Annotated in this window: 401 protein-coding genes, 3 tRNA genes, 13 pseudogenes and 1 other annotated feature (2 of these 418 running past the window's edge); of the genes and pseudogenes, 198 read left to right on the top strand and 219 right to left on the bottom strand. The window is 67.3% G+C overall.

Annotated elements, in window-relative coordinates; all coding sequences use genetic code 11:
- The 5 genes in view from AC3B5T_RS08160 to glf are tightly spaced (each overlapping or abutting the next) and all read right to left on the bottom strand, a layout consistent with a single transcriptional unit that may run on beyond the window.
- Positions 1-524, bottom strand: the start of a protein-coding gene (locus AC3B5T_RS08160) for an arabinofuranosyltransferase AftB family protein (protein WP_055476489.1). 1,606 nt of this gene lie to the left of the window's left edge; only the first 524 of its 2,130 coding nucleotides appear in the window; it begins with the start codon at positions 522-524; its stop codon lies beyond the left edge, outside the window.
- Positions 511-1,431 (bottom strand): decaprenyl-phosphate phosphoribosyltransferase, encoded by a 921-nt coding sequence (locus AC3B5T_RS08155; RefSeq protein WP_014924962.1) that lies wholly within the window; start codon positions 1,429-1,431, stop codon positions 511-513. The genes AC3B5T_RS08160 and AC3B5T_RS08155 overlap by 14 nt, the downstream gene beginning before the upstream one ends.
- Positions 1,428-2,186 (bottom strand): phosphatase PAP2 family protein, encoded by a 759-nt coding sequence (locus AC3B5T_RS08150; protein WP_055476496.1) that lies wholly within the window; start codon positions 2,184-2,186, stop codon positions 1,428-1,430. Before AC3B5T_RS08150 ends, AC3B5T_RS08155 begins: the two co-directional genes overlap by 4 nt.
- Complete coding sequence (locus AC3B5T_RS08145; RefSeq protein WP_055476488.1) at positions 2,167-4,110, bottom strand: glycosyltransferase; 1,944 nt, start codon at positions 4,108-4,110, stop codon at positions 2,167-2,169. The genes AC3B5T_RS08150 and AC3B5T_RS08145 overlap by 20 nt, the downstream gene beginning before the upstream one ends.
- Positions 4,111-5,319 (bottom strand): UDP-galactopyranose mutase, encoded by a 1,209-nt coding sequence (glf, locus tag AC3B5T_RS08140; protein ID WP_010844445.1) that lies wholly within the window; start codon positions 5,317-5,319, stop codon positions 4,111-4,113.
- 134 nt (positions 5,320-5,453) lie between these two features.
- On the opposite strand from glf, the gene AC3B5T_RS08135 reads away from it, so the two are divergent.
- From AC3B5T_RS08135 to AC3B5T_RS08115, 5 genes are all read left to right on the top strand, one after another.
- Positions 5,454-6,236, top strand: coding sequence for a glycosyltransferase family 2 protein (locus AC3B5T_RS08135; protein ID WP_055476487.1), 783 nt, complete (start codon positions 5,454-5,456; stop codon positions 6,234-6,236).
- The gene (locus AC3B5T_RS08130) at positions 6,233-7,183 is read left to right on the top strand and encodes an acyl-CoA dehydrogenase family protein (RefSeq protein ID WP_055476486.1); all 951 of its coding nucleotides are present in this window, start codon (positions 6,233-6,235) and stop codon (positions 7,181-7,183) included. Before AC3B5T_RS08135 ends, AC3B5T_RS08130 begins: the two co-directional genes overlap by 4 nt.
- Positions 7,180-7,962 carry a PIG-L deacetylase family protein gene (locus AC3B5T_RS08125; protein ID WP_055476485.1) on the top strand — a complete coding sequence of 261 codons (783 nt, stop codon included), beginning with the start codon at positions 7,180-7,182 and terminating at the stop codon, positions 7,960-7,962. The genes AC3B5T_RS08130 and AC3B5T_RS08125 overlap by 4 nt, the downstream gene beginning before the upstream one ends.
- Positions 7,963-8,043: 81 nt before the next feature.
- Complete coding sequence (locus AC3B5T_RS08120; protein ID WP_055476484.1) at positions 8,044-8,679, top strand: class I SAM-dependent DNA methyltransferase; 636 nt, start codon at positions 8,044-8,046, stop codon at positions 8,677-8,679.
- Between the two features lie 109 nt (positions 8,680-8,788).
- The gene (locus AC3B5T_RS08115; RefSeq protein ID WP_055476483.1) at positions 8,789-9,472 is read left to right on the top strand and encodes a GAF and ANTAR domain-containing protein; all 684 of its coding nucleotides are present in this window, start codon (positions 8,789-8,791) and stop codon (positions 9,470-9,472) included.
- A gap of 30 nt (positions 9,473-9,502) precedes the next feature.
- On the opposite strand, the gene AC3B5T_RS08110 is transcribed toward AC3B5T_RS08115, so the two are convergent.
- A complete protein-coding gene (locus AC3B5T_RS08110) occupies positions 9,503-11,086 on the bottom strand; it encodes a SpoIID/LytB domain-containing protein (protein WP_231632766.1) in 1,584 nt (527 codons plus the stop codon).
- 497 nt (positions 11,087-11,583) lie between these two features.
- Between AC3B5T_RS08110 and AC3B5T_RS08105 the strand changes: the two genes are divergently transcribed.
- The gene (locus AC3B5T_RS08105) at positions 11,584-13,311 is read left to right on the top strand and encodes a peptidoglycan recognition protein family protein (protein WP_055476481.1); all 1,728 of its coding nucleotides are present in this window, start codon (positions 11,584-11,586) and stop codon (positions 13,309-13,311) included.
- Positions 13,312-13,318: 7 nt separating this feature from the next.
- Here the strand turns inward: AC3B5T_RS08105 and AC3B5T_RS08100 are convergent, their stop codons facing one another.
- From AC3B5T_RS08100 to AC3B5T_RS08080, 5 genes are all read right to left on the bottom strand, one after another.
- Positions 13,319-14,158, bottom strand: coding sequence for a Cof-type HAD-IIB family hydrolase (locus AC3B5T_RS08100; protein ID WP_055476480.1), 840 nt, complete (start codon positions 14,156-14,158; stop codon positions 13,319-13,321).
- Positions 14,158-14,970: a lysophospholipid acyltransferase family protein gene (locus tag AC3B5T_RS08095; RefSeq protein ID WP_055476479.1), complete on the bottom strand. Its 813-nt coding sequence runs from the start codon at positions 14,968-14,970 to the stop codon at positions 14,158-14,160. Before AC3B5T_RS08095 ends, AC3B5T_RS08100 begins: the two co-directional genes overlap by 1 nt.
- Before the next feature lie 90 nt (positions 14,971-15,060).
- Positions 15,061-15,831 carry a lysophospholipid acyltransferase family protein gene (locus AC3B5T_RS08090; protein WP_055476478.1) on the bottom strand — a complete coding sequence of 257 codons (771 nt, stop codon included), beginning with the start codon at positions 15,829-15,831 and terminating at the stop codon, positions 15,061-15,063.
- Between the two features lie 10 nt (positions 15,832-15,841).
- Entirely contained in the window at positions 15,842-16,870 is a 1,029-nt protein-coding gene (locus AC3B5T_RS08085; protein WP_231632765.1) for a helix-turn-helix domain-containing protein, read from the bottom strand.
- A 64-nt stretch (positions 16,871-16,934) separates the two neighbouring features.
- Complete coding sequence (locus tag AC3B5T_RS08080) at positions 16,935-17,906, bottom strand: alpha/beta hydrolase (RefSeq protein WP_055476476.1); 972 nt, start codon at positions 17,904-17,906, stop codon at positions 16,935-16,937.
- A 254-nt stretch (positions 17,907-18,160) separates the two neighbouring features.
- Here AC3B5T_RS08080 and AC3B5T_RS08075 point away from each other — a divergent pair, with 254 nt between their 5' ends.
- The 4 genes and pseudogenes from AC3B5T_RS08075 (at position 18,161) to AC3B5T_RS08060 (ending at position 22,378) form a co-directional block, all read left to right on the top strand.
- Entirely contained in the window at positions 18,161-19,765 is a 1,605-nt protein-coding gene (locus AC3B5T_RS08075; protein ID WP_055476495.1) for a Rieske 2Fe-2S domain-containing protein, read from the top strand.
- A 23-nt stretch (positions 19,766-19,788) separates the two neighbouring features.
- Positions 19,789-20,403 carry a TetR/AcrR family transcriptional regulator gene (locus AC3B5T_RS08070; RefSeq protein ID WP_010844433.1) on the top strand — a complete coding sequence of 205 codons (615 nt, stop codon included), beginning with the start codon at positions 19,789-19,791 and terminating at the stop codon, positions 20,401-20,403.
- A gap of 92 nt (positions 20,404-20,495) precedes the next feature.
- A pseudogene (locus AC3B5T_RS08065) lies at positions 20,496-21,922 on the top strand (lipase family protein).
- Between the two features lie 243 nt (positions 21,923-22,165).
- On the top strand, positions 22,166-22,378 hold the full coding sequence (locus tag AC3B5T_RS08060; protein ID WP_014924945.1) for a hypothetical protein: 213 nt from the start codon (positions 22,166-22,168) through the stop codon (positions 22,376-22,378).
- 77 nt (positions 22,379-22,455) lie between these two features.
- Here the strand turns inward: AC3B5T_RS08060 and AC3B5T_RS08055 are convergent, their stop codons facing one another.
- The 4 genes from AC3B5T_RS08055 to AC3B5T_RS08040 form a co-directional block, all read right to left on the bottom strand.
- Positions 22,456-22,962 (bottom strand): GNAT family N-acetyltransferase, encoded by a 507-nt coding sequence (locus AC3B5T_RS08055; protein WP_055476475.1) that lies wholly within the window; start codon positions 22,960-22,962, stop codon positions 22,456-22,458.
- Between the two features lie 40 nt (positions 22,963-23,002).
- Positions 23,003-24,256, bottom strand: coding sequence for a lipase family protein (locus tag AC3B5T_RS08050; RefSeq protein WP_055476474.1), 1,254 nt, complete (start codon positions 24,254-24,256; stop codon positions 23,003-23,005).
- A gap of 76 nt (positions 24,257-24,332) precedes the next feature.
- Positions 24,333-25,220, bottom strand: a complete 888-nt coding sequence (locus AC3B5T_RS08045; RefSeq protein ID WP_010844424.1) for a hypothetical protein — start codon at positions 25,218-25,220, stop codon at positions 24,333-24,335.
- A 97-nt stretch (positions 25,221-25,317) separates the two neighbouring features.
- On the bottom strand, positions 25,318-25,734 hold the full coding sequence (locus AC3B5T_RS08040) for a VOC family protein (protein ID WP_055476473.1): 417 nt from the start codon (positions 25,732-25,734) through the stop codon (positions 25,318-25,320).
- Between the two features lie 73 nt (positions 25,735-25,807).
- Between AC3B5T_RS08040 and AC3B5T_RS08035 the strand changes: the two genes are divergently transcribed.
- Complete coding sequence (locus AC3B5T_RS08035; RefSeq protein ID WP_055476472.1) at positions 25,808-26,383, top strand: TetR/AcrR family transcriptional regulator; 576 nt, start codon at positions 25,808-25,810, stop codon at positions 26,381-26,383.
- A gap of 82 nt (positions 26,384-26,465) precedes the next feature.
- Here AC3B5T_RS08035 and AC3B5T_RS08030 read toward each other — a convergent pair whose 3' ends face one another.
- The 3 genes from AC3B5T_RS08030 to AC3B5T_RS08020 form a co-directional block, all read right to left on the bottom strand.
- Positions 26,466-27,401, bottom strand: a complete 936-nt coding sequence (locus AC3B5T_RS08030) for a hypothetical protein (protein ID WP_010844421.1) — start codon at positions 27,399-27,401, stop codon at positions 26,466-26,468.
- A 14-nt stretch (positions 27,402-27,415) separates the two neighbouring features.
- A complete protein-coding gene (gene serS, locus AC3B5T_RS08025; protein ID WP_010844420.1) occupies positions 27,416-28,675 on the bottom strand; it encodes a serine--tRNA ligase in 1,260 nt (419 codons plus the stop codon).
- 66 nt (positions 28,676-28,741) lie between these two features.
- Positions 28,742-29,155 (bottom strand): ankyrin repeat domain-containing protein, encoded by a 414-nt coding sequence (locus tag AC3B5T_RS08020; RefSeq protein ID WP_055476471.1) that lies wholly within the window; start codon positions 29,153-29,155, stop codon positions 28,742-28,744.
- 81 nt (positions 29,156-29,236) lie between these two features.
- On the opposite strand from AC3B5T_RS08020, the gene AC3B5T_RS08015 reads away from it, so the two are divergent.
- Positions 29,237-30,208 (top strand): cation diffusion facilitator family transporter, encoded by a 972-nt coding sequence (locus AC3B5T_RS08015; protein WP_055476470.1) that lies wholly within the window; start codon positions 29,237-29,239, stop codon positions 30,206-30,208.
- Positions 30,209-30,363: 155 nt separating this feature from the next.
- Here the strand turns inward: AC3B5T_RS08015 and AC3B5T_RS08010 are convergent, their stop codons facing one another.
- Entirely contained in the window at positions 30,364-31,383 is a 1,020-nt protein-coding gene (locus tag AC3B5T_RS08010) for a crotonase/enoyl-CoA hydratase family protein (protein ID WP_010844417.1), read from the bottom strand.
- Positions 31,376-33,025, bottom strand: coding sequence for an acyl-CoA dehydrogenase family protein (locus AC3B5T_RS08005; protein ID WP_055476494.1), 1,650 nt, complete (start codon positions 33,023-33,025; stop codon positions 31,376-31,378). The genes AC3B5T_RS08010 and AC3B5T_RS08005 overlap by 8 nt, the downstream gene beginning before the upstream one ends.
- A 122-nt stretch (positions 33,026-33,147) precedes the next feature.
- On the opposite strand from AC3B5T_RS08005, the gene AC3B5T_RS08000 reads away from it, so the two are divergent.
- The 4 genes from AC3B5T_RS08000 to AC3B5T_RS07985 all read left to right on the top strand — a co-directional run bounded on the left by AC3B5T_RS08000 (position 33,148) and on the right by AC3B5T_RS07985 (position 36,130).
- Complete coding sequence (locus AC3B5T_RS08000; RefSeq protein WP_083888923.1) at positions 33,148-33,894, top strand: PaaX family transcriptional regulator C-terminal domain-containing protein; 747 nt, start codon at positions 33,148-33,150, stop codon at positions 33,892-33,894.
- Positions 33,895-34,003: 109 nt separating this feature from the next.
- Positions 34,004-35,161, top strand: coding sequence for a septum formation family protein (locus tag AC3B5T_RS07995; protein ID WP_010844414.1), 1,158 nt, complete (start codon positions 34,004-34,006; stop codon positions 35,159-35,161).
- A 4-nt stretch (positions 35,162-35,165) separates the two neighbouring features.
- Positions 35,166-35,516, top strand: coding sequence for a metallopeptidase family protein (locus tag AC3B5T_RS07990; protein WP_010844413.1), 351 nt, complete (start codon positions 35,166-35,168; stop codon positions 35,514-35,516).
- A 113-nt stretch (positions 35,517-35,629) separates the two neighbouring features.
- Positions 35,630-36,130: a hemerythrin domain-containing protein gene (locus AC3B5T_RS07985; protein ID WP_010844412.1), complete on the top strand. Its 501-nt coding sequence runs from the start codon at positions 35,630-35,632 to the stop codon at positions 36,128-36,130.
- A gap of 34 nt (positions 36,131-36,164) precedes the next feature.
- On the opposite strand, the gene AC3B5T_RS07980 is transcribed toward AC3B5T_RS07985, so the two are convergent.
- The 3 genes from AC3B5T_RS07980 to AC3B5T_RS07970 form a co-directional block, all read right to left on the bottom strand.
- The gene (locus AC3B5T_RS07980; RefSeq protein WP_055476469.1) at positions 36,165-36,635 is read right to left on the bottom strand and encodes a hypothetical protein; all 471 of its coding nucleotides are present in this window, start codon (positions 36,633-36,635) and stop codon (positions 36,165-36,167) included.
- Positions 36,636-36,840: 205 nt separating this feature from the next.
- Entirely contained in the window at positions 36,841-37,185 is a 345-nt protein-coding gene (locus tag AC3B5T_RS07975; RefSeq protein ID WP_055476468.1) for a hypothetical protein, read from the bottom strand.
- 547 nt (positions 37,186-37,732) lie between these two features.
- A complete protein-coding gene (locus tag AC3B5T_RS07970) occupies positions 37,733-38,200 on the bottom strand; it encodes a hypothetical protein (protein ID WP_231632764.1) in 468 nt (155 codons plus the stop codon).
- Between the two features lie 202 nt (positions 38,201-38,402).
- Between AC3B5T_RS07970 and AC3B5T_RS07965 the strand changes: the two genes are divergently transcribed.
- The 4 genes from AC3B5T_RS07965 (at position 38,403) to AC3B5T_RS07950 (ending at position 41,352) form a co-directional block, all read left to right on the top strand.
- A complete protein-coding gene (locus AC3B5T_RS07965; RefSeq protein WP_156354312.1) occupies positions 38,403-38,747 on the top strand; it encodes a hypothetical protein in 345 nt (114 codons plus the stop codon).
- A gap of 276 nt (positions 38,748-39,023) precedes the next feature.
- Positions 39,024-39,680: an MspA family porin gene (locus AC3B5T_RS07960; protein ID WP_055476466.1), complete on the top strand. Its 657-nt coding sequence runs from the start codon at positions 39,024-39,026 to the stop codon at positions 39,678-39,680.
- Positions 39,680-40,810 (top strand): hypothetical protein, encoded by a 1,131-nt coding sequence (locus AC3B5T_RS07955; RefSeq protein ID WP_231632763.1) that lies wholly within the window; start codon positions 39,680-39,682, stop codon positions 40,808-40,810. The genes AC3B5T_RS07960 and AC3B5T_RS07955 overlap by 1 nt, the downstream gene beginning before the upstream one ends.
- 26 nt (positions 40,811-40,836) lie before the next feature.
- Positions 40,837-41,352 (top strand): hypothetical protein, encoded by a 516-nt coding sequence (locus tag AC3B5T_RS07950; RefSeq protein ID WP_231632762.1) that lies wholly within the window; start codon positions 40,837-40,839, stop codon positions 41,350-41,352.
- Positions 41,353-41,587: 235 nt separating this feature from the next.
- On the opposite strand, the gene AC3B5T_RS07945 is transcribed toward AC3B5T_RS07950, so the two are convergent.
- Positions 41,588-41,773: a hypothetical protein gene (locus AC3B5T_RS07945; RefSeq protein ID WP_231632761.1), complete on the bottom strand. Its 186-nt coding sequence runs from the start codon at positions 41,771-41,773 to the stop codon at positions 41,588-41,590.
- Positions 41,774-42,104: 331 nt separating this feature from the next.
- Positions 42,105-42,571, bottom strand: a pseudogene (locus AC3B5T_RS07940) (DUF5956 family protein).
- Positions 42,572-42,985: 414 nt separating this feature from the next.
- Here AC3B5T_RS07940 and AC3B5T_RS07935 point away from each other — a divergent pair.
- Together AC3B5T_RS07935 and AC3B5T_RS07930 are read left to right on the top strand one after the other, a co-directional pair.
- Positions 42,986-43,597, top strand: coding sequence for a hypothetical protein (locus AC3B5T_RS07935; RefSeq protein ID WP_156354310.1), 612 nt, complete (start codon positions 42,986-42,988; stop codon positions 43,595-43,597).
- Between the two features lie 230 nt (positions 43,598-43,827).
- A complete protein-coding gene (locus AC3B5T_RS07930; protein WP_055476465.1) occupies positions 43,828-44,418 on the top strand; it encodes a hypothetical protein in 591 nt (196 codons plus the stop codon).
- Positions 44,419-44,680: 262 nt separating this feature from the next.
- On the opposite strand, the gene AC3B5T_RS07925 is transcribed toward AC3B5T_RS07930, so the two are convergent.
- The 6 genes from AC3B5T_RS07925 to pheA form a co-directional block, all read right to left on the bottom strand.
- Entirely contained in the window at positions 44,681-45,934 is a 1,254-nt protein-coding gene (locus AC3B5T_RS07925) for an IS256 family transposase (protein ID WP_488357822.1), read from the bottom strand.
- Positions 45,935-46,080: 146 nt separating this feature from the next.
- Complete coding sequence (locus AC3B5T_RS07920; RefSeq protein ID WP_010843961.1) at positions 46,081-47,106, bottom strand: methionine synthase; 1,026 nt, start codon at positions 47,104-47,106, stop codon at positions 46,081-46,083.
- Between the two features lie 25 nt (positions 47,107-47,131).
- The gene (locus AC3B5T_RS07915) at positions 47,132-48,103 is read right to left on the bottom strand and encodes a putative oxygenase MesX (RefSeq protein ID WP_488358501.1); all 972 of its coding nucleotides are present in this window, start codon (positions 48,101-48,103) and stop codon (positions 47,132-47,134) included.
- 224 nt (positions 48,104-48,327) lie between these two features.
- Positions 48,328-49,281: a LysR family transcriptional regulator gene (locus AC3B5T_RS07910; RefSeq protein WP_488358500.1), complete on the bottom strand. Its 954-nt coding sequence runs from the start codon at positions 49,279-49,281 to the stop codon at positions 48,328-48,330.
- Positions 49,282-49,517: 236 nt separating this feature from the next.
- A complete protein-coding gene (locus AC3B5T_RS07905; protein WP_488358499.1) occupies positions 49,518-50,177 on the bottom strand; it encodes a histidine phosphatase family protein in 660 nt (219 codons plus the stop codon).
- Entirely contained in the window at positions 50,177-51,145 is a 969-nt protein-coding gene (gene pheA, locus AC3B5T_RS07900; RefSeq protein ID WP_014924924.1) for a prephenate dehydratase, read from the bottom strand. Before pheA ends, AC3B5T_RS07905 begins: the two co-directional genes overlap by 1 nt.
- 154 nt (positions 51,146-51,299) lie before the next feature.
- Here pheA and AC3B5T_RS07895 point away from each other — a divergent pair, with 154 nt between their 5' ends.
- The 4 genes from AC3B5T_RS07895 (at position 51,300) to AC3B5T_RS07880 (ending at position 55,110) form a co-directional block, all read left to right on the top strand.
- Complete coding sequence (locus AC3B5T_RS07895) at positions 51,300-52,052, top strand: DUF2470 domain-containing protein (RefSeq protein ID WP_488358498.1); 753 nt, start codon at positions 51,300-51,302, stop codon at positions 52,050-52,052.
- A gap of 73 nt (positions 52,053-52,125) precedes the next feature.
- A complete protein-coding gene (locus tag AC3B5T_RS07890) occupies positions 52,126-52,923 on the top strand; it encodes a CPBP family intramembrane glutamic endopeptidase (protein WP_488358497.1) in 798 nt (265 codons plus the stop codon).
- 120 nt (positions 52,924-53,043) lie between these two features.
- Positions 53,044-54,291: an oxygenase MpaB family protein gene (locus AC3B5T_RS07885; protein ID WP_488358496.1), complete on the top strand. Its 1,248-nt coding sequence runs from the start codon at positions 53,044-53,046 to the stop codon at positions 54,289-54,291.
- A gap of 210 nt (positions 54,292-54,501) precedes the next feature.
- Positions 54,502-55,110 carry a cold-shock protein gene (locus AC3B5T_RS07880; RefSeq protein ID WP_488358495.1) on the top strand — a complete coding sequence of 203 codons (609 nt, stop codon included), beginning with the start codon at positions 54,502-54,504 and terminating at the stop codon, positions 55,108-55,110.
- Here the strand turns inward: AC3B5T_RS07880 and AC3B5T_RS07875 are convergent.
- Complete coding sequence (locus AC3B5T_RS07875) at positions 55,103-56,521, bottom strand: APC family permease (RefSeq protein ID WP_488358494.1); 1,419 nt, start codon at positions 56,519-56,521, stop codon at positions 55,103-55,105. The genes AC3B5T_RS07880 and AC3B5T_RS07875 overlap by 8 nt on opposite strands.
- 288 nt (positions 56,522-56,809) lie before the next feature.
- On the opposite strand from AC3B5T_RS07875, the gene AC3B5T_RS07870 reads away from it, so the two are divergent.
- Positions 56,810-58,033, top strand: a complete 1,224-nt coding sequence (locus AC3B5T_RS07870) for an LCP family protein (RefSeq protein ID WP_231632827.1) — start codon at positions 56,810-56,812, stop codon at positions 58,031-58,033.
- 95 nt (positions 58,034-58,128) lie between these two features.
- Positions 58,129-58,665 carry a ferritin gene (locus AC3B5T_RS07865; RefSeq protein WP_010843972.1) on the top strand — a complete coding sequence of 179 codons (537 nt, stop codon included), beginning with the start codon at positions 58,129-58,131 and terminating at the stop codon, positions 58,663-58,665.
- Between the two features lie 271 nt (positions 58,666-58,936).
- Here AC3B5T_RS07865 and AC3B5T_RS07860 read toward each other — a convergent pair whose 3' ends face one another.
- The 5 genes from AC3B5T_RS07860 to AC3B5T_RS07840 form a co-directional block, all read right to left on the bottom strand.
- A complete protein-coding gene (locus AC3B5T_RS07860) occupies positions 58,937-59,860 on the bottom strand; it encodes a DUF5926 family protein (protein WP_010843973.1) in 924 nt (307 codons plus the stop codon).
- A 55-nt stretch (positions 59,861-59,915) separates the two neighbouring features.
- The gene (locus AC3B5T_RS07855; protein WP_014924915.1) at positions 59,916-60,725 is read right to left on the bottom strand and encodes a glycerophosphodiester phosphodiesterase family protein; all 810 of its coding nucleotides are present in this window, start codon (positions 60,723-60,725) and stop codon (positions 59,916-59,918) included.
- Complete coding sequence (locus tag AC3B5T_RS07850; protein ID WP_010843975.1) at positions 60,722-61,684, bottom strand: DUF4328 domain-containing protein; 963 nt, start codon at positions 61,682-61,684, stop codon at positions 60,722-60,724. The genes AC3B5T_RS07855 and AC3B5T_RS07850 overlap by 4 nt, the downstream gene beginning before the upstream one ends.
- A gap of 77 nt (positions 61,685-61,761) precedes the next feature.
- Positions 61,762-62,112: a rhodanese-like domain-containing protein gene (locus AC3B5T_RS07845; protein ID WP_010843976.1), complete on the bottom strand. Its 351-nt coding sequence runs from the start codon at positions 62,110-62,112 to the stop codon at positions 61,762-61,764.
- A 394-nt stretch (positions 62,113-62,506) separates the two neighbouring features.
- The gene (locus AC3B5T_RS07840) at positions 62,507-63,370 is read right to left on the bottom strand and encodes a S49 family peptidase (RefSeq protein WP_010843977.1); all 864 of its coding nucleotides are present in this window, start codon (positions 63,368-63,370) and stop codon (positions 62,507-62,509) included.
- 96 nt (positions 63,371-63,466) lie between these two features.
- Here AC3B5T_RS07840 and AC3B5T_RS07835 point away from each other — a divergent pair, with 96 nt between their 5' ends.
- On the top strand, positions 63,467-64,216 hold the full coding sequence (locus AC3B5T_RS07835) for a VOC family protein (RefSeq protein ID WP_010843978.1): 750 nt from the start codon (positions 63,467-63,469) through the stop codon (positions 64,214-64,216).
- Positions 64,217-64,271: 55 nt separating this feature from the next.
- On the opposite strand, the gene AC3B5T_RS07830 is transcribed toward AC3B5T_RS07835, so the two are convergent.
- Both AC3B5T_RS07830 and msrA read right to left on the bottom strand, forming a co-directional pair.
- A complete protein-coding gene (locus AC3B5T_RS07830) occupies positions 64,272-65,348 on the bottom strand; it encodes a winged helix DNA-binding domain-containing protein (protein ID WP_010843979.1) in 1,077 nt (358 codons plus the stop codon).
- A gap of 51 nt (positions 65,349-65,399) precedes the next feature.
- Positions 65,400-66,110: a peptide-methionine (S)-S-oxide reductase MsrA gene (gene msrA / locus AC3B5T_RS07825; RefSeq protein WP_010843980.1), complete on the bottom strand. Its 711-nt coding sequence runs from the start codon at positions 66,108-66,110 to the stop codon at positions 65,400-65,402.
- A 174-nt stretch (positions 66,111-66,284) separates the two neighbouring features.
- On the opposite strand from msrA, the gene AC3B5T_RS07820 reads away from it, so the two are divergent.
- From AC3B5T_RS07820 to AC3B5T_RS07810, 3 genes are all read left to right on the top strand, one after another.
- Positions 66,285-66,437, top strand: a complete 153-nt coding sequence (locus AC3B5T_RS07820) for a hypothetical protein (RefSeq protein WP_197282835.1) — start codon at positions 66,285-66,287, stop codon at positions 66,435-66,437.
- Between the two features lie 217 nt (positions 66,438-66,654).
- Entirely contained in the window at positions 66,655-67,284 is a 630-nt protein-coding gene (locus AC3B5T_RS07815; protein WP_010843982.1) for a superoxide dismutase, read from the top strand.
- Between the two features lie 436 nt (positions 67,285-67,720).
- Positions 67,721-68,938: an IS110 family RNA-guided transposase gene (locus tag AC3B5T_RS07810; RefSeq protein ID WP_035718379.1), complete on the top strand. Its 1,218-nt coding sequence runs from the start codon at positions 67,721-67,723 to the stop codon at positions 68,936-68,938.
- Between the two features lie 111 nt (positions 68,939-69,049).
- On the opposite strand, the gene AC3B5T_RS07805 is transcribed toward AC3B5T_RS07810, so the two are convergent.
- Positions 69,050-69,802, bottom strand: coding sequence for an energy-coupling factor transporter transmembrane component T family protein (locus AC3B5T_RS07805; RefSeq protein WP_010843983.1), 753 nt, complete (start codon positions 69,800-69,802; stop codon positions 69,050-69,052).
- On the bottom strand, positions 69,799-71,946 hold the full coding sequence (locus tag AC3B5T_RS07800; protein WP_010843984.1) for an ABC transporter ATP-binding protein: 2,148 nt from the start codon (positions 71,944-71,946) through the stop codon (positions 69,799-69,801). Before AC3B5T_RS07800 ends, AC3B5T_RS07805 begins: the two co-directional genes overlap by 4 nt.
- A 215-nt stretch (positions 71,947-72,161) precedes the next feature.
- On the opposite strand from AC3B5T_RS07800, the gene AC3B5T_RS07795 reads away from it, so the two are divergent.
- The 3 genes from AC3B5T_RS07795 (at position 72,162) to AC3B5T_RS07785 (ending at position 74,427) form a co-directional block, all read left to right on the top strand.
- Positions 72,162-72,683 (top strand): hypothetical protein, encoded by a 522-nt coding sequence (locus AC3B5T_RS07795; RefSeq protein WP_014924907.1) that lies wholly within the window; start codon positions 72,162-72,164, stop codon positions 72,681-72,683.
- A 149-nt stretch (positions 72,684-72,832) separates the two neighbouring features.
- Positions 72,833-73,588, top strand: coding sequence for a TMEM165/GDT1 family protein (locus AC3B5T_RS07790; RefSeq protein ID WP_156354348.1), 756 nt, complete (start codon positions 72,833-72,835; stop codon positions 73,586-73,588).
- Positions 73,589-73,665: 77 nt separating this feature from the next.
- Positions 73,666-74,427 carry an SDR family NAD(P)-dependent oxidoreductase gene (locus tag AC3B5T_RS07785; RefSeq protein ID WP_010843987.1) on the top strand — a complete coding sequence of 254 codons (762 nt, stop codon included), beginning with the start codon at positions 73,666-73,668 and terminating at the stop codon, positions 74,425-74,427.
- A 36-nt stretch (positions 74,428-74,463) separates the two neighbouring features.
- On the opposite strand, the gene AC3B5T_RS07780 is transcribed toward AC3B5T_RS07785, so the two are convergent.
- From AC3B5T_RS07780 to AC3B5T_RS07770, 3 genes are all read right to left on the bottom strand, one after another.
- A complete protein-coding gene (locus AC3B5T_RS07780; RefSeq protein WP_035717976.1) occupies positions 74,464-75,642 on the bottom strand; it encodes an MAB_1171c family putative transporter in 1,179 nt (392 codons plus the stop codon).
- Positions 75,643-75,729: 87 nt separating this feature from the next.
- Entirely contained in the window at positions 75,730-76,242 is a 513-nt protein-coding gene (locus AC3B5T_RS07775) for a hypothetical protein (RefSeq protein WP_035717958.1), read from the bottom strand.
- 125 nt (positions 76,243-76,367) lie between these two features.
- On the bottom strand, positions 76,368-76,943 hold the full coding sequence (locus AC3B5T_RS07770) for a helix-turn-helix transcriptional regulator (RefSeq protein WP_014924902.1): 576 nt from the start codon (positions 76,941-76,943) through the stop codon (positions 76,368-76,370).
- Positions 76,944-77,234: 291 nt separating this feature from the next.
- Between AC3B5T_RS07770 and AC3B5T_RS07765 the strand changes: the two genes are divergently transcribed.
- Entirely contained in the window at positions 77,235-78,212 is a 978-nt protein-coding gene (locus AC3B5T_RS07765) for a hypothetical protein (protein ID WP_010843991.1), read from the top strand.
- Positions 78,213-78,269: 57 nt separating this feature from the next.
- On the opposite strand, the gene AC3B5T_RS07760 is transcribed toward AC3B5T_RS07765, so the two are convergent.
- Entirely contained in the window at positions 78,270-79,970 is a 1,701-nt protein-coding gene (locus AC3B5T_RS07760; protein ID WP_035717964.1) for a TM0106 family RecB-like putative nuclease, read from the bottom strand.
- 227 nt (positions 79,971-80,197) lie between these two features.
- Here AC3B5T_RS07760 and AC3B5T_RS07755 point away from each other — a divergent pair, with 227 nt between their 5' ends.
- A complete protein-coding gene (locus tag AC3B5T_RS07755; RefSeq protein ID WP_010843993.1) occupies positions 80,198-80,890 on the top strand; it encodes a DUF6474 family protein in 693 nt (230 codons plus the stop codon).
- A 147-nt stretch (positions 80,891-81,037) separates the two neighbouring features.
- Positions 81,038-81,730, top strand: coding sequence for a hypothetical protein (locus AC3B5T_RS07750; protein WP_010843994.1), 693 nt, complete (start codon positions 81,038-81,040; stop codon positions 81,728-81,730).
- Here AC3B5T_RS07750 and AC3B5T_RS07745 read toward each other — a convergent pair.
- The 8 genes from AC3B5T_RS07745 to lysX all read right to left on the bottom strand — a co-directional run bounded on the left by AC3B5T_RS07745 (position 81,710) and on the right by lysX (position 92,229).
- Positions 81,710-82,645 carry an alpha/beta fold hydrolase gene (locus AC3B5T_RS07745; protein ID WP_010843995.1) on the bottom strand — a complete coding sequence of 312 codons (936 nt, stop codon included), beginning with the start codon at positions 82,643-82,645 and terminating at the stop codon, positions 81,710-81,712. The genes AC3B5T_RS07750 and AC3B5T_RS07745 overlap by 21 nt on opposite strands.
- A gap of 35 nt (positions 82,646-82,680) precedes the next feature.
- The gene (locus AC3B5T_RS07740; protein ID WP_010843996.1) at positions 82,681-83,496 is read right to left on the bottom strand and encodes a cyclase family protein; all 816 of its coding nucleotides are present in this window, start codon (positions 83,494-83,496) and stop codon (positions 82,681-82,683) included.
- A 3-nt stretch (positions 83,497-83,499) separates the two neighbouring features.
- The gene (locus AC3B5T_RS07735; RefSeq protein ID WP_051129838.1) at positions 83,500-84,708 is read right to left on the bottom strand and encodes a PQQ-dependent sugar dehydrogenase; all 1,209 of its coding nucleotides are present in this window, start codon (positions 84,706-84,708) and stop codon (positions 83,500-83,502) included.
- 95 nt (positions 84,709-84,803) lie between these two features.
- Complete coding sequence (locus AC3B5T_RS07730) at positions 84,804-86,357, bottom strand: succinic semialdehyde dehydrogenase (RefSeq protein ID WP_010843998.1); 1,554 nt, start codon at positions 86,355-86,357, stop codon at positions 84,804-84,806.
- An 89-nt stretch (positions 86,358-86,446) separates the two neighbouring features.
- Positions 86,447-86,938 carry a ribonuclease E activity regulator RraA gene (rraA, locus tag AC3B5T_RS07725; protein WP_010843999.1) on the bottom strand — a complete coding sequence of 164 codons (492 nt, stop codon included), beginning with the start codon at positions 86,936-86,938 and terminating at the stop codon, positions 86,447-86,449.
- 34 nt (positions 86,939-86,972) lie between these two features.
- Entirely contained in the window at positions 86,973-87,869 is an 897-nt protein-coding gene (locus AC3B5T_RS07720; protein ID WP_010844000.1) for an alpha/beta fold hydrolase, read from the bottom strand.
- Positions 87,870-87,952: 83 nt separating this feature from the next.
- On the bottom strand, positions 87,953-88,501 hold the full coding sequence (gene sigK, locus AC3B5T_RS07715; RefSeq protein ID WP_010844001.1) for an ECF RNA polymerase sigma factor SigK: 549 nt from the start codon (positions 88,499-88,501) through the stop codon (positions 87,953-87,955).
- Between the two features lie 314 nt (positions 88,502-88,815).
- A complete protein-coding gene (lysX, locus tag AC3B5T_RS07710; RefSeq protein WP_488358493.1) occupies positions 88,816-92,229 on the bottom strand; it encodes a bifunctional lysylphosphatidylglycerol synthetase/lysine--tRNA ligase LysX in 3,414 nt (1,137 codons plus the stop codon).
- Between the two features lie 134 nt (positions 92,230-92,363).
- On the opposite strand from lysX, the gene AC3B5T_RS07705 reads away from it, so the two are divergent.
- Positions 92,364-92,609 carry an RNA-binding S4 domain-containing protein gene (locus AC3B5T_RS07705; protein WP_010844003.1) on the top strand — a complete coding sequence of 82 codons (246 nt, stop codon included), beginning with the start codon at positions 92,364-92,366 and terminating at the stop codon, positions 92,607-92,609.
- Between the two features lie 349 nt (positions 92,610-92,958).
- Here AC3B5T_RS07705 and AC3B5T_RS07700 read toward each other — a convergent pair whose 3' ends face one another.
- Entirely contained in the window at positions 92,959-93,123 is a 165-nt protein-coding gene (locus AC3B5T_RS07700) for a hypothetical protein (protein WP_488358492.1), read from the bottom strand.
- 360 nt (positions 93,124-93,483) lie between these two features.
- Between AC3B5T_RS07700 and AC3B5T_RS07695 the strand changes: the two genes are divergently transcribed.
- Positions 93,484-93,918, top strand: a complete 435-nt coding sequence (locus tag AC3B5T_RS07695; protein ID WP_010844004.1) for an SRPBCC family protein — start codon at positions 93,484-93,486, stop codon at positions 93,916-93,918.
- 20 nt (positions 93,919-93,938) lie between these two features.
- Here the strand turns inward: AC3B5T_RS07695 and AC3B5T_RS07690 are convergent, their stop codons facing one another.
- From AC3B5T_RS07690 to gltB, 4 genes are all read right to left on the bottom strand, one after another.
- Positions 93,939-94,610, bottom strand: a complete 672-nt coding sequence (locus AC3B5T_RS07690) for a DedA family protein (protein ID WP_010844005.1) — start codon at positions 94,608-94,610, stop codon at positions 93,939-93,941.
- Between the two features lie 125 nt (positions 94,611-94,735).
- Positions 94,736-95,623: a cutinase family protein gene (locus AC3B5T_RS07685; protein ID WP_014924888.1), complete on the bottom strand. Its 888-nt coding sequence runs from the start codon at positions 95,621-95,623 to the stop codon at positions 94,736-94,738.
- A gap of 162 nt (positions 95,624-95,785) precedes the next feature.
- Positions 95,786-97,240 (bottom strand): glutamate synthase subunit beta, encoded by a 1,455-nt coding sequence (locus AC3B5T_RS07680; protein WP_010844007.1) that lies wholly within the window; start codon positions 97,238-97,240, stop codon positions 95,786-95,788.
- Complete coding sequence (gltB, locus tag AC3B5T_RS07675) at positions 97,233-101,816, bottom strand: glutamate synthase large subunit (protein WP_488358491.1); 4,584 nt, start codon at positions 101,814-101,816, stop codon at positions 97,233-97,235. The genes AC3B5T_RS07680 and gltB overlap by 8 nt, the downstream gene beginning before the upstream one ends.
- Positions 101,817-102,331: 515 nt before the next feature.
- Here gltB and AC3B5T_RS07670 point away from each other — a divergent pair.
- Positions 102,332-103,441, top strand: coding sequence for an alpha/beta hydrolase (locus tag AC3B5T_RS07670; RefSeq protein ID WP_488358490.1), 1,110 nt, complete (start codon positions 102,332-102,334; stop codon positions 103,439-103,441).
- Between the two features lie 13 nt (positions 103,442-103,454).
- Here AC3B5T_RS07670 and AC3B5T_RS07665 read toward each other — a convergent pair whose 3' ends face one another.
- From AC3B5T_RS07665 to AC3B5T_RS07655, 3 genes are all read right to left on the bottom strand, one after another.
- On the bottom strand, positions 103,455-104,864 hold the full coding sequence (locus AC3B5T_RS07665; RefSeq protein ID WP_488358489.1) for a carotenoid oxygenase family protein: 1,410 nt from the start codon (positions 104,862-104,864) through the stop codon (positions 103,455-103,457).
- Positions 104,865-105,060: 196 nt separating this feature from the next.
- Positions 105,061-107,244, bottom strand: coding sequence for a DUF2254 family protein (locus tag AC3B5T_RS07660; RefSeq protein ID WP_488358488.1), 2,184 nt, complete (start codon positions 107,242-107,244; stop codon positions 105,061-105,063).
- Positions 107,245-107,340: 96 nt separating this feature from the next.
- Positions 107,341-108,333 carry a GGDEF domain-containing protein gene (locus AC3B5T_RS07655; protein ID WP_010844012.1) on the bottom strand — a complete coding sequence of 331 codons (993 nt, stop codon included), beginning with the start codon at positions 108,331-108,333 and terminating at the stop codon, positions 107,341-107,343.
- 159 nt (positions 108,334-108,492) lie between these two features.
- Here AC3B5T_RS07655 and AC3B5T_RS07650 point away from each other — a divergent pair, with 159 nt between their 5' ends.
- The 4 genes from AC3B5T_RS07650 (at position 108,493) to arr (ending at position 111,634) form a co-directional block, all read left to right on the top strand.
- Positions 108,493-109,131: a response regulator gene (locus tag AC3B5T_RS07650; protein WP_010844013.1), complete on the top strand. Its 639-nt coding sequence runs from the start codon at positions 108,493-108,495 to the stop codon at positions 109,129-109,131.
- Entirely contained in the window at positions 109,115-110,446 is a 1,332-nt protein-coding gene (locus AC3B5T_RS07645) for a sensor histidine kinase (protein WP_051129839.1), read from the top strand. The genes AC3B5T_RS07650 and AC3B5T_RS07645 overlap by 17 nt, the downstream gene beginning before the upstream one ends.
- A 134-nt stretch (positions 110,447-110,580) precedes the next feature.
- Positions 110,581-111,045, top strand: a complete 465-nt coding sequence (locus tag AC3B5T_RS07640; RefSeq protein ID WP_488358487.1) for a hypothetical protein — start codon at positions 110,581-110,583, stop codon at positions 111,043-111,045.
- A 151-nt stretch (positions 111,046-111,196) separates the two neighbouring features.
- Complete coding sequence (arr, locus tag AC3B5T_RS07635) at positions 111,197-111,634, top strand: NAD(+)--rifampin ADP-ribosyltransferase (RefSeq protein WP_081637256.1); 438 nt, start codon at positions 111,197-111,199, stop codon at positions 111,632-111,634.
- Positions 111,635-111,746: 112 nt separating this feature from the next.
- On the opposite strand, the gene AC3B5T_RS07630 is transcribed toward arr, so the two are convergent.
- Positions 111,747-114,257, bottom strand: coding sequence for a LuxR C-terminal-related transcriptional regulator (locus AC3B5T_RS07630; protein WP_010844912.1), 2,511 nt, complete (start codon positions 114,255-114,257; stop codon positions 111,747-111,749).
- A gap of 60 nt (positions 114,258-114,317) precedes the next feature.
- Complete coding sequence (locus tag AC3B5T_RS07625; RefSeq protein WP_488358486.1) at positions 114,318-116,048, bottom strand: Hsp70 family protein; 1,731 nt, start codon at positions 116,046-116,048, stop codon at positions 114,318-114,320.
- 348 nt (positions 116,049-116,396) lie between these two features.
- Between AC3B5T_RS07625 and AC3B5T_RS07620 the strand changes: the two genes are divergently transcribed.
- The 3 genes from AC3B5T_RS07620 to AC3B5T_RS07610 all read left to right on the top strand — a co-directional run bounded on the left by AC3B5T_RS07620 (position 116,397) and on the right by AC3B5T_RS07610 (position 123,445).
- Positions 116,397-119,741 (top strand): IniB N-terminal domain-containing protein, encoded by a 3,345-nt coding sequence (locus tag AC3B5T_RS07620; RefSeq protein ID WP_488358485.1) that lies wholly within the window; start codon positions 116,397-116,399, stop codon positions 119,739-119,741.
- 189 nt (positions 119,742-119,930) lie between these two features.
- Positions 119,931-121,940: a dynamin family protein gene (locus AC3B5T_RS07615; protein ID WP_488358484.1), complete on the top strand. Its 2,010-nt coding sequence runs from the start codon at positions 119,931-119,933 to the stop codon at positions 121,938-121,940.
- Positions 121,937-123,445: a dynamin family protein gene (locus AC3B5T_RS07610; protein ID WP_010844916.1), complete on the top strand. Its 1,509-nt coding sequence runs from the start codon at positions 121,937-121,939 to the stop codon at positions 123,443-123,445. The genes AC3B5T_RS07615 and AC3B5T_RS07610 overlap by 4 nt, the downstream gene beginning before the upstream one ends.
- On the opposite strand, the gene AC3B5T_RS07605 is transcribed toward AC3B5T_RS07610, so the two are convergent.
- On the bottom strand, positions 123,426-123,968 hold the full coding sequence (locus AC3B5T_RS07605; protein WP_010844917.1) for a hypothetical protein: 543 nt from the start codon (positions 123,966-123,968) through the stop codon (positions 123,426-123,428). The genes AC3B5T_RS07610 and AC3B5T_RS07605 overlap by 20 nt on opposite strands.
- Before the next feature lie 220 nt (positions 123,969-124,188).
- On the opposite strand from AC3B5T_RS07605, the gene AC3B5T_RS07600 reads away from it, so the two are divergent.
- Positions 124,189-124,653 carry a hypothetical protein gene (locus AC3B5T_RS07600; RefSeq protein WP_488358483.1) on the top strand — a complete coding sequence of 155 codons (465 nt, stop codon included), beginning with the start codon at positions 124,189-124,191 and terminating at the stop codon, positions 124,651-124,653.
- Positions 124,654-124,724: 71 nt separating this feature from the next.
- Here the strand turns inward: AC3B5T_RS07600 and AC3B5T_RS07595 are convergent, their stop codons facing one another.
- From AC3B5T_RS07595 to AC3B5T_RS07580, 4 genes are all read right to left on the bottom strand, one after another.
- Positions 124,725-125,150, bottom strand: a complete 426-nt coding sequence (locus AC3B5T_RS07595) for a DUF779 domain-containing protein (RefSeq protein ID WP_010844677.1) — start codon at positions 125,148-125,150, stop codon at positions 124,725-124,727.
- A gap of 217 nt (positions 125,151-125,367) precedes the next feature.
- Entirely contained in the window at positions 125,368-126,891 is a 1,524-nt protein-coding gene (exaC, locus tag AC3B5T_RS07590) for an acetaldehyde dehydrogenase ExaC (RefSeq protein ID WP_010844678.1), read from the bottom strand.
- A gap of 212 nt (positions 126,892-127,103) precedes the next feature.
- Positions 127,104-128,396 carry a GAF domain-containing protein gene (locus AC3B5T_RS07585; protein WP_488358482.1) on the bottom strand — a complete coding sequence of 431 codons (1,293 nt, stop codon included), beginning with the start codon at positions 128,394-128,396 and terminating at the stop codon, positions 127,104-127,106.
- A 106-nt stretch (positions 128,397-128,502) separates the two neighbouring features.
- Positions 128,503-129,354, bottom strand: a complete 852-nt coding sequence (locus AC3B5T_RS07580; protein WP_055477189.1) for a helix-turn-helix domain-containing protein — start codon at positions 129,352-129,354, stop codon at positions 128,503-128,505.
- A gap of 37 nt (positions 129,355-129,391) precedes the next feature.
- Between AC3B5T_RS07580 and AC3B5T_RS07575 the strand changes: the two genes are divergently transcribed.
- Positions 129,392-129,955, top strand: coding sequence for a maleylpyruvate isomerase family mycothiol-dependent enzyme (locus AC3B5T_RS07575; protein ID WP_488358481.1), 564 nt, complete (start codon positions 129,392-129,394; stop codon positions 129,953-129,955).
- Between the two features lie 322 nt (positions 129,956-130,277).
- Here AC3B5T_RS07575 and AC3B5T_RS07570 read toward each other — a convergent pair whose 3' ends face one another.
- Together AC3B5T_RS07570 and AC3B5T_RS07565 are read right to left on the bottom strand one after the other, a co-directional pair.
- Positions 130,278-131,672: an IS1380 family transposase gene (locus AC3B5T_RS07570; protein WP_488358480.1), complete on the bottom strand. Its 1,395-nt coding sequence runs from the start codon at positions 131,670-131,672 to the stop codon at positions 130,278-130,280.
- 251 nt (positions 131,673-131,923) lie between these two features.
- Positions 131,924-132,178, bottom strand: coding sequence for a hypothetical protein (locus AC3B5T_RS07565; protein WP_488358479.1), 255 nt, complete (start codon positions 132,176-132,178; stop codon positions 131,924-131,926).
- Positions 132,179-132,269: 91 nt separating this feature from the next.
- On the opposite strand from AC3B5T_RS07565, the gene AC3B5T_RS07560 reads away from it, so the two are divergent.
- From AC3B5T_RS07560 to AC3B5T_RS07535, 6 genes are all read left to right on the top strand, one after another.
- Positions 132,270-132,677, top strand: coding sequence for a YccF domain-containing protein (locus AC3B5T_RS07560; RefSeq protein ID WP_014924866.1), 408 nt, complete (start codon positions 132,270-132,272; stop codon positions 132,675-132,677).
- Between the two features lie 65 nt (positions 132,678-132,742).
- Positions 132,743-134,062, top strand: a complete 1,320-nt coding sequence (locus AC3B5T_RS07555) for an NAD(P)/FAD-dependent oxidoreductase (RefSeq protein WP_488358478.1) — start codon at positions 132,743-132,745, stop codon at positions 134,060-134,062.
- Positions 134,059-134,865, top strand: a complete 807-nt coding sequence (locus AC3B5T_RS07550) for a DUF1365 domain-containing protein (RefSeq protein WP_488358477.1) — start codon at positions 134,059-134,061, stop codon at positions 134,863-134,865. The genes AC3B5T_RS07555 and AC3B5T_RS07550 overlap by 4 nt, the downstream gene beginning before the upstream one ends.
- On the top strand, positions 134,862-136,193 hold the full coding sequence (locus AC3B5T_RS07545) for a class I SAM-dependent methyltransferase (RefSeq protein ID WP_488358476.1): 1,332 nt from the start codon (positions 134,862-134,864) through the stop codon (positions 136,191-136,193). Before AC3B5T_RS07550 ends, AC3B5T_RS07545 begins: the two co-directional genes overlap by 4 nt.
- A complete protein-coding gene (locus tag AC3B5T_RS07540) occupies positions 136,190-136,996 on the top strand; it encodes a DUF1295 domain-containing protein (RefSeq protein ID WP_488358475.1) in 807 nt (268 codons plus the stop codon). Before AC3B5T_RS07545 ends, AC3B5T_RS07540 begins: the two co-directional genes overlap by 4 nt.
- 70 nt (positions 136,997-137,066) lie before the next feature.
- Positions 137,067-137,951 (top strand): anti-sigma factor, encoded by an 885-nt coding sequence (locus AC3B5T_RS07535; protein WP_488358474.1) that lies wholly within the window; start codon positions 137,067-137,069, stop codon positions 137,949-137,951.
- A 97-nt stretch (positions 137,952-138,048) separates the two neighbouring features.
- Here the strand turns inward: AC3B5T_RS07535 and AC3B5T_RS07530 are convergent, their stop codons facing one another.
- The 7 genes from AC3B5T_RS07530 to AC3B5T_RS07500 all read right to left on the bottom strand — a co-directional run bounded on the left by AC3B5T_RS07530 (position 138,049) and on the right by AC3B5T_RS07500 (position 146,977).
- On the bottom strand, positions 138,049-139,566 hold the full coding sequence (locus AC3B5T_RS07530) for an ATP-dependent DNA ligase (RefSeq protein ID WP_488358473.1): 1,518 nt from the start codon (positions 139,564-139,566) through the stop codon (positions 138,049-138,051).
- A 663-nt stretch (positions 139,567-140,229) separates the two neighbouring features.
- Positions 140,230-141,957 (bottom strand): SulP family inorganic anion transporter, encoded by a 1,728-nt coding sequence (locus AC3B5T_RS07525; protein ID WP_488358472.1) that lies wholly within the window; start codon positions 141,955-141,957, stop codon positions 140,230-140,232.
- 184 nt (positions 141,958-142,141) lie between these two features.
- Positions 142,142-143,509, bottom strand: a complete 1,368-nt coding sequence (locus AC3B5T_RS07520; RefSeq protein WP_010844692.1) for an MFS transporter — start codon at positions 143,507-143,509, stop codon at positions 142,142-142,144.
- Positions 143,510-143,676: 167 nt separating this feature from the next.
- Positions 143,677-144,570: an SGNH/GDSL hydrolase family protein gene (locus AC3B5T_RS07515; RefSeq protein ID WP_010844693.1), complete on the bottom strand. Its 894-nt coding sequence runs from the start codon at positions 144,568-144,570 to the stop codon at positions 143,677-143,679.
- Between the two features lie 164 nt (positions 144,571-144,734).
- Entirely contained in the window at positions 144,735-145,196 is a 462-nt protein-coding gene (locus AC3B5T_RS07510) for a hypothetical protein (protein ID WP_010844694.1), read from the bottom strand.
- Positions 145,197-145,259: 63 nt separating this feature from the next.
- Complete coding sequence (locus AC3B5T_RS07505; RefSeq protein WP_010844695.1) at positions 145,260-145,889, bottom strand: MBL fold metallo-hydrolase; 630 nt, start codon at positions 145,887-145,889, stop codon at positions 145,260-145,262.
- Entirely contained in the window at positions 145,889-146,977 is a 1,089-nt protein-coding gene (locus tag AC3B5T_RS07500) for an S-(hydroxymethyl)mycothiol dehydrogenase (protein ID WP_010844696.1), read from the bottom strand. Before AC3B5T_RS07500 ends, AC3B5T_RS07505 begins: the two co-directional genes overlap by 1 nt.
- A gap of 256 nt (positions 146,978-147,233) precedes the next feature.
- Here AC3B5T_RS07500 and AC3B5T_RS07495 point away from each other — a divergent pair, with 256 nt between their 5' ends.
- Positions 147,234-147,509 (top strand): DUF7218 family protein, encoded by a 276-nt coding sequence (locus AC3B5T_RS07495; RefSeq protein WP_010844697.1) that lies wholly within the window; start codon positions 147,234-147,236, stop codon positions 147,507-147,509.
- A gap of 243 nt (positions 147,510-147,752) precedes the next feature.
- Here AC3B5T_RS07495 and AC3B5T_RS07490 read toward each other — a convergent pair whose 3' ends face one another.
- Complete coding sequence (locus AC3B5T_RS07490; protein WP_010844698.1) at positions 147,753-148,640, bottom strand: DUF5995 family protein; 888 nt, start codon at positions 148,638-148,640, stop codon at positions 147,753-147,755.
- 100 nt (positions 148,641-148,740) lie between these two features.
- Positions 148,741-149,544: a helix-turn-helix transcriptional regulator gene (locus tag AC3B5T_RS07485; protein WP_055477176.1), complete on the bottom strand. Its 804-nt coding sequence runs from the start codon at positions 149,542-149,544 to the stop codon at positions 148,741-148,743.
- Positions 149,545-149,639: 95 nt separating this feature from the next.
- Between AC3B5T_RS07485 and AC3B5T_RS07480 the strand changes: the two genes are divergently transcribed.
- Positions 149,640-151,217 (top strand): AMP-binding protein, encoded by a 1,578-nt coding sequence (locus tag AC3B5T_RS07480; protein ID WP_055477175.1) that lies wholly within the window; start codon positions 149,640-149,642, stop codon positions 151,215-151,217.
- Between the two features lie 198 nt (positions 151,218-151,415).
- Here the strand turns inward: AC3B5T_RS07480 and AC3B5T_RS07475 are convergent, their stop codons facing one another.
- Entirely contained in the window at positions 151,416-152,069 is a 654-nt protein-coding gene (locus AC3B5T_RS07475) for a pyridoxamine 5'-phosphate oxidase family protein (RefSeq protein WP_055477174.1), read from the bottom strand.
- Between the two features lie 171 nt (positions 152,070-152,240).
- On the opposite strand from AC3B5T_RS07475, the gene AC3B5T_RS07470 reads away from it, so the two are divergent.
- The 3 genes from AC3B5T_RS07470 (at position 152,241) to AC3B5T_RS07460 (ending at position 155,489) form a co-directional block, all read left to right on the top strand.
- On the top strand, positions 152,241-153,932 hold the full coding sequence (locus AC3B5T_RS07470; RefSeq protein WP_488358755.1) for a transposase: 1,692 nt from the start codon (positions 152,241-152,243) through the stop codon (positions 153,930-153,932).
- Between the two features lie 181 nt (positions 153,933-154,113).
- Entirely contained in the window at positions 154,114-154,683 is a 570-nt protein-coding gene (locus tag AC3B5T_RS07465; protein WP_055476692.1) for a DinB family protein, read from the top strand.
- Between the two features lie 140 nt (positions 154,684-154,823).
- Positions 154,824-155,489 (top strand): fasciclin domain-containing protein, encoded by a 666-nt coding sequence (locus AC3B5T_RS07460; RefSeq protein WP_193748649.1) that lies wholly within the window; start codon positions 154,824-154,826, stop codon positions 155,487-155,489.
- Positions 155,490-155,588: 99 nt separating this feature from the next.
- On the opposite strand, the gene AC3B5T_RS07455 is transcribed toward AC3B5T_RS07460, so the two are convergent.
- Positions 155,589-157,829: a molybdopterin-containing oxidoreductase family protein gene (locus AC3B5T_RS07455; protein WP_488358471.1), complete on the bottom strand. Its 2,241-nt coding sequence runs from the start codon at positions 157,827-157,829 to the stop codon at positions 155,589-155,591.
- A gap of 135 nt (positions 157,830-157,964) precedes the next feature.
- On the opposite strand from AC3B5T_RS07455, the gene AC3B5T_RS07450 reads away from it, so the two are divergent.
- The 3 genes from AC3B5T_RS07450 (at position 157,965) to AC3B5T_RS07440 (ending at position 162,119) form a co-directional block, all read left to right on the top strand.
- Entirely contained in the window at positions 157,965-159,443 is a 1,479-nt protein-coding gene (locus AC3B5T_RS07450) for a flavin-containing monooxygenase (RefSeq protein ID WP_055476690.1), read from the top strand.
- Positions 159,444-159,687: 244 nt separating this feature from the next.
- The gene (locus AC3B5T_RS07445) at positions 159,688-161,424 is read left to right on the top strand and encodes a DUF6777 domain-containing protein (protein WP_055476689.1); all 1,737 of its coding nucleotides are present in this window, start codon (positions 159,688-159,690) and stop codon (positions 161,422-161,424) included.
- 62 nt (positions 161,425-161,486) lie between these two features.
- Positions 161,487-162,119, top strand: coding sequence for an LGFP repeat-containing protein (locus tag AC3B5T_RS07440; RefSeq protein WP_231632786.1), 633 nt, complete (start codon positions 161,487-161,489; stop codon positions 162,117-162,119).
- A 59-nt stretch (positions 162,120-162,178) separates the two neighbouring features.
- Here AC3B5T_RS07440 and AC3B5T_RS07435 read toward each other — a convergent pair whose 3' ends face one another.
- Positions 162,179-162,847 (bottom strand): hypothetical protein, encoded by a 669-nt coding sequence (locus AC3B5T_RS07435; protein ID WP_055476688.1) that lies wholly within the window; start codon positions 162,845-162,847, stop codon positions 162,179-162,181.
- 170 nt (positions 162,848-163,017) lie between these two features.
- Here AC3B5T_RS07435 and AC3B5T_RS07430 point away from each other — a divergent pair, with 170 nt between their 5' ends.
- The 6 genes from AC3B5T_RS07430 (at position 163,018) to AC3B5T_RS07405 (ending at position 169,087) form a co-directional block, all read left to right on the top strand.
- Complete coding sequence (locus AC3B5T_RS07430) at positions 163,018-164,208, top strand: prolyl oligopeptidase family serine peptidase (protein WP_442902725.1); 1,191 nt, start codon at positions 163,018-163,020, stop codon at positions 164,206-164,208.
- Between the two features lie 164 nt (positions 164,209-164,372).
- Positions 164,373-164,804: an STAS domain-containing protein gene (locus AC3B5T_RS07425; RefSeq protein ID WP_044505591.1), complete on the top strand. Its 432-nt coding sequence runs from the start codon at positions 164,373-164,375 to the stop codon at positions 164,802-164,804.
- A gap of 6 nt (positions 164,805-164,810) precedes the next feature.
- Positions 164,811-165,278: an ATP-binding protein gene (locus AC3B5T_RS07420; protein ID WP_010844879.1), complete on the top strand. Its 468-nt coding sequence runs from the start codon at positions 164,811-164,813 to the stop codon at positions 165,276-165,278.
- Between the two features lie 284 nt (positions 165,279-165,562).
- Entirely contained in the window at positions 165,563-166,732 is a 1,170-nt protein-coding gene (locus AC3B5T_RS07415; protein ID WP_010844878.1) for a TY-Chap domain-containing protein, read from the top strand.
- A 142-nt stretch (positions 166,733-166,874) separates the two neighbouring features.
- The gene (locus AC3B5T_RS07410) at positions 166,875-167,687 is read left to right on the top strand and encodes a hypothetical protein (protein ID WP_055476686.1); all 813 of its coding nucleotides are present in this window, start codon (positions 166,875-166,877) and stop codon (positions 167,685-167,687) included.
- Positions 167,688-167,773: 86 nt separating this feature from the next.
- On the top strand, positions 167,774-169,087 hold the full coding sequence (locus AC3B5T_RS07405; RefSeq protein WP_055476685.1) for a TY-Chap domain-containing protein: 1,314 nt from the start codon (positions 167,774-167,776) through the stop codon (positions 169,085-169,087).
- A gap of 311 nt (positions 169,088-169,398) precedes the next feature.
- On the opposite strand, the gene AC3B5T_RS07400 is transcribed toward AC3B5T_RS07405, so the two are convergent.
- Positions 169,399-169,941, bottom strand: a complete 543-nt coding sequence (locus AC3B5T_RS07400; protein WP_055476684.1) for a dihydrofolate reductase family protein — start codon at positions 169,939-169,941, stop codon at positions 169,399-169,401.
- Positions 169,942-170,332: 391 nt separating this feature from the next.
- Between AC3B5T_RS07400 and AC3B5T_RS07395 the strand changes: the two genes are divergently transcribed.
- Positions 170,333-171,130 (top strand): SDR family oxidoreductase, encoded by a 798-nt coding sequence (locus AC3B5T_RS07395; RefSeq protein WP_055476683.1) that lies wholly within the window; start codon positions 170,333-170,335, stop codon positions 171,128-171,130.
- Positions 171,131-171,154: 24 nt separating this feature from the next.
- Here the strand turns inward: AC3B5T_RS07395 and AC3B5T_RS07390 are convergent, their stop codons facing one another.
- The 7 genes and pseudogenes from AC3B5T_RS07390 to AC3B5T_RS07360 all read right to left on the bottom strand — a co-directional run bounded on the left by AC3B5T_RS07390 (position 171,155) and on the right by AC3B5T_RS07360 (position 178,354).
- Entirely contained in the window at positions 171,155-172,114 is a 960-nt protein-coding gene (locus AC3B5T_RS07390) for a phosphotriesterase family protein (protein WP_014924836.1), read from the bottom strand.
- A 127-nt stretch (positions 172,115-172,241) separates the two neighbouring features.
- Positions 172,242-173,681 (bottom strand): cytosine permease, encoded by a 1,440-nt coding sequence (locus tag AC3B5T_RS07385; protein ID WP_055476682.1) that lies wholly within the window; start codon positions 173,679-173,681, stop codon positions 172,242-172,244.
- 245 nt (positions 173,682-173,926) lie between these two features.
- Positions 173,927-174,826, bottom strand: coding sequence for an alpha/beta hydrolase family protein (locus tag AC3B5T_RS07380; RefSeq protein ID WP_055476695.1), 900 nt, complete (start codon positions 174,824-174,826; stop codon positions 173,927-173,929).
- Between the two features lie 47 nt (positions 174,827-174,873).
- Positions 174,874-176,445, bottom strand: a complete 1,572-nt coding sequence (locus AC3B5T_RS07375) for a hypothetical protein (protein ID WP_055476681.1) — start codon at positions 176,443-176,445, stop codon at positions 174,874-174,876.
- Positions 176,446-176,824: 379 nt separating this feature from the next.
- Positions 176,825-177,088, bottom strand: a pseudogene (locus tag AC3B5T_RS07370) (hypothetical protein); the annotation flags it as partial.
- Positions 177,089-177,270: 182 nt separating this feature from the next.
- Positions 177,271-177,504: a DUF2510 domain-containing protein gene (locus AC3B5T_RS07365; RefSeq protein ID WP_055476680.1), complete on the bottom strand. Its 234-nt coding sequence runs from the start codon at positions 177,502-177,504 to the stop codon at positions 177,271-177,273.
- 97 nt (positions 177,505-177,601) lie between these two features.
- Positions 177,602-178,354: a DUF72 domain-containing protein gene (locus AC3B5T_RS07360; protein WP_055476679.1), complete on the bottom strand. Its 753-nt coding sequence runs from the start codon at positions 178,352-178,354 to the stop codon at positions 177,602-177,604.
- Between the two features lie 134 nt (positions 178,355-178,488).
- On the opposite strand from AC3B5T_RS07360, the gene AC3B5T_RS07355 reads away from it, so the two are divergent.
- The 3 genes from AC3B5T_RS07355 (at position 178,489) to AC3B5T_RS07345 (ending at position 180,649) form a co-directional block, all read left to right on the top strand.
- Positions 178,489-179,088, top strand: coding sequence for an NAD(P)H-dependent oxidoreductase (locus AC3B5T_RS07355; protein ID WP_055476678.1), 600 nt, complete (start codon positions 178,489-178,491; stop codon positions 179,086-179,088).
- Positions 179,089-179,377: 289 nt separating this feature from the next.
- Positions 179,378-179,884, top strand: a complete 507-nt coding sequence (locus AC3B5T_RS07350; protein WP_055476694.1) for an FBP domain-containing protein — start codon at positions 179,378-179,380, stop codon at positions 179,882-179,884.
- Positions 179,885-180,220: 336 nt separating this feature from the next.
- Entirely contained in the window at positions 180,221-180,649 is a 429-nt protein-coding gene (locus AC3B5T_RS07345; protein ID WP_055476677.1) for a nitroreductase family deazaflavin-dependent oxidoreductase, read from the top strand.
- A gap of 52 nt (positions 180,650-180,701) precedes the next feature.
- Here the strand turns inward: AC3B5T_RS07345 and AC3B5T_RS07340 are convergent, their stop codons facing one another.
- Positions 180,702-181,391: a lysophospholipid acyltransferase family protein gene (locus AC3B5T_RS07340; protein ID WP_055476676.1), complete on the bottom strand. Its 690-nt coding sequence runs from the start codon at positions 181,389-181,391 to the stop codon at positions 180,702-180,704.
- Positions 181,392-181,428: 37 nt separating this feature from the next.
- Between AC3B5T_RS07340 and AC3B5T_RS07335 the strand changes: the two genes are divergently transcribed.
- Both AC3B5T_RS07335 and AC3B5T_RS07330 read left to right on the top strand, forming a co-directional pair.
- Entirely contained in the window at positions 181,429-181,986 is a 558-nt protein-coding gene (locus AC3B5T_RS07335) for a TetR/AcrR family transcriptional regulator (RefSeq protein WP_331456855.1), read from the top strand.
- Between the two features lie 72 nt (positions 181,987-182,058).
- Entirely contained in the window at positions 182,059-182,607 is a 549-nt protein-coding gene (locus AC3B5T_RS07330; RefSeq protein WP_055476674.1) for a dihydrofolate reductase family protein, read from the top strand.
- Between the two features lie 7 nt (positions 182,608-182,614).
- Here the strand turns inward: AC3B5T_RS07330 and AC3B5T_RS07325 are convergent, their stop codons facing one another.
- Positions 182,615-183,049 carry a DUF309 domain-containing protein gene (locus AC3B5T_RS07325; RefSeq protein ID WP_055476673.1) on the bottom strand — a complete coding sequence of 145 codons (435 nt, stop codon included), beginning with the start codon at positions 183,047-183,049 and terminating at the stop codon, positions 182,615-182,617.
- A gap of 966 nt (positions 183,050-184,015) precedes the next feature.
- Between AC3B5T_RS07325 and AC3B5T_RS07320 the strand changes: the two genes are divergently transcribed.
- Positions 184,016-184,372 carry a hypothetical protein gene (locus AC3B5T_RS07320; protein WP_010843010.1) on the top strand — a complete coding sequence of 119 codons (357 nt, stop codon included), beginning with the start codon at positions 184,016-184,018 and terminating at the stop codon, positions 184,370-184,372.
- Between the two features lie 472 nt (positions 184,373-184,844).
- Here the strand turns inward: AC3B5T_RS07320 and AC3B5T_RS07315 are convergent, their stop codons facing one another.
- The 5 genes from AC3B5T_RS07315 to AC3B5T_RS07295 all read right to left on the bottom strand — a co-directional run bounded on the left by AC3B5T_RS07315 (position 184,845) and on the right by AC3B5T_RS07295 (position 192,832).
- Positions 184,845-188,165 (bottom strand): type I restriction endonuclease subunit R, encoded by a 3,321-nt coding sequence (locus AC3B5T_RS07315; protein ID WP_055476672.1) that lies wholly within the window; start codon positions 188,163-188,165, stop codon positions 184,845-184,847.
- Between the two features lie 2 nt (positions 188,166-188,167).
- Positions 188,168-189,469 (bottom strand): restriction endonuclease subunit S, encoded by a 1,302-nt coding sequence (locus AC3B5T_RS07310; RefSeq protein WP_081637216.1) that lies wholly within the window; start codon positions 189,467-189,469, stop codon positions 188,168-188,170.
- A gap of 123 nt (positions 189,470-189,592) precedes the next feature.
- Positions 189,593-190,831 carry an ISL3 family transposase gene (locus AC3B5T_RS07305; protein WP_488357563.1) on the bottom strand — a complete coding sequence of 413 codons (1,239 nt, stop codon included), beginning with the start codon at positions 190,829-190,831 and terminating at the stop codon, positions 189,593-189,595.
- A gap of 96 nt (positions 190,832-190,927) precedes the next feature.
- On the bottom strand, positions 190,928-192,403 hold the full coding sequence (locus tag AC3B5T_RS07300; RefSeq protein ID WP_488358470.1) for a type I restriction-modification system subunit M: 1,476 nt from the start codon (positions 192,401-192,403) through the stop codon (positions 190,928-190,930).
- Positions 192,404-192,746: 343 nt separating this feature from the next.
- Positions 192,747-192,832, bottom strand: a tRNA-Leu gene (locus tag AC3B5T_RS07295).
- A gap of 277 nt (positions 192,833-193,109) precedes the next feature.
- On the opposite strand from AC3B5T_RS07295, the gene AC3B5T_RS07290 reads away from it, so the two are divergent.
- From AC3B5T_RS07290 to pknB, 7 genes are all read left to right on the top strand, one after another.
- The gene (locus AC3B5T_RS07290) at positions 193,110-194,450 is read left to right on the top strand and encodes an FHA domain-containing protein (protein WP_010843014.1); all 1,341 of its coding nucleotides are present in this window, start codon (positions 193,110-193,112) and stop codon (positions 194,448-194,450) included.
- Between the two features lie 227 nt (positions 194,451-194,677).
- Positions 194,678-195,142: an FHA domain-containing protein FhaB/FipA gene (locus tag AC3B5T_RS07285; protein WP_010843015.1), complete on the top strand. Its 465-nt coding sequence runs from the start codon at positions 194,678-194,680 to the stop codon at positions 195,140-195,142.
- Entirely contained in the window at positions 195,139-196,656 is a 1,518-nt protein-coding gene (locus AC3B5T_RS07280) for a PP2C family protein-serine/threonine phosphatase (protein ID WP_055476669.1), read from the top strand. The genes AC3B5T_RS07285 and AC3B5T_RS07280 overlap by 4 nt, the downstream gene beginning before the upstream one ends.
- A complete protein-coding gene (locus tag AC3B5T_RS07275) occupies positions 196,653-198,089 on the top strand; it encodes an FtsW/RodA/SpoVE family cell cycle protein (RefSeq protein ID WP_010843017.1) in 1,437 nt (478 codons plus the stop codon). The genes AC3B5T_RS07280 and AC3B5T_RS07275 overlap by 4 nt, the downstream gene beginning before the upstream one ends.
- Entirely contained in the window at positions 198,086-199,585 is a 1,500-nt protein-coding gene (locus AC3B5T_RS07270) for a peptidoglycan D,D-transpeptidase FtsI family protein (protein WP_010843018.1), read from the top strand. The genes AC3B5T_RS07275 and AC3B5T_RS07270 overlap by 4 nt, the downstream gene beginning before the upstream one ends.
- Positions 199,582-200,958, top strand: a complete 1,377-nt coding sequence (locus AC3B5T_RS07265; RefSeq protein WP_055476668.1) for a protein kinase domain-containing protein — start codon at positions 199,582-199,584, stop codon at positions 200,956-200,958. The genes AC3B5T_RS07270 and AC3B5T_RS07265 overlap by 4 nt, the downstream gene beginning before the upstream one ends.
- 82 nt (positions 200,959-201,040) lie before the next feature.
- The gene (gene pknB / locus AC3B5T_RS07260) at positions 201,041-202,987 is read left to right on the top strand and encodes a Stk1 family PASTA domain-containing Ser/Thr kinase (RefSeq protein WP_014924815.1); all 1,947 of its coding nucleotides are present in this window, start codon (positions 201,041-201,043) and stop codon (positions 202,985-202,987) included.
- A gap of 47 nt (positions 202,988-203,034) precedes the next feature.
- On the opposite strand, the gene AC3B5T_RS07255 is transcribed toward pknB, so the two are convergent.
- Positions 203,035-203,694, bottom strand: coding sequence for an aminodeoxychorismate/anthranilate synthase component II (locus tag AC3B5T_RS07255; RefSeq protein ID WP_055476667.1), 660 nt, complete (start codon positions 203,692-203,694; stop codon positions 203,035-203,037).
- 149 nt (positions 203,695-203,843) lie between these two features.
- Here AC3B5T_RS07255 and crgA point away from each other — a divergent pair, with 149 nt between their 5' ends.
- The gene (gene crgA / locus AC3B5T_RS07250) at positions 203,844-204,134 is read left to right on the top strand and encodes a cell division protein CrgA (protein WP_010843022.1); all 291 of its coding nucleotides are present in this window, start codon (positions 203,844-203,846) and stop codon (positions 204,132-204,134) included.
- Positions 204,135-204,249: 115 nt separating this feature from the next.
- On the top strand, positions 204,250-204,750 hold the full coding sequence (locus AC3B5T_RS07245) for a PH domain-containing protein (protein ID WP_055476666.1): 501 nt from the start codon (positions 204,250-204,252) through the stop codon (positions 204,748-204,750).
- Between the two features lie 79 nt (positions 204,751-204,829).
- Here AC3B5T_RS07245 and AC3B5T_RS07240 read toward each other — a convergent pair whose 3' ends face one another.
- Positions 204,830-205,543: a rhomboid family intramembrane serine protease gene (locus AC3B5T_RS07240; RefSeq protein WP_055476693.1), complete on the bottom strand. Its 714-nt coding sequence runs from the start codon at positions 205,541-205,543 to the stop codon at positions 204,830-204,832.
- Positions 205,544-205,752: 209 nt separating this feature from the next.
- Positions 205,753-206,274 (bottom strand): peptidylprolyl isomerase, encoded by a 522-nt coding sequence (locus AC3B5T_RS07235; protein ID WP_014924811.1) that lies wholly within the window; start codon positions 206,272-206,274, stop codon positions 205,753-205,755.
- 111 nt (positions 206,275-206,385) lie between these two features.
- On the opposite strand from AC3B5T_RS07235, the gene AC3B5T_RS07230 reads away from it, so the two are divergent.
- Together AC3B5T_RS07230 and AC3B5T_RS07225 are read left to right on the top strand one after the other, a co-directional pair.
- A complete protein-coding gene (locus tag AC3B5T_RS07230; RefSeq protein ID WP_035717507.1) occupies positions 206,386-206,565 on the top strand; it encodes a hypothetical protein in 180 nt (59 codons plus the stop codon).
- A gap of 747 nt (positions 206,566-207,312) precedes the next feature.
- Positions 207,313-207,732 (top strand): DUF4190 domain-containing protein, encoded by a 420-nt coding sequence (locus AC3B5T_RS07225; RefSeq protein ID WP_231632787.1) that lies wholly within the window; start codon positions 207,313-207,315, stop codon positions 207,730-207,732.
- Between the two features lie 455 nt (positions 207,733-208,187).
- Here AC3B5T_RS07225 and AC3B5T_RS07220 read toward each other — a convergent pair whose 3' ends face one another.
- Complete coding sequence (locus tag AC3B5T_RS07220) at positions 208,188-209,390, bottom strand: acyl-CoA dehydrogenase family protein (protein WP_488358469.1); 1,203 nt, start codon at positions 209,388-209,390, stop codon at positions 208,188-208,190.
- Positions 209,387-210,757, bottom strand: coding sequence for an LLM class flavin-dependent oxidoreductase (locus AC3B5T_RS07215; RefSeq protein ID WP_010843030.1), 1,371 nt, complete (start codon positions 210,755-210,757; stop codon positions 209,387-209,389). The genes AC3B5T_RS07220 and AC3B5T_RS07215 overlap by 4 nt, the downstream gene beginning before the upstream one ends.
- A gap of 215 nt (positions 210,758-210,972) precedes the next feature.
- On the opposite strand from AC3B5T_RS07215, the gene AC3B5T_RS07210 reads away from it, so the two are divergent.
- The 4 genes from AC3B5T_RS07210 to AC3B5T_RS07195 are packed head-to-tail and all read left to right on the top strand — an operon-like array spanning position 210,973 to position 216,234.
- Positions 210,973-212,655: an ABC transporter substrate-binding protein gene (locus tag AC3B5T_RS07210; protein WP_231632753.1), complete on the top strand. Its 1,683-nt coding sequence runs from the start codon at positions 210,973-210,975 to the stop codon at positions 212,653-212,655.
- Positions 212,652-213,647 carry an ABC transporter permease gene (locus tag AC3B5T_RS07205; RefSeq protein WP_055476346.1) on the top strand — a complete coding sequence of 332 codons (996 nt, stop codon included), beginning with the start codon at positions 212,652-212,654 and terminating at the stop codon, positions 213,645-213,647. The genes AC3B5T_RS07210 and AC3B5T_RS07205 overlap by 4 nt, the downstream gene beginning before the upstream one ends.
- Positions 213,644-214,555, top strand: coding sequence for an ABC transporter permease (locus AC3B5T_RS07200; protein WP_055476347.1), 912 nt, complete (start codon positions 213,644-213,646; stop codon positions 214,553-214,555). The genes AC3B5T_RS07205 and AC3B5T_RS07200 overlap by 4 nt, the downstream gene beginning before the upstream one ends.
- Positions 214,552-216,234 (top strand): dipeptide ABC transporter ATP-binding protein, encoded by a 1,683-nt coding sequence (locus AC3B5T_RS07195; protein WP_055476348.1) that lies wholly within the window; start codon positions 214,552-214,554, stop codon positions 216,232-216,234. The genes AC3B5T_RS07200 and AC3B5T_RS07195 overlap by 4 nt, the downstream gene beginning before the upstream one ends.
- On the opposite strand, the gene AC3B5T_RS07190 is transcribed toward AC3B5T_RS07195, so the two are convergent.
- Positions 216,186-217,673 carry an MDR family MFS transporter gene (locus AC3B5T_RS07190; RefSeq protein WP_084817299.1) on the bottom strand — a complete coding sequence of 496 codons (1,488 nt, stop codon included), beginning with the start codon at positions 217,671-217,673 and terminating at the stop codon, positions 216,186-216,188. The two genes, AC3B5T_RS07195 and AC3B5T_RS07190, sit on opposite strands and share 49 nt — an antisense overlap.
- Before the next feature lie 78 nt (positions 217,674-217,751).
- Here AC3B5T_RS07190 and AC3B5T_RS07185 point away from each other — a divergent pair, with 78 nt between their 5' ends.
- The 3 genes from AC3B5T_RS07185 (at position 217,752) to AC3B5T_RS07175 (ending at position 219,648) form a co-directional block, all read left to right on the top strand.
- A complete protein-coding gene (locus tag AC3B5T_RS07185) occupies positions 217,752-218,003 on the top strand; it encodes a hypothetical protein (RefSeq protein WP_055476349.1) in 252 nt (83 codons plus the stop codon).
- Complete coding sequence (locus AC3B5T_RS07180) at positions 217,993-218,841, top strand: SDR family NAD(P)-dependent oxidoreductase (RefSeq protein ID WP_014924807.1); 849 nt, start codon at positions 217,993-217,995, stop codon at positions 218,839-218,841. Before AC3B5T_RS07185 ends, AC3B5T_RS07180 begins: the two co-directional genes overlap by 11 nt.
- 87 nt (positions 218,842-218,928) lie before the next feature.
- Entirely contained in the window at positions 218,929-219,648 is a 720-nt protein-coding gene (locus AC3B5T_RS07175; RefSeq protein WP_055476350.1) for a type 1 glutamine amidotransferase domain-containing protein, read from the top strand.
- A 299-nt stretch (positions 219,649-219,947) separates the two neighbouring features.
- Here the strand turns inward: AC3B5T_RS07175 and rpsR (AC3B5T_RS07170) are convergent, their stop codons facing one another.
- From rpsR (AC3B5T_RS07170) to rpmB, 4 genes are read right to left on the bottom strand one after another with little or no spacing between them, the layout of a single operon-like run.
- Positions 219,948-220,211 (bottom strand): 30S ribosomal protein S18, encoded by a 264-nt coding sequence (gene rpsR / locus AC3B5T_RS07170; protein WP_083889011.1) that lies wholly within the window; start codon positions 220,209-220,211, stop codon positions 219,948-219,950.
- A gap of 28 nt (positions 220,212-220,239) precedes the next feature.
- The gene (gene rpsN / locus AC3B5T_RS07165) at positions 220,240-220,545 is read right to left on the bottom strand and encodes a 30S ribosomal protein S14 (RefSeq protein ID WP_055476351.1); all 306 of its coding nucleotides are present in this window, start codon (positions 220,543-220,545) and stop codon (positions 220,240-220,242) included.
- Complete coding sequence (rpmG, locus tag AC3B5T_RS07160; protein ID WP_004020951.1) at positions 220,545-220,709, bottom strand: 50S ribosomal protein L33; 165 nt, start codon at positions 220,707-220,709, stop codon at positions 220,545-220,547. Before rpmG ends, rpsN begins: the two co-directional genes overlap by 1 nt.
- Entirely contained in the window at positions 220,709-220,945 is a 237-nt protein-coding gene (rpmB, locus tag AC3B5T_RS07155; protein ID WP_055476352.1) for a 50S ribosomal protein L28, read from the bottom strand. Before rpmB ends, rpmG begins: the two co-directional genes overlap by 1 nt.
- Positions 220,946-221,047: 102 nt before the next feature.
- Here rpmB and mrf point away from each other — a divergent pair, with 102 nt between their 5' ends.
- Together mrf and AC3B5T_RS07145 are read left to right on the top strand one after the other, a co-directional pair.
- Entirely contained in the window at positions 221,048-222,403 is a 1,356-nt protein-coding gene (mrf, locus tag AC3B5T_RS07150; RefSeq protein WP_055476353.1) for a ribosome hibernation factor-recruiting GTPase MRF, read from the top strand.
- Positions 222,404-222,441: 38 nt separating this feature from the next.
- Positions 222,442-222,693, top strand: a complete 252-nt coding sequence (locus AC3B5T_RS07145) for a type B 50S ribosomal protein L31 (protein ID WP_055476354.1) — start codon at positions 222,442-222,444, stop codon at positions 222,691-222,693.
- A gap of 44 nt (positions 222,694-222,737) precedes the next feature.
- Here AC3B5T_RS07145 and AC3B5T_RS07140 read toward each other — a convergent pair whose 3' ends face one another.
- Both AC3B5T_RS07140 and AC3B5T_RS07135 read right to left on the bottom strand, forming a co-directional pair.
- The gene (locus tag AC3B5T_RS07140; RefSeq protein WP_055476355.1) at positions 222,738-224,024 is read right to left on the bottom strand and encodes a serine/threonine-protein kinase; all 1,287 of its coding nucleotides are present in this window, start codon (positions 224,022-224,024) and stop codon (positions 222,738-222,740) included.
- A 66-nt stretch (positions 224,025-224,090) separates the two neighbouring features.
- Entirely contained in the window at positions 224,091-224,660 is a 570-nt protein-coding gene (locus tag AC3B5T_RS07135) for a TetR/AcrR family transcriptional regulator (RefSeq protein ID WP_055476356.1), read from the bottom strand.
- A 73-nt stretch (positions 224,661-224,733) separates the two neighbouring features.
- Here AC3B5T_RS07135 and AC3B5T_RS07130 point away from each other — a divergent pair, with 73 nt between their 5' ends.
- Positions 224,734-225,300 carry a dihydrofolate reductase family protein gene (locus tag AC3B5T_RS07130; RefSeq protein ID WP_010843047.1) on the top strand — a complete coding sequence of 189 codons (567 nt, stop codon included), beginning with the start codon at positions 224,734-224,736 and terminating at the stop codon, positions 225,298-225,300.
- Positions 225,301-225,308: 8 nt separating this feature from the next.
- Here AC3B5T_RS07130 and AC3B5T_RS07125 read toward each other — a convergent pair whose 3' ends face one another.
- Entirely contained in the window at positions 225,309-226,241 is a 933-nt protein-coding gene (locus AC3B5T_RS07125; protein WP_010843048.1) for a saccharopine dehydrogenase family protein, read from the bottom strand.
- Between the two features lie 100 nt (positions 226,242-226,341).
- Here AC3B5T_RS07125 and AC3B5T_RS07120 point away from each other — a divergent pair, with 100 nt between their 5' ends.
- Positions 226,342-226,920, top strand: coding sequence for a helix-turn-helix domain-containing protein (locus AC3B5T_RS07120; protein WP_055476357.1), 579 nt, complete (start codon positions 226,342-226,344; stop codon positions 226,918-226,920).
- A gap of 103 nt (positions 226,921-227,023) precedes the next feature.
- Here the strand turns inward: AC3B5T_RS07120 and AC3B5T_RS07115 are convergent.
- From AC3B5T_RS07115 to dnaA, 9 genes are all read right to left on the bottom strand, one after another.
- Positions 227,024-227,099 (bottom strand) — tRNA-Ala (locus AC3B5T_RS07115).
- 61 nt (positions 227,100-227,160) lie between these two features.
- Positions 227,161-227,234, bottom strand: a tRNA-Ile gene (locus AC3B5T_RS07110).
- A gap of 66 nt (positions 227,235-227,300) precedes the next feature.
- The gene (locus AC3B5T_RS07105) at positions 227,301-228,236 is read right to left on the bottom strand and encodes a DUF3566 domain-containing protein (protein ID WP_055476358.1); all 936 of its coding nucleotides are present in this window, start codon (positions 228,234-228,236) and stop codon (positions 227,301-227,303) included.
- 118 nt (positions 228,237-228,354) lie between these two features.
- Entirely contained in the window at positions 228,355-230,844 is a 2,490-nt protein-coding gene (gyrA, locus tag AC3B5T_RS07100) for a DNA gyrase subunit A (protein WP_010843052.1), read from the bottom strand.
- A 44-nt stretch (positions 230,845-230,888) separates the two neighbouring features.
- Positions 230,889-232,955 (bottom strand): DNA topoisomerase (ATP-hydrolyzing) subunit B, encoded by a 2,067-nt coding sequence (gene gyrB / locus AC3B5T_RS07095; protein WP_055476359.1) that lies wholly within the window; start codon positions 232,953-232,955, stop codon positions 230,889-230,891.
- A gap of 342 nt (positions 232,956-233,297) precedes the next feature.
- The gene (locus AC3B5T_RS07090; RefSeq protein WP_010843054.1) at positions 233,298-233,882 is read right to left on the bottom strand and encodes a DUF721 family protein; all 585 of its coding nucleotides are present in this window, start codon (positions 233,880-233,882) and stop codon (positions 233,298-233,300) included.
- Positions 233,875-235,098 (bottom strand): DNA replication/repair protein RecF, encoded by a 1,224-nt coding sequence (gene recF, locus AC3B5T_RS07085; RefSeq protein ID WP_055476360.1) that lies wholly within the window; start codon positions 235,096-235,098, stop codon positions 233,875-233,877. Before recF ends, AC3B5T_RS07090 begins: the two co-directional genes overlap by 8 nt.
- Positions 235,099-235,141: 43 nt before the next feature.
- A complete protein-coding gene (dnaN, locus tag AC3B5T_RS07080; protein WP_010843056.1) occupies positions 235,142-236,311 on the bottom strand; it encodes a DNA polymerase III subunit beta in 1,170 nt (389 codons plus the stop codon).
- A 732-nt stretch (positions 236,312-237,043) separates the two neighbouring features.
- A complete protein-coding gene (gene dnaA, locus AC3B5T_RS07075; RefSeq protein ID WP_055476361.1) occupies positions 237,044-238,549 on the bottom strand; it encodes a chromosomal replication initiator protein DnaA in 1,506 nt (501 codons plus the stop codon).
- Positions 238,550-239,053: 504 nt separating this feature from the next.
- Between dnaA and rpmH the strand changes: the two genes are divergently transcribed.
- From rpmH to AC3B5T_RS07050, 5 genes are read left to right on the top strand one after another with little or no spacing between them, the layout of a single operon-like run.
- On the top strand, positions 239,054-239,197 hold the full coding sequence (gene rpmH, locus AC3B5T_RS07070) for a 50S ribosomal protein L34 (RefSeq protein WP_004020968.1): 144 nt from the start codon (positions 239,054-239,056) through the stop codon (positions 239,195-239,197).
- 47 nt (positions 239,198-239,244) lie between these two features.
- On the top strand, positions 239,245-239,676 hold the full coding sequence (rnpA, locus tag AC3B5T_RS07065; protein ID WP_010843058.1) for a ribonuclease P protein component: 432 nt from the start codon (positions 239,245-239,247) through the stop codon (positions 239,674-239,676).
- Positions 239,673-240,101, top strand: coding sequence for a membrane protein insertion efficiency factor YidD (gene yidD / locus AC3B5T_RS07060; protein ID WP_055476362.1), 429 nt, complete (start codon positions 239,673-239,675; stop codon positions 240,099-240,101). The genes rnpA and yidD overlap by 4 nt, the downstream gene beginning before the upstream one ends.
- Before the next feature lie 27 nt (positions 240,102-240,128).
- The gene (yidC, locus tag AC3B5T_RS07055; protein WP_055476363.1) at positions 240,129-241,337 is read left to right on the top strand and encodes a membrane protein insertase YidC; all 1,209 of its coding nucleotides are present in this window, start codon (positions 240,129-240,131) and stop codon (positions 241,335-241,337) included.
- A 45-nt stretch (positions 241,338-241,382) separates the two neighbouring features.
- Positions 241,383-242,102, top strand: a complete 720-nt coding sequence (locus AC3B5T_RS07050; RefSeq protein WP_055476364.1) for a Jag family protein — start codon at positions 241,383-241,385, stop codon at positions 242,100-242,102.
- A gap of 617 nt (positions 242,103-242,719) precedes the next feature.
- Here AC3B5T_RS07050 and AC3B5T_RS07045 read toward each other — a convergent pair.
- Positions 242,720-242,835, bottom strand: a pseudogene (locus tag AC3B5T_RS07045) (carbon-nitrogen hydrolase family protein); the annotation flags it as partial.
- A gap of 368 nt (positions 242,836-243,203) precedes the next feature.
- Between AC3B5T_RS07045 and rsmG the strand changes: the two are divergent.
- The 4 genes from rsmG (at position 243,204) to AC3B5T_RS07025 (ending at position 247,163) form a co-directional block, all read left to right on the top strand.
- Positions 243,204-243,911, top strand: a complete 708-nt coding sequence (gene rsmG, locus AC3B5T_RS07040) for a 16S rRNA (guanine(527)-N(7))-methyltransferase RsmG (protein WP_055476365.1) — start codon at positions 243,204-243,206, stop codon at positions 243,909-243,911.
- 169 nt (positions 243,912-244,080) lie between these two features.
- Positions 244,081-245,034 (top strand): ParA family protein, encoded by a 954-nt coding sequence (locus AC3B5T_RS07035; protein WP_035717512.1) that lies wholly within the window; start codon positions 244,081-244,083, stop codon positions 245,032-245,034.
- Between the two features lie 64 nt (positions 245,035-245,098).
- Entirely contained in the window at positions 245,099-246,151 is a 1,053-nt protein-coding gene (locus AC3B5T_RS07030) for a ParB/RepB/Spo0J family partition protein (RefSeq protein ID WP_010843064.1), read from the top strand.
- Positions 246,152-246,299: 148 nt separating this feature from the next.
- On the top strand, positions 246,300-247,163 hold the full coding sequence (locus AC3B5T_RS07025; protein ID WP_010843065.1) for a hypothetical protein: 864 nt from the start codon (positions 246,300-246,302) through the stop codon (positions 247,161-247,163).
- On the opposite strand, the gene AC3B5T_RS07020 is transcribed toward AC3B5T_RS07025, so the two are convergent.
- From AC3B5T_RS07020 to AC3B5T_RS06980, 9 genes are all read right to left on the bottom strand, one after another.
- Positions 247,108-248,286, bottom strand: a complete 1,179-nt coding sequence (locus tag AC3B5T_RS07020; RefSeq protein ID WP_055476366.1) for an N-acetylmuramoyl-L-alanine amidase — start codon at positions 248,284-248,286, stop codon at positions 247,108-247,110. The two genes, AC3B5T_RS07025 and AC3B5T_RS07020, sit on opposite strands and share 56 nt — an antisense overlap.
- A 270-nt stretch (positions 248,287-248,556) precedes the next feature.
- A complete protein-coding gene (gene trxA, locus AC3B5T_RS07015; protein ID WP_010843067.1) occupies positions 248,557-248,895 on the bottom strand; it encodes a thioredoxin in 339 nt (112 codons plus the stop codon).
- Positions 248,896-248,954: 59 nt separating this feature from the next.
- Complete coding sequence (gene trxB, locus AC3B5T_RS07010; RefSeq protein ID WP_055476367.1) at positions 248,955-249,971, bottom strand: thioredoxin-disulfide reductase; 1,017 nt, start codon at positions 249,969-249,971, stop codon at positions 248,955-248,957.
- A gap of 141 nt (positions 249,972-250,112) precedes the next feature.
- Positions 250,113-250,886 (bottom strand): hypothetical protein, encoded by a 774-nt coding sequence (locus AC3B5T_RS07005; RefSeq protein WP_010843069.1) that lies wholly within the window; start codon positions 250,884-250,886, stop codon positions 250,113-250,115.
- Between the two features lie 146 nt (positions 250,887-251,032).
- On the bottom strand, positions 251,033-251,599 hold the full coding sequence (gene sigM / locus AC3B5T_RS07000; protein ID WP_010843070.1) for an RNA polymerase sigma factor SigM: 567 nt from the start codon (positions 251,597-251,599) through the stop codon (positions 251,033-251,035).
- A 96-nt stretch (positions 251,600-251,695) separates the two neighbouring features.
- On the bottom strand, positions 251,696-252,064 hold the full coding sequence (locus AC3B5T_RS06995; protein ID WP_010843071.1) for a hypothetical protein: 369 nt from the start codon (positions 252,062-252,064) through the stop codon (positions 251,696-251,698).
- 4 nt (positions 252,065-252,068) lie between these two features.
- Complete coding sequence (scnC, locus tag AC3B5T_RS06990; RefSeq protein WP_010843072.1) at positions 252,069-252,791, bottom strand: thiocyanate hydrolase subunit gamma; 723 nt, start codon at positions 252,789-252,791, stop codon at positions 252,069-252,071.
- A complete protein-coding gene (locus AC3B5T_RS06985; RefSeq protein ID WP_488358468.1) occupies positions 252,788-253,645 on the bottom strand; it encodes an SH3-like domain-containing protein in 858 nt (285 codons plus the stop codon). Before AC3B5T_RS06985 ends, scnC begins: the two co-directional genes overlap by 4 nt.
- 266 nt (positions 253,646-253,911) lie before the next feature.
- Positions 253,912-254,652: a TetR/AcrR family transcriptional regulator gene (locus AC3B5T_RS06980; RefSeq protein WP_488358467.1), complete on the bottom strand. Its 741-nt coding sequence runs from the start codon at positions 254,650-254,652 to the stop codon at positions 253,912-253,914.
- A 101-nt stretch (positions 254,653-254,753) separates the two neighbouring features.
- On the opposite strand from AC3B5T_RS06980, the gene AC3B5T_RS06975 reads away from it, so the two are divergent.
- Positions 254,754-255,746 carry a sterol desaturase family protein gene (locus AC3B5T_RS06975; RefSeq protein WP_488358466.1) on the top strand — a complete coding sequence of 331 codons (993 nt, stop codon included), beginning with the start codon at positions 254,754-254,756 and terminating at the stop codon, positions 255,744-255,746.
- Between the two features lie 30 nt (positions 255,747-255,776).
- Here the strand turns inward: AC3B5T_RS06975 and murJ are convergent, their stop codons facing one another.
- From murJ to AC3B5T_RS06960, 3 genes are all read right to left on the bottom strand, one after another.
- Positions 255,777-259,451 (bottom strand): murein biosynthesis integral membrane protein MurJ, encoded by a 3,675-nt coding sequence (murJ, locus tag AC3B5T_RS06970; protein ID WP_488358465.1) that lies wholly within the window; start codon positions 259,449-259,451, stop codon positions 255,777-255,779.
- A 410-nt stretch (positions 259,452-259,861) separates the two neighbouring features.
- A complete protein-coding gene (locus tag AC3B5T_RS06965) occupies positions 259,862-262,684 on the bottom strand; it encodes a hypothetical protein (RefSeq protein ID WP_488358464.1) in 2,823 nt (940 codons plus the stop codon).
- Positions 262,575-263,822, bottom strand: coding sequence for an NUDIX hydrolase (locus AC3B5T_RS06960; RefSeq protein ID WP_010843078.1), 1,248 nt, complete (start codon positions 263,820-263,822; stop codon positions 262,575-262,577). Before AC3B5T_RS06960 ends, AC3B5T_RS06965 begins: the two co-directional genes overlap by 110 nt.
- A gap of 284 nt (positions 263,823-264,106) precedes the next feature.
- Here AC3B5T_RS06960 and AC3B5T_RS06955 point away from each other — a divergent pair, with 284 nt between their 5' ends.
- The gene (locus tag AC3B5T_RS06955) at positions 264,107-265,522 is read left to right on the top strand and encodes a CCA tRNA nucleotidyltransferase (RefSeq protein WP_035717538.1); all 1,416 of its coding nucleotides are present in this window, start codon (positions 264,107-264,109) and stop codon (positions 265,520-265,522) included.
- Positions 265,523-265,553: 31 nt separating this feature from the next.
- Here the strand turns inward: AC3B5T_RS06955 and AC3B5T_RS06950 are convergent, their stop codons facing one another.
- On the bottom strand, positions 265,554-266,462 hold the full coding sequence (locus AC3B5T_RS06950; protein WP_035717519.1) for a diacylglycerol/lipid kinase family protein: 909 nt from the start codon (positions 266,460-266,462) through the stop codon (positions 265,554-265,556).
- Between the two features lie 50 nt (positions 266,463-266,512).
- Between AC3B5T_RS06950 and AC3B5T_RS06945 the strand changes: the two genes are divergently transcribed.
- Positions 266,513-267,109 carry a TetR/AcrR family transcriptional regulator gene (locus AC3B5T_RS06945; protein WP_014928711.1) on the top strand — a complete coding sequence of 199 codons (597 nt, stop codon included), beginning with the start codon at positions 266,513-266,515 and terminating at the stop codon, positions 267,107-267,109.
- Between the two features lie 36 nt (positions 267,110-267,145).
- Positions 267,146-268,666: a glycerol-3-phosphate dehydrogenase/oxidase gene (locus tag AC3B5T_RS06940; protein WP_055476376.1), complete on the top strand. Its 1,521-nt coding sequence runs from the start codon at positions 267,146-267,148 to the stop codon at positions 268,664-268,666.
- Positions 268,667-268,697: 31 nt separating this feature from the next.
- Here the strand turns inward: AC3B5T_RS06940 and AC3B5T_RS06935 are convergent, their stop codons facing one another.
- Entirely contained in the window at positions 268,698-269,789 is a 1,092-nt protein-coding gene (locus tag AC3B5T_RS06935; protein WP_055476377.1) for an aminotransferase class V-fold PLP-dependent enzyme, read from the bottom strand.
- A gap of 122 nt (positions 269,790-269,911) precedes the next feature.
- Between AC3B5T_RS06935 and AC3B5T_RS06930 the strand changes: the two genes are divergently transcribed.
- Positions 269,912-270,469, top strand: coding sequence for a hypothetical protein (locus tag AC3B5T_RS06930; protein ID WP_055476378.1), 558 nt, complete (start codon positions 269,912-269,914; stop codon positions 270,467-270,469).
- On the opposite strand, the gene AC3B5T_RS06925 is transcribed toward AC3B5T_RS06930, so the two are convergent.
- Entirely contained in the window at positions 270,450-271,784 is a 1,335-nt protein-coding gene (locus tag AC3B5T_RS06925; RefSeq protein ID WP_055476379.1) for an MFS transporter, read from the bottom strand. The two genes, AC3B5T_RS06930 and AC3B5T_RS06925, sit on opposite strands and share 20 nt — an antisense overlap.
- Before the next feature lie 145 nt (positions 271,785-271,929).
- Between AC3B5T_RS06925 and AC3B5T_RS06920 the strand changes: the two genes are divergently transcribed.
- From AC3B5T_RS06920 to AC3B5T_RS06910, 3 genes are all read left to right on the top strand, one after another.
- Positions 271,930-272,523, top strand: coding sequence for a YqgE/AlgH family protein (locus AC3B5T_RS06920; RefSeq protein WP_010843086.1), 594 nt, complete (start codon positions 271,930-271,932; stop codon positions 272,521-272,523).
- Positions 272,524-272,673: 150 nt separating this feature from the next.
- A complete protein-coding gene (locus AC3B5T_RS06915; protein WP_055476380.1) occupies positions 272,674-274,734 on the top strand; it encodes a CocE/NonD family hydrolase in 2,061 nt (686 codons plus the stop codon).
- Between the two features lie 357 nt (positions 274,735-275,091).
- Positions 275,092-276,177 carry an IS110 family RNA-guided transposase gene (locus tag AC3B5T_RS06910; protein WP_014924910.1) on the top strand — a complete coding sequence of 362 codons (1,086 nt, stop codon included), beginning with the start codon at positions 275,092-275,094 and terminating at the stop codon, positions 276,175-276,177.
- Between the two features lie 786 nt (positions 276,178-276,963).
- Here AC3B5T_RS06910 and AC3B5T_RS06905 read toward each other — a convergent pair.
- Positions 276,964-277,575 carry an LppU/SCO3897 family protein gene (locus AC3B5T_RS06905; RefSeq protein WP_156354408.1) on the bottom strand — a complete coding sequence of 204 codons (612 nt, stop codon included), beginning with the start codon at positions 277,573-277,575 and terminating at the stop codon, positions 276,964-276,966.
- A 1,670-nt stretch (positions 277,576-279,245) separates the two neighbouring features.
- Here AC3B5T_RS06905 and AC3B5T_RS06900 point away from each other — a divergent pair.
- From AC3B5T_RS06900 to AC3B5T_RS06890, 3 genes are all read left to right on the top strand, one after another.
- On the top strand, positions 279,246-280,211 hold the full coding sequence (locus AC3B5T_RS06900) for an SMODS domain-containing nucleotidyltransferase (RefSeq protein ID WP_055477328.1): 966 nt from the start codon (positions 279,246-279,248) through the stop codon (positions 280,209-280,211).
- A gap of 597 nt (positions 280,212-280,808) precedes the next feature.
- The gene (locus tag AC3B5T_RS06895) at positions 280,809-282,107 is read left to right on the top strand and encodes a HesA/MoeB/ThiF family protein (protein WP_055477326.1); all 1,299 of its coding nucleotides are present in this window, start codon (positions 280,809-280,811) and stop codon (positions 282,105-282,107) included.
- Between the two features lie 23 nt (positions 282,108-282,130).
- Complete coding sequence (locus AC3B5T_RS06890; RefSeq protein ID WP_488358463.1) at positions 282,131-282,571, top strand: Mov34/MPN/PAD-1 family protein; 441 nt, start codon at positions 282,131-282,133, stop codon at positions 282,569-282,571.
- Positions 282,572-282,596: 25 nt separating this feature from the next.
- Here the strand turns inward: AC3B5T_RS06890 and istB are convergent, their stop codons facing one another.
- Both istB and istA read right to left on the bottom strand, forming a co-directional pair.
- Positions 282,597-283,385, bottom strand: a complete 789-nt coding sequence (istB, locus tag AC3B5T_RS06885) for an IS21-like element helper ATPase IstB (protein ID WP_457138401.1) — start codon at positions 283,383-283,385, stop codon at positions 282,597-282,599.
- Positions 283,382-284,893: an IS21 family transposase gene (gene istA, locus AC3B5T_RS06880; protein WP_488358462.1), complete on the bottom strand. Its 1,512-nt coding sequence runs from the start codon at positions 284,891-284,893 to the stop codon at positions 283,382-283,384. Before istA ends, istB begins: the two co-directional genes overlap by 4 nt.
- Positions 284,894-285,192: 299 nt before the next feature.
- Here istA and AC3B5T_RS06875 point away from each other — a divergent pair, with 299 nt between their 5' ends.
- Complete coding sequence (locus AC3B5T_RS06875; protein WP_055477363.1) at positions 285,193-286,500, top strand: SAVED domain-containing protein; 1,308 nt, start codon at positions 285,193-285,195, stop codon at positions 286,498-286,500.
- A 145-nt stretch (positions 286,501-286,645) separates the two neighbouring features.
- Here the strand turns inward: AC3B5T_RS06875 and AC3B5T_RS06870 are convergent.
- From AC3B5T_RS06870 to AC3B5T_RS06840, 7 genes and pseudogenes are all read right to left on the bottom strand, one after another.
- Positions 286,646-287,928: pseudogene (locus AC3B5T_RS06870) on the bottom strand (IS3 family transposase).
- Positions 287,522-287,650, bottom strand: a sequence feature (AL1L pseudoknot). (Overlaps the previous pseudogene by 129 nt.)
- A complete protein-coding gene (locus AC3B5T_RS06865; protein ID WP_488358461.1) occupies positions 287,895-288,485 on the bottom strand; it encodes a hypothetical protein in 591 nt (196 codons plus the stop codon). Before AC3B5T_RS06865 ends, AC3B5T_RS06870 begins: the two are co-directional and overlap by 34 nt.
- A gap of 309 nt (positions 288,486-288,794) precedes the next feature.
- Complete coding sequence (benC, locus tag AC3B5T_RS06860; protein WP_055477319.1) at positions 288,795-291,524, bottom strand: benzoate 1,2-dioxygenase electron transfer component BenC; 2,730 nt, start codon at positions 291,522-291,524, stop codon at positions 288,795-288,797.
- Between the two features lie 11 nt (positions 291,525-291,535).
- Positions 291,536-292,051 carry a benzoate 1,2-dioxygenase small subunit gene (benB, locus tag AC3B5T_RS06855; RefSeq protein ID WP_055477320.1) on the bottom strand — a complete coding sequence of 172 codons (516 nt, stop codon included), beginning with the start codon at positions 292,049-292,051 and terminating at the stop codon, positions 291,536-291,538.
- Between the two features lie 2 nt (positions 292,052-292,053).
- On the bottom strand, positions 292,054-293,469 hold the full coding sequence (benA, locus tag AC3B5T_RS06850) for a benzoate 1,2-dioxygenase large subunit (protein WP_055477321.1): 1,416 nt from the start codon (positions 293,467-293,469) through the stop codon (positions 292,054-292,056).
- Positions 293,470-293,777: 308 nt separating this feature from the next.
- Positions 293,778-295,229: an aldehyde dehydrogenase gene (locus tag AC3B5T_RS06845; protein WP_488358460.1), complete on the bottom strand. Its 1,452-nt coding sequence runs from the start codon at positions 295,227-295,229 to the stop codon at positions 293,778-293,780.
- Positions 295,230-295,253: 24 nt separating this feature from the next.
- Complete coding sequence (locus AC3B5T_RS06840; protein WP_488358459.1) at positions 295,254-296,141, bottom strand: oxygenase MpaB family protein; 888 nt, start codon at positions 296,139-296,141, stop codon at positions 295,254-295,256.
- 531 nt (positions 296,142-296,672) lie between these two features.
- On the opposite strand from AC3B5T_RS06840, the gene AC3B5T_RS06835 reads away from it, so the two are divergent.
- Entirely contained in the window at positions 296,673-297,593 is a 921-nt protein-coding gene (locus AC3B5T_RS06835) for a MarR family winged helix-turn-helix transcriptional regulator (protein ID WP_084817375.1), read from the top strand.
- Positions 297,594-297,664: 71 nt separating this feature from the next.
- On the opposite strand, the gene AC3B5T_RS06830 is transcribed toward AC3B5T_RS06835, so the two are convergent.
- The 4 genes from AC3B5T_RS06830 to AC3B5T_RS06815 all read right to left on the bottom strand — a co-directional run bounded on the left by AC3B5T_RS06830 (position 297,665) and on the right by AC3B5T_RS06815 (position 301,811).
- Positions 297,665-298,504: a fumarylacetoacetate hydrolase family protein gene (locus AC3B5T_RS06830; RefSeq protein WP_084817374.1), complete on the bottom strand. Its 840-nt coding sequence runs from the start codon at positions 298,502-298,504 to the stop codon at positions 297,665-297,667.
- 48 nt (positions 298,505-298,552) lie between these two features.
- Entirely contained in the window at positions 298,553-299,773 is a 1,221-nt protein-coding gene (gene fdhA / locus AC3B5T_RS06825) for a formaldehyde dehydrogenase, glutathione-independent (RefSeq protein ID WP_055477341.1), read from the bottom strand.
- 78 nt (positions 299,774-299,851) lie between these two features.
- The gene (locus AC3B5T_RS06820; protein ID WP_488358458.1) at positions 299,852-300,898 is read right to left on the bottom strand and encodes an oxygenase MpaB family protein; all 1,047 of its coding nucleotides are present in this window, start codon (positions 300,896-300,898) and stop codon (positions 299,852-299,854) included.
- 46 nt (positions 300,899-300,944) lie between these two features.
- Positions 300,945-301,811 (bottom strand): fumarylacetoacetate hydrolase family protein, encoded by an 867-nt coding sequence (locus tag AC3B5T_RS06815; protein WP_488358457.1) that lies wholly within the window; start codon positions 301,809-301,811, stop codon positions 300,945-300,947.
- 65 nt (positions 301,812-301,876) lie between these two features.
- On the opposite strand from AC3B5T_RS06815, the gene AC3B5T_RS06810 reads away from it, so the two are divergent.
- A protein-coding gene (locus tag AC3B5T_RS06810; RefSeq protein WP_156354424.1) for an IS3 family transposase occupies positions 301,877-303,150 on the top strand; the annotation gives its coding sequence in 2 pieces (ribosomal slippage) (positions 301,877-302,156 and positions 302,156-303,150; 1,275 coding nt in all).
- Positions 303,151-303,275: 125 nt separating this feature from the next.
- Here the strand turns inward: AC3B5T_RS06810 and AC3B5T_RS06805 are convergent.
- Positions 303,276-304,472, bottom strand: coding sequence for an FAD-dependent monooxygenase (locus AC3B5T_RS06805; protein ID WP_055477291.1), 1,197 nt, complete (start codon positions 304,470-304,472; stop codon positions 303,276-303,278).
- Positions 304,472-305,527, bottom strand: a complete 1,056-nt coding sequence (locus AC3B5T_RS06800) for a cupin domain-containing protein (RefSeq protein ID WP_488358456.1) — start codon at positions 305,525-305,527, stop codon at positions 304,472-304,474. Before AC3B5T_RS06800 ends, AC3B5T_RS06805 begins: the two co-directional genes overlap by 1 nt.
- Positions 305,528-305,832: 305 nt before the next feature.
- On the opposite strand from AC3B5T_RS06800, the pseudogene AC3B5T_RS06795 reads away from it, so the two are divergent.
- A pseudogene (locus tag AC3B5T_RS06795) lies at positions 305,833-306,051 on the top strand (transposase); the annotation flags it as partial.
- Positions 306,052-306,214: 163 nt separating this feature from the next.
- Here the strand turns inward: AC3B5T_RS06795 and AC3B5T_RS06790 are convergent.
- From AC3B5T_RS06790 to AC3B5T_RS06770, 5 genes are all read right to left on the bottom strand, one after another.
- Positions 306,215-307,168: an adenylate/guanylate cyclase domain-containing protein gene (locus AC3B5T_RS06790; RefSeq protein ID WP_010843091.1), complete on the bottom strand. Its 954-nt coding sequence runs from the start codon at positions 307,166-307,168 to the stop codon at positions 306,215-306,217.
- A gap of 347 nt (positions 307,169-307,515) precedes the next feature.
- Positions 307,516-308,373, bottom strand: coding sequence for a cytochrome c oxidase assembly protein (locus tag AC3B5T_RS06785; protein WP_231632833.1), 858 nt, complete (start codon positions 308,371-308,373; stop codon positions 307,516-307,518).
- A gap of 53 nt (positions 308,374-308,426) precedes the next feature.
- A complete protein-coding gene (locus AC3B5T_RS06780) occupies positions 308,427-308,987 on the bottom strand; it encodes a DUF2243 domain-containing protein (protein ID WP_488358455.1) in 561 nt (186 codons plus the stop codon).
- Positions 308,988-309,415: 428 nt separating this feature from the next.
- Entirely contained in the window at positions 309,416-310,423 is a 1,008-nt protein-coding gene (locus AC3B5T_RS06775) for a bile acid:sodium symporter family protein (protein WP_488358454.1), read from the bottom strand.
- Between the two features lie 43 nt (positions 310,424-310,466).
- Positions 310,467-310,976: an SdpI family protein gene (locus AC3B5T_RS06770; protein ID WP_065630867.1), complete on the bottom strand. Its 510-nt coding sequence runs from the start codon at positions 310,974-310,976 to the stop codon at positions 310,467-310,469.
- Positions 310,977-311,083: 107 nt separating this feature from the next.
- On the opposite strand from AC3B5T_RS06770, the gene leuS reads away from it, so the two are divergent.
- Positions 311,084-313,966: a leucine--tRNA ligase gene (gene leuS, locus AC3B5T_RS06765; RefSeq protein WP_078113892.1), complete on the top strand. Its 2,883-nt coding sequence runs from the start codon at positions 311,084-311,086 to the stop codon at positions 313,964-313,966.
- Between the two features lie 177 nt (positions 313,967-314,143).
- Here leuS and AC3B5T_RS06760 read toward each other — a convergent pair whose 3' ends face one another.
- Positions 314,144-314,476: a TfoX/Sxy family protein gene (locus AC3B5T_RS06760; RefSeq protein WP_065630869.1), complete on the bottom strand. Its 333-nt coding sequence runs from the start codon at positions 314,474-314,476 to the stop codon at positions 314,144-314,146.
- Positions 314,477-314,548: 72 nt separating this feature from the next.
- Between AC3B5T_RS06760 and AC3B5T_RS06755 the strand changes: the two genes are divergently transcribed.
- Positions 314,549-315,742 carry an acyl-CoA dehydrogenase family protein gene (locus AC3B5T_RS06755; RefSeq protein ID WP_205333770.1) on the top strand — a complete coding sequence of 398 codons (1,194 nt, stop codon included), beginning with the start codon at positions 314,549-314,551 and terminating at the stop codon, positions 315,740-315,742.
- Between the two features lie 130 nt (positions 315,743-315,872).
- On the opposite strand, the gene AC3B5T_RS06750 is transcribed toward AC3B5T_RS06755, so the two are convergent.
- Together AC3B5T_RS06750 and AC3B5T_RS06745 are read right to left on the bottom strand one after the other, a co-directional pair.
- Positions 315,873-317,120, bottom strand: a complete 1,248-nt coding sequence (locus tag AC3B5T_RS06750) for a lipase family protein (protein ID WP_205333771.1) — start codon at positions 317,118-317,120, stop codon at positions 315,873-315,875.
- A gap of 60 nt (positions 317,121-317,180) precedes the next feature.
- Entirely contained in the window at positions 317,181-318,065 is an 885-nt protein-coding gene (locus AC3B5T_RS06745; protein ID WP_488358453.1) for an RDD family protein, read from the bottom strand.
- A gap of 111 nt (positions 318,066-318,176) precedes the next feature.
- On the opposite strand from AC3B5T_RS06745, the gene AC3B5T_RS06740 reads away from it, so the two are divergent.
- Positions 318,177-319,172, top strand: coding sequence for a stage II sporulation protein M (locus AC3B5T_RS06740; protein WP_205333773.1), 996 nt, complete (start codon positions 318,177-318,179; stop codon positions 319,170-319,172).
- Positions 319,173-319,253: 81 nt separating this feature from the next.
- The gene (locus AC3B5T_RS06735; protein ID WP_065630873.1) at positions 319,254-319,529 is read left to right on the top strand and encodes a hypothetical protein; all 276 of its coding nucleotides are present in this window, start codon (positions 319,254-319,256) and stop codon (positions 319,527-319,529) included.
- A gap of 406 nt (positions 319,530-319,935) precedes the next feature.
- Here AC3B5T_RS06735 and AC3B5T_RS06730 read toward each other — a convergent pair whose 3' ends face one another.
- From AC3B5T_RS06730 to AC3B5T_RS06705, 6 genes are all read right to left on the bottom strand, one after another.
- On the bottom strand, positions 319,936-320,670 hold the full coding sequence (locus tag AC3B5T_RS06730; protein ID WP_488358452.1) for an RraA family protein: 735 nt from the start codon (positions 320,668-320,670) through the stop codon (positions 319,936-319,938).
- Entirely contained in the window at positions 320,670-322,175 is a 1,506-nt protein-coding gene (locus AC3B5T_RS06725) for a tripartite tricarboxylate transporter permease (protein WP_205333774.1), read from the bottom strand. Before AC3B5T_RS06725 ends, AC3B5T_RS06730 begins: the two co-directional genes overlap by 1 nt.
- A complete protein-coding gene (locus AC3B5T_RS06720) occupies positions 322,175-322,744 on the bottom strand; it encodes a tripartite tricarboxylate transporter TctB family protein (RefSeq protein WP_277244590.1) in 570 nt (189 codons plus the stop codon). Before AC3B5T_RS06720 ends, AC3B5T_RS06725 begins: the two co-directional genes overlap by 1 nt.
- A complete protein-coding gene (locus tag AC3B5T_RS06715) occupies positions 322,734-323,132 on the bottom strand; it encodes a universal stress protein (protein WP_277244589.1) in 399 nt (132 codons plus the stop codon). Before AC3B5T_RS06715 ends, AC3B5T_RS06720 begins: the two co-directional genes overlap by 11 nt.
- Positions 323,133-323,196: 64 nt before the next feature.
- Positions 323,197-324,243: a Bug family tripartite tricarboxylate transporter substrate binding protein gene (locus tag AC3B5T_RS06710; protein WP_277244587.1), complete on the bottom strand. Its 1,047-nt coding sequence runs from the start codon at positions 324,241-324,243 to the stop codon at positions 323,197-323,199.
- A gap of 258 nt (positions 324,244-324,501) precedes the next feature.
- Positions 324,502-325,182 carry a GntR family transcriptional regulator gene (locus tag AC3B5T_RS06705; RefSeq protein WP_159371742.1) on the bottom strand — a complete coding sequence of 227 codons (681 nt, stop codon included), beginning with the start codon at positions 325,180-325,182 and terminating at the stop codon, positions 324,502-324,504.
- A gap of 107 nt (positions 325,183-325,289) precedes the next feature.
- Here AC3B5T_RS06705 and acnA point away from each other — a divergent pair, with 107 nt between their 5' ends.
- The 4 genes from acnA (at position 325,290) to AC3B5T_RS06685 (ending at position 330,082) form a co-directional block, all read left to right on the top strand.
- On the top strand, positions 325,290-327,887 hold the full coding sequence (gene acnA, locus AC3B5T_RS06700) for an aconitate hydratase AcnA (RefSeq protein WP_277244586.1): 2,598 nt from the start codon (positions 325,290-325,292) through the stop codon (positions 327,885-327,887).
- Between the two features lie 92 nt (positions 327,888-327,979).
- The gene (locus AC3B5T_RS06695; RefSeq protein WP_277244585.1) at positions 327,980-328,270 is read left to right on the top strand and encodes a hypothetical protein; all 291 of its coding nucleotides are present in this window, start codon (positions 327,980-327,982) and stop codon (positions 328,268-328,270) included.
- Between the two features lie 1,013 nt (positions 328,271-329,283).
- Entirely contained in the window at positions 329,284-329,712 is a 429-nt protein-coding gene (locus AC3B5T_RS06690) for a hypothetical protein (RefSeq protein WP_277244583.1), read from the top strand.
- Between the two features lie 43 nt (positions 329,713-329,755).
- On the top strand, positions 329,756-330,082 hold the full coding sequence (locus AC3B5T_RS06685) for a hypothetical protein (protein ID WP_277244582.1): 327 nt from the start codon (positions 329,756-329,758) through the stop codon (positions 330,080-330,082).
- Positions 330,083-330,122: 40 nt separating this feature from the next.
- On the opposite strand, the gene AC3B5T_RS06680 is transcribed toward AC3B5T_RS06685, so the two are convergent.
- Positions 330,123-330,503 carry a BlaI/MecI/CopY family transcriptional regulator gene (locus AC3B5T_RS06680; protein WP_277244605.1) on the bottom strand — a complete coding sequence of 127 codons (381 nt, stop codon included), beginning with the start codon at positions 330,501-330,503 and terminating at the stop codon, positions 330,123-330,125.
- A 209-nt stretch (positions 330,504-330,712) separates the two neighbouring features.
- On the opposite strand from AC3B5T_RS06680, the pseudogene AC3B5T_RS06675 reads away from it, so the two are divergent.
- From AC3B5T_RS06675 to AC3B5T_RS06665, 3 genes and pseudogenes are all read left to right on the top strand, one after another.
- A pseudogene (locus AC3B5T_RS06675) lies at positions 330,713-331,161 on the top strand (cation transporter); the annotation flags it as partial.
- 100 nt (positions 331,162-331,261) lie between these two features.
- The gene (locus AC3B5T_RS06670) at positions 331,262-333,424 is read left to right on the top strand and encodes a copper-translocating P-type ATPase (protein WP_488358451.1); all 2,163 of its coding nucleotides are present in this window, start codon (positions 331,262-331,264) and stop codon (positions 333,422-333,424) included.
- Positions 333,421-333,770 (top strand): annotated as a pseudogene (locus AC3B5T_RS06665) (metal-sensitive transcriptional regulator). Before AC3B5T_RS06670 ends, AC3B5T_RS06665 begins: the two are co-directional and overlap by 4 nt.
- A gap of 22 nt (positions 333,771-333,792) precedes the next feature.
- Here AC3B5T_RS06665 and AC3B5T_RS06660 read toward each other — a convergent pair.
- Entirely contained in the window at positions 333,793-334,728 is a 936-nt protein-coding gene (locus AC3B5T_RS06660) for a M23 family metallopeptidase (RefSeq protein WP_005179985.1), read from the bottom strand.
- 269 nt (positions 334,729-334,997) lie between these two features.
- On the opposite strand from AC3B5T_RS06660, the gene AC3B5T_RS06655 reads away from it, so the two are divergent.
- Complete coding sequence (locus tag AC3B5T_RS06655) at positions 334,998-335,648, top strand: DUF305 domain-containing protein (RefSeq protein WP_277244964.1); 651 nt, start codon at positions 334,998-335,000, stop codon at positions 335,646-335,648.
- Positions 335,649-335,676: 28 nt separating this feature from the next.
- On the opposite strand, the gene AC3B5T_RS06650 is transcribed toward AC3B5T_RS06655, so the two are convergent.
- Positions 335,677-336,627, bottom strand: a complete 951-nt coding sequence (locus tag AC3B5T_RS06650; RefSeq protein WP_006357618.1) for a M56 family metallopeptidase — start codon at positions 336,625-336,627, stop codon at positions 335,677-335,679.
- Between the two features lie 235 nt (positions 336,628-336,862).
- Between AC3B5T_RS06650 and AC3B5T_RS06645 the strand changes: the two genes are divergently transcribed.
- Positions 336,863-337,180, top strand: a complete 318-nt coding sequence (locus AC3B5T_RS06645) for a hypothetical protein (protein WP_465546903.1) — start codon at positions 336,863-336,865, stop codon at positions 337,178-337,180.
- Positions 337,181-337,314: 134 nt separating this feature from the next.
- Positions 337,315-338,655: an IS256 family transposase gene (locus AC3B5T_RS06640; protein WP_420871728.1), complete on the top strand. Its 1,341-nt coding sequence runs from the start codon at positions 337,315-337,317 to the stop codon at positions 338,653-338,655.
- 475 nt (positions 338,656-339,130) lie between these two features.
- Here AC3B5T_RS06640 and AC3B5T_RS06635 read toward each other — a convergent pair whose 3' ends face one another.
- A complete protein-coding gene (locus AC3B5T_RS06635; RefSeq protein ID WP_269434039.1) occupies positions 339,131-339,256 on the bottom strand; it encodes a hypothetical protein in 126 nt (41 codons plus the stop codon).
- 695 nt (positions 339,257-339,951) lie between these two features.
- On the opposite strand from AC3B5T_RS06635, the gene AC3B5T_RS06630 reads away from it, so the two are divergent.
- Positions 339,952-340,410, top strand: coding sequence for an Hsp20/alpha crystallin family protein (locus AC3B5T_RS06630; RefSeq protein WP_277242627.1), 459 nt, complete (start codon positions 339,952-339,954; stop codon positions 340,408-340,410).
- Between the two features lie 1,063 nt (positions 340,411-341,473).
- Here AC3B5T_RS06630 and AC3B5T_RS06625 read toward each other — a convergent pair.
- The 5 genes from AC3B5T_RS06625 to AC3B5T_RS06605 are packed head-to-tail and all read right to left on the bottom strand — an operon-like array spanning position 341,474 to position 346,800.
- On the bottom strand, positions 341,474-342,766 hold the full coding sequence (locus AC3B5T_RS06625) for a DUF58 domain-containing protein (RefSeq protein ID WP_277242362.1): 1,293 nt from the start codon (positions 342,764-342,766) through the stop codon (positions 341,474-341,476).
- Complete coding sequence (locus AC3B5T_RS06620) at positions 342,766-343,848, bottom strand: AAA family ATPase (protein ID WP_058252954.1); 1,083 nt, start codon at positions 343,846-343,848, stop codon at positions 342,766-342,768. The genes AC3B5T_RS06625 and AC3B5T_RS06620 overlap by 1 nt, the downstream gene beginning before the upstream one ends.
- Positions 343,845-345,137 carry a DUF4350 domain-containing protein gene (locus tag AC3B5T_RS06615; protein WP_254859614.1) on the bottom strand — a complete coding sequence of 431 codons (1,293 nt, stop codon included), beginning with the start codon at positions 345,135-345,137 and terminating at the stop codon, positions 343,845-343,847. The genes AC3B5T_RS06620 and AC3B5T_RS06615 overlap by 4 nt, the downstream gene beginning before the upstream one ends.
- Positions 345,134-345,814, bottom strand: a complete 681-nt coding sequence (locus AC3B5T_RS06610; RefSeq protein ID WP_488358450.1) for a DUF4129 domain-containing protein — start codon at positions 345,812-345,814, stop codon at positions 345,134-345,136. The genes AC3B5T_RS06615 and AC3B5T_RS06610 overlap by 4 nt, the downstream gene beginning before the upstream one ends.
- On the bottom strand, positions 345,811-346,800 hold the full coding sequence (locus AC3B5T_RS06605; RefSeq protein WP_488358449.1) for a DUF7847 domain-containing protein: 990 nt from the start codon (positions 346,798-346,800) through the stop codon (positions 345,811-345,813). The genes AC3B5T_RS06610 and AC3B5T_RS06605 overlap by 4 nt, the downstream gene beginning before the upstream one ends.
- A 283-nt stretch (positions 346,801-347,083) precedes the next feature.
- Between AC3B5T_RS06605 and AC3B5T_RS06600 the strand changes: the two genes are divergently transcribed.
- Positions 347,084-347,473 carry a nuclear transport factor 2 family protein gene (locus tag AC3B5T_RS06600; protein ID WP_065631129.1) on the top strand — a complete coding sequence of 130 codons (390 nt, stop codon included), beginning with the start codon at positions 347,084-347,086 and terminating at the stop codon, positions 347,471-347,473.
- A gap of 202 nt (positions 347,474-347,675) precedes the next feature.
- Here AC3B5T_RS06600 and AC3B5T_RS06595 read toward each other — a convergent pair whose 3' ends face one another.
- Positions 347,676-348,356, bottom strand: coding sequence for an SDR family oxidoreductase (locus tag AC3B5T_RS06595; protein WP_058252950.1), 681 nt, complete (start codon positions 348,354-348,356; stop codon positions 347,676-347,678).
- An 85-nt stretch (positions 348,357-348,441) separates the two neighbouring features.
- Between AC3B5T_RS06595 and ggh the strand changes: the two genes are divergently transcribed.
- Positions 348,442-349,782 (top strand): glucosylglycerate hydrolase, encoded by a 1,341-nt coding sequence (ggh, locus tag AC3B5T_RS06590; protein WP_078112612.1) that lies wholly within the window; start codon positions 348,442-348,444, stop codon positions 349,780-349,782.
- On the opposite strand, the gene AC3B5T_RS06585 is transcribed toward ggh, so the two are convergent.
- Positions 349,779-350,402 carry a TetR family transcriptional regulator gene (locus tag AC3B5T_RS06585; RefSeq protein ID WP_488358448.1) on the bottom strand — a complete coding sequence of 208 codons (624 nt, stop codon included), beginning with the start codon at positions 350,400-350,402 and terminating at the stop codon, positions 349,779-349,781. The genes ggh and AC3B5T_RS06585 overlap by 4 nt on opposite strands.
- A 122-nt stretch (positions 350,403-350,524) precedes the next feature.
- Here AC3B5T_RS06585 and AC3B5T_RS06580 point away from each other — a divergent pair, with 122 nt between their 5' ends.
- Entirely contained in the window at positions 350,525-352,000 is a 1,476-nt protein-coding gene (locus tag AC3B5T_RS06580) for an MDR family MFS transporter (protein ID WP_058252948.1), read from the top strand.
- A gap of 25 nt (positions 352,001-352,025) precedes the next feature.
- Here the strand turns inward: AC3B5T_RS06580 and AC3B5T_RS06575 are convergent, their stop codons facing one another.
- Entirely contained in the window at positions 352,026-352,355 is a 330-nt protein-coding gene (locus AC3B5T_RS06575) for a hypothetical protein (RefSeq protein ID WP_058252947.1), read from the bottom strand.
- Between the two features lie 125 nt (positions 352,356-352,480).
- Positions 352,481-352,771 carry a WhiB family transcriptional regulator gene (locus AC3B5T_RS06570; protein WP_058252946.1) on the bottom strand — a complete coding sequence of 97 codons (291 nt, stop codon included), beginning with the start codon at positions 352,769-352,771 and terminating at the stop codon, positions 352,481-352,483.
- 553 nt (positions 352,772-353,324) lie between these two features.
- On the opposite strand from AC3B5T_RS06570, the gene AC3B5T_RS06565 reads away from it, so the two are divergent.
- The 13 genes from AC3B5T_RS06565 (at position 353,325) to AC3B5T_RS06505 (ending at position 366,987) form a co-directional block, all read left to right on the top strand.
- Positions 353,325-353,708 (top strand): cupin domain-containing protein, encoded by a 384-nt coding sequence (locus AC3B5T_RS06565; protein ID WP_058252945.1) that lies wholly within the window; start codon positions 353,325-353,327, stop codon positions 353,706-353,708.
- 9 nt (positions 353,709-353,717) lie between these two features.
- Positions 353,718-354,302, top strand: coding sequence for a dimethylamine monooxygenase subunit DmmA family protein (locus AC3B5T_RS06560; protein ID WP_488358447.1), 585 nt, complete (start codon positions 353,718-353,720; stop codon positions 354,300-354,302).
- Complete coding sequence (locus AC3B5T_RS06555; protein ID WP_488358446.1) at positions 354,299-355,300, top strand: PDR/VanB family oxidoreductase; 1,002 nt, start codon at positions 354,299-354,301, stop codon at positions 355,298-355,300. Before AC3B5T_RS06560 ends, AC3B5T_RS06555 begins: the two co-directional genes overlap by 4 nt.
- Positions 355,297-356,829, top strand: a complete 1,533-nt coding sequence (locus tag AC3B5T_RS06550) for a heme-dependent oxidative N-demethylase subunit alpha family protein (protein WP_488358445.1) — start codon at positions 355,297-355,299, stop codon at positions 356,827-356,829. Before AC3B5T_RS06555 ends, AC3B5T_RS06550 begins: the two co-directional genes overlap by 4 nt.
- Positions 356,826-357,824, top strand: a complete 999-nt coding sequence (locus AC3B5T_RS06545; RefSeq protein WP_165629344.1) for a PDR/VanB family oxidoreductase — start codon at positions 356,826-356,828, stop codon at positions 357,822-357,824. The genes AC3B5T_RS06550 and AC3B5T_RS06545 overlap by 4 nt, the downstream gene beginning before the upstream one ends.
- Entirely contained in the window at positions 357,821-358,831 is a 1,011-nt protein-coding gene (locus tag AC3B5T_RS06540) for a heme-dependent oxidative N-demethylase family protein (RefSeq protein ID WP_165629345.1), read from the top strand. The genes AC3B5T_RS06545 and AC3B5T_RS06540 overlap by 4 nt, the downstream gene beginning before the upstream one ends.
- Positions 358,832-358,887: 56 nt before the next feature.
- Positions 358,888-360,258 carry an ammonium transporter gene (locus tag AC3B5T_RS06535; protein WP_165629346.1) on the top strand — a complete coding sequence of 457 codons (1,371 nt, stop codon included), beginning with the start codon at positions 358,888-358,890 and terminating at the stop codon, positions 360,256-360,258.
- 227 nt (positions 360,259-360,485) lie between these two features.
- On the top strand, positions 360,486-361,844 hold the full coding sequence (gene glnT, locus AC3B5T_RS06530; RefSeq protein ID WP_374193966.1) for a type III glutamate--ammonia ligase: 1,359 nt from the start codon (positions 360,486-360,488) through the stop codon (positions 361,842-361,844).
- 64 nt (positions 361,845-361,908) lie between these two features.
- On the top strand, positions 361,909-362,805 hold the full coding sequence (locus AC3B5T_RS06525; RefSeq protein WP_159371723.1) for a class II glutamine amidotransferase domain-containing protein: 897 nt from the start codon (positions 361,909-361,911) through the stop codon (positions 362,803-362,805).
- Positions 362,793-363,551: a GltB/FmdC/FwdC-like GXGXG domain-containing protein gene (locus AC3B5T_RS06520; RefSeq protein WP_159371722.1), complete on the top strand. Its 759-nt coding sequence runs from the start codon at positions 362,793-362,795 to the stop codon at positions 363,549-363,551. The genes AC3B5T_RS06525 and AC3B5T_RS06520 overlap by 13 nt, the downstream gene beginning before the upstream one ends.
- 175 nt (positions 363,552-363,726) lie before the next feature.
- Positions 363,727-365,058: an FMN-binding glutamate synthase family protein gene (locus AC3B5T_RS06515; protein ID WP_159371721.1), complete on the top strand. Its 1,332-nt coding sequence runs from the start codon at positions 363,727-363,729 to the stop codon at positions 365,056-365,058.
- A complete protein-coding gene (locus AC3B5T_RS06510; protein ID WP_159371720.1) occupies positions 365,055-366,245 on the top strand; it encodes an NAD(P)/FAD-dependent oxidoreductase in 1,191 nt (396 codons plus the stop codon). Before AC3B5T_RS06515 ends, AC3B5T_RS06510 begins: the two co-directional genes overlap by 4 nt.
- A gap of 94 nt (positions 366,246-366,339) precedes the next feature.
- Positions 366,340-366,987 carry a helix-turn-helix domain-containing protein gene (locus AC3B5T_RS06505; RefSeq protein ID WP_374193967.1) on the top strand — a complete coding sequence of 216 codons (648 nt, stop codon included), beginning with the start codon at positions 366,340-366,342 and terminating at the stop codon, positions 366,985-366,987.
- 9 nt (positions 366,988-366,996) lie between these two features.
- Here the strand turns inward: AC3B5T_RS06505 and AC3B5T_RS06500 are convergent, their stop codons facing one another.
- The 11 genes from AC3B5T_RS06500 to AC3B5T_RS06450 all read right to left on the bottom strand — a co-directional run bounded on the left by AC3B5T_RS06500 (position 366,997) and on the right by AC3B5T_RS06450 (position 381,380).
- A complete protein-coding gene (locus AC3B5T_RS06500; RefSeq protein ID WP_488358444.1) occupies positions 366,997-367,581 on the bottom strand; it encodes a hypothetical protein in 585 nt (194 codons plus the stop codon).
- Between the two features lie 351 nt (positions 367,582-367,932).
- Entirely contained in the window at positions 367,933-369,171 is a 1,239-nt protein-coding gene (locus tag AC3B5T_RS06495; RefSeq protein ID WP_159371717.1) for an IS110 family RNA-guided transposase, read from the bottom strand.
- 514 nt (positions 369,172-369,685) lie between these two features.
- On the bottom strand, positions 369,686-370,972 hold the full coding sequence (locus AC3B5T_RS06490; RefSeq protein WP_277242373.1) for an MFS transporter: 1,287 nt from the start codon (positions 370,970-370,972) through the stop codon (positions 369,686-369,688).
- Positions 370,973-371,029: 57 nt separating this feature from the next.
- On the bottom strand, positions 371,030-371,503 hold the full coding sequence (locus tag AC3B5T_RS06485) for a MarR family winged helix-turn-helix transcriptional regulator (protein ID WP_277242374.1): 474 nt from the start codon (positions 371,501-371,503) through the stop codon (positions 371,030-371,032).
- A 91-nt stretch (positions 371,504-371,594) separates the two neighbouring features.
- Positions 371,595-372,224, bottom strand: coding sequence for a TetR/AcrR family transcriptional regulator (locus AC3B5T_RS06480; RefSeq protein WP_277242375.1), 630 nt, complete (start codon positions 372,222-372,224; stop codon positions 371,595-371,597).
- A gap of 130 nt (positions 372,225-372,354) precedes the next feature.
- On the bottom strand, positions 372,355-373,884 hold the full coding sequence (locus AC3B5T_RS06475) for an acyl-CoA synthetase (RefSeq protein ID WP_277242376.1): 1,530 nt from the start codon (positions 373,882-373,884) through the stop codon (positions 372,355-372,357).
- A 7-nt stretch (positions 373,885-373,891) separates the two neighbouring features.
- The gene (locus tag AC3B5T_RS06470; protein ID WP_065631111.1) at positions 373,892-375,019 is read right to left on the bottom strand and encodes a DUF5938 domain-containing protein; all 1,128 of its coding nucleotides are present in this window, start codon (positions 375,017-375,019) and stop codon (positions 373,892-373,894) included.
- Positions 375,020-375,097: 78 nt separating this feature from the next.
- Positions 375,098-375,901: an SDR family NAD(P)-dependent oxidoreductase gene (locus AC3B5T_RS06465; protein WP_277242377.1), complete on the bottom strand. Its 804-nt coding sequence runs from the start codon at positions 375,899-375,901 to the stop codon at positions 375,098-375,100.
- 261 nt (positions 375,902-376,162) lie between these two features.
- Complete coding sequence (locus AC3B5T_RS06460) at positions 376,163-378,256, bottom strand: PhoX family protein (RefSeq protein WP_277242378.1); 2,094 nt, start codon at positions 378,254-378,256, stop codon at positions 376,163-376,165.
- A 211-nt stretch (positions 378,257-378,467) separates the two neighbouring features.
- A complete protein-coding gene (locus tag AC3B5T_RS06455) occupies positions 378,468-380,495 on the bottom strand; it encodes a TPM domain-containing protein (RefSeq protein WP_277242379.1) in 2,028 nt (675 codons plus the stop codon).
- 93 nt (positions 380,496-380,588) lie between these two features.
- Complete coding sequence (locus AC3B5T_RS06450) at positions 380,589-381,380, bottom strand: LLM class F420-dependent oxidoreductase (RefSeq protein WP_068972109.1); 792 nt, start codon at positions 381,378-381,380, stop codon at positions 380,589-380,591.
- Between the two features lie 94 nt (positions 381,381-381,474).
- On the opposite strand from AC3B5T_RS06450, the gene AC3B5T_RS06445 reads away from it, so the two are divergent.
- The 3 genes from AC3B5T_RS06445 (at position 381,475) to AC3B5T_RS06435 (ending at position 384,772) form a co-directional block, all read left to right on the top strand.
- Complete coding sequence (locus AC3B5T_RS06445) at positions 381,475-382,638, top strand: MalY/PatB family protein (RefSeq protein WP_488358443.1); 1,164 nt, start codon at positions 381,475-381,477, stop codon at positions 382,636-382,638.
- An 84-nt stretch (positions 382,639-382,722) separates the two neighbouring features.
- A complete protein-coding gene (locus tag AC3B5T_RS06440) occupies positions 382,723-383,370 on the top strand; it encodes a class I SAM-dependent methyltransferase (protein ID WP_226511951.1) in 648 nt (215 codons plus the stop codon).
- Positions 383,371-383,482: 112 nt separating this feature from the next.
- Entirely contained in the window at positions 383,483-384,772 is a 1,290-nt protein-coding gene (locus AC3B5T_RS06435) for an esterase/lipase family protein (RefSeq protein ID WP_480033910.1), read from the top strand.
- Between the two features lie 37 nt (positions 384,773-384,809).
- On the opposite strand, the gene AC3B5T_RS06430 is transcribed toward AC3B5T_RS06435, so the two are convergent.
- Positions 384,810-385,076, bottom strand: coding sequence for a lipopolysaccharide assembly protein LapA domain-containing protein (locus AC3B5T_RS06430; RefSeq protein ID WP_065631106.1), 267 nt, complete (start codon positions 385,074-385,076; stop codon positions 384,810-384,812).
- A 130-nt stretch (positions 385,077-385,206) separates the two neighbouring features.
- A complete protein-coding gene (gene ilvD / locus AC3B5T_RS06425; protein ID WP_065631105.1) occupies positions 385,207-386,922 on the bottom strand; it encodes a dihydroxy-acid dehydratase in 1,716 nt (571 codons plus the stop codon).
- A gap of 56 nt (positions 386,923-386,978) precedes the next feature.
- Here ilvD and AC3B5T_RS06420 point away from each other — a divergent pair.
- The 10 genes and pseudogenes from AC3B5T_RS06420 to AC3B5T_RS06375 form a co-directional block, all read left to right on the top strand.
- Positions 386,979-387,430 (top strand): annotated as a pseudogene (locus AC3B5T_RS06420) (alpha/beta fold hydrolase); the annotation flags it as partial.
- A gap of 245 nt (positions 387,431-387,675) precedes the next feature.
- Positions 387,676-388,368 carry a GntR family transcriptional regulator gene (locus tag AC3B5T_RS06415; protein WP_137810947.1) on the top strand — a complete coding sequence of 231 codons (693 nt, stop codon included), beginning with the start codon at positions 387,676-387,678 and terminating at the stop codon, positions 388,366-388,368.
- Positions 388,365-388,592: a 4Fe-4S dicluster domain-containing protein gene (locus AC3B5T_RS06410; protein WP_010843879.1), complete on the top strand. Its 228-nt coding sequence runs from the start codon at positions 388,365-388,367 to the stop codon at positions 388,590-388,592. The genes AC3B5T_RS06415 and AC3B5T_RS06410 overlap by 4 nt, the downstream gene beginning before the upstream one ends.
- A gap of 83 nt (positions 388,593-388,675) precedes the next feature.
- Positions 388,676-390,115 carry an ABC transporter substrate-binding protein gene (locus tag AC3B5T_RS06405; protein WP_137810944.1) on the top strand — a complete coding sequence of 480 codons (1,440 nt, stop codon included), beginning with the start codon at positions 388,676-388,678 and terminating at the stop codon, positions 390,113-390,115.
- The gene (locus AC3B5T_RS06400) at positions 390,112-390,969 is read left to right on the top strand and encodes an ABC transporter permease (RefSeq protein ID WP_065631102.1); all 858 of its coding nucleotides are present in this window, start codon (positions 390,112-390,114) and stop codon (positions 390,967-390,969) included. Before AC3B5T_RS06405 ends, AC3B5T_RS06400 begins: the two co-directional genes overlap by 4 nt.
- Before the next feature lie 68 nt (positions 390,970-391,037).
- Positions 391,038-391,769 (top strand): ABC transporter ATP-binding protein, encoded by a 732-nt coding sequence (locus tag AC3B5T_RS06395; RefSeq protein WP_171011705.1) that lies wholly within the window; start codon positions 391,038-391,040, stop codon positions 391,767-391,769.
- Between the two features lie 7 nt (positions 391,770-391,776).
- On the top strand, positions 391,777-394,494 hold the full coding sequence (locus tag AC3B5T_RS06390) for a fumarate reductase/succinate dehydrogenase flavoprotein subunit (protein WP_137811245.1): 2,718 nt from the start codon (positions 391,777-391,779) through the stop codon (positions 394,492-394,494).
- A 405-nt stretch (positions 394,495-394,899) separates the two neighbouring features.
- Complete coding sequence (locus tag AC3B5T_RS06385) at positions 394,900-395,187, top strand: DUF1490 family protein (RefSeq protein WP_058252919.1); 288 nt, start codon at positions 394,900-394,902, stop codon at positions 395,185-395,187.
- Positions 395,188-397,416 carry a heavy metal translocating P-type ATPase gene (locus tag AC3B5T_RS06380; protein ID WP_068972119.1) on the top strand — a complete coding sequence of 743 codons (2,229 nt, stop codon included), beginning with the start codon at positions 395,188-395,190 and terminating at the stop codon, positions 397,414-397,416.
- Positions 397,413-398,753: a carboxylesterase family protein gene (locus tag AC3B5T_RS06375; RefSeq protein WP_068972120.1), complete on the top strand. Its 1,341-nt coding sequence runs from the start codon at positions 397,413-397,415 to the stop codon at positions 398,751-398,753. Before AC3B5T_RS06380 ends, AC3B5T_RS06375 begins: the two co-directional genes overlap by 4 nt.
- Before the next feature lie 142 nt (positions 398,754-398,895).
- Here AC3B5T_RS06375 and AC3B5T_RS06370 read toward each other — a convergent pair whose 3' ends face one another.
- Both AC3B5T_RS06370 and AC3B5T_RS06365 read right to left on the bottom strand, forming a co-directional pair.
- A complete protein-coding gene (locus AC3B5T_RS06370) occupies positions 398,896-399,207 on the bottom strand; it encodes a hypothetical protein (protein WP_223259022.1) in 312 nt (103 codons plus the stop codon).
- Positions 399,208-399,261: 54 nt separating this feature from the next.
- Positions 399,262-399,705: a class I SAM-dependent methyltransferase gene (locus tag AC3B5T_RS06365; protein WP_223259023.1), complete on the bottom strand. Its 444-nt coding sequence runs from the start codon at positions 399,703-399,705 to the stop codon at positions 399,262-399,264.
- Positions 399,706-399,763: 58 nt separating this feature from the next.
- Here AC3B5T_RS06365 and AC3B5T_RS06360 point away from each other — a divergent pair.
- The 8 genes and pseudogenes from AC3B5T_RS06360 to AC3B5T_RS06325 all read left to right on the top strand — a co-directional run.
- Positions 399,764-400,036, top strand: a pseudogene (locus AC3B5T_RS06360) (YkvA family protein); the annotation flags it as partial.
- A gap of 164 nt (positions 400,037-400,200) precedes the next feature.
- Entirely contained in the window at positions 400,201-401,439 is a 1,239-nt protein-coding gene (locus AC3B5T_RS06355) for an ISL3 family transposase (RefSeq protein ID WP_165629364.1), read from the top strand.
- Between the two features lie 44 nt (positions 401,440-401,483).
- Positions 401,484-402,731, top strand: a complete 1,248-nt coding sequence (gene dinB, locus AC3B5T_RS06350; RefSeq protein ID WP_488358754.1) for a DNA polymerase IV — start codon at positions 401,484-401,486, stop codon at positions 402,729-402,731.
- Positions 402,732-402,854: 123 nt separating this feature from the next.
- The gene (locus AC3B5T_RS06345) at positions 402,855-404,327 is read left to right on the top strand and encodes a CitMHS family transporter (protein WP_058252914.1); all 1,473 of its coding nucleotides are present in this window, start codon (positions 402,855-402,857) and stop codon (positions 404,325-404,327) included.
- Positions 404,328-404,515: 188 nt separating this feature from the next.
- A complete protein-coding gene (locus tag AC3B5T_RS06340) occupies positions 404,516-406,210 on the top strand; it encodes a sensor histidine kinase (RefSeq protein ID WP_488358442.1) in 1,695 nt (564 codons plus the stop codon).
- Entirely contained in the window at positions 406,207-406,872 is a 666-nt protein-coding gene (locus tag AC3B5T_RS06335; RefSeq protein ID WP_159371702.1) for a response regulator, read from the top strand. Before AC3B5T_RS06340 ends, AC3B5T_RS06335 begins: the two co-directional genes overlap by 4 nt.
- Positions 406,873-406,930: 58 nt before the next feature.
- Positions 406,931-408,231, top strand: a pseudogene (locus tag AC3B5T_RS06330) (TrpB-like pyridoxal phosphate-dependent enzyme).
- A 26-nt stretch (positions 408,232-408,257) separates the two neighbouring features.
- Complete coding sequence (locus AC3B5T_RS06325) at positions 408,258-408,986, top strand: DUF429 domain-containing protein (protein ID WP_058252967.1); 729 nt, start codon at positions 408,258-408,260, stop codon at positions 408,984-408,986.
- Positions 408,987-408,999: 13 nt separating this feature from the next.
- Here AC3B5T_RS06325 and AC3B5T_RS06320 read toward each other — a convergent pair whose 3' ends face one another.
- A complete protein-coding gene (locus AC3B5T_RS06320; protein WP_472892097.1) occupies positions 409,000-409,575 on the bottom strand; it encodes a GNAT family N-acetyltransferase in 576 nt (191 codons plus the stop codon).
- Positions 409,576-409,725: 150 nt separating this feature from the next.
- The gene (locus AC3B5T_RS06315) at positions 409,726-410,343 is read right to left on the bottom strand and encodes a TetR/AcrR family transcriptional regulator (RefSeq protein WP_068972321.1); all 618 of its coding nucleotides are present in this window, start codon (positions 410,341-410,343) and stop codon (positions 409,726-409,728) included.
- Between the two features lie 141 nt (positions 410,344-410,484).
- Between AC3B5T_RS06315 and AC3B5T_RS06310 the strand changes: the two genes are divergently transcribed.
- Both AC3B5T_RS06310 and AC3B5T_RS06305 read left to right on the top strand, forming a co-directional pair.
- The gene (locus tag AC3B5T_RS06310; RefSeq protein WP_488358441.1) at positions 410,485-411,603 is read left to right on the top strand and encodes a homogentisate 1,2-dioxygenase; all 1,119 of its coding nucleotides are present in this window, start codon (positions 410,485-410,487) and stop codon (positions 411,601-411,603) included.
- The gene (locus AC3B5T_RS06305) at positions 411,600-412,787 is read left to right on the top strand and encodes an alpha/beta fold hydrolase (RefSeq protein ID WP_488358439.1); all 1,188 of its coding nucleotides are present in this window, start codon (positions 411,600-411,602) and stop codon (positions 412,785-412,787) included. The genes AC3B5T_RS06310 and AC3B5T_RS06305 overlap by 4 nt, the downstream gene beginning before the upstream one ends.
- A 77-nt stretch (positions 412,788-412,864) precedes the next feature.
- On the opposite strand, the gene AC3B5T_RS06300 is transcribed toward AC3B5T_RS06305, so the two are convergent.
- Both AC3B5T_RS06300 and AC3B5T_RS06295 read right to left on the bottom strand, forming a co-directional pair.
- Positions 412,865-413,722 (bottom strand): hypothetical protein, encoded by an 858-nt coding sequence (locus tag AC3B5T_RS06300; protein ID WP_488358438.1) that lies wholly within the window; start codon positions 413,720-413,722, stop codon positions 412,865-412,867.
- A gap of 151 nt (positions 413,723-413,873) precedes the next feature.
- Positions 413,874-415,265: an acyl-CoA synthetase gene (locus tag AC3B5T_RS06295; protein ID WP_488358437.1), complete on the bottom strand. Its 1,392-nt coding sequence runs from the start codon at positions 415,263-415,265 to the stop codon at positions 413,874-413,876.
- Between the two features lie 185 nt (positions 415,266-415,450).
- Here AC3B5T_RS06295 and AC3B5T_RS06290 point away from each other — a divergent pair, with 185 nt between their 5' ends.
- On the top strand, positions 415,451-416,620 hold the full coding sequence (locus AC3B5T_RS06290; RefSeq protein WP_488358436.1) for a low temperature requirement protein A: 1,170 nt from the start codon (positions 415,451-415,453) through the stop codon (positions 416,618-416,620).
- Here the strand turns inward: AC3B5T_RS06290 and AC3B5T_RS06285 are convergent, their stop codons facing one another.
- A complete protein-coding gene (locus tag AC3B5T_RS06285; protein ID WP_159371699.1) occupies positions 416,621-417,244 on the bottom strand; it encodes a TetR/AcrR family transcriptional regulator in 624 nt (207 codons plus the stop codon). It abuts the gene before it with no gap.
- Between the two features lie 187 nt (positions 417,245-417,431).
- Here AC3B5T_RS06285 and AC3B5T_RS06280 point away from each other — a divergent pair, with 187 nt between their 5' ends.
- The 4 genes from AC3B5T_RS06280 (at position 417,432) to AC3B5T_RS06265 (ending at position 420,494) form a co-directional block, all read left to right on the top strand.
- Positions 417,432-418,724: a glycosyltransferase gene (locus tag AC3B5T_RS06280; RefSeq protein WP_488358435.1), complete on the top strand. Its 1,293-nt coding sequence runs from the start codon at positions 417,432-417,434 to the stop codon at positions 418,722-418,724.
- Between the two features lie 78 nt (positions 418,725-418,802).
- Positions 418,803-419,213, top strand: a complete 411-nt coding sequence (locus tag AC3B5T_RS06275; protein WP_488358433.1) for an ester cyclase — start codon at positions 418,803-418,805, stop codon at positions 419,211-419,213.
- Complete coding sequence (locus AC3B5T_RS06270) at positions 419,210-420,199, top strand: alpha/beta hydrolase (RefSeq protein WP_240198999.1); 990 nt, start codon at positions 419,210-419,212, stop codon at positions 420,197-420,199. The genes AC3B5T_RS06275 and AC3B5T_RS06270 overlap by 4 nt, the downstream gene beginning before the upstream one ends.
- Positions 420,200-420,242: 43 nt before the next feature.
- Complete coding sequence (locus AC3B5T_RS06265) at positions 420,243-420,494, top strand: DUF6480 family protein (protein WP_078112504.1); 252 nt, start codon at positions 420,243-420,245, stop codon at positions 420,492-420,494.
- Here the strand turns inward: AC3B5T_RS06265 and AC3B5T_RS06260 are convergent.
- Both AC3B5T_RS06260 and AC3B5T_RS06255 read right to left on the bottom strand, forming a co-directional pair.
- Complete coding sequence (locus AC3B5T_RS06260) at positions 420,491-420,958, bottom strand: hypothetical protein (RefSeq protein ID WP_058252900.1); 468 nt, start codon at positions 420,956-420,958, stop codon at positions 420,491-420,493. The genes AC3B5T_RS06265 and AC3B5T_RS06260 overlap by 4 nt on opposite strands.
- Before the next feature lie 83 nt (positions 420,959-421,041).
- The gene (locus AC3B5T_RS06255; protein ID WP_231742531.1) at positions 421,042-421,674 is read right to left on the bottom strand and encodes a helix-turn-helix transcriptional regulator; all 633 of its coding nucleotides are present in this window, start codon (positions 421,672-421,674) and stop codon (positions 421,042-421,044) included.
- A 260-nt stretch (positions 421,675-421,934) separates the two neighbouring features.
- Here AC3B5T_RS06255 and AC3B5T_RS06250 point away from each other — a divergent pair, with 260 nt between their 5' ends.
- Entirely contained in the window at positions 421,935-422,675 is a 741-nt protein-coding gene (locus tag AC3B5T_RS06250; RefSeq protein ID WP_078112619.1) for an MSMEG_1198 family transcriptional regulator, read from the top strand.
- A 13-nt stretch (positions 422,676-422,688) separates the two neighbouring features.
- Here AC3B5T_RS06250 and AC3B5T_RS06245 read toward each other — a convergent pair whose 3' ends face one another.
- Genes AC3B5T_RS06245 through AC3B5T_RS06225 form a run of 5 tightly spaced genes read right to left on the bottom strand, consistent with a single transcriptional unit; the run spans position 422,689 to position 428,309 of the window.
- Positions 422,689-423,570 (bottom strand): HAD family hydrolase, encoded by an 882-nt coding sequence (locus tag AC3B5T_RS06245; RefSeq protein WP_078112505.1) that lies wholly within the window; start codon positions 423,568-423,570, stop codon positions 422,689-422,691.
- Complete coding sequence (locus AC3B5T_RS06240; protein WP_165629368.1) at positions 423,567-424,691, bottom strand: cysteine protease StiP family protein; 1,125 nt, start codon at positions 424,689-424,691, stop codon at positions 423,567-423,569. The genes AC3B5T_RS06245 and AC3B5T_RS06240 overlap by 4 nt, the downstream gene beginning before the upstream one ends.
- On the bottom strand, positions 424,691-425,986 hold the full coding sequence (locus AC3B5T_RS06235; RefSeq protein WP_165629369.1) for a phosphoribosyltransferase family protein: 1,296 nt from the start codon (positions 425,984-425,986) through the stop codon (positions 424,691-424,693). The genes AC3B5T_RS06240 and AC3B5T_RS06235 overlap by 1 nt, the downstream gene beginning before the upstream one ends.
- Complete coding sequence (locus AC3B5T_RS06230; RefSeq protein WP_165629370.1) at positions 425,983-427,200, bottom strand: HpcH/HpaI aldolase/citrate lyase family protein; 1,218 nt, start codon at positions 427,198-427,200, stop codon at positions 425,983-425,985. Before AC3B5T_RS06230 ends, AC3B5T_RS06235 begins: the two co-directional genes overlap by 4 nt.
- On the bottom strand, positions 427,197-428,309 hold the full coding sequence (locus AC3B5T_RS06225) for a hypothetical protein (protein ID WP_165629371.1): 1,113 nt from the start codon (positions 428,307-428,309) through the stop codon (positions 427,197-427,199). Before AC3B5T_RS06225 ends, AC3B5T_RS06230 begins: the two co-directional genes overlap by 4 nt.
- Before the next feature lie 248 nt (positions 428,310-428,557).
- Here AC3B5T_RS06225 and AC3B5T_RS06220 point away from each other — a divergent pair, with 248 nt between their 5' ends.
- The 3 genes from AC3B5T_RS06220 to AC3B5T_RS06210 are packed head-to-tail and all read left to right on the top strand — an operon-like array spanning position 428,558 to position 430,672.
- On the top strand, positions 428,558-429,178 hold the full coding sequence (locus tag AC3B5T_RS06220; RefSeq protein ID WP_033204169.1) for an AIM24 family protein: 621 nt from the start codon (positions 428,558-428,560) through the stop codon (positions 429,176-429,178).
- A 16-nt stretch (positions 429,179-429,194) separates the two neighbouring features.
- Positions 429,195-429,911, top strand: a complete 717-nt coding sequence (locus AC3B5T_RS06215) for an AIM24 family protein (RefSeq protein ID WP_065629494.1) — start codon at positions 429,195-429,197, stop codon at positions 429,909-429,911.
- Positions 429,908-430,672 (top strand): AIM24 family protein, encoded by a 765-nt coding sequence (locus AC3B5T_RS06210; protein WP_058252893.1) that lies wholly within the window; start codon positions 429,908-429,910, stop codon positions 430,670-430,672. Before AC3B5T_RS06215 ends, AC3B5T_RS06210 begins: the two co-directional genes overlap by 4 nt.
- Positions 430,673-430,999: 327 nt before the next feature.
- Here AC3B5T_RS06210 and AC3B5T_RS06205 read toward each other — a convergent pair whose 3' ends face one another.
- The 4 genes from AC3B5T_RS06205 to AC3B5T_RS06190 form a co-directional block, all read right to left on the bottom strand.
- A complete protein-coding gene (locus AC3B5T_RS06205; protein WP_058252892.1) occupies positions 431,000-432,154 on the bottom strand; it encodes a DUF475 domain-containing protein in 1,155 nt (384 codons plus the stop codon).
- A gap of 145 nt (positions 432,155-432,299) precedes the next feature.
- Positions 432,300-432,875 carry a TerD family protein gene (locus tag AC3B5T_RS06200; protein ID WP_058252891.1) on the bottom strand — a complete coding sequence of 192 codons (576 nt, stop codon included), beginning with the start codon at positions 432,873-432,875 and terminating at the stop codon, positions 432,300-432,302.
- A 293-nt stretch (positions 432,876-433,168) separates the two neighbouring features.
- The gene (locus tag AC3B5T_RS06195) at positions 433,169-434,260 is read right to left on the bottom strand and encodes an inositol-3-phosphate synthase (RefSeq protein WP_488358432.1); all 1,092 of its coding nucleotides are present in this window, start codon (positions 434,258-434,260) and stop codon (positions 433,169-433,171) included.
- Complete coding sequence (locus AC3B5T_RS06190) at positions 434,253-435,002, bottom strand: PadR family transcriptional regulator (RefSeq protein WP_014928598.1); 750 nt, start codon at positions 435,000-435,002, stop codon at positions 434,253-434,255. The genes AC3B5T_RS06195 and AC3B5T_RS06190 overlap by 8 nt, the downstream gene beginning before the upstream one ends.
- 287 nt (positions 435,003-435,289) lie before the next feature.
- Here AC3B5T_RS06190 and AC3B5T_RS06185 point away from each other — a divergent pair, with 287 nt between their 5' ends.
- The 4 genes from AC3B5T_RS06185 (at position 435,290) to AC3B5T_RS06170 (ending at position 440,232) form a co-directional block, all read left to right on the top strand.
- Entirely contained in the window at positions 435,290-435,682 is a 393-nt protein-coding gene (locus AC3B5T_RS06185; RefSeq protein WP_010844588.1) for a DUF5318 family protein, read from the top strand.
- A 126-nt stretch (positions 435,683-435,808) separates the two neighbouring features.
- Complete coding sequence (locus AC3B5T_RS06180; RefSeq protein WP_010844589.1) at positions 435,809-438,157, top strand: transglycosylase domain-containing protein; 2,349 nt, start codon at positions 435,809-435,811, stop codon at positions 438,155-438,157.
- On the top strand, positions 438,117-439,760 hold the full coding sequence (locus AC3B5T_RS06175; RefSeq protein ID WP_055476947.1) for a glycosyltransferase family 87 protein: 1,644 nt from the start codon (positions 438,117-438,119) through the stop codon (positions 439,758-439,760). Before AC3B5T_RS06180 ends, AC3B5T_RS06175 begins: the two co-directional genes overlap by 41 nt.
- A 64-nt stretch (positions 439,761-439,824) precedes the next feature.
- Complete coding sequence (locus AC3B5T_RS06170; RefSeq protein WP_010844591.1) at positions 439,825-440,232, top strand: hypothetical protein; 408 nt, start codon at positions 439,825-439,827, stop codon at positions 440,230-440,232.
- An 8-nt stretch (positions 440,233-440,240) separates the two neighbouring features.
- Here the strand turns inward: AC3B5T_RS06170 and AC3B5T_RS06165 are convergent, their stop codons facing one another.
- The gene (locus AC3B5T_RS06165; protein WP_055476936.1) at positions 440,241-440,813 is read right to left on the bottom strand and encodes a GNAT family N-acetyltransferase; all 573 of its coding nucleotides are present in this window, start codon (positions 440,811-440,813) and stop codon (positions 440,241-440,243) included.
- On the bottom strand, positions 440,810-442,294 hold the full coding sequence (locus AC3B5T_RS06160) for a hypothetical protein (RefSeq protein WP_055476937.1): 1,485 nt from the start codon (positions 442,292-442,294) through the stop codon (positions 440,810-440,812). Before AC3B5T_RS06160 ends, AC3B5T_RS06165 begins: the two co-directional genes overlap by 4 nt.
- A 167-nt stretch (positions 442,295-442,461) precedes the next feature.
- On the opposite strand from AC3B5T_RS06160, the gene rpsF reads away from it, so the two are divergent.
- The 4 genes from rpsF (at position 442,462) to rplI (ending at position 444,202) form a co-directional block, all read left to right on the top strand.
- Complete coding sequence (gene rpsF, locus AC3B5T_RS06155; protein WP_004020660.1) at positions 442,462-442,743, top strand: 30S ribosomal protein S6; 282 nt, start codon at positions 442,462-442,464, stop codon at positions 442,741-442,743.
- Positions 442,744-442,858: 115 nt separating this feature from the next.
- Positions 442,859-443,383: a single-stranded DNA-binding protein gene (locus tag AC3B5T_RS06150; protein ID WP_004020661.1), complete on the top strand. Its 525-nt coding sequence runs from the start codon at positions 442,859-442,861 to the stop codon at positions 443,381-443,383.
- An 86-nt stretch (positions 443,384-443,469) separates the two neighbouring features.
- On the top strand, positions 443,470-443,727 hold the full coding sequence (gene rpsR / locus AC3B5T_RS06145; RefSeq protein WP_004020662.1) for a 30S ribosomal protein S18: 258 nt from the start codon (positions 443,470-443,472) through the stop codon (positions 443,725-443,727).
- 19 nt (positions 443,728-443,746) lie between these two features.
- Positions 443,747-444,202 carry a 50S ribosomal protein L9 gene (gene rplI / locus AC3B5T_RS06140; protein ID WP_010844594.1) on the top strand — a complete coding sequence of 152 codons (456 nt, stop codon included), beginning with the start codon at positions 443,747-443,749 and terminating at the stop codon, positions 444,200-444,202.
- Between the two features lie 80 nt (positions 444,203-444,282).
- On the opposite strand, the gene AC3B5T_RS06135 is transcribed toward rplI, so the two are convergent.
- Positions 444,283-444,945, bottom strand: coding sequence for a hypothetical protein (locus AC3B5T_RS06135; RefSeq protein WP_035718221.1), 663 nt, complete (start codon positions 444,943-444,945; stop codon positions 444,283-444,285).
- Between the two features lie 572 nt (positions 444,946-445,517).
- Between AC3B5T_RS06135 and dnaB the strand changes: the two genes are divergently transcribed.
- Positions 445,518-447,749, top strand: a complete 2,232-nt coding sequence (dnaB, locus tag AC3B5T_RS06130) for a replicative DNA helicase (protein WP_014928591.1) — start codon at positions 445,518-445,520, stop codon at positions 447,747-447,749.
- A 166-nt stretch (positions 447,750-447,915) separates the two neighbouring features.
- Positions 447,916-448,935 (top strand): hypothetical protein, encoded by a 1,020-nt coding sequence (locus AC3B5T_RS06125; protein WP_488358431.1) that lies wholly within the window; start codon positions 447,916-447,918, stop codon positions 448,933-448,935.
- 78 nt (positions 448,936-449,013) lie between these two features.
- On the opposite strand, the gene AC3B5T_RS06120 is transcribed toward AC3B5T_RS06125, so the two are convergent.
- Positions 449,014-449,217: a hypothetical protein gene (locus AC3B5T_RS06120; RefSeq protein WP_488358430.1), complete on the bottom strand. Its 204-nt coding sequence runs from the start codon at positions 449,215-449,217 to the stop codon at positions 449,014-449,016.
- 7 nt (positions 449,218-449,224) lie between these two features.
- Positions 449,225-450,328, bottom strand: a pseudogene (locus AC3B5T_RS06115) (zinc-binding dehydrogenase).
- A 334-nt stretch (positions 450,329-450,662) separates the two neighbouring features.
- Between AC3B5T_RS06115 and AC3B5T_RS06110 the strand changes: the two are divergent.
- The gene (locus tag AC3B5T_RS06110; protein WP_010844600.1) at positions 450,663-451,412 is read left to right on the top strand and encodes a FadR/GntR family transcriptional regulator; all 750 of its coding nucleotides are present in this window, start codon (positions 450,663-450,665) and stop codon (positions 451,410-451,412) included.
- Between the two features lie 7 nt (positions 451,413-451,419).
- Here the strand turns inward: AC3B5T_RS06110 and AC3B5T_RS06105 are convergent, their stop codons facing one another.
- The 5 genes and pseudogenes from AC3B5T_RS06105 to AC3B5T_RS06085 form a co-directional block, all read right to left on the bottom strand.
- Positions 451,420-452,874 carry a wax ester/triacylglycerol synthase domain-containing protein gene (locus AC3B5T_RS06105; RefSeq protein WP_055475951.1) on the bottom strand — a complete coding sequence of 485 codons (1,455 nt, stop codon included), beginning with the start codon at positions 452,872-452,874 and terminating at the stop codon, positions 451,420-451,422.
- Positions 452,871-454,362: pseudogene (locus AC3B5T_RS06100) on the bottom strand (HAD-IB family hydrolase). The gene AC3B5T_RS06105 and the pseudogene AC3B5T_RS06100 overlap by 4 nt, the downstream one beginning before the upstream one ends.
- Positions 454,359-456,677: a glycerol-3-phosphate 1-O-acyltransferase gene (locus AC3B5T_RS06095; protein ID WP_055475952.1), complete on the bottom strand. Its 2,319-nt coding sequence runs from the start codon at positions 456,675-456,677 to the stop codon at positions 454,359-454,361. Before AC3B5T_RS06095 ends, AC3B5T_RS06100 begins: the two are co-directional and overlap by 4 nt.
- Before the next feature lie 72 nt (positions 456,678-456,749).
- Positions 456,750-457,517, bottom strand: a complete 768-nt coding sequence (locus tag AC3B5T_RS06090; protein WP_055475953.1) for an oxygenase MpaB family protein — start codon at positions 457,515-457,517, stop codon at positions 456,750-456,752.
- 131 nt (positions 457,518-457,648) lie between these two features.
- The gene (locus AC3B5T_RS06085) at positions 457,649-457,852 is read right to left on the bottom strand and encodes a cold-shock protein (RefSeq protein ID WP_004020476.1); all 204 of its coding nucleotides are present in this window, start codon (positions 457,850-457,852) and stop codon (positions 457,649-457,651) included.
- 214 nt (positions 457,853-458,066) lie between these two features.
- Here AC3B5T_RS06085 and AC3B5T_RS06080 point away from each other — a divergent pair, with 214 nt between their 5' ends.
- Positions 458,067-461,373, top strand: partial view of a serine/threonine-protein kinase gene (locus tag AC3B5T_RS06080; RefSeq protein WP_055475954.1) — the 5' portion only. It continues 125 nt past the right edge of the window; 3,307 of the gene's 3,432 nt are visible here — the first part of the coding sequence; the start codon lies at positions 458,067-458,069; its stop codon lies off the right edge, out of view.

Genomic DNA, 461,373 nt, shown 5'->3' with positions numbered 1-461,373 from the left:
CACAGCAGCGCCGCCCAGAAGATGCAGAGGCCGTTCTCCAGTCCGCTGGTCGCGAAGTCGCGGGCGGGCGGGATGGTGATGTAGATGACCGCTCCGAACGGCAGCAGCAGGGTCCAGCCGTCGCCGGTGAGCCCGCCGACGCGAGTCCCGAATAGACGCGCGCTGCCGTACATCGCGATCGGGATCGCGGCGACCGAACACACCAGCGCCACCCACAGCGCCACATACTCGAGCTGACCGTCGGTGATCCACGCCCAGAACCACAGCAGATAGGTCCAGGCGGTCGAGGTGTTCGCCTCGACACGCTCCCCGGCGTTGAACACCGGGCCGTTGCCGGCGAAGAGGTTGCGCAGCGTGCGCAGGACGATGAGCCCGTCGTCGGCGATCCATCGGCGCTGCCACGCGCCGATCGCGAAGAAGGTGGTGACGACAACTGCCCCCACGGCGAAACTGACGGCCGCAACCTTGTTGCGGCCGGTGCTCAGCGCCCGGAAACCGGTTGGCGATCCATCAATTGACTGCATAGACCGCGACACCCACACACACCAGCCACGCCAGGGCGAGCAGCTGCAGGACACGATCGCCCAGTGCGATCTCCTCGGGCTCACCCGCGGCGCCGCCGTCGACATCGACGGCGTAGCGCAGGATCGCCACTGTGAACGGCACCATCGAGATGGCGTACGCGACGTTGGTGTCGTGGTCGGAACCCTTGTCGAAAGCCCAGAGGCCGTAGAAGATCACGACCGCGGTCGCCGACAGCGTCCAGACGAACCGCAGGTAGGTGGTCGTGTAGTACTCGAGCGCCTTGCGGATCTTGGCGCCGGTGCGTTCGGCGAGCTGTAGTTCGGCGTAGCGCTTGCCCGCCGCCATGAACAGCGAACCGAAGGCCATGACGAGCAGGAACCACTGCGACAGCACGATCTCGGCCGCGACGCCGCCGGCGATCGCGCGCAGCAGGAAGCCCGACGACACGATGCAGATGTCGATGACGGCCTGGTTCTTCAGGCCGAAGCAGTAGCCGAGCTGGATGACCAGGTAGATCGCGATGACCACGGCCGTCTGCCAGTTCGCCAGGAAGGCGATGCCGATCGAGCCGGCGAGCAGGACGACGGCCAGGACGTAGGCGAGCCGCACCGGGACGACGCCGGCGGCGATCGGCCGGAACCGCTTGGTCGGGTGGTTACGGTCGGACTCGACGTCCATCGCGTCGTTGACCAGGTAGATGCTCGACGCCGCGAGGCAGAACGCGACGAAGGCGATACCGGCGGAGGCCAGCACCGAGGCGTCGGTGATGTTGCCCGCGGCGAGCGGAGCGGCGAGCACCAGGACGTTCTTGACCCACTGCCGCGGCCGGACGGCCTTGATCAGCCCGGACGTCAGGTTCTTCGGCGGTCCGAGAACCTTCCCGTGCTCGATCGGCTCCTCGCTCATGCACTCTCCCTGTGTCGTGTCACCCGCGCGATGACGGGGGACGCGGCAAGACGCAGCGGCCCGCCGGGTACCGCGGCCGTGAGGCCGAGGCGGGCCAGAAGGCGCGCCGCGCGGCGGGCACGCCCGTGGTCCGGGTCGTTCCGGGTGGGTTCGAGCAGCACCTTATCGCCCGCGATGACCGCCGCTGCGCTCGCGGCACCGATCGCGGCACCCGCGGTCACATCACTCGGGTAGTGGACACCCAGCACCAGTCGGGACACGAGCATCGGCGGCACCAGGACGGCGGGCAGCACCTTCGGGTCCCAGCCGGCGGCACGGCCGATGAGGATCGCCGCCGCGGTCGTCGAGGTGGCGTGCGAGGACGGGAAACTCAGCTTGCTCGGCGTCGACACCCCGATCGCGATGGCCGGATGGGCGGGCCGCGGACGCCGCACGATCCGCTTGATGATCACCGACGCGGCGTGCGCGCCGAAGGCACCCACCCCCGCCTCGAGCCAGAGCTGTTGCGCACGGACGTCACCGCGTCGGCGGGCCAGCGCCCAGCCGGTACCCGAGATCGCGAGCCAGCCCAGCGCGTGCTCGCCGACGTGCGACAGGCCGCGCGCCGCCGGACGGACGCCGGGGCGGGCGCCGATCCCGGCCTGGATGGCGACGAGTGCCTTTTCCTCCCCGCTCAGGGGACGCGGGATGTCGTCGGCCGGGACCCGGCCCGTCTCCGCGACATCGTCCAACGGATCACTCAATTCCGAAGACACCCGCCCAGCTCTCCTTCGATGTCAGATCGCGGTGCGCAGACCTGTACTGCTGCTTCATCTCCGGGAACTTCTCTTGCAGTTCCTTCACGAGGGCGAAGTGTTCGCGCGCGAGCTCGATCATCTTGTCGCGATCGCGCTGCCGATAGACGACGCCGCGGCCGTCGGCGGTCGTGACGGTGACGCCGTCGACACGCCCGAGCGAGAACCACCGCGCCTCGATCGGCGGGAAGTTGGCCTGCGGCACCTCGTGATGCCGGGGGTCGGCCGGACGAACGTTGTTGACCACGGCGCCGGCCAGCGCCTTGATCTTGCTGATGGGGTTCAGCGGGATCGAAGTGCCCAGATGTGTTGCCTCGCCCGAGGTCCGGGGCAACTCGGTCGCCGACGGCAGGACCACCGCATCCGGATACTGCTTGCGCATCTGCGCGACCTTCGGCAGCGCGGTCGGCAGCAGGCTGCGGATGTGATCCGGCCCGGCCAAAAAGTCCCGGATCGCCTCGTTCTGGATCGCGACGGTCGAGTACTCCAGGCACAGAAGATGTTTGGCGGTCGCCTTGGTCATCGACCGGACGATGCCCTTGATCGGGCCGTCATGGTGGATCGACGCGACGACGAGCCGGTTGCGCAGGTGGAAGTACGCCTGCCAGTCGATGGCGTCGTCCTTGTCGCTCCAGGCCATGTGCCAGATGGCGATTCCCGGCACGGTGGCGGTGGGGTAACCGGCCTTGGCCGCGCGCAGCGCGTACTCCCAGTCGTCCCACTTGATGAACAGCGGCATCGGCAGACCGATCTGCTCCGCACACTCGCGCGGGATCATGCACATCCACCAGCCGTTGCCCTCGACGTCGATGCGCCGGTGCAGGTTCTTCGAGTTCTCACGGTCACGCAGCGGGTACTTGGAGAAGTTGTGGTCGTATTCGACGAAGGGCGCCGCGGTCCACATGAAGGTGTCGCGACGGATCACCTCACCCATGCAGTGCAGGTGACTGCGGTCCTGCAGGTTGAGCATCTGGCCGCCGACGAGCATGGGCGCCTTGGCGAATCGCGACATGGCCAGCGCGCGCAGGATCGAGTCGGGCTCGATCGCGATGTCGTCGTCCATGTAGAGCACGTAGGGCGAGTCGGTGAGCCGCAGCGCCTCGTACATGATGCGCGCGTACCCGCCCGAACCGCCGAGGTTGCCCTGGTCGAAGATGTGCAGGCGGTCGCCGAGAGCCGCGGCGGCCTCGGTGTAACCGGGTTCGTCGACCACCTTCTTCGTGCCCTGGTCGGGCATCATCACCGCGTCGATCACCTCGTCGACCATCGGGTCGGAAGTCAACGCGGCCAACGCGTTCACCGCGTCGGTGGGGCGATTGAACGTCGGGATCCCGACCGTGACGCGCTTGGTCTCCGCGTCCGGGGTCGGCGCCTCGACGGACGCATACCAACCGGCGGAGACGATCTCGGTCTCGGTGTCGGTGGTGACGTCGAACCAGATCCAGCCGCCGTCCTCGAAGGGACCGAGATCGAGCTCGAATTCGACCACGCCGCGGCCGGTTTCGTCGGTGTCGACGAGGTCACCGCCGATCCCGATCCGCGACCCGTCGATCTTCGACCGGTACAGGTCGACACGGCAGGTGCCGATCACCTCGACCCGCAACACCACCGAGTCGAGGATGCTCCAGCGACGCCAGTAGGCCGCGGCGAACGCGTTGAAGTAGGTTTCGAAGCTCACCTCGGACTCGGCGCCGAGGAGCACCGAGGTCCGGCTCGGCGCGTGCGCCCGGCGGTTGTTGCTGTCGGACTCGACGACATAGAGCGAACGGACGTCGAGCGGCTCCCCGGCACGCGGGAAGATCACCCGCTGCAGAAGGGATTTCGCTTTCGACGGTCCGACGCCCGCGTCGGGGATGTCGGACTGGTTCACGGGAGTCACCGTCATCTATTCGGCTCCTGCGGGATCGGCCACCAGCGGCGCACCATCACGCAGATGCGGTGCCAGGGTGTTGTCGAACATGGTGAGCGCGCTCGCGATCGCCATGTGCATGTCGAGGTACTGATAGGTTCCGAGGCGGCCGCCGAACAGCACGCCGGCGCTGGCGGTCTCGGTGCGCGCAAGTTCCCGGTAGGCGGTCAGCATCGCCCGGTCCTCCGGGGTGTTGATCGGGTAGTACGGCTCGTCGTCGTTCTCGGCGAATCTACTGAATTCCCGCATGATGACCGTCTTGTCATCGGGGTAGGAATCCCGTTCGGGGTGGAAATGCCGGAACTCGTGGATACGGGTGAACGGGACATCGGCGTCGTTGTAGTTCATCACCGGGGTGCCCTGGAAGTCGCCGGTGTCGAGCACCTCGGTCTCGAAATCGAGTGTGCGCCAGCCGAGTCGGCCCGCCGAGTACTCGAAGTAGCGGTCCACGGGGCCGGTGTAGACGATCGGGGCGTCGGGACTGTCGGCGCGCAACTGATCACGCACATCGAACCAATCGGTGGACAGGCGCACCTCGATGCGGTCGTCGGACGCCATGTTCTCGAGCCATGCGGTGTAACCGTCGACCGGGAGACCTTCGTACGTGTCGTTGAAGTACCGGTTGTCGAAGGTGTAGCGGACCGGCAGTCGAGTGATGTTGCCCGCGGGCAACTCCTTGGGATCGGTCTGCCACTGCTTGGCGGTGTAGTGCTTGATGAAGGCCTCGTACAGCGGACGGCCGATCAGGCTGATCGCCTTCTCCTCGAGGTTGCGCGCCTCAGCGGTGTCGATCTCGCTGGCCTGCTCGGCGATCAGCTTCCGCGCCTCGTCGGGGCTGAAGTACCGGCCGAAGAACTGGCTGACCAGTCCCAGACCCATCGGGAACTGATAGGCCTGTCCGTTGTGCAGTGCGAACACGCGGTGCTGGTAGTTCGTGAAGTCGGTGAACTGGTTGACGTACTCCCACACGCGCTCGTTGGACGTGTGGAACAGGTGCGCCCCGTACTTGTGGATCTCGATGCCGGTCGTCGGTTCGGGTTCGGAGTACGCGTTGCCGCCGAGATGCTCGCGTCGGTCCAGCACGAGGACCCGTTTGCCCAGCTGCGTCGCGGCCCGTTCGGCGACGGTGAGGCCGAAGAATCCGGAGCCGACGACGATCAGGTCATAAGTGCTACTGGTTGCCACGGGTCCTCAGGGTAACGGACCCTTCCTGAGGAATCTCCGAGCCACGTGGCCTGGCACGGAAGCCGGGTAATGTTTCGATCATCGGCCTGTAGCCCCCGGGCCGTACCTTCTCCTGTGAGTAGTTCGGGGTTTGAGTGACGCCGCTGTTCGTTCGACCGCCCGACGACGGGGCGCCCGCCGCCCTCTCGCGGCCCCCCGGGGAACAGACCGACGCCCCTCCGCACGCGGTCGAGCGCATCGTCGTCGTGGTGCCCGTCCACAACGAGGCCGAACGTCTTCCCGCGTGCCTCGACGCTCTCGAGGCCGCGGCGACGGCGGTGGAGATCCCGGTGGAGGTGGTCGTGGTGCTCGACGCCTGCGACGACGACTCCGCGACGCTGCTCACGGCAGGTGTGTCGATCGTCATCGTCGACGTGCGGAGTGTCGGGGCGGCTCGTCGAGCCGGCTTCGCGGCGGCGGACTCCCCGGCGACCCGGTCGCACACCACCTGGTTCGCCACCACCGATGCCGATTCGACGGTGCCACGTGATTGGCTCGTCGAACACCTCGCCGCCGCGGATGCCGGTGCGGACGCATATGTGGGCACCGTGGTCCCCGACGGTTTCGACGGGTGGCCGGCGGGAACCGGCGCGAGGTACCTGCGGGAGTACGACGCCAATCGCGGACACGGCCACGTCCACGGCGCCAATCTCGGCGTCCGGGCCTCGGTGTACGACGAAGTCGGCGGGTTCTCGGCGCTCGACGCCGACGAGGACGTCGATCTCGTCGACCGGTTGCACGCCGCGGGGGCGGTCATCGAACGGGGTGCTGACGCCCCGGTCCGCACGTCGACGCGGTGCGACGGTCGGGCACGCCACGGATTCGCCGGCTACCTGCGGCACCTCGCCGGGGACCAGGCCGACGAGGTGGCCGGGTGACGCCCGCACGGGCACGGGCACTCCTCGGCGATCCGTCCGTCGCGCTCCCCCGCCCCGGTGAGGGACGCACCCTCGACCGGTTCGCCACCCTGGTCCGTGCCTGCTCCGACGACATCAGCACGGGCCGGCTCCTGGAGGCGCACGCCGACGCCGACGCCATCCTCGCGGAGATCTGCGGCGGTGGAACCGCTCCGGGAGAGTTCTGGGGTGTGTGGGCCGCCGAGCCGCGCGGCACCCGCGTCGACGCCCGGCCCGGCGCACAGGGCTGGGAACTGAGCGGGGTCAAGGAGTGGTGCTCCGGAGCCACCTCGTGCACCCACGCGCTGGTCACCGCACACACCGAGGCCGGCAATCGGCTGTTCGCCGTCGACCTCGGCCGCCCGGGGGTGTCCGCGGACAGCTCGGGGTGGGCCAACACGGGTATGCGCGACACCGACACCGGGACCGTGACCTTCGACGCAGTGCCCGCCGACGCCATCGGCGAACCCGGCGACTATCTCGACCGGCCCGGATTCTGGCACGGCGGGATCGGGGTCGCCGCATGCTGGTTCGGCGGGGCCCGCAAGGTCGCGGCACCGCTCTACCGCGCCGGTTCCCGCACCGACGACCCACTGCTCCGCATGCACGTCGGCGCCGTCGACGCCCTTCTCGCATCCGGGTGGGCGCATCTCCAGACCGCGGCTCGCGAGATCGACGCCGACCCGACCGGGCCGTCGAAGCGACTCGCCTTCGCCGTGCGCTGGTCCGTCGAACAGATCGCGACCGCGGTGATCGACCGGGTGGGTCGCGCGCTGGGCCCCGGCCCGCTCGCCGCCGACCCCGACCACGCGCAGGCGGTCGCCGATCTCGTCGTCTACATCAGGCAGTCCCACGCGGACCGTGACCTCGCGGTACTCGGCGGACTGACCGGGGGACGCATCCCCGGTCCGGGACCGGAGCCGTCGTGACGACCGACGATCCCATGTCGACCCGACGCTTCGGATCCACCCCGACGTCGGCGGACGGCACCCCGGAATCGGAGTGGCAGGAGTGGTTCGCCGCCCGTGGACCGTGGCCCGACTTCGAGCCGGACGTCCGTCGGCTCGTCGTCCTGGCGGCCCACCCCGACGACGAGATCCTCGGCGTCGGCGGCGTGATGGCGTCCGCCCACCGGCGGGGTGTCGAGGTCGTCGCGGTCTGTCTCTCCGACGGCTCTGCGTCGCACCCGGGTTCGCCCACCCTGTCCCCCGCCGAGCTGGCAGTACGTCGTCACGCCGAGGTGGACGCCGCGACCGCGATCCTGGGACTCGGTCCGACGCGATGGTGCGGGCTCGGCGACGGCACCCTCGTGAGTCGTGAGGACGAGATCGAGTCGATCGTCGACGCGACGCTCACGGAGACTCCCGACATCCCGGCAGCACTGCTGTCGGTGTGGGCGCACGACGGTCATCCCGACCACGAGGCCGTCGGGCGATGCGTCCGACGCGTCGGCGCTCGGCTCGGTGTCCCGGTCTGGATGTACCCGATCTGGATGTGGCACTGGGCGAAACCCGACGACCCGGAGATCCCGTGGGAGCAGATGCGGACCCTTGTCCTCGACGACGACGTCGCGGCCGCCAAACGCGCGGCCGTGCAGGCCTTCGAGACCCAGATCCATCCGCTGTCACCGGCGCCCGAGGACGCCGCCGTACTCGGACCGCACATCCTGGACCGGCTGCTCCGCGACCGGGAGTTCGTCTTCGGGTGACCGGGACATCGCCGAACAGGCGCGGGCCCGGCAGCGCGACCGGGCGAAAACAGAACGGGCGAGAAACAGGACGGCGAGGGCATGACCGACGACATCACCGAGGGCGACCGAAACGGATTGCCCGACAGCTATTTCCACGAGATGTATCAGGACAGCGATGATCCGTGGGGCTTCTCGTCGCGGTGGTACGAGCAGCGCAAGTACGCCCTGACCCTCGCGGCGCTGAGTTCCCCCCGATACGGGACGGTGTTCGAGCCCGGTTGTTCGATCGGTGTGCTGAGCGCCGAGTTGGCCAGGCGCGCCGACCGTCTGCTGTGCACCGACGTCAGCCCGCGCGCGGTGGAACTCGCCCGTCGCCGGCTCGACGGTCACGCCTCGGTCGAGGTGCGCGTCGGCGACATCGTCTCCGATTGGCCGCCCGGCCGTTTCGACCTGATCGTCCTCAGCGAAGTCCTCTATTACCTCGACGACACGGACCTCGACGACCTCATCGCACGTCTCCCCGACGCGCTGACACCGACCGGCGAAGTTCTGGCCGTCCATTGGCGGTGGCCGGTCGAGGAATATCCGCGGACCGGGGACGAGGTCCACGACGCGCTGCGGAGGTCGTCGTTGACCACGTCGGCGGAGTACGAGGACGCGGACTTCCGGCTTTGTGTGATGACTCCGTCACCTGGCGCTTCAGTTGCGCAACGAGAAGGGATAGTCGGCGTCTGACCCGCGCGGGGTACGGCATAATGGTTTTTTCGACATCGGGTGTGTTCGAAGCCGCGCTTAGCTGTCGGCCCCAGCTGAGGCGCGCGGATGATGTCTCAGAGGAGGCAGGGTGACTGAGTTGGCGGACTTCGGCGCGCAGATGACGCGCATCGCCGGTGAGATGCGCAAAGAGAGCGACGACACCGAGGCGGCGTTGCGTTCCATGACCAAGTTCGCGGTCGACGCGATCCCCGGAGCAGAGTATGCAACCGTGACCCTGGTCTCCGAGGACAAGGTCGAGACACCGGTCATGGTGGGTGATCTCGGTGGCGAGGCGGACAGGCTGCAGCGTGAGCTCGGCGAAGGACCGTGTCTGCGCGCGGCGGTCGGCGTCCTCACCGTCTGCATCCACGACATGCGCACCGAGCCGAGATGGCCCGCCTTCGCCTCGGCCGCAGCCGAACTCGGTATCCGGTCGATGGCCTGTTTCTATCTGTACATAGACGGTGACAACTCGGGCGCCCTGAACCTGCACAGCACCGTCGCGAACGCGTTCACCATGGAATCGCTGCAGCTGGGTGAGCTGTTCGCGGCCCACGCCGCGACGGCGTTGGGGGCGGTGCAGGAGAAGGAGCAGCTCAGGACAGCCCTGAGCTCACGAGACATCATCGGTCAGGCCAAGGGCATGATCATGGAACGGTACCGGCTCGACGCGAACGAGGCGTTCGCGCTGCTCGCACGGCTCTCCCAGGACACCAACACCAAGCTCGTCGACGTCGCCGTCCAGATCGTGGAGGCCGGACCGGAGAGCTGAGGTGAAGCAGGGCTCCCCGAGGTGCCCCGATCAGCGAAACGCGTCGCGCTTCGGGAAGCCCAGCGCGGGGATGCCACCGCGATCCTGGTAGCGCTCGAGCCCCTTGCCGACGAGTACCCGCGGTCCGGTGGCCGGGGTGAAGAACATCATCCCCTTCTCGAAGAGCTGGGTGACGCCCGCGGCGTCCGGCGTCAGGGTTGGCACGCCCAGCGCCTGACCCAGCGGTCCGGTGATCCCGCCGAGGTCCGCGAAACGTCCGTTCATCGCCGATGTCGCCATGTCGAGGAACTTCGACGAGCCGGGCAGGAACTGCTCGGCGAGCTGATTGAGGCTGCCGAAGTCGATACCACCGCCACCGGGCGACGCCGGACCGGTGGGCGGTTTGACGATCCGGGGCGGTGCGGGCTGACCCTGTACGGCGAACCACGACGACTTCAGCTGCAGCTTGGTACGCGCTTCCTCACCGCTCACCTCGGCGGTTCCGCCGGAACCGACCGCGCGCACCTTGATCGCACGACCGTGCTCGGCGCCCAGACCGTTGGCCTCGATGACCTCGAAGCTCCGCAGGGCACCGACACCGAAGGCCGATCCGATGCTGCCCGCACTGACGGTGGCGGTCCAATTGTGGTTGGGCGACACCGTGTCCCCCTCGTCGACGACCGCCGGGAAACGGCCACCCGCGGTGTATCCGCCGGTCGACGCGGAGAACTCGGTGAAGGCCGGCTGCCCGTTCTGCAACAGGATCTGGCCCGCGGTGGCGTCGGCGGCCGCGTTGGTCCGCCGATCCTCGCCCGCGACGCCGCCGTAGACCTGCGAATTCTGGGTGTCGTCGATCTTCTTGCCGCCCGCGATCGCCGCGAGCGCGTAGGTACGGGCGGCCACGGCTTGCGCCTGCAGCGCCGCCGCGCCACCGGAGTCGCCCCATGCGGGCAGGCTCTCGCGTGGGATGACGCCCTTGACGTAGTCGTCGACGTGGATGCGGTTGACCACGCGCCCACCTTCGAGACCCATGGCCCCGCGATAGGCCTTGTTTGATCCGCAGAACTTGAGGAACTCACCGGCGGGCCGGTTGGGGGCCATGCTGAGAGGTTCGACGAATGTGGCCGGTACCGACCGCACCGGTCCACCGCCGCATCCGCTGAGGATGGTGGCCGTGCCCCCGGACAGGCTGACCGCCTGCCCGGGAGCCACCGTCTGACCACCGACTCGCATGCCGGCGTCCGCGTGCACATTCACCGAGCCCTGACCCGTGAGGGCCACCAGGATCTCGGGCCTGTCCACCTTCCCCGCGGTGGTGCCACCGTAGTAGTGGCGCAGGATCTGCTGTGCGGTCCAGCCCTTACGGGCGTAGCCGTACGCTCCCCATTGCCCCATTCCGCGGCCGTGGCCATGACCGTGCCCGATCAGCGTCACCGTCGACCCGACCGAAAGCTCGACCTGATCGGCCGATTCCGATGAACTCCCGACAGCGAGGCCACCGGCGAGCAGTGCGGGCGCCAGCCCCGCCGCGGCCCAGGTCAACGCTCGGTTACGGGCCCGTCCGGGCCGCGCACCGCTCGCCGTCCATCTCGGCAGAAGCCGTGTAGGTCGGGCTTTGGTCACTGCTGAACACATCCTTCGGTCGCGACGACACCAGCCGCGGGCGCCGCAACGTCGCGACCCCCGTAACGTCTGTGACTGATGTGACGATTGGGACTTAAGTGACCCTAGTGAACGAAGATGCGGATCACCAACCCGAGGGGATCACAACCGGATCACGAGTTGTCCGGTCCGCCGTGACCTCTGGCAGGGACCTCCGGCCGGGACCGGAGAGGCGGCTCGGATTCGTATGTCGTTGTGCTCGGATTCCGGGCTCGATGCCATACGGGTGAACGCGCGTCGACACATTGATCACTTCTGTCACACAGATAACAAGAGCATCACGAGTTACCGGGTCGCGGCGTGTGTCGCCGTCGCGATCGGTGGCCGACAGCGACGATGACCGCCGTACCGAGCACAGTCGATGACGCTTCGGCGACTTCGGCTGCGCTGATGTCGACGGCTGACCGGACCCGACCACACACCCAGACCACGGGCGTGCCGCGGTCCGACCAACCTGCGAGGAGACCTGAGTGCGTTACCCCAGACCGAAACCCTCGATCGCGCTCGCCGCGATCGCCGCCGCGGTCGTCGCGACTCCGTTCGTGGTTATCGCGAGCGAGTCCGAGCCCCGGCTCGTGGACAACAAGCAGACGGTCTCCAACACCGAGATCGAGCAGGTCCCGCTGCGGGAACTGCCTGCCGCCATCGTCGACGTCGCGACATCCGGACTCGCCGCGGCGGGTGTCGAACTGCCGCCGATCGATCCGGACGCGTTCCCGCTGCCGGATCTGACCGTCCCGTTGCCGAAGGGGCTCGTCCCGGGCGCAGGAGGGGCGTCGACGAGTGCCGATCCGTCCGCGTCGCCGGAGTCGTCGACGCCGGAATCATCAACGTCGGAATCGTCGGTGCCGGAGACATCCTCGTCGGAGACGCCCGAATCCTCGGCAACCCCCACCACCGATGCGCCCACCGGCGAGCGTCGGGCACCGTCGACGACGCGGGAGGCCCCCGACGACCCGACGGCCCCGGTTCCGCGCGGTGAGCGGACGCCCGGCAACCGACCCGGTTCGCCCTCGGCGAGTACGACGCCGGCGACACCCACGATGGCCGACGGGCGCGAGGTCGGGGCGGCGGTGACGCACATCGTGCGCGACTCGCCGATCAAGATGGTGGCTTTCACCTGGGACCGCCCGGTCGACGTCGATCTGAAACTGCGAGCCAAGAACCCCGACGGCAAGTGGGGACCGTGGACCGTCCTGGAACAGATCTCGCGCGGACAGGCGCCCAGCGCGAAGAATCCGGTCGGTACCGAGCCGGTCTGGGTCGGCGACGCGCGTGAGGTCCAGGTGGCCGCGAGCAAAGACGGACTCGCGATCCCGGCCGCCGAGACCCAGGGCGGCGATCTCGCCCAGCTGGCCGTCGGCACCGCGAGCACGGTGGTGACGAAGCTGGCCACGACCGCCCTGAACACGCTGAAGGCGACGCTCATCAGCCCGGAGAGCCTGCTGGGCCTGGGCTCGTCGCTGCTGACACCACTGACCGGCGGACCGCAGGTCGTGGCCCGCCAGGCCTGGGGCGCCGACGAGTCCATCCGCTGTTCACAGCCGGTGTACTCGCCGCAGATGCGCGGCGCGATCGTGCACCACACGGCCGGCAGCAATGACTACACCCCGCAACAGTCCGCCGAGATCGTTCGGGGCATCTACGCCTACCACGCACGCAGCCTGAACTGGTGCGACATCGGCTACAACGTGCTCATCGACAAGTACGGCCAGATCTTCGAGGGCGCGTTCGGCGGGCTCGACCGCAACGTCGAGGGCACCCACACCGGCGGATTCAACAAGGAGACCGTCGGGGTGTCGATGATCGGCAACCTCGAAGAGGTGCCGCCGACCGCGGCGATGGTGTCGGCGACCGGCAAGTTCCTGCGCTGGCGCCTCGGCAAGGCCAGCCTCAATCCCGCCGGTACGGCGACCTTGACCTCAGAAGGCTTCTCCGGCACCAAGTTCGCGGCGGGGACGCAGTCGAACCTGCCCGTGATCTCCGGGCACCGGGACTACAACAGCACAAGCTGCCCGGGCGTGCACGGCTACGCCGCACTGACCGCGATCCGGGCGCTCGCCGGGGGTGCCGCACCGGCACCGGAACCGGCGCCGCCCGCGGATCCCGCCGCCCCTGCGCCCCCGCCCGGCGAACCCGGTGCGCCCGCGCCGCCGGCTGATCCGGGTGCGCCCGCGCCGGTACCGCCGGCGGCCTGAGCCGGGTTCAGCGCTCGGCGAACCAGCGCTCGAGCACCTTGGCGACGCCGTCGTCGTTGTTGCCGACGGTGACCTCGTCGGCGGCATCGAGCGCTGCCGGGTGGCCGTGGCCCATCGCGACGCCGTGCCCTGCCCAGGTGAGCATCTCGGCGTCGTTGGGCATGTCGCCGAACGCGATCACGGCGTCGACCGGCAGTCCGGTGAGGTCGGCGAGGCGCGCGAGCCCCGATGCCTTGTGGGTTCCCGGCACCGACAGTTCGATGAGTCCGTTGTCGGTGGAGAACGTGACCTGGGCGAGGTCGCCGACCACGGGCCGCAGACGACGGGCCATCTCATCAGAGGCCATATCCGGTTTGCGGACAAGGAGTTTCACCGCCGGATCACCGAACACCTCGTCGTCACCGACCTCGACGTGGTCGGGGTTGAGCCAGGCGTGTTCGTAACCCGAACTGGCCACGAACGGCGCGGTCGCCGCGTCGTGCGCGGACCGGCCCGCCCGCTCTGCCGCGATCCCGCATCCCGGGATCTGTTGGTAGGCAATCTCTCCGAGCTTGACGAGCGCGTCGGGTTCGAGGTTGGCCGACCACAGCACACGGTCGTTCTCGGCGTCGTAGATGATGGCGCCGTTGGCGCACACCGCGTACCGGACGAATGCCTCGGTGCCGGCGAACTGATCGGTGATCTCGGCGATCCACCGCGGGGGCCGTCCGGTGGCCAGCACGAACTCCACTCCGGCGGCGCGGGCGGCCGCCAGCACGGACACCGTGCGCGGGGAGACCCGGTTCTCGTCGTCGATGAGGGTTCCGTCCACGTCGCTGGCGATGAGTGTGGGTGGACCGAATGTCATCAGCGTCTGCTTCCTCTCGACCGAGCTCTCTCGGCGGCTCGTTTCGCCCGCGCCTCGGCTTTGCGCAGCGCCTCGTCGGCTTCGATCACGGCGGCCTCCTGGGGTGTCGGTGCCGAACCGCCCAGTCGCGACGGGACCCAGAACTCACCCCGTGGATGCGGTCCGTAGGAGTCCTGGACCTCGTGGAGCATCGAGATCATGGTTTCGCGGAGCCTCAGCGTCTCACGCTCCGGTGTCTCGTCGAGTCGTGGGGTGAACGGCAGGCCGTACCGAACGTGTACCGGGAGACGGCTGCGCCCGATGTTCCGCACTCCCCCCTTGGTCCACTGGCGATGGGCGCCCCACACGATCGCCGGGATGATCGGGACGCCGGCCTCGGTGGCCATCCGGACGGCCCCGCTCTTGAACTCCTTGAGCTCGAAGCTGCGGCTGATCGTCGCTTCCGGGTAGACGGCGACGATGTAGCCGTCCCGCAGGCGACCGAGCGCGGCGCGATAGGCCTCGGCGCCGCGCGACCTGTCGACGGGGACGGTCCTGGTGTGGTTGACCAGGAACCGCATGATCCCGATGTCCATCACCTCGGACTTGATCATGAAGCGGGTGCGGCGGCCGGCGCGCTGGACGCCGAGCGCGAGCGGGAGGAAGTCGACGTAACCGGTGTGGTTGACACACAGGACGGCGCCGCCCGAGTCAGGGATGTTCTCGATGCCGGCGAAGTGCAGGTCGAGGTCCTGCGCCCGGACGAGTCCGTTGGCGATGAGTTCCAGGGTGCGATACACCGGCTCGCGGTGTCCGTGCGTCCCTGCGCTCATGCGTCCAGGTTAACGGGGCGCCGCGACACCCCCGGCGACGACGGACACCGGCACCCCCGCCGGTCGACGGCCAGACGGCCAGACGGCCGGTCAGACCACTCCGGGATCGTCTTTTCGCGGCTCGCGCTTGGCGGCGCGTTCGGCCTGCTCCTGGGCATCCATGCGGTTGGCTTCCTCGAGCGTCGGCGCGGAACCGCCGAGCCGGGCGGGAACCCAGAACTCGCCCTTCGGGTGCTCGCCGTAGGCGTCCTGGAGTTCCAGGAGTTTTGCGCTCATCACCTTGTGTAGCTCGGCGGTGAGGGCGTCGGCGCTGCCCGTGGCCTCGAGGGGCTCGCAAACACCAATCGCGATCTTGTACCCGGTTCGACCCAGTTGCTTGGGATGGCCCTTGGTCCAGACGCGCTGGGCACCCCAGATGACGGTGGGGACGATCGGCGCGCCGGATTCGAGGGCCATCCGAGCGGCGCCCGACTTGAAGGCCTTCAGCTCGAAGCTCCGACTGATCGTCGCCTCGGGGTAGACCCCGACGAGTTCGCCGCGCCTGAGGTAGTCCACCGCATTGCGATAGCTGTCCGCCCCCTGGGCGCGATCGACGGGAATGTGCTTGAGCGAACGCATGATCGGACCGGAGATCTTGTTGTCGAAGACCTCCTTCTTCGCCATGAAGCGGACCTTGCGGCGCCCCTGCAGGAAGGCCGGGATACCGGCATAGGTGAAGTCGAGGTAGCCGGTGTGATTGATGGCGACGACGCCGGGGCCCTCGGCCGGCACGTGCTCGACACCCGACACCGTGAACTTCAGACCCTCGGCCAGCCACAGCAGCCGGGCGGCGGTGATCACGGAGTCGTAGACGGGTTCCATGCGAGAGAGCTTAGCCACTCGCCCCGGAACCCTCGCCGACGTCGCCGCCGGCGATCATCACCATCGCGGTCGCACGTGCTCTGTTCTCGAGCGCGTCCACGGTGAAACCCACGTGATCCGACAACTTGGCCAGCCGGTAGGCGACCGTGCTGTGGTGCAGGTGCATCTGCTGCGCTGCCGCTCGCAGAGTCGATGCGCGGAGATAGAGCCGCAGAGTCGAGAGCAACTCCACCCCCTGTGGTGAGTCGCGGAGCTCATTCGCACGCACTATGTCGGGAATGAGCCTGTGCGGCAGGTGGTTCTCCGGTGCCAACAGGTTGAGCGCACCGAGGTCGTCCGCGCTGCCCAGCGGCTGGGGTCCGTAAGCGTGACCGCGGGCAAACCGCGCTGTGCCGACGACCAGGTGAGCATCCGCGGCCTCGGCTGCCAGTGAGATACCCACCTTCACCGATCGGGAAAGTACCGTGTCGACGAATTCGGCCGGGGGTACGAAGGACGCCGGAACGAGCCTGAGGCGATCACCGTCCGCCTCGACCTCCGTCGAGCGACCGGGCGACAGGTCACCGGACACCGGCAGACGCGCGCCGCCGCCTCCTGTGTAGGCGACCACCCGCACCGGAGTCGACGGCGCGACTTTCAGAGCAGCGCATGCGGTCAGCACGGCCAACTCGTCTGACGGGAACAGGAGATCGAGGGTGTGCTCCTCATCGGTGAGCACGCGGCGATGCTGAAGGATGACCGCGGCCGTGAGAGCCATCCGGTCCACGAGCATGTCGTCGAGCGGCAGCGCCGGCCCTGGCCGCTCAATCCAGACGGAGCCGACCGTCACGTCGTCGATCACGACTTCTTTCGACGAACTGGGCACACTCTCGCTCGGCGGAGACCACCGCCCCTGAGGATCGCATCGACGCGCATCGAAACTGTTCGGCCCGCTGGAGATCTCGATGCCGACAATGCAGTTGGCCAGCGCAGCGCTCGCCTGCAACATCGACGTCGTATCCGCACCGTGTCTGACGAGCGCGTCGAAGTAGTCGATCACCCGTACCAGACCCGCCGAATCCGCATCGAGTTCGGCGGTACATCAGTCCCTGCATCCGACAACGCTAGGAGGCAGGTGACGGCGCGCGCAAGCCCCTACGCAGGGCGCCGAACGCCTCCGCTGTCGCCCGCTTACTGACCTCGGCGGCCGCCACCAGACCGGAACCGTGGAAGGTGCCGGGGAACGAGTGCAGTTCCACGCTGACACCTGCGCGAAGCAGGTTCAGGGCATACTCGATTCCCTCGTCGCGCAGGGGATCCAATTCCATCGTGCAGAGATAGGTGGGCGGAAGGCCGGAGAGGTCTGTTGCGCGAGCCGGCGCGGCGTAGATCGACACATCCGGATCCTCCGGTCCGGTGTAGGACTCGCCGAGGTAGAACTTCCACGACAGAATCGCATTCGGCCGATGCCACAGCGGGGTGTCCACGAAGTCGGTCATCGACACGCTGGTCAGCCGATCGTCCAACTCAGGGATCTCGAGAAGCTGGAACGCGACAGGTATCACGCCCTCGTCTCGGGCGCGTAGAACGGTTCCGGCGGCAAGTCCACCGCCTGCGCTCTGTCCACCGACCGCGATGCGGGAGGTGTCGACACCCAGATCCGTCGCGTGGGCGTGGACGTAGGTCAGGGCCGAATAGCAGTCGTTCAACGGGCCTGGGAACGGCGTCTCCGGAGCCAGCCGGTACTCGACACTGGCGACGGCGAATCCGAGTTCGCGCACGACCTGTACGCAGAAGGGGTCAGTGCTCGCCGCCGTTCCGATGGCGAAGCCACCGCCGTGGATCCACAGCAGAACCGGAAGTGGACCCCTGGGACTCTCCGGGGTGAAGAACCGGATACCGACGTCGGGATCCCCTCCGAGACCGGGCGCGGACAACTCGCGCACACGGACTCCGTCCAAGGACAAGTCCGCCAGTTGAGACTCGATGAGGGTGTCGAATGTCCGGCGAGCGGACTCCACGTCGGCGAAGTCGATGTTCGGAAGCACGGTGAGTGCGGGGGCAAGTTCGGGGTCGAGCTGAGGGAACGTCGTCATTCACTCAGCATGCTTCGTGGTGTGTACTGCGTCACCAGCCACCCGTAGGGAGTTGCAGAACACGATTCCGACGCCCGTCGGACGGGATGCGACGTCACACCCTGCAGAGGACGGCGGCCTGCCGCCGCCGCACGCGTTCCCTCCCTGCCACCGTGAGGACTCATGGCCCACGCACCCGCCCGGCACGGCTCGATATCCTGGACGTTTGTAGTGCCCTGCCGCGCAGCCCCGCGCACACCATGAAAGGCCCCTTCGTGCAGATCACCAGCATCGGTCATGCCGGTTTCCACATCCAGACCACCGCCGGATCGATCCTCTGCGACCCCTGGGTCAACCCGACGTACTTCGCCTCCTGGGTGCCCTTCCCGGACAACTCCGAACTCGACTGGAAGACCCTCGGCGACTGCGACTACCTGTACGTCTCGCATCTGCACCGGGATCACTTCGACGAGCGCAACCTGCGGGAGAACGTCAACAAGGACGCCACGGTTCTGCTGCCCGACTACCCGGTGCCGGATCTGCGCCGCGAACTGGAGAAGCTCGGGTTCACCAAGTTCGTCGAGACCACCGACTCGGTCAAGACCACGGTCACGAACGACAAGGGTTCGCTCGACGTCATGATCATCGCGCTGCGCGCGCCCGCCGACGGCCCGATCGGCGACAGCGGGCTCATCGTCTCCGACGGTGAGACGGTGTGCTTCAACATGAACGACGCACGACCGATCGACCTCGACGTCGTCGGCGAGGCGTTCGGGCCCGTCGACGTCCATCTGCTGCAGTACTCGGGCGCGATCTGGTACCCGATGGTCTACGACATCCCGCGGAAGTCCAAGGCCAACTTCGCCTCACAGAAACGCCAGCGCGGAATGGACCGCGCGCGTTCGTACATCGAACAGGTCGGGGCGACCTGGGTGGTCCCGTCGGCCGGACCGCCCATGTTCCTCGACGAGGACCTCTTCTACCTCAACGACTTCGGGTCGGGTGAGACCGCGGACGTCACCTCGATCTTCCCCGACCAGGAGACGTTCCTGGAGCAGATGCGCATCCACGGAACCGACGACGGCGAGAAGCACCGCGGCCTGATGATGGTGTCCGGTTCGGTCGCCGAGTTCTCGGGTCCGGTGCTGAACGAGGTCACGCATCCATACGCTCCCGCCGACGTCTTCGGCGTGAACAAGCGCGCCTACCTCGAGCGGATGAAGGAGAAGTTCGCTCCGGTCATCGCCGCGGACAAGGCCACGTGGGCGCCGGCCGACGGCGAGCCGCTGATCGGCGCGCTCCGCGAATTGTTCGAGCCGATCATGGCGCAGTCTGATCTGATCTGCGACGGCATCGGATACCCGGTCGGACTGGTGATGACGCCGGGCGGTGGCGCGGCCAACGAGGCCACCGAGACCGTCGTCCTCGACTTCCCCAACCGCATCGTGCGCGAGCCCAAAGAGGGAGAGGGCAAGTACCGCTACGGATTCCGGATCGCCACCGAGCTCGTGCGGACCGTCCTGCGCGACAACGAACCCGACTGGGTCAACACCATCTTCCTGTCGACCCGGTTCACCACCTGGCGGATCGGTGGCTACAACGAGTTCCTCTACACGTTCTTCAAATGCCTGACCGATGAGCGGATCGCCTATGCCGACGGCTGGTTCGCCGAGGCTCACGACGACTCGGCGTCGATCACCAAGGACGGCTGGGAGATCCAGCGGCGGTGCCCGCACCTCAAGGCCGACCTCGGCAAGTTCGGGGTCATCGAAGGCGAGAAGCTGACCTGCAATCTGCACGGATGGCAGTGGGATCTGCCCACGGGACGCTGCCTGACGTCGAAGGGCCACGACCTCCGCGCCTCCAGGCTCGACTCCTAGTCGCGGGCGGATCACGACCAGAGATGACATCCGAGCGCACGTACGGCGGCCGCGCGGTGAGCGACCGCGCCGCCGAACGCCGGCAGCGCTTCCTCGATGCCGCGCTGGTCGAATTCACCGACACCGGTTATGCGAAATCGTCGGTCACATCGATCTGCCGGGTGGCGGGACTGTCCCGCCGGCAGTTCTATGCGGAATTCACCGACCGCGAGGAACTGCTGGTCGCCCTGTACGACACCGTTCAGGGCGCCGCGCGCGTCGCAGTGGCAGAAGCACTGGCCGCGTGCGCTTCTCGCGACCTCCGAGACCTGAGCACCGCGGCGATGCGCGCCTACATGGAATCGGTGGGCACCGATCCCCGGCGCGCGGCGGTCTCGTTTGTGCAGATCGTCGGGGTGAGCTCACGCGTCGAGCAGCACCGCCTCGACGGCCGCGAGGAGTGGGCGGACTTCTTCGTCGCCGCCATGGCCGATTTCGCCGGCCGTCCGGCAACCGAGAGACAGCGCCATCTGGCCATCGCCTTCGTCGGCGCACTGACCGGACTCGTCCACCGGTGGAGCGAGACCGCAGATCCCGCCGCCCTCGATGACATCGTCACCGTGCTGGCCGACATCCTGCTCGCCTTCGCGCGTCTCTGACACCCGGGTCGTCCATTGTGTTCTGCGACACATCGGGTGTATGTTCTGCCGCAGTGTGAGACACGGTCGTCTCACTTATTGAGGAGGAATCCATGCGGGGATGGTTACAGCGCGGGCTCGCGCGACTGCTGATCGCGATGATGACGGTCGCGATCACGGCCGTCGCGGTGGTGGGGGGCACGATCAGCGCCGGCGCCGCGAGTGCCGTACCGGTCGCCCCGCCGCTGCCGTTCCCGGTTCCGCCCGCGATTCCGGAGTTCGACAAGGCCTTCTACCTACCCGACCGGTCGGTGGTCGCGGCCAAGAAGCCCGGTGAGCTCATCGCGGCGCGTCGAGTGCATGTGGCGGCCCTGTCGGTGATCCCGGTCAACGTCGACGCCTGGCAGATCTCGTACCGTTCGACGAACACGCGAGGTGAGCCGATTCCGGCCGTGGCAACGCTGCTCAAACCCAAGGGACCGGCCAAACCCGGACCATCGAAACTCGTGTCCTGGCAGTCCGCGGAGGACTCCACCGCGATGTACTGCGCGCCTTCCTACGCACTCCAGCAGGGGTCGATCCCGGGCCAGCTCACCGGGTCGGTGGACTCGAGCTACGAGGTCCTGCAGATCACCTCGCTGGTCGGTGCCGGCTGGTCGGTCGTCATCCCCGATCACCAGGGTCCCGAATCCGCTTTCGCGGCAGGGCCTCTCGCGGGTCGCATCACCCTCGACGGCATCCGGGGCGCGCGGGACTTCGCCCCGCTGGGACTCAAGAACGACCTGCGTGTGGGTCTGATGGGTTACTCGGGCGGGGCGATCGCCACGGGCTGGGCGGCCGAGCTGCATGAGGCATACGCCCCAGAGCTGCCGATCGTGGGAGCCGCCGAAGGCGGTGTGCCCGCGGACATCCGCGCGCTGGTCGACCTCGCCGACAGAAACGCGGCGTCCGGGCTGATCATGGCCGGGATCATCGGGGTCAGCCGTGAGTATCCGGAGCTGGAACGCTTTCTCCGACGCCACATGAACCCGCTGGGCACAGCGTTGCTGGCGAGCAAGAACCCGCTGTGCCTCACCTACCAGGCGGCGCTTGCACCCTTCGTGAACATCAAGGGCCTGGTGAACCTGCCCGGCGATCCACTCGATCATCCGGTTCCGCGAAAGGTGCTGGGAAAGCTCAGAATGGGAGAAACGACGCCCGACTTCCCGATGTTCATCTATCAGTCGAACCCCGATTGGATCGCCCCCGTGGGGCCGGTCAACGAGCTGGTCCGCACCTACTGTGGCGATGGCGCGAGTGTGCGGTATGTGCGCGACCATTTCAGCGAGCACATCACGCTCGCCGTCGAGGGTTTCGCCCCCGCCATCGTCTGGCTACGGGACCGTCTCGACGGCAAGCCGGCGCAGAGCGGCTGCACCACAAGCGTCAGGGATCGATGGCTCTCGACCCGGCCACCTGGCGCGCGTTCGTCAACCTCGTGGGCAACAGCCTCGCCCTGGCGATCAACCAGCAGTTGGGCAATCCGCCGCGGGTGCCGTGACCCTCCCCCGGCCGGACACAGAGTGGGCGGCGTGTTTGCCGACCACGGATGTGGGTAGACCTCCAGCACGGCAGAGAGCCGCCGAGTCGATCGTTACCGACCCGTTGCATGCAGACACGATCCGACGTCGACGAACGCGCATCGAGACGACGGAGGCAAGTCGATTCATACGATGGCGTCAGGGCTTTCGGCCCGCGAGGACGTTAGGTCCGGACGTCGAACTTCGACCGTGAGGAGAACATCATGGCCCAATACCGCGTAGTGGACGCCAGCGAGAACGTCGTCGAGGAGAAAGAGTTCGACGACGCCACCAGCGCCTACGACTGGTTCAAGACCGTCGCCGCCCCGGACGACAGCCTGGGCACCGTCATGCAGGTACACGATGCCGGTGAGTGGAAGAACTTCGAGGTGTCCGACGGCGGCACCAACGCCAGTCCGTCGGCCGACGCGGACTGAACCGCCCCTTCGGCGGGGGTTCCGTCGACATCGGTTTCGCGCCCCAGGGATCGTTCCCTGGGGCGCGCGATGCGTCTTCAGACCCTGAACGCCGCCGGATAGGCGATGGTCCCGCGCGGGACGGGGCCGTCGTCGATCGGCAGTGCCATCATCGCCTCGTCCGGGACGTCGAACGGGGCACGAATCCCGAAGCGCGAGGCGGGAACGAAGCCGAATCGCGGGTAGTACCCGGCATGACCGAGGACCAGGACCAGGTGCTCGCCGAGGTCGCGGGCGGTGGCGAGACCGGCGACGATGGTGGCCGACCCCGCCCCGGTCCGCTGCCGCGACGGCAGGACCGAACACGGTCCGAGCGTGAGTGCGGGCGCGCCGTCGATGTGGCACCTGGAGAACAGTGAATGCCCGACGACGACGTCCACGGCGTCGGTCGCGACGATCGACAGACCCTCGATCCAGGCGTCCGGGTCGGCGCGCAACTCGTCGACGATCCGCGCCTCGTCAGCGGTCGGGAAGGCCGCGATCACCACTTCCCGGATCGCGTCGGCGTCCCCGGCGCGCTCGGCGCGGGTCGTCCACCGGCTCACCGCGTGGCCCGACTCCGGCGCAGGTCCGCGAGAGATGCCGTCACCGGCCGCACCCGCCGGCAGGCTGGCCGGAGAATCGACGGTCGAGGAAACCGAGCGCTTCGGCGCTCCACGGGATGAAGGCGCGGGTGTGATTCGATCCGCGGTACTCGGTGAACGTCGTCGGCACCCCTCGGCTGCAGAACGTGCCGGCGAGCCGGGCGACGTCGGCAGCGATCATCACACCGTCGCCGGTGCCGTCGACATTGCCGACCCCGAGCATCATCGGACTGCGCGGGGTGCCGAGCGTGCCCATCACGTTCTGCGCGACGGCCTGTCGCACACCGGGAACGTCCAGCAGGCCGCCGACCGTCGGTACGAGGAGCTGATGATCGGTCAGACCCGGGTACTTGTCGGCGAATGCCTCGATGCACTCCCCCGCCACCTGTCCGAGTACCCGCTTGCCTTTCGGGGACAGGTAGGGCTGCAGGTCGATGCCGTACGTCTCGCCGTACACCGCCATCAGTGCCGGGATCACCCCGGCCCAGTCCTCGCTGCCGTTGTCATACCCCAGGTTGTTGGCCGGGTTCACCACCACGCCACCCGCCGCGGCGCCGACGATGTTCAGGTCCGGCGCGTACCGCGGAGCCAGCTCCGCGCCGAAGCCGGTGGGGACCGAACCGCCGGAGTAGCCGAACAGTCCGACGGGTGTCCGGGCCCGTGCACGCAGGTGGGCCAGCGCAGTGCGGACGCCATCCAGTGCCGCGTACCCCGACTCACGCGCCATCGTCCAGCGCAGCCCGCGGCCCTCGTAGTCGGGAGCGGCGACGGTGTAACCGGCGGCGAGCAGTCCGGAGATGAGGGTGATGTCGATCGGTGCCTGCTTCGCGTTCCCACCACGCAGCGTGTAGGACGGGTCGCACTGCGAGCCGAGTGCGTCGTAGAACGAGTGGTAGGAGACGACGCGCCGCGGGGTTCCCGCACCGGCGCCCGGGGGCGAGATGACCGTGGTGACCGTCGCCGTCGGTCGGCCGAACTGGCTCGTCGTCCGGTACAGGATCTGGGTCGCCGTGATCGGGACACTGGTTCCGCGCCAACCCAATTCAACCTGACGCGTGCGCAGGGCAGCACCCGGTGAACGCGATTCGTAGCCCTCAGGCGGGTCGTAGAACGGGTCCTGGGACGGCAACTGCGCCGGCGCTCCCACAGGTGCGGGGACGGGCGCGGCCGACACCGTGGGTGCGAGGACGGACAGGGTCGTCGTCAGCCCGAGGATCGCGGTCAGCGCTCCGAGGCTGCGGGAGAGAAGCCGCATGGGTGGTAATCATGCCCGATATGCGCCGTCTACAACGCCTTTCGTTCCGACTCCGCGGCAGGCCGGGCTCGCCGCGTCACCCGGTGGTGGCGTCCGGCACCGGACTCTCTCCGGCTCGCTCGACCGCCTCGACCACCGGCGACATCGCGACCACCACCGCACCGACCACCGCGGCGACGAAGGCGATCACCGCGACGACGCCCCAGCCGGCGCGCGTGGTGTCACCGAGCACCACGATGCCGATGACACCGGGCACGACCGTCTCGCCGACGACCAGGGCGGCCGACGCCGCGCTGACCGCCCCCTTCTGCAGCGCGACGGTGAACATGTAGAAGCCACCCGGTCCACACAGGACGATCGCGTACAGCGCCGGATCGGTGAGCAATTCGCCGAGATCGAAGGGATCGAGGCCGTCGAGGATGCGCACGGCGACGGCGAGGATACCGAACAGCACGCCGCCGGAGAGGCCCGCGAGTACCGCCACACGACGGTGCATCCGCGGCAGGATCGCGGCGCCGAGACCCAGGATCGCCGCTCCCACGACGAGTACCGCCCAGTGCAGCCACCACTCGTGCTCGTGCCCCTCGTCGCCGGCCGAAAAGCCGAGCAGGACCAGCGAGACCACCACGACCGCGATCGCCGTCCAGTCGCGAACCGACAACCGCGCGTTCAGGAACAGGGTGGCGAGCACGACGGTCACCACGAGGTTCGCGCTGACGATCGGTTGCGCCAGGAACAGCGGGATCATGCGGGCGGCGACCATGTTGCCCAGGAATCCGATCCCGTCGAGCGCCATCCCCGCGAGGAACGACACCGTCAGCATCGCGGTGATCGTCGACCGCAGCGACGGCGCCTCGCCCGGCCCGCCGGCGTCCTCGACACTCTGCGCGCCGCGCGCCTGCAACACCGAAGCGGTGCCGTACGCCAGCGCCGCGAACACCGCCGCGAGGATCCCGATCAGCATGGTCGAACAGTAGCCACCACCGGGCGGTCATGCGGGCCGATGCCGATGTCGCCGCGTGCGCGCGTCGGGGCAGCCGGATGCGGCGAGCGGGGTGAGGTCAGTCCGACGCCACGGTGACGTATGCATCGGCTAACTCGCCAACCGCGGGAATCGGCTGGATGCAGTCGAGGAGCACCCCGTCGGGACCTTCGACGATGAAGTGCCGCTGACCGAAGTCCTCGTCGCGCAGATCGAGCACCGGGCGCAACCCGTGTTCGTCCGTCAACCGTCGGTACAGACCGTCGACATCGTCGACCTCGATGTTGACCAGCAGTCCGGCAGCGGGCCGGCGATAGCCGTCGGGGATCGTCGGATGGTTCGCGTCCACGAGCGCCAACTCGAACACGCCGGTGCGCATGCTGACGTACCAGTCGGCCGAGAAAGTGACGTCGAAGCCGAGAACCTGCTGGTAGAAGGCCGACGCCGACCCTACGTCCGCGGACATGAGGACCGGGTACACGCTGGTGACGGTCATGATGGATCCCCTTTACGTACGATGAGTATGTATAGACGACTATACATACGCTACGTACGTAAAGGAATGCTTCGTGCCGAGAGCCTCTGCCGAGGCAGCAGCCGAGACGGCCCGCACCGTCCTCGCCGCCGCCACCGACCAGTTCGCCGAGCGTGGATTCGCCGACGTGTCCCTCGACGACGTCGCCGAGGCCGCGGGCGTCACCCGCGGCGCGGTCTATCACCACTTCCGCAACAAGGCAGCGCTGTTCGCGGCGGTGGCGGCGGCCTGCCACCAACAGGTCGCCGACGCCGTTGTCGCGGCGGCCGAAGCCGCCGGCCCCGACCCGGCTCACCAGCTGAGCGCCGGCTCGCACGCCTTCGTCGATGCCATCACCAGCGGGACCGCCGTGCGAATCCTGCTGATCGACGGCCCGGCCGTCGTCGGTTGGGAGGAGTGGCGCCGACTCGACGAGGCCGGCTCGGCAGCCCATCTACGTGAAGCGCTCGGCGCCATCGGAGTCGACGACGAGTTGATCGACGTCCTCACGATGCTGTTGTCGGGCGCGATGAACGAGGCCGCACTCTGGCTGGCCCGGCACCCCGACGACGACACCGCCCGCGACCGCACGCATCGCGCGTTGGATCGGATTCTCGGCGCCGTCATGTGACGCGCGGGCCGGAGATCACGTTGCGATCTGTCCCGGGATCCGGGACATGACGCAACCGGATCCCGCGGACCCTGTCGGCCCCTCATCGATGATCGAGCTCGCGAGGCGGATGTCCGTATCCGCCGGGCGCATTCGCGGCATCGGCGGTCTCGACCGCGGTGACCGCACCCGACGACGCCAGGACCACCCCGCCGAGAACGGCTGCGACGAATGCCACGATCGCGACCGGACCCCATCCGGCACGGGTGACGTCGCCGAGGAACGCGATGCCCACCGCGCCGGGCAGGACCGTCTGACCGACGACGAGTGCAGCGGCCGCCGCGTTGACCGAACCGGTCTGCAGCGCCACCGTGAACAGGTAGAAGCCGCCGATTCCGCTGAGCAGCAGGGCATACAGCGCGGGATCGGTGAACAGCACCGACAGATCGAGTGGGTCGAGTCCGTCGAGGATGCGCGAAGCGACCGCCATCACGCCGAAGACGGCCCCGGCGATGAGACCGGTCACCGCCGCGATGTGCGTGCGCAGCCGGCGCATCATGATCACGCCCAACGCGATCAGTGCCGGCCCGGCGACGAGCACCGCCCAGTGCATCCACGCGGTGTGCTCCACACCTTCGCGACCCGCCGAGACCGCGAGCAGCACCAGCGACACCACGATCACCGACCCGGAGATCCAATCCCGCAGCGTCAGTCCGACTTTGAGGAACACCATCGCGAGCAGCGCGGTGGCCAGGAGCCTGGCCGAGATGATCGTCTGCGACAGGAACAACGGGATCAGCCGCGCCGAGGCGATCGTCGCGACGAAACCGATGATGTCGAAGACGAATCCGATCAGGAACGGCACCGTGAGCATCGTGGCCGCCGTCGAGCGCAACGACGGATGCGCGGCCGCGGATCGCCGGCGCTCCTCACGGATCGCCGCCCGCTGCGCGACCTGCTCGGCGCCCAGCGCCTGCAGAACGGCTGCGGCGGCGAACGCCAGCGAGCCGATCACCGCGATGACGATGCCGGCGGTCACGACACGAGCTCAGCTCAGCGCGGTGCGAGCACGTCGGTACCGACGAACTTCGCGAGTTCGGCGGGAAGCCGGACCGAACCGTCGGGCTGCTGGTGGTTCTCGAGGATGGCGACCAGCCAGCGGGTCGTCGCCAACGTGCCGTTGAGTGTGGCGGCGGTCTGCGGTTTGCCGTTCTCGTCGCGGTAGCGGATGGAGAGGCGTCGCGCCTGGAACGTCGTGCAGTTCGACGTCGAGGTCAGCTCGCGATAGGTGCCCTGCGTCGGAATCCAGGCCTCGCAGTCGTACTTCCGCGAGGCCGACGAGCCGAGGTCACCGCCGGCGACGTCGATCACCCGATAGGGCACGTCGATGGCGGCGAGCATGTCCTTCTCCCAGCCCAGCAGACGCTGGTGCTCGGCCGCGGCGTCCTCGGGCCGGCAGTAGACGAAGCCCTCGACCTTGTCGAACTGGTGGACCCGGATGATGCCGCGGGTGTCCTTGCCGTAGCTGCCCGCCTCCCGGCGGAAGCAGGTGGACCATCCGGCGTAGCGCTTCGGACCGTCGGACAGGTCGAGGATCTCGTCCATGTGATACCCCGCGAGCGGCACCTCCGACGTACCCACCAGGTAGAGGTCGTCGTCCTTGTCCAGGTGGTAGACCTCGTCGGCGTGAGCGCCGAGGAACCCCGTCCCCTCCATGACCTCCGGCCGGACCAGCACCGGCGGGATCATCAGGGTGAACCCGTTCGCGGTGGCCTTCTGCGCGGCCATGTTCAGCAGCGCGAGCTGCAGGTGCGCCCCCTGGCCGGTGAGGAAGTAGAACCGCGACCCCGACACCTTGGCACCGCGCTCCATGTCGAGGAGTCCGAGCGACTCCCCGATCTCGAGGTGATCCTTCGGGTTCTCGATGTCGCGCGGCTCGCCGACGTGCTCGAGGACCACATAGTCGTCCTCGCCGCCCGCCGGTGCGCCCTCGGCGACGATGTTGGAGATCGCCCGGTGGGCCTTCGTCGCCGCCGCATCGGCCTCGGACTGGCGCGACACCGCCGCTTTGACCTGCTCGGCGAGTTCCTTGCCCTTGGCGAGCAGCGCCTGCTTCTCCTCGCCCTGCGCCTTGCCGACCTGCTTGCCGAGGGATTTCTGTTCGGACCGCAACGCATCCGCTTCGACGATGGCCGCCCGCCGCTCCGCATCGGCGGCGAGCAGCGCGTCCACCAGGCCCGGGTCCTCACCGCGGGAGCGCTGTGAGGTGCGGACGAGGTCGGGGTTGTCGCGAACAGTCTTCAGGTCGATCACGACTTCAAACCCTACTTGAGAGCGCGGTGCGAACCCGATCACGCCGCCTCGGTCCGGCCGGCGGACTCAGGTCCACAGACGGCGCAGATCCTCACGGCCGAACATCGACGCCGCGGTGTCGGCGGTCGGGGTTCCGCCGTGCGGGTCGGCCCCGGCGGCGACGAGGACGCGCACCACGTCGTCGAAACCCTTGAACACCGCGCCGGCGAGCGGCGTCTGACCCTTGTCGTTCGGGAGGTCGGAGTCGGCCCCGCGGTCGAGGAGAGCCGACACCGTCGACGCGTGCCCGTGATAGGCCGCGAGCATGAGCAGCGAGTCACCGGATTGGTTCCGCAGATCCGCCGGGACGCCGGCGTCCAGATAACCGCTCAGCGTCTCGGTGTCCCCGTCGCGGGCCAAGTCGAAGAGCCGCGTTGCGAGCTCCATGACCTCAGGACTCGGGGCGCCGTCGGCGGGTCGATCGTCGGGATGGTCTGCCACCCCACGGAGTGTAGGCCCGCTCCCGCACGCCTCCGCCCGGATGGGACCGCCGGGGACCCCTCGTGTGGGAGACTGGGCGCGGTGTCTCCCCGTCCCGAAACACAGCACGAATCCGCAGGCCCCAGCGAGAGTTTCCTGACGGTCGTCATCGCGTTCGTCTCGAACCTGCTGATCGCCGTTGCCAAGACCGGCGCGGCGATGATCACCGGGTCGGCGTCGCTCGTCGCCGAGGCGGCGCACTCATGGGCCGACACCGGGAACGAGATCCTGCTGCTGATCGCGGAACGTCGCGCCCATCGGCCTCGGGACTCCCGCCATCCGCAGGGATACGGACGCGAGGCCTACATCTGGTCGATGTTCGCCGCGTTCGGACTGTTCGCCGTCGGCGCGGCGGTGTCGGTCCAGCACGGTATCTCCGAACTGCTGTCGCCGGAACCGGCCACGGACTATGGCATCGCCTACGCGGTTCTGGCGATCGCCGCGGTGCTCGAGGGCATCTCCTTCGTCCGGTCCTACCAGCAGGCGAAGCGCGGCGCGGTTAAGCGCCGGATCAGCCTGCTCCGTCAGGTGTTCGCCACATCCGACCCGACCCTGCGCGCCGTCTTCGCCGAGGACGCGGCGGCGCTCATCGGCCTGGCGATCGCCTTCGTCGGCGTGCTCCTGCACCAGGTCACCGGGTCGGCCACGTACGACGCGATCGGGTCCATCCTGGTGGGCCTGCTCCTCGGCGTCGTCGCGATCGTCCTGATCAACCAGAACCGACGGTTCCTGCTCGGGCAGGCGGTCGACGACGCGGTCCAGCAACGGGTTCTCCGGGACCTGCTCGCGCACAGCAACATCGATCGCGTGACCTACCTGCATGTCGAGTACACCGGACCCGTTCAGCTGTTCCTGGTCGCCGCAGTCGATTTCGCGGGCGATGACGTGGAGTCCTCGGTCGCCGTCGCCCTACGGCAACTGGAGAACGAGCTGGAGCGCGACCCGCGGATAGCCGAAGCGGTGCTGACCCTTTCCGCGCCGGGGGATGTCGACCTCGTGCCCGACGCGCCCTGATCTCGCCGGACCCTTCGAGGCTCGTCGCTTGCGCTCCTCGCACCCAGGGAGCAGGGGGTGGCTGCTTCGCTCGCATCTGGAGAGGGAGCAGGGGGGCTTGCGCTCGCATCTGGAGGGAGCAGGGGGTCCGCACCCTCCAAGCTCAGGGCGCGGGATCACTCCGGCGGCGAACGGAACTGGTCCCGCTTCCAGTCGCCGTTGATCTCGTCGCGCTCGCGGACGGCCTCGCGGAAACCGGCGGTCGCGGCGCGCTGCTGGAAGGCGTATCCCTCCCGGGTGTGACGGGAGATCCCGTCGAACACCGTGCTGATCATCCCCGAGTTGGCCACTCCCTGCGCCAGGAGCGCACTGTTGAGTGCGAGTTTGGCCATCACCAGCTGGTTGACCGGCATTCGCGCGATCCGCTCGAGGAGTTCCTCGGTGCGGGCGTCGAGCTCGTCCGCCGGCGGCGCCTCGACGGCCAGCCCCCACTCGTGCGCCTGCCGGCCCGACAGGCAGTCGCCGGTGAACAGCAACCGTTTGGCGCGCTGATCGCCGAGCCGGTGCGCCCACATCCCGGCGGCGGGGATGCCCCACACCCGGGTCGGTGGGTACCCGATCTTCGTGTCGTCGGCGCAGATGATCTGGTCGGCGTAGAGGGCGATGTCCGTGCCGCCCGCGACCGCGAATCCGTGCAGCTTGGCGACCGTCGGCTTGTTCGCGTGCAGCAGGCTGGCGAACCCGCGGTTGAACCTGCTCATCATCGCGTAGTCGATCATGGGATCCCAGGTGCGATTCGGGTCGTGATTGCGCGCCTGCACAACGGGATCGAGGACGGTGCCGGTCCGGGGATCGACAGAGTGCGACGGGTCGCCCCCGTTCTCCGCGAAGATCGACAGGTCGTATCCGCCGCAGAAACCCTTGCCCCGTCCAGACACGACGATCACGTGGACACCCGGGTCGAGATCGGCGCGTTCCACCGCGTGCGACAGTTCGACGGGGGTGTCGATTGTGATCGCGTTGCCCTGATCGGGCCGGTTGAAGGTGATGCGGGCGATCCGGCCGGTGACATCGTAGGTGAGAGTGCGGTATTCGATGTCCGGTCCGCTCGCCGCCCGGCCGGCGAACAACGAATCCTCGCCGTCGCGGAGGCCGTCGCGCCACCCGGCCGGCCGCGACCCGTTCGACTCAGCCATGAGTGTTGCCCTGCACCGTCTTCGGGACCACCCGCTCGATGATCGACGCCGTGTCGACCCCCGACGGCAACGTGCCGAACACGTCGCCCCGGTCGTTGCCGAGTCGGCTCGCGACGAACGCGTCGGCGACCGCCGGGTGCCCGTACCGCACCAGCAAGGACGCCTGCAAGAGCTGGGCCATCCGGCCGACGACCCGGCGAGCCCGGTACTGCATCGCATCGAGGTCACCGAACTCTCGCCGGAGTTCGGCCGCTGCGGCGTCGAGTCTCCGGTCCGCCCCTGTCGCGCAATCGATCTCGTCGAGGAACGCGGTCACCGTGGCCGGTTGCTTGGCCATCGCGCGCAGTACGTCCAGGGCGGCGACGTTGCCCGAGCCCTCCCAGATGGACATGAGGGGCGCCTCCCGATAGAGCCGGGGCATCCGCGACTCCTCCACATACCCGTTGCCGCCGAGGCACTCCAGCGATTCGGCTGCATGGATCGGGGCGCGTTTGCAGACGTAGTACTTGCTGACCGCGAGGGAGATCCGTCGGAGGGCGTCGGCCCGTTCGTCCCCGGCGCCGGCCTTGTCGGTCAGCTCGGCGAGCCAGAGCGCCGTCATCGTCGCGCCCTCCGACTCGACCGCCAGATCGGCGAGAACGTTGCGCATCAACGGCTGATCGACGAGCGCGGCGCCGAATGCCCTGCGATGGGTGGCGTGATGCGCGGCCTGCGCGACGCCGACCCGCATACCGGTCGCCGAGCCGAGAGTGCAGTCCAGGCGGGTCATGTTCACCATCTCGATGATCGTCGCCACCCCGCGGCCCTCCTCGCCGACGAGCCACCCGACCGTGCCGTCGTACTCCACTTCGCTGCTCGCGTTGGAGTGGTTGCCCAGCTTGGCTTTCAACCGCTGGAGCAGAAAGGTGTTGCGCGTCCCGTCGGGAAGGACCCGCGGGACGAAGAAACACGACAACCCGCCCGGCGCTCGGGCGAGCACCAGGAACACGTCGCACATGGGCGCCGAAGTAAACCACTTGTGACCGGTGATGCGGTACGTCCCGTCCGGTTGCGCGACGGCGGTCGTCGTGTTCGCCCGGACATCGGAGCCGCCCTGCTTCTCGGTCATCGACATCCCCGCCGTCAATCCCGCTTTCGACAGCGGGGTGCGCAGCCCCGGGTCGTAGGTCGTGGAGACGAGCAGCGGCTCGTACAGAGCCGCGAGTTCGGGGTTGGCCCGCAATGCCGGGACGACCCCGTAGGTCATCGACATCGGACAACCGTGCCCGGCATCCACCTGCCCCCACACGCTCGACTTCACGGCGCGCTCGAAATGGGCCGTCGGGCTCGGGTCCGACCATGCGGTTCCGCCCAGGCCCAGGCCGATGCCCGTCTGCATGAGGTGGTGGTACGCGGGGTCGTAGACGACCTCGTCCACCCGATTGCCGTACCGGTCATGGGTCCGCAGCTCCGGCGGATGGGATTCGGCGAGATCGCCCCACCCGAGCGCCTCGGCGCCGCCGGCCAGGCGGCCGATCCGGTGCAGTTCCTCGAGCATGTGGTCGGCGCCCGCGCGGTGGACCGCCTCGGAGATGGCCGGATTGTCCGCGGCGTCGAAGTCGACGAGCTCGGGGACCTGATTGGTGACGGCATGGGTGGAGATGGCGGGCCCGCCTTCCTGATCGGAGTCGCGACCCACGCTATTACACTTTTCACACGACCGCCAGAGATCTGTAATATCCCTGCGTGCCGCTGTCCCGGACCTCGCGGACTAGCATCGACGGCGTGCCCGAACGCGTGAACATTCCCAAGCTCACGGCGCGTTCGGTCATCCTCAGCGCCCTTCTCGGCCTCGACTCGCCCGACGCCTCGATCAACGGAATCCTGGCGATGACGACTGATCTCGGGCTCCGCGAATCGACGGTCCGGGTGGCCCTCACACGGCTGGTCGCCGCAGGAGATCTGGAACGCACGAACGGCCGGTGCCGGCTCTCGCCACGACTCGTCGAACGGCAGCGACGACAGGACCGCGCGCTGCATCCGGCGCGCCGCGACTGGGACGGCATGTGGGATCTCGCCGTCGTGACCGTCGGTTCCGAGAGTTCGACCGACCGCGCCCTCCTCCGTGACGCGCTGCAGAAGGCGCGGCTCGGCGAGATCCGGGAGGGAGTCTGGGCGCGTCCCGCCAACCTCGACATCGAGTTCCCGTCATCGGACCTGCGCCGTCGGCTGAACCTCTTCCGAGCCGTTCCCGAAGAGGCATCGGCAGACCTGGCAGCGCGACTGTTCGCGCCGTCGACCTGGGCGGAATCCGCGGTCGACTTGCTCGACGCCCTGGCAACCGCACCCACCGTCGCGGAGCGGTTCGAGGTCGCCGCCGCGTGCGTGCGCCACATCCTGCGCGACCCGCTCCTGCCCGTCGAACTGCTCCCCGAGCCGTGGCCGGGAGACCGTCTCCGCGACGGCTACGAGCGCTTTCGGAACGAGCTCACCGGACTCGCCGCACGGCACCTCACGCCCGACGACGCGTGAACAACCGGCGCCCCACCGACCGTCGACCTCGATCGAGGGGCATCGGCCGGGTCGGGCATCCACGCACGAGGGTGTGCCCGGTCGGGTCCGTTAGGCATGATGGAACCCGATGAACGCGCCCGACCCCGACCGCAGCCGCCCCGCCGACGCCGACGCACCGCACGCGTCGGCATCCGGCCGACCGGCCGGCGGAGCCCGCCGACCAGGCAACATCGCCCGCAATCCGGTCTTCGTGATCCTCGGCGCGATCGTCGTCGGCGCGATCGTGGCGGGCGGGATCGCCTTCACCATGGGCGTCTTCGACGACAGCGGCAGCGTCGGCGGCAGTAACATCGGCGAAGGCGAACGGCTCACCGAGAACGCCTTCACGAAGTCGGTCGCGGGCGACTGCCTCGACTGGCCGGCCGGAAACCCGGGGCAGCCGGTCGACGTGCCGTGCGAGCAGAAGCACCGCTTCGAGGTCGCGGGCGCCATCGACACCGCACTGATCCCGGGTGCCGAGTTCGGCGAGGACGCACTCTGGCCGGGCGCCGAGCGCTTCGCCACGATCCGCGACGAACAGTGTCCGGTGATGGTGGACCAGTATCTCGACGGACGTCTCGACCCGCAGGGCCGCTTCGCGGTGGGCATGATGTACCCCTCGCAGGCGCAGTGGGACAAGGGCGCGCGTCAGCTGCGCTGCGGGGTCCAGGAGAACGGCGCCGACGGTGCGCCGGTCCAGTTCTCCGGTCGGGTCGCCGACCAGAACCAGTCGTACGTCTGGCCCGAGGGAACCTGCGTCGGGATCAACACCGAAACCCGTGCCCCGACCGGGTTCGCGGTGAGCTGCGCTGAGCCGCATGCCTTCCAGACCACCGGGATCGTCGATCTGTCGGTCCGCTTCGGTGACCGGATGTCGAACAAGCCGTGGCCGCCGACGGGTGCGCAGAACAGCTACCTCGGTTCGATCTGCCCGGTCCAGGCCGAGCGGTTCGTGGGCGGGCGAAAGCCGCTCGACGCGACCACGCTCAACGTCCAGTGGTCGGTGCTCAGCGAGCCGAGCTGGCTCGCCGGGAGCCGCAAAGTCGTCTGCTACCTGGGCCTCCCGGACAAGCGCGGCGGGTTCGCGACGCTGGTGGGCGACGCCAAGGGCGGGGCCTTGCTGATCAACGGCCGCGCGCCGGTCGCGCCGCCCGAAGCACCCCCGGGACGTGCCCTGCCGACACCGGTACCGCTGCCTCCGGGGATCGCGCCCAACCCCGACGAAGCACCGGCCCCGGCGGGCTGACGCGATGTCCGTCATGATGTCCGACGACGAGTTCGACGGACTGGTCTCCGACGCGCTGGACACCATCCCGACCGATCTGACCGACGCGATGAACAACGTGGTCATCCTCGTCGAGCCGTTCAATCCCGAGGAGCCGGGCATCCTCGGGCTCTACCACGGTGTCGCGCTCACGATGCGGACCAGCGACTACGGCGGCTTCCTGCCGGACACGATCACCATCTACCGCGACCCCATCCTCGCGATGTGCCACTCGCGGGAGGAGGTCGTCCACGAGGTCGCGGTCACCGTCGTCCACGAGATCGCCCACCACTTCGGCATCGACGACGAGTGGCTGCACGCCAACGGCTGGGGATAGAGGTAAGCGGACCCGGCCGGGTCCGCCCCGGATCGTTCTCGATGTTTGACCTGCGGCGGAACGCGGTACGAGGGGTAGCAGATCGAGCAGCCCTCTATCGCAGGAGTCAGCCCATGTCCTCAGACGCCATCGTCATCCTCCGGGACGACCACAAAGAGATCCGCAAACTGTTCCGCGACTTCAAGTCGCAGGGCGACAACGCCGTCAAGACCAAGGGCAAGATCGTCGACAAGATCATCGAGGCCCTCACCGTGCACACCTACATCGAGAACGAGGTGATGTACCCGGAGATCCGCAAGCGGGTCCCCGATCTGGAGGACGACATCCTGGAATCGTACGAGGAGCACCATGTCGCGGACGTCCTCGTCGTCGAACTCGCGGCACTCTCGCCGGACGCCGAGCGATTCGACGCCAAGACCACCGTCCTCATCGAGAACGTCGAGCACCACATCGAAGAGGAAGAGGACGAGTGGTTCCCGAAGGTCCGAGAAGCCCTGAGCCGCAAGGAGCTCCGGGAGATCGGTGAGGAGATGATGCGTCGCCGGGAGAAGGCCCCCCGCCGGCCGTCGCAACCCTCCGCCCTGAAGAAGACGGTCGACGCCATCATCAAATAGCCCCTGCCCCCTGAGGTGCGAGCCTGGCTCTGGCCTATGGGATTTGAACGTAGTAGGACACGCCCTTGTTGAGGTTCGGGTGGGTGGTGAAGGACATGAGGTTGATGCCTTGTCCGACTCCGCGGAGCTTCACGCGGACCGGCGCCTCTGGTCGTGGTCCGAGGTCCATCGGCACCACTCGTTCGCGGTACTGGATGCCGGACCAGTAGCCGATCGCGACGTTGACCTTGCAGGAGGGGTTGCGGCCCCAGGCGGGTTGGGTGCCGGTGAATCCGCGTGAGGTCAGGTGGATGGTGGCCTGGCCCCGCTTGGCGGGGTTGGTGTCGATTCCGACGTGGATGGCTCCCTGGCAGAAGGCGTTGTTGCCCATGACCCAGATGTCGTCTCCGAGGATGCCGAGTCGTGGTGCTGGCGCTGCTGATGCTGTCGCTGGGACTGCGAGTAGCAGCGCCGACAGTGCGGCGACGGTGACCAGAGCCCGAGTGGTGATCGTCTTCATTGTCATGTGTCGCAACGCTACTGTAGGTGTCGCTGGCGCCTCGGACATCGGCGTCACGGCCCGGTTGGGCTCCCGCATCGGGCATCAATCGCACTGCTACGTGCAGCTTTTGCCCACGTCACCGAGCGGAGGCTGTGTCCATGCGTTTGAGCGATACCCAAGCGGTCGAGGGCCGGGCGTCCCGAACGTGGGTGCCCGGCCCTCTCGGGGGTTATCCGTAGATCACCTCGCCGTAGATGCCGGCTTGGGCGATGACGTCGGCGGTGATGGCGTCGACGTCGCCGGCGTCGTTGCTGCGGCTGGCCGCTCGGATGAGGTTCCGCAGGTAGTCGGAGTCGGAGACCGCTACCGAGCCGTCGGCGACGGCGTTGATCCCGCGGGCGATCGTGTCGAGGGTGATCTCGTGTACTACGTCTTCGAGGTCTTCGATGACGGCGCGCTGGGTGGTGCTCCACCGGTATTCGATGCACCTCGACCAGTAGCCGATGCCACCTTCGAGGGCGCAGACGTAGATGTCGGTGAGGAACTGGGTGCGGGCGTTGGTGCGAGTGGTCATGGTGACTCCTTCCGATTGCGTGACCCGGTGTCGCGTCCACCCTTGGGGACACGGTGAGGGTGGGCGGTCAACCCCGTAGAGCGCAGCGTGGGTTGAGGGGTCGGGCCCCCGGCGTGTCACGCTGAAAAGACTTGTGACAGAACTATTGTCAATGCATCGTGGTCAGAGAGGTTGTTCTGTGCGGCGTCAGCCGCTCCGAGGTCTGCATCGAGCTGGTCGGCGAGCGCGGCCAGGGCTCTTAACGGCCGTGTCTCGCGGGGCCACGCTGGATTGAGAAGAGTGGCGACGGCACGCGATGCTTAGCGATTCGTAATAGTGCGCGTGCCAGATGCGATATGGGTGGGTGAGGATGGCGCCCGACCGCCGGGGAGGACGACTCGGGCGCCATCCTCGTCCGCGGTCCGGCGGGCGGATGTTCCGGTGCGCGCGGCGCGCCTACGACAGCCAGCCGAGCGGTACCGGTTACGTCACGTGACGAACAACGATGTCGATTTCTCTCGGAATCGTATCTGCCGCAGTTGTTTTCAGGTGCCGATTACTTATCTGGCTATCGGCCTTCTCCTGCGTCTCGGGTGGCGAGGATGTTGATGAGGGTCAGGATGCTGTGACGGTGATGCTCGGGAAGTCGGTGGATGTCGGCGGCCAGCCGATACAGGTGGGGCCATGCGGCGTTGGCCGCCCGTACTCGCTGCGCCATCGACTGATCGCGATGTTGGTGGTGGAACTCTCGGGTGAAGAACGCGATGTCCACACCGAATCTGTCGGCGATTGCCGCGATGATGGTGAAGCCCGGTTCGGTCGCCCGGCCTGTCCGCAATGAGCTGAGCATCGGTTCTTTCAACCGCCCTGGGCTGGTCTGGTTGGCGCGCCGACACACTTCCCGCCCGGTCGGCCGCACGCCGGGCGCCGGGCCGGGTGCGTGCTCGAACAGCGCGTTGACCAGCTCCACCCACGGCAAGCACTTGCTCATGACCGCGTCGGCGACGGTTGGGTTGCCGTTCGGCGACTCTGTCACCAGCACACCCCCTCTTTCCCCGGATCAGGCGACCCCGGTCGATTCGCAGGCAGCGCCTGAACCCCGACGACCCCGCCTCATCGCTGTGTGTGGCATCCCACACGAAGTTCGCTAGTTGCTGCTAGCGGATCATATGTTAACTTTCGTGCATCGTGTCGTCCGGGAGACTCTGTCCGGCCATCACCTCGGGGAGTGCAGAGACATGGGCGTGAAGCGTCGGTTGGTCACTATCGGTGCCGGTGTGTTGATGACCGCAGCTGCGACTATCGCTGCTGCCCCGATCGCCTCGGCGGTGAGTTACACCCCGGTACCGGGCGGCGGAGTTGTTCATCTAAATCCCGGGGAAGCCCGCACGGTCCACGACGCTCGTGTCGGTGGCGCGGTGGATGCGCTGCTGCCGCAGTACGGACGTAGCCAGAGCGGCCGCACGCTTGGGCAGGGAGTGCAATTCTATTCCGGCGCAGCCGCTTCCCTGAACCGAACCATGCACGTGGACTACCGAAACCTTCCCGGCGGGACACTGATCAGGATCAGCACCCACCGCTGAGCGCAGCAGCACGACCAGCAGCGCCAACCGGAATTGTTCATCCATCGTGGGCCGCGGCGCACGGCCAACTGACGTCGTGCGATCAAGCCTCGCCCTGCGGTGACCGTGGCCTGTCTGCACCCCACTCCCACATCTGAGGAAAAACCTATGAACCTGTGGTTCATCGAGCTACTGGGGACCTGGCTCTGGAATAGCTAGCCCCGTCCTTCACCCACTGTGCAGCCCCCATCGACCGGCAGGAGAGTAGCCATGTTCGGCAGCCCTCGAAGAAACCCGATGCGCCACGCCGTGGTGGTAGCGCTAGCTACCAGCGCCGCGCTGTCAGCTCTCGTATGCGGACCGGGCCCAGCAGCCGCAGCTCCCGCCCCGCTGGCGTCGACCTATGACCGGCTCGTCACCGACGACGGGTGGAAGATCGAGCTGCGCGCCTCGGAGTTGGTGGTCAACCCGATGTCGAACATCGCCAACAGCTTCGCCTCCCGCGAAGGATGGGTCTCCGCGCGCGTCGGAGCGCTGATCACCCCAGCCGCGGGCCGTACCCCCTCACAACCAGTGAGTTCGGGTGTGCTCGAACAATTCCTGGTCATCGGATGCCAGATCGACATCTCCGACGGCGCGACGTTCGGGTTCGGATCATCCTTCGGCCCGAACGCCAACGTCACCATCTCCGGGCAACCAGGCGCGTCGATCGGCGGATCAGCGTCGGTGTCGCCGTCGATCTCCTCCAAGCTCAAACCCGGAACCATCAACGAGATATCGCTCGGTAAGAAGACGTTGCAGACCAATCGGGCCTCGATCCGCGCCAAACGCGTCCACGTCCGCGTGGACGGGTGCGCCGGCCCGGTCACCGTCCGGGTGATCGTACGGCTATCAGTGTCCACACCGACCGCCGATGACACCCTCAACCTCTACTCGGCGCGGATGTGGCTGTAATGCACCCGAACCCGGTGAACCTGGGCGACCAGGCAGACACGCACGTGCCGTCAGCGTGGCGGGGGTGGCTGCCGGTCCTGGCCGTACTGCTGGCAGTCGCTCTGGCCACGATCACGACGCTGGTGTTGATCAGCACCCCGGCCGCGAACGCGGAAACCCCCGCCGAGCGGTGCGCACGCGAGACCGCCGCCTACAACAGCGCCTGGGCCCAAACCTGGGCGGCGTCCAACGGCAAACCCGCCAACCAAGCCCCACCACCACCGGTGCCGTACGTGTGTGTTGATCCCGGCCCGCCGACCTCGTCAACCACCCCACCACCGTCGGTGACCGCACCAACCATCCCGACCGAGACCAACACCCCAGACACCGGCGGACCGAACATCGGCGCTCACGCACCCACCGACATCCCCACCGCCGGCCAAACCCCCATCGTCCCGATCCCGGGCCAACAGCCGCCGCCGGGCACACCGCGGGTCGACCCACCCACCCCCGCGGCCGCTGAACGGCCACAACCACTGCCAGAGATTCCCGGTCGCGTCGAGGTCGATCGAGCTGGTGAACCTGCTGCCCCAACACGCAGCATTGACGGACAGGCGCGCCCCGCCGAGATCCCTGGCGATCAAGCCACCTACGACATCGTGTCGAAATCGCCCACGCTGCAGGCCCAGTGGAAGCAGATCAAAGACGACTGGAGGGTTGAGTACCGCGATGGGGAGGGTTCCTACACCAGTTACCGAGACAGGTTGGTCGTCATCCAGAAAGGCTCGCCGACAGCGGAGGCGCAACTGATTGCGCACGAGTTCGGGCATGCGGTGTACCCGCTCACGATCGACCACTCTTCCACAGAGTCCTGCATCAACTCTCAGCTCGACAACGAGGGTGCGGCGACCTTCAACAACATCAAGATCCAGCGCGAGATCATCGCCAACGGCGGCCCTGACATCGGCATCGCCGGCGGAAACGAAGCCGGATTCAACGCCATCTACGATGAGTACCTTGGCAGCCAACGCAGTGACGCCGAGTATCAGAAGGCCATTCGCAAGATGGGCGCCTTCTACGGCGAAAACCTAAACCCCTCGACCGCACCAGAACTCAACTACCGCCAGTACTACGAGAAGGGCTGCAACTGATGGCACTCACTCGACCACGATCGACGATGATGACCACGGCCGCGGCCACGCTCGCGGCGGCAGTGATGGTGGCGACCAGCGCGTGTGGAGGAGGAGACACAGTGAGCAACGCCAGCACACCCGGCATGCCTGCTGATCCCACGGTGTGGCAGTTCATCGACACCGCCAGCGCCCATATGCCCCTGACCCAGGAATCGACGTCGACACTCCTGGATACCCCGGCCGAGCAGATCCTGCCCCGACGTTGGGAAACCGAGCCGATCACTCTAGGCACACACCTGAAAAACGTTGCCTCGACGATCTTCTACACCGACGACCAGCAGTGGGAACGCACCTACCTGAAGTTCACGCCCGACACGTGCATCACCCTCGACGGACTCAAAGCACAGTACCCCGACATCACCCTCGAACGACTGGCCTCCGGCCACTCGCCAAAGGAAGTCAACGAGTACGGCACGACCCGCGACAACACCCACTTCATCTTCACCATCGAGGCCGGTAGCGGCTGCCTCACTGGCGTTGACCTCTCGCCGAAGCAGTAGCCGAGCCGCGGATCGGCTGTCGCCCGGATATGCCCTCTCCTACAGCACCTCCAGCTCGACTCACTGTCCAGTGGCGCCCCGGTCGTCGGGTCAGGCGAGTCGGGGTGGTCAAAGAGTGAGATCGGTAATCGTCTTGCCGAGCTACGCCTCGACCGGTACCGCTACCGCGACCGCTTGATTCAATGCGGCGTCCTTTCTTCACGGTCCGGAGCGCGTCCGCAGGCTGGGCCGGTCTTTATCCGTAGACGAGGGAGCCGAAGAGTGCTGCTTGAACGATGGCGTCTGTATCTGTCGCGTCGATGGTCTCGGCATCGTGGGTGCGGTCAGCGGCGGCGATCCTACGACGCTGTCCATCCGGGATCATCGCTGCGCCACTGACGATGGAGTTCACGCCCCGGGCGATCGTGTCGAGGGTGATCACATGCGGATTGCCGGAGATTTTCTCGACGGTCGCTCGCGGATCACTGCTCCAGCGATAGTCGGTGCAGGTTGACCAGTAGCCGATGCCGCTTCAAGTGCGCAGGTGTAAACGTCGGCCAAGAACTCGGTGCGCACCGTGGTCCGCGTTGCCATGATCGGCCTCCTCGAACTGCGAGTTTGGGTTGCATGACGTCACTGGTGACGAAATATACAGTAGCGCAATGCGTTTCGCCGATAATCTACCTTATGTCAAGTAGAATCCTGCATATTGGATCCAATGCATCTGATGAGACATCAAAGCAGTGACCACCGGCACCATGCCAGGCCTGGGGTCAGCGATCCGAAAGCAGCTGGCCGTAGACGTCTCTGATAGTGGCCAGCACGTCGGCTGGCCGTAGCTGCATATTCTTGCCTACCAGCGAGCGGTCCAGCGCGCTGCCGTCCTTAATGGAGTCCGGGACCAGGATGTGCCAGAGGAAACCCTGCGGCATTGGTGGCACGCCAGCGTCTCCGATGTAGGCATTGATCGCTGCACAATCGCGTTGGCGTCGTCCTCGCTGAATGGGTCCCAGCGCACGGTCTCTTCGCCCGTCGAACGACCGGTATACACCGTCTTTACTGGCGGGCGTGCATCTACTGGGAACTCGGACCGAAAACATCGCGACGGTCCCGCAGCCCATGCCGTCAATGCCCCGTGGCCGTTCTCGATCGCGATCACGTACTTGCCCGGTTCGATGCCGGCTGGTGGCTCCCCACATCCGGCCGGGACCGTTTGGTACTCGCTCCATGTCTGGCTCATGACCTGGATTTTGCCGTATCTGTCGCGTTCCAACGCGTAGTCGCCGGACGGGTAGGACTTGCAACGACTCACCGGTCGCTGCAACCGTTATATGCAGCGACCAAATATGCAGGGTTACCAGCAACCTTGACATAAGGCGCGGCGCCGCCCCGCTGCTGTCCTTCCCTCGGACCCGAGATCACCGAAATACAAGCTCTACCCCCCGACGGCATAGGCCGCCAGTCGCGGCCTATTGTTGCCCATCAGCTGCGTTAGCAGGGAAACTGTAGCGGTGTCGGGCGGGCACCTCCGCCAGCGGAGCACTCCGTCGGCCTACGACGCTCTCAGCGGAGCCCTGGGTGTGACGCCCGCCGGAACAACCCACCCCAGACGCGCTACGTTCCGTTAGTGAATCAAGACGCAGGTGGATCGTCAGTGCCGACCGCATTGCGGTTCTCGCTTCCGTTCGCAACGCTTGGCTTCGCGCTGGGCGTTCTAGCGGCCGTTGGATGGCGCTACACCGTTCCGCGACTGCTCTTCGATACCGCCCCGCCGCAGCTGCCAGCAGGCAAAACTGGGTACATGCTCGTGGTCAACTCACTGGAGTGGGTGACCGGGCCGACATGGTGGCCGGCTTTCGCCCTCTTACCCGCTATTGGCTTCGCTACCGGACTCATCGTCGGGATTCTGGTCGCGCGTTGTGTACGAGGTCTCAGTGCCCGCCTTCAGGCCGCCGCAGCGGTGCTGGGGTGCGGCGTCGTCGGTGCGCTCACAGGTTTGGCCGGTGCAGTGTTTGCTCATCGGGAGCAGCCCAGGATCGGGTTTATCAACACCGATGGACCGACCTCGATTGACTACAACAACCTCGACGGCCACCCGCTGGTGCACGGCGCGCCGCCACTATGGGATCTCAGTCCGACGTACCTAACGTTTCCCGTGGTCGGCTTCTTAGTCGGGGTTGCAACCGCCACGATCGCCATAGGCACCCGCCGTTTGCGACATCCCTCGTCAAAAGGGTTCCGTACCGACAAGCCGCGGCTGAGGTGATCTGGCCCGAACACGACGCCCAGAACAAACCTCGAATACAGCTGCGCCACAGCGGGTTCAAGGCTTGCCATCAGCGAAGACGTGGGGCTCAGGCTCGATGGCCTGGTGCAGCTACTTCGGTTACAACTCGATAACCTGCGGGTTGGTGTCAATGATGCATCAGATGAGACTCTCTAGGCTCGTCTCACGTCGTCTGTAGCGCGCACCGGCGACCTGGGACACTCGGTCACGTGGACGAGATCAGCGACGTTGGTGAGAAAGCGGCGGTCATCCTTCGAACTGCGGGAGTCGAACTCGCCCCTGGGCTCACCGACGCCGAGTTCGATGCAGTCACAGAGCAGCATGGGTTCAGGTTCAACCCCGACCATCACAGTCTGCTTGCGACCGCTTTGCCCGTCGGAGACCGTTGGCCCGACTGGCGCAATGGCGATGAGACGTATCTGCGTCAGATGCTCGACTGGCCGGCCCGCGGAATGGTCTTCGACGCACTTCGCCAGGACCCGCCATTCTGGGGCGCCTCATGGGGCCACCGGCCGGCAGCAGAAAGTGACGTCGAGGCGGTCACGCGGCGTGAGTTGGCAAAGTGGCCACGGCTCATACCGGTCTTCGGCCATCGCATGACACCTGCAGCTCCCTCACCGTCTGGGTCGCCGGTGTTCTCTGTCTGGCAGACCGACGTCATCTTCTACGGGGCCGATCTCCTCGAGTACCTCGAGAACGAGATGGCCGGGTACGGAATTCGGCACCTCTCCCCTAGAAGAGTCGACGTTCCTTACTGGACCAAGTTTGTCGAGGCAGCTAACAGCGCCGATGTGATCTGATGTCGCCGACGGAAGGACCATCACGCAGGGCGGTGTTCGGCCGCTCAGCGCACCCGATCTTGCCAGTGTCCTCATCGACCTCGATCTCTCGACGACGCTCTGCCTAGGAACACGCAGTGAACGAATATGCGGTGATACCAGCAAGGCACTGATGGTGTCACGCCCGACTCGTTCCTGGGCGGAATGCTCAACGGCCATGGCGTGTGCCGCTGGTCAAGTCCCAAGTAGTGGTGTAACTCGTTTCTGATCCTTCGTCGGGCTTTCAGGCAGGCAGTTCGATCAGCGGGTCGGTAGTGGCCTCCGTTGTTGTGGTGGTGTCGGTGGTCAGGGTCAGTCGGCATCGGTTGAGGACCTCGAGGCCGAGGTATCGGCGGCCTTCGGCCCACTCGTCGGTCTGCTCGGCCAGGACCGCGCCGATGAGTCGGATGATGGCGTCACGGTTGGGGAAGATACCCACAACGTCAGTGCGGCGGCGGATTTCGCGGTTGAGTCGTTCGGTGGGGTTGTTGGACCAGATCTGTCGCCACACGTCATCGGGGAAGCCTGTGAAGGCCAACAGGTCCTCTCGAGCGTCACCGAGATGGTCAGCAACCTTGGGGAGTCTGCCTTCGGTGTATTCCAGGAGTCGGTCGAACTGCTCGTGCACGGCGGTGGCGGTGGGCTGGTCATAAACGCTGTGCAGCATCGCTTTGACCGCCGGCCACATGGACTTGGGGCACACCGCCATGAGGTTGGCCGCGTAGTGGGTACGGCACCGTTGCCACACGGCGCCGGGCAGGTTCGCCGCGATCGCCTCGACCAGTCCGGCGTGGGCATCAGAGGTCACCAGACGCACCCCGCCCAGCCCGCGGGCGACCAGATCGGCGAAGAAGGTGTTCCAGGAGGCTTTGGTTTCGCTGGTCGCTACTTGCATGCCCAACACTTCACGGTGGCCATCGCCGTTGACGCCGGTGGCCAGCAGGACAACGGCTTTGACGACCTGCTTGTTCTCGCGGACTTTGATCGTCAGGGCATCTGCGGTGACGAAGGTGAACGGCCCGACCTCGTCGAGGCGACGATGGCGGAACGCTGTGACCTGCTCGTCGAGGTCGGTGGCCATGCGTGAGACCTGTGACTTCGACAGCGAGTCGATGCCGAGAGTTTTGACCAGCTTGTCCATCCGGCGGGTCGAGACTCCAGCGAGGTAGCAGTCGGCCACGACGGTGATCAGTGCTGACTCGGCCCGCTTGCGGCGTTCGAGGAGCCATTCGGGGAAGTAGCTGCCCGAACGTAGTTTGGGTACCGCGATATCGACGGTCCCGACGCGGGTATCCAGTGGCCGGTGGCGGTAGCCGTTGCGGTGGTTGGTGCGCTCTGGTGTGCGTTGGTTCCATTCGGCTCCGCAGACCGCGTCGGCATCGGCCGACAGCAGCGCGTTGATCATGGTTTGCAGCAGCTCACGCATCAGATCTGGTGATGCCTCGGCCAGGGCTTGGCCAAGAAGGCCTGCAGGGTCGACAATGTGGGGTGCGGTCATCGCGATGACTCCTCGAGGATTCTGTGGAAGGTTGACTCGAAGGATCACGCGGTGGCCGCTCTGCATCCGTTAACGACACGACGTCGATAACGAACTCGGCCACCGAGTTACACCACTCTATGGGGCGCTACCGTGCCGCTTGAAGTTTAGGAGAGCTCTTTGCGAAGCAGGGCAGCGCCCTGGGCGAGCGCGACCATCTTCTGCCGTGCGACGCCACGAGCGAGCGGCGCCATACCGCAGTTCCCGCTCGCGTAAAGCTTGTTCTTGTCGACGAACGGGAGTGCGCTGCGCAACGTCGCTGCGACGTCCTCCGGCGTCTCGATGGCGTCGCTGGCCACGTCAATGGCGCCCAGCATGACCGTCTTTCCGCGAAGCAGTTCGATCACCTCGACAGGAACCCGCGAGTTGTGACTCTCCAGCGACACAATGTCGATCGATGACTGCTGCAACAGCGGGAACGACTCCTCGTATTGGCGCCACTCAGCCCCCAGCGTCGCCTTCCAGTCGGTGTTGGCCTTGATGCCGTAGCCATAACAGACGTGAACGGCGGTCGTGCAGCTCAGCCCTTCGGTCGCACGCTCGAGCGCTGCGACACCCCAGTCCTTCAGTTCGTCGAAGAACACGTTGAACGCGGGCTCGTCGATCTGGATGATGTCGACGCCGGCCGCCTGCAGGTCCTTCGCTTCCTGGTTCAGGATGGTCGCGAACTCCCACGCGAGCTGCTCGCGACTCCGGTAGTGGTCGTCGAAGAGAGTGTCGACCATCGTCATCGGACCGGGCAGAGCCCACTTGATCGGCTGATCGGTCTCGGCGCGAAGCCGCTTCGCGTCACCTGCGAAGACGGACTTCTCGCGAGTTACCGCACCGACAACCGTCGGGACGCTCGCGTCGTAGCGGTCGCGGATGCGCACGGTTTCGCGACGGTCGAAATCGACGCCACTGAGGTGCTCGATGAACGTCGTCACGAAGTGCTGGCGCGTCTGTTCACCATCGCTGATGATGTCGAGCCCGGCGCGACTCTGATCGTGTGCCGCGAGCGTCTGGGCGTCGAGCTTCCCTTGCCGCAGTTCGTCGTCGGCCAACTTCCACGGGGACCAGAGCTTCTCTGGCTCGGAGAGCCACGAGGGCTTGGGCAGGCTGCCGACGATCGTGGCAGGCAGGAGCGTGTTCATCTCGGGTACCTCATTTCTCGCGTGATCAGGCCGATTGCTCTGTCGCCCAGCGCTGTAGGACATCGCCGTACGGTTTCATGAGACTCACCTCGGTGAGCTTTCCCTGGATGGACGCGAGCTGAGTGCGCTCGACACGGTCGTAGGTCACCTGCGGAAGCGAGTAGTTGCTGTAGTCGAGACTCGGCCGGTACACCTCTCCCGCCGCCGCGTTCGCGTTGTAGATCTCCGGACGGTAGATCTTCTGGAACGTCTCCATCGTCGCGACCGTTCCCGCGAGCGCTATGAACGAATAGTCGTTGAGCAGATCGCCGCGGTGGTAGAAGGCGAGCGGGGCAACGGAACCCGGAGGCATGAAGTAGCGGACCGTGAGCCCCATCTTGCCGAAGTACTCATCGGTGAGCGACAGCGCGTCCGCCACATACTCCACCCCGAGAATCGGGTGGTGGTTCGTGAGCCGGGTGTAGGTTCGCGACGTCGAGACGCTGATGCAGATGACCGGCGGCTGGGGGAACCGTTTGCGGTACTCGTCCGATTCGAGGAAACGCTGAAAGACCTGTCCGTGCAGATCGCCGAAGTCGCTGGGAACACCTGTCGTCTGGTGCTCAGGGAGCCTAACGCTGAAATCGTAGTCGCGAATGTAGGAAGAGAGGTTGTTTCCGACGACGCCCTCGGTGCGGGTGCCCGTGGCGGTATCGACGACGTCCACGTCGAGCACCTCGATCACCGGAAACGCGGCGTCGTCCCCGGCCGATGTCAGATGCAGGTCCACCGAGACGATGTCGAGTTCGAGTTCGTAACGGTCGCCGCGCGGATTGTCCCAGTGGAGCAGCTCGTTGACCCGGGTGTTCATCATCGTCACCGCATTGCGCAGGTTCTGCTGACGGTCGTCGCCGCGTGCGAGATTCGCGAAGTTCGTCGTCCCGCGAGAGCGGCTCGACGGGGTGTAATCCTCGTCGAAGCGCGTCGTACCGATGCTGAAGACACATTCGTCCGTCATGTTGATCAGATTCCCCATCCACTTTCGCCGCGCTCGACGACGGGCGCGACCGCACGATTCACTGTCCGAGTTTCGCGGCACTTCGATGTCGGTCCCGACGGCCGAGCGCCAGTCGGCAAGGCCGACAACCAGAGTCGGCGGACCGAAGCGGCGTTGACAGCAGTCTATATAGAGGCGTGCCCATAGCCTAATTAGGCTGTGCGATAGCTGGATATAGGAATCAGCTATGTCAGTAGATCGACTCCGAAGCTCGAGACCACGTCGCGCATCTCCGCCACGAACCGCTCCGCCTGGGCGGTCAATGAGACCGACCCATGCCTGATCCAACCGATCTCGATGCGTTCGTCCACGTCGAGTGGGACAGCGACAATCGACGGATCCAGATCGTCGGAGATGATGCCGGTCGAGATGGTGTAACCGCCGAGACCGATCATCAGGTTGAAGATGGTCGCTCGGTCGCTCACGCGGATGTCTTGCTTCGATGAACGCGTGGAGAGGATCTCTTCGGCGAGATAGAACGAGTTGTTCACGCCCTGGTCGAACGTGAGCCGCGGCAGGTCTTCGAGATCCTCCAGCGTGACACTCTCTTTCCCGGCTAGGGGGTTCGTGCGGGCGATGAAGATGTGCGGTGTCGTGAAGAACAGCGGCGTAAAGGTCAGACCCGCTTCGCGGAGCAGCTTATTGATCACGTTCGCGTTGAAACTGTTGCGATAGAGCACGCCGACCTCACTCCGCAGAGTGCGGACATCTTCAATGATGTCCCACGTCCGGGTCTCCCGAAGACTGAACGCGTACTCGGCGGCGTCAGAGGCTTTCACCATGCGAGCAAAGGCGTCAACGACGAACGAATAATGCTGAGTGGATACGGCAAGGAGCCGGCGCGAGGGACCGCGCCCGAGATAGCGCTGTTCCAGCAGCTCCGCTTGCTCGACGACCTGGCGCGCGTAGCCGAGAAACTCCGCCCCGTCGTCGGTGAGGGTGACTCCCCGGTTCGAACGGACGAACAATGAACGTCCAAGCCGACTTTCGAGGTCCTTGAGCGCCGCGGACATGGTCGGCTGAGCCACGTAGAGCGTGTCCGCAGCGGCACTGATCGAGCCCTCCGCTGCCACCTCCACGAAGTAGCGCAATTGCTGCAGGGTGATTCCACGTAGCGCGCCCTCAGCCTGCCGTGCCATCCCAGAAGACTAACGAAGCCACCGCCGTCACCAGTGCCGGGCACGCGAGATTCGAGGCAGTCCTCAATCCGACGGTGCGATTCCCACCACGACCGTGCTGGCCCCCACCTGCGAGGCGGGTCGTTCGAACACCCGCACCGCGAGCCACCGTCGTCGCTCGCCGTCATCGTCACGGGCCGGGTAGAGCTCCACCGAGAACGGCAACGCTTCGCTAACTGGGCATTTGAGGCGTGCCCTCAGCCCATCGGTTCGTCGACGAGCGGCTCGTCGACGATCTCGAACGGAGCCGTCGCGGCACCCCATCGCCGGCACACCCACACCCCGTCGGAGTACTCCAGTTCGATGGAACCGGTGTTGCCCAGGTGGGTCGCGGCGGCGAACCGGGAGTCGATGCCGGCCAGACGTGCGGCGACCAGGCGAATGGCCGCACCGTGACTCACCAGGAACACATCGCGCTGGTCCGGTCCGGAGAGGTACATGTCGGCGAGGTCCTCGACCGTCGGCAGGTACCGGTCGTAGACCATCGCGAGCGACTCGCCGCCCGGGATGCGTGCGTCGAGGTCGCCGTCGTGCCAGCGATGCATGATGTCCTGGAAGACCTCGTACGACTCGCGGTCGGTGCGGTCCTCGAGGTCACCGGCCTGCACCTCGTGCACTCCGTCGACGGCCGCGGTCTCCACATCCCACACCGATCCGATCAGCTCGGCGGTCTGACGTGCACGGAGTGCGCGCGAGCTGAGCAGCACCGCGTGGTGTTCCGGAGTGTTCTCCAGGCCGAATCGAACACCTTGGCGCGCACCGAAATCGGTGAGTGCGGCACCAGGCAGGGCGGTGTCCAGTCGGCGCATGACGTTCGACGTGGTCTCGCCGTGTCGGACCAGATGCAGGCGTGCCATCACTTGCCCCCTCGTCGCATCGATTCGACCCAGGCGAGCGACTCCGTGTGATCGGGTGGTGCCGAGCCGGTGGTGCGCACCGCGGGCCACGACCCGAGGAACACCACGCGCTCGCACCGGCGCTGGAGGGCGGCAAGCGCTTCGGCGACAGCCGCGTCGTCGATGTGCCCGACGGCGTCGAGGAAGAACCGGTACCGTCCGGCGATGCTGCGGCCCTGGGCCTCGTCGCGCTGCGGGCGCGACTCGATACGTGTGAGGTCGATTCCGCGCGAGGCGAATTCGTTCATCGCCGCCATCAGGCTGCCCGGTTCGTTCGACAGGTCGAGTATGACCGAGGTCCGGTCGGTGCCGGTGCGGGGCAACGGGATCCCCGGACGCCCCAGGAAGAGGAATCGGGTGGTCGCCTCCCGCGCATCGGCGACACCGTCGGCCAGCACGACGAGCCCGGACAGTCGCGCCGCGAGCCCGGTGGTGACCGCGGCGTCCGCCTTCCCGGCCGCAACATCCTGCGCGGCAGCGGCATTCGAACTCGAGATGACGAACTGCGCATTCGGGAACAGCTCACCCACCCGACGACGCACCTGCGCGGACGCAACCGGGTAGGCGGCGATGGTACGGACCTCAGCCGCGGGCAACGGCGAGACCGCGGCGATCGTGAAGGAGATGTCGAGCACGGTCTCCGCGAACGCCTGCACGCGCCCATCGGCGTCATCGGAGGTCGAGGGCACCAGCGCATCCATCGTCGCGGGCACCGAACCCTCCATCGAGCTCTCGATCGGCACACAGCCGTAGTCGGCCTCACCGCTGCGGACCATCGCAATCGTGGCGGCGGGACTCGACGCGGCCACCCGGTCGATCCCGCCCGACAGGTCGAGGCCGGCACTGGACTGATGCGCGGCGAGGACCGCGTCGAGTGCCATCTCGGTGAAGGTTCCGGGCGGGCCGAAGTAGGCGATCACAGGCACCACACGAGCCTAGTGGAAGCCGGTCCGGCGGGACCGTTCGCGCTCGACCGACATCGACGCATCCGCACCGAAACCATTGACGCGTGCGCTCTGGGAATTTAGGTTAGGGTTACCTTTCAAGCCCGCCGCCCCCGCGACGCCGACCGGAGAGACAGTCATGACGAGAACGACGACCGACCGCCCGACGGATGCCGAGATGATCCAGACGGCCTGTCGTCGGGTCGGTTCCGCCATCCTGGCCATCGAGGGTGCCGACGCCACCCCGATCGAGGTCGTCCACCTCTTCGAGTCCCAGGCGTTCGTCCTCGTCCCGACCACCGGTGATGCCATGCGGGCAGTCGACGAGGCCGAGGGCGTGCCCGCGATGCTCGAGGTGACCGACTGGGCGCCCATCGACCTGCGCGAACGCGTGCGGTCGGTGATCTGGCTGAACGGCACCCTGCACGAGGTGCCGCGCGACCTGGAACGTGACCTGGCGATCGAGATCGCCGCCGAACACCCCGACGACGGGCTGCTCGACATCGGGCACGGCGCATCGATGTTGCGACTGCAGGTCGACACCGCGGTGATCGCCTCGTCGGACGGCGCGGCCTCGGTGCCTGCCACCGAACTCGCCGACGCCGACCCCGACCCGTTCTGGGAGCACGAGGGCAGCTGGCTCGAGCACCTCGACTCCGACCACGCCGACATCGTCGGCCAGCTGGTCCGCAAACTCCCCGCCGACCTGCGCACCGGACGGGTGCGGCCACTCGGGCTCGATCGATTCGGCATCCGGTTCCGCATCGAGGGACTCGACGGCGACTCCGACGTCCGGCTCCCCTTCGCCCGCCCGGTCTCCGACGTGTTCGAACTCTCGCGCGCCCTGCGCAACCTCGCGGGTTGCCCCTTCCTGAACTCGATGCCCGACTGACTCTCGTCTCGCGGCGACAACGCGCGCCGTCTGCCGATGTCGCCGCCCACCGCGGGGTTTTAGGCTGACCGGCATGGCCCTGCGCGAGTACCTGAAGCCGTCCCCGCACGGCATCCCGGTGGTCACCGACCGGATCGAACGACGCGGCATCATCGTCGAGCTGGTCATCGTCGGCGTCCTGACGTTCGCGTTCTCGGCACTCTCCGCGGCGCTGGCACTGCTCGAGGCCCAGCTCGCCGGTGGGATCGGCGAGACGACGGTCGCCCTCAATCCCAGTCGCTCCGACCTCGGACCCATCGACGCCGTCCGGCAGATCATGAGCGGGCTCCGTCTGTTCGCCATCGCCGCCCTGGGCGTGTATCTGTTGTGGCGCAGTGGGATCGGACTCTCGCGAGTCGGACTGGGCCGGTGGACTCCACGCCGCGACGTCCCCGCCGGGCTGGTTCTCGCCGCCGTCATCGGCCTTCCCGGGCTGGCCCTCGTCGCCGTGGCCCGCGCCCTCGGCCTCAACGCGAGCCTCGTGCCCAGCCAGGCCGACACCTGGTGGGAGTGGCCGGTTCTCGTGCTGATCGCCATCGGCAACGCCGCCGCCGAGGAGATCGTCGTGGTCGCCTACTTCATCACCCGGTTGCGTCAGCTCGGCGCGTCCGACGGCGCGTCGCTCGTGGCCAGCGCGCTCGTCCGCGGCGGGTATCACCTGTATCAAGGCTTCGGTGCCGGCGTCGGCAACCTGGTCATGGGAGTTGTCTACGGCCGCTTCTACCAGGTCAGCGGTCGCGTCTGGCCGCTCGTCATCGCCCATGCGGTCATCGACGTGGTGGCCTTCGTCGGATACGGGCTGCTGCGCGATCATCTGTCCTGGGTTGGATGACGACCCCGAACCCCGTCGACCGTGCGCCTTTTTTCGTCGACTGTGCGCTGGTGTCCGTCGACTGTGCGCATCTACCCGACCGATGTTGAACACGGTGAGATGATTCTATAGATTCGTCTCATGACCGTCGATGTGCCGCCCGTCTCGACCGCCGCGCCGGCCGACCTCCCGTTTCCGCGACGCCATCGAGCCGCCGAGTCCCGCGGCCGACGCATCGGCAAACTCCTGAAGGTCTACAACCATCTCCGCGAACCCACCGACGACGAGCTCGCTCGGCTCGGGCGCCGGCTGCGCGCACGGGACGAACCCGCTGCGGCGCTGGTCCGGGCCATGCGTCTCCCGAGGGATGCCGACGGCCGGGTGTCGACGCGCCAGTTCCAGCAGGCGCTCGCCGGCGACATGCCGTCCGACGCCCCGGCCGCCCTCCGCGACTTCTTCGCCCTCGTCGAAGACACCCCGGACTGGGTCGATCCCGATCTCTGCGACCGCGGCGCCGCGGTCTACCGACGGTTCGGCCAGAACGCCAACGACGTCCTCTTGCAGCTCTCGCTGATCGGCGGCTACCGCTTCGGCGGGCCCGCCGATCTGCTGGTCGCAACCGGCGGACTCACCGGGAACACCGTCATCCGACGGCTCGGCGAGACACAGACCTGGGCCATCGCGGTCGGCGAACCGGGCGGCATGGCACGCGACGGCGCGGGCTGGCGGCTCACCGTCCACGTGCGCCTCATGCACGCGCTCGTGAACGAGAGGTACGAGCACAACGGCCGCTGGGACATCGACCAGTGGGGTCTGCCGATCAACCAGTCCGATCTCGCCGCAACGCTGAACCTCTTCAGCGGCGCACTGATGATGGGGGTCCGCGCCCTCGGCGTCCCGGTGAGCCGCGACGACTCCCGCGCGCTGATGCATCTCTGGAAGTACGTCGGCTGGCTGATCGGGGTCGACGACGACTGGCTCTTCGACTCCGAACGTGAGCAGCACCAGCTGAGCTACGCGGTCCTGCTGGCACAGCACGACGTGACCGACGCCGGCGCGGCGCTCACCACGGCGATCGTCGACGCACAGGATCGCCTGCACTACCGGCTGTTCCCCCGGCTGGCCGCGCGCTACACCCGGGCCCGCCTGGTCAGCATGCTGCAGGGTTTCCTCGGTGTCCGCGGCATGCGCGACCTCGGATTGCGGCCCGCCCTGCCCTGGGCCTTCGGTCTCGCGTGGATACGCAACACCCTCACCTACCAGGTCATCGCGCGAACGCCGGCCGACCCGCGCTATCTGGAATGGACCGGTGCCCGCGCCCGACGCCGAGCCCTCTTCCGCCACTTCGGCCCCGACACTCCCGACATCGGTTCGCTCGCGGAGCGCTGACGGCCCGGTCCGGTCCGGTCGTCGAAATCGGTTCGTCCCCATCGTTGTCGCACGCGACATCGACCGGGAGCCCAATCGGGTTCGCGGGCAGGCGTTTTGCAGCGTGCGGGGACCGATCATGGCAGCACGATTCGGAGCTGCTCGGTCGAAAGACGCTCCCGCAACGGAAATCGACTGTCGCGGCACCGGCCCGGCGCCTACGGTGAACCGATGTCGATGACCGGGACGATCCGAGAATGGCACCGCGACGAGGGCTGGGGTGTCATCACGTCACCGGCGCTGTCCGGCGCCATTCATGTAACCACTTTCGTCGTTCGTGTTCGGGCCGTTCAGAATCTCGACCAGCTGTCCCTGCCCGGCTTGCGTCCGGGGACCGTCGTCGACTTCGACCATGCGATAGCTGTTCCGCCGGAACGCGGATGTCGATATGTGGCGCTGTCGGTCTGGCCGTCCGATGTCGCCCAGCCGGACCGCACTCGCAGCGGCGCGTTCCGAACAGCGCTGTGGCACAGCGTGGGTGTCGCCGGCCCGGACGGTCTCACGACCATCGAAGAGACGGCGCTCACCGGGACACCGGCGCCGCCACCTCCAACCTCCCTCATGCCGAACACCTCTGGAACCGTGCGTTTCTGGAACGACGAGGAGGGCTGGGGCGTTCTCGACTCGGACGCCACCCCGGGCGGGGCATGGGCGTTCTACAGCGAGATCACCGGCACCGGCTTCCGGAACCTGTCGCCGGGACAGAGCGTCGAGTTTCAGTACGAGCACCCCGGTCAGGAGGGTTACGCCTACCGCGCGAACAACATTCGCGTCACGTGAGTCGCTCGGCGGCGTCGTCGTCGACACGATCATCGTCGACGTCCGGTCGTCCACCCGACCCGGTGACCCGCGCGAGGAGGTAGAGCCCGAGCCCGACGACGATCAGGATGCCTGCACGCAACCAGGTCGATGCGCTCTGCTGCGTCACGAGAACGACGCAGGAGATCACCGCGAGTACCGGCAGGATCGTCGGCGCCCGGAAGTGGTCGGTGTCCGTCCGGTCGCGGCGCAGTACCAGAACCGCGACGTTGGTGCTGACGAACACGAACAGCAGCAGGAGCACCACGGTTTCGGCGAGTGCCGCGACCGTGCCCGTCGCCGCGAGGACCATAGCGACGGCGGTGGTGGCCACGATCGCCGTCCAGGGCGTGCGACGACGGGGCAAGACCTTCGCGAGCGCGCCGGGGAGCAATCCGTCACGAGCCATGCCGAAGGTCAGGCGCGACGCCATGATCATCGTGAGCAACGCGCCGTTCGCGACAGCGATCAGCGTTATCAGGGAGAACACCCGGTCAGGTATCCCGACATCAGCGATGGAGACGACCTCCAGCAACGGACCCGACGACTCCACGAGCCGCTCGGGTGGTGCGACCACCGACACCGCCAGACCGACGAGCACGTACACCACGCCGGCGGCGAGGAGCGCGCCGAACAGCGCCTTCGGGTACACCCGGCGCACGTCGCGGACCTCCTCGGCCATGTTCGCCGAGGTCTCGAAACCGACGAACGAGTAGTAGGCGAGCAACGCGGCGCCGAGTACGGCGAGCGCCGGTGTGGTCTCGTCGGTGAATTCCAGCACCCGCCGCGGCTCGCCGTCACCACGACCCAGCACGATGCCGGCCAGCACGACGACGAGGACGAGTCCGGAGACCTCCACGACGGTCATCACCACGTTGGCTCGCAGGGACTCGGTGATCCCGCGGGCGTTCAGTGCCGCGACCGCGACGAGAAACACCAGCGCCGCGACCGTGGTGGGCACATCGAGAAAGACCTGCAGGTAGTCGCCGGCGAAAGCGAGCGCGAGTCCGGCCGCGCTCGTCACACCGGCGGCCAGCATGCAGAATCCGACGAGGAAGGAGACCAGCGGATGGCGGTAGGCGTGTCGCGCGAAGACCGCGGCGCCACCGGCCCGCGGGTACTTGGTGACGAGCTCTGCATACGACGCCGCGGTCAGCATCGCCAGCGCGAGGGCCAGCGCGAGCGGAACCCAGATCGCTCCGCCGACCTCCCCGGCGACCTCGCCCACCAGCGCATATATCCCCGCGCCGAGGACGTCGCCCAGGATGAACAGGAACAACAACTTGCCGGTGATGGCGCGACGCAGCGGGGTGTGGCCACCGTCGGTTCCGGTATCGCCGCTCCCGGTGTCATCGGAGGTGCCGCCGGCCTCGGCGACGTGTTTCTCGGTCATGGCCGGTCCTGTACCCCGTTCGGGCCGGAACAAGACCTCCGCGGCAGATCTCTCCGGGGAGTCGACGCCCACATCGGCACACCAACCGACCGACATCGGATACGGCGGCCCATGCGTACATTTGATGGGATGAACGAGCAGGACCCGCCGATCCTCCGGCGAGGTCGCCCCGGACCGCCGATGCCGTCCGGGCGGCCAGCGGGCCCGCCCCCGCGCCCGGGGCCGCCTCCCGGCCAAGGCCACCGCCCACCTCCCGGCGCCGGTGTTCCGTCCGCTCATCCGCAGGCCATGCCGCGAATCCCCGCGCACGGCCCCGACCCGCGCCGTGCTCCGGGCCCCGGTCCCAGCGGCCGACCACCGCATCCCTCCCCTGCCGACCGGCCGTCCCCGTCGGCGCGGCCCGGTCCCGCCGGGTATGCCCCCACCCAGAAGCCCGAACCGATTCCGGACCATCGGTCCCGCGGCCCCCGTCCGCCGCACGCGGACCGTCGCGTCCGTGACCGGTCCGCAGGCCGGCCACCCGCGCCGCCACGACCGGTCACTCCGCCTCGTCCCCGACGCACCGGCCGCCGCGCGGTCCGCGTCGGCAGGATCCTGCTGATCCTGCTGCTCGTCGTCGTCCTCGGTTCCGTCGGACTGCTGTTCTACTACGACTCGAGACTCGACCGCATCGACGCGCTGCGCGCCTACGCGGGACGCCCGTCGGACACACCCGGCACCAACTGGCTCATCGTCGGCACCGACTCCCGAGCCGATCTCACCGAAGAACAGCGCCGGGCGCTGGCCACGGGTGATGCCGCCGGTTCCCGCACCGACACGATCATGCTCGTCCACAACCCCCCGGGCGGCGGCAAGGCGATCGTGGTGAGCATTCCGCGCGACCTGTACGTGGAGGTTCCGGGTCACGGCAGCCTGAAGCTCAATGCCTCGTTCGGCATCGGCGGTCCGGCACTGCTCGTGCAGACCGTCGAGAACCTCACCGGAATCCACATCGACCACTACGCCGAAATCGGTTTCGGCGGATTCGACACCCTCGTCGACTCGGTCGGCGGCGTCGACATGTGTATCGACCAGCCGCTGAACGATCCGAAAGCGGGCCTGCGCCTTGCGAAGGGCTGCCATCGGCTCGACGGGCGCCAGGCGCTGGGTCTGGTCCGAACGCGCGCCTTCCCGCGAGCCGACCTCGAGCGTGTGGTCAACCAGCGAAAATTCCTCGCGGCACTGGTCTCTCGCGCCACCAGTCCGACGGTGCTGCTCAATCCGTTCCGGCTCTTCGGTTTCGTCGGCGGCGCCATCGACGCACTGACGGTCGATGAGCGAGATCACATCTGGAACCTCGCGTCGCTCATGTTCGCACTTCGCGACCCCATCACGACCACGACACCCGCCGGCGAGAGCACCTTCACCGACGAGGGGCTGGCGCTACCGGTCAACGAGCAGACCGAGGAGTTCTTCGGCCTCCTCCGCGCAGGTCAACCCATCCCCGACGAGCTCCTCGTCGACGCCGGCTGACCGTCGTGGAAAGGGTCCCCAAACGCAGGCGAGACTAGCCTTACTTAGCCTGAACTTGCTGGTGAGAGCCATTTTTCGGCTCTACGATGGGCCGCATGACCGAACACACCAAATTCCACCAACTGCTGCACGACCAGATCAGCAACGAGTTCTACGCCTCCCAGCAGTACATCGCGGTCGCCACCTACTTCGACAACCACGACATGCCGCAGCTCGCGAAGCTCTTCTACCGTCAGGCAGTCGAGGAGCGCAATCACGCGATGATGATCGTGCAGTACTTCCTCGACCGGGACATGGAGATCGAGATCCCCGGCATCCCGGCACCGAACAACCGCTTCGACGACTACCGCGCACCCATCGATCTCGCTCTCGCACAGGAGAAGACGGTCACGCAACAGGTCGTCGACCTCGCCAAGTCGGCCCGCGACACCGGCGACTACCTGGGGGAGCAGTTCGTGCAGTGGTTCCTCAAGGAGCAGGTCGAGGAGGTCGCGACCATGACGACCCTGCAGACCATCGCCGAACGCTGCAACGGGAACCTCTTCGACCTCGAGAACTTCGTCGAGCGAGAGTTCAACGGCGAGAAGACATCCGACGCAACCGCACCCCTCGCGGCCGGCGGGAACATCTGACGCAGAAGAACTTTCGCGCAGAGGTGCGAGCGCAGCGACCGTCCTGCTCCCTGAGGTGCGAGCGCAGCGAGCCTCGAAGGGCTGGTGACCAGAACTCACCAGCCCTTCGAGGCTCGTCGCTTTCGCTCCTCACACCTCAGGGAGCAGAGGGGGCAACGTCGACACTCCTCACACCTCAGAGGACAGAGGGGGCAACGTCAACCCTCCTCGCACCTCAGGGAGCAGAGGGGACGACGTCGACACTCCTCGTAGCTCAGGGAGCGGAGGGGTGTCAGCGCAAGGTGACCTGACGACCGCGGATGCCGTCGCGCGAGCTGCGCTGCTCGATCGTCAGCGGTGAGGTGTCGGCGAGTGCCTCGCCGAGCCACTGGTCGAACTGGTTCAGACCGGCGTACCACTCCTCGTGGTGCATCTCGTTGTCGAGGTCGAAGACCGGTACGAGCAGTCCGTGGGTGCGGAACGACCCGGCGAACCGCGACCCCTCGCCGACCGTCAGCCGTCCGGCGGCGTGCAGCCGTGCCATCGCCGACATCAGGTCGTCCTCCGGCTCGGGCCGAATCCAGCGCAGGTGGGCCCGCTCGCCGGCGTCGACCCACCAGGGTGCACCCGCGCCGCTGTCGACCACGAGCCGCGCGGTCGGCAGCACCGACTCGTTGGCGCGCTCGAACATCGCGGTGATCTCGGCGGGGACATCGGTGCCCTCCACGAACCACCAGCCGAAATCCTGGTGGACCGTGATGTCCAGGGTGGCATCGGGTTTCACGACCTCGTCGAGGGTCGGGGCCTCGTCGGCGGACTCCAGATCGAACTCGCTGCCCGCGTCGGCGTGCGCCGCCCACGCGATGGCGGCGGCCAGTTCGACCGTCAGCGCCGTTCGATCCGGGTCGGTCTGCAGACCGACGAAACCTTCTGTGGCGCCGTCGACGTCGCGCGCGAGGGCGGGCACCGCCCCGGGCAGGATCGTCACGATCGAGACGTCGTTGCGCGAACCGGCCGGTTCGACGAGTTCCAGTCGCGCGGTCGCCGAGGCGACGAAGGTCCGCAGCGCGACGAAGTCGCACTCGGACGCGAACCCGGCGAACGGCCGGGGCGGCGGCGCCAGAGCTGCCGCCTGCCGCGCCTTACGTGCCGCTACGCGCTCCGCACGATTGCTTCCCGGACGTGGTCCACTGCCCCGTTTGCTCTTCTTGCCCATCGGTCCACTCTCTCACGCGGCCCGCGGCGCCCGACACGGTCGTGCACGCCGCAGCTCAGTCGACCGTGACCAGCCAGTCGCGCACCTTCGCCGGATGATTGGTGGCCAGCCACCGCACACCCAGATCGGCGCAGAGCTGGACGTCGACCTGTTCGTCGACCGTCCAGCAGTAGGTGACCCGACCGGCTGCGGCGGCGCGGTCGACGAGATCGGGGTACTGCCGCAGGGTCATCACCGACGGCCCGATGCCCGTCGCTCCGACCGCGGTCGCGGCACCGCCGCCGAGAACCCGGGCGGTGTCGCCGAGCAGGATCGTCGGCAGCATGGGGGCGTGGCGTCGGATACGCCAGACCCCCGCGGAGGAGAACGAGATGACCACGGCTCGGCTGTGATCGGCCGAGGGTGGGGTCGCCACCCCGAACTCGTGCAGCATCTCGAGGAGCTTCTGCTCGACGAGACTGCCGAAACGCACCGGATGCTTGGTCTCGATGAACAGCCGGACGGGACGACGCCAGTCCAGGGTCAGGGTCAGCAACTCGCGCAGCGTCAGGATCGACGCCGGCCCGCCCGACGCGTGCCAGCTGCCGAAGTCGAGTTCGCGCAGCTCGGCGAGCGTCATCTCGCTGACGATGCCCGTGCCGTTCGACGTGCGGTCGACGGTCCGGTCGTGTACGCACACGAGCTCGTGATCGGCGGTCAGCCGGACGTCGCATTCGAGTCCGTCCGCTCCCTGCGCAAGGGCGAGTTCGTACGCGGCCAGGGTGTGCTCCGGGCAGTCACCCGACGCTCCGCGGTGCGCCACCACCGCCGGCTTGCCCGAGCGCGAGACCTTCTCGGCCGCGCCCACATTCACCCCTGAGTTCATCCGACCGCCACCCACCGTCTCGTCGGGACCGGGGCCGCCTCGGCGGCTTCGAACAGTGTCCGCACCCGGCGTGCCATCCAGAAGGCGAAGGCCGCGGAGATCGCCGCGCTGACGATCACCATCGCCAGCGCGTTCGCCCCGGTCTGCAGCGAGTCCGAACGCCACGCGACGAGCCTGGCGACGATCGCCGCCGCGGCCGCCACGTTGACCAGCACCCAGGCGACCCACAGCTTGCGCAGTCGTCGACCCACGAGATCGGCGTCGAGCGAGGGATCCTGGCCGACGCGGTGCGTGGCGACTTCCTGCAACACCAGTGGGGCGCCGATCAGGTTGATCAACGGCAGTCCGGACAGCGCCGCGACCCAGCCGGGGCGGCGCGGGTCCGCAAGACCCGCCGACGCATAGGTGTCGGCGCGCAGTTCCAGGACCCACCGCATGAAAGCCAGCGTGGCGAGCACGAATCCGAGAAATGCCACGACCCCGACGAAGACGGTGAGCCAGTCCGACGCCACGATGAGGAACTCGGGAAGCGGACGGTCGCGGTTGACCACCAGCAGGATGTAGCGGACGAGATGGACCAGCGCCGACGCGGTCAGCGCGGAACCGGTGAGCACCAGCGCGAGTCCCAGCCGGGCCCGGGAACTCTCGAGCTTGCGGTGCGCGGTGTCGGTCTCGGCCGGTTCGTCGTGCAGACCCCAGGTGGGTATGTAGACGTAGCGAGGGATCAGTCGGGGACCGCGGCGGCCCGAGGCGCCGCGGCGGGCGGGTATGGCCTCGGGTGGGCGGCGGGCCACCCATCGCACGTTGCGGCTGCGGTAGAGCCGCCCGGCGGGCGTCGGGGCCGAGCCGGCACGAGGCGGGATCGGGGAGGGGCGCATCGCGACACCGGGGGCCGAGGATCGCGCCGACGACCCCTGGCGGACGGCCATCGCGCGAGCGGCATCGTCGACGACGCTCAACGGTCCACCACAACGTGGACAGTGTTCACGTCCGGGACGATGCGGCGCCTGGATTCGACACCGCGGGCACAGGTCGATCATCGGCCGGCGTCGCCCTCGGATCGCGTATCGCCGAACTCGACGGGCTTGCCGTGCTCCTGCCAGGCGAGCATGCCACCGCGGACGCAGATGCCGTCGTAACCCACCTGGGCGAGGTACTGCAGGACGCGCATCGACCGGCCGCTGGAATGACAGACCACGTAGAGGTCGTGATCGGGGTCCAGCTCGTCGAGGCGCCCCGGGACCTCGGCCAGCGGGATGTGCACGGCGCCCCGGATATGGCCGGACGCCCATTCGTCGTCCTCGCGGACGTCGAGCATGACCGCGTCGGTCCGCCCGGTGAAGTCGTCCGGAAGATCGGTCACCGGAACCTGAGTGATGTCGCCCATGGTCACTTTTCCATGGTGGCACAGAGACGGCCAGGTGCGACGCCAGCTGTCCACCAGGGCGGCCCGCGCGCCGCCGCCACCACCCCTCGGTTCGGCGTCGCACGGTCACTATGTTGACCTACATAAACTTATCCACATGCACGTTCTGGACGTTTGTCCCCAGGTCGCAGACTGACCGTCTAGTTGGGGATGAGACTGTGGAATTGTGGAAAAACGCAGGCCAACGGTTATCTACTTGTGACAGCGGTCACTTGATTGATCGAATGTGCGCGTAGGAAATTCACGTCAGTGCAGCGGTCGAGACGACCTGAAGTTCCACTTCACTGAACAGCCCTGTGGATAACTTGGGGACAATACACAAGTAAAACCGTGTGAAAACCCTCGCCGGCAGGTTTCAGTCCCGGTGCAGGAGCGACATACGCAGCGACGGTGCGCGATCGAACGCCGCCAGAACTCCGGTCGTCACACTCTCCGCGAATCCGGCGACCGACGTCTGGCTTCCCACCAACCGCATCAGGAGCGGCTTGGGGGTCTCCACGACGGTGATCTCGGCATCGGGATACCGCTCGGCCACGACCGAGCGCATCACGCCGATGCCGTCGACGACGCCGAGTTCGGCGGCACGGCTGCCGATCCACACGTCGCCGTTGAAGAGTTCCTCGTCGGACGCGATCAGCTTCTTGCCGCGACGCTGCCTCACCCACGCGATGAACGCCTCGTGCAACTGCCCCTGGAGCCCCTTGAGCCATTCGACGTCCTCGGCCTGCTCGGGCGAGAAGGTGTCGAGCCGGGCCTTGTTCTCACCCGTCGTGTAGAGCCTGCGCTGGACACCGAACCGGTCGAGCACCGCCGAGAAACCGAAACCCGACGACACGACGCCGATCGATCCCACGAGGGAGGTGTGCGCGGCGAAGATCTCGTCGGCGGCACACGCGATCCAGTACCCGCCGGAGGCCGCGACGTCCTCGCAGAATGCGAGCACCGGCACGCCCTTCTCCGCGGAGAGCTGACGGATGCGCTCGGCGATGTACTCCGACTGCGCCGGCGAGCCGCCCGGTGAATTGACGACGACCACGACGGCCCGCAGACGCTCGGTGGCGAAGGCCTTCTTCAGGACCGGCTCGACCGATTCGGTGTTGACGCCGTGCTTGCCCATGCCGGTGATCCCGATCGGGCCGTCGAGACGGACGACCGCGACCTGTTCGGTCCGCGCTTTCGAGAATTTCTTCCCCACCGCTCCCAGCGGTCCGACAGTCATCTGCCCGAGTCTAACGATCCGGGCGGTCGAGCGTCCGTACCCGTTCGCACGCGCCGCGACACTCTGCGGCGTCCGGCGCACCGTACAATCTGCCGGGTGCAGGTGCGGTGGCTCAGCGCATTCCTCGATTTCCCCGCCGGGGTGTTCGGCAGCGAGGTGACCTTCTGGCGCGCGATCTCGGGCAGTACCGTCTCCCCGCCACGGGGTGAGCATCGAGAGTTCGCGTCGCTGGAACCGTTCTACGGCGACCCGCACCTGCGGGTCCAGCGGATCGACGACGGCCCGGGCGGAGTCCATCTCGACATCCACACCGACGACCCGCACACCGCCACCGCGGAGGCCCTCGCACTCGGCGCCACGCTCGTCAACGACGCCGGCACCCACCTCACACTTCGATCGCCCGCTGGGTTCGTGTTCTGCCTCGTCCCGTGGGAAGGCGAGACGAAGCGGTCGCGCCCCATCCGATGGCCCGGTGATGCGATCAGCATCATCGACCAGCTGTGCATCGACATCCCCGCCGACATGTTCGACGCCGAGGTCGGGTTCTGGACCCGATTGACCGGCTGGCCGACCAGATCGCGGAATCGACCCGAACTGATCGCGCTGCGGCGCGACCCGGCGGTGACCCTCGGAATCCTGTTGCAGCGCAGGCAGGATGAGCCGCAGGACGACGGGCCGGCGACCGCCCACCTCGACATCGCCACCAACTCCGTCGCCGACGAGGTCGCCCGGCACGAGGACTGGGGCGCCCGCGTGATCGAGCACTATCCGCACTGGACGACGATGGCGGATCCGGTCGGTCGCCCCTACTGCATCACCTCACGGAACCCGCGCACCGGCGACTGAGTCGCGGACCCGCTTCGGTTCGCAGTCGGCATCCGCAGGTGACCCGGCGTCCCGGTCACCGGGTGCCGGCCGTGAACTCGCGAAGCCGGTCGACCTCGACGTCGACCTCGCCGCGTTCAGCGGCGGTCACCGGACGCAAGAACTCCACGACCGGAATCTCTTCTGCGTCGAGAGACCATGTGCCGGCGAGGAATCCGTCGACGAAGAGGAAACCGGGCGACCGGCCGTTGGCGGTCACCGTGCGCCGGAACATCTCCGGCTCGGCGACCCGGGCCCGGTCGGCCTGAACGCCGATCACGTGATCGAACGGGGCGATGAGCCGGACAGGTGCCGGCGTGTCCGGGTCGGCGAGTGCCAGACCGTCGAGGTCGTAGAGCACCTCACCGTTCGGCCCGGCGAGCCGGACGAGTTCCCAATCGGCTTCCAGCTTTTCGACGAGGGGGCGCAGCCGGGTGAGCCCGGACCAGGTCTGGATGGACTTCACGGTCGCCGGTCCGAACCCGCGCAGATACAGCCGGATCAGGTCGGCCCGGGCATCGTCGTCGACGACGGCCGGCTCGCCGGGCCCGGCCCACTCGGCGAAGATCCGGTAGGTCGGTCCGCCCCGACCCCGCCACAGCCCGCGCGGGGGAACCTGGACCAGCGGCAGGCCGCAGCGGGCGATGGCGGTGAGTGTCGACGGGTTCTCGGCGGGATGGCGGGTGGCCAGTTCTCTCCCGAGTTCGGCGCCGGTGAGTTCCCGGCCGGCGAGGAGCTCCTCGGCGGACGCGAGAACTCCCGCCGGATCGGCATCCACCAGTTTCGGCGCGTGGATGTCGGTCAGCTCGCGTCGCAGCGTCGGATCGGCGAGCGGCCGAATCCAGCGTGCGTCCTCGGCGTCGATGAGGAAGATCGTCGACCGCAGCAACGCCATCCGCACGACCTCACGGTCGGTGAGCAGCTCGTCCAGCTCTAGGGGATCGAAATCCTCGATGCGCGACCACAATCCGAAGAACGCCGCACGCGGGTCCTGTGACTGCAGGCCGACGCAGCGGTCCAGTACCTCGATCGCGTCCTCGGCGACCCGGTCGAGCAGGTGCTGGCGTTGCAGCAGGGTGCGATTCCACTGGCGCAACGAGATCTCTTCGGTCACCGCACGTCTCGTCGAGCATGGAGTCGGACGACTCGGCCGGGCACCGCGGTGTCAGCCCGGGTAGACGACGCCGGTCGCGGCGTGGCAGCGGTACCCGTGGGGATTCTTGGCGAGGTACTGCTGGTGGTGATCCTCGGCGTAGTAGAACCGCCCGTCGCCTGCCTCCGCGAGCGGTTTGATCTCGGTGGCGATCGCGCCCTCGCCGGCGGCATCGAGTGCGGTCTGGAACGTCGCGGCGGTCTTCCGGACGGTGGCCAGGTCCTCGTCGGTCAGGGCGTACACCGCCGACCGGTACTGCGTTCCGATGTCGTTGCCCTGACGCATCTCCTGCGTCGGGTCGTGCGACTCCCAGAAGATCTTCAGCAGGCCCTCGAGATCGGTGACGGCCGGATCGAACACCACCAGCGTGGACTCGGTGTGTCCGGTCCGGGCGGTGCACGTCTCCTCGTAGGTCGGGTTGGGCGTGTACCCGCCCGCGTAGCCGACCGCGGTGGTGTGGACGCCGGGGACCTGCCAGAAGATCTCCTCGATGCCCCAGAAACAGCCACCGGCCAGCACGATCGCGGCAAGACCGTCGTCGAATCCCCCGATGCCGTGCACGTACGTGCCGTCGGACTCGGGCCGGCCACGCATCGGGGTGCCGAGGATCAGGTGCTCGCCGGGGACCGTGATCTCGGAGCTGCGGCCGGGCAGGGCGGCGTCTGCGGCGACGAGATCCTGTTTGCGTGAGCCGGCGGCGAAGAGCTGGTCGAGCCAAGACATGCGCCAAGTCTACGCGCGGGAGAGGCCGCATCAACGAGACGACGAGTTGAGCTGATCGTCCGAGTCTGCCTATGATGGCGATCACATCCGTGACATTGTGATACCGATCACGTCCACGTCATCCCGGTTTCTCGACGGGAGGATGTGCAGCCGATCACGGAACGAAAGGCGACGATGGCGACGCACGCGACCGGAGATCTCCGACGCGCCCCAGGGGTCGGGCGTACCGCTCCGCGCGCCAACTACGACGTGGCGAGGAGTTGCCGCACAAGCGCCCTGACCATCCTCGCGCTCGTAGCGGTCTTCGTTCTGCTCATCCTGATCTGAGCGCAGCAGACTCGACGCGGCCCAGACGCCGCTGCTCCCTTCGCTCGTCGTCACCGATTCGCGTTGAAATCTCAACCGCACTTGATGTTTCTTGGGTCGCGCTTGTTGCAATCACCCATGCTCTGCGGAAGGGTGGAACCATCCGCGTGGCGCCCGGCCGAGTCGTCGGACCCATGCGTGGACAGGGAAAACGAGTAGCACCTCAGAGAGGAACATCGTGGCTGATTACACCTTGCCGGATCTCGATTACGACTACGCGGCACTGGAACCGCACATCTCCGGCAGGATCATGGAGCTCCACCACAGCAAGCACCACGCCACCTACGTCAAGGGCGCCAACGACACCCTGGAGAAGCTGGCCGCGGCCCGCGACGACGACAGCATCGCCGGCAAGGTCTACGGACTGTCCGCCACGCTGTCGTTCCACCTGGGCGGTCACACCAACCACTCCATCTTCTGGAAGAACCTGTCGCCCAACGGCGGCGGCGAGCCCGACGGCGACCTCGCGGCCGCCCTCACCGAGCAGTTCGGTGGCTTCGACAAGTTCAAGGCCCACTTCACCGCCGCGGCCACCACCCTGCAGGGGTCGGGCTGGGCGATCCTGGGCTACGACACCATCGGTGGCAAGCTCGTCATCCTGCAGCTGACCGACCAGAGCGGCAACATCCCCGCCGCCATCATCCCGGTCGTCATGCTCGACATGTGGGAGCACGCCTTCTACCTCGACTACCAGAACGTCAAGCCGGACTACGTCAAGGCGTGGTGGAACGTCGTGAACTGGGCCGACGCCAACGAGCGTCTCGCTCGGGCGAAGAGCCAGGGCAGCGGCCTGGTCGTCCCGGCCTGATCCCCGGTTCGCCGAACATCAACGGCGCCGGTCACCTTCGGGTGACCGGCGCCGTTGTTCGTCTGAACCACCGCAGACCCACTGGCCCGCCCTGCTCCCTGAGGAGCGTCCGGAGCTTGCGGAGGGCGCGTCACGAAGGGTCTCGCAAGGCAACTCACCAGACCCTAATGGGGGTGGATCGGCTTCCTCTTGGAGGGGATGCTGGTCGTGTGAGCCTCCCCGGTCGGTGACCACTGCCAGGCCCTGAAACGGTGGTCGGATTTCTACACGAAGACCGTGGCCCGGCCGGGCGAGGATCACCCGCTAGAACGCTTCTGGGATGTCGTGCCCCCGAAACATGTGGGTGAGCACTGATCCATTAGGCCGCGTCCAGGGTGACTCCCGCAGGTTCACATCGAGATCGTCGAGACGACTGAAGACGAGGTGAACGAGTGTCATGATCTTTATGGGCAACGACTGGGCGTCAGATCATCACGACGTGTGCGTGATGGATGAGCACGGCACCATCCTGGCCACCCGCCGCCTACCCGAAACCGCTGCAGGTGTCACCACAATGCATGAACTGATCGCCCGGTATGCCCAGGATCCCACCGAGGTGGCGGTGGGTATCGAAACCGATCACGGCATGTGGGTCACCGCCCTGGTCGGTGCGGGCTATCTGGTGTTCGCGATCAACCCGTTGTCGGTGTCGCGCTACCGTGACCGCCACCATGTCGGGGGCACCAAATCCGATAAGGCCGATGCCAAAACCCTCGCTGATCTGGTGCGTACCGACCGGCACAACCATCGGCTCGTCGCCGCCGATACTGTCGCTGCCGAGGCGATCACGGTGATGGCCCGCACCCATCAGAACCTGGTGTGGGCGCGCTCGGCACAACAGAATGTGTTGCGCTCCCAACTCGGCGCCTACTATCCGGCCGCGGTCGATGCCTTCGGCGGCGACCTCGCCCACACCGACTGCCTGAGCGTGTTACGACGCGCTCCAACCCCACGACAGGGGGCGGCACTGACGGTCGCGGCAATCCGATCAGCCCTGAAAAAGGGTGGCCGGCAACGCAATACCGACCAACGCGCCCGCGACATCCAGCAGGCTCTACGCGGTGGCGGCCACCTGAGCGCACCGGAGACACTCACCGCAGCCTATGCGGCGACAGTCACCGCGACCGTGGAAATGCTGGCCGCTCTCAACACCCAGATCACTCAACTCGAAACCACTATGGCTCAGTCTTTTAAAGCGCATCCGGACGCCGCGATCTACCTGTCCATGCCCGGAGTCGGTGACATCACCGGCGCCCGGATGCTCGGCGAGTTCGGGGATGACCCCGAACGCTATGCCACCGCCAAGTCTCGCAGAAACTACGCCGGTACCTCACCACGGACCATCGCCTCGGGCAAAGGACACGTCGTGTTGGCCCGCCACATCCGCAACACCCGACTCAACGACGCCGCCCTACGGATGGCGCAAAGCGCCCTGACCGGCAGTCCCGGCGCCCGCGCCTACTACGACAGCCTCCGAGACCAGAAGAAGTCCCACAGCCAAGCATCGCGTGCGGTCGCCAACCGACTCATCGGCATCCTCCACGGCTGCCTCAAACACCGCACCCCCTACAACGAACACACCGCCTGGAACCACCGCACCAACCTCGCCGCTTGACACCTAGCACCCCTGGGATGTCTTCGTGGCTCGTCGCTAGCGCTCCTCGCACCTCAGGGACCAGGGGGTGTGTGATTCTGTCGGATCAGGGAGCGGAGGGGCCGGTACCGATCACAGGATGAGCGTCACCACTATCGCCACGGCGCACGCCAGCACGATGATGCTGAGCGCCAGCACATCTGCGCGCCCGGGACCGGCGTGATGGGCGGTCAGACGGCCGGTGCCGCCGCGGGCGGTGATCGCCTCGGACATCTCGGCGCTGCGTCGGAGAGCCGAGGACATCGCCGCCGTGATCAGGTCCATGATCCCCATCTCCGCCGACGGATGATCGCTGCGTCCCCTGGTGGTGGGACGCAGCCGATGCGCGGCGCGCAACATGCGCAACTCCTCGATCAGCAGCGGAAGACCCCTGAGGCACAACGCGATCGCCACCGCCCACTCGTCGACGGGCAGCCGGAGCCACCGCAGCGGGCGCATCAGCCGCGCCAGGGCGGGCGCCACGTCTGCCATCGGGGTGGTCCAGATGACGAGGATCGAACTGGCGACGAGGACGAGGGCAAGCGTGATCGCACGCAGGAACACCAGGGCACCGGGAATGCCGGCGAACGACACATTGAACGCGACGCCGATCCCGATCAGTCCCCAGAACCACCACGGCGGACGCGGTATGGCGCCCAACGGGATTCCCGCCACGAGCGCGGTGATCACGACCATCGCGGCAACCATCCCGAGCGCCGGCCACGACGGCAGCACCCACGTCATGATCCCGAGGATCAGCACGATCACGAGCTTGGTCCCCGCCCACAGCCGGTGCACGAACGAGTTGCCCGGCACCTGCCGCAGGGGGACGGTACGCATCGTCATCGGATTCCTCCGTCCCAGCCGGTCGCCTGGTCGATCATGTGCTGCGAATCGGGTAGCAGCCGGCCGTCGACGAGCCGGACCCGTCGCGTACACACCGACTCCAGGGATTCGAAGTCGTGGGAGATGATCACGATCGTCATGCCCTCGGCCCGCAATCGGGCCAGCAGGGCGACGATCTCCTCGCGGGCCGGCGGATCGAGACCGGCCAGCGGCTCGTCGAGGACGAGGAGATCGGGGTGACGCGCGATGAGGCCCGCGAGCACGACACGTCGCATCTGCCCGCCCGACAGCGCGTCGACCTTGGTGATCGCCATCTGACGTGGCAGCCCCACGAGTTCGAGCACGCGGGCGACCTCGGCGGTGCCCACCTTCTCGCCGCCGGCCGCCATGATCTCGTCGGCGACGGTGACCTTCTGCAGCTGCAGCCGTGCGTGCTGGAAACCTAGCCCGACCGCGCCGACACGCTCGGTCATCGGCGTGCCTGCGTCGAAACCTGTTCCGGGATTGATCTTTTCGTGGGTATCCAGCAGACGGCACGTTCCGGTCCCCGGTGGGAGCAGTCCGGCCATGATCCACGCGAGGGTCGTCTTGCCCGACCCGTTGCCGCCGACGATCAGCAACCCCTCGCCGCGGTAGACGGTCAGCGAGATGTCCTGCAGCGCGACGACCTCCCACGGCGAGCCCGGCAGATGGGCGTACCCCACCTGGTCGAGAACGAGTAGCGGCCCACCGATCCGCGAGGTCGGCGCGGGCGGCAGCGACGGGCGCATCGCCTGCGCCGGCGCAGCCAGGTCGGCGTCGGGACTCGGCATCCAGTCCGGCGCGTGCGGCACCAGGCGCCCGGAGTCCAGATGGATCACCCGATCGGCCGCCGCGGCCTCGCTGCCGCGATGGGTGACCAGGACGACGGCGATCCCACGGCGCGCCGGCAGACCGGCGAGCAACGCCAGCAGTTGTCCGCGACCCTCCGGGTCGACCATCGAGGTCACCTCGTCGGCGATGAGGAGTTGCGGGTCCCGCGCGAGCGCGCCGGCGATCGCCAGCCGCTGCTGCTGGCCGCCGGACAGGTCTGTGGTCTCCCGGTCACCGAGGCCGGCGAGTCCGACCTCGGCGAGCAGCGCCTCGACATCGACGTCGACGCCGGGCGGCAGACCCCACACGACGTCGTCGGCGACGCGAGAACCCAGCATCTGGATCTCGGGACGCTGCAGGACGAGAGCGGTCCCGCCCTGCGCACCCAGACCCGGCAGGCCCGGCCGGTGGACCGTACCCGTCGTCGCGGGCCGGCCGGCGATGATCTTGGCCAGCGTCGACTTCCCGGACCCATTGGCGCCGACGACGGCGACGAACTCACCGGGATCGATCCGCAGGTCGATACCGTGCAGCACCGGGCGGGCCTCGGGCGAGTACGCGAATCCGACGTGGTCGAAGACCACGGGGAGCGGCGCGATGCCCGAATCGTGGGGCGCACCGGCGGACGCGGCCGGAGCAGACCCCGACGGGACGGCGTCGAGAGTGTCCTCACTCGGCACATCTCGCAACCGCCCGATGACGGAACCGAGAATCCACCACGCGACGACGAGCGAGATCGCGGTGCCCACGGTCCCCGACACCCAGACCCACACCCACCAGTGGTCGGCGATGCTCCGGCTCATGGTGTCGAGCCCGTCGGCGACGCCCCCGGTCGGTCCCCATCCGTGCAGCCACTTCGCGACACCGTGGATGGAGTTGGTCATGGCCTCGATCGTCAACTCGCGCAGGGGCACCAGCACGAGCAGGATCAGCACGGAGATCCCGCCGAGCAACGGCGACGCCACGAGTGTCGCGACACCCAGGACGCCGATACCCCGGCCCCGGCGCTTGATGTCTCCGACGAGCCCTCCGACCAGCGCGGAACCCAGGACGGTCGCCATCGCGCCGGTCCCCGCCATCGCGAACGCGACCGCGGTGGTGGCCACGGTGGCGGTGACGAGGGCCCGCGGCCGGGTGCGCGCCGCGATGAGTGCGAGCGGCACCGGGGCGAGCAGTCCGGCCGCCTGGGCCAGCGGGATGACCGACGCGATGACAACCGCCGCGACGGTCAGTCCGCCGAAGATCGCGACGGACGCGAACTCCATCGGACGCAGCGGGGGCGAGTTCTTCACCGGTCCAGTGTGCCTGGTGTCGTCGTCCCGACCGGCGGGGACAGCGCCCCCGAGCCGGGGCTGTCGGTCGTTCGCATGTTAAAGATCCATCACAACACGGTGATTCGAGTTGTCGGCGTCTCGCTGCGGGCGGATGGTCTTTTCACCCGGGTCGGCCATCGGTCCCCAGTCCGTGGATCATCGGCGAGGTCTCGCCCGGGCCGGAGGAGGACATGATGCAGTCGATTCCGATCGGTCTCACCCCGTTCCAGCAGGAGGGCACCCTGAACGGGATTCTCATCTCCGGCCGCTGGCCGGAGTCGACGCTCGAGTGGACGCAGACACTCGTGGCCTCGGTCCGCATCGCCTGCCGGCCGGGTTTCCTGTCGACGACGACGATCTTCGGCGTGGTCGAGCAGCGTCCCGAACAGGGTGAGGCGGACGCCGTCGGCATGATGGTCGCGATCGGCAACGTCGTCGACGACAGCTTCGTCGAGGCGGGCCGGTTCCTGAACAATCCGCCGGCTCTGGTCATGCTGCATCCGCCATCGCAGACGCGCCCGTCGCTGCCCGAGTGCTCACAGGTCGCCTCCGGGTGCGTGCTGCTGCCCGGTCTCCCCGAACTCGGGCTCGAGCACCGGGCGGGCTGGGCCGAGGCGGAAGCCGACGGGACCGTGGTGAACCTCCGCAATCAGGTGGGGATCGACCCCAACGCCGACCCCGACACCGCGGTGCTCGCGATGCTTCTCGCAGCGTAGGGCGCCGAGGCTCCCCGAAGGCGTTTCGACGGGCCGCCAGAGCGTTCGATCACGGGCACCCGAACATTTGATTTTGATGCCCCTACCTGCGGAAATACGGGCATTCGACGAGTTGCACCGGCGAGTTCGGGCTGACTAACCTGGCGTCCGTGATTGCTGCCCTGCTCCTGAGCTTCGGCGTGATCTTCGTCGCCGAACTCGGGGACAAGTCACAGCTGATGGCGATGACCTATGCCCTGCGCTACCGCTGGTGGGTCGTCCTCCTCGCGATCACCGTGGCCACCACCGCGGTGCACGCGGTCTCGGTCTTCTTCGGCCATTTCCTCGGACTGTCCATCCCCACCGCACTCCTGACGATCCTCGCCGGACTCGCCATGCTGATCTTCGGCCTGTGGACCCTGCGGGGCGACCGGCTCGACGACGAGGAGTCCAACCGGGCGACCCGCGTCGGCGCCTCGGTGTTCTTCGCGGTCATGTCGGCGTTCTTCCTCGCCGAACTCGGCGACAAGACCATGCTCGCGACCATCACACTCGCCACCGACAACGACTGGCTGGGGGTCTGGATCGGGTCCACGCTCGGCATGGTCGCCGCCGACGCCCTCGCCATCGGGGTGGGCGTCCTGCTGGGTCGCCACCTCCCCGAGCGCGTCATCGCCATCGGAGCGGCCGTACTGTTCTTCGCCTTCGCGACATGGCTGATCGCGGACGGGCTGATCGGTGCGTCGGTACCCGTGATCGCCGGCACCCTCAGCGCTGTCGTGGTCATCACCGGAGTGGGGCGTGGTGTTGATCCGCCGCGAGAACCGCCTCCGCGTCCAGGAACGCGCCCGAGCGCTCGTTCGGTAGAACCGAGGGCTGATCGAGGGTCCTTCACGACACCTGACTATCGTGAAACTGCAGCATGAGCCGGAGCGGCGTCGCCGACGACGGTGACGCGGCCGGCAGGAGAACGGGTCGGGTACCGCGAAAGGATCACTCACAAATGGACGTTTCAGGCGCTTCCGTACTGGTCACCGGCGGGGCTTCGGGCCTCGGCGCCGCCACCGCACGGCGTTTCGCCGCAGCCGGCGCCCAGGTCTTCGGTCTCGACCTGCAGGCCTCTATCGACAAGGCCGCGCCCACCGACGGTGTCACGCTGATCGCCGCCGACGTCACCGACGAGGCTCAGGTCCAGGCCGCGATCGACACCATCGCCGAATCCGGGGCGCCGTTGCGCGTCGCGGTGAACTGTGCGGGCGTCGGCTGGGCCGCACGGATTCTCGGCAAGAACGGCCCCCACGAACTCGGCCTCTTCCGCAAGGTCATCGACATCAACCTGATCGGCACCTTCAACGTCATGCGGCTGGCCGCCAACCGCATGCAGGAGGAATCCACCATCGATGGCGACGGCCAGCGCGGCGTCATCATCAACACCGCATCGGTGGCGGCGTTCGAGGGTCAGATCGGCCAGATCGCCTACGCGGCGTCGAAGGGCGGCGTGCATGCGATGACCATCTCGGCAGCACGCGACCTCGCGCGCATCGGTGTGCGCGTCTGCACCATCGCCCCCGGGACCATCAGCACCCCCATGCTGGCGGGCGTGACCCCCGAGTTCCAGAAGACCCTGGCCGAGGCCATCCCATTCCCGCAGCGTCTCGGGGAGCCCGACGAGTACGCACAGCTCGCCGAGTTCATCGTCACGCACAACTACCTCAACGGCGAGACCATCCGCATGGACGGTGCCATCCGCATGGCCCCGAGGTGACCTGGCGACCCCGTCGCGCAGGAGCCGGCCGGCCGATCACCGGTCGGCCGGTTCCTCGACATCCCGCTGCGCCACCACTGCGCGGGCCAGCCTGACCAGTGGAGCGGCGTCGGCCTCGAGTCCGTCGCCCTCTGCCGGGGCCAGGTCTCGGACGGCGCCGCCGGTGCCGTCCCGCGGATCGTGCTCGGCGACGGCAGCGCGCAACAGCCGCGCCTGCACCTCCGGTTCGGCATAGGAGAACACCGCCGGAATCCGAGGACTCAACTGGGTCAACGCGTCCCGGGTCTCGACGACGCGCCGATGCAGACGTGTGGTCGGCGCCAGTCGCCCGGCGTCGGGTAGCACCACTTCCGGGACCGCGTCGGTCACCAGTCGCCACAGGGGCAGCAGTTCGGTGTCGAGCCGTCGACGGCGCCGGTTGGCGGCGACCGTCTGTATCCGCGCGTAGACCATCGGGTAGCTGATCCCCATCAGGAACGCGACGACACCGACGACGGCGACGACCCGGTTCGTCGTCAGAAGCCACGGGGACCGAACGACATTCGTCGCGGACACGACCACGAACACGACCTGGCACACGGCGCCGATCGCAAGACACGTCAGGCCGGTCATCAAAAGACCAAGAGACACACGGAGATAGCCGTCCGCCGTGACGTAGAACTTGCGGACACTGTTGACGCACGCGATGAAACCGTAGGTCAGGTAGCCGCTGGCGATCAGCATGAAGAGCGCGAAACCCCAGTTCTGAACGGTCCATTCGTCGATCGTCGCGGTGCGGATCTCCACCGGGATGACCAGCATGGTCACCTGCAGACCGACGAGGGCCATCACGAGCGGCAACGCCTCCCACCCGGCCCGACGTTCGCGCGTGACCTGTCCGGGGAAGAAGAACACCACCACGAGCGCCGCGACCCCGATCGCGAGGAGTGCGTAGAACGCCACCCTGGACAGGCCGGCGAACCCGACCTCGTTCAGCACGTCGGCAACCGAGTCGTCGACGACGACGAACGCAAGGGTCAGCGCCGCGACGGCAACCATCATCGCCAACGGCTGCAGCCCCCACCCGGCGCGCCGGATCTGATCGAGACGCCAGCAGAACGCGAAGGCGAAGACGACCGCGGCGACCGCATTGACCGCGCCGATCCCGACGTCCACACCCGACGCCAGATCGACCGACGACGTCTGGACCTCGGATGCAGGGACGCCCCACGACACCGGATGGACCGTCGGGCCCCCGCCCGCGACAGTGATCACGCCCAACAGGGACTCACATTCTCACCGCGGTCGCAACCGGCCGGCATGTCACAACCATCCCCGGTGGCCGCCGAGCAGGCGCTGCAGGCCGCGCAGTTCGTCGTGCGCGGCGGTGCTCCCGACGCCGGTGCTGGCGTCCTCGGCCCAGCCGAGGATCAACGACGCCAGCATCTCGGCTTCCCACTCCGCGTCGTCGGAATAGCACGTGCGCCGTAGCGCGGCCGAGGACTCGTCCTGGCTCAGAGCGGCGATGCCCTGGGCCGAGGCCTCCCCCAGGACCTGGTGGCCGGCGACCAGATGTCCGAACTCGTGGATGACGATCTGGTCGCGGTGCAGCCGGGACGTCTCGGCCTGGTGGAAGAAGTAGTCCGCGTCGGAGGCAGCCAACCAGATGCCGTTGGGCACACCGGCGGGCAAGGGATGCGCGATCAGCCGGATCGGCCGGCCGCGACGCTCGCCGTATCGGTCGCACAGTTGAGTGACGTCGAGGGGCAGATCGAGATCCAGCCCCTTCAACGTGGTGCGGCACAATGCACGCAATGCGCGCTCTGATCGACGCATGGCCTCATCGAAGCACGAGCGCCGTCGGCGCCGCGACCCACCCACGGCGATCGACCTCTCGGGCCCGTCCGGGCCGACACCCCTCGGTCCGGACTGATCAGGCTCCGCGAACGCCTCGGTCGCGGTCAGTCGTCGCTGTTGTCCCCGACGACGCGCAGGCGCGAATCGGCCGACGGCTTGCTGTCACTCAGGCCGGCCGCGATGACGTCCGGCGGGTCCTTGGGCAGGCCCTGCTGCTCACGCAGCACCTTGATCAGCTCGTTGACCACCGTGACCGAGTCACTCGACAGCCCGGCCAGACGGAATGCCGCCAGTTGGACGTTCGTGTCGGCCTGCAACCGCATCAGGTCGATCTCGTCGCGGGTGCGCTGCGCCGCCCGATCCTCGAGGAAATAGTGCACGTCGACCCCGAAAGCGGCCGCGATGCCCTCGACCGTGCGGAACGACGGGGACTTGGCCTTCCCCGATCGCAACTGGCTCAGATACGACTCGCCCAGCCGGAATCCCCGTTCGGTCGATCGTGCCGCGATCGCTTTCGCGCTGTACGCCCGGCCGTTCGGCCCCGGAACAGTGCGGAACAGCTCTTCGAGCCGCCGGGCGAAGAGCCCGGGGTCGAGAGCATCCGTGTCCGTGGTCTTCGAACGATCGGTGTCAGTGCGTCCGGTGTCGCCCATAGGCTTCTCCGCCCCTCCTGAAGTCATGACACTCTTCTCCGAAATGCAAAATTTGAATTTGCAAGCATTAAAGCCCGCTGTACACGGCCATTGCAACGATCGGTACGATCAGAAAGTACCGGACCGCCGCACTCGGCGCGTATCACCTGTGAAGATGGTGTAACGATCGATAGTGTGGCGTTCTTCACATTCTTGGGGGTCATGGGTTGCAGACACGGATCCGGCGGGTGAACATCTGGCTCCGACCCGGAGCGGGCGGCGGTCTGCCCCGCAGTGTCGGCGGCGCTCTCTGTCCCCATCGACTGTACGCCTGACGCCATGACCCACCGTCTCCCTTCCGGCCCCAATGCCGGCAGCAGGCCACGCGGCCTCGCCGTCCTCTTGGTCGTCATCGCCGCGATCGCTTTCATCGCTCTGGCGCCCGGTGTCGCGTCGCCCGCGCCGTCGGACCCCGGCGCGTCCGGGTCCGACTCGGCCGGTTCCGCCGACACGGATGCCGACACCGACACGGACACCGATGCGGACACCGACGTCGACGCCACCGACGACGAGGACTCCACCGACACCGACGAACCCGGCGGCTCGGCGACCACGGATGATCCCGAGACCACCGATCCCGAAGACACCGACGAGCCCTCGTTGCCGTCGTTCCCCTCGGGATGCGAGTGCGGACCGACGCCGACGACCGGCACATCGGACCCGACGACGGAGACCACCGAGACGACCGAGACCAGCGAGACCAGCGAAACGACCGAGACCAGCGACACGACGACAACAACGACGACCGACGATCCGGACCCGACGAGCACCGAGCCCACGAGCACCGAGCCGCAGACCTCGTCCGGGAGCGACGGCGAGGGCGGCGTCACCGTCAGCCGCACCCGCGAGCCGGAGGCCGCCACGCCGACCTCCGACGACGACGCAGGCGGGTCCGATCCAGCAGGGGCACCCGCGGAATCCGGGCCCGCGAGCGGCGACGTGCCGTCGGTTGCGCCACCGAGCGGCGGCGGGTCCGCGGGGTCGTCCGGAACGCCTCCGTCCTCGGGTCCGGCGGGCGAGTCGAGGGCCGACCGCCCTTCTTCCGACGACACCGACGATTCGCAGACGGTCGCCGGTGCGCAGGAACCGCCGGCGGGTCCACCTCAGGCGTCGACCGGTACTTCGGATGGTTCGACGTTGACGTCGGTGCGGAAGTTCGTCCTCGGGGTGGCGCCGGGCGCGCTGCTCCTGCTGGGTGCCGTCGCCCTGTTCGGCAGCGGGTCGTTCCTCGACTCGTTACGGTCGATGCGTCCCTGAGTCGTTCCCTGCTGGTTCGTTCCCTGCTGGTTCGTTCCCGGCCGGTTCGTTCTCGGTTCAGCCCCGGTGGTGTCCGCCGGTGTCGACGGCAGCCCGGGCCGGAGCCGGCGCAACGGGTGACCATTCGAGTAGATCCCGCTCGTGGGGCACCTGCGCGGCCGCGCCGTCGGACATCCACTCGCGCAGGACCTTGGTGGCGCGCACATCGTCTTCGTTGTACTCGAGAAGGCGCTGACGCTGGCCATCGTCGGGACGTCCACCGCCGAGCGCAACGGCCGCCCGGTACCACTCCATCGACGCCTCCCCGCTCGCGTCGTCGTCGCGCCAGGAGAATCCTGCCACCGGCGCCACCCGTTTCAGTCCTTTGCCGCGGGGACAGATGAAGTTCTCGCCGACGGCCTCGTAGATGTCCACCCATTCCGACGATCCGATGAAGGCCTGGACCTCGGCACGAGCGGGGATGCCCGGTTCACCCGCGAAGCGGTCGGCCGACCCCAGAAGCCACCGGTTCTCCGCCTGTTGGGAGTAGCAGTAGGCCGCGAACGTCTTGCCGGCGTCTCGCGCAGCATCCCGTTGCGCCATCAGCCAACCCCAGAACTCGGCGAAGGACCGTGCCTCGTCGCGGGTGGGCAGCGGATCCCAGGTGACGAACGGGCGATACTCGACGGGCACCGACTCATCGGTGGTGTCCGTGAGCAGTGTTCCCCACAGATACGCGCCGTGCTCGCCGTAGCTCTCCATGTCGACGTCGATCTCGACATCCGCGCGGTGGACCCGGGGCGAGTCGACGCGACGCACGAGCTCGGTGCCTGTGAGCCAGGCGATCGCATTGATGATCGCGTCCCCGAACCGGACTCCGCCCGGCCATCCCTCCGGCGGTGCCCCGCGCTGCGCGGCGAGCTGATCGATCGTCGTGATCCCCGCGTCGATCAGCACCGCTCCCTGGTTGCCGGTCGCCACGAGACTGACGTCGCGCTTCTCCTCCAACTCGGGTCCGCAGCGAACCCACCACGGACACGAGCGGCATTCGCTGATCCGGCGGGGCTCGGTCGGGATCTCCCCCGCCGCGACCGCGAGCCGGCGCTCGAGGATCGCCGAGTAGTCCTCGAGCATGGCTCCGGTGTCCAGGACGACGATGCAGTCGGCGTCCACGCCGATCACGCCGCCGCGCAGATCCGCCGAGTCGGTCGACGACGCCCTGCCGAGCTCGACGAGCATGGCGGTCAACTGTGCCAGCCGGAGGTTGTCCCGACGATTCGGCCGGCCGGTCCGATAGGGATCGGGACTCGGCGCCCACGTCCAGAACGGACTGGTCACCAGGGTGGCCGGACGTCCGTCCGGGTCCGGAGCCGACTTCGCCGGCTGGCTGACGCGGTGGTTGACGACGATGACCGGGACGTATCCCTCGCCGACCCGGACCAGCAGCTCGGAGTGGCCGCGCCGCCCGTGCACCTCGTCGACGGGGAGCGTCGCGTTCCAGATCCACTCGGCACCGTCGTCGCAGGCTCGAAGCGTCGCCGCGACGCGGTCCGATGCGCTCGCGTCGGGGTCGACGACCACGAACACGCCGGGCTGGTCGCTGTGCACGCCGCGAAGCAGTTCGCGGACCGCGGCGCGGTGATCGGCGGCGGCCTCCTTACGACGCTGCACACCCGGCGGGTCGGGCTCCTCGGCAGGACGTCTGCTGTGGGCGAAGTCGAGAGCCACTCGGTGCTCGCAACCAGCGAGGTCGCGCGGCGACAACACGACAGGGGCCACGCCATCCCTTTCTGGGCTCGAGCGGAGGAGACACGTGGTCGGATACAACCACATGTCATGCTTGTACTTGTTATCACGCGCACCTGACGCCGGGAGCGAAGCGAGCGGGGCCACAGAAGTGCGGCGCCGTGGGCGGGCGAGCCAGCCGGTCGACCGGCGCCGGGAGCGGAACGGGAGCGGGCCGGGGGTCGACTGCGGTCTACTCGGCAGCAGCGAAAGGGCATTCGATGGGATTGTTCTCCTCCGACGGTACGACTCGTGCGCAGCGCAAGGCAGAGGCCAAGGCTCTCAAGGCGAAAGCCAAGCTGGAGGCGAAGTTCGATGCCAAGTCGCGGCGCAAGGAGCAGAAGGCTCGTCGCAAGAACGAGCACAAGTACTTCAAGAAGGAGATGAAGGCCGAGCGCAAGACCGCCAAGCAGCTCGCCAAGTCCCAGACGAAGGTGAGCAAGGCCGAGGCGAAGAAGTTCGCCGTCGAGGCGCAAGCAGCTGCCGACGCGAAGGCGCTCAGCCCGGCCAGCGTGAAGCGCTACCTCACCGTCGCGCGGCTCGTGGCACCGATCGCCGCACCGGTCGTCTACCGGGCCGCAGTCGCCGGACGTGAGCAGCTCTCGACGCTGCAGGCCAACCGCGCGGGGGTCTCACCGGAAGTGTTGCGCCAGTTCAGCGGTCACGGCGCCAGCCTGTCCGCACGGATCGCCACCACCCGCACTGCCCTGGAGAAGGTCGTCGCGCAGGACACCAGTGCCGATGCCAAGGACTTCGTCGCGGCGATGACCAAGCGCCTCGACAACCTCGACATCGCGGTGCAGACCGCCGAGACGATGTCGGCCGGTCAGCGCCGCACCGCCCACAAGTCCATCGCCGACGAGCTCGAAGCGGTCGACGCCGACATCCTCGCCCGGCTCGGCGTCCGTTCCTGACGCGAGTCCCCTGCGGGCTCTGCAGGCACCGCCCAGGGGCCACGACCCTCGTCGGGTGAGGGTGCCGACCCACTAGGATGGGCCCGAACGGGCCGCGCGGCGGAGCAGTCGCCGAGCGCATGCCGGACACTTGCGAGGGAGCACCGTATGACCGAGCCGGATCCGAATGTCACGCCGTCCGGCGGTGACCCGAACCGCGACGAGCAGGCACTGTTCCCGATCGCCACACCTGGCGATCCGAACGCCGACGCGCCGGCCTCGGCACCCTCACCCGAGAAGCCGGTAGCGAAGAAGGCGGCCGAGAAGACGCCGGCGAAGAAAGCCACGCCGGAGACAGCGGCCGCGGAGTCGGGCGGCGACAAGCTCCCGCCGAAGAAGGCCGCGAAGAAGACATCCCCGACCAAGGCGCCGGCCAAGAAGAGCCCGGCGAAGAAGGCAGCCGGCGTCGCACCGGCGAAGAAGTCGACGGCCAAGAAGGCGCCGGCGAAGAAGGCACCACCGAAGTCGGCCCCGCCCGTGCCGGAAACGCAGGCGCCGACTCCCGAACCCGAGGCGCCGCAGGTGTCGGCCCCGGTGTCATCGTCGAGTCTGCCGGTGACCCGCTCCCCGGAGCCGGCCTCCACGGCTCCGGCCGCCACGCCGCCCGCACCGACGTCTGAGCCCGCACACCCGCCGGTCGACGTGGTCGCCGAATCCGACGCCGCCCGTGCGACTTTCGCTCAGTTGCGCTCGGGCTCCCCGACCGAACCCCCGACCACCAATCTGACGCCCGCATTCGCGGGGCTGGCGGCCGCGGTCGCCCTGATCGTCTTCGTCGTGTTACGCCGAATCCTGCGCTGACGGACCGCCGGCCGGTGACGCGGTGTCCGTACCGTGGGCCGGGGTCGAATCCGTTGCATCCGAGCCGGTTCGCGTCCGATGGTCGGTGACGCGGGCGAGGATCGCCGCCGCGACGTCGTCGGGGTGGGCCTCCGGTAACCAGTGGTCGGCGCCGGGCAGCACGATGAACTCGTAGTTCGCCTCGACCCAGCCCGAGCACAACCGGGCCGCGGCCGGGCCGATCGCGATGTCGGCGTCGCCCCACACGAACGTGGTCGGGACCCGCACCGGTCGTGGCGTGCTTCGCTTGTCCGGCAGGAACATCGCGCGGTACCACCCCAGCGCGCCGGGCAGTGCGCCGGAGTCGCCGATCTCGGTCGCGACCCGCGACGCGAACGGTTGCGGGAGTCCCATCCGCTCACCGAAATCCGGCTGCGTCCGCATCGCCGCGCCGAGGAGTTTCTCGGGCAGCACCGGGACCTGGAATGCGGCCATGTACCAGGAGCGGAAGATCTGGCCGTGGGGCATGGCGCGCAGGAACGCCCCGGGGTGGGGCACGGACAACGCGGTGAGCGTTGCGACCCGGTCGGGATGGTTCGCCGCGACCGTCCACCCGACGATCGCACCCCAGTCATGGCCGACGATGTGAGCTCGTCCGATGCCGGCGGCGTCGAGCAGGGCGACCACGTCGGCCGCGAGCTCCCCCTGGACGTAGTCACGTCTCCGTGTGGGCCGGGCGCCGGGCGAATAGCCGCGCTGGTCCGGTGCCAGCGTCCGGAACCCGTTGTGGTGCAACGTCGGCGCGACCAGCTCCCAGCACGAGGCCCGCTGGGGGAACCCGTGCAGCAGTACGATCGGTTCACCGTCGGCCGGCCCCGCATCGGTGACATCGAAGGTGAAGGGCCCGCGATCGAACCGGGTGAGGCGTGTCGTCATCGATGACCTTTCGTATCCGTTCACACGTGGACCGTTCACACCATTGCGAGTACGCGCGCCGGACCGCCGGTTCCGCCGGCGAACCTCGGGGCGCCGACGATCACGGTCGAGCCCTGCGGCGGAACCGCTTCCAGGTTCGCCATCGCCTCGACGGCGTACCGCCCGCTGCCGAGGATCGCGGTGTGGGCACCGGTGGCGCCGCGGACGTCGACGCTGAGCGTGTCGGTCCCGATGGCCACCACTCCCCGCTCGGTCACGAGCATGCCGACCGCGGCGGATGAGTAACCAGCGGCGTCCGCGCCACCGGTTCGCGGCTGCCACCCGGTGTGCAGCGCGACCAGCGCGCCGCGGGGAATCCGCCCGTGTCTCGACTCCCAGTCCTCGACATCGCGTTCGGTCAACTCGGCCCGCCGGTCTCGGCGTGCCCTGGACTCGATACTGATCACCGCGAGAGGCGCTACGAGGTCGGCCGGATCGATGCGGTCGACGGTGATCCCGCCCCCGATCTTGTGGGCGGGCGCATCGACATGGGTGCCGGTGTGCTCGGCGAACGAGACCCAGTTGGTCGCGAAGCCCGAATTCCCCGCCCGCACACGGGATGTCGGCACGGTGACCATCGGCGGGTTGCCCGGCCACACCGGGAACGTCGGTGAGAGTGTGTGGGTGAGGTCGACGATCCGCCCGGCGGATGCGTCACCCGGCGCTCCGCGAGAGGGAGCTGCCAGTCCGGCTCCCGCGGCCACCGAGGCCGAGATCCCCGTCGCCACCCCGGCAGCCACCCGCAGTGCCGTACGACGAGACATCCGGCGCGCTTCCTCGTGTACGTGCTCGACGATCGCGTCGTCGCACATGCCTCAGCCGTTCCAGCGCACACGCAGGATGCGATCCGAACCTTCGCCGTCGCTGGTCGTCAGGACGAGTGAGCCGTCGGGCGCGACGGCCACCCCGCGCAGGCGGCCGTGCGCGTCCTTCAAGGCCTCGGTCTCCGAGACCACGCGTCGCCCGTCGTCGGAGAGCTTCATGAACACCAGTCGCTTGCCCTTGAGTGCCGTGAGCACGAGACCGCCGCTGTACGCGCCCCAGCCGGTCTCGGGCAGGAAGGCGATGCCCGGCAGGGCTATCGTCGTGTCGCCCGAGCTCCACACCGGGCCGATCGCACCCGGGACCCGGACCGGATCGGTCATCGGCACCGATTCGTCGTAGATCACCGGCAGACGATCGGGTTTGTACCCGTAGTTGCCCCCGGCGACGATGCGGTTGAGCTCGTCGTCGCGGGTCGTCCCCTGCTCGATGGCGTACACGCGGCCCGTGCCGGGCTGGACGGCAACGCCCTGGACGTTGCGGTGCCCGAGGCTGTAGATCGGACTCCGCGGGTTCGGATTGCCCGGAGCCGGGGTGCCGTCGAGCCTGATGTGCAACACCTTGCCGCCCAGCGAGGTACGAGACTGCGGAATCCACGGAGTGGCGTTGTCGCCGGTTCCGATCCACAGACCGTCGGCGGTCGCCGCCAGCCCGCAACCGCCGTGGCGTCCCGACGAGTTGACCGGAATCCCGCTCAGCACCGTGCGTTCGCGGGCCATCTGGGTCCAGTCGGAGCCGACCCGCCAGGACACGACCTTGATGGTCTGCCCGGTCTGCGGGAACTCGATCGGGATGTTCGACAACGACCCTGGCGCACCCGGAGCACCGGGCACGGTCGCCTCCGCCTGGCAGGAGTACACGCGGCGGGTCTGTGCGAAACGCGGATCGATGGCGAGTCCCATCAGCCCCGACTCGCCTTCGGCGAAGATGCGCGACAGGTCGGCGCGGACGTTCACGCGTTGTCCTCCCGGGCGCACCGCGACGAACCGTCCCGACCGCTCGCCGGTCAACACGGTCCCGTCGGGAGCGACCACGACGCCCCACGGGATGCTCAGCCCGTCGGCGACGGTCGTCACCTGGAGGGCCGGTGCCGCATCGGCGGCGGGCGCGGACACCAGCGTCCCGACGAGGGCTGCCGACACTGCCGCGGTCAGCACCCCCAGACGCGTCCGGCGGGATCGGGTCACGGGGTCTCTGCGCATGCGGGGGCTCCGGGTCACGGGGCTACCGTAACCACGCTCACACCGATCGGGCAGGACAATCGGCTCACTCGGGGGGCGGGAGGCGCCGCCGGGCGCTAACGGCCGGGCAGGTACTTCAGCGCGCGGACAGCGGCCGGGGTGATGGCGCGGTAGATGTTCGTCGGGACCACCGGCATGCGGTCGATGCCGATGAAGCGCTGTTCGGCGATGGTCTGCGGCTCGGTGTACTTCAGCAGGCCCTCGTCGCCGTGGCGGCGTCCCACCCCGGAGATGCCCATGCCACCCATCGGGGCCGCCGTCGACGCCCACGCCGCCGCATAGCCCTCGTTGATGTTCACCGTCCCGGCCCGGAGTTGCTCGGCGACCTCCTGCGCCTCAGCGCTGCTACCGGCGAAGACGCTCGCGTTGAGGCCGTAGTCGGTGTCGTTGGCGAGTTTGATCGCCTCGTCGGTGGAGTCGACGGGGTAGACGGAGACGACGGGTCCGAAGGTCTCGTTCCCGAAACACACCATGTCGTCGGTGACGTCGGTGAGGACCGTCGGCTCGAAGAAGAAGGGGCCCAGGTCGGCTCGTCGTTTCCCGCCGGCCAGCACCTTCGCGCCCTTGGCGACCGCATCCTCGACGTGCGCCTCGGCGGTGTCGACCTGGGCGGCCGAGGCCAGCGAGCCCATGTCGGCGCTGAAATCGTAGGAGGCCGACAGCTTCATCGTCGACACATGGGCGGCGAACCGCTCGGCGAAGTCGTCGGCGATCTTCTTGTCGACGTAGATCCGTTCGATCGAGATGCACAGCTGCCCGGAGTTGGAGAACGACGCGCGCGCCGCACCCCGGACGGCGTTGGCGATGTCCGCACTCGCGGTGACGACCATCGGGTTCTTGCCGCCGAGCTCCGCCGAGAAACCGATGAGCCGACGCCCCGCCTGCTCGGCGAGGGTCGCCCCGGTCTCCGAGGAGCCGGTGAACATCACATAGTCGGTGGTGGCCATGATCGCCTGTCCGACAACCCCGCCCGGGCCGGGCACCACGGCGTACAGCTCGCGCGGCAGGCCCGCCTCGTACAGCAACTCGGCCAGGGCCAGTGCGCAGTACGGGGTCTGGCTGTCCGGCTTGATGACCACGCCGTTGCCGGCGATGAGCGCCGCCACCGCATCGGACACGGCCAGTGTCAGCGGGTAGTTCCACGGGCTGATGATGCCGACCACGCCCTTGGGCAGGTAGCGCACACGGACGCTGGTCGCACCCGGCAGCATGCCCTTGACCTTGCGGTCGGCGAGCAGCTTGGGTCCGTTCGTCGCGTAGTGCCGCGCGGTGATCGCGACGTCGATGACCTCTTCTTGCGCGTAGATGCGCGCCTTGCCGGTCTCGGCCTGCGCGATGTCCATCAGCGACGCCGCGTTGCGGTGGACCAGCTCGGAGAACCGATCGATGATCGCGGCGCGGTCGGCCGGCGTGCGGGCCGCCCACCCCTGCTGTGCCTGGCGGGCACGGGCGACCGCCACCTCGAGATCCTCGGCGGTGGCGACGGGAATGGTCGCCATCTCCGTCCCGCTGAACGCCTCGAGGACGGGGCGCGTGGGACGACTCGCGGCGTCGTCGATGGCGACGAGCGCACCCAGTCGGGCGAAATAGTCTGCGGTGGGCTTCGGCATGGCGGTGCTCCCTAGCGCTGTCGGGTGTCCGGTGTTCTCTTCGATGGCGATCGCCGTTTCCGGCGATCGGGGTTCTGCCCGGTGTCGGCCTACTGTGGTTCCGGCGCGACGAGCACGATGCCGTCGTCGTCGGAGTAGACGATGTCGCCGGGGGTGAACGTCTCACCGCCGATGCTCAGCGGGACGTCGCGCTCACCGGCGCCGGTCTTGGTCGATTTGCGCGGGTTGGTGCCCAGGGCCTTGACCCCGATCTCCATCCCACCGATGGTCTTGGCGTCGCGGATGGCGCCGTTGACGATGATCCCCACCCAGCCGTTGGACCGGCCGAGTTCGGCGATCAGGTCGCCCACCAGCGCGGTGTGTACCGACGCGTCGCCGTCGACGACGAGCACCCCGCCGGGGTTGGACTCACCGAGAACCGACTTCAGCAGGGCGTTGTCCTGGAAGCATCTGACCGTCGACACCCGTCCGACGAATTCCCGGTTGCCGCCGTACTGCGTGAACTGGGTGTCGCAGCTACGGACATCGGCACCGATCTCGTCGACGAGGTCGGCCGTCGGGGTGAAGGTCAGCTCGCTCATGCCGAACAGTTTAGGTGTAACCGCAAGTAGCTGGTTACTCGCGGGTAGGGATCGATCGGACCCCACGGATGATCTCGGCGACGTCATCCGGGCGCTCGGAGACCAGGAAATGCCTCGCCCGCGGGAGAACGGCGATCTCGCGCGCGCCGAGCACCTCGGCGTATCGCCGTTGCTTCCATTCCCACAACTCGCGCCACCCCGGAAGCCTCGACGACGCCACGACGACGATCACCGGGGCGTCGGGCATCGGCGCGGACCGTCGCAGACTCCGCAGTGTCTGGTTCATCGACCCGAAGGCGGCGTTCTCGACGAGGAGCGCGAGCAGATACGGCGGCTGCCCGAACACGTGGGTGCTCCACCGGCGCTGCTGCTCCCCGCGGCCCTCCGGGGGCGCCGGCACCACGCGGCTCCACACCTGGAAACTCGGCCAGCGACGGATACCGACGCGACTCGTCACCGCACGCGCCGCACCAACCACCCGATGGGCGTTGCCGACCCGGAACGAGAGCGGGACGAGCCGCCACGGGAGCAGCACGAACGACCCGTCGAGCACGACCACACCCGCCGTCCGTTCGGGATATCGCCGCGCGAACGCCTCCACGTACAGCGACGCCAGCGAATGACCCACGACCACAACCGGTTCGTCGACGCCACGCGCATCGAGGACGGCGGCCATCCGTTCCACCTCGCCCAGCAGCGAGGGATGGTGGCCCCGGCCGATGGGATCGGACAGCCCGTAGCCCGGGCGGTCGTAGCGAAGGACCCGCCACGACGAGGACAGCCGCGCGACCAGCGGATCGAGGTCGAACCAGTTGCTCCCGAGCGCCGCCATCAGGAGCAGAGGCGGCCCCGAACCCTCGTCGAGCACGTGGAGACGATGCTCCCCGACCGTCACGAACGTGCCGGGTGTGTCCGGGCCCTCGTCGGGCATCCTCTCGCGCACTCGTCCAGTGTGCCCGGAGGGACCCGGCAGCGTCGGCGGACGATGCGACCGGACGCCACCGACGAGCCTGGTCAGCGATCGTCGTGTGAGTCCAGGCAGATCCGCAGCCGGCGCAACCCGTCCCGGATCCGGGACTTCGTGGTGGGGAGCGGTGTGTCGGTGCGCGCCGCCACCTCGGGATAGGTGAGCCCGCCGAAGTACGACATCTCGAGGCTCCCGCGCTGCAGGTCGGTGAGGTGTCCGAGGCAGGTGCGCACCGCGCTCACCTCTGCCGCCCGGACGACTTCTTCGAGCGGAATGTTCTGCGCACCTTCGGGTTCCGCGTTCCGAGCGCCGTACTCCGACATCCGCTCGGTCTGCATGTTCTCGGAGCGGACCCGGTCGACGGCGCGGCGGTGCGCGATCGTCATCATCCAGGTGATGACCGACCCGCGAGCGGGTTCGTAGTCGGCGGCCCGCTGCCAGTACTGCAGGTAGGCCTCCTGGACCACCTCTTCGGCGTAGTGCCGGTCACGGACCACCCGGACGGCGAGCCCGTAGATCCGGGAACTGGTCAGATCATAGAGACGCGTGAACGATGCGCGGTCTCCTCCGGCGACGGACACCAGAAGATCGCGCAAGAGCTGCGATTCACCCCCGCCCCCGTGGCCCGCTCTCGCGGTTGCGTCGCTCTCCCTCGGCGCCACGGGTTCAGGTGCTGCGCAGCTCTTCGACGACCATTCCGGGCACCTCTCGTCAGACGTAGGGGGTTGATTACTAGGTCGTTCGACCCGATCCCACCGTTACAGATCGTGACCACGTGTAGCTCAAGCGGATGACAGGCGGTCCCCCGGACGGGTTGTGTCCGGCAAGTGCACACGGCGTGACTGTACAGTGCGTATGCACACGATGTCTTGCCGATGTACGGCGGCGGGACAGCCGGGTTTTCCTCCGGTCAGGCGTCCTGTGGTTTCGCGAGCGGGAACGCCAGCGACTCACGGATCGACTGTCCGGTGATGAGCATGACGACCCGGTCGACGCCGACTCCGAGACCGCCTGTCGGGGGCATCGCGTACTCGAGCGCCTGCAGGAAGTCCTCGTCGAGTTCCATGGCCTCGGGGTCGCCGTCGGCCGCCAGGATCGACTGCTCGGTGAGGCGCTTGCGCTGCTCCACCGGATCGGTGAGCTCGGTGTAGGCAGTGCCCAGTTCGACGCCCCAGGCCACGAGATCCCACCGCTCGGCGACGCCCGGCTTGCTCCGGTGCGCGCGCGTGAGGGGAGATGTCGACGTCGGGAAGTCGATGTAGAAGGTCGGGAACGTCGTGCGGTCCTCGCCGAGGTGTTCGTAGAGTTCCAGCACGATCTGCCCGGCGTCCCAGTCCGGGCGGTGGTTGATCTCGAGGCGATCGCACACGGCGCGCAACACCTCGACGGGGGTCTCGGGGGTGATCTCCTCCCCCGCCCCTTCCGAAACCACCTGGTGGACGGTCTTGACCGGCCACTCTCCCGAGATGTCCACGCGCTCTTCGTTTCCGTCGGCGTCGGTCCGCACGATGACCGGCTCCCCGTAGGCGGCGGTCGCCGCCTGCTGGATCATCTCGCGGGTGAGGTCGAGCATCTTGAGGTAATCACTGTGCGCCTCATAGGCTTCGAGGCTGGTGAACTCCGGGTTGTGACTGAAGTCCACGCCCTCGTTGCGGAAGTTGCGGCCGATCTCGAAGACCTTCTCCACACCGCCGACGCAGAGCCGTTTGAGGTAGAGCTCCGGCGCGATGCGCAGGTACAGGTCGAGGTTGTAGGCGTTGATGTGCGTCTGGAACGGGGTTGCGTTGGCACCGCCGTGGATCTGCTGGAGGATCGGTGTCTCGACCTCCAGATACCCACGCGCGGAGAGGAAGTCGCGCAACGACTTCACGACGAGGCTGCGCGTCGCGAGTGATGCCCGGGTCTGCTCGTTGATGGCCAGGTCGACATAGCGCTGGCGGACACGCGCTTCCGGATCGGTGAGGCCGGCCCACTTGTCGGGCAGCGGACGCAGGCACTTGCCGTTGATCCGCCAGGCGTCGATCAGGATCGACAGCTCGCCCTTGCGGCTGGTGCCCACGACGCCGCGCGCCTGGATCAGGTCACCGAGGTCGACGTCGGTGCCGAAGTCGGGAGTTCCCGGGATCACGCGGGAATCCTCGACGAGGACCTGGACCTCGCCGGACCAGTCGTGCACGTCGGCGAACACCACCTTGCCGAAGTCCCGAAGCCGCGTGACGCGGCCGGCGACGGTGACGACGGTCCCTTCGGGTTCGGCCTTGGCCTGCGCGATCGTGTGCGTGGGCCGGTCCGCCGGCGGGTACGGATCGAAGCCCCGTTCGACGAGCCGGTCCATCTTCTCGAGCCGGACGCGGACCTGCTCCGGACGGTGGACGACCGCACCCTCCGGGGTGGCCGCCTCGGCTTCGAGTTCGGCGATGAGGGCGGGGGCGTCGACACCGGGCGGGATCGACGGCTGGCCTTGCGTGTAGTGCTTGGCCCGGCCGAAACGCGGCAGCGTGATGAAGCCCTCGGTCACGATCGCGGCCAGGCCCACCCGGGGCAGGATTCGGCTGTCCTCGAAGCACAGATAGCGCGACTGCCAGTCCGGCAGATACTTCGCATTCGACTTGTACAGCGACTCCATCTGGAAGAACCGCGAGCCGAACATCAGCACCGAGTAACCCATCCGCATCACGGGCCCGGCACCGATCTGGGGCCCCTGCTCGAAGAACGCCCGGAATGCGGCGAAGTTCAGCGATACCTCGGTGATGCCCAACTGTTCGGAGTCGCGGCACAATTCGGCGACCATCGTCTCCACGACGCCGTTGGGCCCGTGCCGGTCGCGACGCATCAGGTCGAGCGAGACCCCACGGCGCCCCCACGGCACGAAGGACAGCATCCCGACGACCCTCTCGTGGGGAGCGCCTTCGTCCATCACCGCCTCGACCAGCAGGCAGTCGCCGTCCGCGGGATCGCCGATGCGCGAGAGCGCCATAGCGAAGCCGCGTTCCTCGTCGGTGTCGCGCCAGTCATCGGCCCGCGCGACGATCTGCGCCATCTCGGTGTCACCGATCTCGGAGTGCCGCCTGATGCGGACATCGACCCCGGCACGCCGGGTGCGTGTCACGGCCTGGCGCACCGCCTTCATCGCGGGCCCGCTGAGGCTGAACTCACGCGTGTGGAGGATGGCCTCGTCGCCGATGTTGAGGGAGACGAAACCGGCGGCGTCGAATGCCGCCGCGCCACGTGGGCTCGACCCCATCGACGCCGGATGCCATCCGTATTTCTCGCAGAGCGTGAGGAATTCGGCGATGGCGTCGGGCCACGACTCGGGGTCGCCGATCGGGTCACCGCCTGCCAGTCCGACGCCGACCTCCACCCGGTAGGTGATGGCCGCGCGGCCGTCGGGCGAGAACACGACGGCCTTGTCGCGACGGGTCGAGAAGTAGGCGAGCGAATCGTCGTCGTTGAACCGCGCGATCAGAGCGCGGATGAGTGCCTCGTCCTCGGCGGTGATGAGCCAGCGCAGCCGCTGTGAACGGAACAACACGATCGCCGCGGCGATCAGCGCCAGCGCCCCGAACAATCCCAGCAACCCGTTGACGAAGAGATGCGTGTGCCGGCCGTCGAACGACGCGTCTTGGTCGATGGCGCCGAAGGCGACCACCCGGTTGAACGCATAGGGCAACCGGTCGCCCCGCGTGAGCGTGTGCGGGAACGCCCACACGAGCGCCCAGCCCAGCAGCGTCGCGATGACCAGGCCGGCGACGAGGGTGCCGAACGCCGCGGGGATCGCTCCCCTGCGGACCCGCGTGTAGAACTGCCGGTACGTGGACAGCAGGAACATCAGCGCGAGAGCGTCAATGAACAGGCCGAGGTAGATGTTGGTGCGGTCCCACGCCGTGACGCCGAGGTCGTCCTCGAGCGACGGCACCAGATAGAGAACGTTGGCCGTCATGAACAGCACGAGGTAGACCACACTGATCCACCAGGCGATCCGCTTGCGTGCGGAGAGCGCGACGGCGATGAGCGCCAGCACGAACGCCCAGGCGAAGCTGGTGTCGGGGAGGGTGATGATGTAGTCGTCGACGTAGCGTCGCGGGTCGTGGATCAGATGCCGGATCGCCGGAAAGAGACTGGACAGCAACGCGATGGCGGCGAGGACACCGACCACGGTGCCGGCGATGTGCGGAGCGCGGGTACCGAACCCGGTCGGTCGCCTGATCTTGTCGAGGAGCGCCAGGGATCGACGATCGGCGGCGGTGGGTGCGCGCGACGTGCCGATGTGACGCTCATCGGGGTTCTCGGGGTCGACCGGCGCGAGGGGGGTGTCGGTGGCCATGCGTAAACGGTAGTCGGGAACATGAGTATGTCCGGGCAGTCCACGCGGATCGGCCATGTCCGGCTCAGATCGTCTCCACGGACCGTTCTCCGGTGCGCGCCCGGCCGAGGTGGCCCCGCCCGCCCGGTACCGGCATGATCGAAGCCGTGTACGACGTGACGATCCGAGACGAGTCCATCCGCCTCGGCCAATTCCTCAAACTCGCCAACCTGATCGAGTCCGGCGCGGAGGCCAAAGAGGTGATCGCCGACGGTCTGGTCAGCGTCAACGACGAGGTGGAGACCAGGCGGGGCCGGCAGCTGGCGATCGGCGACGTGGTGTCCGTCGGCGGGATGAGCGTACGAGTGGTCTCCGGGACCGACGACCTACCCGCTCCTTGATCCGACAGAGCGCAAACCACTGGCACACCCGCTCCGTGATGAGCGAGCCTCCTGCTCCCTGAGGAGCGAGCCTCCTGCTCCCTAATCCGAAAGAACCGCAAAACCACTGCTCCCTGAGGTGCGAGGAGCGATAGCGACGAGCCACGAAGGGCCCGGTGAGACACGTCGCCAACCCTTCGTGGCTCGCTTCGCTCGCACCTCAGGGAGCAGAAAATTCGGCACTCGCACGCGGTTCTTTCGTGATCCACGACGGCCGCCAGGCCGCAGGTACTGAGGTGCGAGGAGCGAAAGCCGCCGGGCCGAGCAAGCGACGAAGGAGCGCGTCGAGGTCGACGAGCCTCGAAGGGCGCTACGTGCGGACGCCGAATCGTCGGAGTTCGGCAGGGGTGATCAGACGTTCCGCTTCAGCGGGGAACATCGTCGTGGAACCGCGACGGCCCCCGAGTCGCCCGCCGGTCAGCGAGTTCAGCAGGGAACCCCGGCGGGGTGGGTGAAATGGGTCAGCCAACTTCATGACCAATCACTTCCTGATACTTCACATTCGTTACAACGGACTCGAACTTTGTTCTACTGTAGCGGCTGTTCCGGATCGTGTCGCCGGACTATTGCGTGGCCTACGCCACGTCCCCCGCGACTGCCGACACGTGTGAATCCCGCACCTCCGGATCCCGAAGTGGCGAGTGCCGCACACGACGGCTAGATCGATCATTCCACGCGAAGCGTTACGTCGCGGTCAGCGACGCGCCCCTCACCTGCATGAATGACTCGACACGCGTCTCGGCGAGCGCCCGGGGCAATCCGTCGGGTGAGGCTCGACGAATCCCTGTCAGCCCGCGGCGCGCGGGCGGGCACAGCGTGGAGTGGAGGAGATCGCATGGTCGAGGTGTCACGGACCTTCCCGGTGAGACAGCCCATCGAGACAGTGGTCGCATACATGCGCGACTTCGCCAACGCCGTCGAGTGGGATCCGGGAACGCAGAAGTGCGAGCAGATCGGCACCGACCCCATCGCGCTGGGCACCCGCTGGCACAACGAGACGAAGCTGTACGGGATCTCGACAACGCTGACCTACGAGCTCACCCGCGACGACCCGGACCACGTCGTGTTCACCGGTCGCAACAAGACCGCGACCAGCGTCGACGACCTGTCGTTCGCGCCGGACGGACCCACGCGCACCTCGTTCACGTACCGGTCCCACATCACCTTCAACGGCCGTGCCCGGCTCGCCGACCCGCTCGCGCAGCTCGCCTTCAACCGGCTCGCGGGTTCGGTGGAGGATCAGATCACCAGGGTGCTCAACAGACTCTGAACGACCGAAGCCGGCCGCGCCTATCCGGCAGTGCTCGCTCGCCGGCGACGCACCCGCTTCACGACGAACCAGGCGACCATGAGGACGAGAAGCGCGATCACGATGTTGGACAGCGCCCCGCTCCAGCGTTCGAGCGCCGGGGCGATCGCCGGACCGAAACCGAAGCCGATCCCGATCCACAAGGCGTTCCACACCCCCGAACCCAGCGCGGTGTAGGCGGTGAAGCGCCAGAACGGCATCTTCTCGATGCCCGCAGGGATCGAGACGAACGATCGCACGAGCGGCACGCACCGGCCGAGGAGAACCGCCATGCCGCCCCAGCGGACGAAATACTCCTCCGCCTTGTCGAAGTCGTCGTAGTCGAGCAACGGCAGCCGACCGACGAGCCGCCGGGTGCGGTCGCGACCCAGGGCGGCACCGATCCAGTACCAGAGCCAGGCGCCGACGAGCGACCCGACGGTCGCGGCCACCCAGGCGAGCCAGACGTTCATGCGGCCCTCGTAGGCGAGGAACCCGGCGCCGGGGAGGACGGCTTCAGACGGGATGGGCGGCAGGAAGGTCTCGAGGAGGATCGCGACCCCCACACCCAACTCGCCGAGTGTGTCCATCAGGTCGAGGATCCAGCCGATGAAGCCGCTGTGACCCTGAGACGGGTCGGTCTGGGCGAGTACGGCGGCGAGCTGCGTTGGCAAAGAATCAGTCCGTTTGTCCGAGGGGCGGTCGGCTGGTCCCCGGCAACGGTGACCGCCTCGGCAGCCACTCTAGTCGGAAGTCCGATTCATCCGGTTTCCGCGCAGGTCGACCGACCGGCATCGGCTCAGGCGAGTCCGGCGAGGAACCTGTTGGCCCACTGCACCGCGGTCACCCCTGGACGAACCTCGAAGTCCCGGTAGGTGCCGTGGGACCCGGACTGCAGGAACCGGTTGAACGATCTGATCTGTTCGCGGGCCCGGTCGTCGCCGAGTTCCTGCACGATCTCCCCGGGTCCGCCGAGGGTGAGCAGTTCGGCGAGGATCGCGCCCGCCTCCGCCTGATACTGGACGATCTGGCTCGGCGTCGGATCACTGGTCTCGGCGAGGTAGCCGACGATCCGCGTCACGTAGTAGTCGCGAGGCACGTTGCAGTAGACATCCCCGGGTTCGCAGATCGTGAACGCTCTCGGCAGGACCCAGCCCATGCCGTCGAGGCGAGGGCCGCCGCTTCCCTCTCCGCGCAGCGGCGGACCGACGAGATTGTCGCGCTCGGACCGTCGCGGATCGGCGATCAGGACGACGCCCGCCACCTGACCCGGCCTGATGGCGGCACGTCCGGTGCCGATCTCGGAGGCCAGGTCCCCGGCGGCGTCGGCGCCCTGGCTGTAGCCGACCAGTGCGATCCGGGTACCCGGGCATCGACGCAGCATCTGCAGGGCCAGTCCCGTGGTGTTGGCCACGGCCTGCCCCTTCGACTTGCCGTAGATCGCCTTCTCCCAGGGGAACGCGGTGGCGTCGTATCCGACGTACTGCACGCGGGTCTCCGGTCCGAGCCCTGCGGTGACCTCACCGAGCAGGCCCGGGCTGGCGCCGTTGGACCACGTTCCGGGCACGGCGAGCACGTAGATCTCGGGGCATCCTCGCGGCGCGGCGTCGGCTTTCGGGACGGCGAGGCCTCCTCCGGCCAGGACGGCACACAACAGCGCGCACATGGTCGCGACGATCCGACGCATGGTCCGTTCCCTTCGTACTGGCCGGTGAGGGCCGACAGCGATGAGGCGAGTGTAGGGCGGGAGATACCTACCCAGCACGGTCACCGTTCACACGCAGAACTCCCGCCCACCCCGAAACGGGCGAGCGGGAGTTCTGTGTTCTGCTCTGTGCGAGGCGCGCGGTCAGCGCTGCGCGACCTGCGTCGGCACGATCGGCGCGGGCAGCTCCGACGCCCCGGTGAGGAACTTGTCGGCGGCCGCAGCGGCTGACCGGCCCTCGGCGATGGCCCACACGATGAGCGACTGTCCGCGACCGGCGTCACCGGCGACGAAGACGCCCGGCTGCCCGACGGCGGCGAAGTTGTTGTCGCGCTTCACGTTCCCACGGGGATCGTAGTCGACGCCCATCTTGTCGAGGAGATCCTCGCGTTCGGGACCGACGAAGCCCATGGCGAGCAGCACGAGGTCGGCCTCGAGCTCGAAGTCCGAACCCTCGACCTTCTCGAAGCGTCCGTCGCGCATGACGACCTCGTGGGCCCTGAGACCGGTGACCTTGCCGTCCTCACCGAGGAACTGTTCGGTGTTGACCGAGAAGACGCGCTCGCCGCCCTCTTCGTGAGCCGACGACACGCGGTACATCAGCGGGTAGGTCGGCCACGGGGTCGACTCGGCACGCTCGATCGGCGGCTTCGGCATGATCTCGAACTGGTGGACGATCTCGGCCCCCTGGCGCAGCGAGGTGCCCAGGCAGTCGGCGCCGGTGTCGCCACCGCCGATGATGATGACCTTCTTGCCCTTCGCCGAGATCTGGCCTTCGACGGTGTCGCCGAGCTGCACCCGGTTGGCCTGCGGCAGGAACTCCATGGCCTGGTGGATGCCGTCGAGTTCGCGGCCGGGGATCGGCAGATCGCGGCCGATGGTCGATCCGTTGGCGAGGATCACCGCGTCGAAATCGGCGCGGAGCTGCTCGACGGTGATGTCGACGCCCACGTTGACGCCGGTGCGGAAGACGGTGCCCTCGGCCTCCATCTGCGCCAGACGCCGGTCGATGTGGCGCTTCTCCATCTTGAACTCGGGGATGCCGTAGCGGAGCAGACCACCGATGCGATCGGCCCGCTCGAACAGCGTCACGTCGTGTCCGGCACGCGTGAGCTGCTGCGCCGCAGCCAGTCCCGCAGGTCCGGAGCCGACGACGGCAACCGCCTTGCCGGTCTTCGCCGACGGCAGGACGGGGGTGACCCATCCGTTGTCGAAGGCGTTGTCGATGATCTCGACCTCGACCTGCTTGATGGTGACCGGCGGCTGGTTGATCCCCAGCACACAGGACGCCTCGCACGGAGCCGGGCACAGGCGGCCGGTGAACTCCGGGAAGTTGTTCGTCGCGTGCAGACGCTCGATGCCGTCGCGCCACTGGTCCTTGTAGACCAGGTCGTTCCACTCGGGAATGAGGTTCCCGAGCGGGCAACCGTTGTGGCAGAACGGGATACCGCAGTCCATGCAGCGGCTCGCCTGCGTCTTCAGGTGGCCCTTGTCGAAGTCGGTGTAGACCTCTTTCCAGTCCAGCAGACGCAGATCCACCGGGCGGCGGTCGGGCAGCTCCCGCTCGGGGTGCTTGAGGAATCCTCTGGGGTCAGCCACGTGCGGCCTCCATGATCGCTTCGTTCACGTCTCGCCCGGTCTTCTCCGCCTCGGAGATGGCCAGCAACACGCGCTTGAAGTCGCGTGGCATGACCTTGGCGAACTTGGTCTGGGCGGTGTCCCAGTCGTCGAGAAGTGCCGCGGCGACCGGGGAATCGGTCTCGGCACGGTGCTCGTCGATGATCGCCGAGAGGAACTCGACGTCCTCGTCGACGAGCGGCTCGAGGTCGACGAGCTCGGTGTTGAGATTGTCGGCCAGCTTGCCCTCGGGGTCGTAGACGAAGGCCATACCGCCGGACATGCCCGCCGCGAAGTTGCGGCCGGTCTCTCCGAGGACGACGACGCGCCCGCCGGTCATGTACTCGCAGCCGTGGTCGCCCACGCCCTCGACGACCGCTGTGACACCCGAGTTGCGGACGCAGAAGCGCTCGCCCACGATGCCGCGCAGGAAGATCTTGCCCGCGGTGGCACCGAACCCGATCACGTTGCCTGCGATGATGTTCCGCTCGGCGACGAAGTCGTCCGGCGCGTTACGCGCCGGGCGGACCACCAGACGGCCACCCGACAGTCCCTTGCCGACGAAGTCGTTGGCATCACCCTCCAGGCGCAGCGTCACACCCTTCGGCACGAAGGCGCCGAAGCTGTTGCCCGCCGAGCCGGTGAAGTCGACGATGATCGTCCCGTCGGGAAGACCCTGTGCGCCATAGGCCTTGGTCACCTCGTGGCCCAGCATCGTGCCGACGGTGCGGTTGACGTTGGTGATCTTCGAGGTGAAGGACACCCGGGTACCGTGGTCGATCGCCTCGCGGCTCTGCGCGATCAGCTGCTGATCGAGCGCCTTCTCCAGCCCGTGATCCTGCACGCCCGAGCAGTACAGATCCTGGTTCATGAACGGCGATTCCGGCATCGTCAGGATCGACGACAGGTCGAGCTTGCCGGCCTTCTCCGACTTCCAGTGCGCCAGCGCCTTGGTGGTGTCGAGTGCCTCGACGTGACCGACGGCTTCCTGCAGGGTGCGGAAGCCGAGGCGCGCCAGCAGTTCCCGGACCTCTTCGGCGATGAACATGAAGAAGTTCTCGACGAACTCCGGCTTGCCCGCGAAACGCTCACGCAGGAGCGGGTTCTGGGTCGCCACGCCGACGGGGCAGGTGTCCAGGTGGCACACGCGCATCATGATGCAGCCGGAGACCACCAGCGGCGCGGTTGCGAAACCGAATTCCTCACCACCGAGCAGGGCGGCGACGACGACGTCCCGGCCGGTCTTGAGCTGGCCGTCGACCTGCACCACGATGCGGTCGCGCAAACCGTTGAGCAGCAGGGTCTGCTGGGTCTCGGCGAGGCCGATCTCCCAGGGCGCTCCCGCGTGCTTCATCGAGGTCAGCGGGGTGGCGCCGGTGCCGCCGTCGTGACCGGAGATGAGGACCACGTCGGCGTGCGCCTTCGACACACCGGCCGCGACGGTGCCCACGCCGACCTCGCTGACGAGCTTGACGTGGATGCGCGCCTTGGGGTTTGCGTTCTTCAGGTCGTGGATCAGCTGAGCGAGATCCTCGATCGAGTAGATGTCGTGGTGCGGGGGCGGGGAGATCAGACCGACACCCGGCGTCGAACCACGGACTTCGGCGACCCAGGGGTACACCTTGTGCGGCGGGAGCTGGCCGCCCTCACCGGGCTTGGCGCCCTGCGCCATCTTGATCTGGATGTCGGTGCAGTTCGACAGGTAGTGCGAGGTGACACCGAAGCGTCCCGAGGCGACCTGCTTGATCGCGCTGCGCCGCCAGTCGCCGTTCTCGTCGTGATGGAAGCGACGCGGATCCTCGCCGCCCTCACCGGAATTCGACCGGCCGCCCAGACGGTTCATGGCGATCGCCAGGGTCTCGTGGGCCTCGGCGGAGATGGAGCCGAAGCTCATCGCACCGGTCGAGAACCGCTTGACGATCTCGCTCGCCGGCTCGACCTTCTCGATCGGGATCGGGTCGCGATCGCCGAAGTTGAAGTCGAACAGGCCACGCAGCGAGGCCATCTGCCGGGACTGGTCGTCGACCAGCTTGGTGTACTCCTTGAACACCTTGTACTGGCCGGTGCGCGTGGAGTGCTGGAGCTTGAACACCGTGTCCGGGTTGAACAGGTGGTACTCGCCCTCACGACGCCACTGGTACTCGCCGCCCACCTCGAGCTCGCGGTGCGCGCGCTCCGAGGGACGGTCGGAGAACGCCAGGGCGTGCCGCACCGCGACGTCGTCGGCGATCTCGTCGAGGCCGATGCCGTCGAGCTGGCTGTTGAGTCCGGTGAAGAACTCGTCGACCGTCTCCTGCGACAGACCGATCACCTGGAAGAGCTGCGCGCCGGTGTAGGAGGCGATGGTCGAGATGCCCATCTTGCTCATCACCTTGAGCACACCCTTGCCGGCGGCCTTGATGTAGTTCTTCTGCGCCGTGGCCAGGTCGAGGTCGCCGAGCACACCGCGCTCGATCATGTCCTCGATCGATTCGAAGGCCATGTACGGGTTCACCGCTGCCGCACCGAAACCGACGAGCGCGGCGACGTGGTGGACCTCACGGCAATCGCCGGACTCGACGATCAGGCCGGCCTGGGTGCGCTTGCGCTCACGCACCAGGTGGTGGTGCACCGCAGCCGTGAGGAGCAGCGACGGGATCGGTGCGTAGGTCTCGTCGGACTCGCGGTCGGACAGGATGACCAGGTTCGCGCCGTCGTCGATCGCGGCGCTGACCTTGGCGCGCACCTCGTCGAGCGCCTTGCGGAGTCCGGCACCGCCGTCGGCGACCGGGTAGAGGCCGTGGATGTGCACGCTGCGGAAGCCGGGCAGCGCGTCGTTGGCGTTGATCTCCACCAGCTTGGCGAGAGTGTCGTTGTCCAGGACCGGCGACGTCAGCTCGATCTGCCGGCACGACTCCGGACCGGGGTTCAGCAGGTCGGCCTCGGTGCCGATGGTGCCGCCGACGCTGGTCACGATCTCCTCGCGGATCGCGTCGAGCGGCGGGTTGGTCACCTGCGCGAACAGCTGCTGGAAATAGTCGAACAGCATGCGCGGACGCTTGGAGAGCACCGCGATCGGGGTGTCGGTGCCCATCGAGCCGAGGGCCTCGGCGCCGGTCTTCGCCATCGGCGCGACCAGGAGGTCGAGTTCCTCGCGGGTGTAGCCGAAGACCTGCTGGCGCAAGGCGACACGGTCGTGCGGCATGTGCTGGTGCGGCGGCGCCTCGATGTCGTCGACCGGCACGAGTCCCTGCTCGAGCCACTCCCCGTAGGGGTGCTCACCGGCGAGCTCGTCCTTGATCTCCTCGTCGTCGACGATGCGGCCGGCCGCGGTGTCCACGAGGAACATCCGGCCCGGCTGCAGACGCATCTTCTGCACGACGTCGGAGTGGTCGATGTCGAGTACGCCGACCTCGGAGGCCATCACCACGAGGCCGTCCTTGGTGACCCAGACCCGGCTGGGGCGCAGTCCGTTTCGGTCGAGCACGGCGCCCACGACGGTGCCGTCGGTGAAACACACCGACGCCGGGCCGTCCCAGGGCTCCATCAGAGCGGAGTGGTAGCGGTAGAAGTCCCGGTGCTCGGGCTTCATCGACTCGTGACGCTCCCAGGCTTCCGGGATCATCATGAGCACGGCGTGCGGGAGCGAGCGTCCACCGAGGTGGAGCAGCTCGAGAACCTCGTCGAAGCGCGCGGTGTCCGACGCGCCGGGGGTGCAGATCGGGAAGATCTTCGACGCCGCGTCGGCCCCGAAGGCCTCGGTGTCGATGAGCGCCTCGCGGGCCCGCATCCAGTTCTCGTTACCGGTGACGGTGTTGATCTCGCCGTTGTGGGCGACGCGGCGGAACGGATGTGCCAGCGGCCACGACGGGAAGGTGTTGGTGGAGAAGCGCGAGTGCACCAGACCGAGCGAGCTCTCGACACGCGAGTCCTGCAGGTCGACGTAGAACTCCCGCAGCTGCGGGGTCGTCAGCATGCCCTTGTAGACGAAGGTTCGTCCGGACAGGCTGGGGAAATAGACGGTCTCGCGGCCCGGGCCGTCGGCGCCGGCGCCCTTGTTGCCCAGCTCGTACTGCACGCGCTTGCGCACGACGTAGGCACGACGCTCGAGTTCCATGCCCTCGGCGCCGCCGACGAACACCTGACGGAAGGTCGGCATGGCGTCGCGGGCGAGCGCACCGAGCGAACTCTCGTTGGTGGGCACCTCGCGCCACCCGAGCAGGGTCAGACCCTCGGCCTCGATGACCTTCTCCACACCCTCGCAGGCAAGGCGAGCGTCCTCCGACCCCTGGGGCAGGAATGCGATACCGGTCGCGTAGCTGCCTTCCGCGGGCAGCTCGAAGTCGACGGTCTCCCGCAGGAAACGGTCCGGGACCTGGATCATGATGCCGGCACCGTCGCCGGTGTTCGGCTCGGCGCCCGCGGCGCCGCGGTGCTCGAGATTCACCAGCGCCATGATCGCCTTGTCGACGATGCTGCGACTGCGCCGTCCGTGCATGTCCACGACAAACGCCACGCCACACGAGTCGTGCTCGTTGCGTGGGTCGTAGAGACCCACCGGTCCCGGAGCCTGCTTCATAGTTCGCCTCACTTTGCGCGCGAGGGGTGCACGCACTACCCGTCGTCAATGTCTGGGGCCACACCCGGCCGTGTCGGGCCGCGGACCACGATGTCCCCGGCGTCGTCGTCATCCGCCCGCATCGGGGCTGACCTGGGCGGAGCCGACGATCACAGCGGCGGTGAGTCCCGGTCAGCGCCGTTGCTGACGGTCCCTTCGAGCCGCGTCGTCGGGGCCCGAACCACCCTGCTCATCGCAACTACCGCGCGCAGCACGCCAGAGCGCCCCCGGGCAGCCGTATGAGCATTGTGAGCCATTTTTCCACGCGGAGGGCCGAGTCAAGAAATCCGGATACCACAACAGCACCTCAGGTGCACGTCAGACGGGGATCTGGCGTTTCGGGGCCACCCCGGCCACGGTCTCGGCAGCGCTCGCGGCGAGGGGTTGCGGGCTTCGTCGGTCGCGATCGGATTGCGGCCGGATCTCGCCCGCGGAATCTCACCCCGCGGGAAACGCCGAACATCTACCGTCAGGTGATGAGTGTCACTGTGCCGGCGGATGAACCCGCCTTCGACCCAGCGGTCGAGCATCCGTTCGGTCACCTCGGCGTCGCACCCCATGGTTCGCGCCGCTCCCGGGCGGTCAACGCCTACCTGGCCCGCGTCGCCTGGCCGATGATGGCCGCGGCCGGGGTCAGCCATCCCCGGGTGACGGCACAGATGATCCAGCGGACCCGTCCGGCCCTCAACCGGACGATCGAGCGGATGAACCCGCCACCGGCCAACACCCGGGTGGATCTCGTGCGCGAGACGTTTCGCGGCGGACAGGTCCGCGGCGAATGGGTGATCGGCCGGCACGCCGCCGCCCCGGCCCCCGGCACGCGGATCGTCTACTACCTGCACGGGAGCGGGTACGTCGTGTGCTCGCCGCGAACGCACCGCGGCCTGGTCGGCCGGCTCGGCAACAAGACCGGTCTGCCCGCGTTCAGCCTCGACTACCGGCTCGCCCCCGAACACGCGTGGCCGTGCGCGGGCAACGACACCATCCGCGGCTATCGCTGGCTCCTGTCACAGGGGTACCGCGCCGAGGACATCGTGGTCGCGGGCGACTCCGCCGGCGGTCACCTCGCGCTCGACCTGCTCGCCGTCAACCACGCGACCGGAACCCCGCAGCCGGGGTCGATGGTGCTGTTCTCGCCGCTCTACGACCCCACTTTCGACCTGGCCGTACGCAACCAGCGCACCGGGGTGCGCGACCCGATCATCGACGCGATGTCCGCGCGGAAGATCCTGCGGCTCTACACCAGGGCCGCGGACCCCGATCACCCTCGGATGCGCGTCCGGTTGACCCGGGACATGGGTCTGCCCAAGACTCTCATCCAGTACGGGGCACGCGAGGTGATGGGCGCCGACGCCCGGGCCACCCACGATGAGATCGTCGGCGCCGGCGGGGTTTCGGTGATCCAGGCGTGGCCGGATCAGGGGCACGTGTTTCAGCTGATCCCACGTCTGTCGGCCGAAGCGCGGTCGGCGATCGACACCGCGGCCCGGTTCATCGCGGTGACGGCGCCGGCTTCCTCCGGCCCGCGAATCCACCCCTTTTCCGCAAACCCACCACGCTCGGACGGGGTGGGTTTGCGGAAATAGGGTGGGTTTGTCGTCAGGCCGGGTCCGCGAGCCAGGCGCCGTGGAGCCCGGCGGGGACGCGGATCGGCAGTTCGACGGTGGCCACCGGCCCGGCCGCGGGGTCGTCGGCGGCGAGAAGGTAGAAGTACGAACGCATGTCGGCGGGATCGGTGCCGATCGCGCCCCAATGGTCGCGTTCGGTACCCGGGATGTAGATCGGCTCGCCGATGGCGGTTCCGGGACTCCAGAACGTCTCGGTGCCGGCGGAGAGGTCGTGGAACCAGAGGCTGTCGCTGGCACCACTGTCGCGCGGCCCCTTGGCCACCGAGGCGATCCGGTGGTGGTCCCGGGTGAGCAGGCGGTCGTCGACCCGCGGGAATTCCATGTTGAAGGCGTTGTCGCTGACCGTATTCCGGGTGATCGTCCCATCCGGGCGGATGATCGCGCGGGTGAGCGCCGAGGTCGCCGGCCGCGGCTCGTCGGCGAAACCGCCCGGGTAGCTCCATTCGACGTAGTCGACGGTCACGCCGTCCTCGGGTCCCGGGCCGTCGAAGGCGTTGGCGAAGTGCCACACCCAGAACGGGTCGGTGTGCACCCAGCGCACCGGGCCACCGTCGCGCGGGATGAGCGCGATGCGCGTGCCGTCGTCGGGCTGCCACGACAGCAGCGACCCACCGGTCATCACGCCTTCGAGGTCGAATATCAACGGGCACACGAAGAGAACGAGGTATCGAGACGTCAGCGCCATGTCGTGGATCATCACCGGCTTGTCGAGTCCGTCGACCGGAGTGGGGCCGGTGGTCGTCGTCCCGTCCGCGGCGACCACCGACCACGTCAGATACGGCGCCTCGAGCCCGTAGTTGAACAAGACCATCTCGCCGGTGGCCGGGTCGATCTTCGGGTGGGCGGTGCTACCCACCCGCATCGCACCGTCGCAGTCGGTCTTGGCCAGGGTCGCCAGCGACGACGGTTCGAGCAGATAGGGCCGGTCGGATTCGGCCATCGCCATCAGGCGTCCGCCGTGCCGGACGATGTTGATGTCGGGCAGTTCGCGATACGTGCCGGCGAGTTCGTCGCCCACCACACTCGCCGGCGGCGTGTATCCGTCGGTGAGTCCTGACCAGAGGGCATGTCCGGCAGCCTCTTCCGCGAGGACCATCGGGGTCCGGACAAAACGGTTGGTGTACCCGACCCGACCGTCGTCGATGCTGATCCGGTGCACCATGCCGTCGCCGTCGAGGGGGTAGACGAAGGATCCGATGGGGTCGAAGCGCGGATTGGGGCCGTTGCGGAGATAGCTGCCCCGCAGATCCGCGGGGATCTCTCCGGAGACGGGCAGGTCGGCGACATCGACCTCTTCCCGCTGCGGGGCGAACACGCCGGTGAGGTGGGCGTGGTGCGCCATGTCGACGGGGGCGGGGGTGGGGGGCGTGGTGAGGGTCATCGGACCACCTTCGGGCTGATCGGCGACGGGCTGGTCGGGCGGCGGGCCGTCAACCGGCGGGCCGGGCAGTGGCGGTGCGCTGGGCGCCGAACTCGCGCATCTCGTCGACCACCGCGCGACGATCGGCGGACCGGGACGCGAGCACGAAACCCAGGGTATCGGCTGTGTCCGATTCGCGTGATCTATCCGCGCACCCTCACCGGCCGAATTCGGAACCGTAACCCTGCCGGTCCGCCGCCGCGGCGAGTCGCCGGTCGAGGTCGTCGGACCAGTCGCGCGCGACCTGAGCGTCGAGCACGGCCAGCCGCTCGGTCACCGGGACGCGCTGCGCCGGGCCGCATCCGTCGAGGAGGGACTCGAACAGCGCGCGCAACCGGCGTTGCACTTGCACCTGGCCGGTGCTGTGCCGGCGGATCTCGTCGGTCCCGATCGCGACGTAGTCCGCCCAACTGCGGCGGATGCCGCGCACCGAGGTGCCCGGTGCAGTCGGTTCGCCGCACAGCCGCGGTGCCAGCAGCAGCAGTAGATCCTCGGTGTGATCGAGTGCCTGCACCACGACGCTCGGGTCGTTGCTGCCCGCGGACATCGCCTTGAGCGCGATGTCCGAGATCGCCTGCAGCGCCGCGGCGGGACTCACCGACGGCTGGTGGGTGTCACCGAACAGCAGGCAGGCCAGCACCCGACGCGTCTCCACCCGTGCCGGGTCGCCGACGATCTCGACGACCGGGAGATCGTGGGGGACATGGTCGCCGACGGCGACCAGCAGGTTGATCCGCACGTCCCAGGAAGCCGCATATCGTCGCAGGCGGTCACCGTTGACCGCCAGGAGCACCCGACCGCGCGCGGTCACCTCCCCCAGCCTGATCTGCATGTGCTCCGCCTCGATGTCCGCACCCGCGTCTGTTCCCCCATCGCCCCGGTCGGGTGTGGTCTCGACGACGACCTGGTCGTCGAAAGCCATTGGGGCCGTGGTCTCGTCGTGCGCTGTCGGCGGCGGTAGCTGCCGGACGATCGCCGACCGGCCGTCGTCGGCGATCCACTGCAGCAGGCGCGCGGTGTTCAGGATCGTCCCGACCTTGCCGACGAGCGCGATGAAGAGGTACGCGCTGATCGTCGTGAGCATGAACGCGATCGCCGTGGACAGACCGGGAGTCGGCTCGTCCGGGCCACCCACCGACAGGTCGATCGCGATGATCACGCTGTAGACGAAGGTCGCGAGGAAGAAGCCCGTGGACCACCGCATGACGGGTTCCTGCTGCAGCATCGGGATCACCCGCACCGAGATCGACGACGCCCCGAACTGCATCGCGAGGGTGACAGCGGTGAACACGAGGCCCGTCAGCGTCGCCATCGAACCGGCGATCACGCTGAGCAGCGTGGCCAGTGTTCCGGGGTCGACCTCGAGTTCGAGCAGTTCGTCGAAACCCACCGTCGTCCACGCCGCGACGATCGCGAACGTCACGAGCACGACCGGCAGCCGCCAGATCGGGACGGTGCGCAACGCCCGGCGCGTACGCCGCCACCGGATCGCAGTCGCCAGCGCGCTCGGTACCGCTTCCGTCACCACGCCGACCGCGGTCGGGGCCGGCGTCGGGTCGGGGACGGGCGCGAGGGTGTCGGGCACCCCGAATCGGCCTGCCACCGCCTCCTGCACGACGATCTTCCATCGCATCAGCGGTTCTCGATACCGCTGCTCTCGCCCGATCGCCCGAGCGATCTTGCGGGGACGGTTCTTGTACCGCCACCGGGCCCACGGTGATCGCGGGCGTGCCAGCCGGGCGGCACCGAACCACAACAGAACCGGGACGAACATGCCCACGAGGCCCGTCCACACCTTGCCCTTGAGGAGGGTGACGACTGCCAGGACCACGTTGAGCACGACGACACCCGCCGCCACGAGCCGCGCCACCAGCCCGTCCTCCTTCCGGATGTCCCCGACGACCTCGAACGCCCCGAACGGCTGCAAGCCCAGGAGGAAGAGCAGGCCGATGGCGATCGCGACGAACACCGCGTCGATCGACGTCCGGCCCTCCTCCGCCCAGTAGACGTCGCGGAGGTGGAGGATGAGCGCGAACTCGTCGAGCACCAGGGCCGCGCCGATGCCGAACGCGACCGCCAGCACACAGTCGATGACCGGCGTGCGCAGCGGGTCGACCGCGACGAAACCGAAGCCGGACAGGAGCATCGCCATCATGCCGAAGAAGGCGTGATGGACGTGCACCCCGCCGGGTGTCACGTTCCCGGGCCACCAGCTGACCTCCGCGCGGATCATCCGCACGCTGAACCGGATGAACAGGAAGGTCAGAACGAAGGCGAGCAGAAGGAAGAACAACGGCAGACGACCGGTCTCGACGATCCGCTCATCGAACCATCCGGCCATCCCCCGACCCTAGCGGTATGTCCCGGAAACCTACGGGGTTCGATCGACGTCGGGAGGTCGAGTCGATCTCATGCGGTCATGTCGCCGTCGACGATGTCATTGCGGGTCCGGCTGATCGGACCGTCGGGCCCTGTTGCGTCGGACCGATGCCAGCCGCGACGACGCCTGCGCATGGAGGGCGGTGATGTTCGCCGCCGGCGCGGGCGCCGTCGCGGCGCCCAGCGACGAGGCCGGTAGTCGGCGGCGTAGCTCGGCGATCAGGTCCGCGGCCTGTCCGGGCGGGCCGTCGTCATCGTGAACGAGGCAGATGGCGAAGTCGGAATCACCCAGGCGTGCCATGGCGGTCTCGGTGGGAAGCAGATCGACGCAGGTCTGGGCCAGGTGCACGAGCTGTTGATCCGCCGCCTCGCGACCGAGCGTGTCGGTGGCCGTCGCGTCGTGGTCGATCGATAGTGAGATCACCGTGATCGCCGCGGCCGACCGACGCCCGTCGACAAGCCCGCTGGTGGCGAGTTCCCAACCCGCCCGGTTGAACACACCGGTGACCGGATCCGTACAGACCGCGGTGAGCAGCGTCCGCGTCAGCAGTCCGAACGACTCGGCGGCCGCCGGGATGGCGACGGCGACGACGATGTACGTGCTGAGGTACTTGGGCGCAGGTGCCACTGCCAATGCGACGACGCACGCGACGGTCAGCAGACCGATGAGCGCCCACGCCTGCCGGCGCGGAAAGGTGGCGCGCAGGTACATCGCCAGGAACATCGCCGCGACCATGCACAGGAACTCGGCACTGATCAGCTCGTGGAACGCCATCACCGCGGGGGTCGCCGCACAGGCCGCGATCACGGCCGGGAGCGGGCGCTGCGGACGCACGGACAGCCAGCCGAGCGCCGCGATGCCCAGCGCCACGGCGACGAATCCCCCGGTCGGGTCGGACAGCGTCGCCGAGTCGTCGACCGGGAACAGCGTGAGGGCCACCCCGATCGCGTACAGCAGCGATGTCACCGCGAGATAGGTTCGCAGCACGTGCAGCGGCGATCGCGGGAGCGGGCCCCGCAGCGCTCCCAGGTGCAAGTCCGGTCGGTACATCCCCCACTCCGATCCTCGGTATCGGTCCCCCGTCCCCGGTCCGAGGTTGCCAAACCGCGCCGCGATGCGCGACCGGCGGCGGACAGTGTGGTCGGGGCACCCCTCACTCGAAGCGCCGTTCGACTCGGTTCCAGCCGTTCCTCCACATATCCTGGGCCGATGGACAGCCTCGTCACCGTCGTCGTCGTCGACGACCACCCGTTCTTCCGCGACGGGGTGTCCCGCGGCCTGACGGCAAGTGGGCGGGTGCGGGTCGTCGGCGAGGCCGCCGACGGCATGGCGGGGCTCGAGCTGATCCGGCAGGAGAAACCCGACGTCGCGGTCGTCGACCATCAGATGCCGCTCATGACCGGCGTCGAGGTCGCGCATGCCGTCTCGCGCGACGGGCTGCCGACGCGGGTGTTGCTGCTCTCCGCGGTCACCGACGGGCCGATCGTCTTCCGGGCGCTCCAGGAGGGTGCGGCCGGTTATCTGTCGAAGGATGCCGACCGCGACGACATCGTCGGCGCGGTGACCCGGGTGGCCAAGGGCGAGACGGTGGTGCCACCGGAGCTCGCCGCCGGACTGGCCGGCGAGATCCGGGCGCAGACCCAGCGCGATGCGCCCGCCCTGAGTGAACGGGAACGACAGGTCCTCACCGGGTTCGCACGGGGGCAATCGATTCCGCAGGTGGCCGCCGAGCTCTACATCGGTGCGTCGACGGTCAAGACGCACACGCAGCGTCTGTACGAGAAGCTCGGGGTGTCCGACCGTGCGGCGGCGGTGGCCGAAGCGATGCGCCGTGGCCTCCTCGAGTAGCGCGGCCTCCTCGAGTCGAGGGGTCGACGTCGGCGGTGACGACGAGATCGCCGGGGCCACCCGGTATCTCGGCCTCGACGAGTTCGCCGACGAGCCGAGGATCCACGACATCCTGATCGATCACGCGATCCGCGGTATTCGGATTCAGGTGGTCCTGCGGCTGTTCCTGTCGGTGTTCGTGTTGCTGACCGTCAGTCTCGATCCACCCGCGCACGCGGAGACGTTCAGCGTCGTGACCGCAATCCTGTACGCGGCGTGGTGTATCGGTGGAGCGGTCGTCGTGGTCCGCCACGAGTCGGCGATGATCCGTTACTCGTGGATCGCGTTGCCCATCGACCTTCTCCTGCTCACCGCACTCGCCATCGCGGCGAGCCGGTCCAACGAATTGAGTTGGACCACCGACGTTCTCCTCAGTGGTTTCGTCCTCGTGCCGATGATCGCGGCGATCGCCCTGCAGCCCAGGACATGTGCCGCGGTGGTGGTCGTCACGACCGCGGTGTACGCCGTCTCCTCCGCGTTGGCCCGCACGTCGAACGGCGAACCGTGGTCGGTGATCGTGCTGCGCATCCTCGTCGTCGCGGCGCTGGCCGTCGGCGCGATCCTGCTGTCCCGCTTGCAGCGATCCCGGGTGAGGACGATCGGGGCGCTCGCCGCCGAACGCGCCCGACTGCTCGATGCGACGATGGAGATCGAGGAGCGCGAACGGCGCGATCTCGCCGACAATCTCCACGACGGCGCCCTGCAGTACGTGCTGGCGGCGCGTCAGGAACTCGCCACGCTCCGTGATTCTGCTGATCCCGTGACCCTCGACCGCGTCGACGGTGCGCTGCGCGACGCGGCCCAACTCCTGCGTTCGACGCTGAGCGAGTTGCACCCGGCGGTGCTCGAGCAAGCCGGGCTGGCGGTCGCCCTGACCGATCTCGCGTCGTCGTTCGGCAGCCGCGCCGGAGCACCCACGGTCTCCGTCGACACCGCCGGATGGCCACCGGGGCTTCGTACCTCGGTCGATCCGCTGATATTCGCCACCGCTCGCGAACTGCTGGCCAACGTCGCCAAACACGCCTCCGCCACAACCGTCGAGGTCACCGCCGAGTTCGACGACGGGCGAGCGCGACTCGTCGTGGTCGACGACGGTGTCGGCCTGCCCGCCGACGTCGACGTCGAGGAGCTGATGCGGCAGCGACAGGCCAAGGGCCACATCGGACTTGCCTCGCGACGAGTGCGGATCGAGGGGGCCGGCGGCACGATGTCGCTCGCCGACCACCCCCGCGGCGGCACGGTCGCCATCGTGGAGGTACCCGCCCGCGAACAGTGAGGGCGTGTCCCCCGATCGGTGGAGGTGCGATTCAACCCCTCCATCACCCGATCAGCGGAAACCACACACCGCCCCCGGCGAGCACAGTCATTGGTGTCACCGAAACAACCCCACCACCACACCGGGAGCACACCATGAAGACCACCACCCGCATCGCCACCGCCACCCTCGGACTCGCCGCCGCCACCGGCATCGCCCTCGGCGCCGCCGGAGCAGCCCACGCCGGCACCCTGCCCATCACCCGCCCCGGCGAACCCACCGTCGCCATGACCATCACCAACCACACCGACAAGCCCGAATACCTCCAAGGCGCCAACGCCGACGGCGGCCAATGGGTCAACGCACCCCAACACATCCTCTACCCCGGCGCCACCGAAACCATCACCGCCACAGCCCCCTACAACAACCACCTCGACGTCAACGCCATCTACCGCATCGGACTGTTCGGCCCCACCGCCAACTACCAACTCACCAACCACCCCCACAACGTCAACACCGACATGACCACCATCTGGGGACCACACGCCCAGAACTACTGGATCAACCCACACATCGACACCGGCTACCCCCAGGTCAACGTCGGCTACGACCAGTGGTGAGGATTCTCGAAAGGAGGATGAGGGAACGGTTCGGGGGTGGTGCTCCGCCCCCGAACCCCGCCCCTTTCACCATAAGCGAGGAGTAGGGGCTTGCGGCAAGGCCCCCGCGACCGTGCACAATCGCTCGACGACCGACACCGGGAGGCGATCGATGGCAGATATGGCGGACACACCGGAACGTTTCCGGGTCCACGAGTCCGGGGCGTACTTTCACGGCACGAAGGCCGACCTCTGCGTCGGCGACTTCCTGACACCGGGCCACCGGTCGAACTACCGTCCGGAACACGTCTCGAACTACGTTTACATGACCAAGGTGCTGGACGGCGCGGTCCTCGCAGCCGAGATGGCGGTGGGCGACGGTCGCCCCCGGGTCTACGTCGTCGAACCACAGGACGACGTACATGACGATCCGAACGTCACCGACAAAAAGTTCCCCGGCAACCCGACCCACTCGTACCGGAGTGCACAACCGGTGCGGATCGTCGGCGAGATGACCGACTGGGTAGGCCATTCGCCGGATTACCTCCGGCAATTCCGCGCGGGGTTGGAGGCGCTTCGGCAGCGCGGCGACGCGGTCCTCTACGACTAGCCCTTGACGGCGGCCGGTCGGGCTGGAAACCACCCCATAGAAACGGACAGAAGACAATACGGTCGCGGCGTCCCACCACAGGGCGGTTTACAGTGACGGGTCATGGCCGAGGTCACCGATATCCGGCCGCACGCAGGGCGGCGAGCAGTTCCGACCGGGATCCGGCGTCGAGCCGGCGCCGGATCCGGGCGACGTGATGCTCGACGGTCTTCGCCGAGATGTACAGTCGCTCACCGATTTCCCGGTGGGTGAATCCTTGCAGCAGTTCGTGCGCGACCTCTGCCTCACGCTCGGTGAGCGGCCCGCCGGCCGGCGGAGTGCGGTGCCGGTCCTCGCCGGCTGATCGCGCGGTGTCAAGGAGGCCGGCGGCGGTCGACGGATCGTCGGCACGCAGAGCGGCCATACCCGCCAACCGGGCTGCCTCCCAGTGCAATCCGACGCTGCGCAGCGCGTCGACGGACCCGGGGACCTCGTCCGCGGCGGTCTCGGCACCGGCGTCGGTGCCATCGAGGGTCGGAGACACCCAGGCGTGGGCACTCCTCGCCAGCAGTCGGGCCGTCCGGTCCTGCGCAGCCGCGCGGTCGAGACGCGCCAACCGATGCGCCGCGGCGGAGTCATCACGTGCGATGGCCGCGGCCTGTACGCCCGCGAAGTCCCAGGACGCCGACCACGCCGGGGGGTTGTCGAGAGCCGCGAGCAACCTGTCGGCCGCGTCGACATATCGGGTGATCGCCGGCACCTGCTCGAGACACGCTGCACCGATCCAGAACTCGCCGAGCGAATGCAGCAGGTAGAGGTCCACCTCCGTGGCGGCGAGCAGCGGCAATCCGTGCTGCCACGCCGCGGTCAGCGCCGGGATGTCACCCTGGCGTCGGGCCAGTCCCAGCCGGATCGCCTGCCACCGAAGCCGATCGGACATCGCCACCGGATCGTCCGACGGCAACAGACGTGCGGTTGCCTCGAGATCACCGGCCGTCAGCGCGATCTCGGCGTCGATGAGAGCTCGCCCCGACTCCGGTGCTGCCGTCCGGATCGTCTGCGCGGCAGCGATGTCACCGTGGTTGAGCATCATCGCGACGGCCGCCTGCAGGATCCGGATCGCGTACGGCCCCCGTGACGCGGAGCCCCCGGCGGAGAGGCCACGGATCACGGAGTCCACCGCATCGCCGGCGATCGTGTCACCCGCTTCTCCGACGGTGGCCAGCAAGCCGCGGACCACCATCGACCGAGCGGCCCGACTCGCCACCGGCGCGCGGCCGCGGTCCGCCTCGGCGATGGCGGTGACCGCCGCACGGTCGCCGACTGCGAGCAGCGAGACCGCGGCCGAAAGGGACTGCGTACTCGTCGGATTCGATCCGAGCCAGCGATACAGGTCGGCGGCGTGTGAGGCGAGACCGCGATGCGCGGCGACAGTGGCGGCGAGTTCCACCCACTCCTGCACCCCGGGGTCGGTCGGGCCGGCCGCCTCCAGCCGCTGATCGGCGACGGCGCCCGCACCGTCGAGGTCACCCGACGACAGGGCACGCTGCGCCATCAGCAGCCGGACGTCATCGCGTCCCGGCTCCACCCGATCGGCAGCCCGGAGGAGGACCACCGCCCGCGCAGCGGTCGCGTCGGCAGCACCGGCCAGCAACGCGTCGACGATGCGTGGGTCGTCGACGCCCGCCTCGGCCGCGAGCAGGGCGGTGTCGGGGGTGAGTTCGGCCGCGCGTAGACCGGCTGCCACGGAGTTGTGCCGGAGCTCGTCGATCCGCCGGTCGCCCAGCACATCCCGCAGCGGCCCGGCGGCCGCCGAGACGAAGACGTCCGATCCGCGCAGCAGGCCACACCCTCGTGCCCGATCGATGGCCCCGGCCGCGTCGGCCCGGTCGACGCCGGTCGCATCGGCGACGCTGTCGGGGTCGAGTGGTGCCCGGACCGAGGCGAGGGCCAGCACCGCCAGCGTCAGCGGATCGAGCCCGCGCAGCAGCCGGTGATGCCATTCGCGGGCAACCTGATCGACGATCGCGATCACGTCGGCCGCAGGCTCGCCGACGATCTGCGGGACGCCGCCCGCCGCGTTCCGGATCGCCGCGAGCGCGGTGTCGACGAGTACTTGCGCACCACCACAGCGTCGACGGATCTGCGACGCCATGGTCGGCTCGAGCGTGATTCCCGCGCGGGCCGAGCGGGTCAGGACATCAGCGGTGCCCAACGCCTCCAGTTCGAGCACGGCGCCGTAGGGCCGGGCGCGGTCGCGGAGTAGGCGGACGTTCGGGTCCAGTTCCCGCGGTTCGGTCGTGGCGATCAGCCCGATCGTCCCGGCGTCGAGCATGCCCAACGTGGTCGCGATCACGGGAGCGGGCCACAAGTGCATGTCGTCGGCGAGGACGAACACGGGGCCGGTCTCGCCGCCCGCCGGCAGGCCGACACTCACCGGCAGGCCCCGCCGCCGAAGCTGCTCGTGCACGGCGCCCAGCAGCGCCGACCGGCCGCTGCCCGGGGTGCCGACGGCGACGGCACACAGCGGATGGCCCCGGTGCGCACGGTCGACGATGCTCGTCACCCACGACGTGGTGCGCGACACGGGGGGCGAGGGGTCCGGTCGGTCGCCGATCGTCGAGACCGATGTCGTCGGCGTCATCGAACAGTCCACACCAGACCGGGAGTCAACGGGCTCAGCAGTCGACGCCGACGACGCCGGTCACGCCGCACACGATCCGACCGGTGCCGTCGAGGACCCGGCCGGTGCCGTCGAGAACGCCGCCCGGGGTGATGCCGCCACCGCTGGTGTCCGGTTCCGGCGCAGGTGCCGGGGCCGGAGCGGGCGCAGGTGCCGGAGCGGGCGCAGGTGCCGGAGCGGGCGCGGGTGCCGGCGCTGGTGCCGGGCGCCCGGGGTGTTTCCGGGCGCGGGAGCACCGGCAGACGGGGCGCCGCCCGACGGGCCACCGGCTGACGAGGCCCCGGCGGCGGTCCGACGCGGGGCGTTGGTTGCCGTACCCGGCGCTCGCGTGCCGGTTCCGGTCACCGGTGCCGCGGTGGTCCCGGGACGCGCACCGGTCACGGTGGTGCCAGGGCCGCCAGCGGGGTTCTGCGTCGAGGTGGCCGTCGTGGTCGCCGCACCCGCCGGCGGGGGCGTGGCCTCGCCGACGGAGCCTACGAGTCCGGTACCGACGGAGAGTCCGGTGGCCGTGACCAGGGCCAATGCGGCGGCCCCGAGCGTGATCAGCGTCCCGCGCTTGCGCCGCGACAACCGCGGGGCGGGCTCGGTCAGCGGAGTGCTCGGAGCCGGGACGATCTCGCGGAGCGGCCGGTCTTCGGGTGAGGCCGGGACGATCGATGCGGTCGTCGCGACGGCCGCGGGAGTGATCGCCGACCGCTGCGCGGCGAGCGCCGCGCCCGCCAGGAGCGCGCCACCGGCTGCCGATGCGGAGGCCGGATCGGAGTCGAGGACGACCGGCAGGCGCAGGGTCGAGGACAGCATCTCGGTCACGAGTGGGATCGCGGCACCGCCGCCACCGAGGACAACCGCGGTCACCCCCGCCGGCTTCAGTCCTGCGGCAGCCGTTCCGGAGTCGACACCGCTCGCGGAGGCGGCAAGAGCTTCGCGGACGAGGGCAACCGATTCCATGACGGGCGCGCGAAGCAGATCCTCGATGTCGTCGCGGACCAATCGCGCCTCGGTGTGGACGGCTCCGATCCGCACTCCGACGACGGTGTCGGTGTCGACCGACAACGACTCCTTGGCCCGTCGGCAGTCGGCGCGCAACCGATTGACGTCGTCGAGGATCGCATCACTGCGCTGCGGATCGGCCAGACCCGAGTCGACCTCGGCGTCGGCACCGGTCACCCGCAGCGTGTGCGCGAGCACCAGGCGATCGAACTCGTTGCCGCTCACGGTGTCCAGGTACACTGGCCGGCCGAGGCGGACCGGGTCGGAGCCGGTGGCCAGGACGGAGACGGTGAGGCCGGCGGCGCCGAGATCGCAGACGACGACGGTGCCCTCACCGAAGGGGCCCTCGGCGTGTTCGGCGGCGGCCAGGATCGCCCGCGATTCGGGCACCCAGGTGGTCGACTCCGCCGGCACCGTGTCGGGGTGGGCCGCGAGCGCCGCCCGGGCCTCGTCGACGGCTTGATCGGTCCAGTTGTCCGGATACACGACACTCATGTGCAGATCGTCGAAAGACGTCGAGTCCGCGCCGAGGTCGAGCCGGGTGATCAGCGCCGCGACCGCGTCGGCGTAGATGTCGGCGGCCGCGATCGTGCGTCCGTGCTCGTCGAGCATCGGTACCGGGTCGCCGACCCGTCCGAGGAAGTCGTCGGCATCGACCAGAGCGGAGGTCTCGACCGAGACCGCACCCTCCCAGGACTGTTCCGAAGCAGCTACCGCGACGCTGTTCGCGGTTCCGATCTTCACACCGATCCCGATGGCCATGACGGTCACTCCTGTTCGCACCTGCAGACGGTGGTCGGTGACGGTCGCTCATCTCGTGAGCTCACCGTCGATGTCACGTGCCCCGGCCCCGGCGGTGCACTTCACCCAGTGTGTCGCGTACCGGTCCCCGGGTGTTAGCCCTGGCCGGAGATTAGGGGGAAAGTCCCGACACCCCACCCGTGCGGCGGGACGAGCACCGATCCCCCGGTCGGATCCCCTATGCCGCCGACCAGACCCCCTCCGCCACAGGACTGGGGATTTACCCCGATGTCGTCGCGCGCCGAAGTCCATACGGTCGAACTCGACACGGGATCGAACTCCGATCTCCCCGACGCAAGGAACGACGCCATGCCGACCAACGCGGTACTCGACTTCATCCTCGGTCTGCTTCGCGACGAGGAATCCTTCAACGCCTACTGCGGCAACCCCCAGGCCGCCATCGACCGTGCCGGACTCACCGGCATCACCCCGGCCGACGTCTCCGCGGCGGCCCCGCTGGTGGCGGATGCCGGTCTGGCCGGCGGAGCCGCCGGTGGACTCGGCGCGATCATCGGTGCCGGCGGTGGAGCAGTCGGCGGCGCAGTCGGCGGCGGCGTGGTCGGCGGAGGCGTGGTCGGCGGAGGCGTGGTCGGCGGAGGCGTGGTCGGCGGAGGCGTGGTCGGCGGCGGTATCGGTCTGGGCGGCCTGAACCTCGGCGACATCAACCTCGGCGGTGGCGACGTCGACTTCGGTGATGTGAACATCGGCGGGCTCGATCTCGGCGGCCTCGGCGTGGGTGGACTCGACCTGGGCGGAATCGCTCTGGGCGACATCGACTTCGGCGGCCTCCTCGGAGGCATCGGGCTGGGAGACATCGACCTCTCCGGTCTGTCCCTGGCCGATCTCGACCTCGGCGGTATCGCATTCGGTGACCTCGACCTCGCCGGCCAGCTGGCCGTCGCACTGGGTGCGGCGCTGGCGGCCGGTGTCGGCGCCGGCGGCGCGATCGCAGCACAGTTCGGTGCGGCACTCGGAGCCGCTCTCGAGACGATCGTCGACGGCGGACTCGAGCTCGGCGCGGGCATCGGCCCGGTCATCGCCGGATCGCTGGCCGGTGCGATCGGCGCCGAAGGCGCTCTGGTCGCGCAGCTCGGTGCGTCGCTCGACGCGCTCCTCGCCGCAGGTGCCGACCTCGGCCTGGGACTCGGCGGCGGCCTCGCCGCACAGCTGTCCGCGGCACTCGGCGTGGGTGGCGAACTCGCCGGCTCCTTCGGTGCGACGCTGGGCGGTCTGCTCGGTGCCACGATCGGCGCGGGCGGCGCACTCGGTGCCGACCTCGCGGCCGCGCTCGGTGCCGGCCTCGGGGCCGGCGGCGCACTCTCGGCGGTCCTCACCGGCGCACTCGGCCTCGGTGCCGAGCTGTCCGGAGATCTGACCGCGGCTCTCACCTCCACTCTCGACGTCGCCGGCGACCTCTCCGCGACGCTGTCGGGTCTGCTCGACGCGCAGGCCATCGCCGATCTGTCCGGCGAACTCGGCGCCACGCTCAGCGGCGCCCTCAGCTCGACCCTGGCCGCGGGCGGTACGGCCGCCGCGTCCCTCGGCACCGCACTGGGTGTCGCCCTGACCTCGACGGCAGCAGCGACCGGCGGCCTGGTCCTGACCGGCGCGGCCGGTGCGAACGCGGTGCTCGGTGGCGCCTTGACCGCCGCACTCGGTGTCGGCGGCGGCGCTCAGGCCGGTCTCGCCGCGGCGCTCGAATCCGTTCTCGAAGCAGGCGGGATCGTCGACGTCGAGGCACTGCTCGAAGCGGGCGGCGACCTCGGCACGACGCTCGCGGGCGCCCTGGCCGCCGGCCTCGAGGTCGGTGGCGAGGCTGCTGCCGATCTCGGAGCGGCACTGGGCGGCACCCTGGCCGCGGCCCTCGAAGGTGGCCTGGCAGCCGACCTGACCGCAGGCCTCGGCGGCGCCCTCGAGACCGGACTCGGTCTCGGTGGTGCACTCGGAGCCGGGGTCGGTGGCGCACTGGACGCAGGCCTGGGGCTCGGTGCCGGACTGGGCGCCGGCCTCGGTGGCGCGGTCGAGGGCGCACTCGGCGGCGGCCTCGGGGTCGTGGGCGGTCTCGGCACCGAACTCGGTGCCGCACTCAACGGTCTGCTGTCGGCCGCCGCAGGCCTCGACACCGCGCTGAGCACGGTGCTCTCCGGCGTCCTGGGTGCTGCCGCGGGTGCCGACCTGGGGGCAGCCCTGGGCGGTGCGCTCGAGCTGGGCGGCGTTCTCGGTGCCGACCTCACGGGTCTGCTCGAGGGCGGACTGGCCACCGACCTGGCCGCGCAACTGGGCGCGATCGTCGGCGGTGGCGGCGACCTCGCAGCCGGACTCGGGGCCACCCTGGGCGGCGTGCTGGGCGCGACCACCGGCATCGAGGGCATCCTCGACGCCGCGGCCGGTGCCGGCCTGAACCTCGGCGAACTGCTGGCCGCGGATCTGGGTGGTGCTCTCGGCGTCGACGGCGCACTGATCGCGCAGCTCGGTGGGGCGCTGGACGCCGCGCTCGACGCCGGCGCAGGACTCGGCCTGGTGACCGAGACCGCAGCCGACCTCAGCGGGACCCTCGAGGCCGTGCTGGCAGCCGGCGGCGATGTCGGCGCCGACCTCGGCGCGTCACTCGGTGCCGTCCTCGGGACCGCGTTGAGCGGGGAACTCGGTGGTTCGCTCGCCGGCCAGCTGACGGCCGGAGCGGACCTCCCCGCGGCGCTCAGCACCGTTCTCAGCACCGCGCTCGACGTGGATCTGTCGGCCACCGACGGCCTCGTCGCCACCCTGGACTCGACCCTGGAGGCCACCGGTGGCCTCGGCGGCGCGCTGACCGGTGAACTCGAGGCGATCATCAACCCGAGCCTCATCCTCTCCCCCGAGGGCACCATCACCGTCGGCGGCCCGATCCTGGTCACCGAATCACTCGGCGGCACGGTCGTCGACAGCCTCACCGGCAACCTGGGCGCCGGGACCCTGGCCGGCCTGGGCACCGTGGCCGAGACCGGCACGGACCTGGTCGCCGGACTGGACACCACCCTGGAGGGCGGACTCGCCGGCACCCTGGAGACCGGTCTCGGTATCGGCGACGCCGCGCTGGGAGCCACCGCCGGTCCGGTGCTCGACGGAGCCCTGGGTCTCGACACCGGCGCCGGCCTCGGCGGCGGACTGGGTGGGGACCTCGGCCTGGGTGGCGACCTGGGCCTGGGCGGCGCGCTCGACACCGAGCTGCCGGCAGACGTCACCGCGGAGCTGACCAACGCGATCTCCGGCACCGCCGGCGGGGCGGTCGACGCGGTCGGCGAGACCGCGGGTTCGCTCGAGACCGGGATCGGCGGCGCACTCGACACGACCGTCGGCGGCACCCTCGACACGACGACGGACATCGTCGGCGGGGTGGCCGGTGGACTCACCGGTGGCGCGGTCGCCGGTGGCGGAGTCGACGCGGGTGGCGGTGCCGGTGCGGAGGGCGGCCTCGACCTCGGCGGCGCGACCGACACCGACGCCGGACTCGGCGGCGCACTCGACACGACCGTCGGCGGCGTGGCCGACACGACCGCCGGTCTCACCGGCGGATTGACCGGGGGCCTCACCGGAGGCCTGACCGGTGGCCTCGGTGGCGACACAGACACCGGGATCGGCGTCGACACCCCGGACGCCGGACCCGAGGCCGACTGACCCCTTCAGGTCGGCAACCCGCCCCGGGACCGCCCATCGCTCCAGCAACCCTGGACGTGGGCCGGCCCCGGGGCGGTCCTCGTCCGCGTCCCTTCAACCGGCCCGACCGCGGTCGCACCGACCGGCCACATGCGAAAGCCCGGCCGATGCCGACCGGACGCGCCGACTCACCGCTACCGTGAGGACACCATGACGACTCCACCCGCCGAACCGCCTCGGGTCGGCCGGCACGCCGCCGGTCGGGACGCCCAGGGCCCCGCCCCGGCCCGGACACCGCCGACCCCGGCCACACCGGCTCGATCAACACATGCCGCCGTCCCGTCCCGGACGTCTCCGCCCGCGACGACGCCACCGGCCCACTCACGTCCGGCGGGAACGACGCAGTCGCCCAGCACCATCGGCGACCTGCTGGCCACGATGTCCGAGGTGGCCCGGGAGGCCGGTCGCAACGATCTCGTCAGCCGGCTCGACGGCGCGCGCACCCGGATCACCGACCCCCGGCTGCGGATCGTCGTGGTGGGTCAGCTCAAACAGGGCAAGAGTTCCTTCGTCAACGCCCTGCTCAACCTCGACGTGTGCTCGGTCGGCGACGACGAGACGACCGCGGTCCCGACCGTCATCTCACACGCCCCGCAGCCGGCGGCTCATCTGATCGTCGACGGCCCGTCGACAGACAACCGCATCCCGGTGCCGATGAACGCCATCGCCGGCATCACCCCCGACTCCCCGCTCGCCGGTGGCCGCGAGGTCCTCCGCCTCGAGATCGAGGCACCCGGCCCGCTGCTCGCCGACGGCCTGGTCCTCGTGGACACCCCCGGCGTCGGAGGCCACGGGCACCCGTATGCCGCAGCAACATTGGGCATGGTCGCGGCGGCCGACGCAGTGCTCGTGGTGTCCGATGCCAGTCAGGAGTTCACCGCACCGGAGATGTCGTTCCTCCAGCAGGTGGCCGGGCTGTGCCCGACGATCGCGTGTCTGATCACGAAAACCGACCTGTATCCGCACTGGCGGGCCATCGTCGACGCCGACCGGACGCATCTGCAGACCGCGGGCCTCGACATCCCGCTGCTCCCGGTGTCGTCTGTGCTCCGTACGCACGCGCTGCGCCTCGGCGACGAGAAACTCAATGCGGAGGCCGGATTCCTCGAGCTGTACCGCTACCTGCGCGAGCGCGTGGTGGCGACCGCCCGGCAGGCGACCCGCACCACCGTCGCCACCGACCTGCGCGTCGTCAGTGAACATCTCGCCCTCACGCTGAGCAGCGAGCTCGCCGCGCTGCGTGATCCGGAGACCGCCGGCCGCGCCGTCGGAGCCCTCCGGGAGGCCAAGTCCGACGCCGAGGCCATGCGCCGGCAGTCCGCCCAGTGGCAACAGACGCTGGCCGACGGGATCGCCGACCTCGCCGCCGACATCGACCACGACCTGCGGGACCGTCTCCGCGCGGTGACCCGGGAAGCCGAACGGGCGATCGACGAGGGTGATCCGGGGGTCGACTGGGAACAGTTGAGCGACTGGCTGGCCGACCAGACCGCGGCGGTCGTCGGCGACAACTTCGTCTGGGCGCACGAGCGGTCGGTGTGGCTCGCCGAGAGAGTCGCCGACCACTTCGCGGCCGCCGGTCAGAACTCGCTCCCCGACATCGACGTCGCGGACCTCACCGGCGTTCTCGACTCCGTCGCCGAGCTCGCCGAACTCGACAGCGGCAGAGTCGGTGTCGCCCAGAAGCTGCTGATCGGGATGCGCGGCTCGTACGGCGGTGTGCTGATGTTCGGGCTCATCTCGACGATGGTCGGCATGGCGCTGATCAACCCGGTGTCCGTCGGCGCCGGGTTGCTGCTCGGCACCAAGGCCTACCGGGATGACAAGGAGGCCAAGGTCCTCGAGCGCCGCGCCAAGGCGAAGGTCGCCGTCCGCTCGTTCACCGACGACGTCAGTTTCCAGGTCGGCAAGGAGTCCCGCGACCGGTTGCGGGTCATCCAGCGGGTCCTCCGCGACCACTTCAGCTCGGTGGCCGAACAGACCGCCCGGTCGATCTCGGAATCCCTCAGTGCCGCACAGTCAGCCGCGTCCCTCGCCGATTCGGAGCGATCCGGACGGGTGGCCGAACTCGAGTCCCGGCTCACCGCGGTGGCCGCCCTGCGCAAGGCCGCCGATCACCTCGACCCCGACGACCCCGCCACGGAGCTCCCCCGCCGATGACCGACATCGCCCGCGTCCGAGCACTTCTCGAGGCCACCCGCACCGCCCTCGCCGACGACCCGCGTGCACAGGCCGAACTCGACGTGTGCGCACACCGGCTGTACCAGCCGGTGCGGGTCGCGCTGGCCGGCTCGCTCAAGGCGGGGAAGTCGACTCTGCTGAATGCCCTTGTCGGACAGGACATCGCCCCCACCGATGCCACCGAGTGCACGCGGGTCGTCACCTGGTACCGCAACGGCCGGTCGCCGTCGGTCACCGCCCACGTCGACGACGGCCGCGCGGTCGGCATCCCGGTCACCCGCATCGACGGCCGGCTCGGCTTCGATTTCGGGCGCCTCACCGCCGAACGCGTCGACCACCTGGACGTCGAATGGCCGGCACGGGCGCTGCAGTCGACGACCATCGTCGACACCCCGGGCACGGCGTCGCTCTCGACCGAGCTGTCCGCGTCCACGCTTCGGCTCCTCACCCCCGACGACGGCCTGTCCGGCGTCGACGCCGTCGTCTACCTCCTGCGTTCACTGACCGCCACCGACACGACGATGCTGCGTCGTATCGGGTCCGCCATCGGCGGATCGTCGGGCCCGCTCGGCGTGATCGGCGTCGTCTCCCGAGCCGACGAACTCGGCGCCGGCCGGATGGACGCGATGATCTCGGCGCATCAGATCGCCGGGCGGTTCGCCGGTGAGCTCGAACGCACCGGGCTCTGCCAGGCGGTCGTCCCGGTCGCGGGACTCCTGGCCCTCGCCGCCCGCACGATGCGGGAGGTCGAGTTCCGCGCGCTGGCACAGCTGGCGTCGACCCCGGGACCCGACCTCGAGGCGGCATTGCTGACCATGGACAGGTTCTCCCGGCCCGACATCCTGCCCGACATCCCGGCGGACCTGCGTCGTTCGCTGGCCGAACGCTTCGGCGCCTTCGGGATCCGGATGGCGGTCACGCTCATCCGCTTCGGCGCCACCTCGTCGTCAGCGCTGGCCGCCGAGCTCGTCGAGCGCAGCGGACTCTCCGAGTTGGGTGCCATCATCGACACCCAGTTCGGACAGCGCGCGGACCAGCTCAAATCCCATTCCGCTCTGGTGACGATGGATCATCTGCTGGCCGCGTCACCGTCGGCGGGAGCCCGCGACGTCCGCGCCTCGGTCCGTCGGGAACTCGCCGACGTGCACGGGTTCCGCGAATTGCGCCTGCTCAGCACCATCCGGGCCGGTGGCGTCGACCTGCCCCCCGACCAGACCGCCGAGGTCACCCGACTCATCGGCGGTTCGGGTATCGACCCCGCGGCCCGGCTCGGGCTGCCACCGACCGCCGATGTGTACACGCTGCGAGACGCCGCCATCGACTCCGCGCGTGTCTGGCGGGCACGTGCCGGCCACCCGCTCCTACCGCCGTCCTCGGCGTCGGCGTGTCAGGTAGCGGTGCGCAGCGCGGAGGGCATCGTCGCGCAACTGGGCGCGGCCGTCCAGGCCGGCGGCAACGGCGGGTTCAGCGCAGGGATGCCGTGACCGACCGGCTGTAGGAGAACCCGGTGGCGATCACCGCGACGAGTGCCGCGGCCGCCGGAATCCATTGTGCGAGAACCGGAAATCCTACATCGGCGAGAGCGGTCGCGGACGGACTCACCGTGAGGTGAAACGCCCCCGCGCCGGCCACGGCGACGACTGCCCCGACGGTGAGGATGGTCCGACCGGACCGGCGGCTGTCCCAGAGCCGGGCAGATCCGTACAGGCCCAGGACCACCACGATCCCGGCGATGACCGCGCCGACCATCAGCGAGATGTCGACAGCGCGTGCGGCGTCGGTTCCGCTGTCCGGATTGGCCCGAACCAGGTCTGCGGCCAGGGTGGCCCGAATGTCGTTGAGGGACAGCAGTGTCAGTCCGACAGTCACCACCACCAGGGCCAGCGAGATCAGCCAGCCGAGAATCACGTACCGGATGGCGGAGGCGCGTCCGACCGGCCGTTGCGGGCGCATCGGTGTGACGGCGACGCGCGGGCGGGGCGGTGGGGAGGCGTCGGCGTTCGACATTCCTCGATGGTAGTGCCCATGTGGGTTGCCACTCCCCGAACTCGACGCACCTCGTGTCTCGTCCCTATCGTTTCTCGTCCACATCGGCCGGTGTCCCCCGATCGGTGGAGGTGCGGTTCAACCCCTCCATCACCCGGTCAGCGGAAACCACACACCGCCCCCGGCGAGCACAGTCATTGGTGTCACCGAAACAACCCCACCACCACACCGGGAGCACACCATGAAGACCACCACCCGCATCGCCACCGCCACCCTCGGACTCGCCGCCGCCACCGGCATCGCCCTCGGCGCCGCCGGAGCAGCCCACGCCGGCACCCTGCCCATCACCCGCCCCGGCGAACCCACCGTCGCCATGACCATCACCAACCACACCGACAAGCCCGAATACCTCCAAGGCGCCAACGCCGACGGCGGCCAATGGGTCAACGCACCCCAACACATCCTCTACCCCGGCGCCACCGAAACCATCACCGCCACAGCCCCCTACAACAACCACCTCGACGTCAACGCCATCTACCGCATCGGACTGTTCGGCCCCACCGCCAACTACCAACTCACCAACCACCCCCACAACGTCAACACCGACATGACCACCATCTGGGGACCCCACGCCCAGAACCACTGGATCAACCCACACATCGACACCGGCTACCCCCAGGTCAACGTCGGCTTCGACCAGTGGTGAGACGCTCCGGAACGCAGAATGCGTCATACGTATCGGCTTCCGATACGTATGACGCATTCTGTGTGGGCCGGCTAGGGGCCGGCGGTGGCCCCCGTCAGCGGCGGGGACGCCGCCAGGACCTCGTTCTCCTCGTCGGTGAAAGTCCTTGCACGCGAGAGGAAACGGACCCCTTCCGGTGCTTCGAGGCTGAATCCGGCGCCACGACCCTTCACGACGTCGAGGATCAGCTGGGTATGCTTCCACAGCTCGAACTGGTCGCCGTTGATCCAGACCCTGACGGCCGGAATGGGTTCGGGGAGTTCGATCTCGCCGACCAGCACATCCCGTTGGCCCACGCGGTACTCCCCGACCGGGTAACACATCGGGGCCGAGCCGTCACAGCACCCACCGGACTGGTGGATCATGAGGCCGCCGTGCAGCTCCGACAACTTGGTCAGGAGCTGCACGGCGGAGTCTGTGGCGACCACGCGATCAGGAACACTCTGCTCGGCGGTCATCTCGCTTCACTCTCTGTCGTCGTGCGTGGACCCTTCGTGACGCTCGCAAGCTCGCTCCTCAGGGAGCGGGATGAAGCCGAAGCGCTACCCCCAGCTCCCCGGGGAGCGGGCCTGCGGGCGTCTTCTCTCCGCTCCCTGGGGTGCGAGGAGCGGGTCTGCGGGCGTCTTCTCTCCGCTCCCTGAGGTGCGAGGAGCGTTAGCGACGAGCCTCGAAGGGTCAGAAGAAACCCTTGGCACTCTGAGCGTATCCGACCAGGAGGTTCTTGGTCTGCTGGTAGTGCTCGAGCATCATCAGGTGGTTCTCGCGGCCGATACCGGACTGCTTGTAACCACCGAAGGCGGCGTGTGCCGGGTAGTCGTGATAGGTGTTCGTCCAGACGCGGCCGGCCTGGATCTCGCGGCCCGCGCGGTATGCGGTCGCACCATCGCGGCTCCAGACACCGGCGCCGAGTCCGTAGAGCGTGTCGTTGGCGATGTGCATGGCGTCGGCGAAGTCCTTGAAGGTGGTGACCGCAAGGACCGGACCGAAGATCTCTTCCTGGAAGATGCGCATCTTGTTGTTGCCCTGGAAGACAGTCGGTTTGATGTAGAAGCCGCCGGCCAGGTCGCCGTCGAGCTCGGCCGCCTCGCCGCCGATCAGCACCTCGGCGCCCTCGTCCCTGCCGATGGCGAGGTAGGAGGAGATCTTCTCGAACTGATCGTTGGAGGCCTGCGCGCCCATCATCGTGTCGGTGTCGAGGGGGTTGCCCTGCTTGATCTTTCCGACGCGGTCGACGGCCTTGGCGATGAACTCGTCGTAGATGTCCTGCTGGATCAGCGCGCGACTGGGGCAGGTGCACACCTCACCCTGGTTGAGCGCGAACATCGAGAAGCCCTCCAGCGCACGGTCGAGGAACCCGTCGTCGGCGGACATCACGTCGTTGAAGAAGATGTTGGGGCTCTTGCCACCGAGTTCGAGGGTGACCGGGATCAGGTTCTCCGACGCGTACTGCATGATGAGCCGGCCGGTCGTGGTCTCACCGGTGAACGCGATCTTGCGGATGCGGTTGCTCGACGCGAGCGGCTTGCCCGCCTCGACACCGAATCCGTTGACCACGTTCAGGACTCCGGCGGGGAGCAGGTCGCTGATCAGGCTGACCAGGTACAGGATCGACGCGGGTGTCTGCTCGGCGGGCTTGAGCACGACCGCGTTGCCCGCGGCGAGGGCGGGGGCAAGTTTCCACACGGCCATCAGGATCGGGAAGTTCCAGGGGATGATCTGGCCGACGACGCCGAGCGGCTCGTGGAAGTGGTAGGCGACGGTGTCCTCGTCGACCTCGGAGATCGAGCCCTCCTGGGCGCGCAGCGCGCCGGCGAAGTAGCGGAAGTGGTCGACGGCCAGCGGGAGGTCGGCGGCGAGGGTCTCGCGGACGGCCTTGCCGTTGTCCCAGGTCTCGGCGACAGCCAGCTTCTCGAGGTTCTCCTCCATGCGGTCGGCGATGCGGAGCAGGGCCAGCGAGCGCTCGGCGACGGGGGTCTTGCCCCACCCGGGTGCGGCCTTGTGCGCGGCGTCGAGCGCGAGGTCGATGTCCTCGGCCGTCGAACGCGCGACCTCGCAGAACACCTTGCCGTCGACCGGCGACGGGTTCTCGAAGTACTGCCCCTTCACCGGCGGGGTCCACTGTCCGCCGATCCAGTTGTCGTAACGAGACTCGTAGCTCATCACCGATCCGTCGGCACCCGGCTTTGCGAAGACGGTCATGGTTGCTCCTTGCGTGTGGGCCTCAGCGTGAGGACGCTCTGCGGATGTCACACAGGACACCGAGGGCGTCCGTTGTGATCTGTTCCACACCTTAGGAGCGCGGTGGTTGCACGAGCGTTGCAACGTTGATTCCCCTGCCAGGCCGCCAGGGGCTCGCCGACGGAACCGTGCACCCCGCCCGGCGATCGGGCTCGGCCGGCGGGTTGCAGCCTTCAGGCCCCGTACCGCTTGTCGAGGAGCCGGATGCGTCCACCCACGACGGCGCGGTCGGGATCGCCGACGGGCAGGCGGTGTTCGAGGCGACGCCACGCCGCCAGGTCGTCGCGTCCGTGCGTCGACGAGGTCCACCGGCGCAGTGCTGCGACGTCGCCGGTCGCGAAGAGACGCGACCGCAGGTCCTCTCGCAGTTCCTCGAAGATCTCGACGATCCCCGGTGCACTCGATTCGGCGAGCAGCCCGCCGCGGCCGAGGTCGTCGACGACCGACACGAGGTCCGACCCCGACGCGATACGCGACCGGAGGTCATCGACGTCGGACGTGATGTCGAGGGTGAGCCGGTAGGGCCGGCTGGCGACGACGTCGGCGCCGAGATCGCGGCGGAGCCGGGAGATCTCGGCCCGCACGGTCACCGGGTCGACTCCGTCCTCGGCCAGCTTCAGTGCAAATTGCTCGGTGTTCAGTCCCTCGGGAAAGGCTTGCAGCAGAACGAGTATCTCCGCATGCCGACGCGACAAGGTGCGGGCGCCCGATCCGTCGGCGGTGCGGTGCCAGCGTCCCGAACCGTCGCCGAGAACGGTGAGATGCGCTGCGGCCCGGGACCCGAGAGCCGGTTCGAAAGTGGACGGGTCGGCGAGGTCGACGGCGCCTGCCCGCAGTTCACGCTCGACGGCCGCGACCACCGACCGGACGGCTGCCAGCGCGAACGGCGCCGCGACCTCACGCCCGCCGGTCACGTCGACGACACCGATCACGTGCCCGGTCAGCGGATCGTGCACGGGGGCTGCCGCGCAACTCCACTCCTGCACCGGTCCGGCGAAGTGTTCGGGTCCGACGACCTGCACGCCCCGATCGACGGCCAGCGCGAGGCCGGGGGCGTTGGTGCCGACCACCTCCTCGCTCCACACCGAGCCCTCGACGAAGTTGATGTGCCCGGCACGGTCACGGGCGGCGGTGTCGCCCTCGATCCACAGCAGCCGTCCGGCCTGGTCGGTCAGCGCGACGACGACCCCGGTGTCGGCGATCGCGTCGACCATCAGCGATTGCACCAGCGGCCGGACCGCGGTGATGGGGTGGGCGGCTCGATAGGCAGCGAACTCGTCGGGTGACATCGCGGACGCACGATCGCCGTCCGGCGCTGCCTCGCTCGGGTCGACGCCCCTGGTCAGCGACCTCGCCCACGACTCGCGGACGATCGAACGGACCGCATCCGCCGGTGGGTTGACACCGGAGAGGAAGTCCTCGTACGCCCGGCGGATGCGCGTGGCCACCGTAGCCGCGTCAGTCATGCACCCTCCGTCGATTGCCCGATATGTCGTCGATTCTGCCTGCACCGATGTGATCTCGGCAACATTCGACCAGCTTGTCGCCGTCGATCGGTGCACGACCCTACGGTCAGCTTCCGGGCCCGGCCTGGGAGAACCGGGCCGAGAACGTCCGCGGGGTCATGCCGGTGACGGTCTTGAAGTCACGCACGAAGTGCGCCTCGTCGGCGTAGGACAGATCCGCCGCGAGCGAGGCGAGGGTTCCCGACCGTTCGCGCAGTCGCTCGGCCGCCTCGTGCAGACGACGACGCTGGATCAGCCATTTGGGGGTCAGGCCGAGGCGCCGCCGCGTCAGCCGCTGCAGGCTGCGTTCGGTGAGGTGGAAACGCTCGCAGATCTGCGCGACCGCCGTGACGGTCGAGTCGGTCTCGACGTACTCCACGATCGCGTTGATCAGCCGGCCGTCGTCGTCGAGCGGGAGATAGGACCGCAGCCAGTCCTCGACCCGGTCGGTCGCGGCGCGCTGGGTCTCCTCGAGCCCGGGATCGACGGCCATCGCCGACCGCACCGACCGCTCGAGATCGCTGCCGCGCCGGCCGAAGACCTCGGACAGTTCCGCGTGCCGATCCGTCCACTCGCCGACGTCGCCGGTCAACAACCCCCCGGCACCCGGCGTCAGCATGACACCGACCGCCCAGCCGCCACCCGTCAGCACCGTCTCCGACAAGCCGGTCACCACGCCGTAGAAGCGGGCGTAGGTGTTGCTCACGACGATGAGGCACACGGGGTACTGCAGCACGCGCTGCGGCGCCTCCGCCCCGGGCGGCACCCACCACACCGGAACCCAGAAACGACGCACCAGGTCGGCGAGATCGGGGCTCGGCGTCCACCGTCCGATGCGATAACTCGCGTCCGATGGGTCGACGAGGTGTGCGCGCTCGACGTCGTCGAGCCGCGCCCGCCCCGGATTGTCGGGTTTCATCAATCACCGTCCCGTGGTCTCGCGGTTGACTCTCATCATGACCGCAATCAACGACACCTCACCATTGCTCGACCACTACGCCCGCCTCGCCGACGGATTCGCCGCCGTCCTCGACGCCGCACCCGCGGACACCTGGACCGAGAACTCCCCGTGCGAGGGATGGACCGGCCGCGACGTCGTCAGCCACGTCATCGACACCCAGCGCGAGTTCTTCGGGCGCCACGACGTCGATCTCGGGCCCGCACCCTCGCTCGACGACCCCGCCGCAGCCTGGCACACCCATCGCGACACCGTCGCGGGTCTGCTCGCCGACCCGGCCGTCGGCGACCGCGCCTTCGACGGCCACTTCGGACCGACCACCATCGGCGAGACCCTCATCCGCTTCTACGGTTTCGACATGATTGCCCATCGCTGGGACATCGCCCGTGCCGCCGGGACAGAGCATCGTTTCACCGACGACGAACTGTCCGAGATGGAGACGGCCGTCGAGGGTTTCGGTGACGCGCTCTATTCCGAAGGAGTGTGTCGCAAGGTCGAGATCCCCGCCGACGCCGACCGTCAGACCACCCTCCTCGCGCGCCTGGGTCGCGTCGCGACCTGACAACCGGCTCTCCCGATCCGAAAGGAGCGCGTAACCCTTGCTCCCTAATCCGAAAGGACCACAGACCCGCTGGCCCGCCCTGCTCCCTGAGGAGCGCCCGGAGCTTGCGGAGGGCGCGTCACGAAGGGTCATCGCAACCCAACTCACCAAGACCCTTCGTGACGCTCGCAAGCTCGCTCCTCAGCCTGGATCTTTCACGTGAGGTTGGGTGGGTTTGGTTGTGGTGTGGGCGTGCGGGGGTTCCGGCGTGTGGCCGGTTCTTCGGGTCCTGGGTTTGTCGGGTGTGGGGCTGCAGAGACTGAGTGCGTGGTCGTTGGGGTGCTCAGGTGGTGTGTAGTGCGGTCCAGCCGGTGGTGATGGTCTCCAGGTGGGGCCAGTTGGTCGGTAGTCGCAGGAGTTGGCGTCGTCCGGAGTGGATGATGCGCCCGGCCACGGCGAGGATGCGTAGGCGTAGTTGTTTGGGTTCCCATCGGCGGATTGTGGCGTGAGGGTCCCAGCATAGGGTTTGGGTCCATACCAGTAGTTCTGTTGCCAGACAGACTATTTCCAGCCAGATCTGGTTTTTGGTGAACGCCTGGAACGGCAGGTTGGCCAGTCCGGTGTCTTTGAGGTTGCGGATGCGGTCCTCGGCGCGGGCGCGTTGGCGGTGGCGTAGTTCGAGCGTGGGTAGCGTCCAGCCGGTGCCGCGGGTGTTGGTGGCGAACACGGTGTAGCGGCGGCCATCGATATCGGTCAGCCGTAGTTGGGCCCCGGAGTGGGGGTACTCGCGGCGGACGATGACGCGCATCCCTGCCGGCCATGAGGGGGCATCAGCGTTGGCCAGGGCGGGAATCGTGCTGGTCAGCTCGGCGACGTGGGCGTCGAGTCGGGGTTCACCGTGGGTGTCGATGGCTGGTTGCCAGGCCTGTTCGGGTAGGTGAGCGAGTGCGGTTTTGATGGTGTCGGAGACGATGTAGCCGATCGAGTACTGCAACCCGGCGTCGGTGATGTGGGCCAGGAACTCTTTGGAACATCCCGCGGCGTCGGTGCGGACGAGTACCTGGCCGCGTTCACCGGCCGGTAGCTGGTCCAACGCGGCGCTCAGGGTGGTGATGTGCAGGTCAGCGCCTTGGGGTGAGGCGCCGCCGCGGCGGAGGTCGCAGATGAGTGGTTCACCGGTGCCGTACTGGCCGTGATCGAGCAGTGCGCACATCGGGGCGTGGCCGTACTGGCGTTTGTAGTTGATTTCGGCGTGTTCTTTGTCTGAGTGCGCGGTCACGGTGGTGGCGTCGAGATCGATGATGACCTGCCCGCCGTGGAAGCTGCCCGGTCGTCCTTCCAGCGGCCGTCGCCGCGCCCACACGCGTTCTCGGCAGTGAGCGCGGGCCTGGCGGATGGCGGCCACGGCTGCGGTGCAGTCCTCGGCGAGTGCGTTGATCAGGCGAGAGACTGTCGGATCTGAGGCGACGGTGCCGAACAGGGCGGGTTGGGCGCGCACGATCGCCAGATCAGACACACAGTCACCGCCCACGGCGACCGCGGTCGCGAGGTCGAGCAGCACTTTGGCGGGGTGGTGCACGGTGCGCGAGGTCGCCCACGGCATCAACGCCGCGCTCAGGGCGGTATCGAGACCGGCGATCTGCATGGTCTTGCGTAACAGGACCGCGCCGCTGGTGCTGGTCAGTGACTCACTGCGGTCGGTATCGACAACCAGATGTGGGTAGCGGTTATGCTTCACTTGCGAAGTGCCTCTCTGCGCCAGGATCATTGTCTTGTGGTGATTCAATAATCCACTGGCAGACAGGCACTTTCGCGTATTCACACGCCGACAACCCCACAAACCCATGAAAGATCCAGGCTCAGGGAGCAGGGGGTGAGCCGCTTCGCTCGCTCCTCAGGGAGCAGGGGGTGAGCCGCTTCGCTCGCTCCTCAGGGAGCGGAGTGACGCTCGCAAGATCGCACCTCAGGGAGCAAGCGGGGCAGCGGAACTCAGGGAATCCAGCCGTTGTGCCGCGGGTAGCGTGCGCGCAGGTGGCCGTAGACGTAGGTGCTGACGAGGAGCGCGGCACCGGTCGCGATCGACGGCCAGAGGAACTCGTTGTCGAGCGACCCACGGACCGCCGCGACGGCCCAGCCGATCACGAGCAGCACGAGCGCGATGGTCGCCAGGATGCGGATGACGAGCACGACGGTGGCCAGCACCGCCCACAACGCCTCGCGCGCACGCCCCGCCCGTCCACCCACCAGGTCATCGTAGTGTCGCGCCGACCCGCAGGCAGTGCTCCTGCGTCTCGCATTTGTGCCCATCGACCCGCACCGCATGGACAATGGAGGAATGAAGACCATCCTCAATGTCATCTGGCTCGTGCTGTGCGGACTGTGGATGGCGATCGGCTACGTCGTCGCGGGCATCATCTGCTGCATCCTGATCATCACCATCCCGTTCGGCATCGCGTCGTTCCGGATGGCGAGCTACGCGCTCTGGCCCTTCGGCCGAACCGTCGTCCGCAAGCCGACCGCGGGCGTGGCGTCGACGATCGGCAACATCATCTGGATCATCGTGGCCGGCCTGTGGCTCGCGATCGGTCACATCACGACCGGCCTGGCCATGTGCCTGACCATCATCGGCATCCCGCTCGGCATCGCGAGTTTCAAGATGGTGCCGGTGTCGCTGCTGCCGCTGGGCGCCGAGATCGTCCCGACCGATCAGCAGATGCCAGGTGGTACGCCGGTGCGGATGTGACCGACCGAACGCCGCGCTGACCTCCCCGGACCCATCCGACGCGCCGTCGGATCCGAACAGCGGGCATGACACTCACGACCGGCCCCGACGAGGGGCCGAGATCCATCGCCGTGATCGGCAGTGGAGTTGCGGGCCTGACCGCCGCCCACGTCCTGTCCACGCAGGCGACGGTGACCCTGTTCGAGGCGGATTCGCGACTCGGTGGTCATGCGCACACGCATCTGCTCGACCTGCCGTCCGGTCCGCTGGCCGTCGACTCGGGCTTCATCGTCCACAACGACCGCACCTATCCGACGCTGATCCGGTTGTTCGACGAGCTGGGTGTGGCCACCCTCGACACCGACATGTCGATGTCGGTGTCGTCGACGGTCACCGGCCTCGAGTACGCGGGCGCGCTCGGGGCGTCGGGACTGTTCCCGACTCCGCGCAATCTCACCCGCGGGCGCTACCTGGTGATGCTCGGCGAGGTCGTGCGGTTCCACCGCGCGGCACGTCGCGTGCTCGACGACCCGGGAGCCGACGTGCCTCTCGCGCACTTCGTCGAGCGCGAGGGCTTCTCCGAGTACTTCCGCGACAACTTCCTGCTGCCACTGGTGGCCGCGGTGTGGTCGTGCGATGAGCAGACCGCGGCGGACTATCCCGCGCGCTACCTGTTCGCGTTCCTCGAGCATCACGGCATGCTCACCGTTTTCGGTTCGCCCACCTGGCGAACGGTGGCCGGGGGGTCGATCCGCTACGTCGAGGCGGTCGCCGACGGAATCGTCGCACGTGGTGGGCGGATTCGTCGTGGTTCGCCCGTCCGGCATCTTGCGGCCACCGATGCGGGCGTCGAGGTCGGCGTCGGCGAGCTTCCGGTCGAGATGTTCGACGCCGCGGTCGTCGCCACCCATCCGCACCAGGCGTTGTCGATGCTGGCCGCTCCGACGCCCCAGCAGCGCGAAGTCCTGAGCGCGATCCAGTACCTGCCGAAACCTGCTGTGCTGCACTCGGACACCTCGCTGATGCCACGGGCCCGTCGGGCATGGGCGTCGTGGAACTACCAGATCCGCGACGACTCGTCGGCGTCCGAGGTCGCGGTCACCTACGACCTGACCCGGCTGATGCGTCTACCGGACACCGCGCCGCGGATGCTCGTCACCCTTGGTCGGACCGACCTCGTGGACCCGTCGACGGTGCACGCCGAGATGCAGTACGAGCACCCGATCTACACCACCGAATCCGTTGCCGCGCAGTCCCGCTTGGCCGACATCGGGACCGATCGGCTGGCTTTCGCCGGCGCCTACCACGGGTGGGGCTTCCACGAGGACGGCGCGGCGTCGGGCGCCCGTGCGGCCGCGCGGCTCGGGGTGAGCTGGGAGCAGACCACCCCGCCGGTGCCGGCATGAGCACCGCGCCGACGGAAAGACCCCTTTCCACGACATCGACCGCGCCGGTCCTGCCGGCACTCGTCGACGCCGAGATCGGGCACTCGCGGATCACGCCGCTGCGACACGCGTTCACCTACCGGACCACGTCGTGGCTCATCGACCTCGATGCCCTCCCCACGCTGCCGCGCGCGCTGCGTCCGTTCGCCCGCTTCCGCCCCGACGACCACTTTCCCGAGCCCGCCACTCCCGGTGCGACACTTCGGGATCGGCTGGACGCGCACCTGCGTGGGGCGGGCGTCGAGCCACCGGCCGGACGGGTGACCGCGTTGCTGTCACCGCGAGTGGCCGGTTATGTGTTCAATCCGCTGAGCGTCTTCTGGTGCCACGACGCCGACGGCCGGCTCGTCTACGTCGTCGCCGAGGTCCACAACACCTATGGGCAGCGGCACTGCTACGTCGTGCACACCGACGCCGCCGGCCGGGCCGACGTGGACAAGGAGTTCTACGTCTCGCCGTTCAACCCGGTGGACGGCCGGTACCGCCTCTGGCTGCCCGAGCCGGCCGGGCGGCGCGTCGCGCTGTCGGTCACCCTCGAACGTCCCGGCCACCGCCCGTTCGTCGCGTCCCTGTCGGGTACGACGACCCCCGCGACACCCCGGGCCGTCCTGTCCGCGCAGCTGCGAACGCCCTTGGCACCCATCGTCGTCGCCGCGCGGATCCGCCGTCACGGAATCGCCCTCTGGGCGCGCCGTCTGCCCCTTGTCCCCCGACCCGACCACCCCGTTTCCACCACCATCGCACTTGAGGAGAAGGTTCGATGAGCATCCCCATCCGCCACCCCGGCCTACCCGACCACGCGTCCGTCGACAGCACGCGCTGGCCCGACGTCGCCGCCCCGCCCGTGGGACGAACGGTGTCCACGCGCGCCCGGGCCGCCGAGCATCTGTTCCGCCGGGCCACCGACCGTCTCGACATCCGGATCGAATATCCGGATGGCACTCTCGGAGGACTCCGTCACTCCGTCGTGCAGCCGCGGATGATCGTCCGCCGCCCCGACGCACTCTGGCGCCGGATCGGGTCCGGGGGACTCATCGGATTCGGCGAGGCGTTCATGGCCGGCGACTGGACCACCGACGACCTCGTCGGCGTCCTGACCGCCTTCGCCGAACGCCCCGGCGATCTCGTCCCGCGGCCGCTGCAGTGGTTGCGGGCCGCCACGCTCCCGAAACATCCACTGTCCGAGCACAACACGGCTGCGAACACGCGCCGCAACATCGCCCGGCACTACGACCTGTCGAACGATCTGTTCGCGTCCTTCCTCGACGACACGATGAGCTACTCGAGCGCTCTGTTCGACCAGCCGCTGCGGGGTTCGGACCGGCCCGCATGGTCCGACCTCGCCACCGCACAGCATCGGAAGATCGACCGGCTCCTCGACCTCGCCGGAGTCGGGCCCGGCACCCGGCTGCTCGAGATCGGCACCGGATGGGGAGAACTGTGCCTGCGCGCCGCGGCGCGCGGCGCCACCGTCCGATCGGTGACCCTGTCCTCCGAGCAACGCGACCTCGCACGAACGAGGGTCGAGGCAGCCGGCCACGCCGACCGCGTGCAGATCGACCTGCTCGACTATCGCCAGGTCGACGGTACCTACGACGCGGTGGTGTCGGTCGAGATGATCGAGGCCGTCGGCCAGAGGTACTGGCCGGCCTATTTCCAGACCATCGATCGGGTCCTCGCACCGGGAGGACGCGTCGCCATCCAGGCGATCACGATGCCCCACGACCGGCTCATGGCCTCTCGCAACACCTACACCTGGGTGCACAAGTACATCTTCCCGGGCGGACAACTGACGTCGATTCCCGGTCTGCGAGCGGTCGCCGCCCGCTCCACCTCCCTACGCCTCACCGAGACCGGTGCCATGGGCCGGCACTACGCGGAGACGCTCCGACTGTGGCGCGAACGCTTCCGCGGCAACGCCGACGAGGTGCTGCGCCTCGGCTTCGACCAGACCTTCCTGCGGATGTGGCAGTTCTATCTCGCGTACTCCGAGGCGGGCTTCCGGTCCGGGTACCTCGACGTCCACCAGCTCCTCTTCACCCGCGAAGTCGCCGGCACTGGTGACGGTCCGACGGGCCGGTCACCGCGATGACCGGAGGGTCCGGCTTCCTCACGATCACGGTGGCGAGCCTGGTGTTCCTCGCGGTACTGCAGGCCGCCACCTTCGCCGTCGGTCACCGCATCGGCCGCTACAACGTCGTCGATGTCGCCTGGGGGCTCGGATTCGTCGGCGTGGCCTGGCTGGGTCTGCTGCTCGGCGGCGGTGACCCGCTGCGCAACTGGCTGCTCGCCGTCCTCGTCACGGTGTGGGGCGTGCGGTTGTCGTGGCACATGCACGCCAAGTCCGCGGGCAAGGGCGAGGATCCGCGATACGTGGACCTGCTGGAACGATCCGGTGGTACCGGCCTCGGTACCGTCGCGCGCAAGATCTTCGGAGTCCAGGGGGCGTCGCAATGGTTCGTCTCGCTACCGCTGCAGGTGTCGGCGGTGACCGAGTCCGCCGGCCTCCTGCCGGTGATGATCCTGGGCACGCTGGTGTGGGTGCTCGGCGTGTCCTTCGAGGCGGTCGGCGACGCGCAGTTGCGCGCGTTCAAGGCCGACCCGTCGAACCGGGGCACGATCATGGACCGGGGTCTGTGGGCGTGGACGCGGCACCCCAACTACTTCGGCGACTCGTGCGTCTGGTGGGGGCTCTGGCTCATCGTCGCGAGCGCGTGGCCGGGCGTGCTCACGGTGCTGTCGCCGCTCGCGATGACCTATTTCCTGGTCTACGCCACCGGTGCCCGCCTGCTCGAGAAGTCGATGAGCCGACGGCCCGGATACCGCGAGTACCAGGAGCGCACGTCATACTTCTTGCCGCGGCCCCCTCGTCCCCGGACGCGCGCGGGCACGTGACACCCGCCCACCGGCGGGCGAGCCCGGTGGACCACCCATTCAGGTCGACGACGACGGCAGGAGGTACGTGATGACCGACCATCTCGATCCCGACGCTGCCGAGTTGTTGGAGATGGCCCCGCTCGTCGCGCTCGATGCACTGTCCGACGACGAACTGCGAGACGTCCAGACTCGGGTCGCGGCGGCGCCGCAGGATCTCCGCACCCTGTTCGACAAGCAGGTCCGCGCGACGCGCGAGGCGATGGCCGCGATCAGCAAGACCACCGCGACCCCGCCCCCGCCGACACTGCGCGACCGCATCCTCTCCGCCGCGCGTGCCGATGCCGGTCTCGATGGGCCGGACACCACGGAACCGCACGCCGACCCGTCCGCCGGCGCGGGGACCCCCGAGACGTCCGACCAGCCGCCCACACCCGGGCCCGCTGCCCGGGAATCTGCTGTCCCACAGCAGGATTCCACGTCGATCGCCGCCGAGTCCGAACAGGATGACCGACGACCACGACGCCGCTGGACGTATCTCGCCGCCGCGGCGGTACTCGCCGTCGCCATCGGCGCCGCCGGGTGGGTCATCGGACAGTCGAGTTCGCCGGAACCGGAGGTGCGGCCGCTGGCCTCACCCGCCGAGCAGGTCTTCTCCGCGGAAGACCTACGGTCGACGGGAGGTCCGGTCGCGACCGGGAAGGTCACCGTCTATCTCGCGAAGTCGGCGGACACCGGTGTGCTGGTGATGGATTCGGTCCCGCCGCCCCAGCCGGGGACCGTCTATCAGATGTGGCTCATCGGGCCGGACGGTCCGCGCTCGGCGGGCACGATGACCGACAAGGACGTCGAACCGGTCACCACCGCCGTCCTGTCCGGGATCAACTCCGCCTCGACCCTCGCGTTCACCGTGGAACCGCCCGGTGGTTCGGACCGACCCACCACCACCCCGGTCGCACAGTTGTCGCTGATCTGACCCCGGACCTCCGCCGAAATCCACCCCGTGGACGCGAGCCGGCGACATAACGTCGGCTGTCCGTTTCCCACGGGTGGTTTCCAGCCGGTCAGGCCGGTCACTTCAGCAGCGCGCGGATCGCCTCGATGCTGTCGGCTTGCCCGGGCGTCTTGTCCGGCCGGTAGCGCACCACGCGGGCGAAGCGCAGCGCGACGCCTCCGGGATACCGCGAACTGCGCTGAGCACCGTCGAGTTCGATCTCCACCACGATCTCGGGACGCAGGTACACGGTGTACGAGTCCCGGTGCGTCTCGTGCTTCGGGAACTCCTCGGTCTGCCAGCGAAGCAGCTCGTCGGTCAGACCCTTGAACGTCTTCCCGACCATCACGAGTTCACCCGTCTCGGGATCACGGGCGCCGAGGTGCAGGTTCGACAGCCATCCCGACCGCCGCCCCGAGCCCCACTCGGCGCCGAGCACCACCAGATCGAACGTGTGCGTCGGTTTGACCTTCTGCCACGCCTTTCCGCGGCGGCCGGCCACATACAGGCCGTCGAGCGATTTCACCATCACGCCCTCGTGACCGTCGGCCATCGCGGCGTCGAAGTGTCGGCGCGCCTCCTCGAGGTCCGGCCGCGTCACCGCGGGGATCCGCAGGTGCGGGGCGATCGAGTCGATCGCCGCGAGCCGCTCGGAGAGGGGGCGGTCGATGAGGTCGGTACCGTCGAGGTGCAGGCAGTCGAAGAAGAACGGCTTGAGCAGACGTTCGGGTTCGCCGGCGGCGGTCGGACCGGAACCGAAGCGGCTCATCGTGTCCTGGAAGGACCTCGGACGACCGTCGTCGGACAGCATCAGCGTCTCCCCGTCGAGGATCACCGAGTCGCACGGCAGGGCGGCTATCACCGAGACGAGGTCGGGCACGTTGGCCGTCACATCGCGCAGCGTGCGGGTGAACACCGAGATCTCGGTTCCCTTGCGGTGCACCTGGATGCGCGCTCCGTCGAGTTTGTAGTCGACGACGAGGTCGGGTCCGAGAAGAGCCAGCGCGGAGTCGAGGTCCTCGGCGGGTGTCGCGAGCATGGGTTCGACGGCGCGCCCGACCTGCAGGCCGACCCCGGCCAGCGCGTCGGCGCCGAACCGGGCCAGCGCCGCGGTCTCCGGCAGCGAACCGGTCAGCATGTTCGCCCGGCGCACCAGCGTCAGATCCTGCCCAGTGACCTTCGCGATCGCGTCGGTCATGACACCCGCGAGAGCCCCCTGCCTCAACTCGCCGGTGAGCAGTGCGACCAAGAATTTCTGTTCGGCTTCGGTCGACGCCGCGAACAAGGACGCGATGATCTCGCCTCGGCGTTTCGTCGAACCGGGGCCCGACGCCGACGCGAGTTCACCGAGCGCCGCGTCGACCGCAGCGACCTCCAGCGTCGGCGAATCGGCCGGTGGCGCCATCAGTTTCGACAGCGACCGCCAACCTACGCCGAGCCTGCCCTGCGGTATCTCGCCCGACAGCCAGGCGACGACGATCGGGAGTTCCACATCTGTCGCCGCGGTCAGCGCATCGGCCAGCACCGCCGTCTTACGGGTTCGCGACCGATCGCGAGCGACGTCGGCGGAGGTCTCGACGACATCGATCAGTCTCACGCCGCCTCACCACCTGTCGGACGAGCATTCACCCATTCGACGGTACGCCGGGCGTCCGACAATCCGGCTCGGTGCGTGACGAGTCGTACCGATCACCTCGCGAGCACTTCGGGCGTACTCGATCACCGGGTCGTCGCATCTGGTGACCAGTCACCAAACCGGCCCGAGTATCGCGGAGCGAACTCGAGGTCGCACACAACGTGCGTTCGCACGCGACACCGCGCTCGTCTGGACCAGGGAGCGCGCGGTTCGTCAGATCAGGACGCGCACGTGCTGATCAGGTCGGAGACGTTGTGTTCGCCGCACAGCGGTACCGACATCTCCGGAGAGGTCCCGCTCGGGGTCACACGGCCCCAATGGGTGGCACTGCGGCGGCAGTCAGCGATATAGCAGGCGGGAGCGAGGGAGTCGTACACGCGCAACACAACGGGTTTCGACGCGCTCCCATTCCCGACACCAGCCCGCGAAGACCAGGCCTGTTGGGCGAATAACTGCGAGTACCGTTCTTGCCGGCGAGATCTCGGACCCGAATTCACCCTCTGGAGTTCGCCCAGATGTTGATGGCCGGAAGCGACCACAGGTAGCTCTGGACCGCGCGCTGGAAAACCAGCTCCGTGCGCAGGGTCTCGATCGACAGTGCGTGCCCCGTCCCGCGACACGTATCTAGGGATCGTTCGGGTCTGGCGGTGTCGCTGGACCGGGTCGCCCCCGCGCCTGAGCGGTCAGCGCCTCGGCAACGGTCGGAAAGACCTGCAGCGCACTGTCCGGCGCGGCAGTGCCGATGACGTCCCGGAACTGTCCGACCTCACGGGCAATCGCGAATTGAATACCTCTGCCGGACAGCGCGTCATGGAGTTCGACGAGCATGGACACGGCACTGACGTCGATGAAGGGTGACGTCTCGGCGTCCAGGACGATGGCGCGGGCGTCTCCGGTGGCGAGGTCGGAGATCCGATCGCGCACGGTGTCGGCGTTGGCGAAGAACAATCCCGCTTCGACGCGGATGACCGTCACGCCCTCGACGTGCCGGGGGTCCGCCTCGTCGGTGGTCTCCACCCAGCGGGTTCCGTCCTTGACCACGGTCGCCACGTGCGGCCGCGAGACCCGGTAGAGGAGCAGCAGCATGGACGCGGCGATGCCGATGATCAGGCCGGGCAAGGTGTCGAAGACCAGAACACCGAACAACGCGACGAGGGCGGCGATGAAGTCGGCGCGAGCGGCGCGGCCGTAGATCGTGCCCAATCGGCCCGTCCACACCCGGTACAGGCGCCGCAACGCAGCGAGGTCGACGAGCTCGACCACCGCCGCGATGACCACCGCGGCCAAGGTCGCCTCGGGGAGTTTCTCGAACAGACCGGTCAGGAACATCAGCGTCAGGACGGTCAGTACGGCGACGACGAGCCCGCTCGCTTGTGTCTTCGCGCCGGCACCCCCGTTGACAGCTGTCTTCGACAAGCTGCCGTTGACGACCATCCCCGAGCACAAACCGGAGCCGACGTTCGCGGCCCCGAGACCGATGAGCTCACGGTTGGCATCGACGGTGTATCCGGCTCTGGCGGCGTATGTCTTGGCTGCGCCGAGGCCTTCGGCGAAACCGATCAGCACGATCCCGGCCGCGGGTCCCACCAGTTCGAGGTACTGGTCCATCGACATCCCGGACGGCAGACCCAGCTCGGGCAGGCCGGGATCGATCTGACCGACGATGTCGACACCGGAGTCATCGAGACCCAACAGCCACACGGCCCCGATACCGCCCAAGACCGCCACCAGTGATCCGGGAACCAGCGGTAGCCACCGCCGGATCGTCAACACCAGGACCAGGCTGGTCACGCCGATGATCGTGGTGCGCCAATTCCATTCCGACAGATGGGTGAGGAAGGAACCGGCCTGTTCGAAGAAGTTTCCCGCGCCCTTCGGGACGCCGAACAGCTTCGGGACCTGACCGATGATGATGGTCAGCGCGAGCCCGACGATGAATCCCTTGAGGACCGGCTCGGAGATGAACGAGGCGATGAACCCCATCCGCAGGACGCCGGCGAGAAGTGCGACCAGCCCGGCGGTGATCGACAGTGCGACCGTGGTGGCGAGAAAGAGTTGCGGATCGTCTCCGGCGATCGGGCCCACGGTCGCCGCGGACAACGCAGCGGTCGCCGACATCGGCCCGACCACCAGATGACGTGAGCTGCCGGCGGCGGCGTAGAGCACCAGCGCCGGGACAGCGGCATACAGACCCACCACCGCCGGAACACCGGCAATGGTCGCGTACGCGAGGGCCTCGGGTACCAGGACCGCCCACACCGTCAGCCCGGCAACCACGTCGGGGCGCAGGTAGGCCATCCGATAATTGCGCAGGGAACTGAACACTGCTCCCGTCGGACGCCGCGCTGTCATCGTCCGGGGTCAGTCCGCGACGACGGCGCCGACCTCCGAGCCGAACCACTCACAGACCAACCTCCGCCACCGATCGTGCCCGGATCATCCAGCTGCCCCGGATGCGCACGGCATCCACGGTCAGTGTGCCGCAACGCGGCGCATCCGACAGCGATACGCCTTCCAAGGCCGCCGCGGGCGCGGCTCAGACCTCCGTGAGGTCGACGGTCTTGGTCTCCTTGACGCTGAGCAACGCGATCATGGTGGCGCAGGCGGCGATGGCGAGGTAGACACCCACCCAGCCGACGCCGTAGTCCGCGACGATCCACGTGGCGATGAACGGGGCCACGGCGGCGCCGAGGATCGATGCGACGTTGTAGGCGATCCCCGAACCGGTATAGCGCACGTTCGTCGGGAACAGCTCGGGCAGGATGGCGCTCATCGGCCCGAAGGTGAGACCCATCAACGTCATTCCGAGGATCAGGAAGAACAGCATCATGCCGTCGGTCATCGACGACGGGTCGAGCAGCCACTGGAAGCACAGGCCGAACACGATGATCGCCGCAGTGATCACGATGAGGAAGGCGCGACGGCCGTACCGGTCGGCGAGACGCCCCGAGATCGGCACGCAGGCGGCGAAGAAGAGGACCGCGACGAGCTGCAGCTGGAGGAAGTCGACGTAGCTGATCGAGAGCTTCACGCCTGACTCATCGGTCACCTTGCCAGTGCCGTAGGAGATCACCCAGGTGGTCACGATGTAGAACAGCGTGTAGGTCGCGACCATGATGAACGTGCCGGCGATGAGCGGGCGCCAGCTGGTCTTCACGACCTCGGCCAGCGGAGCCTTGACCTTCTTGCCGTCGGCGACAGCCTTTGCGAAGACCGGCGTCTCGGTGAGCTTCAGTCGGACGTACAGCCCGACCGCCACCATGATGGCGCTGGCCAGGAACGGGATTCGCCAGCCCCAGGTCATGAAGGCGTGATTCGACGCGGCGGTCTTGGCGTCGAAGTCGAGTGCGAGTATCAACAGCAGGAAGATGCCATTGGCGAAGAAGAAGCCGATCGGTGCGCCGAGCTGCGGCCACATGGCCGCCCACGCACGTTTACCCTTCTCCGCGGTCTCTGTCGCGAGAAGCGCTGCGCCAGACCATTCTCCGCCGAGGCCGAGACCCTGGCAGAAGCGCATGAGCGCCAGCAGCGCGGGCGCGAGGTAGCCAACGGAGTCGTAGGTGGGCAGAAGTCCGATCACGAAGGTCGCGATTCCCATCGTGAGCAGCGAGCCGACGAGCGTCGCCTTGCGCCCGACCCGATCTCCGAAGTGGCCGAACAGGATCGAGCCGATGGGCCGCGCCACGAACGCGAGACCGAAGGTCGCGAACGACGACAGCAGCGCCGCGGTGTCGTCGCCCTTGGGGAAGAACAGGACTGGAAAGACCAGGACCGCGGCCGTCGCATAGATGTAGAAGTCGAAGAACTCGATGCTCGTCCCGATCATGGACGCGACCACGATGCGGCTACGGGGTACCGGCGCCTGATCGGGGTGGTCGATGTTGCGGACCGCGGAATCGCTCATTCGCGCGACGTTACGCCTGCGGATCGGCGCCCGAGCTCCGACCCCTGAGAAAATCCTGAGCGTCGGCCCTGGACAATCCGGGGAGCTGTCGGGTCTCCAGATTCACTACTTTTGCCCCCGCCGTGCGTGGTGCCCCCACACGGCTAGCAAGTTCTCGACGCGGTCCTTCAGCGCAGTGCGGCCGCGACCTGGTCTGCCATCGCCTGCTGGCCACGTGTGTTGGCGTGCATCGCCGGGAAGCTGACCGCACCCAACGTCGGTTCCACCCATCGATGATCGCCCGCGCAGGCGTGGTGGCCGGCGGAGACCTTGGTCATGTCGACGTAGGTCGCATCCGTGGCCGCAGCGGCGCGGCGCATGGCGTCGTCGAGGGCGGCGAAGACCCGGTGCAGGTATCCGATGTCTCCGGGCGCGGTGAGCAACGACGCCGAGCAGAGCGCAGTGCCCCTGGCCGGGAAGATCTGCGGATACCCGACGAGGAGGACGCGGGCGCGCGGCGCGGCGCGGTCGATGCGGCGCAACGCGTTCACGAGGTCGGGGTAGGTCGAGGTGTTGATCTTGTCGACCAACGAGGTGCCGAACTCCTCGCGGCACGGGGTGGCCGACAACGGCGCGGACAGCCAGGCCTGCTGGCAGGCCGAGGTCGAGTCGTTGAACAGCCCGTTGTTGTTCGCGCCGATCGTCATGGTGACCAAGCGGGTGGCCGGCCCCAACGCGCTGATCTGCGGTCCCTGCCACCGGTACTGCGACTTGGTCAGATTCTCGGTTGTCGCGCCCGCGCAACTGACGTCGGCGACCGGGGTCCCGCGTCGCTTGGCGACGAGGCTGGAGTAGTTGACCAGCGAGTTCGAGCAGAAGGTTGCCGCACTCGTCGCCTGGGGGAACACCGACGCGCCCGCGCTGTAGCTGTCGCCGAGGTTCACGTACGGATACCCGTCCGCTGCCTGGGCCCCACCGGCCTGGACGAGTCCGCCGACGAGCGCGACGGCAGTGGCCGCCGCGGTCAGCGCGGTTCGGATGCCGAGGCGTCGGCGCGGTCCGCGGCGGTACGGCAAGGGCATTCCGAACTCCGGATCATGGTGCTCAAGTTACTGATGTTGTTATTGAGACTAACACTCGCCTCCCGACAAGCCCGCGTCCGGCGTGCGCATCAACGGGAACAGTCCGATCAAGAACCCGCAACACTTCGTCACTGACGACGAAACCCGTTGCCTCACAGATGCACTTACCAGGCGTCGTGGTGTGCGAACTCAGCAGTTGTCGCGTGCCGCGAGTCGCGGTACGCCGTCACGCCGAGGTGGGATGCCGCGATCACGATGGCGGCCACCGTCATGGGGGCGCCGCCGACCATCAGCAGCCCCCAGAAGCCGGTCCAGTGCGCCAACCCATAGACGGTCACACCCGCCAGCGCCGCTACCGCGAGCCACGACACCCACCAGCGCATCACCAGCGCGGCGACAACAGGTGCGGCACTCAGCAAGACACCGACAGTCACCGGCGGCCATGCGCCGTACACGAACCACACCGGGTCATCACACGTCGCGTCTGCGCGAACACCAGGCTCGTCCAGTTCGCCGATCTTGCCGCACGACATCGACGACCAGCCAGCAGGTTCGAACGCGTTCCACACCGCGAAGGCGACGCCGAGCACTCCCAAGACCACCCATGCCGCCCGCACCCACTTCATGGCCGCACGCTACCCGCACACGACGACTCACAGATCCCGGTGCCGCCTTCACGCAGTCGCCGGTCAGCTACCCCGCTTGATCCACTCCTCCAGGTGAGGGGCCTCGGTGCCGACGGTCGTGCCGTCGCCGTGACCGGTGTAGACCTTGGTCTCGGGGTCGAGGGTGAAAATCTTCTCGGTGATCGAGGCGATGATCGTGGGGAAGCTCGAGTACGAGCGACCCGTCGCGCCCGGCCCGCCCTGGAACAGGGTGTCGCCGGAGAACAGCACCTTCGCCTCGGGCAGATGGATCACCGACGAGCCCGGCGAATGGCCCGGGGTGTTGATGATCGTCAGCTCGGTACCGGCGACACCGATCTTCTGGCCGTCCTCGAGGTCCTGGTGCGCGACCTCGGGGTGGGTGTCGTTCCAGAGCATGTCGTCGCCGGGATGCAGCAGGATCGGCGCGCCGGTGGCCTGCGACAGTTCCGGGGCGACGGTCACGTGGTCGTTGTGGCCATGCGTGAGCACGATTGCCTTCACCGTGCGGTTGCCGACGCCGTCGAGGATCGGCTTCGCGGAGTGCGCGGCGTCGATGATGATCACCTCGTCGTCATCGCCGACGAGCCAGACGTTGTTGTCGACGTCCCAGGTTCCGCCGTCGAGACTGAAGGTGCCCGACGTGACGACGTTGTCGATGCGCAGATCCGACATCAGAGTTCCACCACCGAACGCAGCACCTTGCCGGCCTCCATCGCCGAGAACGCCGCTTCGACGTCGTCGATGCCGATGCGTTCGGTGACGAACTTGTCCAGCGGCAGACGGCCCTGTTCGTAGAGGTCGATGAGCATCGGGAAGTCACGCTCGGGCAAGCAGTCGCCGTACCACGACGACTTGAGCGCACCGCCGCGGGAGAAGAAGTCCACCAGCGGCATCTCCAGCGTCATCTCCGGGGTCGGCACACCGACGAGCACGACGACGCCGGCGAGGTCGCGGGCGTAGAAGGCCTGCTTGTAGGTCTCCGGGCGGCCGACCGCGTCGATGACGACGTCGGCGCCGTTGCCGTCGGTGAGTTCCTGCACCGCCGCGATCACGTCGTCGACCTTCGAGCCGTCGATGGTGTGGGTGGCACCGAGGTCTTTCGCCCATTCGAGCTTCGACGCGTCGCGGTCGATCGCGATGATGGTCGTCGCACCGGCCAGGCGGGCACCCGCGATCGCGGCGTCACCGACACCGCCGCAGCCGATGACCGCGACCGAGTCGCCACGACCGACGTTGCCGGTGTTCATCGCCGCGCCGATACCGGCCATCACACCGCAGCCGAGCAGCCCGGCCACGGCCGGGTCGGTGTCGGGATTGACCTTGGTGCACTGCAATTCGTGAATGAGGGTCTTCTCGGCGAACGCGCCGATACCCAGCGCCGGGGTCAGTTCGGTGCCGTCGGTCAGGGTCATCGGGACGCTGGCGTTGAAGGTGTCGAAGCAGTACCACGGGCGTCCGCGCTTACAGGCGCGACACTGCCCGCACACCGCACGCCAGTTCAGGACGACGAAGTCCCCGACCTCCACATGGGTGACGTCGGAACCGACCGACTCGACCACACCCGCGGCCTCGTGCCCGAGCAGGAACGGATACTCGTCGTTGATGCCGCCCTCGCGGTAGGCCAGGTCCGTGTGGCAGACACCGCATGCCTTGATCGCCACGACCACATCGCGTGCGCCCGGGTCCGGGATCATCACGTCCACGACCTCCGTCGGCGCCTTCTTGCTGCGCGAGATGACTCCCTTGACTGTCTGCGACATGCGCTCTTCCTTCCGCAACTGCGTTGTTCGGGGTACGTGTGCGACGTGTGTGCGCGGGCGAAGCGACGCACCGCGGCATCGCCGGAACACATCGTCACAACCTTATCCGTAGGTCGATCGTCGGTCCACTGGGAGTGGACGTCGTCCACTATTGATATTCAGTCGTGTCGCACGGCCCAGGTTTGTTTCGCGCCGCGGGCGCGCGGGCACACAGAAGAGGAACCACCACTCACGTTCGATCACGAGGAGGTCGACCATGGCACAGAACAAGAAGGACCCCGGACCCTCGGTCAAGGACGACGAACTCTACGAGAAGCTGCGCGACGAGGGGAACTCGAAGGAGAAGTCCGCGCGCATCGCCAACGCCGCCGCCAACAGCTCGCGCTCGGACGTCGGCAAGAGCGGCGGAAAGTCCGGCTCCTACGAGGACTGGACCGTCGACGAACTCAAGAAGCGCGCCAAGGAACTCGACCTGTCCGGCTACTCGGATCTGAAGAAGGACGAGCTCATCGAGAAGTTGCGGGATCACTGAACCGGGACGAACCGGTCCGACAACGCCGAAGCCGCCGACCCTGAGGGATCGGCGGCTTCGGCGTGTTGTGGGACGGTGCCGGTCAGTGCGCCTCTCGGCAAACAGGCCGCTCGAAGCGGCAAAAGGGTGGGACCCGGGGCATTGAGTCCGTCACCGTCGCGGGGTACAACTGCGGCGATCGGAAAGTTATTCCGCCGGGTCACCACCACGTGTCGAGGGCGTCCGGGCACAGTGACCCGCCGGTCACCGGACCAGGCCGAGACGCTGGAAGGCCGTGAGTGCGGTCTCCCCGGTGTTCCAGAGCGCGCGGACATCGTTACGCGCACCGGCGGCCGCGCGCCCGTCTTGGAGCGCGAGGCCGTTGCGGAAGGTGAGCACGTTGTAGCCGACGTCGGCGGCCCGCAGCATCGGCCCGGTGGCCCGGCCGGCGCCGACCACACGGTCGAGGCCCTCCCCGACGGTGTAGAACCGGAAGATCGGTCCGAGGTCGACGCCGTACTCCCGAAGTGTAGATGTCACAATCGAGTTCCCATGCGCTGCAATGGCATCGACGATGAAGAAGAAGTCACGCGCGTTTCCTGTCGTCGCGCGGGAGGCGGCCGTCGCGTAGGCGAGGTCGACCGTGATGTGCGAGTTGTACCCGGCCATCGCCACCCGCTGGCCCGGGACAGCGCAGTCGGCCGCCATATCGAAGTAGTGCCGCCACTGGGATGCGACCGGACCGCCCCCGAACTCGCCGCGCACGGCGTCGAGGAACCGGTTGAGGAGTTCGAGGCTGATGACCGGGGCCCATCGCGGGGTCTGGAAGACGCGCGGGTTGTTCTGCAAGGGCATCACCGCGTCGCGTTCCACCGCGGCCAGTCCCAGGGCGAAGAGCCCGCGGCGGTCGCGGCGGTCGGTGAGGATGTCCACGATCCCGTACAGCTTCGTGACGTTGCGTCGTAGCTGTACCAGGGGCAGGTCTCGCGAATCACGCTCGTAGGTACTGAGCTCGACGAGCCGCTCCCGGTCGGCGGGGCGGAGCTCGGTGCCACATGTCTCGGCGGGTGCCGCCGTCGACGTTGCCGGCGCGGCGACGAGGAGTGTTCCGAGCAGAGCGGCGGTCAGCAGTGCCACCGAGAGTGTTCGCATGGAACCCGGTGTTACCCCTCCGCGCGCGGATCAACCCTCCGACGGGGTTGCGGGACCCTTCGTGACGCTCGCAAGCTCGCTCCTCAGGGAGCGGAGGTCGTCAGGGCAGGAGACCCGCGCTGCGGGCGGTCACCACGGCCTCCAGCCGCGACGACGCCCCGAGCTTGCGCATCGCATCTTTCATGTAGCCCTTCACCGTGTAGACGGTCACCCCGAGCGTCTCGGCGATCCGCGCATTCGAATATCCCAGTGCGGCAAGGGAGATCACGTCCTGCTCGCGCCCCGTCAGATCCACCTGCGTCCGCGCTGTCGGGTTCGCCGCGACCAGGACCTCGGTGATCGCGGCGAGCTCGTCGGCAAGCCGGTCGTCGTCGACGGTGTCCACCAGCGATCGAAGTCGTGTGTAGGCCGCGGTCATCCGGTCACGCATCTCCGCCTCGTCCCGGGCGGCGTGTTCGAGCCGCGCGCGCGACGCGACGATCTCGTGTTCGACGGTGCGGGCTCCCATGGCGAGGACGTCGAGCATCCGTCCGCCGATCGGGTCCGGGGTGTGCAGCGCGCCGTAGAGCACCGCCACGGGCGTCCGATCGACGATCACCGGCGCGGCCATCATGGCGCGCAACCCCTCGCGCTCGATGATCGTGTTGTAGCGATGGGTGATGCGCGGGGTGCGGAGATAGTCGTCGACGACCATCGGACGGTTCAGCGACACGACCTTGCCGCCCAGCCCGTGCCCGACGTCGACCGACACCCCCCTCAAAGCTCCGACCGTCGAGCCGGCGAAATGCTGCAGACGCAGGTTCGACGGCCCGTTCAGGACACCCGCGAAGGCCAGCGGCACCCCGCTGGACCTGCGAACCCGGCGCAGCGCGTCGGTGACGATCCCGCTCAGCGGCTCGGGCATCTCACCTCACTCTCCCCCTCTTCGGAGGGTGTTCCAGGAAGTCGTCCGCGGAGGACACTGTGACTCAGCTTACTCAGTCAAGAGCGAGGTTCACGATGACACAGGCCACCACGACCCCCACCGACCTGGTCGACCGCTGGTTGGCGATCTACGGGGCGCCCGACGCCGACGCCGCGTCGCTTCTCGTCGACGGACACGATCCCGACGCGGTCGCCTTCACCGTGATCGAGGTCGAGCAGACCGGCGATCACCAGTCCGGCGACGTCCGGCCGGTCACCACCGACGTCACCTACGGCGAGCTGGCCGAGCGGTCCAAGCGACTCGCGGCGGCTCTCGCGGAGCTGGGCGTCGGTCGCGGCGACACGGTGGGCGTCCTCATGGGCAAGCGCGAGGAGCTCGTCGTCTCGCTGCTGGCGATCGCTCGCCTCGGCGCGGTGTACATCCCGCTGTTCACCGCCTTCGCGACCCCCGCGATCGAGATGCGCCTGCAGGCCGGTGCCGCGAAGGTCGTCATCACCGAGCCGAGCCAGGCGGACAAGCTCTCCGGGATCGACGGCATCACCACGGTGGTCGCCGGCGAGCAGTTCGAGGAACTCATCGCCTCGCACGACGCGGTCACCGAGTCGGTCGCGGTCGGCGGCGACGGGACGTTGATCCTGCTCTTCACCAGCGGTACCACCGGTGCGCCGAAGGGCGTTCCCGTGCCGGTCAAGGCGCTCGCCTCGTTCGTCGCCTACATGCACTTCGGTCTCGACGTCCAGGCCGACGACGTGTTCTGGAACGCCGCCGACCCCGGCTGGGCCTACGGGCTGTACTACGGTGTGCTCGGCCCGCTCGCGGCCGGGCGGCGCAATCTGCTGCTGCACGCCGGATTCACCCCCGAACTCACCGCCAAGATCCTCGGCGACCTCGGCGTCACCAACTTCGCGGCGGCACCGACCGTCTACCGCTCGCTCAGCAAGGACTCGCGCATCTCCGGGTTCTCGCTGCGCCGGGCATCCTCGGCCGGTGAACCCCTGACCCCTGACGTCATCGACTGGGCGCTGGGCGCCATCGGCACCGAGGTCCGCGACCACTACGGCCAGACCGAGCACGGCATGTTCATCAACAACCACTGGCACGAGTCGGTCCACGAGACCCTGGTCCCGGGTTCGATGGGCCGGCCGATGCCCGGCTTCGCCGCGGGCGTCGTCGACGGCCAGATCGCCATCGACGTCCCGGCCAGCCCGCTGATGTGGTTCTCGGGCTACCTCGACGCCCCGGAGAAGACCAAGCAGCGGTTCTCCCCCGACGGCCGCTGGTACCTGACCGGCGACACCGGACGGGTGGACGACGAGGGCCGCTACTTCTTCACCGCACGCGACGACGACGTGATCATCATGGCCGGGTACCGGATCGGCCCGTTCGACGTCGAGAGCGTCCTGATCACCCACCCGTCGATCGTCGACGTCGCCGTCGTGGGCCGTCCCGACGAGCTCCGTGGCGAGGTCCTGGAGGCGTTCGTCGTCCTCGCGGACGGGGGCGAGGGCACCGATGCTCTCGAAACCGAGCTGCAGCAGTTGGTCAAGACGCGGTTCGCCGCGCACGCCTATCCGCGCACCGTGCACTTCGTCGACGCCCTGCCCAAGACCCCGAGCGGCAAGATCCAACGGTTCCTGCTGCGCCAGAAATGAGTCGCGTTCGCGCGTAACGGCCTCACCGTGTGTGAGCGATGAACCGACTGCGCGGCCACTGACGCCGCCGCGCGAAGACCGACTGCGCCGGCCGGGCTTCGACGACCTCGCCCAGCCCACGACGCGGTCACCGGACGCGCAACCAGCGGGTCACACCCCTATCCGCTGGTTGCGCTTCTCCGGTCCCTCCCGGTCACTTCAGCCAACATCCCGCGACGGGTCCACGAGCGCCCGCACCGAATCGGGCGGCGTCTGCCCGCTGTGGGTCACCGGGGCGTCGTAGACCGTCCGTACGGGGACGACGCCGGTCCACTCCGCCGACTCCCCACCAGGTCCACCGGTCCGCGCCTTCGCGATCCACTGTCCGTCGACGATCGGCAGACGCAGTGCGACGGTCGCCGCCAGCTCTTTGCGCGTCGTCGACCGGACTTCGGCGACCCGACCGGGAATGAGTTTGTCCGACAACATCTCCAATGCCGCCTGGGCATCGTCGGCGACTTCGGGCACACCGCGTACGACGGCCGACCGGTAGTTCGCCGAATGGTCGAAGAGGGTGTCGGCCACGACCAGCCCGTCCAACACGAACACCGTGAAGGTCACCGGCGCGCCCGCCGCCACGTGCCGCAGGGCACCCGCCCCGGTCGATCCGTGCAGGACGATCGAGTCGCCGTCCCGCGCGAAGAGCATCGGCACCGACCAGGGGAGGCCGTCGACGACGGTGCCCAGGGTCCCGACCTTCGCCTCGTCGAGCAGGGCGTCGAGCAACGCACGGTCGGCTGCCCGCTCGGGTTTGCGCGTCAAGGACGAGAGCGGCGATGCCGCGTCCACCGGAGTACCGCCGTTCGAAGTCATGCGGACATGGTCGCCCCCGACGGCTGTCGGCTCAACAGGTTTGCTGGGGCACCCCTGCTGGAACCACCCGCCACAGCGCGCCGAGCGACATATCGGGCTGTTGCAAAATTCCGGTGTCAGCCGACGGCTTGTCGGGAGCGGTGTGTGGTGGGTATCGGCGATGATGTGTTGGTGGCCAAGGGTTATCGTCCGGTGCAGCGTGATCAGCAGTTTCTGATGCCGCCGAGTATGCGGGAATGGCTTCCGGCCGATGATCCGGTGTGGCTGGTCATCGAATCGGTCGCCTCGCTGGATACCGCGGCGATACGGGCGGTACGCAAGACCGGTGGAGCCGGTCGCGCCGCCTATCACCCGGATATGTTGTTGACCTTGTTGATCTGGGGGTGGGCCCAAGGCCAACGGTCCTCGCGGCAGCTGGAACGGTTGTGTCACCGCGACGTCGCCTACCGCATCATTTGCGGTGGTGAGGTCCCTGATCACGTCACGATCGCCCGGTTCCGCGCGGACTGCGCACCCGCGATCGAGGACCTGTTCACCCAGGTGTTGATGCTGTGCTCGCGGGTCGGGATGGGCCGACTTGGGGTGGTGGCCCTCGACGGAGTGAAGATCGCCTCGAACGCCTCGCTCAGCGCCAATCGCACCGAGCAAGGCTTGCGGGAAGCGTTGGCCAGTGAGGCTGCGCGCGCCGCGGCCGAACACGCAGCCGCTGACACCGCCGACGATGATGTTCATGGTGATGACCGCGGTGACCTGTTACCCCGCGGGCTGCACGATCCGGGGTCGCGGCAGGCCCGGATCGCCGCGGCGCTGGCTGATCTGGCTGCCCACACTGAACAACTCACCAACGCCGAAGCGGTGGCCGCGCAGCGTAGGAACGAACGTGACCAGGCCGCCGAGAAGTCCCAGCAGGCCCGCGAGGAGAAGATCGAGCGGGCGCGGGAACGCCGCGCTGCGGGCGGGCCCGCCACAGGCAAGGGATCGTTGCCGATCGAGATCGAGGTCGAGGTGCTGACCGAATCGTTGGCGCGGGCCATCGCGACCCACCAAGCAAAGATCGACCACTATCGACCTGGTCAGCGAGGCCGCAAACCCGGGCCGGTCGAGACGAACTACTACGTCAGGCGCGCCCAACGAGCACTCGAGCGGGCACAGCAGCGGCAGCAGCAACGTGACGCCGCGGCAGCGGCTCGGCCCGCTGCGGTCTGCACCCCGCCGACCACCGCGACCGCGGCTGCACCGTCACGGGAACCCCGCCGTAACATCACCGACCCGCAATCACGGATGATGGGATTGCGCGGCGGCGGCTGGCTCCAAGGCTTCAACTGCCAGGCCGTGACCAGCGATGACGGGCTGATCATCGCGACCGGCGTGGGCAACAACCCTGCCGATGTCACCACCTTCACCACCATGCTCGACAAAGCCGTCACCGCCGCCGCACTCATCGACACCCACCGCCCCGAACCGCCGGTCTCACCAGGAATAGGGGTCGTGTTGGCTGATGCCGGCTACCTCTCCGAACACAACCTCACCGCACCCGGACCAGACCGGCTCATCGCGACCGGCAAACACCGGGCCGTGGCCCACGCCGCGCAGCACGCACCCACACACGGGCCGCCACCATCAGAAGCCTCCCCGATCCAGGCCATGACCCACCGGCTGGCCACACCCGAGGGACATGCGCTCTACCGTCAACGCGCCCACATCGCTGAAACCCCGTTCGCCCACGCTAAACACAACCTCGGCTTCCGTCGCTTCACCAGCCGCGGACTCGACAGAGCCACAGCAGAATTCAGCTTCCACGCCCTCGTCCACAACCTGTTCAAAGCCATCGGAACCGCCGCTTTGACCCCCACCACCGCCTGAGACCGGACGCTCCGCGACCGGCCATCACGCCCAACCCGCCCGCCGACCCGTTTACGCAACAGCCCGATATCGTCGCCGGCCCTCTTCTGTGGGGTGGTTTTCACCAGGCCTGACCAACGAGGACCAAAACTGTCCTCTATCGCTCATAGCGTGGTCCTCACACACATCGAGAGGACACACCATGAGCACCTACACCCCCGCAGAACTCAGCGTCGAGGTCACCGGCGAGAAGAAGGAACTGCTGACCGTCCTGCAGGACCAGCGCAACATGCTGAGGATCACGGCGCGCAACCTCTCCGACGACGACGCCCGAAAGCAGTCGACGGTCAGCACCCTCACGATCGGCGCTCTCATCAAGCACCTCGCACACGGCGAGGAGAACGCTGCGCGCGTCATCACCGAACGGGACGAGAACGCCGAGTTCGACATGAGTCAGGCCATGACCGAGTACGAGATGGGCAACGACGAGACCCTGGCCGGCTGGCTGGACGCCTACGATCGCGCGGCGGCAGAACTCGATCGCGTGATCGCCGGCGCGGCGAGTCTCGACGAACTCATCCCCCAGCCCACCGCGCCCTGGGCACCCGAGCGGGAGTGGGTTTCTATCCGCACGATGATCGCCCATCTGCTCCGCGAGACCGCCCATCACTCCGGCCACGCCGACATCATCCGCGAAGCACTCGACGGCCAGACCACCATGGGCGCGGTGTCCGAAGGGCAGGACTGGGCCGACGCCGAGTGGGCCCAGTGATGCCCAGGTCGCGGTAGGGAACGGCCGGCATTCGACGATCAGTCTCGCCTTCGACCAATCCGCGGGCCCCCCGGCACCGAAGACGTTGTGAGGCTGCCGATCAGACGCAGTCGACACCGACCCCACAGATTGGATCGACGATGATCAAGCGAGTTCCCCGTGTAGCAGGTGCGTTGACAGGACTGGTCCTCGCTGTCGGCGTGATGGCCGGCTGTTCCAGTGACGACTCCGACACCTCGAGCGAAACGACCGGCGCTGCAACCGAATCCAGCGCCATGATGAGCGAGAGCGCGATGGCGGACCCGGCCGCGAACCTCGTCGGACCCGGCTGTGCCGCATATGCCGAGGCCAACCCCTCGGGCCCGGCGTCGGTCAACGGGATGTCCACCGTCCCGGTCGCCACCGCGGCTGCCACCAATCCCGAACTCACCACGCTGACCCAGGCCCTCTCGGGCCAGCTGAATCCCGAGGTCAACCTCGTGAAGACGCTGAACGAAGGTGAATTCACCGTGTTCGCACCGACAGACGATGCGTTCGCGAAGCTGCCGCCGGAGACCATCGAGCAGCTCAAGACCGACGCCCCCCTCCTGAACAAGATCCTGACCTACCACGTGGTCGAGGGTCAGACCGCCCCCGACCAGATCGTCGGTGAGCACACCACGCTCGAGGGCCAGCAGGTCACCGTGACCGGATCCGGCGACGACCTCAAGGTCAACGAGTCCGGCGTCGTCTGCGGCGGCGTCACCACGTCGAACGCCCAGGTCTACCTGATCGACACGGTGCTGATGCCCCCGGCCGGCGAGTGATTGCCCGGTAGCACAGTGTGACAACGCTTTTCCGCGATCCCCACCGGCGAAATCCGCCGGTGGGAATCGTGCTGTGCGGGGCCGGGCGTGTGATCCTCGTCAGATCCGCGCCGACGGCACTGCCTCGCCGGGCCGCACGTGGGTGTCGGTCAGAGCCGCCACCTGGATCGGAACCCCGGTCATGTTGGCCATCCCGGCGAGCCGCTCGAGGTCGGCCGGATCCGACGAGATGAGGGCATTGACGTTCACGCCACCGGCGCCGAGGTCGTTCTCCGCGGCCGCGTTCGCCTGCGTCCACCCGCCGGATCCGTTGTGCCCCCACCCATGCGGGATCGCGACCACACCGGGCTTGATGTCCTCGGTGATGGTGACGGGCAACGAGATCCGTCCGTGTCGGGACGCCACCGTCGCGAGATCGCCCTCGGCCAGCCCGCGCGCCGTGGCATCGTCGGGATGCATTCTGGCTGCGTGAGATCGTCCTCCGCGCAACAACATCGGTGCGTTGTGCTGCCAGCTGTTCTCCGAACGGATCTCGCGCATGCCGATGAGCCGCAACGGGTAACCCGTGTCGTCCTCGACCGCCAGTCGTTCTATCTCGGACATCAGTTCCGGTGCCGCCAACCGGATCTTGCTGTCGAGGTAGGTGATGTTCTTCCCGAGCTGCCCGGGTGCGAGATCGTCGGCGACCACGACCCCGTGCGGATGGTCCTCGACCAGGCGCCGGTAGGTCAATCCGCCGCGGCGCAGACCGAATCGGTCTCCGCCCAACCCCATTCGGATCACCAGGTCGGAGATGCCGCGCGGGGTGACCGGACGCCCGAGGCGTCGTGCCAACCGGTTGCCGGCGTGCAGTGACCGGATCAGCAGATTCTCCGGCGCCAGGAAGCCGATGAGCTCGTTGATCACCGTCCACTCCTCGCGGGCCTCGCCCTGCGGTGGGATCACGGCCTCGGTGGCCTGTTTGAACGGGGTCGTGAACAGCGCCTGGAACGGGAGCAGGAAGTCTTCGCGCTCGTACATCGTGGTGGCCGGCAAGATGTAGTCGGCCCGGGCGTTGGTCTCGTTGCGGTAGATGTCCAGGGACACCATGAGATCGAGTTCGTCGAGCGCCGAGCGCAGTTCGTCACCGTTCGGGACCGACAGCACCGGATTGCCGGCACTGACGAACAGCGCGCGGAGCCGGCCACGTCCGGGTGTGGTGATCTCCTTGGCCATCAACGACGCCGGCGCCGTCCCGAGGACCTGCGGCAGATTGCCGACACGACTCCGGCGTCCGGCCCAGCGGAAGCTCGACACCCGTTGCAGGGCAGTCACACCCAGGCGCTGTCCGGGAATTCCCAGATCGCCGAACATCGAGCCACCGGGCACGTCCAGGTTCCCTGCGACGAGGTTGACCATGTCCAGGAGGGCGGTCGTCAACGTGCCCGTGCGCCCCAACGACGTACCCACCCGGCCGTACACCGCGGCCCGATCCGTCCGCGCGAGTGACCGCGCGACCTCGCGCACCCGCTCGGGGTCTATGTCCGTGCGGGCCGCGGTCACCTCCGGTGCATATGCCGCGACGAGCGTCTCGAGCTCGGCCACCCCGCGCGCCTGCCGCCGGAGCCGATCACGGTCGGCGAGGTTCTCGTCGAAGAGCACGTGAAGCAGCGACAACAGGAACAAGGCGTCGGTGTCGGGCGTGATCGGCAGCCAGTCGAACTCCCGGGCGGTCTCGGTGTGGCGAGGGTCGACGACGACGACGGACCCACCGCGTGCCGTGATCGCGTTCAGGCCCTCGCGGATACGCGGCGAGCTCATCACACTGCCGTGCGACACGACCGGGTTCGCGCCGATGATCACCAGGTAGTCGACCCGGTTGATGTCGGGGATCGGCGCGGTCAGCGGGTTGCCGTACAGGAAGTGACTGGCGACGAACCTGTTGTTCACGTCCTGCGACCCCGCCGAGTACACGTGCGGCGTCCCGAGCAGGTTCATGAAGATCGCGGTCCAGAGCACGTGCCCGGTCGAGAACGTCGCCGGGTTCCCGAAGTACCAGCCGATCGAGTCGCTGCCGGACGACTTGTACACCTCGACCAGCCGCCGCCCGATCTCGTCGAGCGCGGTGTCCCACGACACCTGTTCGAACTCACCGTCGGGGCGCCGGCGGAGCGGGTGCCGGAGACGGTCGGGGTCGTTGACGATCTCGGTGAACGCGATCCCCTTCGGACACGCGAAACCCCGCGACAGCGGATGCTCCTTGTCGGGCCGCAGCGAGACCAGCCGATCGTCCTCGACGGTCGCGATCATGCCGCACAGCGGCTCGCAGATACGGCAATAGGTGTGCTTGTCCATCGGCATCGGTGCGTCCCCTCGACCTCGCGCAATGATGTTCCGCAGACGGGCCGGCCTGCGGTTCGGTGTGATTCCGTTCACATCTGAGGACAAGTGTTGCATGATGACAGCACCTGAGGCATCCCCAGCGAGGAGGTCCCTGTGACCGACAGCGACACCGGCGCCACGCAGTCATCCGTGCGCGACGTGATCATCATCGGCGCCGGTCTGTCCGGCATCGACTGCGCCTACCGACTGAAGGAGCAGAACCCCGACGCCGACTACCTGATCCTCGAGCGCCGTGAGCGCATGGGCGGGACGTGGGACCTGTTCCGGTATCCCGGCGTGCGCTCCGACAGCGACATCTACTCGCTGAGCTACCCGTTCGAGCCATGGCGCAAGCCACGTGCGCTGGCCCACGGGGACGACATCCGGGAGTACATCGAGGACACCGCCCACAAGTTCGCCATCGCCGAACACATCCGGTTCGGCCGGCACGTCCTGACCGCCGACTGGGATTCGGCGACCGACACCTGGACGCTCGGGGTCGAGGTCGGCGAGAACCGGCGCCACGAGACCCACCGCGCCAGGTTCGTCATCTTCGCGACCGGCTACTACGACTACGACAATCCGTACACGCCACGGTTCACCGGCGCCGACGACTTCACCGGCCAGATCGTGCACCCTCAGCACTGGCCGGAGGACCTCGACTACCGGGGCAAGCGGATCGTGGTGATCGGAAGTGGCGCAACCGCGGTGAGCCTCATCCCGAGTCTGGCCGAGAAGGCCGAACACGTCACGATGCTGCAGCGCTCGCCGTCGTACATCTTCTCGTCCAAACAGAAGCAGTACCTCGCGCCGCTGGTGCAGAAGCTGCTCCCGCCACCGGCCGCGCACAAGGTCATCCGCACGCGATATGCGGCGCAGACCGCCGCGATCGTCCATCTCACCCATCGTTTTCCGAAACTCGGACGCAAGATGATCCGGAACAACGTCGTGGCGAACCTGCCGGCGGACTATCCCGTCGACCTCCACTTCAACCCGACGTACAACCCGTGGGACCAGCGCATGTGCATGGTCCCCGATGCCGATCTGTTCACCGACATCGCCGAGGGCACGGTCGAGATGGTCACCGACCACATCGATCGATTCGACGCGTCGGGGGTCACCCTCACCTCGGGTCGGCACCTCGACGCCGACATCATCGTGACCGCGACCGGGCTACAGCTGCTCGGCTTCGGCGGCACCCGGCTGCGCGTCGACGGTGCGGAGGTGAAACCACACGACCGCTTCGTCTTCAAGAGCTACCTCATCGAGGACGTCCCGAACCTCGCCTGGTCGGTCGGGTACACGAACGCCTCGTGGACCCTCCGCGCGGACATGACCGCCCGTGCCGTCGCCGAGCTGGTGAAGTACATGCGCACGCACGGCTACACCCATGCCTATCCGCATCTCGGTTCGGAGGTCATGGGTTCGCGACCCGTGTGGGACCTCAAGGCGGGCTACGTCGAGCGGTCCCCGGAGGCGTTGCCGAAGTCGGGCACCCGAGGTCACTGGCAGGTGCGGCACAACTACTACCGCGACGCCATCGATCACCGGATCAACAAGGTCGAGGACTCGATGGTGTTCGGCAGGGTCTGACTTTCGCGGAACCGGGCCGAGGTAGGTGTCGGCCTCCCCGCCCATGGCGTTACGCCGGTGTGGTCCAAACGGTCGAGATTTCGCCACACCATCGTAAAATTGCTGGTCAAGCCTTGCTCCTCGCTCTCCGCCGCGCCGATACTGGGCTCGGCGAGCCAGCCGTCTCGCTGAATCCGCCCCGCCCCCGCGGGGCGCCGCTCCCCACCATGTGACCCAGCGGGAGTGGACCAGTAGGAGCTGCGAGATGACCTATCCGCCCGGTCCCCCGACTCACCCGCCAACCCCGTACGGCCCGATTCCGCCGCAGTCCGACAGCCGGCGCGCGCTCACCCTCGTGCTGGGCGCGATCGTCGTCGTCCTCGCGCTGATCCTCGCCGCGGGCATCGTCTTCGTGGCCAAGGCGCGCGACGGGGACATCTACGTTCCCGGGCTCACCCTCACCGCGGCCAACGACCCGGGAATCGACCCGTTCACCGATCCCGTCCTCGTGGCCGGATCGGGCGACCTGCCGGAGAACGTGGCCCTCACCGGCACTGCGGGGGCCGCCGACCTCGGCGGCCGCGCGGTGAACGGCACCGACGCCGGGTTGTACGGCTCGGGCGACGCCGCGGCCTGCGACACCGCCGCACTCAGCAACCGGCTGCTCGCCGATCCCCCGGCGGCCCGCGCCTGGGCGAGTGTCTACGGCATCAGCACCGCCGACATCCCGCACTATCTGAACACCCTCACCCCGGTGGTGCTGACGACCGACACCTGGGTCACCAATCACTCGTACACGTCCGGCCGGGCCGTGCCGTTCCAGTCGGTCCTGCAACGCGGGACCGCGGTCTACGTCGATTCCGCCGGTGTCCCGCGCGCGATGTGCTCGTGCGGCAATCCGCTCGCCCCGCCGACCGCCGCACCCCTTGGTGGATATCGACTCGAGGGTCGGCCCTGGGAGGGGTACAAGAGTCGATCGGTTGCCCGGATCGCGTACAGCAACCAGCACGTCACCGCGGTCGGCAAGTCGACGACCATCGTTCCCGCGCCGCCTGCGCCGCAACCGGGCACACCCGCCGGAGACATCCTCGAGTTGCTGAATTTCCTTACCGGACAGCTCTTTTCCCAACCCGCGGGCGGACTGCTCGATCTGAGCGGATTCCCGCCGCCGTCCGGTCCCCTGCCCACTCCGGCCGCGTTGAACACCCCGTTCGAGGCGGGCACCGACGAAGACGCCGAGCGCAACGGCCTCCTCGCCCCGGGCGATCCCGCGGCCGCGCCCGCATTGGAGAAGCGCGCCGAGGAACACGACGGTCTGCCGGAAGGCGCGCCGTCCACGGACTCCCCGGCTCCGGACTCATCAGCACCGGACTCAGCCGGACCCGATACCCCCGATCCGGGCTCGGACGCGCCCGCCCCGGACGCATCGGTGCCGGCTTCCGACGCCCCCGCGCCGGAGGAGCCCGGTTACGAGGCACCCGGTTCCGAGGTCCCCGGACCGGCGTCTGAACCCGGTGCACCCGGTGTGCCCGGACCGGAGACCCCGGCCGAGGCCCCCGCGACGCCGACATCGTTCAGCGGCTCGGGCGAGGTCGTCGGCAGTTTCAGCTTCGACGACGCCGGGTTGTCGGTGGGCTGCACGGTTCCCCACACCCCGGAACTCGGCACCGTCGCGCTGTCGTGCACCGACGGCGTGACGAGGTCGGTCGCCGGCTCGGCCCTGCAACGCAGCTCGGTGTCGGGTTCCACCACCGGCACCGGTGTGTGGACGCTGACGCTGACGGCGGTCGGTGCGTCGCAGACGGTGACCGTCCGATCGGCCAACTGGATCGTCGTGCCGCCCGCGGCCCCGGCGTCCGAGCCGCCGGCACCCGACGTCTCCACAGATGCCGCGCCGCCCACCGAGGAAGCCGCCGTCGACACGACCACGACGACGACCACGGAGAACCCACCTGCCCCGGAAGCGCCCGCCGAACCGGAGGCACCTGCGGGAACGCCGTGACACGTCCGCGATTGTGAGCTGTCCAACAGCAAGCACCCTGGCACGTCCGTACCATCGCGCGCATGTCTGTTCTGACGACGTCGACGCGACGCCCCTCTGGTGACCTCCGTCCGGAATCCGTCCGCAGACGTGTCCGGGTGCGTCTGGCGAGCGTCGCGGTCGTGGCTGCGCTGACGTCGCTGGTGATGCTCGCGCCGAGCGCGCAGGCCGACCGCATCATCAACGGGCATCTGGTGGGCGGGAAGATCGGAGAGGCCTACTCCGCGACGGGTGGCTTCTTCAAGTGGGGCGTTCCGACCGGTCCCGAACGCGCGGCCGCCAAGCGCGGCCGCTTCCAGTCGTTCTCACGCGACACGTCGTTCTACTGGCATCCCGCCGCCGACGGTGGCACCGCGCATCAGGTCGGCGGCGCCATCCGGAGCCGCTGGCAGAAGGCCGGGGCCGAGCGCGGCGCGCTGGGATACCCGGTCAGCAACGAGTACAAATCGGGCAGCGGCCGGAGCAACGACTTCCAGGGCGGCGTGGTCACGTGGTCCAAAACCGGTGGGGCACAGATCGTCTGGGGTCAGATCCGGCAGAAGTGGGAGAATACCGGCGGTGCCGGCGGGTACTTCGGGGTTCCGCTCGGCGGGGAGTACCGCACCGGGGGCCGGTTCGCACAGGACTTCTTGAACGGCACCATCTTCTGGCCCTGACGCGACGAACCGCCGCGGGTGGCGTTGGTGTGTCCCGGGCCCGACTCGTCCGGGTCCGGTCACTGACGCCCTTCGTGCTCGAACCGTTGCGCGGCGGTCACCGCTCCGGCGATGTCGGCATGGGCGGCCGCCGGGCCGAGTATCCGCCGCAAACCGGCCTCGGTCACCTCACCTGCGGGTTCGATCATCGCCCGTACCTGGGTAGCCAGATCGGCAGGAGGCGGGAGTCGCAGCTCGCCGAACCAGTTCCCCAGCAGATCTACCAGCGCGTCGACGGTCTTCTGGCTGTCGACGAACGGCAGACCGACACCGGTGAAGCCGTCCTCGAGGTCGTAGCCGGACCGGGTCCACCGGCCGCCGAAGCCGTAGACGAACCCGATCCACATCCCCTCGGTGCGCTGCCTCTCGAGGTGGGGCGCGATGGCCGGCTCCCACCACGGTGGCGCGCCGTCGAGCAGGTCGGTCTCCGGCTCGCCGAAGTACGCCGCGCCCTCCCGGAAGTAGGTCTCGGAGTACTCGTGGTCATGCCCGACGAGCACCGCCCGGTCGTCACCGACCAGCACCATGTCGGCCCAGTTGCCGCCGCCGTCGTCGTAGTGCCACCCGTCAGGGGTCGCACGCGCGCCCTGCGCCCAGCGCTCGCCTCGCACCGCCAGTAGGGCCGCGTAGGCAGCCCACCTCGGTCTCATCTCCGCGGGAGCCGGCAGCTCGACCGTCTGCAACGCCATGGCCTGACACCTCTCTGTCCGGATTGTCCGGACCCGCACGCCGCCAGCGTATTGCCGGGGCCACCCGCCGCGCTCACCGGATCCGTTTCCGAACACCGAATGCGTCTGAGCGGGAACGGGATATGTGAGCGGATCGAAGACCAGGACGCGTTCGCAGTACGGTGTGGACCGTGACCCGATGGCATCGCAAGGTTCTGACACTCGCCGCATGTGCGGCGGTCGTGCTCGGGAGTTCCGGTGCGGCCGGCACCCTCGCCACCGGTCCGGCGACCGGCTCACCGTCGCCCGCCGGCGAAGCGGGTTCCGTCGTCTCGTCGAGACCGCTGCCGCCGCAGTACTGGGTGCCCGGTTCCGCCGACGCCTCCGTCCTGACCTACGTCACCACCGACACGTTCGGCAACAGGGCGCTGAGCACCGGGACCGTCTTCATCCCTCGGGGCACCGCCCCGGCCGGCGGCTGGCCGGTGATCTCGTGGGCCCACGGGACCTCCGGGCTCGGCGACGACTGCGCACCCTCGGTCCGGGGACCGGGCCTACCCGAGCGCGACCTGCCGTACCTGGCGAAGTGGATGCAGCAGGGCTACGCCATCGTCGCGAGCGACTACGCCGGGCTGGGCACCCCCGGTCTGCACGCCTACCTCGACGGCCGGACGACGGCCCACAACGTCGTCGACATGGTGCGCGCGGGTCGGGAGTTCTCCGCGACTCTCCCTGTCACACAACGGTTGTCGCGCTCATGGGCGGCGGTTGGACAGTCCCAGGGTGGCGGGGCGGCGATCTACACCGCGCGCCACGCCACCGAGTTCGGCGGTCCCGAACTCGCCTACCGGGGCGCCGTGGGCACCGGCACGCCGGCCTACATCGAACGGCTCGTCCAGATCGCCGGCCCGGGCGTACCCCCGGTGGCGATCACGCCGGCACTGACCGCCTACCTCAGCTACATCACCGCCGGCCTCCGGTACGCACATCCCGAACTCGGCATCGACCGCATCCTCACCCCGACGGGCCGCAAGTACGTGGCGCTCGCCGAGACCCGGTGCGTCGGCGACTTCGAGGAACAACTCCGGGGAGTCTCCGTCGGCGACTACTTCACCGCCCCGCTGAACAGCCTCCCGAGGTTCTCCGCAACCCTCGCCGATTACCTTGCGATGCCCGAAAAGGGTTTCGACAAGCCGTTTTTCATGGGCCACGGCCTGCTGGACACGGACGTGCCGTATGCCACCACCGCTGCGTACGCGGCGACGCTGACGGCCAACGGCCAGCCGGTGACCTTCCGGATGTATCCGAGTGACCACAGTGGCACCCTGGTCCGTTCGCAGGCCGACACAATCCCGTTCCTCAACCGGCTGTTCGGCAAGTAGCCGCTCATCGACTCCGCCGAAATTCTCGCGCACCCCGGTTCCGACGCGGCGTCGTCTCGTGGCACGATGGACAGCACCGGTTGAGCAGCTGCCGTCACACATTTGCCGGGACGGGCGGCCGCGTGTCGGCCTGCCGCGTCCCCCGTGGAGAGGGCCATCAACCGATGCAGGCAGAACATCCTGACGCTGTGATCGTCGACGACTCCGGCCTGAGCGCCGGCCGCGCCCTGATGACGGTGGTGTCGGCAGCACACGAGCAACTGGTGATCCTGACCGTCGAGGGCAGCATCGACGTCCTCACCGCTCCGCAGTTGTCCGAGGCGGTGTCCGAGGCGCTGAGCGGTCAACCGGACGGTCTCATCATCGACCTGACCACCACCGAGTTCCTGGCCTCGGCCGGGATGGCGGCGCTCGTCGCCGCACACGAGGCCATCGCGCCCAGGGGCATGTTCGGGGTCGTGGCCGCCGGACCGGCGACCACCCGTCCCCTCACCGTGATGGGGCTCGATCAGACGATGGTGCTCTACCCGACACTGGACGACGCGGTCACGGCCATGACCACCACAGAGGGGCTGGCCGACCGTCCGGCTGGATAGACCCCGATGGTGTGGATTTCGTCGGCCCACCGCCCCGCAGACCCGGACGGTGGCCTCGCGCTCTCGGTCACGGCCACCCCCGAGGCCGCCTTCCGCTTCCGGCAGCACTTCGCGCAGTGGCTGGACGCGACGGTCAGCGTGGACGCAGAACGTCGCAGCGACATCGTCCTCGCGGTCTACGAGGCGGTGGCCAATGCGGCCGAGCACGCGTACGCCGCCGGCACGCAGTCTTCGAGCACGCAGCCGTCGGGCACACGACCCGGTGCCATCGAGGTACGGGCACGCCTGACGCGTGAGGAGTCGCTGGAGGTCACCGTCACGGACGGAGGGCGCTGGAAATCCGATGCCTCGTCGTCGCCGTACCGCGGGCGCGGACTCGCCCTGATCTCGGCGCTCAGCGACGCGTCGGACGTCACCAGCGGGCCGGACGGGACCTCGGTGACACTGCGCTGGCACGAGCGGCTCGGCGTCTGAGGCCCACCTCCGCGAGCATGTCCCCAGCGCTGGGGACACAGGCGCTCGTTGTCGGTTCACAACCCCTGCCTGACACAGCCAGGTCACCGACCGAGGGGTACGGTTCGGACAGGAGTTCGTCGTGGGTCTGTTCAACCGACCAAGTCTGTCGGCCGAGTCACCTAACCTGATCTCCGAAGGCGGGTTCGGGGCCGGCCGTCGAAGAAGCTCGGTGGAGCGTACTCCCGATCCTGACATCGCTGCACAATGCGCATGCACGTCAGCGCACGAGGAAGGGAGTCGACATGACCGACTTCACCGTGGACTCGAACATCGACGACGCCTGGCGCACGTTCGCCTTGCACGTCGGTGATCGGCTGTCGCATCTCGAGCCGGGCCAAACCCTCACGATCCAGCAGGACCCGATGATCCCGGAGGGTCCGCACGGGACGCTGCGGTTCACGATCACCGGGTCACGTCGGTTGCGCTGCACCATCGACGACACCGACCTGCATCCGACCGCCGAGTACTTCGCCGAGCACCTGGCACTGCTCGCCTCCCTCGGATGGCGCCGCCTGCGCAACGGCACCCACATCTTCGAGGTCGGCCGCCGCCGCGTGGACCAGCTCGCGCACGTGACGGTGCAGACGCTTCGTCAGGTCTGGGAGGTCGTGCACCCCGCGTTCCTCGACCATTCCCCCGCCGCGCGCCCCGAACCCCAGATCGAGGTCGCGGTCCAGCCCTTCGACGCCGACCATCTGCGTGCGTTGCTCGTCGGCTCGCTCGAGGACCTCACCGGCTGCCGCATCCAGACCGACGCCGACGGCGACATCGCCCTGCCCACCAAGCCCGTCTCGTCCTGGCTGAGTCCGCGCAGCGACGCACCGCGTCTCGAGTTCTTCGCGCGCCTGGCCGGCGACATCACCGACCGTCGCCGCGCCGCCGACATCGTCGCCGCCCAGCCGACCATGGGTTCGGCGGTGCGGGTGCACCTCCTCGAGGACGAGGTCTTCGCGACGCTGACCGTGGAATGCGCCGTCTTCCACCCGCACAACCTCAGTTCCGCCCTGGCCGAGTGGTTCTCGTTCCTGGCCGACTGCGCCCCGTCCGTCATCGCCAAGGTCGGTGAGGACGCACCGATGACCGCGCGGAACGGCGGCCGGCTCCCGGACGCGCTGCAGACCCTGCTCGAACTCGACCCCGACGGGCGGTCGCTCAGTGCCCGCGAGGTCGCGAAGATCTGCCGCTACAACCAGGCCGACATCCTCTCCTTCATCAACACCAGCGAGGAGCAGCACCTCACGTGGCGGCGGTCGGCGGTCGACGCGGCCGCGGCGTCGGACTCGGTGGAGGCCGACGCCTGCCGCCACGAGGCCGACGCCTGGAAGGCGACCACGCACAACCTGCGTGCCGCGCTGCGCGTCGTCGTGCTGTCCGACGACGACACCGCAGACCGGAACTCGCCGGCCAAGTGATCCGGGCAAATCGGGCTCCGAATCACCGGTGCACGTAGTCCGCGCGGACGATTTTCGGCGCCGGGCATCGCGCCGGCGCCAGCCGAGGCGTTCAATTGTTAGGTAACCCTCAGCGGTTCGCGTCGTCGATCGGAGCCCTCGCATGGCCATCACCACGGATCGCGGCGCGCTCACGTTCACCTTTCCCGAACTGGGTCGCGACGCGCGGTTGCACGTCACCTTCCAGCGGACTCTGCGCACCCCCGACCCGGTCGGACGGTACGGCCCGGTCGGTGACGACGGCGCGCTTCGCCTCGCCCAGGGCTCACCCGACGGCGATGCGCACGCAACCATCCCCATGTGGCAGTCCGAGGCCACCTGGCTGGACTTCTCCTCGCCGCACATGCATCCCTTCCTCGTGATGGTCGGCGTCGACGGCGTGAACGCGATCAGCGGTGACGTCTTCACCGGTATGCCCGACTTCGACGCCGACGACTACCTCGAGGTCCCCACACAACCGTCACTCGCCTCCCACCGGGGCCCGGCCGGCGACGGGTTCGACGACCGCCAGTTCATCGCTCCCTCGACCCACACCGTCGCGGACGGCGGTCGCACCGGGACGCTCGTGCAGCTGACGGTCATCCCGATGCGCGCCGACGCGTGGGCCCGGCGACGCCGCCACCTGCCCTCGGCTCCGGGAACGTGCGTGCTCTGCGACATCTCACGAGCCGAACAATCCCGTGCCCGTCCCCGCCTCACCGCGCCTCGCGTGACAGGTCCACTCGAGTCCGCGGACACCTGGCATCCGACGACGTTCGACACCGCCGCGGTCCGGATCGTCAACTCGGTCGCGTGGAAGTCCCTGACCGGAGAACCGGTGCCGCGCGCCGCGCTGACGAGCGCCGACTACGCCGCGCACGACCTCCCCTGGTACCCCGTCTACGACGAGACGGTCGAGCACTCGGCCCCCCTGTAGATCTGTCGCGGGTGTCGCCCCGGGTGTCCGCTCCGCGTCGTACTATTCGGATCCGGTCCGCGTACGTCCCGCCCAGGAGGAGCCGCATGTCCCCCGATTTCGACGCCGTCCTCGAGGCGGCCTGGCGGGACTTCGCCGACACCCTCGCGGTCCGGGTGCCGCGCCTCCTGCCGGGTCAGAGCCTGGCCATCGTCGAGGCGGCGGCCGGGGGCTGGCGCCGGCGGATGACCTTTGCGATGACCGGGACGCCCGGGTCGACCGACCGACTGCGCTGCACCATCTCCGCGGGCGACCTCACCTGGACCGACAAGGACCGGTGGATGCGTCAGGCCACCTACATCGTCGACCGCGGCTGGTGTCGGCTCGAGGGCCGCAGCGCCTTCTGCTTCGAGGTCGATCCCCTCCGGTCCAGCGACCTCGCCGATGCCGCCGTGCGAGCGTTGCGCGAGGTGTGGGGCGTCATCCATCCGTCGTTCGTCAGCATCGGCGACCCGTCGTTCGCCCGCCACCACTCACCGGTGCCCGCGGACGATCTCGACACCGATCGGGACCGGCTCCGGCCGTCGGAATCGGGTCGAGCGGTCGAAGAGGATCTCGACGACACCGTCCGCATCACCGACGCCGACACCCTCCGCTTCACCGCACCGGCCCGGTTCGTCGACGCCCCGGTCGAGGGCGGTGTGGTCCCGCAGTCGAAGGACCATCTCGTCGAACTGGTCCGCGCCGCGATGACCGCGGCCGGACGTCCCGCGGTGGTCAGCCCGCGCAAGGCCATCTTCCTGCGATCGACCGGCACCTCGCTGTTGCGACCCACCCGCGACGCCCGCTCACTGGAGATCGTGACCATCCTCAGCTCCTCGGTGCCCGCACCCTCACTGCTCGGTATGGTCGTCGCCGAATTCTCCCCGCGGTGGCCCGAAGTCGCGGTGGTCGTGCGCAACGGGCTCGTCTACGCCCAGCGCCGCATCGATGTCGCGGTCTTCAACCCCGCGAATCTCGATGCCGCGCTCCGACGCTGGGACGACTTCGCCCGGTCGGCCCGCGGCGAGATGATCAGACGGCTCGACAGCAGCCCGAAACTGGAACGCCGACGACGCGGCGACCGGCTCCCCGGCGCATTGCTGGGGCTTCTTCGGGTCAACCAGAAACTCGACAACACGCTGTCCCCCACGACCGTTCTCGCGGCCTGTCACCAGGACCGGGAGCGCGTGCACGAGTTCTTCGACATCTGCGCCGCCGAGATGCGCGAGTGGATGGACAACCTCACGGCCGCCCGCAAAGCCGAACTCGGTGAGGAGGAGATCGCACTGTGCGAGGCCGAGCACCAGGCCTACGCCCGGGTCGCCCGGCTGCTCCTCACCGCCATGGACCTCGCCGGCGGGGCGCCTTCCGCTCCCTGATCCGAAAGAACCACATACCCGCTGGCCCGCCCTGCTCCCTGAGGAGCGCCCGGAGCTTGCGGAGGGCGCGTCACGAAGGGTCTTCGCAACCCGACTCGCCAAGACCCTTCGTGACGCTCGCAAGCTCGCTCCTCAGTGAGCAGGGGTGTCGCTCCGCTCGCTCCTCAGGGAGCAAGGGTGTCGCTCCGCTCGCTCCTCAGGGAGCAGGGGTGTCGCTCCGCTCGCTCCTCAGGGAGCAAGGGTGTCGCATCGCTCGCTCCTCAGAGAGCGGAGACGCTCGCATCTCTGGGGCCGAGGCCGGCCGGAGCCGCTCAGTCGGTGGAGCTGTACGAGAGGTGCACGACTCCGTTGTCGAAGACGTCCGTGCCGACGAGCGTGAGCGGCAGATCGGCCAGACCGTCGAAGAGGCGGGCACCGCTTCCCAGGACCACCGGATAGACCAGCAGGTGCAGCTCGTCGATCAGCTTGTCGCGCAGCAACGCTCGCACGAGCGTGCCGCTGCCGCTGATGTAGAGATCGCGCTCGTGCTTGAGTTCGCGAATCCGGTCGGCGTCATAGGCACCGATGACCGTCGAGTTCTGCCACGCGCTCGTGTCGTCGAGAGTCGACGACACCACGTACTTGGTGGTGTCGTTGAAGAACGGGGCGCCGGGGTCGTCGTCGACGGTCCGGGTCGACCAGGCCGGGGCGAACATCTCGAATGTGTTGCGCCCGAGCAGGATTCCAGTGCAGTCGGACATGAAGGACCCCAGGAGCTCGCCCATCCCGTCGGCGAATCCGTACGGCATCGTGAAGCTCGGGTCCTCGTAGCTGCCGTCGAGGGTGATGAACTCGTGGACGTGGATCTTTCCCATGGTGTGCCTCTCGTCTCTTCGCGGTGAACGTCACGATGTCAGACCGGGCGTCGCCGGGAAACTCATCGGCGTCGAAGAGTTCGGCGAACTGTGGCGAGTGGCCCTTCGTGGCTCGTCGCTAGCGCTCCTCGCACCTCAGGGAGCAGGGAGACGTCGCTAGCGCTCCTCGCACCTCAGGGAGCAGGGAGACGTCGCTAGCGCTCCTCGCACCTCAGGGAGCAGGGAGACGTCGCTTGCGCTCCTCGGACCTCAGGGAGCAGGCCGGCCAGCGGGTCTGTGGTTCTTTCGGATTAGGGAGCAGGGGGCTGAGCCCCGTTCCCGCCGGCTGAGCCTGTCGAAGCCCCCTCGTCTGGTAACTCTGGACCCACACATCGGCGATCGAAGGAGATCCATGGACGTCGCAGGCAAGGTGGCCATCGTCACGGGTGGCGGTGGGGGTATCGGCGCGGCGATCGCGCATGCGCTGGTCGATGCGGGCGCCAGGGTCGTCGTCACCGACCTCGACGAGTCCGGTGCCCGGGACGTCGCCGGGTCGCTCGGAGATGTGGCGACCGCGCTCGGCGGTGATGCCTCGTCCGACGACCACATCGATGCCGCGGTTCGGCTGGCGGAGAGCACCTTCGGTCCGGTCGACCTGTACTTCGCCAACGCCGGCGTCGGCCTGGGCGGCGGGGTCGACACCGACGAGGCGGTGTGGGATCTCGCTGTCGACGTCAACCTCCGCGCCCACATCCGAGCGGCCCGACGCCTCGTCCCGGACTGGGTGGAGCGCCGAACGGGATACTTCGTCAGCACCGCGTCGGCCGCGGGCCTGCTCACCCAGATCGGCAACGCACCGTACTCGGTCACCAAACACGCCGCGGTCGGTTTCGCGGAGTGGCTCAACATCACCCACTTCGACGACGGCGTCCGGGTCAGTTGCCTCTGCCCCATGGGCGTCGACACCAAACTGCTTCGGCCGGACGGTGATTCCGCGAGCGAAGAACAGCGGCTGATGCAGCGCGCCGTGGAGAGCGCGGGCGCGGTGCTCACTCCCGGGGCGGTGGCCGCGATCGTGCTGGAAGCCGTCGCCGACGAACGCTTCCTCATCCTCCCCCACCCCGAGGTCCTCGACATGTACCGCCAGAAGGGCGCCGACTACGACCGGTGGCTGCGCGGGATGCGCCGGTACCAGACCAGCCTGCGATGATCCCGCGCCGACGTGTCGCGGTTGCTACTCGAAGTAGCGTCGCGGCACGTCGACGAGCATCGTCGTGATGTCGGCCTCGCTGACTCCGCGCTCTCGCAGCGCCGGCAGCACCTCTTCGCTGATGTGTCGGTAGTTCCATTTGGGGAGTGCCTGTTTCTTGGCCTCGTGGTCGAACCAGTCGATGAAGCAGGCGGCATCGTGCGCGAGGGCCATGCGGTCGGCGTATCCGCGCCTGCACAGTTCGGCGACCGTGTTCACGCGCTCCTCGAACGGCAGGAGGAGGTCGAGACCGAAGCGGTCCATGCCGAGGATCGAACCGGCGTCGGCGAGTTTCATCAGGTAGTCGAGGTCGACGCTGTCGCCGGAGTGGCCGATGACCACCTTCGTCAGGTCTGCCCCCTCCTCGGCGAACACCTTCTGGGCGACCAGTCCCGACTGGCTGTGCGGATCGGTGTGGACGGTGATGGGCGCGCCGGTCTGGGCGCTGGTCTGTCCCACCGCGCGCATCACGCGCTCGACACCCGGTGTGAGGCCCTGGGATTCGATGGCGCACTTCAGGAAGGCCGCTCGCACACCGGTGTCCGCGATGCCCTCGGTGAGGTCCTTGGTGAAGAGCGTGACCAGTGGCTCCGGCACGTCGAACAGCATTCCCGGGCCCGCATAGTGAAATTGGAACGGGATGTCGTTGTAGGTGTAGAGACCGGTCGCGACGACGATGTTCAGGTCGATCTGTTCGGCGATCCGTTGGATACGCGGGATGTACCGGCCGAGGCCGAGAACCGTCGGGTCGAGGATCGTGTCGATCCCGAGCTCCTTCAGTTCCGTCAGATCACGGACCGCTTCGGCGACCTTCTCGTCCTCGTCCCAATCATCCTGGTAGTTCTGCCGGAATTCTTCGCCGACGATGAAGACGTGCTCGTGTACCAACACGTTTCCGAGGTCTGCGGAATCGATCGGGCCGGTCGCGGTGTGGACGGTGGCCATGGAGCCTCCTCATCAGGAGGCGGCGTTGCCTCCCACTGCGGCGAACCCTAGTCGATTCCCCCGGCGTGACAGGCGACTTTCGTCCGTCGTTCTCGTCGGCCGCTCCCGCAGGGTTCGTTGTGGCGCGTCACGCGGCGCGGGGCGCGGTGAGCTTCTCCATGACCCAGTACGACGAGCCGGCGACCACCGCCCCGGCAAGCCAGGACAGGTCGATGCCGCCCAGTGCGACCGCAACCGGACCCTGCAGCGCCGGCAGCATGCCGTACATGAACATCCAGGTCGCCGTGACACCGAGAGCGAGTGCGACGAGCGCGGTCGGCCGCACTATCGGCAGGACGCTGTCCGCCGGTGTGCCGAACAGACTCTCGGCGTCGATCTGTTGGCGTGCGATCAGGAACCAGTGCACGAGAACGACGCTGCCCCATGGGCTCAGCCAGCCGACGATCGACACCAGCCAGAAGTCGATCGTGGTGGCGAAGTCGCTGTTGAGCACGAAGTAGACGACGATCGCCATCGCCACGACGCCGATGACCATGTTCAGCACGCGGCGGTCGACGCGGATGTCGAGCGCCTGCGTCGACACCGTGCACGTGTAGATGTTGAGGATGTTGGTCGCGAGCGGTCCGTGGATCACCAGCAACAGAACCGGCAGTGCGAGAACGCCATAGGCATCGACGATGATCTCGCCCGGATCGGCGGAGTCGCTCAGGGTGGCCAGCGACGCACCCAGCACGCCGAGCCAGACGACCGGAATGAACTGCCCGAGTGCGCTCGCGAGGAACAGCTTGCGCGACGGCACGTCCCGGGACACGAAGCGCGAGTAGTCGCCGGCGTAACCGATCCACGTCAGGCCCCACCCGATGCCGATCGCGGTCATCACCGCGGTGATCGCACCGATGTGCGCCGATCCCGTGAGCTCTGGCGAGGTCGTCTGTCCCCAGTTCACGTCCAGACCGACCCACGCGACGACGGTCATGACGAGCAGGATCGCGACCGTCGGCGGCACCGTCCACCGTTCGAAGGCCGAGATCACCCGGTACCCGAACCAGGCGATCGTCACCTGCATCCCCATGATGATCGCCGCCACGACGATCCGCGCGGCGTTGTTGTCGAGGTCCGGGTCGACGAGTCCCATCTCACCGAGCAGCGCCATCACCAGGTCGAGGACGATCCAGGTGTTGACCGCGCACCAGCCCATACAGACCAGTGCCTGAACGGCCGCGGGAACATAGGCGCCGCGGCGTCCGAAGACGGCCCGCGAGAGCACCATCCCGGTGACCCCGGTGCGCTGACCGATGACCACGAAGACGCCGAAGATCGTCATGCCGATGGCGTTGCCGACGACGAGGACGGCCACCGTCTCCCACAACCCGAGGCCCATGGTGACGCCGAGTGCACCCAGCACCCAGTTGATCGGCGCGATGTTCGCACCGGCCCAGATCCAGAACTGTCCGCGCACATCGTGGGTCTTGGCGGATTCGGGGATGAGTTCGAGCTCGGCCTCGGCCTCCGGGACCGAGTGCTTCGGTCCGGGTGCCGACGGGGTCGCGGCGTCGAGTGCGGTCATTGTGTCCGTCCCAGAGAGATCGGCCCGAGGGGTCGGGGTGCGGTCGGGCGTGGCGCGCGACGATGCGCAGTGCATCCATCGTGGTCCGGTCGCCGCGGCTGCGATACCTACAGAACGTCCGCATTCACTCGGTCGGCGACAGACAGGATGTCGGGCCGGACTTCTCGGCAGGGAGCGCGCGCGGGAAAGATCAGGTTGCGATTTGTCCCGGGAACCGGGCGAGATCGCAACGGGATCCGAACCGCTCAGGCCACGTCCTGCACATCGGCCGCCGACGCGCCCGTGATGATGTCGAGGACTCGTGGGTACTCGGGCGCGTCCGAGGTGACCACCGAACCGTGGTTTCCGCCGCGGATGAGAACGGCCTCGGCCTCGCCGCCTTCGCGGACGACGGCGGCGACGTAGCGCTGGGAGTTCGCCGGCGCGACCATGCGGTCGGCGGTTCCGTGGACGGCGACCACGGGGGTGTCGGGATCGATGTTCTGGATGGGGTCGACCATCGTGTACCGCTGCGGGACCTGCGCCGGTGTGCCACCGAGGGCGGTGACGATGCGGTCGTCGCCATGCGTTGCCGCGTAGGTCATGTCGAGTGGACCGGCGAGTGAGACGACGCGTGTCGGGCGGAACAGCGGCCGCGCACCGACCTCGTCGTCCTCCAGCTTGTGCCTCGTCCCGCCCCACACCGCGAGCTGGGCACCCGCACTGTGCCCGACGATCAGTTCGTCGTCGGTGTCGATCTGCGGGAACTGCCGGTCGACGACGACGACGTGGTCCAGCGCGCTCGCGACATCGCGGAACGTCGTCGGCCACCCGCCGCCCGAACCGACGCGGCGGTACTCGATGTTGTAGACGGCCATGCCCCGGCCGGCGAGGTCTCGCGCGAGCGGTTCGAAGATGTCGGCGCCGAGGGCGCTCTGCCACGCGCCGCCGTGGATGAGGACCACGAGCGGGATCGAATCGACCCGCTGTTCTCCCTCGGGCAGGTACAGCTCGGCCCAATTCTGTTCCGAGTCACCGTCATCCGGTGTCGGATAGTCGAACCGTTGGATGGTCACCTCGTCCAGGTACTCGACCGGCGCGGCCGTGGCACTGCTGGTCGTCGTCGTGGGCGTCGTTCCGCTGGAACACGCGGACAGCCCGACCATGCTCGCGACGAGGACTCCCAGTGCGATGCGTCCGCCGACCGAGACCCTCACCGCGCGCTGAGGGGAACTGCGGTGATCGCCGGGCCGCTACGAACGGTCGCGGGGAGCGGTCCGAATCCCGTCCAGAGATTCACCGGCACCGTGATCGTCGCGCCGGCGGGCAGCGAGATCGGCCCGGGGCTGACCGCGATCCGATCGGTGAAGGTGTCGCTTCGCTCGACCTCCAGTCGGAGCCGCTGCGCGCGCCCCTCGGAGCGGATGGTGACACCGGCCGGGGACGTGGCACCCACCGAGACCGCCGAGTTCGGGCCGATTGCGAGCTGTGTGGTCTCGGTCGACAGCGAACGCAGTGAGTTCTCGGTCGCGACCTCGAATTCCGCGGTCGACGCTGCTGACGAGGTCACCCGCATCCCATGTCGCGCCGGGTCGGCGTCGACGACCGCGACGGCACCCGCGGGCACCTCCAGATCACCCATCGCCACCACGCCGCCCGCGCTGAGCACCGTCGCATCGATGTCCGCGGAACGACCGGCTTCCACCCCGTCGACGATGATCCGGAAGGCGCGGTTCGCGGGCACCGTGAAGGTGGCGGTGTTGTCGTTGTTGAACAGGATCTTTCGGTCGACGCCCGGGATCGCGCGGCCGGCCGGATCCGTGACCCGCACATCCCAGTCGACGTCGCCGGCACCGCGGGCGCCGCCGTTGGTGTCCGACACGATGACCACGGTCTCGTCGTCGCGCAGGTCGGGGTCCTGGTGACGCGCCAGGATGGGTGCCAGCGGCACGAGCATCATCTTGTTGGCCGGCGACCCCTGGAACAGCAGCGTCGGCTCGGACGGGTTGGTGGCCGTCGAGTAGTACCAGCTGTCGGCCGCGGGGTCGGCGACGATCATCTTCTCGACACCGGGGAAGTTGTTGTCGTAGACGACGATGCCGCGTTTGCCCTGTCCCAGGTCGCGAATGGCGATCGGGTTGATCGCGTGTCCGGCGCTCTGCTCCTCGTCGGTGTAGATCGCCAGGACGTAATTGTCGTTGCGGGCCCACACCGACCGCAGTCGGGACAGCGCCTGTGTGACCGTGACCTCCGATTGGACGAGGTCGGTGGGCGGAAAGCCCTGCGTGATGAACATCCGCGCGATGAGTTCATCGAGGGGCGCCGACGGCCGGATGCTGTAGACGGGCTGCCAGGGCAGTGCCAGCGGGAACGGGTTCAGGCGCTTGGTGGCATAGAGTCCGGCCAGCGCGGCCATCCCGAAGCAGTGCCCGCCCGCCATCGACTCGTTGAATTCCTGTTGCACAACCTCGGCGACCGTCGTCGGCGAGCACACACCCAATACGAGGCGCGCGCAGACCTCGTCGCCGAATACCGCACGCATGCCATCGATGGTCAATCCGCGAGTGTGCAGAGCGTCGTTCGGTCCCCAGTTCTCGAACGAGAAGCCGTCTCGCTTGACCTGGAAGTCGGCCTGCGCGACCAGCTTTCCGGCCTGAGGATTCACCACCGGCGCCGCCTGGGACGGACCGGAGGAGACGATCGACAGGCCGGCGGCCACTGCCAGCACCAGTACCGCCACCGAGAGACGGTTCAACAGTCGGGAACCGCGCGTGCCTGTGAGCATCGCTAAACACTAGCGGACATTTCAGACACTGCCAGATCTGCCGGAGAATTCGCCGGATTCATTTCGGAAATACGTCTCAAATTGTTTGTTGCGGCAGTTTGTTCCAATTCAGGGACCAAACTGCCGCAACGTCGATCACGAATGTTCGCAGGCGGTTACTTGACGCCCGAGAACACGTACTGCAGCACGGCCAGGGCCAATTCGTTGTCCTGGATCGCCTGCCACAAGATGGTGTCCACCATGTTCGTCTCCGTTTCGATGTTCGCGTGAGGGGTTGGCCCGGATACCGAGCCGGAAATCGTGGAGTCACCCCGACCCGGCGCTCCCGATCCTACGTCGACGGCCGGGGAGGGTCACCGGGTGATGGGCGCGACCCGTGTCACGCCGTCCGGCGTCCGGCGGTTCGCCTATTCGATGCATCGACCTCCGCGATCGCGACACGGAGCATCTCCGCGAAACGGCTCCAGAACGCTGCCTCGTCATCGTAGAACCGGACGGTCCGGGGATCGGCGGCCGCCAGGCGGGCACCGTTGGCACGACTCTGCCAGTGCTCCCACTGGTCCTCGCACACCCGTAGGTAGCCGGTGAGTGTCGCGGCGTCGTGGTTCCGCAATGCGGCGATCCTGCTCGGCATGGAAGTCCCCTCCTCGGCATGGTCCGGTCACACGCTATGCCGGGGGTACGACAACCTCGTCCAGCCGCGTGTGGACCCGTGACCACCTGCTCCGGAAGTGCTCCGCAAGGCACCCGACGATGGGGCACCGGCAACGCCCGCCCGTTCGAACCGCGGAACCGCGGACCGCGAACCGGCGAGCGTCGGGCGGCTCATCCGCCGGCGGTGGTGCGGGGTCGGGTGTGAGCGGTCCAGGTCCCGCCGTCGTGGTACCGGTCGGCGTTCGGGTCCTGTGGGTCCGGGTACCAGCCAACCACGACGTTCCGTGCGCCGTCGACAGCCGAGCTCTTCGACTTACGGGACACGAGCACGACGATGCCCGCGATCCCGGCACCCAGAACGGCCATCAGCACGAGCAGGACGACGAGCAGCAGGATGATCGACATGCACGCACCGTACCGAGCACCGCTCGCGATGCCATGTCGTCGGCCGCGGCTTCGCTCCGGTTCCGCCGAATGACGGACCCGCCCGTCGTGCGCGGGATCAGTCCCCGACGGTCTTGACAGGTATCCCCATCCGCTGGGCGCGGCGAATCATGGTGACCGCGTTGTCGATCGCCGCGCATCCCGGGTCGTTGTTGAAGTAGACATAGACATCGCACGAGTCGTCGTAGGCCTCCGTCAGGCGGCGCAACCAGCTGTCGATCGCACGAGTCCCATAGCTCATCGGTCGCCGCGACGTCCCGTCATGAAGTCGCAGGTACCCGAAATCGGCTGTGCGCCACAGTGGATTGAGAATGCGGTTCTTCCGGTCGGCCCAACACAGCGCCGCGTTGTGCCGTTCGAGGACCGACCTGGTCTCGTCGGTCCACCAGGACTCGTGCCGGGGTTCGACGGCGACCTGGACCGTCTTCGGGAACAGCGCGAGCGTCTCGTCCAGGGCGTCGGGTGTCGCGCGGAGGTTGGGAGGCAACTGGAGGAGCACCGGCCCCAAACGACCGTCGAGCCCCGCCGATCGATCGAGAAAGCGCTGGACCGGTTCGGCGGGCTCCTTGAGGCGCTTGATGTGCGTCAGGTAGCGACTCATCTTCGCCGCCATCCGGAAGTCGGCGGGGACGGTCTCGGCCCAGTTCTCGAACGCCTTCTTCTCCGGCAGCCGGTAGAAGGTGTTGTTGACCTCGGCGGTCGGGAACCGTTGGGCGTAATGGTCCAGCCACAGTCGCTGGGGGAGCTTCTCGGGGTAGAACGCGCCGCGCCAATCCCGGTACTGCCAGCCGGAGGTGCCGATGAACAACATCGTCGCAACTATCCACTCGCGACGGGGCTACGAATCCCGTCCACGACGAGTACTCGGCAGGCGTGTGGGTGTCGGCTCACGCGCTTCGGGTACCCGTACGTGGCACATGCCAATCACCGAGACGGGAGTGACATATGACCAAGCTGGCGATCATCTACTACTCGGCCACCGGACACGGCACGGCGATGGCGCAGGCGCTGTCGGATGCCGGCGAATCCGCGGGTGCCGAGGTCCGGGTCCGCCACATCGCCGAGACCCGGGATCCCCAGACGTTCGCCGACAATCCGGCGTGGTCGGCCAACTACGAGGCCACCAAGGACCTGCCCGCCGCGAGCGGAGACGACATCGTCTGGGCCGACGCGGTGATCTTCGGCAGCCCGACGCGGTTCGGCAGCACGGCCTCGCCGTTCCAGACGTTCATCGACTCGCTCGGCGGCCTGTGGGCCGACGGCAGGTTGGCCGACAAGGTCTACACCGGATACACCTCCAGCAACACCGCCCACGGCGGGCAGGAGACCACGCTCATCGGGTTGTACACCTCGCTGATGCACTTCGGCGGCATCCTCGTCCCGCCCGGTTACACCGACGGGCTGAAGTTCGCCGACGGCAATCCCTACGGTGTCTCCCACGTCACCGGTCCGGAGAACAAGAACCCGCTCGACGACGCGACGAAGGCAGCGCTCGCGCACATGGCCGAGCGTGTGGTGCGAATCGCTGGACTCCTCACAGCCTGACGATGTCGCTCACCGGTTCCGTTCTCGCCCAGCCGATCTGTGTGAGCGGGAACGGGACCTGTGAGCGTGAGGGGGCCGGAATCGGAGTTGACAGCGACGGCCCGGGGGTTCACCATCGGTCCTCGTGTCTGTCAGTGTGTCGCCCTCCGGGCGTGAGGAGGTCGTCGGCGTCGTGCGCGCCGACGGTTGAGCACCCCGCCCCGATCGGCGCGCGTCCATCTCAGTCGAGGACCGCGCCGGTCGATCTGTGCTCTCTTTTCCTCCTCCGACACCTGAGGTGTACACACCCATGCATTCATTGACCGAAGCCCAGATCCGTTCGTCGTTCGTCAACGCCTCGCTGCGCGAACGCAAGAGCGTGACACTCCCACCCGACTTCGACGACTTCGACTGGGAGCAGCTCGATTTCGCCGGCTGGCGCGACCCGAAGCTCCCGATGGTCGGTTACGTGGTCATCCCGACCGACGACGACGTCATCGGGATCATGCTGCGACTCGGTGGCCGCCAGCCCCGCAACCGTCCGCTGTGCTCGTTCTGCGAGGACGTCCACCTCCCCAACGAGGTCGCCTTCTTCAGCGCGAAGTTCGCCGGCGCCGCGGGGCGCAAGGGCAACACGGTCGGGACGTTGATCTGCTCGAACTTCGAATGTTCGGCGAACGTCCGCGCCAAGCCGTCGGCCATCTTCTCCACCGACGACCCCGAGACCGTGCGGCAACAGCGCATCCGGGCGTTGCGGACCCACCTCGCCGGATTCGCCCAGCGAGTGGCGAGCGGAGACAGCTCCTCCGCTCCCTGAGGAGCGGCCGGAGCTTGCGAAGGGCGCGTCACGAAGGGTCCTGGTGACACGGGTAGCGGGACCTTCGTGACTCGTCGCTTGCGTTCCTCGCGCCTCAGGGAGCAGGGAGGTGACCGCTTGTCCCGCCTGCATCTGGCCCGCCTCGTGACCGACAGACTTCAACTCGACTCGCAGACTTCGATCGAGGTCTGGGAGTCGAGTTGAAGTCTGGGAGTCGCAGTTCTGCGGCCCGGCGGCCATCGTGGATCACGAAAGGCCTGAGCTCCCTGAGGATCGAGCGTCACGAAGGGTTCGGCGAGCCTTTCGGCCGGCGGTCAGAGCAGCAATAGTGGACCCATGACGTCGCTGTTCATCCGAGCACTCCAGACACATCAATGGCTCTACGAACATTCGGGCGGCCTCGTCGGCCACCGACTGCTCATGGGCAATCCCACGCTGCTGCTCCGGACGATCGGACGCCGCACCGGTGAGGCGAGGTGCAACGCGCTCACCTACGCGCGCGACAGTGAGGCCTACCTGGTGGTCGCGTCGAACGGCGGATCGCCGCGACCACCGGGGTGGCTCGCCAACCTGAAGGCCCATCCGAATGTCGAGGTCCAGGTCGGCCGACGGCGGATTCAGGTCACCGCGCGGGCGACCTACCCCGACGACCCTGACTACGCCCGGCGCTTCGTGCTCCTCGACGAGGTCAACCGCGGCCGCTACGCCGGTTACCAGAAGAAGACGACACGCCCACTCGCGATCGTCGAGCTGATGCCGCGGTAGGGGGGCTCGCGCCGCACCGCCTCCGAAGCGGTCCCGCCGGGCGCGGGAAGATTCACGCCGCGTCTGGACCCGCCGTGTCGCGAGTCCACCGTCGCGCATATTCGTCGGTGTAGCTTTGCCCGGTTCGCTCGCAGATGATGGCCATCAGTTCGTCGGTCAGGGCGCGGGTTCGGTGCTCGGTGACTTCGCCCGACCCGAGGTCCAGCGCCGGGAGGATCTCGATTGTGACGCTGCGTCGTCGTTGGCGGCCATCCGTTCTACGAGTCCCGGTGATCGCAATCGGTATCAGGGGCGCACGGGTTTTCAGCGCGACGCGTACGGCCCCGGTCCGTCCGCGATACATCCGCCCGTCCGGGGACCGAGTGCCTTCGGGATGAATCCCCCAGGCTCCCCCGCCATCCAAGATCTCAACTGCTTGCCGGAGCGCCGACGACGCTCCCGCGCCGCCACGACGGTCGACCGGGATCTGTCCCAAGGTGAGAAAGAACCAGCGTTGTAGGCGACCGACGGGACCGTGACGTTCGAAGTACTCGCGCTTGGCGAGGAACGTCACCGGTCGACGCACCGCCAGAGCCAGGTAGAAGGAATCGAGCACCGACAGGTGATTGGCCGCGAAGATGACCGGCCCGCACGTGGGCAGATGCTCGCGGCCCACGATCCGGGGTCGCGCCCACAGGCAGAGAGCCGGTCCGATCAGGACATACCGACACAGGACGTACGCCAGTTTGGTGCTCACGCGCATAGACAGTGTCTACTGGACGATGGGTGACACTGTCTACGTGGAATCAGCGAAGACCAGAACCGCGTTGGTTCGCGCCGGCGTCGAGTTGTTGGAGGAGACCGGCTCACCAGATGTCGGTTTACGCGAGATCGCGCGCCGTGCGGGCGTCTCCCATGGCGCTCCCCGCAGATGGTTTCCGACGCATCGCTCGCTCCTGGCGGCCATCGCTCGCGAAGGACTGGACGACCTGTCGTCGGAATTGATGCGTACGGCAGGCGGAGGCTCCCAGAGCGTCCTGCAGGTCGCACTCGCCTACGTCGCGTTCGCCCGTCGTCGACCTGCGATGTTCGCTTTGATCTTCCGTCACGACCTGCTCGAGGGCGCAGGTGCCGACCTCCGCACCACGTCGCGGCCTTTGTTCACATGGTTGGTCTCGCTGATCGAGCAGAGCGGGGCCGTCGTCGATCCCGAGCTGCGCGCAGCCGAGCTGTGGGTCGGAGTCCACGGGATCGCGATGTTGTCCTCGACGGGGTCGCTTGGTCTGGCCGTGCCAGGGGTCGACGCCGACGAGCTCGCCGAACGGATCGTCGCGAGCAGCCTCCGTCCGTCCCCCTGATCCGCCGATGACATTCACCCGGCTCGGCGGTCGGTATCTGGGAGCACACCGCAACGACTCCTGAGGAGAAGCATGCGAACGCTGGCGATCACCCAGAACATGACGCTCGACGGTTCGATCGAGATGTTGACCGACTGGTTCGACCCGACCGTCAAGGCGCCGGATCTCATGGCCGAGTCGCACCGGCAGGACGCCGAGGCCGACGCCCTGCTCGTCGGTCGGCAGACCTTCGAGGACTTCCGCGGCTACTGGCCACACCAGACCGACGACGCCACCGGGATCACCGACTATCTCAACACCGTCGACAAGTACGTGGTGTCGAGCACGATGATCGACCCGGAGTGGCAGAACTCGACGGTGCTGAACGGGGACGTCATCGAGCAGGTGACCGCGTTGAAGAACGCCGCGGGCAAGGACATCGTCGTGACCGGCAGCATCAGCCTGTGCCACACCCTGATCGGCGCCGGGCTGGTCGACGAGTACCGGCTGTTCGTCTACCCGGCCGTCCAGGGGTCGGGGCGTCGCCTGTTCCCGGACGGCCTGGAGATCCCGACGCTGCGCCTGGTGGACACGAAGAGCTTCGAGCTCGGCGTCTCGCTGCTGCGCTATCGGACGGTGTGACGGGCTTTCAGGTCGGATCGGAGTCGATCTCGGCGAGCGCCCGGGCGCGGATAGCCGAGAGGTCCATCCCGTACGTCAGCCCGCGGGACTGTTCGTACTCCTCCAGGCGCGCGGCGGCACGGTCGTAGAGACGCCGGGCACCGACGGCGTTGCCACGACGATGGTGGGTGAGACCGACGCAGAGCTGCGCGAGTCCCTGCCACAGCGGCCGCTCGGCCGGCGGACACGACTTCCACCGGGTCTCGAACACCTCGTGCGCGGAGAACGGCCGCCCCTCCTCGAGCAGTTGCCACGCGAGCGCGATCGTCTCGTCGGGCGGCAACGGCTCCTCGGACACGGGCTCGACGCCCCGCTCTCCATACGGCAGCGGCCGTCCCAACTCATCGCGCGGCCGGGCCTGGCGGGCTCGACCGTCGGGGTCGCGATCGCGGTCGTCGGGCACCGATGCACCTCCCTGACAGTGGTCGAATGTCTCGGGTCAGGCAGCACCGTCGGCTGAGAGACCTGGGCGACACCATCGGACAGGAAGACGGTACCCATCACCCGGGACCGGAAACGAGAAAGGTCAGGTCTCCGCGCAACCTGACCCTCAAACGAACCCGACGAGGACCGGTGGACGGCGACGCCTGTAAATACGTGGGCGTGCTGTGCAGTGCGTTGGCGGCACCGATAGGCTCGCGCTCGAACCCGTCGATCGTGAAGGTGCTGGGCGGTGGTTCAACTCCGTCGAGGCTCGCAATATGGGCCGGAACACCACCAATAGCTAGGCACACCGCCTCCATCACGAGCAGCTCAGATCGCGGCCTCCAGTACGATTAGATACCGCACGCTGCATACTACGATGCCTACATGATCGCGAGGAACCGTGACACGGCGCTTCTTTCGACCACTCTGGAACGTCCTTCGGTCACCATGGAACTATCTGGCCACATCGGTCTCACGTCCGTTTAACCAAATAGCGAATACCGCGTCGATCTTGGGGTTACTTGTATCCCTCGGTGCGTTATTTACGTGGCAGGCAACGATTATACCTATCGTCTATTTGTGCCTTTTGTCTTTGTTCCTATTAATTCGCTACATGCGTCAGGAGCGGTGGGCTCGCTATTCCGAGAGTGCAAGCATCCTCCAGCGGGCTTATCGACACTTACAGGAAGCTTCCGAGTGCTCACTCCATGGAATCGAGAACCCTGACCTATTCATTGAACGTTTGAGGCTCTCGCTAGATTCTTTTGCACAGTCGTTCACACTGATCACTGGATCTCAATGTAGGGCGTGCATTGCCGAGGTCAATGTCGATACCGAAATTCGACCGAATCGAGGGTCGCCGCTTTCTCCAGCCGACATTTTCGTGATTAATATCATTCTACGCAGTGGAGAGCAACGATGGGGGCCTGAGAAACCCCAGCCTGTGGCAAAGAACACCGACTTTCTCCACATCCTCCAGACCGGAAAGCCGTTCTTCAATAACGATCTGCCCATGGATTTCAGGAAGATGGAGTACGAAAACTCGAAGTGGGATAGGAATCTACTGAAGACCCGAGACTACCCATACCGGTCGACGATCGTCTGGCCAATCAGTCAGTCGGCCGCTCAACTTGCTGGACCGAGTGAACTCCAACCGCCTTTAGCTTTCCTCTGTGTCGACACGAAGCGGGTTGGCGCTTTCAAGCACGTGTCAGACGTTCCGCTTGGATGGTGCTACGCTCACGCCGTGTACCCTGTCCTGCGGTACCTTCTGCCTGAACTTGACCGCCAGAGAGAGTGACGATGCCTCGCACCCCGAATCAGACCCTGGAAGCGACGGACGAGGATAGCCCGATCACCGCGGTGGAACTGAAGGGCAGCGACTGGGCAATCGTGACGGTGAAATCGGAGTCTGGCGAGACTCGGAGATTTCCCGTCAGTAGACGTAGTGCCCTGTCGCGAATCGCTGCCGCGGCAGGACAGAAGGACTAGCGGCGCTCAACTACCGTCCGTCTGGCTGTACGGTCGAGCCGCGCGTTTCCTGTCCATACAGCAAATGCATGCGCCATCGGCCGGCCGACGGTTGCTCTGTGTAGGGTAGTCGCAGGGACACGGGGGCACGTATCCGGACGGTACTTCTGGGTGGACCCAATGCGGTCGATCGCCTTGTTGCGTTGTTGGCTGCCGGATGGCACGAGACGCACGCCCTTGCGCATCGCCCGACAGACAGAGTCGACACTCTCCCATGTCGTCGGAATCAGACCAACCGTCTGTCAGCCGCGAGATCGGTGCTCATGAAGCTGCTCAGCAACACGTGCCGCAAATATCGGATCGGCGTGTATGCGCGCGACGACGTCGTCAGCGACCTTGTTCACGTCGATCGGTCCCGAAGGTTCGATCACTGCCCTTTGGTCTGGAAAGCCGAAGTCGACCCGTCGGCTGTAGACACTCTCGCCGTCGTCGCCGTAGGCGCTCAGAACGTGGTCGAAGACGAGCTGTACCTTCTCGCGGAAGATGTCGACGGTGTAGGGCGTCGCGGGCAGACCTGAGTCGAGGACGCGTCGGATGGTGCTGTTGACGTCGTTCATCACGTCCACCTTGCGTCGCCAGTCCTGCACCAGCTTCTCGTGCAAGTGCTCTAACAGGGTCTTCGCGCTTGCCTGAACCCTCTCCCGTTCCTCGGTTGTCAGCACGGGATCAGGTTTGGTGAGGAGGTCGAAGATCGCAAGCTCCTCCTCGGTCATGCCCTCGCGGACCGCTCGCTCCTCCTCGGCGGTCAGCGTTTTCGACAGCTCGATGAGACGACGCAGGTACTCGTCGATGTTCACACTGCCCGCGTTGTAGTCCGCGATCAACTGCTCGATCCGCTCCACCAGCTCGTAGCGTGTCGGGTTGCGCAAAGCTGCGCCGACGGCTTGCTGGCGAAGAAGCTGAGCCATGCGGTCGGTCTCGGCGCGCTTGCGGCCGGCTAGCTTCGCGGCAAGTCCGTCAAAATCGATCCGCGACAGGTCGATTAACGGGTCGGGCTCGCTTCCTTCGGCTGCCGCGCGGATGACGTACTCCTCGGCACCGACGGAGCGGTCCAACAATGCGTCGACAGCGTCGGCAACACCTCCGATGTCCGGCGTCGGAGGTTTAGTCACTTCGTGGATGCGCTCCGCGAGAACCCGAATCGCTGCAACAGTGCGCTGCTGTAAAGCGGCTTTCGTGTTCGGAAGGAGTGCCTTGAAGAGTCTCCGCACCTGCCGAGCCTTGACGGTGAAGTCGTTGCGGGTCTGCTCATCGAGTAGGAGTGCCTCGACAGCTGCATCCCGCTTGGCCACGTGGTCGAAACCCTCAGCGTCGCGCAACGCAATCAGATCGACGCCCACGGCCGCGCAAAAGTTGATCAGTTCGGCAATAGCCGCGTCCAGTGCAGCCGCGAGAGCGTCGATGATCTCGACCGGCGATTCGCCCTCTTTGGCCGCTCCATAGACTGCGAGCGCCTTCTCCAGGTTGCGGAAGACGCCTACGTAGTCGACGATGAGACCGTTGTCTTTCTCGGGGAAGACCCTGTTCGCGCGGGCGATGGTCTGCATGAGGGTATGGTTCTTCATCGGCCGGTCGAGATAGATGGTGGACACACTCGGGGCATCGAAGCCGGTCATCCACATCGCGCACACGAATACCAGGCGCAGCGGATCACTCGGTTCCTTGAATTTCTCGGCGAGATCCTCGCGGTTCATGCGCTCGCGATGGGGCCGAATGTCGAGGCCGAGATCGTCGAGCATCTTCAGCTCGTTCTGGCTTTGGGAGACCACTACGGCCATGTCGGTGGTCTCCATCAGCTCGATCCGCGAGGCTAGCCACGGTCGTTCCAACTCCGGAAGCGCATCATGCTGGCGTTTCAGATCGGCGAGGTGTTCAGCCCACGCCGCCTGCACGAGGTTGTACATCCTCACGGCGGCGGCCTTGTCGAGGCCGACGTACATTGCCTTACCCGAGAACCCGCGACCGGCGAAATGAGAAACGAGGTCCTTGGCGAGGGTCTTCAAGCGTTCCGGGCGGGTGAGAAGCGTGTACTGCTTACCGAATCGGCGTGCCAGTGCTCCCTCGGCGTCTTCGTCGAGTTCCGCCTCCTCCAGGAGCGCATCAAGTTCTTCAGCAAATTCTGCGTTCGTGAGTTGTAGCTCGGGGATGCGGTTTTCGTAGTAGAGGGGGACAGTGGCGCCGTCTTCGATGGCGTCCCCGAAGTTGTAGATGCTGACGTAGTCGCCGAACTGCTGGCGGGTCGCTTGCTCTTCGCCTGCGATCAGTGGTGTTCCAGTGAAGCCCATCATCGAGGCGTTAGGGAGCGCTGTTCGCATGTTCAGTGCGAGGGTGTCGTACTGGCTGCGGTGTGCCTCATCGGTGATGACGATAACGTCCGAGCGGTCAGATAGCACCGGCATCTGCTGTTCACCCTTAGACGGCTGGAACTTCTGAATCAGTGTGAATACGTAACGGTGGTCGGCTGCAAGCAGTTCACGCAAATGCGCGATTGAGTCTGCGTGGACCCTCGCTTCGGGCGTGATCGCACCGGCATCGGCGAACTCGCCGTGGAGTTGCGTGTCGAGTTCGCCTCGGTCGGTAACCATAACGAAGGTCCATGTGCCACGCACATGGCGCAACACCTTCTGCGTGAACCACAGCATCGAAAGGCTCTTGCCCGATCCTTGGGTATGCCAGAAGACCCCGAGGCGCTTGTCTTGTTCGGCGCGGGCCCGGTGGAGATTCTCGATCGCAGCGTTGACGCCCAGGTACTGGTGCGAGCGCGCCGTGATCTTGATCAACCCGCCGGGACGTTCCATGTAGGCAACGAAGTTCTCGAATAGGTCCAGCAGGTTAGTGGGATCGCAAGTACCCCGTAGAGCAGTCTGCAACGCGATCTCGCTGCGTGCCCCGAAGGCATCGATCACCTTCCAGTCGGAGAAGAAGTCCCAGGGCGCATACGTCGAACCGACTTTCGCCTCGCTGCCGTTGGACAACAGGACAAAGCAATTCGGCATGAATAGCTGTGGAATCGTGTCGCGGTAGTCGGTCAGGTTGTCGTCGTAGGCGGACTTAACCGGCGCATTGGGCTCTTTAAACTCAAGCACCACCAGCGGCACACCGTTGACGAACAGTGCAACGTCTAACCGGCGGCTGTGCAGCGGCCCCCTTACCCACATTTGTTGAACAGCCAAAAGGTCGTTGTTCAGTGGCTCGCGCAGATCAACGTAGCGGATCATCTCTATCCGCTTGTCACCATTGTCATCGACCCATTCAGCCTGGTAGCCGTCACGTAGCAGGTCGTAGACCTCACGGTTGGCACGCACTCGATCCATCACCGAACGGTCCCTAGTCAGCGCCTCGATCGCTTCGGTGATGGAGAGATCCGGTACGTCATCGGAGTTGAGCTTCCGCAGCGCAAAGCGCAGACGGTGAGTGAGGATCACATCATGCTGTGAATCCCGGCCCAAAGCGCCTTCAGCACCCAGGGTTTCGTGAAAGGCATCGACGGAAGTCCAACCGAGCTCGCTCATCAATTCGATGCTTGGCTTCTCGACATAGCTGAACTCTGGACCCCTTGGCATCGTTAAGCCACCCGATCTCCCACTAGAGCGCCTAGGTCAAGTGAGGAAACGTCGATCTGTCCCGTGACCAGCTTCGGCAGGAGAAGGTCACGGAGTTCAGAGAGTTTCCGAATCTGCTCCTCGAGAACCCGAACTTGTTGTTCGATGGGGGCAGTTGTCGCGCGGTAGGCGTCAAGTACCTGCTGCGCTGGCACAACGAATGGAAAGCGCTTAAAGGCGCCCTTCGTGATCTCCTTGAATGTAGCCCCGGTACCGAGAGCGGCGAGTTCAGTTGCTTTAGAGTCAAGCCACTCGTAAATGAACCCTGCATCCCAGCGATCGTCCGGCAAGATGACGATAAACCCCTGGTTGGTCGCTGCGTGCGTCGCCGCAACAGCGAGAACTCCCAACGTGGCGCGGCTCGTCATCAGCACCGATCCAGCGGGGAACACGCGTGCAGAACTCTTTGCAACGCCCTGCTCTGTGATCCTGAGTGTTGGTGGCGCCGCATACCGCCATCCAGTCCGCGTGAGGTCGGTCGGTGTGTACCAAGGAACTGTTCCGCCGTCCCAGTAGGCAGGCTCCTTCTTGGACGGGGTTCCCCCGCCGATGAAGTTCAGCTCAACCCCGCAGGTACTCGCCCTCCACCCCTCGGGAAGTGGACCAAGGTCAGAATCGATGAAGGGGAGGTCTTGGTGGCCGGGGTAGCGGAACTTAACGAACCACTCTCGGTAGATTCTCCGCGCCATCTCCGCCAGCACGTCCACACGACGCCGGTTGCTTTCGATTAGCTCGTCCAGAGCCTCCAGTAGAGCGATTAGCGAGTCCTGGATCAGAAGTGGTGGAATCGGTACCGGCATCCGCTCTACAATTCCCGCATTGAGATTGGGCATCGTTGCACCCACCGCATGCCCTTCCAAGTAGTCGGCGGCCAGCCGAGTATGAAAGAAGAAGCGAAGATACGCTGGCCTCACGAACGAGGATCTGCCGGGGTGAACGCGCATCGAACCGGTGCCACAGAGGGCGGGCAGATCGTCCGCGAAGACCCACGCCGTCCTGCCAACATCACCTCGGCGGGATAGTACAACGTCGTTCGCTGTCAGTAAGTGCTGCTTGAGGCGACTTGCAGTGCTCTGGTCGATCCGTGCGATTGTCGATCTGTCGATGCGGCCGCGAGCCATGTCTTTTGGCATGACGACAGGAATGCCTTGCGGATCGTCGGTGTAGTCACTGCGATGAAGTTGCGACCCGAACGGTCCGGTCCGGATGAAACCACCACCCTCACGGCACAGTTCACCGAGCGTCGCCGTCGGCCACTCGTTCATGCGCCGAGAATCTCTTGAAGAACCGCATCAACTTTGATGCGCAAAGCCTCGGCCTCGTCACTCAGACGAGTGAACTCTTCGTACAGCTCTGGATCTCCTGACCTGAAAGTGGGCGGTTTTCGGTCAGATTCGATGTGGAAGTTCCGGGCATGCGCCACCCCTGGTGAGGTTCGCCATCGCGATCAAAGCGTCAGGTGTGTGAAATCCGTATGACCGCTTCGTCAATGACCGCAGATGGCAGTTCGTTGCTTCGACTCGCGCGTTGCTCATCTGACACTCGACCGCGTTAAAGATCTGGACCTCACGTTTACGGATACTCGGCGCCAGGGTGCGAATCTCGGGTATATCGCAGGTCTCCGCCTTCTTCAACCAGCGCCGCAACGGCGCCCAACACGAGGAATAAGCACCTGAAAGTATGTGCCTTATCTCTTCTTTCATCTGATACGCACGGGCCAGCACACTGTTGGCATCGGTGACCACGATGGACTGCAGCCGCTCCTGACTCTCGGTGAGGTCGTCAGGATTCTTCAACAACGCCCACCTCAATCGGCCGCGTTCCACCTTTGACAAGCCGGCTATCCGGCTCATCACCCGAGACCGGCACCGGTCCAACGCCTGATTAACCCACTGCAGCACATGGAATGGGTCCATACACCAGTACGCCCCCGGCGCCTGCTCAGCGAGGACCGCACCGATGTATTCGGCGCCATCAGCACTGATGTGAGTGATCTTGCGTGCTCGCACGTCACCCAGTTCGTCGAAGAATCGCTCGATGGTCTCCTTCTTGGCGCCCTCACCCGCCCACACCAACTGACCTGTGTCATGGTTGACCACGACGACCAAGTACTTGCGGCCCTTGCGATAAGCGATTTCATCGATGCCGATACGCCGCAACCCGTTCAAGCGTTTAGTAAGTCCGACATGGTCGTCGACCACGCGCTCGACGATACGAGACACCGTCCGCCAGGAAACCCGTAGATAGGCACTCACCGCGGTCATCGGGGCGTGCGCGCACAGCCATGCGACGGTGTCGTCGAACGCCCTGGTCATCTTCGCTTCCGGACGTGCCCACGGAACCAACTCAGTCTTCGTACCATGGCGAGGGCACTTCACGCGGTTGGCGGGCAACTCGAGGAAGCATCGCCAGCCACCCATGTCGAGATGTCGCCACCGTCGCGGTGCCGGTGGCTGATCGTAACCAGGGCACCGCTTCTTACACTGCGGGCACCGTGATCGTGCGTTCGCGTGCAGTTCCAGTGTCACCACGATGACCTGCCCACGATCATCCTCATCGAACCTGACACCCACGACACGGGCACGCTCGATTCCCAGCAACTTCTGCAGTACTCTGACAGTGCGCAACGCCCACTCCCTTTGGTCTTTGTTTTCGCAACTCAAAACCTAAGTGAGACTGGGCGTTGCGTGCGTTAGGCTCGCGAGAAGGCACCCACTTTGGCGTCAGAAGAGCCACAGCTCTTCGAGTCCAGCTGTGAAGTCCTCGTCGTTCTCAGCCACAGTTGCTGAGCCTGTGTACCGCCCCGGATTAAGGCTCCACCCCTGGTCCTCGATCTCGGAACGGGCCGCGACCTTGCAGAGGCCAGCAACATCAACGTACTTCCCGTCGGGGAAGTTCTCTTTGAGGAGAACATCGCTGCCCGCGATCGTCTCAACCTCCTCGCCGCGGTATAGCCGCACGACATTAGCTAGGAACTCGATCTGCTCAGGCATGAAATCACGGTGAGCACGGTCGATCTGCCGGTAAGTATTACGCGCGTCGAGGAAAAGCACAGTGTCTTCGCGTTGCGTTCCTACCTTGGACTTGTCCAAGAACCACAGGGTTACAGGAAGGGTCACCGTGTAGAAGAAGTTGGAGCTGATCGCGACCATCACGTCGACCGCACCTGATTCGACGATTAGTTTTCGGATCTCTCTCTCGGAGTGCCCTGCATCTCCGGCAGAGTTGGCCATGACGAATCCGGCACGCCCTTTCGGCCCGAGCGCCGCATAAAACTCCTGGATCCAAAGGTAGTTCGCGTTGTCGGGCTTGGGAATTCCGAAGGGGAATCGCCTGTCGCCTGCAAGCTGATCCTTCTTCACCTTGTCGACGTTGAACGGCGGATTGGCCATAACGTAGTCGAAGGCTCCGACCGCGTTATGCGGGTCCTCGTAATAACTATTGGCCTGGCGGATATCACCGGAGATGCCGTGGAGTGCGAGATTCATTTTCGCCAGGGGGACAGTGTCCTCGGTCTTCTCGGTACCGAAAACTGACAGCTTTCGAGTCGCCGATCCATGGTGCCGCTCAACAAATTTCGCACACTGCACGAACATGCCGCCCGAGCCGCAGGCAGGGTCAAAGACACGGCCGGCGAATGGCTCCAGAATATCGACGATCAAGCGGACTATCGAATACGGGGTGAAGTACTCGCCGCCACCCTTTCCCTCTTGGGCGGCGAAGTTGGAGAGGAAGTCCTCGTAGATGAATCCGAAGGCGTCGCCTTCAAGCTGGGTGGGTAGCGGCGCAAACAAGCGCAGCAGCTCGATAAGAGTTGAGCGTTCGAGCTTCTGATAACCGCGCGGCAGAATGTCCTTGAGTTCGGGATTGGCAGACTCGATCCCCTTAATGGCCTCATCGACTGCCTTGCCGATGTCGTCAACCTCGGGCAGGTCGTTGAGGAACGACAGCCGCGACTCCTCCGGCACGTACAGCACGGACTTCGCCTTGTAATCGGCGATCGTTGCAGGGTTGCGAGCAGACGCCTTCGCCTCGACCTCGCTGCGGACAGCCTCGAAGCGGTTCTCCGCGTAAGCAAGGAACACCAGGCCGAGTACCGGATTGCGATACTGGACCGGCGTCAGCTTCGAGTTGGCCCGCAGCTCGTCGGCGGCGGACCAAAGAGTACTGCGCACTTTGGCTAGGTCAGTCGTCTTCAACCATGTTCCGTTTCTCTGTGGGAGACGCCACAACGACGTGGATCGCCCAGCTCACCACGCGGGCGCCACGCTGGCGTCTCATCAGTTGTAAACTTCAGCTAAGCCCACGCACCTGAAGCGTCTCAACGCAGTAGATCGTATAGCTGCGCAGCGATAGGCGGAGACGGGATACTCGTGGTCGAGTCGCTGTACGTCGCAACTTCTGATTGCTAGATGGATGACGAGCTACTTCTCGGAAGCGAGCGTTGACGGGTCCCAAAAACCAAGTATCAAGAACTGATTCGACAGGCGGATGCGACGCAAAGACCAGGTTGCCGTGTGCAACCTGGTCTCGTCTCCACTCTGGTGGGCGAAGGGGGACTTGAACCCCCACGTCCCGAAGGACACTGGCACCTGAAGCCAGCGCGTCTGCCATTCCGCCACTCGCCCGTGGCCACCGGAGTTCCGGTGGGCGTGCCGTCGGACTGGGTGTGTCCGGCGACTGGACGACGATAGCAGCACGCCGCCACCGAAACAAAACTCGATCTCGTACGTTGCATCTGTGCAGTACGTCGGGTTACGTCAGAGGCCGAATACACACCAATGAGGCGGGTGTTGCAGACGGTGCACCAGTTGCCTTGGTGGCACAGTTGGCCGCTGATGTCGCTATCATCAAACAAGGCCAGATGCACGGCGACACGCTCTATTGCCGCGAAAGGAGGTCTCGGTGGGGATCCTGCAACGACTGGAACGCAAGCTCGAAGGTGCAGTTGACGACGGTTTTGCCCGCGTCTTCGGTGGTCAGGTGGCCCCGCAGGAGATCGAGAACGGGCTGCAGCGAGAAGCCGAGGAGTCGCTCGAGAACCTCGGTGACGGTACGGTCCTTGCGGCCAACAGCTACACGTTGCTGTTCAGTCCCACCGATCATCAGCACATCGCTGCGGAATACGAGCTGAACCGCAAGACTTTCTCGAAGCATTTGGAAAACTTCATCAAAGACAACGGGTGGCAGACCTACGGCAACGTCGTCGTAGAGTTCGAGCAATCGCCGTCCTTGCACACGGGGATGTTCCGCGCACGAGGCACGGTCAACCCGGACGCGCGGCCCCGCCCGGTGGGGGCGCGTTCGGAGCAGCCGCACCCTGCACCGGTCCCCGGCCCGCCGGCCGGTCGCCCGGCCCCTGTTCCTCCACTTCCCAACGCCCCCGACCAAGGAGCCCCCAAGATGACTCAGAATCCCGGATACGACCAGCGCAGGGGCGCCGATCCCGCGTACGACCAGTACGGACAGGGATCGGGACAGCCGGGAGATCAGGGCTACGGACAGCAGGGCTACGACCAGTACGGTCAGCAGCCCGGCTACGACCAGGCGTACGACCAGCAGGCCTATGGCCAACAGGGTTACGACCAGCAGGCCTACGACCAGCAGGGTTACAACCAGCAACCCGGCTACGGCCAGCAGGGCTACGGCCAGCAGCCCGGCTACGACCAGGGCTACGGCCAGCAGGGTTACAGCCAACAACCCGGCTACGAGCAGCAGGGCTACGGCCAACAGCCCGGCTACGACCAGGGCTACGGCCAACAGCCCGGCTACGAGCAGCAGGGCTACAACCAGCAACCCGGGTACGACCAGGGATACGGCCAGCAGGGCTACGGTCAACAACCCGGTTACGACCAGGGCTACGGCCAGCAGGGTTACAGCCAGCAACCCGCGGGTTACGACTACCAGGGCGGCTACGACCAGGGCTACGGCGCGGGTCGTCCGGCAGCCGGGTACGCCCCGTCGTCGATCACGCTGCTCCTCGAAGACGGCAGCAACCGCACGTTCCAACTGCACGAGGGCTCCAACGTGATCGGCCGCGGACAGGATGCGCAGTTCCGGCTGCCCGACACCGGCGTCTCGCGTCGTCATGTGGAGATCCGGTGGGACGGCGCCACCGCCATGCTCACCGATCTCAACTCGACCAACGGCACCACGGTCAACGATCTCCAGGTGAACACCTGGGAACTCGCCGACGGCGATCGGATCCGCGTGGGACATTCCGACATCACCGTCCGGTTCCAGTAGACCCGCATACGCCGAGTACACGCCCACCGAACGCGGGCGGCGATCGACACTGGCGCGAGACCATTCCGGCCGGTTGATACTGAACTGTCATATCCGAATGACCGAGTTCGGCGGAAGTGCCCATAAGATGCAGTCGGGTCCGCGCAGAGTTTCGATCGGCGGTCCGACGATCGTTGCCGCGATGGATACGACCGACCGAGACGGAACGCGCTGGAGGTGAACACGACATGCAGGGCTTGGTGCTGCAGCTGACCCGCATCGGTTTCCTGTTGTTGCTCTGGTTGTTCGTCTTCGCCGTGATCCGCACGCTGCGCGCCGACATCGCGACTGCCGGTGGCCTGCGCATTCCCCGGTACTCGGGCGGTTCGGAGAAGCGACGCCGCAGCGGCGGCGTGCGCGGCTCGGCCCGCTATCTCGTCGTCACCCACGGCGCGCTGGCGAACACGAGGATCAGCCTCGGCCAGCAGCCGGTCCTGCTCGGCCGCGCCGACGATTCGACACTCGTGCTGACCGACGACTACGCCTCGGAACGACATGCGCGACTCTCCCGGCGCGGCGACGACTGGTACGTCGAAGACCTCGGCTCCACCAACGGCACCTACCTGGACCGTTCCAAGGTGACGACCGCGGTCAAGGTCCCGCTGAACACGCCGATCCGCATCGGCAAGACCGTGATCGAGTTGCGCCCGTGACCCTTGTGTTGCGCTACATCGCGCGCAGCGACCGCGGTCTCGTTCGGTCCAACAACGAGGATTCGTTCTACGCGGGTCCCCGCCTGCTCGCGCTTGCCGACGGCATGGGCGGCCACGCGGCGGGTGAGGTCGCCAGTCAGCTGGTCATCCGCGCACTCAGCTCACTCGACGACGACGAGCCGGGCGGCGACCTGCTCGCCCAGCTCGACGGCGCGACCCGCGTCGGCAACGAGGCCATCGCCGCGCAGGTGCAGGAATCACCCGAACTCGACGGCATGGGCACCACGCTGACCGCGATCCTCTTCGCCGGCAGCCGAATCGGTCTGTGTCACATCGGCGACTCCCGCGGGTACATGTTCCGCGACGGCGTCCTGACCCAGATCACCCGCGACGACACCTTCGTCCAGACCCTCGTCGACGAAGGTCGCATCACCGCCGAACAGGCGCACACCCACCCGCAGCGTTCGCTGATCATGCGCGCGCTGACCGGTACCGAGGTCGAACCGACCTTGACGATGCGCGAGGCGCGCGCCGGCGACCGGTACATGCTCTGCAGCGACGGCCTGTCCGACGTCGTGACCGAGGAGACCCTCGCCGAGACCCTGGGTTCCATCGCCGACCCCAAGGAATGCGCCGACCGTCTCATCGAACTCGCATTGCGCGGCGGCGGCCCCGACAACGTGACCGTCGTCCTCGCCGATGTCGTCGACACCGAGTACGGCGACTCGCGCCCGATCGTCGGCGGCGCCGCCGGCGGCAACGAGGAGATCTACACGCCCGATCCGGCGACGGCCGCCGGACGGGCCGCGGCGCTGCGTCCGCCGCCCTCCGAGCCGCAGCGCCCGACGGTACTGACCGAGGCAGAGCCCGCGACCAAACCCAAGAGCAAGTACCGCCGCTGGATCGTCGCCGGTGTCGCGCTGGCCGTGGTGGCCGCGCTCGTCGTCGGCATCTTCGTCGTCCGCGCGGTCGTGCGCAGCAACTACTACGTGGCCGCCGACGACAACGGCGATGTCCTCGTCTATCAGGGTTCGCCGGAGAAGGTGTTCTTCCTGTCGATGAGCAATCCCGTCCAGCGCGTCTGTGTCGAGGACCTCGACCAGGCCGAACCGACGTACACGTTCATCACCTACGACGGCGGCGCCTGCGAGTTCCCGCTCAACGTCGACGATCTCGTATCGGGGCCCGCGCAGTCGGTCAAGAACGTGATGATCCGGGACAAGAGCGAGCAGCAGATCCAGGGCGTCGTGACCGACGAGCTCACGTTCCGCTGCGACAACGCCCCCTCGTCGACGTCACCCACACCGACTCCCCCGCCACCGGCGCCGTCGGAGTCGACACCGAGTACCGACCCGTCCGCACCCGCGCCCCGCGCCACCGCCGCGCCCGCACCGGGCATCCCGCAGCAGGGTGCGACCGAGTCGGTCGCACCGCCCACCGGCAACGCCGGACCTTCCGACACGCCCGCACCTGACCAGGACGCCGGCACGAGCTGCCGGCAGCAGGTGAGATGACTCAAGCCGCCGCGCCCGCACCGCACGCCCCGCCACGCCCACCCGCCACGAGCACCGGCCGCAACACCGAACTGTTGCTCCTGGGATTCGCCATCGGTCTGGTGACGGTGGCGTTGCTCATCGTCCAGGCCGCCCAGGGTCAGAACCTGACCTGGGACATCCTCAAGTACGTGGCCGCCTACACGGCGCTGTTCGGCGTCGCCCATCTCGTCGTCCGCCGCTACGCACCTCATGCCGATCCGATCATGCTGCCCGTCGTCGCGGTCCTGAACGGGCTGGGGCTGGTGCTGATCCACCGGCTCGACCTCGGCACGGGGAACACCGGGGAGTCGGTGAACGCCACCGAGGCGACCCGCAACGCCGACCAGCAGTTGCTGTGGGCGGTGCTGGGCATCGTGGCGTTCTCCGCGGTCCTCATCCTGATCCGCGATCACCGCACGCTCTCGCGCTACGCCTACACCCTCGGCCTCGGCGGTCTGGTGTTCCTGATCATCCCGGCGATCCTGCCCAGCGCGTTCTCGGAGATCAACGGCTCGAAGAACTGGATCATCACGCCGTTCTTCTCGATCCAGCCCAGCGAGTTCTCCAAGATCCTGATCATCATCTTCGCCGCAGCTGTGCTGGTGTCGAAGCGCGATCTGTTCATCACCGCGGGTCCGCACGTGCTCGGCGTCGACCTCCCGCGCGCCCGGGACCTCGGTCCGCTCCTGGCCGCCTGGGCGATCGCCATCGCGGTGATGGTGGTCCAGAAGGACCTGGGTACGTCCCTGCTGATCTTCGCGACCATCCTGACGATGCTCTACGTGGCGACCTCACGCGTCGAGTGGCTGGTGCTGGGTATCGGGTTGTTCGCGATCGGCGCGGTGTTCGCGTGGTCGATCTTCTCGCACCTGCAGACACGGGTCTCGGTGTGGCTGAACCCCTTCGAGGACTTCGACGGCTCGGGCTACCAGATCGGGCAGAGCCTGTTCGGCCTGGCCACCGGCGGATTGTTCGGCACCGGACTCGGTTCGGGCCGACCCAACATCGTGCCGTTCGCCAACACCGACTTCATCATCTCGACCATCGGTGAGGAACTCGGCCTGGCCGGGCTCACCGCGATCCTGCTGCTGTACATGATCTTCATCCACCGCGGACTGCGGACCGGCATCGCCGTGCGCGACAGCTTCGGCAAACTGCTCGCGACCGGACTCGCGTTCACCATCGCGATGCAGATCTTCGTCGTCGTCGGCGGCGTCACCAAGCTGATCCCGTTGACCGGTCTCACGACGCCCTTCCTGTCCTACGGCGGGTCGTCACTGCTGGCCAACTACATCCTGGTCGCGTTGCTCATCCGGATCTCGAACGCCGCGCGCGAACCCGATCCCGGGAAGAAGCGCCCTCCGGCGAAGCCCGTCGAGGCACTGCCGACGCAGGTGGTGAAGCGCCGATGAACAAGCCGATCCGCAATGTGTCGATGGCGGTGGTCGTGATGATCATCGCGCTGCTCGCCAACGCCACCTATGTGCAGGTGTTCAAGGCCGACGCGCTGAAGACCGACACCCGCAACAACCGGGTGCTACTCGACGAGTACTCCCGCCAGCGCGGTCTGATCACCACGGCCGACGGCACGGTCATCGCCCTGTCGGTACCGATCGACAGTCGCCTGAAGTTCCTCCGGCAGTACCCGAGGGAGGGCGCCGAGGCGTTCGCCCCGGTCACCGGTTACTACTCGTTCCAGTACCTCGCCAGCCAGATCGAGCACTACGAGAACAGCATCCTCAACGGATCCGACGACCGGCTCTTCGGCCAGCGGTTCATGGACATGTTCTCCGGCCGCGACCCGCGTGGCGGCAACGTCGTCACGACGATCAACCCGAAGGTGCAGCAGGCCGCGTACCAGGCCATGCTCAACGGGCCGTGCGACGGGCCGTGCCGCGGCGCCGTCGTGGCCCTGCAGCCGAACACCGGCAAAATCCTCGCGATGGTCTCGACCCCGAGCTACGACCCCAACAAGCTGGCGAGCCACGACCAGGAGGTCCGCGAGGGCAGCTGGGAGGCGTGGAATCGTCCCGGTGACACCGCGCAGCCGATGCTGAACCGCGCGATCAGCCAGCTGTACCCGCCCGGATCGACCTTCAAGGTCGTGACCTCGGCCGCAGCCCTGCGCGACAACATCACCCCGGGTATCCGCCTCACCGCCGCGCCGACCTTTCCGTTGCCGGGCACCGATGTCTCGCTGCCGAACTACGGCGGCGAGACCTGCCCCGGGTCGTCGGGTGGAACCGTGTCCCTGGAGACGGCGTTCAAGTACTCGTGCAACACCGCCTTCGCCGAGCTGGTGACCGAGAAGATGTCCGACGCGATCCCGAAGTTCACCGAGACCGCGAGCCTGTTCGGCCTCGATCAGCCGGGCCCGGACATCCCGATGCCCGTCGTCGACTCGACGGTGGGTCCGATCCCGTCCCTCGACGTCCTCGCGCAGGCGTCGATCGGTCAGCGTGACGTCCGGCTCACCCCGTTACAGAACGCGATGATCGCCGCGACCGTGGCGAACGGAGGTGTGCGCATGCAGCCGTACCTGGTGGACAAGCTGCAGGCCGCGGACCTGCGCACACTGCAGACCACCCCGCCGACGACGGCCAACAAGCCGATCACGCCCGAGCAGGCCGCCGAGCTGACGTCGATGATGATCGAGTCGGAACGGTCGACGGCCGGCGCCGGCGGTCCGGTGTCGATCGCGTCGAAGACCGGTACCGCGGAGAGCGGGTCCAGTACGGACACCCCGTTCTCCTGGTACATCGCCTTCGGGCCGTCGTCGAACGCGCAGATCGCGGTCGCCGTCGTGGTGGAGAATGGACAATTCGGTGCGGACTCGGTCGGTGGGACCGTCGCGGCGCCGATCGGACGAGAAGTGATCAACTCACTGGTGGGAGGTGGCAGTCGATGACCCTGCAGAACGGCACCACCATCGGCGATCGGTACCGGCTCATCCGCCTGATCGCCACAGGCGGCATGGGGCAGGTGTGGGAGGCGCTCGACACGCGTCTCAATCGTCGCGTCGCGGTGAAGGTCCTCAAGGCCGAGTACACCAGCGATCCGGAGTTCATCGCCCGGTTCCGGGCGGAGGCACAGACCACCGCCAAGCTGAACAACCCGGGGATCGCGAACGTCTTCGACTACGGCGAGACCCCGGACTACAACGGCGGCGACCCGCTGGCGTACCTGGTGATGGAACTCGTCGACGGTGAACCGTTGAACTCGGTGATCTCCCGGCTCGGGCGACTGTCGCTGACCAACACCCTCGACATGCTCGAGCAGACCGGCCGCGCCCTGCAGGCCGCGCACAACCAGGGACTCGTGCACCGGGACGTCAAGCCCGGCAACATCCTGATCACCCCCGTCGGCCAGGTGAAGATCACCGACTTCGGTATCGCGAAGGCCGTCGACTCCGCCCCGGTGACCAAGACCGGGATGGTCATGGGGACCGCGCAGTACATCTCCCCGGAGCAGGCCACCGGCGACGAGGCGACCGCGGCCTCGGATGTCTACTCGCTCGGCGTCGTCGGCTACGAGGCCCTCACCGGTCGACGGCCGTTCCTCGGCGACGGTGCGATCACCGTGGCGATGAAGCACATCCGGGAGGCTCCGCCACCACTGCCGTCCAACCTGCCGTCGGGCGTCCGTGAGCTCATCGAGATCACGATGGCCAAGGATCCGCGGCAGCGTTATGCCAACGGCGGCGAGTTCGCCGACGCGGTGGCCGCCGTGCGCGCAGGGCGACGCCCACCGCGTCCGGGGGCGATCGCCGGTGCCGCGGCGGGAGCAGCCGGAGCCGCTGCGCTCGGTGCCGCGGTCGCGCGTGGTGCCACCCCGCCGACCGGGGCCGCCTCGCGGCCGGTCACACCCCGACCGACCTCTCGCACCGCGGTGGCACCGCCACCGCCGGACAACAGTTGGACAACGGGCCAGAAGGTCCTGGCCGGCATCGCGGCCGCGCTGCTCGTCGGTGCCATCGCACTCATCGGGTTCTACCTGGTGAACAGCGGGAACGGTGGGGCGGCGACGCCACCCCCGCCATCGTCGACGACCACCGAGACCACGACCACCGTGGAACCGACCGACGAGCCCGACGAGCCGACCACGACCCGGCGACCGCCACGCACCACCACGACGACCACCGAAGAGACCACGACGACCACCGAGACCAGCGAGGAGACGGGCACGCTCGCACCGTCGGGGCCCCCCGACTCGCCGCCGGACCCCGGTGCCGCCACCGGGACCCCGTGTTTCCCCGGCGTTCCGTTCTCACCGCTGTGCTGATGGTTTGCTGTGCTGATGGACCCGCAATGCCCGTGACCGATAATTCCGACCAGAGATCCTGAGGGGCGAACCACCGAGGCCGATGTCGACACCACACCACCTCTCCGACCGCTACGAACTCGGCGAAACGCTGGGTTTCGGTGGCATGTCCGAGGTGCACTACGCGCGCGACCTGTTGCTCCACCGCGACGTCGCGGTCAAGGTGCTGCGTGCCGACCTCGCTCGTGACCCGTCGTTCTACCTCCGGTTCCGCCGTGAGGCGCAGAACGCGGCGAAGCTGAATCACCCGACGATCGTGCAGGTCTTCGACACCGGCGAGGCCGAGACCGAGGACGGTCCGCTGCCGTTCATCGTGATGGAGTACGTCGACGGCGACACCCTGCGAGATGTGTTGCGCGCCAACGGTCCCATCTCCCCGCGTCAGGCGATGACCTGGATGGCCGACGTCGCCGCCGCGATGGACTTCTCGCATCGCAACGGGATCGTCCACCGCGACATGAAGCCGGCGAACGTGATGATCGACAAGTCCGGCGCCGTCAAGGTCATGGACTTCGGCATCGCGCGCGCGATGAGTGACGCGACGTCGACGATGACCCAGACATCCGCGGTGATGGGCACCGCCCAGTACCTCTCGCCCGAGCAGGCCCGGGGCATCAAGGTCGACCCGCGCAGCGACATCTACTCCATGGGATGCGTGCTCTTCGAGCTCCTCACCGGCGAGCCGCCGTTCACCGGTGACTCACCGGTGGCGGTCGCACATCAGCACGTGCACGAGGATCCGCCGTGGCCGTCGCACGTCCGGCCCGAGATCCCGCGCGAACTCGACTCCGTCGTCCTCAAGGCGATGAGCAAGAACAAGGACAACCGCTATCAGTCGGCGGGCGACCTGCGCGCCGACCTGATCCGGGTCCTCGCAGGCGGGAAACCGTCGGCGCCGATGCTCCTGACCGACGAGGAGCGCACCGAGTTCATCGACACCGGGCCGCGCCGCCCGACACGGTCGGAGACGACCGGTCCGCGTCGGGCCGTTCCCGCCCGCGCCACGAACGGCAACGGGGGCAATCACCGCCGCGACGACGAAGACGCGGGGACACCACGACGCCGGTCCCGGGTGCTCATGGCCGGCGCGGTGGCCGTCGTCGTGCTGTTGGTCGGCACGCTGTTCCTGTGGTCGCCGTGGAGTTCGGGGTCCGCTCCGGAGGTGTCGGTGCCGGCGGTCTCGGGACTCAGCTCGGACGACGCCCGGGCCTCCCTGGAACGCGCCGGCTTCGAGGTCCGCGTGCTCGAGGAACCGAGCCTCGACGTCGCCGCGGGTGTCGCCACCCGGTCGACGCCGGGCGAGGGGGTGATGGCGGCCGAGGGATCCGAGATCGCGCTGTACGTCTCGACGGGTCCCGAGCGTGTGCGGTTGCCGTCCGACCTCGTCGGCAAGTCACCGGCCGAAGCGCTCGACTCGCTCAAGGTGCTCGGGTTCACCAACGTCAGGACGGACCGCGTCGATTCGACGGCCGAGATGAAGGACAAGGTGGTCTCCACCGCGCCCGCGATCGGTAGCGAGGTACCCGTCAACGGTGCGGTGGTGGTCAACGTCGGCAACGGGCCGCGCGAGGTCACGGTTCGCGACGTCGTCGGCATGTCCGAGGACCGGGCACGCTCGGTGCTGGAAGAACTCGGCATGACGGTCGTGGTCGTCGCCGCCGATTCCGACCGTCCGGCCGGCGAGGTCATCAGCACCTCACCGGGTCCGGGGTCCACCGCCGAACAGGGCAGCACCGTCCAGATCAGCGTGTCGCGAGGCAACCTGTTCACCGTGCCGAACCTGCGGGGCAAGACTCCCGCCGAGGCCCAGGCCGATCTCGAACGGGCCGGCTGGGAACGGTCGACCCTGACTCGACAGACACGGAATGTGCCGCTCGGCAGTCCCGACGACGGTCGGGTCGTCGGACAGGAACCGAATCCGGGTTCGCAGGCCCGCAAGAGTGGTTCGATCACGATCGTCGTCGGCCAGGCGAGCCTGCTGCCCAACTGAGCGAACCCGCCTCCGGTCGCGGACCGACAACCCGGTCGCGGCGCGGGTCAGCCGATCGCGGTGGCCATCTCCGCTTCGAGGGCGGCCACCCGGGCCTCGTCGATCTCGATCCCGCAGGTCTTGAGCCAGTTGGCGAGCATCCGGTGGCCGCCCTGGGTCAGAACGCTCTCCGGGTGGAACTGCACGCCGTGGATGGGGAGTTCGCGGTGCGCCATCGCCATCACGATGCCCGACTCGGTGCGTCCGGTGACGACCAGTTCGTCGGGGATCGTCTCGGGCAGCACCGTCAGCGAGTGGTATCGAGTGGCGGTGAACGGATCGGGAAGTCCTTCGAGAACACCGGCGTCGTCGTGGAACACCAGCGAGGTCTTTCCGTGCAGGAGTTCGGGTGCGCGGTCGACCGTGCCACCGAAGGCCGCGCCGATGGCCTGGTGGCCCAGGCACACTCCCAGTAGCGGCAGTTGTTCGTCGGCGGCGACGCGGACCATCGGCATCGTCGCGCCGGCCCGCTGCGGGGTGCCGGGGCCGGGACTGAGGAGCACGCCGTCGAATCCGGCGACGGCCTCGCGCAGACGGTCGGGATCGGCCGGGGAGAGTTGCGGGTCGTCGTTGCGCCACACGACGGCCTCGACACCGAGCTGGCCCAGGTACTGGACCAGGTTGTAGACGAAGCTGTCGTAGTTGTCGACTACCAGGATGCGACTCACGCAAAAAGGCTACCGCCGAAGCGGGTGGTCGGCGTCGGCGACCTGGTGAGATACCGTAGATCTCGAGTGTTTGCCACTGGCGGGGACGTGTGTTGTCGCCTCCCGCTCGCGTACGACCGCTCTGACGGTGCCGCACAACAGAGGAAGTCATGCCGAAGTCAAAAGTCCGGAAGAAGACCGATTACACGATCAACCCGGCCAGCCGGACGCCGGTCAAGGTCAAGGCCGGCCCTTCGAGCACCATCTACGTGGGCGTCATGCTCGGCCTGATGGTGCTCGGCCTCGCCTGGCTCGTCGTCTACTACCTGGCCGCCACCCCCACCGCGTACGGCGGCGAGGGACAGGTCCTGCACTGGATGGCCGAGCTCAACTCGTGGAACTTCCTGATCGGCTTCTCGCTGATGGTGGCGGGCCTGTTGATGACGATGCGTTGGCGGTAGGCGCCGTCGGTCGTTCGCGTGTCGAAGGCGCTGAGCTGCTGAAACACACGCTTGTAAGTTATCCCCACTGTGGAAATCACATGTGTGTAAGTCATCCCCACTGTGAGTAACTCTTGTGGATAACTCTGAGGACTACACGCATGCCTGGGCGACGCCCGTCGGCGCCGGCCTCGCGGGCTGCGTCGGTGGCGTCATCCTGGTCGTGGCGGCGGTGGTCGTCGCCGGCGACCCGGCCGGATCGGTCCTGATGGGTGTCGCCGGGGTCCTTCTTCTCGCCCTCGGCGCCTACACCCTGCTGGTGCGTCCCCGTCTGGCCATCTCGTCCGGACCGTCGCCCGTGCTGGTCATCCGAACCCTTCGCGGGCCACGGGCCTACCCGCGGGAACGCATCGAGCGGATCCGCGTGCTGTCGATCCGCCGCGTCGGACGCCGCGTCGGGCAGCTGGAGATCGACGTGCTCGACGACGAGGCAGTCGCTTCGCCGCCGGACGCTCACGACGCGGGTCCTCGCGACGACACCCGCCTGGTCGTGCTCAGCCGCTGGGACCTGGGGACCGACCTGCCAACCGTCGTCGACGCACTGCGCGAGGCGGGGTTCGTCGTCGACGAGGGGTAGACGTGTCGCTCCCTGAGCAGACCGGACCGTGGAACCGCCGCTCCCTGAGGTGGCTCGCTCGACTCCTGCAAGCCGGGCGTCAGCGGATGTAGGTCAGCCCGTCGTAGGCGAGGCCCGCGCCGATGCCCAGCCCGACCGCGATGACGGCCAGCGCGGCGAGCGCGATCCAGCCGACGCGGCTCGCGGCCCGGGGATTTCTGCGACCCGCGGGCAGCACCGCGTCGGGGAGGTAGACGATGGCCGCGGTGGCGGCCGCTCCGAAGACAAGGCCGCCGAGATGCCCCAGGACCGAGATCCCGGGGAGCGAGAACGACAGCACCACGTTGAACCCGATGATGAGCAGAACCGGGACCGGGGAAACACGGGCCTTGAGGACGATCACGAGCATCGCGCCCATGAGTCCGTAGATCGCCCCGGAGGCGCCGGCGGTGAGGGCTCGGTCGTCCTCGAAGAGCATGACCGCGGCACTGCCGCCGAGGAGCGCGATGCCGTAGACGGCCAGATAGCGCCCGATACCGAGTGCGAGTTCGAGGTCACGTCCGAGGATGTACAGCGAGAGCATGTTGACGGCCACGTGCATGACGCTGAAATGCAGGAAGCCCGCGGTGAGGAGCCGCCAGTACTCACCCGAGGCGACGTCGCTCTTGAGGAGGTCGCCGGCGCTGAAGATCGACGCGCCGCCGGGATCGCCGACCCCGGCCTGGAGAACACACAGTGCGAAGACGAGCAGGTTCACGGCGATGAGCGCATAGGTGGCGTACGGCTGCGTCGCCGCCGCGCGGGTGGGCGCCATCCTGCGGACGCCGCGTCCCGGTCCGCCGAGTGACGGCGACCGCTGCACTCCGTCGTCGCGGAGGCAGTCCAGGCAGTGCTGGCCGACCGACGCCGGGCGCAGGCACTCAGGACATGCCGGACGTCCGCACCGGCTGCACGACAGGCCGGTGGGACGGTCGGGATGCCGGTAGCACACCGCCCGCTGCGGGGCGGTGTGCTCCGGAGAGGTCAGTTGACCTCGATCTTCTCGATGACGACCTCGTCGAGCGGACGGTCGCTGCGGTCGGTCGAGGTGGTGGCGATCGCGTCGACGACCTGCTGCGACGCCGGATCGGTGACCTCACCGAAGATGGTGTGGCGACGGTTGAGGTGCGGGGTCGGGCCGACGGTGATGAAGAACTGCGAGCCGTTGGTGCCCGGTCCGGCATTGGCCATCGCAAGCAGGTACGGACGGTCGAACTGCAGTTCGGGGTGGAACTCGTCACCGAACTGATAGCCGGGGCCGCCCATGCCGGTTCCGGTCGGGTCGCCGCCCTGGATCATGAACCCGGAGATGACGCGGTGGAAGACAGAGCCGTCGAAGAACGGGCCGGAGTTGCCGCCGGATGCGTTGGGCTTGCTGTACTCCTTGCTGCCGTCGGCCAGGCCGACGAAGTTCTCGACCGTCTTCGGCGCGTGGTTCGGGAACAGGTCGACCTTGATGTCGCCGCGATTGGTGTGGATGACTGCGGAGGTTTTCTGTGTAGTCATGTCTCCATCCAACCACTTGCCTCTGCATCGATGACCCGGTGATGGTCCCGAGGTGCGGATATGCGACGGGCGGGGTGGCAGCGGCGGGCACCGACTGGCAGTCTTGAGCCCATGTCCAAGAATTACCTTTTCGCCGCGCTCGGTGTGGTCGCCGCGTCCGTCACCGCCGTCATCGTCGTCGGCTCTCTGCGTCGCGCACGACGCGTGGTGGCCCCGGTGTCTCCGACCGTCCCGCGGATCGAGGAGGTTCGCGAGGCGCTCGCCGAGAGCACCGAGACGCAGGCTTCGTGACCCGCCACGTCGGCCTCGGCACCGGGCCGCACGTCGCGCACGGGTAATTTGGACTCGTGACCTCAGACGACGAGCGCTCCCCGAACCCGCCGCCGGGGTCCGGCGGCGCTGACGACCGGACCCACGAGTCCTGGTCGACGCCCGAGAGCTCTGCGCCGACGAGCACTCCGGCGCCATGGGAACGGGCTCCCGCGAGGCCGGTCGGCGCGCCGTCGCGGTCAGCAGACACCCCCGAGCGTCCCGACGCCGGCCGGCAAGCACCGCGCGGGGATTCACTCCCCTCCGGGCGGCAGGCCTGCGGCCAGACCCGGTCCGCCTCCTGGCCACCGACCGGCCCCACCGCGCGGCGACACGTCCGGGCCGACGGCGGGTCCGCCCGGACCGCGCCCGCCCGCGCCGGGAGCGCAGCGAGCGGGTGGCAATACCAGCGCGCCGGGAGCGCAGCGACCGGGGCCGAATGGTCCCGTGCCCGCGCCGCGAGCGGGCGGAAACACCACCGCGCCGGGTCAACGCCCGCCGATGTCGCCTCCCGGTCCTCCGGGGCATCGACCCCCACCCGGTCAGCGTCCGGGTCCCGGTGGGCCACCGCTCGGCAAAGGTGTTCCGCCACAGAACAATCGTCCCCCGGAGGGTGGGCGTCCTCCGCTCGCCGGACCCCGTCCCGGCGCCGCGCCGGGTGGGCGGCCCGACTCTCCCACTTCGGATTCGGACCGCGACAACCGCACGGCGAAGGTGGTCGGCGCGGGCGTGCTCGTCGGTCAGTCCGATGATCGGGCGTCGGACACCCGCGTCGTGAACAGTCCCGGCGCGGCGAGCGAACCTCGTGTCGCCGACCGCCCGGACACCGACGGTCCGGGGCCGGTCTCCCCCGCCACCCAGGCCTATTCAGCAGTCGATCCCACCAGAAGTTCGGAGGACAGCGTGGCTCCCCAGTCCGGTGCCGGTCCGCGTGTCAATCGGATGGCGTTGTGGGCCTTGGCGTTGTCCATCCTCGGGATCACCTTCATCGTGGGGCTCGTCCTCGGATACCGTGCGCGCACGCAGATCCGGCAGCGGCGCGAGCTCGGTCTGCCCTTCGCCACGGCCGCGATCTGGGTCGGCTGGGCCTACCTCGGCGTCTTCGTCTTCGGGTTGCTGGTCTACGGATGGATCTTGTTCATCGCCTGATCCAGGTGGCGACAGTCACCCCCGCTCCCTGAGGTGCGAGGAGCGCGCAACAGACACCCCCGCTCCCTGAGGTGCGAGAATCGCGCAACAGTCACCCCGCTCCCTGAGGTGCGAGGAGCGCACGACAGCCACCCCCGCTCCCTGAGGTGCGAGGAGCGCACGACAGTCACCCCGCTCCCTGAGGTGCCAGGAGCGCACGACAGTCACCCCGCTCCCTGAGGTGCGAGGAGCGCACGACAGTCACCCCGCTCCCTGAGGTGCGAGGAGCGCAAGCGACGAGCCACGAAGGGTCCGGCGACCGAGATTGCGAAACCCTTCGTGACGCGCCCTCCGCAAGCTCCGAGCGCTCCTCAGGGAGCAGGCGGGCCAGTGGGTCTGTGGTTCTTTCGGATCAGGCAGCAGAGTTCCGTCGTGGTCCACGCCACCCGCCTGGACGCAGATCCGGTCAACTCCGGTCAGAAGTAGCCGTTACCCGGCAGCGGGGTGTCGTTGACGCGCAGATCTCCGATGGCGACGGCCTTGTACGCGGTCGGGTTGTGCAGGGTGATGGTCCGGATGTTGCGCCAGTGCCGGTCCAGGTTGCGGCTGCGACTGGCCGCCGACGCGCCGCCCACGTCGAAGACGGCCGCGGCCGCCGGGAGCGCGATGCGGTCGACGTGCACCTTGACGCGCGCGGCGGCGAGCGATGCCTGCGCGAACTGCGCGACGTCGATGACCCCGCGCCGTGCCAACGCATTCGCCGTCTCGACCTGCCGGGCCGCGCTCAGGACCGCGTCGCGCGCCACGTGTGCGGCGGCATCGATCTCGCCGATCCGTTCCAGCAGCAGCGGATCCTGCCTGGGCTCCGGCGTGGGTGCGTGCTCGAAGGTCCGTGCCCGCGAATGCAGCAGTGTCACCGCGTCATCCGCCGCGGACAGGAGGATGCCGGCGATCAGTGCCTGGAAGAACAGCTGCAGGAAGGGGCCGTCGTTGGCGGCGGGCGGCGTGGACTCGTCCAGTTCGACGAACTCGAGGACGTCCTCGGAGGTCACCCGGACATCGTCGAACAGGGTCGAGCCGGTGCCCGTGCGATGCTGCCCGATCCCGTCCCAGTCGTCGACGACGCTCACCCCGTCGCGGTCCACCGGGACGACCACTTTGACCAGCCGTGAGCGCAGGGCGTCCGGGACGATGGCGAGTACCGTGACGAAATCCGCGAAAGCCGTTCCGGTGCTGTAGAACTTCTCACCGCGGAGCCGCCAGCCATCACCGTCGGTGACCAGTTGTGTCGCGTACTGGCGTGACCCGGCGGCGACGCCGCGTTCGCTCGACGCGTTGCCGACGATGGCTCCCGCGGCGATTCGCTCGCTCCAGCGGCTGCGCACCGGTCCGATGGGCAGTCGTTCGATCTGCTCGACGAACCAGTAGTGGGCGCGCAGGATGTGCGCCGCGATCGGGTCGGCGCGGGCGAGGTCGATGATGAACTCGAAGAGTTCGACGCTCCCGGCCCCGCCGCCTCCCGACTGTGTGTCGAGGGACAGCGCAGTCAACCTCGACCGTCGTAGGAGCGCCACGGCTTCTCGCGGGTCCTGGCCCAGGCGTTCGCGTTCGGCCGAACCGGCCGCGATCTCCGCGAGGATCTCGTTCCGGTCGGTCACGACCCGCGCGGGTGCGGTCATGCCGGAACCCCGGCGAACGCGCCGCGATAGCGTGCCGCGGGGTGCGACTCCGGAAGCCGGTCGCGGCCGGTGAGTTTGGCGCGTGAGGTCCCCTCGGCGTACTCCCGCTTCGCCAGGCCCCGCTCGCGCAGGACGGGCAGCACGTGCTCGGCGAACTCGACATAGCTGCCGGGGATGGTCGCGTTGATGACGTTGATGCCACCCACGCCGGCGTCGCGCCACTGCTCGAGACGGTCGGCGATCTGGTCCGGGGTCCCGACGACCCGCCCGGTACGGCTGCGCAGCTGAGCGAGATCGCGCACGGTCGGTTCGCGGTCGGGCACGGCCTCGCGCAGCCACAGCAGGTGGCTCTGGGAACCCTCGGTGTGGATCTGCCCGATCGGGGTGTCGAGGTCATAGTGTCCGAGATCCACCCCGATGCCACCCGCCGAGTGGGCGATGATCGTGCTCGGATCGATGAGCTCGTCGAGATCACGGGACTTGCGCGCCGCTTCGTCCTCGGTGCTCCCGACCACGAACGAGAGTCCCTGGAAGAACTGGAGATCCGACGGATTCCGGCCGGACTCGACCGCGAGGCGCCGGGTGTCGGCGATCAGCGTGCGCGCGGCGTCCGGCGACGGCGAGAGGATGAACTGGGCCTCGGCATTGCGGGCCGCGAAGCGCCGTCCGGCAGGCGAGGATCCGGCCTGGAAGAGCACCGGGGTCCGCTGCGGTGACGGTGACACGAGATGAGGACCCTCGACGCGGTAGTGCTCGCCGACATGGTTGATCTTGTGAACGCGGTCGTAGTCCCCGTGGAGGCCGCCCGACTTGTCCTGGATGAGCGCGCCCTCGTCCCAGGACCCCTCCCACAACTTGTAGGCGACGTCGACGTACTCGTCGGCCCATGCGTAGCGGTCGTCGTGTTTGGTGATGCCGTCATATCCGAAGTTGCGCCAGGCGTTGCCGGACAGGCTCGTGACGATGTTCCACGCGATCCGTCCCTTGCTCAGGTGATCGAGGGTGGATATCTTCCGCGCGAAGTCGAACGGGTGTTCCTGCAGAATCGAACTCGTGATCGCGATGCCCAGATGCTCTGTGTGCGAGGCGATCGCGGAAGCCAAGACGAGCGGGTCGTTGCTCGGGATCTGCAGGCCGGAGTCGACGAACTTCTTCCAGTCCCCCTGGTAGTCGTCGTACAACCCGACCACGTCGGCGAAGAAGATGAAGTCGAACCGGGCCTCTTCCAACAGTTTCGCGAGTCCGATCCAGTGATCGAGGTCGTTGAAGCGGTGCTGCTGCGCCTCGGGTGCCCGCCACGCGCCGTGCAGGATGTGCGATGTCGTGTTCATGACGAAGGCGGCGAAGTTCAAGGGTGGCGCGGACATGGCTGCTCCTGATCACGAGGCGGCGGACTCAGCGCGACGTTACGGACGAGGACGCGCGTGCGGCGACTTCGGATCACGGTGGCCTCAAGGGGTGCCCGACACCGTCCGAAGCCCCTACTTTGTGGTGATTCCCATCCCGACGCCGGGCTCGCGCTGTCGTGTACCAGGACCTCGAGCCGCGTTCGCCGCCATCTGTGCTGCCCGAGGAGAGTTCTGTGCTGCCACGAAGTCCTGTGCTGCGACGACCGCGGCCATCCCGCCTGCTACCCGCGGTCGGCATCGCTCTGACCTGTGCGGCATTGCTCGCGGGATGTGCCCAGCCGCGCACCGGCGACGGCGAGTCGACGGGGGTCTCCGCCACGCCGGGCCAGTACGTCTCGGGCGGGACCATCTCCTACGGCCATGAGCAGGAGCCGCCCTGCGTGCACGGAGGGTGGGTCCAGAACGCCTATCTGGCACGGCAATACCTCGACAACCTGGTATCGCTGGACGACTCGGGTCGAGTGGTGCCGTGGCTGGCCACCCGCTGGGACGTCTCCCCCGACGGACGCTCGTACACCTTCCATCTCAAGCCCGGCGTCGAATTCAGCGACGGCACGCCGCTCGACGCCGAAGCCGTCCGTGCCACCTTCGCGTCGTATCTGAATCCAGACAAGCCCAACGGCACGGTGGTGTCCTATATCGGCAAGTACTTCGAGTCCGACGAGGTCGTCGGGCCGCTGACCTACCGGATGAACCTCAGGTCCCCGTACACCCCGCTCCTCACCGTACTGACGCAGGGTTACTTCGGAATCCAGTCGCCGACCGCGCTGGCGCGTGGTCCGAAGGCCAATTGCACCAGCCCGGTCGGGTCCGGCCCGTTCATCATCGAACGCTGGGATCGCAATCGCAGCATCACCTTCGTCCGCAACCCGAACTACACCTCGCCCCCGGCGAACGCGAAGAACCAGGGTCCGGCCCACGTGGACAAGCTGATCTGGAAGTTCCTCAAGGATCCGGTGCTCCGCTACGGATCGCTGCGCAGTGAATCCTCCGACGTCATCTACAACGTGCCGGCCATCAACTGGGCGGACGCGACCAGCCGCTATCAGGTGAGTCGGTACGTGACGCCGGGACGACCGAACGCCATCACCCTCAACGTCGACCATGCACCGTTCGACGACGTCCGGGTCCGCCAGGCGTTCGCGTACTCGGCGGACCGTCGGAAAGCCGTCGAGACGGCGTTTCTCGGCGTGGTCCCCTACAACGCCAACGGCGCCCTCAGTCAGAGCACCCCGGACTACGACCCGGAGGCCGGGAACTACCCGCATGACCCGGAGGCGGCCGCTGCCCTGCTCGACGAGGCGGGCTGGACGGGCCGCGACGACGACGGCATCCGCACGAAGGACGGACGGCGCCTGACCGCTCGGGTCGTGTACGCCGCCGACGCGATCGTCGGACCCGAGGGTGCCGCGATCCTTCAGGCGGTGGCTCGACAGGCGCGTGACGTGGGCTTCGACATCCAGCTCGTCCCCGCCACCCAGAGCGCGTATTTCGGCGGGCAGTACGCGAAGGCCCCGACCTACGACGCCTACGTCGGCTACTGGACCAGCCCGACCCCGGGCCTGCTCTACATCAACTGGCGTCAGCGACTTCCGGACAGTCCCAACCCGCACAACACGGCGTACTACAACGACCCGCGCCTGCAGAGTCTCATCGAGCAAGGCAACGCCTCCCCGGATCCGGTGCAGGCCCGGGCGTTCTACCGGGACGCCCAGCGCCTCATCGGCGACAACGCGCTGTCGATCGGGTTGTACACGCAGACGACGTCGTTGGCGGTGTCACCGCGCCTGCACGGGGTGTGGGTCGAGAAATCACAAGGCGAACCGGTGTTCGCGGATGCGAGGTTTGTGCGATGACCCTGGTCGACGACCCGGCCGTGACCGCGGCCCGGCGCCAGGTACTCCCACCGCGGGGCCTGACCCGTTGGGCGGGCAAGATCGGTTCCGCTGTCTTCGTGCTGTGGGCCGCCGCGTCCATAACCTTCCTGCTCCAGGTCCTCGCACCCGGTGACCGCGCCACGCTGCTCCTCAACCTCTCGTCGGGTGAGAGCCGCGAACGCACGCCGGACGAACTCGCTCCGGTCAACGCCGAGTACGGCTTCGACGATTCGGTGTGGTCGCAGTATGTGGACTATCTCGGCGGTCTGCTGCACGGCGATCTCGGCATCTCGTTCCAGCTGCAGCAGCCGGTCACCGAGATCATCGCCGACCAGATCGGGCCCACGCTCGTCCTCACCCTCACCGCCCTGGTCGTCGCGTGGCTCTTCGTGCTCGTCCTCACCACGCTCACGGCGGGCCGCCGCGGGCCCTGGGGCGCGGCCGGGTCCCTGATCGAGACCGTCAGCGCGGGCCTGCCGCAGTACTGGGTGGGATCGATCCTCCTGGTGGTGTTCGCGATCAACCTCGGCTGGTTTCCCGTCGAGAGCGGAACCGGCCTGTGGGGACTCGTCCTGCCGGTGCTCACCCTGGCCATTCCCCTGTCCGGTTTCCTCGGCCAGATCGCCCGCGACGAGTTCGCCCGCGCACTGGACCAGCCCTTCGTGCTCACCGCGCGCAGTCGCGGACTCGGTGACCTGTCGGTCCGGTTTCGACATGTGTTGCGGCACTCCGTCCTTCCCGCGGTCACGGTCTCGGGCTGGGCCATGGGTGCGCTGCTGTCCGGTGCGGTGATCGCCGAAACCGTCTTCGCGCGTGCGGGTATCGGTCAGACACTGGTCGCGGCGGCCAGTTCGCGTGACGTCCCGCTGGTGAGCGGCATCGTTCTCTTCGTCGCGCTCGTCTACACGATCGCCAACCTCGCCGTGGACTTCCTCTACACCGTCATCGACCCCAGGATCGAGGTCCCATGACCCTCACCAATCCGGTCCGGCCCGCATTGACGAACGCGCTCTCCGCGGTACGCAGGTCCACCACCGGCACGCGTCTCGGCCAGGACCACCACCCGCGTCGCTCGTGGCCGCCGGCGGCGGTGATCGCCGCGCTCGTGGTTCTCGGCCTGTTGCTCGTGGCCGCGGTCGCACCCAACCTGCTCGCTCCTTACGACCCGCTCGCCGTCGACCTGGACGCCACCCTGCAACCGCCGAGCTGGGCACACCCGTTCGGCACCGACCTCTCGGGACGAGACCTGCTGAGCCGCGTCATCGCCGGTACACGGCAATCGCTGATCATCGGGCTCGGCGCGGTCGCACTAGCCTCGGTCCTGGCGGTGTTGCTCGGCATCGCCGCGGGACTGTCGGGTCGGGTCTCCCAGGCACTGGCCAATCGCTGGATCGAGGTGATGTTCGCCTTCCCCATCGTGCTTCTCGGCCTCCTCCTGACCTCGGTCTTCGGCCCCGGACAGGTGACCCTGATCCTCGCGATCGGTATCGGTATCGCGCCGGGGTACGCCCGCATCGTCCGCGGACAGGTGCTCGCCGTCCGCAACGCGCCCTACATCGAGGCCGCGACCGCCCTGGGCCACCCTCGCCGCCGAATCCTCCTGCAGCACATCGCGCCCAACGCGCTCCGCCCGATGATCGTGACCGTGACGCTCGGAGTGGGACAGGCCATCATCTGGGCGTCGGGACTGGCCTACCTCGGACTCGGCGTGCCACCACCCGCACCCGAGTGGGGCGCGCTGCTCGACGCCGGACGCACCTACATCACCGTGGCCTGGTGGCTGGAGATCTTCCCCGGCCTCGTGATCGTCACGGTGGCACTGGCATTCACGACCGTGGGCCGGTATCTCGGCACACGCCTGGAAGGAGAACGCCGATGACCGTCGTCACCCGAGAGGCAGTGACCTCCGGCACCGAAGTCCGGACCGACGCGCCGCTGGCCGAGGTGCGCGACCTCCGCGTCTCGTTCGCCGGCCGCGAGGTCGTGAAGGGGGTGTCGTTCAAGGTCGATGCCGGCCAGTGCCTGGCGATCGTCGGCGAATCCGGCTCCGGCAAGTCCGTCACCGCGCGCACCCTCATCGGGCTCACCGGTCCGGGAGCCGAGATCGACGCCGCCGCATTGTCATTCGACGGACGTGACCTGCGCGGCCTCGTCGACCGCGAATGGCGCGCCATCCGAGGCCGCGAGATCGGATTCGTGCTCCAGGACGCCCTGGTGTCCCTGGATCAACTGCGCACGGTGGGCAGCGAGATCGCCGAATCGCTGACCGCTCATGGTGGCATCGGTCGCCGGACCCCGACACGGCTCGGACGTGCGCTCCGCGAGGAGCGTGTCATCGAACTGCTCGACCTCGTGGGCGTTCCCGAACCGCGGGTACGGGCGCGTCAACGCCCGCACGAACTCTCCGGCGGACTCCGCCAGCGTGCCCTCATCGCGTCGGCCCTCGCCCAGGACCCGAAGCTACTCATCGCCGACGAGCCGACGACGGCACTGGACGCCACCGTCCAGGCACAGATCCTCGAGGTGCTGGCCGAAGCGAAGACGCGAGGCAACGGCATCATCCTCATCTCGCACGATCTGGCCGTCGTCTCACGGCTCGCCGACCGCGTGGCGGTGATGCGCGACGGCGAGATCGTCGAATACGGCAACGCGCGCGAGGTGCTGACGGCCCCGCAGCACGAGTACACCCGGGGTCTCATCGACGCGATCCCGTCCCGCGCATCCAAGGGCACCCTGCTCGTCAGCGGTGAGCAACTCGGCACTCCGGCGACTTCGGCGCCCGAACAGCCGCTCGCGCTGCGCGTTCGCGACCTGCACAAGTCGTTCAGCGGCAAGGCGATCACCGCCAGACCAGCCGTGGCCGGGGTGAGCTTCGACCTCGCCGCCGGACGCACCCTCGGCATCGTCGGCGAGTCGGGCTCGGGCAAGACGACGACCGCGCGGATCATCCTCGGTCTCACCGAACCCGACTCCGGCACTGTCGAACTGAATGGCGAGCCGTGGTCTGGACTCACCGAAGCCCGGCGCCGGGAGTCGCGTCGGCTGATCTCGGTCATCTACCAGGATCCGCTCAGTTCGTTCGACCCACGATGGACCGTCGACCGCATCCTCGCCGACGCCCTGCGCGTGACCGGCGTCCGCAGCGCGGATCTCGACCACCGGATCACCGAACTCCTCGACCAGGTCGGTCTGCACGAGGAGCACCGGCACCGGCACCCCTCGCGACTGTCGGGCGGACAACGACAGCGCGTCGCGATCGCCCGTGCGCTCGCACCACGGCCCGCCGTCATCGTGTGCGACGAACCGGTATCGGCCCTCGACGTGTCCATCCAGGCACGGATCCTCGACCTGCTGGCCCGCCTGCAGGCGGAAACCGGTGTCGCCCTGGTGTTCATCTCCCATGACCTGGGCGTCATCCACCACGTCAGCGATGACATCGCGGTGATGCGTTCGGGCGAGGTCGTCGAGTACGGTGCGGCCGATGCCGTCTTCGACGATCCGCAACACCCCTACACCCGCGAGCTCCTCGCCGCCGTGCCGCGGATCCAGGTGGCCTGACGCCGCGCGGGCATGACGAACACCGCCGCGAGGAGGGCACACCCGAGGAGCCCGGCGGTGAGGTAGTACGTGTCGGCGACCGCGGACGCGAGTTCGGGCATGGCCTCGACGCGTTCGGCCGAGCTCAGCGACATCGCACCCGCCACTCCCCGGCCCTCGACGACCGCACTGCGCGAATTCATCAGCGCCGCAATCGTGGCCGTGACCGCGGCCGACGCCAGCGCGACGGCGAACTGGTTCGAGGTCGTCAGGATGGTCGTGCCCCCGGGGGTGTCCGCACCTTCGAGGTCGCGGGTGGCGGCGGTCATCGTGGGCAGCATCGTCGCGCCGACCCCGATCCCCATGAGAGCGAGGATCGCGACGATGACAGGGTACGGGGTCGCGTCGTCGAGCACCGCGGCCATCGACGTCATCGCCGCCGTGGACATCACGATCCCGCAGATCGCGACCCGGCGCGGGTCCACGGAATCGGCCACCCGCGTGGCGATCTGGAGAGTGATGCCGCTCAGCAGCGCGGGAAGGACGAACAGCATGCCGGCGGTGGTGGCCGAATCGGACCGGACCGACTGGACATAGATGGGCAGGATCGTCATCGAGCCGAAGTACGCCCCGGCGAAGAAGATCATCACCACCACGCCACCGCGCAGGCGCGCATGTGCCAGCAGTCGCAGATCCAGGACGGGTGTTCGGCTGCGCAGCGACCGTCGGACGAAGTAGCCCAACAACATCAGGCCGACGCCCACCGGGACCAGAATCGACGCCTCCAGCAGCGAGCCGGTGTCCCCGGCGCGGGACAGGCCGAGGACCAGGAACGCACCGCCCGGTGACAGTGCGGCCACCGCTCGCAGGTCGATACGCGGCATGCGGCGAGAAGCGGTCCGGGGGAAGAACCGCCACGCCAGTGCCGCCGCGATCAGACCGAGGGGAACGTTGACCGCGAAGATGACGCGCCAGCTGCCGTGGTCGACGAGAACACCGCCCAAGACCGGACCGAGCACGGGGCCCACGAGCGTGGGCAGTCCCAGGATGGCCATCATCCGTCCTCGCAGTGCTTCCGGTACCGCCTGCAGCGCGATGGCCATGCCCACGGGTTGCAGCATGCCGCCGCCGAGGCCCTGTAGGGCCCGAAAGACGATGAGACTGCCGATGTTCCAGGACAACGCGGTGAGAAGCGATCCGAGAACGAAGACCAGGAGGGCCGCGCAATAGACCCGCCGGCCACCGAATCGGTTGCTGGCGTACGCGGACAGCGGCATGACCGCGACGAGAGCCAGTGCGTACGCGGTGGTCACCCACTGCACGCTCGACAGCGGTGCGTCGAACTCGGTGGTCAGTTGTGGGAGCGCGACGGTCACCACCGTCACGTCGAGCATCACCATGAGGGTCGGGACGACGAGGATGAGGCCGATGCGCCGGCTGGCCGGGTCGAGTGTGGTCACGACGACGAGCAGACAACCTCAAGTCAGCTTGAAGTCAAGGCCGGTGTGAAAACGTGCGTCTTCGGGCAAGGTGGAGAGATGCCGGACAACGAGAAGCCCACCTGGACGACGAACGAAGACGAACTGAAGACCGATCCCGATCTGCGCGACGATCCCGACGAGGAGGACGGCCCCGAGTCGGTTCTGCCGGCCGCCGGTGACACGGAGATCGGCGAGACCGACCGAATCCGGGAAGACAAAGCGTCCTACGACGGCGCGCAGCCACCGGCCGACCACACCGATGAGGGTCACGCGGTCGGCGGATCGGAGGGCACGACCGATGGCCAGTGAAACCCCGTCCGGACAGAAACGCACGATCGTCCTCACCGGCGCCAGCGACGGGATCGGCGCGATCGCGGCGCGATCCCTGGCCGGACCCGAGACCGAGCTCATCCTCGTCGGACGCTCACCGAAGAAGCTCGCGCCGATCGCGGCGGAGACCGGTGCGACCCCGTTCACCGCGGATTTCTCGGATCTGTCGCAGGTGCGGGACCTGGCCGCGGAGATCAATTCCGCCGTGGGGACGATCGACGTCCTGATGAACAACGCGGGCGGGACGTTCGACTCGTCGCAACGCTCCGCGGACGGGCACGAGCTCAACTTCCAGATCAACCACCTGGCCCCGTTCCTCCTGACCCACCTCCTCCGGGATCGGTTGGCCGCGGCCCCGCAGTCCCTCGTCCTGAACACCTCCAGCGTGGGCAACCTCTTCGGCCAGGTCGACCTCGACGACCTCGACTTCGAGAAACGTCGCACGCTGGGGATGCGGCCCTACGGCACCGCCAAGCTGATGAACATCCTGTTCACACGCGGGATCGCCCAGCGCTGGACCGCTGACAAGATCTACTCCGCCGCAGTCCATCCCGGACCCGCGGCTACGAGTTTCGGCCGCGACTCGCGGTTCGTCGGACTCGCCTACCGGTCTCCGCTGACGCGCCTGGTGACCATCACCCCCGAGCAGGGAGCCGCCCCGCTCATCGCCCTCGCCGAACGCGGCGCCGACCCGAGCGTCAACGGGGTGTACTTCAACCGCCACAAGGCCAACGGCCGGGAGAACCGTCAGGCCCACGACCAGAAACTGATCGACGGCCTGTGGCAGCGCTCCGCCGAGCTCACCGGTCTCGCCTGACCTGACCTGCGTCGTGGCCGACACCGCGGTTTGTCTCTACGTTGGCGGACGACGACCACACCGACTACCTGGGCACAGGAGGTTCAGATGACACGAAACATCCTCTTCATCATGACCGGCGCCGGAAGCTGGACGCTGAACGACGGCTCGACTCACAAGACCGGATTCTGGGCCGAAGAGGCCGTCGCGCCGCTGGAGGTGTTCCGTGCGGCCGGCTACAAGGTGACCGTGGCCACCCCCAACGGTGTCCAGCCGCCGGTCGACGAGACCAGTCTCGCGGTCGAGAGCATCGGCACCCCCGAGCGTGCGGCCGAGATCCGTCACGTCGTCGAGACCGCACCCGAACTGAAGAAGCCGATCGCCCTCACCGACGTTCGCATCGCCGACTACGACGCGGTGTTCGTCCCGGGCGGACACGGTCCCATGGAGGACCTGGCCGTGGACTCGAACGCAGGTGGCCTCCTGATAGCGGCCGACGAGGCGAAACTGCCGCTCGGGATCGTGTGCCACGGACCGGCGATCCTGCTCGCCGCCACCAACTCCGACGGTGTCAACGCCTTCGCCGGTCGCACGGTGACCGGCTTCAGCAACGCCGAGGAGGAACAGGCCGGGCTCGCCGACAAGGCACCCTGGCTCCTGCAGGACCGGCTCACCCAGGCGGGGTTCAAGATCACCCTGGGTGAGCCGTGGGCGGTCCACACCGAAGCCGACGGCAACCTGCTGACCGGTCAGAATCCCGCGTCGTCGGAATCGCTGGCACGCACTCTGCTCGATCGGCTCGAGAACGTGCCGCAGGGCTCCAAGTAGGACTTTTTCGACCCGAGGAACGGGGAGCGCAAGCGGCGCCCCTCCCGCCCCCTGAGGTGCGAGGAGCGTTAGCTACGCTCCCTCCCGCTCCCTGAGGTGCGAGGAGCGTTAGCGACGAGCCACGAAGGGCTGGCGAGGCACGTCACCATGCCCTTCGTGGCTCGCTTCGCTCGCACCTCAGGGAGCAATGGGGGTCGCGTCTACTCACACCTCAGGGAGCAATGGAGGTCGCGTCTACTCACACCTCAGGGAGCGGCGGGGGGCTCGTCGCGCTCGTTCGCGAACACGAGTACCGGACGTCAGTGTCGTGAGTCGTACGGCAGCAAGGCCATTTCGCGCGCGTTGCGGATCGCCGTGGCGACCTGACGCTGCTCCTGCGGGCTCAATCCGGTGAGCCGCCGGCTGCGGATACGGCCTTTGTCGGACAGGAACTGTCGCAGCAGCGCGACATCCTTGTAGTCGACGGGAGTACGCCCGTCGACGCGCACGCCCTGTGCGACGAGCAGGTTCCGTTTGCGTTTGACCGGTTCGTCGTCGCGCCGACGGGTTCTCTTGTTGGCCATCACCATTCCTTGTTCTCGTGGATCCGTCTCACCAGCTGGACTTCTGGATTCCGGGCAGCTCACCCCTGTGCGCGAGTTCGCGGAACCGCACGCGGGACAGACCCGCCTTGCCGATGTACCCGCGGGGGCGGCCGTCGACCGCGTCCCGGTTGCGCAGACGCGTCGGACTTGCATTGCGCGGCAACCGCTGTAGGCGATGTAAGGCCGTCATCCGCTCCTCGGGCGTCGAATCGGGCGCCACACTTGCGCGCTTCAGTTCGGCGCGGAGGTCGGCATACCGCGCGACGACCTCCCGGCGCTGCTCGTTCCGGACGATCTTGGACTTCTTGGCCATCAGCGGTCCTCCTTGAAATCGACGTGGGCACGGGCGATCGGGTCGTACTTGCGGAGCACCATGCGGTCGGGATCGTTTCGGCGGTTCTTCCGCGTCACGTACGTGTATCCGGTCCCGGCGGTGGAACGCAGTTTGACGATCGGCCGGATCTCGTTGCGCGCCATCAGACTTTCTCTCCGCGCGCACGGATCCTGCGCAGCACCGACTCGATGCCGTGCTTGTCGATCGTCGAGATCCCCTTGGCGCTCACGCGCAGCGTCACGTACCGACCCTCACCGGGCACGAAGTAGCGGCGTCGCTGGATGTTCGGGTCCCAACGGCGCGAGGTCCGCTTGTGCGAATGCGACACCTGCTTGCCGAAGCCCGGTACCCGACCGGTGACCTGGCACCTCTTGGACATGTTGCCCCCTTCTTATCGACAATGATTGGCATTAACTGTTCGGCCACGGTACCGTCGCCGGAGCGCAAATGGAAATCATTCTCAATAGATCGGAGTGGAGCCGTGCTCGACGATGGACTCGCGAACCGCCCGGATGGTGCCGGACCGACCGACCGTCGAACCCCGATCGTCGTGGTCACCGGGCTCGACGCGTCGTCGATCCACCGGGTCGGCGACGCGCTGGAGGGCGGGGGCGCCGGCAGCGTCCAGGTGCACCACGACCTGACCCAGGTCGAGGACGGCCGCGTCGTCCGGACCGTGAGCTGGCGGGGACCCGACGGACGCAGCCGACATGACGTCTGCATCGTCGAGTTGGCCCACGGATGCATCTCGTGCACGCTGAGAGAAGACCTGCTCCCGCTGCTCCGCCGACTTCATCGTCGACCGTCGGTGAACCGGATCGTCCTCACCCTGGACCCGGTCCTCGAACCCGAGCAGGTCGCGTGGTCGATCGAGAACGTCATCGTCGCCGACATGCCGGGGTTCGACGACGCCCCGGCAGCGGTCGACGTCCGCATCGACCTCACGGTTGCCTGTGTGGCCGAGGATGATTGGCTGACGTCGGCGACCGGCGACCTCTCTCTCGCCGAGGGTGGGCACGTCGCACTGGACGACGACCGCACGCTCGCGCAGGTGGCGGTCGGGCAGGTCGCCTTCGCCGACGCCCTGGTGGTCGCGGCGTGCGACCCGACCGTCCGCGACGCCTGGGCGTCGGCGCGACTCGTGGCCGTCCTCAAACGGCTCGCACCCAACGTCCCCATGATGTTCGAGCTGCCCCAGCGCCCGATCACCCCCACCCTCGCCGAACAGTTGCTGGCCGCGGTGCCGCCGCGCTCACGACGAGGTCGCATCGACGGACCTCACGACCCCCTCCTCGCCGGCGAACCCCCGTTGGAGTCCGACTGCGGCGTCACGTGGGTCGAGTTCCACAGCGATCGACCGCTGCATCCGGGCCGATTCCACGAGGCGATCGACGCACTGCTCGACGGGGTCGTCTGTGCGCGCGGGCGAGTCTGGATCGCCACCCAACCCGACGAGGCACTCTGGCTCGAGTCGGCAGGCGGTGGGCTGCGCGTGGCCCACGGCGGTCCCTGGTTGGCCTCGATGTCCGACGACGAACTCGCGCAGGTACCCGCCGAACGTCGTGCTCTCGGCGCACTGCGCTGGGACGAGACCTTCGGCGACCGGCACACGTCGCTGGTCGCGCTCGTCCATCAGGCCGACCCCGCCGAGATCGAGGACGCGCTCCGCAACGCCTGTCTCAACGAGGTCGAACTCGCTGCGGGTCAACAGTTCTGGTCGACCTTCGACGATCCCTTCGGCGAGTTCCACGCCGACCCCTGCGACGACCTCGACGTCGCCGAGTCGACCGTGGACGCGGTGCCGGGGCTCGACACCTCGGACCCGCGGGACAACTGACCCCTCGCCGACACCCATCTCACCGGAAGGCACTCATCATGAAGAAGGGCATCCACCCCGATTACCACCCCGTCGTCATCCGCGACGGTTCAACGGGCAAGGAGTTCCTGACCCGCTCCACCGCGACGTCGCCGACCACCGTCACCTGGTCCGACGGCAACGAGTACCCGCTCATCACCGTCGACGTCACCAGCGATTCGCACCCGTTCTACACCGGGGTCAACACGATTCCCGACATCGCCGGCCGGGTCGAGAAGTTCCGCCGCCGCTACGCGCACCTCGAACACTGACCCGAGTCGGCGGCCATCCGGGTTCGATTGCCTCGCTGTGGCAATCAGTTCTTGTCGTCCTTCGGTTTCCCGTTGCCACTGTTCCCGTTGCCGCCATTTCCTCCGGAGTTTCCCCTACCGTTCCGATCGTTCTCGGTCGGAGTCGGCCCCGTCTGGGGCACACCGGTCTGCGGCAGTTCTGTCTGGGTCGGTTGCGGCGTCTCGATGGTGCTCGCCGGGATCGAGGGCTCTGCGGCGGGCAGTGAGGCAGGGGCGGGGTTCGTCGGCGACGGCGCGTCCTCGTCCGAGCTCGTCGCCGCCACGGTGATGGCGACCAGGAGCGCCGCCAGCAGTGCGGCGGATCCGCCGACCAGCGCGACCCAGGTTCGTCTCCGTGGTCGCGGCCGCCCCGTGGAGAGAGGTGCCGTCGGCGACCCGCCCCCGACCGGGGGTACGGGCCCCGGTGTCGCAGTCAACGGGGTCGCCGACAACGGTGTCATCGACAGCGGGGACGTGAGCCGGCTCGTCGCCGGATGTGACAGCGGTTCGGCACCCTGGCCGGACAGCGCCGCAAGCATCGCCGCGGCGTCGGCGAACGATGCCGCGTCACCGGGGCGCATGGCCCGATCGATCGTGTCGCGCAGGGCCGGTGGAACGTCTGGACGCACAACGGTCAATGGCGGCGGGGGCGAGTGCAGGATCGCATGCGCGACAGCGGCGGGATTGTCCTGGTCGTACGCGCGACGGCCCGTCAGCGCTTCGTACGCGACGACGGCGGCCGCATAGAGATCGTCGGCAGGTGTCGCCGCCTGACCCAGCACGCGTCCTGGGCTGAGATAGCAGATGGTGCCGACGACTTCACCGGTCGCTGTGTGCGCCGTGCCGGCGGTCTTGGCGATGCCGAGATCGGCCACCTTCACCCGGTCACCGGACATCAGCAGATTCGCGGGTTTGATGTCGCGATGAAACACGCCGGCTGCGTGGGCGGCGTGCAGGGCCGCGAGGACGTCGGCGAGAATCGCGGCAACACGGTCGGGTGGCATCGGTCCGTCGACCATGAGGTCTCCGACCGTCGTGCCACTCAGCCGCTCCATCACGATGTACGGAGTCCCGTCGTGCTCGCCGAAATCGTGAACGGCAACGATGTTGGGATGGTTGAGTGCCGCGGCCGCCCGCGCCTCTGCGGCGAACCGTTCACGAGCGACTACCGGGGTCTCTGGCGCTGACCGCAGCAGCTTGATGGCGACCGACCGGTGGAGCCGCCGGTCCCACCCGTCGTGCACCACCGCCATGCCGCCACGTCCGAGAACTCCCCGGATCTCATAGCGTCCGTCGAGCAGATCGCGGTCCACTTGTCCACGGTAGCGGGTGCCCCGCCGGTCGATCATCGGCCCGACCCCGGTGCGGACCGCGCGTACTCAACCGGGCAGCAATCCGTCGACCAGTGCGTCGACGATGTCGTCGAGCGGCACATCGGGGAGCAACGGGCCGGTCAGCTGGTCGAGCAGGAGGCCGTCGACCGCGAAGTGGAACAGGGCGATCTCCCGCGCCGACCCCGGCAGGCCCGCCTGCTCGTTGAAAGCGACGTCCCCGGCGAACCCGGTTCGACGCCATTCGACGATGATCTCGGCGACCTCGGGGCGTCGGATCCCCTCGAGTCTCAGTTCGATGAGCGCGATGGTGACCTCCCGGTCGGCCAACAGGCGTTCGACGATGTTGCGAAGGTATTCGGCGAACAGATCGCGGGTCGGGGTGCGTCCGGCCCGTTCGGCGATGAAGTCGTCGCTCGGTGCGAGCCGCTCGTAGATGCGCTCCACCAGACCGGTCAGAAGTGCTGAGCGAGAACGGAAATAGTTCGTCGTCGTGCCGACGGGGACGCCGGCGGCACGGTCGACCGCGCGGTGGGTGAGTCCTCGCGCTCCGGTGTCGGCGAGGACTTCGAGACCCGCGTCGGCGAGGGCTCGCCGCCGGTCATCATTTCGGACCATGGGAAAACGATAGCCCAACCACTACAAGTGCTGTAGGTTCTCAACCACTACATCTGAAGTGATTGGGGACAACATGCGTGAACTCGTGTACTACGTGGCCGTCAGTCTCGATGGGTACATCGCGGGACCGGACGGCCAGTTCGACGCCTTCCTGATGGAGGGCGATCACATGGACGGCATCAACGATCGGTTCGCCGACACGATGCCGACCGACTACGCCGCCGCGCTCGGTATCGACCAGAGCGCAGGCATCTTCGACACCGTGCTCATGGGAGCGAGTACCTACGCCGCCGGCTTGCCCGAGACGACGAGTCCGTACCGCCACCTCGACCAGTACGTCTTCACCCACCGCCGACACGATCCCGTGGACGGCGTGACGTTCACCGATCGTGACCCGGTCGAGGTGGTCCACGAGCTCAAACAGGCTGATGGCAAGGACATCTGGCTCTGCGGGGGTGGCAACCTCGCGACGCAGCTGTCGGATGAGATCGACCGGTTCGTCCTCAAACGCCAGCCGGTGCTGTTCGGCAGTGGGATTCCCCTGATGGCTCCCGGCCGCTACGCCCCCAGAAGGTTCCGTCGGGTCAGTGGTCGCGACTTCGAGACCGGGGTGTCGATCGTCGAATACGCCGCGTCGTAGAAGTGGACCTACGTCAGGACCGCGAGCGCGTCGTCGAGTGAGACGAGGTCGGCCATCGTCACACTCCTCGTGGTGCCTCGGAGGTCTCTCGCTGCACGCGTGGCGGCGAGTGCGGTCAGCCTGCCGGTGGCCTCGGACTGTCCGGTGCCCGAGGCCTGCCGTCGCTCGCCGGTGCGTCGATTCTCGGCGACAACGTGCCAGGCCTCCGACCCGAGCGGAGGTGCCCACGTCAGCGTGCTGCGCAATTCGGGTATCCGTCCGACCAGGCCGAGTGCCGCCGTCATCGGTGCCGAGCTGAGGGTGAGATACGAGCGGATCACGCCGGGCTTGTCGTCGAGGAGGACATGGTCGGGGAAGTCCGCGCGGAGGTAGCGCCTCGTGCGCCCGTCCGGACCGGTCGCGCGGCGGCTCTCACCCAGATTGCGCACCGGCCGGCCTTCGGGTGGGCAGTGGACATCGGTGCCGACCAGACCGACCGTCCAGGCCACTGCCGCCGGGCCGTGCTTCTCACCGGCGCCGAGGAGGACGAGGACGTCAAGGTCGTCGCCGGCGTGGGAGTCGAGTGCGGCGGTCAGGATGGTGCTGAGGCCCGGCGCCAGACCGGCGCCCAGGACGACCGGTCCGACCGAGGCGGCGCGCAACTCGTCGAGGTAGGCACCGGACGCCGCGATGTCGACCAGCGGCGTCCGAGCCGTCGCGGCACCGAGGTCTGGACGTTCGATGCCGGAGGCGTTGACGACGACGTCATGTTCGGCCGCGAGGGTGCGCAGAGCCGCAAGGTCGTCGCGTAGATCGATCCGGACATCCCCGGGTGCGGTGCGACTCGTCCCGGTCACGATGTGGCCGTCCCCCTCGAGTTCGCGCCGGACAACGGCGCCCACCGCACCGCGCCCGCCGAGGAGCAGGACCCGCAGGTGCGCGCGCTCGTTCGATTCGTCCATCCGACACCACTTTCGCTGTTTCCCGATTGCCTGGAGACCATGCTCGGCGACAGCGATCGCGACCGGTGAGGACTTTTGCGGGATCTGCAAAGATGACGCCATGACCGCGGAGCTCACCGACCTGATCGATGCGATCGGCCCGCGGCTGCGCACCCTCCGGCTTGGGCGGGACCTCACGCTGACGGCGGTGGCCGAGGAGTCGGGATTGTCGATCAGCACACTCTCGCGTGTGGAGACCGGTAAACGGCAACCGACACTCGACGTCCTGCTCCCCCTCGCGAAGCTCTACCGCGTGTCCCTGGATCAACTCGTCGACGCACCGCCAACCGGTGATCCCCGCGTGCACCTCGAACCGAGGTCCATCGCGTCGGGAGGCATCATCGTCCCGCTCACCGGCTACCCGGGACGCGTGCGGGCGTTCAAGCACGTCCTGGGCCCGCGCGCGCCGCGACTGGTCACCCATGACGGGCACGCGTGGCTCTACGTGCTCGCCGGCAGACTGCGCGTGCTCCTGAACGACGACGAGCACATCCTCGAACCCGGCGAGACCGCCCAGTTCGACCCGACGACACCGCATTGGTTCGGACCGGCCGACGACAGCCCGGTCGAGATCCTGCATCTCTTCGGGCCGCACGGCGACCGCCCGGTGTCGCGCCTGGATGCACTTCCACCGCGGTGACCACGGAGTGCGCCGGAAACACGAAAGGCGACGAGCGGGCTCGTGGAGCCGCGTCGTCGCCGTCGCAGTACATCGCCGACCGATGCCGGCTTCGAGATGAACGTGGTGGAGCCTAGGAGATTCGAACTCCTGACATCTGCCTTGCAAAGGCAGCGCTCTACCAACTGAGCTAAGGCCCCGTGCCGTACCGGATCGGTTCGGCGGGATGCGAATTCCGATGTCCGAAAACATCCGTCGCAGTGGGCCTAGGAGGACTTGAACCTCCGACCTCTTCGTTATCAGCGAAGCGCTCTAACCGCCTGAGCTATAGGCCCTTGAACCGAGGAGTGAGATTACCCGACCGATGCCCCAACAAACAAAACGGCTGGTCAGGAGCTCGGTCAGTCGAGGTCGGCGAGCGTCACCTCGGCGCCGCCGACGAGGTCGGCGCAGATGTTGTAGATGTAGCTGCCGATCGTCGCCAGGGCCGTCAGCAGGATGGCGTTGATGGCCCCCAAGAGGGCCGCAGCGCCGAAGACGGTGCCCGCCCCCACGACGTCGCCACTCGTGCTCGATTCCTCGGCCATGAGCGTTCCGAAGCTGTTGTTCACCTGATCCCACACGCCCATGCCGTCGAGGATCAGATACAGCACCGCGACGGAGATCATCCAGATGAAGAAGCCGACGACCGACAGCACGGCCGCGATCTTGAACGTCGCCCACGGGTCGATCCGACGCACCTGCACCGCCGCGCGCAGCGCGGTGCCTGCGGCGAGCACCTGGCGCGGTGCCGACCGCGGCACCGACTTGCCGCCCGGCGGCTGCGAGGCCTCAGGCCGCTTCAGATCCGCGGTGTGGTGGATCTGATCGAGATCGGGCAGATCGTTCGCCGGGAGGTGTCCCCGATCGATCGTGCTCGTGGGTGACTCGACGAAGCCGGACTCCTCGGTCGCCGTCGCGGCACCCGAGCGTCGAGGACTCTCGAGTTTGGTGACCGGCGCCTGCTGGCCGCTCATGCTGGCGGCAGCGGTACCGCTGTTCGTCACGACGCCGCGCGGCGGCGGGCCGCCCGGATTGTTCTGCGGCGGGCCGCCCGGGTTGTTCTGCGGCGGGCCACTCGGACCGTTCTGCGACGGACCGCCCGGATTGCCGTCCGATCCGGGCCGGCGGGTGTCGTCACGAGTGAACGTCTCGGTCGGCGCGCCGGCCGAATCCTCGGCCGGTCCTCGCTGCCACGGAGGCACCAGTCCCCCGTTCGGGGTACCCGTCCCGGGGCCCGCCGGCCCCCCGGCGGGGCGCCCGTTCTGGTCCTGATGCGGCTCGTTCGGTGTGCTCACAGACATTCCCTCACTCAGGCGTTGCTGACGTTGCTCGCTCGGCGCCGGGTCCGAACCCACCGCTCCCCGACCCGCCGGCTGACGACGGGCCGAGAAACAGTGGTCTTCACCCTAACGCTTAGGAAGAGACCTCTGTCTCGTCCGGCTCGTCGGCGTTGCGGGCGATCGCGATGACCGTCGTTCCCTCGTCGATGTTCATCAGGCGCACACCCTTGGTCTGGCGACCGGCCTTGCGGACCGACTTCGCCGTCGTGCGGATGACGCCGCCGCCCGAGGTGATGGCGTAGAGCTCGGAGTCGTCGTCGACGATGAGGGCGCCGATCAGTTCGCCGCGCCGTCGATCGTGGGCGATCGTCAGCACACCCTTGCCGCCGCGGCCCTGCACCGGGTAGTCGTCCATGCCGGTCCGCTTGGCGTACCCACCGGAGGTCGCGACCAGGAGGTAGGTGCCGTCGCGGACGACGTTGAGCGACAGGAGCGTGTCGTCGGTGTTGAACCGCATGCCCTGGACGCCCGAGGTCTGCCGGCCCATGGGCCGCAGGGCCTCGTCGTCGGCGTGGAAGCGGATCGACTGTCCCTTCTGCGACACCAGGAGCAGATCGTCGTCGGCGCTGCACAACTGGGCGCCGACCAGTTCGTCCTCACCGCGCAGGTTGATCGCCGCGATGCCGCCGGAACGGTTCGAGTCGAAGTCGACCAGGCGCGACTTCTTGACCAGGCCGTTGCGGGTCGCGAGCACCAGGTACGGGGCATCCTCGTAGGTCTTGAGCTGGATGACCTGGGCGATGCGCTCCTCCGGCTGGAAGGCGAGGAGGTTGGCGACGTGCTGGCCGCGCGCGGTGCGGTTGGCCTCGGGCAGCTCGTAGGCCTTGGCGCGGTAGACCCGTCCCTTGGTCGTGAAGAACAGAATCCAGTCGTGGGTCGAGCACACGAAGAAGTGCTTGACGATGTCGTCCTGCTTGAGGCCGGCTCCCTGCACGCCCTTGCCGCCGCGACGCTGGCTGCGGTACAGGTCGGTCTTGGTGCGCTTGGCGTACCCGGTCTCGGTGATCGTGACGACAACGTCCTCACGCGCGATCAGATCCTCGTCGCTGACGTCGCCGTCGGCAGCGATGATCTTCGTACGACGCTCGTCGCCGTACTTGTCGACGACCTCCTTGAGCTCGTCGCGCACGATCGCGCGCTGACGCTCCGGCCGGTCGAGGATGTCCTTGTAGTCGGCGATCTCGAGTTCGATCTCGGCGAGCTCGTCGACGATCTTCTGCCGCTCCAATGCCGACAGTCGGCGCAGCTGCATCGCGAGGATGGCGTCGGCCTGGATCTCATCGATGTCGAGGAGGTCGATCAGGCCGGTGCGTGCGGTCTCGGTGTTCGCCGAGCGACGGATCAGCGCGATCACTTCGTCAAGGGCGTCAAGAGCTTTCACCAGACCGCGCAGGATGTGCGCGCGCTCCTCGGCCTTGCGCAACCGGTACCGGGTCCGACGCACGATGACGTCGATCTGATGCGCCACGTAGTAGCGGATCATCTGGTCGAGTCGCAGCGTGCGCGGCACACCGTCGACGATCGACAGCATGTTGGCGCCGAAGCTGGTCTGGAGCTGGCTGTGCTTGTACAGGTTGTTCAGCACGACCTTGGCGACGGCGTCACGACGCAGCGTCACCACGATGCGCATGCCGACGCGGTCCGAGGACTGATCCTCGATCCGGCTGATGCCCTTGAGCTTTCCCTCGTTGACCTGCTCGGCGATCGACTGGATCAGGTTGTCCGGGTTGACCTGGTACGGCAACTCGGTGACCACCAGCGTGGTGGCTCCCTTGTTCTCCTCGATGTCGACGACGCTACGCATCCGGATGCTGCCGCGACCGGTCGTGTAGGCGTCCTTGATGCCCTGGCTGCCGACGATCAGTCCGGCCGTGGGGAAGTCGGGTCCCTTGATGCACTCCATGCAGGCGGCGAGGGTGGTCTCGTCGTCGGCGTCGTGATTCTCCAGCGCCCAGAACACCGCCTCGGCAACCTCGTTGAGGTTGTGCGGAGGCATGTTGGTGGCCATGCCGACGGCGATACCGCCGGAACCATTGATCAGCAGGTTCGGGATGCGCGACGGCAGTACCGTCGGCTCATTCGTCTTGCCGTCGTAGTTGGGGACGAAATCGACTGTCTCCTCGGTGATGTCACGCAACATCTCCATGGCGAGCGGCGTGAGACGCGCCTCGGTGTACCGCATCGCGGCCGCACCGTCGTTGCCGCGCGAGCCGAAGTTGCCCTGCCCGTCGATGAGCGGGTAGCGCATCGACCACGGCTGGGCAAGCCGGACGAGGGCGTCGTAGATCGCGGTGTCGCCGTGCGGGTGATAGTTACCCATCGTCTCCGCAACGGGTTTCGCGGACTTCACATAGCTGCGGTCCGGACGGAAACCCGCGTCGAAGGACGCGTAGAGGAGACGGCGATGCACCGGCTTCAGGCCGTCGCGCACCTCGGGGAGCGCTCGCCCCACGATCACGCTCATGGCGTAATCGATGTAGCTCTTCTGCATCTCCTGCCCGAGATCGACGGGCTCGATGCGATCGCCTTCGCCTCCGGCGGGCGGCAGAGTGGTGTCAGTCATTGTGTGTTCTTTCTGCGATCACTACGAATCGAGACGATCCGTGATCAGACATCGAGGAAGCGAACGTCTTTCGCGTTGCGGGCGATGAAGCTGCGGCGGGCGGCGACGTCCTCACCCATGAGGATGGAGAACAGTTCGTCGGCGGCCGCGGCGTCGTCGAGCGTCACCTGGCGGAGCACACGCACGGCCGGATCCATCGTGGTCTCCCACAGTTCCTTGGCGTTCATCTCGCCGAGACCCTTGTAGCGCTGGATGCCGTCCTCGGTGTTGATCTTCTTGCCCGCGGCGCGGCCGGCCTCGAGCAGTCCGTCACGTTCACGGTCGGAGTAGGCGAACTCCGGCGCCGACTTCTGCCACTTGAGCTTGTACAGCGGCGGCATGGCCAGATAGACGTGACCGTGCTCGATGAGCGGTCGCATGAAGCGGAACAGCAGCGTGAGCAGCAGGGTCGAGATGTGCTGGCCGTCGACGTCGGCGTCGGCCATCAGCACGATCTTGTGATAGCGCAGCTTGCTGATGTCGAACTCGTCGTGGATGCCCGTGCCGAAGGCGGTGATGATCGACTGGACCTCGGTGTTCTTGAGAACACGGTCGATCCGTGCCTTCTCGACGTTGATGATCTTGCCGCGCAGCGGGAGGATCGCCTGGTACATCGAGTCGCGACCCGACTTCGCGCTGCCGCCTGCGGAGTCGCCCTCCACGATGTAGACCTCGCACTTGCCCGGGTCGTTGCTGCGGCAGTCGGCCAGCTTGCCCGGGAGACCACCGATGTCGGTGGCGGTCTTGCGACGCACCAGATCACGAGCGTTGCGCGCGGCCATCCGGGCCCGCTGGGATTCGACGATCTTCTTGATGATGGTCTTCGCCTCGGCCGGGTTGGCCTCCAGCCAGTGACCGAGGTGCTCGCTGCAGACCCGCTGGACGAAACCCTTGACCTCGGTGTTGCCCAGTTTGGTCTTGGTCTGGCCCTCGAACTGCGGATCGCCGACCTTCACCGAGATGACCGCCGCGAGTCCCTCACGGATGTCGTCACCCGAGAGGCGGTCTTCCTTTTTGTCCTTGATGAACTTCTTCTCCACCGCGTACTTGTTCACCGTGAGGGTCAGCGCAGCACGGAAACCCTCCTCGTGCGTACCACCCTCGTGGGTGTTGATGGTGTTGGCGAAGGTGTGCACCGATTCGGAATAGGTAGCGTTCCACTGCATCGCGACCTCGACCTCGTGACCCGTGCCCTGCCCGGTGTAGCCGATGACCGTGGTGTGGATCGACTGCTTCGTGCGGTTGAGGTGCTTGATGTAGTCGACGAGTCCGTCGGGGTAGTGGTAGGTGCGGGTCTTCGGCTTCGCCGCGGCCGCCGCCTTCTCCTCCGCGGACTTGATCTCCTCCGCGGCCTCGGTGAGGGTGCTCTCCTCGTCGCCGTCGGCGTCCCCCGGCGCTTCGATGGCCTGCGGGCGCTGATCGGTCAGCGTGATGGTGAGGCCCTTGTTCAGGAAGGCCATCTCCTGCAGACGACGCGCCACCGTCTCGGCGTTGAATCGCGTGGTCTCGGTGAAGATCTCGGGGTCCGGCCAGAACCGGACGGTGGTACCGGTCTTACGGGTCGGGCTCCCCTTCTCGAGGGCACCGGGCTTGGCGTAGTTGTAGGTCTGCTCCCAGTGGAAACCGTCGTTCTGGATCTCCAGCTCCACCTTGGTCGACAAGGCGTTGACCACCGAGATGCCGACGCCGTGCAGACCGCCCGACACCGCATAGGCGTCGGAGTCGAACTTGCCGCCGGCGTGCAGCTGGGTCATGACGACCTCGACGGTCGGGACGCCGGTCCGGTGCATGCCGGTCGGGATGCCACGACCGTCGTCGACGACCTGGACGCCGCCGTCGGCGAGCAGGGTCACGTCGACGCGGGAGGCGAAGCCGGCCATCGCCTCGTCGACGGAGTTGTCGACGACCTCCCAGATCAGGTGGTGGAGGCCTCGTTCACCGGTGGATCCGATGTACATACCGGGCCGTTTGCGAACGGCCTCCAGACCCTCGAGGATGTTGATCGAATCGGCGCCATACTCTGACGGCTTCTTCTTGTTCTTCTTCGGTCCGGTGTCGCTGGTGTCGGCCACGAGGTGCGTCCGCTCCTGTTCTGCTCATCGACGGATCAGGTGGTCTCCGGATCCGTCGTCGATCCTTGTCGACGGGGCACACGGCGGTTGCGCGCACAGGAGTACCCGGCGGGTACATCCGGGTAGCCTGGCGGCGCTGTCTGTCTGTCGTTGTGCACCCCTGTCGGGACAACTCTCCATAGTGTACTGCCTGACTCGCCCTGGAACGTGCATCCGGGGCCGCTAACAGGCCCTCAGAACGATTTTTTGGCCTCGTCCCCGGTTCGATCGTGGCTTGGGGATGGAAAACGGCCCACGAGGCTCAGCAACTAGTAATGTGTCAGCGACTCTGCTAGCGATGCGTCAGCCGTAGGTGTCGCGCGGGCCCCGGCCGCGGACATGCCGCTCACCCTTGCGCCACGACGGACCCTTCGGTCCACTGATCCGCAACGACGTGACCTGGCCGTGGCCGATGGCCGCGGCGATCTTGGCGAGGATCTGCGACTGGACGTAGCGGAGTTGTGTCGCCCACGCCGTGGACTCGGCCTGGACATGAAGTACGTTGTCGCGCAGTGCAATCGGCTGCGCGTGCGCGGCGATGTCGGAACCGACGATCTGCTCCCACATCCCGAACAGGGTGCCCTCGCCGATCTTCTCCTGCCAGCCGCGTTCTTTCGCCAGACCACCGACGAGGCGGCCGAACGGCTGCGGATCCCGTGCATCCGGTCCGGAACCGGACCAGCGCCGGCGCCCCTGGGATCCGCGCGGCACACGACGGACGGGCGAGGCCCGGCCCCGGCCGACGGACTTCCCCGCGGCTCGGGCCTGCGCGCGCGCCTCCTCCAGCGCCTTGCGAGCGCGCTCGTACCCGCCCAGTTCACCGGGCGGGGTCGGGCGCGGCGCGGGCTCGACGGGATCGGAGGATCCGGCCGGGAGATCGTCACTCATGGGTCTCCTCCCCCGCGGCCATGACATCGGCGTCTGCGTCTGCGTCGTCTCCATCATCATCGTCGTCGACGATGTGTGACCGTCGTCCCTCGCCGTCGTCGACCACGTCGACGCCGATCCGCCGGCCACCGATCTGCCCGGGAATGTCCTCGGCCACGGCAGCGGTGATGAGCAGCTGCTCGGCGTCGGCGGTGAACTCGACGAGTTGCGCGCGCCGCTTGGCGTCCAATTCGGCGAACACATCGTCGAGCATGATGACCGGCTCGACGCCCTCGGCACGGGTCAGCTCGACCGATCCCAGCCGCAGGGCCAACGCCAGCGACCACGATTCCCCGTGCGAGGCAAAGCCTTTCGCGACATCGTTGCCGAGCACGATGTCGATGTCGTCGCGGTGCGGCCCGACCAGGCACAGGCCGCGCTCGATCTCCTTGTCGCGCAACTCCGTCAGGCGCACCGCCAGCACATCGGCGATGGCCTCTGGGGTGCGCTCCTCGATCTCCGCACCACCCGCGGGACGATAGCAGAGCACGGCCGGCCGCGAATGCGGCGCGATCGAGGCGTACGAACCCGTGAAGTGGGGCTCGAGCTCGGCGAGCACCGACAACCGTGCGGCGATCACCTGACCGCCGAGATCCGCGAGCTGACCGTCCCAGACGTCGAGCGTGCTGATGACCGAATCTGCTTGTTGCCCACCACGTCTCAGTGCCGCCGCGGCAGTCTTGAGCAAAGCCGAACGCTGGCGGAGGACCCGGTCGTAGTCGGCGCGGGCCGCGGCGAAGCGGGGTCCACGCTGTGCGACGAGCTCGTCGACGAAACGTCGTCGGTCGCTCGGATCCCCACGCACCAGGGAAAGGTCCTCCGGTGCGAACAGCACCGTGCGGAGGATGCCGAGCAGGTCGCGGGGTCGTCGTGCCGGGCTCCCGTTGATGGCCGCCTTGTTGGCCCCCTCGGCGTTGATCCGCAGATCGGCGGTCAGCTCGCGACCGTCGTTCTCGACCGTCGCGATCACCGACGCCGACGCGGATCCCGCGTGGACGAGAGGCGCATCGGAACTCACCCGATGCGACCGGAGGGTCGACAGGTAGAACAGCGCCTCGAGCAGGTTCGTCTTGCCGAAGCCGTTACGGCCGGTGAAGACGGTCGGGCCGGGCGCCAGATCGAGGTCCACGGCCCGCCACGATCGGAAATCCCTCAGATGCAGCTCACGGACGAACACTAGTCGGCGTCGATCCTGGTGACGGCGAGGCCGGCGGCGGCCGTCAGCCGGGGAGGCGGACGGGCATCAACAGGTAGCTGAAGGCGCTCTCGGGAGCGACGAAGGCGCCGGACTCGTCCGCCACCGGATCCTCGCCGCTGGCCGGGCGGAGCACCGCGGGCCGGCTGGGGGTGGTGAACCCGAAGTCCACCGCGTCGGCGTTGATCGCCGACAAGCCGTCCTGCAGGTACCCGGGATTGAACGCGATCGTGAGGGGCTCACCCTGGAACGACACGGGCAGCTCTTCCTCGGCCTTACCCGCCTCGTCACCGCCAGCGGTGAGGAGCACGGATCCCTCGGAGAACTCCATCCGGACCTGTGCGCCGCGCTCGGCGACGAGGGCCACACGACGGATCGCCTCGATCAGCGGGCCGCTGTCGATGGTGGCGACGGCGGTGTGGCTGGCCGGCAGCAGCTGACGGAACTTCGGGAACTCCGCGTCGAGCAGACGGGTGGTGGTCTTCTTCGTCTCACCGAGGATGCCGAGGATGCCGTCGGAACCGATGGCCGCGCCGCCACCAAAGGCCAGCGAGACGACTCCGGTGCCCTCGGCACCAGCGGTCTTGGCGCTCTCCGAGAGCGTCTTCGCCGGGACCAGGACGGCGCCCTTGGTGTCGGGATCAGAAGGCTCCCACTGCAATTCGCGCACTGCAAGGCGGAAGCGGTCGGTTGCGGCGAGGACGACGGAGTTGCCCTCGATCTCGACGCGCACGCCGGTCAGCATGGGCAGCGTGTCGTCCTTGCCCGCCGCCACGGCCACCTGGGAGATCGCCTCGGCGAACAGTTGCGACGGGATCGTGCCGGTGATGGCGGGGACGTCGGGCAGCTGCGGGTAGTCCTCGACCGGCATCGTCGGGAGCGAGAACTTCGCGCTGCCACAGGTGATGGCGACGCGAGAACCGTCGAGAGTCACGTCGACCGGCTTGTTCGGGAGGGCTTTGGTGATGTCGGCGAGGAGCCGGCCGGAGACCAGGACCTGTCCGGGGTCGGCGACCTCGGCGCCGAGGTTCTCCTGCGCCGAGACCTCGTAGTCGAAGCCCGAGACGGTCAGGCCGGTCTCACCGACGTTGAGCACGACACAGCCGAGAACCGGGACGGGCGGACGAGACGGGAGACTGCGGGCGACCCAGGCGACGGAATCAGCGAACTCGTCACGCGCGACACGAAACTTCATGCTGGGAGGTTGCCCTTCTCTCGTTCTCGTTCCCGCCTGGATCGCCGGGTCGGCGCCGCAGTGGGTCGGCCGGCCTGGAGTGGGATCCCGCATCCGGGAGTCCCACTGTAGAACGCCGCTGCCCGGACCGGGGTGGTTGGGGGCAAGTCAGGCCCTCGTCGGGGCGATGTCCGACCGGCCCGGTCGGCACCGGTCTGTGCACAGACCTTCTTACAAAAGATTCTCTTTATAGAGGGATCCATCTCAGTAATAGGAGCTGTGGAATCTGTGGACAACCATGACATCGGGCCAGTCCGGGCGGGTGCACGCGTGTGTATGACCGGTGGAGCAACGTCGAGCGGATCCGGCCGCCGGTGTGGAGTTTCGATGTTGTTCGCGCGGCGTCCACCGTCGGTGCACATCCGGACACGGGTTATCCCAAGGATCATCCACAGCTGGTGATCATTCGTGAGCAGGGCAGACGTCGACCGGATCCGACCGCGAGACCCGCTGTTTCGGAGCCGGAGACCCTCGACCCGAGGAGCAGACTTGGCATTCGCGGGGCGCTGTCGGGGGTTGCTGTCGGGGTTGCCGACGAGGGTTGCCATTCGGGTCCACGGGAGCGGGACGAGACACCGAGGGAACCCGTGAGACGACCGCACCCCCGGGCCGTTGCCGGCTCGGGGGTGCGGGGGCCAGAGATGTGCGCCAGGGCCACAGGTACGCCGGGCCACAGACAGAGAGAAGGACGCCTCAGCCGACGGCACGCTGCTTGATGCGCGCGGTGAGTTCCTGGACGTGGTCGTACACCCGTCGCCGCTCGGCCATCTCCTTGCGGATCTTGCGTTCGGCGTACATCACTGTCGTGTGGTCGCGATCGAAGGTCTCACCGATCTTCGGCAGCGAGAGATCGGTGAGCTCCCGGCACAGATACATCGAGATCTGGCGCGCCTGAGCGATCGACCGTGTCTTACCGGGACCGCGCAGTTCTTCGAGGGAGATGTCGAAGTACTCGGCGGTGATCGCGAGGATGCTCGCCGCACTGACCTCGAGCGTCCCCGAGTTGGGCAGCAGCGCCTGGAGAACGACGTCGGCGAGGGACTTGTCGAGTGCGGCGTCGTTGAGCGAGGCGAAAGCCGTGACCCGGATCAGCGCACCTTCGAGCTCGCGGATGTTGCGTTCGATCTTCGACGCGATGAGCTCGAGGACGTCGTCGGGCACCGCGATGTTGTCCATCTGCGCCTTCTTGCGCAGGATGGCGATCCTGGTCTCCAGATCGGGCGGCTGCACGTCGGTGATCAAGCCCCACTCGAACCGAGTGCGGAGCCGATCTTCCAGTGTCGCAAGCTGTTTCGGTGGACGATCGGACGAGATGACGATCTGCTTGCTCGCGTTGTGCAGCGTGTTGAAGGTGTGGAAGAACTCTTCCTGGATACCTTCTTTGCCCACGAGGAACTGGATGTCGTCGACGAGTAGGACGTCGACGTCGCGATAGCGACGCTTGAACGCGACCCGCCGGTCGTCACGAAGTGAGTTGATGAAGTCGTTGGTGAATTCCTCGGTGGAGACGTACTTGACCCGCATACCGGGGAACAGACGCTGCGCGTAGTGCCCGGCGGCGTGCAACAGGTGCGTCTTGCCGAGACCGGACTCACCCCAGATGAACAGCGGGTTGTAGGCCCGGGCCGGGGCCTCTGACACTGCCACTGCCGAGGCATGTGCGAAGCGGTTCGACGCGCCGATGACGAAGGTGTCGAAGGTGTACTTGGGGTTGAGGTTCGCACCCGTTGCCGGTGGCGTCGACGTGGGCCGCTCGGCGAAATACGACGCCCAGTCGCCGGACGGGCGCGTGGACTCCGCCACCGGGGCCGAGGCCAACCCGGCGCCCACCGGGGCCGCGGAGTGGTCGGCGGCGGCCGGTCCACCGAGGGACCGACCTTCGGCAGCCGGCGCCTCGGGTGCCGGCTCGTCGTTGCGCGGGGTCGCGATACGGACGCCGAGGTCGACGGGTTCGTCGAGGTGACGACTCAGAACCGAGCGGATGGTCTCGCGGAGATTGCGTTCGATCTGCTCCTGGACCAGCGCCGTCGGCACGGTCAGCAGGGCGAAACCCTCGGTGAGGGTGAGGGGTCGAACCAGCGACAGCCATGCCTTCTGCTGGCGTGTCAGTGGTTCGTGGTCGCGTGCGGCTTCGTCGTCGTTGAGTTCGGCGACGACCTGCTGCCACACCTCGCCGAATGAGTCGCGGTCTGAAGTCACGGGGCTGGCCTCCTGGTCCGGAAAACTACCAGCGTTGACGAGACTGGTGACATCGGCGCCGGGAGACCGTCTCTTTCCACAGGGTTATCCACACCTGTGTACAAAGGTGACGACGAGCTGGGGACTTCGGTCTGAAGCCAGGTCCCGAGGAACTTCCTCGACGGGACGGGTGGCCGACGCTGTGAGTGAACGTAACAGAGGTCGCAGAGGGTCACAAAGCGATCGGGACGTTTGACTCGAATCTGCTGAGAATCTTGCTTTCGTGGCTCAGAACACACTGGTCGGGAGCGGTGTCGGCGGGGTGACGCCGTCGTTTGATTTGAACGCTCGGTGTCAGTAGTCTCGACTGGTCATCCAGGTTGCGGATTTGCGCGGCGATCTTTCATGTTCGCCGAGTCATCACCGACACCAGTTCGGCACCGTCCTGGATCAACAGACCAACGACAACATGTGGGTCATGCCCGGGTAACCGGTGTGTGCCCACAGGGAGCACAAGGAGTCACCGTGGCCAAGGGCAAGCGTACTTTCCAGCCGAACAACCGTCGTCGCGCACGCGTGCACGGTTTCCGTCTGCGCATGCGGACCCGCGCCGGGCGTGCCATCGTCAGCGGCCGCCGTTCCAAGGGCCGCGCGAAGCTCACCGCCTGATCGTCGGCTCTCACCGGATCCCGGTTGCGGATCCGGTCAGCTGTTCGATGACTGCGCCCCTTCATCGGATCTCACGGGGATCCGACTTCTCTCGCACCCTCAAGTCCGGTGCGCGGGTGAACAGTCGTGACTTCGTCGTCCATCTCGCGATGGTCGGTCGTCACTGGCCGGACCCTCGAGGTCTGCGTCGCGACGTGGCGATGTCCGGCGGCCCCTGGCTCGGCCTGGTCGTCAGCAAGTCCGTCGGCAACGCGGTGACGCGTCATCTCGTCGCTCGTCGTCTGCGCGCGGCGTTCGCGGGCGCGTCACATCTGCTTCCCGACGAGACCTACGTGGTCGTCCGCGCTCGTCGCAGCGCGGCAGATCGATCCAGCGACGAGCTCGCCGACCAGCTACGTGACGCGTTCACGAGCAGGCGGGTAGCCGGTCTGGCCGACGCCGTCTCGGCTCCGGCCGACGGGGCGAGGTCGCAGCGATGAGCGGCACCTCCGGCACCACGTCGTCGCCTCAGCCCCACGTCGAGTCGGCGGCGATCCACCCCGACCCGTCGATCGGACGCGGTGCTCGCCTGGTGCGCGGATTGCGTCTGCTCCCCCGCCGCACCGTCATCTTCCTCATCGAGCTGTATCGCACCTGGGTGTCCCCGATGCGCCTGCCGTCCTGCCGCTTCGAGCCCACCTGCTCGGGATACGCGGTCGAAGCACTCGACCGGCACGGCCTCCTCTACGGCTCGGTGCTGTCGATCATCCGGCTCGCCAAGTGCGGGCCGTGGCACAAACCCGGCTACGACCCGGTCCCCGAGCGCGGCTTCGGAGACCTGTGCCGCGACCTGTGGAGTGCGGTCACCGGCACACACCGACCTCGAAACCATCAGCACGCGTCCGGCGAGACGCGTGCCCTGTGAGTACAACAAGTGAGGGGTAACTGACCCGTGCTCGACTTCATCTATTACCCGGTCTCCGGGATCATGTGGGTCTGGCATTGGCTCTTCAGCCATGTCACGCCCGACTCCCCCGGTGGCGACGGGATCGCCTGGGCACTGTCGGTGGTGTTCCTCGTGTTCACCCTGCGCGCGATTCTCTACAAGCCCTTCGTGAAGCAGATCCGCACCACGAAGAAGATGCAGGAGATCAACCCGCAGCTCCAGGCGATCCGCAAGAAGTACGCCAAGGATCGGGTCAAGATGACCGAGGAGATGCAGAAGCTCCAGAAGGAGCACGGGTTCAACCCGCTGCTCGGCTGCCTTCCGATGCTGCTGCAGATCCCCGTCTTCATCGGTCTGTTCCACGTGCTGCGGTCGTTCAACCGTATGGGCACCGGCATGGGCCAGCTCGGTATGAGCGCCGCGGAGACTCGTTCGCAGGGCAACTACGTCTTCAGCGCCGAGCAGGTGCAGAACTTCCTCGACGCCCGTCTCTTCGGTGTTCCGCTGTCGTCCTACCTCGTCGAGCCGGCGACCGAGTTCCAGGCGTTCGTCGAGCCCGGGTCCCCCATCGACTTCACGCGTCCGCAGATCGCGTTCGTCGTCGTGCCGATGATGATCGTCGCCTCGATCGCGACGCACCTCAACTCGCGGGCCTCGGTGGCCCGCCAGCCGGAGGCCGCGCTCGAGAACCCGCAGACCCGGATGATGAACAACCTTGCGCTGTACATCTTCCCGATCGGCATCCTCGTCACCGGTCCGTTCTTCCCGGTCGCCATCCTCCTGTACTGGATGAGCAACAACATCTGGACCTACGGTCAGCAGCACATCGTCTTCGGGCACATCGCCAAGGAAGAAGAAGAGGCCAAGCTTCTCAAGCAGGAGAAGCTCAAGGCGAATGCGCCGAAGCCGGGCGTGCGACCCGACCGCAAGAAGCGCCCCACGGCCACGAGCGGCAACGGCGCCGAGCCGACGGGTGTGTCCCTCTCGAAGGACGGGTCCGCGGACAAGTCCGGCACCGATGGAGTCGAGCCAGAGGTGTCTGCGCCCGACGACGCAACCGCGGCAGCAGCGGACACCGGCGTGGGTGCCAAACCCAAGCCGGGCCAGAAACCCGCGCGCCCCGGCCCCGGCGCCGCACCGGGTAAGAAGCAGAACCACAACCGCGGAAGCCGTTCGACCGCCAAGCGCGGCAACAAACGCGGTGGCAAGCGTTGACCGCCCCAGACTTGTTCGATGAAGCACAGAAGTTAGGTGAATGAGATGACAGCAGAGACTGCAACTCAAGCCGGTACAGATGCCGAGGCATCGGCCGTGGCCCAGACGGAGGATCAGTCCGACGACGCCGCACAGACCGTCGCCGGTGACGGGGCTGTGGTGGAGAACGACGCCACCGAAGCGGACAACGGCGCGGACGACACCGTCGAGGCCACGTCGGGTGAGACCGACGACGCCGCGGACATCGATGACGAAGACTCGGATGACGACTCCGATGAAGACGATGACGAGGACGAGGACGACGAGGACCGTCTCGTCGAAGAAGGCGAGATCGCCGGTGACTACCTCGAGCAGCTACTTGACGTCCTCGACTTCGACGGCGACATCGACCTCGACGTCGATGGCGACCGGGCGGTCGTCAGCATCGACGGTGGCGACGATCTGACCAAGCTCGTCGGCCGCAAGGGCGAGGTCCTCGACGCGCTCCAGGAGCTGACCCGCCTCGCGGTGCAGCAGGCGACCGGCGAGCGCAGCCGCCTGATGCTCGACATCGCGCGCTGGCGCTCGGATCGCCGCGATCGGCTCGCACGCCTCGGTCGCGAGGTCGCCGAGCGGGTGCTGGCGTCCGGTGAGCGCGAGGCGCTGGATCCGATGACTCCGTTCGAGCGGAAGATCGTGCACGACGCGGTTGCCGTCGTCGACGGCGTCGTCAGCGAGAGCGAGGGCGCGGAGCCCAAGCGTCGCGTGGTGGTCCTTCCCTCCTAGTCCGCACTCCCCTCCCCCGCGGAGGCGATCAGGCCCCGACCGATGGTCGGGGCCTGATGTGTTTCCGGGACCGGACTCGCGGGGGTTGGCAGGCTGTCCTGGAGTGTTACATCGTTGTTGTTTCACGTGAAACAGGGGTGCTTCGGAAGGACGCCGAGCTCTCGTTCGTCGTTGTGATCCGGCGTCGCAAGGGACCGCGGACTGTCGAGGTTCTGCTGGGCGAGCGCTGCCCGCCGCCCGAGCGCGCTGCCCGAGCGCGCTGCCGGCGGGCTGTTGCGGGCGTTGTCCTGACACGATGCGGTGAGGTAGCCACGCCTGGGCTTCTGCGGACGGCGGCAGGGACCATCGAATTCCCCGGCACGGGTTCGTGGGCCGTGGGTGTCGCGGGAGCCGAGACTTCGGCGCGCCGGGTCAGGTGAGGATGTGTTCCGACCGCTGTAGTCGCCGCTGCCCCGTCCCCACCTGGCCAGCGTTCGTTCGCACGAACCTATGCCGCCGAACCACCTCAGGGCGGCGGCCGAATGCACGAGCCGGAACCTGCGCTGTGGATAGGTGTCCTCGGCGGGGCCGGCCCAGGTCCTGGGAGCGGTCGCGGAGCAAGGGCTTCTCGTCGGCTCGCGGGCGCGCTCGTAGAGGTCGAACGCGCGTGACTGCGGTCGGCGCGGAGGCGAGCGGTACGGTCGGTGACGCTGGTGGGCCACGCGGACAGCGTCGCGATGATCCGGGCCGCATCGCCGATCCCTCGACCGTCGGAGAGCTGCGTCCGCTCTCGAGAACCCGAGCCCCACGCTTAGCGCCGCGCGGCGAGGGCGCTGAGGGTGACCGTCTCGGTTCGCGCCGCTGATACATGCGTCACTAGATCAGGGCGGCGTGGATGTGAGCGACAGAGCTGTTCGGACCGGGACTGAGACTGAGACCGCTTCTGGCGAGGTGGCGTCCATTACGCCGTGCGATGGATCGCCTGCCCGGCTGGCTCCACCGAATAACAACGATGTTGTTTCACGTGAAACAGCGCCCGGACGTCCGATGTGTACCGACCCGACGGGCGCATAGGTTTCACGTGAAACACTAGGTACCGAGTCCCACCCGAACGGAGGCGAAGTGCCGTCTGACGCACAACCCGAGCACGAGCACGATCTGGACGCGTTGGCGGTTCCGCCGACTGCGGCCGCTGACATCTTTGGCGAGCGGTTGAGCCTGGCGGTCGACTACTGGCGAATCCTCGCGACCGATGGAATCGATCACGGCCTGATGGGTCCGCGGGAGGTACCCCGTTTGTGGGACCGGCACATCCTCAACTGTGGAGTGCTCGGCGAGCACATCTCGGACGGCGCGCGGGTGATCGACATAGGCAGCGGTGCGGGACTGCCTGGAATCCCCCTCGCCATCGCGCGCCCGGATCTGTCGGTCACGCTGATCGAACCGCTACTCCGACGCAGCACGTTCCTGGAGCGCACAATCGCGGCGCTCTCGCTCGACAATGTGGCCGTGGTCCGGGGGCGCGCTGAAGAGAAATCCGTTCGCGCCGCAGTCGGCCTGGCAGACGTGGTCACGTCTCGGGCGGTCGCTCCCCTGGAGCGACTGTCGAAGTGGTCCGGTCCCCTGGTTCGCCCGGGCGGGCAGATGATCGCGATCAAAGGTTCGTCAGCGGCCGAGGAGATCGAGCGTGACCGCGCGATCGTGGGCCGCTCTGGAATCACTGACCTGACGGTGCGCACGTGCGGTGATCGGTTCCTCGAGACGCCGACGACCGTGATCGTGGGGACGAAGAACGAACGGTCGCGGAGCGGCCGCTCCGGACGACGCTGAGGAGGCGATCGGATTGGTGTGGAGTCCGCGGAGGGCGCAGAATAGGAGGCGTTCTGTCGGCACCTCTGAAGGTGCTGCAATCGACGCTTCCGCGGCAGTGGGATCGGCGGCTCCAGCCGCCGGCGGTACTGGCGCGAGTCCTTACGAGGTCGGTCAAAGGAGTCCACGCGTGGTCGATCAAGACCCGAATGTTTCACGTGAAACCTCGGCAGGGGGCCGCCCCGGTACGGACGGACAGCCGTTCGCCGACACCCCTATCGCCATGGCTGCGGAACGCGCGAGCCAGGTCCTGACTCCGGGGGGCGCCGGGCAGCTCCCGAAACCTCCCCATACCCGAATCATGACCGTTGCCAACCAGAAGGGCGGGGTCGGAAAGACCACCACCACGGTGAACCTGGCAGCGGGTCTCGCACTTCGCGGACTCCGGGTTCTCGTCATCGACCTCGACCCGCAGGGCAACGCCAGTACCGCACTCGGCATCGATCATCGCGCGCAGGACATCGCTTCGGTGTATGAACTGCTGCTCGGTGAGGTGACGCTGAAGGAAGCGATTCAGGAGTCGCCGAGTCAGCAAGGTCTGTTCTGTGTACCGGCGACGTTGGATCTGGCCGGAGCCGAGATCGAGCTGGTCTCGCTCGTCGCCCGCGAGAACCGTCTACGTAATGCGCTCGCCGATGACATTCTCGCTGAGTTTCAGATCGACTACGTATTCATCGACTGTCCCCCATCGCTCGGGTTGCTGACCGTGAACGCGATGGTGGCCGCTCGTGAGGTCCTCATCCCGATCCAGTGCGAGTACTACGCACTTGAAGGGGTGGGACAGTTGCTGCGCAACATCGAGCTCGTGCAGGCACATCTCAACCGCGAACTCCACGTCTCCACGATCGTGCTGACGATGTACGACGGCAGGACGAAGCTGGCCGATCAGGTCGCCGAGGAAGTGCGTCGCCACTTCGGCGACAAGGTCCTGAGCACGATCATCCCCCGTAGCGTCAAGGTTTCGGAAGCACCGGGATACGGGATGACGATCATCGAATACGACCCAGGCTCCCGTGGTGCGATGAGTTACCTCGATGCGGCGCGCGAGCTGGCATTGCGCGCGTCCCGGGAAGCGTCGGCGTGACCCGGTTCGTCGACGGTTCACGTGAAACGCTGACCGAGCACCACCACCGCGAAAGGGAGTACCAATGAGCCAACGGGACACCGCTCAGCGTCGGGGCGGACTCGGTCGTGGACTGGCCGCACTGATTCCGACCGGACCGGCCGAAGACCAGTCGGACGCCCCTCGCCTCGGCAACGCTGCGGCCGATGTCGTGATCGGCAGGGGTCCGGCGGCGCCGACCGGCGACGCGAAGGACTCGTCGACCACCCCCCCGACAGCTGCGGGAACGCAACCCCTCAGCCCTGAAGAGGCGGGCGCGGTGTACCGCGAACTCCCCCCGAAGGAGATTCAGCCGAACCCGAGCCAGCCCAGAACGGTCTTCGACGACGAAGCCATGGCCGAGCTGGTGCACTCGATTCGGGAGTTCGGGCTCATGCAGCCCATCGTCGTGCGACGCCTCAAGAAGCCCACCGCCGACGGAATCGGCTATCAGATCGTTATGGGTGAGCGCCGTTGGCGGGCAAGCCAGGAGGCCGGGCTCGAGGCGATTCCCGCGATCGTCCGCGAGACACCTGACGGCGACATGCTGCGGGACGCATTGCTCGAGAACATTCATCGAGCACAGCTCAACCCCCTCGAAGAAGCGGCGGCCTATCAACAGCTGCTCGAGGAGTTCGGCGTCACGCACGAGGAGCTGGCTACTCGCCTTGGCCGCTCCCGGCCACTCATCAGCAACATGATCCGTTTGCTCAAACTGCCGATCCCGGTCCAACGACGTGTTGCCGCGGGGGTGTTGTCGGCCGGCCACGCCCGTGCACTCCTCTCCCTCGAGACCGGGAGCGACGCGCAGGAGGCACTCGCCGCGCGAATCGTCGCCGAAGGTCTGTCGGTACGGGCGACGGAAGAAGCCGTGACGCTAGCCAACCGTGGAGATGGGCCCGACGCCAAGTCACCGACTGCACCGAAACGCCGTCCGATGCAGATGCCGGGACTGCAGGATCTCGCGGAGAGACTGTCCGACAGTCTGGACACCAGGGTTACAGTCAGTCTAGGGAAGAGAAAAGGCAAGATCGTGGTGGAGTTCGGCTCGGTCGACGACCTGGAACGCATCGTCCAGTTCATCGATCCGAAGAAGTGAACTCAGGCGCGAGATTTTCGGTACCACCTAGACGCGGAAGTAATGTCACTGTGACGATAGACGAACCCGACGGGCACATTCCCATCGAAAGGTGTTGTTGCTCAGACACTTTGGTGGTCTCGGGCGCGTTCACCCGGAGTGCGCTGACATGAGTGTGTCCGTCACCCGCTTGGATCTGGAATCTTTCGCCTCACTCCCCCAGCACACTCGCAAATGTGTCTTCTGGGAAGTCGAGCCGGCGACCGAGACCAATCGTGCCGCAGGAATGACGGCGGCGGGCTTCAGCGACTTCGAGCCATACGAGAGCGAGTTCGACAAGGAAGCGTGGATCTCGGGTCTGCTCCTCGACTGGGGTGCCTGCGGTCAGGTCGCGATCGAGTCCGGTACGAACAGTGTCGTCGGCACAGCGTTCTACGCACCCCCGAATCGAGTTCCTCGATCACAGCACTTCCCCACCTCGCCGGTCAGTCACGACGCAGTGCTGCTCACCAGCATCCGTACCGAGCCCGGTTACGACGAGGTGGCGACGATCCTGCTGGACGCGGTACTGGGCGATCTCATCCGACGCGGTGTCCGTGCGGTCGAATCATTCGGACTGGTGCGGAACGGCACGGGCACCGACCTGTTCGAATCAGTCGGCGGTGCGGCAGGACTGGCGGATGAGGTCGAGTTCTGGTCGGATGAGGCCATCGCCGAAGTCACGCGCGAGATCCTCGACGACCCGCAATCCGATCTCTGCACGTCCTGTATGAACGATGCGTCGTTCCTGAAGGACTCCGGATTCGACGTCGTGTCGTCGCACCAGCGGTTCCCGCGTTTCCGGCTCGAGCTCGACGAGGGTCTCGGCTGGAAGTTCGAGGTCGAGAGTGCGCTGCAGAAGCTGGTGGTCATGGCCCAGATCGATCTGGCCGGCCGGCAGCAGACGGCGGTCCCGGTGGGAACCGGGCCGCGTCCGATCAGCGAGCGCCGTTCTCCGCTGCCAGCAGATCTGCGAAAGTGTAGGTGCCCGTAGGACGATCGTCCTGGTCGAGCAGGTACAGACGTTTCACGGCGACGACGATGGCGTCGGCGATCACGTTGCGCCAGTTTGAATCCCCAAGCACCGCAGCGTCGTCGGGGTTGGTGATGTATCCGATGTCGATGAGGGCGACGGGCATCTTCGTGAGTCGCAGGAGGTCCCAGGTGCGCTCGTGGCTTCGACAGTCCGTCAACGGTGTCCGCGCCGCGATCTCGCGCTGGATGAAGCCGGCGAGGTTACGGCCGATCGTCGAATAAGAGTTGTTGTTGCCGAAGTAGAACGACGCGACGCCGTTGGCGCGCGTATTCCGGTAGTGCCCACACCGCAGCGAGATCATCAGGTCGGCGTCCATCAGGTTGGCGACACGAGCACGCTCGTCGTCTCCGGGACGTCCACGCCCGTCGTGGGAGAGGAACGTCTGCATCCCCGTGGCGGCCATGCGGCCTTCGAGGCGAGCACCCAGGTCCCAGAGCAGTTCGGACTCGCGGTCGGCGACCTCATCGGTCGACAGCGCGTGAAGTCCGCCGGATCCGGGGTCGATGAGAATCCGCTTGCCGGACAACTGGGGACCGGATCGTCGGACATGCTCTTCCTCGCGGATGGCGTAGGGAGAACCACCGGTCACTCGCGTACCGAGACGCTCGAGCGAGCGCAGCGTGGCCGGGCCGCAGATCCCGTCGGAGGCGAGACCGTACTCGCTCTGGTACAGGCACACGGCGTTGTGCGTCGTCAGCCCGAAGATGCCGTCGACGAGAGAGGTGAAGTAGCCGAGATTCTGCAGCCGGCTCTGCAGGGTGGCGACGTCGTCGCCGACCATGGGCGCCGACAGCTGATACGACAGCACACGGGCTCCGAGACGGTAGGACGCCTCACGCAGAACCCGATAGGTCGCCGGCCCGACGATGCCGTCGACGATCAGGCCGCGTTCCTGCTGAAATGCACGGACAGCCCGGTCACAGGCTTCGTCGAAGACGGCGTCGGGCGGATTCCACCCGTTCGTCGTACTGCCGTTTGTGGCGCTCGAGGTTCCGTCGGCGGGCAACAGTCCGCGTCCGACCAAGATGGCGCGGATCTCGGCTACCGCCGAGCCGTGATCACCAAGTCGGAACACTGGCATCTCGTCACCCCTCGTACGAATCGCGGCAGGTGCGGTTCTGCGCGATGTGCGATGTACGCGAAGCGGTACACCGGTCAAACGTCAGCCTGCATTCTCGCAGCTGGACTTCACTACACCAAACTGCCCGTGGTCGGATCGTCCCGGCTCAGAGCACAGGGGTCTCCCGTCGAGACCACGGCCGACACTACCAACGCGAACAGTCCGCGGGTGGAACGGCAGCGTCGTTCACCCGTCGGACTGTCGCGACGATATGGAGATAACGGCAGGTCGTCAGGCCGACTGGCCGACGATCGAATCCAGCTCTCGGAGCAGGGCGGCCTTGCCCTTGGCGCCGACGATCGTCTTCACCGGCTGACCCTTGTCGAACAGGATCATGGTCGGTATCGACATGATCTGGAAATCACGCGCGGTCGACGGGCTCTCGTCGACATCGAGCTTGGCGACGGTCAGTTTGTCGGCGTGGTCACGCGCGATCTCCTCGAGGACCGGAGCGACCATGCGGCAGGGTCCGCACCAGGTGGCCCAGAAGTCCACCAGGACCGGCTTGTCGGCGCCCAGAACGGCGTCCTTGAACGTGGTGTCGGTGACTGCAACGGTGTTTGCACCCATGATGTGACCTCCTTGGTCGAACCGGGCTGTGATGCCCGGGTGGAATGTGGTGTGACGGCTCAGGCGTGTGCCTGAACTGCGTCGATCTCGGAAACGGCGGCCGCTTCGGCATCGTCGACGGTGAGGTCGGCCGCTTCACCCTGCTCGGCCAGCCAGCGCTCGGCGTCGATGGCGGCCGAACATCCACTGCCCGCGGCGGTGATGGCCTGGCGGTACGTGTGGTCGACGAGGTCGCCCGCGGCGAACACGCCGGGCAGGGAGGTGAGCGTCGTACGTCCCTGAACCAGGACGTAGCCCTCGGGATCCAGATCGACCTGCCCGCGGACCAGCTCGCTGCGCGGATCGTGGCCGATCGCGACGAACATGCCGGTCACGTCGAGAGTGCTGACCTCACCGGTCCGCGTGTCCTCGACCTTCAGGCCGGACACCGACCCGTCGCCGACGACGGAGTGGACGGCGGCGTTGGTGACGAAGCGGATCTTGTCGTTGGCGCGTGCGCGCTCGAGCATGATCTTCGATGCCCGGAACTCGTCGCGGCGGTGGACCAGGGTGACGCTTCGCGCGAACTTGGTGAGGAAGGTGGCCTCTTCCATCGCCGAGTCGCCACCGCCGATGACGGCGATGTCCTGGTCCTTGAAGAAGAATCCGTCACAGGTCGCACACGCCGACACTCCGCGCCCGAGGAGCTGCTGCTCCCCCTCGACGCCGAGGTAGCGTGCCGCGGCACCCATGGCGAGGATGATCGCGCGGGCCCGGTAGACCTCGCCGCCGACCTCGACCTCCTTGATCCGGCCGGACAGCCGAACGGTGTCCACGTCCTCCATGCGCAGGTCGGCGCCGAAACGGATCGCCTGTTCGCGCATCTCGTCCATCAATGCGGGACCCTGGATACCGGTCTGGAACCCGGGGAAATTCTCCACCTCGGTGGTCGTCATCAGGGCGCCGCCGAACTGGGTGCCCTCGAAGACGATGGGAGATAGCTCGGCGCGCGCGGCGTAGATCGCTGCGGTGTACCCGGCAGGACCAGATCCGATGATGATCAACTCGTGGATCTGCTGGGTCTCTGGCTGGCTCACTTGTCCTCCGTGCTGTGGGTTGAGCGAGACCCGCCCAGTCGAGGCGGGTCACGGCTGCTTCAACACCAGGGTAAGCGGAGATGTTCCCAGGGACGCGCTACGTACCCCGGCCGGTCCGCCCCCAGCGTGTGGACGCATCGGTCACCCGCCGACGATGCCGCGCGAGATCAGCGCCGGGTTTCCGAGGTCACAGTCGAGGCCGACGATCAGTGCGTCGAACCGTCCCGCGATGCCGGTCGAGAGGAGGATCGCCGCGGCCCCGGAACCGTCGACGAGGATGCGGCCGGAACCCACGATCACGACATCGGCCGGGACACGATGGGCGGCGGTACAGCGGCGGAGCGCCTCGACGGACCCGAATGGTGCGCCATCGGTCCGGCCGAGAACCGCGAGTGCGACCGCGACGTCGGCGGGCCCGCTCCCGGCCGGGGCCGACGACGACTGTGCTCGAGGTGTCCGGTCGGGAGTCGCGTCGGAATCCGAGACCAGCCGCAGGACTCCGAGGCACCCGGCCGCCACGACGACGACCGCGGCGGCGGCCACGAGCATGCGGGTGGCCGTTCGGCGGTGGGTGCGTGCGGACGGATCGACGCTCCGGCTCCCGCGGCGTGCGGCGGCCAGGTCGACCGGTGCGGGTGCCTCTCGTCCCAGCGCGGCGAGAGCGGCCGCGACGTCGTCACGCACGTTGTCGGGAACGGGAGCCGGCGCCGGTCCGGCGGCGCGCAGGTCGAGGGCGGTGCGGTCCAGGGCGGCCAGGATCGATTGCGCAGCAGGGTCATCCGCGATCTGGGAACGAATGTGGGCCGCCACGTGGTCGGGCAGCGCACCGGCGTGGAGGTCGGCGAGGATGTCCGCCGAGTACGGCGGATCGGGCAGATCACTCGTCTCGTGGTCATCGGGTCCCCGAGGGGTCATGGTGTCAGTCTTCCATTCCTGGGGTCGCGGGCGTTCGTGGTGTTCCCGTCGGGTCGGCGTCGGATACTTGGACGCGTGCCGCCCCGATTCGGTTCCCCCGTGATCGCGATCGGCCGGATCGCGTCGACGCCGTCCGGTGGGACCGGTCAACCGTCACGCAGATGGCCGAGGACCTGCGCGAGCTTGAGACGGCCACGCGCGCATCGACTCTTGATCGTGCCCTCGGCGACCCCCAGGATCGTCGCCGCCTCCGCGACCGTGTAGCCCTCGATGTCGACGGCGACGATGGCCGCTCGCTGGCCTTCCGGGAGGACGTGCAGGGCACGCCCGATCGACACCGACAGGTCGACCGCGGCGATGTCGTCGGTGGTGGCCGCGATCGACGCCACATCCCACTCCGGGAGCGGCACGGTCCTGCGAACCCGGTTGCGCCGGATGCGATCGAGCCCGGCATTCACGACGATTCGATGAAGCCAGCTCGTCACCTTTGCATCGGACCGGAAGTCGTGCGCGGTCCGGTGGGCGGCGAACAGGGCGTCCTGTAGGGCGTCGGCGGCATCCTCGGGATTCTGGCTCGTCCGCAACGCCACGGACCACAGGTACTCGAGGTGTCGGTTGATCAGATCGGAGAAGGCGTGTGGGTCACCGGCGAGGTGGGCATGCAGGAGTTGCTCGTCGGTACGCGTGTCGGTCGCGTCGTTCCCCCCGGGCATGGGCTGAGAGTAGTGGAGCCGACACCGGGTCATCCGATGGAGCGACGCCTGTGCACAGATGCCCGTGAAATGCGGATTCTTCCTCAGGCCGGCCGGTCAGGCCTGCAGGCGTGCGCGTACCGCGTCCATCTGTGACCGCAACTCGCCCTCGTCGATGACTCCCCGGTCGAGCAGGGTGTGTGCCAGCGCGACGAGCTGGTTCTCCGGGTAGGGCAGGTCGGCGTAGATCGTCGACGACAACCGGTCCTCGTCGTCGCGTCGTTCGACCGCACCGGGGGTGTCCGCGCACGCCGTCGCGGAGTCGGCGACCCGGTCGAGTGCATCGCAGAGTCCGTCGAGGCTCGTCTTCCACGGCGGAACCGGGTTCTCCACACCGTATTTCGCCGCCATGCGGTGCCACACCTGATTGCGCTCGACGATCTCGTCGAGCGGGCGATGGGAAGCGGCGTGTCCGTCGTCGGTCATGTGGCTACTCCCCCGCCGGGTGGACGGCCGGCCGGATGGTGGAGACGACGTTGGTGGTGACGCCCGGTTTCGGCAGGGCGACGCCGATGAGGCAGTCGCGGGTGATGATCTCCGACAACTGCTGCTCGGTCCATCCTTCGGTACCCTCGGGGCGCTGCGGCATCACCATGAACCGATGCTTCTGATTGGAGTCCTGCACGCGCACCGAGACTCCATCCGGGAGTTGAAGTCCGAACTCCGACAGTACTTGTCGGGGCCATCGCACCATTCGGCGACGGTAGTTCGGGGTTCGGTACCACTCGGGTGAGTTCCCCAGGATGGGACGCGGGTAGCACGAGCACAACGCGCACACGATCACGTGGTGCACGGTGGGGGTGTCGGCCAGGATCTCGAAAGCCGTGAAGTCACTGGGTGTTCCGAATCCGGTCGGTTCCAGCCAGTCGACTCCGACCTCCTTGCTGGCCGCCATCGGGTCGTCGAGTGCCAGCTTCTCGAACTCGGGATCGAGCCAGGCCCGGGCGACGAGTTGCGCGGCGGGCGTCGGTCCGATCTGCTCGGCGAACTCGGTGAAGCGTCGATGTTCCTCGGCGGTGAAGAGCCCCTTCTCGATGCAGAGCTCACGCAGCGCGATCTCGAGCACCTCGAAGTCGGTGATCTCGTCGACCATCGGCTTGACCGTACGGTCGTGGTCGTGGTCGTGGTCATGAGAGCCGTGGTCGTCGCTCATCGGTCTTCGTCCTCTCCATCGGCCGATTCGAGCCAGCGTTCGGGGATCTCGGTCTGCAGGGTGTCGTCGGCGGGCCCGGTGTAGCCGTGCCAGAGGTCGCCCATGACGAACCGGATCACGTAGAACCACTCCGGTTGGGCATCGGAGAGACCCCAGGTCTCGTCCTCGGGCGCGGGGCTCTCGTAGGCGACGGCGGCGACCTCGCCGATGGCCCCCCGGACGTATTCCGGTGTGCGCGTGTACAGCAGGACGGGAAGCTCGCGCACTCGGACCCGGTCGCCGATCGCGAACGCGGCGTCACCTGCCCGTCCGGCATAGATCTGCGGGTCGCCGACCCCGATCGCGTGGCGGTGATGGGTGTTCCGGGGAACGTCGGATCCGTCGCCCACGCTGCGGGGCCGGGCTTCGAGGCGCCGGCCCTCGAGCCCCCCGGCGTATCGCTGTCCGACGTCGAGCATGCGCTCACTGAGCTCACCGAGCGCGATGTGGTGTTTCTCGACGAGAATCCTCGCGACGGCCAGCAACCAGCGTCCGTAGTAAGGGATTCCGAGGTAGACGGCGCGACCGACGTCGACGTTGCCGATTCGACGCCGCTCCTCGGACAACCAGATCCCGCGCCAGGCGAGCACCTCACACATGACGTAGGTCATGTGCTCCCATTCCTCGTAGGCCTTGCCCTCGTAGGTGATCGGGGCGTCGGGCTCACCGCCGACGTCGTGCACAGGCTTCATGTAGGCGACGAATCGGTTGTGATCGAGGAGGTCGGGCGTCGGCGCATCCGGCAGCTCGGGATACGAGGACTTCAGTCGCGCAACGAGATCGAGTTGCCTCGCACGTTCTTCGGCAGTGCTCACCGGACACCTCCCGGACGCCATGTCCGATATTGTGGAGCGCAGTTGCGGGAGAATTTACACGCCGTCAGCGGGATCCCGAGGCGTTTTCGTCCGACCCCGGCGGCACCCGGCGAGCCCCCGCGCTCCCTGATCCGAAAGAACAACAGACCCACTGGCCCCCGTGCCCCCTGAGGTGTGAGCGAAGCGAGCGCCCCGTGGCCCCTGAGGTGTGAGCGAAGCGAGCGCCCCGTGCCCCCTGAGGTGTGAGCGAAGCGAGCCTCGAAGGGTCAGGTGAGGAGCCGGCCGTAGGCCGCGACGAAGAGCTCCACGCACACGTCGAGGATCTCGTCGAGCGCGAAGCGCGGCGTGTCGGACTCCCCCGCGCCCGCGACGTACCAGTCGACGAGCAGCTGGGTGACCGCTCCGACGAGGCCCACCGACGCCAGGCGCTCGCGGTCGGACTGCGGTCGCGCGCCACGGGCCAGCGCCAGGATGAGTGCCGCCCAGTCGTGGATGGCGCGCATACGGACACGTTCGATCTCCGGGGACACACCCACCACTTCGACGAGCATCACCCGTGCGCGTCGGGGATCGTCGGCGAGGCAGGACATGAAGGCGCCCAGGGCGGCACGAGCTACCTCCGGAACACGTTCGGCAGCAACGCCTTCCGAAGAACCCAGGAGTTCGGGGTCGGCGTCGGCGATCTCGGCGGCGGACCGTACGGTTGCCGCCCGGACGAAGGCCACACAGTCGTCGTACACGGCGACGAGCAGATCGGCGCGGTCGGTGAACGACTCATAGAAATATCGCTGCGTCAGACCGGCGTGGTCGCAGATGCCCTTGACCGAGACCTTGGCGTACCCGTCGGTGCCGAAGGTGTCGAGTCCGGCCGCGATCAGAGCGGCGCGACGACGTTCCCGGCGCTGCGTCGGGTCGGCCCCGCCATACCGACGCCCGGGCGAATTCTCCGACGGCGATGGCAATGGCGGCGTCGACGTCGACGGGGACGGCTCCGGCACGGACGCCACGCGATCTCCCTCCGACTCTTTACAGCGCTGCTTCTGACACGATACCTTGTCAGAACGAACTGACATGGAGTCGTGTCAGATGATGTCGTGAGGGGTACACCGTGCTGGAGTTCTTGCCGGAGCCGATGCGTGAGCCGACGGTGCTCGCGATCCCGTTCTTCGTCACTCTGCTCGCCATCGAATGGTTCGCCGCGGCCAAACTGGAGCACGACGAGCACGCGCTGACCGCGGACGGTGCCGCCGAGTCGGACATCGCCGGACGACCCGGGCAGGCGCCGCCGGGCGCCTACGACTCCCGGGACGCTCGGTCGAGTGTGTCGATGGGACTGGTGTCGATCGCGACCAGCGCCTTCTGGAAGTTCCTCGGTCTACTGCTGTACACCGCACTGTTCGCCTATGTCGCCCCGTGGCAACTCCCGGCGGACGAGTGGTACACGTGGGTGATCGCGTTCGTGGGCGTCGACCTCCTCTTCTACTGGAGCCATCGCGTCTCCCACCGGGTCCGCCTGGTGTGGGCGACCCACCAGGCCCATCACTCCAGCGAGTACTTCAACTTCGCGACGGCCCTCCGGCAGAAATGGAACATCAGTGCTGCGGTCCTGATGTGGATTCCGCTCCCGCTGCTCGGGGTCCCGCCGGCGCTGGTGTTCGCCGCCTATTCGCTGAACCTGATCTACCAGTTCTGGATTCACACCGAGCGGATCGGAACCATGTGGGCGCCCTTCGAATTCGTGTTCAACACACCGTCGCGCCATCGCGTGCACCACGGCTGCGACCCCGAGTACCTCGACCGCAACTACGGCGGCGTCTTCATCGTGTGGGACCGCATGTTCGGCACGTTCGCCCCGGAAGTCCGGCGCCCCCGCTACGGATTGACCAAACCCGTCGACACCTACAACATCGTCCGACTGCAGACGCATGAGTACGCGGCGATCGCGCGGGATGTCCGCGCCGCGGCGTCGTGGCGTGCCCGCCTCGGCTACGTCTTCGGACCACCGGGGTGGACGCCCCGCGATGTCGGACCGGACGCACCTGCCACGGCGTCGACCCCGACGGCCGTCACCAGCTCGACGACGGCGGAACCGGCCGCCTGAGTTCGGCCGCGCGGCACCACGATCGGCGCGTCAGCCCGCCATCGTGATGCGAGAGATCTCCGCCTGGTAGCCGCTTCCCGAACTCGGCAGACTCGTGAGCCAGACCATCACGTATCGGGTGGTCGGCGCCTGCGCGATCGGAATCGTGGTCGACGCCTGATCCACCTGGCCCGACGCCACCGTCGTGGTCCGGGCGAAAGCCGGGCGGGCCGACGGCGCGGTACGGATCTCGACACCGATGCCGGGCGTCGGACTCTCGATGGTGACCGACCGGACCGCGCGCTCCGTGCCGAGGTCGAACATGAGTCCCAGCCCCGGCTTGAGCCCGCCGAAATCCGGTCGGCCGCGGTAGTTGTCGGTCTGCCACGGCGGCGCGGCGCCGGTGATCACATTGCGCACGTTCGCCGAGTTGTCCGGTGTCTGCGCGGAGAAGTCGACCACCGACACCGATTGCAGCGCGATGGGCTGCGGTGCGGCCGGTGTCGCGGGGGTCGGTGGCGGGTTGGCGCCGGGCGTGGGCGCGGGTTCGCTGGTGGTCAGGATCGAGTCGATGTCGCTCGGCCCGCTGCTGCCCCCGAAGACGTTGGTGGCACCCACGATCAGCGCGATGACGATGAACAGCGCCAGGAGTCCGGCGCCGATCAGCAATGCCAGGTTGCGGCGCGGCGGCTTCTCGCCGCCGCCACCCAGACGCGGTGTCACCGCCACCGGCGGCGGGGCGTCGGCGTCGGTGATCGCCGGCAGCATGTCGGTGTTCAGGTCGACCACGGTGGCCTGATCGAGGACGTGCTGCACGGTGGCAGCGGTGCGGATGCCGCGGGATCCGTCGAGTGCGCGCGCGGCGACCGCCGAGATCTCGAACGGGATGTCGGGCTTGGCGACGCGCGGCTCGACGGGTTGTCCGTCCTCGCCGGGGGTCGCGACCGGAATCCCGCCCACGGGTTCGGTGCTGTCGGCGGTGGTGATCAGCCGGGAACCGTTCGCCGGGTCGAGGGCCCAGCGGTTCAGCAGCAGCGCGTACAGCACGGCTCCGAGTCCGCGTACGTCGGACGCCTTGTCGTCACCGGCGAGGGTGCCCGGGAAGGCGAGAACAGCATTGCCGTCGTGGCTGATGCGGATGCGATCGGGATGGTCGATCGACAGCGCACCACCGGAGCGGTGGGCGATCTCGGCGGCCGCCGCGAGCGAACGCACCGCACGAGCGGCCCCGATCGGCGACGGTTCGGACCTCGCCACATCGGCCAGCGACGACCCCGGCACCCACTCGGCGACGACGATCCCGCCCGACGATCCGCGGACGACGTCGAGGACGCGTGCCACCCCGTCGGAGTTGATCTGGCCGAGACGCAGGGTGCGCGACAGCACTGCCTGGGGTCCCTGGTCGGAGATCCTCGCGCCCTGGCCGCGTTCGGGTGGCGGAGCCAGTTGCTCGGCGTCGACGAAGGTGAGCGCGACCTCGCGGTCGAGATTGATGTCCTGCGCCCGCCAGAACTGGAGTCCGCGGGTGCCGCCGTGTTGCTCCAGCAATCGGTATCGACCGCCGGCGACCGCCGCGCCGGGGACGAGGCGGGGTCCGCGGCGGCGTGGGCTCGACGAGTCGTCGGTGGTACCGGTCGTGCCGGTATCGGCAACGGCGGGAGTCGGGGTCGGCGGAGTGGGTGCGTCGCCTGCTCCGGGCTCGGCGGGCGGCCCGGTGGCAGCAGTGGTGTCGATCTCACTGTCACTCACGCGACGGACTCCTCTCCTGCGGTATCTGATGTCGCGCGGTACCGGCGCGCGCTCCGGGATGGGACGCACATCCCGCGTCGCGCCGATGGCGCCACCGGAGTGTACGGAGTACGACTGCCACGTCGCGGTACCTCTGTCGAAGCGGCGCAGCACCTGTACCTGACCAGAGTACGGGAGCGATTCGTCGCCGGTGACCCGCGGAAACTGAACTGTGATCGCCGGTGACTGTTCACGTTCGGGCTGCGGCGGCGGTGCGAGGGACGGGATGAACCGGCCGAGGAGTCGTCGTACCGCGAGGCCGATCGCGACGACGTCGGGCACGCGGGCGGCAGCGAGGCCCGCGTAGGTCACCGCGAGCACCACTGCCGCGGTCAGCCCGAGGTAGAGAACGGATCCCACCTTGCCCAGCCAGCCGATCATCTGGTCGAGGCCGGTCAGTTTCGCGACGGCCCAGACCGTCGCGGACACTCCGATCGAGACGGCGAGGGTGACGACGGACGTGCGTGCCACATCGGAGAGCCGTGCCCCGTGGAGCCGGCTGCGGAGCAGGAAATGACCGACGACGGCACCGACGAGATAACCCAGGCCGTTGGACAGCGCGAGCCATCGCACGACGAGTTCCGGATCGTCGAAGAGCACCGGCCCGAGGTAGGACGACGCGACTTTCACCACCGTGATGCCCAACGCGATGAACGTCGGGGTCCACGCGTCCTCACGCGCATAGAACACGCGGAGCTGGACGAGTGTCATCGAGTACGGGATGAGCGTGAACGCGCCCCAGGACAGCACCGAGCCCAGCTGCGACGCGGACGCCGCGTCGAACTTGCCGAAGTTGAACACCGCGATGGCGATGGTCGGTCCGAAGAACGTCATGAAGGAGACGACCGGGACCAGCGCGACCATCGTGAGCCTGGTGGCCAGCGACAGGTCGTCGACGACGGCCTTGGTGTCGTCCGCGGTGGCGTTGCGGGACAGCCTCGGCATGATCGCGGTCAGGATGGTGACGCCCAGCACGCCGTACGGGAGCTGCAGCAACTGCCAATGGGTGAAGTAGATGCTGACGCCCGACGCGTCGGCCGACGACGCGATCCGGTAGGTCACGATCAGGCCGACCTGGAGAAGCGCGACGTACGCGACGATGGCGACCGCCATGTTCCCGAACTGGCGAAGCCGGGCATCGATGCCCCATTGGAGGCGGAGACGCACCCCTGACTTGCGCAGGAACGGCACCAGGATGAGCGCCTGCAGGACAACACCGGTCGTGCAGCCGATGCCCAGCACCAGGAGCTGCGGATCCGACATCCGAACGGGATTGAGTGTGATCTCGCCGGGCACCACCGCGTAGAGCACGAGCGTGCTGATCTGCACGACGTTGTTCAGGACGGGCGCCCACGCACCCGGCTTGAAGTGCCCGCGCAGGTTGAGGATCGCGATGAACAGCGCGGACAGTCCGTAGAACAGGATCTCCGGCAGCAGCAGGTAGGCCAGCGCGGTGGAGAGCTCGCGATTGACCTGCCCGTCTCCCAGATTGAGGTAGGTCAGCAACGGCGCAGCGATCACCGCCACCACCGTCGCGGTCCCGAGGACGACGACGGTGATGGTGAAGATCCGGTTGATGAACCCCTCCCCGCCGTCGGGGTCCTCGGCTTCGGCCCGGGCGAGCAGCGGGATGACGATCGCGGTCAGGACGGCACCGAGGACGACCTCGGCGATCATGTTCGGCAGCACGTCGGCGGCCTGGAACGCCGACGCGATCGCGGGTCCGAGCATCGCGAGGATGAGCACCGTGCGCAGGAAGCCGGTGATCCGACTGAACAGGGTGGCGATGGCGATCGACCCGCTGGTGCGCAGGATGCTCGAGTCGGAGTCGCGCGCCAGCCCGGTCGACGACGCCTTCTCGTCCGGCGCCTTCCCGTCCGACGCCGCGACGTTGGTCACCGGGCCGCCCGACGGCCGGTCGGGCGCGGGCGCGTTCATGACCCGCGTGTGGCCCTGAGCGGGTGACGCGATGGGTCGGGCCGGCGTGGGTGGGGGCGGCGCCGGTGGGGGCGCTGCCGGCGCGGGCGGGCGGGGCGTCGGCGGACGGCCGGCCGAGGGAGCAGGCCGACCGGGTCGTGCATTCGCCGACCGCGGGTCGGCGGCTCTCGGCGTGTCGGTCCTCGGGTCGGGAGCTCGCGGCGGGGTCGATCGCGGGTTCGGGGACCCCGGCGGGATCCTCGTCGGGGGAACCCGGTCACCCGGTGTCCGGTCCGGCGGGATCCGTCGGGGTGCGGCGCGCTCGGGACGTTGGTGCGGCGCCGGGCCGGGTTTCCCCGACCGCGGCGCGCGCGGCTCATCGTTCCAGGTCACGTCGCTTCTGCCGCCGTCCTCGGGTCGTCTGATGTCGGTCATGAGGGGTCATCGCCCGGTTCCTCGCCAGGCATCCGACCCTCGCTCTGCAGGGTACGGCGTCGTTCCTGATACCCGCTTCCGGCGAGCATCCGCTCGAGTTCGTCGGGTTCGGGACGATCGGCATCGGCGGGATCGGGCTGGCCGCGGAAACGATGCCACAGTCGGCGTGCGGTGAGCAGGACGAGCGCCGCCGCGGCGAGAATCGTGATGTAGAAGAGCGGTTTGCCGTACGCATTGGTGTGCACGGACAGACTGATCGACTCACCGAGCGGCACACCGGTGACCGTCGACAGCCGGATCTCGACACTGATCGCCTCGGACGTCTCCCCCTGTGTGGGCAGCTGGATCTGTCGGGTGCCGCGGGCCGGGATCTCGATGACGCCGAGGTCGCCGATCTCGATGTCGGCCGGCTCGGACGTGGTGATCCGGGCACGCACCGGCAGGGCGAGGTCGTTCTTCACGACCAGCAGCAGCGGACTGCGTTCGGAGGCCAGCGTGTAGCGACCGCCGGGATCGAGGATCGTGACCGACTGGGCCATCCGGTGCAGGGTCGACGACACCGCGTCGATGCGTTCGGTCTGCGTCCGTCGCAAGTGCGTGTAGACGGCCGAACCCCACGCGTCCGGCGAGCGGATCGCGCGCAACTGGTCCTCGCGCAGCGGGGACATGTAGCGCTCGGGGGTCGCGGCGACGTCCGCCGAGCGCACCAGGGCGCCCTCGAACTGCCAGCTGTCCTCGACATTGCGCCGGATCGATGCGGTCGCGTCGGTCGTCAGCACCGACCCGATGCGACTGATCGGTCCCACCCCGGGCGGGTCGATCAGTCGTGCCTGCTCGGGCGCGGACCCGAGTTCGGAGACGAGCGTCGCCAGCGGCGTCGGGGTCGCCGCACCGGACTCGAGCAGCAGGCGCGCGGTGGTGAACAGGGCTTCGGCGTCCGCGCCGGTCGGTGACCAGTACGTCGGCGGCACGAGAAACGCCGATCTGCCGACGACCGGGTCGCGGGGCGACGGCCGGGCGTCTGACCCCGCCGGATCGGACTCCGGAGCGGCGATCGCCGGATACGCCAGCGCGCCGATCGCACTCTGACGCCGGCTCCCCTCGGACTCGTCGGACAGGTCGACTCGCTGATCGGGTGGCGTCAGCGCGGGGGTGGACGGTGCGGTACCGATGGCCGCGAAGGACGCCGTGACGGGTGCGTCGTAGGTCTGCGCCGCGAGTTCGCCGATCCGGTAGCGGCCGGTGTCGTCGCGGCGACCGGTCGGTGCGACGGAGTTCGACGACACCGCGGTCGCGGCGAGCTGTGCGGCGGTCAGCGTCGCCGCGCCGTCGGAGTCGATGGCGCCGAGGGCCGGTATCGACAGACCGCGGACGCTCCGGACGCCGAGCACGGTGTCGACGATGTCGGCCGGCGAGCGCAGCGCGGCCTCGGTGAGTCCGGCGTTGCCGATCCGGGACAACGAGTTCAGATCCGCCTGCGCATACGGCAGCGCCACCACGCACATCCGCTGTGCGGTCCAGCGCAGGGTGTCGAGCCAGCGGCCGGCCGCCTCGGCGCCGCTGCCCGGGCGGGTCGACGACCTGGGGTCGGCGGGATTGTCGGACACCTCATATCCCAGTGACATCGCGCGCACCGTGACGAGGAGGTCGGGATCGATGGCGAGGCACATGCTGTCGGAAAGTTTCTCCGACCCCGGTAGGGCGCCGGGTTCCGGGCTCTCCGATGTCTCGGACGGGGGAGCGTCCGACGTGGCCGAATCCGACTTCGCGGGCGGGGGTTCGCCGACGACCTTCTGCAGGGAGGTCAGCAGCTCGTCGAGCCGCCCACCGTCGGCGACGGATCGCGCCAGGTTCTCGTTGATCAGCCGGACCGGTTCGGTGTTGCCGCCGAGCACACCGGGTGCGAGCTGCGGCGGCGCGGCCAACGGCCACAGCATGGTCATGCGCGCCGGACTCGACAGGTTCGCCGACACCGAGCCGTCCGGTCCCAGACCGGTGACCGGGTCGGTGTCGGAGTACTCCGTGGACGGGTCGACGTACCCGGCGGCCCGGGTGTCGTCGGGCGGCAGGGACAGTACCGGTAACAGCATTCGTGATCCCGCGACCTGCGCGGTGTCGCCGTACTCGGGGGTGCCGTTGACGTTGACCTGCATCGGGTACACACCGGTCCGGGAGATGGCCAGGCCCTGGCCGTCGGGACCGTTGCTCGACGAGAGCGCCATCGACATGCGGAACCCGACGCTCTCGCCAGGTGCGAGCGAGTCGGAGAGATTCTCGAACGGACCGGCCACCGCGACCGCCGGATCGTCGTCGGCCAGATCGGTGCGCAGTCCGGCGGCGGACGCGACCGGGTCCCCGCGCTCGAGCCGGATGGTGAGGTCGGTGATGGACCGGTCGCCGACGTTGTCGACGCGGCCGCTGACGGTGACGACCGGCCGGCTCGTCGTGGTCACGATGCTCGGCGTCATCGAGTCGATCACGATGCGGGCGAACCTGCTCGGAGACTCCTGATCCGGCGTGTCGGAACCGGTGTCGGACCCGCTGGTGCTCGTCTCCGGCGCCGCCGACGCCGAACCCGCCGCACCGGACAGGACCGTCAGACCGAGGACCGCCAGGACAACGGCCAGTGCCGCGGCCGCGCCGGACCGCGTCGCACGCGACAGCGCGAAAGGTCGGGACGAACGGGGTGCGGCGGAGGACGGGCGCGGGTCAGCCATCGCCTGCCGCTGGCCGTCGAGGACGGCGTCGGCGCCGACGAGGACGAGCCGGGGGCGGCGGCTCGTTACGGCGCTGGTTGCGCGCGGCGGCGGCTTTCTCATAGGCGTTGGGTTCGGTGCGAATGCTCTCGGCCTCGGACTGGGCCAGCCGGGTCGGGTCGGCGGCGAGTTCGGCGATCACGCCGCGGGCCATCCGGGCGAGTCGTCGCTCGTCAGAGTACGTGAGGCGACGCGGGAGCTCGTGCAACGGCACCCAGGCCACCTCGGACACCTCGTAGTCGGCGTCGGAGAGTTCGCCGCCGATGCACCGCAGAAGGTAGTGGTGCACCGTCTTGTGGATTCGTCGCCCCTCGCTGACGAACCAGTAGTCGATCTTGCCGAGCGGGGCCACCACCGTGCCCTGGATACCGGTCTCTTCCTCGACTTCGCGGATCGCGGTCTGCTCGGCGGTCTCGCCGGTCTCGATGTGGCCCTTGGGCAACGACCACATGGTGCGACCCCGCCGGTCGACCCGGCCGATGAGCGCAGCCGACAACTGATCGACGGGGAGGTCGAGGTCGGAGATGACCAGACCACCCGCAGAGGTCTCGCGCACCGTCCGGAGCTTCTCGTTGCCCGCGCGGTCGGAATGCGCGCGCTCGGCGGCGGGACGCTCGGATCCGCGGTCGGTTCGCGACGCGCGTCGTCGTCCCTTCGACGCCTTGCCGCCGGCCTGAGCCGACCCCGCCTGGGCCACGCCGGTCTTGGTCAGCTTGGCGCTGACGGCGACCATGTCCGAGGGCTTGGGTGGCGTGACACGGGGCCGCGCGCGGTCGGGATCGACGGGGAGTTTGTCGACGGGTTCGGCCTCGACCGGGTCCGGGCATGCGGGATCGGAGGCGCGGGCGCGTGCGAGGTCGTTGGGTGTCGGGTGGTGCGTCGAGGGCGCCGGTTCGGAGGCCGGATTGGGCGAACCCGGTTTGTGGCCCGGCCGGGAACCCGCCTGAGCGGGATTCGGCTGTTTGTTCTTCGGCTGTGTATTCGAGGACTGCGGATGACCGCTCTGCTTGTGCGAAGCCGGGGTGTGCGCCGCCGAGGTACCTCGCGCCTCGGATTTGCGACGGCCCCGGCGTCGACGGCCGCGCCGGGCACGGCGGCCCTGGCCGGCGGGGTTCTGGTCGCCCTGTCCGCCGCCCTCGCCGTGCGCACCCGACGAGACGCCGCTGACGTCTGAAGGGTTGGTCGAGGAATCGGTGGACACTCCACGATGCTAGCGGCTGGTCACCTGCAGTTTGTCCGGACGCCTCCCAGGACGCGTAGGTTGTGGAATCCCGCCTCGGGGGTGCGCCGGAGGTGTATGAGCGGTCGGCGACGAACTGTGCGGCGTCGTCGGCGCGGGTCACGACGGTAGGGTGACAAGCCGTGAACGACACATCCTCGTCCGGGGCGGCGGCGTCTGGGCCCTCACCGAATGGGGCGGTCCCATCGGACACGGCGCGCTCGGACGGGCGGACCGGTGCGAGCGACCCGGAACGGCGCACGCGCCTGCTCGCCTCCGCCGCGATCGCGCTGCGCGGACTCGACGATGTCCTCGTGCCCCTCGGCGAACTGTTCGAGACCGCGGGCCACGAGCTGTACCTGGTGGGCGGCTCGGTGCGCGACGCCGTCCTCGGCCGTCTCGGCAACGACCTCGACTTCACGACCGACGCGCGTCCGGAAGCGGTCTCCCAGCTGCTCCGGGGCTGGGCCGACGCGTTCTGGGACGTCGGCATCGAGTTCGGCACGGTCGGGGTCCGCAAGGGCGATCACCTGATCGAGATCACGACGTTTCGGGCGGACACGTATGACCAGGTCAGTCGTAATCCCGAAGTCACCTTCGGCACCTCGCTCGAGGACGATCTGATCCGACGCGACTTCACCGTGAACGCGATGGCGGTGCAGATCGGTTCGTCGGGGGCCCAGGATTTCCGGGACCCGCTGGACGGTCTGAACGCACTGCTGTCGGGGATCATCGACACCCCGGCGACCCCCGAGCAGTCCTTCGGCGACGACCCGCTCCGGATGCTGCGTGCGGTTCGGTTCGTCTCCCAGCTCGGATTCCGGCTCGCTCCGCGGGTGTGGCAGGCCATCACCGAGATGAACGGTGAGATCGATCGCATCACCGTCGAACGCATCCGCACCGAGCTGGACAAACTGATCTGCGGCGAGTTCCCGATCGAGGCGATCGACGCCATGGTCGAGACCGGTCTGGCCGAGCGGGTGCTGCCCGAGGTGCCGGGGATGAAGCTCACCATCGACGAGCACCATCAGCACAAGGACGTCTACCAGCATTCGCTGACCGTGCTCCGCCAGGCCATCGACCTCGAGGACGGCGATCCGGACCTGGTGTTGCGCTGGGCAGCCCTGCTGCACGACATCGGCAAACCCGCGACGCGCCGCCACGAACCGGGGGGCGGCGTCAGCTTCCACCATCACGAGGTGGTGGGCGCGAAGATGGTGCGCAAACGGATGCGGACTCTGAAGTACCCGAAGGCGGTGGTGGCCGACGTCGCGCAACTGGTCTTCCTGCACCTGCGGTTTCACGGGTACGGCGACGGCGCGTGGACCGATTCGGCTGTCCGTCGGTACGTCACCGACGCCGGTCCCCTGCTGGACAGACTGAACAAACTCGTGCGCGCCGACTGCACCACTCGCAACAAGCGGCGCGCCCGGCGACTGCAGCAGAACTACGACGATCTCGAGCAGCGGATCGCCGCCCTGCAGGCGGCCGAGAACCTCGAGAAGGTTCGACCCGACCTCGACGGCAACGCCATCATGGAACTCCTCGGCGTGCCGCCCGGCCCGATCGTCGGCCAGGCGTGGCGTCACCTCAAGGAACTTCGACTCGACCGCGGCCCCCTGAGCCGCGACGAGGCGGAGGACGCCCTGCGGGAATGGTGGGCGGCCCGCGGCGGGAACTGACCAGTCTGTGCCGACGGTGGACCCGCCGCGTTCAGCTCGCGGGTGCGAACACCTCGATCGCGTGGGGTACCGCCTCGAAGACGGCGGGCAGCTGTCCGACGAGGTCACCGTCGACCGACACGAGGGCCGGCGGGTCGCAGTAGAGTTCGACCTCCGCGCCGCGCATCGTCCGTACGTTCGGGCTGCCGATGTGCTTGCCCGAGAACACCTTCGGGAAGACGCGAGCGATCGTCCAGCGGGCCATCCGCGGCGGGGTCAGCGCGAGTGTCACGTCGAGCTGGCCGTCGGTGATGGAAGCCGCAGGTGTGATCTTCATACCGCCGCCGTATGACGTGGTGTTGCCGATCGCGGCGAAGATGAGGTCGGATTCGACGGCGTGGTCGTCGACGCGGACCTGGTAGTGGCGCGACCGCAGCGCGAGTAGTTCGAGCAGCGCCGCGATCGTATACCGGGATTGTCCGCGCGGGCGGCGCATGTCGATGGCCCGCGCGGTGACGGCTGCGTCGAATCCGGTGGCGGCGACCGTGCTGAACAGCGCGGTCTGGCCGTCCGGGAAGCTGACGCGTCCGAGGTCGATCGCTCGCCGGTGACCGGCGAGGATGACCTCGACGGCGTCCGCCGGATCGAGCGGGATGCCGAGGTTGCGGGCGAAGTCGTTCCCGCTGCCGGCCGGGATGACGGCCAGTGGTTTGCCGGAGCCGATGGTGGCCTCGACCGCCAGACGCACCGTGCCGTCGCCCCCCACGACGACGATGACGTCGGTGTCTCCCCGGGCTGCCTTGCCCGCGAGGTCGGCGGCGTCGGCGACGTCCTCGCCGACGATGATCTCCACCTCCACGTCCCGGGCGCGCAGAAGTTCTGCGGCATCATGGGCTACACGGAGTCCTGCTCCGTGACGCGCGTACGGACTGGCCACGAGTGTGGCGTGTTCGATAGTCATATGAGTCGGCCCCCCCGCCGTTCAAGTGATCCGTTACAGTGTTACACATCATGGCAATCCGTAACGAGGAGATCGGCGATCTCGTTCTGGATGCAGCACGGAGCTGTCTGCTGCGAAGCGGCGGACGCAAGGTGACTGTCTCCGAGGTGGCCCGACAAGCAGGCGTCAGTCGACCCACCGTGTACCGCCGCTGGCCCGACATCACCGAGATCATCCGCGCTCTGTTGACCCGCGAGGTCCTCGGGGTGGTCGAGGAGGCCATCGGCGGGGCCGGCGAACCCGCCGACCTGGAGGCGCTCGTCGCCCGGGTGGTGTCGGTGGTCGGCGCGCTCCGGGACGACGAACTGATCGCCTCGCTGTGGCGCGAGCAGCGAGACTTCATGTCGCCGTACGTCTTCGAGCGTCTCGGTACGAGCCAGCAGGGGATTCTCGCGATTCTCGCGGACATGCTGTCGGCGGGTCAGGAACGGCGTCAGGTGCGTGCGGGCGACGCCAAGCGCATGGCGGCGATGGTGCTGCTGATCGCGCAGTCGTTCCTGCAGTCCGGAGCGCTGGTGTCCGACATCCTCGCGGAGGGGTGGAGCGTCGAACTGCACGAGATGCTGGCCGGTTACCTGCGGCCGGTCGGTCCGGGCGCCAACGGATGACGGCGTGAGTGCCGATGTCACGGTGGTGAGTTCCTGATGGCGACCCTGTCCGCCGGCACGCGCCGCCGTGCGCTGGACCGTCTCGCGTCCGGTGAGCCCCTCGACCTGCTGGTCATCGGAGGTGGCGTCACCGGCGTCGGTGTGGCGCTCGACGCCGCCACCCGGGGGCTGCGCGTGGCTCTCGTCGAGAAGGACGATCTGGCAGCGGGCACCTCGCGATGGAGCAGCAAGCTCGTCCACGGCGGCCTGCGGTACCTGGCGAGGGGCGAGCTCCGGATCGCGCGCGAGAGCGCCATCGAACGTCACCACCTGATGACCGCCATAGCCCCGCATCTGATCGCCCCCCTTCGGCAGATCATCCCCGATCGCGGCGGCCGGCACAGCTCGATCATCCGTTTGGGACTCCGAACGGGGGACATCCTCCGACGCAACGCGGGTACCCCGGACTCGTTGTTGCCCCCACCCTCACGGCTGTCGGCGCTGGAGACGCTCGGCCGTTGCCCGGCCGTGTCGCCCGACGGCTTGCGCGGCGGGATCTCCGCCGCCGACGGTCAGCTCATCGACGACGCGCGGCTGGTCGTCGCCCTCGCGCGGACGGCCGCGGGTTACGGCGCGTCGATCTGCACCCGCGTCCGGGCCGACCGCGTGGACGGCCGCGGGGCCACCCTGACCGACCGAGAGACGGGTGAGAGTTTCGACGTCGGCGCCCGGATGGTCGTGAACGCCACCGGCGTCTGGTCCGGTGGTGTCGACGATGCCATCGCCGTACATCCCAGTCGCGGAACGCATCTCGTCATCGACGCGGCCAGGCTGGGGTTTCCCGACGCCGCCCTGATGTGCCCGCTGGGCACCTCGGTGTCGCGGTTCGTCTTCGCGATACCGGCCCAGCTGGGACGTGTATACGTCGGTATCACCGACGTCGCCGCGCCGGGGCCCATCCCGGACGTCCCGACGCCGGACGAGGCGGAGATCGACTTCCTTCTCGATGCGATCAATCCCGCGCTCGCGCGACCACTCGACCGCTCGGACATCGTCGGCACGTTCGCCGGTCTGCGACCGCTCGTCGACACCCGCGGCGGCCGTGACGCCGACGCCCTGGCCGATGTCTCGCGGCAGCACCACGTCGGTGTCCGCGGCGATGGCCTCGTCAGCGTCCTCGGCGGCAAGCTCACCACCTACCGGCGCATGGCACAGGACGCCGTCGACGCCGCGCTGGCGACCACCGATCTGTCCGCCGGAGACTGCGTCACGACCACGACGCCGCTGGTCGGGGCGCTGCGGAGCCCGCGCGAGCACGGTCTGCCGTCGTCGTTGGTGCAGCGCTTCGGCGGTGAGGCCCCCGCGGTCGTGGACGCCGCCACACTCGACCGTCCCCTGGACCCGATCGTCACCGGCATCGATGTGACCCGCGCCGAGATCGAGTTCGCGATGACCCACGAAGGGGCTCTCGACGCCGACGACATCCTGCACCGGCGCACGCGGATCGGACTCGTCCGCCGCGACGCCGACGCGGCCCGCCCGGAGATCGAGCGGATCGTCGGCGAGGTCCTCGGGTGAGGAGTCCGGTGTCGAGGCGTTCCCGGGTGTGTCAGTAACCCATCGTGCGCAAGGCGTCGGCGACGCGGTCGAGGTCGGCTCTGCGCACGTCGAGATGCGGGCTGATCCGGAGGACCGGGTGTTCGGTCGCGAGCGGCGCGCGCCAGGTGTCGGCGGCGGTGACCAGGACGCCGAGTGAGAGCAACTTGTCGCGGGCGGCGGCGATGTCGTCGAACTGCCACCCGGGCGGTGGTGCGAGGGTGACGATCGCGGACGGCTCGTCGAGTGGTTCGAGCACCTCCCAGCTCGCGATGCCGTGGAGCCGTTCCCGGGTGGCCTGACCGATCTTCGCGAGTTCGCGGAAGACGCGCTGCTGACCGATCTCGAGCAGCTCGCGCACGGCGACACCGAGTCCGAGTCGTCCGGCGATGAACGCATCGGAACCGTCGATGTGGACCGGCCGCAACGAGTCTCGGCGTACCGCGACGAACCCGACGCCACGCGGGCCGGTGAGCCATTTACGGCTGGTGCCGTAGACCACGTCGGCGCCGGTGACGGTGGGGACGTGACCCACCGACTGCGCCATGTCCACCACGACGGGCACGCCGGCCCGGTGTGCGAGTTCGACGATCCGCGTGACCGGCTGCACCACACCGGACATCGAGCCGATGTGGCAGACGTGGATGAAGTCCGGCTGATCGAATTGCAGCATGTTCTCGAGTGCGTCGGTGTCGACGTGACCGTAGACGTCGCCGTCGGGCATCGTCCGTACCGCGTAGCCGCGGCGCTCGAACTCCTCGAGGTTGGGCCCGAATTCGTTCTTGGCCACCCACACCGTCGAGGTGACGGGGAGGCTCCAATGGGTGAGAAGCGCACGCAGCGCGGCGCGGGCGCTCTCGCGGAAGACGATTTCGTCGCCTGTGTGGCCGATCAGAGCAGCGAGATTCCTTGTGTCGCGCGCGATCTCGTCGGCGCGGTCGTCAGCGGCGACATAGGAGCCGCGTTCGGTCTCCCGCCACAGGTGCGCGGTCATCGCGCCGATCAGCGCATACGACGAGCGGCCCGCCGAAGCAGAGTCGAGATGTGCCAGGGCTGGTTCGAGCCGGGCCGCGTGCCACTGCTCGCCGAGATCGCTGACATACATGGGCCACAACCTACCGGGTGGTCGTGTGCTGGGTCACCACGCGGGTGGTGTGGGTGACGCATTGTCCGGGGTGTGTTCCGTCCCGGGGGAACCGGACAGGGTCCCCCTGCGTCCAAGAACCCATGGAGCCGGTGATCGAGTACTTCTTCGGGCCCGGCGACGGTTCGATGACGCGCTGGTTCTCGCCGGCCGACCTCATCCTCGGGGAGACACCGGGCGGGGGCACCGAGAATGCCGTCGCGCTCGACTTCGACGGCGACGGACGTCGTGACGACGCGATGTGGGACACCGACGCGGACGGTGTCGCCGATGTCGCCGCGCTCGACGTCGATGACGATGCCGGACCCGAGGCCTTCTACCGCGACTCCGGGGCCGGTCTCTGGGACCGGCCTGTCGCGCGGCTCGAACTCGATGAGCCGGTACCGCGACACGACGCGCCCGAGCGGACCACGGAGTCGCCGGCGGCGCACGTCACCCGGGTCGACCTCGACGACGATGGTGACCCCGACGCGGAGATCGTGGGAGCCGATCGGGGTGGCCGGATCGTCGGCGAACGCCTGTACGTGGATGCCGACGCCGACGGCGGTCACGATGTGGCGCTGGTGGACGTGAACGGAGATGGGGTCGCCGACGCTGCCTACGACCGACGGGATCCGCGGTTCACGCGGCGGGGTCGGTGACGGTCGTCCGCACCGTCGTGGGATCGGCGGACCAGTGCCCGCGTGGATGCAGGAGGCGCACCACGAGCATCCCGACCAGGTACAACACCACCCCGAGCACCACCAGCCCGACCGCCTGGCCGTCGTCGGGGATCGCGAGGGCCGCGACGGTCACCGCGCCCACGTAGGCGATGTTGAACACCGCGTCCTGGACCGAGAAGACCTGGCCGCGCACCGCGTCGCCGACGTCGACCTGCATGGCCACGTCACCACACAGCTTCGCGACCTGGCCGATGAGCCCGAGCACGAACGCCGAACCGCAGATCACCGCGAACTCGAAGCTCAGCACCGACAGCTCCGCGACGGCCCCGACGCCCAGGGCGACGAGGAGCGTCACGTACCGACCCACCCGTGCCACCGCGATCGGCGTGATGACGGCGGCGAGAAGCGCCCCGGCGCCGGTGAACCCGATGACCACGCTGACCCGGTCGACACCGTCGCCGGGACCCATCTGGCGCGTCAGCACCAGGATCATGAGTGTGTTCATCCCGAACACGAGCCGATGGGCTCCGATCGCCGACAGTGCGGCGGCCACGGTCTTGTGGTGCCGGACGGCTCGAGCGCCGTGCCACAGCCCGACGGAGACCGCGTGCAGCGCCGATCGGCCCGGATCGTCGGGCTCGTCGGGTCCGAGCTGCAGCGGACGGAACCCGTGTGCCAGCCCGCCGGAGACGACGGCCAGCACGATCCCGGCGAGCATGGTGAGTGCACTGCCGACGTTGTCGTCGCCGAAGATCGCGCGCAGTCCCAGTGTGACGCCGAGCCCGACGGTGAGCATCGCGCCGCCCAGTGTCGTGAACAGCGCGTTGGTGGCCACGAGCACCTCGCGCCGCGCGACGTGCGGCAACCCGGCGGACAGACCGGCGGCCACGAACCGGCTCGCGCCCGTCGCGGCGAGCGCGGAGATCAGCACCACGACGTCGGGTGCGCCGGAGGCGACCGCCAGTGCGACGAGCCCGATGATCAGCCCGCGCAGGAGGTTCGCATACAGCAGCACGTTGCGTCGATCCCAGTGGTCGAGCAACGCCCCCGCGAACGGGCCGATCAGCGAATACGGCAGCAGGAGAACCGCAAGACCGCCGGCCACCGCGAGTGGGTCGGCGTGACGCTCGGGGTTGAAGAGAATGCTGCCGACCAGCGCGGCCTGGAAGATGCCGTCGGTGATCTGACTCGACAGACGGACCGACAACAAGCGGCCCAATCCCGGTGAGGATCGGAGGGAATGGATGAACACCGACCACCCGCGTTGGTCGCGGGTCACCTGGGCGCTGCTCACTGATCCAGGGTACCGAGCCGACGATGGACCTCGCCGGGCACGGACGTGCGATGATGGTCGGGTGGCCGGAGGTGAAGACGCAGACGACCCCACACCGGAATTCCGCCCCGGAGAGCACTCGGCGGGCAGCGGTGGTGGTGCACGTATGCCCGGAGTCCCCTGGGACGCCGACCCCACGCCGCGGGTGCGTCCCGGTACCGCGCTGATCGCGTCGACCGACCTCGTCGAGCCCACCTTCGCGCGGACTGTCATCTACGTCATCGAGCACAACGAGTCGGGCAGCCTGGGCGTCATCCTCAACCGGATGAGCCAGACCGCCGTGCACAATCTGCTGCCGCAATGGACCGACATCGCGGCGTCGCCGCGCGCCCTCTACGTCGGCGGACCCGTGAATCAAGAGGCCGCCCTGTGCCTGGGTGTGGTCAAACCCGGCACCGACATCGACGACGTGCCTGCTCTGCGCCCGGTGGACGGCCGGGTCGTCCTCGTGGACCTCGACGCCGACCCCGAACCTCTCGCCGACGTCCTGGAGGGCGTCCGGATCTTCGCGGGGTACAGCGGCTGGGGAATCGGGCAGCTCGACGACGAACTCGACCAGTTCAGCTGGATGATCGCGTCGGCACTCCCCCGCGATCTGCTCGCGCCGCCGGCGTCGGACGTGTGGTTCGACGTCCTGCGCAGGCAGGCCTGGCCCAAACCCCTCCTCGCGACCCACCCGATCGATCTCAGCCTGAACTGAGCCCCGCACGGCCGTGTCGGTGATGCTGAGCATTCCCTGAGACACCCCGTGATCCAGGTCACGAACGAGGTGTTAGGTTGTTGTCGGCTTGGTCACAAGCTCGCTGGATGAACCGTTTGTTTCTCCAGCGCATGACATGCGGGGGTGTGCATGAGCGGGTCGAAGAGTGCTCGGGTTCTGGTCTGGGTGGTCCTCGCGGTGGTCGCGCTGGTTGCGCCGATCGCGGTGGCCGGCGCCGCGCCGGCCGGACCGAGCGGCGGTGCCGATGCGGCGCGATGGGCGGCGAGCCATGACGGCCCGCAACCGTACGCCGGCGTCAACGTCACCTGGGACGTGCCGATCCGGATGAGCGACGGCACGGTGCTCCGGGCCAACGTGTACCGCCCGGCCGACGTCCGCGAGCGCCCCACGTCGACGAAGACGCCGGTCATCGTCAACATGACGCCGTACACCAAGCTGATCACCACTGTCGGATCGGCGGTGCTGCAGAACCCGGTCCTCGAGCCCTACCTCCTCCAGATCGCGCGGTCGATCAACCTGTCCGGAACGCCGATCGACGGCATCAACGACATCGCACACACGATCCGCGACGGCGGCGCGAAGACCTTCCTCGTCGACTTCGACCTCGTGCGCAGCGGGTACACGCAGGTCGTCGTGGACGTGCGGGGCACCGGTTTCTCGCAGGGGGTCTGGGATGTGTTCCAGTCGCGGGAACAGCGCGACACCATCGAGGTGATCGACTGGGCGTCGAAGCAGCGGTGGTCGAACGGCAAGGTCGGCATGTCGGGGGTGTCGTACTCGGCGATCAACCAGATCCAGGCCGCCAACAAGAACCCGGAAGCACTCAAGGCGATCTTCCCGGTCGAGCCGGGCGGCGACCTCATCCGCGACATCGTCGCCCCGGGCGGCGCACTCGGCGTCGGCTTCCTGCCGCTGTGGCTGACATTGGTCAACACCACCAAGATGATCCCGAACGTCGCGTCGATGCTGAACGGCACGTTCGACTGGAAGTGGCTGGCGGACCGGATCTCCGACCCCTTCACCTTCTACCCGCAGCTGTTCGCCGCGCTCCTGACCCCCGACATCCCGTCGGTGCCGCCGAACCTGAAGGCGTTGCTGGACAACAACTCCGAACCCCGGTCGTCGTGGCTCGACCACGCCGACCGCATCACCACGCCGACGCTCATCTACGGCGGGTGGTTCGACCTCTTCACGAACAGCGAAGTCCGGATGTACAACAACATCCCGCTGCCGCCCGGCAAGAAGCAACTGATCATGGGCGACGGCTATCACCTCACGATCGGCGGCGGCCAGGAGGGACGGCGGAACACCCCGCCCCGGCTGGACGTCTTGCAGAAGGCGTGGTTCGACAAGTGGCTCAAGGGAATCGACAACGGGGTCGACTCCTACGGGCCCGTCAACCTCAAGCAGGTCGGCGACTCGTGGATCACCGCGCAGCAGTTCCCGCGTGCCGGTATGGAACGTCAGCGGCTCTATCTCGGCGACCGGCGCAGCGGCACCGCGGCGCATGCGGTGCGTGGCGGCAGCTTGACGCCCGCGCCCTCCCCATCGCGGGCCCGGATGACCATCGCGCCCGGCCTGGCACCGATGTGTTCACGCGACGCCGCACAGCAACTGGCCGGTGCACTCGCGATCTTCCCCTTCTGCGCCGACGACGCACGCATCTCCGAGCGCGCCGCCTTGTCGTTCACCACTCCCCCGCTGACCACGACGCGCAGCGTGTCCGGGTACGCCAACGTGCGGTTGAACACCGTCCTCGACGCCACCGACGGCTACTGGACCGCCACCCTGAACGACGTCGCCCCCGACGGGACGTCGAAGGTGCTCACCTCCGGTCAGGTGATGGCCTCGCTGCGCGGGTACGACGAGGCGGCATCGCAGTTCGCGCCCAACGGTGACGTGATCGACCCGTTCTACGAGCTGACGCTGGCGTCGCGCCAGCCCGTCGTGCCGGGCCGTCCGGTCAGTGTCGACATCGGTCTGCTGCCGACGGAGGCTCTCATCAAGCCGGGGCACCGTCTGCGGGTCGACGTGTTCGCGATGAACTTCCCGCGAGGACTGCCGCTGCGTCCGCTGCTGAACGAGTCGGGCCTGCGGCCGCAGCACATCCAGCTCGACCCGAACCGGCCGAGCTTCGTGAACCTGCCGCTGTCGACACCGGTGGGCCGGCCCGTCCCCTCTGCTCCCTGAGGAGCGCCCGGAGCTTGCGGAGGGCCACCCCCTTTGCTCCCTGAGGAGCGCCCGGAGCTTGCGGAGGGTGCGTCACGAAGGGTCCGGCGACCGAGGTTGCGAAATCATTCTTGACGCTCGCAAGCTCCCTGTTCCGAAAGGAGCGGCCCCCATTGCTCCCTGAGGTGCCAGCGTCGCGACCCTCTCTGCTCCCTGAGGTGCCAGCGTCGCGACCCTCTCTGCTCCCTGAGGTGCGAGGAGCGATAGACGGTATGAGGGCCTTGGGGCCGAAGGCCTCAAGCTGCAAACACATCGTGGGTTGCTGCTGCTGAGTTCACACTCGGCGGTAGCACCACATTGCAGATCAGGAGGCCTCCGGTGATTGTTCAGGGTACAAGTGTCGGATTGGATGTTCACGCACGTTCGGTGGTCGCTCACGCCATCGATGAGGACAGCGGCAACGTGATTCGGGAGACGTTGGTTCCCGATGCGGCGACCATCGTGAGCTGGCTTCACAGCTTGGCTCCGCCTGTGCGGGTTGCCTACGAGGCCGGTCCGACGGGTTTCGGATTGGCTCGGGCGATCACTGCGGCCGGGATGGAGTGTGTGGTTGCCGCGCCCTCGAAGCTGCAACGGCCAGCCGGGGACCGCGTCAAGACCGATGCCCGAGACGCTGCGCACCTGGCGAAGTTGCTGCGCCTGGGCGAGGTAGTCGCGGTCGGTGTGCCCGAGGAGGGTACCGAAGCGGCCCGTGATCTGGTCCGCGCCCGCGAGGACGCTCGCAGCGACCTGATGCGGGCGCGGCATCGATTGTCCAAACTGCTTCTGCGCCAGGGGATCGTCTACTCCGGCGGGAAACCCTGGACCGGTGTTCATCAACAGTGGCTGCAGCGTCAACGTTTCGAGCTGCCGCTGTTGCAAGCCGCCTTCGACAACGACCTGGACGCGGTGTTGAGCGTGACCGCACGCCGAGACCGCCTCGATGAGCTGATCGAACAGACCGCGGCCACCGATCCGTGGCGGGCTGTGGTCACCCGATTGTCATGTCTGCGGGGTGTGTCGACGCTGACCGCGTTCGCTCTGGCCGTCGAGATCGGCGACTGGTCGAGGTTCAGTGGCGCCACGATCGGCCCCTACGCCGGGTTGGTGCCCTCGGAATACTCGACCGGCGGTACCCGCAGTCAGGGATCGATCACCAAGGCCGGGAACGCCCACGTGCGGCGGTTGCTGGTCGAGGCGGCCTGGCAACACCGGCGGCCCTACGGCACGCCCGGACAGACCATGCGCCGTCGGTGGGAGGCCGCCTCACCCTCGGCCCGCGCCCGTGGCCATGCCGGCAACCGACGGCTACACAAGCGTTGGCAACAATTCGACCGCCGCAGCAAACATCCCTGCGTGGCCAACACCGCGATCGCTCGTGAGCTCGCCGGCTGGTGCTGGTCGCTGGCGGTGCTCGACGACTAACCAGCACTGACACACAATCTTGGCCACCCGCCGCGACTGCGCTGTGGTGAACAGGGAACGAATCCACGGCGTCGCTATGTGCGCCAGCACCTCTGGGTGCACGGTACGCACGCTTACATAGACCCGTCGGTCAGCGTTTTCATCTCCTGTCGAACACCGTTGAGCGGTAACCAACCCGCGTATATCAGTCCGACAACACCGTCGCGAGTAACGACCACCACACACCGCGGCGGGTGGCCAACCCCCACTACAGCCCCCTAGCAAGGAGGCCAACTCGCCATGGAACTTGACAAAGCAGCACTACATATCAGCGACGAGCCACGAAGGGTCCTGGTGAGACGCGTCGGGAACCCATCGTGGCTCGCTTCGCTCGCACCTCAGAGACCAGAAGATTCGGCCACTCGCACTCGCAGCACGGCTCTTTCGTGATCCACGGCTGCCGCCAGGCCGCAGGTACTGAGGAGCGAGCTTGCGAGCGTCTCGAAGGGTTACGAAACCGTCGATCCACCTTGCCCTCTCCGGCGTTGCCGGTGCCGTAGATAGCAACGTCGCGGCGCAGATATGCCGGTCCGGCATCGAACACTGCTTCGCGCACACTGCGCAGCCAGTCGGCGAACTCGAGGCGCGCGATCCGCTCAGCAGACAACCGACCCCGCCGGAACTCGGTGCGCCGGTTTGTCGACCCGACTGTCAAGGGGGACAGCATTCTTCATACCGGTCTATGCGGAGGTCCACTCGAGTCCGAGGAGCGTCAGGGCGCGGGCCAGTTGTGGATCCGCGGCTGGTCTAAGGCTCGAAGTACGTCAAGCAATAACCAGCGGGTGTTGGCTTCGGGGCGAAGTAATCGATCTGTCCCTCTGCGCATCGGGGAAGTGCGGCCACTTTGGTCTCGACCTTGAAGTAGGTGTAACCGCCAGGGACCTGCGGAGGCACCCTCGAACAGTCGATCTCGCTCACCTTGGCGAGCGCGTTCGGCGCATCCGTTGGCGGCTCGGAGTAGCAAAACCCCTGCTCGTACACCGAGGCAAGACACAGTACTTCCTCGATGCGTGGGCGGCCGCCGGCGTACAGGCGTTCCTCGTACCAGAACACGACATACTCAGAGCCACACTCGTTTTGGGTCTGCATCCGAGCCGCGACTGCGTAATGAAACCCTTGATAACCGCAGTCGACCGTCTCGACCTCAAGTTCCCCGGCGAGTTCGCCCATGGTGAGACATTCACCGACACTCAGCTCGGTGGTGTCGGCGACGTTGTTCTCGAAGTCGCGGGGGTCCTCGAGGGCCACGCTCACCGCAATCATCAAGGCCAGCACCGTCGCGAACCCAAGGAACCCGGCGAGTAGCCATAGTCCCTTGCGGCTCTTCTTCGGTGGCCGACCACCGGGATGCGGGTACACACCTCCCGGATATGGTGCGGGCGGCGCCCCGTACGGGACTCCCTGCCCTGGAAAACCTGTGTTCGGCGGATGTTGCCCGGGCTGTGCGGGCGGGCCCTGGTACCCGTAGCCGGGATAGCCAGGACCAGGTGGCGGCATGGTCACGCGCGTAGCCTAACCCGGCCCAGGTCGTTTCTCGGCAGAGACTTCACAGCGGGAGAGAGGACGCGATCCGGTCGACGCGCTGACCGCTGACCTTCAGCTCGAAAGGTTCTCTGATGTCGAAGGATCGGCGGCCGGCGACGCTGTTCATCGATGAAATATGCAGCACTTCGGTTGACACAAGATACGTTATCGGCACTTGGAAGATGCAGGGGTACAGCCAATTTCAGTGACGGATTGACATGACGTAAATGCGGGACCTCGACGGGCTTCGCGAGTTGTCCCGATCCGAATGCCTGCTCGACACTCGACAGAACTATCCCGAGAGACATTCACTTGATGAGACAGTCAGACGTTAGACGAGACCCCAACTGATTCGGGGGTCTTGGCTTAGGACCGCAGGAACTTGTGAAGTGGTTTGGAGAAACTGAGCGAGATCTCTGTCGAGCATTCGGGCCAGACGCATACAGAAGGAGTATCCTGCGGTCGCAGTTCGCCGCACGGGTGTCGACGAGGCATCGTTGGTGCCAGGGATCGGATAGCCATTGACTAGCGACTCGTGATGAGCAATACGGTTCCTCAGGATGTGTACCTCGCGCATTTGTTCGTGGACCCAGGCTCTGTCGAGTCTTTGACGCTCCTCCCCAGCCTCCTTGTTTGCGCCCGGCAATGCGTCGAGGAGCACTTCGCGTGTCCACACCGCGTCGTGCTCCGCGCGATTGCAGGGGCCGTCGACGCCGGTCGCGCCTCCAACGTCGAGCATGGCCACCCACGTGCCAAACATGCAGCTTGCTATGAGTCGTCCTCGGATTTTGCCGTCAGTCGCTTGAGTCCCGCGAAACTTTGCGGGAAGTCGATCCCAGCCGTCTGTGATCTGTCGATAGCTTCGAGCGTCAAACAACGAAGAACTGAGTCGGAACCAATTGTCCCCGTACTTCTTGGCGAGGGCCGCATCCAAACTGTTGCGAAGCGCGACCTCGAGTACAGAGATGTCGTGGAAGTAGGCAGCGGACAGTTTCCGCCCCCAGACGTACAGATCAAGGGCCTTCTGTTCATCATCGAATGTCGCTCTGAGGTAGGTAGCGAGGCGCTGACTAGATACGTGCTTGGTCTGCAGGCCGGATGCGGAGGCCGCTGGCTGACTCATCGGACACAACTGATCGGCTAGAAGACGCACTCCCCCCCACATCAGGCCACCCGTACACCGGTTCCGCCGTGGGGGGGTCATTTTTTTGTGTGTCGCTGCGCGAACGGTAACCGTCCCTGGGTCACTGGCCTGGTACGCGCGCTTCGAGGCAGAACGACATCGACTGGCTCTGAGCCCGGGTTCGTGGGCAGAGCCCGTGAGAGCGGTCCACCGAGTTGACAGTTGCTGCGTGCACTTCTATTTCGGGGGACGCTGAACGGACACAAGGAAGACGCCGACGACGCCGACGATGGGATCGCGTCCTGCATCTTCGCGTCCAACGGCAATGTCGGTGGTAGCAACTACTGTGATTCAACAGAGAACCTACCCAGGAGAACGAACTATGAGCGTGACTGACGCCTTCAAGACTTTCCAGGACGTCGTGAACGCTGATATCACGCACGTCCGCGAGGCGCGAACTCGCCGCGACCTCTTCAAAGGCGCCTTCGGTGCCGAGGACGACGTGGAGGAAGTTATCCCGTCCGGGTCGCTTGCGCGAGGAACACACAAGGATCCGATCCATGACGTGGATGTAATCATCGTCTTCGATCAAGATGACCATCCTGGGTGGGGAACGCCGGGAAGCTCCGCCGCGGACGCTCTCGACTACACCCGCGAGCGTGTCAACACGCTGCTCGGGGCAACGAACGGCACATACGACCAGGTGGTCCGACTGGCCAGGTGGCGCAACCATGCCGTCAAGTGCTTCCTGGATGACCCCGACGATCCCGACGCGTTCACAGTCGACGCCATGCCAGCACTTCGCCGCGATGGGCAACTCCTCATTCCTGAAGCACTCTCAGAAGACTGGGTCACATGCGACCCCGAGTTTCTAATCGCCGAGGTCGCGGATCGACACGCACAGTGGAACAAGTTCGCCGGCACTGTTCGGATGCTCAAGTGGTGGGCTGCCGAGCAGGACACTAAGATCAAGTCTCTCGTCATGGAGGTCCTGGCGCTCGACTTCCTGCCGACGGACGTCAACCAGCCGGCTGCGATCAAACAGTTCTTCGTGAGCGCCTGCTACCACGTCGAGGGCGGGAACGACGTCACCGATCCTGCTGACCTCTGTGGACCGATTCAGCCCGACATCGACGACGACGCGTTCGCCGACGCTCTGCGGTCAGCTCGCGACAACGCCATCAAGGCGTTCCAGGCGCAGGCGAACAATGACACTCCGGCTGGGATCAAGCACTGGGGTGAGGTCTTTGGGGACGACTTCCCGAAGCCTCCTGCCTCCACTAGCAACCCGGCGCCCGCGGTCGTGCCCGCTGCACCCCGTCCGGTGAAGGACACTCCACAGGGATGAGTCGCGCAACGGATCCAGATCGCGGCGCAGGCGCCATGGCGCTCAACCCCGTTCTCTGGACTGAGCGCGAACCTGTGCGACTTGCGCGCGATCGGAATGAGGTCCAGGCGTTCGCGCCATTGCTCGAGTACCAGAGCCCCTCAGCCGACGGCTTGCCGCACGGTGGATGGATTGGCGTCCTCCCCCGCTGGCCTTTCGACCGGCCGCAGCCTGAATCTCTTAATGAGCTGCTCGGGGACAAAGAACTGCGAGTGCTCGTCATCTGCTCCGCAGCACACCCGATGGTTCCGCCGACTATTTACTCCGTCGATCCCAAGCCGTCGATCTGGGAACAGACACAGTCAGCATGGCACGTAGCCCCAGGAGGATCGCTCTGTCTGCTCCAGAGCGATGGCGGCTGGCAGCCCGAGGCCAGTCTCACCGAGCTCCTGGCCAAGGCATCGGGGTGGCGGATCGAATACGCCCTCATGAAGGCTGGAGTCATCAATGAAATGTCGGTCAGTGGGATCGTCTCTGACCCCTCGAACGACCACCTGATTGACCGAGCGATTCAGCGAACAGATCCAACGACGGACCCAACGGAGACGGGAGACGCAGATGTCTCCTCGTAACCCCTTCGCCGTCATGCCCAGAGACGCCGTCACCAAGATCGCAGACTCCGAGCTGTTGGGTGGCTCGCTGGTGCTCCGCCGCGTTCCCGCGGACGATATGTACGTCGTCCAGACCGTGGAAACCGGCAAAGACATCCGTCTTCCCGCGGAAGTCCCACGCGAGTACGCCGCACTTCGTTCAGGCGACCCCCATCATGCAGCTCAATGGATCAGGGTGGCGCCGAACGGCGCCCATCTTCACCATCTCTTTCTGTCCAGGCGGCCCGATAGCGCGATGGGGTTTAGGGATTTCAGGGAGCTGGTGCCGGGCGTTGCCGATCCCGGTACCAACCTTGGCGTGGTCGTTACTCACGACCCCGATCTTCAGCCGGAGCTACTGGAGGCCGGTGCTTCGGAGTTTGCGGGCTGGGCTGTCCGACGCGAAGGTGTGGAACCGCTCGCGATCGCGATCGAGCCAGAAGTTGTTGGCCTGGCACAGTTGGCTGGCAAGTGGCCGATCGAGCAGCTCGCCACCAACAGCGTCATGGTCGTGGGTTGCGGCAGCATCGGAAGCGCCGCAGCAGAGTCGCTCGCAGGCTACGGAGTCGGGCGTGTGGAACTTGTCGACCCGGATCGATTCCTCTGGCACAACATGCTCCGCCACACTCTCGGCGCCGAAAGTGTCGGTCGATTCAAGGTGGCGGCCATGAAAGACCGCCTTGACCAGCACTGGCCGCGGCAGAATGTGGTCGCCCACCAACGCGACGTGGTTGCCGAGGCCCACTACATCCGGCCCATCATCGACCGCGTCGATCTGGTGCTCTGTGCCGCAGACGGTATCGCTCCCAGGCGTGTCGTCAGCCACCTCTCCCGGCGCGCACGGAAGGCGGCGATCTTGGCGTGCGTGCTCGACAATGGCTCGATCGGAGAAGTCATCAGGCTGCGACCCACAGCCCGATTCGGATGTCTCCTCTGTTTACGGCAGCAGCTTGCAGATCAGGGAGCGCTGGACGCTGAGGCCGATCAGGAGTTGGATTACGGCACCGGGCGCGCCCATCAGCCCATGACGGCTGTCCCGCCCGATCTCCGATACGTCGGCACGTTCGCCGCGAAAGTAGCCGTCGCAACACTGCTGGAATCGCTGCACGGTGACCACACCCAACAGGTTCCCGGCGAACACGCCATCATCGGTCTCCGACCAGCAGGTGACCTCGCAGCCCCTTTCGACCTCAGCCAAACCGGCGACGTTCGGTGGTCGTCCATCCCCAGACCTCGCGCATCGTGCCCCACCTGCACGCCAGGATGACAGTGCGGATAGAGGTGCCTGCGGTGACGATCACTGACGACGCACTCAGCGCAATCGCGCGCGAGGCGTTGCGGTCCGTCGATGGACTCGAAACTGGCGGCATTTTGCTCGGGCACGACGCGACTGATCGGATCGATATCCGACACGCCGGTGGACCTGGACCCAACGCCACCCGCGGCGAACGCGCCTTCATGCGAGACCTCAACCATGCCCGGCGTCTCGCGGACTGCGTCTGGTTGGAGGACCGCAGCCAGTGGATAGGCGAATGGCACACCCACCCGACCGGAGTTCTCTCCCCGAGCGAGGTTGATCTCAACTCCTACATGCGCCATCTGCACGACCCCGAACTGGGGTTCAACAAGTTCGTCGCGATCATCGCTGGATTCGATTCATCGGCACGTGTGGTCGTTGCAACTTGGCTCGTGTCAACGGCCAGTTTGATGTCCCCGCTGGTGGCCAGGTAAAAGTCCCCACCCTGTGCGGGATGTTCTAGGTGGGTGGCACCTCCGTTCGGTGTGTCATGCGGTAGGAGTCGCCGTCGGTGATGACGATGGTGGCGTGGTGTAGGAGCCGGTCGAGGATGCTGGCGGCGGTGGTGTGTTCGGGCAGGAATCGTCCCCATTGTTCGAAGGGCCAGTGGCTGGCGATCGCGAGAGATCGGCGTTCGTAGGCGCCGGCGACGAGCCGGAACAGTAGTTGGGTGCCGGTGTCGTCGAGTGGTGCGAATCCGATCTCGTCGAGGATGAGCAGATCTTGGCGTAGCAGGGTGTCGATGGTTCTGCCGACGGTGTTGTCGGCCAGTCCGCGATACAGGGTCTCCACGAGGTCGGCGGCGGTGAAGTACCGCACTTTGTGTCCGGCGTGTACTGCGGCGATCCCCAGCCCGATCAGGGTGTGACTCTTACCCGTCCCGGCTGGGCCGATCAAGGCCAGATTGTGTTGGGCTCGAACCCATTCCAGTGAGGATAGGTATTCGAAGGTATTGGCCGGGATGGAGGATGCGGCCACGTCGAACGATTCCAAGGTTTTGGTGACCGGGAACCCGGCAGCTTTTAGTCGGTTGCGGATGTTGGAGGCATCACGAGCGGCGATCTCGGCTTCGACCAGGGTTCGCAGTACTTCTTCGGGTGTCCATCGCTGGGTTTTCGCGGTGAGCAGGACCTCGGGTGCGGTGCGGCGGATCGAGGCGAGCTTCAATCGGCGTAGCGCTTGGTCGAGGTCGGCCGGTAGTGGCGGCACTGTCTGAGGTGCAACGGGTGTCGATGTTGTGGTGGTCATGACACCTCCTTGTCGCCGGCGCCGAGCTTGTAGGCATCCAGCGAGCGGGTGGGCGCGGTAGGCAGGTGCCCGAGCAGTGCTGTGCCGGCCGGTCGCGGGTTGGGGGTGCCGGCTCCGGCATCGAGGATCGAGCGCACATCGGCGGCCTTGAACCGTCGGAATGCCACCGCCCTGGTCAGGGCGGTGAGCACCTGTTCGTGGCCGTGGGAGGTGACGAGCCCGAGGATGTCGTCGAGTTCACCGCCCAGGCGGGTGTTCCCGATGGCCGCGGCACCGACCAGGAACTGCTCAGCAACCTCACCGAGATCGCAGAACTGCTTCTCTGCTGCGGTTTTGGGTCGTGGTGCACGACTGGGCGGGGTGCGTGGCCCCCCGTAGTGGGCATCGTTGAGGACGACCTCTCCGGGTGCGGCCAACAGATGATCGGCGACCACCTCACCGGAGGCAGGTTCGGCGATCAGGAGCCGTTCACCGTCCTGGATGAGGGTCACGGTGGTGCCGATGAGCCGGTTGGGTACCGAGTAGCGGGCCGAGGCGTACCGGATACAGGAGAGGCGATCGACCTTACGGGTGACCGGCGGTGGACCGACCTGGGCCCGCAGAGACGGCAACGGGCTCAATGTGTCTCGTTCGATCGTGAGTTGGTCAGCAGGCACGCACAGTGTGTCGCTGTGACGGCGGGTGTTGACCTCGACACACCAGTCCCGCGCGGCCCGGTTCGCTGCGTGCACATCCAGCTGCACGTCGTCACGACCAGCAGCGATCTTGGCTTCGGTCCACAACGGCTGCGCCAGATCCGACTGCGCGTACCCGCAGAGGTTCTCCACGATCCCTTTCGATTCCGGATCGGCGCCGTGACAGAAGTCCGGGGAAAACCCGTAGTGGGTGGCAAACCGCACATACGTGGGGGTGGGTACGACGACGTTGGCGACGACTCCACCTTTGAGGCAACCCATCCGATCAGCGAGTACCTTGTTGGGCACTCCACCGATCTCTTCTAACGCTTCGGCGATGAATCCGAGTGTGGTGATGGATGTTTCGTTGGTGGCGAACCGAACGAACCGCCACCGCGAGAACGCCAACACCGTGCAGAACATGTGCAGCCCGCCGATTACGGCCCAATCGATGACCAGGTAGTCACCCGGAGCCCACACCGCCGGGCGGCGGCCACGATGATGATCACGGCGCCACTGTGTTTTCTCCTGGGCGACGAGACGACGGAAGTTGCGGGCCGAGCCCTCATAGCCCGCGGCACGTGCTACCGGCAGCAGTCGCTTGGCGGTGATCCGGCCGTGTGACCGCTCGACTCGCTCAGCGACCAACTCGGCGACCGCATCGTAGTTGCGGGCCCGTTCCTTGCGGTCGGGTGGTTGATCGTCGGCCTCGAACCGGTCGACCACACGCTTGACGGTCTTGTGGGTGGTGCCGCACACCTCGGCTGCGGCGCGATAGCTTCCGAGTTCTCGGTAAGCAGAAATGATGTCCATACGGTCCTTCGCAGACTTCAATGGAACTCCCAGGCGGTGATGGTGATCGGTTGGCACCTTCACCGTCATCGCCTGGGCCCTCAGTTCCGGGTCGACACGACGAACACAGGGTGGGGACTTTTATCTGGCCACCAGCGGGGACCTCGACCTGGCCACCAATGGGGACTTTCTCATGGCCATGGACAGCTCGTCGATCGGACCCGCGTTTTGGCAGTGGTACCCGAGACGCTTCTTCCTACGGAGCATGCTCGAAACAACCCCGACGCCAGTAATGCGGTGAGACATGCCGCCTTCGAAGCCGAGAACCTTAAGGAAGAGCCATGACATCCAATCCCACCTCCCCTGACCCAGCAGACCCTGTCTTCATCTCGTACCGTCAGAAGGACGGTACTGGTGTTGCTGGGGAGATCGCCTGGCTTCTCCGAGCAGCCGGAATACCTGTGTGGCGAGATCGAGACGATCTTCCCCCAGGCGACACCGAGGCTCGACTGAAGCAAGCAATAGCGGCCGGCATCTCTGGCGGCGTTCTCGTGACCACACCGGATGTGGTGAACAGCAGAGTCGTGAAGATACTGGAAGCACCTCAACTCCTTGCGCTACACCGCAACCACGAAGTGTTTGTTCTCGGCATCATCAACTCGGTGAGGACAGACGGCGGCGGAACAGATTACGACGCTCCCGACCGGCTCCTAGAGATTCGCCCCGGCACCTTGAGCGGTGTAGATCAGAAATCCGCCGAGCGCGATGGTCTGCTGGCAATGATTCGCGGTTTGGTCTGGCACCGAATTGCGTCTCTTCGCAATCGAATCGACACAAACGACAAGACGTTCCGCCTGAGCCTCCAGACCAGGAACACGCCGCAGGTCTACGACCGAACCGGTGACGAACTGGACATCCGCCTCAGGCCCTCCAATCACGAACGGCTTCCGAGCGTCGACGGGCTCCGAGACCTCAAGGACACAATCGGTCTCCTCCCCGATGCCGTGACCCGTTCTGGAGCGCACCGCCTACGTGTCGCCGGCGGGGCTCACCTCTCCGTGGCCTTCGCAGTCGGGGCAGGGTTGCCTTCGTCTCGAATCGGACTGATGGACGTAATAGACCAAAGGGGCGTCACCTGGGCGAGCGACGGCGAAGCTCGGTTCCTCACGCAAGCGCGAGTGCAAATCGCAGACCAAGGAAACCGTCTATCTGCAATAACGGCAAGCCGCCCCTCTGTGGCCATCTATGTTGACCTCCTGCCCGATCGCAGCGACACCGCCTTCACCCGCTACATCGAAGACAATGAACCGTCTCTCGCGGCCTGGCGCCATCTCACAAGTGCGAGCGGCACGCTCCTCGACCCCTCTGATGCAGGCCAAATTGCCGCCGACGTCGCCGCGCACCTCCGTGCCCTGTCGAACGACAACTCCAACGCCGAGGTGCAGCTCCTACTGCGGTGCCCGTTCCCACTGGCGCTTCTCATTGGGCGCCTGACCAACACCCTGCGCGTGGTAGTCCATGAATGGGACGACTCCGATCCCATCGACGGTGGAGACTATCGCGCACGATACGTGCCCACCCTGCGGGTACGAGCGTCCGCAAGCGCTGGGGCGATCGAAGAGGTGCTTCTTCCCTCAGATAGGTCTTGACATGTTGGCGCAGTGGGCTTATCAGCCAGACTTCGAGTCTCATGTCGTGCGTCGGCTGGCAGCGCAGTTGATACGTTGTGGGCCCGCGTTTGCGGCCTACCTGCTCACATGCGGTTGAATCGCCCCGGGTTTGCTGGGGGCTCGTTTACTTGGTTCCAGCGACTGCCGGGACCGGGTTCTCACGGTAGCTGGTGACTGTGTGGGTCGACCAGTAGGTGGTCTCGTACTCGACGGGTGGGACGTGCCCGATCTCGCCGTGCAGGCGGCGGTGGTTGAACCAGTCGATGTACTCGGCGACGGCGATCTCGACCTCGCCGACACCGCCCCAGCCACCGCGAGGGCGCATGACTGGGTTACGGATACACTCGGCCTTGAACAACGAGTTGAACGCCTCGGCCATCGCATTGTCGTACGAATCACCCTTGGAGCCAACAGAAGTCACTGCGTCTGCTTCGGCGAGACGTTCGGTGTAGCGGATGGCTCGATACTGCACTCCGCGGTCGGAGTGGTGAATCAGCCCGGCCACGCCCTGGCCGGCACGCGACCGCGCCCACAACCCCATATCCAAGGCGTCGAGCGCGAGGTCGGTGTGCATGGTGGTCGAGACCTGCCAGCCCACGACCATCCTTGAGAAGACGTCGAGGATGAACGCGGCATACACCCACCCCGAGTGTGTGCGGATGTAGGTCAGGTCCGCCACCCACAGCGCGTTGGGCGCCGCCGCGGTGAACTGCCGTTCGACACGATCGGCCGGCTGCGGAGTTTCGGCCCCCTCGCTGTGCGTGGTCTTCCGCGTCTTGGATCTCGTTATCCCCTGCAGCCCATCAGCTTTCATCAACCGCTCGACGGTGCACCGGGCCACGCCGATACCCTTTCTGCGTAGTTCGGCGTGGACTTTGCGGGCACCGTAGACGCCGAGATTGTCGGCATGCACGGTGCGGATCTCACCGAGGATCTCGCGGTCACGGACCACCCGTGGCGCCTCGACTCGTCGAGAGCTCAGATGGGCTCGGACTGTGGACGGAGCGATCTGGGCGGCCGTGTCGCGCAGGGCCGCGCAGATCGGATCGACTCCGTGTTCGTCGCGGAAAGCGGCGACGAACTCCACGATCAACGCTGTGGGCGGTCGATCTCCGCCGCAAAGAAAGCTGATGCCTGCTTCAAGATGGTGTTCGCCCGCCGCAACTCCCGGTTCTCCCGTTCCAGCTGCGCGATCCGCTCAGCCTCGCTGGTCGTGGTCCCCGGGCGGTCCCCGCCATCGATCTCGGCCTGCTTGACCCAGGTGCGAAGCGCCTCCGGGTGCACACCGAGTTGATCGGCGATCCGTTTGAGCGCCCCTGGTCGCGTGGCTGGGTCCTTGCGGGCCTCCACCGCCATCCGCGTCGCCCGCTCCTTCAGCTCAACGCTGTACTTCCGTGGTGCTGCCATGCTCTCCATCCTTCACAGATTCGAGAGCCTCCGACAAACCCGGGGCGTTTCAGGTCTTTCCACCGCTCGTTTGCTGATTGCCGGGTCATGCCGGCGGCCGCGCCGATGTCGGCCCACGAGCGACCCAGCCGGCGGGCCTTGGCCACCGCAGCGTCGAGTCGCGCGTCGGCGTCCCTGCGGGCCTGCGCTGCGGCCTGGATCTCGTCGGCGACGTCGATCGGGTCGAGATGTTCGCGCTGCCACACCGCTCGTGCGGCCTTCGCGACCTCATGCCGCACGTTGACGTCGAGGTCGGTGTCGGGGGCGAACATGCGATGGCTGGTGAGGTCCTCAAGGGACGCTGAGGGCACCCGCGTCCACTGGACGGAATCAGTCCAGGTCGACACATCGGAACTGTCTCGCGGGGCGCAATCGCATCGCAACAGCCAACCGACGATCTCGGCCGACGGTCGCAGACGATCATCGCCCGAGTGGTGGCCCCGCTCTACGATCTCGTAGTCGACGCCGTCGACCATGGTCGACCCGTGACTCTCGGTCCCGTCCTCAAATACCGCCACCAATGCAGCCTCGTGGAGGTGCGTGTCGCTCTCGTGCATCCACCCCATGCGGATAGGGTAGACCCATGCCGTCAAGATAACCAGACATGAGTCGACATCCCCGTCAGGACTACCTGACATAACGTAGGATGTACCTTATGTCAGGTAACCCTGACGTCGAGTAACACAGATGTCTGGTTATCCTGACATGACGGGTCTACCCTATCTGCATGGGTTGAATGCACGAGAGCAACACACACTTCCACGAGGCGGCGTTGGTGGCTGTGTTCGAGGACGGGGCCGAGAGGTGTTGGGTGTGCGCTGAGCGGGTCAGCCGAGGTCCCCGCCGGCGACCGGCAGGACCGTCCCGGTCAGGTATGACGCCTCCGGTGAGGCGAGGAAGCAGATTGGGGCTGCCTGCTCGTCGAGGGTGCCGTAGCGGTGCAGCAGCGACGATGAGATCGTCTGGTCGATGTGCGCCTGGAACCAGGCTTGCTCGGTGCGGTCTCTCGGTTCGGGTGTCCCGCGGGAGATGCGGCGCGGAGGTGCCTGTGTCCCGCCCGGGGCTGTGGCGACCACTCGGATTCCGGCGTCAGCGTATTCCATGGCCAGGGAAGCGGTGATGGCGTTGATGCCGCCCTTGGCCGCCGAATACGGGATTCGGTGGATGCCACGTGTGGCGGCGGAGGACACGTTAACGATCACGCCGTCGCCCCGCGCCACCATCGGTGGAAGTACTGCCCGGCAGGCGTACAGCGTGGTGAACAGCGACCGGTCGATCTCGGCTCGGATTTCGGTGTCGGTGAACTCGGTGAAGGGTTTGAAGTTGATGGCGCCGCCGACGTTGTTGATCAGCACGTCGACTTGACCGAAGGTCGATAGCGCTTGCTGAACAAGGGTATCGGCACCTTCCCAGTGTTCGAGATCCGCAGTGACAGCGAATGCAGCTGGACCCGATATGGATAGTTCATCGGCCAGTTCTTTGACGATTTCTGACCGGTCGGCGACGACAATTTTGCCGCCTTCGGCGCTGATACGGCGGGCGACCCGCTCCCCAATGCCTTGTGCTGCGCCGGTGACGACGACGACTTTGCCGGCGAATCTGCCGGGAGTCACGTATTGCGGGGTCTGAGCCACCACGTTGTCGGCCATAGCCCGCCGCATTGTCTGTTTGGATCGTTCGGCGTGGGCGACGATCAGTGCTCGCGCGTCGTCGCGATTGTCGGCTTCGAACGCCGTGACGATGTCCATGTGGTCTTGAGCGCACAGTGGGTGGCACCATGTCGCGTTGCGTAGGACTTCACTCATCCGGCCCTTGACGCCCAGCGCTGTGTACGCCTGCAGGAGGTGCTGATTGCCGGTCAGGGTGAACAGGTAGTCGTGGAACGCGGCGTTGGTCTCGGTGTACTCGGCGGCGTCCACGAAGTGGTCGCCTTGCACGTGTGGCAATGTCGATTCGGCGAGCAGCCGGTATCCGGCTAGTTGCCTGCTGTTCAGTCGGCCCATGGTGACCTCGAGGGCGCCGAGCTCGAGGGCTCTGCGTGCTTCGAAGATGGCGTCGGATTCGTGGAGCGCAGGATGATCTTCACCGATCTCATATCCCCCTGCACCGACAGTCACTGGTGCGGGGTCGGTAGCCGGTGTCAGTGGGGTAGACGTGGCATTCGGGGCGATTGAAGCCGCCGGCGGGGGTGTCTGGTCGCCAAGAAACACCGGCTGCCCGGCGATAGCGCGGATATCGGCGTCGGCGTGGTAGATCGGGTCCGTATCTGCGGCTATGGAGATCGTGCTGACGGCAACACCATCTTGGATCGGGGGTGCAACCAGTTGGCCGGCGATACGCCGAACCACGTCTCCGTGGTCGGTAATGATCGATTGGCCGGACCAGGCCTTGATCGTCGCGCCCGGCAGTATCTGCTGGCCGGCGACGGCCCGTGCGTCGGGCGAGATGAGTAGCTGCTCGATTACTTCTGGTTCGGAACCGGCCGGCGTCGCGGAGTCGGCGTCGGGCGACCCGAGCGGCACAGCGAGGGCGAACTTCTCGTAGTAGAACCCCGTTGGGTCGATGCCAGCGTCTTTGACGTGCGCGCGGACCGCCTCGACCATCGGCGGCGGGCCACAGAGATACATAGCGACGTCGCCGCCGTGCAGGTGATCTGGTGTCATCAGGCTCATCACGTAGCCCTTGTTGTCCGCTGTGGACGCCGGATCGGAGACGCAGTGATCCCACGTGAAGGAGTCGAGCGCGTCCGCTAGGTCGAGGAGTTCTGCCGTCTCGACCAGGTCGTCGTCGGTACTGACGCCGTAGATGAGGTGTACTTTGCGGTTGCTGCCGTCCCGGCGCAGCGTGCGCAGCATCGACAGGATGGGGGCCAGGCCGGTTCCGCCGGCCAGCATCAGGACTGGGCGGTCGGCCTCGCGGAGGAAGAACGAGCCGTGCGGTCCGGTGAATGTCAGGGCGTCACCGACTGCCGCCCGCTCGGTGAGGTAATCCGACATGGCGCCGCCAGCGTTGAGCTTCACCAGGAAAGTCAGACGTTCTTCGTGCGGGCCGTTGCTGAACGAGTACGAGCGTTTGACGTCGGTGCCCGGTATTGAGATGTTCACGTACTGCCCCGGCAGGAACACCAGATCGGACCGGTTGGCAATCTCGATGCCGAACCGGACGGTCGTGGGCGAGATTCGTTCCAGTTCCGTCAGTGTTCCCGAGAATGTCGCGGCCTCGGTTTTCGCGATCGCTGAGGTGGCGGCGATCTGTAACACCAGATCGGAGCGCGGCTTCATACTGCAGGGCAGGCTGTATCCGGCTGCGGCCTCGTCGTCGGACAGCGCATCGGACAGGTACGTGCCGCCGTCGAAATCACCGGATTCACAGAGCGCCTTGCACGTGCCGCACGCGCCGTCGCGGCAGTCGAGCGGGATGTTGATCCGCTGCCGGTAGGCCGCGTCGGCGACCGTTTGATCGGTGCGGCAGTTGATGAAACGGGTGACGCCGTCTTCGAACGAGAGGGCGACCTGGTGACCGCCCGTGTCGGCGGGTGCCTCCTGGGTGGTTGTCATCGAAGAGCCCTTCAGAAGTGGTAGATGTCCACCACGTGGTGGATGTAGTCGTTCTTCAGCACGATCGTCTTGCGCCGGATGAGGGGCTGCTCCCCGGAGAAATCGATCGTGTAGAAAGACGTCCCGTAGTAGGGATCGACCGTCTTGTAACGGAAATACATGGTGTGCCAATTGAATCGGACGTCGACCAGATCGCCGCGACGTTCGATCACCTCGACGTTGCTGATGTTGTGACTGGTGCGCGGCTCGGGAAGCGATGTCGCCGAGGAACGCTCCGTTCGGATCCGGAAGACACGATCTTCCAGACCACCCTTGTTGCCGTAGTAGATCAGGGAGATGTCGCGCTGCGGATTCTCCACCAGCAGGTCAGCGTCGTCCCAGGAGGGCATCCAGTAGACAACGTCGTCGGCGTAGCACTCAAGCCACTTCTCGAACTCACGATCGTCGAGATACCGGGCCTCGCGGTACAGGAACTGTTCGATCGCATTCTGAGTGATCAGTGTGGTGGAGGTTTCGGTGGTGGTCATGATTATGCCTCCTTCGTGGCGGCGGGGTTGCGGGCCGCGACACCGCCCGATTCCGCAAGGCGTTCGTTGTCGAGGGCGGTTTGCATGGCCGACAACCAGTAGCCGTGTTGCACCGGGTACAGACCCTCGTCCTCGTTCTTCAGACCGGACGAGATCACGCCCTCCATCCCCAGAGACTCCGCAACCGGGTCCGGTCCGTTCTTCCAGTGCTCGGCGCCGCGACTCATGTCGTTCCAGGGCGAGGCCTGGGCGCGGAAGGTGAGCTGGCAGGAGCGGAACTCCTCGAGGTCGTCGGGGGTGGCCATCCCGGAGGCGTTGAAAAAGTCCTCGTACTGCCGGATCCGATGCGACCGGGCCGCATCGCTTTCGCCCTTGGGAGCGATGCAGTAGATCGTGACCTCGGTCTTGTCCGGTGCAATGGGCCGGAAATGCCGGATCTGCGTCGAGAATTGGTCCATCAGGTACACGTTCGGGTACAGGCAAAGGTTTCTGGAACCCTTGACCATGAACTCGCCCTTGGCGTCTCCGTGCACTTTCTTGAGTTCGTCCATCGAGTCCCACAACGGTCGGTCCTGAGGATTGCCGGCCCAGGTCCACAGACACAGGTGCCCATTCGGGTACGACCAATAGCCGCCGCCCGACTTGCCCCAGCTACCGGCGTCGAGTGCCTTGGTGTCGTTCTTGGATTCGCCGGTGCTGCGCCGAGAAGTCGTCGCAGCGTAGTTCCAGTGCACCGCACTGACGTGATATCCGTCGGCGCCGTTCTCCGCCTGCACTTTCCAGTTGCCGTCGAAGGTGTACGTGGACGATCCGCGCAGCACCTCCAGTCCTTCGGGGGACTGGTCGACGAGCATGTCGATGACCTTGGTGGTGTCGCCGAGGTGCTCGTCGAGCGTCAGCACATCGGGATTGAGGCTGCCGAAGAGAAAGCCGCGGTAGCTGTCGAAACGGGCGACCTTGGTCAGGTTGTGTGAACCGTCCACGTCAAAGGTGTCGGGGTAACCGGCGCCGTCGGGGTCCTTCACCTTGAGCAGGGTTCCGTCGTTACGAAACGTCCATCCGTGGAACGGGCAGGTCAGAGTCATTCGGTTGTCGGTCTTGCGCCGGCACAGCATCGCGCCGCGGTGTGCGCAGGCATTGATGAGGCAATGGATCTCGCCGTCCTTGGCGCGGGTGATGACCACGGGTTGCCGACCGATGTAGGTCGTGAAGTAGTCGCCTGGGTTGGGCAGCTGACTCTCGTGGGCAAGGTAGATCCAGTTGCCCTCGAATATGTGCTTCATCTCCAGTTCGAAGACGTCCTCATCGGTGAAGATCCGGCGGTTGGCACGGAAGATCCCGGCATCGTGATCATCGATCACGGCGTTGGACAGAACAGATTCGACGTGGCCGAGGTTGTCGGTGGTCGGTGCGCTCATAAATTCCTCCAGTAAGCACGCTTGGGTTCACAATCACATCAAACGATCGGGGGCACACCAGGCATCTGGCTACCTTGTTATTCTTGGCACGCGTTGGAGCGTTTTCGAAGTGGGGTGTTACGACGGGTCAGACGAGTTCCACGGCGACTGGAGAGTTTGTTTCTCGCCAGTTCTCCAGCCACACCATCGGCAACCTCACTGGCCCGTGTACCGAGGCTTTTGCCTCGCCCATTGACCGTACGGGGCCTGACCCTGAGGGCTGCGCCGCCAACTTGTGTGCGACGCAGCCCCTTCACTCAGGGTGGTAATCAGCCGAACTGGTAAATAGATTTCAGCTGTTGATAGGCGGCGAGTCCTTCTGGCCCAAATTCCCGACCAATGCCACTGGCTTTGACGCCGCCAAATGGTGCGGCCGGGTCGGGGATATAACCGTTGATTCCTACTGTGCCGGATTCTACCGCGCCGGCAACGGCCATGGCGCGACTGGGATCGCTGGACCACACGGTGCCACCGAGTCCGTAGTCCGAGTCGTTGGCAATTCGAATCGCGTCGTCGTCGTTGTCGTAGGCGATCACGCTTAAGACTGGCCCGAAGATTTCTTCGCGGGCGACGACGGCGTTGTTGTCGAGGTCGGCGAATAGTGTGGGCTTGACGAACCATCCACGATCAATGCCCTCAGGTGTGCCGCTGCCGCCCACGACGACTCGGGCACCATCGTGGATGCCGCGTTCGATGTAGCCCGACACGCGTTCGCGTTGGGTGGCGCTGGCCATGGGCCCGATTAGGGTGTCGGCGTCTAGACTGTCTCCCACCGGGGCGGATGTGATGATGTTCGCGAACGTGTCGACGACTTCGTCGTAGCGCGTCCGGGGTGCCAGGACTCGCGTGCCCAAGAAACAGACTTGGCCGTTGTTTGCCAATGTCGCAGCGAACATGGATTGGCCGACCTTCTGGAGATCAAGGTCGGCGTCGTCGAGCACGATTGCGGCTGACTTTCCGCCGAGTTCGAGTGAGACCGGCCGAAGTAGCGTCGCACACGCCTGGGCGACGGCACGCCCGCCGCCCGTACTGCCGGTGAATGCGACTTTGTCAACGTCTTTGTGCGACACAAGGTACGCACCGAGATCACGTCCGCCGGGGACGATGCTGAGAACTCCGTCAGGGACGCCGGCGGCTTGCGCAGCCTCTGCGAGGAGGAACGCGTCGACAACGGTCTCGGGGGAGGGCTTGATGACTATCGTGCATCCCGCAGCCAGGGCTGGCGCGAGTTTGGTCGCCGTCAGCGTCTGGGGCACGTTCCAGGGCACGATTGCCGCTACCACCCCGACGGGACGGCGCTGCACTGTGGCCGTAGTGACGAAGACGCCATCACGGACCTCTTCGGCTGGCTGTTTTCTGATGAGGTCTGCGTAGTACCTCATCAGTACTGGTGGGAAGGCTTCGAGCTGGCGAGCAATCGAGATGGGCATCCCGTTTTGCTGCGAGACGGCGGTGAAAATCTCCTCGGAGCGGCTCGTGTACTCGTCGGCGAATCGGTCGAGGATTTCGGCTCGCCGGCTCGGATCCCAATTCGACCAGCCACGCGGGTCGTCAAACGCCCGGCGCGCGGTCGCGACGGCGGCATCGACATCAGCGGGCGCTGCTTCGGGGACAGAGCCGATGATCTGCTCTGTTGTGGCTGACCGCACGGTAATACGCTCGGAGCTGGACGGGGTTGTCCACTGGCTCCCAATGAACAATGATGAGTGGTCGATAGTCATGTTTCTCCTTATGTTTCGACAGGCTCAAAGGTCAGCGTGGGATGCTGGGGTGGCGGACGTCGCATGTTGAGCGGTTGGCGTCGGATGTATGGGACAGCGGCTCACTTGGGCCGCTTCTCTTTTTGTTTGTGGTCGTGCAACGCCGAGCTCGGCCTTGCGGCGCTGATGGATCTCATGGAGCGACTCCTCCGGATCTGGCGCGACCTTTTCAGCAAAGGTGAGGCCGAGCCGAAATCCTCGTCGAACGATCCACCGCACTAGCGGATGCGGGCGCGCAATACCATGAGTGCGAAGAACCCAGTCGGGATATAGCGACGTCACCATGACCTTTGCTACCGGGTGCAGCGCTCTAGGGAAGTGGCGTTCAGCGAATGGGCGCAGGACCACGTCGGCGACCTGGTCACCCCAAGGGTTCGTGGGCCATTGAGCCGCTTCATAACGGTCCATGTACTCGTTCATTCCCGCGAAATCGTTGGGGAAGTCGCACAGTGGTGAACCATCGTCACCGTTGACAAACAATTTCGCCATGCGTGACCAGAACTCCCACGTCGCGGTCTGCAGCTTCTCGTCAAACCCTTTCATGCCCAGACTGATTTTGAGTCTGTGCATCATCGCTCCCTCGTAGCACAGGGTGTAGATGTAGTCCTCGTTGAACGAGAAGTGGCCCGGATACTGCTTTGCGTAGTGGTGGTGCAGATTGTTGAGCGACTCCACCGAACGCCTCGTGCTGGGGTGGCTCGGGCCGTTCGCCCACCAGGTGAGCATGTGACGCGACGTATCGTCCATTCGTTTGTTGGGACGCTCATGAATCTTGCCGTGTCCCTCGCGCAAAACTGCTCGTGCACCGCGTGTGGTCACCAGAAAGCGAGGGAATGTGATGGCGTACACATAGTCCATCAAGAAGTCGGACACGTAATAAGAGCTGCTCAGGTCCCATATTCTCTCGTAATCACGATGTGGATCAAGGGTGTCCAATTCGCGACTGATCCACTTGCGAGGCTTCGTACGATGGTGCATGGGGGATTTCCTTTGTTGGTGGGCCAACGACAGCTTTCGTTCACCGAGTCGCGTGCTGCGATCCGCTCGTGACCCACAACAGACACACACAGCCTGCGACATGGGCGCTAGATGGACGAGGCGCGATCAGCCCCATTGCGGCTAAAATGAGACGCATGCATACAATTCCAATACGTTTCATAACTTGTTTTTGTTCCTGGTAGATAAGGCGATGGTTCGCAATTGTGCCCTATGTCACCTTTCTACTACGTGTACGTACTAGTGTCAACCGAAGTGGCTTCAACGTGGGGCCTGGCGCTTGTAGCTCGGCGAATTGACGCTAATGAACTTGCCGAGCTCACGAGTCGACGCGCCCCGGTGCTACGCGTGCGGTCGATCTGTCTACAGTTGTGCAGGATGTAATCAACCGCGAGGTGGGGGTAGATCGTGACAGGCTCAGGCCCACTCGCCCTGGGTTTTCGTGATGCTCCAGGCCATTTGTTGCGACGGGCTCAGCAGGTCCACACCGCGTTGTGGAGTAGAGAGGTCGACGACGATCTGACCGGACCGCAGTACACCACCCTGCTCGTAGTGGCTGGGTGGCCGGACGTGGACCAAAGTCTGGCGGGCACTTTGGCCTCCCTAGATAAGTCCACTGTTGGCGGGGTTGTGGCGCGTCTGGAAAAGAAGGGATGGATTCTCCGGATCCGTCATCCGGAGGACGGACGGCGTCGTCTGCTGGTGTTGACCGCGGAAGCGCGGACGCGCCTAGAGCACGTGACGGCGGCGGCAGCGCGCGTTCAGGACTTGCTTCTTGAGCCGCTCAGACCTGACGAACGCGACCTTTTGGTTTCACTGTTGCAGCGGGTCGCTTTTCCCGAGCCGGCTGAGGTCAGCAAAGGCGCACCTCTTCAAGAGATCACGGGTCTCGAGATCCACTCCACCCCCGGGTATCTCATTCGACGCGCGCAGCAAATGCACTACGCGATTTGGAACAAGCATTTCGGCGGCGAGTTGACCAGCCCGCAGTACGCGGTGCTCGCCGTCGTGGCCGCTCAACCTTCCGATCAGTCGCAGATTGGTAACCGCGCGTCACTGGATTCATCGAACGTGACCGACATTGTCGCGCGTCTGGTGACGCGCGGTTGGCTACGACGCACCAGTGACCCGCGTGATAAGCGTAAGGCGATAGTCGAACTCACATCGCCGGCTGTGACGGCGATGCGTCATCTGACCCAGTCAGTGGAGCTAGTGCAGTCAGATCTACTGAAGCACTTGACCGCGCACCAAAGAGTCGAGTTCATCGACTTCATGGTCCGAGTGTCTCGGATTCCCAGCGACACGGTCAACAGTCTCGCGGCCCCGTAGTCACCGGGTGCGGTCGAGATCTCGTCGTTCTGCGTCATCCGTCAACGGTTCCGGCCACGTAACGAAGCGTCCTAAGCAGAAGATGCGGGCCCGCCAGACTCCTGCGTGATCGGGGAAACCACCTTGCCGAGGTTGTCGACATCTAACTCCAACGTGCCAATCTTGCTGAGCTCAACACTGACGTTGTCGATACCGCGCATATGCGGTGTTCCCGACGAAGAACTCACAGTGATGATGTCTGCGGGATGCAGCGTCATGACCGACGATGTGTATGAGACCAATTGTGGAATGCCCCAAACGAAATCGGGGAGATCAGCGTCCTGGTGATGTGTCCCGGTGGCGTGGGTCGGCAGCCGCACCGCCGGCAGGTCACCGACCTCGTCGGGGGTCACCAGGACGGGACCGACGGAAGCAAGATTGGCAAAGAACTCACAATAACCGGCCACGTAGCTCAACGCAGCGTCAATAGATACGTTGGTGGCGGTCCGGCCGATGATCACTGCCAGCCTGCCTCCGTCGTCGAAGCGTCGATCGCCGTGGGTAAGCCGGACGGTAGTGCCGCTGCCGGTCTGGGTGGCAGGCACTTGAGGGGAGACGGTGAGCTCGTCGATGTAATTGCCGAGCATCCTCCCAGTGTGGCGATCGCGGGCCCTTACCCTTGCCGTAATGATCCTGAAAGGATCGGGCACGACGGGCTCGATGGTCACTGTGCGGCGAGCGAAGCCGGGCAGACCCAACAGGTCGTCATCGCTGAGCCGCAGGTCGCCGCCGCGGTCGGCGAGAAGCCTTCGCAGCGGGCTCCATCGGGGGCCAGGCTTGCTGGCGGCTATCACCCCGACGTCCATCACTACGTCGTCCACAAGTGCACCGATCGAGTGGTAGTTGTCGATTGAAAAGCTGACGTATTTCATCGGTTTTCCTGTGTCCTCTTGCGGCCCCGCGCGGGGCGGTACCGCAGATCAAGCAGCAGCAACAGAGCCGTTCGGGTCCAACACGAACTTCGTTGCTTTTCCGGAATCGAACTCGCGATAGCCGCGAGGGGCGTCTTCGAGTGCGATCATCTGCGCATTGACCGCCTCGGCAATTTTGATCCGGTCGTGCAAGATTGCCATCATCAGCGGCCGGTGATACTTCATGACGGGGCACTGACCCGTTGCCAACGATAACGATTTCGCCCACCCGGTCCCCAGGCTCAACGACAGGGAGCCGCTTTGGGCGGCCTCATCGACGCCGCCGGGATCTCCAGTGACGTATAAGCCCGGAATGCCGATGGACCCACCAGCAGCGGTGACGTTCATAAGCGAATTAAGCACTGTCGCAGGAGCTTCGGTCGCAGTCCGGTGACCGTGCCCTCGTGCTTCAAACCCAACTGCGTCCACTCCACAGTCGACCTCCGGCACACCAAGGATCTGCTCAATCTGCTCTTGCGGATGCCCCAAAGAGACGTCCACCGTTTCACAACCAAAGCTGCGGGCCTGCGCGAGTCGTTCGGTGTTGAGATCGCCAACGATGACGACCGCGGCGCCGAGCAGATGCGCACTTGCTGCCGCAGCAAGGCCAACCGGGCCTGCGCCTGCAATGTACACCGACGCGCCAACACCCACGCCCGCAGTCACACAGCCGTGGAATCCGGTAGGCAGTATGTCGGACAACATTGTCAGGTCGAGAATTTTTTCTATGGCCTGTTGCGGGTCAGGGAAGGGGAGCAAGTTCCAGTCGGCGTAGGGCACCATGACGTACTTCGCCTGTCCTCCTACCCAACCGCCCATGTCGACGTATCCGTATGCGGCGCCGGGCCGATCGGGATTGACGTTAAGGCAGATACCTGTCCTGCCGACTTTGCAGTTCCGGCATCGGCCGCACGCAATGTTGAATGGTACAGAGCACACATCGCCGACCTTGATGAACTCTACGTCACGCCCGGTGTCGATCACCTCGCCAGTGATCTCGTGGCCCAGTACCAGACCGACGGGCGCAGTGGTCCGGCCGCGGACCATGTGCTGGTCGCTACCGCAGATGTTCGACGAGATCACCTTCAAGATCACCCCGTGTGGGCACTGTCGACCGACGCTGGCCGGGTTCACGCCAGGGCCGTCCTGGAGGGTCAATGATGGGTCGGGCAGGTCAACGACCTGCACGCTACCGTTACCTGCGTAAACGACTCCGCTGTTCTCGGACATGTGCGCTCTCTCAAATTGCGTGGATAGGTGGGGGTGCTTACAAGTGAACTTGCGTGGAGGGCGCCCTCGCTTATTCGCTTATTCGCTTGTTGCCAGGGTTGGCGATGGGTGGGTCGCCATGTGCGGGCACATTCCAACGGTCGTCGCCGACGCAGTCTGTTTTTTGGGCCGGCGATGAACAGCGACGTCCACCACGCTGCGTTTGGTCGTTCCTTCATCCGCGAGGCGACGGCGGCGCTCCTGGATATCTTCGCGCGGATCAGCGAGGACCTTGGTGCTCAGTACGATCATCGTCCTCATCACTGTGCGTGCGAACCAGGCTGCGATGGGTGACGGGCGGGGGACGTCATGGGCGCGCAGTAGCCCGTCAGGCATGAACGCGGTCACTACAGCCCTTCCCAACGGCCGCAGCGGCCGTGGAAACCATGTGGAAGCGAATCGTTCAATGCCTCCCGCTGTAGAAATGTGACTGGGCTGGTGCACGGGCCAGGGTCGATCGATGTAGTCGCTGACCAATTGCTCCATGGCTTCGTAGCTTTCCGGGAATGGGGCGATGTCGGTCACAGAGCGCCCATCCGGGAGTGTGAAGTTGTCGGCCACGCCTGCCCATAGTCGGTGCATCGCGTGCCGCTGCTTCGCGTCGAAACCGCTGAGCCCCAACCGTTTCTGGGCCGTATTCACCAAGGTTGCGTTGAGACAGAGAATATAGATGTAGTCTTCGACGTCATCAAAACCCGACGGATACTCCGCAGCATAATGCGCATGATATTTGTTCACCATCTCGATTGAGCGGTGGGTGGCCATCGCCTGCGCTCCGTGCTCGAGCCAGGTGAGCATGTGGTCGACTGAATCGTCCCTGCGCTTGGTCGCCTGCGTGACGTACTTGCCGTTCTGATTGCGGATGACGGCGTCGTTGACGGCCGGCTTGATGCCAGCGGCGGGGGTGCCGACCGTGTAAAACCAGTCCAACTGCATGTCGTTGAGGTGGTAAAGAGTGCTCAGCCGGACTATCTCAACATAGTCGGTGTCAGGGTCGAGGTGCTGTAGTCGGCGGGCTATCCATTTTCTCCCGGGAGTATGTCCCGGCGCAGCTTCAACCGCTGCAGCGTAGTCGGAGGACATCATAGGGCCTTTCGTTTGGGAGCAAGGGGGTTACGTAGCGATACCTCGTCTAGTTCGCGGCGCTAGCTCGATCGCGTACGGGCGTCACCTCGGCAGGCGGTTTTGGACCGCGATTGGCGCCCTTGGTGGGGCACACAACGGCGCCATCGGCGGTGACCGCAACGGTGAGTCGGCCGACACGGTCGATCTCCACGGTGATCGTGTCACCGTCGTGAACCTGACCGATACCGGCAGGAGTGCCGGTCGTCACGATGTCCCCGGGATGCAGGGTCATGACCGACGAGATGTACCCGATGAGAGCTGGGACGTTCCAGATGAGATCGGAGATGTCCGCGTCCTGCCGCATTACATCGTTGACTTGGGTGCGTAATCGCAATGTCGACACAGCACCAACCTCGTCCTTCGTCACAAGGTAGGGACCCACAGGGGTAAAGGTGTCGAACGATTTGCGCGTGGATCGGTCTTCTCCACCCCGCATCGTCATGTCGAGGAGGCAGGTGTACCCGGCTATAAATGATTCGGCCTCGTCCGGCGCAACGTTGCGTGCCGTACGGCCGATGATCAGGGCGAGTTCACCCTCCTGATCGAACCGGCGGTCGGTGTAGGGCAGTGCAACGTGCGTACCGTCGGCAGTGACCGAGGACGGCGCTTTAAGAAACACGCCTAGTGCGTCAATATGCGCATCCTCGTTCATCTCCGCCTGATGGTCACGGTAGTTCACCGGAGCCGCAATTATTTTGCCGGGATCGGGCACGACGGGGGCAACCTCGACGTCGGCCAATGCCACACGAGGTAGACCGTCGAGCGCCTCCTCGTCGATGACCCCCCCAGTGGCTTGCAACAGCTGGCGCATCGCGCTGATTCCGTGTGCGCCATTCGTGAGCGAGGTCGCGTCGATGACTGTGTCAGCAGACACGATGCCGACGCGATTGATCCCTCCCGGGATTTCCGGAGGGCTCCTCTCAAGGGAGGATGAAACCTATGGCAGCAGGATCGAAGCGGTACTCGGCTGAGTTGAAGCGAGACGCCGTGGACATGGTGGCCCAGTTGGTGGCCCACGGGTCGGCGGAGTGGCCGGCGATGCGCAAGACCGCAGATCTGTTGGGGGTGACCTCGGCGGAGACTGTCCGTCAGTGGGTTCGTAAGGCCCCGGCCGCTGATGCGGAAGGCGCCTCGAGGGCCGACAACGAGGAGATCCGCAGGCTCAAACAGGAGGTCGCCGAACTCAAACGGGCCAACGGCATCCTGAAAGCGGCGTCGGTTTTCTTCGCGGCCGAAATCGACCGGCCACACCGGTAATTGTGGACTTCATCCGCACCCACCAGGGACATCGGGTGGGTGCGGATGGTCTTATCTGGGGTGTCGATTCGATGTGCGCCGTGCTCTCTGAGCACGGCTGGCGCATCGCCCCGTCCACATACTACGACCACATCAACCGCGGGCCGAGCGCCCGTATGCTCGCTGACGCGCAGGTCATCGATGCGATCTTCATGCTCCGCAAGAACAAACCCCTGACCCGCGTTCTGGGCTCACGAAAGACATGGATAATGCTGCGCAGCAACGGATTAGATGTCGCCCGTTGCACGGTTGAACGGGTCATGCGGGAGATGGGATGGCACGGCGCGATCAAGAAGAAACGGGTGCGCACGACCATCCCTGACGCGGCGGCCAAGCGGCCGACGGATCTGGTCGACCGGCAGTTTTATGCCGCGGCACCCAACCGCCTGTGGGTGGCCGATTTCACCTACTGCCGCACCGAATCCGGTTGGGCGTACACAGCCTTCGTGACTGACGTGTTCGCCCGCAAGATCGTCGGCTGGAAGGTGGCCACGGAGATGACGGTGAACTTGGTGACCGATGCGATCAACAATGCGATCGACAACAGAAAACGTTGCGGGGTAGTCGATTTGAGCAAACTCGTCCATCATAGCGACGCCGGATCGCAGTATACTGCCATCGTGTTCGGGCAGCGATTGGCCGAGGAAGGGATCGCGGCCTCTATCGGCACCGTCGGGGACAGTTTCGACAATGCCCTGGCCGAATCGGTGAACTCGGACTACAAGAACGAACTGGTCGACAACCAGCCCCTGTTCCATGGAGCCACTGAGTTGTCGCTGGGCACCGCCGAATGGGTGGCGTTCTACAACCGAGAACGACCACACAGCTACTGCCACGACCTCACCCCCGACCGGGCAGAGCAACTCCACTACGATCGCATGCGCACCCTCAATCCGGAGGAAGCGCTCACACCATGAGCTCTCCGGAAACGCCGGGAGGGATCAGATTGCGCCCGGCGTCTGAATGGAACGAGAGAAGCTTCATGGTGTCGATTCCTTGTAGTGGCGGTCAACTTGTAGTGGCGGTCGAATAGTCCGGCTGATCAACCCGGGAGTGCTGAGAACTCCCCGGTGCGCTCTGCGTACAACCAGTCGAGGTCGGTGTAATCGTCGGCCGCACGCATTCGAAACACGCGGTTGCGCAGCGCAAGCATCGCCGGATCGTCGGTGTGCCAGGTGCGTCCCCAGGGCCGCGCAACGGCCTGGCATTTGGTGGTCAGCGGTATGCGCTCGGCCTCGAAGATCTTAAATGCACGCGCCGCGTCATTTGGGCACGCTTCCAGGCAATGTGCAAGTCCCAGCGCATCTTCGAGAGCTTGGCACGCGCCTTGACCCAGATACTGGAGCATCGCGTGCGCCGCATCACCAATGAGAACAGTGTGTTCAGTACTCCACGTACTGAGAGGCTCCCTATCGAAAATCGGCCATGCGCGGGAAGTGTCGATCTTGGCAAGGGCAGCGCGAACAGGCTCACAGGCGTCCGCGAACATCGCATCGAACTCGTCCGCTGTACCCCAGTCGGCACGGCCGGCGGCGAAACGCGGACTCTCATACACTGCTACCTGGTTGTATAACTCTCCGCGGCGTACGGGGTACTGCATCAGGTGAACTCCCGGGCCCATCCAGAGCACCACCTCGTCCCCGGCGACATCGCCCATCTGATCTATGTCGATAGCCCCGCGGTGTGCGACGTGACCGCTGAACGTTGGTTCAGAGGTGTCATGCAACTGTCGCACGCGTGACTTGATTCCATCCGCGCCTACCAGGACATCCGCAGTGTAGAAATCTCCGCCGACGAATGTGGCCGTCGCGTAGTCAGCTGATTCAGCGACCGATGACACAGACCTGTTGGTCTCAAGCGTGACAAGGGGATCGGCCACGCATGCTGCGAGCAGGATCGATAGGATGTCGCTGCGATGCGCCACGATGTACGGATAGCCATAGCGTTCGAGAAACGGAGCGCCGAAATCCAGTGTGGTGAGCTCGAGCGCATCGTGCACGTCGCGAACGACGGCGGACCCCGGGTGAACGGCGACGGCATTGAGCTCGCTCAAAAGACCCAATCGGTCAAAACTCCTGGTCGCGTTCGGACCAATCTGTAGGCCTGCGCCAATTTCGGTGAACTCCGGTGCCTGCTCTACCAGGTGTACGGGCCTTCCGGTTCGAGCAATCGACAAGGCAGTAGCGAGGCCGCCGATACCGCCGCCGATGATCAAGGTGGAGAAGTGTCGGGTGGTCATCAGGGCTCAACTTTCTCATCGCGGTACAGAGCCAGCGCATCGAGGACGGGTGCATCGCTGGTGGTGAAGATGTCCAAGTCACTGTGGGCGTGCAATCGGTACACCGCCCACGAAGGGACAACGAAGATGTCTCCGGGGCCGAGGTCGAACTCGCAGTCGTCGATCTCCACTCGTCCGGTGCCGGAGAACACCGCACACACCCGAGATCCGGTTTGGCGCTCCGCTGCTGTGGTTGTGCCAGAGAGCACCCGGCGCATTTCACAGCGAAGCGTGGGCATGACATCGCGGCTTCGTGTCGGGTCCTTGAATCGGACACTGGCGTCGCCGGATTCGGTTAATTCCAACAATGCCGTCAGCGCGGCGTCCGTGTCGAGCCACCGATACACGGTCAACGGCGAGTGTTCGGGCAAGAAGCCGTGACCTGCGGTTGCCGGCACGAGCCCTGCCCCTTGTCCGAAACGACGCTCCGAAGCCGAGCGGCGCGCCTGACTGCGATCCGCCTCCTCGCTAGGCCCCTCCTCGAAGAACACCGCATCCAGACCCGCCACGATGGGCAGATCGAGAACGTCGAGCCACATCATCGACTCCGAACTCGGATTGTGGTGCTCGTGGAACGCCCACGCGGGCGTCAAAATCAGATCGCCTTGCGACATCGTCACCGGATCGCCATCGAGGACGGTGTAGGCGCCCGCCCCGTCGAGTACAAATCGAAGAGCTGACGGCGTATGACGATGGGCCGGGGCGAGTTCACCAGGCAGCAGGAACTGCACCGCCGCCCACAGGGTTGATGAGATATATGGAGCGCCACCAAGACCGGGATTACTCAAAGCTAGTACGCGGCGATCGCCACCGCGCTCAATTGGAACCAGGTCACCGGATTGTGCCGCCAGCTTGACCAGCTCACTCATACTCCAGCGATGCGGGACCGTCGCCACCGATGGAGTCTTGGTCAGCAACCCGCGCATCTCCCACAGGGGCTGCAAGTCGTTCGCTGCGATATCGCTGTAGAACCGGTCGAGTTCGGGATCGTCGGAGGTGAAGCGTCGGGTGCTCATATACATCTCACTGGTAGGCGTCAAAACCGGACTAGCTGTTCAGAAACAAAAATCAGTCAAAGTAATCCGTGTACATACTAAAAGTATAGCGCAGGGCTGTGACTGTCAACACAACGAGCGCGATGGGTCGGGTATAGTTCGCTACTAGATGGTCACACCCTTGAACTGCAGCTATTGTGACATTGAGGCATCGGTCCCTGCCTCCAGATTTGTTGTGTTGACGGTCGGTTCGGGTCGTCTGTACTGTGAGTCACAGTCACTTATCCGTATACCGACTAAGGAAGCAACGGGACAGGACATGACACTCATCGAGGATCGAGTCTGTCAACGCTCGCTACAGGCGCGCGGTACGGGCGCGTGGGCACTTCCCGACTGAGCAGGCGGCGCTCAAATGCTTGTACTTGGCCACGCGTGCTCTGGACCCGACAGGGAAAGGTAAGGCACGATGGGCAATGAGGTGGAAGCCCGCGCTCAATGCGTTTGCGATCACCTTCGAAGGACGCATCACCCCGAACGGTAACTAACCGACATCAAGGTCGGATCCACCGTTAATCGGACACTCCCCGATAATGTTATCGGCACTTCAATGAGGCTGGGCGAGAACGGTTCTCGGCGTTGTCTGACGTAAGGGGTTCTTGTCGCGACCTAAGGATTCGGCTGTCGGACCTTCATGAGGTCGGGGATCGATCAGTCGGAGTAGCGGGGCACGACGGCGAACACCTCGATGTCGCGCGGTACCCCCTTGGCGCGGAATCGCCGGCGACGAGTGGCATACCGATCGGCGCCGGCGGCGTCGACGGTCGCTCCGCTGGCCAACAGCTCACCGGCTCCCGCGGCTGCCGCGATCCGAGCGGCGACGTTCACATCGACACCGAGGAAATCGTCACCGACCGCCCGCGGTTCGCCGGTGTGGAGACCGGCTCGCAGCTGTGGCCGGTAGTCCCCGAACGTCAGGGCACTCACGGCGACGATCACCTCGTGACCGGCCTCGATCGCCTCGACACCGTCGACGAACACGGCCATCGTCCCGTCGCCGAGATGTTTGACGATGCGTCCGCCGCGGCTGCGCACGATGTTCTCGGTGACGTCGTTGACGTCGCGCAGGAGTCGGAGGACCTGGTCGTCTCCGGCATGCAGGGCCCACGTCGAGAATCCGACGAGATCGGTGAACAAGATGGTGGCGGGGACTGGGGTGCGATCGGATCGACGACGTCGTGTGGTCACCAACGCCTGCCACACCTGGACCGATGCGAGGCCGAGCTCTCGTATGGCACTGGGTTTCTCGGGCCGGGACTCGCTGATGAGGCGTGCCACGCGGTCGGATGCACGCGGCCCGGTGATCGGGTTCTCGTTGTGCGGGATCAGATCTCGTGCGGCGCGAGCCGCCTTGACGACCCCGGCGCTGGAGTCGGTGCGGGCCAGTAGGTCGGCCATCCGGCGCCCGGGTCCGGGACGGTCGGGATCGTTGCGTCTGACGGGAAGCCGGTCGCCCCGACGACGGGTCGACCCACCGGTCCTGTCGTTCGCTGCGGAGGGTTCGTCCGGGCCGTCCGCGGCGGATGTCGCATCGTCGTCGGTCGGACCGGGATCCGGGAGACCGTCGCGGTCGCGGTCACGTGTCGAGTCGTCGGCTCCGGTCACGCCTTGAGTCTAGTGGCCCCGCTCATCGCGAGACCGACACCGCCGCGTCCTCGGTGACACCGTTCCGCAAACGCTGTTGTAACGGCCTTTGTACCGTGCTGTCATCAGCAAGACGCTCGACCGAACGGTGTTCGTACTTCATGCCTGGCCGAGTACGTTGTCACCGCTGTGCCCACGACAGCCATGACCGCCCACGTCAGGGTCCAGTAGGCGCGCGAGCGCCTGAGGTGGGACGTGTTTCACTCTGGTACGTGGCTTCAGGCGCAGCGCCGGTGACGGTTCCATCGGTCTTCACGATCGGCGGCGACGGAACACTGACGGCCGAACCTCTCGCGATCAGCCTTTGGTCAAAGTCCAAGATCGGGGGATACGCGGTGTGCGGTGTACTGGCCCGTGCCATCGAGGAGGTCGCTGCGGCTAGAAGTCGACAGACCGATCTCGGAGCGAGAGGGCCTGATTACTACAGGCTCTCGGTCACGCCGGCGTCGTTGTCCGGTCGCCTTTCCGCGGTGGTCCGGTCGCCATGTGAGCAGAAGTGCCAATGCCAACAGGATCTCGGCGATGTCGCCCCAGTAGTACATGAGCGTTCCGCCGGCGCGTAGCTCGTCGAGTGGTGCGCCGACCCTGACGAACAATCCGGCGTACAGCAACTGGGCGATGACGGCGTGTCCGAGGATGGCGAGTCCGAGGACCGCAAGTCGCGTATGCACCGACGGACGCTCGGGCCCCGGATCCGGGCCGGCGATCATCCACGCGAACAGATAACCGGACACGAAGAAGTGGACGTGCACGACCATGTGGAAGGCTTCGTGGCGTTCGGTGAGAGCGAACAGCGGGGTGAAGTACAGCGCGGCGAGGCCGCCGATGGTCGCTGCGAGGAGCACTGCGGGGTGGGTGGTGATTCGAGCGGGACGTGAGCGTAGCAGGTGCACAAGCGGTTTGGTGACCGAGACCGGCGCAGTCCTCAGGACCAGAGTCATCGGCGCGCCCAGTGCGAGGGCGAGTGGCGCGTACATGCCCAGCAGGAGGTGGCCCAGCATGTGATCGGGGAATGCATCGGACGTGCTCGGCTGAAGTGCCAGACCCAGAACGATTAAACCGACGATGAAACTCGCCGTGTGCCAGTGGTTCCACCCGCGTGGCTGTCGGCGGCATCGCTGAGCGGCGACAATATAGATCACTCCGGCGAACACGAGTGCGGTCATCGCCACCAGGACACCGGCGGAAGCGGTGCCCGCATGCGATTGGTGAGCGACGGTCACGGCGTCGAGGTGCGCCGGTCGGCCCGCGGCGGCGCATCATCGTACGGCTTTGCGGTTCGTTGTAGCGCCCACCCGATGAGCACGAGAGCAACTCCGAGTATCAGAAAGCCGATGTCCCAAAGGGTTTGGTGGTCACCGCTTCGGACGTGGTGAATTCCGAGGATGTGGTGGTCGATGATGCCCTCGACGAGGTTGAACAGCCCCCATCCGACAAGGACCCAACCCCACAGTGATCGTGACGTCCACAACCGCTGACGTGCGTGCGTGACGCGTGAATACAGCAGTGCCAACCCGATCAGCACGGCGAGCCAGGTGAAGGTATGGAACAACCCGTCCCAGAGAGTGTTGATCTCCAGGCCATGGACGGTGTCGGCCGGGTAGTGGTCGATCCCGATACGGTCGGTGTCGGTGCTCGTCAGCATGTGATGCCACTGCAGTATCTGGTGGAGCAGGATGCCGTCGACGAAACCGCCGAGACCGACACCGAGGACCACTCCCGGCAGGGCGAGTGAGGTCTCAGTGTCTTGACGATTGGTTGCCCGCGGGCTGCTGCGCATTCCATCGCGATGCCCGGGCGTCGTCCGGTCTAAACGTCACCGTATTGACCACGTGCCTGCACCCCATACCGGCTTTTGCCTGGCGAAAAAAAGGGTCTCCACCAGGCCCGGAACGGTTCAGTGCAATGCCTGCGACGATGCGCGGGCCCTCTATTTCTCGATGCCGGTGATGGGCCGGCGCCTCGCCCAGTGCGTCCTGGCTGTGCTGGTGCTACGCGCGCAGCGGGTCGTCGAACGACTCGTCGAGATTCCGAGCCTCTCAGCACCCAGGTGGGGAATCTCAACCGTTGTCGCGAGCGTCTTCGCACCACCAGCTTGGCGTGTCGGGGTTTCCCTCCTCCGATTCACTGCTGCTGCAGCTGGCGAAGAACAGTCCCCCGATTACGAACATCGCCACGACGACGCCAACACCGCGCCGAAGACGCTGATCAGACCGGCGCGCCGGCCGCTTCGGCGTCGTCGGCCTCGCGCCCGTACCGGGTGGCCAGCCACGAGCAGATCATGAGCTGGATCTGGTGGAAGATCATCAGTGGCAGCACGATGAGGCCGACGGTGGTGCCGGCGAACAGGACGGTCGCTATGGGCAGGCCGGTGGCCAGGCTCTTCTTGGTGCCGCAGAACTGGATGGCGATCGTGTCGGCGCGGTCGAAGCCGAGCCGCTTCGGGAGCCAGCCGGTGATCGCGAGCATCACGATGACGAGCAGCAGCGAGATGACGGTCACGGCGATCACCTGACCCACCTCCACCGACGACCAGATGCCCTGGACGACCCCCTCGCTGAACGCCACGTAGACGACGAGCACGATGGCGCCACGGTCGGCCAGCTTGGTGATCTTCGCGTGCCGGGTGAAGAACGGGCCGACCCACCGGCGGGCGAGCTGCCCGAGCAGGAACGGCACCAGGATCTGCGCGACGATCTTCAGGACCGACGTCGCGTCGATGCTGATGTCGCCGGCGTTCTGCATCAGCGCGACCACCAGCAGCGGGGTCAGGAAGACGCCGAGGATGTTCGACGTGGATGCGCTGACGATCGCCCCGGCGATGTTGCCTCGGGCCATCGAGGTGAAAGCGATCGAGGACTGCACCGTCGATGGGACCAGGCATAGAAAGAGCAGTCCGGCATAGAGGTCCTCGCCGATCAACGGCTCGACAACCGGTTTCAGCGCCAGTCCCACGATCGGGAAGACGATGAACGTGAACGCGAGGATCGTGACGTGCAGCCGCCAGTGCCGGAGACCTTCGAGCGCCTCGCGTGGATGAAGTCGAGTGCCGTAGAGGAAGAACAGTGCGGCGATCGCGACGATCACCACCCAGTCGAGTGCCTCCGCCGCCGCGCCGCGAACCGGCAGGAATGCGGCCACCGCGACGGCGATGCAGATGGCCAGGATGAAGCCGTCGATCGGAGAACGATCGAGGAGATTCTTGAGAGTACGCATGGATGTGCCCCGAGATCAGTGATGTGAGACGACGCCGGCCGCCTCAGGCCTGGGCCGAGTCGCCTGCGCAGACGCCGCGCAACGAGCAGGCACCGCAGCTGCTGGTGCCGCAGTCGGCCGCCGGGGCCGAGGGGTTCTCGTCGGCGGCATGGCTGTGGGCGTCGCCGCCGGAACAGCAGGAACAGCCCTCGTCGTCGGCGGGTACGGCTGCAGCGGCGCGTACCCCGATCCCGCTGACCAGTCCGACCACCACGAGCGCGGCCACCAGCGCGACGAGTCCGAAGGCCAGTGCCCACCCGCCCGGGACGGCAAGGGTCGCGATGGCCCCCAGCGTGAGGATCACCGACGCGCCGAGAGTGCCCGGTCCGGCGATGCGGTTGGCGATGCGGAAAGCCTCGTCGGACCGCATGGTCTCCGCGGAGCGAACGCCGATCCAACGATTGCGCGGGAGGGTGCCGCGGAGTCCGCGGATTCCTACCACCGCCCAGAGTCCGGCCAGCACGAAGAGCAGTACGGCAACGGCGACGGACACGGCATTCACGACCCACAGCATACGACCGTGCGTCGTACCGAAGTGAATCGGTATCTGACGAGCCGGTGCCGCCCACGTCGGAGGCGACCGGATTGGGGGCGGCGACGGACAGGATTTACCCTGGTCGCGTGACTTCAGCCGAGAAGACGAGCGGCGACACCGCCGGCACGACCGCCCACCGCTACACGGCGGCGGTCGCCGGCGAGATCGAGCAGCGCTGGCAGCAGACCTGGTCCGACGAGCACGCCTACGAGGCGCCGAATCCCGTCGGGCCGCTCGCCGGTGACCTGTCCGCCTTCGGCGGCGGGGACGCCGACGCCGCCGACAAGCTCTTTGTGCAGGACATGTTCCCCTACCCGTCCGGCGCAGGCCTGCATGTCGGCCACCCGCTCGGCTTCATCGCGAGCGATGTCTTCGCGCGCTACCAGCGGATGACCGGCAAGAACGTGCTGCACACGATGGGCTTCGACTCGTTCGGCCTGCCCGCCGAGCAATACGCTGTGCAGACCGGCACCCATCCGCGCACCACCACCGAGCAGAACATCGAGCGCTACCTGGGCCAGATCCGACGGCTCGGGCTGGGCCACGACGAGCGCCGTCGGGTGGCCACCACGGACGTGGACTTCTACCGGTGGACCCAGTGGATCTTCCTGCAGATCTACAACGCCTGGTACGACACCGACCAGGGCAAGGCTCGGCTCATCTCCGAGCTGGTCGACGAATTCGCTTCGGGTGCACGAGCATTGGGTGGAAAGCATGAGGGGCGCCGCTGGGCCGACCTCTCCCCCGCCGAGCGCACCGAGATCCTCGACGACCATCGCCTGGTGTACCTGAGTGATTCGCTGGTGAACTGGTGCCCCGGACTGGGCACCGTGCTGGCCAACGAGGAGGTCACCGCCGACGGCCGCAGTGACCGCGGCAACTTCCCGGTGTTCCGGAAGCATCTGCGGCAGTGGATGATGCGGATCACCGCGTACTCCGACCGGTTGCTCGACGACCTGGATCTGCTGGACTGGCCGGACAAGGTCAAGACCATGCAGCGCAACTGGATCGGACGCTCGCGCGGTGCCCAGGTTCGCTTCGACGTGCCCGGCGTCGGCGGCATCGAGGTGTTCACCACCCGTCCCGACACCCTGTTCGGCGCCACCTACATGGTTCTCGCGCCCGAGCATCCGCTCGTCGGCGACCTCATCACCGGAGCATGGCCCGAGGGCACCGATGATCGCTGGACCCGCGGCGGGGCCGACCCCGCGGCCGCGATCGCGGAGTACCGCGCGTCGATCGCCGCGAAGTCCGACCTCGAGCGCCAGGAGAACAAGGAGAAGACGGGTGTCTTCACCGGGAGCTTCGCCGTCAATCCCGTGAACGGAGAGCAGGTTCCGGTCTTCGTCGCCGACTACGTCCTCATGGGCTACGGCACCGGCGCGATCATGGCGGTCCCGGCCCACGACGCCCGCGACCATGAGTTCGCGACGGTGTTCGGACTGCCGATCCGCGAGGTGATCGGCTCCGACACCGACATCGCCACCGAGGCGTACGTGGGCGACGGACCCCTGGTGAACTCCGGGTTCCTCGACGGTCGCAATGTCGAGGACGCGAAGGCGGCGATCGTCGAACGTCTCGAAGCCGACGGTATGGGCACCGGGAGAATCCAATACAAGCTGCGCGACTGGCTGTTCGCCCGTCAGCGTTACTGGGGCGAACCCTTCCCGATCGTCTACGACGCCGCCGGCCAACCCCACGCGCTGCCGGAATCGATGCTGCCGGTGGAGCTTCCGGAGGTCGACGACTATGCGCCGGTGTCCTTCGACCCCGACGACGCGGACAGCGAGCCGTCGCCTCCGCTGGCGAAGGCCACCGAGTGGATGACGGTGGAACTCGACCTGGGCGACGGCGTGCAGACCTACACTCGGGACGCCAATGTCATGCCCCAGTGGGCGGGCAGTTCGTGGTACCAGCTGCGCTACATCGACCCCACCAACTCGGAAACCCTGTGCGCCAAGGAGAACGAGGCGTACTGGATGGGGCCCCGGCCGGCACTGCACGGCGAGAACGACCCGGGTGGCCTCGACCTCTACATCGGTGGCGTCGAGCACGCGGTGCTGCACCTGCTGTACTCGCGGTTCTGGCACAAGGTCCTCTTCGACCTCGGATACGTCACGAGTCGCGAACCGTACCGAAAGCTGTTCAACCAGGGCATGATCCAGGCGTACGCCTACACCGATTCGCGCGGCATCTATGTGCCCGCCGAAGAGGTCACCGAAGAGAACGGCGAGTTCTTCTACAACGGTGAGAAGGTTCGCCGGGAGTACGGCAAGATGGGCAAGTCCCTGAAGAACTCGGTGGCGCCCGACGACATCTGCCGCGACTACGGTGCCGACACGCTGCGCGTCTACGAGATGTTCATGGGTCCGCTCGACCAGTCACGGCCGTGGGCCACCAAGGACGTGGTGGGGTCGCAGCGATTCCTGCAGCGCATCTGGCGACTCGTCGTCGACGAGGAGTCCGGTGCGCTCCGGGTCGCCGACACCGAGCTCGACGACGACACGAAACGGTTGCTGCACAAGACGATCGCCGGCGTCCGCGAGGACTACGACGCGTTGCGCAACAACACGGCGGTCGCCAAGCTCACGGTGCTGACCAACCACCTCACCAAGAACTTCGAGAAGACCGGCGCCCCGCGGGAGGCCGTCGAGGCGCTGGTGATCATGCTGGCTCCCCTGGCCCCGCACATCGCCGAGGAGCTGTGGCACCGGCTGGGTCGGGAGACCCTGGTGGTGCGGACCGCATTCCCGGTCGCCGATGAGGAGTGGCTGGTCGAGGACACCGTCGAGATCCCGGTTCAGGTCAAGGGCAAGGTCCGCAGTCGGATCACCGTCCCGGCCGACGCCGACGAGGAGACCCTGCGTGCCGCCGCGCTCGCCGACGAGAAGATCGTCGCGCTCCTCGACGGCGCCGAACCCCGCAAGGTCATCGTGGTGCCCGGTCGGATGGTGAACATCGTTCCCTGACGGCACCTCTCTGATCCGAGTGGGCCGTACTCATGCTCCCTGAGGTGCGAGCGAAGCGAGCCACGAAGGGCTCGCAAGGTGTCTCACCAGGCCCTTCGTGGCTCGTCGCTTTCGCTCCTCGCACCTCAGGGACCAGAGATCGACGCTCGCTCCTCAGGGATCCTAGGCCGGTCGTATCTACTTCGGCGGCAACTTCCGCGCGTAGTTCGAACCGATCGCAATCCAGCGGGAGAGCTGGCGGTCGGTGGCGATGCCGGCGTCGTCGACGCGTAGCCATCCCCGGAGCTCGCGTTCCGACATCACCATCGGCCGGGTGTGCGGGTACTCGAGGAGGCTCTCGGTCTCCTCGGGTGCGACGCGCACCATGATCCCGCCCTTGCCGCTGGCAGCGACGGCCATGTTGCCGTTGATCAGAAAGGCCAGCCCGCCGAACATGCGCTTCTCGTCGAGGCCGCACTCGGTCGCCAGCAGAGCACGGATGCGGTAGGCCAGTTCCTCGTCGTACGCCACCGGTCCACATTATTCGGCTTCGGTCACGAACCGGGACTTGGCAACGAACTTACTGCGCAGTAAGGTACTGCCATGGCGATCAACCTGGAGCTCCCGAAGAAGTTCGATTCGACGGTCGAGCGCACCCACATGGCTGCCGAGCACCTCTTCCGGCCGATCTCGCGCAAGTACGACCAGGCCGAGCACGAGTACCCGGTCGAACTCGACGAACTGGCGAAGCTCGCCAAGCAGAGTCGCTCCACGGAGAAGTCCGCCGACGCCGAGAAGTCCGCCTCCGACGCTCCGTCGGTGAACGGCGCGAACATGCGCGGCCTCCTGTCGGCTCTGGAGATGAGCTGGGGCGACGTGGGCCTGCTGCTCTCCATTCCCGGTCAGGGCCTGGGCAATGCCGCGATCGCGGCCGTGGCGAACCCCGAGCAGCTCGAACGCTTCGGCGACGTATGGGCGGCGATGGCCATCACCGAACCGAGCTTCGGTTCCGATTCGGCGGCGGTCTCCACGACCGCGACCCTCGATGGCGACGAGTACATCCTGAACGGCGAGAAGATCTTCGTGACCGCGGGATCGCGCGCCGACCACGTCGTCGTGTGGGCGACCATCGACAAGAGCGTCGGACGCGCGGCCATCAAGAGCTTCGTCGTGCCGATGACCACCGAGGGCGTCACCGTGGCCCGCCTCGAGCACAAGCTGGGCATCAAGGCCTCCGACACGGCCGTCATCCGGTTCGAGAACGCGCGGGTCCCCGCCGAGAACCTGCTCGGCTCGCCGGAGATCGACACCAAGAAGGCCTTCGGCGGGGTCATGCAGACCTTCGACAACACTCGTCCGGTGGTCGCCGCGATGGCCATCGGGCTCGGTCGCGCCTCCCTGGAGGAGCTGCGTCGGATGCTGGAGGAAGCGGGTCACGAGATCGACTACGACCGTCCCGCGTCGTCGCAGCACGCCACCGTCGCCGAGTTCATCCGCCTCGAATCCGATTGGGAGGCCTCGTGGTTGCACACGGTGCGGGCGGCGTGGATGGCAGACAACAAGCAGCCCAACTCGACCGAGGCATCGATGTCGAAGGCGAAAGCCGGTCGGACCGTCACCGACATCACCAACAAGACCGTCGAGATCGGTTCCACGGCAGGCTATTCCGAGACGTCACTGGTGGAGAAGTGGGCGCGTGACTCGAAGATCCTCGACATCTTCGAGGGAACCCAGCAGATCCAGCAGCTGATCATCGCCCGGCGCGTGTTGGGGAAGAGCTCAACCGATCTGACCTAAGACTCTCTGGAGTCGGCCGCAGTCAACTGGTCGCGACCGCCGAAGAACGCACCCGAAGAACTCATTTCGACCGCCAGACCTTGATCGAAGTCTGGCGGTCGAAATGAAGTCTGGGTGTCGTCGAACGTCCTCAGACCTGCGCGATGAGCCACGCCGCGATCGTCGCAGCGTTCGCGCGGTCGGTGGCCACGCCCGCATGCCCGGTGAACCGGTCGGAGTACGTGACGCGCACCCCGGCGCGCCGATAGGTCTGCACCAGACCGGACACCAGCGGTTGCGGCGACACGGTGTCGACGGTGCCCGAGTCGATGCGGACCGGTAGCCCCCGATCGAAACGCAGTTGGTCGACATCGTTGTCGCGCAACACTTTCAACAATGCGGCCTTCATCTCGTCGCCGCGCGGTCCCAGGAGCTGGGCCGGTGCGAGGCCGCCGAACGAGTCCGGTGAGGTCAGGTCGGCGTAGCAGCGGGCCTCGACCTGCGGACGGAGCCTGCTCGCCGCCGCGCTGAGCCCGCCGTTGGACATCAACTCGTCGAACTCGGGATCGGCTGCGGCCGCGCCATACCCGATGAGAGCGGCCAATCCCATCAGTTCGTTGATCGCGGGACCGGACACCGGAACGTGGGACGCCCCATCGAGGAGCGCGGCCACCTGCGTCGGCGGTGCGAGTGCCGACACCGCGCGGAGTCGGAGGTCGCCCCATTCCGATAACGGCCGCGCCGCGGCGGCCAAGGCGGCGACGGCGCCCTCGGAATGCCCGGCCACGACGACGTCGCGGCCGATCCGTCGGTCGTGATCCGCGACAGCCAGCGCCATGTCGACCGTCGATCGCGCCAGCGAGTCGCCGATGAGATACGGGTGCGGCCCGGGCCCGCCGATACCCTCGAAGTCGGGCCGTGCCACGGCGAATCCGGCGTCGAGCAACCGGCCGACGATGCCGTCACCTGACGTCATGCGGGGAAGTTCGGAATGACCGGCATGGGCCTGCGACGGCGCGCATCGGTCTGCAGCGCCGACCGTCATGTGATTCCACACGGCGAGCGGCCAACCCCCGGCGGGCGGCCGCGTCGACGGTGTGAGCAGCGTGCCGGTCATCTCCGTCGGGAGACCGCGGACGGACGTCGAGCTGTATCGCACGCGCAATGTCGAACCCGCTTGGGGGAGTGCGATGACCGGGTCCGTCACGGTCTCGGAGTCGACGATGCGCGGGACAGCGTGAACACCGGCCGCCGAATCCGGCCCTGGACCTCCCGCCCTGGCGGGAGCCTGCACGGTCAGCACCGTGGCGAAGGTCAACGCGACTCCGACGACTGCGGCGAGAAGCCGTCGGCCGCCGATCGATCTCGTGTCCTTCGCAAGCAGGGTGGGCACCGTCACCCGTAGCAGAGTAACCGGGATCCGGGTGCGCCGCGCCGCCTCTGCGGGTCGCAGCACAGATCAGCGCAGGAGACGTTGGCGCAGTGCGGCTTCGCGCGCGAGCCGTTCGGCGTCGCGGCGGCGGCGCTCGGCCATGATCGCCGACAACACGTCTTCGAACGGGGCGCCGGGCGGGGGAGCGGGTGCGACGAACGGCGCGACGTCAAACACGATCCTCCGGGCGGCATGGGCTCTCGGCTCGGGCTTCATGCCGTGGCGGCCGTTGAGGAACTGGCGGATGATCACCGCGAGTGGGTCGGGGAGGGCGGCCATGTCGGCGGACACGGCCCACGAGTGCAGGCCGGGTGGCATCTCGATGGGTGCCTGCTCGACGAGCCGGTGGCGGTCGCGGATGACGTAGGTCCCGGCGAGCAGGTCGCCCAGGCGCTTGCTCTTGCGCGAGATGGCCGCCGAGATCAGCGCTGGGAGTCCCAGGCACGCATACAGTTCGACGAAGCCGACGAGTGCTCGGGTCAGGGAGTGGCGGAACCCGGTCGGGCCCGCGTCATCGCGGACTGTTCGGAGGCCCAGGACGAGGTGTCCCACGGTCTTCCCCGGGGTCACGGTCTCCAGCAGCGTCGGGACTGCGACGACGGCGACGATCGGGATCAGGGTGTTGATGGTTCCCCGCCACGCCTCGCTCGCCTCGCCGGCGACCTTGAACGACATCCACCACAGGAACAACCACAGTCCGAACCCCAGCAGGACGTCGATGATGCCGGAGAGAATCCGGTAGCCGAGGTTCGCCGGCGGGAGTGCGAGAGCGACCGCCTCGCCGGAGACGAGGTCGTTGCGTCCAACGCCGACCGTCGTCGTGGCGCCCGCGCCCCATGCGACCGGACCGGGTCGGCCGGCGACGGGTGCGCCCGGGCCCGCGGGGGGCCGAGGCGGCACTGGACGAGACATCACGCCTCACCCTACGACGCAATTCGTCGACAGGGCATCGGGAACTCACAGCCCCGACGTCCGCTGAATGACACGTGCCGCGGAGGTGAGAATGCCCGATACGCTGGCCGAGTGGATCTCGACGCCTATGTGTCCGCGCACCGCGCGACGTGGGAGCGGCTTGACGCGCTCTCCCGGCGCCGCCGACTCACCGGTGCCGAGGCCGACGAGATGATCGACATCTATCAGCGGGTGGCCACCCACCTGTCGGTCATCCGGTCGACGGCGCCCGATGCCTCGCTGGTGGCATACCTGTCGGGCCTCCTGGCCCGCGCCCGCGGTCGCGCGACCGGAACCCGGGTCAGCACGCCGGCGACGGTGATCGAGTTCTTCACCCGGTCGTTCCCCGCGGCCCTGTACCGGATGCGCTGGTGGTGGCTCTCGGCGATGGGCGGATCGCTCGGTGCGGCCGTGATCATGACGTGGTGGGTCCTGGCGCACCCGCGGATCGAGAGTTCGTTCGCATCGCCCGCGGAGATCGAGCGTCTCGTCACCAACGACTTCGAGAACTACTACAGCGAATACGAGGCGACGTCGTTCGCCGCTCGCGTGTGGACCAACAACTTCTGGCTGGCCGCGCTGTGTATCGCGTTAGGGGTCTTCGGGTTCCCCGTGATCTGGATGCTCTATACGAACATCCTCAATCTGGTGGTCGTGGCGTCGATCATGATCCGGCACGGTCGTGGTGACCTGTTCTTCGGACTGATCCTGCCGCACGGAATGCTCGAACTGACCTGTTTGTTCGTCGCTGCGGGCGTGGGCCTGCGGATCTTCTGGGCCTGGGTGGCCCCGGGGAATCGAACGCGTGCAACGGCTCTCGGGGAGGAGGGCCGAGCAGCGGTCGGTGTCGCGCTGGGTCTGGTCGTCGTGCTGCTGCTGTGCGGGGTCATCGAAGCGTTCGTCACGCCGTCCCCGCTGCCTACCTGGGCCCGGATCGGGATCGGCGTGACGGCGTGGACGCTGTTCATGGCGTACGTCTTCGTCGCCGGGCGCCGCGCGTACGAGTACGGCGACACCGGCGATCTCGACGAGGCAGCTCGCGGGCTCACCGTCCCGACGGCGAGATAGCGGCCCGTCGACGTCGAACCGGAATCGAACGACGCCTACGATCACCGGAAAGGGTCGACGACGACGAAGGGGAACACTCTGATGGCCACTCGCAAGGGATCACTGGACGCTGTCTCGCTGCTGGGCGGGGGACTGGCCGCCACCGGGGTTGCGCACTTCATCAAGCCCGAGATCTTCGCCCCGATCACCGAGCCGGTGTTCCCCGACGACACCACCACCTGGACCTACCGCAACGGTGCCTGCGAGACCGCCATCGGCCTCGCACTGGTGTCGCCGCGGACCCGCCGGCTGGGCCTGGCCGGGCTGGCCGGCTACGTCGGGTTCCTCGGTTACCGGGCGGCTCTCGCGAAGAAGTGATCCTTTGCTCCTCAATCCGAAAGATTGACCTGACCACTGCTCCCTGAGGAGCGCCCGGAGCTTGCGGAGGGCGCGTCACGAAGGGTCCCGCAAGGCGTCTCACCAGGCCCTTCGTGGCTCGTCGACCTCGACGCGCTCCTTCGTCGCTTGCTCGGCCCGGCGGCTTGCGCTCCTCGCACCTCAGTATCTGCGGCCTCGCGGCCGTCGTGGACTACGAAAGAACACTCTCAGCATCCACATCTCTGCTCCCTGAGGTGCGAGCGAAGCGAGCCACGAAGGGCTTCGCAACGTGTCTCACCAGGCCCTTCGTGGCTCGTCGCTTGCGCTCCTCGCACCTCAGGGAGCAATGGTTCTGTCTTCCCTTCGGACTAGGGAATTGTTCTCGCGCCCGCCGCCGAGTGCGGGATCAGATCCGTCCGAACTCCGCCATCGCGTCGGCGAGGGTCATGCCGTTGCGGATCGCGGCCCGGACGTCGATCTCCTTCTCCGTCATGGTCTCCGCTGCCTCGAGCACGACGTCGACGATCCCAGCGGGGATGACGATGACACCGTCGTCGTCGCCGAGGATGAAGTCGCCGGGCTCGATGACGACCGGTTCCCCGGATGCGCCCGGCAGGGTGACGGGTTGCTGCCACGTCTCGACGCGCCAACGGCCGCTGGTCTGCACCGAGGTCGGATAGCGGGAGAACGTCGTGAAACCGATCTCGTGGAGCCATCTCTTGTCGCGCACACCGCCGTCGACCACTGCGCCGACGGAGCCCCGCTGCATCATGCCGATCGCGACGAGTTCACCGAAGTAACAGACGCCCCGGCCGTTCCCCTGCCACACGGAGACCTCGTCCGGGCCGATCTGGCTGCACGCCTGCGCTTTCAGCGGGTCCCGTCCCGGGGCGGCGCTCGTCGCGCCCGAGATGGTGAACGCCCAGCCGGCCAGCCGTTCGCGTCCGGCCGCACACGTGAAGTCGGTGCTGAGCGCCTGATCACGGTGACCCAGGTCGTCGAGGACGTCGGCGACGTTCGCGACGTCGACGGCGAGGAAGCGGGAGCGGATGAGTGCGCGGTCGGTGCTGGTGCGCATGGGCATCGGCGGCTGACTTTCGGTGAGGGCGGGCGAGGAGCGGGGAAGGAACTGCTGTCGCATCAGGTGTCCTGACGCGTGCGCATCCGCAGGCGGCGGAACGCGGTGAACAGGACGACGACGGCCAGGACTCCGTAGAGGACCCAGGTGATCGCGCTGCCCACCAGCACACTCGGATCACCGCCGCTCGACATCATCGCGTTGCGCAGGCTGGTCTCGGCAAGGGGGCCGAGGACGACGCCGATCATGACGGGGGCGAGCGGGAAACCATAGCGCCGCAGCAGATATCCGACGAAGGCGATGGCGATGACCAGGATGAGGTCGGTGATCGCGGCCGAGGTCGCGTAGACACCGAGCACGCAGAACACCGCGATCCCCGCGTAGAGGTAGTGCCTGGGGATCAGCAGCAGTTTCGCCCAGATGGCGGCGAACGGCATGTTGAGGATCAGCAGCATGACCAGGCCGATGAACAGGCTGGCGATGAGCGTCCAGACGAGATCGGCGTTGCGCTCGAAGAGCAGGGGGCCGGGCTGCAGGCCGTACTGCTGGAATGCGGCCAGCATGATCGCCGCGGTGGCGGAGGTGGGCAGACCCATCGCGAGCAGGGCACCCATCGCGGTGCCCGACGTCGCGTTGCCCGCCGCCTCCGGACCGGCGACACCGCGGATGGCGCCGTGACCGAACTGGGGGTCGGGTCGTTTGCGGTCGAGACGACGCTCGGTTCCGTAGGCGAGGAACGTCGGCACCTCTGCGCCGCCGACCGGGATGACGCCGAAGGGGACGCCGAAACCGGTGCCGCGCAACCACGCCGGAAGCGCCTCGCGGAACTCGGCGCGCTTGAGGAAGGGCCGCCCGATGACGGCGTCCGCGTCCGGCGCACGCGTGCGATGGATGCGGGAGGCGACGTAGAGGACCTCGCCCAGAGCCAGGGTGCCGACGGTGATGACGATGATGCTGATGCCGTCGAACAACTCGGGCGCGCCCATCGTGAAGCGCTGGGTGCCCGAGATGCCGTCGATCCCGATGACCGCGAGGATCAGCCCGATGAGGAGTCCGGTCAGACCCTTGATGACGGAGTCGGAGACCACCGAGGCAATCGCGATGAAGGCGAAGACGGCGAGGGCGAAGTATTCGGCGGGACCGAACTGGATGGCGAGATCGGCGAGCTTGGGTGCGAAGAACACGACGATGGTCGTCGCGATCAAGCCGCCGATGAAGGCGCCGATCGCGGCGGTGGCGAGGGCCTGGGCGGCGCGCCCGCGTTTGGCCATCCGATGGCCCTCGAATGATGTTGCGATGGCGGTGGACCCGCCGGGCGTGTTCATCAGGATGCCCATGGTCGAGTCACCGAACAGGCCGCCGAAGTACACGCCGGCGAACATGATGAACGCGGCGGTGGGGTCGAGGGTGAAGGTCACCGGCAGCAACAGTGCGACGGCCATCGCCGAACCCAGGCCCGGGAGCACACCCACCGCGGTGCCGAGCAGCGCGCCGATGAAGACCCAGAGCAGGTTCATCGGGGTGAGTGCCTGGGAGAAGCCCTCCAACAGGAGTGAGACGTTGTCCATCAGAACAGCCCTCCCAGGACGCCGGCGGGCAGGTTCAGCCCGAGGCCTGCCGAGAAGAACGCCTGCACTGCACAGGAGACGACGAGCGACACCGCGATGTCGAGGACCGGACGGGTGGAACCCATGGCATAGGCGACGATCCAGAAGAGCAGCGCGGCGGACAGAATCCAACCGAGCGGAACCAGCAGCGCGGTGAAGGCGATGAGTCCGGCCAGGACGAGACCCATTGCACGCCAATCACTCTGCGTTCGCCACTGACCGGCCGCGGGCGGCACGATGTCGGGGTCGGGCTCGTCGGGGTGACGCAGGGTCTGCACGGTCAGCAGTCCGGCGATCACGTACGCGCAGATCGTCAGGATGATCGGGAAGAACGCGGGTCCGGGAGTCGCTGCGCTGCCCGGGATGTCCATCCCGATGATGCCCGCGGTCAGGTAGACGGCAAGTGCGAGCATCAGGCCCGCGACGACCAGACCGCTTCGTCCGGTGAGCGGTCGGCGCGCGGGGTCCGATCCGTGTCCGTCGTCGAGCGTCGTGCCGACGGGCTGCGCCGCCGCATTGTCAGTCGTCATGATGGGCTGCCTTCACTGCCAGTACCGGGACCTCGGCGTCGATGAGGATGCGCTGTGCGTTCGAGCCGAGCAGAAGTTTCCCGACGCGCGACCGGCGGCGCAGGCCGACGACGATGAGATCGGCGGACAACTCCTCGGAGACGTCGATGAGTTCGGCGGCCGGATCGGAATCCTCGCGACGATGGCCGAGCCAGCGAATCGCGGTGTTGTTGCCGGCATTCTCGACAGGGGCGAAGTCGGGCTCGGGAATGCCACCGTCGTCGTCGACAGCGGGGGTCTCCATATCGAAGACGATCAGTTGAGAGCTCTCGTTGCGCGCGAGGCGCCGGCCGTGTTCGAAGGCCGCTCGACCTTCGGGGGTGTGGGCGAAAGCGACAAGGATGGGCATGGGTTCTCCGTGATGTCGTGTGGGGCAGGGGTTGTGCAGTGCGGGTTCGCCGACAGGCGGTCGGTCAGTACCCGAGGTCGGCCCAGATGCCGCGGACGAACTCCGATTGCTGGTCGATGACCTGGTTGAATCCGGTACCCGGCGTGAACGTGTCGGACCAGTTGTTGCGCTGCAATGCATCTCGCCACTCGGGTGATTCGACGACCTCGGTGACGATCGCCTCGAGTTCGGTGCGCTGGTCATCGGTGATACCCGGCGGTGCGACCACCCCGCGCCAGTTGGTGAGGGTGACGTCGTAACCCAGTTCGGACAGGGTCGGCAGATCGATGGCCGGGACCGGCTCGGGAGCCGAGATCGCCAGCGCGCGTAGATTTCCGGCGGTGATCTGGTCGACGAAATCCTCGTAACCACTGACCGAGGCCTTGATCGTCCCGGACATGAGTGAGGTCGCCAGTTCGCCACCACCGGAGTAGGCGATGTAGTTGACCGCGGCGGGGTCTATGCCGTTCTCCCGAGCCATCTGGCTGATGATCATCTGGTCGACGCTGCCCAGCGAACCGCCACCGAACGTGAAGTTCTTGGGGTCCTTCTTCCATTCGGCCATCAACTCTTCGATGGTCGTGATCGGAGAATCAGCCGGTACGACGACGACGTCGTAGTCGTCGGCGAGCCGCGCGATGGGGGTGACGTCTCCGAGATCCACGTCGGACCCGTTGATGTTGATCGCGCCCAGCATCGTGATGCCCATGACCATGATCGTGCTGGCGTCGCCGGTCATCCCCGCGAACTGGCTGAGTCCGATCGTGCCGCCGGCACCGGGGATGTTGACGACCTGCGAGTTGTTGACGATGTTCTGGGCTCGCAGCGCCTGCTGCATCTCGCGTGCCGCACCGTCCCAACCACCACCGGCGGCCGCGGGCGCGATCAGGGTCAATTGCGATCGCGCGCCGGCGCCGCCCTCGCTCCCGGCCGCGTCGACGACGCCGACGACGACGATCGCCGCGGCGACCAGTGCGCCGAGTGCTTTGACGAGCGTGGGAACACGTTTCGGCGGACGAGACGTGCGGGACAGCTCTGTCGATTCGTCGGTGCCGGGGGATGGTGCGGTCATGCGGTCCTCGTTTTCGTTCGGGGTCGGGTCCCGAGGCCGAGAGCTACCAACATCGTCTGACTCGATTCTGCTGCGAATGTGAGGACCACCACGTCGGTGGTCACATCGGAAGTGTTGGCGTAACCGTCGTCACAGTCACGCTTGGGCGCATAAGTATCGTTTTGCGCTTTTCGCGCGCGCTCGGCGTCGCACAGTTATAGATTATAACCTATGACGGTGACGCAGGACACAGGGGTCGGAAAAGTGGCAGCGGCCAGGTCAGCCGGCGACGGGGTCCTCGGTGAGCGCATCGATGGCACGACGTCCGAGACTGTTGCCGATGTGCTCGCGCATCACCGCGTCGGCACGCTCGGCGTCACCGTCGGCGACGGCCTCCATGATCGCCCGGTGCTCGGCGGTGACCCGCGACCGGTCGTCGGGTGAATCGCCCCGGTGGGAGAGGCCGATGACTCGGTAACGATCTGCTTTGTCCCAGAGTCGTTCGAGGATGTCGATGAGAACGGGGTTGCCCGAAGCGCGGTACACCGTGCGATGGAATTCCCGGTGTCGGACAAGGGCATCGACATCGGACGCACTGGCGATGGGCGAGAGGCGATCGAAGGCATTGCTGATGGCGGCGATGTCGGCCGCCGTTCGCGTCCGCGCGGCGAGCGCCGCCGCGAGCGGGTCCAGGTTCTCGCGTACCTGGTAGAGGTGGCGCGCCTCATTTGCGGATACGGGGGTCACCCGCGCGTCTCGGTGGGCCTCGAGTTCGACCATGCCCTCGGCGGACAGACGGCGGATCGCCTCGCGGAGGGGAGTCGTGCTGACGCCGATCTCGGCCGCGAGTTTGGCCTGGGGGATCACCGCGCCGGCTGGCAGGACCCCGGTCAGAATTCGCCGCTGGAGCTCGGCGTATGCGTAGTCGTTCTTGGTGAACATCCCGCCTGGTGCAGTCATGGCGGGCCTCCCGGCAGTGGTCATGGGACGTCGAGATCCGGCAGCGCCGGACGTCGCGATGATAGCACCGGTGGTACAAGTTATAGGTTATAACCTATGGTGGACCCATGAGTGGAGCTGAACGCCGCGCGCAACCCGATCTGCCGGTCGTCGATGTCGAGCGGCGGGTCGGGTCCGACGTGTACCGGCAGTGGCCCACGGTGGTCCGTCTACTCGCCGAGAACGTGACTCGCCATGCCGACGCCGAGACGCGCGATCGAGCCCTGGACGACATGACCCGCTGGCTTCGCGCCGGCACCAGCGACGCCGAGATCCCGTATGTGCCGGGCCGGTTGCTGATGCACGACACCACCAGCACGCCCGCCCTCGTCGACATCGCCGCGATGCGTGACGCGGTTGCCGCCCGAGGTGGGGATCCGACGGCGTTGAGTCCCCGCCTGCCGGTGGAGGTCTCGGTGGACCATTCGCTCGCGGTCGAGTCGTTCGCGCGCCGCGATGCCGCCGCGGCCAATCTCGCCCACGACATGCGTCGCAACGCGGAGCGGTATCGCTTCCTGGCCTGGGCGTCGACCACGATGGACACCGTGCACATCAACCCACCGGGTACCGGGATCATGCACACGATCAACCTCGAACAGCTCGCCACCGTGGTGACGGTGGAGAAGGTCGGTGGCGTCGACCACGCGGTGCCCGACATGATGCTCGGTACGGACAGCCACACGCCCATGATCAACGGGCTCGGTGTATTGGGCTGGGGCATAGGAGGTCTGGAAGCCGAGACAGTGATGTTCGGCATGCCGACCACACTGCGGATCCCCGAGGTCGTGGGAGTCCGCCTCACCGGGACGCTCTCCGCGGGCGTGCTGGCCACGGATCTCTCGCTGGTCGTCACGCACCGTCTGCGCGAGCTCGGGGTCACGGGTGAGTTCGTCGAGTTCTACGGGCCGGGCGTATCGGCACTGACGGTGGGCGCACGGGCGGTGATCGCCAACATGGCCCCGGAATACGGTGCCACCACCGGGTTCTTCCCCGTCGACGCACAGACCGTCCGATACCTGGCCGACACCGGACGTACCGCCGAACACTGCGAGCTCGTCGAGTCGGTGACACGACGGCTCGGGCTGTGGTTCGACCCCGATGCCGAGCCGCGTTTCACCCGCACGATCGACATCGACCTGGGTGCGGTGGTCCCGTCGGTGGCCGGTCCGCGTCGCCCGCAGGACCTGGTCCCGGTGACCGAGTTGCCGTCGACCTTCGACACCGAGGGACCGGCGCAGTGCGACGACGGCGTCGACATGCCGGCGTTCCCCGTCGCCATCGCGTCGATCACGAGCTGTACCAACACCTCTGACCCGCGCCTCCTCATCGCCGCGGGTTTGGTCGCCCGCCGCGCACGGGAGCGAGGGATGCGGGTGCCGGAGTATGTGAAGACCTCCCTCGCGCCGGGTTCGCCCTCTGCCGCCGGCGTGCTCGAGCGGGCCGGTCTCACCGACGACCTGTCCGCGGTCGGCTTCGACATCGTCGGATTCGGTTGTGCCACCTGCATCGGCAACTCGGGACCGCTGCCGGCGGAGATCACCGCGGTGGCCGAGGCGCACACACGAAAGCCGGTGGCTGTGCTGAGCGGCAACCGCAACTTCCCCGGCCGCGTCCACCCGGACCTTGAACTGGGCCTGCTGATGTCGCCGCCGATGGTGATCGTCTTCGCGCTCGCGGGTGATGCGGCGATAGATCCCACCTCGGAACCGATCGGCGTCGACGCCGACGGACATGACGTGCTGCTCGCTGATCTGTGGCCCGCCCCGGAGGAGATCGACGCGCTCACCGATGCAGCGCGGCGTCCGCGTGATGTCGTCGACGACTTCGTCTCCGCGTCCCGCAATCCGGCATGGGACGCACTCGAAGTACCGGATGGGCCGCTGTTCCCCTGGGACCCGTCGTCGACGGCCCTGCGGCGTCCTCCTTTCGCCGATGACGGCTACGCGCACACCATGCTCGGGGAGTACACCGCGCATCCCCTGCTCGTGCTCGGCGACGACATCACCACCGACCACATCTCCCCGGCCGGGGCGATCAAGCCCGACAGCCCGACCGGTCGATACCTCGTGGAGCGGGGTGCGGAACCGGGCGACCTGAACGTCTACGCCTCCCGGCGCGGCAATTGGGAAGCCATGCTGCGGGGCGGCTTTCAGAACAAGAACGTCCGCAACGCGCTCGCACCGGATGCGGCTCCCGCGCACACCGTGCATGCGCCCACCGGCGAGGTCGTGTCTCTTCCGGAGGCCGCGGGCCGGTACGCGCAGGACGGCGACGGGGTGGTGATCGTGGCGGGTGAACGGTACGGCATGGGCAGCTCACGGGACTGGGCGGCGAAGCTGGTGCGTCTGCTCGGCGTGCGGGCCGTGCTCGCGCGCAGTTTCGAACGTATTCACCGGTCCAATCTGGTCGGTGTCGGCGTCCTGCCGTTGCTCATCCCCGCTGACGTCGACGGCGGGTTGCAGGACCTGCAGCCCGGAGACCGACTGCACGTCGTCGGGACTGCCGACGCCGTCGACCGCGGGACGGTGGCGGTCGTCGTCCGGCGGATCGACGGTTCCGAGATGCGTTTCGACGCGCAGGTGGCCGCCGAGACCGATCTGGATCGTCGGCTTCTCCGACGCGGCGGAGTCATCCCCAGCATTCTCGACGAGCAACTCGTGCGGTGACCTCGCGGGCCGGGGGGTGGCGACGCGTAGCTGCCAGCGAATTCACAGTGATCGGTCAACCCCCTCATAACCTGCGGGTTCACTCTCGATACATGAGAAAGAACAAGCACATCTCCTCGGTCCCGCTCGTCGTCCTCGACGACCCTGCTGCCATCGACCACGCGTACGACCTGTTCCGTCGCGACATCCCGCTGGCTGTCGTCAGCAGTCAGTACTCCGCAGTCCTGCCGTTCATGATCGGCAACAACGGGCACACCGCGGCATTCGTCGCCGACGTCGACGACCCCGACCAGCTCGCGGAGGCGATTGTGATCATCGAACGTCGCTTCGGCCGGGTCGGTTCGGTCATCCGCTACGCGGCCGACATCCCGGCGGTGGTGTAGGTCGCGAAAGCGATGTCAGGTCGGGGCGATGAAGTTCTGGCTGGGGAGCTTGGACTAAAGGCGGCGGATCCGTTCGGCCAGCAAACGGCGCCGCCGGAATACGGCACGGCGGTTGACGACCCCGTCAACCGATATCGAAGCCGTCGGGCCGCGCGGTGGCGAGCCGGGATCGATCCATGCTCACAGGCGTACCGACGCAGGTGGTTATGCCGCTCTCGAAGAGACGATCCTAGGGATGATTGGCCCTGATCGACCCTAGCTCATACTCGTTCGGCGGTGCGGCACAGCCTGATTCAGTCCGCTCTAGGCCGGGGTCCACGCACGAGAGCGCCGAGGCCCGCATGCGCAGTTTGCTGCTCGCGTGGACAACGCGAAGACGCGTTCCGAACTGATCTGCCCGTGACGTGGCTACTGACCACCACTCACGTGGTGATGAACGCGGCTGCCGAGGAAGTACGTGCCGGACGTCTGGACGCCGCTGACGACCCGTGGCTCATCGACGCGATACTGCTACCAGCGTTCACGCAAACGCAAAACTGACGGCCGCACTGTTACCGCTGCGACCAACGGCGCCCATCTCGGCTGCGAAAAGCCCGCCAACCGCACTCCTCTTACGGTCTGAGATCGGGTACTGGAGAGCGCTTTTCGTTGTCCGCTTCTAGCGGGCACAACAGGTCGGCGAGTCCCAATCCCTACAGTGCCGGCCAACCCGACTTCGGAAGCGGCCGTTCAAATATGTCGAGGCCCGGAGGCGCGTCGACCCGAGAGGCCTCGCCCCATCCACGGGAAGATAGGGCTACTCCCCCTCTGCTCGGCGCCCTCCGGTCCACCTGAACTACTATCTAGGATAGTTTCAAGCTGGTTGTTTCGGAGGCGTGGTGATCGAAAACGTTGTGGCCCTAGGGGTGCTCCTGGGACTGTTCGGTGCGGTCGCAGCGTGTGGTGTCGCCGCTGCCCGTCAGCCGGATCGAGGTGGGGAGGCGTGGCGGGCGCGTGTTTCGTGTGCGGTGGTCGTGAGTGCGGCCGTCGGCGTGATGGTGGTTGGTCCCCAGGGTGTTTTCGCGTCGGCGATCGTGTTGGCGCTGCTCTGTGTTGGGGCGCTCATGCTGTTTTATGCTCATCTGCACGGTGCGTCGTTGGCTATGATCATTGACCCGCTTGTGTGGATGGCCTCGGCGCTGTGGGTGTTCATCGTGTTCGCGGCCACGGGCGCGTCGATCGAGATTGGCGTGGTGCCTGCTGATCCGATCGCCGAGCTGGCGTTGAGGGCGGAGCTCAATCGACCCCCGAGGTGGTCCCGTACAGGCAGCGTGATCGCGATCTTGGGTCTGGTGGCCGCGATAATCTTCCGCCTGGCCCGGCCGGCCTCCCGCGGTGATGGCTTCGACGCCCTCGTTCCCGGCGCCCACGCCCGATTCCCACAAAAATACGAAGGTGGTTAGTAGAAGTGGGATGTGATGCGGGTGTGCGGAGGAGGTGGTGGGCATGACTGACGGTGTCGAGGTGCGGCCTACAGATCGGTTCGGCCCCCGCGGTCCTGCCCGTACGATCTCCCGTGCGGTGGGCCTTGCCGTGGTGATGTTTGAGGCAGTTGCCGCGTTCTGGCTGGTGATGCTGATCCGAACGTCGGATCTCGTGTCATCCAACCCCTCAACAGTCGGGCGTGGTGATCAGGTTGAGCTGCGGATGCTGACCGTGGTGAATGTGCACGACTGGGTGTCGGCTCTGAGCGCTGCGGCCTTCACTGCGGGTGTGGCCGGTGCGCTGGCGGCGCATCTACTTCCCGCAGTCAAGGGGCGCGCGACCGGTTGAGTAGTCGGGCGGGATTTCGATCTTGGAAAGTTTCTGTAGCTTAGGCTTTGGAGCCGCCGCCGCGGGTGTGGCGCGGTTTGCGGGTGAGGTATTCGCTGAGCACTTCACGCTCGGCGGGTGTCACGGTCTGGGCGAAGTGCATCAGTACTGCCGCGGAGTCCCCGCTGGCGTCGAGGACCTGACGCAAGGTGCGTGAGGTGGCCTCCTCGCGGGTCTGCATGGGGAAGTACCGGTAGGCGCGGCTGACTTTTTCTCGACCGACGAACCCTTTCTTGTGCAGGTTGGTGACGACGGTGAGCACTGTGGTGTAGGCCGGTTCGCGGTCGTGGAGTTCCTCGACCAGGTCGTGCACCGACATCGCCGCACCGGCCGACCACAGCACGTCCATCACTGCGCGTTCCAGCGAACCCAGCCCAGTCATTTTCACCCACCATCTCTAGATGCGGGTCAATCTTACGACGGACTACCTCAGCTAGTAGCTCGGTCCCGTTGGAGCGCATCGGCAGTGCCGCGAGGCGGACGGTGTTCGATGGCCACGCAGAATCCGGACGATCCGCACGCCGGACACTCTCGCTGACTAGCGCCACCCGGGGCACTGCGCCGAGGCATTCACCCACAAGGAACTCCCCCATGACCACCTCAGCTCCGATCCACCCACCTGCGGCCACCGCCGGGCAGACAGGCGCCGTCGATATCGAACTCGCCGTGTCGGGCATGACGTGTGCATCGTGCGCGGCACGCATCGAACGCACACCGAACAAACGCGACGGAGTGAGCGCCTCGGTGAACTACGCCACCGAAAAGGCTCACGTCAGCGCACCCGCCGGTGTCGACCCACACCTGCTGATCGAGACCATCGAACAGGCTGAATACCAGCTGCGCTGCCCGCGACTCCCACCCAAGGCGCCGCCTTCGACGATGACCCTTCGGACGACGACGGGGAGCTCGTGGCCTTGCGTCACCGACTGATCGGTGCGGTGGTTCTCCCGCTACCGGTGATCGCGCTGGCAATGGTCCCGCCGTTGCAGTCCACCTACTGGCAGTGGGCGTCGTTGACGTTGGCCGCGCCAGTGATCGTGTAGGCGGCATGGCCGTTTCATCGCGCCGCGTTGCTCAACCTGCGCCAGTTGTATCCACCAACCCCTCGACGTATACCCCCCAGGGGTATAAGGTAGCGGCATGAACGAGCACTCTTCCCCTGAGCACGTCGGTCACGACGCCGCCGATGAACGCCACCACGGCCAACTCGCCGCAGCGTCACACAACCACCACGATCACCATGCTGAGCGCGCCCGCGCAGACCATGATCACGCTGGGCATGGGGGGCATGGTGATCACGTCGGGCAGTTCCGGCGGCTGTTCTGGATCATGCTGGCCCTGGCTGTGCCGGTCGTGGCCTTTTCGCCCATGTTCGCGATGCTCATCGGCTATGACCTACCCGATGGTGAAGTGTTGAAGTGGGTCTCACCGGTGCTGGGTACGGTGATGTACTGCTGGGGTGGGCGGCCGTTCCTGGTAGGCGCCTATTCAGAACTGCGGTCGCGTGCACCGGGAATGATGCTGTTGATCGCCTTGGCGATCACGGTGGCCTTCGTGGCGTCCTGGGGTGCGAGCATCGGTGTGTTGCACCACGAACTGGACTTCTGGTGGGAACTGGCGCTGCTCATCGTGATCATGCTGTTGGGGCATTGGATCGAGATGCGGTCGCTGGCCCAGACGACCTCGGCCCTGGACTCGCTGGCCGCGCTGCTGCCCGATGAGGCCGAACGCGTCGATGGCGACCAGATCACCACGGTTGCTCCCAGTGAGCTGCAGGTCGGAGATGTGGTGATCGTGCGCCCGGGGGCCAGCGTGCCGGCCGACGGTCGCGTCGTAGACGGCTCGGCCGAGCTCGATGAATCCATGGTCACCGGAGAATCGCGCACGGTGCGCCGCGGCATCGGCGATCAGGTGGTGGCCGGCACGGTGGCCACCGACTCGGGGCTGCGGGTCCAGATCACCGCCACCGGCGATGACACGGCGCTGGCCGGGATTCAGCGCCTGGTGGCAGACGCGCAGAACTCCACCTCCCGCGCCCAGCGGCTGGCCGATTCCGCTGCAGCGCTGCTGTTCTGGTTCGCGCTCGGCTCAGCGATCATCACCGCCATCGTGTGGACGGTCATCGGCCAACCCGACCAGGCGGTGATTCGAACCATCACCGTGCTGGTCATCGCCTGCCCGCACGCACTCGGCTTGGCTATCCCCCTGGTGGTGGCCATTGCCACCGAACGCGCCGCCCGCGGCGGCGTGCTGGTTAAAGACCGGTTGGCACTTGAGGCCATGCGCACTGTGGATGCGGTGCTGTTCGACAAGACCGGAACCCTGACCAAGGGTGAGCCCACGGTCATCGAGATCGCGGCCGCCGACGGCGTCGATGAGGACACCGTGCTCGCCCTGGCCGCCAGCGCCGAAGCCGACAGTGAGCACCCGTTGGCGCGAGCGATTGTCGCAGCTGCCGGCGACCGCGCGCGGCCGGTGCCGGCGGCCACCGACTTCACCTCGTCACCGGCGGTCGGTGTGACCGCTCGCGTCGAGGGCGCCACAGTGCGGGTGGGCGGGCCCCGCATGCTCGAGGAACAGGGCCATCAGGAACTGGCCATCGCTGATCGCTGGCGCGCCGACGGCGCAATCATCCTGCATGTCACCCGCGACACTGAGCTGATTGGAGCTCTCAAACTTGCTGATGAGGTGCGCGGGGAATCCCGCCAAGCCGTCGAGGTGCTGCACGCCCGCGGGGTCGAGGTTGTGATGATTACCGGCGACGCCGAAGCAGTGGCGCACACCGTCGCTCACGACCTCGGTATCGATCGGGTGTTCGCCGGTGTACGGCCGGAAGACAAAGCCAGCAAGGTGGCCGAACTGCAGCACGAAGGCCGCAAGGTGGCGATGGTGGGCGACGGCGTCAACGACGCCCCCGCCCTGGCCCAGGCCGATGTGGGCATCGCGATCGGGGCCGGCACCGACGTCGCGATCGCCTCGGCCGGGGTCATCCTCGCCAGCGACGACCCCCGTTCGGTGCTGTCGGTCATCGAGCTGTCAGACGCCAGCTACCGAAAAATGAAGCAGAACCTGTGGTGGGCAGCGGGATACAACCTGATCTCTGTACCGCTGGCCGCCGGAATTCTCGCGCCCATCGGGTTCGTCCTGCCGATGTCGGTCGGAGCGATTCTGATGTCAGCCTCGACGGTCGTGGTCGCACTCAACGCGCAACTGTTACGCCGACTCGACCTGCAGCCAGGCGCGAGTACAGTGCGTGGACTGCAGCACAACCGACCGAGATCCATTGAGAAGGTGAGTTCATGACCGCTGCGTCCGCACCGGGACAATCCTCCACCCCGGAAGAATCCTCTGCCTCGGAACACTCTTCCCACGGTTACATCAGCGATAAGGGCAAATACCTGGCCCGCCTCAAGCGCATCGAGGGGCAATCCCCCGAGGTATCTATCGGATGGTCGATGAGGAGCAGTACTGCATCGACATCCTGACCCAGATTTCGGCGCTGACCAAGGCGCTGGAGGGGGTCGCGCTGGGTTTGCTCGACGACCATCTCACCCACTGTGTGCTCGATGCCGCCCACGCCGGCGGGGACGAGGCGCAGGAGAAGATCGCTGAAGCCTCGGCGGCCATCGCTCGCCTCGTTCGTTCCTGAGCCACCCACCACGCCGGGTTCGTCACAGGCGTGGTTCGCCGACCCACTGCGGCACCACCGGCCCCGGCGCGCGGGCGTCTGCATCAGCGGCCATCGCCAGAACCACCCCGCGATCGGCCAGCCACTGTGCCGGATCGACGTTGACTCCCGTCGGGTCGAGAACCTCGAAATGCAGATGCGGGCCGGTCGAGACCCCACGGTTGCCCACTGTGGCGATCGATTGGCCCATCCGTACTCGCGCGCCCTGCTCGAGCAGATTCTCGTCGTTGTGGCCGTAGGTGGTGATCGTGCCGTCATCGTGCCGGATCCGCATCCACAACCCGAACCCCTCGGCAGGTCCGGAGGTGATGACCTCCCCGTCAGCTACCGCGACAATGGGCGCGCCCAGATCATTGCCGATATCAATGCCCTGATGGCCCCGTCCGTCACCGAAGGTGGACGTGATCTCGCCCGCAGTCGGGGCCACCGCACCGCCACTACCGGGCAGCAGCGGTGTCGGCGTTCCGGGTTCCTGCGGCTGGGGGCCATGCGGCTCGTTCGGATCGTGCGGCACGATTGCGGCGATCAGGGTGGCTACCAGCCGAGCCAGCGGTAATGCGTCGATGATTCGGAACCCGTCTATCGGATCAATGAGCGAAAACGTGCCGAAGCACTGCAGTGCGGCTGCACTGCCCGCATCGCCGACGCTGCCCGACTGGGCCTGAGCGCCCAGGCAGGACGCTGTCTGCGTGATCGGCTTCCCCAAATTCGCCGCCGCGGCCCCGCCCAAAGCGGCCTTCACCGAGTCCTGCACGATCGCGATCAGCTCCCCGGCCACATGTCCATCGGTCGAGGCCGCCGCCGGTGCGGTGGCAATCACAGGCGCAACGCCCACGCACACCGCCGCTGCCACTCCCAGCGCTTTGGGGCCCCACTGCTGCCCCGCCTTGACCCGTAGCGATGTCAACACCATCTGCATGCGGTCGGACCTTTCCCGCGGACGTCGTAGACCCACGCACGAGTGTCATGCGTGTACCCGCGAGATCACACCACAAGTCACTTGTGCCCCACCAGTCACACGCGGCTGCACTACGAAGCGAACTAATCAGGCATTAGCAGGTTTGTTTGCGCAGTTCACCGCTCGTTTTGTGGGTGCCGGGTAGGCGGGTAACTACTATCGGTGTTAGTAGAATTGTTATCGAAGCGCCGCCGGGCGGTGGCGAAGTATCACTCTTGAGGAGGAGATCGATGAGAGTCGCACGAACCGGTGTCGTCGTTGCTGCCGCGGCGGCTGTTCTGACAGTGGCCGCGTGTTCGGACACTTCGACTGAGGATCATTCCTCGATGTCGGGGATGGGTACCAGCGCGGCCAGTACCGAATCGTCAGCGGCGGCCTCTGCCGAACACAACAGCGCGGACATCTCGTTCGCCCAGCAGATGATCCCGCACCACACCCAGGCGATCATGATGAGCGACATCCTGTTGGAGAAGGACAACATCAACCCCCAGGTCGTCAGTCTGGCCCAGCAGATCAAAGACGCTCAGCAGCCTGAGATCGAGCAGATGCAGTCGTGGCTGAAGCAATGGGGAGCCCCACTCGAGGGCCAGGGGCACAACATGGACATGGGTACGTCGATGGCGCCGGGTTCCTCCCCGATGCCGTCGATGATGGGCATGATGTCGCCAGAACAGATGCAGCAGCTACGCGACGCGCAAGGAGCCGAGGCGTCGCGCCTGTTCCTGACGCAGATGATCGAACACCATCGCGGCGCCATCGCCATGGCCAAGACCGAGATTCAAGACGGCCAATCGCCCGAGGCGATCGCGCTGGCACGCCAGATCGTCACTGACCAGGAAAGTGAAATCGCCAGGATGCAGCAGCTTCTCAACAACCCCTAGCGGCCCGACCCGCCCGGGTTTGCCTCGGCTACACACACATCGCGATCACCATCGCCGCGACGACACCGGATGCCGCCAGCGTGGTCGGTACCGCCACCACACCAGCCACCGCCGCGGCGGCACCCACATGATGACGCCGCGACCGGCACCGGTGACCGGAGTCCAAGCGGCTCAGCCGCGGCCCCACGGACGACGAATCGCTGATCGACAACACACCCACCGGGCCCGCCACGGGCCCCGAACGGGCCAACGTTCCCAACGCCGAGCAGACCGCCCGCGCACCCACCAGCTGGGCGGCGCGGGCATCGGCGGCTTGCTCGACCAAGCCGGCGACCTCACGGCCCGCGCGGCTGAACAACGGAATCAGCGGAAACGCACGCCCGAGAGCGCGGGCCGCCAACACCACGGTGTGATGACGTTGCCGCCGGTGCGCGCGCTCATGGGCAACGACGGCATCGAGTTCCTCACCGGACAACGCCGCCTGTAACCCAGTCGTGGCGGCGATCCCGGCATCCTTACCCGGCAGACAAAACGCCATCGGCCGCCCGTCGGCGAGCCACCACACGTCGGGATAGCGCTCACTGCGGGCGCCCACCAACCGCAACGACTGCAGATACTCCTCACGAGCACCACGCATCCGCACCGCCGATCGCACCGCGATCGTCACCGCTCGGACAATCGCTGCCCCGGTCACCACCGCCAGCACGCCACCGGAGATCGCCTCCACCCGCGGGGATGCGCCGTGTGACAACACCCGCAGACACGACACCACCTCGGACAACGAATGGATGCCGAAATGGCCGGGAACCGCCAGCGTCACAACAGCTCCCACCCACAACATCGCAAACACGACCTGCGCGGCCGGCCAGGCCACCAACACCCAACGAGCATCGATACGGCCCTGCACCCGAACCATCCATCGAGGCCACAACCAGCCCAGCACACCCGCGGCAACAACTAACACCACCGCTGCACTCATGGATGCTCACCCATCGTTCGCCTCGATCCTCGACGCCCCGCCGTCAGCTCGCTGAGACCCACACTCAACACACCTTCCCGGCGACCCACCACCTGCACCACCAGCCAGTATGCCCCAGAAGTTCGTCGGTGACGCCGCAACTCAGGCACCGACCGCGCCGCCAATTACTAGGTTTTATAGTAGTTAGTTGACGCGGGTTGACCCGGCCTGCGCGTACCAGTCCGAGGAATGCGCCGTGACCGAGAACCCGAAGGAGACGCACTCGCCCCCCGACGACCACCGTCGTCAGTATCTGCATGCCATGCGAGACGTCTACCGGGCACCCACGCCATACTCTGCCCACCAGTTCTTCCACCGCGCCCATCACCTCAGCGTCACCTCGAACCGACGCCGCCACCTCGCCGCACACATCGGTCTCGTCCGCCACCTCGCTGCGATCGGCGACCTCGCCGGGGCGCGTCACCACCTCGGTACCGTCCTTGCCTCCCTCGTCCTCCAAAGACATTGCGGCCAACAACCTTCGCAGGCTTCCATCCCCATCCAGAAGTCGTGACCACGACCGCGACGCCCCAGAGGGCCAGGGTGGCTCTCTACCGACCCTCTATCCCGGTCTCGCCGCCGCGACTGGCGCTGATTCGGTGTAAGTGGTTGTGATCGCCCGCGGCGTGGGGCAGGAGGATCACGACGATGACCGACACAATCGGGGGCGTGGATGCCCCGGTGGCAGGGCCGGTTCAGACCGGTCGGGAACACGATGTCACCACCGCGGATGCGGTGCGTGAGCTCTCGAAGGCCGAGCAGGCCTTGGTGAGCGATCTTGTACGTAGCTCACGCGCTCAGGGGGTGGCACTGGCCGGTCCTGACGGGCTGCTCAAAGCCTTGACCAAGAGCGTGCTCGAAGCCGCGCTCGATGAGGAGATGACCGAACATCTTGGCTACGACAAACATGACGTGGCCGGCCGCAACACCGGCAATTCGCGCAACGGCACGCGCACGAAACGGGTGCTGACCGATGCGTGCGGGCAGGTGTCGATCGAGGTCCCCCGCGACCGCACCGGCACCTTCGACCCGGTGATTGTCGGTAAGAGCAAGCGTCGCGTCACCGATGTGGATCGGGTGGTGCTGTCGCTGTATGCCAAAGGCCTTACGACCGGTGAGATCTCGGCGCATTTCGCCGATGTCTACGGTGCGTCGGTGTCGAAAGACACCGTCTCGCGCATCACTGATCGGGTCATCGAGGAGATGGTGGGTTGGTGGGCGCGCCTGCTGGAGAAGGTGTACGCGGCGGTGTTCATCGACGCGATCATGGTCAAGATCCGTGACGGGCAGGTACGTAACCGGCCGATCTATGCTGCGATCGGTGTTGATCTCGACGGGCACAAAGACATCCTCGGCATGTGGGCCGGTGACGGGGGCGGCGAGTCGGCCAGGTTCTGGTTGGCGGTGCTCACCGACCTCGAGAATCGGGGTGTCCGCGACATCTTCTTCGTTGTCTGTGACGGATTGAAAGGGTTGCCCGACAGTGTATCTGCGGCGTTGCCGTTGGCCACGGTACAGACGTGCATCATTCATCTGATCCGGAACACCTTCAAGTACGCCTCCCGCAAGTACTGGGACCAGATCAGCGCCGATCTCACACCGATCTACACCGCGCCGACCGCCGCTGAGGCCCGGCTGCGGTGGGAGGAATTCGCTGAGAAGTGGGGGACGCCGTACCCGGCGATCGTGGCACTGTGGGAGAGCGCGTGGGAAGAGTTCATCCCATTCCTTGACTACGACGTCGAGATTCGGCGAGTGTTATGCTCCACCAACGCGATCGAAAGTCTCAACGCCCGTTACCGGCGTGCGGTGCGCGCTCGCGGGCACTTCCCGAACGAGCAGGCCGCACTCACAACGCTGTACCTGGTGACCCGGTCGCTGGACCCGAAGGGTACCGGTCAGACGAAGTGGGCCGTACGCTGGAAGCCAGCGCTCAACGCCCTGGCCATCACGTTCGCCGATCGTATGCCCGCAGCCGAAGAACGCTGACCCACCGAGCAATCGGAAAACCGCCGCTTACACCGAATATCGGACAGACCCTCGTTTCGGCCGAGTCGGCTCGGTCATCCGCTATGCGGCCGACATCCCGGCGGTGGCGGTGTGAGCGTTGTGGAGGTGTGAGATCGGACCGGCGGCGGTCCTCCAGAAGGTCATGACGTTCGGCTTCTTGCGTGGCTTCGCGCAGCCTCCGATCGCGGGCACGCTCGGCTCGCGGAGGGGCCAGTTTTGCGGCGAGTCGGGTGGTGGTGCGCCGCGGAATGTTCCCTGTCGCAACGGTGTGCGGTGAGGGCTTTCCTGCGCGGCTGCTCGAACCGGATACGGCGCGGGTTCGGAGGTAGGTCGTCGAGGGTTTCGAGGGAACCGCTGCCGTCACCCGCTGTCGGGGTGCCCGGCCAGGGCTGGCCGAGGCGTGGACGGACGTGGTCTGTCGCGGCGCCGGCAAACCCGCCAGGGGATCGAGGTGTCATTGCGACGTGGTGAGGAATACAAGGATGGCGGCCAGGGTGATGAGGTAGGCCAGGGCCCACCGTAGGTCATGGTGTGGTGTGGGCGGGGTGTAACGGTGAAATGTGAGGCTGCGGGATGTCATGACTGCAAGTTCGAAGCAAATGGTGGTTTGGTGGTGTGGGACAACAAGAGTCGTCGTAGGGCCGACGCCCGTCCCGTGCGTGAACAAAACGCCACCCTGAGGTCGGGGCGTCCAAATCACTGCGCCTGGGGAGGCGTGGGCCCGGCCGTAGAGGTGTGTGACGCGGTCAGGGCCGTCGAGCGGAAGCCAGCTGCTGTCGAGGCATGCTGTGGCGGCCACGGGCACCCATGCTGGCGGTCAATGCCGGGCCGGGCGTGCGTCGTTGCTGGTCATGGGTGCCGGGCGTGGCTGGTACCGGTGTTTCGGATTGATCCGGGTGGTGACGTGGCCGGCCCATGATGTGGGTCCACCAGTGCTGCAGCGGGCTGGGGTCGGGCCAGACGATCGGGTGAAGTTCAGGGGCGGTGGCCGACATCGGTTGGGTCCTTCCTGGGTCATGTCGCCGGAACGTGCCGGGGGTGAACGTCGTGTTCCTAGATAGCACTCGTCTGGGTGAATCGCCACCCGATGCCGAAAGCGGGCTACTGCTCTGCTCTTGGGTCGAGTGCTGTTGTGCCGGTGGAGGACTGAGTGCGTTGATCATCGAAAAGATGCTTGGCACTCACTGGCGTTGAGTGCTAATCTGATGGCGCGCAGTGATGGTTGATGTGGTGCCGTCAGCGTGGCGGCACCCGTGGATCAAGGAGGTGTTTGCGATGCTGGGTATCGATCCGTTTTCCATGGTTGATGACTGGGCTCGAGGACTTCTCACCGGCGAGTCCGGCGCTGGCCGACGTACACCGCGATTCATGCCGATCGATGTGTACAAGGTCGACGACCACTATTCGTTGATTGCCGACCTGCCTGGTGCTGATCCTGGTTCGATCGATCTCAACGTCGACAACGGGGTGTTGACCTTGTCGGCGCATCGCAACGCACTCTCGGATGAGGGTGTGCAGTGGTTGGCCAACGAGCGTTTCGCCGGCACCTATCGTCGGCAGATTACTCTGGGTGAGGGTGTCGATCCGGCGAAGATCTCTGCTGCCTATGACAACGGTGTGCTCACGGTGACGATCCCGGTGGCCGAGAGAGCCAAGCCTCGCAAGGTGGCCATCGAGCATTCCGGCGACGGACGTCAGGAGATCACCGCCGGCTCCGAGGCGGCCTCGGGCTGACTGACCGGGGAGGTGGTTCGTCACTGTCACCCCAGTACCGGGAGGTCTGAGATGATGATGGGCTGCGTCACGGCTGCGTCGCCAGCCGGATGTCTCGACGTGATCGACGCCGAAGACACCTGGCTGGCCGCTGAAATCGATGCTGTCTTCGCGCAGGTCGGCGATCCGCAACAGGTGCTACCTACCCTCACGTGCGGGGTCGCCACCGTTCGGCGCCGGGTACCTGGTTCAAGCCGGATCGCCGCTCGCATCGCGCACCTGCGGCCGCGACACCGAGTGGTGAGGCGAGGTGGGCGGCAGCGTGGCCCGCCCACCTCGATCTGAGAGCTTCTGAAAGACGCATGCGTCCGGGAGCCGGAGGGGTTGGCGGTCTCGGGCTCTGGGCGATCGCAGGCAGAAATGGACAAGGATGACACCCGCCGTCCTCCCCGGCGGCCGAGTGCCATCCTTGTCCATATTCAGTTCGACTGATGGGCCTTTGCGGATCGCTGATACTGCCGTGATCGCTGTCACGCATCGAGCGTGGCGTGGCATGACCCGAGTGAGGTGGGCGGCCCAGGTTCATTCGGGTGTCTCATGACGAGCCCGACACTTTTGAACAGCCCGACAGTCGATGCTGCTCGCTAGTTGTCTTGGTTAGTGGCACAGTCGCATACGTTGTCACAGATTGAGTGCACTCTGAGCGTCCGCGTCGCGCCGAAGCTGTGATCGATCGGCTCCTCGAATGTCATGCCAGCAAGGTGTTCGTGATTATGGCCAGTGTCGGGAACATAGTGGTGCATCGGACGCGAAAAGCAGCAACGAGTGACTGTGCAGTGGTAGCGGAGCGTGCCGGTTGCTCTCGACTGTCGGTGTCCGTCGTCTCGCCTCGAGAGCAGAGGATGAAGGCTGTCTGTCAAGACCAACTTCACAACGTCTCGGGCGACGCGCGACACAGCTGTGGGAATGCAACGACACCGGTGCCAGCGGAGACACCTCGCGTGGTCGGCGCCGCTGGCATACACAAAATTGAAAACGATTGTCGAGCAGTCACTGTCATGACGAAGACCATCAATCGCGCCGGTCAGAGCAACCCTCGCGACTTGAGTAACAGATAGTGATCGGCGAGCTTGGCGGCCAGCTTGTCCGGTGGGGCATCCACCACGTCGACGCCGAGCCGGCCCACCGCGGTGGCGGTTCGGTCCCGCAGGGTGAGTGTGCGTGCCGCGGCGGCGGCGTCGTAGATCTGCGCGGCGTCGGCGCGCTCGGTGAGCATGGCGTCGAGGGCGGGGTCGGCGACCGAGCCGATGATGACCTTGTAGCGTTGCGCGAGCACCGACAGCGGGGGGAGCAGCGACTCCTCGACGGCCGCGGGCTCGAGGGGCGTGAGTAGGACCAGCAGTGCGCGCTGTCGCCCGATCTTGGCGACCTCGGCACCGAGGAGCGGCCAATCAGCCTCCAGCAGAGCGGGTTCGAGATCCGCCATCGCGGTGACCAGGCTGTTGAGCAGCATGGTGCGACCGACGCCGACCACCCGTCGGTGGACCCGCCGGTCACCGGCGATCAGATCGACCCGGTCGCCGGCATGCGACGCGAGCGCGGCAAGCAATAACGCGGCATCCATCGCGGCGTCGAGTCGAGGTGTGTCGCCCACGCGGCCGGCCGACGTCCGAGAGGTGTCCAGCACGATGACGATGTGCCGATCCTTCTCCGGCTGCCAGGTCCGCACCACGGTCGAACGGCGCCGGGCGGTGGCCCGCCAGTCGATGCTGCGGACATCGTCGCCTTCGACATAGTCACGCAGGGAATCGAATTCGGTGCCTTGACCGCGCACGCGCACCGCCGACCGGCCGTCGAGCTGACGCAGATGGGCCAACCGTGACGGCAGCAACCGCCGCGAATCGAAGGGCGGGAGTGCGCGGACGCGGCCCGGCAACGGCACCGACCGTTGGCGTCCGGCGAGGCCGAGGGGACCCACCCGGCGGACGGCGACTCGGACCGCGAGTCGGTCACCGCGCCGGGTGGGGGTGAGAGTCGTTGTCACCGAGCGGGTCTCCGCGCGAGGGATGCTGACGCGGTGGGTGTTCGACGACGCACCCGCCGACGGCTGCCAGCTGTCGCGCAAGACTCCGCGGAACGTCTGCGAGCCGTGGTTGGTGACGGCGATCGAACACGTCGTGCGCTGGCCGAGCCGGATCGGGGCGGGTGCCGACCGCGACATGATGATCGACTTCGTGGACCCTGCCAGCGCGATGTCGAGGCAGGTGAGCAGGACACAGAACAGCGCCCACAGCACGGGGACGAAGTAGTTCGGCCATATCAGGATGGGCACCGCACCGAGCAGCACCAGGATCAGAAAGCGGCCGGTGAGGAACATCAGCGGGGGACGGGCACCGAGTTGATCGCGGCGTCGAGCACCGAACCCACCGACACCCCTTCGAGTTCGGCCTCCGGGCGCAACGACAGGCGGTGCGCGAGCGTCGATTGGGCGAGCGCCTGCACGTCGTCGGGGGTCACGAAGTCGCGGCCGTTCAGCCACGCCCATGCCCGGCTCGTGCCGAGCAGTGCGGTTGCGCCGCGCGGACTGACGCCGAGGGCCAGTGACGGCGAGAATCGGGTGGCCCGGGCGATGTCGACGATGTAGGCGGTGACCTGCGGGGCGACCGTCACCCGGCGGACCTGCTCGGCGCCGGCCTCGATGTCGGCGGCCGAGGCGACCGGACGGAGGCCGGCGGCGGACAGATTCCGCGGATCGAATCCGGAGGCGTGCCGCGTCAGCACGGTGATCTCGTCGTCGCGAGGGGGGAGCGGCAGGGTGACCTTCAGCAGGAAGCGGTCGAGCTGGGCTTCGGGCAACGGGTAGGTGCCCTCGTACTCGACCGGGTTCTGCGTCGCCGCGACGAGGAACGGGCTCGGCAGCGGGCGGGAATCCCCGTCGACGGTGACCTGCCGTTCCTCCATCGCCTCGAGCAATGACGCCTGGGTCTTCGGTGGGGTGCGGTTGATCTCGTCGGCCAGCAGGAGATTGGTGAACACCGGTCCTTCGCGGAAGGTGAATTCGGAGCTGGCGGAATCGAACACGAGTGAGCCGGTGACATCACCGGGCATGAGGTCGGGGGTGAACTGCACGCGCTTCGTCTCGACGTCGAGCGCGGCCGCCACCGACCGGACGAGCAGCGTCTTGGCCACGCCGGGAACGCCTTCGAGCAGGATGTGCCCGCGGCAGAGCAGCGCGATCAGGATGCCCGCCACCGCCGGGTCCTGGCCGACGACGGCTTTCCCGACCTCGCCGCGCACGGCCCCGAGCGCATCGCGGGCGCGGTTCGGCGCTCCGCCGGGTCGGTGGTGCGCGTACTCCGGTGGTGGCCCGGCAGGTGCCTTGGCGAACGGGTCTGCGTGTACGGATGCGTCCGGGGCGAACGGACCGGGGCGTGGGTTGCGGGACGGGTCGACGGTCATGGCGTGTGTCGGACTTCCTTCTCGAGGTTGGTCAGCTCGGCGGTGAAGTGCACGAGCTGGGTGTCGGTGGTGGGGAGCGGACCGGACAGCAGCGACCGGACCTCGCCCAGATCACGGTGCGTAGCCCCCACCACGGCGAGGACGATCGCCGACACCATCGGGTCCGAGTTCTCGGTCGACGCGACGACGGTGTCCCAGTCGGGTCGCGACAGTGCGTCGGTGGCACGGGCGGCGTCGAACGGAAGTCCCAGATACGACGCCAGCGAACCCAGCGTGTGGATGCGCAGCGCCGCCGCGGCGCGCGCGTCGGCTCCAGCGCGGTGATACATCCGGCCCCGCGCCCGGGTGGTCTCGACCGCCTTGACGACCGCCGGGAGCGGCTCGGTGACCAGCGAGCCGAATCGCCGGCCCCGCCACAACATCAGGGCCAGAACCGCGAAGACGGTCAACACGATCAGCGGCCCGACCGCGGCCGGGATGTCGGACTCCTCCTCCTCGGTCGCGACTTGATCGGTGAAGAAGGGCACGTACCAGAGGATCTCGTCGGACCTCGCGAATATCCGCACGGCGACGCCGGCGTTGTCCTGCTGTGCCAGGTGCTCGTTGGTGAGCATTGTGCCACTGATGACGACGAATTCGGGACGGTCGGCGGTGCGGGGGACCACGACCAGATTCGATGTCCCGTCGGACGTGAAGCAGGCCGTGGCCGCGGGCGAGGTCGGTGAGTATCCGAACGGACTGAAGTCGACGACGTCGGTCTCGTCGATGCCGGGCGTGCGGCAACCCGCGGGGACCGCTGCCGGGCCGGCGCCGTAACCGGACGTGACGGGCAGGTCGAGCGCGGTGAGCACGGTGGTGTCCGGCGCGATCAGGATCACGCGGTCGGCGTCCTGCACGCGCTCTCGGAACTGTTGTGTCGTACCGGGATTGAGCGATGAGGTCGAGCTCGCCACCACCGTGGTCCCGCGGCCGGGACGTGGGGCGTCGGTGAACTCCGCGAGGCCGCGCACCTGCCGGAGGTCGGTCCCGTGGTCGTCGAGGATCTGAGCGAGAGCGCGCGATCCGGTGGGCTGGGCGTTGTCGGGGTCGTAGCTTACGCCGGGACCGGGCGTGCCTTGCGCCCCGGTGAGTGCCGTGACACCGAGGAGCCCGACGCCGGCGACCACGACGACCACTACCAGCACGATGGTCACCCAGATCCACGCCGGCGTCTTGTTCTTCGCGGGCGCCGGTCGCATCGGCGTCGACGTGACGGGTCCGGGTGGCGTCGCCTGCACGGTGCCGGTCACCGGGGCACCGCCAGTCGGCTCGACCGGACCGTGTCCTGGTCGACCGGCCGTGCGGACGAGACCCCGCGTTCGATGTCGAGGACCGCGCGCGCGGATTCGGCCGATGCGTGTCGGTCGCCGTAGGCGATGGCGTCGAACAGGTCTGTCGCCGTTCGTAACCCGGAGTCGTAGGTGGGGAAGCGGGGTCCGAGGTCGACAGCGACCTCGTGGGCGGTCAGAGACGGTTCATCGGCCAGCAGACCGCGCTCGATACCCCGACGTGCCATGGCGCGGACGGCGGCGAGCACACACTCGTCGTACCGGCCCGCGGCGAAGGCGGCGTCGGCGTCGGACCGGACGTCGGTCGCGGACCGAGCCGGACCTGTCAGCACCGACCCCGTTGGCGGGCCAGCGGTGGCGCGGGGAAGTCGTGGGTTGCGTCGGAGATGCCGGACGACCGCGACGACGAGCCCGAGGACGAGGGCGATCGCCACGACGATCACGATGCCCCGAAGGGTGTCGGAGCCGCCGAACCAGCCGAAAACGTTGTCGGCGATCCACTCCCAGAGCCGCTCACCGAAGCGGTCGAACCACGACGGTTCGGGTGGTTGATACTCGGATTCGGACAGCTCCTCCTCGGCCCACCGGCGTGCTTCGTCGTTGCCGGGGTCCAATGGCGCAGCGAGAACTCCGATCACCGGTCGCCCTGTCCGGAGAAGAACGGCGTCGGGTCCGCCTCGGCGCGTGCATCGTCGTAGAGGACGGCCGGGACGTTGGTCAGTATTGGTTGCACGACCATCGACGCCACGACGATGCCGATCACCGCGACGACGGTCTCGGTGCCACGGGCGTCCCCGTCGTCGAACCACATGCCGGAGATCGATCCGAGAAGATCGAAGGGGTACATCATCGTCGTCATCGCGACCCACGCCAGCACGACCATGACCGCCAGGATGCCGAAGGTCCGCCAGAACCGCTCCGCCGACAACGACCCCGAGCGGGCGATCGCGTCTCGCACGGAGAGGCCGTCGATCACGATCGCCGGCGCCGTGAACACCGTGCGTACCAGCAGCCACGTCACCGGGATGAGCGCGACGAGGAAGAGGAGGAGACTCCCGGTGATCAGCACGATTCCGTCGGAGGCGATGCCCAGTCCGAGGAGTGCGATGCTCGGGGCGAACGCCGCCGCGACGGCGAGTCCCAGGAGTGCGGTCCACCCCGACAGTCGGGCGAGGGACCGGCGTCCCGCGCGCAGGGCGTCGTCGATTGTCGGTACGGACCCGGCGCGCAGGCGGGCCAGGGGACGGGCGGCGAGACCGCTGAGTGCGCCCGTCATGACGGTCCACTGCGCAAAGACGATGAGGACGAACGCGGTGACCGGTGCCAGGCTCGCCCAGTCGTCCGGGTCGTCGAGGGTCGGTTCGGCGCTCACCAGCCACCAGGTGATGAGCGCGACTGGTGCCGCCGCCGCGCCCCAACTCACGCCGACGAGGCCCAGGAAGACACGCGGTGCCGCGAACGTGGTGGAGAAGATCTGTTGCAGCAGGGAGTTGACGGACGTCGGTCGTCGTTGCGGCATCCACCCCGGCCACCCGTTGCCCGGAGGGGTCGCTCCCGGCTCGTGCGGCGGCGACAACGCCGGGCCCCATTGCGCGGAGCCCCATTGGGGCTGCGGTCCGGGCACGGTCGGAGGGCGCGGTGTGAGTGGACCCTGCGGCGGTCCGGCATCCGGCACCGGGCTCCACTCGTCGGATACGACGGGCGGCTGCCACGGGGGCTCGCCGGACGGTGGTGGAGATACGCGCGGCGGCTCGGTCATCGAAAGGTGCACCGGCCTTTCCGCACGCGGGGAAACTGTGCGGCGAACGTATCAAACAACTCCGACCGGGCACCGAAATCATCCACCGGTTGACGGACGCCGTGCTACCGTGCCGAATTAGAACACGTTCTACTTTTCTGGAGGATTCATGACCGTGGAACAAGCCGGGCTCGCCGAGAAGATCGACGCGGCCGTCGACTCTTATATCGAGCTGCTCAACTCGGGTACCGCAGAGCAGATCGCCGACCTCTACGCCGCGGACGCGACCGTCGAAGACCCCATCGGCGCGGACATCCGCGACACCCGCGAGCAGCTGGTGGAGTTCTACTCGGTGATCACCGGTATGGACGAGCGCACCGCGACGCTCAAGTGGAAGAAGATCGCCGGCGACACCGCGGTCTTCGAGTTCACGCTGGTCACCAAGACCGCCGGACTCGCCTTCGAGATCACCCCCGTCGACATCATGGTCTTCGACGCCGAGGGCAAGGTGTCGACGATGCGCGCGGTCTGGCAGCAGTCGGATCTCAAGCAGCTCTGACCGCGACCCCTCAGCTCCCTGAGGAGCGAGCTTGCGGAGTGCGCGTCAGCCTTGATCCCTGAGGTGCGAGGAGCGCAAGCGACGAGCCACGAAGGGCCTGGTGGACGGCGGTTTCTAGCGATCCCCCAGACGTCTTGCGGGCCCTTCGTGGCTCGCTTCGCTCGCACCTCAGGGAGCAGAGAATACGGACGCTCAGGAAGGGTCAGCCCCGCCCGGTCGGCCTCAGCACGATTTCTTCGGGGTGGGCGTCGGCCGGGGTGGAGATGGCGTGCACGACTGCTCGGGCGACGGTCGCGGGACGCAGGAACCGCGACCCGTCGTACTCGTCTCCTTCGATGGCGACGATGTCGCGTTGCATGTCGGTGTCGATGCGGCCGGGGAAGACGGACGTCACCCGGAGGGTCGGTTCCTCGACACGCAACCCGTCGGCGAGCGCTCGCGCCGCGAACTTGCTTGCTGCATAGGGGGTCCATCCGGGGTTGACCCGGCGTCCCGCGCCCGAGTTGATGAACACGACGTGGCCGGCGGCCGCTCGTAACGCGGGGAGCAGCAATCGCGTCAGCTCGGCGGCCGCGACGACGTTCACCTCGAGGATGTGACGCCATTCCTCGACGGGTGTCTCCGCGACCGGTTCGAGACTGCTGGCCACCCCGGCGTTGTGGACGAGGACGTCGAGCTCGGTGATCGCCTCGACCGCGGCTTCGACCTCGTCGTAGCCGGTGAGATCGACGGCGAAGGTGCTCGCGCCGTCGAGTTCGGTCGCCAGCCGATCGAGTTCGGGGGAGGGTCGTCCGCCGAGCAGGAGGTCGTGGGTCGGCGCGAGCTGGCGGGCGATCTCGGCTCCGAGGCCGCGGCTCGCCCCGGTGATCAACGCGGTGGGCACCTCTCGACCCTACTGCGAATCCGTGGGTGGCAGCCCCGTCGGGCTCGATGAGCAGACGCCGACGTCGCGGGGCACAATCGTCGACGTGGCCAGGTACGGATTCACCCCAACGCAGCTGTCGGCACGTGCCGCGTACCTGCTCCGAGGCAACGACCTGGGCACGATGACAAGCGCTGCGCCCAAGTTGTATCCGCACATGTGGAGCTGGGATGCGGCGTTCGTCACGGTCGGTCTCGCACCGTTGTCGGTGGAGCGGGCCGTCATCGAGATGGACACCCTGCTGTCGGCGCAGTGGCGCAACGGGATGATTCCGCACATCGTCTTCGCGAACGGCCGCGACGGCTACTTTCCGGGGCCGGCTCGCTGGGAGTGCGCCCGCCTCGCCGAGTGCGCGCCCGACTTCCCCGACACGTCCGGTATCACCCAGCCGCCGGTGCATGCGATCGCGGTGCAGCGCATCCTCGACCATTCCCGACGCCACGGTCGCACCACGCGCGCCGTCGCCAACGAGTTCATCGACCGGCGCTGGAGTTCCCTGGTGCGATGGCATCGCTGGCTGGCACACGCGCGAGACCCCAACGGGCGCGGGCGGATCACCATCTTCCACGGCTGGGAGTCGGGGATGGACAACTCGCCACGCTGGGATTCCGCCTACGCCAACGTGATCCCCGGGGTCGACCTGCCGCCGTACCAGCGCGCCGACCTCGATCACGTCGACGATTTCTCGATGCGACCCACCGACCTCGAGTACGACCGCTACATCTGGCTGGTCGAACAGATGAAGCGCGCCAATTACGACGACGCGCTGCTCCCGAAGGCGATGAGCTTCGCCGTCGAGGATGTGTTCGTCAGCGCGATCTTCGCCGTTGCCTGCGACGTGCTGGCGACGATCGGCGAGGATTACTCCAAGCCGCGGTCGGACGTGCGGGATCTCCGCGCGTGGGCTGACCGGTTCCGGGCGGGGGTCGTGTCCGCCGCCAACGACCGGAACGGTGCCGCACGGGATTTCGACCTGCGCGCGAACTCGTGGATCAACACCGAGACGATCGCGGTGTTCGCGCCGCTGCTGTGCGGCGGCCTCTCCCGGGACCGCGAACGCGCGCTGCTGCGACTCTTCGACGGCCCGCGCTACTGCGGCCACCCGGATCTGCGGTATGCGGTCCCGCCGTCGACGTCACCGATCTCGGCCGACTTCCGCCCGCGCGAGTACTGGCGCGGGCCCGTCTGGCCGGTGATGACCTGGCTCTTCAGTTGGGCGTTCGCCCGCCGCGGCTGGACCGAGCGGTCGGCGCGCCTGCGCGAGGAAGGACTCCGCCAGGCCACCGACGGGACGTTCGCCGAGTACTACGAACCGTTCACTGGCGAACCACTCGGCAGCATGCAACAGAGCTGGACCGCGGCGTCGGTGCTCGACTGGCTCGACTAGAGCTCCCGCATCCGACGGCACACGTCGTCGTAGACGTCCACGAGTGGCCGGGGCGTCCCCGACGACTCGGGACGCTCGTTGATTTCTACCCACTCCTCGAAGGCGCACTGCACCTCGAGATTGGCGATCTCCAGGATCATCCGTAGCTGACCGCGAGTTCGCGCCGAGCTGCGGTCGCCCAGGGCCTCGGGCCGTCGGCGTGACTTGTCGGCGTAGCGGCCGAGGGCGGCTCGGCTCAGGGTGGGTGTCGCGAGTACGAGTTTCTGCACGCGCATGAAATGGGCGGACACGTCGTCGCTGCGATCACCGAACCCCTCCAGGAGCTGCCGGTAGACGCCCTCGATGTCGGCGAGCGACAGGGCATCGGGGTCGATGCCGGCCAGATGGTCGTCGAGTGCCTGGTCGAAACCGAAGCGGTCGAAGAGCACGCACTCTTCCTTGGTCGGGAAATACCGGAAGAACGTGCGCGGTGAGACCCCGGCGGCCGCGGCGATCTCGTCGACCGTCGTCTCGTCGAATCCGTTGCGCTCGAACAGTTCCACTGCGGCCTCGTAGATCTCCAGGCGCGTCGCATCTCGACGGCGGGCCCGCAACCCGCCGGTCTCGGAGGATTCCGGCATGGGTCGAGACTAGCGGTCGACCGGCGCGGGTGTCAGTCGGTGCCAGCCTGGCAGTCTCTGCCACTTTCCGGTAGCGTCGCCGTGTGATCGACCCGGACCACCACAGCGATGAGAGAACGACAGTGACCGAGAACGCCGCCCTCCCGGGCACCGACAACAGAACCGACACCGGCACGGATCGCAGCGCCGTCTTGCTCATCGGGGTCCTGCTGGTCGCGGCCTTCGTGGTGATCCTGAACGAGACGATCCTGAGCGTCGCGTTGCCCACCCTGATGGCCGACCTCGAGATCACCGCCGCCACCGCGCAATGGCTCACCAGCGGGTTCCTGCTGACGATGGCGATCGTCATCCCGATCACCGGCTACCTGATGCAGCGATTCACCCTGCGTTCGATCTACATCGCGGCGATGACGTTGTTCACGATCGGCACCCTCGCCGCCGCCCTCGCGCCGGGCTTCGAACTCCTGATCGTCGCCCGCGTGGTGCAGGCGTCCGGCACCGCGCTCATGGTCCCGCTGCTGATGACGACGATCCTGAACGTCGTCCCGGAGCAGAATCGTGGCCGCACGATGGGACTGGTCTCCATCGTCATCGCCGTCGCGCCGGCCGTCGGTCCGACGGTGTCCGGCCTGATCCTGCAGTCCCTCAGCTGGCGAGCCATGTTCTGGATCGTGCTGCCCATCGCGATCGGTGCGCTGATCCTCGGCGGGGTGTTCGTCCGCAACGTCACCGAACGTCGGCCCGCGCAGCTCGACCTCATCTCGGTCCCGTTGTCGGCTCTCGGCTTCGGCGGTGTCGTCTACGGTCTCAGCAGCATCGGGGAGTCGGCGGGTGGGCACGCCCCGATCCCACCGTGGGTGCCACTCGTCATCGGCGCCGTCGCGCTCGCGTTGTTCGTCGTGCGACAGCTCAAACTCGCCGACCGCGGCTTGGCACTGCTCGACCTGCGGACCTTCGCGATCGCACCGTTCCGCTTGGCCGTCGTGCTGATGGCCGGGTTCATGCTGACGCTCTTCGGCGCACTCATCCTGCTTCCCCTTTTCCTACAGAACGTGATGGGCAAGGACGTCCTGACCAGCGGCCTCGTGCTCCTGCCCGGTGGCCTGGTGATGGGTCTGCTGGCGCCCTTCGTCGGTGCATTGTTCGACAAGGTCGGTGCACGACCATTGGTGCTACCGGGCACTGTGGCCGTCAGTGCCGGCACGTGGCTGCTCACCACGCTCGACGCCGGGTCGTCGTTGGGCATGGTGATCGCGGCTCACGTGATCCTCAGTGCTGGTATCGCTTTCGGTCTGACGCCGCTCATGACCTCGGCGCTGGGATCGCTGAGTCCCGAGCTGTACTCGCACGGCAGCGCGACCGTCAGCACCATCCAGCAGGTCGCGGGAGCGGCAGGCACCGCGCTGTTCATCACGCTGATGTCCCGGGGTACACAGTCGGCCATCGACGACGGGGTGAACCCGCTGCAGGCGGGGGCCGATGGCATTCATCTGGCCTTCGTCGTCGCGGCCTGCCTGTCACTTGTGCTCATCGCAGCGGCCGCGCTCGTCCGTGGCCGAACGGGTGCACCGACGGCCCGGGCCGCCGAGTCGGCCTAGCCGCTCGACCGTCGCTCCGGCCGGCTCATCGGGTCCGGTAATCCAGCAGACCGGACCAGAACTCGTCGGGGATCTCGTCGCCGGCGCGCAGCACCTGCGCAAGGCCGGCGGCCATGAAGACGCCGAGCAGACCGAGCCATAGCCCGGACACCGAGATCGCCACCCAGGCGATCACGACGGCGGCAGGCCACGGGTCGAGGATCAACAAGACCGGCGCGAAGAAGAAGCCCGCCCCGATGAACCACGAGGACAGGGCGCGATCGCACCGCATGACCGCGGTCAGCCACCGCGGACTCGAGCCCGTGGGCGCGAGGAGAGCAGCGGGCCTTCTGCCGACGGTCGGTCGGTCGGTCATCAGACACCTCCTCTGCGGATCGTCGTGATCCCAGTGTCGGCGTCAGACGTCGTGACAGCCACTACCTCTCAGGTAGTCGCCGCACCCGGGCCGATGTCGTGTGCGAATGCCACCGCATCGTCGGGTCAGGCCGTCGTCCGGTGCTCTTCGTTCGGGTGTGCGTGTGGAAAGCCGATGGATCGCAATCGATTCAGTGCATGGGTACGGGCCCGGTGCTGGTTGCCCGGCGGCGGCACGTAGACACCCGCCCAGATCCCGGTCAGGTGAGTCGGATCGTCCAGGGCGAGGCGGGCGCAGCGCGAACGGATCGGACAGCGGACGCACCCGTCGACAGCGTGCCGATTGGCCAGGCTCCGGGCACCGGCGGCCTGCTCCGGGAACCAGGCGTCCGGGTTCGAGGTACACGTGGGTTGCATGTCAGGCACTCCGCCGACATCGCGCGCACCTCGTGCACGACCCGTCGTGCTGGTTGCGCCGGCAACCGTCACCCACTGACGCCGATGGCCCATCGATCCCTCCGATCAAACTGAGACGTATGTTGTCAGAGTCTGGTCGAAGGTGCAACACCGATCGCGAATCACGTTGCCGCGCTGTCGCGGTCGTGCCGAGCAGGCCCGCGGAGTCGAGTCATGAGACGGCGCCCGGCTGGGTTCTCAACCGGGCGCCTGGGCCGGGTCGCTCGCATGCGGCGGAACCGGCTTGCCGACCGCGGTACCCGACCGACCAGGGGCCGAAACGGCGAGCACCTGCGGGTCGATGTCTGCGTGCCCGACCGCTCACCCTGCCCGGGACGGGCCGGTTCCGTAGCACGCCATTACAGCGCCGTCACGAATACGAAACACGACCCTTGTTTCATAACAGGGGACAAAGTCCACTACGGGGAGTCGTGCCGATGGGGCGCGGACCCCGGATGTCGCCGACGTACCGCCGCCCGCGAGTACGCCCAGATCGAACCTGTGAAGGAGCATCGTGACCATCGAGAGTGCCAAGGCCCTGGAGTTCCGCGTGACCAGCGGCGGATACGAGGATCTGCCGAAGATGCCCGAGGCGGAGTACCCGGGCACCGAGGGCTTCATCGGAGACGTCTACGAGAACCCGGACGGAAGCCCCATGTGCAGCGGGTACTTCGAGCTGCGCCACACCGACGAACCGCTGTACTACGAATACGAATACGACGAGATGAAGGTCGTGCTCGAAGGCGAGTTCCTCCTGGAGAACAAGGAGACCGGGCAGAAGACCGTGGCCAAGGCCAAGGACGCGATCTTCTTCCCGAAGGGATCCAAGATCTACTTCAGCACCCCCGACTACGCGCTCGCCTTCTACACCGGGTTGCGCGACGCCACCCTCCTCTGAGTCGCTGCCATGTCGCAGATCGACTTCTCCAGCGTGCCGACGTGGGCACGTCCCGGCGTACCGATCGAGGCGACGACGCCCGCACCGACCGGCAACTCGTACGTGCTGGTCGGTGTCGGGGATGTCGCCGAAACCCTGGCTCGCTGGGAGTCATCACTACCTCCGCGTGCCACCACGCGTATCCACGGGGACACCGACTCGGTCGGCGCCCAGCTCGGCAGCACACTCGCCGAAGCCGTTGTCGGCGTGCGAGTCTGGATAGTGGCGGAGCCGGGATCGGCACTGACACTGCGCGCAGTCGCACTCGGTGCCGGACTCGAGGACGACGAGATCGCCGTCGTACCGGTGACTTCCGCGCCGCAGAGCGTCGTGGAGATCTTCTGCGCACACTGCCGATCGGTCACCCGCGCGGCTGCGGACGTCGATGACATCGTCGGGTGCGTCGGATGCCGTCGCGACCTGCTCGTGTACCACCACGTCTCGCGTCGAACCGGACAGTATCTGGGTTTCATGGCCGACGCCGAGACCGCCCAGCCGGCCTGTCCGGGAACCGGACCAGGCGAGGTACCCACCCTCATGGAGGACCCCTCATGAACACCGGAGTGGCCGAGATGAGCACCCCCGAGTCCGTCGTGCGTCCCGGAGCCGGCGCGACGACGCTGGAACTCGTCGTCACGGCTGTCGACGCCCCCGCCCGAGACATCCGCACGATCACCTTCGCCAGCCCCGGCGGCAACGTGCTGCCCGGTTACATCCCGGGCAGTCACGTCGTCGTGCACGCGGGTGCCTTCACCAACGCCTACAGCCTGACCGGCGACGGCGCGCATCCGTTGCACTACTCGATCTCGGTGCTCCGACTCGATGACGGCAAGGGCGGATCACGTTGGCTGCATGACGAACTCGAGGTCGGTGCAACGGTGTCGGTGGGGTTGCCGCGCAGCGCGTTCGCTCCGGTCGTCCGGGCGCGTAAACATCTCCTGATCGCCGGGGGGATCGGGATCACGCCAATGGTGTCCCACCTTCGGTCGGCGGCTCGCTGGCGCCGGGATGTGCAACTGCTGTATGTCTTCCGTGATTCGGCGGCCGCCCACCTCGACGAGGTCACCGCACTCGCCGGACCCCGCGCCGAACTGTTCACCGACCGGCACTCCTTCGCCGATCGCCTCGCACAAGCCCTGCGTACCCAGCCGATCGGTACCCACCTGTACGTGTGCGGTCCGTCGGCGATGATCGACGCGGTCACCGCTGCGGCGGTGGACGCCGGTTGGCCGGAATCGCGGATTCATCTCGAGCGGTTCGGGATCGACGCTCTCGACGCCGGCGACCCCTTCCGTGTGGAGCTGACCGCTTCCGGGCGGACGGTCGATGTACCGGCGGGGACGAGCATGCTCGAGGCTCTCGAGAACGAGGGCATCGTCGTGCCGAATCTCTGTCGGCAAGGCGTGTGCGGTGAGTGCCGCATTCCGCTCGCCGGCGGTATCCCGGTCCACCGCGATCTCTACCTCAGCCCCGAGGAGAAGGACGCGGGCAACGCCATCATGCCGTGCGTCTCGCGCGCTTCGGCCGCCAGCACCCTGGAGGTTCCCCTGTGACAGACACTCTCGACCCGGGCGGAGCGACGACGACGGTCGCGCCAGATCTCCTCGCGGGCTTCCCGTTCCCGTTCCCCGAGGACCGCTATCGCTACAGCACGAATGTCGAACCGGCCCGGACCCCGGTGACCACGGCGGCCGGCGAGTGGGGGACGTCGGTTGTCGACATCGACTCGGAGTACCGCACCGAGATCGATCAGCGCGCGGTGATCCTGGCCGCCGATCCCACCCGCCATGCTGTGTTGCCGCATATGGTCCCGGCCGCGTGGGACGCGATGTTGACCGTCATGGGTGAGCTCGCCGCGACCTGTCCCGGGTTCCGGCTCGCGTCGACCGGACCCGACACCTGGTTGTGGCACAACGAAATTCTCGGGATCGAGCAACACTTCCGATACGGTGACCCGGCGTCACTTCCCGAGGAACCGTTGCGCTACATCAGCTCTCAGGTCCAGGAGGACATCGCCCTTCTGGATCAGCGCAATGGGCAACTCCACGTCGATGCCGGGGTCGTCACCTTCGCCGCCGATTGGAGTTTCGGGTTCGACGTCGGGATGAGCTTCCTCGAGATCCACGGACCGGTGCCGCGCATCCACCCCGAAGGCGTCATCACCCGTGCGCACGAGTTCCTCAAGCGCCTCCAACCTCATCAGCCGTATCGACGAACCAACTGGACGTTGACGATCGACCGCAGGCTCGACATCTCGACCGAGATCTATCACAAGTGGGGACCGGACCGGGAGGTCATCCAACAGGTCCCCGACGACGAGTTCGGCAGGCGGGTACACCTCCGCGTCGAAGTGCAACACCTCATCCGGCTGCCGGATTCGGGTGCGGTGATGTTCCTCATCCGGACGTACATGCTTCCGCTCGAGCAACTCGCCACCGTCGAGGTCTGGCGCCGACGCACCGCGGAGGTGTTGGCCGAATTGCCCGGTGACATGGCCGATTACAAGGGCATCATCAAGTTCCGGGATCGTGCGGCGCAGTGGCTGCGCGCGGCCGCACCGGCGACGCAGGAGACCACCGGGGCCGGCATGCCGCGGTGGCCCGCCTCGCCCCCGGCCGTCGACACCACCGGGGCGGCGTTCCTCGTGGTGGCGATCGGCGACGATCCGGCAGCCGCGCACGTGTCACGGAACTGGGTGGCGGCCGCCGAGGCAGCCGGAGGGACGCGGTTGGTGGTCCTGGACTCACTAGGCGACGCGGTCGACAGATCGGCGTTGCAGTCTGCTCTGGACGAGTGCCGCACCGGTACCCGAGTCCTGGTCACCGGCGGGCAGTACGACGTCATGACGGTACTCGCCATGGCGCGTAACGCGGGGGCGGTGGCGGCCGAACTGTCGTGCTATGTCACGCACACCCGCGACCTACCGCTCTACTGCGCGCATTGCCGCGAGACCTTTCGCGCCGAGGCCGTTGTCGGCGGCGTCGTCGCGTGCCCCGGTTGCGCTCGGGATCTCGAGGTGCACGAACACCATTCACCGGTGATGGGCAGCTTCCTGGCCTCTGCGGTCGGCGGCGACGAATGACCGCGGTCGCCGTAGGGCAGTACCCGGCCCACCTTCATCCGGCCTATGCCACCGGTCCGCGACCGATGCGTGTCATGTCCTTGCGACAACTCACCGACGAGGTCACGCATTTCCGGTTCGGCCCCGTCGACGACGCCCACGCGGTCCTGACCGCGTACCAGCCGGGCAGCCATCTCATCATCTCGGCCGGCGGACAGCGGAATGCCTACTCGCTCGTCGACGACGGGATGTACCCGACCAGCTACGGCATCTCGGTGTTGCGACGTGGTGCGGGCGGTGGTTCGGATTGGTTGCACGACAACCTCGTCGTCGATGCCGTCATCGAGATCGAGGGTCCGCGTTCGATGTTCCCGCCGGTGCTCGATCAGCGCGGCGCATTGCTGATCGCGGGCGGAATCGGGGTCACTCCGGTGCTGTCGCACGCCCGTGCCCTCGCTCGGGACGGGCGTCGGGCCGACATCGTCTACTCCTATCGGCGTGGATGCGGTGCGCACACCGAGGACCTGCGGGCGCTCGCCATGCAACCCTCCGTGACGCTGCAGGAGGTGTCCGGGGCCGCGGCCACCATGCGGGTGATCGCTGAGCGATTGCGGGCGCAGCCGCTCGGAACGCACGCCTATGCCTGTGGTCCCACGTCACTCCTGGAGGCGTACACGCGGCTCGCGGAGGACGCCGGATGGCCCAGCGCGCGAGTACATCTCGAACGTTTCACCGCCCCCGAACAGGATCCCGGCGATCCCTTCACCGTGACGGTGGCGTCTTCGGGCCTCCGCATCGACGTGCCACCGGGTGTGTCGCTGCTGCAGCGGTTGCTCGACAACGGCGTCCCGGTGCCGAGTCTGTGCCGCCAAGGCGTGTGCGGCGAATGCCGAATCCCGGTGCGAAGCGGCCGAATCGAGCACCGCGACTTCGTACTGACCGACGACGAGAAGACCGTGGGCGACGCCATGCTGTGTTGTGTCTCGCGCGGTCAGGACATCGAGGTGGACCTGTGAGCATCGAATCGTTCCCGACCCGTCGGGTCGACCACCTGGCGAACCTGCCGTGGCCGTTTCCGGACGAAATGGAGGAGTTCTCCTACAGCGTGAACGTCGAACCGGCACGCATCCCGCGTCCGACCCGGGCCGGCGAATGGGGCAGGCACCTCGTCGATCTCGGCGGCGCCGAGTATCCGGAGATCATGGCCGAGCGACGGCGGATCCTCGACGCCGATCCGACACGCGTCCGTGTGCGCCCGGGGATGGAACTGGCCTCCTGGGATCTGCTGTTGTACTACCTGCGCGATCTCGGTCACGCCTACCCCGCGGCGATGGAGCTCACCGAACACGCTGACGGTCGATTCCGTTGGTGCAACCGGCTTCTGGGTACGGATCAGGAGTTCGTCCTGGGTGATCCGGCCACCCTTCCCTACGGCCCCATGGAATTCCTGGCGCGTGAGGTACCCGACGACCTGCTGCTCGTCACCGAACGCGACGGGCACCTGTACTTCGACGCCGGCGTGGTCACCTTCGCCGCCGCGTGGTCGGTGTCCTTCGACGTCGGGATGGACATGTACGAGATCCACGCGCCCGTTCCCCGCATGCTCCGCGAAGGCATCGTCGCCCGCGCCGAACAGTTCCTGCGGAGGCTACCCGCAGACCAGGTGTACCGCAGGGTGAACTGGACGCTGTCGGCGTCGGACTCCCACAAACTCGACGTCAGCCTCGAGGAGCTGCCGGAGTGGGCGGCCGACGTCGCGGGCATGATCGCCGACGGCGATTTCGGTCGCGCGCGACTGCGCATCGAGCTGGAACACTTCGTCCGGTTGCCGATGTCGGGTGCGGTGACGTTCAATATCCGGACATTCATGGCCTCGCTCGAGGACGTGAAGCGCATACCCGAGTGGGCCGGTCAATTGGCGACCGTCATCGAGACGCTCGGCGAGGACATCGCCGCCTACAAGGGTTTTCTCGACTATCGCGACAACGTCGTCGCATACCTCCGCGGTCAAAGTCGCCCGTGAGCCCTGGTCCCGTAACACCCGACTTCTCGTAGAGTCCCAGAACCGAAAGATCGCTCATGGAACCCATACTCGCCGCCAATGCCGACCTGGCATGGATGCTGGCGGCCTTCGTCTTCGTCCTGCTGATGTTCCCGGGCCTGGCCTTCTTCTACGGAGGCATGGTCGGATCGAAGAACGTCCTCAACATCATGACGATGGTCATGTCCACCCTGGCGATCACGGCGGTCCTGTACGTCGTGATCGGGCACGGCCTGGTGTCCGGTCCGTCGGTGGGCGGGTGGGGCCTCATCGGCAACCCGACCGACTACATCGGCCTGACCAACTGGCTCACCGACGACGCTTCCGGCGCCACCCAGACGCTCTACTTCGCAGCCTGGTTCATCCTGTTCGCGGCCATCACGATCGCGATCGTCGCCAGCGGCGCGGCGGGCCGGATGAAGTTCTCGGCGTGGCTGGTCTTCGCGCCGATCTGGCTCATCGTGGTGTACTTCCCGGTCGCCCACTGGGTCTTCGCGGCCGACGTCGACGACAACTACAGCGGCGGTTTCCTGCTGAACGATCTCGAGATCGTCGACTACGCAGGCGGCACCGCCGTCCACATGAATGCCGGTGTCGCGGCCCTTGCCCTCGCGGTGGTGCTCGGTGCGCGCAAGCGGCGGATGGAGCGCCCGCACAACGTGCCGATGACGATCATGGGCGGCGGCATCCTGTTCTTCGGCTGGTTCGGGTTCAACGGCAGTTGCGCGCTCGGCGCCAACTTCCTCGCGCAGGCCGTCATCCTGAACACACTGCTGGCCGGTTCGGCGGGCATGATCGGGTTCGCGATCATCGAGAAGTGGCGCGAGGGGCACGTCACCTCGCTCGGCATGATCACCGGCACCGTCGCGGGCCTCGTCGGGATCACCCCCGCGGCCAGCAGCATGGCACCGCTCGGTGCGCTGCTCGTGGGCATCTTCGCCGCGGCGGTCGTGGCGTTCCTGCTGAGCTTCAAGAGCAAGCTCAAGATCGACGAGACGCTGGATGCCTTCGCCGTGCACGGCATCGGCGGGATCGTCGGAACCATCTGCATCGTGCTCTTCGCCACCGAGGCCGCGCCGGCCGGTGTCCAGGGGATCTTGTTCGGCGGGCCGGTCGACATCGTCTGGCGTGAGCTCGCCGGCATCGTCATCACCTGCACGTACTCGTTCGTGATGACCTGGCTGATCGCCAAGGGACTCGACAAGCTCATCGGCATGCGCGTCGACGAGGAGACCGAGATGGTCGGCCTCGACACCGCGGTCCACGCGGAGACGGCGTACGAGATCCCCGCCGCCTCGGTCGGTCACGCCGGCGGACTCGCGACCATGTCGCCGGCCCGCGCCGCGGACAAGGTGGAGGAGGCGATGCCGCCATCGGCTCCGACCTCGGCGCCGCCGGCCGGGGTCTGATCCGTACCGGTCATCGGTTCGGCGACTGCTCGGGGGTTCACCGTTCGACGGTGGGCCCCCGAGCGCTGTGCGTCCGAGGACGTGGAAAACGTTGCCGGACAGATTGACACCCACCGCTCACGGAGTCGAAACAGGGACGAAACATCTACCGGGTCTACTAATAGTAGACAGTGGTTCACGCGAGTGGACATGCGAAACGAAAGCCCTTAGAGTCGACCCCGGAGCACATGATGACAACCACCGAGACGACGACCGGCGAACTCGCCGATCTCTGCGCGACGCACGGCACCAAGTTCATCCTCGCGATGTTCGTCGACCTCCGCGGCAAACCCTGCGCCAAACTGGTGCCGGTGGAAGCGGTAGACGAATTGGCCACCGAGGGCGTCGGTTTCGCCGGATATGCGGTCGGCGCGATCGGCCAGGAGCCGAAGGATCCCGATCTCATCGCGATCCCCGATGTCCGCTCCTTCCTGCCCATCCCGTTCATCAAGGAGGGGCTCGCGGTCGTTCAGTGCGATCCCCATGTCGAGGGCAAGCCGTGGCCGTTCGCGCCCCGGAACATCCTCAAGGCGCTCATCGCGCAGACCGCGGACGCGGGTTTCGAGCCGTGGGTCGGCGCCGAGGTCGAGTACTTCCTCCTGAAACGGGCCGCCGACGGCTCGCTGGTGACCGCCGACGCCGCCGATGACTCCGACCAGCCGTGCTACGACGTCCGCGGTCTCACCCGGATGTACGACCACCTCACCACCGTGTCCACCGCGATGAACCAACTCGGGTGGAGCAACTACGCCAACGACCACGAGGACGGGAACGGCCAGTTCGAGCAGAACTTCGCCTACTCCGACGCGCTCACGACCGCCGACCGCGTCGTCACGCTCCGGTACCTGCTCTCCGCCCTGGCTGCGGAGAAGGGCATGATCGCCACCTTCATGCCGAAACCCTTCGCGGAGCGCACCGGCTCGGGTCTGCACTTCCACCTGTCCCTCACGCAGGCAGGCGACCCGGTTTTCCCGCAGGTCACCGACGACGAGCGAGGACTGGGGCTGTCGGAGACGGCGTACGGGTTCATCGGTGGGATTCTGGAACACGCACCCGCGCTCCAAGCCGTCATCGCACCGACGGTCAACTCCTACAAGCGAACCGGTGCGACGGCGACGCGCTCGGGTGCGTCCTGGGCTCCGCGGCGGGCCACCTATGGCGGCAACGATCGGACCCACTACATCCGGGTGCCCGACGAGCAGCGCGTGGAGCTCCGTGGCGGTGACGGGTCGGCGAATCCGTACCTGGCCGTCGCCGCGCTGCTCGGTGCGGGACTCGACGGCATCAAGCGGAGTCTGGACCCGGGCGCCGTCGGCAACTGCCCCGGCCACATCGCCGAACTCCCGCTCACCCTCCTGCACGCGGTGGAGGCGCTGGAGGCCGACGGGGTCGTCGCCGGCACGCTCGACGCCGCGCTTCCCGAGGACTGGCCCGAGGACGAGCAGCGGGTCTCGGCATACTTCGCCGGACTCAAACGCGACGAGTTCTTCGACTGGCACGCGGCGGTCACGCCGTGGGAGGTCGACAAGTACCTGACGGCGTTCTGACCGTCCTTCCCCCAGAACACAAGACCTCTCAACGAGATTCATCGATCGACGTAAGGAACTGATCATGTGCGGAATCGTCGGGCTGCACCTGCGCAACCCTGACCTTCACCCCCGGTTGGGCGAGATGCTCGCCGGGATGCTCGGCGAGATGCAAGACCGTGGCGCGGATTCGGCGGGTATCGCCGTCTACGGCAACCCCACGTGGGCACCGTCCGGACACGGCTGCATCTCCCTCCTCGAACTCGACGTTCTTCCCGACGAGGTGTCCACGACGCTGAGCGCGGCCCTCGGGGTGCCGGTCGCGGCACAGACGATCGACGTGACGCTGGTGGCCTCCGCCCCGGCGCCGGCCGACGAGCTGCTGGCCGCCGCCCGGGCCGCATACCCGCAGGCCCTGGTGGCCGGTTTCGGGTCGGACCTGACCGTCCTCAAGGGCGTCGGCGCACCCCGTGACCTGACCGAATCCTGGGGCCTGGCCGCGGCGTCGGGATGGCAGGGCGTCGGGCACACCCGGATGGCGACCGAATCGGCGGTCACCTCCTCGGGCGCACATCCGTTTGCGGTCGGCCCCGAACAGTGCCTGGTCCACAACGGTTCGTTTGCGAATCACGCGACCATCCGGCGTGAACTGCGCGCTGCCGGAGTGGAATTCGACAGTGAGAACGACACGGAGGTCGGGGCGCGCTTCGTCGCACACCAGCTTGCGGCGGGCAAGGACGTGGAAACAGCACTGAAAGAGGTCTGCGCGAACTTCGACGGTTTCTACACGTTGCTGGTGTCGAATCGCGATTCGTTCGCGGTGGTGCGCGACGCCATCGCATGCAAACCGGCCGTGATCGCCGAGACCGACGACTGGGTGGCCATGGCGAGTGAGTACCGCGCACTGGCCAAACTGCCCGGCGTGGAGAACGCCCGCATCTGGGAGCCCGAGCCGGAGGTCGTCTACGCATGGACTCGATGACCGCCGAGTTTCCCTCCACCCCTACCGTTCCCGCCTCGAACGACACGGCGAAAGCTGAGACGATGAACCCCAATCACACCTTCGACCTCGCCGAAACCCCGTTGCGCGAGATCAACTCGATGCTGCACGGGGACATCTCCGGCGAGATCGTCATCGACAACCCGGCCGGAGCCCACAGCGTCGCCGCGGGAGTCAACCTGCCGGTGAAGATCACGATCAACGGCCACGTCGGCTACTACGCCGCGGGCATGAACCAGCAGGCCGAGGTCACGATCAACGGCAACGCCGGCACCGGCGTCGCCGAGAACATGATGAGCGGCAGTGTGATCGTGAAGGGCAACGCCTCGCAGTCGGCCGGCGCCACCGCGCACGGTGGACTCCTCGTCGTCGAGGGCGATGCCGCGGCACGCTGCGGCATCTCGATGAAGGGCGTCGACATCGTCGTCGGCGGAAACGTCGGGCACAACAGCGCTTTCATGGCTCAGGCGGGCCGCTTGGTCGTCCGCGGCGACGCCGGCGACGGTCTCGGCGACTCGATCTACGAGACCCGCATCTACGTGCGCGGCGAGGTCGCCTCGCTGGGTGCCGATTGCATCGCCAAACCGATGCGCGCCGAGCACCTCGAGGAACTGGCCGGGTTGCTCAAGGCCGCCGGTTTCGGCGACGACGACCCCCGCGACTACACCCGCTACGGCTCCGCCCGCGAGCTCTACCACTTCAAGGTCGACAACACCTCCGCGTACTGACCCTCCTCCGCTCCCTGAGGAGCGCCCGGAGCTTGCGGAGGCGCAACCTCTGCTCCCTGAGGTGCGAGGAGCGATAGCGCGGCCGACCACCTGCTCCCTGAGGTGCGAGGAGCGTTAGCGACGAGCCACGAAGGGCCGCAACGCCGCACGACCACACGACGAAAGAGAACTACCGATGACCAACAACCTGAGCATCGAACAGCGCGGCCTGCGTGAGTCGGCCACGTTCGACCGCACCACCATCGCCGCGATCCAGCGCGCGGCCGAGACCGGCATCTACGACATCCGTGGCTGGGGCGCCAAGCGCAAGCTGCCGCACTTCGACGATCTGCTGTTCCTCGGCGCATCGATGTCCCGGTACCCCCTCGAGGGTTATCGCGAGCGCTGCGACACCGACGTCGTCCTCGGCTCGCGAAATGCGAAGTACCCGTTGCATCTCTCCACCCCGGTGACGATCGCCGGGATGAGCTTCGGCGCGCTGTCGGCCGGGGCGAAGGAAGCGCTGGGGCGCGGCGCCTCGGAGGTCGGTACCTCCACCACCACCGGTGACGGCGGGATGACGCCCGAAGAGCGGGGTCAGTCCAAACACCTCGTCTACCAATATCTCCCGTCGCGATACGGGATGAACCCCGACGACCTGCGCAAGGCCGACGCGATCGAGATCGTGCTCGGCCAGGGTGCCAAACCGGGCGGCGGGGGAATGCTGCTGGGACAGAAGATCTCCGAGCGTGTGGCGGGCATGCGTACCCTGCCGCAGGGAATCGACCAGCGCAGCGCGTGCCGTCACCCCGACTGGACCGGACCGGACGACCTGGCGATCAAGATCAACGAGTTGCGCGAGATCACCGACTGGGAGAAGCCGATCTATGTGAAGGTCGGCGCCACCCGCACGTATTACGACGTGAAACTCGCGGTGCATTCCGGCGCCGACGTCGTCGTGGTCGACGGGATGCAGGGCGGAACTGCGGCGACCCAGGACGTCTTCATCGAGCACGTCGGCATCCCGACCCTCGCCGCCATCCCGCAGGCGGTGCAGGCCCTGCAGGAGTTGGGTGTTCACCGAGAGGTCCAACTCATCGTGTCGGGCGGAATCCGCAACGGCGCCGATGTCGCCAAGGCGATGGCCCTCGGTGCCGACGCCGTCGCCATCGGCACCGCAGCGCTGATCGCGTTGGGCGACAACGATCCCCGATACGCCGCGGAGTACGAGGCGCTGGGATCGGCCGCCGGTTTCTACGACGACTTCCAGGACGGGCGCGATCCCGCGGGCATCAGCACGCAGGACCCGGAACTCTCGGCGCGTTTCGACCCAGTCCTCGGCGGAAAGCGCCTGGCGAACTTCTTGCGCGTGATGACGATGGAGGCCCAGACGATCGCCCGTGCGTGCGGCAAAGCGCACCTGCAGCATCTGGAGCCCGAAGATCTCGTCGCCATCTCGATCGAGGCGTCGGCGATGGCCCGCGTTCCGCTCGCCGGGACGAGTTGGATTCCGGGGGCGGGCCTGTGAGCACCGAGACCGCCTCGGTCGTCATCGTCGGTGGCGGCCTCGAGGGCGTGGCGGCCGCCTGGGCCTTGGGACAACGCGGCATCACCGATGTGATCGTCTGCGAGCGGGACACCGTCGGCGGCGGGATGACGGGCAAGTCTTCGGGAATCGTGCGGTGCCACTACGGCGTCGGTTCGCTGGCGGCGATGGCCGCGGTCGGACTCGAGGTCTTCGAGAAGGCGGAGGAGATCTTCGGCTCCGACATCGGATTCCGTCAGACCGGATATGTCGTCGGCGTCGGCGAGCCGAATGTCGAGAACATGCGCAAGAGCCTCGCGGCGCAACGTGCGGTCGGCGTGCAGACCGAGGAGATCGACGCCGCCGATGTCGCCGCGATGTGGCCCACCGCCGACCTCGAACCCTTCGCGGCCTTCGGTTGGGAAGAGCGCGGCGGCTACGGGGACGCGTATCAGACCGCGCAGGCCTTCGCGGCCTCGGCGCGGGCAACAGGAATCCGAATTCGTCAGGGCACCAACGTCACCGGCCTGATCGTCGACGCCGACCGGGTGACGGGAGTCCGACTCGCGGACGGTTCGACGATCTCCGCGGACACCGTGGTCGTCGCCACCGGTGTCTGGTCCAAACCGTTCCTCGCGCCCTACGGGGTCGACATCCCGATCGAGGTGCACCGCGAACAGATCGTGATGATTCACCCCGGTGAGGACCTCGGCGAGGTGCCGGTCTTCTCCGACCTGGTGTCGCTGCAGTACGTCCGACCGGACGTCCGCGGCGAGATTCTGTTCGGCAACAGCGATCTCGCGGCGCTCGACATAGCGAATCCCGACGACTACCGGAACCGCGCGGACTCGGACTTCATCGACCTCACCGTCGACAAGGTCGGCACCCGGTTCCCCGGGTTCACCGATCCGGCGATCACCACGAGCTACGCCGGGTGTTACGACGTCACACCCGACTGGAATCCGATCATCTCCAGCGGACCACTGGACGGGCTCGTCCTGGCGGCCGGGTTCAGCGGCCATGGGTTCAAGATCTCGCCGGCGGTCGGCCGGTTGATCGCCGACCTCGTCGTCGACGGACGCAGCGCGGACCCGCGTATTCCGGAGTCGGACTTCCGGTTCACGCGGTTCGCCGAAGGCGACCTGCTGACGACGCGCTTCCCGTATGTGGGAGCCGGCGAGATGCGCTGACCGGGACGCCGGATGATCCGAGGCCGTGGCCGTCGACAGGGGTGGAATCGTGTGTCAACTGTCAGGAAACGTTGTTTCTCACTATGCTGGCGGCGTGACGGACGACCCATTGATCCGGAATCAGTCCGGCACCGCGCGAGAGAGACCTGTCGACCAGTCGGTCGAGGAGCTGGAGCTCGAGACGGCGATCGCGCACAACGTGCGTCGCCTGCGACGTCAGCAGGGACTGTCGGTGGGAGACATGGCCACTCGCGTCGGCATCTCCAAGGCGATGCTGTCGAAGATCGAGAACGCCCAGACCTCGTGCAGTCTCAGCACGCTCGCCCGCCTGGCCAACGGCTTCGACGTGTCGGTCACCTCGCTGTTCCGCGGCGCCGAGATGGAGCGGTCGGCGGTGTTCGTCAAGGCGGGCGAGGGCTCGGAGATCGTGCGCGAGGGGTCCCGGGAGGGTCACGAGTACGAGCTGCTCGGGTCGCTGCGCGGTGAGCACAAACGCCTGGAATGTCTCCTCGTCACCTTGACGGAGAAGTCGGTGACCCAGCCGTTGTTCCAGCATGCGGGAACCGAGTTCCTGTACGTCCTCGAGGGCGTGATGGACTACGCCCACAGTCGCTCGGTGTACCGGATGCATCCAGGCGACTCGCTACAGATCGACGGCGAGGGCGCGCATGGACCCGTCGAACTCGTCGAGCTGCCGGTGCGCTTCCTGTCGGTGATCGCGTTCCCGGATTCGGCCGTGTGACAGCCCCATTCAGGTTCGCGACCGGCTGAGGTCGAAGTCGTAGCGCGAGGTCGGCACCACGTCGAGGTGGCGGTCCGCGCCGAAGCGGGACACGCTCTCGAGCATCAGGGTCATCCGGCGCTCGAGTTCCAGCTGATCACCGCCGCTTCCGTAGAACGCGTGGATGTCGCTGACCGCCGCCATCGGGAACAGTTCCTCGACGATGGCCGCGACCGGCGGGATGTCCTCGGTCAACGGTCGTTCGACGATGTTCTGGACGTAACCGAACGTGGCCTGGGTGTCGATGGCGACCTGGGTGTGATCGTCCAACCAGCGGCGCAACCACTCGGCGTGGTCGAGTTCGTCGGGTCGCCGCAGGAACGCGACGTTGGACAGGGCGTCGATCCGCGTCCCGTCCGCGGGCAGGTCCGGATTGAGCGGCGCCCGCGCGGTGACCGCCCAGGCAGCGATCGGACCGTCGAGTTCGTCATCGACGACGGCAAGGACCGGGTCGGGGTCGGGCGCCCAGAAGGACAGCACCGCGACGATGGGCGGGTCGAGTTCGTCGATGCGCATGGCCCCGGAGACCGCGTCGTCGCTGAGGTTGACCTGCACGCGCGTTGCCCCGCTGCCATACAGCGCTCGACGAGATCGTCGGCGTCGGTGCGGCTCGGCCCGCCGCCCCGGATGGCGACGATCACCTTGGAACTCGTCATCCCGCGGACGGTACCGGTCGTTCCGCGCGCCGGTCGCCGATTCGCAGATCCATCCGCGCTTTTGCTCCCTGAGCTGTGGGGAGCGCAAGCGACAGCCCCCTGCTCCCTGAGCTGTGAGGAGCACAAGCGACAGCCCCCTGCTCCCTGAGCTGTGAGGAGCGCAAGCGACAGCCCCCTGCTCCCTGAGCTGTGAGGAGCGCAAGCGACAGCCCCCTGCTCCCTAATCCGAAGAGTTAGGTGAGGTGGCTGCTCAGGCCGCTCCGTGGGGTGTGATGGTGACGTCGTATCCGAGTTTGTGTAGGTCGTAGATGGCGCGGTTCTTGGTGCGTTCGGGGTGGCGTTGCTGGTGGTAGTCGGGGCCGGGTTCGTCGTAGACGACGTTGTCGGTGAGCATGATCCAGACCACGGTGAGCAGGGTGTGCTCGAGGGCGACGATCGCTTTGGGTTTGCCGCGAGAGCGGACCAGGCGCCGGTACTTGGCGTTGAGGAACGTGCCTTTGTGGCTGGCGATCGATAACGCTGTAGCCCCGAGAGCACCTTTGAGGTGACGGTTACCGGGGCGGGTTTTGACGTTCTTGACCCGTCCGGCGGATTGGTGCTGGCCGGGGCAGACCCCCGCCCACGAGGCCAAATGGCCTGGTGTGGGGAACTGGGCCATCTGGCCGCCGGTCTCGGCGATGATCACATCGGCGGTGGCGGTGGAGATACCCGGGATCGTGCAGATCAGGTCCCGCTTGGCCTGAAACGGCGCCATCACCTTCTCGATGCGCTCGGTCAACGCGTCGATCCGGGCGGTGTGTTCGGTGATGAAATCCAGATGCAACTCGACCAGGAACGCGTGGTGGTCGGTGAAGCGGCCCTGCAACGCCTGGGTCAACGCGGGGATTTTGCGGCGGAGTTGTTTCACCGACAACTCCGCCAACACGGCGGGATCGCGTTCACCCTTGACCAGCGACTGCAACATGAATCGCGACGAGACCCCGTTGATATCGGAGACCACCACCGACAGTTTGATGCCGGCGTCTTCGAGGACTTTCTCCAACCGTTGGATCTCGCGGCCGCGTTCGCGGGTGATCGCGGTGCGGGTGCGGGTCAGATCGCGTAACCGTCGGATCGGTTCGGGCGGCACGAATGAGGCACGCAACAGCCCGTGGGCGGCCAGCTGCGCCAGCCACGCCGCATCCGACACATCGGTTTTGCGGCCCGGGAGGTTCTTGGCGTCGTGGGCGTTGACCAGCATCACCTCGAACGGGGCGTCTTCGAGGAGGTAGTAGAACGGTTTCCAGTAGTCGCCGGTGGCTTCCATGACCACACACGTCACTTGCTCGGCGATCAGATGGTCCCGCAGCCGCAGAATGTCGCCGCTCATCGACGACCAGGTCGTGGTGTTCTGCACGGTCTTTCGGCCCGGACTAGCCAGGCGGACACAGACTTTCACATCCTTTTTGGAGACATCCATCCCGGCGCATCGGGGATGCAGCACTTCCATCTCGGTCTCCTTTCGAGTCCTCGGAAAGTGGGCTGCGGACGGGGCGAACAAAGTGCAGGAGTCTAATCCGCGTGCTCGTAGCAACAATCCACGATTCCCGTGGCAGGCCCCGCGCCTCACACTGAGGTACTGGCTCTTCGGCACAAGGGAGGAATTCAAGGTCACCGCATCCCACCCCTCCACTATCAACCCCCCACGCGCCGGTGACCAGCACGAACTCTTCGACCCCCACGACGGCCGCCAGGCCGCAGATACTGAGGTGCGAGGAGCGATAGCGACGAGCCACGAAGGGCCTGGTGAGACACGTTGCGTGGCCCTTCGTGGCTCGCTTCGCTCGCACCTCAGGGAGCATAGAATTCGGGCGCCCGGGAGTGTTCGCTCGGTGGTCCACGACGGCCGTCCGGCCGCTCCTCAGGGAGCGGAGGCGTCGCGCTCGTCGCACCTCGGGGAGCGGGAGGGGGCCGTGCTCCTTGCGCCTGTGCTCAGGGAGCGTGAAGCCGCGTGTGCGCGAACCTCAGAACTCCTCGGCGCCGATGAGAGCGGCATCGTCGGCGACCTTGTGGTCGTGGGCGACCTTGGCCAGCGATACCGCGCCGAGGGCGACGACGCAGTATCCGGTGGCGAACCACCACGGTGTCGCCTCCGAACCGGTCCACTTCGCGAGGTACGCGACGAGCACGGCCGCGATCGCGGCGCCCATCCAGCGGAGGAAGCTGAACCCGGCACTCGAGACCGACCGGGGGGTGTCGCCGCCGACGGCCGACATCGCGACGTCGGTGAAGAGGGTGTTGAGCACGCCCGAGGGGAAGCCGGAGAGGATGACGGCCAGGCCGATCAGCCAGATCTGTCCGGTGAACGTGCCGATCCCGGCCAGCACCATGACAAGTCCGTATGTCGAGATGGCAACCATGACACCGGCCTTCTCACCGACGACCCGAGCGAGCAGCGGCGCGACGAAGACTCCGGCGACCGCCGTGAGCAGACCCCAGCCGAAGAAGACGAGTCCGGCGTAGATGGGTCGCAGGCCCATCGCGATCGGCGCCCAGGCGATCACGGTGAACAGCGCGCCCGTGTAGAAGGCGGAACCGACGGACGTGACGAACAGGGTGCGGTTGCGCAGGACCTTGATCGGGTCGACGATCCGGACCCGTACTCGTTCGGACCGCGGTCCGTCGGCGGGAAGCATGAACGCGCACAGGATGGCTCCGGCCAGCATCAGCAGGGCGGTACCGGCAAACGGTGCGCGCCAGGTCCATTCACCGAGCGTCGCACCCAGGAGCGGTCCGACGGCCAGTCCGATGCCCAGGGCGGCCTCGTACATCATGATGGCGCTGTTGCGGTTGCCGACCGCCGATTGGACGATGAAAGCCAGTGCGGTGGCGAGGAACAGTGCGTTGCCGAGACCCCAGATCACCCGGTAGGCGATGAGCTGGTCGATGTTGTCGGCGAAGGCCGAGACGCCGGCTGCGACGACGATGAGTCCCAGCCCGACGGTGAGTGTGCGTCGCGGCCCGAAACGGTATGCGGCCCAACCGGTCAGCAGCATCGCGACGCACTGGACGCCGACGTAGACACCGAACAGGAGCGTGAGCTTCTCCGGTGGGGCGTTCAGCGCTTCGGCGATGCTGTGCAGGATCGGATCGACGAGGCCGATGCCCATGAAGGCGATGACGGCGGCGAAGGCGGTGATCCACACCGCGCGCGGTTGGGCACGCAGGGAGGCGAGCATCGACGGTTCGGTTGCGGTGGTGTCGCGCGCAACCGCGGCGGTGTCGCCCGGGGTGTGTTCGATGACGGTCATGAATTCCTCTGCCAGATCAGGCGGACGGCCGGCGGTGTCGAACCGCGACCGGGCCGCTCACGCACTCGCCGGGCGGGCGGGGTGCGATATCGGGTGATTGTCGAGCTGGTCGCGCAGGGCCTGCAGGGCCGGCCCGGCCGCGGCAATGGCTTCGCGCTGCTGATCGTCGAGTGCGGCGAGCGCACCGGTCAGGATGACGTCCCGCTCCTCGCGGATCTGTCGCACGAGGGTGCGCCCGTGGTCGGTGAGGCCGACGAGCACGGCTCGGCGGTCGTCTGGATCAGGTCTGCGTTCGACCAGGTCGTGCTTGGTGAGTCCGTCGATCACCGAAGTCGCTGTCGGCATGCGGATGGATTCGCGGGTGGCGAATTCACCCATCCGCATCGGCCCGTGATCGGCGAGGACGCTCAGGGCGGACGTCTGCGCCGCGGTCAGCTCGACCGACGGTGCGCGACGGCGAAGGGCCAGGTAGAGCCTGGTGATCGTCGGCCGCAGGGTCTGGGCGAGCTGGGCGGGGTCGGAAGGGGACACGTTTAGAGAGTCTAATACTTAGGAATTCGAAGTATTAGGGCGGGAGGCTGTGACGCTGCGCACGCATCTGCGACTCGACTCGTTCAGACGGTCAGTGGTGCCCCACGACTCCGAAGAAGGCGATCAGGTCCTCGCGGGCGGTCGCGACGCCGTCGGGCCGGCCGTCGATCTCGCTGAGCAGTCCGCGCTGGAAGATGCCGTCGAGCGCGATGTAGGCGACCGCCGGTGTCACCGCGGGCTGCGTCCCCGACAACTCGCAGAATCTCTCCACCACACGCCAGATCATCTCTTCGCGCCGGCGCTCGATCTCGATGACGTCCGCGCGAAAGGAGTCGTCGAACATGCTCTGGTTGCGCAGGTCGTACCAGAGCCGATGAATGGCTGCCTCGGAGTGCATGCCTGCGAAGAAGGTGTCGGCGAACTCGTCGCGCAACTGGTCCGCGGTCACCGCCTGGGCCACCACCTCGTCGTAGCGGGTGACGCAGACGGCCTCGTACTGCCGGACCGCGTGGGCGATGAGGTCGAGCTTGTCGGTGAAGTAGTAGTGCAACACCCCGTGCGAGTACTCGGAGTTCTGCGCGATCTCGCGCAGGCTCGTCCGCGCGTACCCCAGTTCGGCCAGCGTCGTCAGAGTCGCCATGGCCAGCTCGTCGCGCTTGGCCTGGAACTTGTCTCGTGCGCGGGCCTCGATGCGGGCCTGTCGGTCGACGACATGTGTCATCTCGCGGTCCTTGCCGGAGGATTCCCTTGCTCGGGGAGTGATGGAGTTCGAGACCCGAGTGTACCCACCCGGCCGAGTTCGACGCTTGTCGGCGCCGGCCGGGCGGGCACCGGGTGAGGCCTCGATCCGGTCAGCTGAATGCCCCCCGGACCTCGGTCTTCAGGATCTTGCCGACCTTGGACCGCGGCAGCTCGGTCCAGATCTCGATCTCCTTCGGCGCCTTGACGCTGCCGATCCGTTCCTTGACGAAGGCGATGAGCTCCTCGGTGTCGACGTCGTGCCCCGCACGCAGTTCGACGGCGGCCGTCACGCGTTCGCCCCATTTGGGATCGGGCAGCCCGATGACGGCCGAGTCCTTCACCGCCGGATGGGCCAGCAACGCCTGTTCCACCTCGGCCGAGTACACGTTGAACCCGCCGGTGATGATCATGTCCTTGGCGCGGTCGACGACGAAGAGGTAGCCGTCGTCGTCGAGGTAGCCGATGTCGCCGGTGTGATGCCAGCCGTACGCGCTCACTTCGGCCGTGGCCGTGGGGTTCTCGTGATAACCGTCCATCACGAGCGGTCCCCGGACAACGATCTCCCCGCGCTCGCCACGACTCAGCAGCGACCCGTCCTCGGCCATGATCGCGACCGTGGTCAGCGGTGTCGGCCGACCGGCCGATCCGAACCGCTCGGTGGCCATCGACCCATCGCCATGGAAGTGCTCGGCGGGCGCGAGGGTGGCGATCATGTTCGGCGCCTCCGTCTGCCCGAACAACTGGCCGAGCACCGGTCCGATACGCGTCAGTGCTTCTTCCAGCCGCGTGGGCGACATCGGTGCCGCGCCGTACCACAGACATCGCAGCGAGCTCAGATCCCGACGGTCGAGGTCGGGATGGTCGAGCACCCCGTAGATCACCGTCGGCGGGAGGAAGGCGTGCGTGATGCGATGCCGCTCGATCAGCGCCAGGAACTCCCCGATGTCCGGTGCCGCCATGATCACGACCTCACCGCCGAGGCTGAGGATGGGGAAAGTCAGCACCCCCGCCGAGTGGGTCAGCGGGGCGAGCGCCAGATACCGGGGGCGCTCACCGAACGGGTAGCTCATCAACGCCAGTGCCGTCGAGGTCATCATGTTGTCCTCGGTGAGCCGCACCCCCTTCGGTCGGCCGGTCGTCCCGCCGGTACCGGCGAGCATGCACAGACCGCCATCTGGTCGTCGGCGTTCGTCCGGTTCGGCCCGATGTTCGTCGAGCCAGCCGTCGAACGGCGTCGCCCAGTCGACGTCGCCGTCCAGACAGATCAACCGGTCCAATTGCGGGAGCTGATCTTTGATCTTCTCGATCAGGCCGGCGAACTTCGCCTGGAAGAACAGCAGCCGGCACCCGAAGAGATCGAACAGCTGTCGGTTCTCCTCGGCCTCGTTGCGCGGATTGACCGGGCACCACACGGCACCCGCACGCGAGATGCCGAAGACGCACGTCAGGGCCAGCGAATCGTTGGCCGAGAGGACGGCGACCCGGTCACCGGCCTCGATCCCGTTGTGCTGCAACGCACCCGCGATGGCAGTGGACCGATCCTGGACCTCGCCGTAGGTCGAGGTGACCCCGCCGGCGGTGAGGCACGGCGCGTCGCGCCCCAGCGAGGCGCCCTTGTCGAGGTACTCTGAGAGTCGCATGTCGTCCTCAGCGGTGCACGGTGACGATCGGGTCCAGGACCAGACCGAAAGCGCGAAGTGTGCCGAGCAATTCGCGATGGCCGAACGCCTGGCAGCTCGAGACGAAGCCGACACGGCGGGGGCGGGCCTGGAGGAGTTCGTTCGCGGCGTGCGCGTTGAGCAGGGCGGTCTGCTTGTAGTTGGAGTTGCCGTGGATCACGCAGTGCGCGCGGCCCAGCGGACCGGAGGCGTAGACCGAGTCCAGCGAGGTGTTCAGGCGCGGGTTCTCACGCGGGGGCATCTCGCTGCGGATGGCGGCCGACTGCTCGTCGATGATCCGGTACTTCTCCTCCTCGGACTTGCCCTCCATCTGTTCGAGCGCGGCGGCCACCAGAACCGGTACGCCCTGCATCAGTGGCCGGTTGAAGACGCCGCCGAGTGCCTTGGCGGTGGCCACGCGCGGGTCGTTCTTGAACCACACCGGGTGTGATGTACCGCCCCAGGGCAGAGCGAGACCGAGGTCGTGCTGACCGGGCACGCTGACCGTGTACAGACCCGCGTCCGCCGGCCATTCGACGTACTCGTTCTCCTCGAGGTAGTACGCCTTCGCGAATGCGGCATTGGTGAGGATCGTGTTGGTCGACGCGACGGTCGGGTGGCCCTTCCAGAACACCTGGATGTCGAGGGTGTCCAGTCCGGGGTTCTCCAGGCAGATGTTCGCGGCGATCTCGCCGATCGAGTACATCTGCGCCAGGCCGGGCGTCAACACCAGTTCGCGAGAGGCGAATTCGGCTCCGTACTGCGCCTCGGCATCGATCATCCAGTTCTGCTCACCGTTGGTGTCGGTGTAGTGGGCCCCGATCTCGAGGCAGGCCTGGACGACCTCGTGACCGTAGCGGGCGAACGGGCCGACCGTGTTCAGTACGACGTCGGCACCGCGGAAGGCCTCGGTGAGCGCCTCGACCGTGTGCTCGACCTCGACGATGTCGTACGCGACCGTGTCGATGCCCGGCACCGCCTCGACGGCGCTCTTCAGTCGGGCGTGGTCGCGGCCCGCGGCCAGGAACGGGATGTTGTACTCGCGCAGGTACTCACAGATCAGTCGGCCGGTGTATCCGGAAGCTCCGTAGACGACGACGCGTTTGTCAGTGGGCATGGTGGGACTCCTCGTGTCTGGTTCGGGTGTTCGATGCGGGTGTTCGGAAAAGCGTTGCGGCAGTGGACGTCGGCGGGATCACATCCCCATGCCGCCGTCGACCGGCAGTCCGGCACCGGTGATGAACTTCGCGGCGTCGGAGACGAGGAAGACCACGGCGTCGGCCATGTCGTCGACCTGTCCGAGCCGGCCCAGGGGTGTCAGCTCCGCGACCGCCTGGGCAGCGGCCTCCGGGGATTCGAACAGGCCCAGTGCCGCGGTCTCGACGGCGAGTTTGTTGCCCATCGCGGTCGGGGTGAGGGCGGGATAGATCGAGTTGACGCGCACTCCGTAGCCGAGCTTGCCGGATTCGGCGGCCGCCACCCGGGTGAGGCGGTCGATACCCGACTTCGTCGCGGAGTAGACGCTGATGCCGGGGAAAGCGATTGTCGCAGCGACGGATGCGATGTTCACGACGGCTCCGCCCTTGCCCGCGATGCCGCCGGGACGCATCGCGCGGAACGCGTGCTTGACGCCGAGGGCGGTACCGAGCACGTTGACGTCGAGCATCTTCGACGCCTCGCCGGCGTCGAGATCGACCAGGAGGTTCGTCACCTCGATGCCGGCGTTGTTCACGACGATGTCGAGCCCGCCCAGCGACTCGACGGTCGACGCCACGGCCGACTCCCAGGCCGCGTCGTCGGTCACGTCGAGCGCGACGAATTCGGCCTTCGCGCCTTGTGCCCGAAGCGTTTCGACCGTCTGCCGACCGCCGTCGGAGTTCACGTCGCCGATCGCGACGGACGCGCCGGCTGCGGCGAGCGCCTCGGCCATCCCGGCACCGAGGCCCTGCGCGCCACCGGTGACCAGTGCCGTCCGCCCGGTCAGGTCATAACTCGTCATCGTTCCACCTCCGTGAGACCGCCTCGGCCGAGGCGGAGAAGCAAGACACAGTTGAGGCGACATGTGCTGCACGCCACACTAAGCCCGAGTCTTGACACTCGTCAAGAAAAACCTTGACGACTGTCACGATCGGGGTGCGGGCCACGAAAGATCCAGGTCAACGGCTCGGTGCCGCTGGACAGTCCTGGTGGGAGATGCAGAACACCCCCGAGCCGGGCGGCAGTGGCCAGGACTCGAGGGTGCTCGGATGACGAGGTGTGGTCAGACGCCGATCTCGCCTCCGTTGTCCCGCCACACGGCGACGACGGAGGGCCGGGGCTGCGACTGTCCGCCGTCGGGCCAGTGCGACGCCGGGTTGTCCGCGGAGTGGTCGTCGAGTTCGCCGGGGTGCTGAACCGCGATCAAGACACGATTGGTGTCGATGATCGGACCGCAGGTCTCGCCACCCTTGGGCACGGTCAGGAACTGCTTGGTCTCCCCGCGTCGATCGCCGTCCAGGGCGACCGCGAACAACCCGTCGTTGCTGTCGAGTGCGTTGCCGTCCGTGGAGATCCACAGATTGCCATGGGGATCGAACGCGACGTTGTCGGGGCAGGAGATCGGACTGACCTTGGTCTTGTCGAACCCGCCGTAGTAGGTGTCGGCAGCAGCCGGGTCGCCGCACACCAGCAGGAGTTCCCAGGTGAACTCGGTGCCGGTGTGGTCGTCGGTCATCTCGAGGACCTGACCGTTCTTGTTCTCGTTGCGGGGGTTCACCGCATCGGCAGGCGCTTCACCATCGGTGCCGCGATCGTCGTTGTTCGTCAGCGCGCAGTAGACCTTGCCGGACTTCGGATTCGGTTCGATGTCCTCGGGCCGGTCCATCTTGGTCGCGCCGACGGTGTCGGCGGCCTGCCGGGTGAACACCGCGACCTCGGCGGGGGACATGCCGCGGATGTACGAGCGTGCCGAACCGTCGGCATTGACCGTCAGCAGCGGCTTCCAGGACCCCTTCCCGGCGAATTTCTCTGAGGCGGGCGGGGTTCCGGTGCCGTCCACCGGGTCGGGGGAGTCCCCGGTGAAGGTGGCGACGTAGAGCGTGCCTTCGTCGAGGATGCCCATGTTGTGGTCGCGGGCCGTCTTCGACAGGCCGGACTTCATCTTGCGGCTGGAGACGAACTTGTAGATGTACTCGAACCTTTCGTCGTCACCGCTGTAGGCGACGACGGTGTCCTTGTCCGGCCCGCTCCCGACCACGTAGATGTTCGCCGATTCGTGCTTGAACCGGCCCATCGAACTGTGCTTCACCGGAACGGAATTCGGGTCGTGCGGATCCAGCTCGACGATGTAACCGAAGCGATTCCCCTCGTTCGGCTCGACGGCCAGGTCGAAGCGCTTGTCGAACCGTCCCCAGTAGTGCTCGTCGCCGTCGTCCTCGAAGGAGTAGCGCTCGAGCCGCTCCTTGGCCTTGGCGTCGGTGACGGCGCTCGGGTTCGCGAAGTAGTTGTTGAAGTTCTCCTCCCCGGAGAGCATCGTGCCCCACGGGGTGAGACCTCCGGAACAGTTGGCGAAGGTGCCCAGGACAGTGGTGCCGGCCGGGTCCGCGGCCGTCTTGACGAACTCGCTGCCCGCGGCCGGGCCGGTGAGGCGGAACGGGCTCGAGGCAGTCAGACGTCGGTTCCGAGGGCCCACAACGGTTTTGAGAGCTCCGCTGCCGGGTTGCGCGGTGACCTCGACGACTGCGATGCCGACCGACGCCATGGCGATGCGGGCCTGCTGCTCGGTGGGTTCGCCTTCCTTGTAGCCGGCGAACATGAAGGGCTCGGTCGGATACTCCAGGTTGGCGACCAGGTAGTGGTGATCGGCGACGCCGTCGACCGGGATCAGGCCGGCGAAGTCGTTGTTGAAGCCGAACTGCCCGGCCTGCGCCTCGGGCGTCTGATTGGCGAAGTCGAACTCGGGAGCGCCGGGCAGGATCGGGTCGCCCCACCTGATCACCACCTCCTGGCGGTACCCGTCCGGGATCACCACGGCGTCCTCGGTGTTCGGCGCGACGGCGGCGAAGTTCATGCCCGGCATCGCATCTCCGGATGCCGCACCGCTCGACGACGAGGCCGACTCCGACGACCCGGAATCACCGCACGCCGCGAGAAGTGAGGTCGCACCGACGGCCACCGCTGCACCGGCCGAGGTCTTGAGAACGCTTCGACGCGAGACCGCGGTGCGGACGACGTCCCGGAAGTAGTTGTTGTCGCTGGTGTTCCCGGGATCGTGGCGGCACGCGTCGCCGCACTTGTAGCGGCAGGTCACGTAGGCGCGGGACGAACGTCCGGCATCCTCACCGGTGGACATGAACAGCTGCAACGGAATACGCACACGGGCTCCTCTGAAAACATGGTCGCGCCACGGGGCCGGCGCACGACGAGGAGCACGTTAGGAGGATGAAACGAACCGATGGTCACCCGAGCGTTAACGGCAACCCAACACCCCTGTTGGTTCCACGTGGAACATCACGCGGCCATGTCGATCCGGCCCGCTCCCGGCGCCGTGCTGATTCGGCCCCTCGCTGCGCTCCCGGCGCCGGGGCCTAGAACCGCCCGCCGGTTCCGATCCGGCCCGACGATCCGGAACCACCGAAGGAACCGGGGCTGCGTCCGCCGCTCCCGAAGCCGCCGCCGAAGCCGCCGCCACCGAAGCCACCCCCGCGTCCCGCGACGGTGCCGCGTAGAAAGCTGTCGACGAGGATTCCGCCGAGGACCGCACCGGCGGTGGACGAGCCGCCCGGATGTCGCTGTTGCGACTGCCAGTCGACGACGTCGGTCTGAGCGGCCATGAGCGCCTGGTCGGCCAGGGAACCGGCGCGACGTGCGGTCGCGGTCGCCACCGGTGCATCGGTGGCAGCGGCGTCCGTCGCGGACTGCAGAAGCCGCTGCGCCTCCGCCAGTCGGGTACGTGCCGTGGACTGCACGGCCCCCCGCCGGGTGCCGATGAAGTCGGCGGCCGCTGTCACCTTGGCCTCCGCCGATTCGAGTGCCGCGGTGAGGACCTGTGCCCGACGGATGCGCTCGGCAGCGGCGTCCCGCGCCGCGGCGAGTGCGTCGTCGAGATCGGCATCGGCGTCGACGAGCGCCGTGAAGGTACCCAGCGGATCGGCGTCGAAGTTGCTGCGGGCATTCGCGACCGCGGCGCTCGCGACCTCGATCGCGGTCACCAGCGACGTCCCGCCGGTCTGTGCCAGGACGTTGGCCTCGGCCAGTTCATCGTCCACCTCGGCGATGAGCGCCGGCATCCGCGAGCGGGCGACGGCGATGTTCGCGTCTGCATGATCGATGGCGTCGAGCAGCGTGGTCGCCTGCTCGATCGATCCCTCGGCCGAGCGGATCGCAGCGACGGCCGGTCCCTGCTGACCCACCGGTGCGGCGATGGCGGCACGCCCCTGATCCGCGGTCGCCTCGGCGAAGTCGATCTGGGCTCGGGCGAGATCGACGTTGTCGAGGATGGAGGTCAACGTGGCCTCGCCGTGCTTGCCGATGAGCTCGGTCAGCTGCTGCGACGCCGTCTCCAGACGGGCACGTAGACCGATGAGTTGCTGGGTGATGGAGTCGAATCGCGAGTCCGCATTGATGAGGAGGTTGCGCATCGCGTCGAAATTCTCGACGTGGTCGTCCAGAGTGCTGTCGATCTCGGTGCAGGTGGTGATGATCTGGACGAGCATCGAGCGCCGTTCGTCGTCGGTCTCGGGAACGTTGTCATCGAGACGCTGGCGCAGCGCGAACGCCCGTCCGAGCGCCTGCTCGGCGTGCCGCACGGTGTCGGTGAACGGAGCCGTCTCGGCCTCACCGAACTCGCCGACCGCCAACTGGAGCTCTTCCTTGCTGGTGCGGATGGCGTTGTCGAGGTCGGTGAGCACCTCACGCGACCACGGGTCGAGCACCTCGACGGGTTGCGCGGCCAACTGGTCGACCGTCAGTTCCTGCTCGCGCAGGGTCTCGACGCTGTCGTCGATACGACGCTGCCTGCGGCGTCGGGAGTAGAGGTACGCGCCGCCGCCACCGAGGATGGCCACGCCGCCGGCGACGCCGGCTGCGATGAGGCCGGTGTGGTTCGGATCTAGTGCGCCGGAGAGTCCGTTGACCGCCGCCAGGCCCGCACCTGCCCAGTTCTCGTCGCGCAACTGCGGGACGACGTCGTCGTTCGCGACTTCTTCGAGAGTCGATTGATCGAGACCGCCCACACTGTCCGGTGCGAAGAACCGATACGCCCGGTCCTCGGTGGCGACGGCGAGCAGGGCGTCATGGTCACCCAGCTCGCTGGCGGCAGCGGTCCGATCCGCCCATTCCTCGCTGGTCAGACCGTCGAAATCGCGGACGTACACGACCCACATCTGGACCGCGTGGGCGTTGTAGAGCGAATCGATGGCCGTCTCGAGTTCGGTGCGCTGCGCCGGGGAGATCGCGTCGGCGGAGTCGACGACGTAGTTCGGCAGCCGGGTGGGCGGCTCCGCCGACGCCGCGCCGGGAGACGCCAGGGCCATGAGGACGCCCAGCAGTCCCGTCAGCGCGACCGCCGAAGCCGCGCGTGTCAGCAGTTCCCGAAGTGCCGGCACTCGATGCATGATCACAAACCTAGCCGTGCGGGCGTGCGGTGTCGTCGACGCCTTCGGGGGAGTGTCGGCACCCGGGCGCGGATGCGCCCGGGTGCTACGCGGTCAGTTCCGCGAGTCGCGCCACCGGCACAGCGCCTCGAGAGCGGTGAGGTCATAGTCGGGACCGGTGACGCCGACGGTCAACAGCGTGACGCCCTCGTCGGCGAGTGCATCCGCATCGCGCAGCAGCGCGTCGGTGTCCCCGTCGAACTGCACGCCCGACGACCGCTCGATGGTCTCGGGATCTCGACCCACGGCGGCGCAGTGCTCGGCCAGCACCTTGGACTTGTGCCGGTACTGCTCGACGTCGTTGAAGCCGTGCCAGACGTCGCCGTGCTCGGCGATGTAGCGCAGCGTCTTCTTCTCGCCGCTGCCGCCGATGAGGATCGGGATGTCGCGGGTGGGAGCCGGATTCAGCTTGGCCAGCCGCGACTTGATCCGCGGGAGGGCGGCACCGAAATCGTTCAACCGGGAACCGACTGTGCCGAAGTCGTAGCCGTACTCGTCGTAGTCCTTCTGGAACCAGCCGGCTCCGACGCCCAGGATCAGACGGCCGTTGCTGATGTGGTCGACGGTGCGGGCCATGTCGGCGAGCAACTCCGGATTCCGGTACGAGTTGCAGGTCACGAGCGCACCGATCTCCACCCGAGAGGTCTGCTCGGCCCAGGCGCCGAGCATCGTCCAGCACTCGAAGTGCTCGCCCTCGGGAGCGCCGTAGAGCGGATAGAAGTGATCCCAGTTGAACGCGATGTCGACGCCCGTGTCCTCGGCGCGGCGGACCGCGTCACGGATCAGCGAGTACTCGGGTGCGTGCTGGGGCTGGATCTGGACACCGATGCGAATGGGGAAGGCCATGCCGACCAGTCTGCCCGCTGACGGCGGAATCGTCGACGGACATGGTGGCCGCGCACTGGTGGTGCCACGTTGGCATCGGCGGTACGAAGTAGCGGTGAGCATCAGACCGGTCGCACCGCCGCTCGACGAACTACGCCGTCGTACGAGCGCGAAGTGGAGCACGCACCCCGACGACGTACTACCGCTGTTCATCGCGGAGATGGACTATCCGCTCGCACCGGTGGTCGCCGACGCCATCATCGACCGAGTACGTGCGTCCGACATCGGTTACGCGGCGACCTCGGGCTCGGCAGGGGAGGCCTTCGCCGGGTTCGCCGACCGTCGGTGGGGGTGGCGGGTGGATCCGGCTGACGTCAGCTCGACGACCGACGTGAGCGTCGTCATCGTCGAGAGTCTGCGCGTCGCGATCAGTCCCGGCGACGGCGTCGTCCTGATGCCGCCGGTCTATCCGCCGTTCTTCGAACTCATCCCCGAGGTCGGCGGTCGTGTGCTCGAGGTGCCCCTCCTCGAGGAACGCGGGTCGTCGTCGACGGCCTGGCGGATGGATCTGGCGGGCATCGAACGCGCCCTCGCCGCCGGCGCCCGGGCGGTCCTACTGTGCCACCCGCACAATCCGCTCGGCCTCGTCCACGACGCCACCGACCTCGCACGACTGGCCGACTTGGCCGCGGCACACGGCGCGACCGTCGTCAGTGACGAGATCCATGCGCCCCTGGTCCACCCCGGCGTGGAGTTCGTCCCGTTCCTCGCGGTGAGCGACACGGCGCGTGACGTCGGCGTGGCCGCACATTCGGCGAGCAAGGCCTTCAATCTCGCCGGTGCCAAGTGCGCGCTCACGGTTGTCGCGTCGGATCGGGGCCGGGCTCTGATCGCGCGGCAACCCGACGAGGTGCGCTATCGCACGAGCATTCTGGGCCGCGCTGCGACCGAAGCGGCATTGGCGCACGGTGATGAGTGGCTCGACGCCACCCTCGAGGTCATCGGGGAGAGCTTCGATCTCCTCGAACTGCTGCTCGCGCAGTATCTTCCGACGGTGCGGTACACGCGGCCGGAGGCGTCGTATCTCGCCTGGCTCGACTTCCGCGAGACCGGGCTGGGCGACGACCCCGGGCTCGTCATTCTCGACAAAGCCCGCGTCGCCCTGCATTACGGACACGCCTTCGGGAATCCGGGTGCCGGTTTCGTTCGACTCAACATCGCTTGCTCCGCCGACGTGCTCACCGAGGCCATCCGGCGGATCGCGGGCGTGGTGCACTGACCCGGGGTCTCCCTCCACCATCACTTCTTGCCGGATCGGCAACCGTCCTTGCCGCTCACGACGGTGCGTGCCACAGTCGGAGGCATGACCACCGAGAACAGCCATCGCCCCGAGGCCGCGACCGAGTCCCGGGGGAGCAACGATCCGGGAACCGCCGAAGGGTGGGACGAGCGGTACCGCAGCGCGGACCGTCTGTGGACCTCCGACGTCAACCCTGCGCTCGTCGCCGAGGTGTCGGACATCGAACCGGGCACCGCGCTCGACGTCGGGTCGGGTGAGGGTGCCGACGCCCGATGGCTCGCCGATCGCGGATGGCAGGTCACGGCCCTCGACATCTCGCAGGTCGCGGTGGATCGGGCCCGTGAGATCGATCCGCGGCCGTCGATCACGTGGTTGCGTGCAGACGTGATCGCCGATGACGTCCCGGCGGCCGGCGTCGACCTCGTGACGCTGCACTACTTTCCGATCCCGAAGGAGGGTTTGGACGCCGCGCGGCGGCTGGTCGAAGCCGTCGGCCCCGGCGGGTCCCTGCTCGTCGTGGCACACGCCCCCGAGGGTGTGCGTGCACATGGCTTCGACCCTGATGCCTACGTCCAACCCGCTGATTTCGCGGGACTGCTCGGCGACGGTTGGGAAATCGTCACCGACGAGACGCGGGCACGTGGACGGGCCGCAGGAGGAGGTCACCACACCCACGACGTGGTGTTCCGGGCGCGGAGACTGGCCGCCTGAGATCCCCTTGCGTTTTGTCCCGGTAGCCGGGACAAAACGCAATCGGATCTGCGTTGCCCGGCGATTGTGATCGGACGGTCCGCAATTGAGTGCACATCTGTACACTCGGGGCATGACCGCCACGACCACGCGTGAGTCCGAGCTGCGGGCCCTCACCGATCTCGGGCTGTACGAGGCCGGCGCTGCGACGCGCGGCGTCGGAGCGATGCACCGCGTCATCGCCGGGGGCGTCTTCCGGATGCTCCGGCCTGTCCTGGGGAGTTCCGTCGACACCGCGCGGATGGTGCATGACGCCGTCAGCGAGGGGACGTACAACTCGATCACCGCTGCCCTCGACGCCGGCCGGTCGGCTGCGGACCATGTGCCCTGGTCGGAGGGCCGCGCGCCCTCGCACACCCCTCGAGGCGCGGTGCTCCTCGGCATCCTCAACGGTCTCATCGGCGATGAACTGGACACCGCGGACTCGCCCCTCACGGCCGACATGTCGATCCGCGTCGACGGCCGGCCGGTCTCCCTCGACGTCGAGTCGCTCCGCGATGGCTTCCCCGACGCGGGTGGACACGTCGTCGTGTTCCTGCACGGCCTGATGGAGTCGGAGTTCGCGTGGTCGCTCAGACCGAAGCAGACTGGGCCCGCTCGCTCCGCTCCCGGCGCCCGGCAACCGACCTACGGCGAGCGGCTGACCCACGACATCGGCGCCACCGAGGTCCAGGTCCGTTACAACACCGGTCGCCACATCAGCGAGAACGGCCGCGCCCTCGCCGACCTTCTCGACGCACTCGTCCTGCTCTGGCCGACGCCGGTGACACGACTGACCCTCATCGGGCATTCGATGGGTGGGTTGGTTGTCCGAAGTGCTTGCCACGCAGCCGATCAGCGCGGCGACTACTGGACGGGCCTGGTGTCGGAGACGGTGTGCCTCGGCACGCCGCACCTCGGGGCTCCACTCGCTCGCGGTGTCCACCTGGCCACGAATGCGCTGAACCGGACGCCGGTCACCCGCCCGATCGGCTCATTGTTGCGTCGTCGGAGTGCCGGGGTGCGAGACCTGTTCCACGGCAGCCTGACCGATGACGACTGGATAGGTCACGACCCGGACGCGTGGTCACAGCCGCCCGGCGCCGACGTGCCGCTGCTGGCGGGCGCTCGCCATCTCTTCGTCACCGCGACGATCACCCGCGACCCCGACCACCCGGTCGGGCGTCTGCTGGGTGACGGCCTGGTGCTCGCGCCGAGTGGGCGCGGGCAGCACACGCGGCAGCGTCGCGGGCTGAAGTTCCAGGAGGGGTTCCACATCGGCAACGCGCACCATTTCACCCTGCTGAACAGCGACGCGATCTACGACTGGCTGCTCGGTCACCTCACCCCGCGAAAGGCCTTGCCGTCCGGTCGGTCGTCGTGAGGGGGCTCGCGGATTCGTCGGCGCGGCGGCGTTCGGTTCAGTGCGGACGGCGCTGCCGGTAACGTCCGCGCGCGGCGAGTACGCCGACGACCCAGCCGACGAGAAAGACCACGGCCAGGATGAACCACAGCGGGGACTCGACACTCACCCAGAACAGGTCGATGCGCACCGTGGTCCGGTTCTGCACGATGAAGACCACCGCGAGAACGGTCAGTCCAAGCGCAATCCATTGCGGCAGAGACACCTTCGACAGCGCGGACGATTTCCCAGTGGTGGGTTTCGGGGTGCCACGGTCTTTGGCCATGCCAGAGACTGTAGGCGCATTCGACGGCGGTCACCGGAGATCCGGTTGCGATTTGTCCCGCAATCCGGGACAAACCGCAACCTGACGCCGGCACCGGGGTTCAAGGGGTCCAGCGGGACCGGTACCGCGCTCAGCGGCAGACCGCCCCTTGCGACGCCGAGGTGACGAGCTTGGAGTACTTCGCCAGCACGCCGCGCGTGTACCGCGGGGGCAGGGGAGTGAACTCCTGTGCGCGCGAAGCGAGTTCGTCGTCGTCGACGAGGAGGTCGAGGAGACCGCGGCCGACGTCGAGCCGAATCCGGTCGCCGTCGCGGACCAGAGCGATCGGTCCGCCGTCGACGGCCTCCGGCGCGATGTGACCCACGCACAGACCGGTGGTGCCGCCGGAGAACCGGCCGTCGGTCATCAGGAGCACGTCCTTGCCGAGACCCGCGCCCTTGATGGCGCCGGTGATCGCGAGCATCTCCCGCATGCCCGGTCCGCCCTTCGGGCCTTCGTACCGGATGACGACGACGTCCCCGGCGGTGATCGTGCCGTCCTCGAGCGCGTCCATCGCGGCGCGTTCGCGGTCGAAAACCCGTGCCGTGCCCTCGAACACATCGGAGTCGAAGCCTGCGGACTTCACCACCGCGCCCTCCGGGGCCAGCGATCCCTTGAGGATGGTGATGCCGCCGGTGGGATGGATGGGCGACTTCGTGGCCCGCAGGACCTGGCCGTCCGGGTCCGGCGGCGCGATGTGCGCCAGGTTCTCGGCGACCGTCGATCCGGTCACCGTCAGGCAGTCGCCGTGCAGGAGGCCCGCGTCGAGGAGTGCCTTCATCACCACCGGCACACCGCCGATGCGATCGACGTCGGTCATCACGTGCCGGCCGAACGGCTTGACGTCGGCCAGGTGCGGAACCCGGCTGCCGACGCTGATGAAGTCGTCGAGCGACAGTTCGACCTCGGCCTCGTTGGCGATGGCGAGGAGGTGGAGCACCGCATTGGTCGAGCCGCCGAACGCCATCACCACGGCGATCGCGTTCTCGAAGGCCTCGCGGGTCATGATGTCGCGCGCGGTGATCCCGCGGCGCAGCATCTCGACGACGGCGACCCCGCTCTGGCGGGCGAACTGGTCGCGACGCTTGTCCGGGGCCGGGGGTGCGGCACTGCCCGGGATGGACATCCCCAGTGCCTCGGCCGCGCTGGCCATCGTGTTGGCGGTGTACATGCCGCCGCACGCACCCTCACCCGGGCAGATCGCGCGCTCGATGGTGTCGACGTCCTCCCGGCTCATAAGTCCGCGCGAGCACGCCCCGACCGCCTCGAAGGCGTCGATGATGGTCACCTGACGCTCTTTGCCGTCCGACAGCGTCGCGTATCCGGGCAGTGTCGACCCGGCGTAGAGGAACACCGACGCGAGGTCGAGTCGGGCCGCGGCCATCAGCATGCCGGGCAGGGACTTGTCGCAACCGGCCAGCAGGACCGAACCGTCCAGGCGCTCGGCGCTCATGACGGTTTCGACGCTGTCGGCGATCACCTCGCGGGACACCAGCGAGAAGTGCATGCCCTCGTGACCCATCGAGATGCCGTCGGAGACCGAGATGGTGCCGAACTCGAGCGGGTACCCGCCGCCCTCGTGCACGCCTTCTTTGACCGCCTTGGCCAGCCGGTCGAGCGACAGGTTGCAGGGCGTGATCTCGTTCCACGACGACCCGACGCCGATCTGCGGTTTCACCCAGTCGTCGTCGCCCATGCCCACCGCGCGGAGCATGCCGCGGGCCGCGGTCTTCTCCAAGCCGTCCGTGACGTCGCGACTACGCGGTTTGATGTCGATCTCGGCGTCCGGTTCGGTTCGCTTGGTCATGAGGGCAAGAGTAGTGGTCATCGCCGGCGAGTGGTCGGAACACCCGATGCACCACGGGCGAGTTCGTCCAGGGGCTGCTGAACCCGATCACCTATCCCGGTAGCCGGCTCCTTCCGCCGGCCCTGCAGCTGACGGTGGTCGAGAACGACCGACCGGCGTGGCCGGACGCAACGTCGACGGTTACATCGCGCGCCCGTACTTCCGGGAGATCTTCGCGCAGGACGTGTCGCCCGCGGTCGCCGCCGACATGTTCGCCCACCAGAAATCCGCCGCGCTCCGCGCCAACCTGGAACCGTCCGGACCGCCGTCGTGGGCACGGGTGCCCAGCTGGTACCTCGTCTCGCAGCAGGATCGCGTGATCCCACCGGCGCTGCAGCGCTTCCTGGCCGGACGAGCCGCACCCGGGCGCACGGCCGAGGTCAACGCCTCGCACGCGTCGTTGGTGTCGCGCCCCGATGCGGTCTCGCGGACGGTGCTGCGAGCGGTCGACGCGACGCAACCGCGCTGACCCGGGGGGCCGACACCGCATTGTGAGCGCGGTGATTCTAATCGGACCGAGGCGCACGAGGGTGGCGCAATGACCTGCGGCCGAGCACGGGCCGCAGGTCACGGCGTACCGCCGGTGGCGCATTCGCCCCGGGTCGCGACCAGCGCCGCGCACAGGCATTCCGGGGCCGGCGCGATCACGTTATCGTGCCATCCATGCAGCTCAGGACCACAGCAGCCGGACGGCTCCGGGCGGACAACGCCCGTATGGTCGCCGACGTGCTCCGGCGACAGATCCACGACGGCGACCTCGCCGAGTCGCTCGACGAACGCACCCTCATCGCCGACTTCAACGTCTCCCGCAACACCATCCGCGATGCACTCGCGATCCTCACCGAGGAACGACTGATCGAGCGAGCGCCACGGATCGGCACCCACGTGGTGGCTCGCAAACTCGATCATGGGCTCGATGCCCTGCAGGGACTGAAAGAGACATTCCGCTTGCACGGCGAGGTGCGCAACACGGTCAAGATCGCCACCCTCGTCGATGCCCCCCGCGCCGTCGCGAGACGGCTGCAACTCGCCGACGCGCAGGCCGTCTACATCGAACGGCTGCGTTACCTCGACGACGAGCCGATCAGCCTGGACATCACGTATCTCGTACCGGACCTCGGCATCCCGCTGCTCGAGCACGACCTCGAGAACAACGACGTGTTCACGCTTCTCGAGCAGATCGCCGGCGGACCCCTCGGACACGCGACGATGACGGTGGAGGCCGTCGACGCCGACCCGCATTCGGCGGCGCATCTCGAGATCGGTTCGGGTACCTCGCTGCTGCTGCTCGAACGACTGACCCATCTCGCGCACGAGAGCCGCCCCGTCGATCTCGAGTACATCCGGATGCGCAGTGACCGAGTCTGTCTGCGGAGCACCGCCCGACGCGAGGCGGCCGGCTCATGAGTCAGGTCAACAACCGGGTCGACGTGCCGGTCACCATCGACGAATCGCTGTGCATCGAGGGCTGCACCCTCTGCGTCGAGGTCTGTCCTCTCGACTCGCTGGCGATCAACCCGGAATCGGGCAAGGCCTTCATGCATGTCGACGAGTGTTGGTACTGCGGGCCGTGCGCGGTCCGATGCCCGACGGGTGCGGTCACCGTCAACATGCCCTATCTGCTCCGCTGAAATCTCCTGCCCCACAACGCCGGTACTGCAACGCAACCGGCGGCGATCACCCATGCCCATGGTCCCAGCCCAAAGGACGTCCGATGAGAACACGTCTCCGATCCCGACAACTGGCGGCGATCACCGTCACGCTCGCCGTCGCCCTCGGCAGTGCCGCCTGCTCGCTGGAGGACACCGGTGACACCGACGCCATCCGGGTCGTCGTCGGTTATCAGTCGAAGACGATCAACACGGTGACCGCCGGGACCCTGCTACGCGCGGAAGGTCAGTTCGAGAAGCGGCTCGCCGAGGTCACCGAGCGGACCGGCCAGGAGTACACGGTCGAGTGGCAGGACTTCGACACCGGCGCGCCGATCACGACCGGGATGATCGCGGGCAAGATCGACATCGGGTCGATGGGTGACTATCCGTTGCTGATCAACGGATCCCGTGCCGGTGCCGAGGAGAAGACCCGCACCGAGATGCTGTCGGTCACGGGATCCAGCCCGCGGGGTTCGCTGAACATGGTTGTGGTCCCGCAGAATTCACCGGCCACGACGATCGCCGATCTACGCGGGAAGTCAATCTCGGCCAGCGTCGGATCGGCCGGTCACGGGACGCTCGTGCAGGCCCTCGACCGCGTTGGGATCGACCCCACCACCGGGGTGCAGGTGCAGAACCAACAGCCGCAGGTGGGCGCGTCGGCGCTCGAGTCGGGCAAGGCGGATGCCCTGGCCCAGTTCGTGGCCTGGCCCGGACTCCTGGTCTTCCAGGACAAGGCTCGGTTGCTCTATGACGGAGCCCAGCTCGGGGTTCCGACCCTGCACGGCGTCGTCGCGAGATCTGCCTACGCGCAGGAGAACCCGGACGTGGTCCAGGCCTTCCTGCGCGCGCAGCTCGATTCGACCGAGTCCCTGACCCGCGACCCGCTCGCCGCCGCCGAACTCGTCGCGGAGAACAGCGGTCTCCCGGCCGAGGTCGTCTACCTCTACAACGGCCCGGGCGGAACGGACTTCAATCCGGCCATCAAGTCGGGCCTCGTCGAGGCGCTGCGCAACGACGTCCCCTACCTGAAGTCCATCGGCAGCTTCCCCCACGAGATCGACCTGGACACCTTCGTCGATCCGGGGCCGCTGCAGGAGACCTTCGCCGCGGCCGGCGTCGACTACTCGGAAGCCCTGAGCCGCAGCGGCAATGCTTCCGTCACTCGTGGTGACGACCCGGTCTGCGGGGTCGCGGTCGACCCGGCGACCGCCGGTGAGATCTGGTTGCGCGGACAGGAGCGGACCCAGCCCGCCGCTGATCCGACCTGCTTGCTGCGCGGGGTCGCACAGGCTCGACGACAAGGGCAGGAAGTCCGGGCCGCCTACATCTCGGACCCGCAGCTCGGGACCCGCTGGTTCGCCGACAAGGCGGTGTGGCTGCGGGAGGGTGACCGGTACGTCGCGTTCACCACGACCGACAGCGCGCGACAGTACCGCGCGACGCATCCCGGTGCCGTCGACGTGACGTACGAGCAGGCACTTGCCGGAGTCGTGTCATGACCACCGCGACGATCGGATCGGTCGCCGTCGACGACACGGCCACCGATTCGGTGCCGGCCCGGACCCCGGACGGGTCGAACCGATACTGGCACTGGGGAGTCCGGATACTGGTCCTGGTGGTGGCCGGTGTCGTCTGGCAGCTGCTGACCACGCACGATGTGGTTCTGTGGGCCAGGTTCGACACCATTCCCTCGCTCACCGACGTCGGCCATGCGTTCTGGGCAGCTCTCGGCACCGAGCAGTACTACCTGGATCTCGGCCAGTCGCTGATCCGGATCGGTACGGGATTCGCGCTGGCGGTCTGCGTCGGCATCCCGGTGGGAATCGCCCTCGGCCGCTCCGGGACAGCGCGACTCACGGTCGGCACCCTCACCGAGGTGCTCCGTCCGATCCCGGCGATCGCCCTGGTACCGGTCGCGATCCTGGTGTTGCCGACCGACGAGGCCGGCATGGTCTTCATCACCTTCGCCGCGGCGTTCTTCCCCATCCTCGTTGCGACTCGCCATGCCGTCCGGGCGCTGCCCACGATCTGGGAGGACTCGGTGCGGACGATGGGCGGCACCCGTCGAGACGTCGTCCTCCGGGTGATCCTGCCCGGCATCGCGCCGGGTGTGTTCAGCGGGCTGTCGGTCGGGGTCGGCGTCGCCTGGATCTGCCTCATCTCCGCCGAGATGATCTCCGGCCGGCTCGGGGTCGGATACCGGACGTGGCAGGCGTACACGGTGGTCGACTACCCGCAGGTGTTCGTCGGCATGCTGACCATCGGCGTGCTCGGCGCACTGACGTCGGGGCTGATCGAGGTGATCGGTCGGCGGGTCACCCGCTGGCTGCCGCGAGGGCAGGAGCAACGATGACCCCGACGACGGCAGGAGCGACGATGGCCCCCACGACAACGGCATTGACGGCGGACTCGGTCGCCGCGATGCGGCTCGATCTCGAGGACATTCGGATCGGTTACGGGGACTCGACGGTGATCGACGGTTTCGACCTCGTCGTCGGCGCCGGCGAGATCGTCGTCCTGACGGGACCGTCCGGGTGCGGGAAGTCCACGATCCTCCGCGCCGTCGCGGGTCTCCTGCCGGTCCGCGGCGGTCGAATCCTCGCAGACGGCGACCCGGTTGGCACCACGTCTCGGGATCGGGCCATGGTGTTCCAGGACGATGCGCTGCACCCCTGGCGGACGGTACGCGGGAACATCTTGCTGGCGTTGACATTGCGCGGCGTCCCGCGGCGACACCGCCGGGATCAGGCCGAGCAGTGGATCACCGAGATCGGTCTGGACGGCTTCGCCGACCACCTGCCGAAGTCGTTGTCCGGCGGCATGCGTCAGCGCGTGCAGCTCGCCCGTGGCCTCGCCGGGTCGCCGAGAGCGGTTCTGATGGACGAACCCTTCGGGGCGCTCGACGCGCAGACACGGACCGCCATGCAGCGATTGCTGCTGCAGACCCTGTCGGCGCACCCGTCGACCGTGGTCTTCGTGACCCACGACGTCGACGAGGCGCTGCTGTTGGGCGACCGGGTCGTCGTACTGGGCCGTGCGGGCGAGACCGTCCGCGCCACCGTCGACGTCCCGCACCCTCGCGACCCGGATCGCCGCGGGGACGACGCCACCCGGCGGCTTCGCCGCACCATCCTCGATGCATTGGAGAAGTGAACCGGCAGTGGATATCCCAGACATCGCCGACCGGAGTCGGCTCGACTGTGACGTGCTGGTCATCGGCGGCGGGACCGCCGGGACGATGGCCGCTCTCACCGCCGCCGAGAACGGCGCGTCGGTCTTGCTGCTCGACAAGGCGCATGTTCGCCACTCCGGGGCCCTCGCCATGGGGATGGACGGGGTGAACAACGCGGTCATCCCCGGCAAGGCCACCCCCGAGGATTACGTCGCCGAGATCACTCGAGCCAATGACGGCATCGTGAACCAGAAGACGGTGTATCAGACAGCGACTCGCGGCTTTGCAATGATCGGTCGTCTGGAACGCTACGGCGTGAAGTTCGAGAAGGACGAGTACGGCGAGTACGCGGTCCGCCGGGTGCACCGGTCGGGGTCGTACGTCCTGCCGATGCCCGAGGGCAAAGACGTGAAGAAGGCGCTGTACCGCGTCCTGCGCAAGCGGGACATGCGCGAGAAGATCACGATCGAGAACCGGCTGATGCCCGTCCGGGTCCTGACCGCGGGCGGGCGCGCGGTGGGTGCGGCCGCGTTGCACACGCGCACCGGCGAGTTCGTCGAGATCGGAGCCAAGACGGTCATTCTCGCCACCGGGCCCTGCGGCCGCCTGGGCCTGCCCGCCTCCGGGTACCTCTACGGCACCTACGAGAACCCGACGAACGCCGGCGACGGTTACTCGATGGCCTACCACGCGGGCGCGGAGCTCAGCGGCATCGAGTGCTTCCAGATCAACCCGCTGATCAAGGACTACAACGGCCCGGCGTGTGCGTATGTGGCGAACCCGTTCGGCGGGTACCAGGTGAACGCCGACGGTGAGCGGTTCGTCGATTCCGACTATTGGTCGGGCGACATGATGGCGGAGGTGAAGTCCGAGATCGAGTCGGCGCGCGGCCCGATCTATCTCAAGGTCAGTCACCTTCCCGACGAGACGCTGGATTCGCTCGAGTCGATCCTGCACACCACCGAACGACCCACGCGGGGAACGTTTCACAGCAACCGCGGACACGACTACCGTACCCACGACATCGAGATGCACATCTCCGAGATCGGTCTGTGCAGTGGACATTCCGCGTCCGGCGTCTGGGTCGACGAGCACGGACGCACCACCGTCGACGGCCTGTATGCGGCCGGCGACCTCGCGTGCGTGCCGCACAACTACATGATCGGCGCATTCGTCTACGGCGAGCTCACCGGTCAGCATGCCAGCGACACCGCCCGCGACCTGGCCGCGCCCACCGAACTGCCGATGGACCAACTGCGCGCCGCCCACGAGCTGATCTACCGACCGCTGACCCACCCCGACGGCCCACCCCAGCCACAGGTGGAGTACAAGCTGCGCCGATTCGTCAACGACTATGTGGCGCCGCCAAAGACGTCGAACAAGCTCGCCATCGCCATCGAGACCTTCGAGCGCATGCGCTCGGAGATCGAGCAGATGGGCGGGCGGACCCCGCACGAACTGATGCGGTGTGCGGAGGTGTCGTTCATCCGCGACTGCGCCGAACTGGCGGCCCGGAGCTCGTTGACGCGCACCGAGAGTCGTTGGGGTCTCTATCACGAGCGTGCCGATCTGCCCGAGCGCCGGGACGACGAGTGGGGCTACCACCTGAACGTCCGCAAGGCCGCCGACGGCACGATGGAGTTCCTCGGTCGGCCGGTCGAACCCTTCCTGGTCGATGTCGAGGGGCTGGACCACATCCCGCCGGCCGACCGGACGGTGATCGCGATCGAGCAACCTGTCGTGTGGACGGGCCCGGGCTACCGCGGTGTCGAGAGCCCGGTGCGCGAGACCACGAGGAAGGACGAGTCCACGGCAACGGCGTCACCGAGGATCGTCGAACTGCTCGGAACCGCGGTGACCCACGCCGCCGATCTCGCCGGCTATCTGGCAGACCCGGATCCGACGGTCCGCCGGACCGCGATCGCGGTGCTGACCGAGAACACCCCGGATGGGTTCGAGATGGCCGTGGTCCGGGCGTTGGCCGACGCCGCGGCACCGGTCCGCGGAGCGGCGACGCAGGGGCTGCGGGAACTCGTGGAGATCATCGATCCGACCGCGGAGTTCGTGTCCGCGCTCGCCAATCACGCCGAGTCCCCGGACCCGGTCGTGCGTGCGACCGTCGTCGACCTGCTGCGGGCCGTGCGCGCCGATCGGGTCGACCTGTTCGCTTCCGCCACAGGGGATTCCGACCACCGCGTCCGGATCGAGGCCATCCGCGCGCTGGTGTCACGGGATGAGTCCGAGCTGATCGCCGGCCTGGCAACGGATCCCGACCGTGAGGTCCGGATCGCGGTGGCCGACGGGCTGTCGACGGTCGGGGGCGGTGGTGTGGAGGCCGTCCGGACACTCGGAGCCGACCGCGATCCCCTCGTCCGGGCCGCGGCGTTCTCCGCGATGGCGGTCGTGGGTGACGGCGCTGTCGACGGCCCGGTCCTCGTCCGCGCGTTACGTGAGACCGCATGGCAGGTGCGCGTCGGTGCGGCGCGGGGGCTCGCGGTCGCACGTGATGAGGCGACGGTCTCGGCGCTGGAGAAGGCGATCGCGGATGTCCACAACGACGTCCGGCGGGCTGCCGCCCTCACCCTCGCGGAGTGGAGCGACGATCCGGTGGTCCGGCGGATCCTCGAGGGCGCCGCCGACGACCCGGACGCCGACGTCCGGGCCGCGGTCCGGCGGAGTCTGCGGGGCTCGCTCGCCCCACACTGAGAGACGTTGCGCGGGCACACGGCGCCGAGCCATGACCGCCTTCACAACCGGTCCGCGTCACGGACAGCACAGAACCGTGCAGCCTCGACACGATCGGCGATCCGGTTTCCTCCTACGGTGATCCGAAGGTCGCCGACCGCGCGCTGCGGTGGGCAGGAGGAGCGCTCGGAGCTTGCGGAGGGCGCGGCAGTCCTGCTCCCTGCGGAGCGCTTGGAGCTTGCGGAGGGCGCGTCACGAAGGGTCCGGCGACCGGGGTTCGAAAAGCACCCGAACGGTGCCACTCACATTAGCGAGTCCGCATGTCCGACAACCGCACCCGCGGCCGCACCATGTGAGTCGCGGTACGCCTGTAGCGTGGTGTCCTGTCACCACGTGTGCAAGCACATCGGATAGCGAGGACCCCACATGGCACTTCATGCACTGCTCGCCAAGGCCGGCGCGACGGTCGCCACCGGCTTCGTCGGAGCCGTCGCCTACGACGCCGTACGCACCGTCGCCCGACGCGCCCCGCTGCGTGAGGGAGCCGTCGTGGCGACCACGTGGGGTATCCGTGGAACACGCAAGGCCGAGGAGGTCGCGGAGTCGGTGCGACTCAACACCGCCGACATCGTCGCCGAGGCGAAGGAACGGCTGGGCGAGGAGTCGACTCCGCCGGGAACCGCCGTCGCACACGATCACGACCACGATCACTGAATGGTGAGCACGTCCGCGCCGACGTACTCGCCGGAGCTGCAGCCGACCGACATCGTCGTCCGGTCGTCGGCGGCGGGCCGGGTGCGTATGACGGTTCCGTGGTTGCGGGTCACCGATCGCACTGTCGCCGACCGTCGTGCCGTGGCCGTCGAGGAGAGCGTTGCCCGGGTGACCGGTGTGCGCGCCGTGCACGCCTACCCGCGGACCGCCTCGGTCGTCGTATGGTTTCGGGCCGACACCGACCGGGATGCCATCGATCATGCGATCGCGGCGGCCACTCACGCCGACCCCGCGAATCTTCCTGACCGCGCACCGCATTCGGCCGACGTCACCAATGCCGACCTGCTGCGCATGGGGATAGGCGCGGGAGCCCTGGTCCTGCTGGGTTTCCGGCGCTACGGGTTCCGCCGCCCGCCGCTGCTCGGGCCGGCCTCGCGCACCGTCGCCACCGGTGTCACCATCTTCTCCGGGTACCCGTTCCTCCGCGGCGCGCTCCGCTCGCTCCGTGGTGGCCGGGCCGGGACCGATGCGCTGGTCTCGGCCGCCACGATCGCGAGCCTGCTCCTTCGCGAGAACGTGGTCGCGCTGACCGTGCTGTGGCTGCTCAACATCGGTGAGTTCCTCCAGGACCTCACGCTACGACGCACCCGACGCGCCATCGCCGAGCTCCTCCGCGGCACCCAGGACACCGCCTGGGTTCGACTCTCCGACGGCACCGAGGTGCAGGTCGCCATCGACGCGCTGCACGTCGGCGACGCGGTCATCGTGCACGAACAGGTCGCCGTCGCGGTCGACGGTGTGGTCGTCGACGGTGAAGCGGTGGTCGACCAGTCCGCGCTCACCGGCGAGAACCTCCCGGTGACCAAGCACGTCGGCGACCGCGTGCAGGCCGGCTCGGTGGTACTCACCGGCCGGATCGTCATCGAGGCCCACGCGGTCGGCGACGACACCTCGATCGGTCGGATCATCGGCCGGGTCGAGGAGGCTCAGCGCGACCGCGCTCCCATCCAGACGGTCGGGGAGAACTTCTCCCGGCGGTTCGTACCCGCGTCGTTCGCGTTGTCGGCGCTGACGCTGCTGGTGACGCGCGATCTCCGTCGTGCGATGACGATGCTGCTGATCGCGTGCCCGTGTGCGGTGGGGCTGTCCACCCCGACCGCGATCAGCGGCGCCATCGGGAACGGCGCGCGGCGCGGAATCCTCATCAAGGGCGGATCGCACCTCGAGGCTTCGGGACGGATCTCGGCGGTGGTGTTCGACAAGACCGGCACGCTGACCGTCGGGCGCCCGGTCGTGACCAACGTCGTGTCCTTCTCCGACGACTGGCAGCCCGAACAGATCCTCGCCTACGCGGCCAGCTCCGAGATCCATTCGCGTCATCCGCTCGCCGAAGCGGTCATCCGGTCCACGGAGGAACGTCGCATCGAGATCCCGACGCATGCGGAATGCGAGGTCATCGTCGGACTCGGCATGCGCACCCGCGCCGAAGACGGGCGCGTGCTCCTGCTGGGTAATCCGTCACTCCTCGACCGGCACGGCGTCGCGATCTCCGACGACGCCATCGGCTGGGTGGACCGCTTGCGGCAGGCGAGCGAGACACCGCTGCTGCTGGCCGTCGACGGCACGCTCGTCGGTCTGGTGAGTCTGTCCGACGAGCTGCGTCCCGAGGCGCGTGAGGTGCTCGACGCGCTGCGTGCCGACGGGGTCACCGAGATCGCCATGCTCACCGGCGATCACCCGGTCACCGCGGCGACCATCGCCGCCGAACTCGGCATCGAGCGGTGGGCCGCCGAGGTCACCCCTGACGACAAGCTCGCGGTGGTTCGTGAGCTGCAGGCCCTCGGCCACGTGGTCGCGGTGGTGGGTGACGGTGTGAACGACGCCCCCGCGTTGGCCGCCGCGGACATCGGCATCGCGATGGGGTTGGCCGGAACGGATGTCGCGGTCGAGACCGCGGACGTCGCGCTAGCCGGGGACGACCTGCGCAAGCTGCTCGACATCCGCGATCTGGGTTCGCACACCGTCGAGGTGATACGACAGAACTACGGTATGTCGATCGCCGTCAACGCCCTGGGGCTGGTGATCGGCGCGGGCGGTGCGCTCTCGCCGGTCCTCGCCGCCGTGCTGCACAACGCATCATCGGTTGCCGTGGTGCTCAACAGTTCTCGGCTCATCCGGTATCAGGTCGAACCGGCTCCGTCGGCGTCGGCGGAGGAAGTCCGCGCATGACCGAGGTACCCACGACGACCGCGACCTTCGAGTGTCCGGCCGGGACGATCATCGCTCGCACCGACGGACAGGTCGTGCGCGCCACCGGGATCCGCTTCGCGCAGGCGGCGCGCTTCGAGGTTCCGTCCCCGCAACCGCCGGCCGACGAGCCGATCGATGCGACCTCGTGGTCGCCCGCCTGTCCTCAGCGCAACGGCGAGGGGATCGTCCACGACACCTTCGGCGATGCCGCGCTGGGCGAGATGGTCGGCGACGAGCACGCCCAGTACGTGTCGGTCACGGTGCCGGTCGACCGTCGACCCGACGAGGCTCTCCCGGTGATGGTCTGGATTCACGGCGGGTCGTACATCATCGGCGCCGCCGACGCGCCCTGCCACGATCCGGCGGCGCTGGTCGCCGAACAGCGGGTGGTCGTCGTGTCAGTGACCTACCGACTGGGATTGTTTGGGTTCCTCGGCGACGGCATCAACCGGCCGGCGAACCTGGGCCTGCTCGACATGATCGAAGCGCTGCGCTGGGTTCAGCGGAACATCGCGTCCTTCGGCGGCGATCCCAACGCCGTCACCGTCTTCGGCGAATCAGCCGGCGGCGACGCGGTTGCACAATTGATGGCGGCCGACGGCGTGACGGGCCTGTTCCGCCGCGCCATCATCCAGAGTGCGCCCCTCGGCATCACCCGACGTCGCGAGCGGTTGCATGCGGACATGTTCGCTGCGTCGCACCAGGTGTCGGCGTCGGCGACCGTCGACGAGGTCCTGGCCGTCCAGGAGTCGATGATGGGACTCAAAGCGATTCTGCAACATGGACTTCCGGCGTTCATGTCCTTCGGTCCCCAGTACGGCCACCATCCGCTGCCACCCGAGGACGAGGTGGACGCGGTCTGGGAGAGTCGAGCGCGGGACGTCGAGGTCCTCATCGGCTGGTGCAGCCGCGAGGCCGCGTTCTTCACCGCGGCGATCGACGGGGTGTCGTCGCTCCCCGCGGTTCCGTTGGTCGGCAACCGCCTGTACGAATGCCTTGTCCAGCAACTCACCCGTGCCATCTACACGTCGGCGGCCGACCGCTTCGCCCGACGCCACCGACGCGCCGGAGGAAAGGCCGCGCAGTACGTCATCGACTGGGGCGCAGCAGATCACCCGCTGCGCGCCGTGCACACCGTCGACATCCCGTTGCTGTTCGGAACCCCGGAGATCTGGGCCGGCGCCCCGATCCTGGCCGGCCACGACGCCGATCGGGCTGCCGAGGACGGCCGCACGTTGCGACGGATCTGGGCGGACTTCGCTCGCGACGGATGGACCGCGCCGGCTGATGTGCCGGGCCTGATCCGCTTCCGTTGACCGCGGCATCGCGTAGCGCGAATGCGACTGTACCCGCGGTCTCACCACGGATTGGGCGTCTGCAGCCGAATCGCGCGAAGCCGTCGACGCCCGGCGGTGGAAGCGCCGCGAGGTCAGTCGGCCGGTCGTTCACCCACGGCAATCAGTGTGTCGCAGTCGACTTCGGTGATCCCCTCTCGTCTGCCAGCCGCTGCAGGAACCCGACTCGCACGTCCTCGACGGCGTCGGCGTCCAGGTCGGCGAGTGCGCCGCGCAACCCGCTGCCGAGGACCATCGACCAGGAGAACTCGTCGGTCCGTGGTACGCGCAGGTCGAGAACTGACGCGGACACCTCTTCTGCGCCAAGCGATTCGAGCCACCTGACGATCTTCTCCTCGGTGTCGATCCGCGTGATGGGGTGAGGCGGTCCGTCGGACGGGGCACGCGGACCGGGTGGCGGCGGCGTGTTCGTCACGCGGGCGACCTCGGCGAAGTAGGCGCCGGTGAAGTCGTGGAGTGCGTCGTCATGTTATACCGCGACTGCGAGACGACCACGTGGGCGCAGGAGGGGCAGTAGTTTGCGCACCGAGTCGTCCATGTCCGGCAGAAAGAACACGCCGAAACCGCATGTGATCACGTCGTATTCGCCGCGCTCCCGGCCGGGCAGCGCGGTCACGTCGTCGACCCGGAAGTCGATGTTGCGCAGACCGGCCGCATAGGCGCTGGTTCGGCCACGCTCCACCAGATCGGCGGCGAAGTCGACTGCCGTGACGTGCCCGTCGGGTCCGACGACCCGCGCGGCGGCCAGCGCGCTGGCACCGGTGCCGGAACAGATGTCGAGAACCTCATCGCCCAGCGCGACCCGTGCCCGAGCAACGAGGGTCTCGCCCGCCGGACCCCAGACGAGGGGAGTCACCAGGTCGAAATCGGGACTGGTCGAGTTGAAGATCTCGGCGATGCTCGGGCCTGGCATGGGTTCAGCGTAGACGTGTTGACAACGGTTCCCGATAAAGTGGCGGACGTCTCAATCCTCTGCCGACAGAACGGAGCCGTCCCTGATGGACCGCGTCCGGCTAATGCTGCTCTTGATCTACTTGGTCCTTCCCATCGACCTGATTCCCGACTTCATCCCCGTTCTCGGCTACGCCGACGACGCGATCATCGTGGTGTTGGCGCTGCGCTCGGTCGTCCGCCGTGCCGGCCAAGATGCGCTCCGGCGCCATTGGCCCGGCAGCGACGACGGTCTGGTCGCGGTGCGCCGCCTGGCCGGCATCGGCGATCCCACAAAGCCGATGGACCCATAGCCCGAGTCGGCTGCCTCGGACGTGCTGGTACATGTCCGACCCTCATGCGAACATGTGTGGCTCTTCTGACGTCGAAGTGGGTTCCTTTTCGCGAGCCTAACGCACGCAACGCCCAGTCTCGCTTAGGTTTTGATTTGCGAAGAACAAGACCAAAGGAGTGGGCGTTGCGCACTGTCAGAGTACTGCAGAAGTTGCTCGGAATCGAGCGTGCCCGTGTTGTGGGTGTCAGGTTCGATGAGGATGACCGCGGGCAGATGGTGGTCGTGTCGCTGGAACTGCACAAGAACGCACGATCACGGTGCCCGCAATGTAAGAAGCGCTGCCCTGGTTACGATCAACCTGCGGCGCCGCGACGGTGGCGACATCTCGACATGGGCGGTTGGCGGTGCTTCCTCGAGTTGCCCGCCAAGCGTGTGCAGTGTCCTCGCCATGATGTGAAGACTGAGTTGGTTCCGTGGGCACGTCCGGAAGCGAAGATGACCAGGGCGTTCGACGACACCGTCGCATGGCTGTGCGCGCACGCCCCGATGACCGCGGTCAGTGCCTATCTGCGGGTCTCCTGGCGGACGGTATCTCGTATCGTCGAGCGCGTGGTCGACGACCATGTCGGACTCACTAAACGCTTGAACGGGTTGCGGCGCATCGGTATCGATGAGATCGCCTATCGCAAGGGCCGCCGGTACCTGGTTGTCGTGGTCAATCATGACACAGGTCAGTTGGTATGGGCGGGTGAGGGCGCCAAAAAGGAGACGATCGAGCGGTTCTTTGATGAACTGGGTGATGTGCGCGCACGCAGGATCACCCATATCAGTGCTGATGGCGCCGAGTACATCGGTGCGGTCCTCGCCGAGCAGGCGCCGGGGGCGTACTGGTGTATGGACCCATTTCATGTGCTGCAGTGGGTCAATCAGGCGTTGGACCGGTGCCGGTCTCGGGTGATGAGTCGGATAGCCGGCTTGTCGAAGGTGGAACGTGGCCGGTTGAGGTGGGCGTTGTTGAAGAATCCTGACAGCCTCACCGAGAACCAGGAGCGGTTGCAGTCCATCGTGGTCAGCGATGCCAACAGTGTGCTGGCCCGTGCGTATCAGATGAAAGAAGAGATACGGCACATACTTTCAGGTGCCTACTTGTCATGTTGGGCGCCGTTGCGGCGGTGGTTGAAGAAGGCGGAGGCTTGTGACATACCAGAGATTCGCACCCTGGCGCCGAGTATCCGTAAACGTGAGGTCCAGATCTTTAACGCGGTCGAGTGTCAGATGAGCAATGCGCGAGTCGAAGCAACGAACTGCCATCTGCGGTCATTGACAAAGCGGTCGTACGGATTTCACACTCCCGACGCTTTGATCGCGATGGCGAACCTCACCAGGGGCGGCGCATGCCCAGAACTCCCACATCGAAACTGACCGAAAACCGCCCACTTTCAGATCAGGAGATCCACATGTGTTCTATGCGCATCGAGCGGCGGGAACGGCGGGATCCGTCGATCCTGCATGCCGATCTCGACTCGTTCTACGCCTCGGTCGAGCAGCGGGACGACCCCTCGCTTCGCGGCCGTCCGGTTCTCGTCGGCGGCGGCGTCGTCCTCGCGGCGAGCTATGAGGCCAAGGCCCGCGGGGTGCGATCGCCGATGCCGGGCCACGAGGCGCGGGCACTCTGTCCCGACGCGATCGTCGTCCGGCCGCGGTTCGAGGCCTACATGGAGGCGAGTCGGGAGGTCTTCGACATCTTCCACGACACCACTCCCGTGGTCGAGGGGATCTCGGTCGACGAGGCCTTCCTCGACGTCGGGGGGCTCGGCCGGATCAGCGGTACGCCGCACGACGTCGCATCGACGATCCGACGCCGCGTCCGCGAGGAGGTCGGTCTCCCCATCACGGTCGGCGGAGCACGCAGCAAGTTCCTCGCCAAGGTCGCCAGCGCCGTCGGCAAGCCGGACGGCCTGCTCATCGTCGAGCCGGGAACCGAACTCGACTTCCTGCATCCGCTCCCGGTCCGTCGACTCTGGGGGGTCGGTCCGGTCACCGAGGCCAAGCTGCACGACGCAGGAATCGAGACCGTCGGCCAGCTGGCGGCCCTCGGGGAGCGGTCGTTGCGCGGCATCGTCGGGTCGGGTGCCGGACGGCACCTCTTCGCGCTGTCACTCGCCCAGGACCCGCGTCGGGTGGAGACCGGCAAACGACGCAGCTCAATCGGTTCACAACGCGCGCTCGGCCGACGTCCGAAGTCCGAGGCCGACCTCGAGGCGACCATCACCGCGATCGTCGAACGATTGGGCAAACGGCTCCGAACGGCCGAACGGGTCTGTCGGACAATCGTTCTGCGGTTGCGCTTCGACGACTTCACCCGCGCCACCCGGTCTCGCACCCTGCTGGAGTCCACCGACCGCACCGACCTCATCATGGCGTCGGCGCGCGGCCTCCTCGCCGACGCGATGCCGATCATCCGCGAACGGGGATGCACCCTGGTCGGGTTGTCGCTGACGAACCTCGACGACCACGACAGCATCCAGCTGACCCTGCCGTTCGACACCGATCACGCCGGCGCCGGGAGCCGAGCGAGCGGGCCGACAGCAACTGGAGCAGAACTCGACGCGACGATGGATCTGCTGCGGGACCGGTTCGGCCGCGACTCGGTCACCCGCGCGGTGCTCATCGGACGCAACCACGGCGACGACGCACCGATGCTGCCCGACTAGCGCGAAAAGCGCGAAACGCTACTTATGCGCTCAAGCGTGACTGTGATGCCGGTGACCCCAACACTTCTGATGTGACCACCCGATGTGGTCGCCCTCACATCCGCTGCAGAATCGAGTAAGACAATGTTGGTAGCCCTCGGCCTCGGGATGGTCGCCACCTTCATGGTGCTGATCATCACCAAGCGGGCCACGCCCGTGGTGGCGCTGATCCTCGTGCCCGTCGCCTTCGGCCTCTTCGCCGGTGCCGGCCTCGGCATCAGCGACATGATCACCGACGGCATCAAAGACCTCGCACCCACCGCGGCGATGCTGTTCTTCGCGATCATCTTCTTCGGCATCATGATCGACGTCGGACTCTTCGATCCGGTGGTCCGGGCGGTCGTCCGCGCGGTGCACGACGACCCGGCACGCCTGGTGGTCGGAACCGCGGTGCTCGCCGGCGTCGTGTCGCTCGACGGCGATGGTTCCACGACCTTCATCATCACGACGGCCGCACTGCTGCCGCTGTACCTGAAGCTCGGCGTCAGCCCGGTCGTCCTCACGGTCGTCGCCGGACTCACCAACGGCACGATGAACATCCTGCCGTGGGGCGGTCCCACCGCCCGCGCCGCAAGTGCGCTGAACATCGACACCAACGACGTCTTCGTCCCGATGGTCCCCGCGCTGGTGGCGGCGCTGGTCGTCGTGCTGCTCTTCGCCTATCACCTCGGTGTGCTCGAACGCCGGCGCATCGGCAAGCTGGAGATCCGGGATTCGATCCTCGCCCCGAAGGAAGAGGTGCTGGTCGGCGCCGGTGGCGGAACCGGCCTGCCGCCGAAGGGCCGTCGGGCAAGCAGTTCGGGTTCGAGGGGAACGGGCCCGGGCGCCTACGACGACGCTCCCACCGGCGATCACGATCTCAGCCGCCCCGTGGCGGGCGCCGATGACGACGACCGCGACGCATCCTTCTCGGGCGTCCTCGACCCCAATCGGGAAACCCTGCGCCCCAAGCTCTTCTGGGTGAATGCCGGACTCACCGTGGCCCTGCTGGCCATCCTCGGTGCCGACATCGTCGCCATCCCGGTGCTGTTCATGATCTTCGCCGGCATCGCCCTGGCCATCAACTTCCCGCACATCAAGCAGCAGCAGGAGGCCATCACCCGGCACAGCTCGAGCATCGTGTCGGTGGTCGCCATGGTCCTCGCCGCCGCCGTCCTCACCGGCGTGTTCAACGGCACCGGGATGGTCGACGCCATCGCGCACTGGCTGGCCGATGGCATCCCCGACTGGATGGGCCCCCACATGGCCATCGTGATCGGCGTGCTCTCGATCCCGCTCACCTTCCTGATGAGCAACGACGCCTTCTACTACGGGGTGCTGCCGGTCCTGTCCGAGACCGCGACCCGCTACGGCATCGACCCCACCGAGATGGCGCGGGCATCGATCACCGGCCAGACCGTGCACATGCAGAGCCCGCTGGTCCCGGCGATCCTGCTGCTGGTCGCACTGGCCGGGGTCACCCTGGCCGACCACCACAAGAAGGTCCTGTGGCGCGCCACGGTCGTCTCGCTGGTGATGCTCGCCGTCGGGGTCCTGGTCGGGGCCATCCCGTTTTGATCCGGCATCGATGACCGCGATCCAGGAGCGCAGGTGTCGGACACCCTTCGTGACGGCCCTCCGCAAGCTCCGGGCCTCCTCAGGGAGCGGGGGTGACGGCGCTCCGCAAGCTCCGGGCCTCCTCAGGGAGCGGGGCCCGGGTCGCCGCGTCGGCGTGCCTGCCCCACAGCGAGCATTAGGCTGACGTCATGCGTTTGCGGACGCAGGTGCTGCTCCTGCAGCTGGCGGTGATAGCGGTCAGCCTCGCGGTCGGGTTCGGTCTGGTCATCGCCGGAGCCGACGACCGGGTGCGCGACGAGTACGCACAGCGCGCGCTCGCCATCGCGCAGTCGGTCGCCGCCGACGCCGAGGTCCGCAGCGAGGTCGCCGCCCATCCCGGTGACCGGGTGGACGCGGCGGACCTGGTCGACGGCCCGCTGCAGCGGCAGGCGGCGGCAGTACGAGCCCGGACCGGAGCCCTGTTCGTCGTCATCGGCAACGACCGCGGCATCCGTCTGGCACACCCCGAGGTGACGGAGCTCGCCAGGACGGTCTCCACCGACCCGTCGAAGGTGCTGTCCGGATCGAACGAGGTGAACACCGACCGGGGCACCCTCGGCGAGTCGGTCCGCGCGAAGGTCCCGGTCCTGAACGCCGACGGCGCAGTCGTCGGGTTCGTGAGCGTCGGTGTCTCCACCGAACGCCTGGGCTCCGAGACCCGCACCGACATCGTCGCGATCGCGCTCCTCGCGCTTACGGCACTGGGTATCGGCGCGGTGGGTTCGGTGCTGCTGGCCCGTCGTTGGCGCCGACTCACCCTGGGTTTGGAGCCCGACGAACTGGCCGAGCTCGTCCGGGAACAGGGGGCCGTGCTGCACTCGATGGCCGACGGGGTGCTCGCCGTCGACGCCGACGGCATCGTGCGCGTCGTCAACGACAGGGCGCGTGCGCTGCTCGACATCGACGCCCCGGTCGGCACCCCCGCCGGCGACCTCGGCCTGACCCCGCGGGTGGCGACCGTCCTGGCGACGCCGACCGACGAACCCCTCGCCGCCGGTGTCGGCGAACGGGTGGTCCTGGTGAGTTCCCATCGGGTGCAGGCCGACGGTCGCGACCTCGGCATGGTCCTGTCGGTGATCGATCGCACCGACGTCGAAGCACTCAGCCGCGAGGTGGATTCGATCAAGTCGATGAGCACCGCCCTACGCGCACAGCGCCACGAGACCGCCAACCGGATGCACGTACTCGCCGGCCTCCTCCGGCACGGGCACGCCGACGAAGCGCTCGCCTACCTGGACGAGGTCACCGGAACCGGACCGGGAGGGGCGCTCCTCGCCGGACTCGACAACGTGCGCGAACCACACCTCCACGCGTTTCTCGACGCGAAGGCGGCTCAGGCGCGCGAGCGCCGGGTGGTGCTGCGACTCGGCGACCAGACCTGGATTCAGGGCGTACTCACCGAACCCGTCGTCGTCACCACCGTGCTCGGCAACCTCGTCGACAACGGGATCGATGCCGCCGCGTCCGGACCGGACGGTGGACAGCCCGGTGAGGTCGAGGTCGAGGTCATCGCCGACGGCGACACGGTCCTGGTCACCGTCGGGGATTCTGGACCCGGCATCGCTTTCGACGACCCCGACGACGTCTTCGCCGAGGGCGCCACGACCAAATCCGGCGCGCACGTACCCGGCGGCCGCGGTATGGGACTCGCCCTGGCCCGGCAGATCGCGCGCCGGGTAGGCGGCGACGTGTGGGTCGCCGATGCGGGGGGTCGCGGCTCCGCGGATGATGACGAACCGGGCGGGGCCGTGTTCGTCGCCCGCCTGCCCGGCGTGCTCGCGCCGACGGACGAGGCCGAAGACGACTCGTACAGCCAGACCGACGAACCGGGAGTGACCCCATGACCGACGACCACGGCGTCCTGATCGTCGACGACGACTTCCGGGTCGCGGCGTTGCACTCCGCGATCGTCGACGCCGTCCGGGGCTTCACCGTGCGAGCCCGGGCGGGCAGCATCAGTGCGGCACGTCAAGCCATCGCCGAACATCCCGACATCGATCTCGCACTCCTCGACGTCTACCTGCCGGACGGTTCGGGCATCGAACTGGTCGCCGAACTCGACTGCGACTGCTTCATCGTCGGTGCCGAGACCGACGCCTCGGCGGTACGAGGCGCGATGCGTGCCGGTGCGCTCGCCTACCTGATCAAACCCTTCGACGACGCCGACCTCGCGCGTCGGTTGGCCGGCTATGCCCAGTACCGGCGGATGCTGGCGGGCGAGAACGTCGACCAGCACGCCGTCGACGCAGCGCTGTCGGCACTGCGGTTCGGCACCCGCGCCGCGGACCGGGCCGAGGGTGGCTCGCCGACCGAACAGCGCATCCTGGCGTTGTTCGCCGAGGGCGCTCCGCTGTTCGCCGACGATGTGTCGCGGGAGATCGGCATCGCGGCACCGACCGCGCGGCGGCACCTCGCGAACCTCGTGGCGGCCGGACGGTTGACGATGTCGCTGCAGTACGGCGCCACCGGCCGGCCCCGGCAGGAGTACCGGCTGCCCGGGGCGTGACAGCGGGATCGGTCGGCACGGGACGCGGGGACCGGCCCGAGGATTAGAGTGGTGATCCATGACGATGCATGTCGAGACCGGGAATCCGGATCTGATCACAGTGGATGTCCCGACCCATTGGTACAACCTCGCCGCCGAGCTCGACTCGCCGATCCCGCCGCACCTGCATCCGGGCACCAAGGAACCGGTCGGGCCGGACGATCTCGCCGCGTTGTTCCCGAGCGGCCTCATCGCGCAAGAGGTGTCCACCGAGCCCTACATCGAGATCCCCGAACCGGTGCGCGAGATCTACCGGATGTGGCGGCCGTCGCCGCTGATCCGCGCGCGTCGTTTCGAGGAGGCGCTCAACACCAGGGCGCGGATCTACGTGAAGTACGAGGGTGTCAGCCCGGTCGGCAGCCACAAGACGAATTCGGCTGTCGCGCAGGCGTACTACAACAGCCTCGACGGCGTCACCAAACTGACGACGGAGACCGGAGCCGGTCAGTGGGGGAGTGCACTGGCGTTCGCGGGTGCGCAGTTCGGCATCGACGTCGAAGTGTGGCAGGTCCGTGCGTCGTACAGCTCGAAGCCCTACCGGGGGTTCCTCATCCGCACCTACGGCGGGACCATCCACCCCAGTCCGTCCGAGCTGACCGAGTCGGGTCGAGCGATGCTCGCCAAGGACCCGAACACCACGGGCAGCCTGGGCATGGCCGTCAGCGAGGCCGTCGAGGTCGCCGCCTCCAACCCCGACACCCGTTACGCGCTGGGCAGTGTGCTCAATCACGTGGTGTTGCACCAGAGTGTCATCGGGCAGGAGGCCGTCGATCAGCTCAACGCGGTGGAGCCGGGCGGTGCCGACGTCGTGTTCGGCTGTGCCGGAGGCGGTCGAACCTCGCGGGGTTGTCGTTCCCGTTCCTGCGGGAGAAGCTGCACGGCCGCTCGGACCCGCGCGTCATCGCCGCCGAGCCCGCCGCGTGCCCGTCGATCACGCAGGGGGAGTACCGCTACGACCACGGTGACGTCGCCGGACTCACCCCGTTGCTCAAGATGCACACGCTCGGTATGGATTTCGTGCCCGACCCGATCCACGCCGGTGGTCTGCGCTATCACGGCATGGCGCCGGCGCTGAGCCACACGGTGGAGCTCGGTCTGGTGCAGGGTGTCGCCATCTCCCAGCACGACGCGTTCTCCGCGGGCGTGCAGTTCGCCCGGACCCAGGGCATCGTCCCGGCTCCCGAGTCGACGCATGCGATCGCGGCCTGCGCCTCGCACGTCGCCGACAGCGACAAGGACGAGGTCGTCGTGATCGGACTGTCGGGCCACGGGCAACTCGATCTGCCCGCGTATGCCGAGTTCCTCGAGGGCAACTTCTGACTCGACCCGGAACCGTGATCCCGGCGATGCGGACGGTCGGCATCGACCTGTCCGCATCGCCAGCGAAAACTGCTGTCGCATGCGTCGATTGGGATGCCGACAAGGCCGTGCTCACCGATCTCGTCGTGGGCGCGGACGACACCGCCGTCCGGCGCCTCGTCGAGGGGTCGACCCGCATCGGGATCGATTCGCCCTTCGGCTGGCCCGACGAGTTCGTCGACTTCGTCGTCGCGCATCATCGCAACGACTTGTCGAAGGGGCGAGAACTCGACGACATCGCCCGTCGACGACCACTTGCATTACGTCGCACCGATCTGCGGATCGTCGACGCCGGTGTCGGTCGCCCGCTCAGCGTGTCGGCAGACCAGATCGCGCACGTCGCGTTCCGATGCGCCGGCCTGCTCGCGGACCTGGGAGTCGACGACCGCGTCGACGGGTGGGCGGTCGAGGCGTACCCCGCTGGGGCACTCAAACGATGGGGACTGACCTCGCGCGGATACAAACGGGCCGCCAACGTTTCGGTGCTCGCCGGACTCGTCGTGGCATTCGAAGAAGCTGCGCCATGGTTGGATCTCGGCGATCATGCCGAGACCATGGCCCGTGACGACGACGCGTTCGACGCCGTGATCACCGCACTGATCGCGCGTGCCGCCGAGCTCGGCCGGACCATCTTGCCCGATGCCACCGACCGGCCGGTCGCCGCGCGGGAGGGTTGGATCCACGTACCCACCGCCGAACTGGCGGAACTGATCTGAGTCGTGGTCTCGATCAGTCCAGCGACAACCGCATGAGCACGCGTGGGAATCCGGCGAGGACGGACGAGGTGTCGGCCGCCTTGGTGAAACCGGCCTTCTCGAACAGGCCGCGGGTCCCGACGTAGGCCATCGTCAGATCGACCTTGGCGCCCTGATTGTCGACGGGGTAACCCTCGATCGCCGGCGCGCCGTTCGACCGCGCATAGTCGACGGCCCCGGCCAGCAGTGCGTGCGAGATCCCCTGCTTGCGATGACCGGGGCGGACACGGATGCACCACACCGACCACACCGGCAGGTCGTCCACGTGCGGGATCTTCCGGTTCCGGGCAAAGCTCGTGTCCGCGCGCGGTGAGACGGCCGCCCAGCCGACGACCTCGCCAGCGTCGTCGTAGGCGAGGACCCCCAGCGGAATGCCGCTGTCGCACAGCTCTTTCACGAACTCTCCGCGCTGCTCGCGGACCAGCTCCTGGTTCTGCTTGCTCGGGATGCGGTAGCTCAGACACCAGCACACGTTCGACGTCGGCTTCTTCGGACCGACCATCGTGGCGATGTCGTCGAAGATCGTCGCGGGCCGGACCTCGATGGGCATGCGTCCATCGTCGTCGGCTCGGTCCGGGACGGCAAGCGGGCCGGTGTCAGCCCTGTGGCTGTCGCTCACGCCCCTGCTCCCTCATCCGAAAGAACGACATAACCATTGCTCCCTGAGGTGCGAGGAGCGCCAGCGACGAGCCACGAAGGGTCAAGGAGCCGACTGTGCCGGTCCGGCCCCGAAGACGGTCCGGTACCAGATCGCGGTGAGGATCTCGATGGCCGTGTCGTCGTCGGGGACGGGCCCGGCGGCGTCGCCGCGGACCGCAAGCCAGGTCCAGCACGTGGATTCGAGGGTCGCGACCAGTGCGGACGCCAGCGGTTCGAGCGGCAGGCCGATGGAGTACCCCGCGCGCTCGGCACCGTGCAGACCCGACAGCACCTGCTTCACACCGGATACCCGGTTGGCCAGCCAGCGGTTGCGGAAATCGTCGTCGGTCATCGACATCTGGAACAGGCCGATGATCTCGGGCAGGTACTTCTTGTACGTCGTCCAATACGCGGTCACGGCCGCGCGGACGCTCGCCTCCGGGTCGGTGTGCCGGGTCGCGAGCGACTGCTCCACCACTTCGTCCGAGAATTGATCCAGCAGGGCTTCGAGCAGCCGGTCCTTGCTGTCGTAGTAGTTGTAGAACGAACCGGTCGAGCGGCCGGCAGCGGCGGAGATGTCCGAGATCTTGGTGTTCAGGTAGCCTTTTTCGGCGAACGTCCGGCGCGCTGCGTCGAGAAACGCGGCCTCGGTCTGGCGACCTTTGTTCGTCGGCGGCACCATGAGCTCCTTCCGCGGACCGATTCTTCATCGAACCATGTGGACGGTCGAAGACCGCACTCGGATCGACGGGAAGTGTGACCCTTGTCATCTTCTGAACCTGAATCTAGCATCAGAAAAACGCAGAGACGGGAGTTCGGCATGGAATCGTTCGTCCAGCACCGCAAGGGGCACACGCCTCGGCAGGTGCACCGAGATGTCGCCGATCTGAAAGACGATGAGCTCGGACGATACGGTTTCACCGGCCGCACGGCACATCTGTATCGACGCAACGACCCGACGCAGTTCCGGGCGGCGGGCACCCACACCGGCGTCGATCGAATCGTCACCGACCTCGCGCCCACCGACCAGAACGACCCCGCGGGTGAGCCGCTGCTGATGTTCCATAACGAGGACTGCCGGATTTCTTTGAGTCGTCGGAAAGAGGCTGCTCCGTTCTGGTTTCGCCCGGTCGACGGCGACGAACTCGTCTTCGTCCACGAGGGCACCGGGTATTTCGAGACCGAGTTCGGTCGATTGCCCTACCGGCGCGGCGATTACGTATATCTCCCCAAGGGGTGCACCTATCGTCAGGTGCCCGACGGTGCGTCGTTGCTGCTCGTCATCGAGGCGGTCGACGAGTTCCGGGTGCCCGAACCGGGCGTACTGGGCAGGTTCTTCCCCTTCGACTCCTCGCTCGTCGTCGTTCCCGAGGCGGAGGCGTTCGACGGTGACGGCCGAGACGAGTACGAGGTGCGGTTCCGGCAGCGAGAGGGGCAGACATCGCTGTTCTACCCGTTCCACCCGCTCGACGTAGAGGGCTGGCGTGGAGACAATTTCCCGTTCACGTTCAACATCGAGGACTACGACGTCATCACCTCCGAGACGGTGCATCTGCCGCCCACGGTGCATCTGTTCATGCAGGCGACCGGGGTGTACGTGATGAACTTCCTGCCGCGCCCCGCCGAGGCGCGCAGAGGTGCCGAACGGCTGCCGTGGTACCACCGGAACACCGACTTCGACGAGATCGCGTTCTTCCACGGCGGCAGCATGTTCGGAGTCGGCATGCCGCCGGGCCTGATCTCCCACGCACCCCAGGGGATGCATCACGGCATCCCGGAGCGGGCGCGAGAGCGTTCCCGGCGCAAGTTCGACGAGTTCGACCGCGTGGAATGGCAGGTGATCTCGATCGACACTCGTCGACGGCTCATCGCCGCACCCGCACTACTCGAACCCGGGGTCGCGGACTCCGCACAGGCCGACGCCGGGTCACGAGTATGAGCGACCGGGGGGACGTGCCCCGTCACGACTACGACCGCATTCCCTATCTCGTCGTCTTCGACGATCTCTCGGCATACCAGGACACCTACGGCGGGGTCACCGAGAGTGTGGTGCTCGAAAGCTATCTGCTCCGCCCCCGTGGCGTGCCGTCGAAGAACGTCATCGTCTTCATGCACCCGATCGGGGGCGGCGCCTACTTGCCGATGACCAATGCCCTCGCCCGCGCCGGCCACCATGTCATCTACTGCAACAGCCGGTATCGCGGCGTAGACAGTGCGTTGATCATGGAGAAGGTGGTGCAGGATCTCGGTGCGTGCGTAAAGGATGCGCGCGAACGCCTCGGTTACGAGAAGGTCATCCTGGCCGGGTGGAGCGGCGGCGGCGCCCTGTCGCTGTACTACCAGCAGCAGGCACAGCACGCGACGGTCACCGCGACCCCCGCCTGTGAGCCGCCGGACCTGACCGCCCTCGACCTCCCCGCCGCGGACGGCATGATGCTGCTTGCGGCGCACGTCTCGCGGCACGGGACCCTGACCGAGTGGATGGACCCGTCGATCCTCGACGAGTCGGATCCCGACAACCGCGATCCGGAGCTGGACCTCTACAACCCTTCGAACCCGAACCAGCCGCCGTACTCGGCGGAGTTCCTCGACCGTTACCGCGCGGCGCAGATCGACCGCAACCGGCGGATCACCGCCTGGGTGAAAGAGCGACTCGTCGATCTGCGCGGGCGTGGCGAACCGCTGATGGAGCGCGGTTTCATCGTGCACGGAACGATGGCCGATCCGCGCTGGCTCGACCTGACCGTCGACCCCAGCGATCGCAAGCTCGGTTGCTATCTGGGTGATCCGCGGATCGTGAACATGGGCCCGGTCGGGCTCGCCCGGTTCACCACCCTCCGAAGCTGGTTGTCGCAGTGGAGCTTCGACGACGCCAACGGCGACGGTCCCCGGTGTGCGGCCGATCTCGCGGTCCCGACACTGGTCATCGGCAACTCCGCCGACAACGCGTGCACGCCCAGTCACACGCTCCGCCTCTTCGACGCGGTCGGTCATCCCGACAAGACCCTGCACACCATCGTCGGTGCGACGCACTACTACTCGGGCCGAGACCAGATCCCACACCTGAAGGAGGCGGTCGGGACCATCACCGAGTGGCTGGCCGAGCGGGGGTGGGCCAACTGATGGCCCGGGTTCGTTGAAAACCGCCCGGTGGAAGGTACTCGGGGACGTAGCGTTCGGTGTCCATTTCTGGTGGGCGGTTATAAGCTGGGCTTTCTCCAGGCAGGCGACCGGCTGCGGTGGTACCCGTGAGCGATGATCTCGGCAATGTCCGCATAGGTGTTGGCCCAATCACCGAAAACCTGCTCATAGGTGACTCGCAACGGAAAGTAACCGCGTGAGATCAGCTTTCGGTCTCGAGTGCGATCCTCCTCGTACTTCTCGATCCCGGTGTGGTGTTCGACGCTGTCCAGCTCGAGCGCGAGCCGTTCTCCGACCAGCAGATCGACCCACCCGACACCGGGTACGTGGTGCTGGACCGTGACTCGCAAGCCGGCGCTTCTGAGACGCAGGCGGGCTGCTGTCTCGGTTCCGGACGCGGCAAGTTGGTGAGTCTCCTCGATGGCGCGCTTGATGAACATCGGCGCGTCATCGAACTCGGTGCGGAGTCGTGCGGGGGTGATCTTGCCGGTGTTGAGTGCGGAGTCGCACAGGATGACGAAACCCTCGACGTCGAAGCATCGGGCGGCGTACTGCAATGCTGTCGCGACATCGTCGACGGCGCCGTCGGCCGGAGTCGGCCGACCGTACCGTCGGCACCTGTCGTGGGATCGGCGTCGCTCGTGGCGCGTCACGCGCGAGTGCACTTGTTCGGGATGTTCAGGTATCCAGAGTCCGTGGCGACGCAGCGCGGTCGCACAGGAGACAACGCCATGATCGGCGACGGCCCCGACCACTTCTGGATCGGCGGCCTCGGTCCGGTACCACCCGTGGCGTATCGACGAGAGCGTGCCGGAACGGCACGCTTCCCGGATCGATGCGGCGGTCTCGCCGGCGGCCAGGAGTTGATGGGTGGCGACGACGCCGCCGAACCGCTCGGTGAGCTCGTCGAAGGTCATGCGGGACAGTGTCTATCGTGGCGGCGGGCAGAACCCGGCGTCCGAGACGTCTGCGGATTACTACGTCAGCAGTGTGAAAACCGCCCGTGGAAAACGGACAGCCGGCAGACCGTCGTCGGGTCCGCTCCACCGGGCGGTCTTCAGACGACGGTCACTCCAGCAGCTTCTTCTGCACCTTGCCCATGGCATTGCGCGGGAGGGACTCGACGAACCGGATCTCGCGCGGCCGCTTGTGATTCGACAGCTCGCCGGCGACGAATTCGATGAGCTCGGTGTCGGCGACCTGGTCGCCGACGACGTAGGCGACGATGCGTTGGCCCAGGTAGTCGTCGGGGACGCCGATCACCGCCACCTCGCGGACCGCCGGGTGGGCGAGCAGGACGGTCTCGATCTCGCCGGCCCCGATGCGGAACCCGCCGGACTTGATGAGGTCGGTGGCTCGTCGGCCGACGATGCGGTGCATCCCGTCTCCGTCGATGACTGCGACGTCACCGGTCGCGAAAAAGCCGTCCGGAAGCCAGGATTCGGCAGTGGCATCCGGACGATTGAGATACCCGGACGCCATCATCGGGCCGCGGACGTGGAGATCGCCCACGCTCTCGCCGTCGTGGGGCAGCGGCTCGCCGTTTTCCGCCAGCCTTGTCTCCACGTGGGCGAGCGGGAGACCCACCCACCCGGGCCGGCGCTGTCCGTCGACGCGCGTGCTGACGGTGATCAGTGTTTCGGTCATGCCGTAGCGCTCGACGATCTCGTGACCGGTGAGCTCGTGGATCCGCTCGAAGACCGGCACGGGAAGCGGGGCGCTGCCCGACACCAGGACTCGCGCCGACGACAGCGTCTGTGCCGCAGCCGGATCGCCGGCGACGCGGTTCCACACCGTCGGGACGCCGAAGAACATGCTGGCGCCGGCTCGCGCGGCGGAAGCGTATCCGTCCGCGGTCGGGGTGACGGTGTGGATCAGTCGCCCGCCCCGTCGCAGGGGACCCAGGACCCCCAGGATCAACCCGTGGACATGGAACAGCGGAAGGCCATGCGCCAGAGTGTCGTCGGCGGTCCACAACCACGCATCGGCGAGTGCGTCGAGGCCCTCGGCGATGCTCTGCCTGGTGATCGGAACACCTTTGGGGAGGCCGGTCGTGCCGGATGTGTAGAGGATCAGTGCGGTCGAATCGGCGTGCGGTTCGGGGTGGCGGTGCCACGATTTCGCGTAGCGGCGGACCGGGACGACGGGCAGGGTCGGCGCGGCCGGGGCCTGCCCCAGCCACGCCTGTGCCCGCGAGTCCGCGAGGATGTGCTCGAACTCGCGCGGCCCGGAGTCGGGCGGAACGGGGACGACCGGCACCCCGGCGATCAGCGCGCCCACCACCGCCAGCACCGTCTCCACCGTCGGCGTGGCCAGTACCGCGACGGTTCGGGCACCGGCGATCCGTTCGGCGACTGCCGTCGCGGCCCCGACGAGGTCCTCGCGCGACAGCTTGTCGTCGCCGACACGGATCACGGCGGGATCGTCCGGTGCGGTGGGGGTCAGGGTGGGCAGCAGCACGTGTTCACTGTGCCACGACGGGTCCATCCCGCCCGTCACCTGCGCAGATCGCCGAGGTCACACGGCGTGCGCCCCGCACGCCGACCGCCGTCGGCGGTGGGACACCCCGACCCGCACTCCTGAGCGCATGCCCTCGGCGCCGACGGCACGATCTCGTGACACGCAGCGACCGATCGGGGGCAACGATGTCTGAGCGCTTTCACCTGAGCACCATGCGCCTACGAGACCCGGCCGAACCGGGCCGGACGGCCAGCACGCTCGAGTTCTTCTTCGATCTGGTCTTCGTGGTCGCGGTCAGCATCGCAGCCGTCCAGCCCCATCACGCACTCACCGAGAACCACATCGTCGACGGGGTCGTGTCGTACGCCTTCATCTTCTTCGCCATCTGGTGGGCGTGGATGAACTTCACCTGGTTCGCGACATCGTTCGGCACCGACGACTGGCTCTACCGGGTGCTCACCTTCGTCCAGATGGCGGGTGTGCTGGTGCTGGCCGCCGGGATCGAGCCCGCCTTCGTCGACCACGAGTTCACCCTGGTCGTGTTCGGCTACGTGGTCATGCGCGTCGCGATGGTCGCCCAGTGGTTGCGCGCTTCCGGCTCTGCCGGAGACCGCCGCCGGACGACCCGGCTCTATGCCGCCGGGATCGCCGTCGTCCAGATCCTGTGGCTGCTATGGCTCCTCGTACCGTCGGGAGCAGCCGCAACCATCGGGTTCGTGGTGCTCGTCGGTGCCGAGCTCGCGGTGCCGGTGATCGCCGAGAAGCAGGGAAACACTCCGTGGCATCCACACCACATCACGGAACGGTACGGACTGTTCACGCTGATCCTGCTCGGCGAGAGCCTGTTGGCGTCGTCGAACGCCATCATCGAGGCGCTGCACAACGAACAGGAGCTCGCCCCGCTGATCTCGATCGCGATCCTCACGTTCATCGCGACCGCGGCGCTGTGGTGGATCTACTTCTGGCCGCCGCACCACCGGGCCATCGGATCGCTCGCCGACTCCCTCCGGTACGGATACGTCCACTACTTCGTCTTCGCCGCTGCCGGTGCCTTCTCGGCCGGTATCGAGGTCGAGATCGACGTCCTGACCCACCACAGCGAGCTGACGGAAACCCAGGCGTCGTTCACGGTCACGATCCCCATCGCGGTCTTCATCCTGGGCATCTGGTGGATTGCTCTGCGCGCCAACGCCGATCGCGTGGTGAACACCGTGGTACCGGTTGGTGCCGTGCTGGTCCTGCTCGACCCGGTCATCCCGGTCCCGTTCGCCTTGACCGCCGTCTTCCTCGTCGCGATCGTCATCGTCCTGGTCTTTCGACCACCGCTCACCACAACCGGTGACCCGCAGGTGTGACTACCGCATCGCCGCCATGATGCCGGTGAGCAGCCAGCTGCGTAATCGCGGGGTGCTCCAGTTCCGTTCGACGGTGAAGTAGCGATGGGTCGCCGGGCCGGTGAGATAGCTCAGAATGTCGGCGAATTCGTCGACCCGGGTGTCGGAGATCAGGCCCCGGTGGACGAACCAGTGGCAGCCGGTGTGCACGTCGTCGAGCCGGCGGAGCTCAGACCGCTCGAGCTGTTCGCCGATGGCCGGGTCGGTGTCGGCCGCCAGCGTCGCGGCATGCCATAGATCGGCGATCCGACTGTTGGCGGCGACGACGTGGTCGACGTACCGCCCGATGGCGCGATCGGTGTCGGTGTCGTTCATGATCGCGATGAACTCGGGTCGTTCGAGCAGCGAGACGAACTTCTCGTCACCGGTGAAGGCGCGTTCGAGGACGGCCGTCATGAGGGACGCTTTCGACCCCGCCTGATGCACGGTGCCGACGGACACCCCGGCCTGCTGCGCGATCTGCTGCACTGTGGTCCGCGAATATCCCTGCTGGACGAACAGCGCCTGGGCGGCGTCGAGGATGCGCGTCCGCGTCTGCGCCGCGCTGATCGCGCGCTTACGCGGTGTGTAGGGGCGTTTGCTCACGCCGGCCTCCGATCGGGTCGGACTCCAACAACAACGATAGTAGTGGCCTTGCTGGGCTTTGCCCAAAGATCGATCACAGTCCCCGGAACTCATTTAGCTCGCTGAAGTGCAAAGATGGGACCAATCGCGTGAGAGCGCTCATCCGTCGTCCGATTTGGTTAGAGTCGAGCTCTACTCAAATGGAGGAATGATGTCGACCATTCTGGTGTGCGCCACGCCGCTGGCCGGACACGTCGGTCCGCTCACCGCTGTCGGACGTGTGCTGGCGGATCGGGGTCACGAGGTGATCATGCTGACCGGCTCGCGCTTCGCCGACCGGGTTGGCGACGCAGGGTTGACCGTCGAATCGCTGACCGGAGTCGCCGATCTGGACGAACGTGACCCCGACAGCTTCACCCCCGACCGGCATCGGCATCGCGGATTGGCGTTGTCGCGCTATCAGGTCGAGCGGACGTTCATCGCGCCGCTGCCGGAGCAGGCGACGGCGGTGGCGTCGGTCGTCGGCCGCCGGGGCGTTGACGTGATCCTGTGCGACGGCACCTTCGCCGGGATTATCCCCCTGCTGTCCCGGCCCCCGGGCCGGCGGCCTCCGGTGATCGGTGTCGGCACCATGCCGCTCGCTCAGTCCAGTCCCGACGTCGCACCCTTCAACAGCGGTTTGCCGCCGATGACCGGCCGGCTGGGTCGGCTCCGTAACCGGTTGGCTCACATGGCAGTACGGCGGGTGTTGTTCGCGTCCACGCAGTCCTCGGCGCGGGACCTGGTCCGACGGGCCGGAGGCACGCTTGATCATTTCGTCCTCGACCTGTCCAGGGCGTTCGACCGTTTCGTCCAGCTGGGCCCGGCCGAATTCGAGTATCCCCGATCCGATCTCGCGCCGAACACGGTGTTCGCGGGGCCGGTGTTCGCCGGCGTTGCTGTTCCCCCGCCGTCGTGGTGGTCGGAGATGCTCGACGACGACCGCCCGATCGTCCACGTCACCCAGGGCACGCTCGACAACGACGACGTCTCCCAACTGATCGAACCCGCCGTCGCCGGGCTGGCCGAGATGGACGTCCAGGTCGTCGTGACAACCGGCGGTGCGGACCCGGATCCCGTGCCGCGGAACGACAACACGCGGGTCGCGCGGTTCCTCGACTACGAGGCACTGTTGCCGCGCACATCGGTGCTGATCACCAACGGCGGCTACGGCGGAGTGCTGCAGGCGCTGCGCCACGGCGTGCCCGTCGTCGTCGCACCAGGGGGTGAGGACAAGCCCGAAGTCGCGGCTCGGGTGGCGTACTTCGGGGTCGGCGCAGATCTGGGGACCCGGCGACCCGCTCCTGCGGACCTCGCCGCGACGGTACGCCGCATCCTGGCCGACGACGGCGTTGCCGTTCGGTGCCGGCAGATGGCGCATGCAATCGCCGGTTACGACTCGACCCAGACGATCGTGACCGAAGTCGATCGGGCGGTTCGTCGATCGACCCGCTCATCCTGACCCGCCGCGCGGTCTGTGTCATCCGGATACCCGAATGTCGGCGCACCTGCCGACGACAACCGAGAAAGAGAGCCCGACATGAGGGATGCACGAGCAGTCATCGACGCGCACATCGACGCCTTCAACGACCGCGCACCGGAGAACGAACCATGGTCCGCCGATGCGGAATTGGTCTCGCCGGGTGGGGTGTTCACGGGACGGGAGGGCGTACTGGGTTTCCTGTCGGTCTTCCAGGGCGCCTTCTCCGACGGTCGCCTCACCGTTGGTTCGTATGTCGTCGACGGCGACAACGCCTCGGTGGAGGGCACGTTCGACGGTGTCCACGACGGAGTGTTGCAGAGTCCGTCGGGTCCGGTCGAACCCACCGGACGGCCTGTCTCGTTCCGATGGAGTGCGACCTACCGGATCGACGGCTCGGAGCTGATGTCCGAGCACCTGTACTTCGATCAGCTCGACTTCCTCGGACAACTGGGCGTGCTACCCGGATGAGTCGTGCTCGGCGCCGGTTGACCAGGGTCTTCGCGGCCGCGCTCGTCGCCGGTCCGATCGTCTCGGGTACGCAGGGAATCGTCTCGGCGGCACCGGTATCCGCGTCGGCGTCGGTGATCAGCAGTGTGGCGGTCGGGCCGCAGCGGCACGATCTGGTGATCCGTTCGGCTGCGATGGGCCGGAACGTGCCGGTGAGCGTGTTGCACCCGGCGCACTCCCGGTCGCGCGGGACGCTGTATCTCCTCGACGGGGGCGGCCGCAAGACGGCGATCAGCGACTGGATTCGGGAAGCCCGCGCGGACAGGTATTTTCGTGACAAGGACGTCAATGCGGTGCTGCCCGGCGGCCAGGGGGCGTTCTACACGAACTGGCAGCACGACGACGCGACGTTCGGGCGTCCGCAGTGGGAGACGTTCCTGACCGTCGAACTGCCGTCGCTGATCGACGGCCGGTTCCACGGCAACGGGCGGAACGCGATCGCGGGCCTGTCCATGGGCGGCCAGGCCGCGTTCACACTCGCGACGCGCCGGCCGGGCTTGTACACGGGCGTCGGTTCCATCAGCGGTTGCCCGTTCACGACCGGCCCGGTGCACGAAGGGCAGATCCGAGCCGCGATCATCCGGGACGGTGGGGATCCCACCAACATGTGGGGTCCGTGGAACGCGCCGGGATGGGCCGACCACGACCCGGGTCGCCGCCTGCCGACCCTCGTCGGGAAGCGCGTCTTCATCGCGTCCGGGACCGGCGCGCCCGGCCCCCTCGATCAACGCACCCGGCTCGACCCGGGCCGGCACCGTGGGGAGAAGATCGCGACGGGAGCGGTACTCGAGAACTCGGTCAACGCGTGCTCGAACGAGTTCGCCCGCCGGATGAGGTCCGAGGGGCTGCAGCCAGTCGTCCGTTTCCGTGCGATCGGAACGCACGCATGGCCCTACTGGGCCGACGATCTGCCCGTGATGTTCGCCGCACTCGCACCCGGTCTCTGACAGCCCACGAGTGACTTCGCGCCATTCCGGGTACACCGCCCGTATGGCTGACAACGACCCCGCCCGCAAACCGTTCAACCCGCAGAACCCCGACCCGTCCAGCACGGCGGGACTCGAGCCCGGCGGCGGAGTGGCGCCCGGTGACACACCGCCGGCGGAATCCGCGGTCGGTGGAGAGGAGCACGAACCGCCGCAACGCAGGCGTGCCGGCGGCGTGATCGTCATCGCCATCGCGGCGATCATCTTTCTCATCGTCGCGCTCGGTCTGATCGGCCGCGCCGTGGGGCTCTTCTAGGGTTCAGCGCCGTCACCCGGCGTCGACGGGCAGCGGACACGCCGCCAGCGGATCGCCAGCGCGATCTCACCGATGCCGACGACGAAGAGCACGGGTTGTAGGAAGAAGAACACCTGCAGCAGCGCGATCTGGATGATGATCCAGACCATCAGCGACGACCCGGCGAGCAGGCCGCCGATTATGCCCAACCGCGCGGGCACGGACGGGACGGCGGCGACCACGGCAGCCACCAGGTGGGGTAACGCGACTACGGCGATCAGTGCGACACCGGGAGCGGTCCAGGTCTCGAACGGCGTGTGGGTGAGCCACTCCCGCGGCATCGACCACTGATCGGTCATGAGAGCCGAGCCGCCGGCGAGTGCCGACAACGACACGAACAGCTCCATCCCGGCGAGCGTCCACGCCGTGCCGGTCCGTCGGTTCCCGATCCCCCGTTCGTCGAGGGAGTCGGCAGGCGCGGTCATGGTCGGAAGTCTGCACCGTCCGAGAGCCTCTGTCGTGAGGCAAAGGACACCAACTGAGCCGCACGTCGGCCACGGCGGCGGTGTCAGGGGCGCACCCAGCCGTCGGCGATGAGCTCGACCAGCAACTGGGCCTTGTTCCCGATCGGCCGGCCGGCTTCCTCGTAGCGTCGGGCGACACGCCGATAGTGCTCGCGCACCGTGCTCTCGGCGATCTCGTGGACACGCGACGTCTGACGCAGCGTCGCACCCAATGTGTAGGTCTGGAGGATCTCCAGCTCCCGCTGGGTGATGCGTACCCGGTTCGCAAGTGTGGGTGCGGACGGCGGGGTCGGCGGCCCCACCGCAGTCTCGAGCGCCCGCTGCAGCTCGTCCTCGGCGGCCGGGGCCCGCGGTGAGACACGGATGTGATCGAAGCCCGCGACCCCGTTGCCCACGAAGATCACCTTGACGGTGCGCAGCGATGCCACCCGCCGGACGAACCCGAGCATCGCGGCCGACCGCACCAGAATCGCGCTCGGGTTCCGTAGGGCAGCGAGCTGGGCGGGTTCGACGACCGTCGCGTCGTAGCCGGCGCTCTCCACGAGAGCGGCCAGGGCGGCGTCGAAGATGTCGTGCTCGGCAACGACGGCCGTGATCCGCCGCTCCGGACTCGGCGCGGCAGTGGGCCCGGTGCCGGGGGTCGCCGACCGGGGGGCGTCGTTGAGGGGTACGGACACGTGCCGGGATCTCCTGTCGACTTCGATTCGGCCGGGAGCTGTGAGCCGAACAAACGGCGGGACTCTCTCGGATGATCGACATGGCTCGCGATCGGGCATCGAGAACTTATTTCACGAACGCCAACTTCTTCAGCCTTACGAACGTGAGACGATTTGTCAGCGGTATCTCGAACCCGATGTGGTGATTGCAGGGTAAATAACCACCCTCTCGTCCGATCGGATGCGTGATCGCGCACATCGCGGACATATCGGGCATGATCATGCCTGTGCCGACCGACATGCGGGTCCTTGTCGCCTCCCCGCTGGGACACGTGGTCGCGGTGCCGCTGACCAAGGCGCTCGACCAGGCCACGGTCACCGTTGCCACCGGCCGCGACGAGTTCGTCCAGTGCATCGCCGGCAACGTGCGATTCGACGTCGTGGTGGCGGATCTGATTTGGAACCGACCTGACCTGGAATGGACCTTCGACGGACTCGACGTCATCGACACCCTCGACCACCATGACCGGCACGCGCCGGTTGTCCTGGCGACCCAGGGACACGGGCTGGAACAGGACCATCTCGACGAGGCGCGGTTGCGCGACGAGGTCGCGGGGGTCATCGCCAAATCGGACGGTTTCGCGACGCTGGTCGGTGTTGTGCGCTCGGTGGCGCTCGGCCAGGCCCTGCCCAGGGCCGCGTCGGCGCGCCGTCCACCGCTCTACGAGTTGTTCGATGGTCGGCGCGGCCATACCGCGGGCCGTCTCGCGGGGGCGATTGCGTCGGGCAGCGCCTCGGACAACGCCTCATTGGCCCGCGCCGCCAAGGTGTCGCCGAACACCGCGAACAAGGTGACGAGCCACTACCTCGGGCCCATCATCGTCGAGCGCGGTGAGCACGACGCATCGCTGCCGGTGACCCAGGCCGCCGTCTACCGGTGGTGCGGTCTACACGCGCGATACCTGATCAGCTGGTGCCGACGCCACGGGCACTCCGACGTCCTCGGATCGATGCCCACGTGATCAGTTCGGTTGATCAGTTCGCGTGAACCCCGACGGTCCGGTCTCGCGGTGTCGGCGTCGCGGATTCCGGCACGGTGATCCCGCTCCGCTCGCCGAACCACCGCAGGATCTCGACACCGGCGAGGGCCCCGGTGTCGGCGGTGATCGTGAGCCCGGGCGCCGACCAGCCGAGCGATTCCAGCTCACCGTGCCGCGGGCGGATCGCGTGATCGGCGGCGAGCAACAGGTCGGTGTCGAGCCAGCCGTCGCCGGCCGCGCAGAGCGCTGCCGAGTCGTCGAGGGTGCCGTCAGCGACGAGCCGTCGCCGGACTTCGGCGATAGCTGCCGACTTCGTCACCGGCTGCGGGGTCGCATAGATCTTGCGACCCTGCTGGGAAGCCGTCCAGCCCCGTGCGTCGCACCACTGCTGCCATTGTTCGAGGAACTCCGGCGGTTGGACCGCGGGGTCGACGACCAGGTAACAGAAGAGGTCGTCGGCGGTCCGCAGAGCGGTGACCCAGGAGTCGTCGATGCGTGTTCGGAGTTCGTCGCGGACCTCGTCGAGGGTGGCGCCCGCGCGGGTCACCTCGCGGTCGATGTGCGCACGCCATTCCGGATCGTCGGCGCCGTCGACGAGGATCCGGCCACCGTTGCTGACCACGGCGTGGCGAAATGGGCTGCCCGGCAGCTCGATCCGGGCAAACTGAGCCGGGGTGCGAGTGGTCGTCGGTACGACGACGACCTCACGTGCCAGACGGGTCATCAGTTCGACGGCGGTCGTGGTCATGTACGACAGCGGCGCGTCGCGGTAGATCTCGACGCACACGGTCTCCAGGGTCGCGAACTGCTCGTCGCCCATGGCGGCGCGTGAGTAGATCATGGTCCGGTCGAGATCGGTGGCGACCAGCGCGTTCACGAGTCCTCCTTGATGAGCCCGACACACGAGTACGCGAGATCGGGCGAGACCTCCACGGGCACATCTCGTTCGGCGGCGAGCAACCGGATGTGGCGATGTTCGGGCAGATCGTCGGCGCGCACCAGGATGCGCCACGGTACGCGACGCAGCAGCACCCGCGTCGTCTCGCCGACGCCGGGCTTGACCAGATTGATCGACGACAGGCCGTACTCGGTCTGGATCTGTTCCACGGAACGCCAGCCGGACCAGTCGGGCCGGCGTGACTCCGGCGTCATCGCCGACACCGTCGTCCGGACTCGGTCGGCGACTGCATCGAATTCGGCGCTGACGGTGTCCAGGAACAGTCCCGAGACATCGAAGTCGGCGAGATGGCGGTAGAACTTCGCTCCGTGGAACTCGCCCGGACCGATGTGGTCGGCGTTCAGGACGGTGCGCGAGACCAGGCCGGAGACAGTGGAATTCAGGCAGGCGGAGGCGATGAGGAAGTCGTCCCTGGTGCCGAACAGGGTCGTGCAGGAGCCGGAGTCGGCCAGCACCGCGAGTTCGTCGTGCAGTTGCGGCCGCCCGGCGCGCGCGTACTCGTCGACAGCGGCGGTGAGTTCGCGCTGGATGGCGCCCTTGCCGGTCCAGCCGTCGACGAAGACGACCGACTCGGCCGGGTGCCGCGCCACGATGTGATCGAGTGCGACGGTGTCGATCCCGCGGGCGCGCACGATCGAGATCGTGTAGTGCTGGGGTTCGATGCCGTGGACGGCCGCCATCCACCGTCGGATCAGGATGCCGACCGGGGTGCCGGCCCGCGCCAGCGACACCAGCGTCGGCGTGGAATGCCGCTCGACCAGGATGAGTTCGGACACCACTCCGACGGCTTCCGCGAGCCGCTGGGCGGAAGACCGTAGCGTCGCATGGAAGAGTTCCTGGTACTCGCGGCCGGGTTGATACTCGATCGGCAGCGACTCCGCGTAGTGGGCCTGACCGGACTGGATTCGACGTTCCCGTTCGCGCAGTTCACCTTCCAGCGCCACGTCGGACAGGTCTTTGAGCAGCCAGGTGACCTCGTCGGCCGCGTACGAACCGAACTCCGGTCCGCACAGCGGTGGTGTGGTGGTGGCGATGTCCATCAGCGCACCGCCTCTCGGGTTCGTGCCAGGGCAGGCTGGTCGGTGGCGGGCAAGACGGCCAGCACCACCGGGTGCCCGGCGGCGGTGAGGACGTCGACGAGTCCACCGGGCGCACGCAGCTCATCGGTGTCGGCCGGCGAGTCGACGATCAGGACGACCTGCGGGTCCGGATGGTCGACGGAGGACACGTTGTAGACATACCTTGGCGTCTCCGGATCGGGTTCCGGTGCGGTGAACCGGAATCCGCGCCGGAGTGGATAACCCGGGACGTCGTGCACCTGGGCCGGCGACCTCGTGGTGGTCTGGTATCCGGTGGCGAAGCCACGACGCTCCAGCGACTCGGCGATGCACAAGGGTGCGTACATCAGTTCCTCGTGCCCGATCACGACAACCGGGCGCCGCGGATCGAGTTGTGCCGCCACGGTGTCGGCGGCCGCGGTCGCCGCTCGCCGGAAGCCCGTCGAGTCGGTGCGGAGAATTCCGTGCCGGCCGCCGTCGGGAACTGCCGCCGGCCAGTCGAGGGCCACCGCGACCAGGCCGCCGCGCCGGGCTGCCACCGGGTTGAGCTCGTCGGACCCGAGCTGCCACACCTCGTCGAGGAGGTCCGGGGGAAGGGTGATCGAGCCGTGCGCGAGCGCCACGTAAGCGACATCGACGCCGAGTTTCGCTGCGAGATCATCGCATTCCGACTTCTGCGCGGGGGTACGCATGTCGACCAGGGACGCCACGACGAACCGCTTACGAGGACGGTCCGCGACGATGGCCTCGATGGCGCCGAGCGCGGTCTTGCCGGTGGAGATCTCGTCGTCGACCAGGATCAGCACCTCGTCCGGCGCCACGGGGTCGAGAAATGCGGAATCGCTGGGCTGCAGCAAATGCGTCGTCGCATGTGAATGCCCTTCCTCGAAGGTGCCCGTCACCACCACATCCGGGCGTCTGCGCCGCGTCGAGTGCAGATACCGGGACGCGGAAATGCGTTCGGCGACACAGTGTCCGAGACCGGTCGCGGTTTCGGCGAAGCCGAAGACGACGGCGTCGCGCGCCGCATTCGCACCGATCTCGGCGATGATCGCGGCGCCCAGATCGTCGGCGGCGCCACGGACAATGGCGGGCGAGGTCGGGATGTGCTTGCCCAGCACGGTCGAGACCAGCAGATGAGCACGGCGTCGGTTGTGGCGCAGACCGAGTGAGACGAGGTCGCGGACCGTGTGACCCGGAATGTCGCCGACGTCGGCAATCTCGACGCCGAAACGTTCGGTCACCCAGTCGATGCCGACGGTGTCCGGATCGTTCACGAGGTGGCCGACCCGGGCGAGGCGAGTGCGGTGAGGAGGTCGACGAACGAAACCCCCTGGCGGGTCACGCCGAAGGCGGCAGCCCGATCGATGACCCGCAAGGCCCAGTTGCGGTGGGGCTTCAGCTCGTTCATCTTGTTGCGGTACGACGACGCCCGTACCCCGCCGGACTCGCCGGCCAGGATGTCGAGTGCATCGTGATACTCCTCGTGGGTGACCGCCGACAACGCGTGCACCGCGGCGACATGCGCGGGGTGGATGACGGTCTTGCCGTGCAGGCCGTTGGCGCGGTCGAGGGTGATCTCGCGGAGGAGACCGTCCATGTCGCGGCTGACGAGCTGCTGCCGGAAGTAGACGGCGTCGTTCTCGCGGAACGGTGTGTGACGCAACATGGGCTGGAACATGCGCTCGTGGTCGGCGAAGTACTCCCACACCGGCCCCGTCACGACGAAGCCGCTCTCGTCGCTGCGGCCGAGATGGTTGACGATGCCGGCGATCACATCGGCCGCGACCCGGACGTCGTAGATGGTCAGGTCACGATCCCGGCGGATGCCGAAGTGACTACAGATGTCGGTGGCACCGATGCGCACGGCGAGCACGTGGTCGCGGTGCGCGCTCAGAAGCGACGCGAGGGCGGTCAACTCGTCGTCGCGGGTCTCGCGGTGCACGACCGCGGCCGACTCGAGAACCGGCATGACCCAGAGTTGCTTGTCGAGGATCTGTCCGGCAGTGGCAACGGCGTCGAACGCCTCGGGTGCATTCTCCGACGAGAACTTCGGGATGACGAACCCGGTCAGCACCGACGGGGTGTCGAGCGCGGTGGCGATCGGCACTATCCGGTCGGCCGACCGCGGACGGACGAACAGCAACATCGGCCGGCACGGGTTCGCGGCGATAGCGCGCAACGCGGCCACGGCGTGCTCGATCGCCTCGGCCTCCTCGTCGTCGGCGACCGCGTCCTCGAGGTCGATGACCATCGAGATCACACCCTCGGCGCGGCGTCGGCGGATGACCTCGGCAAGATCGGGCCGGGTTGCCGGGACGTACAGGGTGGCGCCCAGCGCGACGGCGAGCCGCTGCGCCGGCCAGGTCGGCTCGATCGGCTCGGGCTGCCGATGGAACAGGGAGTTCGAGACCGACGGCTCCAGATGGTCGAAGTGCCGGATCGTCCCGGGCTCGAGACCGGTGTCGTCGTGTCGTGCAGTGGTGGTCATCCTGCGGCCACCTGTCCTCTCATCCGCGAAACGATCTCGGTGATCCGGTCGTCCACCGCACGCAGCTGCGTCAGGTAGCTCCAGTAGTCGGGGTGGATGCGATCCAGGACCCCCTTGGCGCGCTCGATCCGGTCGGCCTGAGCATCGAGGACCGAGCCCCATTCGTCAACCAGACGGTGGTTGACCGCAAAGAGCTGGGCGTCGCGCAGGCGGAAGCGCACGCGCTGCTCCGCGCCCCTTGGGTCGGTGCGCACCTCCCGCAGGAGTCGCAACCGGTCGAGCACGGCGTCGACGGCCTTCTCCGCGACGGCCAGGTCGTCGCGGGCGGCGTCGGCGCGGCCGATGGCCTGGTCGGGGGCAGCATCGACCATCGCGCGGGCGGCCGCGAGCTCGGCGTCGGCGTGTTCGAGCCGTTCGTCGACGACCGAGCCGTTGCGCTGTAGATCGAGGGAGCAATCGGCACTGAACTCCCGGCGCAGCGCCGAGAGCGTGTCGGGGAGTTGCGCGCTCCGGGTGGACACCGCGCTCCGGCGCGTTTCCACCGAACGGATGACCTGCTGTGCGCGATCGGCGAAGGCGGGGGCCTCGGCGAGAAGTTGGTCGAGGCGACGCGCCGAACTGAGTACGGCTGCCGCGGCGGACTGCCGGTCACGCAGCCCCGCGTCCTGTTCGAAAGCCGTGAGCGCACGCGCGAGGTCGTCGGTGGCATCCGACACCGACTGCAGTCGTGCCACCGCCGGTGCGGCGTTCTCCAGGGCGGTCATCGCCCGGTTGGCGGCCACCCGGGCCTCGTGGTCCTGGGCGTCGGCGGCTCGCACCGTGGCCCGCGCCCGCTCGAGGGTGTCGGCGTTGGTCCGGGCGAAGTCGCGCATCGAGGCGGTGATCAACCGCAGCGCCTGCGTCGACCGGTCGAGATCCCGGGGGTCGACGCGTGTGCCGGCCGGCGGGGACACCAGCCGGAGGTAGTCCGACGTCGCCTGGGCGTGCTGCTCGCGGATGTCCGACCACGAGGCGCGCAGGCGCGACCGCGGGTCGAGGGCGGCGGTCACCGCGACGGCCGGATCGATCTCGGCCAGGACGGATTCGGACTCCAGGAACGCTGCCGTCATTTGTTCCGATGATGCAGGTGGCGCGGAATTCGTGCGTGAATCGTTCCCGAACCAACGACGTACGAAGTTTCCGGGCACCACTCGATGCTATCGGCTATTTTCATCTCGGTATGAGGCCGGATTCCCCGGCTCACGGCGAGCTGGGATGCCGAGATGCCGGCAGGTGCCGCGGTGCGGGGATGGCGTCGGGAGACGAACGAGGGATGGTCGATCGGCGGCCTCCCCACGGCGCGAGAGAGGCACGTCGAATGCAGTTGGTACAACGCTCGAAACGCGTGGTGGAAGCCAGGCTGAACAACTCCGCGGTCCGCGCGATCAGCGGGTCGATGGTCGCCTACGAGGGACAGGTCACCTTCAAATCGGCGGGCTTCGGCGGCGGCGACGGCGTGCTCGCGGGCCTGAAGCAGCGGGCCACCGGGGAGGCGCTGTCGCTCATGGAGGCCTCGGGCAACGGCATCGTGTACTTCGCGCACAACGCCGCCGAGACGACCGTCATCGAGCTCAACAACGAGACCCTGCAAGTGGAGTCCGAGCAGCTGATGGTGCTCAACGGCAACCTGCAGACCAATGTCACCTTCGCCGGTCTGCGCGGAGCGTCGTCGGGTCAGGGTCTGTTCACCACGACGGTGAGCGGCCACGGACAGATCGCACTGTTGTCCAACGGCGGCCCGCTCATCCACCTCGAGGTGTCACCGCAGTATCCGCTCGTGGTCGACCCGGACGCGTTCGTCTGCGCCCGCGGCCAGTTGAGTCAGTCCTTCGTCACCGATGTCTCCTGGCGGTCGGCGCTGGGACAGGGTGGCGGAGAGGCGTTCTCGTTGCGCTGGGATGGCAGCGGCGTCGTGTCGATCCAGCCGGCCGAGCGGTGAGGGTGAGGTAGCGAGAATGTTCACCAAGGTCAACAGCAAGGTCGTCTCCGTCGACATCGGCCGTACCGGGCCGGTCGTCGCACGACGCGGGGCGATGCTCTTCTACAAGGGCAACGTGCACTTCCAGCCCCACCAGATCGCGGGAGCCGGCGGTATGGGCGGCGGGATGCCGGGACTGGGCGGCATGGGCGGGATGGCCGGCCGGATGCTCGCCGGCGAGCACGAGTCGACGATGATCGCGCAGGGGCACGGCGAGGTGCACTACGGCTTCCTCGGCATCGAGGTGCACGTCGTGGATCTCGCGGCGGTCGGCGGCACGATCCGGGTCGAGGCGTCGCGGCTGCTCGCCTACGCGGCCAATCTGCAGGCCTCCGTCGTCTCGGTCGCCTCACAGGGCGGCGGTGGCGGCGGTGGTGGCGGCCTGTTCGGTGCATTGCGGTCCGCTGCTGCCGGAGCCGTCACCGGTCAGGGCATGTTCACGACGCAGCTGTCGGGTCCGGGTTCGGCGGTGCTGCTCGGGCACGGCGGGGTCTTCGAGCTCGAGGTGTCCCCGGCCAAGCCGCCGGTGACGGTCGACCCGCAGGCGTTCGTCGGGTCGGCCGGTCAGGTCAACACCAGCCTGCGGTCGGCGATGAGCTGGCGGAACGTGGGTCGAACCGGCGGTGAGGCAATGCAATTGGAGTGCTCCGGACAGGGCATCGTGTACGTGCAGGCATCGGAGGAGAAGCTATGAGTCAACTCAACACCGTGTGGAGTCCGATGAATTTGCCGTCGGACGACAACGTGCCGGACAACAACTACTCCTTCTGCATCGACCTCAACCAGCCGTGGTTCATGTCCAAGGGCGCGATGATCGCCTACTACGGTCAGATGCAGTTCACCGCGCTGACCCAGGGTCTGCAGGGAAACATGCTGCAGATGGTGGCGCAGCAGTTCTCCGCCCCGCTGTACCTCGGTGACTACGTCGTCGCCGAGGGCCACGGCAAGCTGATCATCGGCGACCGCGGATACGACATCAACGCTTACGACCTCGAAGACGGCAACCTCACCATCCGGGCGGCCAATCTTCTTGCCTTCCAGCCGAACCTGTCGCTCAACCAGTCGATCGTGCCGGGGTTCCTGACGCTCATCGGCACCGGCAAGTTCCTCGCGTCGTCGAACGGCCCGGTGATGTTCGTCGAACCGCCGGTGCGCGTCGATCCCGAAGCGCTAGTCGGATGGTCGGATTGCCCGTCGCCCAGTCACCATTACGACGAGGCGTGGGTCAACGGTTTCATCGCGGCCGCGGGCCGGCGGATGGGGTTGAACTCGGGCGAGGAGCGCCAGTTCGACTTCACCGGCGCGGGAACGGTTCTCGTGCAATCGAGCGAGAAGGTGCGCGACGACTCGTCGGTCCTGCGCACCATCCAGGGCCATCTCCCGGGCATGTCGGTGCCGAGCCTGCACCAGATCAACCAGCAGATCACCCAGCAACTCGGGCAGCAGCAGGGCTGAGTCGGGCTCTCGAAACCACTGCGCCGCAGGACCTTCGGGGTCCTGCGGCGCAGCTGTTTCTCCGCTCCCTAATCCGAAGGGCGACATAGCCACTGTTCCCTGAGGTGCGAGGAGCGAAAGCCGCCGGGCCGAGCAAGCGACGAAGGAGCGCGTCGAGGTCGACGAGCCTCGAAGGGCCTGGCGACTCAAGTCACCAAACCCTTCGAGGCTCGCTTCGCTCGCACCTCAGGGGGCAGGGGGAGGCGTTTCGCTCGTACCTAAAGGAGGGAGGCGTTTCGCTCGCACGTCCCAGGAGCGCGCTTCGCTTCGCACCTCTTGGAGGGCAGGTCAGATGTTGACCTTCTCCTCTTCGCCCTTCGCCGCGAGGCGGTTGCGTCGGACGATGCTGGAGATCAGTGCGGCGATGATCAGCGCGACGCCGATCAGGCCGGTGATGATCTCGGGGACGTGGGTGCCGATGGAGTACAGCAGGATGAACGCCAGCGCGCCGATCGCCCAGTGCGCTCCGTGCTCGAGGTACACATACTCCGACAGCGTGCCCTTGCGCACCAGGTAGACGGTGAGCGAACGGACGAACATCGCACCGATGAGGCCGAGGCCGAGGGCGATGATGATCGGATCCGCCGTGATGGCGAACGCGCCGATGACGCCGTCGAACGAGAACGACGCATCGAGCACCTCGAGGTAGAGGAACAGGAAGAAGCCGGCCTTGCCTGTCGCCTTGGCCAGGTCCGACGGGCCCGACTTCCCGCTGTTCTTCTCGACTGCCGCATTCTCCGCGGCGTCAGTTCCGGGCTCGGCCGCTTCGTCATCTTCCGCGGTCTCGACGTTGAAGTACTCGCCGAGGCCGTTGACCAGGATGTAGGTGATCATGCCGAGTGAGCCGGCGATCATGACCGTCGACCGCTCGTCGGGCGCGGCGATGTAGGTCGCAGTGAGGACGAGAAGCGTCATGGCGATGACGACCTCGAGCATCTCCAACTTGCCGATCTTCTCGAGCGGCCGCTCGATCCAGGTCAGCCAGGTGAGCTCCTTCTGCTCGAAGACGAAGCCGAGGAAGAGCATCAGCAGGAACATGCCGCCGAACGCCGCGATCTGCGGGTGGGCGTCGGTGATGATCGTCTCGTAGCTGGGATCGCCGTTGGGGAAGTACGCCGCATCGTTGGGCGGTGGGTTCAGTGCGAGGTCGAGCGCCTCAACCGGGTTGAGACCCGACGCGAGCCACACGATGACCAGCGGGAACACCAGTCGCATACCGAAGACGGCAATCAGGATGCCGATGGTGAGGAAGATCTTCTGCCAGAACTCGCTCATCCGGCGGAGGATCGTGGCATTGATGACCGCGTTGTCGAAGGAGAGCGAGATCTCGAAGACGCCGAGGATGGCGGTCAGGATCAGCGCTTCGACGCCGCCATAGAGGAAAGCGATGATCAGCGACACGATCGTCACGACGACCGAGAGGCCGAAAATTCTTACTACCACTGGCTTGTGGCCTTTCTAGGGTGCGTGGAAACCAGCCGACCGCATTGTCGGAGAGGAGTGGTGACGCGCGGATGCCGCACCCGTTCGACAACGGGTGCGGCATCCACAAGCACGTTCAGGCGGACAGCCGGAGTCTACGAGAGACTCAGACGTTCACACCGAAGTCGCGGGCGATGCCCGCGAGACCCGAGGCGTAGCCCTGGCCGACCGCGCGGAACTTCCACTCCGACCCATGACGGTACAGCTCACCGAAAACCATCGCGGTCTCGGTGGAGGCATCCTCGCTGAGGTCGTAGCGGGCGATCTCGGCGCCGCCGGCCTGGTTGACGACGCGGATGAACGCGTTGCGGACCTGGCCGAACGACTGCGACCGTGCGTCCGCGTCGTAGATCGAGACGGGGAAGACGATGGAGTCGACGTTCGGCGGAACGCCCGCGAGGTCGACCTTGATGACCTCGTCGTCGCCCTCGCCCTCACCGGTCAGGTTGTCGCCGGTGTGCTCGATCGAGCCGTCGGGCGAACGCAGGTTGTTGAAGAAGATGAAGTGCTGGTCGGAGAGGACTTTCTTGTCCGCGCCGAGCGCGATGGCGCTGGCGTCGAGGTCGAAGTCGGTACCGGTGGTGCTTCGGATGTCCCAGCCGAGGCCGACGGAGACCGCAGTCAGGCCCGGAGCCTCCTTGCTCAGCGAAACGTTTCCGCCCTTGCTCAGGCTCACGCCCATGGTTTGCGCCTTTCTGTTGGTACAGGGTCTCGTGATGTCCGATGTGCCCGATACGGGCCACTCGGAGCAATCGACAACACTCTATGTGAAGGGTTTGGCGCGGTCACTGATTTGGATGGATGACCTGCGCGTTCGCCTCGCTGTGAGGCTCGCGGTGGCAGCAGTTCACCCCGATGCTCCATGTGTTCACGACGAAGACCGCCCACCGGCGGCATGGCCGTCGACTCGAAGTCGTCGGCCGCCTCCGATGGGCGGTCTTCGTCGGATCTGTCGTAACAGGGACTCGCCGAGGCTCAGGCCTCGATGATGAACTCCTCGAGCTGCTGACGTGCGACGTCGTCGGCGAGCTGCTTCGGCGGGGACTTCATCAGGTAGGCCGAGGCCGGGATGACCGGTCCGCCGATGCCGCGGTCCTTGGCGATCTTGGCGGCGCGCACGGCGTCGATGATGATGCCGGCCGAGTTGGGGGAGTCCCAGACCTCGAGCTTGTACTCCAGGTTCAGCGGCACGTCGCCGAAGGCGCGACCCTCCAGGCGGACGTAGGCCCACTTGCGGTCGTCGAGCCACTCGACGTGGTCCGACGGGCCGATGTGGACGTTCTTGTCGGCGATCTTGCCGGCCAGCGGGCCGTTCAGGTTGGAGGTGACGGCCTGGGTCTTGGAGACCTTCTTCGACTCCAGACGCTCACGCTCGAGCATGTTCTTGAAGTCCATGTTGCCGCCGACGTTGAGCTGGTAGGTGCGGTCGAGGGTGACCCCGCGATCCTCGAACAGCTTCGCCATCACACGGTGGGTGATGGTGGCGCCGACCTGGCTCTTGATGTCGTCGCCGACGATCGGGACACCGGCGTCGGCGAACTTCTGGGCCCATTCGGGGTCCGAGGCGATGAACACCGGCAGGGCGTTGACGAACGCGACGCCTGCGTCGATGCAGCACTGCGCGTAGAACTTGTCGGCCTGCTCCGAGCCGACCGGGAGGTAGCTGACGAGGACGTCGACCTCGTTGTCCTTCAACGTCTGGACGATGTCGACGCCGGAGCCGTCCGCCTCGGTGATGGTCTCGAGGTAGTACTTGCCAAGACCGTCGAGGGTGTGACCGCGCTGAACGGTGACGCCGGTCGGCGGCACGTCGGCGATCTTGATGGTGTTGTTCTCGCTGGCGAAGATCGCGTCGGAGAGGTCGAAGCCGACCTTCTTGGCGTCGACGTCGAACGCGGCGACGAACTCGACGTCGCGGACGTGGTAGGGGCCGAACTTCACGTGCATGAGGCCGGGAACGCTGGCGTTCTCGTCGGCGTCCTTGTAGTACTGCACGCCCTGCACCAGGGATGAAGCGCAGTTTCCTACGCCCACAATGGCAACGCGCACCTTATTGGGCTCACCCATGGTCGGGTTCTCCTTCTTCTCGCGGCATCGCAGTCGTTCGCTGCGCAACCGGTGTTTTCAGTTGCTCGGGTTCGTCCCGGCTCGGCGTCGAGTCCGGGTCTTGATATTCGTCATCGGCTCGTCCGGTGGAGGCATTGGGCCGCCCCGAATCGAACTGTGACCGTTCGCTGTCGGCGAGGTCGTCGTCGAACTGCGTGTCGAACGGATTCGGCGCCCCGTCCTGCTGGGAGCTCTCGGCTGCGATCAGCTCGTTGAGCCAGCGGACTTCGCGTTCGCTGGACTCGAGGCTCAGCTGATGTAGCTGACGGGTGTACCGGTCGACGGCCCGGTTGGACCGTCCGACGATCTCCCGCAATCCCTCCCGACGCTCCTCGACCTGCCGGCGACGGCCCTCGAGGATGCGCATACGCGCAACCGCGGGGGTGCGGCTGAAGAACGCCAGGTGCACCCCGAAGCCGTCGTCGGTGTAGTTCTGGGGACCGGTGTCGGCGACCAGCTCGGCAAACCGTTCCCGGCCTGCGTCGGTGAGCTGGTAGACGCGCCGGCCACGCCGCACCTTGGCGCCCAGGGGCGTCTCGGGTTCGTCGATGAGGCCGTCGGCCTGCATGCGGCGCAGCGTCGGGTAGAGCGATCCGTACGAGAACGCACGGAAGGCACCGAGCAGTCCGGTGAGCCGCTTGCGCAGCTCGTACCCGTGCATGGGGGATTCGAGAAGTAGTCCGAGAATGGCCAGCTCGAGCACTTCGCCACCCCCTTCACGGTTCTGCCGATGATCTGTCACTTTCTCCTCGGACTTGATGTACCGGCACGCTCTGACGCGCCGACACCTCGTTCCGATGTAGTTCCCAATGTATCGCACCGATATAACTGGTGTCCACGAGTGGTCGGTCAGGGGAAGGACTGGTGTCGGGGCGGCGTCCGGACGGCGTGATGCATGTCTCCGACGGGCGGACGCGGTTGATTTCCGCGGCGGTCACGCGGGACCCCGTCGCGCCGACGCCCCGGCAGAGACCACGTACCCTGAAAACCGTGCAACGCCAGATCGTCGACTACGCCCTGCAGCGGCGCGCTCGGCTGTCCTCGGTCCATGCGGGCCGGACCGCCGTTGCCGAGGTCTGCGACGCGAGTCCGTACCTCCTGCGCGCGGCGAAGTTCCATGGTCGGCCCAGCACCACGATGTGCCCGATCTGCCGAAAAGAGCAGGTCACCCTCGTGTCATGGGTGTTCGGCGAACGACTCGGTCAGGTCAGCGGTTCGGCGCGCAGCAACGAAGAGATCGCCCGGCTCGCGACAACCGCCGAAGAGTTCTCGGTACATGTCGTCGAGGTGTGCCGGACCTGTAGTTGGAACCATCTGGTCCAGTCGTACGTTGCCGGGCTGCCGCCGCAGTCCACGCGTCGCTCTCGACGCGTGGCCAAGTAGCGCGCCGGCCTGCGGGTTTTTGCCCGGGGCGGTTGCCTGCTGTCACAGTGGAGCGGCACGAGGCCAGAGAAGTCGAACGAGATCGACGGGCGAGGACGTCCGCTCGATCCGGTAGGAAGGTGGACGATGAGCGAGGCACGCGGTTCTTCGCCCACGCCCCGACGCACCGGCATCCGTCCCGGTCCGGGCGGTGGCGGTCAGAACGGAAGCGACACGGCAACCCGGCACCGGCGGTTCGCGTGGGCGCTCGGGATCGTGGGCGCCGTCGTCCCGGCGATCGTGCTCGTGCTCATCGTCGCGTTCGCGTTCACCTACTTCACCGCCGAGATCCCGGAACCCGACGTGAGCCAGAAGGCCACCATCGTCGACACGTCCGGTCGCACACTGGCCGACATCACCTCACCCGACGGCAACCGCACGGTCGTCCCCTTCGACGAGATCCCCGAGACGATGAAGCAGGCGATCGTCGCCGCGGAGGACCGCGAGTTCTGGACCAACAACGGTTTCTCGCCCCGCGGCCTCTCCCGTGCCGCGATAGGGCAGATCACCGGCAACCAGACGGCCGGCGGCGGTTCGACCATCACGCAGCAATACGTCAAGAACGCGATCGTCGGTGACGAGCGCAGCTTCGATCGCAAGTTCAAGGAACTCGCGATCGCCGCGAAGATGAACGACCGTCATGGCTGGTCCAAAGAGAAGGTTCTCGAGGCCTACCTCAACACGATCTACTTCGGCCGCGGCGCGTACGGCATCGCCGTCGCCACGCAGAAGTACTTCAACAAGTCGATCACCGACAAGCGCCGCGCCGAGCGCAACCCGCTGACCTTCGAGGAGGCGGCCCTGCTCTCGGCGGTCATCCGGGCACCGTCGTATTACGACCCCGATTCCAACCGCGAGGTCACCGAGTCCCGCTGGCGCTATGTACTGGAAGGCATGGTCGCCACCGGCGCCATCACCCAGCAGCAGGCCGACAACGCGGTGTTCCCGAAGACGATCAAGGCGCGCGTCACCGAATCCGACGAGACGCCCGGCCCCAACGGACTGATCAAGCGTCAGGTGCTCGGCGAGCTCGACCGTATCGGCATCACCGACAAGCAACTGCGCACCGGCGGCCTGAAGATCAGCACGACGATCGATCCGCAGGTGCAGAACGCGGCGGTGCAGTCGGCGTGCCGCAAGAACCGGATCTACAAGTGCCCGGAGGGCGAGCTCAACGGCGAGCCCGACGACGTGCTCGCGTCGGTGGTGTCGATCGACCCACAGACCGGCGGCGTCCGCGGGTACTACGGCGGCGACAACCCGTCCGGCTGGGACCTCGCCCAGGCCGGGCTGCAGACCGGGTCGTCGTTCAAGGTGTTCGCACTCGTCGCGGCCCTCGAACAGGACATCCCGCTGTCGAAGACCTACAGCTCGGCGCCGTTCCAGGCCAGCGGTGGCCTGACGGTCGAGAACTCCGACGGCGAGAGCTGCGGCACCTGCAACCTCGCCACGGCGATGAAGATGTCGCTCAACACGGTGTACTACCGCCTGATGATGGACCTCGACGGTGGAGCGCGAGCCGTCGCCGACGCCGCGCACCGTGCGGGTGTCGCCGAGTCCTTCGGCAACATCGAGCGGACCCTGCAGGAGGCGAACGGGCAGCCCGAGGGCGGCGTGGTCCTCGGCCAGTACCAGTCGCGGGTCATCGACATGGCCTCGGCGTACGCGACGCTCGCGGCGTCGGGCGTCTACCACGAGCCGTACTTCGTCCAGAAGGTCGTCGACTCCGAGGGGCAGGTCCTCTACGAGCGCAAGACCGAGGGCAAGCGCGTCTTCCCCGAGAAGGTCGCCGACACCGTGACCGCGGCGCTCGAGCCGATCGCGGCGTACTCCAACGGCAACTCGCTCTACGACTCGTCCCTCGGTTCGCGACCGTCCGCCGCCAAGACCGGCACCGTCCAGCTCGGCGACACCGGGCAGAACAAGGACGCCTGGATGGTCGGGTACACCCCGCAGCTGTCGACCGCGGTGTGGGTCGGCACCAACGACGGCACGGCCCTGACCAACTACAACGGCGCCTCGATCTACGGCAGCGGCCTGCCGGCGTCGATCTGGAAGTCGGCGATGGACGCCGCGCTCGAGGGCAAGGAGATCAAGCAGTTCCCCGAGGCCGACGAGCCCATCGGCGGCGAGACCGGAATCCCGTACGAGGCGCCGGCCACCACCGAGGCGCCGACGCGGACGCGTGGACCCTCGGTGCCGACCTTCGACATCCCCGACCAGGCCGGTGACGGCAACCTCACCCTCGCTCCGGGAGTGACGATCCCGATCCCGGGCGCTCCGCGGAACGGCGGCGGTGGCGGCGGCGGAAACAGCCCGGACGGCGGCGGGCTGGCCCCCGCCGACCCAGGCGGTGGCGACGGCGGCGATTCCGGCGGCGGGGTACCCGGCGGCGGTGACGGAGGCGGAGGAGTCCCTGAACCGCCCATCGGCTGACCCGGACCCGGCTGCCGACTCCGCGGCGAGCGGCTCCGACCCCGTCTGGGACAGCCCTGCACCCATCGCGAGTGATCTGCGTGTCGACGACGCGCGCGTCCTCCCCACGCGCACGGACGGTCTGGTGCGTGAGGCGAGTTCGCTGGTCGGTGGACCGGTGGGGACGCACGCCGTCATCGGCCGGGCCCGGCATCTGACACCGCTGCGCGTGCTCTTCGCGCTGGCGTTGTGCGGACTGGCGCTCGGGTGGTTCGGCAAGGCCGCGTGCCTGCAACAGGCGCCTGCCGACGGCGGTACGGCCGCGGGCGCCGAGATGCGGCTGGACTGGGACGATCAGCGTCAGTTCACCAACCTCTGCTACTCCGACGTGATCACCTTGTTCGGTGCGGAGCGGCTCAACCGGGGCGCGTTGCCCTACCGCGACTTCTGGTTCCAGGAGGACTCCGACGGGCAGACCATCAAGCGGTACATGGAGTACCCGGTCCTCACCGGGATGTTCATGTACGGCGCGGCCCAGCTGACCCAGGGGTGGCTCTGGGCGGAGACCAACTGGGGTGTACCCGGCGCACTCGACGTCGTCCTGTTCTTCGCCATCGTCGCGTTGGGACTGACGGCGTTCTGGCTGGTGACCATCTGGGCGACGGCCCTCACCGCACGACACCGCATGTGGTCGGTGTGGCTGGTCGCGTTGTCCCCGCTCGTCTTCGTGCACGCGTTCACCAACTTCGACGCGATCGCCACCGCAGCAGTGGCGGCGGCGCTGCTGGCCTGGTCGAGGGAGCGGTTCTGGCTGGCAGGTGTGCTCATCGGGCTCGGTACCGCCGCCAAGCTGTATCCCGCCCTTCTGCTGGTGGTGCTGGGTGTGCTGTGCCTGCGGACCGGGAAGGTCCGCGAGTTCGGGGTCGCGGCTGCGACGGCGATCGGCGCGTGGCTGGCGGTGAACCTGCCGATCCTGATCCCGTACCCGTCCGGTTGGTGGGAGTTCTTCCGGTTCAACGGTGACCGGTCAGCGGACCCGGACACGATCTACCGGGTCGTTGCCGACGCCGCTGGTTTCACATGGAACATCGGCTATCTGAATGCGCTGTCGGTGGGCCTGACGGTCGTCGTGATCGCCGCGGTGGCCGCGGTCGGTGTCCTGGCGCCGTACCGGCCCCGGGTGGCCCAGCTCGCATTCCTCGCCGTGGCCGGCTTCCTGCTGGTGAACAAGGTGTGGAGTCCCCAGTACTCGTTGTGGCTGGTTCCGCTTGCGGTGCTTGCCATTCCGCACACTCGCCTGCTGCTGGCCTGGATGGCCGTCGACGCGCTCATCTGGGTGCCCCGGATGAGTCTGTTCCTCGACGCCGAGCGCCGGTGGCTCCCCGATCAGTGGTTCACCGCCGCTGTCGTGCTCCGTGGACTGATGGTGGTGGTTCTCTGCGCCGTCGTTCTCTGGCAGATCTGGCATCCGCGCGACGACCTGGTCCGCCACGGAAACGACGGCAGGTGGTACGACGACCCGGCCGGCGGCGTCCTCGACGGTGCTCCCGACCGGCTCGGACGACGGTCGAGAGCGACCCGGACGGCGGAGGACCCGCGGGAGCCGGTGCCGGCGGCCGGATAGCGGTCGCGCTTCACGGGAGCCGTACCGACGATTGGGCGAGGGTTTCGGTGGGTATTGACGGGTCATGTCGGATACCGCACCTCATATCTCGGACGACACCGCGGAAGCGGTCGGCAAGGTGGGGGAGGCGCTGGAGTACATCGAGCGCGCCCGCGGCCACCTGTACTCATTCCATCAACTCATCGGACGCGGGGACCTGCTGCTCGGCGAGGCCGTCGACGAGTTGCGCGAGGCGGGCCACGCCGGGTTCGCCGATGAACTGTCCACCGAACTGGTCGGACGCAACGTGCTCGAAGGTCGCTGGACGTTCCAGATCGTCGAAGAATTCGATGACACCTACTGGGGTCCGCTGCGGGAGTACGTCGACCGGGTGCGAGCCGATCTGACCGATGGTCAGCGGCACGTTCACGAGGCGCGCTTGAAAGAAGATCGACGCACCCACGGGCATCCGAAGCACACCGAGAAGCCCTGAGCCGGCGGTCAGGCGGTGATCCGCTGCAGCAGGCGATCTCTGGCCGACGGCCAATCGTCATCGGTCATCGCGTACAGGGCGGTCGTGCGCCAGCCGTCGCCGAATCGGCGGTGCTTGCGCAGCAGACCCTCGAAGGTCGCACCCAGCTTGGTGATCGCGGCGCGCGACTGAGCGTTGAGCTCATGGGTGTGCCAGGTGAGGCGGACGGCGCCGCAGTCCTCGAACGCGTGGCGCATCAGCAGGAACTTGGCGGTGGGGTTCACCGCGGTCCCCTGGACGCGTTCGCTGTAGAAGGTGTAGCCGATGCACGCGGATCGGTTGGCCTCGTCGATGTCGTAGAAGCTCGTCGACCCGACGACGCTGCCGTCGGTGTTGTCGACCACCGCGAAAGCCACTCGCGACCGAAGAGCGGACTCGACGTACCGGCGTGCACTGTCCTCGTCGGTCGGCACCCCGGGTGCCCATCGGAAACGGGTGGGGTCACCGATCAACCCGGCGAGCGCGCCGACATCATCGAGGCCGATCGGACGTAACGTGACCCGGTCACCCACCAGGGGGCCGGTCGCCAGCCACGAAGTCACGGGGACCCTTTCGCCACGGCTTCTCGTCGCGGGTCGAGGATCACCCCGGTGGCGGCGGGATCAGTCCCATCTCGCGCACTTCCGGCCACACGGGAGGCCAGCGGCTCACGAAGCGGGGTGCCGACGAGGGTCACGATCAGATAGACGAGCAGGACGGCGTGCACCCACACCGAACCCGCGACGCCGGTGACGATCCACCACGGCAGCGGATCGCCGGCATCCCGGATCGGGAACAACCGGAAGATCGTCAGATCGAGAGCGAGGTCGGTGAGCAGGTACGCCAGGATCACCGGCCAGCGCACCTTCATCAGGACGAAGAACGGCAGTATCCAGAGCGTGTACTGCGGGGAGTGCACCTTGTGGAACAGCATGAAACCGGCCAGCATCGCGCCGCTCACGGCGATCCACGGGAAGGTGCCGACGCGTTCGAAGCGGCGCCACCCGAGGTACATCGCGACCGCGAACGAGGTGAGGATCAGCAGCGGCGACATCACGCTGACGATGGAGTGGTACGTGTCGGTGGTCCCGGTGACATACCGCAGACCCCAGTACCAGATGGAATTGGTGTCGACGTCGGCCCGGCGACGGCCCTGGAAGGACAGCGCGGCCTTCCACCCGTCGAATCCGAGGACCATGAACGGCAATTGGATCGCGGCCACCGTCACGACGGCGGCGCCCGCAACCCAGCCGGCGCCCGTCCAGTCGAGGCCGCCTCCGGCGTCACGTCGTCCCGCAACCGCGCGTGCGCCGCCGGCGCCGCGCGTGAGAACGTATGCGGCCAGCGGTAACACGAAGATCCCCGGGTAGAGCTTGAGACAGAAGCCGACCGCGAGCAGAACAGCCGCGACCACCGCGCACGTCCGAAGCGGCAGTCGTCGCCGGCCTGTTCCGGGCTGGACGGACGCGCCCCAGGCCATCACGGCGACTGCCCCGACGGCGGTCGCGACGACCGGCAGCTCCCAGTTGTGGAAGGAGTACAGCACCAACGGGGGCGTCGCGGCCCAGAGCAGCGCCCACCATCGGACCATCAGGGCGAGCAACACGGTGATCGCGACCCCGAACGGCGCCAGCAGGAGCGCGGAGTGGGTGAAGAACTCGGTGTCGGTGTCGGCGCCGATCGCACCGAAGAACATGAGGACGCCGGAGAGCACCGGGTACTCGACGACACCGCCGAACAACGTTCCGTCGGAAGCGATTCCGCCGTGGATGTAGGGAAAGACGTGGGTGTTGATGTCGCGGCCGAGCCAGAGGTACATCAGGTCCGAGTAGCAGGGGATCACCGCATCCGGATCCCCGACCGGCCAGTTGCCGCTGCGCCCGAACGCGTCGAACGGTGGGCCCCCGCACCGGAGCTTGGCCCGGAAACTCCAGAACATCGTGACCGTGGTCGCGAGCACCGACACGACAACGATCAGGGCCGTCTCACCACGGCCGGACAGCCGTGCGGACCATCGACCCGGGGTTGTCCGCCGTTCCGACATGGCCAACAGCGTAGGTGGTCGGGCAGTGCGCCGCCGAAGCGACCCGCGGCCTCGGATTTCTCTGCGAACGGGCAGGTCATGTATCTTGGACCGGTTGCCGACGCAGGCGACCCTCCTGCCACGGACAGTCCGTGGCCGACCTAGCCCATAGGAGGTGATGTGGTCTTATGCGTCACTACGAATTGATGGTCATCCTCGATCCGAATCTGGACGAGCGCACCGTCGCACCCTCACTCGATACGTTCCTCAATGTTGTCCGCAAGGATGGCGGTTCGGTGGACGGCGTCGACATCTGGGGCAAGCGCCGTCTTGCCTACGAGATCCTCAAGCACAACGAGGGCATCTACGCCGTCATCGATCTCAACGCCGAGCCCGCCACGGTCACCGAGCTCGATCGTCAGCTGAAGCTGAACGAGTCGGTTCTGCGCACCAAGGTCCTGCGGAAGTAATCCACAGGCTTTCTTGATCGTCTGAACACGTCGGTACCGGGTTCTAGGGTTGGACCCAGAACACCCGGTGCATGTCGATCAGCGAGTGCCCACCAACGACCCAAGGGGAACACACATGGCAGGCGACACGGTCATCACCGTCATCGGCAATCTCACCGCCGACCCGGAACTGCGGTTCACGCCGTCCGGGGCAGCGGTTGCCAATTTCACGGTGGCTTCCACTCCGCGCACTTTCGATCGTCAGACCAACGAGTGGAAGGACGGCGAAGCGCTGTTCCTCCGCTGCAACATCTGGCGTGACGCCGCGGAGAATGTGACCGAAAGCCTGACCAAGGGTTCCCGGGTGATCGTGCAGGGACGGCTCAAGCAGCGGTCCTACGAAACCAAAGAGGGCGAACGACGCACGGTCGTGGAACTCGAGGTCGACGAGATCGGCCCCTCACTGCGGTACGCCACCGCCAAGGTCAACCGCGCCTCGCGCGGTGGCGGCGGTGGTGGCGGATTCGGGTCCGGCGGTGGCGGCGGTAGCCGCGGCGGCGGGAACTCGAACCAGCAGGTTGCCGACGATCCCTGGGGCAGCGCGCCTGCCAGCAACAGCGGGGGATCGTTCGGTGGCGGGGACGACGAACCACCTTTCTGATATCGCTCGGGGCATGATCGACCCGCCCCGAACAGCCCGGGAACGGCAGTGACCGTCCCCGAAGCATTGACTGGAGCAACACACACATGGCAAAGGCAAAGCCGAGCCGGAAGCCTCGCGTCGAGAAGGTCACCAAGACCAAGGCGTGCAGCTTCTGCAAGGACAAGAAGGCCGTCATCGACTACAAGGACACCGCGCTGCTGCGTCGTTTCCTGTCCGACCGGGGCAAGATCCGGTCGCGTCGCGTGACCGGCAACTGCGTGCAGCATCAGCGCGACGTCGCTGTGGCAGTGAAGAACTCGCGTGAGGTGGCCCTGCTGCCCTTCACCTCGACCAGCCGATAAGCGGAAAGGATCAGTTGACATGAAGCTCATCCTCACCGCCGCCGTGGAGAACCTCGGCGAAGCCGGCGACATCGTCGTGGTCAAGGACGGCTACGGCCGCAACTACCTGCTGCCCCGCGGCCTGGCCATCAAGGCCACCCGTGGAGCCGAGAAGCAGGTCGAGGGCATCCGCCGTTCGCAGGAAGCCCGCGAGGTCCGCGGTCTCGAGCACGCCAACGAGCTGAAGCAGGCCCTCGAGGGCCTCGCCGATGTCTCGCTGGACGTCAAGACCCACGACTCGGGCAAGCTCTTCGGTTCGGTCACCGCGGCTGACGTCGCCGGTGCCATCAAGACCGCAGGCGGCCCGACCGTCGACAAGCGCAGCGTCGAGCTGCCCAAGGGACACATCAAGGCAACCGGCAGCTACCCGGTCATCGTCAACCTGCACCCGCAGGTCTCGGCGACCGTACAGCTCGCCGTCGTCGCCGCGAGCTGACCTCAGCGTTACGACCAAAGGCCGGGTGGAGATCCTCCACCCGGCCTTTGTCGTGGCTGCCTGACCGAATGATCGAAGCCCTACTTCGGGGCCGGTGGATTCGCCGGCAGCTGGTTCCAGTACTGCAGCCGCGGCGGAAGGTATTGCGGTGCCGGGTTGGCGCTGTGGTCGACGGCGTTGTTGCCGGGGCCCAGGGTGTCCCACGACGGGAAGAAGAACTTGTGCCAGGCCGGGGTGAAGATCAGCGCGCGGTCGCCGGTACGGCAGGCCACGGCGTCGCGGCGGGGGACGGTGCACGTGACGCCTTCGATGGTGACCCGTTTGCCGACGCCGAGGACCGGTGGTCGGAACCCGCTCTTCGGACCGAATCGATAGGTCTGATCCGTGCGCGCCCACCACGGACCCTGCTGGTCGTCGGAGATGACCGCGCCCGACGCGGTGGGCGGTGCGGTCGCGGGACGGCCCGCACAACCGACGTAGCGGTAGCCGGGACCGACCTGGCACACCCACCGGCCGGTGGTGAAGAACGACCGGCCGTTGTCGACGTAGGCCAGCGAGCGGAACGTCGTGGGGTTGACGGGTTGGTAGCGCGAGAGATCGAACTCGACGGGCATCGTGGGCCCGGGCGCGGCGAGAGCCGATGGGGCCGTCGTCAGTCCGGCGGCAGCGGTCAGGGCGGCCAGCACGGTGACCACGCGGCGGATGACGACCGACCTCAACCCCAACCTCGACACGCTCGACATTGCACCACAACCGACGGCGTGCCGTCGGCGATCGAAGGTAAGTCGCGCGACTGATGACGCCCGCGACCTCGTCTGGCCAGGTGTAACGCAGACCACACCAGATGTTCACCCGAATATTCGCCACCAGGAGTTGAACAGGCGTCCGCAACACGCCCGCAAGGCGACGCGCCGAAGAAGCCCCAACGATTTCCAAATCGTTGATTGTGGAAATTAGCGAAGACGCTGACCTGCGAGAACTGTGTTGTTCACACCCGAATTCCTCAGGTTGTCCACAAAGGGTGCACAACGCGTCCCCCGGCCACTCACACACGCTCCACAAGTGATCCCCAGATTCGTCAACAGGTCGGTTTGAGTCGCGGTCGTGGAGGTCCTAGTGTCACGCCTCAGCGTCTCCGTCCGTCTCGGCGCACACGACAGTCCGACTGTCGGTGCCACCCGATAGGAAGAGACAGACCGAAACACGACGTCGACACCGGGGACTCGCGACGTGGCCTACCGGGGCCGACACCAGACTCAAGGTCGTACTCATTCGATGTCGGGTGGGATCGAACGTTGCGAGAGGTTTGACACGCGTGGCTGTTGTGGATGACCGCGGGCGCGGCCCCGCCGCCGGAGGGCGAGGACGGGGAGACGACGAGATCCCCGCCGAGGACTTCGGCAGGCAGCCCCCGCAGGACCTGGCCGCCGAGCAGTCGGTGCTCGGTGGCATGTTGCTGTCCAAGGACGCGGTTGCCGACGTCGTCGAGAAGATCCGCACCGGTGACTTCTATCGTCCTGCCCATCAGGCGGTGTTCGAGGCGATCCTCACCCTGTACTCGAAGGGCGAGCCCGCCGACGCGGTGACGGTCGCCGCGGAACTCGAGCGGGCGGGCGAACTCAAACGGATCGGCGGGGCGCCGTATCTGCACACCCTGATCTCGACGGTGCCCACCGCCGCCAACGCCGGCTACTACGCCGAGATCGTGGCGGAGAAGGCGCTGCTGCGCCGGCTCGTGGAAGCCGGCACACGCATCGTCCAGTACGGCTACGCCGGCGCCGACGGCCAGGACGTCGCCGAGGTGGTCGACCGTGCCCAGGCCGAGGTGTACGAGGTCACCGAGAAGCGCACCGCCGAGGACTACGTCGCCCTCGAAGATCTCCTGCAGCCGACGATGGATGAGATCGACTCGATCGCGTCGCGGGGCGGCATCTCGCTGGGGGTCCCCACCGGCTTCGCCGACTTCGACAAGCTCACCAACGGCCTGCACCCCGGGCAGATGATCATCGTCGCGGCCCGTCCGGGTGTCGGCAAGGCGCTGGCGCTCGACACCCCGCTGCCGACGCCCACGGGGTGGACCACGATGGGCAAGGTCGGCGTCGGCGATCACCTCCTCGATGCGCACGGCCGGCCCACTCGGGTCGTCGCCGCTACCGAGGTGATGACCGAACGGCCTTGCTACGAAATAGAATTCAACGACGGCGCGACGATCGTCGCCGACGAGCAGCATCAGTGGGCGGCCGAGATCGACGGCAAACGCCGGGTGGTCACCACGGCCGGCCTGCGGACGCATGTCGGCGGCGCGGTCGTGCGAAACACCGCGCCGCTCGAGTTGCCGCGCAAGCGATTCGCCTACGGCCCGTACACGGTGGCGGCGCTGGCCGGCATGGCCTTCGACGATCCCGAGATCAGCATGCGGATCGACGCGGAGGGCCCTGTCGACGTCATGACGCTGATGGCCGACCTCGGCGGGCGTATCCCGTACGAGTACCTACGGGGTTCGATCGCGCAGCGCCGTGCCCTCCTCGCAGGTCTGCTGGATGCCCGTGCCTCCGTCGACGACGACGGCTGGATCACCGTGCCGGCCGCCACCCGGCACATGACGGCCGTCGTCGCCGACCTCGTGGCCGGACTCGGGTTCAACTACAAGCGGTCGGCAACGGGTTGGTTGCGCGTCGACGCCGACGACGACGTGTTCACCGTGCACCACAAGGCGATCCGTCACAAGGAGCTGCGCAGGCGGGCCGGGGTTCGACGCGTCGTCGCCGTTCGTCCGGTCGACCCGGTCCCGGTGCGTTGCGTCCAGGTCGACAACGCCGAACACCTGTATCTGGCGGGCGAGGCGATGGTCCCGACCCACAATTCGACCCTGGCGATGGACTTCCTGCGATCGGCCGCGATCGGCCACGGCCTCACCGCCGCCATGTTCTCGCTGGAGATGAGCAAGACCGAGATCGTCATGCGTCTGTTGTCGGCGGAGGCGAAGATCAAGCTGGCCGACATGCGTGCCGGCACCATGAGCGACGACGACTGGACTCGTCTCGCACGCCGTATGGGTGAGATCTCGGAGGCGCCGTTCTTCATCGACGACTCACCCAATCTCACGATGATGGAGATCCGCGCCAAAGCGCGCCGTCTCAAGCAGCGCCACGATCTGAAAGTCGTTGCGGTGGACTACATGCAGCTGATGACGTCGGGTAAGAAGGTCGAGTCGCGCCAGCAGGAGGTGTCGGAGTTCTCCCGTCAGCTGAAGCTGCTGGCGAAGGAACTCGAGGTCCCCGTGATCGCGATCAGCCAGCTCAACCGTGGTCCGGAGCAACGTACCGACAAGAAGCCGCAGGTGTCGGACCTCCGTGAGTCCGGCTCGCTGGAGCAGGACGCCGACATGGTCATCCTGCTGCACCGTCCGGACTCCATCGAGCGTGACGACCCGCGCGCCGGCGAGGCAGACATCATCGTCGGCAAGCACCGTAACGGCCCGACGGCCACGATCACCGTCGCGCACCAGCTACACCTGTCCCGGTTCGTGGACATGGCGCGCGGGTAGTTCGTCGCATCCCTGAGTGTGGGGTGAGAACTCGCTGATAATCGCGCTGCCGGGTGCTTCTCGATGGGAGAAGTCGTCCGCCGGCCCGGTAGCGTGCGTCCGGGACGTGTCCGCGAGAGTCGTGGTGGAGTTCGGATCGGCTGGCGTTGTGAGTGTGAAAACTGTTGTGAGCAAGCGTGTCCCGGCGTCGATGGTGCCGGCGGGTGCGCTTGCGGTGCTGCTGGCTGCACTGTTGGTCGGCGGGGTCGTCTACCTGGTGCTGCCCACGGACTCGGCGGACGCCGAGGACACCAGACCACCGGCTGAGCAGATCGACGCGGCAGGCGACTCCGTGTCGTCGGCCAAGATGATGTTCCAGCTGATGTCCGCGGGCCTGAACAGCGCGACCGGCGGCATCGCCACCGCGACGGCGAGCGCGCGCGACATGTTCGACGCCGTCGACACCGCCGCTTCGGCGTCCGATCAGCTCGTCCGCGGTCTGGGCGACGCGCCCGACGTGTCGTCGGCGACACGACAGGTCAACGACGGTGCGCTCGCGGTGTCGGCCGTGCTCGGGCAGGCGTCCGCCCTGTCGAACTCCGTCACGCAACTCGATTCACTCGTGACACCGTTGATCGGTTACCTCGAGACCGCGCGGACCCCCGGGTCGGCGGACGCCCTCGACCGGCTGCGCGCTCTCCAGGGTTCGAGTCGCGAGATCAGCGAGCAGCTCGGCTCCCTCGACTCGCTGCAAGGCGAGTTGGCGACCATGCGGAAGTCTCTCGAATCCGCCGCCGCCGGCATCGACTCCGCGATCTCCCAAGCACAGACCGCGGCCGGCCAGCTCTCCACGGGTCTGAACCGCCTCGCATCCGCGCGGGAGGACACGCTGAGTGCCACCGACAAGGTGAACGCCGGGGTGAAACAACTTCAGGGTGTCCTCAACTCGATCAACGACGACCTCGACAACGCGTCGACGAACCTGACGCCCGTGGCGACCGACGACGCCGCGCCCCAGGCGTCGAACGAGTCCGTCGGGAGTGTCGCCGAACGCGTCGGTTGGGCGGTCGTCGCCGGTTCGGCGGTGGGTGCGATCCTGCTGGCACTACTGCTGATCCGAGTGGCGCGGTCACGGCCCGACGACGCTCCTGATCGGGCAACCGACGACGCCGACCTGGTCGGAGCATCGGCGGGCGCCGACCGCTGACGAAGCATCCGCAGAGTGCGGCCTGAGTGCCGGTTTCCGGTACCCATCCCGCACTCTGCTGGGAGGCCGGCGCTGACCTCAGCTCAGCAGCACCCATCCGAATCGCAGGCACAGGGCCGTCAACCCGAGGACCGCGGTGGCGACCAGCCAGCGCCGGGCCAGTCGTTCGGCGCGGAGATGGTCGTCGCCGGGCCGTAGATAGACGTACGCAGCGGTCAGCGCACACACCGATGCGGCGGTCCCGACCATCAGGACGAGGACGAGCATGACCATGATGACCATGGTGCCGTCATTCGGAGCCCATCTCGATGATCGCCCGGCCGATGATCTCGCCGCGGGCGAGGGCCTGATAGGCGTCGTCGACGTCCTCGAGACGATAGCGGCGGGTGATCACCCGTTCCGGCTCCACGATCCCCCCGGCGACCATGCGCAGCAGCGCCGGCATGTCGCGTCGGGCTTTCGCGCCGTAGGAGCCGCGGATCTGGAGGCTGCGGCGTACGAGGCGGGCCAGGTCGAGTTCGCCGGGCGTGCCGGCCGGTGCAATGCCGACGACCACGGCGCGGCCGCCGTCGTCGAGGATGTCGAGCGCGGTGGCGAAGGTGCTCGGATGTCCCAGGGCCTCGAAGGCGACGTCGACGCCGTGGCCGCCGGTCAGTGCCCGGACCTCGGCGACGACGTCGGTGTCGCGGGAGTTGACGGTATGCGTCGCACCGAGTTCCGCCACCGCCCGGAGCTTGTCGTCGTTCACGTCGATGGCGATGATCTGGGCGACTCCCGCTGCCGCGGCGAACTGGACGATCGACGACCCGACGCCGCCCGCCGCGACGACGGCGATGCGATCGGCGAGCCGCAGTTCGGCGTTGTTCACCGCACCGAGCGCGGTGAACGAACTGCAACCGAGGATGGAGACCTCGCCCAGCCCCACTCCGTCGGGGACGACGAACGCGTCCGAGGCAGGGACGACACAGTATTCGGCGAGTCCGCCCATCGAGTACATGGCGAGCGGGCTGCCGTCCGCGCGGGCCAGACGGGTCTCGCCGTCGTAGAGCGTGCCCTTGAGTCGGTTGTGCGCGAAGAACTTCTCGCACAGATCGTCCAACCCGCGTGCTCAGTGGCGGCATTCGCCGCACGGCATGATGAAACTGCACACGACCCGATCGCCCACGGCGAGGGTGTCGACACCCTCGCCGAGCTGCTCGATCACACCGGAGACCTCGTGGCCGAGGACCGCGGGCGCAGGGAAGGCGACCTCGGACTTCAGCACGTGTAGGTCGGTCTGACAGACCCCGCATGCCGTGACCTTGAGCAGGATCTCGCCGCGACGGGGTGTCGGGCGGGGGATCTCCTCGACCGCGAGTCTCGGTGTACTTCCCTCCCAGACAGCAGCTTTCATGACGAGTCCTCCTTCTGTGGGCGGGACGAGTCGGGCCCCGCAGCGGCCCGACTCGCTTGCGAGGGGGTTCCCCTCCGGCGGGCCGGTGTCGACAGCACCAGGGGCGTTCGACGGGTCGTCGTCAATCGATTATAGGGTCGGAGCTGTCAGCTCCCGGCCGGGTCGGCGACCTTCGGCTCCGCGGCGATCCGGGAACCGGGGATGCTCGGAGAGTGACCGTTCATCTCTCGCAACCGCCCGTTCGGCGACGATGACAGGTCCCGATCTCAGTTCGACGGCAGGTTCGGGCGGGTAAGGTGTCGGCACCGACCGATCAGCCGACCCCGGGAGCCGCATGACCGTCGCCGACAAGCCCGCCACCCGGCGGCCGCGCGGGCAGAAGATGTCCGCGCGGGTGGCCAACATGGTGGCCGAGGAGATCCTCGGCGGCGGCATCGTCGAGGGCCAGCGCCTCCCGACCGAGAAAGAGATGGTCAGCGAGTACGGCGTGGCCCGCACGACCGTGCGCGAGGCGCTGCGTCTCCTCGAGAGCCGCGACCTCGTGACGATCAAGGCCGGAATCGGCGGCGGACCGATAGCCAAACGGCCCGAACTCGATTCGCTCGGCAACATCATGAAGCTCTTCCTCCAGATCAACGGCGCGAACATCAGTGACGTCATCGATGTCCGTCTGATGCTCGAGCCGATGGTGGCCCGGGCCGCCGCGCAGAACGTCACCGACGAGCAGGTCGAGTCGATGCAGTCGGCTCTGGACCGGATGCGGGATCATCTGGAGGACCACGCCAGCTTCCAGGAGAGCAACGCCGCATTCCAGCGCGGGGTGTACGAGGCGGCGGGTAATCCCGCGTTGCGCGTGGTGATGGAGACGTTGTGGCTGCTCGTCCGCGACGCCGAACCCGTGGAGCATCCCCTCGCGACGCGGCGCGCGGCCTACGAACTCCAGCAGGACGTCCTCGACGCGATGCGCGCTCGCGATGTCGAGGCGACCGCGGCAGCGATGGACTTCTTCAACCAGGAATCCGCGCGGTACTACCGCCGCCGGCTCCGCGACATCATCTCCCGGCCCGTGCAGTGGCGGATCTGAGCGTCGGCTACACCACCCGCCGCAGAACCCCCGGCACCACCTCGTCGTCGGCCGCCAGCGCGAGCACCTCACCGAAACCGGCGACGAGGCAGTCCGCGAACAGCTCGAGGTCGGTGACCGCGGCACCATCGGAATTGATTCCGAGACAGGCTGTTCCGTTGTGGGTGATCATCGTCGCCATCATCGCGCAACCGGGGAGCGGGCCGAAGGGAAACATCCGCTCGACCTTGGCGCCGGCCACGTAGGTGTCCCACGGGATGCCCGGCACGTTGCTCGCCTGGAGATCGTTCTGGCTGGTCGTCCCGCTGAACTGCATGAGGACCGAACCGGGGAGCCAGGCCATCACCGAACCGAGGGTGTTGAAGATGTCGACCGCCGGTTCGTGCCTGGCGACGCGCACCTGTTCGCGGATGGTGAGCACGCGCTCGAACGGGTCGGTGATCCCGACCGGTCCGGCCAGTCGACCCACCGCGATGCGGTTTCCGCCGGCCGGATCCTCCGGACGGCGCACCGAGATCGGGATCGCGACCGGCATCGTCTCGATCGGGGTGCCCATCTTCTCGTGATAGAGGCGGAAACCGCCGACGAGCCCGGCCAGGTAGATGTCGTTGATCGACGCATGGGTCGCCGTCGCGGCCGCCTTGAGGTCGGTGAACGGGACCTCGAAGGCGCTGAAACGCCACGACAGGCTCCGGTGCGCGAGCAGCGGGGAACCGGGTGGACTGACCAGACCCGCGACCCGCGGAACCGAGCGCCCGTATCGCAGAACAGAACTCAGTGCTCGCCGAGGGTGGGCCAGGGCGCGTACGCCGCGGAAGGTGGTGTCCACGCGGTGCGGGATTCGCCGGATCTCCTCGCCCACCTGACGGCGTAGCAGGTCGAGGGAGGTGATGTTCACCGGGTCGGGACTCGGTGGTTGCGGTTTGCCCGGGTTGTGCTCGCGCGTGGGCGAATGCAGCTGTGCGAGTCCGATGATGGCGCCCATGCCGTCGGTCAGGGCGTGGTGGGCCTTGAGGAAGTACGCCGCCTTGCCGTCGGGGAGGCCTTCGATCAGCGTGCCCTCCCACGGCGGCCGGGCGGCGTCGAGGGCGGTCATCGCGAGCTGCTCACACGTGACGAGCAGCTCGCGCATGCTGCCGTTGCCGCCCAACCGGATTCGGCGCAGGTGGTAGTGCAGGTCGAAGTCCGGGTCGACCGCCCAGCTCGGCGTTCCGGTGCCGAACGGCGAGTCGACGACGCGCTGCCGGAATCGCGGTGCCATCCGGCTACCCCATTCGTGGGCGGCCATGAGCCGGTCCCAGTCCGGGGCGCAGTCGTACACCTCGAGCATGCAGATCGTCCCGCGCATCCGCCGGTCGGTGTCGCCGCGCCACATGATGGTGTCCACCGAGCTCATGTGCGGCTCGTTGGCCCAGTCCAGCGGCCGGTCCACCCCATCGGTCAGGTCGGTCTCGTCGCTCACAGTTGCCTCTCCTCGGGGACCTCGACCGGTGGTCGGACGTCGTCGTCGGCGAAGAAGTCCAGCGGCCAGTCGGCCAGGGCGCTGACGTACAACTGCCGAACCTCTTCGGCGCGGGCACCGATCTCCTCTGGTGACCAGGTGCTCGTGTCCACCGGCGGCAGGACCATCACCTCGACGGTTCCCGGACGGATGAGTTGCGCTCCGCCACATCAACTCGCCGGTGTTGCGCAGGACCACCGGTACGACGGGAACACCGGCCTGCATGGCGATGTGGAAGGGCCCCTTCTTGAACCGGCCCACCCGTGGGGTGGGCGATCGGGTGCCCTCGGGTGCGACCACCAGCGACATCCCCTCGTCCCGTAGCGCTTTCACCGCGGGCGCCAGTTGTTCGATCGCGCGGCCCGGGTCGGCGCGGTCGATGAACACGAGCCCGGCCTGCTGCAGGATCGGACCGACCACCGGGACCCGCTGCACCTCCTTCTTGGCGACCCCGGTGGCCTCGGACCGGACCAGGTTGATCATCACCGGCAGGTCGAGCTTCGACTGGTGGTTGAACAGGAACACGCACGGGCGTGCCGACGTGAGGTACTCGCCGCCCTCGAGGACCTGCACGTGGATTCCGGCCAGTGACAGCCCGACGTCGGTGCCGGTCGGCAGGGCCTCGACGAGTGCGTGGGGATCGCGTCGGACGAGCCCGGTGGTGACACCCACCGCGGCGGATGCGAGAAAGGAACTGTAGAAGGCGCCGGTTCTGGCCAGCATCCCGAGCCGGTTGTACGTGGGATTCTTCAGGTCGATGATCGGCCAGCCGCGGGATTCGGCCTCCGCCCGGAGGATTCGACGAGGAGACACCGCTGCCGGGTTGCCCACGGACTCGAGGTAGGGGATGTCCTCGTTGCCGTCGCTGTAGGCGAACGAGGCGGTCAGATCGATACCGTGCTCGCGCGCGAGAGTCCGTACCGCGGCGGCCTTTCCGGGTCCCCAGAGCGGTCGGCCCCGGATGTTGCCGGTGACCACCCCGTCGACGACCTCGACGTCGGTGGCGAGCGCGAAGTCGGCCTCGATCTCCCGCGCGATGGGTTCGATCTGGAATCGGGTCGCCGACGACGCGATCACGATGGTGTGTCCCATCTCCCGGTGCGCGCGCAGGATCTGCCACATCTGTGGCCGCAACTTGGCTGCCGTCTCGTATTTGAAGAGGTGTTCGCCGAACTCGATCAGCTCGGCGTACGTCTTGCCGGCGAAGGTCGGGCGCGTGGCGTCGAGTACCTCCGCGTAGTCCTGTTCGGAGACGACGCCGCGCAAGCCGATCAGCAGGAAGTCGGCGAGCTCACCGAACCCGAATTCCATGCTGCGCAACCGTGCCCGCATGATGGCCGCCGCGGAGAACCCTTCGATCAAGGTGCCGTCGTAGTCGAAGAGCGCGGCGACCTTCTTGCCGGTGGGCGCAGATCGGATGGCCCGCATGCGGTCGGTGAAGGCGCTCACGTCGTGACCTCCGACCAGACGGCGGGTTGGATGTCCTCGATCGACGCGATCCGCGCCAGCCGCCCGCGCATCGACTCGACCTCGTCGAGCCAGGCCTGCCGCGCGGCAGCGAGGTCCGCAACGTTCTCGCCGTGGATCAGGTTGCGGTTGTCGGCGAGCTGATAGCAGCCGTCGTAGAGGTCCTTCGACACCGAATCCTTGCTGCGCACAACACCCTGTAGCGACAACTGACGACCGAGTCCCAGACAGTCGGTGATCAGGTCGTCTTTGTCGTGTGACGTCGTGCCGAGTTCCACGAGCTTGGCCGCGAAGACCAGCTGGGCGTCGAAGAACGGCTGCAGGGTGCGTCGGGCCAGGAGGCCGCCCGTGTGCCCGTGCAGTACCTCATAGGTCCATTCCCGGGTCGGGGTGACCGCACGCCAACCGGGGGCGAGCAGGTCGAGTTCGAGGCCGAGGCGGTGTAGGAACTCGGTCTTGGGCGGGAAGAAGAACTCGAACTTCAGCAGGTCCCGGATCCGAAGGGCCTCGCGTTGCGACGCGGCGAGCAACCCCTCGTCGGCGATCGGACCGTCGGCCGTCTCGTCGTATCCGATCGGGGTCTCCTCGGGCGGGATGTCGTCGGCCCGGACCTCGCCGTCGGCCACGGCGAGCATGGCGACCTCGACGATCGCCCGGTCGACGAAATGGTGCAGCGCGCCGTTGCGGTAGTAGGCGGCGACCGCATGGTTGTCCGGCACGATGGACCACACCGGCTCGGACCCGCCGTCGAAACAGCTCACGACGCCGTTGCCGGCGAGGACACGCAGGGTCTGGGTGAGGCCGAGCCCGCGGCACAGGGCTGGGTCCGGTCCGGGCAGCTCGCGCCGGCGGATGTAGTCGAGCAGGGGAGCCAGGATCGCCTCGATCTCGGCGAGGGTGTACGCCCGGTCGTGCGCGCCGAGGAGGGCGAAACCGGCCAGCGACGTGGCCGATATCGGTGTGGCGGAATTGATCTCGTCCATCACCCGGAACGCGACCTTCTCGAGGCGCGCGCGTCCTTCGCCGGCCTCGTCGAGAGCGGTTCGCAACGAGATGGGCGTGCCGAATCGCACCCGCGCCTCACCGAGGTAGTCGCGTTGCGCCTTCGCGTACCGCAACAGCCACCCGACCCCCTCTGGCTTCTTCGTGCCACCGGCATCCTCGGCCGCCATCGCGCCGATCTCCTGGAGCTGGTCGTACACGATCGACGTCGGCACGATCGTGACGTCGGCCTCGTCGAGCTGGCCCACGGCGTCGACGACATAGGTGAGCAAGCCGAGTTTGGGCTTCCGCAGCTTGCCGGTCCGGCTGCGACCCCCCTCGATGTACCACTCCAGATTGAAGCGCTTCTCGACGATGTAGGCGAGGTAGGAACGCATGGCGAACTTGTAGACCGGGTCCGCGCCGAACTTCCGTCGGATGAAGATCATCCCGGCCCGGCGGGCGACCGGACCCACCGGCCAGAACGACAGATTGTTGCCGCCCAGCACCAGATTGGGTGGGAAATCGTTGGTGCGCAACACTTTGGCGAGGACGAGCGGATCGACGTAGGACCGGTGGGACGGCAGGAAGATCAGACCGGTGGACTTGTTGAGCGTGCGCAGGGTGTTGAGGTTCTCGACGTCGACCGTGACGTTCCAGGCCCGCTCGTGCAACCGGTTGAAGGTCGCCGAGAACACGTCGTCCATGAGGCGGCTCTGAGTGGCGACGAAGGTCGAGAGTTTGTCGGTGGCCTCGGCGACCACCGCATCGGTGGGCCGGCCCAGTTCGGCTGCGAGTTTGGCCGCAGCCGTCCGGAATCGAGATGAACTGCTGATCTGCTCGGCGACCAGCCGGGGGACCTTGTAGCGGTCGCCGACGATCTGACGTTCGGCTCGCTCGGCCGACATCGACGCCTGGAACAGGACGAACTGGGCGAACGGTTCACCCTGTGCCTGGTGGTGGGTGTAGCGGGCGCGCAGTTCCGCGATCGTGGCGGGCGCACCGGCGACGACGCGAAGACTGTCCGGCCGTCGTCTGCGGATCAGCGGCTGAACCGCGCCGAGCGGACGCCGCGGATTGGACAGCACCAGCACGTCGCCCAGGGTGACCCGTCGCTCGCCCTGCCGGACGGCCGGCAGCCACACCGCCCGGACCGGGACGAGGAGCGTTTCCGGCGCCATCGCGTCGAAGTCGAGCTCCACCGATCGGGAGATCGTCGCGTCCGGGTAGTTCGCCGATGTCCACTCACGCACTGCCCGCATCTCGCACGACGTGCGGGCCTTGGTCAGCACCACCACCGGATCGGTCACCTGCATCACCCTCACGTCTCCTCGGGCCGCACCACGCCTCATTGTGACGTGGACTACATCGGGGAGGGCGGGTTTTCGTCAGGACGGCCGACGCGCCGCGAGTACCTTGCTGCGCACCTCACCCGGCCAGATGTTGCGGGTGGGGGCGACCGTGTCGGCGGCCCGCAGTATCGATGCGGTGAGCGCCAGGCTGCGCTGGTCGGACCGCGACGGCGTCACGCCGAGATGCTCGGCGGCCGCGGGGTGCTGGATGGCGCGCACGGCGGGGGAGGGGAGTGCGCGGAAGTACCAGTAGTCGGGCCGCAGCAGTTGCGCTCGGTACCACCCGAGCCCCGGGTCGGGATCGAGTTCGGTCACCAGCGCGTCGGCGAAATACTCGTCGAAGTCGGTCAGCGTCGCCGGAAGCTCGCGGGCGGAGATGCCGTATCGGCCGTACCACTCGCGGGTCTCGGCATACAACCGCTCGCGTTCTTCGGGATCGAGCCCCCCGAAGAACACGTCGACACAGGTGAAGAGCGCGTCGACGTAGGTCGCGTGCTCGAAGAGGAAGGTCGCGGGATTGAGTGCGTGATAGCGCCGCCCGTCGGGTCGTCGACCGTGAAAGTGGTCGTGGCTGTAGCGGATTCGGCGCAGAGCGTCGAAGTCGTCCTCATAGGCCGACCGGATGATGCAGGGAGTCGTCCGTCGTTTGTGGACGAAGACACGACTCTCGACCATCGAGAACCGGTGCGTGGCCGAGGCAATCGACGGGTGCAGCATCTGCAGCGAGACGGCTCGGCAGATCGACATGACGAACCGGCGGTCGCCGACATAGCGCCAGAGAAGTGAGTTCTCGTCGAGCGGCACACTCGTCTCCCGTCCGCGTCAGACCAGCATCTGACCACGAACGTTATCAGATATGGCTGTGACGCCCCGGAAACGACGAAACGCCCCGTCCGACCGAGAGGCCGAAGGGGCGTTTCGCGAAAGTCAGGAGCTCAGAGCGCGCTGACGTTGGTAGCCTGGGGGCCCTTGGCACCCTGCTCCACGTCGAATTCGACGCGCTGGTTCTCCTCGAGGTTGCGGAAGCCGCTACCGGTGATGGAGGAGTAGTGGACGAAGACGTCTGCGCCCTGATCGTCGGGAGCGATGAAGCCGAAGCCCTTTTCGCCGTTGAACCACTTGACGGTTCCCTGTGCCATACTGCTGTACTTCTTTCTTCAGTGAGCGCAACCACCAAGACCGATGGCTGCGCTAACAACTCTTTCACAGATGTCGGCGGTTGCAAACCCGAGGGCGGGATCACAGCAGAAAAACTTGATGAATCTTCCCCCGTATCGAACCCTCAGAGGGCCCGGCCCGGCGTGAGTACTCTGGACAGAGCACCAGGCGATCGACACGCGATCGAGGCAAGTCATGGCCGAGAACGATCCGCTGACAACACAACGCGATGCCGTCCGCGACGTCGCCGGTGAACTGGTGGCGTCAGGTTTCACCGACCCGGTCGAGATCGGCCGAGGTGGTTACGGAGCGGTGTACCGCTGTCGGCAGCCGGCCCTGGACCGCGACGTCGCGGTGAAGGTCCTGACCGATCACCTCGACGCCGAGAACCTCGAAAGGTTCGTTCGTGAACAGCGGGCCATGGGACGGTTGTCGGGCCACCCCAACATCGTGAACATCCTCGAAGTCGGTTCCACCCCCGAGGGATTTCCGTTCATCGTGATGCAATATCACCCGCACGCCTCGCTGGATGCGCGCATCCGCAAGGGCGGACCTCTCGCCTGGCAGGAGGTCCTGCGGTACGGCGTCAAACTGGCGGGCGCACTGGAGACCGCGCACCGCGCCGACACCCTGCATCGGGACATCAAGCCCGGCAACATCCTGCTGACCGAATACGGGGAACCACAGCTCACCGACTTCGGGATCGCGCGGATCTCCGGCGGCTTCGAGACCGACGCCGATCTGGTGACCGGTTCGCCGGCATTCACCGCGCCGGAACTGTTGGCCGGTGATCCGCCCTCGGTGGCCGCCGACCTCTACGGCCTCGGCGCGACGCTGTTCTGCGCGCTGACCGGGCACGCCGCCTTCGAGCGTCGCAGCGGCGAGCAGGTGGTCGCCCACTTCCTCCGGGTGGCGAGTGAAGGAGTGCCCGACCTCTCGGCGGCCGGGTTCCCGGTCGAGGTGTCGCGCTGCATCGAGCACGCGATGGCCCGAGAGCCCCGGAACCGTCCTGATTCAGCGGCGGCGCTGGGGGAGGAGCTCCGCGAGGCGCAGCGGCGTCTCGGCGAACCGCCTGACGAGATGGCTCTGCCGGCCGGTCCGGCGGTCTACCCGTCCGCGCCCCAGTCGGCGCGTCGCCGGATCACGACCGGCCCGCCGACGCCGTCGACCAAGTTCCGGCCGCCACTGCGACCGCGCGCCCAGGTCTCGCGTGCCCGGCTCATGGACGCGCTCCGAGACGGGGAACGCCGGCGTCTGATGCTCATCCACGCCCCGACCGGTTACGGCAAGACGACGCTCGCGGCGCAGTGGGCGGAACGTCTCGTGGACGCTGATGTGGCGGTGGCCTGGCTGACGGTCGACGACGGCGACAACGACGTGGTGCGGTTCCTCGCGAACCTCGTCGAATCGCTCGGCCGCGCCGAACCCGAGCTCGTCGGTGACCTGGCCGCCGTCGTCGAGGAGCACGGCGAACGCGCCCAGGAGTACGTGCTCACCTCCCTCATCAACGACATCCATTCCCGCCGCCGAAATCTCGCACTCATCGTCGATGACTGGCACCGGGTGAGCGATCCCGCGGTCCTCGGGGTGATGGACTATCTGCTGGAACACGGATGTCACCACTGGCAGATGATCGTGACGAGCCGCACGCGGGCCGGCCTCCCGATCGGTCGTCTCCGAGTTCACGACGAGATCGTCGAGATCGACATGACCCGTTTGTGTTTCGACGCGGCCGAGGCCGGCCGGTTCTTGCGTGACGTCGCGGGGCTGGAGCTGGGCAACGACGATGTGGACCAGCTGTGGAGCTCCACCGACGGGTGGGTCGCCGCGCTGCAGCTGGCGTGCGTGTCCCTGCGTACCTCGGACGCGCCTACGGAACTCATCGGTCACATCTCCGGACGCCACCATGCCATCGGGGATTTCCTCGCCGAGAACGTCCTCGGCGCCCTGGAACCCGAGGTGTTGCAGTTCCTTCTCAAGGCGTCTCTTCCGGAACGCATCTGTGCCGGGTTGGCCACCGCCCTGACCGGTGAGCCGCGCGGGCAGGCGATGTTGGAGCAGATCGAGATGCAGGACCTGTTCCTGGCCCGAACGGACCAGGCGGCCGAGTGGTTCCGATTCCACTCGATGTTCGCCGAGTTCCTCCGTCGACGCCTCGAACGTGATGAGCCGCAGGTGATCACGTCCTTGCACCGCACGGCGTCGGAGTGGTTCGCGGCGCACCGCATGCTGGCGGAGGCGGTCGATCACGCGCTGGCCGCCGGGGACGTCGACCGTGCGGTGGAACTGGTCGAGACCGATGGTCAGTCGCTGATCGAGCATTCCCGGATGACCGCCCTGCTCGCGCTGATCGAGAAGCTCCCGCCGGTGACGGTCGAGGCCGATCCGATCCTCCAGCTGCAAGTGGCATGGGCGAATCTCTTGCTCCATCGCACGGCGGATGCCGACACGGCACTCGATCGTGTGGATTGCGCGCTCGAGCGATTGCCGCAGGCCGAGGCCGGCGCCGGGATACGTCTGGAGGCAGAGATCGCCCGCGCCTGCGTGGGCGCGATCTCCGACCGCGTCGACGGGCTCGACGAGCTGAGCACGAGGCTCGTCACGCAGACCGACGAGCTGTCGCCGTTCCTGGTGTCCACCGTGCACAACGTCGGAACGCTGAGTGCCATGTTCCGATTCGACTTCGAGGGCGCTCACCGCTGGCAGCAGAGCGCGATCCCGGCGCACCAGCGCAACAAGGGGCCGTTTGCGGTGATGTACGGCTACAGCCTCGACGGGCTGGCCTACCTCGAGCAGCTCGACCTCGACCATGCCGAGGCGTGTTTCCGTGTGGGGCTGCGGTTGTCGCGCGAACGTGGCTCGCCGGTGCTGTCCCAGGGTGCCCGACTCGCCTGTGCTCTCCTCGCCGAGATCCTGTATGAGCGTGGCAAATTGGCCGAGGCCGAGCGGCTCCTCGGTCAGAGCACCCTGATCGGGGCCGCGGAGGGGGTCGTCGACATGATCGAGGCCCGCCACCTCATCGGGGCGAGAGTGGCGTTGTGCCACAACGATCGTGAGACCGCGGCGAAGTATCTCGACGAAGCCGTGGATGTCGCCGGCCGGCTCGGCACCCCACGACTCCGTGCCCTCGCCGAGAACGAGCAGGTGACGCGGCAACTCCCGACTCGGCGGCCGATCGTGCCCCGCGTCGATACCGACCGGGATACGCCGAGCGAGGGCATCGCCGCGGTCGTCGCGCAGCTCGACGCCGAGACCGCGATCCGGTTGCTGATGGATTCCGACGATGGTCCCGACGCGTCCGACGCCGCGTGTCGGCGAGCGCAGTGGTGGGTCGACAGGTTGACCGGGACCGGGCGACGACGGGCGCTGTTGCGGGCGCAACGACTCCTCGCCGTGTGCCTCGCGGCGGCGGGACGGTTCGAGGAGGCCCAGGAACTCACCGTGTCGGTCCTGGAGCAGTGCGGGGCGGCCGGGCTGGTGCGATTCCCGCTGGATGGTGGTG

It is taken from the genome of Gordonia sp. G4, from assembly GCF_057770005.1.
Note: the sequence above shows the minus strand (reverse complement) of the source record. Positions and strands in the feature narration are given on the sequence as shown.

Coding starts and splice junctions, on each gene's coding strand:
- AC3B5T_RS08155 (WP_014924962.1), bottom strand. CDS start 1,431: ATGAGCGAGGAGCCGATCGAGCACGGGAAGGTTCTCGGACCGCCGAAG.
- AC3B5T_RS08145 (WP_055476488.1), bottom strand. CDS start 4,110: ATGACGGTGACTCCCGTGAACCAGTCCGACATCCCCGACGCGGGCGTC.
- AC3B5T_RS08120 (WP_055476484.1), top strand. CDS start 8,044: ATGACCGACGACATCACCGAGGGCGACCGAAACGGATTGCCCGACAGC.
- AC3B5T_RS08110 (WP_231632766.1), bottom strand. CDS start 11,086: ATGTGTTCAGCAGTGACCAAAGCCCGACCTACACGGCTTCTGCCGAGA.
- AC3B5T_RS08100 (WP_055476480.1), bottom strand. CDS start 14,158: ATGACATTCGGTCCACCCACACTCATCGCCAGCGACGTGGACGGAACC.
- AC3B5T_RS08095 (WP_055476479.1), bottom strand. CDS start 14,970: ATGAGCGCAGGGACGCACGGACACCGCGAGCCGGTGTATCGCACCCTG.
- AC3B5T_RS08090 (WP_055476478.1), bottom strand. CDS start 15,831: ATGGAACCCGTCTACGACTCCGTGATCACCGCCGCCCGGCTGCTGTGG.
- AC3B5T_RS08080 (WP_055476476.1), bottom strand. CDS start 17,906: ATGACGACGTTCCCTCAGCTCGACCCCGAACTTGCCCCCGCACTCACC.
- AC3B5T_RS08070 (WP_010844433.1), top strand. CDS start 19,789: ATGACATCCGAGCGCACGTACGGCGGCCGCGCGGTGAGCGACCGCGCC.
- AC3B5T_RS08060 (WP_014924945.1), top strand. CDS start 22,166: ATGGCCCAATACCGCGTAGTGGACGCCAGCGAGAACGTCGTCGAGGAG.
- AC3B5T_RS08050 (WP_055476474.1), bottom strand. CDS start 24,256: ATGCGGCTTCTCTCCCGCAGCCTCGGAGCGCTGACCGCGATCCTCGGG.
- AC3B5T_RS08045 (WP_010844424.1), bottom strand. CDS start 25,220: ATGCTGATCGGGATCCTCGCGGCGGTGTTCGCGGCGCTGGCGTACGGC.
- AC3B5T_RS08040 (WP_055476473.1), bottom strand. CDS start 25,734: ATGACCGTCACCAGCGTGTACCCGGTCCTCATGTCCGCGGACGTAGGG.
- AC3B5T_RS08010 (WP_010844417.1), bottom strand. CDS start 31,383: ATGGCTGAGTCGAACGGGTCGCGGCCGGCCGGGTGGCGCGACGGCCTC.
- AC3B5T_RS07995 (WP_010844414.1), top strand. CDS start 34,004: ATGAACGCGCCCGACCCCGACCGCAGCCGCCCCGCCGACGCCGACGCA.
- AC3B5T_RS07990 (WP_010844413.1), top strand. CDS start 35,166: ATGTCCGTCATGATGTCCGACGACGAGTTCGACGGACTGGTCTCCGAC.
- AC3B5T_RS07985 (WP_010844412.1), top strand. CDS start 35,630: ATGTCCTCAGACGCCATCGTCATCCTCCGGGACGACCACAAAGAGATC.
- AC3B5T_RS07980 (WP_055476469.1), bottom strand. CDS start 36,635: ATGACAATGAAGACGATCACCACTCGGGCTCTGGTCACCGTCGCCGCA.
- AC3B5T_RS07975 (WP_055476468.1), bottom strand. CDS start 37,185: ATGACCACTCGCACCAACGCCCGCACCCAGTTCCTCACCGACATCTAC.
- AC3B5T_RS07965 (WP_156354312.1), top strand. CDS start 38,403: ATGGGCGTGAAGCGTCGGTTGGTCACTATCGGTGCCGGTGTGTTGATG.
- AC3B5T_RS07960 (WP_055476466.1), top strand. CDS start 39,024: ATGCGCCACGCCGTGGTGGTAGCGCTAGCTACCAGCGCCGCGCTGTCA.
- AC3B5T_RS07955 (WP_231632763.1), top strand. CDS start 39,680: ATGCACCCGAACCCGGTGAACCTGGGCGACCAGGCAGACACGCACGTG.
- AC3B5T_RS07950 (WP_231632762.1), top strand. CDS start 40,837: ATGATGACCACGGCCGCGGCCACGCTCGCGGCGGCAGTGATGGTGGCG.
- AC3B5T_RS07925 (WP_488357822.1), bottom strand. CDS start 45,934: ATGACCGCACCCCACATTGTCGACCCTGCAGGCCTTCTTGGCCAAGCC.
- AC3B5T_RS07920 (WP_010843961.1), bottom strand. CDS start 47,106: ATGAACACGCTCCTGCCTGCCACGATCGTCGGCAGCCTGCCCAAGCCC.
- AC3B5T_RS07915 (WP_488358501.1), bottom strand. CDS start 48,103: ATGACGGACGAATGTGTCTTCAGCATCGGTACGACGCGCTTCGACGAG.
- AC3B5T_RS07910 (WP_488358500.1), bottom strand. CDS start 49,281: ATGGCACGGCAGGCTGAGGGCGCGCTACGTGGAATCACCCTGCAGCAA.
- AC3B5T_RS07905 (WP_488358499.1), bottom strand. CDS start 50,177: ATGGCACGCCTGCATCTGGTCCGACACGGCGAGACCACGTCGAACGTC.
- AC3B5T_RS07895 (WP_488358498.1), top strand. CDS start 51,300: ATGACGAGAACGACGACCGACCGCCCGACGGATGCCGAGATGATCCAG.
- AC3B5T_RS07890 (WP_488358497.1), top strand. CDS start 52,126: ATGGCCCTGCGCGAGTACCTGAAGCCGTCCCCGCACGGCATCCCGGTG.
- AC3B5T_RS07885 (WP_488358496.1), top strand. CDS start 53,044: ATGACCGTCGATGTGCCGCCCGTCTCGACCGCCGCGCCGGCCGACCTC.
- AC3B5T_RS07880 (WP_488358495.1), top strand. CDS start 54,502: ATGTCGATGACCGGGACGATCCGAGAATGGCACCGCGACGAGGGCTGG.
- AC3B5T_RS07875 (WP_488358494.1), bottom strand. CDS start 56,521: ATGACCGAGAAACACGTCGCCGAGGCCGGCGGCACCTCCGATGACACC.
- AC3B5T_RS07870 (WP_231632827.1), top strand. CDS start 56,810: ATGCCGCGAATCCCCGCGCACGGCCCCGACCCGCGCCGTGCTCCGGGC.
- AC3B5T_RS07865 (WP_010843972.1), top strand. CDS start 58,129: ATGACCGAACACACCAAATTCCACCAACTGCTGCACGACCAGATCAGC.
- AC3B5T_RS07860 (WP_010843973.1), bottom strand. CDS start 59,860: ATGGGCAAGAAGAGCAAACGGGGCAGTGGACCACGTCCGGGAAGCAAT.
- AC3B5T_RS07855 (WP_014924915.1), bottom strand. CDS start 60,725: ATGAACTCAGGGGTGAATGTGGGCGCGGCCGAGAAGGTCTCGCGCTCG.
- AC3B5T_RS07845 (WP_010843976.1), bottom strand. CDS start 62,112: ATGGGCGACATCACTCAGGTTCCGGTGACCGATCTTCCGGACGACTTC.
- AC3B5T_RS07840 (WP_010843977.1), bottom strand. CDS start 63,370: ATGACTGTCGGACCGCTGGGAGCGGTGGGGAAGAAATTCTCGAAAGCG.
- msrA (WP_010843980.1), bottom strand. CDS start 66,110: ATGTCTTGGCTCGACCAGCTCTTCGCCGCCGGCTCACGCAAACAGGAT.
- AC3B5T_RS07820 (WP_197282835.1), top strand. CDS start 66,285: ATGGCGACGCACGCGACCGGAGATCTCCGACGCGCCCCAGGGGTCGGG.
- AC3B5T_RS07810 (WP_035718379.1), top strand. CDS start 67,721: ATGATCTTTATGGGCAACGACTGGGCGTCAGATCATCACGACGTGTGC.
- AC3B5T_RS07805 (WP_010843983.1), bottom strand. CDS start 69,802: ATGACGATGCGTACCGTCCCCCTGCGGCAGGTGCCGGGCAACTCGTTC.
- AC3B5T_RS07795 (WP_014924907.1), top strand. CDS start 72,162: ATGCAGTCGATTCCGATCGGTCTCACCCCGTTCCAGCAGGAGGGCACC.
- AC3B5T_RS07785 (WP_010843987.1), top strand. CDS start 73,666: ATGGACGTTTCAGGCGCTTCCGTACTGGTCACCGGCGGGGCTTCGGGC.
- AC3B5T_RS07775 (WP_035717958.1), bottom strand. CDS start 76,242: ATGCGTCGATCAGAGCGCGCATTGCGTGCATTGTGCCGCACCACGTTG.
- AC3B5T_RS07770 (WP_014924902.1), bottom strand. CDS start 76,943: ATGACTTCAGGAGGGGCGGAGAAGCCTATGGGCGACACCGGACGCACT.
- AC3B5T_RS07765 (WP_010843991.1), top strand. CDS start 77,235: ATGACCCACCGTCTCCCTTCCGGCCCCAATGCCGGCAGCAGGCCACGC.
- AC3B5T_RS07755 (WP_010843993.1), top strand. CDS start 80,198: ATGGGATTGTTCTCCTCCGACGGTACGACTCGTGCGCAGCGCAAGGCA.
- AC3B5T_RS07750 (WP_010843994.1), top strand. CDS start 81,038: ATGACCGAGCCGGATCCGAATGTCACGCCGTCCGGCGGTGACCCGAAC.
- AC3B5T_RS07745 (WP_010843995.1), bottom strand. CDS start 82,645: ATGACGACACGCCTCACCCGGTTCGATCGCGGGCCCTTCACCTTCGAT.
- AC3B5T_RS07740 (WP_010843996.1), bottom strand. CDS start 83,496: ATGTGCGACGACGCGATCGTCGAGCACGTACACGAGGAAGCGCGCCGG.
- AC3B5T_RS07735 (WP_051129838.1), bottom strand. CDS start 84,708: ATGCGCAGAGACCCCGTGACCCGATCCCGCCGGACGCGTCTGGGGGTG.
- AC3B5T_RS07730 (WP_010843998.1), bottom strand. CDS start 86,357: ATGCCGAAGCCCACCGCAGACTATTTCGCCCGACTGGGTGCGCTCGTC.
- rraA (WP_010843999.1), bottom strand. CDS start 86,938: ATGAGCGAGCTGACCTTCACCCCGACGGCCGACCTCGTCGACGAGATC.
- AC3B5T_RS07720 (WP_010844000.1), bottom strand. CDS start 87,869: ATGCCCGACGAGGGCCCGGACACACCCGGCACGTTCGTGACGGTCGGG.
- lysX (WP_488358493.1), bottom strand. CDS start 92,229: ATGGCCACCGACACCCCCCTCGCGCCGGTCGACCCCGAGAACCCCGAT.
- AC3B5T_RS07705 (WP_010844003.1), top strand. CDS start 92,364: ATGATCGAAGCCGTGTACGACGTGACGATCCGAGACGAGTCCATCCGC.
- AC3B5T_RS07700 (WP_488358492.1), bottom strand. CDS start 93,123: ATGAAGTTGGCTGACCCATTTCACCCACCCCGCCGGGGTTCCCTGCTG.
- AC3B5T_RS07695 (WP_010844004.1), top strand. CDS start 93,484: ATGGTCGAGGTGTCACGGACCTTCCCGGTGAGACAGCCCATCGAGACA.
- AC3B5T_RS07685 (WP_014924888.1), bottom strand. CDS start 95,623: ATGCGTCGGATCGTCGCGACCATGTGCGCGCTGTTGTGTGCCGTCCTG.
- gltB (WP_488358491.1), bottom strand. CDS start 101,816: ATGAAGCAGGCTCCGGGACCGGTGGGTCTCTACGACCCACGCAACGAG.
- AC3B5T_RS07670 (WP_488358490.1), top strand. CDS start 102,332: ATGAGTGTCACTGTGCCGGCGGATGAACCCGCCTTCGACCCAGCGGTC.
- AC3B5T_RS07665 (WP_488358489.1), bottom strand. CDS start 104,864: ATGACCCTCACCACGCCCCCCACCCCCGCCCCCGTCGACATGGCGCAC.
- AC3B5T_RS07660 (WP_488358488.1), bottom strand. CDS start 107,244: ATGGCCGGATGGTTCGATGAGCGGATCGTCGAGACCGGTCGTCTGCCG.
- AC3B5T_RS07655 (WP_010844012.1), bottom strand. CDS start 108,333: ATGTACCGACCGGACTTGCACCTGGGAGCGCTGCGGGGCCCGCTCCCG.
- AC3B5T_RS07650 (WP_010844013.1), top strand. CDS start 108,493: ATGGACAGCCTCGTCACCGTCGTCGTCGTCGACGACCACCCGTTCTTC.
- AC3B5T_RS07640 (WP_488358487.1), top strand. CDS start 110,581: ATGAAGACCACCACCCGCATCGCCACCGCCACCCTCGGACTCGCCGCC.
- arr (WP_081637256.1), top strand. CDS start 111,197: ATGGCAGATATGGCGGACACACCGGAACGTTTCCGGGTCCACGAGTCC.
- AC3B5T_RS07630 (WP_010844912.1), bottom strand. CDS start 114,257: ATGACGCCGACGACATCGGTCTCGACGATCGGCGACCGACCGGACCCC.
- AC3B5T_RS07625 (WP_488358486.1), bottom strand. CDS start 116,048: ATGGCCATCGGGATCGGTGTGAAGATCGGAACCGCGAACAGCGTCGCG.
- AC3B5T_RS07620 (WP_488358485.1), top strand. CDS start 116,397: ATGCCGACCAACGCGGTACTCGACTTCATCCTCGGTCTGCTTCGCGAC.
- AC3B5T_RS07615 (WP_488358484.1), top strand. CDS start 119,931: ATGACGACTCCACCCGCCGAACCGCCTCGGGTCGGCCGGCACGCCGCC.
- AC3B5T_RS07610 (WP_010844916.1), top strand. CDS start 121,937: ATGACCGACATCGCCCGCGTCCGAGCACTTCTCGAGGCCACCCGCACC.
- AC3B5T_RS07605 (WP_010844917.1), bottom strand. CDS start 123,968: ATGTCGAACGCCGACGCCTCCCCACCGCCCCGCCCGCGCGTCGCCGTC.
- AC3B5T_RS07600 (WP_488358483.1), top strand. CDS start 124,189: ATGAAGACCACCACCCGCATCGCCACCGCCACCCTCGGACTCGCCGCC.
- AC3B5T_RS07595 (WP_010844677.1), bottom strand. CDS start 125,150: ATGACCGCCGAGCAGAGTGTTCCTGATCGCGTGGTCGCCACAGACTCC.
- exaC (WP_010844678.1), bottom strand. CDS start 126,891: ATGACCGTCTTCGCAAAGCCGGGTGCCGACGGATCGGTGATGAGCTAC.
- AC3B5T_RS07585 (WP_488358482.1), bottom strand. CDS start 128,396: ATGACTGACGCGGCTACGGTGGCCACGCGCATCCGCCGGGCGTACGAG.
- AC3B5T_RS07580 (WP_055477189.1), bottom strand. CDS start 129,354: ATGAAACCCGACAATCCGGGGCGGGCGCGGCTCGACGACGTCGAGCGC.
- AC3B5T_RS07575 (WP_488358481.1), top strand. CDS start 129,392: ATGACCGCAATCAACGACACCTCACCATTGCTCGACCACTACGCCCGC.
- AC3B5T_RS07560 (WP_014924866.1), top strand. CDS start 132,270: ATGAAGACCATCCTCAATGTCATCTGGCTCGTGCTGTGCGGACTGTGG.
- AC3B5T_RS07555 (WP_488358478.1), top strand. CDS start 132,743: ATGACACTCACGACCGGCCCCGACGAGGGGCCGAGATCCATCGCCGTG.
- AC3B5T_RS07550 (WP_488358477.1), top strand. CDS start 134,059: ATGAGCACCGCGCCGACGGAAAGACCCCTTTCCACGACATCGACCGCG.
- AC3B5T_RS07545 (WP_488358476.1), top strand. CDS start 134,862: ATGAGCATCCCCATCCGCCACCCCGGCCTACCCGACCACGCGTCCGTC.
- AC3B5T_RS07540 (WP_488358475.1), top strand. CDS start 136,190: ATGACCGGAGGGTCCGGCTTCCTCACGATCACGGTGGCGAGCCTGGTG.
- AC3B5T_RS07535 (WP_488358474.1), top strand. CDS start 137,067: ATGACCGACCATCTCGATCCCGACGCTGCCGAGTTGTTGGAGATGGCC.
- AC3B5T_RS07525 (WP_488358472.1), bottom strand. CDS start 141,957: ATGACAGCGCGGCGTCCGACGGGAGCAGTGTTCAGTTCCCTGCGCAAT.
- AC3B5T_RS07520 (WP_010844692.1), bottom strand. CDS start 143,509: ATGAGCGATTCCGCGGTCCGCAACATCGACCACCCCGATCAGGCGCCG.
- AC3B5T_RS07515 (WP_010844693.1), bottom strand. CDS start 144,570: ATGCCCTTGCCGTACCGCCGCGGACCGCGCCGACGCCTCGGCATCCGA.
- AC3B5T_RS07510 (WP_010844694.1), bottom strand. CDS start 145,196: ATGAAGTGGGTGCGGGCGGCATGGGTGGTCTTGGGAGTGCTCGGCGTC.
- AC3B5T_RS07505 (WP_010844695.1), bottom strand. CDS start 145,889: ATGTCGGATCTGCGCATCGACAACGTCGTCACGTCGGGCACCTTCAGT.
- AC3B5T_RS07500 (WP_010844696.1), bottom strand. CDS start 146,977: ATGTCGCAGACAGTCAAGGGAGTCATCTCGCGCAGCAAGAAGGCGCCG.
- AC3B5T_RS07495 (WP_010844697.1), top strand. CDS start 147,234: ATGGCACAGAACAAGAAGGACCCCGGACCCTCGGTCAAGGACGACGAA.
- AC3B5T_RS07490 (WP_010844698.1), bottom strand. CDS start 148,640: ATGCGAACACTCTCGGTGGCACTGCTGACCGCCGCTCTGCTCGGAACA.
- AC3B5T_RS07485 (WP_055477176.1), bottom strand. CDS start 149,544: ATGCCCGAGCCGCTGAGCGGGATCGTCACCGACGCGCTGCGCCGGGTT.
- AC3B5T_RS07480 (WP_055477175.1), top strand. CDS start 149,640: ATGACACAGGCCACCACGACCCCCACCGACCTGGTCGACCGCTGGTTG.
- AC3B5T_RS07475 (WP_055477174.1), bottom strand. CDS start 152,069: ATGACTTCGAACGGCGGTACTCCGGTGGACGCGGCATCGCCGCTCTCG.
- AC3B5T_RS07465 (WP_055476692.1), top strand. CDS start 154,114: ATGAGCACCTACACCCCCGCAGAACTCAGCGTCGAGGTCACCGGCGAG.
- AC3B5T_RS07460 (WP_193748649.1), top strand. CDS start 154,824: ATGATCAAGCGAGTTCCCCGTGTAGCAGGTGCGTTGACAGGACTGGTC.
- AC3B5T_RS07455 (WP_488358471.1), bottom strand. CDS start 157,829: ATGCCGATGGACAAGCACACCTATTGCCGTATCTGCGAGCCGCTGTGC.
- AC3B5T_RS07445 (WP_055476689.1), top strand. CDS start 159,688: ATGACCTATCCGCCCGGTCCCCCGACTCACCCGCCAACCCCGTACGGC.
- AC3B5T_RS07440 (WP_231632786.1), top strand. CDS start 161,487: ATGTCTGTTCTGACGACGTCGACGCGACGCCCCTCTGGTGACCTCCGT.
- AC3B5T_RS07435 (WP_055476688.1), bottom strand. CDS start 162,847: ATGGCGTTGCAGACGGTCGAGCTGCCGGCTCCCGCGGAGATGAGACCG.
- AC3B5T_RS07425 (WP_044505591.1), top strand. CDS start 164,373: ATGCAGGCAGAACATCCTGACGCTGTGATCGTCGACGACTCCGGCCTG.
- AC3B5T_RS07420 (WP_010844879.1), top strand. CDS start 164,811: ATGGTGTGGATTTCGTCGGCCCACCGCCCCGCAGACCCGGACGGTGGC.
- AC3B5T_RS07415 (WP_010844878.1), top strand. CDS start 165,563: ATGACCGACTTCACCGTGGACTCGAACATCGACGACGCCTGGCGCACG.
- AC3B5T_RS07410 (WP_055476686.1), top strand. CDS start 166,875: ATGGCCATCACCACGGATCGCGGCGCGCTCACGTTCACCTTTCCCGAA.
- AC3B5T_RS07405 (WP_055476685.1), top strand. CDS start 167,774: ATGTCCCCCGATTTCGACGCCGTCCTCGAGGCGGCCTGGCGGGACTTC.
- AC3B5T_RS07400 (WP_055476684.1), bottom strand. CDS start 169,941: ATGGGAAAGATCCACGTCCACGAGTTCATCACCCTCGACGGCAGCTAC.
- AC3B5T_RS07395 (WP_055476683.1), top strand. CDS start 170,333: ATGGACGTCGCAGGCAAGGTGGCCATCGTCACGGGTGGCGGTGGGGGT.
- AC3B5T_RS07390 (WP_014924836.1), bottom strand. CDS start 172,114: ATGGCCACCGTCCACACCGCGACCGGCCCGATCGATTCCGCAGACCTC.
- AC3B5T_RS07385 (WP_055476682.1), bottom strand. CDS start 173,681: ATGACCGCACTCGACGCCGCGACCCCGTCGGCACCCGGACCGAAGCAC.
- AC3B5T_RS07380 (WP_055476695.1), bottom strand. CDS start 174,826: ATGGTCGGGCTGTCCGCGTGTTCCAGCGGAACGACGCCCACGACGACG.
- AC3B5T_RS07375 (WP_055476681.1), bottom strand. CDS start 176,445: ATGCTCACAGGCACGCGCGGTTCCCGACTGTTGAACCGTCTCTCGGTG.
- AC3B5T_RS07365 (WP_055476680.1), bottom strand. CDS start 177,504: ATGTCGATCATCCTGCTGCTCGTCGTCCTGCTCGTGCTGATGGCCGTT.
- AC3B5T_RS07360 (WP_055476679.1), bottom strand. CDS start 178,354: ATGTTGTTCATCGGCACCTCCGGCTGGCAGTACCGGGATTGGCGCGGC.
- AC3B5T_RS07355 (WP_055476678.1), top strand. CDS start 178,489: ATGACCAAGCTGGCGATCATCTACTACTCGGCCACCGGACACGGCACG.
- AC3B5T_RS07350 (WP_055476694.1), top strand. CDS start 179,378: ATGCATTCATTGACCGAAGCCCAGATCCGTTCGTCGTTCGTCAACGCC.
- AC3B5T_RS07345 (WP_055476677.1), top strand. CDS start 180,221: ATGACGTCGCTGTTCATCCGAGCACTCCAGACACATCAATGGCTCTAC.
- AC3B5T_RS07340 (WP_055476676.1), bottom strand. CDS start 181,391: ATGCGCGTGAGCACCAAACTGGCGTACGTCCTGTGTCGGTATGTCCTG.
- AC3B5T_RS07330 (WP_055476674.1), top strand. CDS start 182,059: ATGCGAACGCTGGCGATCACCCAGAACATGACGCTCGACGGTTCGATC.
- AC3B5T_RS07315 (WP_055476672.1), bottom strand. CDS start 188,165: ATGCCAAGGGGTCCAGAGTTCAGCTATGTCGAGAAGCCAAGCATCGAA.
- AC3B5T_RS07310 (WP_081637216.1), bottom strand. CDS start 189,469: ATGAACGAGTGGCCGACGGCGACGCTCGGTGAACTGTGCCGTGAGGGT.
- AC3B5T_RS07285 (WP_010843015.1), top strand. CDS start 194,678: ATGCAGGGCTTGGTGCTGCAGCTGACCCGCATCGGTTTCCTGTTGTTG.
- AC3B5T_RS07275 (WP_010843017.1), top strand. CDS start 196,653: ATGACTCAAGCCGCCGCGCCCGCACCGCACGCCCCGCCACGCCCACCC.
- AC3B5T_RS07270 (WP_010843018.1), top strand. CDS start 198,086: ATGAACAAGCCGATCCGCAATGTGTCGATGGCGGTGGTCGTGATGATC.
- AC3B5T_RS07265 (WP_055476668.1), top strand. CDS start 199,582: ATGACCCTGCAGAACGGCACCACCATCGGCGATCGGTACCGGCTCATC.
- pknB (WP_014924815.1), top strand. CDS start 201,041: ATGTCGACACCACACCACCTCTCCGACCGCTACGAACTCGGCGAAACG.
- crgA (WP_010843022.1), top strand. CDS start 203,844: ATGCCGAAGTCAAAAGTCCGGAAGAAGACCGATTACACGATCAACCCG.
- AC3B5T_RS07240 (WP_055476693.1), bottom strand. CDS start 205,543: ATGGCGCCCACCCGCGCGGCGGCGACGCAGCCGTACGCCACCTATGCG.
- AC3B5T_RS07235 (WP_014924811.1), bottom strand. CDS start 206,274: ATGACTACACAGAAAACCTCCGCAGTCATCCACACCAATCGCGGCGAC.
- AC3B5T_RS07230 (WP_035717507.1), top strand. CDS start 206,386: ATGTCCAAGAATTACCTTTTCGCCGCGCTCGGTGTGGTCGCCGCGTCC.
- AC3B5T_RS07220 (WP_488358469.1), bottom strand. CDS start 209,390: ATGACCGCACCCGCGCGGGTCGTGACCGACCGGAACGAGATCCTCGCG.
- AC3B5T_RS07215 (WP_010843030.1), bottom strand. CDS start 210,757: ATGTCCGCGCCACCCTTGAACTTCGCCGCCTTCGTCATGAACACGACA.
- AC3B5T_RS07205 (WP_055476346.1), top strand. CDS start 212,652: ATGACCCTGGTCGACGACCCGGCCGTGACCGCGGCCCGGCGCCAGGTA.
- AC3B5T_RS07200 (WP_055476347.1), top strand. CDS start 213,644: ATGACCCTCACCAATCCGGTCCGGCCCGCATTGACGAACGCGCTCTCC.
- AC3B5T_RS07195 (WP_055476348.1), top strand. CDS start 214,552: ATGACCGTCGTCACCCGAGAGGCAGTGACCTCCGGCACCGAAGTCCGG.
- AC3B5T_RS07185 (WP_055476349.1), top strand. CDS start 217,752: ATGCCGGACAACGAGAAGCCCACCTGGACGACGAACGAAGACGAACTG.
- AC3B5T_RS07180 (WP_014924807.1), top strand. CDS start 217,993: ATGGCCAGTGAAACCCCGTCCGGACAGAAACGCACGATCGTCCTCACC.
- AC3B5T_RS07175 (WP_055476350.1), top strand. CDS start 218,929: ATGACACGAAACATCCTCTTCATCATGACCGGCGCCGGAAGCTGGACG.
- rpsR (WP_083889011.1), bottom strand. CDS start 220,211: ATGGCCAACAAGAGAACCCGTCGGCGCGACGACGAACCGGTCAAACGC.
- rpsN (WP_055476351.1), bottom strand. CDS start 220,545: ATGGCCAAGAAGTCCAAGATCGTCCGGAACGAGCAGCGCCGGGAGGTC.
- rpmG (WP_004020951.1), bottom strand. CDS start 220,709: ATGGCGCGCAACGAGATCCGGCCGATCGTCAAACTGCGTTCCACCGCC.
- rpmB (WP_055476352.1), bottom strand. CDS start 220,945: ATGTCCAAGAGGTGCCAGGTCACCGGTCGGGTACCGGGCTTCGGCAAG.
- AC3B5T_RS07145 (WP_055476354.1), top strand. CDS start 222,442: ATGAAGAAGGGCATCCACCCCGATTACCACCCCGTCGTCATCCGCGAC.
- AC3B5T_RS07135 (WP_055476356.1), bottom strand. CDS start 224,660: ATGGTCCGAAATGATGACCGGCGGCGAGCCCTCGCCGACGCGGGTCTC.
- AC3B5T_RS07130 (WP_010843047.1), top strand. CDS start 224,734: ATGCGTGAACTCGTGTACTACGTGGCCGTCAGTCTCGATGGGTACATC.
- AC3B5T_RS07125 (WP_010843048.1), bottom strand. CDS start 226,241: ATGGACGAATCGAACGAGCGCGCGCACCTGCGGGTCCTGCTCCTCGGC.
- AC3B5T_RS07120 (WP_055476357.1), top strand. CDS start 226,342: ATGACCGCGGAGCTCACCGACCTGATCGATGCGATCGGCCCGCGGCTG.
- gyrA (WP_010843052.1), bottom strand. CDS start 230,844: ATGACTGACACCACTCTGCCGCCCGCCGGAGGCGAAGGCGATCGCATC.
- AC3B5T_RS07090 (WP_010843054.1), bottom strand. CDS start 233,882: ATGAGTGACGATCTCCCGGCCGGATCCTCCGATCCCGTCGAGCCCGCG.
- dnaN (WP_010843056.1), bottom strand. CDS start 236,311: ATGAAGTTTCGTGTCGCGCGTGACGAGTTCGCTGATTCCGTCGCCTGG.
- rnpA (WP_010843058.1), top strand. CDS start 239,245: ATGACTGCGCCCCTTCATCGGATCTCACGGGGATCCGACTTCTCTCGC.
- yidD (WP_055476362.1), top strand. CDS start 239,673: ATGAGCGGCACCTCCGGCACCACGTCGTCGCCTCAGCCCCACGTCGAG.
- AC3B5T_RS07050 (WP_055476364.1), top strand. CDS start 241,383: ATGACAGCAGAGACTGCAACTCAAGCCGGTACAGATGCCGAGGCATCG.
- AC3B5T_RS07030 (WP_010843064.1), top strand. CDS start 245,099: ATGAGCCAACGGGACACCGCTCAGCGTCGGGGCGGACTCGGTCGTGGA.
- AC3B5T_RS07025 (WP_010843065.1), top strand. CDS start 246,300: ATGAGTGTGTCCGTCACCCGCTTGGATCTGGAATCTTTCGCCTCACTC.
- AC3B5T_RS07020 (WP_055476366.1), bottom strand. CDS start 248,286: ATGCCAGTGTTCCGACTTGGTGATCACGGCTCGGCGGTAGCCGAGATC.
- trxA (WP_010843067.1), bottom strand. CDS start 248,895: ATGGGTGCAAACACCGTTGCAGTCACCGACACCACGTTCAAGGACGCC.
- AC3B5T_RS07005 (WP_010843069.1), bottom strand. CDS start 250,886: ATGACCCCTCGGGGACCCGATGACCACGAGACGAGTGATCTGCCCGAT.
- sigM (WP_010843070.1), bottom strand. CDS start 251,599: ATGCCCGGGGGGAACGACGCGACCGACACGCGTACCGACGAGCAACTC.
- AC3B5T_RS06995 (WP_010843071.1), bottom strand. CDS start 252,064: ATGACCGACGACGGACACGCCGCTTCCCATCGCCCGCTCGACGAGATC.
- scnC (WP_010843072.1), bottom strand. CDS start 252,791: ATGAGCGACGACCACGGCTCTCATGACCACGACCACGACCACGACCGT.
- murJ (WP_488358465.1), bottom strand. CDS start 259,451: ATGAACGCGCCCGCGCCCGACCGGCCGTCGGGCGGCCCGGTGACCAAC.
- AC3B5T_RS06965 (WP_488358464.1), bottom strand. CDS start 262,684: ATGAGAAAGCCGCCGCCGCGCGCAACCAGCGCCGTAACGAGCCGCCGC.
- AC3B5T_RS06950 (WP_035717519.1), bottom strand. CDS start 266,462: ATGACTATCGAACACGCCACACTCGTGGCCAGTCCGTACGCGCGTCAC.
- AC3B5T_RS06945 (WP_014928711.1), top strand. CDS start 266,513: ATGGCAATCCGTAACGAGGAGATCGGCGATCTCGTTCTGGATGCAGCA.
- AC3B5T_RS06940 (WP_055476376.1), top strand. CDS start 267,146: ATGGCGACCCTGTCCGCCGGCACGCGCCGCCGTGCGCTGGACCGTCTC.
- AC3B5T_RS06935 (WP_055476377.1), bottom strand. CDS start 269,789: ATGTATGTCAGCGATCTCGGCGAGCAGTGGCACGCGGCCCGGCTCGAA.
- AC3B5T_RS06930 (WP_055476378.1), top strand. CDS start 269,912: ATGGAGCCGGTGATCGAGTACTTCTTCGGGCCCGGCGACGGTTCGATG.
- AC3B5T_RS06920 (WP_010843086.1), top strand. CDS start 271,930: ATGCCCGGAGTCCCCTGGGACGCCGACCCCACGCCGCGGGTGCGTCCC.
- AC3B5T_RS06915 (WP_055476380.1), top strand. CDS start 272,674: ATGAGCGGGTCGAAGAGTGCTCGGGTTCTGGTCTGGGTGGTCCTCGCG.
- AC3B5T_RS06900 (WP_055477328.1), top strand. CDS start 279,246: ATGAGCGTGACTGACGCCTTCAAGACTTTCCAGGACGTCGTGAACGCT.
- AC3B5T_RS06895 (WP_055477326.1), top strand. CDS start 280,809: ATGTCTCCTCGTAACCCCTTCGCCGTCATGCCCAGAGACGCCGTCACC.
- istB (WP_457138401.1), bottom strand. CDS start 283,385: ATGACCACCACAACATCGACACCCGTTGCACCTCAGACAGTGCCGCCA.
- AC3B5T_RS06875 (WP_055477363.1), top strand. CDS start 285,193: ATGACATCCAATCCCACCTCCCCTGACCCAGCAGACCCTGTCTTCATC.
- benC (WP_055477319.1), bottom strand. CDS start 291,524: ATGACAACCACCCAGGAGGCACCCGCCGACACGGGCGGTCACCAGGTC.
- benB (WP_055477320.1), bottom strand. CDS start 292,051: ATGACCACCACCGAAACCTCCACCACACTGATCACTCAGAATGCGATC.
- benA (WP_055477321.1), bottom strand. CDS start 293,469: ATGAGCGCACCGACCACCGACAACCTCGGCCACGTCGAATCTGTTCTG.
- AC3B5T_RS06845 (WP_488358460.1), bottom strand. CDS start 295,229: ATGACTATCGACCACTCATCATTGTTCATTGGGAGCCAGTGGACAACC.
- AC3B5T_RS06830 (WP_084817374.1), bottom strand. CDS start 298,504: ATGAAATACGTCAGCTTTTCAATCGACAACTACCACTCGATCGGTGCA.
- fdhA (WP_055477341.1), bottom strand. CDS start 299,773: ATGTCCGAGAACAGCGGAGTCGTTTACGCAGGTAACGGTAGCGTGCAG.
- AC3B5T_RS06820 (WP_488358458.1), bottom strand. CDS start 300,898: ATGATGTCCTCCGACTACGCTGCAGCGGTTGAAGCTGCGCCGGGACAT.
- AC3B5T_RS06805 (WP_055477291.1), bottom strand. CDS start 304,472: ATGACCACCCGACACTTCTCCACCTTGATCATCGGCGGCGGTATCGGC.
- AC3B5T_RS06800 (WP_488358456.1), bottom strand. CDS start 305,527: ATGAGCACCCGACGCTTCACCTCCGACGATCCCGAACTCGACCGGTTC.
- AC3B5T_RS06785 (WP_231632833.1), bottom strand. CDS start 308,373: ATGACCGCACTCGTGTTCGCCGGAGTGATCTATATTGTCGCCGCTCAG.
- AC3B5T_RS06780 (WP_488358455.1), bottom strand. CDS start 308,987: ATGCGCAGCAGCCCGCGGGCAACCAATCGTCAAGACACTGAGACCTCA.
- AC3B5T_RS06775 (WP_488358454.1), bottom strand. CDS start 310,423: ATGCGTACTCTCAAGAATCTCCTCGATCGTTCTCCGATCGACGGCTTC.
- AC3B5T_RS06770 (WP_065630867.1), bottom strand. CDS start 310,976: ATGCTGTGGGTCGTGAATGCCGTGTCCGTCGCCGTTGCCGTACTGCTC.
- AC3B5T_RS06755 (WP_205333770.1), top strand. CDS start 314,549: ATGGCGATCAACCTGGAGCTCCCGAAGAAGTTCGATTCGACGGTCGAG.
- AC3B5T_RS06745 (WP_488358453.1), bottom strand. CDS start 318,065: ATGTCTCGTCCAGTGCCGCCTCGGCCCCCCGCGGGCCCGGGCGCACCC.
- AC3B5T_RS06735 (WP_065630873.1), top strand. CDS start 319,254: ATGGCCACTCGCAAGGGATCACTGGACGCTGTCTCGCTGCTGGGCGGG.
- AC3B5T_RS06730 (WP_488358452.1), bottom strand. CDS start 320,670: ATGCGACAGCAGTTCCTTCCCCGCTCCTCGCCCGCCCTCACCGAAAGT.
- AC3B5T_RS06725 (WP_205333774.1), bottom strand. CDS start 322,175: ATGGACAACGTCTCACTCCTGTTGGAGGGCTTCTCCCAGGCACTCACC.
- AC3B5T_RS06720 (WP_277244590.1), bottom strand. CDS start 322,744: ATGACGACTGACAATGCGGCGGCGCAGCCCGTCGGCACGACGCTCGAC.
- AC3B5T_RS06715 (WP_277244589.1), bottom strand. CDS start 323,132: ATGCCCATCCTTGTCGCTTTCGCCCACACCCCCGAAGGTCGAGCGGCC.
- AC3B5T_RS06710 (WP_277244587.1), bottom strand. CDS start 324,243: ATGACCGCACCATCCCCCGGCACCGACGAATCGACAGAGCTGTCCCGC.
- AC3B5T_RS06705 (WP_159371742.1), bottom strand. CDS start 325,182: ATGACTGCACCAGGCGGGATGTTCACCAAGAACGACTACGCATACGCC.
- acnA (WP_277244586.1), top strand. CDS start 325,290: ATGAGTGGAGCTGAACGCCGCGCGCAACCCGATCTGCCGGTCGTCGAT.
- AC3B5T_RS06695 (WP_277244585.1), top strand. CDS start 327,980: ATGAGAAAGAACAAGCACATCTCCTCGGTCCCGCTCGTCGTCCTCGAC.
- AC3B5T_RS06685 (WP_277244582.1), top strand. CDS start 329,756: ATGACTGACGGTGTCGAGGTGCGGCCTACAGATCGGTTCGGCCCCCGC.
- AC3B5T_RS06680 (WP_277244605.1), bottom strand. CDS start 330,503: ATGACTGGGCTGGGTTCGCTGGAACGCGCAGTGATGGACGTGCTGTGG.
- AC3B5T_RS06670 (WP_488358451.1), top strand. CDS start 331,262: ATGAACGAGCACTCTTCCCCTGAGCACGTCGGTCACGACGCCGCCGAT.
- AC3B5T_RS06660 (WP_005179985.1), bottom strand. CDS start 334,728: ATGCAGATGGTGTTGACATCGCTACGGGTCAAGGCGGGGCAGCAGTGG.
- AC3B5T_RS06655 (WP_277244964.1), top strand. CDS start 334,998: ATGAGAGTCGCACGAACCGGTGTCGTCGTTGCTGCCGCGGCGGCTGTT.
- AC3B5T_RS06650 (WP_006357618.1), bottom strand. CDS start 336,627: ATGAGTGCAGCGGTGGTGTTAGTTGTTGCCGCGGGTGTGCTGGGCTGG.
- AC3B5T_RS06640 (WP_420871728.1), top strand. CDS start 337,315: ATGACCGACACAATCGGGGGCGTGGATGCCCCGGTGGCAGGGCCGGTT.
- AC3B5T_RS06635 (WP_269434039.1), bottom strand. CDS start 339,256: ATGACATCCCGCAGCCTCACATTTCACCGTTACACCCCGCCCACACCA.
- AC3B5T_RS06630 (WP_277242627.1), top strand. CDS start 339,952: ATGCTGGGTATCGATCCGTTTTCCATGGTTGATGACTGGGCTCGAGGA.
- AC3B5T_RS06625 (WP_277242362.1), bottom strand. CDS start 342,766: ATGTTCCTCACCGGCCGCTTTCTGATCCTGGTGCTGCTCGGTGCGGTG.
- AC3B5T_RS06620 (WP_058252954.1), bottom strand. CDS start 343,848: ATGACCGTCGACCCGTCCCGCAACCCACGCCCCGGTCCGTTCGCCCCG.
- AC3B5T_RS06600 (WP_065631129.1), top strand. CDS start 347,084: ATGACCGTGGAACAAGCCGGGCTCGCCGAGAAGATCGACGCGGCCGTC.
- AC3B5T_RS06585 (WP_488358448.1), bottom strand. CDS start 350,402: ATGCCGGAATCCTCCGAGACCGGCGGGTTGCGGGCCCGCCGTCGAGAT.
- AC3B5T_RS06575 (WP_058252947.1), bottom strand. CDS start 352,355: ATGACCGACCGACCGACCGTCGGCAGAAGGCCCGCTGCTCTCCTCGCG.
- AC3B5T_RS06570 (WP_058252946.1), bottom strand. CDS start 352,771: ATGCAACCCACGTGTACCTCGAACCCGGACGCCTGGTTCCCGGAGCAG.
- AC3B5T_RS06560 (WP_488358447.1), top strand. CDS start 353,718: ATGTCGCAGATCGACTTCTCCAGCGTGCCGACGTGGGCACGTCCCGGC.
- AC3B5T_RS06555 (WP_488358446.1), top strand. CDS start 354,299: ATGAACACCGGAGTGGCCGAGATGAGCACCCCCGAGTCCGTCGTGCGT.
- AC3B5T_RS06545 (WP_165629344.1), top strand. CDS start 356,826: ATGACCGCGGTCGCCGTAGGGCAGTACCCGGCCCACCTTCATCCGGCC.
- AC3B5T_RS06535 (WP_165629346.1), top strand. CDS start 358,888: ATGGAACCCATACTCGCCGCCAATGCCGACCTGGCATGGATGCTGGCG.
- glnT (WP_374193966.1), top strand. CDS start 360,486: ATGATGACAACCACCGAGACGACGACCGGCGAACTCGCCGATCTCTGC.
- AC3B5T_RS06525 (WP_159371723.1), top strand. CDS start 361,909: ATGTGCGGAATCGTCGGGCTGCACCTGCGCAACCCTGACCTTCACCCC.
- AC3B5T_RS06520 (WP_159371722.1), top strand. CDS start 362,793: ATGGACTCGATGACCGCCGAGTTTCCCTCCACCCCTACCGTTCCCGCC.
- AC3B5T_RS06515 (WP_159371721.1), top strand. CDS start 363,727: ATGACCAACAACCTGAGCATCGAACAGCGCGGCCTGCGTGAGTCGGCC.
- AC3B5T_RS06495 (WP_159371717.1), bottom strand. CDS start 369,171: ATGGAAGTGCTGCATCCCCGATGCGCCGGGATGGATGTCTCCAAAAAG.
- AC3B5T_RS06490 (WP_277242373.1), bottom strand. CDS start 370,972: ATGACCGTCATCGAACACACCCCGGGCGACACCGCCGCGGTTGCGCGC.
- AC3B5T_RS06480 (WP_277242375.1), bottom strand. CDS start 372,224: ATGACACATGTCGTCGACCGACAGGCCCGCATCGAGGCCCGCGCACGA.
- AC3B5T_RS06475 (WP_277242376.1), bottom strand. CDS start 373,884: ATGCGACTCTCAGAGTACCTCGACAAGGGCGCCTCGCTGGGGCGCGAC.
- AC3B5T_RS06470 (WP_065631111.1), bottom strand. CDS start 375,019: ATGCCCACTGACAAACGCGTCGTCGTCTACGGAGCTTCCGGATACACC.
- AC3B5T_RS06465 (WP_277242377.1), bottom strand. CDS start 375,901: ATGACGAGTTATGACCTGACCGGGCGGACGGCACTGGTCACCGGTGGC.
- AC3B5T_RS06455 (WP_277242379.1), bottom strand. CDS start 380,495: ATGCATCGAGTGCCGGCACTTCGGGAACTGCTGACACGCGCGGCTTCG.
- AC3B5T_RS06450 (WP_068972109.1), bottom strand. CDS start 381,380: ATGGCCTTCCCCATTCGCATCGGTGTCCAGATCCAGCCCCAGCACGCA.
- AC3B5T_RS06440 (WP_226511951.1), top strand. CDS start 382,723: ATGACCACCGAGAACAGCCATCGCCCCGAGGCCGCGACCGAGTCCCGG.
- AC3B5T_RS06435 (WP_480033910.1), top strand. CDS start 383,483: ATGACCGCCACGACCACGCGTGAGTCCGAGCTGCGGGCCCTCACCGAT.
- AC3B5T_RS06430 (WP_065631106.1), bottom strand. CDS start 385,076: ATGGCCAAAGACCGTGGCACCCCGAAACCCACCACTGGGAAATCGTCC.
- ilvD (WP_065631105.1), bottom strand. CDS start 386,922: ATGACCAAGCGAACCGAACCGGACGCCGAGATCGACATCAAACCGCGT.
- AC3B5T_RS06415 (WP_137810947.1), top strand. CDS start 387,676: ATGGTCGCCGACGTGCTCCGGCGACAGATCCACGACGGCGACCTCGCC.
- AC3B5T_RS06410 (WP_010843879.1), top strand. CDS start 388,365: ATGAGTCAGGTCAACAACCGGGTCGACGTGCCGGTCACCATCGACGAA.
- AC3B5T_RS06405 (WP_137810944.1), top strand. CDS start 388,676: ATGAGAACACGTCTCCGATCCCGACAACTGGCGGCGATCACCGTCACG.
- AC3B5T_RS06400 (WP_065631102.1), top strand. CDS start 390,112: ATGACCACCGCGACGATCGGATCGGTCGCCGTCGACGACACGGCCACC.
- AC3B5T_RS06395 (WP_171011705.1), top strand. CDS start 391,038: ATGCGGCTCGATCTCGAGGACATTCGGATCGGTTACGGGGACTCGACG.
- AC3B5T_RS06385 (WP_058252919.1), top strand. CDS start 394,900: ATGGCACTTCATGCACTGCTCGCCAAGGCCGGCGCGACGGTCGCCACC.
- AC3B5T_RS06380 (WP_068972119.1), top strand. CDS start 395,188: ATGGTGAGCACGTCCGCGCCGACGTACTCGCCGGAGCTGCAGCCGACC.
- AC3B5T_RS06375 (WP_068972120.1), top strand. CDS start 397,413: ATGACCGAGGTACCCACGACGACCGCGACCTTCGAGTGTCCGGCCGGG.
- AC3B5T_RS06365 (WP_223259023.1), bottom strand. CDS start 399,705: ATGCCAGGCCCGAGCATCGCCGAGATCTTCAACTCGACCAGTCCCGAT.
- dinB (WP_488358754.1), top strand. CDS start 401,484: ATGCGCATCGAGCGGCGGGAACGGCGGGATCCGTCGATCCTGCATGCC.
- AC3B5T_RS06345 (WP_058252914.1), top strand. CDS start 402,855: ATGTTGGTAGCCCTCGGCCTCGGGATGGTCGCCACCTTCATGGTGCTG.
- AC3B5T_RS06340 (WP_488358442.1), top strand. CDS start 404,516: ATGCGTTTGCGGACGCAGGTGCTGCTCCTGCAGCTGGCGGTGATAGCG.
- AC3B5T_RS06335 (WP_159371702.1), top strand. CDS start 406,207: ATGACCGACGACCACGGCGTCCTGATCGTCGACGACGACTTCCGGGTC.
- AC3B5T_RS06325 (WP_058252967.1), top strand. CDS start 408,258: ATGCGGACGGTCGGCATCGACCTGTCCGCATCGCCAGCGAAAACTGCT.
- AC3B5T_RS06320 (WP_472892097.1), bottom strand. CDS start 409,575: ATGCCCATCGAGGTCCGGCCCGCGACGATCTTCGACGACATCGCCACG.
- AC3B5T_RS06310 (WP_488358441.1), top strand. CDS start 410,485: ATGGAATCGTTCGTCCAGCACCGCAAGGGGCACACGCCTCGGCAGGTG.
- AC3B5T_RS06305 (WP_488358439.1), top strand. CDS start 411,600: ATGAGCGACCGGGGGGACGTGCCCCGTCACGACTACGACCGCATTCCC.
- AC3B5T_RS06300 (WP_488358438.1), bottom strand. CDS start 413,722: ATGACCTTCGACGAGCTCACCGAGCGGTTCGGCGGCGTCGTCGCCACC.
- AC3B5T_RS06290 (WP_488358436.1), top strand. CDS start 415,451: ATGTCTGAGCGCTTTCACCTGAGCACCATGCGCCTACGAGACCCGGCC.
- AC3B5T_RS06280 (WP_488358435.1), top strand. CDS start 417,432: ATGATGTCGACCATTCTGGTGTGCGCCACGCCGCTGGCCGGACACGTC.
- AC3B5T_RS06275 (WP_488358433.1), top strand. CDS start 418,803: ATGAGGGATGCACGAGCAGTCATCGACGCGCACATCGACGCCTTCAAC.
- AC3B5T_RS06270 (WP_240198999.1), top strand. CDS start 419,210: ATGAGTCGTGCTCGGCGCCGGTTGACCAGGGTCTTCGCGGCCGCGCTC.
- AC3B5T_RS06265 (WP_078112504.1), top strand. CDS start 420,243: ATGGCTGACAACGACCCCGCCCGCAAACCGTTCAACCCGCAGAACCCC.
- AC3B5T_RS06260 (WP_058252900.1), bottom strand. CDS start 420,958: ATGACCGCGCCTGCCGACTCCCTCGACGAACGGGGGATCGGGAACCGA.
- AC3B5T_RS06250 (WP_078112619.1), top strand. CDS start 421,935: ATGCCTGTGCCGACCGACATGCGGGTCCTTGTCGCCTCCCCGCTGGGA.
- AC3B5T_RS06240 (WP_165629368.1), bottom strand. CDS start 424,691: ATGGACATCGCCACCACCACACCACCGCTGTGCGGACCGGAGTTCGGT.
- AC3B5T_RS06230 (WP_165629370.1), bottom strand. CDS start 427,200: ATGACCACCACTGCACGACACGACGACACCGGTCTCGAGCCCGGGACG.
- AC3B5T_RS06225 (WP_165629371.1), bottom strand. CDS start 428,309: ATGACGGCAGCGTTCCTGGAGTCCGAATCCGTCCTGGCCGAGATCGAT.
- AC3B5T_RS06220 (WP_033204169.1), top strand. CDS start 428,558: ATGCAGTTGGTACAACGCTCGAAACGCGTGGTGGAAGCCAGGCTGAAC.
- AC3B5T_RS06215 (WP_065629494.1), top strand. CDS start 429,195: ATGTTCACCAAGGTCAACAGCAAGGTCGTCTCCGTCGACATCGGCCGT.
- AC3B5T_RS06210 (WP_058252893.1), top strand. CDS start 429,908: ATGAGTCAACTCAACACCGTGTGGAGTCCGATGAATTTGCCGTCGGAC.
- AC3B5T_RS06200 (WP_058252891.1), bottom strand. CDS start 432,875: ATGGGCGTGAGCCTGAGCAAGGGCGGAAACGTTTCGCTGAGCAAGGAG.
- AC3B5T_RS06195 (WP_488358432.1), bottom strand. CDS start 434,260: ATGGGTGAGCCCAATAAGGTGCGCGTTGCCATTGTGGGCGTAGGAAAC.
- AC3B5T_RS06180 (WP_010844589.1), top strand. CDS start 435,809: ATGAGCGAGGCACGCGGTTCTTCGCCCACGCCCCGACGCACCGGCATC.
- AC3B5T_RS06170 (WP_010844591.1), top strand. CDS start 439,825: ATGTCGGATACCGCACCTCATATCTCGGACGACACCGCGGAAGCGGTC.
- AC3B5T_RS06160 (WP_055476937.1), bottom strand. CDS start 442,294: ATGTCGGAACGGCGGACAACCCCGGGTCGATGGTCCGCACGGCTGTCC.
- rpsF (WP_004020660.1), top strand. CDS start 442,462: ATGCGTCACTACGAATTGATGGTCATCCTCGATCCGAATCTGGACGAG.
- AC3B5T_RS06150 (WP_004020661.1), top strand. CDS start 442,859: ATGGCAGGCGACACGGTCATCACCGTCATCGGCAATCTCACCGCCGAC.
- rpsR (WP_004020662.1), top strand. CDS start 443,470: ATGGCAAAGGCAAAGCCGAGCCGGAAGCCTCGCGTCGAGAAGGTCACC.
- rplI (WP_010844594.1), top strand. CDS start 443,747: ATGAAGCTCATCCTCACCGCCGCCGTGGAGAACCTCGGCGAAGCCGGC.
- AC3B5T_RS06135 (WP_035718221.1), bottom strand. CDS start 444,945: ATGTCGAGCGTGTCGAGGTTGGGGTTGAGGTCGGTCGTCATCCGCCGC.
- AC3B5T_RS06120 (WP_488358430.1), bottom strand. CDS start 449,217: ATGGTCATCATGGTCATGCTCGTCCTCGTCCTGATGGTCGGGACCGCC.
- AC3B5T_RS06110 (WP_010844600.1), top strand. CDS start 450,663: ATGACCGTCGCCGACAAGCCCGCCACCCGGCGGCCGCGCGGGCAGAAG.
- AC3B5T_RS06095 (WP_055475952.1), bottom strand. CDS start 456,677: ATGCAGGTGACCGATCCGGTGGTGGTGCTGACCAAGGCCCGCACGTCG.
- AC3B5T_RS06085 (WP_004020476.1), bottom strand. CDS start 457,852: ATGGCACAGGGAACCGTCAAGTGGTTCAACGGCGAAAAGGGCTTCGGC.